437 protein-coding genes, 2 tRNA genes, 6 pseudogenes and 1 riboswitch (2 of these 446 cut by a window edge) are annotated in these 456,288 nt (G+C 70.0%); of the genes and pseudogenes, 169 read left to right on the top strand and 276 right to left on the bottom strand.

The window, feature by feature from the left end; all coding sequences use genetic code 11:
* Both BKA15_RS31255 and BKA15_RS31250 read right to left on the bottom strand, forming a co-directional pair.
* On the bottom strand, positions 1-1,234 hold the 5' portion of the coding sequence (locus BKA15_RS31255; protein ID WP_179757567.1) for an NAD-dependent epimerase/dehydratase family protein. It extends 239 nt beyond the left edge of the window; only the first 1,234 of its 1,473 coding nucleotides appear in the window; its start codon is at positions 1,232-1,234; its stop codon lies off the left edge, out of view.
* 28 nt (positions 1,235-1,262) lie between these two features.
* Positions 1,263-2,510: a hypothetical protein gene (locus BKA15_RS31250; RefSeq protein ID WP_179757566.1), complete on the bottom strand. Its 1,248-nt coding sequence runs from the start codon at positions 2,508-2,510 to the stop codon at positions 1,263-1,265.
* Between the two features lie 218 nt (positions 2,511-2,728).
* Here BKA15_RS31250 and BKA15_RS31245 point away from each other — a divergent pair, with 218 nt between their 5' ends.
* Together BKA15_RS31245 and BKA15_RS31240 are read left to right on the top strand one after the other, a co-directional pair.
* Complete coding sequence (locus BKA15_RS31245; RefSeq protein WP_179757565.1) at positions 2,729-3,994, top strand: MFS transporter; 1,266 nt, start codon at positions 2,729-2,731, stop codon at positions 3,992-3,994.
* A 15-nt stretch (positions 3,995-4,009) separates the two neighbouring features.
* The gene (locus tag BKA15_RS31240; protein ID WP_179757564.1) at positions 4,010-4,414 is read left to right on the top strand and encodes a VOC family protein; all 405 of its coding nucleotides are present in this window, start codon (positions 4,010-4,012) and stop codon (positions 4,412-4,414) included.
* A gap of 13 nt (positions 4,415-4,427) precedes the next feature.
* On the opposite strand, the gene BKA15_RS31235 is transcribed toward BKA15_RS31240, so the two are convergent.
* From BKA15_RS31235 to uvrA, 3 genes are all read right to left on the bottom strand, one after another.
* Complete coding sequence (locus tag BKA15_RS31235; protein WP_312879565.1) at positions 4,428-7,520, bottom strand: family 78 glycoside hydrolase catalytic domain; 3,093 nt, start codon at positions 7,518-7,520, stop codon at positions 4,428-4,430.
* 212 nt (positions 7,521-7,732) lie between these two features.
* The gene (locus BKA15_RS31230; protein ID WP_179757563.1) at positions 7,733-8,290 is read right to left on the bottom strand and encodes a YdeI/OmpD-associated family protein; all 558 of its coding nucleotides are present in this window, start codon (positions 8,288-8,290) and stop codon (positions 7,733-7,735) included.
* A 190-nt stretch (positions 8,291-8,480) separates the two neighbouring features.
* Positions 8,481-11,603 carry an excinuclease ABC subunit UvrA gene (uvrA, locus tag BKA15_RS31225; RefSeq protein ID WP_218871655.1) on the bottom strand — a complete coding sequence of 1,041 codons (3,123 nt, stop codon included), beginning with the start codon at positions 11,601-11,603 and terminating at the stop codon, positions 8,481-8,483.
* A 90-nt stretch (positions 11,604-11,693) separates the two neighbouring features.
* Here uvrA and BKA15_RS31220 point away from each other — a divergent pair, with 90 nt between their 5' ends.
* Complete coding sequence (locus tag BKA15_RS31220) at positions 11,694-12,431, top strand: maleylpyruvate isomerase family mycothiol-dependent enzyme (RefSeq protein ID WP_179757561.1); 738 nt, start codon at positions 11,694-11,696, stop codon at positions 12,429-12,431.
* Between the two features lie 19 nt (positions 12,432-12,450).
* A complete protein-coding gene (locus BKA15_RS31215; RefSeq protein WP_179757560.1) occupies positions 12,451-13,113 on the top strand; it encodes an MBL fold metallo-hydrolase in 663 nt (220 codons plus the stop codon).
* A 71-nt stretch (positions 13,114-13,184) separates the two neighbouring features.
* Here BKA15_RS31215 and BKA15_RS31210 read toward each other — a convergent pair whose 3' ends face one another.
* From BKA15_RS31210 to BKA15_RS31185, 5 genes are all read right to left on the bottom strand, one after another.
* A complete protein-coding gene (locus BKA15_RS31210; protein ID WP_179757559.1) occupies positions 13,185-14,012 on the bottom strand; it encodes a hypothetical protein in 828 nt (275 codons plus the stop codon).
* A gap of 25 nt (positions 14,013-14,037) precedes the next feature.
* Positions 14,038-15,606: a family 10 glycosylhydrolase gene (locus tag BKA15_RS31205; RefSeq protein ID WP_218871654.1), complete on the bottom strand. Its 1,569-nt coding sequence runs from the start codon at positions 15,604-15,606 to the stop codon at positions 14,038-14,040.
* A 113-nt stretch (positions 15,607-15,719) separates the two neighbouring features.
* A complete protein-coding gene (locus BKA15_RS31200) occupies positions 15,720-16,604 on the bottom strand; it encodes a hypothetical protein (RefSeq protein ID WP_179757558.1) in 885 nt (294 codons plus the stop codon).
* Between the two features lie 262 nt (positions 16,605-16,866).
* Positions 16,867-17,826, bottom strand: a complete 960-nt coding sequence (locus BKA15_RS31190) for an aldo/keto reductase (protein WP_179757557.1) — start codon at positions 17,824-17,826, stop codon at positions 16,867-16,869.
* 279 nt (positions 17,827-18,105) lie between these two features.
* On the bottom strand, positions 18,106-19,044 hold the full coding sequence (locus tag BKA15_RS31185; protein ID WP_179757556.1) for an SDR family oxidoreductase: 939 nt from the start codon (positions 19,042-19,044) through the stop codon (positions 18,106-18,108).
* A gap of 97 nt (positions 19,045-19,141) precedes the next feature.
* On the opposite strand from BKA15_RS31185, the gene BKA15_RS31180 reads away from it, so the two are divergent.
* Positions 19,142-20,026 (top strand): helix-turn-helix transcriptional regulator, encoded by an 885-nt coding sequence (locus tag BKA15_RS31180; protein ID WP_179757555.1) that lies wholly within the window; start codon positions 19,142-19,144, stop codon positions 20,024-20,026.
* Between the two features lie 55 nt (positions 20,027-20,081).
* Positions 20,082-22,430, top strand: a complete 2,349-nt coding sequence (lon, locus tag BKA15_RS31175) for an endopeptidase La (protein ID WP_179757554.1) — start codon at positions 20,082-20,084, stop codon at positions 22,428-22,430.
* Between the two features lie 143 nt (positions 22,431-22,573).
* Here lon and BKA15_RS31170 read toward each other — a convergent pair whose 3' ends face one another.
* The gene (locus BKA15_RS31170) at positions 22,574-23,743 is read right to left on the bottom strand and encodes a PucR family transcriptional regulator (protein ID WP_179757553.1); all 1,170 of its coding nucleotides are present in this window, start codon (positions 23,741-23,743) and stop codon (positions 22,574-22,576) included.
* 254 nt (positions 23,744-23,997) lie between these two features.
* Here BKA15_RS31170 and BKA15_RS31165 point away from each other — a divergent pair, with 254 nt between their 5' ends.
* From BKA15_RS31165 to BKA15_RS31155, 3 genes are read left to right on the top strand one after another with little or no spacing between them, the layout of a single operon-like run.
* Entirely contained in the window at positions 23,998-24,498 is a 501-nt protein-coding gene (locus tag BKA15_RS31165) for a thioredoxin family protein (RefSeq protein ID WP_179757552.1), read from the top strand.
* Positions 24,495-25,391: a Dyp-type peroxidase gene (locus BKA15_RS31160; protein ID WP_179757551.1), complete on the top strand. Its 897-nt coding sequence runs from the start codon at positions 24,495-24,497 to the stop codon at positions 25,389-25,391. Before BKA15_RS31165 ends, BKA15_RS31160 begins: the two co-directional genes overlap by 4 nt.
* Positions 25,392-25,396: 5 nt before the next feature.
* Positions 25,397-25,999, top strand: a complete 603-nt coding sequence (locus BKA15_RS31155; protein ID WP_179757550.1) for a dienelactone hydrolase family protein — start codon at positions 25,397-25,399, stop codon at positions 25,997-25,999.
* Between the two features lie 5 nt (positions 26,000-26,004).
* Here the strand turns inward: BKA15_RS31155 and BKA15_RS31150 are convergent, their stop codons facing one another.
* The gene (locus tag BKA15_RS31150; RefSeq protein ID WP_179757549.1) at positions 26,005-27,015 is read right to left on the bottom strand and encodes a LacI family DNA-binding transcriptional regulator; all 1,011 of its coding nucleotides are present in this window, start codon (positions 27,013-27,015) and stop codon (positions 26,005-26,007) included.
* A 198-nt stretch (positions 27,016-27,213) separates the two neighbouring features.
* Between BKA15_RS31150 and BKA15_RS36685 the strand changes: the two genes are divergently transcribed.
* Positions 27,214-27,474, top strand: coding sequence for a helix-turn-helix domain-containing protein (locus BKA15_RS36685; protein WP_179757548.1), 261 nt, complete (start codon positions 27,214-27,216; stop codon positions 27,472-27,474).
* Between the two features lie 25 nt (positions 27,475-27,499).
* Here the strand turns inward: BKA15_RS36685 and BKA15_RS31140 are convergent, their stop codons facing one another.
* From BKA15_RS31140 to BKA15_RS31075, 14 genes are all read right to left on the bottom strand, one after another.
* A complete protein-coding gene (locus BKA15_RS31140) occupies positions 27,500-28,363 on the bottom strand; it encodes a hypothetical protein (protein ID WP_179757547.1) in 864 nt (287 codons plus the stop codon).
* Positions 28,276-30,495 carry a DUF5722 domain-containing protein gene (locus BKA15_RS31135; protein ID WP_179757546.1) on the bottom strand — a complete coding sequence of 740 codons (2,220 nt, stop codon included), beginning with the start codon at positions 30,493-30,495 and terminating at the stop codon, positions 28,276-28,278. Before BKA15_RS31135 ends, BKA15_RS31140 begins: the two co-directional genes overlap by 88 nt.
* A 33-nt stretch (positions 30,496-30,528) precedes the next feature.
* Positions 30,529-32,043 carry a sulfatase family protein gene (locus BKA15_RS31130; RefSeq protein WP_179757545.1) on the bottom strand — a complete coding sequence of 505 codons (1,515 nt, stop codon included), beginning with the start codon at positions 32,041-32,043 and terminating at the stop codon, positions 30,529-30,531.
* Between the two features lie 36 nt (positions 32,044-32,079).
* A complete protein-coding gene (locus BKA15_RS31125; protein WP_179757544.1) occupies positions 32,080-32,937 on the bottom strand; it encodes a carbohydrate ABC transporter permease in 858 nt (285 codons plus the stop codon).
* A gap of 28 nt (positions 32,938-32,965) precedes the next feature.
* Positions 32,966-33,907 (bottom strand): carbohydrate ABC transporter permease, encoded by a 942-nt coding sequence (locus tag BKA15_RS31120; RefSeq protein ID WP_179757543.1) that lies wholly within the window; start codon positions 33,905-33,907, stop codon positions 32,966-32,968.
* 35 nt (positions 33,908-33,942) lie between these two features.
* Positions 33,943-35,445, bottom strand: a complete 1,503-nt coding sequence (locus BKA15_RS31115; RefSeq protein WP_179757542.1) for an ABC transporter substrate-binding protein — start codon at positions 35,443-35,445, stop codon at positions 33,943-33,945.
* A gap of 140 nt (positions 35,446-35,585) precedes the next feature.
* A complete protein-coding gene (locus tag BKA15_RS31110; RefSeq protein WP_179757541.1) occupies positions 35,586-36,335 on the bottom strand; it encodes an SAM-dependent methyltransferase in 750 nt (249 codons plus the stop codon).
* Positions 36,336-36,425: 90 nt separating this feature from the next.
* Complete coding sequence (locus tag BKA15_RS31105; RefSeq protein ID WP_179757540.1) at positions 36,426-37,445, bottom strand: TerC family protein; 1,020 nt, start codon at positions 37,443-37,445, stop codon at positions 36,426-36,428.
* 711 nt (positions 37,446-38,156) lie between these two features.
* A complete protein-coding gene (gene uvrB / locus BKA15_RS31100) occupies positions 38,157-40,256 on the bottom strand; it encodes an excinuclease ABC subunit UvrB (RefSeq protein ID WP_179757539.1) in 2,100 nt (699 codons plus the stop codon).
* A 110-nt stretch (positions 40,257-40,366) separates the two neighbouring features.
* Positions 40,367-41,434 carry a hypothetical protein gene (locus BKA15_RS31095; RefSeq protein WP_179757538.1) on the bottom strand — a complete coding sequence of 356 codons (1,068 nt, stop codon included), beginning with the start codon at positions 41,432-41,434 and terminating at the stop codon, positions 40,367-40,369.
* Positions 41,431-42,897 (bottom strand): PrsW family intramembrane metalloprotease, encoded by a 1,467-nt coding sequence (locus BKA15_RS31090; RefSeq protein WP_179757537.1) that lies wholly within the window; start codon positions 42,895-42,897, stop codon positions 41,431-41,433. Before BKA15_RS31090 ends, BKA15_RS31095 begins: the two co-directional genes overlap by 4 nt.
* A 108-nt stretch (positions 42,898-43,005) precedes the next feature.
* A complete protein-coding gene (gene coaE / locus BKA15_RS31085) occupies positions 43,006-43,602 on the bottom strand; it encodes a dephospho-CoA kinase (protein WP_179757536.1) in 597 nt (198 codons plus the stop codon).
* Positions 43,603-43,685: 83 nt separating this feature from the next.
* Positions 43,686-45,161 carry a 30S ribosomal protein S1 gene (rpsA, locus tag BKA15_RS31080; RefSeq protein WP_179757535.1) on the bottom strand — a complete coding sequence of 492 codons (1,476 nt, stop codon included), beginning with the start codon at positions 45,159-45,161 and terminating at the stop codon, positions 43,686-43,688.
* Between the two features lie 198 nt (positions 45,162-45,359).
* On the bottom strand, positions 45,360-45,839 hold the full coding sequence (locus tag BKA15_RS31075) for an NUDIX domain-containing protein (protein ID WP_312879562.1): 480 nt from the start codon (positions 45,837-45,839) through the stop codon (positions 45,360-45,362).
* 54 nt (positions 45,840-45,893) lie between these two features.
* Between BKA15_RS31075 and BKA15_RS31070 the strand changes: the two genes are divergently transcribed.
* Positions 45,894-46,217, top strand: coding sequence for a DUF2277 domain-containing protein (locus BKA15_RS31070; RefSeq protein ID WP_179757534.1), 324 nt, complete (start codon positions 45,894-45,896; stop codon positions 46,215-46,217).
* Positions 46,218-46,269: 52 nt separating this feature from the next.
* Positions 46,270-46,953 carry a phosphotransferase gene (locus BKA15_RS31065; RefSeq protein WP_179757533.1) on the top strand — a complete coding sequence of 228 codons (684 nt, stop codon included), beginning with the start codon at positions 46,270-46,272 and terminating at the stop codon, positions 46,951-46,953.
* Here BKA15_RS31065 and BKA15_RS31060 read toward each other — a convergent pair.
* The 3 genes from BKA15_RS31060 to BKA15_RS31050 all read right to left on the bottom strand — a co-directional run bounded on the left by BKA15_RS31060 (position 46,905) and on the right by BKA15_RS31050 (position 47,860).
* The gene (locus tag BKA15_RS31060) at positions 46,905-47,222 is read right to left on the bottom strand and encodes a DUF1048 domain-containing protein (protein WP_179757532.1); all 318 of its coding nucleotides are present in this window, start codon (positions 47,220-47,222) and stop codon (positions 46,905-46,907) included. The two genes, BKA15_RS31065 and BKA15_RS31060, sit on opposite strands and share 49 nt — an antisense overlap.
* A gap of 1 nt (position 47,223) precedes the next feature.
* Positions 47,224-47,427: a DUF1048 domain-containing protein gene (locus tag BKA15_RS36055; protein ID WP_246322461.1), complete on the bottom strand. Its 204-nt coding sequence runs from the start codon at positions 47,425-47,427 to the stop codon at positions 47,224-47,226.
* A 151-nt stretch (positions 47,428-47,578) separates the two neighbouring features.
* Positions 47,579-47,860, bottom strand: a complete 282-nt coding sequence (locus tag BKA15_RS31050; protein ID WP_179757531.1) for a PadR family transcriptional regulator — start codon at positions 47,858-47,860, stop codon at positions 47,579-47,581.
* A 120-nt stretch (positions 47,861-47,980) separates the two neighbouring features.
* Between BKA15_RS31050 and BKA15_RS31045 the strand changes: the two genes are divergently transcribed.
* Positions 47,981-48,133, top strand: a complete 153-nt coding sequence (locus BKA15_RS31045) for a hypothetical protein (RefSeq protein WP_179757530.1) — start codon at positions 47,981-47,983, stop codon at positions 48,131-48,133.
* A gap of 30 nt (positions 48,134-48,163) precedes the next feature.
* Positions 48,164-48,397, top strand: coding sequence for a P-loop nucleotide/nucleoside kinase family protein (locus BKA15_RS31040; protein ID WP_179757529.1), 234 nt, complete (start codon positions 48,164-48,166; stop codon positions 48,395-48,397).
* Positions 48,398-48,488: 91 nt separating this feature from the next.
* Here BKA15_RS31040 and BKA15_RS31035 read toward each other — a convergent pair whose 3' ends face one another.
* Genes BKA15_RS31035 through BKA15_RS31025 form a run of 3 tightly spaced genes read right to left on the bottom strand, consistent with a single transcriptional unit; the run spans position 48,489 to position 51,872 of the window.
* Entirely contained in the window at positions 48,489-49,046 is a 558-nt protein-coding gene (locus BKA15_RS31035) for a dihydrofolate reductase family protein (RefSeq protein ID WP_179757528.1), read from the bottom strand.
* Between the two features lie 52 nt (positions 49,047-49,098).
* Positions 49,099-49,494, bottom strand: coding sequence for a hypothetical protein (locus BKA15_RS31030; protein WP_179757527.1), 396 nt, complete (start codon positions 49,492-49,494; stop codon positions 49,099-49,101).
* A complete protein-coding gene (locus BKA15_RS31025) occupies positions 49,494-51,872 on the bottom strand; it encodes a CehA/McbA family metallohydrolase (protein WP_179757526.1) in 2,379 nt (792 codons plus the stop codon). The genes BKA15_RS31030 and BKA15_RS31025 overlap by 1 nt, the downstream gene beginning before the upstream one ends.
* Positions 51,873-52,029: 157 nt before the next feature.
* Here BKA15_RS31025 and BKA15_RS31020 point away from each other — a divergent pair, with 157 nt between their 5' ends.
* The gene (locus BKA15_RS31020; protein WP_179757525.1) at positions 52,030-52,500 is read left to right on the top strand and encodes a Rossmann-fold NAD(P)-binding domain-containing protein; all 471 of its coding nucleotides are present in this window, start codon (positions 52,030-52,032) and stop codon (positions 52,498-52,500) included.
* A gap of 266 nt (positions 52,501-52,766) precedes the next feature.
* Here the strand turns inward: BKA15_RS31020 and BKA15_RS31015 are convergent, their stop codons facing one another.
* From BKA15_RS31015 to BKA15_RS30995, 5 genes are all read right to left on the bottom strand, one after another.
* The gene (locus tag BKA15_RS31015) at positions 52,767-53,948 is read right to left on the bottom strand and encodes a Gfo/Idh/MocA family protein (protein WP_179757524.1); all 1,182 of its coding nucleotides are present in this window, start codon (positions 53,946-53,948) and stop codon (positions 52,767-52,769) included.
* On the bottom strand, positions 53,945-54,997 hold the full coding sequence (locus tag BKA15_RS31010; protein ID WP_179757523.1) for a Gfo/Idh/MocA family protein: 1,053 nt from the start codon (positions 54,995-54,997) through the stop codon (positions 53,945-53,947). The genes BKA15_RS31015 and BKA15_RS31010 overlap by 4 nt, the downstream gene beginning before the upstream one ends.
* Before the next feature lie 81 nt (positions 54,998-55,078).
* Entirely contained in the window at positions 55,079-56,704 is a 1,626-nt protein-coding gene (locus BKA15_RS31005; protein ID WP_179757522.1) for an extracellular solute-binding protein, read from the bottom strand.
* Positions 56,705-56,752: 48 nt separating this feature from the next.
* Positions 56,753-57,694 carry a carbohydrate ABC transporter permease gene (locus BKA15_RS31000; RefSeq protein WP_179757521.1) on the bottom strand — a complete coding sequence of 314 codons (942 nt, stop codon included), beginning with the start codon at positions 57,692-57,694 and terminating at the stop codon, positions 56,753-56,755.
* Positions 57,691-58,563: an ABC transporter permease gene (locus tag BKA15_RS30995; RefSeq protein WP_312879559.1), complete on the bottom strand. Its 873-nt coding sequence runs from the start codon at positions 58,561-58,563 to the stop codon at positions 57,691-57,693. Before BKA15_RS30995 ends, BKA15_RS31000 begins: the two co-directional genes overlap by 4 nt.
* A gap of 601 nt (positions 58,564-59,164) precedes the next feature.
* Here BKA15_RS30995 and BKA15_RS30990 point away from each other — a divergent pair.
* Positions 59,165-60,181 (top strand): LacI family DNA-binding transcriptional regulator, encoded by a 1,017-nt coding sequence (locus BKA15_RS30990; RefSeq protein WP_312879558.1) that lies wholly within the window; start codon positions 59,165-59,167, stop codon positions 60,179-60,181.
* 1,065 nt (positions 60,182-61,246) lie between these two features.
* Here the strand turns inward: BKA15_RS30990 and BKA15_RS30985 are convergent.
* A complete protein-coding gene (locus tag BKA15_RS30985) occupies positions 61,247-62,050 on the bottom strand; it encodes a hypothetical protein (protein ID WP_179757519.1) in 804 nt (267 codons plus the stop codon).
* A 92-nt stretch (positions 62,051-62,142) separates the two neighbouring features.
* Between BKA15_RS30985 and BKA15_RS30980 the strand changes: the two genes are divergently transcribed.
* The 3 genes from BKA15_RS30980 to BKA15_RS30970 all read left to right on the top strand — a co-directional run bounded on the left by BKA15_RS30980 (position 62,143) and on the right by BKA15_RS30970 (position 64,661).
* The gene (locus BKA15_RS30980) at positions 62,143-62,445 is read left to right on the top strand and encodes a hypothetical protein (protein ID WP_179757518.1); all 303 of its coding nucleotides are present in this window, start codon (positions 62,143-62,145) and stop codon (positions 62,443-62,445) included.
* Entirely contained in the window at positions 62,409-63,263 is an 855-nt protein-coding gene (locus BKA15_RS30975; protein WP_218871652.1) for an HAD family hydrolase, read from the top strand. Before BKA15_RS30980 ends, BKA15_RS30975 begins: the two co-directional genes overlap by 37 nt.
* Before the next feature lie 171 nt (positions 63,264-63,434).
* A complete protein-coding gene (locus BKA15_RS30970; RefSeq protein ID WP_179757517.1) occupies positions 63,435-64,661 on the top strand; it encodes an ATP-binding protein in 1,227 nt (408 codons plus the stop codon).
* Positions 64,662-64,680: 19 nt separating this feature from the next.
* Here the strand turns inward: BKA15_RS30970 and polA are convergent, their stop codons facing one another.
* Genes polA through BKA15_RS30940 form a run of 6 tightly spaced genes read right to left on the bottom strand, consistent with a single transcriptional unit; the run spans position 64,681 to position 73,698 of the window.
* Entirely contained in the window at positions 64,681-67,416 is a 2,736-nt protein-coding gene (polA, locus tag BKA15_RS30965) for a DNA polymerase I (protein WP_312879557.1), read from the bottom strand.
* 39 nt (positions 67,417-67,455) lie between these two features.
* Positions 67,456-69,108 carry an ABC transporter ATP-binding protein gene (locus tag BKA15_RS30960; protein WP_218871651.1) on the bottom strand — a complete coding sequence of 551 codons (1,653 nt, stop codon included), beginning with the start codon at positions 69,106-69,108 and terminating at the stop codon, positions 67,456-67,458.
* A complete protein-coding gene (locus BKA15_RS30955) occupies positions 69,105-70,784 on the bottom strand; it encodes an ABC transporter ATP-binding protein/permease (RefSeq protein WP_179757516.1) in 1,680 nt (559 codons plus the stop codon). Before BKA15_RS30955 ends, BKA15_RS30960 begins: the two co-directional genes overlap by 4 nt.
* Before the next feature lie 3 nt (positions 70,785-70,787).
* Positions 70,788-71,798, bottom strand: a complete 1,011-nt coding sequence (locus tag BKA15_RS30950; RefSeq protein WP_179757515.1) for an ABC transporter substrate-binding protein — start codon at positions 71,796-71,798, stop codon at positions 70,788-70,790.
* Entirely contained in the window at positions 71,795-72,598 is an 804-nt protein-coding gene (locus BKA15_RS30945; RefSeq protein ID WP_179757514.1) for an ABC transporter ATP-binding protein, read from the bottom strand. Before BKA15_RS30945 ends, BKA15_RS30950 begins: the two co-directional genes overlap by 4 nt.
* On the bottom strand, positions 72,595-73,698 hold the full coding sequence (locus BKA15_RS30940) for a FecCD family ABC transporter permease (protein WP_179758804.1): 1,104 nt from the start codon (positions 73,696-73,698) through the stop codon (positions 72,595-72,597). The genes BKA15_RS30945 and BKA15_RS30940 overlap by 4 nt, the downstream gene beginning before the upstream one ends.
* 105 nt (positions 73,699-73,803) lie before the next feature.
* On the opposite strand from BKA15_RS30940, the gene BKA15_RS30935 reads away from it, so the two are divergent.
* From BKA15_RS30935 to BKA15_RS30915, 5 genes are all read left to right on the top strand, one after another.
* Complete coding sequence (locus BKA15_RS30935) at positions 73,804-74,211, top strand: PaaI family thioesterase (RefSeq protein ID WP_179757513.1); 408 nt, start codon at positions 73,804-73,806, stop codon at positions 74,209-74,211.
* Complete coding sequence (locus tag BKA15_RS30930) at positions 74,208-74,516, top strand: hypothetical protein (RefSeq protein WP_179757512.1); 309 nt, start codon at positions 74,208-74,210, stop codon at positions 74,514-74,516. The genes BKA15_RS30935 and BKA15_RS30930 overlap by 4 nt, the downstream gene beginning before the upstream one ends.
* A 79-nt stretch (positions 74,517-74,595) precedes the next feature.
* The gene (locus tag BKA15_RS30925; RefSeq protein ID WP_179757511.1) at positions 74,596-74,808 is read left to right on the top strand and encodes a hypothetical protein; all 213 of its coding nucleotides are present in this window, start codon (positions 74,596-74,598) and stop codon (positions 74,806-74,808) included.
* Positions 74,805-75,401: a hypothetical protein gene (locus BKA15_RS30920; RefSeq protein WP_179757510.1), complete on the top strand. Its 597-nt coding sequence runs from the start codon at positions 74,805-74,807 to the stop codon at positions 75,399-75,401. Before BKA15_RS30925 ends, BKA15_RS30920 begins: the two co-directional genes overlap by 4 nt.
* A 151-nt stretch (positions 75,402-75,552) precedes the next feature.
* The gene (locus tag BKA15_RS30915) at positions 75,553-76,617 is read left to right on the top strand and encodes an SGNH/GDSL hydrolase family protein (protein ID WP_179757509.1); all 1,065 of its coding nucleotides are present in this window, start codon (positions 75,553-75,555) and stop codon (positions 76,615-76,617) included.
* Here the strand turns inward: BKA15_RS30915 and BKA15_RS30910 are convergent.
* The gene (locus BKA15_RS30910) at positions 76,586-76,987 is read right to left on the bottom strand and encodes a DUF192 domain-containing protein (RefSeq protein WP_179757508.1); all 402 of its coding nucleotides are present in this window, start codon (positions 76,985-76,987) and stop codon (positions 76,586-76,588) included. The two genes, BKA15_RS30915 and BKA15_RS30910, sit on opposite strands and share 32 nt — an antisense overlap.
* 115 nt (positions 76,988-77,102) lie before the next feature.
* On the opposite strand from BKA15_RS30910, the gene BKA15_RS30905 reads away from it, so the two are divergent.
* From BKA15_RS30905 to BKA15_RS30885, 5 genes are all read left to right on the top strand, one after another.
* Positions 77,103-78,002 carry a hypothetical protein gene (locus BKA15_RS30905; RefSeq protein WP_179757507.1) on the top strand — a complete coding sequence of 300 codons (900 nt, stop codon included), beginning with the start codon at positions 77,103-77,105 and terminating at the stop codon, positions 78,000-78,002.
* A 70-nt stretch (positions 78,003-78,072) separates the two neighbouring features.
* A complete protein-coding gene (locus BKA15_RS30900; RefSeq protein ID WP_179757506.1) occupies positions 78,073-78,792 on the top strand; it encodes a hypothetical protein in 720 nt (239 codons plus the stop codon).
* 156 nt (positions 78,793-78,948) lie between these two features.
* Positions 78,949-80,166, top strand: coding sequence for a hypothetical protein (locus BKA15_RS30895; RefSeq protein WP_179757505.1), 1,218 nt, complete (start codon positions 78,949-78,951; stop codon positions 80,164-80,166).
* Positions 80,163-80,699 carry a hypothetical protein gene (locus BKA15_RS30890; RefSeq protein ID WP_179757504.1) on the top strand — a complete coding sequence of 179 codons (537 nt, stop codon included), beginning with the start codon at positions 80,163-80,165 and terminating at the stop codon, positions 80,697-80,699. Before BKA15_RS30895 ends, BKA15_RS30890 begins: the two co-directional genes overlap by 4 nt.
* On the top strand, positions 80,696-81,094 hold the full coding sequence (locus BKA15_RS30885) for a hypothetical protein (protein ID WP_179757503.1): 399 nt from the start codon (positions 80,696-80,698) through the stop codon (positions 81,092-81,094). Before BKA15_RS30890 ends, BKA15_RS30885 begins: the two co-directional genes overlap by 4 nt.
* Here the strand turns inward: BKA15_RS30885 and BKA15_RS35120 are convergent, their stop codons facing one another.
* Both BKA15_RS35120 and BKA15_RS30875 read right to left on the bottom strand, forming a co-directional pair.
* Positions 81,095-81,802, bottom strand: a complete 708-nt coding sequence (locus BKA15_RS35120) for a pilus assembly protein TadG-related protein (protein ID WP_246323359.1) — start codon at positions 81,800-81,802, stop codon at positions 81,095-81,097.
* A gap of 83 nt (positions 81,803-81,885) precedes the next feature.
* On the bottom strand, positions 81,886-82,125 hold the full coding sequence (locus BKA15_RS30875; protein ID WP_179757502.1) for a hypothetical protein: 240 nt from the start codon (positions 82,123-82,125) through the stop codon (positions 81,886-81,888).
* A 226-nt stretch (positions 82,126-82,351) separates the two neighbouring features.
* Between BKA15_RS30875 and BKA15_RS30870 the strand changes: the two genes are divergently transcribed.
* Positions 82,352-84,268 (top strand): vWA domain-containing protein, encoded by a 1,917-nt coding sequence (locus BKA15_RS30870; RefSeq protein ID WP_179757501.1) that lies wholly within the window; start codon positions 82,352-82,354, stop codon positions 84,266-84,268.
* Positions 84,269-84,956: 688 nt separating this feature from the next.
* Here the strand turns inward: BKA15_RS30870 and BKA15_RS30865 are convergent.
* The 10 genes from BKA15_RS30865 to BKA15_RS30820 all read right to left on the bottom strand — a co-directional run bounded on the left by BKA15_RS30865 (position 84,957) and on the right by BKA15_RS30820 (position 94,288).
* Entirely contained in the window at positions 84,957-85,574 is a 618-nt protein-coding gene (locus BKA15_RS30865) for a response regulator transcription factor (protein WP_179757500.1), read from the bottom strand.
* Positions 85,571-86,809, bottom strand: coding sequence for a sensor histidine kinase (locus tag BKA15_RS37095; protein ID WP_179757499.1), 1,239 nt, complete (start codon positions 86,807-86,809; stop codon positions 85,571-85,573). Before BKA15_RS37095 ends, BKA15_RS30865 begins: the two co-directional genes overlap by 4 nt.
* Positions 86,806-87,714, bottom strand: coding sequence for a type II secretion system F family protein (locus BKA15_RS30855; RefSeq protein WP_179757498.1), 909 nt, complete (start codon positions 87,712-87,714; stop codon positions 86,806-86,808). The genes BKA15_RS37095 and BKA15_RS30855 overlap by 4 nt, the downstream gene beginning before the upstream one ends.
* The gene (locus tag BKA15_RS30850) at positions 87,711-88,640 is read right to left on the bottom strand and encodes a type II secretion system F family protein (RefSeq protein WP_179757497.1); all 930 of its coding nucleotides are present in this window, start codon (positions 88,638-88,640) and stop codon (positions 87,711-87,713) included. Before BKA15_RS30850 ends, BKA15_RS30855 begins: the two co-directional genes overlap by 4 nt.
* A 3-nt stretch (positions 88,641-88,643) precedes the next feature.
* Entirely contained in the window at positions 88,644-89,957 is a 1,314-nt protein-coding gene (locus BKA15_RS30845; protein ID WP_179757496.1) for a TadA family conjugal transfer-associated ATPase, read from the bottom strand.
* Positions 89,954-90,292 (bottom strand): TadE/TadG family type IV pilus assembly protein, encoded by a 339-nt coding sequence (locus BKA15_RS30840; RefSeq protein WP_179757495.1) that lies wholly within the window; start codon positions 90,290-90,292, stop codon positions 89,954-89,956. The genes BKA15_RS30845 and BKA15_RS30840 overlap by 4 nt, the downstream gene beginning before the upstream one ends.
* Complete coding sequence (locus BKA15_RS30835; RefSeq protein WP_179757494.1) at positions 90,289-91,941, bottom strand: cellulose synthase operon protein YhjQ/BcsQ; 1,653 nt, start codon at positions 91,939-91,941, stop codon at positions 90,289-90,291. The genes BKA15_RS30840 and BKA15_RS30835 overlap by 4 nt, the downstream gene beginning before the upstream one ends.
* A complete protein-coding gene (gene cpaB, locus BKA15_RS30830; RefSeq protein WP_179757493.1) occupies positions 91,938-92,663 on the bottom strand; it encodes a Flp pilus assembly protein CpaB in 726 nt (241 codons plus the stop codon). Before cpaB ends, BKA15_RS30835 begins: the two co-directional genes overlap by 4 nt.
* Complete coding sequence (locus BKA15_RS30825) at positions 92,660-93,490, bottom strand: hypothetical protein (protein ID WP_179757492.1); 831 nt, start codon at positions 93,488-93,490, stop codon at positions 92,660-92,662. Before BKA15_RS30825 ends, cpaB begins: the two co-directional genes overlap by 4 nt.
* A 150-nt stretch (positions 93,491-93,640) precedes the next feature.
* Positions 93,641-94,288, bottom strand: a complete 648-nt coding sequence (locus tag BKA15_RS30820; RefSeq protein ID WP_179757491.1) for a prepilin peptidase — start codon at positions 94,286-94,288, stop codon at positions 93,641-93,643.
* A gap of 93 nt (positions 94,289-94,381) precedes the next feature.
* On the opposite strand from BKA15_RS30820, the gene BKA15_RS30815 reads away from it, so the two are divergent.
* The 4 genes from BKA15_RS30815 to BKA15_RS30800 all read left to right on the top strand — a co-directional run bounded on the left by BKA15_RS30815 (position 94,382) and on the right by BKA15_RS30800 (position 96,879).
* Entirely contained in the window at positions 94,382-94,906 is a 525-nt protein-coding gene (locus BKA15_RS30815; RefSeq protein WP_179757490.1) for a hypothetical protein, read from the top strand.
* A 115-nt stretch (positions 94,907-95,021) separates the two neighbouring features.
* Complete coding sequence (locus tag BKA15_RS30810) at positions 95,022-96,143, top strand: hypothetical protein (protein ID WP_179757489.1); 1,122 nt, start codon at positions 95,022-95,024, stop codon at positions 96,141-96,143.
* Positions 96,122-96,415 (top strand): hypothetical protein, encoded by a 294-nt coding sequence (locus BKA15_RS30805; protein WP_179757488.1) that lies wholly within the window; start codon positions 96,122-96,124, stop codon positions 96,413-96,415. The genes BKA15_RS30810 and BKA15_RS30805 overlap by 22 nt, the downstream gene beginning before the upstream one ends.
* Entirely contained in the window at positions 96,412-96,879 is a 468-nt protein-coding gene (locus BKA15_RS30800; protein WP_179757487.1) for a hypothetical protein, read from the top strand. The genes BKA15_RS30805 and BKA15_RS30800 overlap by 4 nt, the downstream gene beginning before the upstream one ends.
* 89 nt (positions 96,880-96,968) lie before the next feature.
* Here BKA15_RS30800 and BKA15_RS30795 read toward each other — a convergent pair whose 3' ends face one another.
* The gene (locus BKA15_RS30795) at positions 96,969-97,517 is read right to left on the bottom strand and encodes a TetR/AcrR family transcriptional regulator (protein ID WP_179757486.1); all 549 of its coding nucleotides are present in this window, start codon (positions 97,515-97,517) and stop codon (positions 96,969-96,971) included.
* 39 nt (positions 97,518-97,556) lie between these two features.
* On the opposite strand from BKA15_RS30795, the gene BKA15_RS30790 reads away from it, so the two are divergent.
* Positions 97,557-98,582 (top strand): DsbA family protein, encoded by a 1,026-nt coding sequence (locus BKA15_RS30790; protein ID WP_218871649.1) that lies wholly within the window; start codon positions 97,557-97,559, stop codon positions 98,580-98,582.
* 189 nt (positions 98,583-98,771) lie between these two features.
* Here BKA15_RS30790 and BKA15_RS30785 read toward each other — a convergent pair whose 3' ends face one another.
* A complete protein-coding gene (locus BKA15_RS30785) occupies positions 98,772-99,770 on the bottom strand; it encodes an RNA polymerase subunit sigma-70 (protein ID WP_312879553.1) in 999 nt (332 codons plus the stop codon).
* Between the two features lie 153 nt (positions 99,771-99,923).
* On the opposite strand from BKA15_RS30785, the gene BKA15_RS30780 reads away from it, so the two are divergent.
* Entirely contained in the window at positions 99,924-100,790 is an 867-nt protein-coding gene (locus tag BKA15_RS30780; protein WP_179757485.1) for an isocitrate lyase/PEP mutase family protein, read from the top strand.
* Between the two features lie 188 nt (positions 100,791-100,978).
* Here BKA15_RS30780 and BKA15_RS30775 read toward each other — a convergent pair whose 3' ends face one another.
* From BKA15_RS30775 to BKA15_RS30750, 6 genes are all read right to left on the bottom strand, one after another.
* Positions 100,979-101,686 (bottom strand): ABC transporter ATP-binding protein, encoded by a 708-nt coding sequence (locus BKA15_RS30775; protein ID WP_179757484.1) that lies wholly within the window; start codon positions 101,684-101,686, stop codon positions 100,979-100,981.
* Positions 101,679-102,608, bottom strand: a complete 930-nt coding sequence (locus BKA15_RS30770) for an ABC transporter ATP-binding protein (RefSeq protein WP_246322459.1) — start codon at positions 102,606-102,608, stop codon at positions 101,679-101,681. The genes BKA15_RS30775 and BKA15_RS30770 overlap by 8 nt, the downstream gene beginning before the upstream one ends.
* On the bottom strand, positions 102,605-104,353 hold the full coding sequence (locus BKA15_RS30765) for a branched-chain amino acid ABC transporter permease (RefSeq protein ID WP_179757483.1): 1,749 nt from the start codon (positions 104,351-104,353) through the stop codon (positions 102,605-102,607). The genes BKA15_RS30770 and BKA15_RS30765 overlap by 4 nt, the downstream gene beginning before the upstream one ends.
* Complete coding sequence (locus BKA15_RS30760; RefSeq protein WP_312879551.1) at positions 104,350-105,282, bottom strand: branched-chain amino acid ABC transporter permease; 933 nt, start codon at positions 105,280-105,282, stop codon at positions 104,350-104,352. Before BKA15_RS30760 ends, BKA15_RS30765 begins: the two co-directional genes overlap by 4 nt.
* Positions 105,283-105,388: 106 nt before the next feature.
* Positions 105,389-106,612: a branched-chain amino acid ABC transporter substrate-binding protein gene (locus BKA15_RS30755; protein ID WP_179757482.1), complete on the bottom strand. Its 1,224-nt coding sequence runs from the start codon at positions 106,610-106,612 to the stop codon at positions 105,389-105,391.
* Positions 106,613-106,815: 203 nt separating this feature from the next.
* Positions 106,816-107,433 (bottom strand): ANTAR domain-containing response regulator, encoded by a 618-nt coding sequence (locus BKA15_RS30750; protein WP_179757481.1) that lies wholly within the window; start codon positions 107,431-107,433, stop codon positions 106,816-106,818.
* Positions 107,434-107,514: 81 nt separating this feature from the next.
* Here BKA15_RS30750 and BKA15_RS30745 point away from each other — a divergent pair.
* A tRNA-Leu gene (locus tag BKA15_RS30745) sits at positions 107,515-107,597 on the top strand.
* Between the two features lie 61 nt (positions 107,598-107,658).
* On the opposite strand, the gene pyk is transcribed toward BKA15_RS30745, so the two are convergent.
* From pyk to BKA15_RS30725, 4 genes are all read right to left on the bottom strand, one after another.
* Positions 107,659-109,074, bottom strand: a complete 1,416-nt coding sequence (pyk, locus tag BKA15_RS30740) for a pyruvate kinase (protein ID WP_179757480.1) — start codon at positions 109,072-109,074, stop codon at positions 107,659-107,661.
* 67 nt (positions 109,075-109,141) lie between these two features.
* Entirely contained in the window at positions 109,142-110,071 is a 930-nt protein-coding gene (locus BKA15_RS30735) for an RluA family pseudouridine synthase (RefSeq protein WP_179757479.1), read from the bottom strand.
* On the bottom strand, positions 110,071-110,616 hold the full coding sequence (lspA, locus tag BKA15_RS30730) for a signal peptidase II (RefSeq protein ID WP_281385623.1): 546 nt from the start codon (positions 110,614-110,616) through the stop codon (positions 110,071-110,073). The genes BKA15_RS30735 and lspA overlap by 1 nt, the downstream gene beginning before the upstream one ends.
* Before the next feature lie 59 nt (positions 110,617-110,675).
* Complete coding sequence (locus BKA15_RS30725; RefSeq protein ID WP_179757478.1) at positions 110,676-111,116, bottom strand: TraR/DksA family transcriptional regulator; 441 nt, start codon at positions 111,114-111,116, stop codon at positions 110,676-110,678.
* Positions 111,117-111,141: 25 nt separating this feature from the next.
* On the opposite strand from BKA15_RS30725, the gene BKA15_RS30720 reads away from it, so the two are divergent.
* Positions 111,142-111,708 carry a hypothetical protein gene (locus BKA15_RS30720; protein ID WP_179757477.1) on the top strand — a complete coding sequence of 189 codons (567 nt, stop codon included), beginning with the start codon at positions 111,142-111,144 and terminating at the stop codon, positions 111,706-111,708.
* A gap of 530 nt (positions 111,709-112,238) precedes the next feature.
* Here the strand turns inward: BKA15_RS30720 and BKA15_RS30715 are convergent.
* From BKA15_RS30715 to mraZ, 16 genes are all read right to left on the bottom strand, one after another.
* Complete coding sequence (locus BKA15_RS30715) at positions 112,239-113,096, bottom strand: DivIVA domain-containing protein (RefSeq protein ID WP_179757476.1); 858 nt, start codon at positions 113,094-113,096, stop codon at positions 112,239-112,241.
* A 107-nt stretch (positions 113,097-113,203) separates the two neighbouring features.
* Complete coding sequence (locus BKA15_RS30710; RefSeq protein ID WP_179757475.1) at positions 113,204-113,497, bottom strand: YggT family protein; 294 nt, start codon at positions 113,495-113,497, stop codon at positions 113,204-113,206.
* Positions 113,498-113,607: 110 nt separating this feature from the next.
* Entirely contained in the window at positions 113,608-114,132 is a 525-nt protein-coding gene (locus BKA15_RS30705) for a cell division protein SepF (RefSeq protein WP_179757474.1), read from the bottom strand.
* Between the two features lie 158 nt (positions 114,133-114,290).
* Complete coding sequence (gene ftsZ / locus BKA15_RS30700; protein ID WP_179757473.1) at positions 114,291-115,598, bottom strand: cell division protein FtsZ; 1,308 nt, start codon at positions 115,596-115,598, stop codon at positions 114,291-114,293.
* Positions 115,599-115,909: 311 nt separating this feature from the next.
* Positions 115,910-116,641, bottom strand: a complete 732-nt coding sequence (locus BKA15_RS30695) for a cell division protein FtsQ/DivIB (RefSeq protein WP_179757472.1) — start codon at positions 116,639-116,641, stop codon at positions 115,910-115,912.
* Positions 116,641-118,104 carry a UDP-N-acetylmuramate--L-alanine ligase gene (gene murC, locus BKA15_RS30690; protein WP_179757471.1) on the bottom strand — a complete coding sequence of 488 codons (1,464 nt, stop codon included), beginning with the start codon at positions 118,102-118,104 and terminating at the stop codon, positions 116,641-116,643. The genes BKA15_RS30695 and murC overlap by 1 nt, the downstream gene beginning before the upstream one ends.
* Positions 118,095-119,222: an undecaprenyldiphospho-muramoylpentapeptide beta-N-acetylglucosaminyltransferase gene (murG, locus tag BKA15_RS30685; protein ID WP_179757470.1), complete on the bottom strand. Its 1,128-nt coding sequence runs from the start codon at positions 119,220-119,222 to the stop codon at positions 118,095-118,097. Before murG ends, murC begins: the two co-directional genes overlap by 10 nt.
* Positions 119,219-120,565, bottom strand: a complete 1,347-nt coding sequence (gene ftsW, locus BKA15_RS30680) for a putative lipid II flippase FtsW (protein ID WP_312879549.1) — start codon at positions 120,563-120,565, stop codon at positions 119,219-119,221. Before ftsW ends, murG begins: the two co-directional genes overlap by 4 nt.
* 36 nt (positions 120,566-120,601) lie before the next feature.
* On the bottom strand, positions 120,602-122,074 hold the full coding sequence (gene murD, locus BKA15_RS30675) for a UDP-N-acetylmuramoyl-L-alanine--D-glutamate ligase (RefSeq protein ID WP_179757469.1): 1,473 nt from the start codon (positions 122,072-122,074) through the stop codon (positions 120,602-120,604).
* Positions 122,056-123,129 (bottom strand): phospho-N-acetylmuramoyl-pentapeptide-transferase, encoded by a 1,074-nt coding sequence (gene mraY / locus BKA15_RS30670; RefSeq protein WP_179757468.1) that lies wholly within the window; start codon positions 123,127-123,129, stop codon positions 122,056-122,058. The genes murD and mraY overlap by 19 nt, the downstream gene beginning before the upstream one ends.
* Entirely contained in the window at positions 123,126-124,613 is a 1,488-nt protein-coding gene (locus BKA15_RS30665) for a UDP-N-acetylmuramoyl-tripeptide--D-alanyl-D-alanine ligase (RefSeq protein WP_179757467.1), read from the bottom strand. The genes mraY and BKA15_RS30665 overlap by 4 nt, the downstream gene beginning before the upstream one ends.
* A gap of 54 nt (positions 124,614-124,667) precedes the next feature.
* Positions 124,668-126,218, bottom strand: a complete 1,551-nt coding sequence (locus BKA15_RS30660) for a UDP-N-acetylmuramoyl-L-alanyl-D-glutamate--2,6-diaminopimelate ligase (RefSeq protein ID WP_179757466.1) — start codon at positions 126,216-126,218, stop codon at positions 124,668-124,670.
* A 62-nt stretch (positions 126,219-126,280) separates the two neighbouring features.
* On the bottom strand, positions 126,281-128,203 hold the full coding sequence (locus BKA15_RS30655) for a peptidoglycan D,D-transpeptidase FtsI family protein (protein WP_179757465.1): 1,923 nt from the start codon (positions 128,201-128,203) through the stop codon (positions 126,281-126,283).
* A complete protein-coding gene (gene ftsL / locus BKA15_RS30650) occupies positions 128,203-128,808 on the bottom strand; it encodes a cell division protein FtsL (RefSeq protein WP_179757464.1) in 606 nt (201 codons plus the stop codon). Before ftsL ends, BKA15_RS30655 begins: the two co-directional genes overlap by 1 nt.
* Positions 128,805-129,812: a 16S rRNA (cytosine(1402)-N(4))-methyltransferase RsmH gene (gene rsmH / locus BKA15_RS30645; protein ID WP_179757463.1), complete on the bottom strand. Its 1,008-nt coding sequence runs from the start codon at positions 129,810-129,812 to the stop codon at positions 128,805-128,807. Before rsmH ends, ftsL begins: the two co-directional genes overlap by 4 nt.
* 259 nt (positions 129,813-130,071) lie before the next feature.
* Complete coding sequence (mraZ, locus tag BKA15_RS30640; RefSeq protein ID WP_179757462.1) at positions 130,072-130,500, bottom strand: division/cell wall cluster transcriptional repressor MraZ; 429 nt, start codon at positions 130,498-130,500, stop codon at positions 130,072-130,074.
* Between the two features lie 763 nt (positions 130,501-131,263).
* Between mraZ and BKA15_RS30635 the strand changes: the two genes are divergently transcribed.
* The 4 genes and pseudogenes from BKA15_RS30635 to BKA15_RS30620 all read left to right on the top strand — a co-directional run.
* Positions 131,264-132,250: an AAA family ATPase gene (locus tag BKA15_RS30635; protein ID WP_179758797.1), complete on the top strand. Its 987-nt coding sequence runs from the start codon at positions 131,264-131,266 to the stop codon at positions 132,248-132,250.
* Positions 132,251-132,259: 9 nt separating this feature from the next.
* Positions 132,260-133,522: a DUF58 domain-containing protein gene (locus tag BKA15_RS30630; RefSeq protein WP_179757461.1), complete on the top strand. Its 1,263-nt coding sequence runs from the start codon at positions 132,260-132,262 to the stop codon at positions 133,520-133,522.
* On the top strand, positions 133,522-135,753 hold the full coding sequence (locus tag BKA15_RS30625) for a transglutaminase TgpA family protein (protein WP_179757460.1): 2,232 nt from the start codon (positions 133,522-133,524) through the stop codon (positions 135,751-135,753). The genes BKA15_RS30630 and BKA15_RS30625 overlap by 1 nt, the downstream gene beginning before the upstream one ends.
* Positions 135,754-135,932: 179 nt before the next feature.
* Positions 135,933-136,244 (top strand): annotated as a pseudogene (locus tag BKA15_RS30620) (histone-like nucleoid-structuring protein Lsr2); the annotation flags it as partial.
* 174 nt (positions 136,245-136,418) lie between these two features.
* Here the strand turns inward: BKA15_RS30620 and BKA15_RS36680 are convergent.
* The 6 genes from BKA15_RS36680 to BKA15_RS30590 form a co-directional block, all read right to left on the bottom strand.
* Entirely contained in the window at positions 136,419-136,814 is a 396-nt protein-coding gene (locus BKA15_RS36680; protein WP_179757458.1) for an SCO2097 family morphological protein, read from the bottom strand.
* Between the two features lie 763 nt (positions 136,815-137,577).
* Entirely contained in the window at positions 137,578-138,804 is a 1,227-nt protein-coding gene (gene dinB, locus BKA15_RS30610) for a DNA polymerase IV (RefSeq protein WP_179757457.1), read from the bottom strand.
* A 31-nt stretch (positions 138,805-138,835) separates the two neighbouring features.
* Positions 138,836-139,567, bottom strand: a complete 732-nt coding sequence (locus BKA15_RS30605; protein WP_179757456.1) for a methyltransferase domain-containing protein — start codon at positions 139,565-139,567, stop codon at positions 138,836-138,838.
* A gap of 108 nt (positions 139,568-139,675) precedes the next feature.
* Positions 139,676-140,158 carry an SAV_6107 family HEPN domain-containing protein gene (locus BKA15_RS30600; protein ID WP_179757455.1) on the bottom strand — a complete coding sequence of 161 codons (483 nt, stop codon included), beginning with the start codon at positions 140,156-140,158 and terminating at the stop codon, positions 139,676-139,678.
* Between the two features lie 255 nt (positions 140,159-140,413).
* Positions 140,414-141,145 (bottom strand): PIG-L deacetylase family protein, encoded by a 732-nt coding sequence (locus BKA15_RS30595; protein WP_179757454.1) that lies wholly within the window; start codon positions 141,143-141,145, stop codon positions 140,414-140,416.
* 9 nt (positions 141,146-141,154) lie between these two features.
* Complete coding sequence (locus BKA15_RS30590) at positions 141,155-141,547, bottom strand: winged helix-turn-helix transcriptional regulator (protein ID WP_179757453.1); 393 nt, start codon at positions 141,545-141,547, stop codon at positions 141,155-141,157.
* A gap of 74 nt (positions 141,548-141,621) precedes the next feature.
* On the opposite strand from BKA15_RS30590, the gene BKA15_RS30585 reads away from it, so the two are divergent.
* From BKA15_RS30585 to BKA15_RS30570, 4 genes are all read left to right on the top strand, one after another.
* A complete protein-coding gene (locus tag BKA15_RS30585; protein WP_179757452.1) occupies positions 141,622-142,245 on the top strand; it encodes a malonic semialdehyde reductase in 624 nt (207 codons plus the stop codon).
* Positions 142,246-142,283: 38 nt separating this feature from the next.
* The gene (locus BKA15_RS30580; protein ID WP_179757451.1) at positions 142,284-143,594 is read left to right on the top strand and encodes an FAD-dependent oxidoreductase; all 1,311 of its coding nucleotides are present in this window, start codon (positions 142,284-142,286) and stop codon (positions 143,592-143,594) included.
* Between the two features lie 102 nt (positions 143,595-143,696).
* The gene (locus tag BKA15_RS30575; RefSeq protein ID WP_446685538.1) at positions 143,697-145,868 is read left to right on the top strand and encodes a HelD family protein; all 2,172 of its coding nucleotides are present in this window, start codon (positions 143,697-143,699) and stop codon (positions 145,866-145,868) included.
* A 140-nt stretch (positions 145,869-146,008) separates the two neighbouring features.
* A complete protein-coding gene (locus BKA15_RS30570; protein ID WP_179757449.1) occupies positions 146,009-146,737 on the top strand; it encodes a DUF3558 family protein in 729 nt (242 codons plus the stop codon).
* A gap of 3 nt (positions 146,738-146,740) precedes the next feature.
* Here BKA15_RS30570 and metF read toward each other — a convergent pair whose 3' ends face one another.
* A complete protein-coding gene (gene metF, locus BKA15_RS30565; RefSeq protein ID WP_246322458.1) occupies positions 146,741-147,679 on the bottom strand; it encodes a methylenetetrahydrofolate reductase [NAD(P)H] in 939 nt (312 codons plus the stop codon).
* 72 nt (positions 147,680-147,751) lie between these two features.
* Between metF and BKA15_RS30560 the strand changes: the two genes are divergently transcribed.
* Together BKA15_RS30560 and BKA15_RS30555 are read left to right on the top strand one after the other, a co-directional pair.
* Positions 147,752-148,891 (top strand): polyprenyl synthetase family protein, encoded by a 1,140-nt coding sequence (locus BKA15_RS30560; protein ID WP_179757448.1) that lies wholly within the window; start codon positions 147,752-147,754, stop codon positions 148,889-148,891.
* A gap of 24 nt (positions 148,892-148,915) precedes the next feature.
* A complete protein-coding gene (locus tag BKA15_RS30555; protein ID WP_179757447.1) occupies positions 148,916-149,446 on the top strand; it encodes a DinB family protein in 531 nt (176 codons plus the stop codon).
* 1,233 nt (positions 149,447-150,679) lie between these two features.
* Here the strand turns inward: BKA15_RS30555 and BKA15_RS30550 are convergent.
* From BKA15_RS30550 to BKA15_RS30540, 3 genes are read right to left on the bottom strand one after another with little or no spacing between them, the layout of a single operon-like run.
* Positions 150,680-151,873, bottom strand: a complete 1,194-nt coding sequence (locus tag BKA15_RS30550) for an endonuclease/exonuclease/phosphatase family protein (protein WP_179757445.1) — start codon at positions 151,871-151,873, stop codon at positions 150,680-150,682.
* Positions 151,874-151,908: 35 nt separating this feature from the next.
* Entirely contained in the window at positions 151,909-153,393 is a 1,485-nt protein-coding gene (locus BKA15_RS30545; RefSeq protein WP_179757443.1) for an NHL domain-containing protein, read from the bottom strand.
* On the bottom strand, positions 153,390-155,240 hold the full coding sequence (locus BKA15_RS30540; RefSeq protein WP_179757441.1) for a bifunctional metallophosphatase/5'-nucleotidase: 1,851 nt from the start codon (positions 155,238-155,240) through the stop codon (positions 153,390-153,392). Before BKA15_RS30540 ends, BKA15_RS30545 begins: the two co-directional genes overlap by 4 nt.
* A gap of 197 nt (positions 155,241-155,437) precedes the next feature.
* Here BKA15_RS30540 and BKA15_RS30535 point away from each other — a divergent pair, with 197 nt between their 5' ends.
* Positions 155,438-156,976, top strand: a complete 1,539-nt coding sequence (locus BKA15_RS30535) for an N-acyl-D-amino-acid deacylase family protein (RefSeq protein WP_179757439.1) — start codon at positions 155,438-155,440, stop codon at positions 156,974-156,976.
* A gap of 9 nt (positions 156,977-156,985) precedes the next feature.
* On the opposite strand, the gene BKA15_RS30530 is transcribed toward BKA15_RS30535, so the two are convergent.
* From BKA15_RS30530 to BKA15_RS30505, 6 genes are read right to left on the bottom strand one after another with little or no spacing between them, the layout of a single operon-like run.
* Entirely contained in the window at positions 156,986-157,756 is a 771-nt protein-coding gene (locus BKA15_RS30530) for a VOC family protein (protein ID WP_179757437.1), read from the bottom strand.
* A 3-nt stretch (positions 157,757-157,759) separates the two neighbouring features.
* A complete protein-coding gene (locus BKA15_RS30525; RefSeq protein ID WP_179757435.1) occupies positions 157,760-158,122 on the bottom strand; it encodes a VOC family protein in 363 nt (120 codons plus the stop codon).
* 22 nt (positions 158,123-158,144) lie between these two features.
* Positions 158,145-158,564 carry a barstar family protein gene (locus BKA15_RS30520; protein WP_179757432.1) on the bottom strand — a complete coding sequence of 140 codons (420 nt, stop codon included), beginning with the start codon at positions 158,562-158,564 and terminating at the stop codon, positions 158,145-158,147.
* On the bottom strand, positions 158,561-159,019 hold the full coding sequence (locus BKA15_RS30515; protein WP_312879547.1) for a guanyl-specific ribonuclease: 459 nt from the start codon (positions 159,017-159,019) through the stop codon (positions 158,561-158,563). The genes BKA15_RS30520 and BKA15_RS30515 overlap by 4 nt, the downstream gene beginning before the upstream one ends.
* Positions 159,016-159,750 (bottom strand): thiamine phosphate synthase, encoded by a 735-nt coding sequence (thiE, locus tag BKA15_RS30510; RefSeq protein WP_179757430.1) that lies wholly within the window; start codon positions 159,748-159,750, stop codon positions 159,016-159,018. The genes BKA15_RS30515 and thiE overlap by 4 nt, the downstream gene beginning before the upstream one ends.
* A gap of 19 nt (positions 159,751-159,769) precedes the next feature.
* Positions 159,770-160,213, bottom strand: a complete 444-nt coding sequence (locus BKA15_RS30505; RefSeq protein WP_179757428.1) for a TIGR03667 family PPOX class F420-dependent oxidoreductase — start codon at positions 160,211-160,213, stop codon at positions 159,770-159,772.
* A 292-nt stretch (positions 160,214-160,505) separates the two neighbouring features.
* On the opposite strand from BKA15_RS30505, the gene BKA15_RS30500 reads away from it, so the two are divergent.
* Positions 160,506-162,695, top strand: a complete 2,190-nt coding sequence (locus BKA15_RS30500) for a Stk1 family PASTA domain-containing Ser/Thr kinase (protein ID WP_246323346.1) — start codon at positions 160,506-160,508, stop codon at positions 162,693-162,695.
* Between the two features lie 1,291 nt (positions 162,696-163,986).
* Positions 163,987-164,934: a DMT family transporter gene (locus BKA15_RS30495; protein WP_312879546.1), complete on the top strand. Its 948-nt coding sequence runs from the start codon at positions 163,987-163,989 to the stop codon at positions 164,932-164,934.
* Positions 164,935-164,941: 7 nt separating this feature from the next.
* On the opposite strand, the gene BKA15_RS30490 is transcribed toward BKA15_RS30495, so the two are convergent.
* Entirely contained in the window at positions 164,942-165,748 is an 807-nt protein-coding gene (locus tag BKA15_RS30490) for a hypothetical protein (protein ID WP_179757424.1), read from the bottom strand.
* A 181-nt stretch (positions 165,749-165,929) separates the two neighbouring features.
* On the opposite strand from BKA15_RS30490, the gene BKA15_RS30485 reads away from it, so the two are divergent.
* Positions 165,930-167,237 carry a hypothetical protein gene (locus BKA15_RS30485; protein ID WP_179757422.1) on the top strand — a complete coding sequence of 436 codons (1,308 nt, stop codon included), beginning with the start codon at positions 165,930-165,932 and terminating at the stop codon, positions 167,235-167,237.
* 69 nt (positions 167,238-167,306) lie between these two features.
* Positions 167,307-167,753 carry a hypothetical protein gene (locus BKA15_RS30480; RefSeq protein WP_179757420.1) on the top strand — a complete coding sequence of 149 codons (447 nt, stop codon included), beginning with the start codon at positions 167,307-167,309 and terminating at the stop codon, positions 167,751-167,753.
* 19 nt (positions 167,754-167,772) lie between these two features.
* Here BKA15_RS30480 and BKA15_RS30475 read toward each other — a convergent pair whose 3' ends face one another.
* The 3 genes from BKA15_RS30475 to BKA15_RS30465 are packed head-to-tail and all read right to left on the bottom strand — an operon-like array spanning position 167,773 to position 170,403.
* Positions 167,773-168,420 carry an SDR family oxidoreductase gene (locus BKA15_RS30475; protein ID WP_179757418.1) on the bottom strand — a complete coding sequence of 216 codons (648 nt, stop codon included), beginning with the start codon at positions 168,418-168,420 and terminating at the stop codon, positions 167,773-167,775.
* 13 nt (positions 168,421-168,433) lie between these two features.
* Complete coding sequence (locus BKA15_RS30470) at positions 168,434-169,078, bottom strand: MBL fold metallo-hydrolase (RefSeq protein ID WP_179757416.1); 645 nt, start codon at positions 169,076-169,078, stop codon at positions 168,434-168,436.
* A gap of 29 nt (positions 169,079-169,107) precedes the next feature.
* On the bottom strand, positions 169,108-170,403 hold the full coding sequence (locus BKA15_RS30465; RefSeq protein ID WP_218871646.1) for a sulfatase-like hydrolase/transferase: 1,296 nt from the start codon (positions 170,401-170,403) through the stop codon (positions 169,108-169,110).
* 85 nt (positions 170,404-170,488) lie between these two features.
* Here BKA15_RS30465 and BKA15_RS30460 point away from each other — a divergent pair, with 85 nt between their 5' ends.
* Positions 170,489-172,069, top strand: coding sequence for an ABC-F family ATP-binding cassette domain-containing protein (locus BKA15_RS30460; protein ID WP_179757412.1), 1,581 nt, complete (start codon positions 170,489-170,491; stop codon positions 172,067-172,069).
* Positions 172,070-172,193: 124 nt separating this feature from the next.
* On the opposite strand, the gene BKA15_RS30455 is transcribed toward BKA15_RS30460, so the two are convergent.
* A complete protein-coding gene (locus BKA15_RS30455) occupies positions 172,194-173,237 on the bottom strand; it encodes a threonine aldolase family protein (RefSeq protein ID WP_218871645.1) in 1,044 nt (347 codons plus the stop codon).
* A gap of 11 nt (positions 173,238-173,248) precedes the next feature.
* On the bottom strand, positions 173,249-174,634 hold the full coding sequence (locus BKA15_RS30450) for a class II 3-deoxy-7-phosphoheptulonate synthase (RefSeq protein ID WP_179757410.1): 1,386 nt from the start codon (positions 174,632-174,634) through the stop codon (positions 173,249-173,251).
* A 44-nt stretch (positions 174,635-174,678) separates the two neighbouring features.
* Here BKA15_RS30450 and BKA15_RS30445 point away from each other — a divergent pair, with 44 nt between their 5' ends.
* Entirely contained in the window at positions 174,679-175,920 is a 1,242-nt protein-coding gene (locus BKA15_RS30445; protein WP_179757408.1) for a cytochrome P450, read from the top strand.
* On the opposite strand, the gene BKA15_RS37090 is transcribed toward BKA15_RS30445, so the two are convergent.
* From BKA15_RS37090 to BKA15_RS30415, 6 genes are all read right to left on the bottom strand, one after another.
* Positions 175,921-176,724, bottom strand: coding sequence for a VOC family protein (locus BKA15_RS37090; RefSeq protein WP_179757406.1), 804 nt, complete (start codon positions 176,722-176,724; stop codon positions 175,921-175,923).
* 206 nt (positions 176,725-176,930) lie between these two features.
* Positions 176,931-177,698 (bottom strand): aminoglycoside 6-adenylyltransferase, encoded by a 768-nt coding sequence (locus BKA15_RS30435; protein ID WP_179757404.1) that lies wholly within the window; start codon positions 177,696-177,698, stop codon positions 176,931-176,933.
* A 43-nt stretch (positions 177,699-177,741) separates the two neighbouring features.
* Positions 177,742-178,632, bottom strand: a complete 891-nt coding sequence (locus BKA15_RS37085; RefSeq protein ID WP_179757402.1) for a GNAT family N-acetyltransferase — start codon at positions 178,630-178,632, stop codon at positions 177,742-177,744.
* Positions 178,629-179,153, bottom strand: coding sequence for a GNAT family N-acetyltransferase (locus BKA15_RS30425; protein WP_179757400.1), 525 nt, complete (start codon positions 179,151-179,153; stop codon positions 178,629-178,631). The genes BKA15_RS37085 and BKA15_RS30425 overlap by 4 nt, the downstream gene beginning before the upstream one ends.
* A gap of 2 nt (positions 179,154-179,155) precedes the next feature.
* A complete protein-coding gene (locus tag BKA15_RS30420; RefSeq protein ID WP_179757398.1) occupies positions 179,156-179,941 on the bottom strand; it encodes a lysophospholipid acyltransferase family protein in 786 nt (261 codons plus the stop codon).
* Positions 179,942-179,945: 4 nt separating this feature from the next.
* Positions 179,946-180,740: a lysophospholipid acyltransferase family protein gene (locus tag BKA15_RS30415; protein ID WP_246323341.1), complete on the bottom strand. Its 795-nt coding sequence runs from the start codon at positions 180,738-180,740 to the stop codon at positions 179,946-179,948.
* A 63-nt stretch (positions 180,741-180,803) separates the two neighbouring features.
* On the opposite strand from BKA15_RS30415, the gene BKA15_RS30410 reads away from it, so the two are divergent.
* Together BKA15_RS30410 and BKA15_RS30405 are read left to right on the top strand one after the other, a co-directional pair.
* Positions 180,804-181,622 carry an alpha/beta hydrolase gene (locus BKA15_RS30410; protein WP_246322456.1) on the top strand — a complete coding sequence of 273 codons (819 nt, stop codon included), beginning with the start codon at positions 180,804-180,806 and terminating at the stop codon, positions 181,620-181,622.
* A complete protein-coding gene (locus BKA15_RS30405) occupies positions 181,622-182,131 on the top strand; it encodes a hypothetical protein (RefSeq protein ID WP_179757394.1) in 510 nt (169 codons plus the stop codon). Before BKA15_RS30410 ends, BKA15_RS30405 begins: the two co-directional genes overlap by 1 nt.
* Before the next feature lie 51 nt (positions 182,132-182,182).
* On the opposite strand, the gene BKA15_RS30400 is transcribed toward BKA15_RS30405, so the two are convergent.
* Complete coding sequence (locus tag BKA15_RS30400; RefSeq protein ID WP_179757392.1) at positions 182,183-182,422, bottom strand: hypothetical protein; 240 nt, start codon at positions 182,420-182,422, stop codon at positions 182,183-182,185.
* Between the two features lie 351 nt (positions 182,423-182,773).
* Positions 182,774-183,241: a MarR family winged helix-turn-helix transcriptional regulator gene (locus BKA15_RS30395; RefSeq protein ID WP_179757390.1), complete on the bottom strand. Its 468-nt coding sequence runs from the start codon at positions 183,239-183,241 to the stop codon at positions 182,774-182,776.
* Positions 183,242-183,302: 61 nt separating this feature from the next.
* Here BKA15_RS30395 and BKA15_RS30390 point away from each other — a divergent pair, with 61 nt between their 5' ends.
* Positions 183,303-183,677: a cupin domain-containing protein gene (locus BKA15_RS30390; RefSeq protein WP_179757388.1), complete on the top strand. Its 375-nt coding sequence runs from the start codon at positions 183,303-183,305 to the stop codon at positions 183,675-183,677.
* Positions 183,678-183,722: 45 nt separating this feature from the next.
* Here the strand turns inward: BKA15_RS30390 and BKA15_RS30385 are convergent, their stop codons facing one another.
* The 4 genes from BKA15_RS30385 to BKA15_RS30370 form a co-directional block, all read right to left on the bottom strand.
* The gene (locus BKA15_RS30385; protein ID WP_179757386.1) at positions 183,723-184,781 is read right to left on the bottom strand and encodes an ROK family glucokinase; all 1,059 of its coding nucleotides are present in this window, start codon (positions 184,779-184,781) and stop codon (positions 183,723-183,725) included.
* Complete coding sequence (locus BKA15_RS30380; protein WP_179757385.1) at positions 184,778-185,206, bottom strand: SRPBCC family protein; 429 nt, start codon at positions 185,204-185,206, stop codon at positions 184,778-184,780. Before BKA15_RS30380 ends, BKA15_RS30385 begins: the two co-directional genes overlap by 4 nt.
* Positions 185,207-185,410: 204 nt before the next feature.
* Positions 185,411-185,614, bottom strand: a complete 204-nt coding sequence (locus BKA15_RS30375; protein ID WP_179757383.1) for a type II toxin-antitoxin system VapB family antitoxin — start codon at positions 185,612-185,614, stop codon at positions 185,411-185,413.
* A gap of 158 nt (positions 185,615-185,772) precedes the next feature.
* Positions 185,773-186,714 (bottom strand): helix-turn-helix transcriptional regulator, encoded by a 942-nt coding sequence (locus BKA15_RS30370; RefSeq protein WP_179757381.1) that lies wholly within the window; start codon positions 186,712-186,714, stop codon positions 185,773-185,775.
* 103 nt (positions 186,715-186,817) lie between these two features.
* On the opposite strand from BKA15_RS30370, the gene BKA15_RS30365 reads away from it, so the two are divergent.
* On the top strand, positions 186,818-187,306 hold the full coding sequence (locus BKA15_RS30365) for a VOC family protein (protein WP_179757379.1): 489 nt from the start codon (positions 186,818-186,820) through the stop codon (positions 187,304-187,306).
* On the opposite strand, the gene BKA15_RS30360 is transcribed toward BKA15_RS30365, so the two are convergent.
* The 5 genes from BKA15_RS30360 to BKA15_RS30340 all read right to left on the bottom strand — a co-directional run bounded on the left by BKA15_RS30360 (position 187,248) and on the right by BKA15_RS30340 (position 191,703).
* Positions 187,248-187,673 carry a polyketide cyclase / dehydrase and lipid transport gene (locus tag BKA15_RS30360; protein WP_179757378.1) on the bottom strand — a complete coding sequence of 142 codons (426 nt, stop codon included), beginning with the start codon at positions 187,671-187,673 and terminating at the stop codon, positions 187,248-187,250. The two genes, BKA15_RS30365 and BKA15_RS30360, sit on opposite strands and share 59 nt — an antisense overlap.
* On the bottom strand, positions 187,670-188,776 hold the full coding sequence (locus BKA15_RS30355) for a glycosyltransferase family 4 protein (protein WP_179757376.1): 1,107 nt from the start codon (positions 188,774-188,776) through the stop codon (positions 187,670-187,672). Before BKA15_RS30355 ends, BKA15_RS30360 begins: the two co-directional genes overlap by 4 nt.
* The gene (locus BKA15_RS30350) at positions 188,773-189,951 is read right to left on the bottom strand and encodes a hypothetical protein (protein WP_179757374.1); all 1,179 of its coding nucleotides are present in this window, start codon (positions 189,949-189,951) and stop codon (positions 188,773-188,775) included. The genes BKA15_RS30355 and BKA15_RS30350 overlap by 4 nt, the downstream gene beginning before the upstream one ends.
* A gap of 40 nt (positions 189,952-189,991) precedes the next feature.
* Positions 189,992-191,092: a C40 family peptidase gene (locus BKA15_RS30345; protein ID WP_179757372.1), complete on the bottom strand. Its 1,101-nt coding sequence runs from the start codon at positions 191,090-191,092 to the stop codon at positions 189,992-189,994.
* A gap of 57 nt (positions 191,093-191,149) precedes the next feature.
* Positions 191,150-191,340, bottom strand: a riboswitch (cyclic di-AMP (ydaO/yuaA leader).
* Positions 191,341-191,463: 123 nt separating this feature from the next.
* Entirely contained in the window at positions 191,464-191,703 is a 240-nt protein-coding gene (locus BKA15_RS30340; protein WP_312879543.1) for a hypothetical protein, read from the bottom strand.
* A gap of 105 nt (positions 191,704-191,808) precedes the next feature.
* On the opposite strand from BKA15_RS30340, the gene BKA15_RS30335 reads away from it, so the two are divergent.
* The 5 genes from BKA15_RS30335 (at position 191,809) to BKA15_RS30315 (ending at position 195,841) form a co-directional block, all read left to right on the top strand.
* Positions 191,809-192,579 carry an RluA family pseudouridine synthase gene (locus BKA15_RS30335; RefSeq protein WP_218871643.1) on the top strand — a complete coding sequence of 257 codons (771 nt, stop codon included), beginning with the start codon at positions 191,809-191,811 and terminating at the stop codon, positions 192,577-192,579.
* Positions 192,580-192,595: 16 nt separating this feature from the next.
* On the top strand, positions 192,596-193,225 hold the full coding sequence (locus tag BKA15_RS30330; RefSeq protein WP_179757368.1) for a cytidylate kinase-like family protein: 630 nt from the start codon (positions 192,596-192,598) through the stop codon (positions 193,223-193,225).
* Between the two features lie 156 nt (positions 193,226-193,381).
* Positions 193,382-194,095 carry a phosphotransferase gene (locus tag BKA15_RS30325; protein WP_179757366.1) on the top strand — a complete coding sequence of 238 codons (714 nt, stop codon included), beginning with the start codon at positions 193,382-193,384 and terminating at the stop codon, positions 194,093-194,095.
* A gap of 160 nt (positions 194,096-194,255) precedes the next feature.
* Complete coding sequence (locus BKA15_RS30320) at positions 194,256-194,930, top strand: TetR/AcrR family transcriptional regulator (protein WP_312879542.1); 675 nt, start codon at positions 194,256-194,258, stop codon at positions 194,928-194,930.
* On the top strand, positions 194,927-195,841 hold the full coding sequence (locus BKA15_RS30315) for an alpha/beta fold hydrolase (protein ID WP_179757362.1): 915 nt from the start codon (positions 194,927-194,929) through the stop codon (positions 195,839-195,841). Before BKA15_RS30320 ends, BKA15_RS30315 begins: the two co-directional genes overlap by 4 nt.
* Here the strand turns inward: BKA15_RS30315 and BKA15_RS30310 are convergent.
* Entirely contained in the window at positions 195,822-197,486 is a 1,665-nt protein-coding gene (locus tag BKA15_RS30310) for an extracellular solute-binding protein (protein WP_179757360.1), read from the bottom strand. The two genes, BKA15_RS30315 and BKA15_RS30310, sit on opposite strands and share 20 nt — an antisense overlap.
* A gap of 39 nt (positions 197,487-197,525) precedes the next feature.
* On the bottom strand, positions 197,526-199,154 hold the full coding sequence (locus BKA15_RS30305) for an FAD-dependent oxidoreductase (RefSeq protein ID WP_179757358.1): 1,629 nt from the start codon (positions 199,152-199,154) through the stop codon (positions 197,526-197,528).
* 161 nt (positions 199,155-199,315) lie between these two features.
* Here BKA15_RS30305 and BKA15_RS30300 point away from each other — a divergent pair, with 161 nt between their 5' ends.
* The gene (locus BKA15_RS30300; RefSeq protein ID WP_179757356.1) at positions 199,316-200,392 is read left to right on the top strand and encodes a LacI family DNA-binding transcriptional regulator; all 1,077 of its coding nucleotides are present in this window, start codon (positions 199,316-199,318) and stop codon (positions 200,390-200,392) included.
* 26 nt (positions 200,393-200,418) lie between these two features.
* On the opposite strand, the gene BKA15_RS30295 is transcribed toward BKA15_RS30300, so the two are convergent.
* Positions 200,419-200,835, bottom strand: coding sequence for a hypothetical protein (locus BKA15_RS30295; RefSeq protein ID WP_179757354.1), 417 nt, complete (start codon positions 200,833-200,835; stop codon positions 200,419-200,421).
* 222 nt (positions 200,836-201,057) lie between these two features.
* Here BKA15_RS30295 and BKA15_RS35115 point away from each other — a divergent pair, with 222 nt between their 5' ends.
* The 5 genes from BKA15_RS35115 (at position 201,058) to BKA15_RS30265 (ending at position 206,508) form a co-directional block, all read left to right on the top strand.
* On the top strand, positions 201,058-202,341 hold the full coding sequence (locus tag BKA15_RS35115) for a sensor histidine kinase (RefSeq protein WP_218871642.1): 1,284 nt from the start codon (positions 201,058-201,060) through the stop codon (positions 202,339-202,341).
* Complete coding sequence (locus BKA15_RS30280; RefSeq protein ID WP_179757351.1) at positions 202,329-202,979, top strand: response regulator; 651 nt, start codon at positions 202,329-202,331, stop codon at positions 202,977-202,979. The genes BKA15_RS35115 and BKA15_RS30280 overlap by 13 nt, the downstream gene beginning before the upstream one ends.
* Positions 202,980-202,986: 7 nt before the next feature.
* Positions 202,987-203,772: a DUF4097 family beta strand repeat-containing protein gene (locus BKA15_RS30275; RefSeq protein ID WP_179757349.1), complete on the top strand. Its 786-nt coding sequence runs from the start codon at positions 202,987-202,989 to the stop codon at positions 203,770-203,772.
* Between the two features lie 193 nt (positions 203,773-203,965).
* The gene (locus BKA15_RS30270) at positions 203,966-205,687 is read left to right on the top strand and encodes a DEDD exonuclease domain-containing protein (RefSeq protein ID WP_246322454.1); all 1,722 of its coding nucleotides are present in this window, start codon (positions 203,966-203,968) and stop codon (positions 205,685-205,687) included.
* A 59-nt stretch (positions 205,688-205,746) separates the two neighbouring features.
* Positions 205,747-206,508: a class I SAM-dependent methyltransferase gene (locus tag BKA15_RS30265; protein ID WP_179757347.1), complete on the top strand. Its 762-nt coding sequence runs from the start codon at positions 205,747-205,749 to the stop codon at positions 206,506-206,508.
* On the opposite strand, the gene BKA15_RS30260 is transcribed toward BKA15_RS30265, so the two are convergent.
* The gene (locus BKA15_RS30260) at positions 206,477-207,370 is read right to left on the bottom strand and encodes an aminoglycoside phosphotransferase family protein (RefSeq protein ID WP_179757345.1); all 894 of its coding nucleotides are present in this window, start codon (positions 207,368-207,370) and stop codon (positions 206,477-206,479) included. The two genes, BKA15_RS30265 and BKA15_RS30260, sit on opposite strands and share 32 nt — an antisense overlap.
* A gap of 47 nt (positions 207,371-207,417) precedes the next feature.
* Between BKA15_RS30260 and BKA15_RS30255 the strand changes: the two genes are divergently transcribed.
* Positions 207,418-208,479: a phosphotransferase enzyme family protein gene (locus BKA15_RS30255; RefSeq protein ID WP_179757343.1), complete on the top strand. Its 1,062-nt coding sequence runs from the start codon at positions 207,418-207,420 to the stop codon at positions 208,477-208,479.
* Positions 208,479-209,162: a dihydrofolate reductase family protein gene (locus BKA15_RS30250; protein WP_179758788.1), complete on the top strand. Its 684-nt coding sequence runs from the start codon at positions 208,479-208,481 to the stop codon at positions 209,160-209,162. The genes BKA15_RS30255 and BKA15_RS30250 overlap by 1 nt, the downstream gene beginning before the upstream one ends.
* Before the next feature lie 159 nt (positions 209,163-209,321).
* On the opposite strand, the gene BKA15_RS30245 is transcribed toward BKA15_RS30250, so the two are convergent.
* The 3 genes from BKA15_RS30245 to BKA15_RS30235 are packed head-to-tail and all read right to left on the bottom strand — an operon-like array spanning position 209,322 to position 211,122.
* Complete coding sequence (locus tag BKA15_RS30245; protein ID WP_218871640.1) at positions 209,322-209,765, bottom strand: DUF1990 family protein; 444 nt, start codon at positions 209,763-209,765, stop codon at positions 209,322-209,324.
* A 5-nt stretch (positions 209,766-209,770) separates the two neighbouring features.
* A complete protein-coding gene (locus BKA15_RS30240; RefSeq protein ID WP_179757339.1) occupies positions 209,771-210,448 on the bottom strand; it encodes a TetR/AcrR family transcriptional regulator in 678 nt (225 codons plus the stop codon).
* Positions 210,445-211,122 carry a DUF4166 domain-containing protein gene (locus BKA15_RS30235; protein WP_179757337.1) on the bottom strand — a complete coding sequence of 226 codons (678 nt, stop codon included), beginning with the start codon at positions 211,120-211,122 and terminating at the stop codon, positions 210,445-210,447. The genes BKA15_RS30240 and BKA15_RS30235 overlap by 4 nt, the downstream gene beginning before the upstream one ends.
* Before the next feature lie 116 nt (positions 211,123-211,238).
* On the opposite strand from BKA15_RS30235, the gene BKA15_RS30230 reads away from it, so the two are divergent.
* From BKA15_RS30230 to BKA15_RS36665, 5 genes are all read left to right on the top strand, one after another.
* A complete protein-coding gene (locus tag BKA15_RS30230; protein WP_179757335.1) occupies positions 211,239-211,472 on the top strand; it encodes a hypothetical protein in 234 nt (77 codons plus the stop codon).
* A gap of 596 nt (positions 211,473-212,068) precedes the next feature.
* Positions 212,069-212,347 (top strand): Lrp/AsnC family transcriptional regulator, encoded by a 279-nt coding sequence (locus BKA15_RS30225; protein ID WP_179757333.1) that lies wholly within the window; start codon positions 212,069-212,071, stop codon positions 212,345-212,347.
* A 3-nt stretch (positions 212,348-212,350) separates the two neighbouring features.
* A complete protein-coding gene (locus BKA15_RS30220) occupies positions 212,351-212,812 on the top strand; it encodes a hypothetical protein (RefSeq protein ID WP_179757332.1) in 462 nt (153 codons plus the stop codon).
* Between the two features lie 60 nt (positions 212,813-212,872).
* Positions 212,873-213,472: a hypothetical protein gene (locus BKA15_RS30215; RefSeq protein WP_179757329.1), complete on the top strand. Its 600-nt coding sequence runs from the start codon at positions 212,873-212,875 to the stop codon at positions 213,470-213,472.
* Complete coding sequence (locus tag BKA15_RS36665) at positions 213,469-213,591, top strand: hypothetical protein (RefSeq protein WP_281385332.1); 123 nt, start codon at positions 213,469-213,471, stop codon at positions 213,589-213,591. The genes BKA15_RS30215 and BKA15_RS36665 overlap by 4 nt, the downstream gene beginning before the upstream one ends.
* On the opposite strand, the gene BKA15_RS37080 is transcribed toward BKA15_RS36665, so the two are convergent.
* Together BKA15_RS37080 and BKA15_RS30205 are read right to left on the bottom strand one after the other, a co-directional pair.
* Positions 213,584-214,441 carry a rhomboid family intramembrane serine protease gene (locus tag BKA15_RS37080; RefSeq protein WP_179757326.1) on the bottom strand — a complete coding sequence of 286 codons (858 nt, stop codon included), beginning with the start codon at positions 214,439-214,441 and terminating at the stop codon, positions 213,584-213,586. The two genes, BKA15_RS36665 and BKA15_RS37080, sit on opposite strands and share 8 nt — an antisense overlap.
* Positions 214,442-214,450: 9 nt before the next feature.
* Complete coding sequence (locus tag BKA15_RS30205; RefSeq protein WP_179757324.1) at positions 214,451-214,975, bottom strand: peptidylprolyl isomerase; 525 nt, start codon at positions 214,973-214,975, stop codon at positions 214,451-214,453.
* Between the two features lie 356 nt (positions 214,976-215,331).
* Here BKA15_RS30205 and BKA15_RS30200 point away from each other — a divergent pair, with 356 nt between their 5' ends.
* Entirely contained in the window at positions 215,332-216,339 is a 1,008-nt protein-coding gene (locus tag BKA15_RS30200; protein ID WP_179757322.1) for a sunset domain-containing protein, read from the top strand.
* A gap of 115 nt (positions 216,340-216,454) precedes the next feature.
* Here the strand turns inward: BKA15_RS30200 and BKA15_RS30195 are convergent, their stop codons facing one another.
* The 3 genes from BKA15_RS30195 to BKA15_RS30185 are packed head-to-tail and all read right to left on the bottom strand — an operon-like array spanning position 216,455 to position 220,916.
* A complete protein-coding gene (locus tag BKA15_RS30195) occupies positions 216,455-217,192 on the bottom strand; it encodes a tyrosine-protein phosphatase (protein WP_179757320.1) in 738 nt (245 codons plus the stop codon).
* 5 nt (positions 217,193-217,197) lie between these two features.
* Complete coding sequence (locus tag BKA15_RS30190) at positions 217,198-217,632, bottom strand: DUF3592 domain-containing protein (RefSeq protein ID WP_179757318.1); 435 nt, start codon at positions 217,630-217,632, stop codon at positions 217,198-217,200.
* A gap of 5 nt (positions 217,633-217,637) precedes the next feature.
* Complete coding sequence (locus tag BKA15_RS30185) at positions 217,638-220,916, bottom strand: S41 family peptidase (protein WP_179757316.1); 3,279 nt, start codon at positions 220,914-220,916, stop codon at positions 217,638-217,640.
* A gap of 230 nt (positions 220,917-221,146) precedes the next feature.
* Here BKA15_RS30185 and BKA15_RS30180 point away from each other — a divergent pair, with 230 nt between their 5' ends.
* Positions 221,147-221,629 (top strand): hypothetical protein, encoded by a 483-nt coding sequence (locus tag BKA15_RS30180; RefSeq protein ID WP_179757313.1) that lies wholly within the window; start codon positions 221,147-221,149, stop codon positions 221,627-221,629.
* Between the two features lie 50 nt (positions 221,630-221,679).
* Positions 221,680-222,405, top strand: a complete 726-nt coding sequence (locus tag BKA15_RS30175) for a prepilin peptidase (protein WP_179757311.1) — start codon at positions 221,680-221,682, stop codon at positions 222,403-222,405.
* Here BKA15_RS30175 and BKA15_RS30170 read toward each other — a convergent pair.
* Complete coding sequence (locus BKA15_RS30170; protein WP_179757309.1) at positions 222,391-222,825, bottom strand: pilus assembly protein CpaE; 435 nt, start codon at positions 222,823-222,825, stop codon at positions 222,391-222,393. The two genes, BKA15_RS30175 and BKA15_RS30170, sit on opposite strands and share 15 nt — an antisense overlap.
* Positions 222,826-222,934: 109 nt before the next feature.
* On the opposite strand from BKA15_RS30170, the gene BKA15_RS35110 reads away from it, so the two are divergent.
* Positions 222,935-224,008 carry a DUF2510 domain-containing protein gene (locus BKA15_RS35110; RefSeq protein ID WP_312879540.1) on the top strand — a complete coding sequence of 358 codons (1,074 nt, stop codon included), beginning with the start codon at positions 222,935-222,937 and terminating at the stop codon, positions 224,006-224,008.
* A gap of 21 nt (positions 224,009-224,029) precedes the next feature.
* On the opposite strand, the gene trpD is transcribed toward BKA15_RS35110, so the two are convergent.
* The 3 genes from trpD to BKA15_RS30150 all read right to left on the bottom strand — a co-directional run bounded on the left by trpD (position 224,030) and on the right by BKA15_RS30150 (position 226,155).
* On the bottom strand, positions 224,030-225,094 hold the full coding sequence (gene trpD, locus BKA15_RS30160; RefSeq protein WP_179757306.1) for an anthranilate phosphoribosyltransferase: 1,065 nt from the start codon (positions 225,092-225,094) through the stop codon (positions 224,030-224,032).
* A gap of 56 nt (positions 225,095-225,150) precedes the next feature.
* On the bottom strand, positions 225,151-225,591 hold the full coding sequence (locus tag BKA15_RS30155; protein WP_179757304.1) for a response regulator transcription factor: 441 nt from the start codon (positions 225,589-225,591) through the stop codon (positions 225,151-225,153).
* Between the two features lie 63 nt (positions 225,592-225,654).
* Positions 225,655-226,155, bottom strand: coding sequence for a DinB family protein (locus BKA15_RS30150; RefSeq protein ID WP_312879539.1), 501 nt, complete (start codon positions 226,153-226,155; stop codon positions 225,655-225,657).
* 105 nt (positions 226,156-226,260) lie between these two features.
* On the opposite strand from BKA15_RS30150, the gene ctaE reads away from it, so the two are divergent.
* From ctaE to BKA15_RS30115, 7 genes are all read left to right on the top strand, one after another.
* Positions 226,261-226,980 carry an aa3-type cytochrome oxidase subunit III gene (gene ctaE / locus BKA15_RS30145; RefSeq protein ID WP_446685534.1) on the top strand — a complete coding sequence of 240 codons (720 nt, stop codon included), beginning with the start codon at positions 226,261-226,263 and terminating at the stop codon, positions 226,978-226,980.
* A gap of 78 nt (positions 226,981-227,058) precedes the next feature.
* Positions 227,059-227,874 (top strand): cytochrome bc1 complex diheme cytochrome c subunit, encoded by an 816-nt coding sequence (gene qcrC / locus BKA15_RS30140; protein ID WP_179757302.1) that lies wholly within the window; start codon positions 227,059-227,061, stop codon positions 227,872-227,874.
* Complete coding sequence (gene qcrA / locus BKA15_RS30135; RefSeq protein WP_179757300.1) at positions 227,871-228,986, top strand: cytochrome bc1 complex Rieske iron-sulfur subunit; 1,116 nt, start codon at positions 227,871-227,873, stop codon at positions 228,984-228,986. Before qcrC ends, qcrA begins: the two co-directional genes overlap by 4 nt.
* Positions 228,986-230,773, top strand: coding sequence for a cytochrome bc1 complex cytochrome b subunit (qcrB, locus tag BKA15_RS30130; protein WP_179757297.1), 1,788 nt, complete (start codon positions 228,986-228,988; stop codon positions 230,771-230,773). The genes qcrA and qcrB overlap by 1 nt, the downstream gene beginning before the upstream one ends.
* A 147-nt stretch (positions 230,774-230,920) precedes the next feature.
* A complete protein-coding gene (locus BKA15_RS30125) occupies positions 230,921-231,334 on the top strand; it encodes a GreA/GreB family elongation factor (RefSeq protein WP_179757295.1) in 414 nt (137 codons plus the stop codon).
* Between the two features lie 8 nt (positions 231,335-231,342).
* On the top strand, positions 231,343-232,689 hold the full coding sequence (gene gdhA / locus BKA15_RS30120) for an NADP-specific glutamate dehydrogenase (RefSeq protein ID WP_179757293.1): 1,347 nt from the start codon (positions 231,343-231,345) through the stop codon (positions 232,687-232,689).
* 50 nt (positions 232,690-232,739) lie between these two features.
* Positions 232,740-233,054, top strand: a complete 315-nt coding sequence (locus BKA15_RS30115) for a nucleoside triphosphate pyrophosphohydrolase family protein (protein ID WP_179757291.1) — start codon at positions 232,740-232,742, stop codon at positions 233,052-233,054.
* 94 nt (positions 233,055-233,148) lie between these two features.
* Here the strand turns inward: BKA15_RS30115 and BKA15_RS35105 are convergent, their stop codons facing one another.
* From BKA15_RS35105 to BKA15_RS30100, 3 genes are all read right to left on the bottom strand, one after another.
* Positions 233,149-233,289 (bottom strand): amidohydrolase family protein, encoded by a 141-nt coding sequence (locus tag BKA15_RS35105; RefSeq protein WP_246322452.1) that lies wholly within the window; start codon positions 233,287-233,289, stop codon positions 233,149-233,151.
* Between the two features lie 64 nt (positions 233,290-233,353).
* Positions 233,354-234,190, bottom strand: a complete 837-nt coding sequence (locus tag BKA15_RS30105; RefSeq protein WP_179758785.1) for a TIGR03620 family F420-dependent LLM class oxidoreductase — start codon at positions 234,188-234,190, stop codon at positions 233,354-233,356.
* Between the two features lie 55 nt (positions 234,191-234,245).
* A complete protein-coding gene (locus tag BKA15_RS30100; RefSeq protein ID WP_179757289.1) occupies positions 234,246-235,283 on the bottom strand; it encodes a glutathione S-transferase family protein in 1,038 nt (345 codons plus the stop codon).
* A gap of 467 nt (positions 235,284-235,750) precedes the next feature.
* Here BKA15_RS30100 and BKA15_RS30095 point away from each other — a divergent pair, with 467 nt between their 5' ends.
* From BKA15_RS30095 to BKA15_RS30080, 4 genes are all read left to right on the top strand, one after another.
* Positions 235,751-236,260 (top strand): alanine-zipper protein, encoded by a 510-nt coding sequence (locus tag BKA15_RS30095; protein WP_376766847.1) that lies wholly within the window; start codon positions 235,751-235,753, stop codon positions 236,258-236,260.
* 73 nt (positions 236,261-236,333) lie between these two features.
* The gene (locus BKA15_RS37075; RefSeq protein ID WP_179757285.1) at positions 236,334-237,035 is read left to right on the top strand and encodes a sortase domain-containing protein; all 702 of its coding nucleotides are present in this window, start codon (positions 236,334-236,336) and stop codon (positions 237,033-237,035) included.
* 246 nt (positions 237,036-237,281) lie between these two features.
* A complete protein-coding gene (locus BKA15_RS30085; RefSeq protein ID WP_179757283.1) occupies positions 237,282-237,707 on the top strand; it encodes a hypothetical protein in 426 nt (141 codons plus the stop codon).
* Positions 237,708-238,339: 632 nt separating this feature from the next.
* Positions 238,340-239,089 carry a dienelactone hydrolase family protein gene (locus BKA15_RS30080; RefSeq protein WP_179757281.1) on the top strand — a complete coding sequence of 250 codons (750 nt, stop codon included), beginning with the start codon at positions 238,340-238,342 and terminating at the stop codon, positions 239,087-239,089.
* On the opposite strand, the gene BKA15_RS30075 is transcribed toward BKA15_RS30080, so the two are convergent.
* Positions 239,047-239,871: an MBL fold metallo-hydrolase gene (locus BKA15_RS30075; RefSeq protein ID WP_179757279.1), complete on the bottom strand. Its 825-nt coding sequence runs from the start codon at positions 239,869-239,871 to the stop codon at positions 239,047-239,049. The two genes, BKA15_RS30080 and BKA15_RS30075, sit on opposite strands and share 43 nt — an antisense overlap.
* Positions 239,872-239,941: 70 nt before the next feature.
* Here BKA15_RS30075 and BKA15_RS30070 point away from each other — a divergent pair, with 70 nt between their 5' ends.
* Complete coding sequence (locus BKA15_RS30070) at positions 239,942-240,934, top strand: helix-turn-helix domain-containing protein (protein ID WP_179757277.1); 993 nt, start codon at positions 239,942-239,944, stop codon at positions 240,932-240,934.
* On the opposite strand, the gene BKA15_RS37070 is transcribed toward BKA15_RS30070, so the two are convergent.
* Positions 240,935-241,969, bottom strand: coding sequence for a helix-turn-helix transcriptional regulator (locus BKA15_RS37070; protein ID WP_179757274.1), 1,035 nt, complete (start codon positions 241,967-241,969; stop codon positions 240,935-240,937).
* Positions 241,970-242,056: 87 nt separating this feature from the next.
* Here BKA15_RS37070 and BKA15_RS30060 point away from each other — a divergent pair, with 87 nt between their 5' ends.
* Together BKA15_RS30060 and BKA15_RS37485 are read left to right on the top strand one after the other, a co-directional pair.
* Entirely contained in the window at positions 242,057-242,524 is a 468-nt protein-coding gene (locus BKA15_RS30060) for a cupin domain-containing protein (RefSeq protein ID WP_179757272.1), read from the top strand.
* Positions 242,521-242,769: pseudogene (locus BKA15_RS37485) on the top strand (DUF1304 family protein); the annotation flags it as partial. The gene BKA15_RS30060 and the pseudogene BKA15_RS37485, both read left to right, overlap by 4 nt.
* Before the next feature lie 19 nt (positions 242,770-242,788).
* On the opposite strand, the gene BKA15_RS30055 reads toward BKA15_RS37485, so the two are convergent.
* From BKA15_RS30055 to BKA15_RS30015, 9 genes are all read right to left on the bottom strand, one after another.
* The gene (locus BKA15_RS30055; protein ID WP_179757270.1) at positions 242,789-244,564 is read right to left on the bottom strand and encodes a GxGYxYP domain-containing protein; all 1,776 of its coding nucleotides are present in this window, start codon (positions 244,562-244,564) and stop codon (positions 242,789-242,791) included.
* A gap of 92 nt (positions 244,565-244,656) precedes the next feature.
* Positions 244,657-245,325 (bottom strand): biliverdin-producing heme oxygenase, encoded by a 669-nt coding sequence (locus BKA15_RS30050; RefSeq protein WP_179757268.1) that lies wholly within the window; start codon positions 245,323-245,325, stop codon positions 244,657-244,659.
* Between the two features lie 67 nt (positions 245,326-245,392).
* Entirely contained in the window at positions 245,393-246,472 is a 1,080-nt protein-coding gene (locus BKA15_RS30045; RefSeq protein WP_179757266.1) for an ABC transporter ATP-binding protein, read from the bottom strand.
* Positions 246,465-247,535 (bottom strand): ABC transporter ATP-binding protein, encoded by a 1,071-nt coding sequence (locus tag BKA15_RS30040; protein ID WP_246322451.1) that lies wholly within the window; start codon positions 247,533-247,535, stop codon positions 246,465-246,467. Before BKA15_RS30040 ends, BKA15_RS30045 begins: the two co-directional genes overlap by 8 nt.
* Positions 247,532-248,467, bottom strand: coding sequence for an ABC transporter permease (locus BKA15_RS30035; RefSeq protein WP_179757264.1), 936 nt, complete (start codon positions 248,465-248,467; stop codon positions 247,532-247,534). The genes BKA15_RS30040 and BKA15_RS30035 overlap by 4 nt, the downstream gene beginning before the upstream one ends.
* Before the next feature lie 10 nt (positions 248,468-248,477).
* The gene (locus BKA15_RS30030; RefSeq protein WP_179757262.1) at positions 248,478-249,503 is read right to left on the bottom strand and encodes an ABC transporter permease; all 1,026 of its coding nucleotides are present in this window, start codon (positions 249,501-249,503) and stop codon (positions 248,478-248,480) included.
* A 10-nt stretch (positions 249,504-249,513) separates the two neighbouring features.
* The gene (locus BKA15_RS30025; protein ID WP_179757260.1) at positions 249,514-251,196 is read right to left on the bottom strand and encodes an ABC transporter substrate-binding protein; all 1,683 of its coding nucleotides are present in this window, start codon (positions 251,194-251,196) and stop codon (positions 249,514-249,516) included.
* Between the two features lie 90 nt (positions 251,197-251,286).
* Entirely contained in the window at positions 251,287-252,339 is a 1,053-nt protein-coding gene (locus BKA15_RS30020) for a hypothetical protein (RefSeq protein ID WP_179757258.1), read from the bottom strand.
* A gap of 107 nt (positions 252,340-252,446) precedes the next feature.
* Positions 252,447-253,508 (bottom strand): zinc-dependent alcohol dehydrogenase family protein, encoded by a 1,062-nt coding sequence (locus tag BKA15_RS30015; RefSeq protein ID WP_312879538.1) that lies wholly within the window; start codon positions 253,506-253,508, stop codon positions 252,447-252,449.
* Positions 253,509-253,542: 34 nt separating this feature from the next.
* Here BKA15_RS30015 and BKA15_RS36020 point away from each other — a divergent pair, with 34 nt between their 5' ends.
* Entirely contained in the window at positions 253,543-255,417 is a 1,875-nt protein-coding gene (locus tag BKA15_RS36020) for a nucleoside/nucleotide kinase family protein (RefSeq protein WP_179757256.1), read from the top strand.
* A gap of 234 nt (positions 255,418-255,651) precedes the next feature.
* Positions 255,652-256,632, top strand: a complete 981-nt coding sequence (locus BKA15_RS30005) for a type IV toxin-antitoxin system AbiEi family antitoxin domain-containing protein (RefSeq protein WP_179757254.1) — start codon at positions 255,652-255,654, stop codon at positions 256,630-256,632.
* Positions 256,633-256,759: 127 nt separating this feature from the next.
* Here BKA15_RS30005 and proB read toward each other — a convergent pair whose 3' ends face one another.
* From proB to BKA15_RS37425, 7 genes and pseudogenes are all read right to left on the bottom strand, one after another.
* Positions 256,760-257,878 carry a glutamate 5-kinase gene (proB, locus tag BKA15_RS30000; RefSeq protein WP_179757252.1) on the bottom strand — a complete coding sequence of 373 codons (1,119 nt, stop codon included), beginning with the start codon at positions 257,876-257,878 and terminating at the stop codon, positions 256,760-256,762.
* A 14-nt stretch (positions 257,879-257,892) separates the two neighbouring features.
* Positions 257,893-259,308, bottom strand: a pseudogene (gene obgE, locus BKA15_RS29995) (GTPase ObgE); the annotation flags it as partial.
* Positions 259,309-259,409: 101 nt separating this feature from the next.
* On the bottom strand, positions 259,410-259,676 hold the full coding sequence (gene rpmA, locus BKA15_RS29990; protein WP_179757248.1) for a 50S ribosomal protein L27: 267 nt from the start codon (positions 259,674-259,676) through the stop codon (positions 259,410-259,412).
* 9 nt (positions 259,677-259,685) lie between these two features.
* Positions 259,686-259,994 carry a 50S ribosomal protein L21 gene (rplU, locus tag BKA15_RS29985; protein ID WP_179757246.1) on the bottom strand — a complete coding sequence of 103 codons (309 nt, stop codon included), beginning with the start codon at positions 259,992-259,994 and terminating at the stop codon, positions 259,686-259,688.
* A gap of 154 nt (positions 259,995-260,148) precedes the next feature.
* On the bottom strand, positions 260,149-260,277 hold the full coding sequence (locus BKA15_RS36660; protein WP_281385331.1) for a hypothetical protein: 129 nt from the start codon (positions 260,275-260,277) through the stop codon (positions 260,149-260,151).
* Positions 260,274-260,849 (bottom strand): Gfo/Idh/MocA family protein, encoded by a 576-nt coding sequence (locus BKA15_RS35095; RefSeq protein WP_376766845.1) that lies wholly within the window; start codon positions 260,847-260,849, stop codon positions 260,274-260,276. Before BKA15_RS35095 ends, BKA15_RS36660 begins: the two co-directional genes overlap by 4 nt.
* A 115-nt stretch (positions 260,850-260,964) precedes the next feature.
* A pseudogene (locus BKA15_RS37425) lies at positions 260,965-261,189 on the bottom strand (Gfo/Idh/MocA family oxidoreductase); the annotation flags it as partial.
* Positions 261,190-261,262: 73 nt separating this feature from the next.
* Here BKA15_RS37425 and BKA15_RS29975 point away from each other — a divergent pair.
* The gene (locus tag BKA15_RS29975) at positions 261,263-262,393 is read left to right on the top strand and encodes a Gfo/Idh/MocA family protein (RefSeq protein ID WP_179757244.1); all 1,131 of its coding nucleotides are present in this window, start codon (positions 261,263-261,265) and stop codon (positions 262,391-262,393) included.
* 38 nt (positions 262,394-262,431) lie between these two features.
* Here the strand turns inward: BKA15_RS29975 and BKA15_RS29970 are convergent, their stop codons facing one another.
* The 3 genes from BKA15_RS29970 to BKA15_RS29960 form a co-directional block, all read right to left on the bottom strand.
* Entirely contained in the window at positions 262,432-262,800 is a 369-nt protein-coding gene (locus tag BKA15_RS29970; protein WP_218871636.1) for a DUF5701 family protein, read from the bottom strand.
* A gap of 55 nt (positions 262,801-262,855) precedes the next feature.
* A complete protein-coding gene (locus tag BKA15_RS29965; RefSeq protein ID WP_179757242.1) occupies positions 262,856-263,365 on the bottom strand; it encodes a peptidoglycan recognition protein family protein in 510 nt (169 codons plus the stop codon).
* Between the two features lie 183 nt (positions 263,366-263,548).
* Positions 263,549-265,627 carry a glycoside hydrolase family 36 protein gene (locus BKA15_RS29960; RefSeq protein WP_179757240.1) on the bottom strand — a complete coding sequence of 693 codons (2,079 nt, stop codon included), beginning with the start codon at positions 265,625-265,627 and terminating at the stop codon, positions 263,549-263,551.
* Positions 265,628-265,681: 54 nt separating this feature from the next.
* Here BKA15_RS29960 and BKA15_RS29955 point away from each other — a divergent pair, with 54 nt between their 5' ends.
* Positions 265,682-266,440, top strand: a complete 759-nt coding sequence (locus tag BKA15_RS29955) for a HipA family kinase (RefSeq protein WP_179757238.1) — start codon at positions 265,682-265,684, stop codon at positions 266,438-266,440.
* Positions 266,437-266,823 (top strand): DUF3037 domain-containing protein, encoded by a 387-nt coding sequence (locus BKA15_RS29950; RefSeq protein ID WP_179757236.1) that lies wholly within the window; start codon positions 266,437-266,439, stop codon positions 266,821-266,823. The genes BKA15_RS29955 and BKA15_RS29950 overlap by 4 nt, the downstream gene beginning before the upstream one ends.
* On the opposite strand, the gene BKA15_RS29945 is transcribed toward BKA15_RS29950, so the two are convergent.
* On the bottom strand, positions 266,756-268,018 hold the full coding sequence (locus BKA15_RS29945; RefSeq protein WP_179757234.1) for a calcium:cation antiporter family protein: 1,263 nt from the start codon (positions 268,016-268,018) through the stop codon (positions 266,756-266,758). The two genes, BKA15_RS29950 and BKA15_RS29945, sit on opposite strands and share 68 nt — an antisense overlap.
* Positions 268,019-268,121: 103 nt before the next feature.
* Between BKA15_RS29945 and BKA15_RS29940 the strand changes: the two genes are divergently transcribed.
* The 3 genes from BKA15_RS29940 to BKA15_RS29930 are packed head-to-tail and all read left to right on the top strand — an operon-like array spanning position 268,122 to position 270,176.
* Complete coding sequence (locus tag BKA15_RS29940; protein WP_179757232.1) at positions 268,122-268,454, top strand: ArsR/SmtB family transcription factor; 333 nt, start codon at positions 268,122-268,124, stop codon at positions 268,452-268,454.
* Positions 268,451-269,581 carry a hypothetical protein gene (locus tag BKA15_RS29935; RefSeq protein ID WP_179757231.1) on the top strand — a complete coding sequence of 377 codons (1,131 nt, stop codon included), beginning with the start codon at positions 268,451-268,453 and terminating at the stop codon, positions 269,579-269,581. The genes BKA15_RS29940 and BKA15_RS29935 overlap by 4 nt, the downstream gene beginning before the upstream one ends.
* 46 nt (positions 269,582-269,627) lie before the next feature.
* Entirely contained in the window at positions 269,628-270,176 is a 549-nt protein-coding gene (locus BKA15_RS29930) for a hypothetical protein (protein ID WP_179757229.1), read from the top strand.
* Here BKA15_RS29930 and BKA15_RS29925 read toward each other — a convergent pair.
* Complete coding sequence (locus tag BKA15_RS29925; RefSeq protein ID WP_179757227.1) at positions 270,173-271,597, bottom strand: FAD-dependent oxidoreductase; 1,425 nt, start codon at positions 271,595-271,597, stop codon at positions 270,173-270,175. The two genes, BKA15_RS29930 and BKA15_RS29925, sit on opposite strands and share 4 nt — an antisense overlap.
* Positions 271,598-271,704: 107 nt before the next feature.
* Between BKA15_RS29925 and BKA15_RS29920 the strand changes: the two genes are divergently transcribed.
* The gene (locus BKA15_RS29920; protein WP_179757226.1) at positions 271,705-272,577 is read left to right on the top strand and encodes an alkaline phosphatase family protein; all 873 of its coding nucleotides are present in this window, start codon (positions 271,705-271,707) and stop codon (positions 272,575-272,577) included.
* 184 nt (positions 272,578-272,761) lie between these two features.
* On the opposite strand, the gene BKA15_RS29915 is transcribed toward BKA15_RS29920, so the two are convergent.
* Genes BKA15_RS29915 through BKA15_RS29885 form a run of 7 tightly spaced genes read right to left on the bottom strand, consistent with a single transcriptional unit; the run spans position 272,762 to position 280,727 of the window.
* Positions 272,762-274,231, bottom strand: coding sequence for an aldehyde dehydrogenase family protein (locus BKA15_RS29915; protein WP_179757225.1), 1,470 nt, complete (start codon positions 274,229-274,231; stop codon positions 272,762-272,764).
* On the bottom strand, positions 274,221-275,546 hold the full coding sequence (phnA, locus tag BKA15_RS29910) for a phosphonoacetate hydrolase (RefSeq protein ID WP_179757224.1): 1,326 nt from the start codon (positions 275,544-275,546) through the stop codon (positions 274,221-274,223). The genes BKA15_RS29915 and phnA overlap by 11 nt, the downstream gene beginning before the upstream one ends.
* A gap of 10 nt (positions 275,547-275,556) precedes the next feature.
* Positions 275,557-276,354 (bottom strand): ABC transporter ATP-binding protein, encoded by a 798-nt coding sequence (locus BKA15_RS29905; protein ID WP_179757223.1) that lies wholly within the window; start codon positions 276,352-276,354, stop codon positions 275,557-275,559.
* The gene (locus BKA15_RS29900; protein WP_179757222.1) at positions 276,351-277,319 is read right to left on the bottom strand and encodes an ABC transporter ATP-binding protein; all 969 of its coding nucleotides are present in this window, start codon (positions 277,317-277,319) and stop codon (positions 276,351-276,353) included. The genes BKA15_RS29905 and BKA15_RS29900 overlap by 4 nt, the downstream gene beginning before the upstream one ends.
* 12 nt (positions 277,320-277,331) lie before the next feature.
* Complete coding sequence (locus tag BKA15_RS29895; RefSeq protein WP_179757221.1) at positions 277,332-278,201, bottom strand: ABC transporter permease; 870 nt, start codon at positions 278,199-278,201, stop codon at positions 277,332-277,334.
* Entirely contained in the window at positions 278,198-279,127 is a 930-nt protein-coding gene (locus BKA15_RS29890; protein WP_179757220.1) for an ABC transporter permease, read from the bottom strand. Before BKA15_RS29890 ends, BKA15_RS29895 begins: the two co-directional genes overlap by 4 nt.
* Before the next feature lie 19 nt (positions 279,128-279,146).
* Entirely contained in the window at positions 279,147-280,727 is a 1,581-nt protein-coding gene (locus BKA15_RS29885) for an ABC transporter substrate-binding protein (RefSeq protein WP_179757219.1), read from the bottom strand.
* Between the two features lie 148 nt (positions 280,728-280,875).
* Between BKA15_RS29885 and BKA15_RS29880 the strand changes: the two genes are divergently transcribed.
* Both BKA15_RS29880 and BKA15_RS29875 read left to right on the top strand, forming a co-directional pair.
* Positions 280,876-281,784, top strand: a complete 909-nt coding sequence (locus BKA15_RS29880; protein ID WP_179757218.1) for a LysR family transcriptional regulator — start codon at positions 280,876-280,878, stop codon at positions 281,782-281,784.
* 113 nt (positions 281,785-281,897) lie between these two features.
* A complete protein-coding gene (locus BKA15_RS29875; protein ID WP_179757217.1) occupies positions 281,898-282,944 on the top strand; it encodes an alcohol dehydrogenase catalytic domain-containing protein in 1,047 nt (348 codons plus the stop codon).
* Here BKA15_RS29875 and BKA15_RS29870 read toward each other — a convergent pair.
* The gene (locus tag BKA15_RS29870) at positions 282,917-283,504 is read right to left on the bottom strand and encodes a GNAT family N-acetyltransferase (RefSeq protein WP_218871635.1); all 588 of its coding nucleotides are present in this window, start codon (positions 283,502-283,504) and stop codon (positions 282,917-282,919) included. The genes BKA15_RS29875 and BKA15_RS29870 overlap by 28 nt on opposite strands.
* A 115-nt stretch (positions 283,505-283,619) precedes the next feature.
* Between BKA15_RS29870 and BKA15_RS29865 the strand changes: the two genes are divergently transcribed.
* Together BKA15_RS29865 and BKA15_RS37420 are read left to right on the top strand one after the other, a co-directional pair.
* Positions 283,620-285,107, top strand: a complete 1,488-nt coding sequence (locus BKA15_RS29865) for a DUF222 domain-containing protein (protein WP_179757215.1) — start codon at positions 283,620-283,622, stop codon at positions 285,105-285,107.
* Positions 285,016-285,624, top strand: a pseudogene (locus tag BKA15_RS37420) (phosphotransferase); the annotation flags it as partial. The gene BKA15_RS29865 and the pseudogene BKA15_RS37420, both read left to right, overlap by 92 nt.
* Before the next feature lie 277 nt (positions 285,625-285,901).
* On the opposite strand, the gene BKA15_RS29855 reads toward BKA15_RS37420, so the two are convergent.
* The 8 genes from BKA15_RS29855 to BKA15_RS29820 all read right to left on the bottom strand — a co-directional run bounded on the left by BKA15_RS29855 (position 285,902) and on the right by BKA15_RS29820 (position 295,868).
* Positions 285,902-288,649, bottom strand: coding sequence for an Rne/Rng family ribonuclease (locus tag BKA15_RS29855; protein ID WP_179757213.1), 2,748 nt, complete (start codon positions 288,647-288,649; stop codon positions 285,902-285,904).
* Between the two features lie 288 nt (positions 288,650-288,937).
* A complete protein-coding gene (locus BKA15_RS29850) occupies positions 288,938-289,564 on the bottom strand; it encodes a pyridoxamine 5'-phosphate oxidase family protein (RefSeq protein WP_179757211.1) in 627 nt (208 codons plus the stop codon).
* A gap of 9 nt (positions 289,565-289,573) precedes the next feature.
* On the bottom strand, positions 289,574-289,990 hold the full coding sequence (gene mnhG, locus BKA15_RS29845; RefSeq protein WP_179757209.1) for a monovalent cation/H(+) antiporter subunit G: 417 nt from the start codon (positions 289,988-289,990) through the stop codon (positions 289,574-289,576).
* Positions 289,987-290,307 carry an MrpF/PhaF family protein gene (locus tag BKA15_RS29840; RefSeq protein ID WP_179757207.1) on the bottom strand — a complete coding sequence of 107 codons (321 nt, stop codon included), beginning with the start codon at positions 290,305-290,307 and terminating at the stop codon, positions 289,987-289,989. The genes mnhG and BKA15_RS29840 overlap by 4 nt, the downstream gene beginning before the upstream one ends.
* On the bottom strand, positions 290,304-290,879 hold the full coding sequence (locus BKA15_RS29835) for a Na+/H+ antiporter subunit E (protein WP_179757205.1): 576 nt from the start codon (positions 290,877-290,879) through the stop codon (positions 290,304-290,306). The genes BKA15_RS29840 and BKA15_RS29835 overlap by 4 nt, the downstream gene beginning before the upstream one ends.
* Entirely contained in the window at positions 290,876-292,408 is a 1,533-nt protein-coding gene (locus BKA15_RS29830; RefSeq protein ID WP_179757203.1) for a Na+/H+ antiporter subunit D, read from the bottom strand. The genes BKA15_RS29835 and BKA15_RS29830 overlap by 4 nt, the downstream gene beginning before the upstream one ends.
* Positions 292,405-292,935 (bottom strand): Na(+)/H(+) antiporter subunit C, encoded by a 531-nt coding sequence (locus BKA15_RS29825; RefSeq protein WP_179757201.1) that lies wholly within the window; start codon positions 292,933-292,935, stop codon positions 292,405-292,407. The genes BKA15_RS29830 and BKA15_RS29825 overlap by 4 nt, the downstream gene beginning before the upstream one ends.
* A gap of 8 nt (positions 292,936-292,943) precedes the next feature.
* Positions 292,944-295,868 (bottom strand): Na+/H+ antiporter subunit A, encoded by a 2,925-nt coding sequence (locus BKA15_RS29820; protein ID WP_179757199.1) that lies wholly within the window; start codon positions 295,866-295,868, stop codon positions 292,944-292,946.
* Positions 295,869-296,050: 182 nt separating this feature from the next.
* Here BKA15_RS29820 and BKA15_RS29815 point away from each other — a divergent pair, with 182 nt between their 5' ends.
* The gene (locus BKA15_RS29815; RefSeq protein WP_179757197.1) at positions 296,051-297,022 is read left to right on the top strand and encodes an aldo/keto reductase; all 972 of its coding nucleotides are present in this window, start codon (positions 296,051-296,053) and stop codon (positions 297,020-297,022) included.
* Here BKA15_RS29815 and BKA15_RS29810 read toward each other — a convergent pair.
* The 7 genes from BKA15_RS29810 to BKA15_RS29780 form a co-directional block, all read right to left on the bottom strand.
* Positions 297,010-297,867: a glycosyl hydrolase family 18 protein gene (locus BKA15_RS29810; RefSeq protein WP_179757195.1), complete on the bottom strand. Its 858-nt coding sequence runs from the start codon at positions 297,865-297,867 to the stop codon at positions 297,010-297,012. The two genes, BKA15_RS29815 and BKA15_RS29810, sit on opposite strands and share 13 nt — an antisense overlap.
* The gene (locus BKA15_RS29805) at positions 297,864-299,588 is read right to left on the bottom strand and encodes an ABC transporter substrate-binding protein (RefSeq protein ID WP_179757193.1); all 1,725 of its coding nucleotides are present in this window, start codon (positions 299,586-299,588) and stop codon (positions 297,864-297,866) included. The genes BKA15_RS29810 and BKA15_RS29805 overlap by 4 nt, the downstream gene beginning before the upstream one ends.
* 35 nt (positions 299,589-299,623) lie before the next feature.
* Entirely contained in the window at positions 299,624-300,664 is a 1,041-nt protein-coding gene (locus BKA15_RS29800) for an ABC transporter ATP-binding protein (RefSeq protein WP_179757191.1), read from the bottom strand.
* Positions 300,661-301,677, bottom strand: coding sequence for an ABC transporter ATP-binding protein (locus BKA15_RS29795; protein WP_179757189.1), 1,017 nt, complete (start codon positions 301,675-301,677; stop codon positions 300,661-300,663). The genes BKA15_RS29800 and BKA15_RS29795 overlap by 4 nt, the downstream gene beginning before the upstream one ends.
* Positions 301,674-302,597, bottom strand: coding sequence for an ABC transporter permease (locus tag BKA15_RS29790; RefSeq protein ID WP_179757187.1), 924 nt, complete (start codon positions 302,595-302,597; stop codon positions 301,674-301,676). The genes BKA15_RS29795 and BKA15_RS29790 overlap by 4 nt, the downstream gene beginning before the upstream one ends.
* 5 nt (positions 302,598-302,602) lie before the next feature.
* Positions 302,603-303,715: an ABC transporter permease gene (locus BKA15_RS29785; protein WP_246323320.1), complete on the bottom strand. Its 1,113-nt coding sequence runs from the start codon at positions 303,713-303,715 to the stop codon at positions 302,603-302,605.
* A 69-nt stretch (positions 303,716-303,784) separates the two neighbouring features.
* Positions 303,785-304,807, bottom strand: coding sequence for a LacI family DNA-binding transcriptional regulator (locus BKA15_RS29780; RefSeq protein ID WP_179757183.1), 1,023 nt, complete (start codon positions 304,805-304,807; stop codon positions 303,785-303,787).
* 103 nt (positions 304,808-304,910) lie between these two features.
* On the opposite strand from BKA15_RS29780, the gene BKA15_RS29775 reads away from it, so the two are divergent.
* Positions 304,911-306,275: an amidohydrolase family protein gene (locus tag BKA15_RS29775; RefSeq protein WP_179757181.1), complete on the top strand. Its 1,365-nt coding sequence runs from the start codon at positions 304,911-304,913 to the stop codon at positions 306,273-306,275.
* A gap of 46 nt (positions 306,276-306,321) precedes the next feature.
* Here BKA15_RS29775 and BKA15_RS29770 read toward each other — a convergent pair whose 3' ends face one another.
* The 13 genes from BKA15_RS29770 to BKA15_RS29710 form a co-directional block, all read right to left on the bottom strand.
* Complete coding sequence (locus BKA15_RS29770) at positions 306,322-308,853, bottom strand: ATP-binding protein (RefSeq protein WP_179757179.1); 2,532 nt, start codon at positions 308,851-308,853, stop codon at positions 306,322-306,324.
* Positions 308,854-308,869: 16 nt separating this feature from the next.
* Positions 308,870-309,844 carry a hypothetical protein gene (locus tag BKA15_RS29765; RefSeq protein WP_179757177.1) on the bottom strand — a complete coding sequence of 325 codons (975 nt, stop codon included), beginning with the start codon at positions 309,842-309,844 and terminating at the stop codon, positions 308,870-308,872.
* Positions 309,844-311,238 (bottom strand): nucleotide-binding protein, encoded by a 1,395-nt coding sequence (locus BKA15_RS37065; protein WP_179757175.1) that lies wholly within the window; start codon positions 311,236-311,238, stop codon positions 309,844-309,846. Before BKA15_RS37065 ends, BKA15_RS29765 begins: the two co-directional genes overlap by 1 nt.
* Positions 311,239-311,244: 6 nt before the next feature.
* The gene (locus tag BKA15_RS29755) at positions 311,245-311,871 is read right to left on the bottom strand and encodes a hypothetical protein (RefSeq protein ID WP_179757173.1); all 627 of its coding nucleotides are present in this window, start codon (positions 311,869-311,871) and stop codon (positions 311,245-311,247) included.
* A gap of 2 nt (positions 311,872-311,873) precedes the next feature.
* On the bottom strand, positions 311,874-314,342 hold the full coding sequence (locus BKA15_RS29750; RefSeq protein WP_179757171.1) for a M23 family metallopeptidase: 2,469 nt from the start codon (positions 314,340-314,342) through the stop codon (positions 311,874-311,876).
* 224 nt (positions 314,343-314,566) lie between these two features.
* Entirely contained in the window at positions 314,567-315,118 is a 552-nt protein-coding gene (locus tag BKA15_RS29745; protein ID WP_446685533.1) for an SCO4402 family protein, read from the bottom strand.
* A 22-nt stretch (positions 315,119-315,140) separates the two neighbouring features.
* On the bottom strand, positions 315,141-315,479 hold the full coding sequence (locus BKA15_RS29740) for a hypothetical protein (RefSeq protein ID WP_179757167.1): 339 nt from the start codon (positions 315,477-315,479) through the stop codon (positions 315,141-315,143).
* Positions 315,476-317,980 carry an APC family permease gene (locus BKA15_RS29735; RefSeq protein ID WP_179757165.1) on the bottom strand — a complete coding sequence of 835 codons (2,505 nt, stop codon included), beginning with the start codon at positions 317,978-317,980 and terminating at the stop codon, positions 315,476-315,478. Before BKA15_RS29735 ends, BKA15_RS29740 begins: the two co-directional genes overlap by 4 nt.
* Positions 317,981-317,992: 12 nt before the next feature.
* Complete coding sequence (locus tag BKA15_RS29730) at positions 317,993-318,418, bottom strand: hypothetical protein (RefSeq protein WP_179757163.1); 426 nt, start codon at positions 318,416-318,418, stop codon at positions 317,993-317,995.
* A gap of 784 nt (positions 318,419-319,202) precedes the next feature.
* Entirely contained in the window at positions 319,203-320,597 is a 1,395-nt protein-coding gene (locus tag BKA15_RS29725; RefSeq protein ID WP_179757161.1) for a hypothetical protein, read from the bottom strand.
* 1,784 nt (positions 320,598-322,381) lie between these two features.
* On the bottom strand, positions 322,382-322,813 hold the full coding sequence (gene ndk / locus BKA15_RS29720; RefSeq protein ID WP_179757159.1) for a nucleoside-diphosphate kinase: 432 nt from the start codon (positions 322,811-322,813) through the stop codon (positions 322,382-322,384).
* A 34-nt stretch (positions 322,814-322,847) separates the two neighbouring features.
* A complete protein-coding gene (locus BKA15_RS29715; RefSeq protein WP_218871634.1) occupies positions 322,848-323,210 on the bottom strand; it encodes a DUF4233 domain-containing protein in 363 nt (120 codons plus the stop codon).
* A complete protein-coding gene (locus tag BKA15_RS29710; RefSeq protein WP_179757157.1) occupies positions 323,207-324,721 on the bottom strand; it encodes a bifunctional folylpolyglutamate synthase/dihydrofolate synthase in 1,515 nt (504 codons plus the stop codon). Before BKA15_RS29710 ends, BKA15_RS29715 begins: the two co-directional genes overlap by 4 nt.
* A 35-nt stretch (positions 324,722-324,756) precedes the next feature.
* Here BKA15_RS29710 and BKA15_RS29705 point away from each other — a divergent pair, with 35 nt between their 5' ends.
* From BKA15_RS29705 to BKA15_RS29695, 3 genes are read left to right on the top strand one after another with little or no spacing between them, the layout of a single operon-like run.
* Positions 324,757-325,209, top strand: a complete 453-nt coding sequence (locus tag BKA15_RS29705; RefSeq protein WP_179757155.1) for an HIT family protein — start codon at positions 324,757-324,759, stop codon at positions 325,207-325,209.
* Positions 325,210-325,249: 40 nt separating this feature from the next.
* The gene (locus BKA15_RS29700) at positions 325,250-326,134 is read left to right on the top strand and encodes a class I SAM-dependent methyltransferase (RefSeq protein WP_179757153.1); all 885 of its coding nucleotides are present in this window, start codon (positions 325,250-325,252) and stop codon (positions 326,132-326,134) included.
* Positions 326,135-326,186: 52 nt separating this feature from the next.
* On the top strand, positions 326,187-326,948 hold the full coding sequence (locus BKA15_RS29695) for an SDR family NAD(P)-dependent oxidoreductase (RefSeq protein WP_179757151.1): 762 nt from the start codon (positions 326,187-326,189) through the stop codon (positions 326,946-326,948).
* Between the two features lie 34 nt (positions 326,949-326,982).
* Here the strand turns inward: BKA15_RS29695 and BKA15_RS29690 are convergent, their stop codons facing one another.
* From BKA15_RS29690 to BKA15_RS29670, 5 genes are all read right to left on the bottom strand, one after another.
* On the bottom strand, positions 326,983-327,564 hold the full coding sequence (locus tag BKA15_RS29690) for a hypothetical protein (protein ID WP_179757149.1): 582 nt from the start codon (positions 327,562-327,564) through the stop codon (positions 326,983-326,985).
* A gap of 208 nt (positions 327,565-327,772) precedes the next feature.
* On the bottom strand, positions 327,773-328,504 hold the full coding sequence (locus tag BKA15_RS29685) for an Rv2686c family ABC transporter permease subunit (RefSeq protein ID WP_179757147.1): 732 nt from the start codon (positions 328,502-328,504) through the stop codon (positions 327,773-327,775).
* Between the two features lie 2 nt (positions 328,505-328,506).
* On the bottom strand, positions 328,507-329,217 hold the full coding sequence (locus BKA15_RS29680; RefSeq protein ID WP_179757145.1) for a fluoroquinolone export ABC transporter permease subunit: 711 nt from the start codon (positions 329,215-329,217) through the stop codon (positions 328,507-328,509).
* Positions 329,214-330,071, bottom strand: coding sequence for an ABC transporter ATP-binding protein (locus BKA15_RS29675; RefSeq protein ID WP_179757143.1), 858 nt, complete (start codon positions 330,069-330,071; stop codon positions 329,214-329,216). Before BKA15_RS29675 ends, BKA15_RS29680 begins: the two co-directional genes overlap by 4 nt.
* Positions 330,068-330,691, bottom strand: a complete 624-nt coding sequence (locus BKA15_RS29670; RefSeq protein ID WP_179757141.1) for a TetR/AcrR family transcriptional regulator — start codon at positions 330,689-330,691, stop codon at positions 330,068-330,070. The genes BKA15_RS29675 and BKA15_RS29670 overlap by 4 nt, the downstream gene beginning before the upstream one ends.
* 146 nt (positions 330,692-330,837) lie before the next feature.
* Between BKA15_RS29670 and valS the strand changes: the two genes are divergently transcribed.
* The 6 genes from valS to BKA15_RS29640 all read left to right on the top strand — a co-directional run bounded on the left by valS (position 330,838) and on the right by BKA15_RS29640 (position 337,900).
* Positions 330,838-333,441 (top strand): valine--tRNA ligase, encoded by a 2,604-nt coding sequence (gene valS, locus BKA15_RS29665; protein WP_179757139.1) that lies wholly within the window; start codon positions 330,838-330,840, stop codon positions 333,439-333,441.
* A gap of 199 nt (positions 333,442-333,640) precedes the next feature.
* Positions 333,641-334,600, top strand: a complete 960-nt coding sequence (locus tag BKA15_RS36005; RefSeq protein WP_179757137.1) for a carbohydrate ABC transporter permease — start codon at positions 333,641-333,643, stop codon at positions 334,598-334,600.
* Positions 334,597-335,517 (top strand): carbohydrate ABC transporter permease, encoded by a 921-nt coding sequence (locus BKA15_RS29655; protein ID WP_179757135.1) that lies wholly within the window; start codon positions 334,597-334,599, stop codon positions 335,515-335,517. The genes BKA15_RS36005 and BKA15_RS29655 overlap by 4 nt, the downstream gene beginning before the upstream one ends.
* 31 nt (positions 335,518-335,548) lie before the next feature.
* Positions 335,549-336,922, top strand: coding sequence for an ABC transporter substrate-binding protein (locus tag BKA15_RS29650; protein WP_179757133.1), 1,374 nt, complete (start codon positions 335,549-335,551; stop codon positions 336,920-336,922).
* 106 nt (positions 336,923-337,028) lie between these two features.
* The gene (locus tag BKA15_RS29645; RefSeq protein WP_179757131.1) at positions 337,029-337,451 is read left to right on the top strand and encodes a hypothetical protein; all 423 of its coding nucleotides are present in this window, start codon (positions 337,029-337,031) and stop codon (positions 337,449-337,451) included.
* A gap of 32 nt (positions 337,452-337,483) precedes the next feature.
* Positions 337,484-337,900, top strand: a complete 417-nt coding sequence (locus BKA15_RS29640; RefSeq protein WP_179757129.1) for a cupin domain-containing protein — start codon at positions 337,484-337,486, stop codon at positions 337,898-337,900.
* Here BKA15_RS29640 and nhaA read toward each other — a convergent pair.
* Entirely contained in the window at positions 337,879-339,840 is a 1,962-nt protein-coding gene (gene nhaA, locus BKA15_RS29635; protein WP_312879528.1) for a Na+/H+ antiporter NhaA, read from the bottom strand. The two genes, BKA15_RS29640 and nhaA, sit on opposite strands and share 22 nt — an antisense overlap.
* A 214-nt stretch (positions 339,841-340,054) precedes the next feature.
* Between nhaA and BKA15_RS29630 the strand changes: the two genes are divergently transcribed.
* Both BKA15_RS29630 and BKA15_RS29625 read left to right on the top strand, forming a co-directional pair.
* Positions 340,055-341,287 carry a chymotrypsin family serine protease gene (locus BKA15_RS29630; protein WP_179757127.1) on the top strand — a complete coding sequence of 411 codons (1,233 nt, stop codon included), beginning with the start codon at positions 340,055-340,057 and terminating at the stop codon, positions 341,285-341,287.
* Entirely contained in the window at positions 341,287-341,730 is a 444-nt protein-coding gene (locus BKA15_RS29625; protein WP_179757125.1) for a hypothetical protein, read from the top strand. The genes BKA15_RS29630 and BKA15_RS29625 overlap by 1 nt, the downstream gene beginning before the upstream one ends.
* 274 nt (positions 341,731-342,004) lie before the next feature.
* Here BKA15_RS29625 and BKA15_RS29620 read toward each other — a convergent pair whose 3' ends face one another.
* The 10 genes from BKA15_RS29620 to BKA15_RS29575 all read right to left on the bottom strand — a co-directional run bounded on the left by BKA15_RS29620 (position 342,005) and on the right by BKA15_RS29575 (position 353,805).
* On the bottom strand, positions 342,005-343,828 hold the full coding sequence (locus tag BKA15_RS29620; protein WP_179757123.1) for a DUF2264 domain-containing protein: 1,824 nt from the start codon (positions 343,826-343,828) through the stop codon (positions 342,005-342,007).
* 23 nt (positions 343,829-343,851) lie between these two features.
* Entirely contained in the window at positions 343,852-345,483 is a 1,632-nt protein-coding gene (locus tag BKA15_RS29615; protein WP_179757121.1) for an extracellular solute-binding protein, read from the bottom strand.
* Between the two features lie 28 nt (positions 345,484-345,511).
* A complete protein-coding gene (locus BKA15_RS29610) occupies positions 345,512-347,161 on the bottom strand; it encodes a type 2 periplasmic-binding domain-containing protein (RefSeq protein WP_179757119.1) in 1,650 nt (549 codons plus the stop codon).
* Between the two features lie 26 nt (positions 347,162-347,187).
* Positions 347,188-348,144 (bottom strand): carbohydrate ABC transporter permease, encoded by a 957-nt coding sequence (locus BKA15_RS29605; RefSeq protein WP_179757117.1) that lies wholly within the window; start codon positions 348,142-348,144, stop codon positions 347,188-347,190.
* The gene (locus BKA15_RS29600; protein WP_218871632.1) at positions 348,141-349,049 is read right to left on the bottom strand and encodes an ABC transporter permease subunit; all 909 of its coding nucleotides are present in this window, start codon (positions 349,047-349,049) and stop codon (positions 348,141-348,143) included. Before BKA15_RS29600 ends, BKA15_RS29605 begins: the two co-directional genes overlap by 4 nt.
* A 300-nt stretch (positions 349,050-349,349) precedes the next feature.
* On the bottom strand, positions 349,350-350,174 hold the full coding sequence (locus BKA15_RS29595) for a helix-turn-helix domain-containing protein (protein ID WP_312879527.1): 825 nt from the start codon (positions 350,172-350,174) through the stop codon (positions 349,350-349,352).
* 75 nt (positions 350,175-350,249) lie between these two features.
* Entirely contained in the window at positions 350,250-351,050 is an 801-nt protein-coding gene (locus BKA15_RS29590; RefSeq protein ID WP_218871631.1) for an alpha/beta fold hydrolase, read from the bottom strand.
* An 87-nt stretch (positions 351,051-351,137) separates the two neighbouring features.
* The gene (gene clpX / locus BKA15_RS29585; RefSeq protein ID WP_179757113.1) at positions 351,138-352,427 is read right to left on the bottom strand and encodes an ATP-dependent Clp protease ATP-binding subunit ClpX; all 1,290 of its coding nucleotides are present in this window, start codon (positions 352,425-352,427) and stop codon (positions 351,138-351,140) included.
* A gap of 119 nt (positions 352,428-352,546) precedes the next feature.
* On the bottom strand, positions 352,547-353,149 hold the full coding sequence (locus BKA15_RS29580) for an ATP-dependent Clp protease proteolytic subunit (RefSeq protein ID WP_218872524.1): 603 nt from the start codon (positions 353,147-353,149) through the stop codon (positions 352,547-352,549).
* A gap of 62 nt (positions 353,150-353,211) precedes the next feature.
* Positions 353,212-353,805: a ClpP family protease gene (locus BKA15_RS29575; RefSeq protein WP_179758777.1), complete on the bottom strand. Its 594-nt coding sequence runs from the start codon at positions 353,803-353,805 to the stop codon at positions 353,212-353,214.
* Between the two features lie 119 nt (positions 353,806-353,924).
* On the opposite strand from BKA15_RS29575, the gene BKA15_RS29570 reads away from it, so the two are divergent.
* Positions 353,925-354,407, top strand: a complete 483-nt coding sequence (locus tag BKA15_RS29570) for a glutathione peroxidase (protein ID WP_179757108.1) — start codon at positions 353,925-353,927, stop codon at positions 354,405-354,407.
* A 71-nt stretch (positions 354,408-354,478) separates the two neighbouring features.
* Here the strand turns inward: BKA15_RS29570 and tig are convergent, their stop codons facing one another.
* A complete protein-coding gene (gene tig, locus BKA15_RS29565) occupies positions 354,479-355,870 on the bottom strand; it encodes a trigger factor (RefSeq protein ID WP_179757106.1) in 1,392 nt (463 codons plus the stop codon).
* Positions 355,871-356,040: 170 nt separating this feature from the next.
* Here tig and BKA15_RS29560 point away from each other — a divergent pair, with 170 nt between their 5' ends.
* From BKA15_RS29560 to BKA15_RS29545, 4 genes are all read left to right on the top strand, one after another.
* Positions 356,041-357,009, top strand: coding sequence for an LLM class F420-dependent oxidoreductase (locus BKA15_RS29560; protein WP_179757104.1), 969 nt, complete (start codon positions 356,041-356,043; stop codon positions 357,007-357,009).
* 40 nt (positions 357,010-357,049) lie between these two features.
* Complete coding sequence (locus tag BKA15_RS29555; RefSeq protein ID WP_218871629.1) at positions 357,050-358,489, top strand: MFS transporter; 1,440 nt, start codon at positions 357,050-357,052, stop codon at positions 358,487-358,489.
* A complete protein-coding gene (locus BKA15_RS29550) occupies positions 358,486-358,857 on the top strand; it encodes a VOC family protein (protein WP_179757101.1) in 372 nt (123 codons plus the stop codon). Before BKA15_RS29555 ends, BKA15_RS29550 begins: the two co-directional genes overlap by 4 nt.
* A 90-nt stretch (positions 358,858-358,947) precedes the next feature.
* The gene (locus tag BKA15_RS29545) at positions 358,948-359,658 is read left to right on the top strand and encodes a tyrosine-protein phosphatase (RefSeq protein WP_179757099.1); all 711 of its coding nucleotides are present in this window, start codon (positions 358,948-358,950) and stop codon (positions 359,656-359,658) included.
* Positions 359,659-360,124: 466 nt separating this feature from the next.
* On the opposite strand, the gene BKA15_RS29540 is transcribed toward BKA15_RS29545, so the two are convergent.
* On the bottom strand, positions 360,125-361,915 hold the full coding sequence (locus BKA15_RS29540) for an ATP-binding cassette domain-containing protein (protein ID WP_312879525.1): 1,791 nt from the start codon (positions 361,913-361,915) through the stop codon (positions 360,125-360,127).
* Between the two features lie 190 nt (positions 361,916-362,105).
* On the opposite strand from BKA15_RS29540, the gene BKA15_RS29535 reads away from it, so the two are divergent.
* Positions 362,106-362,366, top strand: a complete 261-nt coding sequence (locus BKA15_RS29535; RefSeq protein WP_218871628.1) for a hypothetical protein — start codon at positions 362,106-362,108, stop codon at positions 362,364-362,366.
* Positions 362,367-362,439: 73 nt separating this feature from the next.
* On the opposite strand, the gene BKA15_RS29530 is transcribed toward BKA15_RS29535, so the two are convergent.
* Positions 362,440-362,512: transfer RNA gene (locus BKA15_RS29530), tRNA-Pro, on the bottom strand.
* 98 nt (positions 362,513-362,610) lie between these two features.
* Between BKA15_RS29530 and BKA15_RS29525 the strand changes: the two genes are divergently transcribed.
* Complete coding sequence (locus BKA15_RS29525) at positions 362,611-363,342, top strand: helix-turn-helix domain-containing protein (RefSeq protein WP_312879524.1); 732 nt, start codon at positions 362,611-362,613, stop codon at positions 363,340-363,342.
* A gap of 35 nt (positions 363,343-363,377) precedes the next feature.
* Positions 363,378-363,938: a dihydrofolate reductase family protein gene (locus BKA15_RS29520; protein ID WP_179757095.1), complete on the top strand. Its 561-nt coding sequence runs from the start codon at positions 363,378-363,380 to the stop codon at positions 363,936-363,938.
* Here BKA15_RS29520 and BKA15_RS29515 read toward each other — a convergent pair.
* Together BKA15_RS29515 and BKA15_RS29510 are read right to left on the bottom strand one after the other, a co-directional pair.
* On the bottom strand, positions 363,910-364,326 hold the full coding sequence (locus BKA15_RS29515) for a DUF3224 domain-containing protein (RefSeq protein WP_179757093.1): 417 nt from the start codon (positions 364,324-364,326) through the stop codon (positions 363,910-363,912). The two genes, BKA15_RS29520 and BKA15_RS29515, sit on opposite strands and share 29 nt — an antisense overlap.
* Positions 364,327-364,377: 51 nt before the next feature.
* Positions 364,378-365,142 (bottom strand): IclR family transcriptional regulator, encoded by a 765-nt coding sequence (locus BKA15_RS29510; protein ID WP_179757091.1) that lies wholly within the window; start codon positions 365,140-365,142, stop codon positions 364,378-364,380.
* A gap of 80 nt (positions 365,143-365,222) precedes the next feature.
* Here BKA15_RS29510 and hutH point away from each other — a divergent pair, with 80 nt between their 5' ends.
* From hutH to hutI, 5 genes are all read left to right on the top strand, one after another.
* Positions 365,223-366,776: a histidine ammonia-lyase gene (gene hutH / locus BKA15_RS29505; protein WP_179757089.1), complete on the top strand. Its 1,554-nt coding sequence runs from the start codon at positions 365,223-365,225 to the stop codon at positions 366,774-366,776.
* A 104-nt stretch (positions 366,777-366,880) separates the two neighbouring features.
* Positions 366,881-368,536, top strand: a complete 1,656-nt coding sequence (gene hutU, locus BKA15_RS29500; protein ID WP_179757087.1) for a urocanate hydratase — start codon at positions 366,881-366,883, stop codon at positions 368,534-368,536.
* On the top strand, positions 368,533-369,750 hold the full coding sequence (locus BKA15_RS29495) for an allantoate amidohydrolase (protein WP_179757085.1): 1,218 nt from the start codon (positions 368,533-368,535) through the stop codon (positions 369,748-369,750). Before hutU ends, BKA15_RS29495 begins: the two co-directional genes overlap by 4 nt.
* Positions 369,747-371,081, top strand: a complete 1,335-nt coding sequence (locus BKA15_RS29490; RefSeq protein ID WP_179757083.1) for a formimidoylglutamate deiminase — start codon at positions 369,747-369,749, stop codon at positions 371,079-371,081. The genes BKA15_RS29495 and BKA15_RS29490 overlap by 4 nt, the downstream gene beginning before the upstream one ends.
* Complete coding sequence (gene hutI, locus BKA15_RS29485; RefSeq protein WP_179757081.1) at positions 371,078-372,259, top strand: imidazolonepropionase; 1,182 nt, start codon at positions 371,078-371,080, stop codon at positions 372,257-372,259. Before BKA15_RS29490 ends, hutI begins: the two co-directional genes overlap by 4 nt.
* Here hutI and BKA15_RS29480 read toward each other — a convergent pair.
* Positions 372,199-372,723 carry a GNAT family N-acetyltransferase gene (locus BKA15_RS29480; protein ID WP_179757079.1) on the bottom strand — a complete coding sequence of 175 codons (525 nt, stop codon included), beginning with the start codon at positions 372,721-372,723 and terminating at the stop codon, positions 372,199-372,201. The genes hutI and BKA15_RS29480 overlap by 61 nt on opposite strands.
* 81 nt (positions 372,724-372,804) lie before the next feature.
* On the opposite strand from BKA15_RS29480, the gene BKA15_RS29475 reads away from it, so the two are divergent.
* Entirely contained in the window at positions 372,805-373,215 is a 411-nt protein-coding gene (locus tag BKA15_RS29475; RefSeq protein WP_179757077.1) for a hypothetical protein, read from the top strand.
* Positions 373,216-373,309: 94 nt separating this feature from the next.
* Here BKA15_RS29475 and BKA15_RS29470 read toward each other — a convergent pair whose 3' ends face one another.
* Positions 373,310-373,933 carry a hypothetical protein gene (locus BKA15_RS29470; protein WP_179757075.1) on the bottom strand — a complete coding sequence of 208 codons (624 nt, stop codon included), beginning with the start codon at positions 373,931-373,933 and terminating at the stop codon, positions 373,310-373,312.
* Positions 373,930-374,568, bottom strand: a complete 639-nt coding sequence (locus BKA15_RS29465) for a hypothetical protein (protein WP_179757073.1) — start codon at positions 374,566-374,568, stop codon at positions 373,930-373,932. The genes BKA15_RS29470 and BKA15_RS29465 overlap by 4 nt, the downstream gene beginning before the upstream one ends.
* 35 nt (positions 374,569-374,603) lie before the next feature.
* On the opposite strand from BKA15_RS29465, the gene dnaN reads away from it, so the two are divergent.
* Together dnaN and BKA15_RS29455 are read left to right on the top strand one after the other, a co-directional pair.
* On the top strand, positions 374,604-375,758 hold the full coding sequence (gene dnaN, locus BKA15_RS29460; RefSeq protein ID WP_179757071.1) for a DNA polymerase III subunit beta: 1,155 nt from the start codon (positions 374,604-374,606) through the stop codon (positions 375,756-375,758).
* A 328-nt stretch (positions 375,759-376,086) separates the two neighbouring features.
* Positions 376,087-376,608, top strand: a complete 522-nt coding sequence (locus tag BKA15_RS29455) for a hypothetical protein (RefSeq protein ID WP_179757068.1) — start codon at positions 376,087-376,089, stop codon at positions 376,606-376,608.
* A gap of 629 nt (positions 376,609-377,237) precedes the next feature.
* On the opposite strand, the gene BKA15_RS29450 is transcribed toward BKA15_RS29455, so the two are convergent.
* Complete coding sequence (locus BKA15_RS29450; RefSeq protein ID WP_179757066.1) at positions 377,238-378,113, bottom strand: DUF4352 domain-containing protein; 876 nt, start codon at positions 378,111-378,113, stop codon at positions 377,238-377,240.
* A 291-nt stretch (positions 378,114-378,404) separates the two neighbouring features.
* Here BKA15_RS29450 and BKA15_RS29445 point away from each other — a divergent pair.
* The 4 genes and pseudogenes from BKA15_RS29445 to BKA15_RS29430 form a co-directional block, all read left to right on the top strand.
* Positions 378,405-379,248: pseudogene (locus BKA15_RS29445) on the top strand (IS630 family transposase); the annotation flags it as partial.
* A gap of 142 nt (positions 379,249-379,390) precedes the next feature.
* On the top strand, positions 379,391-379,990 hold the full coding sequence (locus BKA15_RS29440) for a thiamine pyrophosphate-binding protein (RefSeq protein ID WP_312879520.1): 600 nt from the start codon (positions 379,391-379,393) through the stop codon (positions 379,988-379,990).
* 2 nt (positions 379,991-379,992) lie between these two features.
* Entirely contained in the window at positions 379,993-380,922 is a 930-nt protein-coding gene (locus tag BKA15_RS29435) for a transketolase family protein (protein ID WP_179757064.1), read from the top strand.
* Positions 380,923-381,145: 223 nt separating this feature from the next.
* Positions 381,146-382,315, top strand: a complete 1,170-nt coding sequence (locus tag BKA15_RS29430) for a DUF2786 domain-containing protein (protein ID WP_179757062.1) — start codon at positions 381,146-381,148, stop codon at positions 382,313-382,315.
* Here the strand turns inward: BKA15_RS29430 and BKA15_RS29425 are convergent.
* Together BKA15_RS29425 and BKA15_RS29420 are read right to left on the bottom strand one after the other, a co-directional pair.
* Positions 382,267-382,842: a GNAT family N-acetyltransferase gene (locus BKA15_RS29425; protein WP_179757060.1), complete on the bottom strand. Its 576-nt coding sequence runs from the start codon at positions 382,840-382,842 to the stop codon at positions 382,267-382,269. The genes BKA15_RS29430 and BKA15_RS29425 overlap by 49 nt on opposite strands.
* Before the next feature lie 133 nt (positions 382,843-382,975).
* Entirely contained in the window at positions 382,976-384,217 is a 1,242-nt protein-coding gene (locus BKA15_RS29420) for an NAD(P)/FAD-dependent oxidoreductase (RefSeq protein ID WP_179757058.1), read from the bottom strand.
* A 110-nt stretch (positions 384,218-384,327) separates the two neighbouring features.
* Here BKA15_RS29420 and BKA15_RS29415 point away from each other — a divergent pair, with 110 nt between their 5' ends.
* Positions 384,328-384,795, top strand: coding sequence for an Lrp/AsnC family transcriptional regulator (locus tag BKA15_RS29415; protein ID WP_179757056.1), 468 nt, complete (start codon positions 384,328-384,330; stop codon positions 384,793-384,795).
* Here the strand turns inward: BKA15_RS29415 and BKA15_RS29410 are convergent, their stop codons facing one another.
* From BKA15_RS29410 to BKA15_RS29400, 3 genes are all read right to left on the bottom strand, one after another.
* Complete coding sequence (locus tag BKA15_RS29410; protein WP_179757054.1) at positions 384,796-385,404, bottom strand: methyltransferase; 609 nt, start codon at positions 385,402-385,404, stop codon at positions 384,796-384,798.
* Entirely contained in the window at positions 385,401-387,554 is a 2,154-nt protein-coding gene (glgX, locus tag BKA15_RS29405) for a glycogen debranching protein GlgX (RefSeq protein ID WP_179757046.1), read from the bottom strand. Before glgX ends, BKA15_RS29410 begins: the two co-directional genes overlap by 4 nt.
* A gap of 137 nt (positions 387,555-387,691) precedes the next feature.
* Complete coding sequence (locus tag BKA15_RS29400) at positions 387,692-389,302, bottom strand: carboxylesterase/lipase family protein (RefSeq protein WP_179757044.1); 1,611 nt, start codon at positions 389,300-389,302, stop codon at positions 387,692-387,694.
* Positions 389,303-389,440: 138 nt separating this feature from the next.
* Here BKA15_RS29400 and BKA15_RS29395 point away from each other — a divergent pair, with 138 nt between their 5' ends.
* From BKA15_RS29395 to BKA15_RS29385, 3 genes are all read left to right on the top strand, one after another.
* Entirely contained in the window at positions 389,441-390,805 is a 1,365-nt protein-coding gene (locus BKA15_RS29395; protein ID WP_179757042.1) for a DNA polymerase IV, read from the top strand.
* A 72-nt stretch (positions 390,806-390,877) separates the two neighbouring features.
* On the top strand, positions 390,878-391,276 hold the full coding sequence (locus BKA15_RS29390; RefSeq protein ID WP_246322447.1) for a DUF503 domain-containing protein: 399 nt from the start codon (positions 390,878-390,880) through the stop codon (positions 391,274-391,276).
* A gap of 138 nt (positions 391,277-391,414) precedes the next feature.
* Positions 391,415-392,194 carry a glycosyltransferase family A protein gene (locus BKA15_RS29385; protein WP_179757040.1) on the top strand — a complete coding sequence of 260 codons (780 nt, stop codon included), beginning with the start codon at positions 391,415-391,417 and terminating at the stop codon, positions 392,192-392,194.
* 198 nt (positions 392,195-392,392) lie between these two features.
* Here the strand turns inward: BKA15_RS29385 and BKA15_RS29380 are convergent, their stop codons facing one another.
* Positions 392,393-393,877, bottom strand: coding sequence for a CoA-acylating methylmalonate-semialdehyde dehydrogenase (locus BKA15_RS29380; RefSeq protein WP_179757038.1), 1,485 nt, complete (start codon positions 393,875-393,877; stop codon positions 392,393-392,395).
* A 206-nt stretch (positions 393,878-394,083) separates the two neighbouring features.
* Entirely contained in the window at positions 394,084-395,691 is a 1,608-nt protein-coding gene (locus BKA15_RS29375) for a carboxylesterase/lipase family protein (RefSeq protein WP_218871625.1), read from the bottom strand.
* Positions 395,692-395,865: 174 nt separating this feature from the next.
* Between BKA15_RS29375 and BKA15_RS29370 the strand changes: the two genes are divergently transcribed.
* A complete protein-coding gene (locus BKA15_RS29370) occupies positions 395,866-396,240 on the top strand; it encodes a hypothetical protein (RefSeq protein WP_179757036.1) in 375 nt (124 codons plus the stop codon).
* Between the two features lie 3 nt (positions 396,241-396,243).
* On the opposite strand, the gene BKA15_RS29365 is transcribed toward BKA15_RS29370, so the two are convergent.
* Positions 396,244-397,794, bottom strand: coding sequence for a hypothetical protein (locus BKA15_RS29365; RefSeq protein WP_179757034.1), 1,551 nt, complete (start codon positions 397,792-397,794; stop codon positions 396,244-396,246).
* Positions 397,776-398,582: an Fpg/Nei family DNA glycosylase gene (locus BKA15_RS29360; protein ID WP_179757032.1), complete on the bottom strand. Its 807-nt coding sequence runs from the start codon at positions 398,580-398,582 to the stop codon at positions 397,776-397,778. The genes BKA15_RS29365 and BKA15_RS29360 overlap by 19 nt, the downstream gene beginning before the upstream one ends.
* A 62-nt stretch (positions 398,583-398,644) precedes the next feature.
* Here BKA15_RS29360 and BKA15_RS29355 point away from each other — a divergent pair, with 62 nt between their 5' ends.
* Positions 398,645-398,848 (top strand): hypothetical protein, encoded by a 204-nt coding sequence (locus tag BKA15_RS29355; protein ID WP_179757030.1) that lies wholly within the window; start codon positions 398,645-398,647, stop codon positions 398,846-398,848.
* Here the strand turns inward: BKA15_RS29355 and BKA15_RS29350 are convergent.
* Positions 398,811-399,272 (bottom strand): ribose-5-phosphate isomerase, encoded by a 462-nt coding sequence (locus tag BKA15_RS29350; protein ID WP_179757028.1) that lies wholly within the window; start codon positions 399,270-399,272, stop codon positions 398,811-398,813. The two genes, BKA15_RS29355 and BKA15_RS29350, sit on opposite strands and share 38 nt — an antisense overlap.
* A 92-nt stretch (positions 399,273-399,364) precedes the next feature.
* Here BKA15_RS29350 and BKA15_RS29345 point away from each other — a divergent pair, with 92 nt between their 5' ends.
* From BKA15_RS29345 to BKA15_RS29330, 4 genes are read left to right on the top strand one after another with little or no spacing between them, the layout of a single operon-like run.
* Complete coding sequence (locus BKA15_RS29345) at positions 399,365-400,126, top strand: hypothetical protein (RefSeq protein WP_179757026.1); 762 nt, start codon at positions 399,365-399,367, stop codon at positions 400,124-400,126.
* A gap of 19 nt (positions 400,127-400,145) precedes the next feature.
* On the top strand, positions 400,146-402,734 hold the full coding sequence (gene pepN, locus BKA15_RS29340; RefSeq protein WP_179757024.1) for an aminopeptidase N: 2,589 nt from the start codon (positions 400,146-400,148) through the stop codon (positions 402,732-402,734).
* 21 nt (positions 402,735-402,755) lie between these two features.
* The gene (locus tag BKA15_RS29335) at positions 402,756-404,141 is read left to right on the top strand and encodes a DNA/RNA non-specific endonuclease (RefSeq protein ID WP_179757022.1); all 1,386 of its coding nucleotides are present in this window, start codon (positions 402,756-402,758) and stop codon (positions 404,139-404,141) included.
* A complete protein-coding gene (locus BKA15_RS29330; RefSeq protein ID WP_179757020.1) occupies positions 404,128-404,544 on the top strand; it encodes an antitoxin YezG family protein in 417 nt (138 codons plus the stop codon). The genes BKA15_RS29335 and BKA15_RS29330 overlap by 14 nt, the downstream gene beginning before the upstream one ends.
* Here BKA15_RS29330 and BKA15_RS29325 read toward each other — a convergent pair.
* Entirely contained in the window at positions 404,532-406,706 is a 2,175-nt protein-coding gene (locus BKA15_RS29325) for a hypothetical protein (protein WP_179757018.1), read from the bottom strand. The genes BKA15_RS29330 and BKA15_RS29325 overlap by 13 nt on opposite strands.
* Positions 406,707-406,765: 59 nt before the next feature.
* On the opposite strand from BKA15_RS29325, the gene BKA15_RS29320 reads away from it, so the two are divergent.
* Together BKA15_RS29320 and BKA15_RS29315 are read left to right on the top strand one after the other, a co-directional pair.
* On the top strand, positions 406,766-407,947 hold the full coding sequence (locus BKA15_RS29320) for a hypothetical protein (protein WP_179757017.1): 1,182 nt from the start codon (positions 406,766-406,768) through the stop codon (positions 407,945-407,947).
* Between the two features lie 71 nt (positions 407,948-408,018).
* On the top strand, positions 408,019-409,950 hold the full coding sequence (locus BKA15_RS29315) for a hypothetical protein (protein ID WP_179757015.1): 1,932 nt from the start codon (positions 408,019-408,021) through the stop codon (positions 409,948-409,950).
* 10 nt (positions 409,951-409,960) lie between these two features.
* Here BKA15_RS29315 and BKA15_RS29310 read toward each other — a convergent pair whose 3' ends face one another.
* A complete protein-coding gene (locus BKA15_RS29310) occupies positions 409,961-410,728 on the bottom strand; it encodes a phytanoyl-CoA dioxygenase family protein (protein WP_179757013.1) in 768 nt (255 codons plus the stop codon).
* 148 nt (positions 410,729-410,876) lie between these two features.
* On the opposite strand from BKA15_RS29310, the gene BKA15_RS29305 reads away from it, so the two are divergent.
* From BKA15_RS29305 to BKA15_RS29295, 3 genes are read left to right on the top strand one after another with little or no spacing between them, the layout of a single operon-like run.
* The gene (locus tag BKA15_RS29305; RefSeq protein WP_246323304.1) at positions 410,877-411,674 is read left to right on the top strand and encodes an AraC family transcriptional regulator; all 798 of its coding nucleotides are present in this window, start codon (positions 410,877-410,879) and stop codon (positions 411,672-411,674) included.
* A 24-nt stretch (positions 411,675-411,698) separates the two neighbouring features.
* A complete protein-coding gene (locus BKA15_RS35085) occupies positions 411,699-411,899 on the top strand; it encodes a hypothetical protein (protein WP_218871624.1) in 201 nt (66 codons plus the stop codon).
* Entirely contained in the window at positions 411,896-412,213 is a 318-nt protein-coding gene (locus tag BKA15_RS29295) for a type II toxin-antitoxin system PemK/MazF family toxin (RefSeq protein WP_376766820.1), read from the top strand. The genes BKA15_RS35085 and BKA15_RS29295 overlap by 4 nt, the downstream gene beginning before the upstream one ends.
* A gap of 109 nt (positions 412,214-412,322) precedes the next feature.
* Here the strand turns inward: BKA15_RS29295 and BKA15_RS29290 are convergent, their stop codons facing one another.
* The 10 genes from BKA15_RS29290 to BKA15_RS29245 form a co-directional block, all read right to left on the bottom strand.
* Positions 412,323-412,871 (bottom strand): NUDIX hydrolase, encoded by a 549-nt coding sequence (locus BKA15_RS29290; RefSeq protein ID WP_512698650.1) that lies wholly within the window; start codon positions 412,869-412,871, stop codon positions 412,323-412,325.
* Between the two features lie 4 nt (positions 412,872-412,875).
* Positions 412,876-413,817: a GTPase Era gene (gene era / locus BKA15_RS29285; RefSeq protein WP_179757004.1), complete on the bottom strand. Its 942-nt coding sequence runs from the start codon at positions 413,815-413,817 to the stop codon at positions 412,876-412,878.
* Entirely contained in the window at positions 413,810-414,151 is a 342-nt protein-coding gene (locus BKA15_RS37415; RefSeq protein ID WP_179757002.1) for a cytidine deaminase-like protein, read from the bottom strand. The genes era and BKA15_RS37415 overlap by 8 nt, the downstream gene beginning before the upstream one ends.
* 2 nt (positions 414,152-414,153) lie before the next feature.
* Entirely contained in the window at positions 414,154-415,479 is a 1,326-nt protein-coding gene (locus tag BKA15_RS29275; protein WP_179757000.1) for a hemolysin family protein, read from the bottom strand.
* A gap of 5 nt (positions 415,480-415,484) precedes the next feature.
* A complete protein-coding gene (gene ybeY / locus BKA15_RS29270) occupies positions 415,485-415,946 on the bottom strand; it encodes an rRNA maturation RNase YbeY (protein ID WP_179756998.1) in 462 nt (153 codons plus the stop codon).
* Between the two features lie 25 nt (positions 415,947-415,971).
* Positions 415,972-416,892 (bottom strand): PhoH family protein, encoded by a 921-nt coding sequence (locus BKA15_RS29265; RefSeq protein ID WP_179756996.1) that lies wholly within the window; start codon positions 416,890-416,892, stop codon positions 415,972-415,974.
* Positions 416,893-417,083: 191 nt separating this feature from the next.
* Positions 417,084-417,818, bottom strand: a complete 735-nt coding sequence (locus BKA15_RS29260) for a metal-dependent transcriptional regulator (RefSeq protein WP_179756994.1) — start codon at positions 417,816-417,818, stop codon at positions 417,084-417,086.
* 22 nt (positions 417,819-417,840) lie between these two features.
* Entirely contained in the window at positions 417,841-418,698 is an 858-nt protein-coding gene (locus BKA15_RS29255) for a metal ABC transporter permease (RefSeq protein ID WP_179756992.1), read from the bottom strand.
* The gene (locus BKA15_RS29250; protein ID WP_218871623.1) at positions 418,695-419,468 is read right to left on the bottom strand and encodes a metal ABC transporter ATP-binding protein; all 774 of its coding nucleotides are present in this window, start codon (positions 419,466-419,468) and stop codon (positions 418,695-418,697) included. The genes BKA15_RS29255 and BKA15_RS29250 overlap by 4 nt, the downstream gene beginning before the upstream one ends.
* Positions 419,465-420,361: a metal ABC transporter substrate-binding protein gene (locus tag BKA15_RS29245; RefSeq protein ID WP_179756990.1), complete on the bottom strand. Its 897-nt coding sequence runs from the start codon at positions 420,359-420,361 to the stop codon at positions 419,465-419,467. Before BKA15_RS29245 ends, BKA15_RS29250 begins: the two co-directional genes overlap by 4 nt.
* Positions 420,362-420,425: 64 nt before the next feature.
* Between BKA15_RS29245 and BKA15_RS29240 the strand changes: the two genes are divergently transcribed.
* A complete protein-coding gene (locus tag BKA15_RS29240) occupies positions 420,426-420,650 on the top strand; it encodes a hypothetical protein (RefSeq protein WP_179756988.1) in 225 nt (74 codons plus the stop codon).
* Positions 420,651-420,780: 130 nt separating this feature from the next.
* Here the strand turns inward: BKA15_RS29240 and BKA15_RS29235 are convergent, their stop codons facing one another.
* Entirely contained in the window at positions 420,781-421,701 is a 921-nt protein-coding gene (locus BKA15_RS29235) for a phosphotransferase (RefSeq protein WP_179756986.1), read from the bottom strand.
* 19 nt (positions 421,702-421,720) lie between these two features.
* Positions 421,721-422,107 (bottom strand): DUF5709 domain-containing protein, encoded by a 387-nt coding sequence (locus BKA15_RS29230; protein WP_179756984.1) that lies wholly within the window; start codon positions 422,105-422,107, stop codon positions 421,721-421,723.
* A 124-nt stretch (positions 422,108-422,231) separates the two neighbouring features.
* Here BKA15_RS29230 and aztD point away from each other — a divergent pair, with 124 nt between their 5' ends.
* Positions 422,232-423,452: a zinc metallochaperone AztD gene (gene aztD, locus BKA15_RS29225; protein WP_179756982.1), complete on the top strand. Its 1,221-nt coding sequence runs from the start codon at positions 422,232-422,234 to the stop codon at positions 423,450-423,452.
* On the opposite strand, the gene BKA15_RS29220 is transcribed toward aztD, so the two are convergent.
* From BKA15_RS29220 to BKA15_RS29195, 6 genes are read right to left on the bottom strand one after another with little or no spacing between them, the layout of a single operon-like run.
* Positions 423,424-424,860 carry an FAD-dependent oxidoreductase gene (locus BKA15_RS29220; protein ID WP_179756980.1) on the bottom strand — a complete coding sequence of 479 codons (1,437 nt, stop codon included), beginning with the start codon at positions 424,858-424,860 and terminating at the stop codon, positions 423,424-423,426. The genes aztD and BKA15_RS29220 overlap by 29 nt on opposite strands.
* The gene (locus BKA15_RS29215; protein WP_179756977.1) at positions 424,857-425,129 is read right to left on the bottom strand and encodes a (2Fe-2S)-binding protein; all 273 of its coding nucleotides are present in this window, start codon (positions 425,127-425,129) and stop codon (positions 424,857-424,859) included. The genes BKA15_RS29220 and BKA15_RS29215 overlap by 4 nt, the downstream gene beginning before the upstream one ends.
* A complete protein-coding gene (locus tag BKA15_RS29210; protein WP_179756975.1) occupies positions 425,122-426,279 on the bottom strand; it encodes an NAD(P)/FAD-dependent oxidoreductase in 1,158 nt (385 codons plus the stop codon). The genes BKA15_RS29215 and BKA15_RS29210 overlap by 8 nt, the downstream gene beginning before the upstream one ends.
* 6 nt (positions 426,280-426,285) lie before the next feature.
* A complete protein-coding gene (locus BKA15_RS29205) occupies positions 426,286-426,948 on the bottom strand; it encodes a GntR family transcriptional regulator (RefSeq protein ID WP_179756973.1) in 663 nt (220 codons plus the stop codon).
* A gap of 7 nt (positions 426,949-426,955) precedes the next feature.
* On the bottom strand, positions 426,956-427,957 hold the full coding sequence (locus BKA15_RS29200) for a proline racemase family protein (protein ID WP_179756971.1): 1,002 nt from the start codon (positions 427,955-427,957) through the stop codon (positions 426,956-426,958).
* Complete coding sequence (locus BKA15_RS29195) at positions 427,957-428,871, bottom strand: dihydrodipicolinate synthase family protein (protein WP_179756969.1); 915 nt, start codon at positions 428,869-428,871, stop codon at positions 427,957-427,959. The genes BKA15_RS29200 and BKA15_RS29195 overlap by 1 nt, the downstream gene beginning before the upstream one ends.
* A gap of 151 nt (positions 428,872-429,022) precedes the next feature.
* On the opposite strand from BKA15_RS29195, the gene BKA15_RS29190 reads away from it, so the two are divergent.
* Complete coding sequence (locus tag BKA15_RS29190) at positions 429,023-429,289, top strand: hypothetical protein (protein ID WP_179756967.1); 267 nt, start codon at positions 429,023-429,025, stop codon at positions 429,287-429,289.
* 7 nt (positions 429,290-429,296) lie between these two features.
* Here BKA15_RS29190 and BKA15_RS29185 read toward each other — a convergent pair whose 3' ends face one another.
* Entirely contained in the window at positions 429,297-431,111 is a 1,815-nt protein-coding gene (locus tag BKA15_RS29185; RefSeq protein ID WP_312879503.1) for a gamma-glutamyltransferase family protein, read from the bottom strand.
* Between the two features lie 17 nt (positions 431,112-431,128).
* Here BKA15_RS29185 and BKA15_RS29180 point away from each other — a divergent pair, with 17 nt between their 5' ends.
* Entirely contained in the window at positions 431,129-432,379 is a 1,251-nt protein-coding gene (locus BKA15_RS29180) for a metal-dependent hydrolase family protein (protein ID WP_246322446.1), read from the top strand.
* Between the two features lie 44 nt (positions 432,380-432,423).
* Here the strand turns inward: BKA15_RS29180 and BKA15_RS29175 are convergent, their stop codons facing one another.
* A complete protein-coding gene (locus BKA15_RS29175; RefSeq protein ID WP_179756965.1) occupies positions 432,424-432,984 on the bottom strand; it encodes a GNAT family N-acetyltransferase in 561 nt (186 codons plus the stop codon).
* A gap of 9 nt (positions 432,985-432,993) precedes the next feature.
* Complete coding sequence (locus BKA15_RS29170; RefSeq protein WP_179756963.1) at positions 432,994-433,302, bottom strand: hypothetical protein; 309 nt, start codon at positions 433,300-433,302, stop codon at positions 432,994-432,996.
* Between the two features lie 134 nt (positions 433,303-433,436).
* On the opposite strand from BKA15_RS29170, the gene BKA15_RS29165 reads away from it, so the two are divergent.
* Positions 433,437-434,462, top strand: coding sequence for an ABC transporter substrate-binding protein (locus tag BKA15_RS29165; protein ID WP_179756961.1), 1,026 nt, complete (start codon positions 433,437-433,439; stop codon positions 434,460-434,462).
* 3 nt (positions 434,463-434,465) lie between these two features.
* Here BKA15_RS29165 and tgt read toward each other — a convergent pair whose 3' ends face one another.
* Genes tgt through hrcA form a run of 4 tightly spaced genes read right to left on the bottom strand, consistent with a single transcriptional unit; the run spans position 434,466 to position 438,675 of the window.
* Entirely contained in the window at positions 434,466-435,704 is a 1,239-nt protein-coding gene (tgt, locus tag BKA15_RS29160; RefSeq protein WP_179756959.1) for a tRNA guanosine(34) transglycosylase Tgt, read from the bottom strand.
* On the bottom strand, positions 435,701-436,435 hold the full coding sequence (locus BKA15_RS29155) for a 16S rRNA (uracil(1498)-N(3))-methyltransferase (RefSeq protein WP_179756957.1): 735 nt from the start codon (positions 436,433-436,435) through the stop codon (positions 435,701-435,703). Before BKA15_RS29155 ends, tgt begins: the two co-directional genes overlap by 4 nt.
* On the bottom strand, positions 436,432-437,607 hold the full coding sequence (gene dnaJ, locus BKA15_RS29150) for a molecular chaperone DnaJ (RefSeq protein WP_179756955.1): 1,176 nt from the start codon (positions 437,605-437,607) through the stop codon (positions 436,432-436,434). The genes BKA15_RS29155 and dnaJ overlap by 4 nt, the downstream gene beginning before the upstream one ends.
* Before the next feature lie 51 nt (positions 437,608-437,658).
* Positions 437,659-438,675, bottom strand: coding sequence for a heat-inducible transcriptional repressor HrcA (gene hrcA, locus BKA15_RS29145; RefSeq protein WP_179756953.1), 1,017 nt, complete (start codon positions 438,673-438,675; stop codon positions 437,659-437,661).
* Positions 438,676-438,735: 60 nt separating this feature from the next.
* Here hrcA and BKA15_RS29140 point away from each other — a divergent pair, with 60 nt between their 5' ends.
* Complete coding sequence (locus BKA15_RS29140) at positions 438,736-439,575, top strand: MBL fold metallo-hydrolase (protein WP_179756951.1); 840 nt, start codon at positions 438,736-438,738, stop codon at positions 439,573-439,575.
* Positions 439,576-439,582: 7 nt separating this feature from the next.
* On the opposite strand, the gene BKA15_RS29135 is transcribed toward BKA15_RS29140, so the two are convergent.
* The gene (locus BKA15_RS29135; RefSeq protein WP_218871620.1) at positions 439,583-440,143 is read right to left on the bottom strand and encodes a Uma2 family endonuclease; all 561 of its coding nucleotides are present in this window, start codon (positions 440,141-440,143) and stop codon (positions 439,583-439,585) included.
* A 66-nt stretch (positions 440,144-440,209) separates the two neighbouring features.
* A complete protein-coding gene (locus tag BKA15_RS29130) occupies positions 440,210-440,965 on the bottom strand; it encodes a GAP family protein (RefSeq protein ID WP_246322444.1) in 756 nt (251 codons plus the stop codon).
* Positions 440,966-441,079: 114 nt separating this feature from the next.
* On the opposite strand from BKA15_RS29130, the gene BKA15_RS37060 reads away from it, so the two are divergent.
* Together BKA15_RS37060 and BKA15_RS29120 are read left to right on the top strand one after the other, a co-directional pair.
* A complete protein-coding gene (locus BKA15_RS37060) occupies positions 441,080-442,327 on the top strand; it encodes a sensor histidine kinase (RefSeq protein WP_179756947.1) in 1,248 nt (415 codons plus the stop codon).
* Positions 442,314-442,991 carry a response regulator gene (locus tag BKA15_RS29120; protein WP_179756945.1) on the top strand — a complete coding sequence of 226 codons (678 nt, stop codon included), beginning with the start codon at positions 442,314-442,316 and terminating at the stop codon, positions 442,989-442,991. Before BKA15_RS37060 ends, BKA15_RS29120 begins: the two co-directional genes overlap by 14 nt.
* Positions 442,992-443,003: 12 nt before the next feature.
* On the opposite strand, the gene BKA15_RS29115 is transcribed toward BKA15_RS29120, so the two are convergent.
* The 3 genes from BKA15_RS29115 to BKA15_RS29105 all read right to left on the bottom strand — a co-directional run bounded on the left by BKA15_RS29115 (position 443,004) and on the right by BKA15_RS29105 (position 445,538).
* Positions 443,004-443,486, bottom strand: a complete 483-nt coding sequence (locus tag BKA15_RS29115) for a universal stress protein (RefSeq protein ID WP_179756943.1) — start codon at positions 443,484-443,486, stop codon at positions 443,004-443,006.
* A gap of 128 nt (positions 443,487-443,614) precedes the next feature.
* Positions 443,615-444,271, bottom strand: a complete 657-nt coding sequence (locus tag BKA15_RS29110) for a response regulator (RefSeq protein ID WP_179756941.1) — start codon at positions 444,269-444,271, stop codon at positions 443,615-443,617.
* Positions 444,272-444,290: 19 nt separating this feature from the next.
* Positions 444,291-445,538 (bottom strand): sensor histidine kinase, encoded by a 1,248-nt coding sequence (locus BKA15_RS29105; RefSeq protein ID WP_179756939.1) that lies wholly within the window; start codon positions 445,536-445,538, stop codon positions 444,291-444,293.
* A gap of 177 nt (positions 445,539-445,715) precedes the next feature.
* Here BKA15_RS29105 and BKA15_RS29100 point away from each other — a divergent pair, with 177 nt between their 5' ends.
* The 3 genes from BKA15_RS29100 (at position 445,716) to BKA15_RS29090 (ending at position 448,778) form a co-directional block, all read left to right on the top strand.
* Positions 445,716-446,069, top strand: a complete 354-nt coding sequence (locus BKA15_RS29100; protein WP_179756937.1) for an SHOCT domain-containing protein — start codon at positions 445,716-445,718, stop codon at positions 446,067-446,069.
* Positions 446,070-446,163: 94 nt separating this feature from the next.
* Positions 446,164-447,021 carry a DUF3097 domain-containing protein gene (locus BKA15_RS29095; RefSeq protein ID WP_179756935.1) on the top strand — a complete coding sequence of 286 codons (858 nt, stop codon included), beginning with the start codon at positions 446,164-446,166 and terminating at the stop codon, positions 447,019-447,021.
* A gap of 341 nt (positions 447,022-447,362) precedes the next feature.
* A complete protein-coding gene (locus BKA15_RS29090; protein WP_179756933.1) occupies positions 447,363-448,778 on the top strand; it encodes an MFS transporter in 1,416 nt (471 codons plus the stop codon).
* 29 nt (positions 448,779-448,807) lie between these two features.
* On the opposite strand, the gene hemW is transcribed toward BKA15_RS29090, so the two are convergent.
* Together hemW and BKA15_RS29080 are read right to left on the bottom strand one after the other, a co-directional pair.
* Entirely contained in the window at positions 448,808-450,025 is a 1,218-nt protein-coding gene (gene hemW, locus BKA15_RS29085) for a radical SAM family heme chaperone HemW (RefSeq protein WP_179756931.1), read from the bottom strand.
* A gap of 18 nt (positions 450,026-450,043) precedes the next feature.
* Positions 450,044-450,883 (bottom strand): S-methyl-5'-thioadenosine phosphorylase, encoded by an 840-nt coding sequence (locus tag BKA15_RS29080; RefSeq protein ID WP_179756929.1) that lies wholly within the window; start codon positions 450,881-450,883, stop codon positions 450,044-450,046.
* Positions 450,884-451,076: 193 nt separating this feature from the next.
* Here BKA15_RS29080 and BKA15_RS29075 point away from each other — a divergent pair, with 193 nt between their 5' ends.
* A complete protein-coding gene (locus tag BKA15_RS29075; protein WP_179756927.1) occupies positions 451,077-452,720 on the top strand; it encodes an extracellular solute-binding protein in 1,644 nt (547 codons plus the stop codon).
* 1 nt (position 452,721) lies between these two features.
* Here the strand turns inward: BKA15_RS29075 and trmD are convergent, their stop codons facing one another.
* The 4 genes from trmD to rpsP are packed head-to-tail and all read right to left on the bottom strand — an operon-like array spanning position 452,722 to position 455,199.
* Positions 452,722-453,894, bottom strand: coding sequence for a tRNA (guanosine(37)-N1)-methyltransferase TrmD (gene trmD / locus BKA15_RS29070; RefSeq protein ID WP_179756925.1), 1,173 nt, complete (start codon positions 453,892-453,894; stop codon positions 452,722-452,724).
* Positions 453,894-454,436 (bottom strand): ribosome maturation factor RimM, encoded by a 543-nt coding sequence (gene rimM / locus BKA15_RS29065; RefSeq protein ID WP_376766819.1) that lies wholly within the window; start codon positions 454,434-454,436, stop codon positions 453,894-453,896. Before rimM ends, trmD begins: the two co-directional genes overlap by 1 nt.
* 17 nt (positions 454,437-454,453) lie before the next feature.
* On the bottom strand, positions 454,454-454,729 hold the full coding sequence (locus tag BKA15_RS29060; RefSeq protein ID WP_179756923.1) for an RNA-binding protein: 276 nt from the start codon (positions 454,727-454,729) through the stop codon (positions 454,454-454,456).
* 2 nt (positions 454,730-454,731) lie between these two features.
* Complete coding sequence (rpsP, locus tag BKA15_RS29055) at positions 454,732-455,199, bottom strand: 30S ribosomal protein S16 (RefSeq protein ID WP_179756921.1); 468 nt, start codon at positions 455,197-455,199, stop codon at positions 454,732-454,734.
* 185 nt (positions 455,200-455,384) lie between these two features.
* On the opposite strand from rpsP, the gene BKA15_RS29050 reads away from it, so the two are divergent.
* Positions 455,385-455,696 (top strand): GatB/YqeY domain-containing protein, encoded by a 312-nt coding sequence (locus BKA15_RS29050; protein WP_179756919.1) that lies wholly within the window; start codon positions 455,385-455,387, stop codon positions 455,694-455,696.
* Here the strand turns inward: BKA15_RS29050 and BKA15_RS29045 are convergent.
* A protein-coding gene (locus BKA15_RS29045) for a S1 family peptidase (protein ID WP_179756917.1) crosses the window boundary here: on the bottom strand, positions 455,693-456,288 show its 3' portion. The gene runs 646 nt beyond the window's last position; 596 of the gene's 1,242 nt are visible here — the last part of the coding sequence; its start codon lies beyond the right edge, outside the window — the gene reads right to left on this strand; it ends in the stop codon at positions 455,693-455,695. The two genes, BKA15_RS29050 and BKA15_RS29045, sit on opposite strands and share 4 nt — an antisense overlap.

Below are 456,288 nucleotides of genomic sequence, written 5' to 3'. Positions count from 1 at the left end.
AGAGCAGCACCGGCGTCGCGATGCCGTACCGCTCGGCGAAGATCCGGCAGATCTCGGAGCCGAGCAGCTTGCTCAGGAAGTAGATCGCCGAACCGGCCCGGGCCGGCGTGTCCGGCCGCACCGCCCGATCGCTCGCGTACCCGATCGGGTCGGCCAGCAGAACCTGCGCCGGGCCGGTCTGCACCACCCGGCGGATGCCGTGCTCCACGGCCGCCTTCATGATCGCGTACGCGCCGAGTACGTTCACCCTGAACGCCGCATCGACGTCGTGCCTGATCACGGTGCAGTTGATCAAGCAATCCGCACCGGTCGCGGCCTGCAGAACCTGATCTTGGTCGGTGACGTCGACCAGTCGCTCCGAGTGCGGCGGCCGGGCCGGCGCCGGCAGCGGCGCGCCCGGGCTCTGCGGCGCCCGTGCGGCGAGTTCGGCCAGCGGGCGCACGTCGGTCAGGGTCGCCGTCAGCCCGGGCACCGCGGCCAGTTGCTCGGCCGCGGACGCGCCGAGCGGGCCGCCGGCGCCGAAGATCACCGGACGGCCGGCGGCGGGCACCCGGACCGGGCCCGGCTCCGCCGGCGGCTGCGGTGCCGGTCCGGCCGGGGTCGGATCGCCGGGGTGCGCCGGCCGGAAGCCGAGGTCACCCCGGGTCCGGAACCGGCCCGGACCGCGGACCGCGTGCAGCACCGTCCAGCCGGGCCGGTCCGGCTCCTCGATCAGACACTCCGCGGCCCGGACCGTGTAGCCGACCGCGTCGTCGACGTGCAGCCAGTCCGGCCCGGTCGGGCTCCGGTCGAAGTCGGCCGCCGCCAGCACCCGGTCCAGCCGGAGCACCTTGACGTTGATCATGGTCGTCCGGGAGATCTCCCGCGAGGCCAGCTCGGCCAGCTGCGCGGACAGCCGGACCGGGTCGTCGTCCGGCCGCGGCGCCCAGGCCTCGTCGACCGCCCAGCCGGGATCGTAGTCGTCCAGGAGGCGCAGCGTGGACAGCTGCAGGTAGCGGCGGGCCGACGTCGTAGTGAGCAGGTTCCAGGTGCCCCGCGTCGCCGTGTCGATCATGGTCGCCGGGTCGTCGTGATCTTGGACGGCGTGGATCACCAGGTCCACCTCGGCATGCGCGGCACAGGCGTCCCGGTCCAGCGTGACACCGTCGAGCATGATCATCTCGTGCCGGGAGCCGAGTTGATCACGGACTCCGGGAATGATCAACGGGGGCAGGTCGACCAGCAGGATGCGCATGGTTCACTCCGATTCGGGGCGAGGTGGGTCAGGACTTCGGCAGCGGCACGGCGACGGCCGAGCCCTCGATCTTCTCGGGACCGCGGTACGCGATCGCGAGGTCCGGCGTCTTGAGCCGGCCGGCGCCGGCCCGGGACCGCATCAACCCGTCGATGACGCCGCCGGTCAGCAGGGTCCGTTCGACCGGGTACGGAGCTCGCCGGTCGATCATCAGCTGCTCGATCTGGAACACCAGCCGGGCGAAGTGCGGGAAGAAGTACGGCTGCTCGCCGAGCAGCGCGATCCGGTACGCGAGCGCGTCGTCCGGTCCGCGAGCCGCGACCAGGAAGTCCGTCACAGCGTCCGTCATCAGCACGGTAAGCCGGTCCCCGTCGGCGTGCTCGACCAGGTAGACGTCGGTCGCCTGCTCGATCAGGTTCTGAGCGTCGTCGAAGCCGCCGGCGCCGGCGGCCGCGGTGATCAACTCGGGCGGGAGCGGTCCCGCCGGGTCCGTGGCGAGCCGGCCGACCTCGGGTCCGGTCCACGCCTGGACCGCGACCACGCCGGTCTCGCCGCCGGCCCGGCGCTCCAGCAGCGCCTGGCCGGCCTCGAGGGCATGGAACCCGTACACCTCCGCACCGCCGTAGCCGATCACCAGGCAGTCGGTGAGCGGTGCGCCGAAGCGCCAGTCGGCCCCGGTCGGTTCCCGGTACGCCAGCGGGACGCTCGACCCGGCCAGCAGCGGGATGCCGAGCCGCCGTGCGTCGTCGTACATCGACCGCGCGTCGGTGAAGGCGTAGCTCAGGTGCTTGTCGACGAAGATCGGGATCGTCCGGCCGCCGGTGATCATGGCCGCCACCGCGGCGTCGAACAGCCGGCGCCGCGGATACAGCTTCTGGCCGAACTCGTTGTCCTCGTAGTCGCCGTGCTCGCCGATCAGCACCACCCCGTCGACGGCGACCCCGGTCCCGCCCAGCGTGATCGCCTCGGCCACGGTCGGGAAGATCGGCACGCCGTGCTCGGCGAGGAAGTCGGTGCCGACATCGGGCCTCGGTTCCGGCCTGGTCACGCCCTGCTGCTCCAGGTAGGCCGAGACGACCTCGACCCGCGGCTCCCGATGCGGTCCGTCGAGCTCGTACCCGGTGATCAGCCGAGACCACCCCACGACGTTCTTCTCCTCCGCTTCGCTCCCCCGAACAACGTCGCGGGGACCCCGGAAAAGATGGCGGGCGATCACGTCGGCATGGGAGTTCGGGAACCAGGTGGTGATCACCAGCGCCACCCTGGGCTTGGACATGCGTGCTCCTTGATCACCGGGCGATCCGCCGCGGACGAGATTACCAGCGCCGGACCGGCGCGGAACCGGAAATGCCGTGCGCGATCACGGTGCGGCTGCTACCGTCCGGGCATGCGTTTCACTTCCTGAGCTGACGATCCAGCGGGCCCGGTCCGAGACCTGGGCCCGATCTCAACGACCCCGCGATCGGGGTCGGTCACGCTCAGGAGACTTCGTTGTTGATCACTCTGTTCCGCCGGTTGCGACGTCCGGCGGACGCTGCCCGTACCTATTACGTCTTCGAGGCCGGATTCGCCGGCTTCAACGCGCTCGCGTTCACCCTGATCATGGTCTACCAGGTCCAGGTGGTCGGCCTGACGCCACTCCAATTGGTCCTGGTCGGCACCGTGATGGAGGCCACCTGTTTCCTCGGCGAGATCCCGACCGGGGTGATCGCCGACCGCTACTCCCGGCGGCTGTCGGTCCTGATCGGGTTGCCGATCATCGGCGCCGCGATCATCCTGCAGGGCGCGGTGCCGGAGTTCGCCGCGATCCTCGCTGCGCAAGTGATCTGGGGCATCGGCTGGACGTTCGTCTCCGGCGCCAACCAGGCCTGGATCACCGACGAGGTCGGCGTCGAGGCAGTCCAGCCGGTGCTCACCCGCGGGCATCAGCTGGCTCTCGGCCTGTCCTTCGCCGGTACGGTGCTCGCCGGCCTGCTCGGGCTGGTGTCGCTGCAACTGCCGATCATCGTCGGCGGGATCGGCTTCGTGATCATGGCGGCGGTGCTCGCGCTGATCATGCCGGAACACAACTTCACCCCCGATCCGGACGCCCGGGCCGGCACCGCCTGGGCCACCCTGCTGGGCACCTTCCGGTCCGGGCTCGGCCAGGTGCGGCGGCGGCCGCTGGTGCGCTGGTTCTTCGTGATCAGCCTGCTGTTCGGCTTGTCGAGCGAGGCGATCGACCGGCTCTGGACCGCCCGGATCCTGGAGTCGTTCACCCTGCCCAGCCTGTTCGGGCGGACCGAGCCGGCACTCTGGTTCGCCGCCTTCGCCGTGATCGGCTCGCTGATCTCCATGATCAGCAGCATCGTGGTCAACCGGGTCGCGCCCGGGCTGGTCAGCGGAACCCGGCCCGGCCGGGTGCTGGCGCTGCTGGTCGTGATCCAGGCCGGCGGCGTGGCGGTGCTGGCCCTGTCCGGCCACCTCTGGCTGGCCATGGGGGCGCTGTGGCTCAAGCGGGCGGCCGGGTCGATCGCGTACCCGATCCAGGCGACCTGGCTGAACCGGCAGCTGGAGTCCCGCTCCCGGGCGACCGTCCTGTCGATGAACGGTCAGGCCGACGCAATCGGCCAGGTCGTCGGCGGACCGCCGCTCGGCGCCCTGGCCAGCCTCACCTCGATCCCGATCGCGCTGATCGGCTCGGCGGTGATCATGAGCCCGGCCGCGGCGCTCTATCTGCGGCTGGGCGGGCGTCGGAAGCAATCTCTAGAGTCCAGTTGAGGAAAGGAGAACATCATGGTTCTGCGTTGGTACAGCAACGTGATCGACACCCCGGACCCGCGGTCGCTGGCCGGCTGGTGGGCGGAGGCGATCGGCTGGCAGAAGATCTACGAGGCGGACGACGAGGTGGTGCTCGTCCCCGGCTACCTCGGCAGCGAGGAGGAGGCCCGAGCCGTGCCGTGGGAGCGGATGCCGCCCGGCCTCGTGTTCGTCCGGGTGACCGACCCGAAGACGGTCAAGAACCGGATCCACGTCGACCTGGCCCCGCACTCCAGCCAGGACCGCGACGCCGAGATCGCCCGGCTGGAAGGTCTCGGCGCGACGCGGGCCGACGTCGGTCAGGACGACTCGGCGACCTGGACCGTGCTCGCCGACCCGGAGGGCAACGAGTTCTGCGTGCTCTCGTCGCGCGACTTCTGACCGCTCGCCGTACTCAGGTTCCGGTTGTCAGCCGGTGGCGGCCGGAGCCGAGCTCGCGGGGCGGCTCGCCGGGCAGCGTCACCTCGGCGACGGCGTTGACCGGGACCTGGACGGTCAGCCGGAGCCTGCCCTTCCGCCGCTCCCAGCCGACCTCGATCCGGCCGCGCACGGTGTCCAGCTCGACGGAGGCCGACGGCAGGTCGCCGTAGGCGCGGGGCGCGACCCGGAACCTCGACCAGCCCGGCCGCAGCAGTTCCAGGCCGACCACCCGTTCCAGCAGCCACTGCACCGGGCCGGACAGCATCGGGTCCTGGTGGCCGCGCGAGTCCGTCTCCCAGTTCTCCCACAGGGTCGTCCCGCCGAGGCTGCGCCAGAAGCCGTAACCCGGATAGCTGTGCTGCCCGAGCACGGCCAGCGCCAGGTCCGCGTTGCCATGATCGGAAAGGGCGTACGGCAGCGCCCAGGTGCCGACCGAACCGGTGTTCAGGTGCCGGTCGTGATCTTCGACGTCGCGGGCGAGGCGGGCGGCCACCCGGTCCACGTACTCGGCGGGAACAAGATCAAGTGCGAGCGGGATCGCGTTGCTGGCCTGCCGGTACTTCTTGGTCTCCGAGGTCCGGTAGAGACCGGCGGCCCGGTCCAGGAACGCCTCGTTGAACCGGTCGGTCAGCGCCTCCGCCTTGGCCCGCCACTCCGCCGCCTCGGCCGTCTCGCCGGCCAGGTCGGTCAGCGTCGCTAGATCACGAACGCTCTCGATCACGTACGCGGTGCCGACGAGTTGGCCGCCCTCCGGCGGTGCCGGATGGTGATCGTTGTGCGGCGGATACCAGTCGGCGAAAACGTCCATCGCCAGTCCGCCCTGCGCCTCGACACCGGCCAGCAGCCAGGTGACATAGCGCAGCACGGCGGGCAGGTGGTGCAGCACCAGACTCCGGTCGCCGTAGTGCTCCCAGTGTTGCCGGACCAGTTGGGCGTAGCTACCGGTGTACGACGGCGAAATCGGGAAGTCCGGCGGGAACGGGCCGAGCGGTGCGACGATCCCGAGCGCGCCGGACTCGGCCTGGGACAGCCGGAGGTCGTCCAGCCACTTGGCCAGCCAGGCCGCGCTGTCGAAGCCGTTCAGCAGCGTGGCGCTGGCCAGTCGCGGCTGGGCGAGCCAGGCCAGCTTGGTGTACATCGGCGCGACGTCCGGCTGGCCGTGCAGCGCGTTGAGGTTGGTCCGCAGCGTCGCGTCGACGATCCACTGCAGCACCGGCTCGGCCACCCGGAGCCGCATGGTGCGGTCCAGGTCGCTGTGCACCGGCACCGCCTCGACCCGGAGCGACCGGTCGCCGCCGGTCACCTCGACGTACCGGAAGCCCTGGTACGTGAACCACGGCTGCCAGTCCACCGGGCCGCCGGCGGCGACGTACTCGTCGCGCTGGTGCCGCCCGGTCACCGACGGGTTCCGTACGCCGGCCGGGGCGCCGAGCTCGATCCGGCCGCTGTCGCCGAGCTTCTCGCTGTACTGCACGATGATCTTGGTGCCGCGGGGCAGCCGGCCGCGGAGCCTGACCCAGCCGGCCGTCACCTCGCCGAAGTCGTACAGCAGCGTGCCGGGCTCCGGCTCGGTGACCTTGGTCGGCCGGAGCGGGCGGTCGGTCCGGATCGGCTGGTTCGGATAGGCCTCGATCCGGCCGCCGGGCGATTCCATGATCACCGCGGCGGACCAGTCGCTGTCGTCGAACTCCGATTCGGACCAGCCGGCCAGCGCGGCCTCGCGCCGGCCGTCGAACGTCTCGCCGGTGTAGACACCGTCGTAGGTCACCGGTCCCTCGGTCAGCCGCCAGTCCGGGCCGCTGGCGATCTTGATCATGGTCCCGTCCGGGAGCTCCGCCTCCAGCAGGGCCAGAAGTCGCGGCTCGCCGGTCCACGGATACAGGTTGCTGCCGTCCGAGTCGGGAGCCCGGCTGCCGAAGAAGCCGCGGCCCAGCGCCACCCCGAGCCCGTTGCCGCCGGCCCGCAGCAGCGTCGTGACGTCGTGCGTGGTGGCGAGCAGGCGGCGGTCGTAGTCGGTGGCCGGCGGCGACAGCGCGAAGTCGTCCACCCGGTGCCCGTTGATCATGGCGCGGCCGTGACCGAGACCGATCAGGTGAAGCCGGGCCCGCGCCGGTCGCTCCGGCAGCTCGAAGGTGGTGCGCAGCAACGGATCCGCGGGCGGGTCCGGCGGCAGACCGTACAGCCAACGGTCCCGCAGCGGTTGCTCCTTCCCGTCGGTGTAGGCCGCGCCGTCGGCGTAGGGCGACTTCTGCTCGGCCTCCGGGTTGCCGTCGGCGCTCGCCCAGGACAGGCACGGGCTGTCGGTGGTCGCCTCCAGGTAGTAGGTGCCGGCCGGCCGTTGTTGATCAAGGTCGAGCCGGGCGGCCATCTCACCGGCCAGGCCGGTCACCTCCGCGGTCGCGAGTTGATCACCATCCGGTCCGTCGGCGAGCAGCCGCAGGGTGACCGTGGCCGGCTCGTCGCCCGCGGCCCGGACCAGGATCGCAACGCCGACGATCGGTCCGGCGGTCGTGAACGTCTGGCCGAGCGTGTGCCCGGTGATCGGTTCGGCGACGTACTGGGCCGGCTGCAGCGTCCTGGTCGGCTTCGGCAGCTCGATCCCGCTGCCGATCCATTGCGCCGGCCACGGTTCGCCGGCCGGCAGCCCGGTCTCGAACCAGGCGCTGCGGCTCCACGGACCCGCGACGCCGGCCTCGTCCCAGACCCGGACCGACCAGATGTAGCGGGTCCGCGGCTCGAGCTCCGTTCCGCCGTAGCCGATCCCGTGCTGGTCGTTCGACTCGACCCGGCCGGAATCCCAGACCGGATCATGATCATCTCCGGTCCTGACCCGGATCCGGTAGGCCGTCTGCCGCCGCTCCGTGCCGGAACCCGCCAGCCGCCAGCCGAATCGCGGCTCCGGGTCGTCGATGCCGAGCGGGTCGATGAGGTGATCCGTGCTGAGCCGGTACGGCAGCAGTCCCCGCCCCGCCAAACGGTCCTCTGCCGCCGCACTCCCCGCCACCGCCGTCGTCGCGGCCACCGCCGTGGCCCCGGTCAGAAAGCTCCGTCGCTTGACGTTGCGCACACCCGCTCCTCGTTCGTTCCCCCTCGGAGCTCCCCAATCTCACAGCGGGCACGCGCCTCCACCAGTGACAATGATCATGCGTCTCCCCGACCCCGTGCCCAGGTCCGCGCAGCCGCGACCGTTCCTCGCATCGGCGACCGCTGCAACGGTCGCGGATCGGTGGAACGGTCGCGGTTGAGTTCGAGGCTGCCAGGTGCACCCTCGAGCGCGGCTCACACCGGGGTCGTGAGCTTGCCGTTCTTCGACAATTCCGGATCGGTGCAGGAGGCGAGGTCGAAGCAGCACGGGCGCCGTTTGCCGGACCTCAGCTTGGCGACACTGACCTCGATCCGACGCTCGCGCGTCTGTTGGTTCCTGGTGGCGTTGACCCAGCGCACCCACTCCCAGCGCGCCATGGGCGTGATGTCCTGCCACACGTCGGCCAGGTCCGGCGCGTCCGCCAGGGCGGCGTCGAAGTCCTCCGGCAGGTCGGGCTCCGGCCAGGTCCCGGCCACCTCAAGCCGGAGCATCACCTCGTCGCCGTCGTTCAGCTCCAGGCTTCGCCACAACCCCTCGTCGAGCGCCAGCCAATGACCCCGCATGCCGTCGGGTTCGACCACCGTGTCGAAGGGGTTGCCGTCGATCGTCGCCGTCACCGCGACCTGGCCGCGAGCGGGCAGTTGCGCGCTCGCCTCGTCCGGCAGCCGCACGATCGCACGATCACCGACCCGCCGCACGCGCGCTGCGCAGTCGATCGACTCCGTGCTCCGTACCTCACTCCGGTCAGCCATCGCTCCGCTCCCCTTCCTGATCATGACCTCGATGCCATCAGGCTAGGTCGGTCCCAGGTACGGGCGCTTCTCGATTCCTGATCGACCAAAGCCGGTCAGGTCCGGTATCCCCTCCCGAGGGCGCGCCGTCACTGCCGCGGTCCGAGTTCACCCGCTGCCGGCGAGGTTGCGGACTGGTGGCCGCTCGGCGTCAGCGTCGGGTGGTCTTCTTCGCCGCCGTCTTCTTCGCCGCCGTCTTTGCCCCTGCCGCCTTCCTCGCCGGTGCCGTCTTTTTCGCGGCCGTCGTCGTCGCGGCGGCCGTCTTCTTGGCGGCAGTTCCGTTCGCGGCGGCCGCCTTCTTGGTGACCGCCTTCCGCGACACCGCCTTCTTCTTCGTCGCCGGCTTGGTCGTCGCCCGCCGGTTCGTGGTGGCGGCGGCGGTGAAGATGTCCGGCTGTACGTCGGTGCCGACCGGGACGTGGCGGCCGTCGAGGATGTGCGAGAGGAACGCGCCGGTGTGCGAGGACGGGTGGACGGCGATCTGCTCCGGGGTGCCCTCGGCGATCACCGTACCGCCGCGCGAGCCGCCCTCCGGGCCCATGTCGATGATCCAGTCGGCGGTCTTGATCACGTCGAGGTTGTGCTCGATCACGACCACCGTGTTGCCGGCGTCGACCAGGCGGCCGAGCACGCCGAGCAGCTTCCGGATGTCCTCGAAGTGCAGGCCGGTGGTCGGCTCGTCCAGCACGTACATGGTGCGGCCGGTGGACCGCTTCTGCAGTTCGCTGGCCAGCTTCACCCGCTGCGCCTCGCCGCCGGACAGGGTCGGCGCCGGCTGGCCGAGCCGGACGTAGCCGAGGCCGACGTCCAGCAGCGTCTTCAGGTGCCGGTTGATCGACGGCAGCGCGGCGAAGAAGTCGACCGCCTCCTCGATCGGCATGTCCAGCACCTCGGCGATCGTCTTGCCCTTGTAGTGCACCTCGAGCGTCTCGCGGTTGTAGCGGGCGCCGTGGCACACCTCGCACGGCACGTACACATCCGGGAGGAAGTTCATCTCGATCTTGATCGTGCCGTCGCCGGCGCAGTTCTCACACCGGCCGCCCTTGACGTTGAACGAGAACCGGCCCGGCTGGTAGCCGCGGACCTTCGCCTCCGGAGTCTCGGCGAACAGTTTCCGGACGCTGTCGAACACCCCGGTGTACGTCGCCGGGTTGGACCGCGGCGTGCGGCCGATCGGCGACTGGTCGACATGGATCACCTTGTCGATGTGCTCGGCGCCGGTGATCGTCCGGTGCCGGCCGGGCACCTCGCGCGCGTTGTAGATCCGCTTCGCCAGCGATGTGTAGAGGATCGAGTTGACCAGGGTCGACTTGCCCGAGCCGGACACGCCGGTGACCGCGATCAACTGGCCCAGCGGGAACGAGACCGTGACGTCCTTGAGGTTGTGCTCGACCGCGTTGTGCACGGTGATGCAGCGGTCCTCGAGCTGGGCCCGCCGCTGCGCCGGCAGCGGGATGACGCGCCGGCCGGACAGGTACGCGCCGGTCAGGGAGTCGTCGCTCTCCAGCAGCTCCTCGACCGTGCCGGACACCACGACGTGGCCACCGTGCTCCCCCGCGCCCGGACCGATGTCGACCGCCCAGTCCGCGGTCCGGATCGTGTCCTCGTCGTGCTCGACGACGATCAAGGTGTTGCCGAGGTCGCGCAGCCGGACCAGGGTGTCGATCAACCGCCGGTTGTCCCGCTGGTGCAGCCCGATGCTGGGCTCGTCCAGCACGTACAGCACACCGACCAGGCCGGAGCCGATCTGGGTGGCCAGCCGGATCCGCTGCGCCTCGCCGCCGGACAGGCTGCCGGTCGGCCGGCTCAGCGACAGGTAGTCCAGGCCGACGTCGAGCAGGAACCGGAGCCGTTCGTTGATCTCCTTCAGCACCCGCTCCGCGATCTGCCGCTCCCGCGCGGTCAGCTCGAGAGTGGACAGGAACGCGGCGGCCTCGTCGATCGACATCGCCGACACCTCGGCAATGTTCTTGTCGCCGACCGTCACCGCCAGCGACGACGGCTTCAGCCGGGCGCCGTTGCAGGCGTTGCACGGCACCTCGCGCATGTAACCGGCGAACCGGTCCCGCGAGGTGTCGCTCTCCGCCTCGGCGTGCCGCCGCTCGATGTAGGAGATGACGCCCTCGTACTTCGCGTTGTAACTGCGCTCGCGCCCGTACCGATTCTTGTAGCGGACCTGCAGCTGCCCCGGGACGCCGTGCAGCAACAGCTTCTTCACCCGGACCGGCAGCTCGCCCCACGGCGTGTCCGTACTGAACCCGGCCTGATCGGCCAGGGCGTCGATCAGCCGGATGAAGTAGTCCGCGATGTGGGCCGACGACCAGGGCGCGATGGCCCCCTCGGACAGGCTCTTCTCCGGGTCGGGCACGACCAGTTCCGGATCGACCTCCATCCGGGTGCCGATGCCGGAGCAGGTGGGACAGGCGCCCCACGGCGCGTTGAACGAGAACTGCCGCGGCTCCAGCTCCTCGATCGCGATGTCGTGCTCGTTCGGGCAGGCCATCTTCTCCGAGTAGCGGCGCTCCCGGTTGGGGTCGGACGGGTCGAGGTCGACGAAGTCGACCGACACCACGCCCTGGGCCAGCCCGAGCGCGGTCTCCACCGAGTCGGTCAGCCGCTGCTTGACCGAGGTCTTCACCGCGATCCGGTCCACGATCACGTCGATCGCGTGCTTCTTCTGCTTGTCCAGGGTCGGCGGCGCCGTCAGCTGTACGGTCTCGCCGTCGACCCGGGCCCGCGCGAAGCCCTGCCCGGCCAGCTGCCGGAACAGCTCCACGTACTCACCCTTGCGGCCGCGCACCACCGGGGCCAACACCTGGAAGCGGGTGCCCTCCTCGAGATCCATCAGCCGGTCCACGATCTGCTGCGGGCTCTGCCGGCTGATCGGCTCGCCGCAGACCGGGCAGTGCGGCCGGCCGGCGCGGGCGTAGAGCAGCCGGAGATAGTCGTACACCTCCGTGATGGTGCCCACAGTCGACCGCGGGTTCCGGTTGGTCGACTTCTGGTCGATCGAGACCGCGGGCGAAAGCCCCTCGATGAAGTCGACGTCCGGCTTGTCCATCTGGCCGAGGAACTGCCGCGCGTACGCCGACAGCGACTCGACGTAACGACGCTGTCCCTCGGCGAAGATCGTGTCGAAGGCGAGACTCGATTTTCCGGAGCCGGACAGGCCCGTGAACACGATCAGCGCATCACGCGGAAGGTCCAGGGAGATGTTGCGCAGATTGTGCTCGCGAGCACCACGGATCATGAGTCGATCAGCCACGTCGGTCATGCTATGCCCGGCCACTGACAGTCCCGTTCCCGCTGACTCCTCGCACCCTCACCCGACCGGCCCCGGCCGTGCCGCAGTAGGTTATTGGGCATGACTTCCGCGGGAACGGCCGGCGATCCGGCCGCCGACCAACTCGAAACCCTGCGCGGGCTGCTGTCGGCGGCCACGGCACGGCTGCTCGGCGACACCATCGCCGTCACCGACGAGGACTGGCGCGCGCCGAGCCGACTGCCCGGCTGGACCCGCGGGCACGTCGCCACCCACATCGCCCGGCAGGCGGACGCACTGGGTCGGCTGCTCAGCGGTGCCGCCAGCGGGACGCCCGGCACGATGTACGCCTCCGACGAGGAACGCAACGCCGAGATCGAGGCCGGCGCCGGGCGGTCCGGCCTTGACCTGCAGATCGATCTCGACACCGCCGCCGAGCAGCTCTGGGAGCGGATGGAGGAGGTCGACGCCGCCGGCAAGTGGGGCGAGTCGGTCGCACTGCGCGGCGGCGGGACGGCTCCGGCCCGGCTGCTCCCGCTGGCCCGGCTGACCGAGGTGGTGCTGCATCACGTGGATCTCGACGTCGGCTACGAGATCGACCAGGTGGACGAGACCGTCGCCGGCTGGATCCTGGAATGGTGTTCGCTGCGGCTGCGGACCCGGGACGGCTTCCCGAGCCTGTCCCTGATCGTCGACGGCGGCACGACCGTCGCCGTCGGGTCGGCCGGCGAGACCCGCGAAGTCCGCGGTACGGCAGCGGCGCTGCTGGGCTGGCTGACCGGCCGGTCCAGTGCCGACCGGGTCAACGGCGCGGAGGGGCTCACCCTGCCCGCATTCTGATCACCGAAGGGACCCCTCGATGTCTGGCCTGAACCATGTCACGCCCGGCGGCCCGCCGGTCACCACCCGGCTGTCCGAGACCGTGACCATGATCAAACTCTCGGTCGGGCCGATGGACAACAACGCCTACCTGCTGCGCGGCCCGGGCGGTTCCGTACTGATCGACGCCGCCAACGACGCCGACCGGCTGCTCGAACTCATCGGTGACCAGGCCCCGGACACGATCGTCACCACGCACCGGCACGGCGACCACTGGCAGGCCCTGGCCGACGTCGCCGAGGCCACCCGGTCACAGTTGGTCTGCGGCCGGCCGGACCAGGACGCGATCGCCACCGGCGCCTGGGTGGAAGAGCTGACCGGAGTCTGGGACGGCGACACCGTCGCGCTGGGCGAGGAGTCGCTGGCCGTGATCGGCCTGGTCGGTCACACGCCGGGGTCGATCGCGCTGGCGTACCGCGGTCCGGGCGGCGTCGATCACCTGTTCACCGGCGACAGCCTCTTCCCCGGCGGGCCCGGCAAGACCGGCAGCCCGGCCGACTTCGCGTCCCTGATGGACGACCTGGAGACCAAGATCTTCGGGGCGTACGACGACGCGACCGAGGTCCATCCCGGCCACGGCGACGACACCACCCTCGGCACCGAACGTCCGCACCTCGGCGAATGGCGCGCCCGAGGCTGGTGACCGAAATCCAGCGGACTTCGCCGGAATCCGGCCGTGATCGCTGGAATCGGTGAACGTCCGCTGGATTTCGGTCACCGACCGTGGCCAGGAGCGAGCACCAACGGGTCGTCCGGACCGAACGGCTCCGGAAACGCGGTCAACGGAAGGTCGATCAGCGCTGTGCAGCCGGGGGCGGCGCACTCGCAGTCGAAGGCCCGGACGATCTCCTCGGGTCGGGTGGTGGCCCAGGGGCGGGCCAGGCCGGCCCGGTACTGGCCGACGATCGCCGCATTGCCCTCCCGGATCAGGGCCCGCCGCTCCTCGGTCGAGGTCGCCCGCGGTTGATCATGAAGCCAGTCCGCGCAGACCCGGACGACGGCGTCGACGGTCTGCTCGGCGGATTCATGATCATTGGTGATGATCTTGGTGCCGCCGGCGGCGTCGACCTGCTCGGCCATCCGAGCGGCCCGGTCCAGGTCGGCGGGACCGCCGGCACCGCCCCAGCCGCGGCCGCGGTTCCGGGCGGCGCGGATCCGGGCGTCGGCGAACAGCCAGACCGCATGGACCGGCGGCCGGAGCGCGTCCGGGCCGACCACGTCCGGCGTGAACGGGGTGCCGTCGGTGATCACGGACGGGCGGTCCGGCAGTGCCGCCAGATCCTCCAGGGTCAGGCCGCGGCGATCATGCTCCAACTGCCGCGTCTGGTCGAGCGACAAGGCGCTCCGCTCGGCGACGGTCAGCGACTCCCATATGATCGCCCGTTGATCACCGGCCGCGATCGCCCGGTCCCGGTGGTCCCAGGTCTTCGTATCGCTGCTGTGCCAACGAAATCCGTACCGACGGGCCAGCAGGCGGGCCGCCGTGGTCTTGCCCGAGCCGGACGGGCCGCCGATCCACAGGACGTGTTCCAGTGAGGTCACCGGCTCCGGTTTACCAGAGTCTCGCTCAACCGACGGTACGGAACGGCCCGAGCCGTACCGTGCCGAGCGCACCCTTGCGAACCTCGACCGTGGTCACGGGCTTGCCGACCACGCCCGACGGCAGCTTGACCTGCGCCAGATACCGGCCGGGCTTGACGTCGACGAAGCCGAACCAGCCGGATCCGTCGGAGCGCCGTACCGTATTCTCCCCGGTCGACAGGCTGGTCAGGGTCACCTCGGCCTGGTCGAGCACGCCGCCGCCGCGCAGCTCGAGCTTGCCCTGCAGGTGGCCCCGGGTCGGCCGGCTCTTCCACGGCATGTCCGGAACGGCCGCCTCCTCGGCGAACAGGTCGGCGGTCAGGGCATCGGCGAGCGCGTTGCGCTGGGCGTCGGCCTGGGTCGGGTCCGTGATCACGAGCGCGCTCGGATTGGCGTACGAATAGCCTGTCCAGCCGATCACCCGGTTGCCGGCGGCGGTCGGGGCCAGCGCGTCGCGGGCCTGGGCGAGACTCTCCTCGAGGCTGTTGAGATAGAGCGCCGGCCCGTTCACGGAACTGCGGCGGCCCTGGTTGTCGGCGAGGAACTCGCTCCACTGGTCGAACATCACGGACTGGTCGGCGCGGCTGTCGCGCTTGTAGTTCATGGCGATGTTCGTGTCCATGATTCCTTCGGCCAGCCAGCCCCGCCAGTCCTGCAGCACCTCGGCGTAGGTCCGGGTCTTCTCGTAGCCGCCCTCGGTCCCCTGCGGTCCGTAGCCGTACGTGATCCCGTCCATGGACAGCCGCACCGCCGGGTCGACCTCGTGCAGCTTGAGGTAGATCTTGCGCACGTACGACGTCACCTGGGCCCGCCGCCAGTCCGAGAACTGGGCGTCACCGGGAGCCGGGACGTCGGTCCGGCCGGTCGCCGCCTGGAACCTGGCGATCGAGGTCTCGCTGTAGCCCCACTCGCTGTGGGTCGTCACCGAGCTGTAGTCGGGGTAGCGGATGTAGTCGAGGTTGATGCCGTCGATGTCGTAGTTGCGGGCGATGCTGGCGATGCCCTCGACCATGTAGTCGACCGCGTCGGGGTTGGCCGGATCGAGGAACACCCGGTTGGCCATCACCTCTTCGCCGTCCACCCGGCGATTGATCCAGCGGTCCCGGCCGGTGGCCGTCACGCCGTGCTCGTGATACGCGTGAGTTGGATCCACCGGCGGGGTCAGGCTGCGCCACAGGATGGTCGAGTTGACCCAGGCGTGCACCTCGAGACCGGCGGCATGGGCCTGCTCGATGACCTCGGCCAGCGGGTCGTACGGGGCCGGGTCGACGCCGCCGGCCTGGGTCCGCGGGAACGCCGAGTCGTTGCAGAAGCAGTCGGTCTCGCGACCGACCTGGACCACCAGCGCATTGGCGTTGATCCGCTTGGCGTCGGCGACCAGCTTGGTCACCTGCGCGGGGTTGTAGATGCCGGCGTTGAAGGAGTCCACCCAGTAGCCGCGCCACTGCTGCTGCTTGCCGGTGTCGGCGGCCGCGGTCCCCATCGGCACCGCGAGCGCCATCGCGAGGATCAGCGCCGCCGCGACCGCACCGAAACTTGGACGTCTGCTGGACAAGATCGACCTCCCCCTGCCGATCCCCGGCGCCACCCGCCATTGGGATTTGTGGAGATTTCACCAGTTTGGGTCTGGCTACGTCAAGGTCTTACGGAAGTACGTCCGAACTGAGGTCAGGACAGCTGGGCCTGGCCCGGCCGCAGCGTGAAGGCGTGCTTCCCGTTGAGGCAACGGACCGAGTCGCCCGGACCGGTGCTGCAGGCGACGCCGTAGAACGCCAGCACCTGACCGACCGGCAGCCGCTTGGCCGGAACGAAGCCCGACCCTTCCGTACGCAGGAAGGCCGGATCCCCGGAGAACACGAACCGTGCCTTCTGGTCCCGGGTGAGCAGGACCGTGTTGGCCGGCACCGGGTCGCCGCCCGGCGCCTCGCCCCGCGAGCCCTTCGGGAGTTTGCCGTGGCAGCCGACGTAGCCGGGCCCCCGGTCGGACGGCGGCCGGATGCCGCAGGTGAAGACACCGCCGCTGGACGAGAAGTGGTACGGATACCCGCCACCCGAGAACGAACCGGCATAGTGCTTCACGTCCACCTGGGCCCCGGCCGGCACCGGGCTGTCGGCCGGCCAGGCCTTGATCAACTTCTTCCCGCTGGCGCACTCGTACGCGACGGTGTAGATCGAGGCGTACGCTCCGGAGCTCCCGTCCAGGACGGCGCAGCCCCAGCCGCCGACCTTGATCGTCTGGCCGATCTCGATGTCCTTCGTGGCCACGAACTTCTTCATGATCGCGACCACCGTCGCGCACTCGGCCTCCCCGCGGGCCACCAGCGCGACCTGCTTCCGGCCGATCGGGCCACAATTCGTTCCGGGACCGGCGGGCGGCGGCGGAGTCGGGGACGGGGTCGCCGTCGGCGCCGAACTCGGCGGCACGTTCGCGGTGGTGGTCACCGGATCCCCGGGCGGTGGCGCGACCGGAGTGCAGGCCAACGTACCGAAGATGATCATGACCAGCGCCGCGGCGACGCCGGCCGTCCGTCGCGACCCGTTCCAGATGTCCATGATCGCGGCAGGCTATCGCAGCGGCTGGATAACTTGCTGTCATGATCAACGGAGCTCACGCGATCCCGTACAGCAAGGACGCTGAGGCGGACCGGCGGTTCCTCCGGGACGTGCTCGGGTTCCCGTACGTCGACTCCGCGGTGGCTGGTTGATCTTCGCCCCTGCCGCCCGACCCGAGGGCCGGGAGCAGCACGAGTCCTTCCTGCAGTGCGACGATCACCGAACAGGCGTGGGGCCGCTCTGCGCGCTCCGGCTGCCCGGCTCAGCGGAGCTTGGCGATCTGCTCCAGTTCCTCCGCGCCGAGCGGGCCGCGTTCCTCGGCCGCGACGCACTCGGCCAGTTCCTGCCGGTTCTTCACGCCGAGCACCACCGTGGCAACGCCCGGCACCGAGAGCGCGTACCGGTGGGCCAGCGAGGCCGCCGACTCCCCCAGTTCCGCGGCCAGCCGGCGGAACCCTTCGGCCCGCGCGTAGTCGACCGCAACCGACGAATCGTCCGCGACCTCGCGGTCGACCGTGTCGGTGAGCGAGCCGGCCGCGACCGCGCGGATCCCGATCACCGGCACGCCGCCGGCCTGCGCGGCGGCCACGATGTCGCCGTTGGCCGGTCGGCCGTGATCACCGAACACCCACATGTCGCCGCTCAGATCGAGCGCGTTGACCACCACCTGGACGCCGTCCGGCCGCGGGTCGGTGCCCAGGGTCTCGATCACCGCGGACGGGAACCCGACGCCGGTGATCCCCCAGCCGCGGATCAGGCCCTCGTCGCGGAGCCGGACGAACTCGGGCACCACCTCGTCGCGGAAGACCTGCCAGCCGGTGGTCCGCGGGGCCGTGGCCGGACCCTCGGCCGGCCGCAGCTGGGCGTGCCAGACGAACAGGTCCAGGTGGTCCCGGCCGAGCCGGGCCAGGCTGTCCTGCAGACTCTGCCTCATCCGGGCCGGCAGGTCGGTCTCGTCATCGTCGGGCAGGCCGAACTTGGTGGTGATCAGCACGTCCGGGGACGGCTGCTGCCGCAGCGCCTCGGCGGCGACCAGTTCGGCCTCGAAGCCGTCGCCGTAGGTCGGAGCCAGGTCCAGGTGGGTGATCCCGGCGTCGAGCGCGGCCCGGACCGTGGCCACCGATTCCTCGCGGGAGGTCGGACCCCAGACCGCGCCGATTCCGCCGCCGCCCAGGGTGAGCGCGCTGACCGTACCCAATCGGCCGAAGTTCCTCGCTTGCATCGTTTCTCCGTCTGTCGCTCCGTCGCGGTGCCGCCCGGCACCGCCACCGACGAAACTACGACCAGATCGGCCCGGCCGCACGAGCCAATCCCCCGCCCGAGATCCAGACCGATACCGCCGGCGCTTTGACCGGCGGATCAGGCGGTGGATTCGCCGGTCAGGGCGTCCGCTCGACGACGTCACCGCACCAACAAGATCTTCCGCGGCGACGCCCGACGGTGCCGAATCGGCAACAGGCTCACTGATCGGCCGAGATCCACCTCAGGTCCCGGGCGACGGTCAGCCGGCCGACAGCGCCACCTTGGTCAGCTCCTCGGACAGCCGCCAGACCCGCTCGGCGTCGGCCGTGCTGCGCAGCGGCCGGTACAGCGGCTGCTCGGCGGGCGGGCCGCCATAGTGACCGGGTCCGCTCGGACCGTACAGCGCGCCACCACGGGCACCCGGGTCGGTGGCCGCCATCAGCGCCGGCAGCTTGGCGCTCTCGACCGTGCCGACCAGGATGCCGCGGGCCGACAGCGCCCTGATCATCCGGACCGCCAGCGTGTCCCGGCTACGGCCGACCTCGGGCCGCGCCGCGAGCAGGCTGGTCGGCGCGACGCCGGGATGGGAGAGGTTGCTGGTGATCCCCCAGCCCTCGGCCCGGCTGCGCCGGTCCAGCTCCAGGCCGAACAGTCCGAACGCGATCTTGGACTGGCTGTACGCGCGCATGCCGTTGTAGCTGCGTTCCCAGTTCGGGTCGTCCCAGTTGATCGTGCCGCTGCGGGCGGCGACGCTGACCTGCGAGGTGACCCGGGACCCGCCGTCGCGGAGCAGCGGCAGCAGCTGCCCGACCAGGGCGAAGTGACCCAGATGGTTGGTACCGAACTGCAGCTCGAACCCGTCGGCGGTGGGCTGCCGGTCCGGCGGCGTCATCACGCCCGCGTTGTTGATCAAGATGTGGATCGGCCGACCCTCCCCGCGCAGGGTCTCGCCGAGTGCCGCGACCGAGGCGAGCGACGACAGGTCCAGGCTGCGCAGCGACACGTTCGCGCCGGGCACCCGCTCCCGGATCCCGGCGATCGCGGTCTCACCCTTGCGCTCGTTCCGTACCGGAAGGATGACCTCGGCCCCCGCCGCGGCCAGCCGTTCGGCCATCCCGAGGCCCATGCCGTCGCTGGCCCCGGTGACGACGGCGCGTTTCCCGGTCAGGTCGGGGATCGTGATGTCGATGGCTGTCATGAACTTGATCCTGACGTACCGCCGGGACCGTATCCACGGCCTGGCGATCCCAGGCTCAGCGCGTGCTTCCGCAGCCCCGAGGCGCTAGAAACGAACCATGATCGATCGGACCGGGCTGGCCGAATTCCTCCGCCGGCGCCGCGAACTCCTGCAGCCCGAGGACGTCGGCCTGCCGCGCGGGCGGCGGCGCCGCACCAAGGGACTGCGGCGGGAGGAGGTCGCGGCGTTGTGCCACCTGTCGGCCGACTACTACTCCCGGATCGAACGGGAGCGTGGGCCGCAGCCGTCCGAGCAGATGATCGCCTCGATCGCCCAGGGCCTGCACCTGTCGATCGACGAGCGGGACCACCTGTTCCGGCTGGCCGGGCACCAGCCGCCGCCCCGCGGCGCCGCCAGCGAGCACATCAGTCCCGGCCTGCTCCGGATCCTGGACCGCCTCGACGACACGCCGGCCGAGGTCGTCACCGAGCTCGGCGAGACGCTCCGGCAGACCCCGCTCGGCGTGGCGCTGGCCGGTGACACGACCGGCTACCGCGGCCCGGCCCGGAGCATCGGGTACCGCTGGTTCACCGATCCCGGCACCCGGCAGCGGTACGCGCCGGAGGACCACCCGTTCCTCAGCCGCATGTTCGCCGCTGGGCTGCGGCAGGTGCTGGCGCTGCGCGGCCCGAATTCCCGCGCCGCCGAGTACGCCGAGCTGCTGCTGGCCGAGAGCGAGGAGTTCCGGCAGGTCTGGGACGCCCAGGAGGTCGGCGTCCGGCCGAACGACGTCAAGCACTTCGTCCATCCCGAGGTCGGTGCGCTGGAGTTGACCTGCCAGACCCTGCTCGACCCGGAGCAGTCGCACCGCCTGCTCGTCTACACCGCCGAACCCGGCAGCGAGAGCCACGAGAAGCTGCAACTGCTCGCCGTTCTGGGCGCCCAGACCGCCGCGTTCGCTCACGGAGAACGCCCGGAAGAAACGGGACCCCTAGTGCCTTGAGCCTATGACGCTCAACTTGAGTCGGGCGTCACCGATGACTGGAGGCTGAACTCAGATGACGACGACTGAATTGCCCGTTCTGTTCCTCAACGACCTGGTCGTCCTGCCCGGCATGGTCGTCCCGATCGAGCTCGACGACAGCTCCCGCGCCGCGATCGACACGGCGCGGGCTAGCAGCGACGGGCACCTGCTGGTGGCACCCCGGCTGGACGACCGCTATGCCTCGTACGGTGTCGTGGCGACCATCGTGCAGACCGGCCGGCTGCAGACCGGCGAGGCCGCCGCGGTGATCCGGGCCGAGCGCCGGGCCAAGATCGGCTCCGGCGTGTCCGGGCCGGGTGCCGCGCTCTGGGTCGAGGCCGAGGACCTGCCGGCCGAGGACACCGACACCGAGGAGATCCGGACGCTGGCCGCCGACTACCGCTCGCTGGTGGTGGCGACGCTGCAGCGCCGGGACGCCTGGCAGGTGATCGACACGGTGAACCGGGTGACCGACCCGTCCGCCCTGGCCGACCTGGCCGGCTACGCCTCGTACCTCTCCGACGAGCAGAAGCGGCAGCTGCTGGAGACGCCGGCGGTGGCCGAGCGGCTGACCGTCCTGATCGACTGGACCAAGGACCACCTGGCCGAGGTCGAGGTGAACGACAAGATCGCCGACGACGTCCGCGAGGGCATGGAGAAGAGCCAGCGCGAGTTCCTGCTCCGGCAGCAGCTCAACGCGATCCGCAAGGAGCTCGGCGAGGACGAGCCGGACGGCGCCGAGGACTACCGGAGCCGGGTCGAGGCGGCGGACCTGCCCGAGGCGGTACGGACGGCGGCGCTGCGCGAGGTCGGCAAGCTGGAGCGGTCCAGCGACCAGAGCCCGGAGGCCGGCTGGATCCGGACCTGGCTGGACACCGTGCTGGAGCTGCCCTGGAACGTGATCACCACCGATTCCGAGGACCTGGCCGGCGCCCGGCAGGTGCTCGACGATGATCATCACGGGCTGGAGGACGTCAAGGAACGGATCGTCGAATACCTCGCGGTACGGGCTCGCCGGGCCAAGCGTGGCCTGAGCGTGGTCGGCGGCCGTGGTTCCGGAGCGGTGCTGGCGCTGGCCGGTCCGCCCGGGGTCGGCAAGACCTCGCTCGGCGAGTCGATCGCCCGCGCGCTGGGCCGGAAGTTCGTCCGGGTCGCCCTCGGCGGTGTCCGCGACGAGGCCGAGATCCGCGGCCACCGGCGGACCTACGTCGGCGCCCTCCCGGGCCGGCTGGTCCGAGCGATCAGCGAGGCCGGCTCGTTCAACCCGGTGGTGCTGCTGGACGAGATCGACAAGGTCGGCTCGGACTACCGCGGCGACCCGAGCGCGGCCCTGCTGGAGGTGCTCGACCCGGCGCAGAACCACACGTTCCGTGATCACTACCTCGATTTCGATCTTGATCTCTCCGACGTGATCTTCCTGGCCACGGCCAACGTGATCGAGAACATCCCGCAGCCGTTGCTGGACCGGATGGAGTTGATCACGCTGGACGGCTACACGGCCGACGACAAGATCGCGATCGCCCGCGATTTCCTGTTGCCGAAGCAGCGGGAGCTGGCCGGGCTGACCGACGACGAGGTGGACCTGACCGACGAGGCGCTCCGCGAGATCGCCGCCGACTACACCCGCGAGCCGGGCGTCCGGCAGCTGGAACGCCTGCTGGCCAAGGCGTTGCGGAAGGCGACGACCAAGCTGGCCGACGCCGAGGGCTCGGCGAACGAGGGTGACCCGGAGAAGTTGATCATCGACCTCGGTGATCTGAAGGACTTCCTGGGCCGGCCCCGGTTCACCCCGGAGTCGCATGAGCGGACCTCGGTGCCCGGCGTCGCGACTGGGCTCGCGGTGACCGGTCTCGGCGGCGACGTGCTCTACATCGAGGCGAGCGCGGTCGAGGGCAAGGCCGGGCTGACCCTGACCGGTCAGTTGGGCGACGTGATGAAGGAGTCGGCGCAGATCGCGCTCTCCTACGTCCGGGCCCACGCCGCGGAGCTGGGCATCGACGACCCGACGGTGCTGGACCGGCAGATCCACATCCACGTGCCGGCCGGCGCGGTGCCGAAGGACGGTCCGTCCGCGGGCGTCACGATGGTCACGGCGATCACCTCGATGGCGACCGGACGGCCGGTCCGGTCCGACGTCGGGATGACCGGCGAGGTCACGCTGAACGGCCGGGTGCTGCCGATCGGCGGCGTCAAGCAGAAGCTGCTCGCCGCGCAGCGGGCCGGGCTGACCACGGTCTTCCTGCCGCAGCGCAACGAGCCGGACCTGGACGAGGTGCCGGCCGAGGTGCTGGAGACGGTCGACGTCCGGCCGATGGCCGACGTCGCGACGCTGGTGGCCGCGGCCCTGACCCCGATCGCGGAGGCCCAGGCCCGCGCCGCCTGACCGCAAACGCACGAACCCCCGGAGCCACGAAGTTCCGGGGGTTCGGCGTTCGCGCTGGCGGTCAGTTTTTCACGTTACGTGAAAAACTTGTGACCAGAGTGACGGCTGGGTCGGCACTCAGCCGGGAGCCGGGGCCAGGCAGGTCAGCGCGGCGTGTGCCGTACCGCGTAGAGGGCACCGGTCAGTTCGGTCAGATCCTGTGGATCGGATGGCGAGCGCCCGGTCAGCTCCTGCAGCCGCCGGAGCCGGTAGCGGACCGTGTTGGCATGGCAGTGCAGATCCGCGGCCGCCTTCTCGGCCGAACCGGAATGGGTCACGAACGCCTCCAGCGTGTCCAGCAGGACGTCCCGGTCCTCGCTGCTCTGCGCCAGCACCGGGCCCAGGACCAGGTCGGCCAGCCGAGCGCCCTCGGCCGGTTCGGCGGCGAGTACGGCGGCCAGCGGGCTCGGGCTGAACACCCGGACCCCGCCGCTGCCGGACGGCAGCATCACCAGGGCTGCCCGGGCCAGCCGGAACGCCCGCGGTGATTCCGACAGCTTCCGGTACAGCGGGCTGACCCCGGTCCGAGCCGCCGCCGAGTCCCGCAGGATGTCCAGGAACGGCTCGTACTGGCCGTCCTTGACCGCGACCACCCCCATCTGCAGGGACGGCGTCAGTCGCCAGCCCGAGTCGATCCCGGCCGCGGCGAGCCGGCGTTCGATCTCGGGCAGGCTCTCCTCGGCGAGCCCGCGGGTCTCGGCGACCACGACCACGGCCCGGCCGTCGGGCGGCAGTCCGAGCAGGGCCGCCGCCTCCCAGGGACCGGCCGCCGACCCCGGACCGCCGGTCAGCAGCGCCTCCACCAGCGCCGACCGGCGTCGCTGCTGCGCCCGGAGCAGCTGCGCGGTGGTCTCCCGGTAGGACTCGGTGACGGCGAGCGACGTCTCGTCGATCACTCGCCAGATCGTGCCCGCCGCCTCGAGCAGCACGTCGGTGGCGAACCGCCGCCGTTCGTCCAGCAACGCCCGCCACAGAATGGCGTACGCGAGCCGGTAGACCTGCAGGACCTCGGGCAGCGGCATCCCCTGCTCGGCCCGGCGACGCCCCGTCGCCCGCGCCGCGGTCAGGTCCGTCGGCCCGCCCTCAGGGCCGAGTGCCGCGACGAGAAAACCAAGATTGTGCTCCAGCGACTGGCGCAGCTGGTCCCGCGAGACAAGCTTCTCCCGACCGTAGATCGGAATCTGCTCCAAGGTCGCCGCGATGATCTCCTCGACGAACCGCGGCACCCCCGCTTCAAGCCATTGTGCGACCTCCGTGATTCGCGTGTTGCTCATCAACCGTTCCTCCCGACTGCATCGTGCCCCAGTCCCGCGACCAGAATGGCAGCGTTGTGCCGCAGCGTCGAACACCCGGTGCCGGGCGGGCCGAAGTCCGGGACCGCTGTGTCCGCGGACAGCCGGCCATGTCGGACCTGACAAACCTTTCCACGACCTCTGCGGGCGGGCTCGCCGATCCTTGACCGCGATCGGGAACCCGTCGAAGGTGGCGTCAGAATCGACCAGACAGCGATCAAGGAACGGCGGGAACGTTGATCGACGACAGCGACTGCGGCACGCCCGCGACCGGGATCGGCCGAGCCGAGGCGTGCTCCCTGCAATGCCCGGCCTGCCGGTTCTGGAGTCTCTGGCCGGTGGCCGCGGCGGAACTCCCGCAGTGCGCCGGGTGCGGCCGGCCGTTGCCCTGGGTCGTCCCCGGTACGGCAGCAGGGTTCGACGCGGCGATCGATACGCCGGCGCTCGTGCTGGTCGAGTTCTGGGCGCCGTGGAGCGGCTCCAGCCTGGCCCTGGCGCCGCAGCTGCACCGGCTGGCCGCCCGGCACGCGGGACGGCTGAAGTTGATCAAGATCGAGATCGACCGGGAGCCGGGGCTCGGGATCCTGCACCGGGTGACCGGGGTGCCGCTGCTGATGATCATGACCGACGGTGAGGAGGTCGACCGGCGCCACGGGTCCCCCTCGGAGGGCCAGCTGACCCGCTGGATCGATCGCTGGGTCACCCATCGGGGCCGTACCGCGGCGACGGCGGAGTGAGACACCCGCGCGCGCAGCCGGTGCTGGCCTACCCGGCCCGGGCGGCGATCTTCCTGGTGCTGACCGTACGACCAGGCGGTCAGCACCAGGTTGCCGAGACCCTCGACGGCCTCGGCGCGCTGACCCGGGCGGTCGCGGCCGGCGGGCTGACCTGCGTCGCCGCGGTCGGGGCCGAGTTGTGGGACCGGCTCTGGCCGGGCCCGCGGCCGGTCGGCCTGGAGCCGCTGCGCAGCATCGCCGGCCTGGTGCACACCGCCGTCGCGACCCCGGGCGACCTGCTGTTCCACCTACGCGGCGACCGGCTGACGGCGTGCACCGAGCTGGCGTACCAGCTGCTGGAGCGCCTCGCCGGAGCGGTCGACGTGGCCGATCGGGTGTCCGGGCTGCGCCGGCAGGACGGCGATCCGGACCTGCCGCAGCTCGGCGACGAGCTCGACAATCCGGCCGGGCTGGACGCCGTGTCGGCGGTCCAGGTCGGCGCGGAGGACCCCGACCACGCCGGCGGCAGCTACGTCCTCGTCCAGCGGTATCGGCACGACCTGGCCGAGTGGCGGTCGCTGCCGGGGACCGGCCAGGATCCGGCGGCCCGGAACGGCCCGGCCGCCCGCCGGATCGTCCGGGACGCGCTGCCGATCACCACGGCCGGGTCGGACGAGGTCGGCAGCTACCTGATCGCGTACGCGAGCTCGGCCGGCGCACTGGACCGGATGCTGCGGGACCGGTTCGTCGGCGACGCGTCCGGCCGGACCGACCCGGCGCTCCGCTTCTCGACCGCGGTCACCGGCGGCCTCTTCTTCGTGCCGACCCGGGATCGGCTGCAGGGCTCCGCCACGGGATGGCGTCATAATCATCACGGGATCCGGCGGGCCGTGCCGGCCGGCCCGGCACAATGATCGCCATGCAGCGCACCGACCCGGTACCGGTGATCATCTTCCACTCCACGCTCGGGTTGCGGCCGGTGGAACTCGCGGCGGCCGACCGGGTCCGCCGGGCCGGCCACCCGGTCGCGGTCCCCGACCTGTTCGGCGGCGAGGTCGCGGCCGAGGTCGATGGCGTGCCGTCGGTGCCGGCCGGCTTCGAGATGCAGCGCCGGGTCGGCTGGGACACCGTGCTGCGCCGCGCCGCGGAGGCACTCGACGACCTGCCGCCCCGGACCGTGCTATGCGGCTTCTCGATGGGCGTCGGCGTGATCGCCGACCTGTGGCCGGGCCGGCTCGCGGCGGCTGCCGTACTGCTGTTGCACGCGACCACCCCGGTGCCGGACGGCGTCGCGCCGGGCACACCGGTGCAGACCCACGTCGCGGTCGGCGACCGGTTCGCACCGGAGCGCCGGTTGGCGGAATTCCAGGACAGCGTGGCCGCTGCCGGCGTGGCCGGCGCGCTGTTCCGCTATCCGCGGGCCGGGCACTTCTTCACCGACCCGGACCTCCCCGATCACGACCCCGCCGCGGCAGCGCTGGCCTGGCAGCGGATCGAGACCGTACTGGCCGGAGTTCGGTAGTCCAGTCAGGGGAGGACGGAACTGCCGCGGACCACGAGCTGCGGCTGGAACACGACGCGGCTGTGCGGGCCGCCGCGGCTGATGTCGGTGTGCAGCAGGTCCATCGCGGTCCGGCCGTACTGCTGCCCGGAGCGGGCGATCGACGTCAGCGGCACCAGGGCGCCGGCCCCGAAGTCGGTGTCGTCATAGCCGACGATCGCGATGTCGTTCGGCACCACGATGTCGGACACCTCGCGCAGTCCGTGCATGATCCCGAAGGCGAGCGCGTCGTTGGCCGCGAAGATCCCGTCGGGTCGGTCGGCCGCCGGCCGCTGCCCGATTGCGTGACCGACCGCTCGCCCCGCGGCGACCGTACGGGCGTCGACCTCGACCACCTCCAGGGCGGCAGCGGGGCACCGCTCGACGGCCTGCCGAGCGCCGACGAGACGGTCGGCGACGGTCTCGATCCCGAGCGGCCCGCCGACGAAGAGCAGCCGGCGCCGGCCGGCCTCGACCAGATGACCGGCCGCCAGGTCGCCGCCGGCCACCTCGTCGAAGCTGACCGACGAACAGGTGTCGGTGTCGGCGCGGGCGCCGACGATCACGGTCGGGATGCCGCGCTCGCGCAGGTGCTCGATCCGTTGCTTCGGGAACGCGCCGACCGGGGACAGCAGGAGGCCGCGGACCCGCTGCGACTCGAACAGATCGAGGTGGGCCGCCTCACCCTCCGCCGTACCGCCGTCGCTGCCGATCAGCACGGTGTAGCCGACCTCCCGGGCCCGCTCGGCCACGCCCGCGGAGAACTCCGAGAACGAATGGTTGCCGACCTCGAACGTGACATGCCCGATTGTCGTACTCGCCCCGACCCGCAGCTGTCGTGCCGCATGGTTGCCGACGTAGCCGAGATCCTCGATCGCCGAGGAGATCCGGGCGGCCGTGGCGGGCGCCACCTTGTGCGGATGGTTGAGGAAGTTGGACACGGTGCCGGGCGACACCCGGGCTCGCGCCGCGACGTCACGGAGGGCGATGGCGGACATCCGGCCTCCTCTCGAGCGAACACCCATCGATCCTTTGAACGTTACAACAATGTGGCCGATCTCGGGTGGAAGGGCTGCCGCGATCCTGCCGGCAGCACAAGGAGAAAGCCTTGTTGCGCGCGCGTTAAATCGTTATATTCAGACGTGGCAAAGGAGCTAGGCGCCACACCATGAAGGCGTGCGAATGGGGTGACAGCGATGTCGGCATTACAGTCCACGGAGCGCACCGCGATCCGGGTCCGGCCACCGCGCAGTGGGCCGCAACCGAGTCCGTTCAGTGACGACGAGTTGAGGATGATCGCGCTGTTCGCCGAAGGGCTGTGCCTCGACACCATCGCCAGACGGCTCAACATGTCCGACCGGACCGTGCGCCGGCGAGCGCGCGACGTGTGTGACCGCCTCGGCGCCGGCAGCATGATCCAGGTGGTCGCCTGGGCGGCCCGGCACCGGTTCATCTGACTGACCCGGCGGGCCGCCCGGACGATCACCGGCGGGGCCGGTCGTAGTAGCCGACCGAATCGATCTGGAACTGGCCCGCCCACTCGGTGTCGGTGCCGAGGGCTCGCATGCCGACCTCGATCCGGTCGACCGCCGACCGGCCGGGCCAGCCGGCGACCGGGAGCACCAGTTCGTTCCACCGGTTCGGCGCGTACGGGAGCGTGACCGTGACCTGGTCCGCCCCGGCGTGCAGCGTGACCGTCGCCTCGTACCCGGTTGCCCCGGGCGCACCGCCGTAGGAGTTCAGGAAGACGGCGACCTCGTGGGCCGCCGACAGGTCCAGCGGCTCGGCAGGCCGGAGTTCGACCGTCCGGGGTGCCCCGGCCGATACCCGGGCTCCGGTCGCGCCGAGCGCGTGGCTGCCCTCGTACGGCAGCCGCGGACCGTTGGCGAACGAGGTGACCGCGGCGACCGCCGTGACATGGGCCCCGGCCTGCCAGCCCTGAGTCGTCCCGTCATCGAAGTCGAACAACCCGACCGGTGTCGGCGGCGGCTGCTCCAACGGCACCCGGTAACGGGTGTCCTGCAGCGCCAACTCCAGTTCCGGAGCGGCCACGTCGGGCGGTTCGTAGCCGGTGATCGTGCCCGAGTACGTGCGCTGCTGCCCGGTCGGCAGCGATTCGACATCGAACGAGTCCGGGTCGAGCATGACGCCGGTGCCCGGCATCACCCGCAGGGCACCGTCCACGGGCCGAAGATCCCAGTTGGTCAGGGTGATCTGCGCGGGAGCACCCGCCCGGGCGCCCTCGGGTGCGGTCGCCGTCAGCTGCACGTTGGTCGTCCGCCCGATGTCGGCCAGCCGGCTGCCGCGCACCACCTCGGCGACCCGCACGGTCCCGGCCCAGTCCACGTGGTCGAGCCCCGAACCCAGATCTTCAGCCGGGTGATCGCCGACCGGGCTGCCCACCGGGACAGGTCGACGGTCAGCCGTTGTTCGTCGCCGCCGTCGGCGAGCCGTGCGGTGCCCGCCGCGACCACGCCGCCGTCCTCCCCGTACGCCCGGATCCGGGCGAATCTCGGCCCGATCTCCGGCTGGGCCGGGACCCGCAGCCGGACTCCCAGGTACGGCGTCGCGGTGGCGTCGAGCGGCTGGTCGAACTCGACGTCGGCCCCGCGCCACAGCTTGGCGAGCGAGTCGAAGCCGATCACCAGGTCACCGCTGTCGGCCGCGACCGAGGAGGCATTGTCGGAGACCCGCCAGCCGTCCAGGCCCTGATCGAACGTGCTGATCGGTGTCGTCCCGCCGAGTCTGGCGGTGCTGCTGATGCCGGCGACGCTGGGCAGCGGCCGTTGGGCGAGGGCGGCGGGATCCCAACCGGGGACCAGCTCCGACCAGTCCTCGATCCCGATCACGTCGAGCGCGAACTCCGTCACCTCGAGCGACCGTTCGGTGTCGATGAACGCGAAGACCTCGTGGATCAGCTTCGGCTTGTCGGGCAGGTCGGGCTCGGGCCGCTCCTGGTCCGCCGTCCACAGTCCGAACCGGAAATTGCCCTCGCGTTTGTGGTCCACGTGGCGGTGCAGGATGAACGCGTCGATGCCGTCCAGGAATCTGGTCTTGTAGTACGCGAGCGCATAACAGGCCGCCTGGAGCCGTTCGGCCTCCGCCGAGGTGCCCGGAGTGTTGCAGCCCTGCTCCGACAGGATGATCCGCCGCGGCTGCCCGTCGTACCGCAGCTCGTCGCGCCCCAGATACCGCGGCAGCAACTCGAGATTCTTGAACGTCAGGAACGGCGTGGTCTCGATGTCTCCGGTCGCCTTGTCGTCGTTCCAGAACGCCGGATTGGCCAGCGTCTGCGGGTACGGGTGGTGGGCGACGTGCCAGCCGTAGTCGCCGTGGTCCTTGGTGAGCCGGTTGATCCCCTCGATCACGTCGGGGGCCGGGTAGAAGCGGGTCGGGTTGGCCGGATCCGGATTCGTACCGCAGACGGTGATCCAGCAGTGGGTCAGCGAGATGTACGTCCGCGCCTCGCTGTAGGCGGCCCGGGCCGCGAGGTCGGTGATCCGCAGCGCGCGTTCGTAGTCGTGGACGAACTCCCCCACGGGCTTGTCGCCCATGTTCGCCCAGGCCCACTGCGCGTTGATCTCGTTGCCGACGATGAAGCCGGTCGCGCGCCCGTACCGCTGATCGTTGCGGGTGTAGCGCTGGGTGAAGAACTCCACCGCGGCGGTGTAGTAGGCGACGCCCTCGGCGGTCACGGTGTTGAACCCGAGGATCCGGCCCGCCGGGTCGGCGTCGGGATGGGCGAGCACGCGCCCGGCCGAGTTCGGGTCCGTCGTCGGCTGGACGAGGAAGATCAAGTTGAGCACCCCGCCATTGTCCGAGACCGGCTTGATCAACCGGTCCCGCGCCTCGACCGCCTTGGCGTCGAAGTAGAACTCGCGGCCGTTCGAGGTGAACGCGATGGTGTCCGCCGGGTCCTTCGGCTCCAGCAGCATGAACTGGTTGAGCGCGATGTTGACCGTCCCGTGCTGACCGCCGATCTCCTCGAAGTCGTCGGTGACCGGGAGCGTGACGCCCTTCTTGTTCAGCGGCTCCGGGTACGGATAGCTCGCCAGCGGGGTGACCCGGTTGTCGTCGACGTACCGGTAACTGCCGAGCACCGTGCCGTCGGTCACCGCGAGGTACTTCGCGTAGTACAGGTCGGTGCGGCCCTCGGCCCGGGGCACGGTCGCGGTGAACGCACCGTCGGCCGTCGCGGTGACGGTGGCGATGGGCTCGCTGCTCGACCAGGCGGACTCGGGCGCTTCGGTTCCCAGCGCGTAGAGCGTCACCGAGGCTCCGGCCGGAGCTCCGCCGAAGACCGTGATCGAGGCGTCCCGGGCCACGACCGTCTGAACCCCGCGGCCGGGCTCGGCCTGCGCGGCCGGCGGCGCGACCAGCAGCGAGGCGATCAAGCCGGCGACGACGGTGAGCACCACCACGGCAAGCCGCGGCGTCCGGATCCGGTGTCGCCCTGATCGCTGATTCGTTTCAACCATGCTGAGGACGCTAGGAGCCCGTGCCGGTAAGGGTCAACGATCTGGCCGGATCCGGCCGCTGCTGTCGCCGGGTCCGTGATGAATCGTTTCGCCATCGGGATTGCCCCGCCACGGCGTGAGGTCGTGGAGCAGCTCGACCGGCGCCTCGGGAGCGTCGCCGATCAGTGCGTCCAGTTCGGTCTGGGTCGGGAATGGGTCGTCGAAGTAGTCCAGCCAGGCCATGGTCAGCTCGTGCAGTTCGCGTTGCACCGCCTCGATGCCGCTGAACCCCTGGATGTCGGTCTGGCCGAACAGGTTGCGCAGTTGATGGGGGTCCTCGAGGTGGTCGTACAGCACGTCGTAGGTTCGCAACAGTCTGGTCCTGCCGACGTCGGACCCGATCGCCTCGATGGCCGCCGGCGTGCGGTCGATGTGCTCGATCGCGTACGTCCAGCGGCGGGTGACCACGCCGCGCCACGGTGTCGGGAAGTAGAACAACGGAACGGACTCGACCGCGTCGTCGTCGCCGTCCCGGATCGCCGCCGACAGGTCGGCTCCCTGGCAGGCCTCGGGCGCCCGGATCCCCATCAGGCCGAGGATCGTCGGCATCAGGTCGAGGGTGCCGACCAAGAGGTCGCGCCGGACTCCCGCCAGCTCACGGCCGGGCAGCTTGATGATCAACGGGACCGCGATCGACACGTCCTCGGGCGTGCTCTTGTGCCAGTGGGCGAGGTAGCCGCCGAACGTCTCGCCGTGATCACTGGTGTAGACCACGATCGTGTTGTCCAGCAGGCCCTGCTCCTCCAGCCGGTCGATGATCCGGCCGACGTGATGATCAACTTCGCTGCACATTGCGAGGTAGCCCTGCATCATCCGCCGGGTGCGCTGGTTGTCCGGCAGGCTCGGCCGCAGTTCGATCTTGTCCGGGTCGTACCGAGCCTTGAACTCCTCGGGCGCGTCGAACCCGGAGTAGCGGTCCTCGTCGCCGCCGAGGTGGTTGTGCGGCGGATGGTAGGAGACGAACAGCGAGAACGGCTGATCAGCGGTCTGGCCGTCGAGGAAGGCGAGGGCCTGATCGGTCTGGCCCTCGACCTCCCAGGTGCCGAACCGGTGCACCTCGTTGTCGTCGCCCCAGTAGAACGCGTGGTCGGGGTGGTAGTTGACGTCGCAGTTGTTCGTCAGGAACGTCGCGTCGAAGCCGTGCCGGTCCGGGCCGGGCGGCACCGGACGGTAGCGGCTCCCGCCGTAGAGATGCCACTTGCCGACGTAGCCGCTGCGGTAGCCGGCCTTGGCCAGCACCTCGGCGAACGAATCCCCGAGGTCGGTCGCCAGCCGGCGGTCGTTGGTGAAGCAGTTGTTGCGCATCGGGTGCTGACCGGTGATCAACATCCCGCGGTACGGCGTGCACACCGGCGAGCTCGAGATGCAGTTGGCGAACGTGATCCCGTCGGCGGCGAGCGCGTCCAGCCTCGGCGTCTGCACGCTGCCGACGCCGTAGGCGCCGACCATGTCCTTGGACTGCTGGTCGGAGAAGATGAACACCAGGTTGGGCCGGTCGCTCCTGCTCATGCCGGACTCCTCTCGCTCGATGATCATGGAGTCGGTTCAGTGGGACCCGGGCAGTCCGCCCTGGACCCCGGCCAGGAAGTGCTTGGACAGGAACGTGAAGAGCAGCAGCAGCGGCAGGCTGGCCAGCAGGTAGCCGGCGAACATCGGGCCGTACTCGGTGCCGGACTGGCCGTTGAAGAACAGCAGGCCGACCGACACCGTACGCAGTTCGTCCTTGGTGATCGTCAGCAGCGGCCAGAAGAAGTCGTTCCACACTCCGTTGACGGTGATCAACGCCACCGTACCGATCACCGGCAGGGACAGCGGCGCCATGATCGAGGTGAAGATCCTGATGCCGCCCGCGCCGTCCATCCGGGCCGCGTCGAACAGCTCCTGCGGGATGCCCTCGATGAACGTCTTCATCAAGATCGTGCCGAGCACGCAGCCGCCCGCGATGTGCGGCAGGATCAACACGGCATAGGTGTTGAGCAGCTTGAGATCGCGCATCATCACGAACAGCGGGATCAGGGCGCAGATGCTCGGCACCATCAGCAGTGCGGCGATCATGACGAAGAAGAACCGGCGGCCCGGGAAGGAGTACCGGGCCAGCACGAAGCCGGCGATCAACGACAAGATCACGATCCCGACGGTGGCGGCCGCGGCCACGATCACCGACGAGATCATGTACGGCTGGATCTGCTGCCAGGCGGTCGAATAGTTGGACCAGTGGATCGGCAGCACCGGTTGCCAATAGTGCTCGGCGATCTGGAGATTGTCCTTGGCGGACGTGATGATCATGAACAGGTACGGGAACATGGTCAGCGCCACCAGGAGGGCCAGGACGCCCTTCACGCCCCACTGTCGCGACCGGCGCCGCGTTCGCCGTCCGGTCACCGGGCTGCCGATCGAGGTCATACGCGCACTCCTCGTGCCGAGCGGGTCATCACATTCCCTTGACGTTGGACGTGTCCGAGCGCCGTACGAACACGACGATCGCACTGAAGACGAGCGTGATCAGGAACAGGGTCGTCGACAGGGCCGCCGCATAGCCCCAGTCCTGCCCCTGGAAGGCGACGTTGAGCATCCGCAGCACCGGCACGGTGGTGGCGTCGTCCGGCCCGCCGGCCGTGACCACGTAGGCCATGAACCCGTACTGCAGGGTATGGATGATCGCCAGGAAGAACAACAGCTTGAACTGCCGCGCCATCAGCGGCAGGTCGATCGCCCAGAACCGCCGGAACCGGCCGACGCCGTCCAGGGCCGCCGACTCGAAGATCTCGGGCGGGATGCCGCGCAGGGTCGAGTAGAAGATCAGGAACGGCAGTCCGGAGATGAACGGGAAGCCGATGAAGAGCAGCGATCCCAGGGCCAGCTTCGGGTCGCCGGTCCAATTCTGGGCCAGGAAGCCGAGGCCCAGTCCCTCCAGCGCGCGGTTGATCAAGCCGTTGTTCGGGTGATACATGAACGACCACATGAACGCGGTCACCACGCCGGGGAAGGCGATCGGGACGATCAGCAGCGTCCGGAACACGAACTGAGCGCGTTCACTGCGCAGCGTGATCAACAACTCTGCCGCCAGCAGCGGCAGGGCCCAGATCAGGATGCCCCAGACGAAGATGAAGCCGAGGTTGCGGAACGATTGCCACCAGATCTCGTCGGCCAGCATGGTCCGGTAGTTGGCGAGCCCGATGAAGATCGACTCGCCGCCCGGGTTCCACTCCCACAGAGAGCGCACGATCCCCAGCACCGACGGGTAGTACTGGAAGGCCGCCAGCATGCCGAGCGTGGGCAGCAGGGCGAGGTACGGCGCCCACGGGATCCGGCGGCGCCGGCGGGCGACCGGCGGGGGCCGCTGGCCCAAGTCGTCCGGCGCACTCGTGATCATGGTCGGGACGGTGCGCTCGGACCGATCCTGAGCGGTCACCCCTTGGCCCAATCCTCGGTCCATTTGTTCTCCTTGGCCGACTCCTTGGCCCAGGCGATCCAGTCCTCCTTCATCTCCGCCAGCTGGGCGTCGAGCGGCTGGTTGTTCAGCAGGTAGCCGTCCCAGATGTTCTTGGTGCTCTCCGCCTTGGGCACGAAGCCCGTGCCCTGCACCACCGGTGCCTTGAACCACTCGCCGCTCATCAGCTCGTCCAGCCCGGGCGCGGGCTTGGCGTCCGCGGTCGCGGGGATGCCGCCGGAGGCGTCCAGCCACTTCTGCCCGTGGGTCGGGCTGGACGCGAACTGCAGGAACTTGACCGCGGCCTCGAGCTTCTCCCCCTCGACGGTCGACGGGATCATGTAGTTCGTGCCGCCGACCTGGGCGCCGAACTGGGCGGGTTCGCCGGTGGCCAGCGGCGAGTCGGCAGTGGTGATGGTGGGAAACGCCATGGTGCCCCACTTCCAGGAGACGTCGGCCAGGTTGCCGACCGCGAAGTTGGTGCCCCAGGCCATCGCGGCGCGGCCGCCGGCGAAGTCCTCGCCGCCGGTGAACGCGGCGCCGCCGGTAATGCCGGACCAGTTCGGGGTCGCGCACTCGTCGAAGAACGTCTTGAACAACTTGAGTCCCTCGGCGATCTCGGGCGTCGTGGTCGGGTCCAGTTCGCCGGTCAGGATCGCCCGGGCGAGGCTCTTCGCCGTGACCTGGTCAGCCTTGCCGGGATTTCCCTCGGCGTCGAACTGGTTCCACTGCTCGGCGTACTTGGCCGCCATCATCGAGCTGATCACGCGCTGCGTCCAGCCCTGCCCGAGCCGGCCGCCGTCCATCGCGAACGGGATGTGGCCGGCGGCCTTGATCTTGCCGCAGGCCTCGATCAGGTCGCCGTAGCTGCTGATCGGGGCGGTGACCCCGGCCTCCTGCATCAGGTCCTGGTTGTAGAACACGCCGATGATCACCAGGTTCAGCGGGATGAACTCGTAGTCGTCGGCCGCATTGCGCCCGGCGGTGGCGTTGGCGCCGAAGTAGTCCTGGTTGAAGAGGTCGATCCAGCGCTCGTTGCCCTCGACGTAGGGGTTGGGCTGTTCCAGGTACGCGTTCAGCGCGGTGACCTGCTCGGCCTTGTGCGGCGCCTGCGAGAACACCAGCTCCGGGGCCGTACCGGCGGCCAACTGGGTGGACAGGGTCTGGGCGAACTGGTTCAGCGGCAGGACCGTCGTCTCGACGTTGATCGACGGCTCGGCCTCCTCGAACCGCGCGACGAGGTCCTCCCACGCGGGGCCGAAGCTCTTCGGGTCGTTGTTCCACTGGTTCGGCCCGGCCAGCGTGATGGTGACCTTGCCGCTCTCGGAGCCCGGGTCGGCGCAGCCGGCGCACACCATCAGCGTCGCGGTGGTGAGTACGGTCAGCAGCCGGATCAGCGAGCTCCGCAGCCTGCCGGGTCGTCGCCGGGCCGCGACCGCGGTGGTGGACAGGAGTGCTGCTGGGGTCCTGGGCAGGTTCATGGCGAGCTTCCTTGTTCGCGTACCGATTGGAACGTTTCAGCCAGCTGAACCTAACACCGTTCGTCTCACACGTCACCGGAAAGCCGGGTGATCTGGCCGGTTCCGGCCAACCGGCGCAGCTCCCCCGCCGCGGCCGCTGCTCAGGTGCCCGGCAGCGCGCCGAGGGTGAGCCAGGCGAAGCCAAGGTAGCCGTGGTGCCCGGCCAGCCATTCCCGGCGGCCCTCGTCCAGGCGCCGGCGCAGGCCGGCGGCGTCCGGATGATCGGGGTGGGTGAGCAGCCACTCCTCCTGGTTGCGGACCAGCCCGCACTCGTACGCGTTCCACTCCGACTGCGACACCTCGTGCAGGTCCAGCAGTCGAAAGCCCGCGGCGGCGGCCGCGTCGACGACCTCGCCGAGCGGCCGACTCTCCGCCAGGGTCGCGCCGCCCCACATGATCTCGAGGCGCTCGGGCGGCGGTTCGCTCAGCCAGTAGTCGATGCCGAACAGCAGCCGGCCGCCGTCGACGACGAGACCGCGCAGGGCCGTGAGCGCCTTGCCGACGTCGGGATCGAGTGCATGGTGGGCCCCGATGCTCAGGGCCAGGTCGTAGGTACCGCGGTGGGCCGAGGCGTCACCGACCTCAAGCCGGACCCGTTCGGTCAGACCCCGGCGGTCGGCCGCGTCGCGGCCCCGGTCGGTGTCGGCGGGCTCGAGATCGATGCCGACGCCGGTCGCGCCCGGCACCGCCTCGAGCACCCGGAACAGCACCTCGCCCCAGCCGCAGCCGAGATCGACGATCCGCTGCGGCCGCGCCGCGGCCAGGTCGGCCACGATCCGGTCCAGCCGGTCCGGGTCGATCGGCGAGTTCAGGGTGAGCGAGAGTCCGTTGATCGGCACCGAGGTCGTCATGATCGACAACCCTGGCCGAACGGCGACGCCGGCCGCCACCCGATTTCCGGCCTGGCCGTCCCCCATGACGCCGCGAACCGCGTCAGCGGGTCAGCGGAGCTCCTCCGCCGGCGTCGCCGGCTCGGCCGGGCTGTGATCGTCGACCCACTTGGACTTGATCAGGCTGGCCACGGTGGTCACCACCAGTACGACGATGATCACCATCAGCGACAGCCAGGTCGGCACCTCCGGCACCACGTGCGGGTCGATCCCGACCCAGGACAGCACCGGGGTCGCGTGCAGCGCGTGCATCAGCAGCTTCACGCCGATGAAGGCCAGGATCACCGAGAGACCCAGCGACAGGTAGACCAGCCGGCGCAACAGGCCGCCGAGCAGGAAGTAGAGCTGGCGCAGGCCCATCAGGGCGAACACGTTGGCGGTGAAGACGAGGTACGGCTCCTGGGTCAGCCCGTAGATCGCCGGGATCGAGTCCAGCGCGAACATCAGGTCGGTGCTGCCCAGCGCGATGATCACCATCAGCATCGGCGTCGCCATCCGGCGCCCGTCGATCCGCGGCACCATCCGGGTGCCGTGGAACTCGGTGGTGGACGGGATCCGCCGCTTGACCCACCGCATCGCGATGTTGTCCGGTGCCTCGTTCTCCTCGTCGTGCTTGCGGTAGTCCATCACGAGCCGTACCGCGGTGAAGATCAGGAACGCGCCGAACAGGAAGAACACCCCGGCGAAGGCGTTGATCACCACGGCGCCGAGGGCGATGAAGATGCCGCGGAAGACCAGGGCCAGCACGATGCCGACCATCAGCGCGAACTGCTGCAGATGCCGCGGCACCTTCAGCGCGCCCATGATGATGATGAAGATGAACAGGTTGTCGATGGACAGGCTGTATTCGGTCAGCCAGCCGGCGAAGAACTCGCCCGCGTAGCGCGCGCCGGAGACGGCCCAGACGCCGAACCCGAACGCGACCGCCAGCGCGATGTAGACGGCGATGAAGATTCCGGCTTCCTTCATCGACGGTTCGTGCGGCCGGCGGCCGATCACGAACACGTCGAGGGCCAGGATCGCGACGGTGACGCCGACCGTGATGATCCAGGCATACAGATGAACGTCCATGCGTGACCTTCCGAGACTCGGGCAGGGGGGACCGTCTCGGAGGTCTCTTCCGCCGGGGATGTCCGGCCACGACGCCGGGGAGCCATTCGGATCGCTGGTCTGTGATCCGCTGACCGCCGTGGTGACGACGCCGCGCGGGGGAATACTCCCCTCCGGCGGCAATTGTTCCAGGAGTCACTCGGGCCTGGGAAATTTGACAAGCCCGCGCCGGGCGCCTCCGCCAACGGCCGCTGCACGTCACAGCGCGCCGGCCCTACCTGCTATTCCGGAACACCGCTCCGGCCCGCTGAGACCTCCACCACACGCACTCCGCCTGCCGCTCCGCCATCCGCGACCGTTGCACCGATCCGCGACCGTTGCAGCGGTCGCGGCTGCGAGGAACGGTCGCGGCTGCACCCGGAAGGACCGTCGCCGCCGCGCCCCCACCAGGTCGGTACCGCTGACTGCTCCGGCCGGGAGCGCTGGCTCCACGCCATCGGGACCGCGGGCTCCGCGCGTCCACCCCCACCGCAGCCGCGACCGGTGCACCGATCCGCGACCACTGCAACGATCGCGAACGCGAGCAACGGTCGCGGCTGCACCCGAAAGGACGGTCGCCGCCGCGCCCCCACACGGCCGGGACCACCGGGTCCGCGCCGTCCACCCCCATCCCAGCCGCGACCGCTGCAACGGTCGCGACGCGAGGAACGGGCGCGGTTGCGAGAGGACGCGTCAGCGGTTGGCTTCGACCATCTGGCGCAGTTCCTTCTTCAGTTCCGAGATCTCGTCGCGGAGGCGGGCCGCGACCTCGAACTGGAGGTCGGCGGCGGCGGTGTGCATCTGGTCGGTCAGGTCCTGGACCAGGTCGGCCAGGTCCCCGGCGGGCAGGCCGGCCAGTTCGCGGGCGCGCTCGCTCAGGTCGGCCGCCTTGCCCAGCGACGGGACGGCGGCCTTCTGGCGCCGGCCGCCGCGCTTGGACAGCAGGTCCTCGGTGTCGGCGTCCTCCCGGGCCAGCATGTCGGTAATGTCGGCGATCTTCTTGCGCAGCGGCTGCGGGTCGATCCCGTGGGCCTTGTTGTAGGCCTCCTGCTTCTCCCGCCGCCGGTTGGTCTCCTCGATCGCCGCGGCCATCGAGTCGGTGATCTTGTCCGCGTACATGTGCACCTCACCGGACACGTTCCGGGCGGCCCGGCCGATGGTCTGGATCAGGCTCTTCGCGCTGCGCAGGAAGCCTTCCTTGTCGGCGTCGAGGATCGCCACCAGCGACACCTCGGGCAGGTCGAGGCCCTCCCGGAGCAGGTTGATCCCGACCAGCACGTCGAAGGCGCCGGTGCGCAGCCCGCGCAGCAGCTCGACCCGCTGCAGCGTGTCCACCTCGGAGTGCAGATACCGGGTCTTGATCCCGTTCTCCAGCAGGTAGTCGGTGAGGTCCTCGGCCATCTTCTTGGTCAGCGTGGTGACCAAGATCCGCTCGGACTTCTCGGTCCGGGTCTTGATCTCCCCCATCAGGTCGTCGATCTGGCCCTGGGTCGGCTTGATCACGACCTGCGGATCGACCAGCCCGGTCGGCCGGATCAGCTGCTCGACGAAGCCGTCGGAGCGCGCCATCTCGTAGTCGCCGGGCGTCGCCGACAGGTAGATCGTCTGACCGATCCGCTCCACGAACTCCTCGAACCGGAGCGGCCGGTTGTCCAGCGCGCTGGGCAGCCGGAAGCCGTGGTCCACCAGGGTCCGCTTCCGGGACGCGTCGCCCTCGAACATGCCGCCGATCTGCGGCACGGTCACGTGCGACTCGTCGATCACCAGCAGGAAGTCCTCCGGGAAGTAGTCCAGCAGGCAGTTCGGTGGCTCGCCGGGGGCCCGCCCGTCCATGTGCCGCGAGTAGTTCTCGATGCCGGAGCAGGTGCCGATCTGCCGCATCATCTCGATGTCGTAGCTGGTCCGCATCCGCAGGCGCTGCGCCTCCAGCAGCTTGTTCTGCTGCTCCAGTTCCGCCAGGCGTTCGGCCAGTTCGGCTTCGATCTTGACGATCGCCTGCTCCATCCGGTTCGGCCCGGCGACGTAGTGGCTGGCCGGCATCAGGAAGACCTCCTGGTCCTCCGAGATCACCTCGCCGGTCAACGGGTGCATCGTGGACAGGGCTTCGATCTCGTCGCCGAAGAACTCGACCCGGACCGCCATCTCCTCGTACTTCGGGAACACCTCGAGCGTGTCGCCGCGAACCCGGAACGTGCCGCGGGTCCCGGCCAGGTCGTTGCGCACGTACTGGATCCCGACCAGCTTGCGCAGCAGCGAATCGCGCTCGATCTCCTGGCCGACCCGGAGCTGAACCATCTGCTCCAGATACGACTCCGCGCTGCCCAGACCGTAGATCGCCGAGACGGTCGCGACCACGACGACGTCGCGCCTGGTCAGCAGCGAGTTGGTGGCCGAGTGCCGGAGCCGCTCGACCTCCTCGTTGAGCGAGGAGTCCTTCTCGATGTACGTATCCGTCTGCGGAACGTACGCCTCCGGCTGGTAGTAGTCGTAGTACGAGACGAAGTACTCCACCGCGTTCTTCGGGAAGAACTGGCGCAACTCGTTGGCGAACTGCGCCGCCAGGGTCTTGTTCGGCTGCATCACCAGCATCGGCCGCTGCACCCGCTCGGCCAGCCAGGACACCGTCGCCGTCTTGCCGGTGCCGGTGGCGCCGAGCAGCACGACGTCCTGCTCGCCGGCGGCCAGCCGGCGCTCCAGGTCGGCGATCGCCTGCGGCTGGTCGCCGGCAGGCTCGAAGTCGCTGTGCACCTTGAACGGCGCGACGGTTCGGATCAGTTCATCCAGCGGACGCATGCGTCGAGCCTACGACCCGGCACTGACAACGCGGTGATCGCGCAGCCAGGCTCCGGTGGTCCGGCCGCCCTGCGGCGACCGGACCCTCCCTGCTGCCGGGTGACCAGAGCTCAGATCATTGAGCTGAGCATGGAGCCGTTGATCGCGCCCCAGTCCTTGCTGAGCTGCGCGGTGTCGCTGCTCGGCGTGTAGTAGACGGTGCTGGCCGCCAGCGTCCCGTCCGACTTCAGCGCCATCAGGCAGTTGACCATCAGCTGGCCCGAGCCGCCGCTGCCGGTCACCGTGCCGCTGACGCCGCAGCTCGCGATCGAGAGGCTGGACGCCTTGGAGGCCTTCGCCTCCAGATACTTGGCGTTGGTCATCTTCTTGGCGACCTGCTGCATGAACGCGTCGCAGACGTCGTCGACCGCGTCGCTGATGCCGGTCACCGTCTGACCGGTCCACTGGTCCTCGCCGTTGCTGTACCGGACCACCGAGCCGCTCTTGCCGAGGTCGGACCAGCCGTTCGGGATCCGTACGCTGACGCCGTTGCCGAGGCTGACCTGCTCGCTGCTGCCGCCGCCGGTCGGGTCGTCGGTCGGCTGCTCGCTGGTCGGGTCGTCCGTGGGCGGCTCGCTGGTCGGATCCTCCGTCGGTTCCTCGGTCGGCTCCTCGGTGGGATCCTCGGTCGGGCCCGTCGTCGGCGGCTGGGTGTTGGTCGGCGTGATCGTCGCCTCGGGGCCGGCGGAGTTCCGGTTCAGCAGCATGAAGATGCCGCCGATCGCCACCAGCAGCACGACCGCCGCGACCACGATGCCGATCACCATGGCGCCGCTGCGCTGCGGGGGCCGCTGGCCGGAGCCACCCGGCGGCTGCTGGTAGCCGCCGCCACCGCCGCCGTACCCGCCGGGCTGGGTCCGGTAGCCCTGCTGCCCGTAGCCCTGTTGCTGGCCGGGCTGCTGGTAGCCGCCCTGCTGGCCGTAGCCACCCTGCTGGCCGTAGCCGCCCGGTTGCCCGCCCTGCTGCCCGTAACCGCCCTGCTGTCCGCCGCCCTGTTGCCCGTAGCCGCCACCCTGCTGCTGGCCCCAGCCTTGCTGCGGCTGTTGCGGCTGCTGGGGTTGCTGCGGGCGGCCCTGCTGCGGCGGCCAACCCGGCTGGCCGCCCTGCTGGTGGCCCCACTGTCCCGGCTGCTGGCTCACGACCGGCCCTCCTCACCGTCGGTGGGGCGCACTTCCGGCGCCGCTGTGTCGGCCTCCTCGGCGGTCGCCGGCTCCTCCGCCGGAGCCTCCGGTACGGCCTCGTCGGCCGGGGCGGTCTCGTCGGCCGGAGCGGCCTCGTCGAACGTCGCGGTCTGCTCGGCCGGAGCGGGCGGCATCGGTGGCGCCTGATCCTGCGGTACGCTGGCCGGCGGTTGCTGCGCTTCGGGCGGATACACCGGCACCGTGTCCTCGGTCTCGGCCAGGCCCGGCACGCCGGCCTCGGGCAGCGCGGCGGCCGCGGCCACGACGGCCCGGCCCCGCACATGGTGCGCCTTGGGCTGCACCCGGACCGCCGTACCGCAGGCGTTGCAGAACGCCGCGTGCTCGAGCAGCGGCATCTCGCAGCGGGCGCAGAAGCCGAGTTCGCCGTCCTCGCCGACGCCGCCCTCGCGGGCCGTCCGCTCCAATGCGGCCTCCATCAGGCCGGAGTGCAGCACGGTCCGTACCCGAAGGATCAGGATGGACAGGATCAGCACGCCCCAGATCACGTTCAGCGAGATGCTCAGGGCGAGGTTGCCCAGGAACGAGAACAGGTAGATCCCGCCCTGGTAGGCGATGTTGGCCACGACGGCCTCCACCAGGCCGCGGAAGTAGCGCGGCGTGAACCCGTCGTAGCCCCGGCCGAGCCCGGAGAACTCGGCACAGGCGATGCCCGTTGCCGTGCCCATCAGCAGCGGCTTGACGAAGCCCTCCAGGAACATCAGCGGCACCCAGACGCCTGGGTCCGCGGCCTGCAGGCCTCCGGTCAGCAGGTCCCAGTGCCGGACCAGGGTGTCGAACGTCGCGTACGAGACGCCTGAGATCACGCCGAAGGTCAGGCCGTCCATCAGGTCGTCGAACTGCGGCCGGCTGGCCAGTACCAGCGGGCCGACCTGCCGGATCGCCTCGCCGATGATCGGCACCAGCAGCGCCGCGATCAGGAAACCGGCCACGCTCGGGCCGCTGTCCAGACCCTCCAGGTCGGTCGTGATCACCCGCGGGCCGCCCAGGCCGCGCCACCAGACGATCGTGAAGACGATCGCCAGCACGCCGGTCAGGCCGAACGCCATCGCGGTCACCGGCACCGGGGCGTCGTCCCACAGGTTCACGTCGTACAGGTAGACGATGTAGACCAGCGGGATCGCGAACGCGGCCACCAGCACCGCGATCGGCAGCGCGCCGAAGATCGCCGCGACCAGCGCGACCACCAACGCGAACACCAGCGCGATCCGGTACGTCTGCGGGCGTTCCCCGGTCCCGCGCGGCATGATCGTCGAGATCAGCGCGAACGAGGTGACCGGCTCGTCCGGCTTGACCGCGAACGCCTTCCGGCGCGCCTGGTCACCGGAGCGCTGGTCCTGGCCGCAGACGTGACAGAAGTGCGCGACCTCGGGGAGTTCGGCTCGGCATCGTGGACACTCCACGCGAGTCCTCCTACGGGCTGGGCCGTATCGACAACGGCTGTGTCGGATGTGCACCCGGAACGCGCAGCCGAACTCACGGGCCGCAGGGTGCGTCCGCCGGAGAGTATGTCACTTCGCGTCCCGAATGTCCTGGACCCTGCGCCACAACCGGTCCACCTCGCCCGGCAGCGCCTCGGCCGGGCCGGTGTTGTCGATCACCAGGTCCGCCACGGCCAGCCGTTCGGCCCGGCTCGCCTGCGCCGCCAGCCGCTCCTCGACCTGCCGTTCGTCCAGGCCGTTGCGGCGTCGCAGCCGTTCCCGCTGCTGGGCCGGGTCGGCGTCGACGACGATCACCAGGTCGAAGCCGTCCGCCAGCCCGGCCTCGACCAGCAGCGGGATCACCTGGATCACCACGGCGTCGTCGGGCGCCGCCCGTTCCAACTCCTCGGCGCGCTGCCGTACCAACGGATGGGTGATCGCCTCAAGATCACGCCGGGCCGCCGGGTCGGCGAAGATGATCTTGCCCAGCGCCGCCCGGTCGAGTTGATCACCGTCCAGCACCTGCGGGCCGAACCGCTGGACCACCGCAGCCAGCCCGGGCGTTCCCGGGGCAACGACTTCGCGGGCCAGCAGGTCGGAGTCGATGATCACCGCACCTCGCTCGCAAAGCAGGTCCGATACCGCCGACTTGCCCGACGCGATGCCGCCGGTCAACGCGATCCGCATCCAGGGTCCTTTGCAGGTAGGACGAAACGGCCCCGGGCGCTCGCGCGTCCGGGGCCGTTCCGTGGTGATCAGTTACTGCGTGATCAGTTGCTGCTGCCGGTCAGCTTCTCGCGCAGGGCCTGCAGTGCCTCGTCCGAGGCCAGCGAGCCCTCCGGCGCGCTGGGGGTCGGAGCGGAGCTGCCACCGCTGTTGCTGCTGCTCGAGTACGAAGCGGTCGACGGCGGCGCGACGACGTCGCCGTTCTCGGCCTCGACGACCTGCTTCTTGTGGGCCTCCCAGCGAGCGTGAGCCTCGGCGTACTGCTGCTCCCAGGCCGCCTGCTGCTCCTCGTACCCTTCGAGCCACTCGCCGGTCTCCGGATCGAAGCCCTCGGGGTAGATGTAGTTGCCCTGCTCGTCGTAGTTCGCCGTCATGCCGTAGAGGGCCGGGTCGAACTCCTCGGAGGTGACGTCGACGCTCTCGTTGGCCTGCTTGAGCGACAGCGAGATCCGGCGACGCTCCAGGTCGATGTCGATGATCTTGACCATGACGTCGTCGCTGACCTGGACGACCTGCTCCGGGATCTCCACGTGGCGCTCGGCCAGCTCGGAGACGTGGACCAGGCCCTCGATGCCGTCCTCGACCCGGACGAACGCACCGAACGGCACCAGCTTGGTGACCTTGCCCGGAACGATCTGGCCGATCTGGTGCAGCCGCGCGAACGCCTGCCACGGATCTTCCTGGGTCGCCTTGAGCGACAGCGAGACGCGCTCGCGGTCCATCTCGACCGACAGCACCTCGACCGTGACCTCCTGGCCGACCTCGACGACCTCGGACGGGTGGTCGATGTGCTTCCAGGACAGCTCGGAGACGTGCACCAGCCCGTCCACGCCGCCGAGATCGACGAACGCGCCGAAGTTGACGATCGAGGAGACCACACCCTTGCGGATCTGGCCCTTCTGCAGCTGGGTGAGGAAGGACTGCCGCACCTCGGACTGGGTCTGCTCGAGCCAGGCCCGGCGGGACAGCACGACGTTGTTGCGGTTCTTGTCCAACTCGATGATCTTGGCCTCGAGCTCCTGGCCGACGTACGGCTGGAGGTCGCGGACGCGCCGCATCTCCACGAGGGAGGCCGGCAGGAAGCCCCGCAGACCGATGTCGAGGATCAGGCCGCCCTTGACGACCTCGATCACCTGACCGGTGACCACGCCGTCCTCGTCCTTGATCTTCTCGATCGTGCCCCAGGCGCGCTCGTACTGAGCCCGCTTCTTGGACAGGATCAGCCGACCCTCTTTGTCCTCTTTCTGCTGGACCAGGGCCTCGACCTCGTCGCCGACGCTGACCACGTCGTGGGGATCGACATCGTGCTTGATCGAGAGTTCCTTGGAGGGGATAACCCCTTCGGTCTTGTAACCGATGTCGAGCAGGACCTCGTCGCGGTCGACCTTGACGACGGTTCCGGTGACGATGTCGCCGTCGTTGAAGTACTTGATTGTTGCGTCGATAGCCTCGAGGAAGGCTTCCGGCGAACTGAAGTCGTCTACCGCGACCTGCGGCGGCGCTTCTAGGGAGGACGTCATGTAGTAGGGCTCCGATATGGCTGGACTAGAAATTCGGGTTGCTGCGGCCCTTCCGTACAATCCGTTCCGCCGAGAACCTTGACCTGCTGCCAGCTGCCCAGGGTGTACGAGCGTGACCCACTCCGTCCGAGGTCGCGCAGGCCACAGCGACACGACAGCCTATCGCCGCGGACAAAGCAGGGTCAATTTGAGTCCGGGTCATTCGAGCTCGTGCAACGTACCGTCGGCCAGGGCCGCGAGCCCGGCGGTCACCAGCGGTCGGCTGCGCGGACCCAGACGGTCGCCGATCCGGTCCACCTCGACGAAGGCGTACGACCTCAGCTCGTCGGCCGGCAGCCTGATCGCCGCGATCTCCGGTTCGGTCAGCACGCCGCCGTCGTAGCCGAACTGCAGGGAGCCGTACGGATCCGTCGGCGGGTCGGGTCGATTCGAGTTGATCACGAGCAGCCGGCCGAGCGGGCGGTCCAGCCCCAGCTCCTCCAGCACCTCGCGGCGGCACGCGGTGCTCGGCGATTCGTCGGCCTCGACCGTACCGCCCGGCAACAGCCAGTCCGGCCGGTAGGTCGGCTCCACCAGCAGCACCCGGCCGGCCTCGTCCCGGATCAGCGCGCCGGCCCCGATCCGTCGCCGCGGCAGCGTCGCCAGGAAGCTCGCCCGGTCCAACCGTTCCCCGCTCACCGGCCCGAGTGTAAGTGGGTGCCGGGTGTCACCGGGCGGCGGTAAGTTCGGAGCATGTGCCGAAACATCACCACGCTGCGTGGTCTCGATCCGCCCGCCACCGACGAGGAGATCACCGCCGCAGCCCTGCAGTTCGTCCGCAAGGTCACCGGGGTGACGAAGGTCAGCGACGCGACCCGAGAGCCGGTCGAGCAGGCCGTCCAGGAGATCTCCGGCATCGTGACCCGGCTGCTGGAGTCCCTGCCGGAGCGGCGCCAGCCGCCGAAGAGCGTGCCACCGCTGCGCCGGCCCGAGGTCCAGGCCCGGATCGCACAACGGATCAAGGAGCGCGAGGAGCACGAGCGGATGCACGAACTGGGGATCGCCCACACCCACTGAGCCCACCCGGACTCGAATGTGCGACTCGGCAGACGTCTCGTGGGCTGCGCAGGTGTCGCAGCGGCGCGTACTGGAATGGCAGGTCGTGTATCAGCGCGACGGCCGCTGCACGAAGCGCCTGCACGGCGGCGATGAGGTCCTCTTTCTGAAGACGGCGCCCGACCTCCGAGCCGAGCGGGATCGGCTCCGATGGTTGGGGCGTCACCTCCCAGCCCCGCCGGTCCTCGGCTTCCGCCCGGGTGATCCTGATCTGCTGCTCACCCGGGCGGGCATCGGCCGCGACCTGACCGACGACAACCACAGACGGAAGCCGGTCCTGGTGGTGCAGTTGCTCGCGGCAGCTCTGCGTCGCCTTCATGGAATCGACCCGGACACCTGCCCGTTCGGCCGTCAGGGTCCGGGGCTGGTCGTGGTGCACGGCGACGCCTGCCTGCCCAACTTCCTCGCCACCGGCGAGCGAATCACCGGCTATCTCGACGTCGGAGAACTTCGGATCGATCGTGCTGAAGTCGACCTTGCCGCGGCCGTCTGGAGTCTCCAGCACAATCTCGGGCCCGGTTGGGGCCCGCCTTCCTCGACGCCTACGGCTGGCCCTTCACCGACGAGGACACCGTGGAGCGACTCCGACTCGCTTACAAGGGTGTTTGACCTGATCCAGGTCGTCGCCCCCCGAACCGAAAAAGGTAGTCAGGCCTCGGACTTTCCGCCGGAAGCGTCCTGGTACTGGTCGGCATAGGTGGGTGTGTCCTTGATCAGGTTGTCGGCGAAGGCGGCGACGTCCTTGCCGGTGAGTTCGAGGACGCCCTTGCCGGCCGCGACGCCCTCCTCGAAGAAGTCGACGAGTTCGGCCAGCAGGTTGCCTTCGGTCAGGGAGACCGGGCCGACCTTGAACAGGTAGCGCTGCAGTTCGGCGTAGACAATCCGGTAGTCCGGCGGCAGCGCCTTGACTCGGGCCAGGTGGGCCCGCCACTGCTTCTTGCCCTCGATGAGGTCTTGGATTCCCATCTCAGCCTCCCAGCCGATCCAGTTTCCTGGCCACGTTGCGATTCAGCTGCTCTCGCCACCGGTCCCGATAGGTCCGGATCTCGGGTCCGCCGGTCAGCGCGGCACAGAAGCCGGGAAGGTCGTCGCCCAGCAGCACGTCCCGAGCGCTCTGCCCGTCGGCCGCGGTCTCCTCGAGCAGGCCGAGGACGCCGTCCAGGACCGGCATCAGCTTCCGGCCGCTGAAGTCGCCGGGGACCGCGAGTGGAACTTAATCTTGTCCCAGGCCGCCTTGTGGTCCGGTGGCAGCGCCGCGGCTCGGGCCTCGAACGCCTTTCATTCCCTGGTCAGATCACTCCCGGTGATCGTTTCCCAGAAGTTCATCTGCTTCCCTCCTTGAGCTTGCCGACCCGCGAGGTGAGGTAGTCCCATTTCGCCCAGAACGTCGCGAGTTCCGCCCGGCCGACGTCGTTGAGTGCGTAGAACTTGCGCGGCGGGCCCAGCTCGGACGGTCGTTCCGTGACCTCGACGAGGCCGTTCCGCTCCAGCCGGACCAGGATCGTGTAGACCGTTCCTTCGACGACGTCGGGGAAGCCGAGCTCGTTCAGCCGGCGCGTGATCGCGTAGCCGTACGTCTCCTCGCCGCCGATGATCTCGAGCACGCAGACTTCGAACTGCTCCGAGACTCATCGTTCTGGCAAGCCGACCCGGCACCGGCAAAGTCGACCGTCGCGCGTCGCCGCGCACCGCGATTTTCAGCCGCCTACCTCAGCGTCGATGCAATGGTGGTCCCGATCCTCGCATCGCAACAGATCGATGAAGCGTCCACGGCGGCCATCGGGTACGACATCTGTGCCGAAGTCGCTGCCCAGAACGTTGAAGCCGGCCTCACTGTCGTTGTCGACGGCGGAAACGCGACGCACGATCGTCGCTAGACCTGGCTCGAGGGGTCCAAGCGGCTGGACGTGCCACTCGTCTTCGTGGAGACCCGGCTCGAAGCCGTCGAGCACCGGCGCCGGGTGGCGCAGCGGCAACGCGGATCAACCGGCTATCTCGGGCCAACGTGGGAGCAGCTCCAGCAAGTCCCCTTTGATCCCTGGCAGGCCGAGCACCTCGCACACAAGATCACGATCGATACGGCAGTCATCGAGGATGCCGTCGCACCGGCAACCCGATGGATCCGCGCTTACCCCGGATGATTGCTGTCGGGATCGACCTCAACTCAACCGATAGTGCGTTTTATCCTCGGCCAACGCCCGAGCTCAGGTCGTTTCGCGACACCCGGCGCGATCAGTCGGCGTCGGGCCGGACGTAGGTCAGGGCGAGGTTGCCGCGCGGGAAGGACTTCACGTCGACCAGCTTCAGCTTCGTGAACTCGGTGAACAGCGGGCCGCCGGCGCCGTGGGCGACGGGTTTGATCAGGAGGTGGAACTCGTCGACGAGGCCGGCGCGGACCACGGACTGGGCGAACCGGACACCGCCGTGCACCATGATCGGCCCGACGCCCTTGGCCTTCAGGCCGGCGAACTCCGTGGCCAGGTCGCCGGAGCAGACGGTCGTCTGCTCCCATGGGGTCTCGATCGGGCGACTGGAGAAGACGACCTTCGGGATCGTGTTCATCGCGTCGGCCTCGACACCGCTCTGGTACGGCCAGTGGCCCGCCATGTCCCGATACGTCCGCGAGCCCATCGCGTGAACCCCGGCGCGGCCGAGGAACTCGCCCATGTGGGCGACGAACTCCTCGTCCTCGTCGTACTCCACGAAGAAGTCCTCGGGCACACCGGGCGGGGCCGCGCCGTAACCGTCGAGTGACAGGCCGTGCCGGAGGATCACCAGGTCTGTGTTCATGTCTTGCAGACCGGTGCCGCCGACTGAACTCATCGGGGAGCCCCGGAGAAGTTCACGAAGCCGTGCGTACGTACAGCTGCGCGGTGTTCTTGTTGGCCAGGCCGCCGAGGGCGCCGAGGGCCCAGAAGCGGAGCGTGACATCGACCGCGCCCGGGTCGGCGAGCCGGACCCGGAACCGGGTGTCCTGCCGCGCCGCTCCGGTCAGCTCGGTGTCCGGGGCGTCGACCTCGAGGCCGGGCAGCCGGGACCAGCGCAGGTGCAGCGGCCCGGTCACGTACCCCTGGTTCAGCACGGCGACGTCGATCTCGGCCCACTCCCCCGGCCGGACCGGGGCGACGGCGAGCTCGGTCCGGGCCGCCTCGACCCGTCCCTCGGGGTTGATCGTCACCACGAATGCTGCGTCGGCGACGGCCGGAGTGCAGCAGGAACAGCCCGGTTCGCAGGACATCAGTCGACCTCGCTCTCGTCGCGGCGTTCGGCATAGACGGCCTGCGCCTGGTCGTACGCGAGCCGCGCCGCCGGCCGCTCGGCCGGCCGGATGAAGCCGTGCTTGACCTCCCACAGTTGATCAACGCAGTCGTGCAGCCACTGGGCGCTGCGGCGGGACGCGCGGATGGGCCGGCCGGCGATCTCGACGAAGACCGGCGACGTGTGCAGGCTGGGCAGCAGCCGCAGCGCCACCCAGGAGGAGCGTTCCAGTTCCAGGTCGAAGCTCACCTCCTGCTCGGTCCCGTCGGCCACGATCTCCTGGCGGGCCACGGCCTGTCCGTTGACCACGGCCTCGACGGCGACGGTACGGGTGTCGCCGATCCGGGCCCATTCCAGGTGCCAGGCCGACGCGTCCCAGTCCGACGATCCGTCGCTCGCCACGGTGAGTTCGGCCGGCGCGAGGTCGTAGTCGAAGTCGGGCACGCTCGGCTCCGGCCGCTGCTCCGGCAGCAGGGCGGCGACGGTCGCGGTCAACCGCACCGGCCCGGCGGCGGACCGTCGCTGCTCCCGGGACTGGTCGCCGTCCAGGGCCACGTCGAAGGCGTGGCTGCGCCCGTCCCCGAAGTACGAGGAGCGGGTCCGCAGCCCGTCGATCCAGGCCTCCAGCGCGCGGTCGCCGGCCGGCGGTTCCGGCAGCGACACGTACGTGCGACCGATGCCGGGCCGCTCGTCGGAGACGCACGGGAAGTCGGTCTCGCCGAGCATCAGGGTCCGGAACCCGGTGTTGAGCAGGTGGTACCAGACGTTCATCTCGGCCGCGAGCCCGAACTCGGCGCCGGCGATGAAATCCGCGGCCCCGTGCGGGACGTCGACGACGAGTTCGTTCGACCCGATCGAGGAGAACGGCGGCAGGTCGAAGTTGGGCAGTTCCCGGGACGGCGTCGCCATCCCGAGCCCGCAGTGCGCGAACCCGGTGAACGCTCCCTGGGCCTGCGCCCACTGGTGGATCGGCAGGTTCCAGGACGGCCAGTCCTCGAGCACCGACGTGCCCGGATAGTCCTGGTCGGTCAGGCCGAGCAAGATCAAATGGCCGGAATGGCTGGACGGGAAGCCGGAGATCTCGACGTCGTAGCGGAGCACGCTCTCGCGGTCGGTCTGGGTGGGCTGCGGCTGCCAGGTGACGCCGTTCGCCTCCTGGTGCGACGGGTGCTCCAGGATCGCCGGCGGGCTGATGCTGCGGCCGGTGAAGAACTGCTTCTGGTAGTAGTAGCAAGGCCCCCAGGTCAGCACGCTGGACACCCAGATCGCCTCGCCGCGGGCGTGCCTGATCATGGTCTCCGGCGACACGCCCTCGGTCGGCTGGCTGTAGTGCGAGCAGCCGCCGCCGTGGATGTGCGGGTCGCCCGAGTAGTAGCCCCGCGCCGCCGGGTCGATCCACCGGTCCAGCTGTACGGCGAGCGGCGCCGGCCCCGCCGAGTCGACGGTGAACCGGGTCGTCACCGGCCGGTACTCGGGGCCGCGCCAGGCCGTGATGGCGTACTCCCCCGCCGGCAACTGCAGGATCTCGCCGGACGAGCGGTACACCTGGTCCTGGAAGAACATGTCCGGCGCCAGCCGCAGCCCGCGGTTCGGGTAGACCCGGCCCAGGTCGTCCTTCGCGATGATCGAGGCGACACAGGTCCGGCCGTCGGCGTCACGCACGTCCAGCACGACGTCGTGGGCCGGCACCGCGTCCACCTCGACGTCGACCGACGCCGAGCCGACGGTCCAGAGCCGGCGCCGCTGGGTCTGGGTCCAGCTGTCACCGGCGGTGCCGTCGTTCGGCCGGCCGGTGCGGGACACGGTGATCGGGGCGGCGCGCCGGCCGGCGTCCCGGCTGTGCAGGCTGATCACGAAGAACTCGAGTTCGCGGCCGGTCAGCGCGCCCGGCCCGTCGAGCTTGAGCTCGTACCACCACTTGTCCCGGATCGTCGCGGCGTGCTCGATCCGGTCCGGCAGGTACGGCCGGGTGACCATCCCGCTCGCCCGGGTGACGTCGCTGCCGCCGCCGGACACGGAGAACGTCGCCTCCAGTCCGCCCGGGTTGACCGCGCAGAGCAGGAAGCTGTTCCAGCCGCCCTGCACCAGCCGGGCCGGCTCGCCGTGCTGGACCAGGGTTTCCGGGCCGTGCCGGCCGACGGTGAGTTCCAGCAGCAGGTGCGGTGCGAGCAGGCGCAGCAGTTCGTCGGCGAGGTCGGCGTCCGGCCGCTCGGCGAGCGCGGTCACCGCCTCGCGAAGCGTGGGATCGACGGGTTCGCCGAGTTCGGCCAGCCGGCCCAACGCCCGGGTCGCGGAACTGAGGATCGGCTGCGCCGCCGGGTTCGCCGCTGTCAGTTGGTCGGTGTGGTCGAGGGTCACACTGCTCCCATCGCAGGCGTACGCCCCCGCGGGGAAACGGGGCTCCCGCCGAGCCTACGTCGCCGTTCCCGGCGCGGCGAGCGACTTTCCACACCCTCGACTAATTTCGGATTCTGTGAAATATTCGGAACAGCGACAATCAATTGAGGAGAGCCAGATGGACTCCACCGCCGAGGTCCTCACGTCCGTCAGCGACATCCTGCTGCACAACTGGCCGAAGGAGGACGTACCGGACACGCTGGTGCGGGCCGGCTACACGGTGACCGTCTACGGCGGGCCCGAACCCGACGACATCTTCGTCCACGAACTCGGCGCCGACGACACGATCGAGATCCGGCGCACCGGACGTCCGCCGGAACGAGCCGACCTGGTCTACGTCTTTCCCTGGCCGACCTACACGCTCGCCAAGGATCTGCCCTGGGTGGCCGATCAGGCCGGGCAGCTCGGTGCCCGGTGGCTCTGGTACCAGTCGGGCCGGTTCGAGGACGGCACCACCGGGCCCGAGGGGTGCTGGCTGCCGGACGACGAGGCCGGCCGGGTCCGGTCGATCGTCGAGGGCGCGGGCCTGATGTTGATCATGGATCCCTATCTCCCGGAGGCCGTACGGACGGCCGGCGCTCGCCGCTGAGAAACGCCGCCCGACGCGCCATCGTTGCGGGGACGGCCACGCCGTCGCCCGCGAAGCCAGGGCCAGGCGACTCGGACCGCGCGAGAACCTCGACGGCGCGTTCGGCGCTACGCGCACCCAACCCGCTCCACCGACCACTCGCACGACGCCGACCCGAACCCACTCGCCCACCCCCGCTCCGCCGACCGGGCACCTCAGCAGCGACACGCCGCAAGATCGGCTGCTTTTGTGCCCGGTCGGCGGGTTCTTTTGGGGGGTGCGGGTGGTCAGAGGGTCATGGCGGTGTCGATGTTCTCTTGGGAGACGTTGCCGTGCAGGGCCGCGTAGTACGGGTGCCCCGGGGTGAGGTCGGCCCGGTTCACCGGGCCGCCGGTGATCGCCGAGGCGTAAAGCGCGGTGACGAACTCCATCGTCGGCCGGGTGCTGGCCAGCGTGGTGTCGTGCGTCCGGCCGGCGAGCAGGTCGTCGACCACCCGGGTCAGCTGGGCCCGGTGGCTGCTCGGCACCTCGGGGCCGGCGGAGGCCGTCCACGGATCGAGTTCATGATCATCCCCGGCCGTCGCGGCGGCCAGTTCGCCGGTCGCGGTACGGACCCCCGGATCCGCTCCGAGCTTCTTGGCCCGGCGCGGGTCGGGTGCCGGGTGGAAGCTCCAGTCGGCGTCCTTGTAGCCGTACACATGATCGACTTCGAGGGAGCCGCCGGTCGTGTCGATCCGGATCCGGCTCAACTCCTGCGGCGACAGCAGGCTGTTGATCACGGTCCCGACGGCGCCGTTCTCGAAGATCACCGTGGCCAGCGACACGTCCTCGAACTGCACCGGCCGGTCCAGCCGGACCGCGGTCGCGGTGATCGTCCGCCACGGGCCGAGCAGGTGCAGCAGCAGGTCGATCTGGTGGATCCCATGGCCGAGCGTCGGGCCGCCGCCCTCCCCCTCCCAGGTGCCGCGCCAGTCCGGGTCGAAGTAGCTGCGCGGCCGGAACCAGAGCGTCTCGCAGACGGCGACCTGCGGCGTGCCGAGCGCACCGCCGGCCAGCAGGTCGGCGGCCCGGAGCGCGCCGGAACCGTGCCGGTGCTGGAAGATCACGTACGCGGAGCCGTCGCTCGCCTGCTCGGCCTCGGCGATCGCGTCCAGCTCGGCCAGCGACAGCACCGGCGGCTTCTCGATCAGCACCGAGGCGCCCGCGCGGAGCACCTCGATCGCGATCTCGGCGTGGCTGCCCGGTGGCGTCGACACCGAGACCAGGTCCGGCTGCTGCGCGGACAGCAACTCGGCCGCGCTGCCGTACGGCTTCGAGCCGTAGCGCTCCGCCGCGGCCTCGGCCCGCTCCGGCACGATGTCGGCCACGCCGACCAGCTCGGTCCGGCCGACGTCGGCGTACCCCTCCAGGTGCCGGCGGCTGATCCCGCCGCAGCCGACCACCGCGACCTTCAGTTTCCGATCACTCATCGGGCCGCTCCCCGGACCGTCGCGTTCTGCTGGGCGGTGAGGGCCAGCCGCATCGTCTCGAACGTGTGCTCCTGCGGCGCGGCTGTCGTGGTCCGCTCCCGTACGTCCTGGACCAGGGCCGGGTAGTACGGCAGCTCGACGTCGCTGCAGTCGATGTAGTGGGTGCCCTCCTGGTCGACCAGGAACAGGTGGTTGCCGCCCTCGCGGCCCTCCAGGTCGACGTACTTGCGCATCTCGATGTAGCCCTGGGTGCCGAGCACCATCAGTCGCCCGTCGCCCCAGGTCGGCAGCCCGGCCGGGGTGTACCAGTCGACCCGGACGTAGCCCTGTGCGGTCTCGCTGCGCAGCAGGACCTCCCCGAAGTCCTGCAGGCCCGGCGTGTCCGGATTGGCGAAGTTGCCGACCGTGCTGGCCACCACCTCGGCCGTCTTCGACCCGGTGAACCAGAGGAACTGGTCGATCTGGTGCGAGGCGATGTCGGCGATGATGCCGCCGTAGCGCTGGTTGTCGTAGAACCAGTCCGGCCGGCCCTTGCCGTCGCCGAGGTGGCCGCGGTCGCCGACCCGGTGCGGGCCGAGGCCGAGCGTCTGCACGACGGTGCCGATCCGGCCCTCCCGGACCAACTCGCCGGCCTTGATCACGCACTTCACCTCGAACCGCTCCGAGAACGTCACCGACCAGAACCGGCCGGTATCGGCGACCGCCTTCTCGATCTCGGCGAGTTGATCAAGGGTGACGCAGCCCGGCTTGTCGGCAACGACGTCCTTGCCGGCCCGGAGCGCCGCAACGGCGATCGGGCCGCGCCGGTCCGGCACCGCGGCCGTGACGACCAGGTCGATGCCGTCCCGGACGGCCAGCTCGTCGGGATCGTCGGCAACCTCGACGTCCGGGTGCACCTCCCGGACCTTGGCGGCGATCGCCGCGTCCGGGTCGTCGGTCGCCATCGCGACGAACTCGGCGCCGGACCGGATCAGGCCGGCGATCTGGCCGAAGATGTGAGCATGATCAAGTCCGACGGCGGCGAACCGTACGGGCTGCGGGGTGGTCATGGATTCCTCTCGATCAGGAAGGTGGGACGCCCCTTCGCGACCGGAGGGGCGTTCCTTTCACAACGTGGATGATCTTGTCCGTCAGCGGGATTCGGCGAGTGCCTTGCTCAACTCCTCGGCGATCTGATCACCGCCGTCAGTCTTCCATTTCTTCACCGCCGGCGCCCAGGCCGAGATCGGCTTGCGGCCGGTGATGATGTCCTCGGTGACGTCGTCGAGCGCCTCGTTGATCTGCGGGCCCTTGCGGCGGTCGGTCTCGGAATACATGCCGGTGACCGGGTTGTCGAGCGCGTTCGGGATGATCTCCTTCATCGCGTTGAAGCAGGTCTCGGTGCTCTCCGCGTCCTCGGGCAGGAAGATCGTCCACGGACCGTCGGCCTGGTAGGACAGGCCGAGCTGGGTCTCGCTGAACCCCTTGTCGTTGATCACCGGCTTGCCGTCGACCATCTTGTGATGGACGCCCTCAAGGCCGTACTTGCGGAACAGGTATTCCTGGGTGCCGAACGGAGCGGCCAGGAAGTTGAGATACGCCAGGATGGTCTCGATCCGGTCCTCGGCGTTCTTGTTGATCGCCACGGTGCCGATGACGTGGCCGCCCAGCCAGGTCGCGCCGACACCGGAGCCGTCGGCCTTTGGCGGCGGGATGATCGCGATCCGGGTGTCCTCATCGACCCGGGTCTGCAGGTAGGTCTGCCAGCCGCTGAAGGTGTCCACCACCAGCGGGCTGGACCCGTTGTTGAACCGCACCTTCATGTCCTGGTTCTGGCCCGAGTAGGCGTCCGGGTGGATGTAGCCGGCCTTCCAGAGCTGGTTCAAGATCTCGAACACCGCTTCGTGCGCCTCGTGTTCGCGGAAGTTGACCAGCTTGCCGCCCTCTTCGCTCCACTGATTGGGCATCGCGAACATGTTCCGGACGTACTGGGTCGGCGCGGTCGCCAGCGCGAACCGGTTCTTCCGCTTGTCGCTCAGAGCCTTGCACAATTCGACGAAATCATCGGCGCTCTTGACCTCGGCCTTCAGGCCCTGGTCCGCCAGCATGTCCTCGCGGCTGTAGAGCACGCTGGAACTGATCGCGCCGCGCGGAATGGGGATGGCGTAGATCTTGCCGCCGAAGATGCAGGAATTCCAGCCGTCTTCGGGAAGATTGGCGAGGAACGGGTATTTCTTGATGTTGTCGCCGGAAAGGTGCGGCGTGAGGTCGACGGCCTTCGCCGCCAGCATCTGCGGGACCTGCGGAATTCCACCGACCAGGAAGATGTCGCCGAGCTTGTTGCCGGCGACCGCCGTGGCGAACTTCTGGGTGTAGTCGACCGACGGGGTGAGGCTCACCTCGATCGGGGATCCGGCCTGCTTGTTCAATTCCTGCCAGAACGTGTTCTGCTCCAGCTTGGGCGGAATCGGGGTGTTCGTGTAGGTGGTCACCGTGATCGGCTTGCCGTCGCCGGGCGGTTCCGTGATCGCGTCCACCGGAGCCTCCGGGTATTTCAGGAACGCGTCCGGGATCTTGTACTCGGCGCCAGGCAGGTCGGGCTGGACGCCCTCGTAACGGACATAGGCCGGCCGGACCTGGGTCCGCGTCGCCTCGTCGTTGTTGCCGGTGGTGCCGCCGCGGCCCTCGTTCGAGCAGCCGACGACGCCGGCCATGCCGAGCGCCGCACCTCCGGCGAGCATCGCCCGGCGGGTCAGCCGTGAATCGGGAGTCTTCATTGTCTCGTACCTTTCATTTTCCTAGGGCAAGAGGACGACCTGTTCGGGTCAGCCCTTCACGGCTCCGGTCAAGACGCCCTTCGCGAAGTGACGCTGAATGAACGGATACACACAAAGAATCGGAATGATCGAAATCATCAGAATGGCCATTTGGATCGAAGTCTGCGGCGGCAGGATCTCCTGGCCGACGCCGAGATCCTGGCCACCGATCTCGACACCGTTGACGACATAGGTGCGCAGCACCAGTTGCAGCGGCCATAGACTGCTGTCGTCGAGATAGAGCAGGGCGCTGAAGAAGCTGTTCCAGTAACCGACCCCGTAGAACAGGCCGATCACCGCCACCACGGCCTTCGACAGCGGCAGGCCGATGTGCCAGAACAGTTTCCATTCCGTGGCGCCGTCGATCCGCGCCGAATCGATGACCTCGTGCGGAAGTCCGACGAAGAACGCCCGGACGACGATCACGTTGAACGCGCTGACACAGGTCGGCACGATCACCGCCCACAACGTGTCCAGCAGGCCGAATTGCTGAACGGTGAGATACATCGGGATCAGGCCGGGGTTGAACAGCAGGCTGATCAGGACCAGGAGCAACAGCGCCTTGTTGCCGATCGTGCCGCGCCGGCTCAGCGCCCAGCCGAGCGTGCAGGTGAGCAGCAGGGCGATCGCGGTGCCGACCGTGGTGATGAAGGTGCTGACCAGCAGCGCCTGCGTCACCGTGCCGCCGGCGAAGATCGAACGGTACGCGGACAGATCGAGCCCCTGCGTCGGGATCAGCACGAAGCCACCCGACTGGACCACCTCCTCGGGCGTCGCCAGGCTGGTCGAGATCACCCCGATGAACGGGAAGACCACCAAGCCGCAGATGACGAAGAGGAAGATCGCCTTGATCACCCGCTCGGGCATCCGCGGCATCACCATGCCGCCGACGAGCACCTGACGCCGCTTCCCTTGTGCACGAGCAGGCCGTGCCGCCGTGAGCTGGGTCATCCCTTGTACACCCCCTCTTCGCCGAACTTGTGCGCGATCTTGTTGGCCAGCAGGACCAGCGTCAGCGCGACGACGCTCTTCACCAGGCCGACCGCGGCCGAGACGCCCCAGTTCCCGCCGATGATCCCGTTGTTGTAGACGTACGTGTCGAGGACCTCACTCGCATCGACCCCGACCGCGGACTGCTGCAGGATGATCTGCTCGAAGCCGACCGTCAGCGAGTCGCCGAGCTTCAAGATCAACAACAGGATGATGATCGGCTTCAGGCCCGGCAGCGTGACGTGCCAGGTCTGCCGCCAGCGGCCGGCACCGTCCACCGCCGACGCCTCGTACAGCGAACGGTCGATCTGGGACAGCACGGCCAGGAACAGGATGGTCGCCCACCCGGTGTCCTTCCACATCACCTGCGAGGTCAACAGCGCCCGGAACGCCTCCACGTTGCCGATGATGTTGATCGCCTCGAAGCCGTTCATCCGCAACCAGTTGTTGATCATGCCGGTGCCGCCCAGCACCTGTTGGAAGACCGCGACCACGATCACCCAGGACATGAAGTGCGGCACGTAGATGATGCTCTGCACCAGCTGGCGGAGCCGGTTGGAGAGCAGGCTGTGCAGGACCAGGGCGACGACGATCGGAGCCGGGAAGACGATCACGGTCTGGATCGCGGTCAGGATCAGTGTGTTCTGGACCGCGTTCAGGAAGGCCGGGTCACCGCTGGCGATGATCTTGAAGTTCTCGAAGCCGACCCAGAGACTCTGCTCGACCCCGAGGTAGGGCTGGTAGTCCTGGAACGCGATGACGTTGCCCCACAAGGGGTAGTACTGGAACGCCAGGATGATCAGCATTCCCGGAATCGCGAGCAGCAGCACGGGATAGTCACGCCGTAATCGCGTGAAGATGGAGAGTCTCCGTATTTGATGCGGAGATTCCGTTATCGCCTCCGGCCCGCGTGTTCGGCGGGCCGGCCGGGCGAGATCGACCTCGGTCACGAACGCTCCTTTGGGTCGGCCGGCAAAAAGTGATCGATCCACTTTTCTGTGCGGGACAGTAATCGGGACCGACGCAGGGCGTCAAGGCCGTGGCCAACGGTTGCCATCGTTTGCCATGGATCGTTGCAAACCGGTGTCCGAACCCGGTCCCGTACCCGGAAAACCATGCCGACAAGGCATCCCCGAGGACGCTCGGGCGCCGGACCCACAGTCCGCCGGCACCGGTCCGGCCACCCCGCCCGGCCGAGTCCGGTCCAGCCGATGAACTGGTCCGGTCGACCGAGAAGGTTCCGATCGTGCAATTTCTGTACGTGATGCCGAAATTCCTTGGAATCCCGTACGATCGGTGGATCGATCACTTTCTTGGTCACGGATTTGATGAGGTTTTCCGGCATCAGCGAGCCGAGTTGCGCATAATCGACGGACAGCTGTCCACCCAGTGATACTGTGACTCGGCATGCGGGAGCGTGAGGAGGACACTGTGACGACTTCCAGCCCGAACAGACCGGCGACGATCCATCAGGTGGCCCGGCTCGCCGGTGTCTCCCACACGACGGTCTCGCGGTATCTGCAGGACAAGGAGAGCCTGAAGCCGACCACCCGGGTCAAGGTGGACTTCGCCGTGAAGGCGCTCGACTACCGGCCGAACCTGGTGGCCCGCTCGATGCGGACCCGGCGGACGAACCGGCTGGCGATCGTGATGCCCGCGAGCCCGGAAGCCTTCCCGGGCCGGCTGCTGGCGGCGGCGACCGAGACCGCGCATCAGGCCGGGTATCAGGTCGAGATGGTCAGCGTCGAGGGCAGCGTGCGGTCTCGTTCGGCCCGGATCATCGATCTGGCCCGGTCCGGTCAGGTCGAGGGCATCCTGTCCATCTCCTCGATCGACGTACGCGGCCGAGCCTCCGCCGAGATCCCCATCGTGGCCACCGGCACCTATGACGACAACCTCCGCGGCCTGGGCGAGCTCGCCGACGCGACCGAGATCCGGGAGATCATCGAACACCTTGCCGGGCTCGGCCACCGGGACTTCTTCCACGTCGCCGGACCGTCGACGTTCGCCTCGGCCCGGAACCGGAAGAGCGTCTATCTCGAGACGATCGAGCGGATGGGCCTGCGCTCGGTCGGCGTCCACGACGGCAACTGGACCGCCAAGTCGGGGTACGACGGGATCACCAGCCTGCCGGACGACTGCGGCGTCACCGCGGTGGTCGCGGGCAACGACGTCGTCGCCACCGGGGTGATCCGCGGCGCCCGGTCCCGCGGCTGGGAGGTGCCGCGCGATCTCAGCGTGTTCGGCTGGGACGATCTCGAGTTCGCCCGGTTCACCACCCCGTCGCTGTCCACCGTCGCCGTGAACCGCGAGGCCCAGGGTCGCGACGGCATCCTCCGCCTGCTCGCCGAGATCCGCGGCGAACCCGCGCCCGAACCCACCACCAAGACCATCAACCGCCTCATCTACCGCGAGTCCACCGCCCCACCCCCACCCAAATCCCGCTGACCAGTCACAAAAGCAGGCGTTCTGTCGGCGTGTCGCTGCACAAGTGACCTGTCGGCGAAGGGGTTGGAGGCGGCGCCCGGTGCGTGCCGCGGCGCGAGGACACCCCCGCAGGGAGCCGGCTGCACGGCGCCGGACCTGACGGGCTCCTCGCGCCGCGGCGCGAGGAGTTCGCGCGGAACCGACGGAGTGGATGCTGGCATGATCACAGCGCCGCAGCACCGGGGAGATCGCGCGGAACGGACGGGGGTGGACGCCGGCATGATCACAGCGCCGCGACCGGGAAGATCGCCGGCGCCCAGCACCGAGAACGCCGCCAGCCCCGACGCGCCAAGCCGCCCGATACCGGTCGGAGCACGCCACCCGACCACACACTCATCGCGACGAAGCCGCCCGGATCCGGCCGGACCACATCACCCGGACCACACCCCGGCGCGACGAAGCCGCCCGCACCGGCCGGAGCACGCCAACCACCGGATCGCACGCCCGACGCGAGGAAAGGCGCCCGGACCCAGCCGAGGCGTGCCCAGCAGGCCCCACGACTGACGCTACGATGCCGCTCGGACCCAGCCGAAGTACGCCAGCAGGCCCACCCGACGCCAGGAAACCGCCCGGCCCGGCCGGGCATGCCACGGGATCACACGCTCGACGCGACGAAGCCGCTCGGACCCGGCCGAGGCGCGTCGCTGCTGACTGCACGCCCGACGCCAAGGCCCCGGACTCAGCCGGAGCTAGCCAGCAGACCACGTGCCCGACGCGACGAAGGCGCCCGGGACCCCAGCCGCAGCACCCACCACACCACACCCGACGCGCCGAGCATCGTCGCACCAGGACTCGCTCGGGAACCAACTAGGGTGATCGAAGGCGTCGCGGCGATCGGACGTGCCCGCTCTCACCCCGAAGGCGTCGCCCAAGCACAGCGCGTCCGGCTCGTGCGGGACCGGGCGGCGATCGTGCGTCTTCGGGCGGCCCGGTCATCACCGAGCGGACCCCTTGACCTCGATTTCGGCGATTCTGCCGGTCAAGGCGTCCGCTCGGCGTCGTCCGTGATCGAGCTGAAGCGAGGGCTCAGGTGGCGGATTTGATCTTGTAGCGGTGCAGCTTGGTGCCGGGGAAGCGCCAGGAGTGTACGGCGGCGGTGACGGTCCAGACGAGGCGTGGGCTGGACCAGGACTGGGAGGGCTTGTTGTGCACCCAGCCGTCGCCGAGGGTCACCACGGCGTGCCCGAGCTTGCCGCGCTCGGTCCAGACCAGGACGGTGCCCGGTTCCTGATCATGGCCGGTCCCGCGTACCGGCTCGGTGGCCTCGTCCAGCCAGGTCTGGAACTGTCCCGGGCCGACGCTGACCGTCTCGCTGTCCGGCACCCCGGCGGCGGCCAGCACGTTGCCGAAGCAGTTCGGGCCGGAGCCGGCCGGCTCGAAGGTGCCGGCCAGCCGCTCGGCCTCGGGCAGCAGCCGGCGGGCGGTGCGCCAGACGTCCCGCGGCACCTCTCCGTGGCGGCTCGGCTTGATGCCCGACTCGATCCAGCTGAACATCGGTTCGTCGCCCGCCCGGGCGAGTTCCGACGGCCAGAGCACCGGCGCCGTCTTGGGGCGCATCGTCCGCCGGCGGGCCGCCAGCAGGGCTCGCCGGCTGCGGGCGGGCAGCGCGGCGAACTCCGACTCGTCGAACCAGGTCCACGAGCCGCCGTACATGAAGAAGGTGTCCACCCACTCGGCGGTCGGCTTCATCGTCCGGATCGGGATGGCCGCTGCGGCGGCATCCGGCACCAGGCCGATCGGGAACGCTTGCCGGGCTGGCGCGAACCAGTCACGCCAGCGCCGGACCAAGCCCTTGTCGACGGCGATGCCGACGACCTCGCGCGTGCTCACCCGGCCAAGCCTTCCGTACGATCCCGGCCGCCGCGAGCCGGTTTCCGGCGGCCGGCGGCGAGCCGGGGAACCGGATCGGACAGGATGGGGCCATGGCGAACTTTCGGGCGACGACGGGTGACGGCCGGGTCATCGAGGAGATCACGCCGGAGACGCTGCGGCCGCTGCTCACCGGCGGCGCCGGCTCCGTGATCATGGAGGGACCGGACGGCCGGGTCGCGCGGGCCGAATCCGCCGACGACGGCCGCTGGATGATCAAGATCACCCCGGGTCAGGACGCCCCGAGCGAGGCGGCGACCGTACCCAATGGCGACGCGGCGTTCGACGCACTGCGGTCCTGGGCGGCCGACGACGACTGGTGGCGCGAGGCCTTCACCTGGACCCCGCTGCCGTGACGGTGCGGCTGATCGCCACCGACCTGGACGGCACCCTGCTCCGGGACGACCTGTCGGTGAGCCCGCGGACCCGGCGGGCCCTGGACGCTGTTCGGGCCGCCGGGATCGAGGTGGTCCCGGTCTCCGCCCGGCAGCCATGGGGCATCCGGATGATCGCCGAGCAGGCCGGTTTCACCGGCTGGGCGCTCGGCGGCAACGGGGCCCAGTGCCAGCACCTGACCACCGGCGAGGTGCTGTTCGAGGCCCACGTCGATGTCGCGGTGCAGCAGCCGGTCGCGGCCGCGCTGGCCGAGCGGTTGCCCGGCGTCCTGTTCGTGAGCGTACGGTCGGGCGGCGAGGTGTTCGTGGCCCAGGACGGGTACGCCCAGCTGGCCCACTTCGAGGATCACAAACGCGACCCCGCGACGATGGGCGGGCACGAGCTGACCGCGGTACTCGCCGAGCCGAGCCTCAAGTTCATCGTCCGGCACGCGGAGTGGGCACCGTCGGAGTTGATCATGGAGGTACGAGCGCTCGGCCTGGACGGTTTCGCGGTCACCCACTCCGGCGCCCCGTTCGTCGAGATCCTCGCCGATGGGGTCAACAAGGCGTGGGCCGTCGCGAAGCTCAGCGCCCACCTCGGCATCGACCGCGCGGAGGTGCTGGCCTTCGGCGACGCCCCGAACGACGCCGAGCTGCTCGCCTGGGCCGGGCGTGGCGTCGCGATGGCGAACGCGCATCCCGAGGCGGTAGCCGCTGCGGACGAGATCGCGGGCGGCAACGAGGAGGACGGCGTCGCTGCGGTGCTCGAGCTGCTGCTGGCCGACCTCCCGCGCTGAGGCTGCGGTTCAGCCCGTCGAAGATCCTGGTCAGGTCCCAACGGTCCCGCGGGTCGTACTCGGCGGCCAGCAGCTTGCCGTACACGAAAGCGAAGCGAGCTGGCGGTTATAGTCGCCACGACAGCCGATCCTGTCTATGATGGCGGTTCTAATCGCCACGGGAGATGCTGGATGAGTCTTGTCGACAGGCCGCTCTATCTGGACCGGATAGAACCATTCATCGACGCTCCGGTCGTCAAGGTGCTGACCGGCATGCGCCGATCTGGCAAATCTCGGCTACTCGAACTCACGGCCGGACTGATCCGAGGACGCGGTGTGCCGGCTGAGCGGATCCTGCATCTGAATTTCGACTCGCTCGAATGGTCCCATCTCCGCACCGCCAAGGCACTGGACTCCTACATCGCGTCCGAGCTGCCAGCGGACGGCCAGCGATATGTGTTGCTGGACGAGATCCAAGAGGTCGACGAGTGGGAACGCCTGGTGAACTCCCTCACGGTTGACGGCCGGACGGACCTCTACATCACCGGCTCGAATTCGCGCCTGCTGTCCGGAGAGCTGGCCACCTACATCGCCGGTCGATACATCTCGATCGACGTCTGGCCGTTGTCCTTCCGCGAGTATCTCGACTTCACGGCAACGTACTCGAACCGAGAAACCTCACGTACGGATGAAGAGTTCACCAGGTTCCTCCGATACGGCGGCTTTCCCGGCGTGCACATCCTTCCGTTCGAGGAGTCCGACGCCCGCGCGCTGGTCACCGACATCTACCGGTCCACCCTCGTCCGGGATGTCCTGACCCGCCACGCGATCCGCGACGCCGACATGTTCGAACGTGTGGCCACCTTTGCGCTGGACAATGTCGGCAACCCGTTCTCCGCCCGCCGGGTCGCGGCCTACCTGAAGTCCCAGCGACGCGCCATCCGGCACGAGACGGTGCTGAACTACCTCTCCGCGCTGGCCGAAGCCTTCGTCATCGCTCGGGTTCCACGCTACGACCTCAGAGGGCGCGCGCTGCTCGCCACCGACGAGAAGCACTACGCGGGAGATCACGGGCTGGTTCATGCCCTGTTCGGCTACTCGGATCAACGCCTTCCCGGTGTCCTGGAGAACATCGTGTGGTCCGAACTTCGACGACGCGGCTACCAGGTGACGGTCGGAAAGGTCGGCCCGGCCGAGGTCGACTTCGTTGCGACCCGGCGCGACGAGACGCTCTACGTCCAGGTTGCGGCCACCATCGCCGCGTCGGCAGCCACCCGGCAGCGCGAGTACGCACCCTTGGCGGCCATCCCGGACAACCATCCGAAGTACGTCGTGACGCTCGATCCGCTCGCCGGCGACCGCACCGGTGGCATCATCCACCAGCGCATTCCCGATTTCCTCCTCGCGGACACCTATTGAGCACGCCGACGGCCGAGCGTCAGTGGGCAGCCTCGTGCCAGGAGCGGCCCAGGCCGACGGAGACGTCCAGCGGGACGCTCAGGTCGACGGCGTGGCTCATCTTGTCCTCGACCAGGTCGATCGCGGCGTCGCGTTCGCCGGGGGCGACCTCGAAGACGAGCTCGTCGTGCACCTGGAGCAGCATCCGGCTCCGCAGACCTTGATCAGCGAGGGCCTGCTCGACGTCCAGCATCGCGATCTTGATGATGTCGGCGGCGGAGCCCTGGATCGGGGCGTTCAGCGCCATCCGCTCCGCCATCTCGCGGCGCTGCCGGTTGCTGCTGGTCAGGTCGGGCAGGTAGCGCCGACGACCGAGCAGGGTCGCCGTGTATTCCGTCCGCCGGGCGTCGTCGACCAGCGACCGAAGATAGTCGCGGACCCCGCCGAACCGCTCGAAGTACTCGTCCATCAGGCCCTTGGCCTCGGACACCTCGATGCCCAGCTGCTGGCTCAGCCCGAACGCGCTCAGCCCGTACGCCAGGCCGTAGTTCATCGCCTTGATCTTGGCCCGCTCGGCCTGGTTGACCGAGTCCGGCTCCACCCCGAACACGCGGGCCGCGGTCACGGTGTGGAAGTCGGCGCCGGACTTGAACGCGTCGATCAGGCTCTCGTCGCCGCTGGCGTGCGCCATGATCCGCATCTCGATCTGGGAGTAGTCGGCGGTGAGCAGCGTCTCGTACCCCTCGCCGACGACGAACGCCTCCCGAATCCGGCGGCCCTCCTCGGTCCGGATCGGGATGTTCTGCAGGTTGGGCTCGGTGCTGGACAGCCGCCCGGTGGCGGCGATCGTCTGCCCGTAGGTGGTGTGGATCCGGCCGTCGTCGGAGATCGACTTGAGCAGGCCCTCGACGGTCTGCCGGAGCCGGGTCGCGTCCCGGTGCAGCAGCAACTGGGCCAGGAACGGGTGCTCGGTCTTCACGTACAGCTGCTGCAGGGCGTCCGCGTCCGTCGTGTAGCCGGTCCGGGTCCGCCGGGTCTTCGGCATCTTCAGCTCGTCGAACAGCACCGTCTGCAGCTGCTTCGGCGAGCCCAGGTTGATCTGCTTGCCGAGGATCGAGAACGCCTCCTCGGCGGCCGCAGCCACCTTGGCGCCGAACTCGCCCTCCAGTCCCTCCAGGTGATCGACGTCGACCGCGACCCCGGTGCGCTCCATCCGGGCCAGGGTCCGCTGCAGCGGCAGCTCGACCTCGCGGAGCAGCATCGTCTCGTTGCGCTGCTCGACTTCCGCGTCCAGCGCGTTGGCCAGGTCGATCACCGCGTGGGCTCGGATCATCGCCGCGTTGGCCGCCGCGTCGGCGCCCGAGTCGTCGTCGCCGAAGTCCAGCGCCAATTGATCACCGGCCTCCCCACCGGTGTCCTCGGCCCGCAGCTCGCGCTTCAGGTACCGCAGGGTCAGGTCAGCCAGGTCGAACGTGCGCTGGTCCGGCCGGATCAGATAGGCGGCCAGTTGCGAGTCCGAGGTGAGCCCGGCCAGCTCCCAGCCGCGGTCCCAGATCGCCAGCAGCGGCCCCTTCGCGTCGTGGATCGCCTTCGGCCGGTCCGGGTCGGCCAACCAGGCGGCCAGCGCCGCGTCGTCGGCGGGGTCGAGCTCGGTCACGTCCAGATACGCCGCGGCGCCGTCCCCGGCCGCCAGCGCGATGGCCCGCAGATCGCCGGTGCCGGCCGTCCAGCTCCCGATCAGGTCGACGCCGGTCCGTTCGCCGGTCGCGTGCTCCGCCAGCCAGCCCGCCAGGGCCCCGGGCGCCAGCCGCTCGCCCTCGACCTCGAAGCCGCCCTCGGGTGCGGTCTCCTCGGCCGGCAAGGTCTCCAGCAGCCGGTCCCGGAGCACCCGGAACTCCAGCCCGTCGAAGAGCTGGTGGGTGGCCTCCCGGTCCCAGTCGCGGCGGAGCAGGTCGGTCACCGTGATCGGCAGCTCGACGTCGGTGATCAGCGCGTTCACCTGGCGGTTGCGCCGGACGTCCTCGATCCGCTCCCGGAACGCCTCCGCCGCCTTGCCCTTGATCTCGCCGGCGTGGACGAACAGGTTCTCCAGGCCGTCATAGTTCTCCAGCCACTTGGCCGCGGTCTTCGGACCGACGCCCGGCACGCCCGGCAGGTTGTCGCTGGACTCCCCCACCAGCGCGGCCAGCTCGGGGTAGCGCTGCGGCGACACGAAATACTTCTCCTGTACCGCCTCCGGCGTCATCCGGGCCAGGTCGGAGACGCCCTTGCGGGGGTAGAGCACCGTCACGTGGTCCGTCACCAACTGCAGCGCGTCCCGGTCGCCGGTGCAGATCAGCACGTCGAAGCCCTCGGCCTCGGCCTGCCGGGCCAGCGTCGCGATGATGTCGTCGGCCTCGAAGCCCTCCTTGTCGACATGCGCGATGTTGAGGGCGTTCAGCACCTCCTTGACCAGGTCGACCTGGCCGCGGAACTCGTCCGGTGAGGTGCTCCGGTTCGCCTTGTACTCGGTGTAGAGCTCGGACCGGAACGTCTTCCGGGACACGTCGAACGCCACGCCGAGGTGGGTCGGCTGCTCGTCCCGCAGGACGTTGATCAACATCGACGTGAAGCCGAAGACGCCGTTGGTGTGCTGGCCCGTCTTGGTGCTGAAATTCTCCACCGGCAGGGCGAAGAAGGCCCGGTAGGCGACCGAATGGCCGTCGATCAGCAGCAGGCGCGGGCGCTCGCCCGCCTCGGCGGGGGCGGACGCTGCGGTTTCGGTGATGGTCGACACGCAGGCGACTCTAGCGACAACCTCCGACAGTCAGGGCGGTCAGGCTGAGGAGTCGTCGTACGCCGGCATCGGGACCCGGCGATCGGCGGCCGCGATGGTGTCCGGGCGGTGCGCGATCAGCAGGGTCGCGCGGTCGGCGGAGCGCTGCAGGAACTCCATGATCACGGCGTCGGCGTCCGGGTCGAGCGAGGCGGTGGCCTCGTCGAGCACCAGGACTCGGGGGTCGCGGAGCAGCGCCCGGGCCAGGGCGACCCGGGCCCGCTGCCCGCCGGACAGCCCGGTGCCGTGCTCGCCGACCGGCGTGTCCAGGCCGAGCGGCAGGGCGCTCTCCCGGTCGAGCAGCCCGGCGGACCGGGCCGCGGTGTTGATCATGGTTTCGGTCGCGTCGGGGTCGCCGAGGACGAGGTTGGAGCGGATCGTGCCGCGCAGCAGCGGCGAGGACTGCGGTACGGCCGCGACGGCGGCCCGGAGTTCGTCGTCGCCCAGCCGGCGCAGGTCGATTCCGTCGATCCGGATCGAGCCGGCGTCGGGATCCCAGAGCCGCAGCGCGAGCCGGGCGGCGGTCGTCTTCCCCGCGCCGGACGGCCCGGTCAGGGCAACCGTCTCACCGGGACGTACGTGCAGCGTGAGGCGGTCCAGCACGGGCCGCCCGGGTTCGTACCGGAACGACACCTGGTCGAAGACGAGCCCCGCCTCGTCCCGAGCCGGTACGGCATCGCCGCCCGCACCGTGCCCATGATCAACGACGGCCGGCGGCTCAGCGAGCACGCCGGTGATCCGTTCCGCCGCCGCGCGCAGGGTGCCGGCGTTGCGGAGCAGGTCGGCGATCTGCGCGGCCGGTCCGAGACCCGCGACGGCGACCGCAACGGCGAGCGGGATGTCGGCGGCCGCCATCCCGGTCCGGTCGACCACCACGATCAGGATCGCGCCCAGCGCCGCGAGGGCGAGCGTCACGTCGGCGATGCCGCGTTCGGCCCCGAGCCGCGCGGCTTCCCGTACCTGAAGGCGTGCCTGGGCTCGGGTGTCCTCGGTCAGCCGGTCCAGCTGCCGGTCCAGCGCCTGCGCCCCGGTGAGCTCCCGTAGCCCGCGGACCACGTCGAGCAGGTCGGCCCGGAGGGCGGCGGCGCCGGCGGCCAGGCGCGCGCCGTCACGGCGTGCCCGAGCGCTGGTGAGCAGCGGGACGATGACCCCGACGACGAGGAGCGGTAGCCAGACGAGCAGCAACAACGGGTTGAGCGACGCCGACACCGTCACCCCGACGACCAGGATCAGCAGGGCGCTGAGGGTCTGCGCGGCGGTGTGCGCGTACAGCCATTCGAGCGTCTCGATGTCGGCCATCACGGTGGTGGCGAGGTCGCCGCTGCGGTGCTGCCGGCGGCGCGACGGCAGCGCCCGCCGCAGGACGTCGAACACGCGGCCCCGGAGGTCCCCGATGATCCGGTACGCGAGGTCGTGCGACACCCAGGACTCCCGCCACGCCGTGAGCGAGGCGAAGACCGCGAGCCCGATCAGCCCGCCGGCCAGACCGGACAGTGGTACGGGTGCGCCCGCGATGATGTGGCCGACGGTGAAGGCCAGGCCGAGCGCGATGCCCAGGACGGCGAGCTGGGTGACCACGCTCCACAGCACGGTCTCGACGAACAGGGCGCGCCGCTCGGCGATGATCGGCAGCAGCCGGAGCACAGTCCTCACCGGATCCGTCCCGACAGCGAGGCCCGCGCCGACGGCGGGCCGTCGCCGGTGTCCGCGATGCGCCCCTGGTCCAGCGCGATCCAGCGGGTCGCGTGGGCGCAGGCCGTGTCGCGGTGCGCGATGAGGATCGTGGTCCGGCCGGATGTTGCCGCGGCGACGCCGTCCATGACCCGCCGTTCGGTGTCGAGGTCCAGGGCCGAGGTGACCTCGTCGAACACCAGCACCGGGGCGGTCGCCAGCAGGGCCCGGGCGATGGCCAGCCGCTGCCGCTGCCCGCCGGAGAGCTGCTCGGCGTTCTCGGCCAGCACGGTGTCGTAGCCGTCGGGAAGCCCGCCGATCACATCCCGCAGCTGGGCGGTCTCGGCGGCCTGCTCGACCTCGGCCTCGGTCGCGGCGGGCCGGTAGAGCCGCAGGTTGTCGCGGACGGTCCAGGCGAAGAACACCGGATCCTGCGGCACCACGACGACGCTGCGGCTGCGGGCCTGCTGCGTATAGCCGCGCAGCTCCATACCATCGAGAAGGACCTGACCCGCCGCGGGATCGACGTCCCGCTCGAGCAGCCGAGCCAGGGTGCTCTTCCCGGATCCGGACCGGCCAACCACGGCGACGGTCTCCCCCGGAGCGATCCGCAGGGTGAGGCCGGCGACGCCGCGATCCGTACCCGGATAGCGGTAGCCGACATCATCGAGTTCCACCACACCATGGCGAGCGGGCTCGGATCGGGTGCCGTCCTCGATGATCGCCGCCGGGTACGCCAGCAGCCGGTCCAGCCCGTCCACCGCGGTCAGGCCGAGGTAGCCGGCGTGCCAGGCCGCGCCGAGCTCCTGGACCGGGCGGAAGCATTCGCGCGCCAACAGCAGGACGGTGACCGCTGCGGCCGCCTCGGGACTGCCGCCGACGACCGCGGCCAGTGCGGCGATCACGGCCAGCACGGTGCCCAGCTGTACGGCCAGCGCACTCAACCCGGTCTCGACCAGCGACAACCGCAGCTGCGCCATCGTCGAACGGCGCAGGCCCTCCGCGTCGTCGGCCAGCCGGGCGGAGGTCCGGCCGGCGGCACCGAACGTCCGCAGCAGCGGGATGTTCTGCAGCGCCTCGACGTAGTCCGAGGACAGCCGGGCGAACCGTTCCCAGCGCTGCCTCCCGTTGCGCAGCAGCCGGGCGTCCCAGGCCCGCGGCGCGATCACCGCGATGGCCGCGGCGCCGGCGAGCACCAGCCCGGCCGTCGTGGAGTACGTCAGCGTGAGGGCGACGACGGCCGCGGGCACGACGAGCACCACGAGCAGCTGCGGCAGGTAGCGGGTGTAGTAGGCGTCCAGGCCCTCGACCCCGTCGATCACGGTGGCGGCGGCCTGCCCGGAATCCCGCTCGGCGACCGGCACGGCCGACAGCCGGCCCAGCAGCCGGCGACGCAACCGGATCCGGACCGCCGCGCCGGCCCGGGCCGCGACCGGCTCCCGTACCCAGACCAGCAGCCCGCGGGCCACTGTCACCGCGGCCAGGGTCGCCATCGCCGGCCACGGGTCTCCCGTGCCGCGGACCAGGGCGGCGATCACCGAGCCGGCGGTGATCGCGAAGGTCACCTGGAGCGCGGCGATGACGATCCCGATGGCGGCCAACCCGAGGATGGCCCCGGGGACGGCGCCGGCGAGCTGCAGCAGACGGCGATGGATCACGGCTCAGAAGGCGTCCGGGTAGAGCTGTTCGGCGATCCGCCGCACCACCGAGACGTTGCCGAGCGTTCCGGGGAACATGTCTGACGTCGAGACCGCGATCAGCCGGCCGTCCCGGACCGCCGGCAGATCCGGGAACGTCGTGGTCAGGTACTTCCGGGTCGCGGCCTCGTGCTGCTCGTCGTACGCGGCGAACACCAGCGCCTCCGGCTGCTCGGCGGCCAGCGATTCCGGCGTGATCGTGGCCGCGAAGAACTCGGCGAACGCCGGCTGGTCCGGTGCGTAGACGTTGTCGGCACCGGCCTGGCGCAGGATGTCGTACTCGACGCCGGCCCCGATCGCCTGCAGCGTGGTGCCGTCGACGTACACCTGGGCGACCCGCAGCCGGTCCACCCCGGCCACGGCAGCGGCGACCTGGTCCAGCTCCGCCTGGCTCGAGGACACCAGCTCGGCGGCGGCCTTCTCGACCCGGAAGATCCGGCCGAGGTGCTCCAGGTCGGTGAACAGGTCGCGGACCTCGCCGGTCATCCGGCGCTCCTGGCAGCCGCCGCCCGCCACGTACACGGCGGCACCGGCCTGCTCCAGCTGCTCGATGCTGGCGAAACCCTGCTCCGCGGTGAATTCGTACGTGGTCGGCGAGTACACGAAGTCCGGCTCGACGGCCAGCAGGTCCTCGCGGCTCGGCGGCTTGACGTCACCGATGACGGGTACGTCCTTCGCCAGCGGCGCCACGTCGTCGGGCAGCGCCTGCGCCGTGGCCTGGGCCTGCCCGGCCAGCCGATCGGCCAGGCCGAGCCGCAACATGAGTTCCGTCTGCGCCGGGTGCATCCCGACGGCGGCCTCGGGGATCCCGTCGACGACGACCTCCCGGCCGCAGTTCACCAGCGTCACCGCCGCGGCGGACTGGCCGCCTGGTTCCGAAGGAGCCGTCACGGACGATCCGCAGCCGGTCAGGAACAGGGTCCCGGCGGTGAGGACGGCGGCAGCGCGGACGAGGGCGGGACGAAAGATGATCATGAGCGGGCGTGGCTTTCTGTGCGGGTGGAGGTGCCGTCGGCGGCGAGGCGGCGGAAGGCGAAGACCGGCTGGTCGGGATCGCCGAGGACGCGGACCTCGACCTCGAAGGTGGCGGTGATCAACTCACGCGTGAGCACCCGGGTCGGCGGGCCGTCGGCGACGACCCGGCCGGCCGCGAGCACCACGACCCGGTCGCAGTACTGGGCGGCGAGATTCAGGTCGTGCAGCGCGGCGATCACCGTACGGCCGAGGCTGCGGACGGTACTCATCAGCTCGTGCTGGTGGCTGATGTCGAGGTGGTTGCTCGGTTCGTCCAGCACCAGCACCGGGCTCTCCTGGGCCAGCGCGCGGGCGAGCATGACCCGCTGCCGCTGCCCGCCGGAGAGGGTGGCGACCATCCGGTCGGCGAGGTCGGTGATCTCGGCCCGGCGCATCGCGTCGTCGACGATCCGCAGGTCCGCCGGGGTGTCGCGCCCGAACGAGGCGTGGTGTGGAGCCCGGCCCAGCAGCACCGTCTCCTGGACGCTCAGGTCGAAGTCGGTCGGCGGGTCCTGCAGCATGACCGCGACGGCCCGGGCCGCCTGCCGGCCGGTGAGGCGCCGCACGTCCAGCCCGTCGATCCGTACCGTGCCGAGCCGCGGGGTCAGGACCCGATAGAGGGTACGCAGCAGCGAGGATTTCCCGCTGCCGTTCGGGCCGACCAGCCCGACCACGCTGCCCGGTTCGACCGCGAGCGTCGCGTCCCGGACCACGTCCCGCCCGCCGAGGGTGACGGTGACGCCGTCGAAGTCCACCCTCATCGGCCGAACCCCGCCCGGTCGGCACCGTCGCGCCGCATCAGCCACAGGAAGAAGGGGGCGCCGACGAAGGCGGTCAGGATGCCCAGCGGGATCTCGGTGGGCGCCGCGACCGTACGCGCGAGCAGGTCCGCGATCATCAGGAACGACGCCCCGCCGAGCAGGGTCACCGGAAGCAGCCGGCGGTGGTCCGCGCCGACCGCGATCCGCGCGACATGCGGGACGACCAGACCGACGAACCCGATCCCGCCGGCGACCGACACGACGGTGCCGGTCAGCAGCGACGCCACGACGAGCAGCACCCCGCGCAGCCGGGACGCGTCGATGCCGAGCGACACGGCCGACTCGTCGCCGGTCATCAACGCGTTGAGCGAGCGGGCCAGCAGGGCCGCGATCAGGGCGGCGACGACGACCGCGACCGCCGGGCCGACCAGGCTCGCCATGGTCGCCGCCGACACGCTGCCGAGCAGGAAGAACAGCACGCTGACGACGTTCTGGGCGTCGGTGGAGATGGTCAGGTAGCTGGTCACCGCACTCAGCAGGGTGCCCAGCGCCACGCCCGCGAGGATCATCCGGGTCGGCGACAGCGCTCCGTTCTTCCGGGCCAGCGCCCACACGCACCCGCACGCGGCCAGCGCCCCGCCGAACGCGGCCAGGTTCAGCGACAGGCCGCCCAGCACCGCCGAGCCGAAGACGATCACCAGCACCGCGCCGACGCTCGCGCCCGACGAGACGCCGAGGATGTACGGCTCCGCGAGCGGGTTCCGTACCGTCACCTGCATCAGCGCCCCGGCCAGCGCGAGCCCGGCTCCGGCCAGCCCCGCCAGCAGAGCCCGCGGCAGCCGGAACTGCCAAACAGCCTGGTCCTGCAACGGGGTCAGGGATCCGTCAGACATCCACGGCATCCCCGGCAGCAGGTGCCCGACCACCAGGCGAGCCGCGTCGGCCGGGGTCACTGCGACCGAACCGACCGCTCCCGAGATCACGATCAGCACCATGATCAACAACGTCAGGGCGACACACAGCAGGGCGGTCCGGCGGGCCAGCCGGACCCGGACGTCGGCGGCCCTGCGCAACCCGAGCGAGGGCACCTGGGCGTCCATGATCACCAACGAAACCTAACTGACAATGATTCTCATCTGCAACTTGGGCGTCGTGCTCCCAGAATCTGCCCGGAATCTGCCGGCGGTCCTGGCTACCCTTCTGGAATGACCACGGCGCTGCCCGATTGGGTGACCACGCTGTCCAGTGCGCTGGACGGCCGCATGGGACTGGAACTCCTCGAGGCCTCCGCGGAGCGGGTGGTCGGCCGGATGCCGGTGACCGGCAACACCCAGCCGTACGGGCTCTGGCACGGCGGGGCCTCCTGCGTGCTCGCCGAGACGCTTGCCTCGATCGGTGCCTCGGCGCACGGCCTGCCCGACAAGGTGGCCGTCGGCGTCGACCTGAACGCCACTCACCACAAGGCCGTACGGGAGGGCTGGGTGACCGGGACCGCGGTCCCGCTGCACCGGGGCTCCCGGGTCGCCACCTACGAGATCGTCCTCCACGACGACCAGGGTGCCCGGGTCTGCACGGCCCGGGTCACCTGCCAGCTGATCGACCGCCGGACATGACGTCCCGTACCGCCGCCTGGTTGCTCGCGTTGCTGGCCGTCCCGGCCAACCTGGCGATGATCTTCGTCGCGCTGGTGCTGAACTTCCAGTTGTCCCGCTCCGCGGCGGCGATGGCCGAGGCCACCAAGGGCAAGTTCGTCGGCCTGCTGGCCCTGATCGGGCTGGTCGCCGCCATCGTCGGCCTCGTCGTCAACCGCCGGCCCGCGGAATCGGGCAGGCGGGCCTGGCTGGCCACCGGGATCGCCGTCGGCGGCGCCCTGGCCGCCCTCGCCATCGCGGTCCTGGTCCCGGTCCCGGCCGGCTGAGGCGTTGGGCCCAGGGGCCCAAGGAGGTTGGGCCTGCGGACTCAGGCGCCCGGGCGGTCGCTCGGCCTAGGGTCGGACCATGATCAACTCTCGGGTACGGGCAGCCGCGGCGGGACGGCACCAGACCACCCGCGTCCTCGAGTACGTGGGCGTGGTGGCACTGGCCGTGGTCCTGGTGATCGGCATCGCGCTAGCCGGCTGGGGCAGCGAACTGCGCACCCTGACCGGCCAGGCGCTGTGTTCCCTGACCCCGCAGCAGGACTGCGCCGACCGGTCACCGAGGACGCCGTGACCGGCCGGCTGCCGCTGCTGCTGCTCGCCGTGGTGATCAGCTCCGTGGTCGCGGCCTGCCAGCCGGCGGCGCAGCCGGTGCCGCCGCCGGACGTACGGCCGGAGGACTATCTGATCAGCGTCGACGACCTGCCGAAGGAGTGGCGGCCGAGCAACGATCCGCAGACCGGCTACCGGACCCAGGTCTGCGGGGTCGACCTGGAGCCGTCGGAACCCGCCGCGACGGCCAGCGCGCGGTTCTCGATGGGCCCGTTCGGCCCGTTCGTCCAGCAATACGTGCGCAGCTACGCCGACGACACCGCCGAGCAGGTGATCACCGGGCTCTCCGGCGAGGTCCCCGGCTGCACCTCCTACGTCGCCACCGGGACCCGGCAGACGAAGAGTGCCACGTTCCTGATCAAGCCGCTGCGGCTGGACACGGCCGGGCCCGGCGTCGTCAGCTGGCGCCAGACCCCCGAGACCGACCCGGGGTTGATCACCGACCTGGCCTTCTTCCGGCGCGGCAACACCATGATCGCCTTCCTCTCCTACAGCCTGCGCCGCGAACCCGACCCGAAGGTGCTCGAGCGGGCTATTGCCGCCGTACCGAAGTAGACCCGCGATACCGAACCCACGGCCGCCGGACGAATCCCGTCCGACGGCCGTTGTCGATCATGAACCGAAGTTGATCTTGGGTCCGGGGACCTAGCCGGATTGGGCCTCCGGGCTCAGGCGCCGGGCCCGCACCGGACCGTACGGTCGGTTCATGATCAACACGTGGCGCACCCGGCAGGGGCGGACCGATCGCGGCACCGGTGCCCTGGAGTACGTCGCCGCGATCGCGACCGGCGCGGTGTTGATCATCGGGATCGCCCTGGCCGGGATCGGCGGCCAGCTCCAGGCGATGGCCGCCGAGGCGATCTGCTCGATCACCCGGCAGGCCAACTGCGTGAACCGGCTGACGCTGACCCCGTACCAACAGGCCTTGACCGGGAAATACGTCGCCCTGGGCGACAGCTTCGCTTCCGGGGAAGGCGCCTGGGACTACGAGGAGGGTACGGATTACGACGACCGGGACGACCTGTGGCCGTTCAACAACGACGACGAAGATCACAACCGGTGCCACCGCTCCAAGAACGCGTACGCCCAGATCCTGGCCGCCGACAACGACTTCGCCGGCGGCAGCGGCTTCGTCGCCTGCTCCGGGGCGGTGATCGACGACTTCACCCGGCCCAATGGCGACAACACCGGTGAGGACCCGCAGCTGGCGGCGCTGAACGACGACACGTCCCTGGTCACGCTCTCGGTCGGCGGCAACGACCTCGGCTTCGCCGACGTACTGCGGGACTGCGTGATCAACGGCGAGGGCGGCGTCGGGATGATCGACTCCTGCCAGGAGAAGCATGATCAACGGATCTCCGAGCGGCTGCCGGAGCTGCGCTCCGAACTGGTCGAGCTCTACCAGAAGGCCCGGCAGAAGGCGCCGAACGCCCGGATCATCGTCGTCGGCTACCCGCCGCTGTTCGTGGAGGACCCGGACGACGACTACGGCAACCTGTTGTTCGCCGAGGACCAGGAATGGATGAACGAGCGGGCCGGCGACCTGAACGCCGTGCTGGCCTCCGCGGCCGCCGAGGCGAGCGTCGAGTTCGTCGATCCGACCGACGCGTTCCGCGGTCACGGGCTGGGCAGCGACGACCCCTGGTTCAACGATCTCGACTGGGGCGGCCCGGGCCTGATGCTGGTCGACCCGAGCAGCTTCCACCCCAACGCCAAGGGCCATGCCGCGTTCGCGAAGCTCATCCAGCAGCAGCTGGAGGATCCCCGGTAACGGCTGCGGCACGGACGATCTCCAGCACACCGCCCGGCTCGATCCCCCACTCGGCCATCGCGCCGGCGGCCGCCTCGATGGTGGCGCTGGCGCCGCGCCGCGGCCAGGTGCCGCCGGTCCACGGCCGCAGCGTCTTGATCAACAACACCAGGCCGGCCCGGTCCACCACGGCGACGTCGATCGGGTACCGCATGCCGATCATGTGCACCGACGGGCAGCGGGTGATCCACAGCGCGCCGATCACGGCGTCGGTGCCGAGCAGGCCGCGCTGCCGGGTCCGGTAGGACTCGGCGACGGCGAGTGGCGCGACGTCGGACCCGTTGTAGCGTAGCCGGTGCGGCCCCGGCCCGAAGACGCGTTCGGCGACCATGATCACGACCCTACCGCCGCTGGGTCTCTGGGCCCAGGACCGGCCGGGCAGGTTGGGCCCCGCGCTGGGCCCGTGGACTCTCACCGACGGGTCCCGGCCCGACCAGGATGACTTCATGATCAGGACCCAGGGACGGCACCAGCGCGGCCAGGCCACGCTGGAGTACGTCGCCGCGATCGCCGCCGCCGCGGTGATCGTGATCGGCGTCGTGATCAGCCTGGCCGCGCAGCACTCCGAGTTCCGCAGCCTGGCCGGCTCCGCGCTCTGCAAGGTGATCACGCTCGGCTCGGCCGGCTGTTCGGAGAATCCCAGCCAGGAACAGGATCCGGAGGACCCCGAACCGTGGGTCTGCACCGTCTTCGGCTGGGGCTGCGGCGGGAACGAGGACGGCGCGGACGACACGCCGTGGTACTGCGACCTGTTCGGCATCGGCTGCCCCGATGATCAAGCCGATCCGCCGGTGGACCTGCCGCAGGGCCTCGACGCCGACTCCGATCTGGTCGAGACGATGCTCTCCACCGAGCGCGGCCGGCTGACGCTGCAGTGGCTGGCCGATCAGGGCATCGAGGTGGAGATCGATCCGAATGCGACCGGTGCGTACTGGGACGGCACCAAGATCGTCCTGGGGCCCGGCTACGAGGACGCGGCCGTGCTGGTGCACGAGGCGAACCACGCCCGCTACACCGCCGAGGGCCGCAGCGCCGACATCAGCAACCCGGACCGGGACGCCTACGTCCGGGCCGCCATCGACGAGGAGATCGACGGCACCATCCAGCAGATCTACGCGGCCCGCGAGTTCCGCGCCGCCGGGCACGACGCGGCGACCAACCAGTCCGAGCAGAACTACGAGAACGCTTACGAACAAGCGATCCAGGACGGCCGTACGGAAGCTGAGGCCGATCGGGCCGGCCGCGCTGCGGTCGCCGAGGGCTTCTACAACGGCTCGATCACCACCTCCAACAACGGCCAGTCGTACGTGGACTACTACGGCGACGCCTGGGACCGGGTGCACTGAGATGGCACGCCCCGAGGATCGGCCCGCGCTGTGGAAGACTGACCGCGTCGCCGGAAAGGAGGCGGTCCCGATGCGGAGGACGCCGTTGATCGCCACGATCGTCACGATCGCCGCGCTGGCCTTCGGCGGCTGCGTTCCCGGGGTCACGCCGCCGCCCGCCGACCCGCCGAGCAGCCCGCCGTCATCAGGTCAGGAGGGTGACATGAGAACCCGACTCGCCCGGGCCCTGCAGCCGGTGTCCCCGGACACCGCCACGCTGGTCGAGGACGCCGCCCGCACCACGCTCACCGAGGTGCCCGCGGAGTGGCTGGACGGCTGGATCCTGATCGACGTCCTGCACTACGGCGCACACCACCCGCGCCGGGTCTACGTCGCGCTCTCCGACACCGACGAGGTGCAGCTGCTCACCGGCCGGCCGGACGGCTTCAATGCGGTGGTCCGCGGGACCGAACCGAGCCAGGACACCGCCGCCGACGTCGCCCGGACCTTCCTCGACACGACGCGCGACTTCAGGAAGTGGTCCTACCGGGTGGAGCGGGTCGAGGACGTCACGTGGCTGCCGAAGCCGACCGCCGAGCAGAGCCGGGCCCGGGACGCGTTGATCAAGAAGCTCCGGTCCAAGATCACCGCGCCGCGGCCGGTCGCCGACGGCGACGCGTGGTCGGTCACGCTCTGGACCGTGACCGGAACGAGCCTGGTCCAACACGAGCTGACGGTCCGCGCGGATGGGACGGTCGAGGACACGGCGGTGGTCGCCGAGCCGGACCTCCCGGTCCCGGATTCCATGTGACAGCAGGGTCCTGGACCCCGCTCGACGTAACTTCGTTTCCGCTAGGCTCCGCCCCAGGAGGGTGCTGAACGTTCCTTGCACTCTGCTCCCCGGACGGGTTGCGGAAGGGATGCGGTGGCTCGGCTACGACGTTCCGTTGAGCGTTTCGGTCTGCGGATGCGGATCCTGGACCGGCTGATCGTCGCCGGGCTGGCGGCGATCGCGATCGCCGGCCTGATGAGCTTCGCGTTCGGCCCGCGGCAGGCCGCGGTGTCCCGGGTCGCCTGCCTGGTCGGCTCGCTCGGCCTGGCGACCTGTCGCGATCCGCTCCCCGTCCTGGACCCGGTCCGGCTGGGCGAGCCGCGGTGTCGCTTCCTGGCCGCCCTCGACACCGCCCTGCCGGAGGTACGGACCGAGACGCTGACCCTGCCGAGCGGGCTCGCGCTGACCACCAGCCGGGCCCGGTCCGGCGACACGGTGGTGCAGGCCGGACCGCCGACCGCCGCCGATCCCCCGGCCGTGCTGGCCGGCGAGCCGCGCCGGACCCGGATCCCGGCGCCGGGACTGGAGATCCCGGCCCAGACCGAATGGCTGGTGCCGGCCGGGCAGGACGTCCGCGAACTCGCCGTCGCGCTCGAGGACCACCATGATCATCAGGCCCGCAGCCGGTCGGCGATGGCCCTGTTCGCCCGGCTGGTGCATCCGTCCGCCGGGCCCGGCACACCGCCGCCGACCGTGCGCTACAGCACCGTGGCGCTGCGCGACGCGCCATTCCCGGTGATCGACGGATCACCGAAGGCGCCGACACCGGGCCGCGACCGGCTGGTCCTGGACGGCGACCGGCCGGCCACCGCGCGCTACCGGACGACCGACCGTCAGCTCACCGTGATCGCACCGGTCGCCGGGATGATCACCGGCCGCGAGGCCGCCGGAGTGATCAGCTGGACCAGGGATGCCGACGCCCGGCTGACCCGCGTGTTGATCATGGTCGTCGCCGACGGGGCCCTGATCGACGGCGGGCCCAAGATCACCGACTCGCTCTCGATCGGGTACGTCGACCTGCCGATCCGGGCCGACGACGAGCGGGAGCTGGCCGAGCAGTGGCTGAGCCGGCCGGGCGGGCTGGCCGTGTCGACCCGGGACCTGTTCGGGCTCGCCGCGCCGGACCCGAAGGACCGGCTGGCCAGTTGGTTCAGCCGCGGCGCGACGGTGACCGTGCTCCGCTATCAGGGCGTCGCGGCCGCCACCGCGCTCGGCCGGGCCGGCGAGGAGGTGCGGCTGTCCCGGCGGACCGAGTGGACCGACGTCCGGCTCGCCTCCGTCCAGCAGCTGGCGCCGCGCCCGGACGGCTCGGCCCGGACCCTGGTCGACGACCCGGCCTGCGGACGGTCATGATCATCCGCGGCGAGCCGGTCCGGCGCTGGTCCCGGCGGTCCCTGATCGGGCTCGCCCTGGCCGCTCTCGCGGTCACGGCCGGCAGCCCCCGGGCGCAGGCGGCACCGGTCCTGCTGGGCCGGTTCGGCTTCGAGGTGCCGGCCACCGTCCGGGCGCTGGACCCGCCGCGGGCCGGCTGGCAGTGGCAGGGTCAGTTCGTCGAGGGCGGGGTGCCGTCGATCATCGTGCTGGCCCGGGCCGACCTGGCCGACGTCGCCCCCGAGGAGGCGTTCGGGCTGCTGCTGGCGTCCGGCGCGGGCGGCGGCCTGCCCGGTCTCACGGCCGGGCCGGCCAGGTCCCGGACCACCCAGGACGGGTCGCCCGCGCTGCGGTCGCCGCTCTCCTACCGGCCGTCGCCCAAGATCAACTACCGCGGCACGGTGTTGATCACCGAGAACGCCGGCACGACGGCCGTGCTGGCGGTGCTGGGCACCGAGCGGCTGACCGCGGGCCGGGCCGATCAGATCCTCGATTCCGTACGGTGGTCGGCATGATCAAGAACCTCGGCGCGGGCTGGGCGGCGGCCCTGGTCTCGTTGATCATCGCCGGGGCCGGCATGTCGGCCACACTGTCCGGCAGCGCCACCACCGACCCGGTGCGGCTGTCCTTCGCCGCGGTCCTGCTCGGCTGCTATGCGGCCCTGGTCGGGGTCGTCTTCACCGAGCGAACCGCACGGACCCGGCTGCGCTGCCTGCTCTGGGGCGGCGGCATACCGATCATGGTCGGCTGGCTGACCGCTGTCGTGGTCGCCGTCGACGCGGGCGTGCCGGCCGGGCTGCTCGCGGGAGCGCCGTGGTTGGTCGGCCCCGTGCTGGTCGCCCTGACCGGCCGGCGGCTGCCGGCCTTCCAGCCGTACCGCTGGATCCGGGACCGGCTCGCCGACCGTTGATCACCCGGTCAACCGCGGCCGTACGTCGGCCAGGGCAAGATCAAGATCGACGAACGTGAACCGCAGCGTGCCCGGGTCGAAGATCAACGTCAGCGCACCGAACCCACAGTCCATCGAGGTCTCGACCGGCGGCGGTGGCGGCGGCGGAGGGGGCGGGGGCGGCGGCGGTCCGGTCGGCGACGGTGCGGGGCCGGTCGGCGTCGGGGTGGGGGTGGGAGACGGGGTCGGCGTCGGCGTTTCGAAGTCGGACGCGATCGTGCAACGGGACAAGGCGAACCGGGTCTCGGCCTCGGCCTCGGCGGTGGCCGGCTCGCCCTCGGCGGTGTGGTTCAGCCGGACGGTCACAGTGACCCGGTCGGTCAGCACGTTCCAGCAGTACGAGGTCAGGGTGGCACCGTTGGCCGTCGCGAGCTCGGCCGCCCGGACCTTGCCGCGCTGGCCGCACGGGCCGGCGCCGGCCAGCTCGGGCAGGCTGGTCACCGCGGCGAAGCCGTCCGCCAGCAGGCCCGGCAGGTCGTCCAGGACCCGTTGGGCGCCGGCCAGCGCGGCCGCGTCGGCGGCATGCTGCGCGGCCGAGCGTTCCTCGCGGGCCATCGCGCCGACGGCGACCACGCCGATCACGAACAACAGCGCGCAGATGCCGAGGACCAGGACCACGGTGACCGGGCCCGAACCGCGGTCGGCCGGCCTGCTGCCGTACCTGTTCATCACCCAGACCTCCTCCCCGTGGGAACCGCTGATGGCCGGGGCGGGGTTCACCCACCCCGGCCACCGCCGGATCGATTGATGCCTCAGTTCGCGGGCGGCACTCCCGGCACCTGCACCGAGCCCTTGACCGCGTCGATGAAGCCCCTGACCCACTCGCCGAGCTCGGCGCCCTTCAGCACCCCGATGACGGCGAAGATGATCACTGCCGCGACGGCGATCATGCCGACGTACTCCAACGTGCCCTGACCGGCTTCACGCCGGGCCCGCAGCTTGTCAGCCACGGTGAGCTGCCACACGTACAGCGTGACGAACAGCTTGTCCATGATGCTTCCCTTCCGGTTCCCGGCTCTGACCAGCCGTTTCAGTTTCTGTGTCCCGGTCTCCCGGGTCCGTCTCGATGACCTCAAACTACGGCGATCCGGCGCCCGAGCCATGGGTCCAGAGGCCCAATCCAGGGCCCAAGCTGCCCGCTCGCCTCTCCCTGCCTGCGCGTCCGCTCCCGTAGCCTTGGCACAGCGAGTCGAACGAGGCCCAGGAGGACCAGCGACGATGGCACAGCGGAGGCGGGTCCGGCGGGCGCTCGTCGCGGTCCTCACCCTCGTCCTGGCCGCGACGATGGCGACGGCAGCGGGGCAGTTCGCCCGCGCCGACGATCCGGTGAAGATCCTGCTGCTGCTCGACGTGTCCGGCTCGATGAACGAGAAGATCTCGTCCGGCGGGACCAAGCTGGCCGCGGCCCGGACCGCCCTCAAGCAGGTCGCCGACGCACTGCCGGACGGCACCCAGGTGGGCTTGCGGGTGTACGGCTCCGAGATCGAGGAGCCGAAGGAGGAGAACCCGAAGGCATGCCAGGACACGAAATCGGTGATGCCGGTCGGGCGGCTGGACCGGGCCCGGATGCACCGGGCGATCGACTCCTTCGACGCGGTCGGTGAGACTCCGATCTCGTACGCGCTGGAGCAGTCGATCAAGGACCTCGGCGGGCAGGGCAAGCGGGTCGTCGTGCTCGTCTCCGACGGCGAGGAGAACTGCGTCCCGGACCCCTGCCCGGTGGCCGAGAAGCTCGCCGCGGCGGGGGTCGACCTGCAGTTCAACGCGATCGGGCTCGACGTCAACTCCAAGGCCCGCCAGCAACTCCGCTGCATCGTCGACGTCACCGACGGCAGCTACTACGACGCCGAGGACACCGAGGAACTGACCGATTCGCTGCAGAAGCTGACCAAGCGGGCGCTGCGGCCGTTCACCACGTCGGGGGCTCCGATCAAGGGCAGCCTCGACCGCGGCGAGGCTCCGGTCGCCGCCCCCGGGCAGTACGTGGACAGCTACGACGCCACCGCAAAGCCGCGCTACTACCGGATCGAGCGAACCCCCGGTTCGACCGTCAGCGCGGCCCTGTCGACCGTCGTGTCACCGTTCCGCGGCGGGTTCAACCAGGAGACCTGGAGCCTGCGGCTGCTGACCGACGACGGTGAGACCTGTACGACGGGCACGTCGGGCGGCACGGCCTCGTTCGGTACGTCGGTCCACACTGCCTCGGTGACGACCGCCTACTGGGGCTTCGACCCGGCCGACCGGTGCGTCGGCGAACCGGTCCTGCTCGAAGTGGTACGCACCTCGTACCAGGGCAACAAGGCCACGGCGAAGGTCGAGCTCGTCGTCCGGGAGGATCCACCGATCACGAACCTGGCCGAACTGCCGAAGAACCTGACCGCGTGGAAGGGCGCGAGTACCGTCCCGAGCCGCAAGTCCGCGCCCGTGGTCGGCGGCACCGCCTTCTCGAACGCGGCCGAGCTGAAGCCGGGCAGCTACCGGGACACCATCGCCGCCGGCGAGACCCTGTTCTACCGGATCGCCGCCGAGCCGGGACAGACGATCCGGGCGACCGTCGACTTCCCGCAGCCGGGTACGGAATCCGCACAGGGCTCCGTCGCCGTCACCCCGAAGGTCCGGTTGCTTTCGCCGATCCGGAACACGATCCACGAGGACTCCAGCGGCATGGTCGGCGAGATCGAGCAGCCGACCCGCCTCACCACCGGCACCCCGCAACTCCGGATCCGGAACCGCGAGATCGACATCAAGGACGGCGAGACGGGCGCGATCGGCGCGGCGACGTTCGGCGGAGTCCACTACCTCGCCGTCGCCCTGTCACCCAACCTCGACTCCGAGAGCGGCCGGATCATGCCGATCCAACTCAACATCGCCGTCGACGGCGCGCCGGCCGGCCTCCCCGTCTACGCGTCGCCGTCGCCCACCCCGGAACCGTCCACCGCCGCCCCGACCGACCCGGCCACCTCCCCCGGCGGACCCGGCTCCGAGCCGACGCCCGGCCCGACGAACTCCGCCGGCCCGGTCGACCCCGGCCGCCTCGAAGGCGCCCTGCTCGGCACCCTCGGCCTGCTCGGCGTCCTGCTGGTCGCCGGCGTGATCACCGTCCTCGTCCTCCGCCGCCGCAAACGCCCCTCCTAGCGCGGATGCTGGTGAGGGCACGCTGCGATAGCGAGCGTGCAGGCTTGGGCGTCGGGGACGGCGCCCGGGACCCAGGCCCGGCCAGGCCGAACGTGCGAGGCGGCCGACCGACGAACACCGTGCGCGACCGCGCGGACCGGTCCCGACGCGGAGCGAGAGAGGGCCCGCAGGTTCCGCCGGCAGGGGGTCCGGCCGGGCGCAGCGGACCCCCAGGGCGCCGAAATTCGCTCGTGATCCGGTCAAGGCGTCCGCTCGGTGTTCGTTTGACGCGTTCCCTCGGCGAGGTACGGGGACCAGGCCGGCGCATCGACGACGAGTCGCGGCGGCAGCGGAACCTCGAGACGACGCCGCGCAGATGCCGGGCCTGTACGCACCCGCCGAGCTCTGGCCTCCATCGCGTCGGCCTCGTCCGCCAGCCGGCGAGCCGAGATCCGCTCACCGTCGTGCCAGTCTTCAGCCTCCACGCGCGCCCACGAGCGAACGAGGACGGTCTGATTCGCCGCGCCCGGGCGCTCGTGCTCCCCTCGCCAGGCTCCGGGACCTCCCGCCAAGGCTCGAGCAGCCGGAGCACCCGGAGGAAAGTTGGGAGCAGCGGCGTGGGCGAAGCGTCGATCGATGATCTTGAGACCTCCGCACCACGGTCGTCACGACCAGAGCAGCGGGCGAGGACTCTCCGCCCCACACGACACTAGGAGCCGGCGTGCCAGAGGGAGATCGCGTGGCCTCGGTTGTTGGCCTGCAGCTTCGCGAAGATCCGGTTGATGTGGTTCTTCACGGTCTTCTCGGAGATGAACAGGCCGCGGGCGATGTCGGTGTTGGCCGAGCCCTTGGCGATCAGGTCCATCACCTCGGCCTCCCGCTCGGACAGACCGAAGCGTTCGGCCAGCTGAGCCACGCTCGGGGCCGGGTTGGACAGCGCGGCCAAGGTCTGCGCCGAGAACGTCCCGATCCCGCCGGCGACCATCCGGACCGCCTGGATCAGCTCGGTGTCGCCGAAGTGCCCGTGCACGAGATAGCCCTTCGCCCCGGCCCGTACGGCGGCCGAGATCACGTCCGGTGCCTCCGAATAGGTGAGCATCAAGACGTTGGTCAGCTGGGCGATCTCGCCGGCCGCGGTGACGCCGTCCTGCCGCGGCATCCGTACGTCGAGCAGCATCACCACCGGCCGCTTGGCCCGGGCCAGCGCCACCGCCGCCGCGCCGTCGCCGGCCTCGCCGACGACCTGGATGTCCGGCGTGGTGGCCAGCAGGCCGCGGATCCCGGCCCGGACCACCGCGTTGTCGTCGGCGATGCCGACGGTGATCATGGCGACCCCGGTGTCATCGGCCTGTCGTTCATCTGACGCTGTGCTGTCCATCGGTACGTCGTCCCTTTCCCGATCGTCGATTCGACCGCCGAGGTCCCGCCGACGCTCTCGGCGCGTTCCCGCAGCCCCCGTAGCCCGAAATGGCCGTCCCGCTCTCCCGCCGCGACGGCGTCTGGATCGAAGCCCCGGCCGTCGTCCGACACCTCCAGTTCGATCCGGTCGGCGTCGCCGCGCAGGACGATGTCGACCCGACTCGCGGCCGCGTGCTTGTGGATGTTGTGCAGCATCTCGCCGAGCGCCTGCCGCATCTCCCGGGTCACCCGCGGATCGGCGTCCACGGCCTGCACCGAGGTCAGCGTGGCCACGATCCTGGTCTCGGCGCGCCACTGGTCGACCTCATCCCGCAGCACTTCGATGGTCGGCCGGTCGCTCTCCCCCACCCGCAGCGAGACCAGCAGCGCGCGGGCCTCGGCGGCGGCCGTCTCGGCCGAGCTGGACAGGGTCTCGGCGACCTCGCGGGCCAGCCGCGGATCGGTGTCGATCGACCGGGTCAGGGCCTTCGCGCTGAGCGAGATCCCGTACAGGGACTTGCCGACCGAGTCGTGCATGTCGCGCGCCAGCCGGGCCCGCTCCTCCGCCGCTCCGGCGGCCGCCTCGGCTTCCCGTACCTGCTCGCGGGCCTCGATCATCCGCTCGGCGTACCGGCGGATCACGGCGCCGATCAGGCACACGCCGGCCACCAGGACCGGCATCCCGGTCAGCTCGACCAGCCAGCCGCGCCAGTCCTCGTCGGAGGTGATCAGCCCGGGCGAGCCGATCGCGCCGAAGGCCAGCGGGATCAGCAGCACGAGCAGGATCCGGCCCGGGAACAGCAGGCCGGCGGCGAGCGCGGTACAGACGACGGCGAGTCCGGCCGGCTGGTCGGCGTCCAGACTGATCAGCAGCAGTACGGTGAGCGCGACGTCGAGCGAGGCCAGCAACGGGTGCAGCAGCAGGTGGTGCATCACCCGGTCGCTGCGGCTGAGCAACAGGCTGGTCCCGGTCAACAGCACCAGGCTGACCCCGGACAGCAGCGTGCCGGAGCTGGTCAGGAACGCGGCCGGCGCGGCCAGGGCGAGGAACACCAGCCGGGCCGTGAACACGCCGCGGACCAGCCGGACGAACTGCGGCTCGTCGAGCAGCCGGGTCTGGGCGTCCGGGTCCAGCCGGGCCAGCCGGAGGGCGGGCGCGCTCACGAGAACGCCTCGAAGAGTTCGGCGAAGTCGATGTCGGCGCCGATGACGAGCCCGGCGATGACCAGGATCAGGCAGGCCGGGACGAGCACCATCGACGTGACCAGGGTGACCCGCGGCGCGGTCTGGCCCGCCTTCCGTCGCATCCGCTGCGCGCTGTCCCGGCGCATGTCGACGGCGATCTGGTTCAGCGTCGTGGCCAGCGGCGCACCCAACTCCTCGGCCTGCAGGAACGCCGTAACGAACGTGCGAACCGCCACCGAGCCGGTCCGCTGGGCCAGCCCGGTGAACGCGACCCGGACGCTGGAGCCGTGCGAGAGCTGGCCCAGGGTCAACCGGATCTCGTCGGAGAACGCGCCCGAGAAGTGGTCGGCGACCCGGGCCAGCGCGCCACGGAAGGACATCCCGGCGCTCACCGTGACGGCGAGGATGTCGAGGAAGTCCGGCAGGTCCCGGTCGATCGCCTCGCGGCGGCGCCGGGCCCGGGCGGCGACCGGCATCAACGGCACCAGGACCGCGACCAGCGGCAGCAGCGGCAGCGCCACCAGCTGTCCCTGGACGACGAACAGGATGCCGACCGGGATCATCAGCAGCAGCCACCAGCACATCCGCCGGAGCAGGCTCTCCACCGTGACGCCGGGCGGCCGGCCGGCGTAGTCGACCTGCCGCTGCAGCGCGTCCAGCACGGCCGGGCTGATCAGGCGGCGCAGCCGGGTGGCGAACCGGCCGGCCAGTCGGGTCAACGGGGAGGTCCGGGTGACGGCCTCGCGGCGGCGCTCGTCGTCGAGCAGGATCAGGTCGGAGGCGTCCAGGTAGTCGGCCACCCGGCCGCGCAGCATCCGGTACCCCATCAGGAACAGGACCAGGGCGCCCGTCGCGGCCAGCGCCGGCCAGAGCGGGGACATCATCGCTCGATCCTGGTCATCCGGTGCACCAGCAGCTGGCCGGCGACGAAGAGGCCGCCGGCGACGACCAGGGCGACCTGACCCAGCGGATTCTGCGTCATCCGCTCCACCGTCCCCGGCTGCACCAGGTTGAGCATGAACAACATCGAGACTCCGAGCAGGGTCACCAACAGGCTGGTGCTGCGGGCCTGAGCCAGAGTGGTACGGACCTCGCGGCGGGTCTCCTTGCGGTCGTCCAGGGTCTGCGAGATCTCCCGCAGCGCCGTGACCAGCGAACCGCCGGACCGGGCGCTGACCACCAGGGTCGACATCAGCACCCGGACCTCGCGGGACGGCAGCCGGTCGTTCAGCTGCAGCATCGCGTCCTCCAGCGTCGACCCGAACCGGACGGCCGTGTTCAGGCGCCGGATCTCCGACTTGGCCGGCTCGGCCAGCTCCTCCTCGGCGACCGCCCAGGAGGTGGCGATGCTGAGCCCGGCGTCGGTCGCGTTGGACAGCACCCGGGCCAGCTCCGGGATCTGCTGGACGAACTTCTCCCGTCGTCGGTCCCGGGCCCGGTTGACCCAGAGCCGGAAGGCAAGGAACCCCGCGGCCAGGCCGAGCACGCCGAACACCGGCGCCAGGACCTGGGCCAAGCCGATCGGTACCGCGACGGTGATCCCGACCAAGATCAGGAAGACGGTCAGCGGGGCCTGCCGGATGCCGGCCAGGGCAAGATCACGTTCGATCAGCCGGCCCAGCCGGGTGCTGACGAACTGCTGGTTCCAGCGAGCGAAGCGCGACCCGGCCGGTTCTCGGCTCGACGAGCCGGCCAGAGTGGCCGCGACCAGCCGCCGCTGGTCGGCCGTGTTGATCAAGAACTGCGCGGTGCCGGTGATCAACAACGCGACGAACAGCACCAGGCCGGCGTAGATCACGATCAGGGGCACGGTTCAGCCCTCCCGCACCGGCCAGGTGCCCGGTACGCCGACGCCGGCATGATCAAGTCCGCGGCGGAGACCGTCCGGTATCGCGTGGTAGCGGAACCGGCGGTCCACCGGGTCCCACTCCACCAGCGGCTGCAGGCGATACTCCTCCCGGCGGGCCGAGACCACGGCGGCGATCTCGGTGATCCGGCGGGTGCCGTCGGAGTGCCGGGTGAGCTGGATGATCACGTCGATCGCGTTGTTCACCTGGTCCCGGATCGCGAGGAACGGCACCTCGATGTCGCTCATCGTGGCCAGCGTCTCGATCCGGGACAGCGCGTCGTCGGTCGAATTGGCGTGCACGGTGGCCAGCGAACCCTCGTGGCCGGTGTTCATCGCCTGCAGCATGTCCAGCGCCTCGCCGCCGCGGACCTCGCCGACGATGATCCGGTCCGGCCGCATCCGCAGGCTGTTCCGGACCAGGTCGCGGATGGTGATCTCGCCGCGCCCGTCGACGTTCGGCGGCCGGGTCTCCAGCCGGATCACGTGCTCCTGGTTCAGTGATAGCTCGGCCGCGTCCTCGACGGTGACGATCCGTTCCCGGTCCGGGACGAACTGCGACAGCGCGTTGAGCAGGGTGGTCTTGCCCGACGCCGTACCGCCGGAGACGATGATGTTGCGCCGGGCCTGGACGCACGCGGCGAGCAGGTCGGCGGCCGGCCGGTCCAGGGTCCCGCGCTGCAGCAGTTCGGTCAGCCCGTACGCCCTCGGGAACAGCCGGATCGTCACCAGCGGCCCGTTCAGCGACAGCGGCGGCAGCACCACGTTGACCCGGGCCCCGCGCGGCATCCTGGCGTCGGCCGGCAGCCGCGCATCCACCATCGGGCTGGATTCGTCGACCCGGCGGTTCACCGAGGAGACGATCCGGTCGACCGTCTGCAGCAGCTGCGCCTCGGAGGTGAAGCCGGACGGGATCCGCTCCAGCCGGCCGAACCGTTCCACGTAGACGGTCTCGTGCCCGTTGATCATGATCTCGGAGATCGTCGCGTCGGCCAGCAGCGGCTCCAGCACGCCGAGGCCGATCGACTCGTCGACAACCCGCCGGATCAGGATCGAGCGTTCCCGGCTGGACAGGATCAGTCCCTCGCGGGAGATCAGGTGCGCCAGGACCCGTTCCAGCCTGGCCCGGCGCTCCTCGGCGGGCTGCGCGGACATCTCCTGAAGATCGATCTCGTCGAGCAGGATCTGTTTGAACCGGCGGACCTGGAAGTCGTCGGCCTCGGTCTCGCGGCCCGCGGCGGGCGACGGGCCGACGAAGCCGGTCGAGAACGAACGCCTCATGGCATGACCACCTCCCTGATCACGGTCCGGTCGCCGATCACCTGGATCGCCGGGCCCTCGACGACCACCCGGACGCCGTGGTCCGGGCCGAACGTGGTCACCTGGACCAGTCGGACCGCACCGGGCAGGCTCGCGGCCGCGGCGGCCTGCGGCGACTCGCCCAGCGAGTAGGCCCGCGCCGCGTCCCGGGCGGCCTGGGAGGCCGCCTGGGCCGTGTAGGCGGTGGCCAGGATCTGGAAGACCAAGATCATCACGATCATGACCATCGGGACCAGGGCGACCATTTCGATGCTGGCCGTCCCCCGCTCGGCGGTACCTGATCGCGCGATGATCATCTCGGTTCCTCGACCACCGCATGATCGACATCGACGGTCACGGTGCGGGTCACTCCGTCGCCCATCAGCAGCGGCGTCCGGACCCGGACCACGACCCGCGGGCCGTCCCGGTCGACCACCACCTGGTCGGCCATCGGCCCGGGCACCACGTCCCGGGCCGCCGCCACCGGATCGGCGCCGATCGACACCGCCCGGGCGGCGGCGTCCGCGGCGACCCCGGACCAGACGAACGACAGCCCGAGCAGGACCACCTGCAGGCAGAGCACCAGCACGATCAGCGCAAACGGGAACAGGACGACGTTCTCGACCGTCACCTGGCCGGCCTCGCCGTTCGCCCGCGCGTTCGGCCGCCCGTTGGCCGTACCGGGCGAGGCCGCGCCCGGAACGAGCCCGGCAGCCGGCGCCACGGGCACCGCCGGCGGGCCGGCCTCGGCCGGCGGCTGGGTGCCGTTCGGTCCCGCGGCCGCGGCCGGGACCACGGTGCGCCGGCTGGTCACGCCGAGCTCCTGGCCGATCCGGCGCAGGCTCTTCCACCACACCGCGTTGCGCACCTCGGCCGGCGTCCGGCTGTTGCCGGCACGCTCCAGGCCGCGGTCCAGGTCCGGGATCAGCACCTCGGACCGCTCGCCCAGCACCAGCAGGTCGACCGTGTCCTGCTGGATCTCGCTGCGCCGCTGGAACCGGTTAACGACGACCCGTACGTTGTCCGGCGATACGACACCGAGCGACTCCCAGAAGACCACCTGGCGCCTGGCCGACCGCAGCGCCGGCACGTCGGCCGAGACCACCTGCAGGGTCTGGTCCGCGGACTCGACCGCGGCCGCCTGGGTCGCCGTCACCGCCGACCCGGTGTCGATGATCACCAACTGGTAGAGCCGGCGCAGCTGGGCCACGATCTGGCGGACCGACGCGGGCGTGATCAACTCGGTCTCGCGGATCTCGGTGGGTGCCAGCAGCAGGTGCAGCCCGCTGTTGTGGACGACGACGGTGTCGGCGACCGCGCGGGCCGTCAGGTCCTCGCTGATCTTGGCCAGGTCGGCCAGCGAGACCCGGTGGCTGACGTCGAGGTAGCTCGGCACGTCACCCTTCTCGACGTCGAGGTCGACCAGGCAGACCCGCATCCCCTTGACCTGGCGGACCACGTCCCAGGCCAGGTGGGTCGCGATGATCGTCGTACCGAGGCCGCCCTTGGCGCCGGCGACGGCGATCACCCGGCCGCCCGCCGAACCGTTGCCGGTCTCGGCGGCCTGCGCACCGGCCAGCGCCTGGCTCATCGAGGCGCCCCATTCGATCACCGCACTCAGCCGGTGATCGACTTCCTCCAGCCCGAACGGGTAGTCGAGCACCCCGCGGGCGTCGGCGTCCATCGCGGACCGATAGGCGTCGACGTTGGGGTTCGAGGTGACCACCAGCACGGCCAGCCCGGGGTGCCGCAGGGTCAGCTCGCGGATCATCGGCATCGCCGCCGCCGGGCCGAGTTGATCATGGACGAAGAGCAGGCTGGGCCGGTGCCGGATCACCGCGGACAGCGTCTCCTGGGTCGATTCGGCGACGAACACCACCTCGACCTCGTGCTCGCTCTGATCGAGCCGGGAGCGCAGCTCCTGGACGATCACCTGGTCCGCGATCGCGACGACGGCCTTGATCATCTCCGCTCCCCCTCCGGGACCGCCTTGCCGCCCAGCCGGCCGGCGTCGAAGGTGCGGGTCTCCTTGCTGCGGTCCTGCGCGACGCCGGGCGGCAGCCCGACCAGCCGGACCTGCTGGGCGAACGAGCTGGCGTACGTCACCGCGAGGGCCGCGTCCGGCTGCAGCGCCAGCGTCACCGGAATGACGTTCTGCAACGACTCCCGGTCGGGCGACTGGACCTGTTGCTGCCCGGCGACCGACACCACCCGTACGTTCTGGACCAGGATCCGGGCCTGCTTCGGCAGCCCGGGGACGTCGGCGAACACGACGTAGACGTCGACCCGGTCACCCGGCCGGATCCGCCCGGCCAGGCCGGTCACCGCGTCCACGTTGACCGCGATCTCCCGTTCGTCCGGAGCAAGATCACTGGGCGGCACCAGCACGTCCAGGCTGACCGCGCTGCCGGCGCTGAGCGCGATCGCGGTGACCCGGCCGTCGATGTCCTGGGCCCGCAGCACGGTGTTGTCGGCGGCCCACCGCTCCGGCACCTGGGCCACCTCGGTGTTCTCCGACGACAGCGTCGTGAAGGCGGGCAGGTCCTGCTTGACCCGGTAGATCGTCACCATCGGGCCGACCTGGCTGTTCACCTCGGTCAGGTAGCTGGAGACGCCGACGAAGACGAGCACCGCGACGGCGACGGACAAGATCATCAGCAGCAGGCCCCGGCGCTGGCGCGGATTCATGCCGACACCCCCGTCCCGGTCGTCGCGGTCCCGGTCGACACACCAGCCGGCGCCAGGTCACCGGCGGGTTGCGGGTCCGGCGCACCGACCGGTCCGCAGCCGCAGAACACGCAGAGGCCGTCGACCATCGTCGCGGAGCAGTCGTCGCAGGCCGGTCCGGTCCAGGGCCGGGCGGACGTGGTCGCCAGCTGGGTGATCTCGACCGAGTTCCGGCCGGCGTAGGGACGGCGCCCGTACGGGCTGAAGTCGACCGGCTCCACCGCCAGGACGCCGAGCCCGGCCCGCAGTTGCGGCGCCGGCGGCCCGGCCACGTGCCAGCCGTCCGGCGACGCGGATCCCGGGCCGGACCGGGCCGGGATCACGGCCGGCGCACCGAGTTCGTACAGGTAGCTGCGGGCGGGCAGCAGGCCGGCGGCCCGTTCGCCCAGCGAGGTGACCGGCTCGCTGACCGTACCGAGCCGGGGATGCCAGACCAGGCTGCGGCTGCGCGCGGCGAGGCTGAGCAGCAGCTGCACGGCTTGGCCGGGGTCGGTCCAGCCGCCGGGCCGGAGTTCCGCGGCGAGCACGGCCCGGCCGATCAGCGCCAGGGTCAGCGCGTGGTGGTGCAGCGGCAGGATGCCGATCCGGACCGCCGGGTCGGCGGCGACTGCGACGTGGGCCTGCTCCCGGACCTCGACGGCGTGGTGCCGCGGTGTCGGCACCAGCACGTGCCGGTGCCGGAACGGACCGAACCGGTCCCGGATCGTCCGCAGCAGGGCGTCCGGCCGCGCGGCGTCGAATCCGAGCACGCCGCCCAGATCGGACGACCCCGGGATCGCAATCAGCATCGTGCATCTCCTGCCCACAACCGGAGACGGCGGACGCGAAACCCCGACTGCCGCCCGGCAACCGACCTGATTTCCCACTTTCCGGCGTCAGCCTAGTGGGAAATCGGTCACTCGTGGCCCGGTCTGAGCAGGAGATCGGTCTCCAGGCGGTCAGACGGGCGGCAGGATCGCCCACAGGTAGGCGCCGACGATCATGGCGGGCCCGAAGGAGAGATGGGACCGCCGGTCCGCCCGGCGGCTCACGATCAAGATCACCGCGACGATCCCACCGAGCACGAATCCGGTCAGTAGGCCGAGCATCGCGGTCGTCGGCCCCAGCCAGCCGAGCAGCCCGCCGAGCACGCCGGCCAGTTTGACGTCGCCGAAGCCGAGCCCGTCGCCGCCCGGCGAGAACAAGGCCAGCAACAGGAACACCACCAGGGCCACCGCGGCCGCGATGCCGGCGATGGCGAGGTTGCGCCAGGAGCCGGCCAGTGCGGAACAGGTGATCAACCCGGCGGCGAACACCGGGTAGCCGGGCAGCGTCAGCAAGTCCGGCAGCCGGCGCACCTCGAGATCGATCAGGGCCAGCACGAGGGCCCAGACCAGGGCGACGGTGTACGTGATCGTGACGGCGAGCGGGTGCCGCCACAGCAGCGACGCCAGCAGCACCCCGGCCACCGCGACAACCGGCAGCAGCCACGGGTTGAGCGTCCGCCGCACCTCGTCGTCGGGATACCGGTAGCCGCGCCTGCGCAGCCAGAGCGCCGCGGCCACGCTCAGGACGAGCGCGACGGCCAGCGCACTCCACAGATCCACGGCGACCTCCATCACCGACCACGGCGAACCGATCCCGTGGCGACTGTAGCGTGTCGGGTGCCGCTCCACCCTCGACCCGAGGAGGACCCCGCCATGGCTCGCAGCCTCGCCGCTCCGGCCGTCCTGATCATGGTCCTCACCCTGCTCAGCGGCGGCTGTACGGCTCCGGGCCACGGCTACGTCTCGGAGTCGGTGGGCCGGCTCACCGTCGACCGGCCGGCTGGCTGGGACCTCGAGACGACCGTGGAATCGCCGTGGCACAAGGGATTCCGGGACGCCGCGGACGCGCCGGAGCAGCTCCAGCTGTCCGGCGACTTCGGCGCCTACGCCTCGGCCGGCCAGGCCATGGGCACCTTGATCGGCAAGGCCCAGGTCGGCCTGCCGTCGTTCCGGGTGATCGAGTCCCGGGAGATCACCGTGACCGGGGCGACCACCGCCCAGCTGACCCGCTACACCGTCGCGGACGGTCGGGACGGCGAGTTGTCCGGGCTGTGGATCGTCGCCGCCCACTGGCCGTACCCGCAGTCGGTCGCGGTCTCGGTGCTGGCCGCCGAGCGCGATCCGGCCCTCGAGCAGCGGTTGATCACCTCGATGCGGCTGCGGGCCGACCGCCGGTGATCATTCCCGGCTGATCATTTGGGCCTCGGGCTGGGTCCACGGACCCACGACCGGATGATCATGATCACCGTAGCGTCGGCGGTGTCCGAGGTACCGGAGCGGTCCGGGAGATGCGATGCGCCGATCAGCGAGACGCGAGGCCGGGGTGGCGACCCTGGAGTACGCGGCGGCCCTTGCCGTCGTCGCGTCGCTGCTGATCTCGGTCGCCCTGGCGCAGGCGACGGAGGGGCTCGACGTCCTGGCCCGGAACGCCATCTGCGCGGTCAAGAGTGCCCTCGGCTCGGCGGCCTGCGCCACCGGCCCCGAAGACCCGCCGCCCTTCGATCCGAAGCCGGAGCGGTGCACGGTCCGGAAACGTACCGAGCAGGTCAACTCGGAGATCAAGATCGCGTTCATCAAGATCGGCGAGAACGCCGGCTTCATCGAGACCCATTACAGCGACGGTACGGTCACCTACACCGCCACCGACGGCGCCGGCATCGGGGTCACCGGCGGCGTCGGCGCCGACCTCGAGTGGGGCAAGCTCGAGGCCGGGGCGAAGGTGGACTTCGGCTTCGGCGTCGAGGCGACGTACGGCAGCACCTGGATCTTCAAGGACCAGGCCGAGGCCGAGCGGATGTCCGGGCAGCTGCAGGACTACCTGACCGAGCAGCAGATCCTCCGGCACGACCCGAACTATGCGATCTGGCTGGCCATCCACGGCGCGACGGAGCCGCCGCGGCCGCCGGACCAGCAGGTGAGCACGATCAAGGTCGAGGGCACTGCCGAGGGTGACCTCGGGATCAAGCTGCCCTGGGAACAGGATCGGGGCCCGGGCACCGAGAAGTCCGAGGTGCCCGGGCTGAAGCTGGCCGGCGCCGGCATCGAGTTCGGCACCAGCGGCACCTGGACCGAGGTCCATGATCAGCGCAACGGCAACACGATCTTCACCACCCAGGGCGAGGTGACCGGTGCCGGCGAACTGACCGGAGGTCCCTTCGGCGACAAGCTTTCCGGCCTGCTCGGCTCCAGTCTGGCGATCACCCGGAACAAGGAGGGCATGATCACCAAGGTCATGATCACCACCACCCGGCGCGGCGATCTGGCCACCTCGACCCGGGGCGGCCAGGGCAACCTCGGTGGCGAGGTGACGGACACCGACTCCGAGGGCAAGGCGACCGTGACGACCGCGACGCTCGAGGTCGGCACCCCGGAGCAGCGCGCCGTCGTCGAGGCGTGGCTGTCGAGGGCGGCGTGATCTCGCCGGAGACCGCCTTTCCGGAGACCCTGGTGCCGAACGACACCCTGCAGAACCTCATGTACACCAACGCGACGGTGAGCAACGTCCAGTACGACAACGTGACCGACCGGACCGGGTTCGCGGCCGAGGTGAAGGTCGGCGTGGCGTTCGGGGTCGACTTCAGCCTGGAGACCGCGGAGTCCCGGGCCACCAGGGCCAGCTACCTGGGCACCTCCGGGCCGGACGGGATCCGGTATCCGATCGACTTCCGCGAATGCGTGGCGCGATGATCACCGATCCGTACCGCGCGGGCCCCGCCCAAACCGCCACCGCGGACTCGGGCTGGAGCGCCGTGGTGGTCCGGTTGCTCTGGCTGACCGTGCTCGGCCAACTACTCGGGTACGTCCTCGGCGCCCTGGTCGGCGCCGGCACCGGAATGTTCGGCCGGGCGCCCGGGCTCGGGCTGGTGGTGAGCGTCGGCGCGGCCCTGGTCGCCGGTTCGGCGGTCGGGCTCGCCGTGACGCCGGGGCGGTGCCGCCTCCCGGCTCTGGTGGTGATCAACGTCGTCCTGGCCGCCGTGGTCAGCAGCTTGTTGATCATGCTCGCCCAGGCCCGGCTGCCGGCCGGGGTGGATCGGCCCGGGCCGGCTGGGTTCGCGCCGACCGTGCTGGTCACGGCGTTCGGCCAAGGCCTGATCGGCTGCCTGATCTGGATGGCCCGAAGCCGTCGCCGATCACGCGCGGCGGCCCGCTGAGCCGAGTGAATCCTTTGACCCGGGCCCAGGCCGTTGCCGCGGCTCAACGCGTCCACTCGGCGATGCACGGTCGCGTCGACCGCTCATGATCACGATGCCGCATGGATGAGGCGCCAGGCCTGGCCGGCCAGGCGGCCCGGGCTGTCGGCCGGGTCTCGCTGCAGGGCCAGGGCGATCACGCCGGCGGCCACGTACCGGGCGTGCAGATCGGGCCGGACCCTTGCGAATCCCGGCGGCCGCTGGCCGGCCCGGAACCGCTCCACGAGCACCTCGGCCAGCGCTTCGACCAGCTGATCCTGCACCCGCGCGGCGGCACTCGGCCCGAGTTTCGCCAGCGTGGGTCCGGCGTCCGCGACGGCCGCGAACAGCGCCACCAGGTGCCGCGGCGCCCGGTCCCGGTCCGCCGCGAACGGGCATCCGGTCACTGCCCCGGCGATCGCGGCGACCCGATCGGCCAGCGCGTCGCAGATCAGGTCGTCCAGACTCGCGTAGTGCTGGTGCACGGTGCTCCGGTTCACGTCGGCGGCCACGGCGATCGACGCCATCGTGAGCCGGTCGGCGCCGTCGTCCAGCAGCCGCAGCGTCGCCGCGCGCAGCTGGGCCCGGGTGCGGCGGACCCGACGATCTCCTTCGTCCACGGCGGGAATGCTATCCGCCATCCGCACGTTAGCCAACACATGACGGATAACCGACTGATCATCGACGGGTACGCCGACTTCCTGTGCGGCTGGGGCTACATCGGCAAGCGCCGGCTGGCCCGCGCGCTCGACCTGGTCCACCGGGAGGCTCCGGCGGTCGAGGTGCAGGTGCGCTGGCGGCCGTACCTGATCGACCCGACCGCGCCGCAGTGGTCGGAGTCGATGGCCGGCATCCTGCAGCAGCCGGAACTGGCCGAGGAGCTCGCCGGTTGCGGCCCGGGTTCCGCCGCCGACAACCGGCTCCGGGCTCGTGACGCGGCCGCGCAGGAGGGCATCGAGGGTGACTTCGGCGCTCGCTGGCGGGCCAGCAGCTGGGCCGCGCACCGGCTGGCCACGGCCGCGCTGGCGCACGGGCCGCAGGTGCAGGACGAGGTCGTCGAGGAGCTGTACCGGCTGCACTTCGTCGAGCACCGGGATCTCAATGATCTTGGTCTGCTGACGGCGCTGGCGGAGCGGTTCCGGCTGCCGATGCCGCCCGGCACCGGCGAACTTGGCGCCGGGCTGGTCTATCTGCAGCCGGGCTTCGAGCCGGACGACCCGGTGGAGCGGGCGACCCGGGAGGCGCTGCTGACCGGCCGCGCGATCGGAGTGGACACGTCGCCCACGTTCGTGATCAACGGGCGGACCGCGGTGGCCGGCGCGCAGCCGGCCGAACTGCTCGCCGACGCGATCCTGGCCGCGCCCGCCGCGGGCCGGCAGCCGGAGGAGGTCCGCCGGCTCCGGCTCGCCGAGGCGCTGCTGGACCGCAAGGACCCGCACGGCAGCCTGTACCTGGCCGAACCGCTGCGCCGGGAGCACCCGGACGACCCCAACGTCCGGTCCCTGCTCGCCCGCGCCCGCGCCGCCTCGGCCAGCCTCGCCCCGGCCCGGGACACCCTGGCCGAACTGGTCGCGCAGTATCCGGACGACGGCTACCTCCGCGAGCTCTACGGCCGCACCCTCCGCCGCCTCGGCGACCCCGCCGCCGCCCGCGAGCTCGCCCTGGCCACCGCCCTCACCTCCTGAAACACCCCAAATGAATCCGCCGACCGGTCACCAAAGCAGGCGTTCTTGCGGCGTGTCGCTGCGAAAGTGACCGGTCGGTCGGAGGGAACCGGGGCGCTGCCGAGGAACACACGGGGAACAGCGTCCTGAGGACGAGATTCGCTCGCACCGGGAACAGGTGAGGGGCGGACCCGTCGGCCTGCGTTCTGATCATGGACGGTTGCCGATCATGGTCGCCGGTAGGCCGGTGTCGCGGACCGGCCGCTCACCGAGGAAGTTCGTCACCTTGATGATCTTGCCGCCGGCGATGGTGAGCACGGTCAGGTGATCTGCCCGGTACGAGCCGTCCGGCTGGCGCAGGTAGCCGGCCGCGGCGGGCTGGCCGTTCGCTCTCGTCGGAAGCATCCGCAGTTGGCCGGCCGGCCGGAACTGGCGCCGGGCCAGGAACGGCAGACAGACGGCAAGGCCACGGAACCAGGTGGTGTGCCCGGCCGCCTCGAGGCTGAAGTCCGAGCTGATCAAGGACTCGAGGTCACGGACATCGGCCCGCTCGAAGGCACTGATCCAGCGGTCCAGCAGCTCGCGGTCGCGGGCGGAGTCGGGCGGTTCGGCGATCTCCTGATCGGCCCGGACCTCGGCGATCCTGACCCGGGCGCGTTGCAGCAGGCTCTTCACCGCGGCCACCCCGATCCCCATCGCGGCGGCGATCTCGGCCGCCGGCCAGCCCAACACCTCGCGGAGCAGCAGGGCCGCTCGTTGCCGGGGCGCCAGGTGCTGGAACGCGACGATGAGGGCCAGCCGGACCGTGTCGCGTTCGACCACCTCGGCGGCCGGATCGCCGCCGGACCGGCCGAGGGCCGCGTCGGGCAGCGGCTCCAGCCAGGCCACGGTCGAGTCGGTCCCGACCGGAGCATCCGGGTCACCGGACGGCGCGCCCAGACCCGACGGAAGGAAGCGGCGGCTGTGGTGCTGCAGCGCAGTCAGGCAGGCGTTGGTCGCGATCCGGTACAGCCAGGTCTTGACCGACGACCGGCCCTCGAAGTCGCCGATCCCTCGCCGCGCCCGCAGGTACGTCTCCTGGACCAGATCCTCGGCATCGTGGTACGAGCCGACCATCCGGTAACAGTGCGCCAGCAGGGCGCTGCGCAACGCCTCGAACTCGCGCTCGAACTCGGCGTCCGTCAGCGCAGGCACGGTTGCTGCGGTCACGCGATGCCCTCCTCGGCTCCCGTTGACTTCGTCATACCGCTCAGACTTCCGCGCCGACCGAGAGGAATCGGTTCGTTCGGCGACGGCCGACGACCAGTCGAACGCAGAGCGCCGATCACCGATTCCCCGGCGCCTCGATCGAGGTCAACACCTGTGGGACGGCCGACCGGCCACCCGACCCCGAACCCGGAGGCCCCGTTGTCACCACAGTCATCAGCCACCAACCGGATCGCCCGCGCCGAGGAGTTCCGGCGGCTGCACCAGGACGTGTTCCTGCTCCCGAACGCCTGGGACCCGCCGAGTGCGTACGCCCTCGCCACGGCCGGAGCACCGGCGCTGGCGACCACCAGCGCCGGCATCGCCTGGTCCCGCGGCGTCCCGGACGGCGGCGGGCTCGCCGTCGCCGACGCGCTCGACGCCTTCGAACGGATCGCCGCCACGGTGGATCTCCCGGTCTCGGCCGACCTGGAACGCGGCTACGCAGACTCGCCGGCAGAGATCGCCGCCAACGTCGCCGAGTTCGTCGAGCGCGGGGCGTCGGGCGTCAACCTCGAGGACGCCACGGCCGGCTCGGTCGTGCCGCTCGCCGACCAGGTCGTGGTGCTGGAGCGGGTACGCGCCGCGATCGACCGGACCGGCATCCCGGCCTTCCTCAACGCCCGGACCGACGTCTTCCTCAGGGCCGCCCCGGACGCCGACCCGGAGGACCTGCTGAGCCAGGTCGTCGACCGCGCCGGGGCCTACCGCGCGGCCGGTGCCGACGGACTGTTCGTGACCGGGCTGAGCGACTCCGAGCTGATCCGCCGGTTGTGCGGCAAGGTCGAGCTGCCGGTGAACATCGGTCCGGTGACCACCGACCGTGACGACCTGCGAGCGCTCGGGGTCCGGCGGGTCACCTGGGGGCCGACCCTGGCGATGAGCACGTACGGATTCGTCCGCGACCGGGTCGCCACGGTGCTGAGCGGCGAACCGGCGGCCCAGGCTGCGATGCTCAACCTGACCGAGCGCTGGCCGTCATGATCGATCGCGGTCCCGCCGAGATCGGCCGCCCGACCTGACCCGATCGCCCGGCCCGACCTGACCCGATCGCCCGGCCCGACCAGACCCGGCCTCTCACCACCCTCACCGAGTAGTCACTTCTGCAGCGACACGCCGCCAAAACCGCTGCTTTTGTGACCGGTCGGCGGGTTCTTTTGGGGGGTCGGCGGTCAGTCTTCGCCGAGGTAGGCCTTGCGGACGTTCTCGTTGGTCAGCAGGTTGACGCCGGTGTCGTGCAGGACGATCTTGCCGACCTCGAGGACGTACCCGTAATCGGCGAGTGAGAGGGCCGCCTGGGCGTTCTGTTCCACCAGCAGGATGGTGACGCCTTCGGCCTTCAGCTCGGCGATCGTGTTCATGATCACCTGCATCATGATCGGCGACAGTCCCATCGACGGCTCGTCGAGCATCAGCAGCCTCGGGCTGCTCATCATGGCCCGGCCGATGGCCAGCATCTGCTGCTCGCCGCCGGAGAACAGGCCGGCGGACTGGTGGCGGCGCTGGGCCAGCACGTCGAACAGCTGATACACCCGGGCCAGGTCGCGCTGGATCCCGGCCCGGTCGCGCCGGGCGAACGCACCCAGCATCAGGTTCTCCTCGACCGTGAGGCGCGGGAACAGCCGCCGGCCCTCGGGCGACTGCGCGACGCCCAGCCGGACGATCTGGTGGGCCGGCATCCCGTCCAGCCGCACCCCGTCGAACAGGATCTCGCCGGATTCCACCGGCAGCAGCCCGGACACCGTCCGCAGCGTCGTCGTCTTGCCGGCGCCGTTGGTCCCGATCAGCGTGACCACCTGGCCTTCGTCGACGGTGAAGCTGATCCCCTTCACCGCACGGACCCGGCCGTAGGCGACCTTCAGGTCTTTCACCTCAAGCATCGCGGGTCCCCCGTTCGCCGACAGTGCCATCCGGTTCGGCCCGGCGCGGCGCCGGTTCGGTCTCGTCCCGCTCCGCCGGCCCAGTTCCGATGTAGGCCTCGATCACCTGCGGGTCGGACTGGACGACCTCGGGAGTGCCCTCCACCAGGATCTTGCCCTGGACCAGGCATACGACCCGGTCGCACAGGTTGAAGATGAACCGCATGTCGTGCTCGATCACGACGATCGCCAGGCCGAGGTCGCGGATCCGCCGGATCAGTTCCTCCGCCTGCCGGGTCTCCTGCGGATTCATGCCGGCGGTCGGCTCGTCGAGCAGCAGCACCTTCGGCTCGGTGGCCAGCGCCCGGGCGATCTCGAGCCGCCGCTGGTCGCCGTACGAGAGGTTGCGGGCCAGGTGATCGCCGGAGCCGCCGATCCCGACGAAGTCGAGCAGCTGGTCGGCCAGCTGTTCGGTCTCGCGCTCCTCGCGCCGGTACTTGAAGCCCCGGATGATCGAGGTGAACGGGCCAGCGCTGGTCCGGCAGTAGCGCCCGACCATGACGTTCTCGCGGGCGGTCATGTTGGCGAACAGCCGGATGTTCTGGAACGTCCGCGCCATCCCGGCCTGGACCACCTTGCGCGGCTTCGGCGGCAGGACGGTGCCGTTGAACGTCACCCGGCCGGCGGTCGGCTGATAGAGCCCGGTCAGGCAGTTGAAGAACGTGGTCTTGCCGGCGCCGTTCGGGCCGATCAGCCCGACGATCTCGCCGAGCCGGGCCTGGAAGCCCACGTGGTCGACGGCGACCAGGCCGCCGAACCGCATGGACACGTCCTGGGCCTCGAGGATCGGCCGGTCCGGGTCGATCCCCATCAGTTGCGGCGCCAGCTGCTCGCCGGTCTCCGGATCGGTGCCGGGCGGCGGCTCGTCGTGCGCAGTGCTCATGTCCGCGCCCCCTCGGCCGGTACGGGCTCGCCCTCGTCGAGCTTCTCGGCCAGTTCCTCGTCCTCCTCGTGGAACTCCAACTGCCGTCGACGGCTCGGCACCATGCCTTCCGGCCGGAACCGCATCATCACCACGAGCAGCACGCCGAACAGCAGCAGCCGCAACTCGGCGAAATCGCGCAGCTTCTCCGGCGCCAGCTTGAGCAGCGTCGCGCCGACCAGGACACCGACCACGGTGCCCATGCCGCCGAGGACGACCGCGGAGAGCAGGAACGCCGACTCGAGGAACATGTACTGACCGGGATTGATCGAGATGTCGTGATGGGCCTTGACGGAGCCGGCCAGGCCGGCCAGGAAGGCGCCGCCGGCGAACGCGAACAGCTTCAGCCCGAAGGTGTTGACCCCCATCGCCTCGGCCGCCTTCTCGTCCTCCCGGATGGCGATCCAGCCGCGCCCGATCCGGCTGTTGTTCAGCCGAGTCACGACCAGCACCACGAACAGCAAGATCAACAACAGCAGGAAGTAGTAGTTGGCGAACCGGGGCAATGGCGCGAAGATGCCGAGGAACGGTGGCGGGTTGCCGAAGTCGTACCCGAGCGGATCCAGGTCGGGAATCGCGGGGATGCCGTTCGGGCCGTGCGTCAGATCCGGGCCGGAGATGCCGTCCAGGTTGAGCACCGCGATCCGGAAGATCTCGCCGAACGCGAGGGTGACGATCGCCAGGTAATCGCCGGACACCCGCAGCGTCGGCGACCCGATGATCAGGCCGAAGGTCGCGCTGACACAACCGGAGATCAACATCACCACCGGGAACGGTGGCTGGACGTCGATCGTCGCGAACGCCGACTGGGACAGCATCGCGGCGACGTAGGCCCCTGCGCCGAGGAACGCGACGTAGCCGAGGTCGAGCAGGCCGGCCAGGCCGACCACGATGTTCAGCCCCAGCGCCGTCATGGCGAAGATGATCACCTGGGTCGCGATCGAGAGGTTCGCGTCCGAAGTGCCCTGGGTGAACGGGAACAGGATCGCCGCCAGGATCGCCGCCGTGACCAGCACCGGCCGGCGCCGGGACGACACCCCGGAGTACCAGGCCATGACTCCGGACCGGACCAGCACTGCCGCCGCGATGCCGACGAACGTGACAAAGCAGACGAAGCCGCCGCCGTCATCGAAGTCGAGAGCGAACACGACCGCGAAGAACGCTGCGCCCATGAACGCCGCGACGGCGAGGATCTCGACGACCGCCGGTCCCTCCAGCTCGCCGAATCGCGGCTCCGGGGCGGGCTCGATCAGCCGGGTGCCGGCGAACGCGATCACCGCACCGGCCAGGGCCAGCCAGCCGCCCGGCTCGACGTTGATCAAGCCGCCGAGCTCCAGCGCGATGGTGACCATGATCAACGCGAGGTAGATCAGCGCACCGGTCGCGGCGGCGCGGGCGCCGCGACGCCAGCCCGGCGCCCGGCTGCCGCGCCGGCGCGGGATCAACCGGTCCAGCAGCGTGCCGGCGATGATCACCGCGCCGAGCGCCAGCGCCAGGAACTGCAGCACGGACGGGTAGAACGCCACCGACATGTCGTCCAGGGCCGCGTCGTCGTAGGCCCAGGGCAGGAACGGCGCGACCACGATCAGCGCCCCGCCGACCAGGGCGACGATCCACGCGAACGGCTCGGACCGCCGGATCAGGTCCGGGGTGATCAACCGGGGCAGCGCCAGCCTGGCCCAACCACCACCAACACGCGGGCTCATGCGCGATCGACCACCCTCGCGCCGAGCAGGCCCTGCGGCCGGAACACCAGTACCAAGATCAACAGTACGAAGGCCCAGACGTCCTTCCAGGCCGAGCCGCTGAACGGCAGCGCGGTCGCCAGCGCCTCGGCCACGCCGAGCACCAGGCCGCCGACCACGGCACCGTAGATGTTGCCGATGCCGCCGAGCACCGCGGCCGTGAACGCCTTCAGCCCGGCCAGGAAGCCCATGTGGAACTGCACCTGGGTGTAGCGCAGCCCGTACGCCAGCCCGGCGACCGCGGCCAACGCCGCGCCCACGCCGAAGGCCAGCATGATGATCCGGTCGACGTTGATGCCCATCAGGCGCGCCGTGTCCGGATCCTGCGACGCCGCCTGCATCGCCCGGCCGAGCCGGCTCCGGTTCACGAACAGGTAGAGGAGCACGGTGCAGAGGACCAGCGCGAGCAGGGTGAAGACGGAGCCGCGCTGAATACTCAGTCCTGGTCCCAGCGGGATCGCCGAACCGCTGACCAGGTCGAGCTGCGGGAACACCACCGCGGCCTTGGCGCTGGGGAACCCCGGGATCCGGTCGTAGAAGAGCCGGACCGCCTCCTGCAGCACGATCGAGACGCCGATCGCCGTGATGAACGGCGCCAGTCTCGGTGCGTTGCGCAGCGGTCGGTACGCGAATCTCTCCATCAGCAACGCCACCGCCACCGCGACCGCGATGCCACCGATCAGCATCAGCGGGAAGATCCACAGAGCGACCGGCCGTCCCGGCGACAGCAGCCACACCGCCACCGCGCCGAACCCGCCGAGCATGAAGATCTCACCGTGAGCGAAGTTGATCAACTGCACGATGCCGTACACCACCGTGTAGCCGACCGCGATCAGGGCGTACATCGCACCGAGCGACAGTCCGTCGATCAGCTGCTGAAGCAGCACCACGAGGTCAAGCTCCTCTCATCCACTTCCCGCAGCTGCACCTTCAAGACGCCCGGTACAAGTTCGGCGCGAGGCTCCGGGTGGGAGCCTCGCGCCGAGGTAATGATGGTCAACTGCCGGTCTCGACCGCCGCCCACTTCTGGTCGGTCACCTTGTAGACGGTGAGGATCTTGGTCGTCGCGTCGCCGTACTCGTCGAAGGCGACCTTGCCGGTGGCGCCGTCGAAGCTCACCTTCCCGATCGCGTCGATGGTCGCCTGCCGGGCGTCCTCGACACTCTCGGCGTCCTTGAGCGAGACCTTGAGGCCTTCGATGATCGCGCGGGCCGCGTCGTAGGCGTACGGTCCGTACGCGGCGTACGGGTCGGAGTAGCCGGCGGCCTCGTAATCGGCCACGAAGGTCTTCGCCGTCGGCAGGTTCTCCACCGGGGCGCCGACCGAGGTGGCGAGGTCGCCGTCGGACTCGGAACCGGCCTGCTGGATGAACGCCGGGTCGAAGATGCCGTCGCCGCCCATCAGTGGGATGTCCAGGCCGGCGGCCTTCATCTGCTGGCTCAGCGGGCCGGCCTGCGGGTACTCGCCGCCGTAGTAGAGCGCCTGCGGATTGGTCGCCTTGATCTGGGTGATCACCGCCGAGTAGTCCTTGTCGTCGGGGTTGATCGTCTCGGCCGCGACAATCTGGCCGCCGAGCTCGGTGAACGCGTCGCTGAACGTCTTCACCAGGCCTGCGCCGTAGGCCTTCTTGTCGTTGACCGTGGCCACCTTGGTGAACTTCGCCGTGTTGTAGAGGTACTTCGCGGCGAACGGGCCCTGGACGTCGTCCGTGGCGCAGGTCCGGAAGTAGTTCGGGTAGAGCCGCTTCGGGCTGTTCGCGTAGTCCTCGCCGCGGGTCAGCGCCGGGCCGGTGTTGGCCGGCGACACCATGGCGATCTTCTTGCCGTTCAGGACCGGCTGGACGCCCTGGGCGACGCTGGTGTTCAGCGTTCCGACAACGGCGACGACCTCCGGATCCGAGGACAGCGCGGTCGCGGCGTTCAGGCCGACGTCGCTCTTCGCCTCGTCGTCCTTGACATCGATCTGCAGGGTCCAGCCGGGAATCTCGTTGTTCGCGTTCGCCTGCTTGATCGCGAGATCCACCGAGTTCTGAATGCCGAGCCCGAGCGCGGAGAGCCCGCCACTCATCGGTGAGATGACGCCGATCTTGGCAATCTTCTTCTCATCGCCGGCACCGCCGCCCGGGTCTCCGTCGCCCCCACGCTGACCGCATCCGGTCAGTGCCAGGGCTGCGGCGACCAGGGTCGCGACACCGACCTTCGCAAGCCGTCGATTAAGCACTGTTCCTCCTCCTGGGCAGCTCGACCACGAGCTGAATCACGGCCGGCCGCGGAATTCCGACATCCGGAATCCACGGCCGGGTTGCCAAGCATGATGAACACTACGACGACTCACCGCTGCGCTGTCCAGTTCCGCTGAGTGAGTTTCGTGTTCGTTACATGACCGCATCACGCAACGATGCAGCGCCGCGTGCGCGTGCTGCGCTACTTCTTCTTGGATCCCGCGCCGTGCTCGATGACACCCTCGGCGACCTCGCGCATCGACTTGCGCAGGTCCATCGCCGTCTTCTGGATCCAGCGGAACGCTTCCGGCTCGGTCAGCCCGAGACCGGCCTGCAGCATGCCCTTGGCCCGGTCCACGATCTTGCGCGATTCCAGCCGCTCGGTCAGATCGCTGACCTCGGCCTCGACCGCCTTGATCTCGGCGAACCGGGCGGCGGCGATCTCGATCGCCGGCACCAGATCGGACTTGCCGAACGGCTTCACGACGTACGCCATCGCGCCCGCCTTGCTGGCCCGGTCGACCAGGTCCCGCTGGCTGAAGGCGGTCAGCATCACCACCGGGGCGATCCGCTCACCGGCGATCTTCTCGGCGGCACTGATCCCGTCCAGCTTGGGCATCTTGACATCCAGCACCACCAGGTCCGGCCGCAGCTGTGTGGCCAGTTCGATCGCCTGCTCGCCGTCGCCGGCTTCGCCGACGACTTCGTACCCCTCTTCGGTGAGCATTTCGACCAGGTCGGTGCGGATGAGCACCTCGTCCTCGGCCACCAGCACGCGGGTGGGCGAGGTGGCCCCGGGGTCGTTCTTCTCGTTCGTCACGGGAGACACTTTAGAGCAGCGTTGTTACGGAGCCGATTCTCACCACGGCTGGAGGGATGTGGCAGAATGTTCCGGGCCCCGGCCGGGGTGGCGGAATGGTATACGCGGACGGCTCAAACCCGTCTGTCCGAAAGGACATAGGGGTTCGACTCCCCTTCCCGGCACGGCAAACGAGTCGCCACCAGCACACCACGGAATTCGGTGCGTTGGTGGCGACTCGGCCGTTCAGAGCGGGGCGCCGATCCGGCGGACCCGGACCATGTTGGTGTGGCCGGCGACCCCGGGCGGGGAGCCGGCGACGATCACGACCCGTTCGCCCTCGGCGATCCGGCCCGACTCCATCAGCGCCTTGTCGACCTGGCGGATCATGTCGTCGGTGTGCCCGACCATCGGCACCAGGAACGACTCCGTACCCCACGTCAGCGTCAGCGCCTGCCGGGTCGCCTCGATCGGGGTGAACGCGAGCACCGGGATCGACGAGCGGAGCCGGGACATCCGGCGGGCCGAGTCGCCCGTGTGGGTGAACGCCACCAGATACTTCGCGTCGATCCGCTCCGCGACCTCGGCGGCGGCCTTGGTGATCACACCACTCGTCGTGTGCGGGTCCCAGACGATGTCGTGCACCTGCTCCAGGCCGTGTTCCTCGGTGTTGACCACGATCCGGGCCATCGTCTCGACGGTGACCACCGGATACTGGCCGACGCTGGTCTCGCCGGAAAGCATCACCGCGTCCGCGCCGTCCAGGATCGCGTTCGCGACGTCGGAGGCTTCGGCGCGGGTCGGCCGCGGCGCGGAGATCATCGACTCCAGCATCTGGGTGGCGACGATCACCGGCTTGGCCCAGCGCCGGGCCGCGGTCACGATCCGCTTCTGCACCAGCGGAACCTCTTCCAGCGGCAGTTCCACACCAAGATCACCACGGGCCACCATGAACGCGTCGAAGGCGTCGATGATCTCGTCGAGGTTCTCCACCGCCTGCGGCTTCTCGATCTTGGCGATCACCGGCACCCGGCGACCCTCCTCGTCCATGATCTTGTGGACGAGATCGACGTCGGCGGCGTTGCGGACGAAGGACAGCGCGATCATGTCGACGCCGTGCCGCAGCGCCCAGCGCAGATCCTCGATGTCCTTCTCGCTCATGGCCGGGACGCTCACCGCGACCCCCGGCAGGTTGATCCCCTTGTTGTTGCTGATCGGGCCGCCGACCTCGACCCGGGTCACCACGTCGGTGTCGGTCACCGAGGTCGCGCGCAGGGTGAGCCGGCCGTCGTCGATCAAGATCGTGTCGCCGGGCTTCACGTCCCCCGGCAGATCCTTGTACGTGGTCGAACAGCGACGGACATCGCCCTCGATGTCGTCGGTCGTGATCGTGAAGGTCGCGCCGTAGGCGAGCACCTCCTTGCCGGCGGCGAACCGGCCGAGCCTGATCTTGGGCCCCTGCAGGTCCACCAGCACCCCGACCGGCCGGCCGGTGATCTTGGCGGCCCGGCGGACGCCGGTCAGGTTGTGCTCGTGATCGGCATAGTCGCCGTGGCTCATGTTCAGCCGGGCCACGTCCATCCCGGCTTTGACGAGTTCGATGAGGCGCTCCGGGGCCGACGTGGCCGGCCCGAGGGTGCAGACAATTTTCGCTCTACGCACGGATCGACACTAGCGTCCCGACGCTGCCTGGCCACATCGGCTCCCCCTTGGGTACGGGTCGGCAGGCTCAACCGGTCCGGACGAGCTCCAGGGCGTGCGCCAGGTCGGCCGGATAGTCGGAGTCGAAACTCACGTACTCCTGGGTCCGCGGGTGGGTGAAGCCGAGGCGGACCGCGTGCAGCCACTGGCGGTCCAGGCCCAGCCGCTGGGCGAGCACCGGGTTCGCGCCGTACATCGGGTCGCCGACGCAGGGATGTCGGATCGCCGCCATGTGCACCCGGATCTGGTGCGTCCGGCCGGTCTCCAGGGTGACTTCGAGCAGCGTCGCCCCGACGAACGCCTCCAGCGTCGTGTAGTGGGTGATGCTGTGCCGGCCGCCGTCCATGATCGCCATCTTGTAGTCGGCCGACGGGTGCCGGCCGATCGGCGCGTCGATCGTGCCGTGGAACGGGTCCGGATGCCCCTGCACCAGCGTGTGGTACGTCTTGTCGACGGTCCGGGAGCGGAACGCCCGCTTCAGCATCGTGTACGCGTGCTCGCTCTTGGCCACCACCATCAGGCCGGAGGTGCCGACGTCCAGCCGCTGCACGATCCCCTTCCGCTCCGGGACGCCGGACGTGGTGATCCGGAACCCGGCTCCGGCCAGGTGGCCGAGCACGGTCGGGCCGGCCCAGCCGACACTCGGATGCGCGGCCACGCCGACCGGCTTGTCGATCACGACGATGTCGTCGTCGTCGTACACGATCTTGAGGTCGGCCACCGTCTGCGGCGCCACCTCGGCCGCCGGCCGTTCCGGCTCCAGCTCCACCTCGAGCATGGAGTGGGCCCGGACCCGGTCCGACTTGCCGGCCGGCTTGCCGTCGAGGAGGACCTGGCCCTGCTCGACCAGGCCGGCGATCCGGGTCCGGGACAGGCCGAGCATCCGGGCCACGGCCGCGTCGACCCGTTCGCCGTCCAGCCCGTCCGGGATCAGCATGACCCGCGTCGACGAGGACATCAGTCGGTGCTCGCCGGTCCCGGCTCGTTCGGCGTACGTTCGGCCGGCGGATCCCGGCGGGTCCGCGGAGTCGGCGCCAGCCGCTTGCCGTCCAGGCCGATGTTCTTGATCACCGAGAGGACGATGATCAAGATCGCCGCCGCCGTGATGCACATGTCGGCGACGTTGAAGATCGGCCAGTACGGCAGCTGCAGGAAGTCGACGACGTGCCCGTGCAGCGGGCCGGGGGCCCGGAACAACCGGTCGATCAGGTTGCCGGCGACGCCGGCCGAGACCAGGCCGAAGGCAACCGCCCAGCCGGTGTGCCCGATCCGCCGGACGCCGAACAGCACGACGCCGACCAGCACCGCCGCCGACAGCACGGCGAACACCGGCGTGAAGTTCTCACCGAGGCTGAACGCCGCGCCGGGATTGCGGACCAGCTGCAGCCGGAGCAGCCCGCCGAGCAGGTGCACCGGGTCGGCCGGATTCAGCCAGGCCACTGCCATCACCTTGGTGATCAGGTCGAGCGTGACGCCGATGACGGCCACGGCGGCATAGAGCAGCCGCAGGCGGAGCAGATGGGTGGGCGGCCGGGACTCGTCCTGGGCCGTGCTGTTCTCGGTTATCGCCGTTCCTCGCGCTGCTTGCAGGTGACGCAGAGCGTCGCCCTCGGGAAGGCCAACAGCCGGCCCTTGCCGATCGGGTTGCCGCAGTTGTCGCAACTGCCGTAGATCCCCTGATCGATGTGGCGCAGGGCGAGCCGGGACTGCTCCAGCATCTCGGCGGCGTTGTTGACCAGGGACATCTCGGCGTCGCGCTCGAAGTTCGCCGAGCCGACGTCGGCCGGGTCCCGGCCGGCGCCCTCGGCGCCGTCCCGGAGCATCCCAACCAGTTCGGCGTTGGACGCGGCGAGCTGGGCGGTGAAGCGTTCGATGTCGGACTCGAGGGTTTCCCTCACCTCGTCGAGCTCGGCCTTGGTCCAGGGGTCTTCGCCTTCCCGGACCGGAAGGGACGAGGGCTTGACGGGCTTGACGGTGGCTGCCGGTGCGGCTTCGCTGGTCATGGGGTCGCTCCGAGGGGTCAGGGCTGTGTCGGCCGGGTTGGTGGTCGAGGTCGTGCGGTCGGTGTCGGACCGCTTGCTCGCAGGGGCTTGCCGAGACCGGGTGCCGGTCCGCTTCGAGGTCCGGCCGGTCGCGGCGGACCGCTTCGCAGCCGGAGTCTTCGAGGTGGACCGCTTCGTCGTGCCGGTCTTCTTCGTCGTCGGCTTGGCGGCCGACTTCGCTGCCCGCTTCTGCACGGCCGGGGTCGACGGGGTGGTGTCGTCCCGCTTGGACCGTGATCCCTCACGCGATGCTGCCTTCGGAGCGCTCGACGCCGCAGTCTTCGATGATCGAGCCGATCGGGCCGGTGCCGATCCCGAGGCCCGACCGTCCTTGCTCGGCGTCTTCTTCGCCGACGACTTCTTGGTCGTGCTCATCGTGATCCCCCCTTCGGAGGTAATGCGGCGCCGTCCCGTTCTCCGGGTAGCAGTGACCCAAGGGAGAGTAGGGGCGATTCGCTCTATCTTCAACGATGGACTCGTGTTTCGTGGCCGATTTCCCGAATCCTGGAGCGGAAACAATCGGCGTCGAGCCGATATTTCAGCCTCCTCTTAGCCTCGCCCGTTTCCGCGCGCAGCACGGGAACGGCGAACACCGCACGGGAGCTGGGGCGACGCCGCGTGAGCGATCAAGCCCGCGCGAGCGCTGGAGAGATCGGGCGAGTCGGCGCAGGCGAGTCTGCGTGATGGAGGAGGCGCGGCAGCTGATGTCGTGGCACGCGATGGAGTAGGCGCGGGCGGAGTCCGCATGGAGTGGAATCCGGGCCGAGTGGAATCCGGGCCCAGCGGAGACCGGGCCCAGCGGAGACCGGGCCCAGCGGAACCGGGCCGAGCGGAGTCCGCGCGGACGTTGAAGTCGGCGCGACGGTGGGCGATGCGTGGGGATGCGACCCGCGCGGCGGTCGGGTCGGCGGGTGACGTGCCTCGATCTGAATCGATCGGACGCAAAGGGCAGCGGATGGCGAGCGGAAGTTGCCATTTGCGTCCGCTCGATGATCACCGGGGCGGGCCGGGCATGGAAGAACCCCGCACCTTCGAGGTGCGGGGTTCGACCGATGATGGGTTCAGGCGTCGATCACGGTCTGGTCAGCGCTGGTCACCCAGGAGGGCGTCCAGACGCGGCGTGTCGCTGGTCGGCGAGCCGCCGCCGAGGGTCGGCGAGTCGTTGTCGACCGACGAACCGTACGGCGAGGGGCCGGTGCCGTTCTTCTGGCTGTTGTCCCGCATCGACCGGGGCTCCGGCTTGTCGTCCAGATCACGGACCAATTGCGGCGTGTCGACCGGCTCGGCCCGGGAGGCCTCGAGCGTGTCGATGTGCCGGCGCAGCTGGCCGGTCAGGTTGCTCCGGAAGTTGGCCTCGAAGTTGCGCAGCTCGCGCACCGAGTTGCTCAGCTGGTCGCGCTGACGCTCCAACTCGCTGAACATGTCGATCCGGCGCTGCTCGATCTCACGGTCGAGCTGGGCGGCCCGAGCGGTCGCGTCGGACTGCACCCGCTCCGCGTTCACTCGAGCCTCGGACTCGACCCGCTCAGCCCGGGTCCGCGCGTCGGTGGTCACCTGGTGCGCCGACCGGTTGGCCTCCTCGCGGATCCGGTTCGCGTCCTCCTCGGCCTCCGAGACCAGGCGCTCGGCCTGCTCGGTCGACAACTCGACCAGGCGCACGACCGCTGCGCTGGCCTCCTTGCCGGTGGTCACGACGAGGGTCTGCTTGCCGTCCGGCTGGGCCGCCGGCTGCAGGATCGTGGTATCGGAGGCTGCGGGGTCCTGGACTGGCGCGGCCCGCAGCGACTCGATTTGCTTCTTGAGGTTCTTGTTCTCCTCGATCAGCTGAGCGAAGGCCTCTTCGACCTCGTCGACGAACTCATCGACCTCCAGGACCTCGTACCCCGACTTGCGGGCCATCCGGAAGCGCTTGTTGCGCACATCGTCCAGCGACAGCGTCATCGTTCACCTCAAACAATCGGAACTCGGAACCGTGATGCGTCCGTTACCCATCTGCCTTACCGTACCGAATTTGAGCCTAATGCACACATCCGGCAGTGAGCCAGATGTCAACTGAAGAACACGAGGGCGTTGATCCTCATCAAAATGCTGACCAGGATTGCCAGCGCGATGAAAGCCAGATCGAGCATCATCGAGCCGATCCGGACCGGGCGCAGCACCTTGCGGAGCAGTCGCAGCGGCGGGTCGGTGATCGAATAGATGCCCTCCGCGACGACCAGCATGGCCCCTCGCGGTTCCCAGTCCCGGACCAGGACCGGCACCCAGGACAGGATCATCCGGGCGAACAGAATCATCAGGAACAGCCACAGGACAAAGTTGATGATGAGACCGATGATGACCATCTGCGCCACGTGCCTCGCGTTCGTTTCGACATCCGACCAGGTCGTGACTGCAGCCTATCGCGACGGCTCGCCACCACGGGCTGCCGCCGGACGTCCGTACCGACCGGTGATCAACTCTGGTTGAAAAAGCCACCCGCGATGCGTTCCTTGTCCTCCGCGGTGACATTGACGTTCGGCGGCGACAGCAGGAACACCTTGCTGGTCACCCGATCGATACTGCCACGGAGCCCAAAAATCAGGCCCGCCGAAAAATCGACCAGACGCTTCGCGTCGGTGTCCTCCATCTCGGTCAGGTTCATGATCACCGGGACGCCGTCACGGAAGTGCTCGCCGATCGTCCTGGCCTCGTTGTACGTCCGCGGGTGCACGGTGATGATCCGCGAGATGTCGGACGAGCGTGGCGTCGGCGCAGGGGTCGGCTTGGGAGTCGGGCTCGGCTGCGTGGCCGCGGCCGCACCGGTCGACGCCGCGACCGGACGCTTGGTCTCCAGGTGGGTGACCTTGGAGTCCTCCCGGTCGGCCGGGGTCGGCACGCCGGTCGTCGGCTCGTCGTGCCCGGGCTCGTCGTACTCCGAGTAGCGGTCGTCGGTGACCAACCCGAGCCACGCCGCCGCTCGCTTCAACCTGTCCGCCATCTGACCGCCCTCACGTCCGATCCCTCACACACCGAAAACAACTTGGGTCCGTCTCGGGACGGGATCGACATTACCGGCCGGGAACGCGCATCCGGCGCACCTTGCCCGGTGACACGCTGGCGGTGTCTCTCGGCGATCCCCGTCGCCGCTGACGCTCTCTATTTCAGGAAGTCCGGCACATCCAGGTCGTCATCCGCCGGAGCGGGTGGCGCCGGCCGGTAGGTCGGCTGCGGGGCCGGCCGGGGCGCCGGGCTCGGCTGGTGGCCGTTGCCGGACGTGCCGGGCTGCCCGGAGCCGTTGGTCCGCTGGCCGACCGGCTGCGGCTGTTGCGTGGCCGGCGACTGCTGCGGCTGCTGACCCGGAGCCTGGCCCGGGCCGGACTGCCCCGGCGTCGAGTGTCCCGGCGCTGCCTGTCCCTGGGACTGGGGCACCTGGGCCAGCGGCTGCTGACCCTGCTGCCGGGACTGGGCCAGGCCGGGTTGCCGACTGATCCCCTGCTGCCGGCGCGGCGGCTCGCCGCCAGCGAAGCCGGCCGCGATCACGGTGACTCGGACCTCGTCGCCGAGCGCGTCGTCGATCACGGTGCCGAAGATGATGTTGGCTTCCTCGTGCGCCGACTCCTGGATCAGGGTCGCGGCGGCCGACACCTCGAACAGGCCGAGGTCGGATCCGCCGGCGATCGAGATCAGCACGCCGTGGGCGCCCTCGATACTGGCCTCCAGCAACGGTGACGACACGGCCATGTCGGCCGCGGCCCTGGCTCGGTCCTCGCCGCGCGCGGAGCCGATGCCCATCAACGCCGAGCCTGCGTTCGACATCACCGACTTCACGTCGGCGAAGTCGAGGTTGATCAAGCCCGGGGTGGTGATCAGCTCCGTGATGCCGGACACGCCCTGCAGCAGCACCTGGTCGGCCTGTTTGAAGGCGTCCAGGATCGCGATCTGCTGGTTGTCCATCATCTGCAGCAGCTTGTCGTTCGGGATGACGATCAGGGTGTCGACCTCTTCGCGGAGGTTGGCGATCCCCTCCTCGGCCTGCACCGAACGCCGCTTGCCCTCGAACTGGAACGGCCGCGTCACCACGCCGATCGTCAGCGCGCCCATGGCGCGGGCGACCCGGGCGACGACGGGTGCCCCGCCGGTGCCCGTACCGCCACCCTCACCGGCGGTGACGAAGACCATGTCGGCGCCCTTGAGCGCTTCCTCGATGTCCTGGGCGTGATCCTCGGCTGCCTGCCGCCCCTTCTCCGGGTCGGCGCCTGCACCGAGCCCGCGGGTCAGATCCCGCCCGATGTCGAGCTTCACATCGGCGTCGCTCATCAGCAACGCCTGCGCGTCCGTGTTGACCGCGATGAACTCGACGCCGCGTAGGCCCGCCTCGATCATCCGGTTGACTGCGTTGACGCCGCCGCCCCCGACGCCGACAACCTTGATCACGGCCACGTAATTCGTTGATGCAGAAACCACGAACCTCCGCCTCTTTCCTGCTCAATGACTACTGACGCCTGCCCAGGTTGCCAAGTCTTGGCCTCGGATCGAGGGGAAGATTCCGCGGCAGACCAGGCGTTTCAGCAAGGCTATGAGTTAGCCCCCGACCGGTACGGCATCCGCGGCGGGACACGCCAAACTGGCTGATTCCCTCCACCTGAACCTCAGCTTTACGCGTGGTGGGTGGCGGGACCGTCAACGTACTGGATCAGCGAGTGGTCACTTCTGCTGCGACACGCCGTCAAAACGCCTGCTTTTGTGACCGGTCGGCGGAAGCTTTCGGAGGGGGTTTAGCGGGTGGCGGGGTGGCGGGGGGCGGAGACGTTGTAGACCTTGGCCTTCTGCTTCATCAGGTCCAGCAGGACCGCGGCCTTCAGGGCCGACTCGTCGGCGGTGCCCCAGATCACCCGGTCGCCGTTCTTCAGTTCGAGCTCGATCGAGCTCTCGCTGGTCGCGCTGAGCCGGTCCAGCTGCTGGGTCAGTTCACCGGGGAGGGCGGCGGCGACCACGCCGAGCTGCTCGGCCAGGGGCGTGTTGCCGGCGTTGAACTCGGCCAGCAGGACTCCGGGTGGCAGCTTCTGCACGGTCCGGTACGGGACGCCGTGCCGGTCCAGCAGCAGGTAGCCGCCGCCGTCCGCCACGCCGATCACCGCGGCCCGCTCCTTGATCACGATGAGCACCGTGTCCGGGTACTGCCGGGTCACCTCGACCGACTCGACCGGCGTCAGGTCGGCCACCCGGGCGGCGATCGCGTCGATGTCCTGCCGGGCCAGTGGCAGCCCCAGCGGCACCGCGGCGGTCCGCTCGACGTCGCGCGCCGCGACCGCCTCGGCACCGCGGACCTCGACCCGGTCGGTGCCCAGCACCGAGGAGAAGCCGACCAGCCAGACCGCCGTGCCGGCGAGCGCGAGCAGCAGCACGCCGATCAGGACGACGGGCCAGAGCCGGCGCCGCTTCCGGTACGACCTCGAACCGCCCGACCGGGCCACGCCGGGCGGGCGACCGAGCGTCGAGGTGGCCATCAGGCCTCCCGGGCCTCGGCGGTGCGACGGCGGAGTTCGTCGACGATCTTCGGCGCCACCTTGGTCACGTCGCCGCAGCCGATCGTCACCACGACGTCGCCGGGCCGGGCGATGGCGGCCACCGTCGGGGCGGCCTCGTCCCAGACCGGCTGGTACGTGACGTTGGCGGTGCCGGGCCGGATCGCGTCGCTCACCAGGGCGCCGGTGATGCCGTCGATCGGATCCTCCCGGTCGCCGCAGACGTCCATCACGATCACCTCGTCGGCCTGTTCCAGGGCGACCGCGAACTCGCGCCAGAAGTCCCGGGTCCGGCTGTAGAGGTGCGGCTGGAAGCAGGCCACGACCCGGCCCTCCCCCGCCGCCGGGCGGGCCGTCTCGCCGAGCATGTTGGCGACCTCGGTCGGGTGGTGCGAGTAGTCGTCGTACACCCGGACCCCGTCGACGGTGCCGACCAGCTCGAACCGCCGGTGGGTGCCGCCGAACTGGCCGAGCGCTGCCCGTACCGCACCCTCGCTGAAATCGGGCGCAGTCTCGCCGCCGAAGTAGGTCGCCACTGCGTAGGTCGCGGTCGCGTTCAGCGCGTTGTACTTGGCCGGTACGGCGAGCCGGACCGGACCACCGACGCCGCGCCGGGTGTCGGTCAGCGTGAACGTCGAGCCGGTCCCGGTCAGCTCCAGGTCGGTCAGCCGCAGGTCCGCTTCCGGAGCCGTACCGAACGTGATGATCTCCGGCACCCGGGCCGCGCTCTCCCGGAGCGTCTTGACGAGTTCCACGGCGCCCGGGTCGTCGGCGCTGACGATCAGCAGCTTCAGCTCCGGCTTGGTGGCGAACCGGACGAAGCCGTCCGCGTACGCCTCCGCGGTGCCCCAGTTGGTCAGGTGGTCCGGGTCGACGTTGGTCACCACGGCGACCTCGGCCGGGTACTGCAGGAAGGAGCCGTCGCTCTCGTCGGCCTCGACCACCAGGGCCTCGCCGGTGCCGATGTGGCCGCCGGTCTTGGAGCCGAGGAACGCGCCGCCGATCAGGTACGAGGGGTCAGTGCCGAGCTCGGTCAGCACCCGGGCGATCATCGCCGTCGTCGTGGTCTTGCCGTGGGTGCCGGCGACCGCGACGCCGCGCCGGCCCAGCATCAGCGCGCCGAGCGCCTCGCTGCGGTGCAGGATCCGCAGGCCCCGGGCCCTGGCCTCGACCAGCTCCGGGTTGTCGTCGCGGATCGCCGACGAGGCGATCACGGTCTTCGCGTTGCCGAGCTGCTCTGCGGCGTGCCCGATGTAGGTCCGGGCGCCGCGCTCCTGCAGGCCGCGCAGGTACTTCGAGTCCTGCCGGTCGCTGCCGCTGACCTCGTACCCGAGATCGAGGAAGGCCGAGGCGATCCCGTTCATCCCGGAGCCGCCGATGGCGATGAAGTGGACCGGCGCCAGCTCCTCGACGCCGACCAGTTCGCGCGGCGTGATCAGGCCCATGACTGTGCTACCTCCAGGGTTCGTGCGGCGAGCTCGGCGGCCGCGTCGGTCCGGCCGACGTCCCGGCTTGCCGCCGACATCCGGGTCAACCGCTCCGGGTCCAAGATCAATTCCGGGATCCGCGTGCGGACCCAGTCCGGTGTGCAGTCCGGGTCCTCGAGCAGTTCGCCGCCGCCGGCCTCGACGACGCCGGCGGCGTTGCGGCGCTGCTCCCCGTTCCCGAACGGCAGCGGTACGTAGACGGCCGGCAGCCCGACCGCGCAGGTCTCCATCACCGTGTTCGCGCCGCACCGGCCGAGCATCAGGTCGGCGGCGGCGTAGGCGAGCTCCATCCGCTCCACGTACGCCAGCGGGGCGTAGACGGCGCCGGTCTCCGGGTCGGTCCGCCGTACGGTCTCATCGGTGAAGTTCTTCGGGCCGAGCGCGTGCAGCACCTGGATCCCGGCCCGCAGCAGCTGGTCCACCGAGTCGATCACGGCCCGGTTGATGCTCAGCGCGCCCTGCGAGCCGCCGCTGACCAGCAGGGTCGGCTGGTCGTCGGCCAGGTCGAACTCCTTGCGGGCCTCGGTCCGGGTCGCGGCGCGGTCCAGCTCGGTGATCGCGCGGCGCAGCGGCAGGCCGATGTAGGTCGCATTCGGCAGCGGCGTGGCCGGGAACGAGGTGAAGACGTGGCTGGTGAACCGGGCGGCCAGCTTGTTGGCCAGCCCGGGCAGCAGGTTGCCCTCGTGGATGACGATCGGGATCCGGAGCCGGCGCGCGGCCAGGTAGGCGGGCGTGGACACGTAGCCGCCGAAGCCGACCAGGGCCGACGCGTCGACCTTCTTCAGCACGGCGGCGGCGGCCGAGACGGCCTTGGTCAGCCGGGCCGGGACCTTGATCAGGTCGAGGCCGGGGCGGCGTGGCATCGGCACCGGCGGAATCAGTTCCAGCGGCAGCCCGGCGGCCGGGATCACCGTCGTCTCCAGGCCGCGGGCGGTGCCGATCGCGGTCAGCCGCACCTCGGGGGCCTGACGGCGCAACTCGTCGGCGGTGGCGATCAGCGGCGACGTGTGTCCGGCGCTGCCGCCGCCGGCCAGCGCGATGCTGAGCCGTCGGTCACCGGAAGGTTCTGTCGTCACCCGCGTCCCTTCTTACCGTTCTTCGTCGCCTCGGCCTTGGCCGGCTTGGACTGCTTGGCCGACTTGGACTGCTTGCGGTGCCCGACCACGGTCGTCAGTTCCGGCCGGGCCCGGCCGGAGCGCCGGCTCAGGTAGGTCCGGGCCGCCGGTTCGTTGCGGGCACAGGCCAGCAGGACGCCGATCGCCATCAGGTTCGCGATCAGTGCCGAGCCACCGTACGAGAGGAACGGTAGCGGCACCCCGGCGACCGGCAGCAGCCGGAGCACGACCGCGAGATTGATCAGGGCCTGCACCATCAACCAGACGGTAACTCCGGCCGCCGTGTACCGGAAGAACGGTTCGTCGCTGCGCATGGCGATCCGGATGCCGGCGTAGCCGAGGATCAGGAACAGCGCGAGCACGATCAGGCTGCCGAACAGGCCCAGCTCCTCGCCGATCACGGCGAAGATGAAGTCGGTGTGCGCCTCCGGCAGGCCGCCCCACTTCTGCTTGCTGCCGCCGATCCCGCTGCCCCACCAGCCGCCCATCGCGACGGCCAGCAGGCCGGCCGCGGTCTGGTCGTTGGCGCCGCCGAGGTCGGCCGACGGGTCGAGGAACGCGGCCAGCCGGGTCATCCGGTTGGAGCTGGTCAGGAACAGGCCGACCACGCCGGCGACGCCGGCGACGGCGATCGAGACGAAGATCCGCAGCGGCGCGCCGACCACCCAGAGCACGCCGACCATGATGCTGGCCAGCACTACGGCGGTACCGGCGTCACGTTGGAAGACCACCAGCAGCACCAGGATCAGCGTCGCCGGCAGGTACGGCACGATCAGGTGCCGCGGCTGGTCCAGCAACTTCTGCTTGCGGGCCAGCACGTCGGCGCCCCAGACCACCATGGCGAACTTGGCGAACTCCGACGGCTGGATCATGAACAGCGACGACCCGAAATAGAGCCAGTTCTGGTTGCCGCCGACGTTGCGGCCCAGCCCGGGGACGTAGGTCAGGATCAGCAGCACCGCGGCCAGCGCCAGCCCGGCCCAGGACAGCACCCGCAGCGTCTTCGGCGGCAGCTTCATCACGAGCAGGCCGGCGGCCAGCCCGGCGGCCAGGAAGATCCCCTGCCGCTTCACGTAGTAGTAGGCGTCGTCGTACACAAGTTCGGCGGAGACGCTGGACGCCGACAGCACCATCATCATGCCGAGCGCGACCAGGATGCCGGTCGCGCCGAGCACCAGGTGGTAGCTGGCCAGCGGCCGGTCCAGCACCGCCTCCAGCCAGGCGCCGACGGAGCGGCGGGAGCCGGACCGGTTGCTCCCCGGCAGCAGCCCGCCGCGCTGGAGCGGGCCGGTCACGGTCGCCACGGCTCTCTCCCCTGCCTTTCCTTCCGGCTGGTGCTCCTACGCGCCGGGCAGCTCGGCCACAGCGGCGGCGAAGGCCTCGCCCCGTGCGGCGTAGTCGGTGTACATGTCCCTGCTGGCGCAGCCGGGGGCGAGCAGCACTGCATCACCCGGTTTGGCGAGGGAAGCAGCCGCCGTCACGGCTTGAGCCATGGCCCTAGTTTCCGTCGAATCGACCCGAATCACCGGGACCTGCGGCGCGTGTCGGGCCAGTGCCCCGGCGATCACCTCGGCGTCCACGCCGAGCAGCACCGCGCCGCGCAACCGGTCGGCGTGTTTGATGATCAACTCGTCGAACGTGGTGCCCTTGGCCTGCCCGCCGGCCACCCAGACGACGGAGTCGAACGCGGACAGCGCGGCGTCGGCCGCGTGCGGGTTGGTCGCCTTGGAGTCGTCGACGTACGTGACGCCGCCGAGCACCGCCACCGTCTCGATCTTGTGCGGGCCGAGCCGGACGTTGCGCAGGCCGTCCCGGACCGCCGTGGCCGGCACCCCGAAGGAGCGGGCCAGGGCGGCCGCGGCGAGCGCGTTGGCGACGTTGTGCGGGGCCGCCGGCGACACGTCGGCCACCTTGGCCAGCTCCAGCGCCGAGTCGGCCCGCTGCGGGATGAACGCCCGGTCGACCAGCAGGTCGTCCACCACGCCGACCATCGACCGGTCCGGGATGCCGAGGGTGAACCCGATCGCGCGAGCCCCCTCGATCACCTCGGCGTCGACCACCATCTGCTCGGTGGCCGGGTCCTCGACGTTGTAGACGCAGCTGGCCTGCACCCGCTGGTAGATCTCGGCCTTGGCGTCGCGGTAGTTGTCCGCCGAGCCGTGCCACTCCAGGTGGTCCGGCTGCAGATTGAGTACGGCAGCGGAGTGCAGCGACAGCGAGTTGGACCAGTGCAGCTGGTGGCTGGACAGCTCCACCGCGAGCACGTCGTACGGCTCCGGGTCGAGCACGATCTCCATGATCGGCCGGCCGATGTTGCCGACCGCCGCGGTCCGCAGCCCGGCCGCGGCCAGCATCGCCTCCAGCATCAGCGTGGTCGAGGTCTTGCCGTTGGTGCCGGTGATGCCGATCCACGGAACGATCTTGTTCGGGCGGCTCAGCCGCCAGGCCAGCTCGACCTCGCTCCAGATCGGCACGTCGCGGGTGGCGGCCTGGACCAGCAGCGGCGCGTGCGGCGGGAAGCCGGTGGTGATCACCAGGTGCGCCGGCTCCGGCAGCGTCGCTGTCGAACCCGGGCCGAGCCGGACCTCCGCGCCCAGCGTCTCCAACAGCGTCGCCCGGTCCCGGACCTGCTGGTTCTCCGCGTCGTCCAGCACCGTCACCTGGGCGCCGAACTCGAGCAGCCCGTCCGCCGCGGCGAACCCGGCCACGCCGAGCCCGGCGATGATCACCCGGGCCTGTGACCAGGGCGAGGCGCCGTCGGCCGTCGGCAGCCACTCCGGGGTCTGGTTGTTGATCACGTGCCGGCCACCCATTCCGCGTAGAAGATGCCAAGGCCGGCGGCGACGAACAGGCCGGCCACGATCCAGAATCTCATCACGATGGTCACCTGCTGCCAGCCCAGCAGTTCGAAGTGGTGGTGCAGCGGGGACATCTTGAACAAACGTCTGCCCTTGGTCGCCTTGAAGAAGCCGACCTGCAGGATCACCGACGCCACCTCGATCACCAGCAGCCCGCCGAGGATGATCAACAACAGCTCGGTCCGGGTGAAGATCGCCAGCCCGGCCAGGGCGCCGCCGAGGGACAGCGAGCCGGTGTCGCCCATGAAGATCTTGGCCGGCTCGGCGTTCCACCAGAGGAAGCCGAAGCAGGCGCCGGCCAGCGCGATGGCCACCACGGCGAGGTCGTACGGGTCGCGCACCTCGTAGCACTTCGGCCCGGCGGACGACTCGTACGCGCAGGACTGGTTGTACTGCCAGATGTTGACCAGGGTGTACGCGCCGAAGATCATCACGCAGGCGCCGGCGGCCAGGCCGTCCAGGCCGTCGGTCAGGTTCACCCCGTTGCTGGCCGCGGCGATCAGCAGCATCACCCAGATGATCACTAGGATCACCGGCAGGTTCGACAGGAAGTCGATGTCCCGCAGGAACGAGATCGCATTGGACGCCGGGGTGACCCCGCGCTCGTCCGGGAACTGCAGCGACAGCACGGCGAACGCGATCGCGACCAAGGACTGGCCGAGCAGTTTCGCCTTGCTGCGCAGGCCGAGCGAGCGCTGGTTCTTGATCTTGAGGAAGTCGTCCAGGAAGCCGACCACGCCGAGGCCGGCGAACAGGAACAGGACCAGCACCGCCGACGCCGACGGCCGGGTCCAGGTGATCAGGTGGCTGATCGCGTACGCGCCGATGGTGGCGATGATGATCACCAGGCCGCCCATCGTCGGGGTGCCCCGCTTGGTGTGGTGCGAGGTCGGCCCGTCGTCGCGGATCAGCTGCCCGTACCCCTTGCGGACCAGGAAGCTGATCGCCAGCCGGGTGCCCAGCAGGGTGCCGAGCAGGGCCAGCGCTCCGGCGATGACGATCGTTCTCACGGATGACCGCCCTCGGCCGCGGCCGACGATGCCGCCGGCTGACCGGTCAGGATCGCCTCGGCGACCGTGTCCAGGGCGAGCCCGCGGGACGCCTTGACCAGCACCGTGTCGCCGGGCCGGGCCTCGACCAGCCGGACCGCCTCCTCGGCGTCGGTGGCCGCGGTCGCCTCGGCCAGGCCGGCCTTGCGGGCGGCGCCGACGAAGACCGGGCCGTACTCGCCGACGCCGATCAGCCGGTGCACGCCGCGCTGGGCGGCGTAGCGGCCGATCGCCCGGTGCTCGCTGTCGGCCGAGTCGCCGAGCTCCAGCATGTCGCCGAGCACGGCCCAGACCCGGGCGTCCGGCCACTGCTGGGACCGGCCCGCGGCCAACTCGGTCAGCGCGTCGATCGCGGCCCGCATCGATTCCGGGTTGGCGTTGTACGCGTCGTTGACGACCAGCACGCCGTCCGGCCGCTCGGCCGCCTCCATCCGGAACCGGGACCGGGCCTCGGCCGCCGACAGTCGCTGCACCACGTCGTCGAACCGGACGCCGACGGCCAGCGCCGCCGCCGCGGCCGCGACCGCGTTGCCGACCTGGTGCCGACCGAGCACCCGGAGCCGTACCGGCCCCGCGGTCTCGGCCGGGTCGCCGGCTTCGTCCGGCAGCCGGGCGTGCAGCGTGAACGCGTAGCGGCCGGTCCGGTCGCCGGTCAGCCGGGTCGCCCAGACCGCCCGGTCACTGCCCGGGTCGTGGCCGACGCCGGTCGCGACGACCCGCCCGGCGGTCCGTTCCCGCATCGCCCAGACCAGCCGGTCGTCCGCGTTCAGGACGGCGCTGCCGTCCGGGCCGAGGGCCTCGGCGAGCTCGCCCTTGGCCTGGGCGATCGCCTCGACGCTGCCGAACTCGCCGACGTGGGCGCTGCCGACGTTGAGCACGACCGACACGTCCGGCGGGGTCAGCTCGCACAGATAGTGGATGTGGCCGACGCCGCGGGCGCCGTGCTCGGCGACCAGGAACCGGGTGCCGGCGTCGATCCGGGCGACCGTCAGCGGTACGCCGATCTCGGTGTTCAGGTTGCCCAGCGGCGCGACCGTCGACGCCTCCGCCTCGAGCAGCTGGGCCAGCAGGTCCTTGGTCGAGGTCTTGCCCTGTGAGCCGGTGATCGCGATCACCCGCAGGCCGCCGGCCTTGGCCCGGTCGATCAGGTGCCGGGTGATCCGGCCCAGCGCCAGCAACGGATCCGGCACCACCAGCTGCGGCCCGGCACCGGGCACCTCGCGGGCGACCAGGGCCAGCGCCGCCCCGGCGGCCCAGGCGGCGCCGACGAAGTCGTGGCCGTCGACCCGCTCACCGGGCAGCGCGACGAACAGTGCCCCCGGCTGGACCTTCCGTGAGTCCACGGAAAAGTCGGTGATCACCCGGTCCCGCTCGAACCCCGCCGGAGCACCCGCCCCGGACTCGATCACCAGGTCGGCGACCTCGCCCGTGGTCAGTTCGATCATCGAATTACCTCTCCCCGCTCCCGTAAGAGCATGCCTCCCCGCCCCCGTCGGGATTCAGCAGCGCGCTTCCTGCCGCTGCCACTCCTCCACCGCCACCGTCGCGTCGTCGAACGGCAGAATCTCGGTCCCCACCTGCTGCCCCTGCTCGTGGCCCTTGCCCAGGATGGCCACCACGTCTCCCGACCGGGCCAACCGTAGTGCGGTCGCGATCGCGGATCGACGGTCCCCTCCGTCGAGCACCGTGGTCCGGCCGGTCCGGGCCCGCTCGGTGGCGTTCGCGCCGGCCAGCGCCGCGGCCCGGATCGTGGCCGGGTCCTCGGTGCGCGGATTGTCGTCGGTGATCACCACCAGGTCGGCCCGCTCGGCCGCCGCGGCGCCCATCGGGCCGCGCTTGTCCGGGTCCCGGTCGCCGCCACAGCCGACGACCACGATCCGCCTGCCCTCGGGAAGCGCGTCGATCGCGGCGCCGACCGCCTGCGGGGTGTGCGCGAAATCGACGTAGACGGCGGGGGCGTCGCCGCCCAGCGGGACCCGCTGCATCCGGCCCGGCACCGTCGCGGCGGCCAGCCCGGCCAGCGCTGCCGGCAGGTCGAGGTCCTCCCCCAACGTCTGCAGTACGGCGAGCGCGGTGAGCCCGTTCGCCACGTTGAAGTCGCCCGGCAGGCTGAGCCCGAACTCGCAACTGCCGGCCGGCGTCCGCGCCGTGATCATGGTCCGCCCCGCGGTGCCCGTGACGGCCAGAGCGGCGTAGTCGCTGTCCGTACCGGCGCCGATCGTGCGGACGGCGAGGCCGGCGTCGCGGGCGCGTCCGATCAGCTGCCGGCCGCGCGGATCATCGGCGTTGATCACGCAGGTCCGGGCCCGCTCGGGCGTGAACAGCTTCGCCTTCGCCTCGAAGTAGTCCTCCAGCGTGGCGTGGAAGTCGAGATGGTCCCGGCCGAGGTTGGTGAACGCCGCCACGTCGAACCGGATCGGGTCGGTCCGGCCCTGGTCCAGCGCGTGCGAGGTGACCTCCATGATCACGGTGTCCGCGCCCCGCTCGGCCATCGCCGCCAACAGGCCTTGCAGCTCCGGTGCCTCCGGCGTGGTGACCGTCGTCCGCGCCGACGGCAGCGCCGCGCCGTCCAGCCGGAAGCCGATGGTGCCGATCATGCCGACCCGGCGGCCGGCGGCCAGCAGCGCCGACTCCAGCAGCGAACAGGTGGTGGTCTTCCCGTTCGTCCCGGTCACCGCGATCATGGTCAGCCGGTCGGCCGGCCCGCCGTACACCTTGGCCGCGAGCGTGCCCAGCCCGGCCCGCGGATCGTCGACGACGACCACCGGCACGCCGATGCCGGCGTCGATCAACTCCCGCCCGGCCGCGTCGGTGACGATCGCGACGGCGCCGGCCGCGACCACGTCGGCGGCGAACCGGGCGCCGTGGGCCAGCCGGCCCGGCAGCGCCACGAACAGGTCGCCCGGCCTGATCAGCCGCGAGTTCAGGCTGACCCCGTGCAGCACCGGATCACCGCCGGAGGTCGTACCGAACAGGTCGGAGAGCCGCAGCGGGGCGGCCAGCTGTGTGGGTCGCGGCACCCCCGAGCCGCTGGGCTGATCGGATTTCACGTGGGTAAGCTACCGAGGACTTGCGCCGGCAACGAACTGAGTCTGAGCTCGTTCAGCACCGGTCACCACTTGATCTTCTCCTTCTTCGGCCGCTCGGTGGTCGGCGGGATGCCGTAGCGGGGCAGCGCGAGCTGCATGATGTCGACCGCCGCTGGCGCCGCACCCGTGGTGCCGGTGTCGCTGTTGGTCGGGTTGTCCACCACGACGTAGGTGAGCAGTTCCGGGTCGTCGATCGGCGCGGCCGACACGTAGGACACGGTGTAGCCGCGGTAGCAGCCGCAGTCCGGGTCGTAGCGCTGCGCGGTGCCGGTCTTGCCGCCGCTGGCGTACTCGTCGAGGGCGAGCCGGTCGGAGCCGTGGTCGACGACGGCCTGCATCAGGTCGCGGATCTGGTCCGAGGTGCTGGACGAGACGACCCGGCGCGGATCCTGCTTCGGCAGGTCGACCGGCTTGCCGTCCTGGTCGGTGGCGCTCTTGATCACCGACGGCTGGTTGTAGACGCCGTCGTTGAGCAGCGCCGCGATCGCCGCGGCCTCCTGGATCGCGGTCACCGAGAGGCCCTGGCCGAACGCGATCTGGTCCCGGGTGTAGTCCGCCATGTCGGCCGGCGGCAGGTGCCCGCTCGACTCGCCGGGCAGCCCGATGCCGGTCTTGCTGCCGAGGCCGAACGAGGCCAGGTAGGCCCGCAGCCGGGACGTCTCCAGCTGCCGGGCCAGCATGATCGTGCCGATGTTGGACGACTTCGCGATCACGCCGCGCATCAGCAGGTTGATCTCGCCGTGTGCGAACGCGTCCTTGACCGTGCCGTCGCCGGACCCCAGCAGGGCCGGGATGGTCAGCTTGGTGTCCGGGTTGGCCACCCCGGCGTCGATCAGGGCCGCGGCGGTCAGCAGCTTCTGCACACTGCCCGGTTCGTACGCCGCCGAGACGGCCCGGTTGCCGAGGTCGTCCGGGTCAGCGGCGCCCGGCTTCGACGCGTCGTAGCCGGGGTAGTTGGCCATCGCCAGAACCTCGCCGGTCTTGATGTTCATCGTGATCGCGGTGCCGGTCTCGCCGCCCGCTTTGCGTACCTGCTCCTCGAGGCGGCGCTCCACCATCCACTGCAGTTCGGCGTCCAGGGTGAGCTGGTAGTCGATCCCGTCGACGGCCGGATTGATCTTGCTCTCACCGAGCGGGATCCGGCTGCCGTTCGGCGCCATCTCGAACGTCTCCTGGCCCTCGACGCCGGCCAGCTTCCCGTTCAGCGAACGCTCCAGGCCGGCCACCCCCTCGCCCTCGCCGTTGACGAAGCCGACCACGCCCGCGGCCACGTTCGTCCCCGGGTAGACCCGGATCGGGTCACTCTCCCGGAACACCCCGTACAGCTTGAGTTCGGTGAGTTCGGCGGCCAGGGCGAGATAGGTCGTCGCCGGGATCTTCTTGGCCAGATAGACGAAGCGGGTGTCGGGCTTGTTCAGCCGCTCCAGCAGGGTGGCCCGATCAAGATCAAGATGCTTCAAGATCACGGCGGCGAACCTGGCCGCCCGCTCCGGATCCTTGGTGGTGTTCCGGGTCAGTGTGGGGTCGGCGGTCACCGCGACCGCCGGCTGGGTGGTCGCCAGCACCTGGCCGTTCCGGTCGACCAGGTCGCCGCGGGTCGGCAACAGCGGCAGCTTGGCGGTGAACTGATCGCCGTCCGCGGCGTACGCGGCGGAGTCGAAACCCTGTAGTTGCAGCAGCCGGCCGCCGCACAGCGACAGCGCGATCGCCATCGCGACCAGCACCACCCGGAGGCGGCGCGGCGAATTGCCCAGCGGCACCCGGCGGACCGGCTTGTAGACCTTCTTCTTCGCGGCCCGGGCCGAGTTCCGCGCGGTGGCCTTGGCGGTACTCGCGGCGAGCTTCTTCTCCGCCTGCGGGCGAAGCCGGCGGCTCGCCGACGCGGCCGTCGTTGCCTTGCTGGGCCGTCGGGTGGGCCGGGGCTGCCGGCGGCGATCGTCGGCCATCAGCGGTTCGCCTCCTGATCCCGCTCCTGTTCCTGCTGCTGCTTGCGCTGCTGCTCCTCGACCTTCTTCTTCTGCTCCGCGAGCTCCCGCCGCTGCCGTTCCTCGGCCTCGGCGCGCTTCTTGGCCTCCTTGGCCGCCTTCTTCGCCGCCTGCTCGGCCTTCTCCGCGGCGAGCTCCTCCGGGGTCTTCACGACGATGCCGGGCAGTTCGTCGCCGTCGACCCTCTTCTTGTCGCCCTGCACCTCGCCGCCGGGCACACGCAGGATCAGCGGGTACGGGTTCGGCCGCAGGCCGAGTGCCGACGCGCGGCGGGCCAGCTCCTGCGGGGCGGCGGCCTTGTCGAGCTCGATCTCCAACTCGGCCTGCCGGTACGCCAGCTCGGACTCCTGCCGCTGCAGCGCCCGGGTCTCGAACGCGTTGCCCTGCAGCGACGTGTTGAGCATCAGCAGGCCGGCCAAGCCGATCCCGAGCACCCCGATCAGGACCACCAGGAACGGCATCGGGGCCAGTCGTGGCGGCAGATCCGGCACGGTGCGCAGCCGCTTCTTGCGACCGGTCCCGACCTCCTCCTCCGGCTCGCCCGCCGGTGCCAGTAACGCGCTCACGCAGCCTCCCCCTCGCCGCTCGAGTCGGTCTCCTGTTCCGCGGCGCCGATCTTCATCGCGGCCCGGAGCCGCGCCGACGCCGCCCGCGGGTTCTCGGCCACCTCGTCCGCGCCGGGGCGCTCCGCTCCCCGGGTCAGCAGGGTGAGCTCGGGCCGCAGCTCGGGCGGCACCACCGGCAGCCCGCGTGGCGCCCGGTCCGTGGCGCCGGCCGCGAATGTGCGCTTGACCAGGCGGTCCTCCAGCGAGTGGTACGCCAGCACGGCGATCCGGCCGCCCGCGGCCAGTGCCTCGATCGCCGCCGGCAGCGCCGACTCCAGCGCGGCCAGCTCGGCGTTCACCTCGATCCGGAGCGCCTGGAACGTCCGCTTCGCCGGATGCCCGCCGGTCTTGGCCGACTTGGCCGGGATCGCCTGCTGCAGCAGCGCCACCAGCCGGGCCGAGTTGGCGAACGGCTCCTTGGCCCGCTCGGCGACGATCCGCCGGGCGATCCGGTCGGCGAACCGTTCCTCGCCGTACACCCGCAGGATCCGGGTCAGTTCCGAGACGTCGTAGGAGTTCAGCACCGCCGCCGCGGTGAGCGGCTGGCCCTGGTCCATCCGCATGTCCAGCGGCGCGTCGACCGCGTACGCGAAACCGCGGTCGGTCCGGTCGATCTGCAGCGACGACAGGCCGAGATCGAACAGCACCGCCCGGACCGAGCCGACCCCCGCGTCGGCCAGGACCCGCGGCAGCTCGTCGTACACGGCCTGGACCAGCTGCACCCGCTCCCCGTACCGGCGGAGTCGTCGGGTCGCCTCGGCCAGGGCGTCGGCATCGCGGTCGAGTCCGATCAGCCGGGCCGCCGGGCAGGCGTCCAGCAGCGCGCCGGAGTGGCCGCCGAGGCCGGTGGTGCAGTCGACCAGGACCGGCTGGGGGTCGGTGGTGGTCGGTTCGAGGGCCGGGGCGAGCAGGTCGACGATGCGGCCAAGCAGGACCGGGACGTGGCGCGGCTCGTCGGTCGTCATCGGCGCCTCGCCTCGCGCCGCTGTGCCCAGCACCGCTTCATCTCGACCCCCACCCTTGTTGCCGGTGTCCCGCTCGGGACAACGGAAATGCGTGGCTCGTGCCTTCAGGTTTCAACCCGAGATCCGCGGGAAGTGCTACCTGGCGCCGGGGAAGGTGCGCCAGGGAGCCGGATCGCGGGTTGAAGCCTGGGGGCACGAGCCTGCTGCTCCATTCCGTTGTCCCTGTTCAGTTGTCGGTCCACCCGGGTGGTTCGCGGTCCTACAGGCCCGGGAAGACCTCGTCGTTCATCTCGGCGAAGGCGGTCTCCTGTTCGTCCGAGTAGGACTGCCAGGCGGCCGCGTCCCAGACCTCGACCCGGTTCATCGCTCCCACCACGACGCAGTCCTTGTCCAGGCCTGCGTACGCCCGCAGGTGCGGCGGGATGGTGATCCGGCCCTGCTTGTCCGGGGTCTCGTCCGAGGCTCCGGAGGCCAGCATCCGTTGGTAGTCCCGCACCTGCTTGCTGCTGGAGGGGGCGTTCCTCAGGGCTTGGGTCTGCTCGATGAACGTCGCGACGGGCCAGATCGCCAGGCATCGATCCTGAGCTCTCGTGATCACCAGTCCGTCCGCCAATTCATCTCGAAACTTCGCCGGGAGGATCAGTCGGCCCTTCTCGTCGAGTTTCGGAGTGTGGGTCCCGAGAAACACGGTCCGCACCTCCTGGCTCCACAATCAGCCCGATCCGCTCCACTTTCCGCCACCATACTCCACTTTGCCCCACTTAGCACCCCAATCCACCCCAAACCCTCCCCCAGGCCCCTTCGGTGCGGCTCGGCGACGTACCGCGATCGCCCGATTCACGGCGTGGCGGGTCGGCGCACGGCGCCGATCTCCGGAGACCGACGCGGGGGTGGAACAGAGCCGAAGGAGGGCGAGAGGCGCCGAACGGAGATGAAAGGCCGGCGCGGACCGGGGCGAATCGGACGCGAGGCCGGCGCGGACCGGCAACCGACACGCGCGCACCGATCGGCGTGGCCCGAGCGCAGCCGTGGCCAGCCCGGCCGGCTTCGGCGAGTGTGACGAAAACGACCACCTGAAATCGATTTCAATGGTACGAAACCTCACACTCGACGACACGGTGCGCGGAGCGGGCCGGGTGCTCGCCGTGGTGGAGGCCGCGGCCTGCGGGCGTTCGGCGATGGGTGTGATCTCGAGGGTCCGGGTCACACCGGGCCGTGGTCCGGAACGGTCGTCGGGCGTTGGCCAAGTCGTAACAATCGCGCCCTCGGCCACCACCGACTGGAATCACCGCGTAGGGTCTTCGTGGGAACTTCTCCCATCGACGAGTGGTGCCGAAGAGACGGTTCAGGCTGTCGCGACACGGCCTACCAGGGACACGGAGGACAGGGTGACCTTGAGCTACGCCAGAACCGGGGACGGTTCGTATTCCCTCGCCGACGTGGTCCGGGTGATGGGAGACGTACGCCAAGCGATCGAGGGCATCATCGAGGGCAAGCGGAGCGTCATCGACCTCGCCCTGGTGGTCCTGCTCGCCGAGGGCCATCTGCTGGTCGAGGACGTACCGGGGGTCGGCAAGACGATGCTGGCCAAGGCGCTCGGCCGCTCGATCGACTGCACGGTACGGCGGGTTCAGTTCACCCCCGACCTGCTGCCGTCCGACATCACCGGCGTCTCCGTCTTCAACCAGGAGACCCGCGACTTCGAGTTCAAGCCGGGCGGCATCTTCGCCAACATCGTGGTCGGTGACGAGATCAACCGTGCATCGCCGAAGACCCAGTCGGCCCTGCTGGAGTCGATGGAGGAACGGCAGGTCAGCGTCGACGGGACGACGTACCTGCTGGAGGCCCCGTTCATGGTGGTGGCCACGCAGAACCCGATCGAGATGGAGGGCACCTACCCGTTGCCGGAGGCGCAGCGGGACCGGTTCATGGCCCGGATCCAGATGGGCTACCCGACGCCGAACGCCGAGTTGGACATGCTCGACGCGCACGGCTCCTCCGACCCGCTGGCCGACCTGCGCCCGGTCACCGACGCGGCGACCATCCGCGGCCTGATCGCCGCCGTCAAGGGCGTGTACGTTTCGCAGGCCGTGAAGCAGTACATCGTCGCGGTGGTCAACGCGACCCGGCAGTCGCGGGACCTGCGGATCGGCGCCTCCCCGCGGGCCAGCCTGCAACTGCTCCGGTCCAGCCGGGCCTTCGCCGCGCTGTCCGGCCGCGACTACGTGACGCCCGACGACGTCGGCGCCCTGGCCGGTTCGGTCCTCGCCCACCGCGTGCTGCCGTCGACCGACGCGCAGCTGGCCCGGCGGACCGTCGCCGACATCATCGCCACGGCCGTCGCCTCGGTGCACATCCCTGACCGCAACCCGGCCGACGCGCCGAACCGGGCCGACCGCCGGCGCGACCGACAGGGCCAGCCGGCCCGCCAGGCCTGACCGCCGGCCATGCACCGCTTCTGGCAGCTGCTGACCGGTCGCGGCCGGATCTTCGCCGTCTTCGGCCTGATCGTCACCGTGGTCGGCATCGTCGGCGACCAGCGCGACATCATGCGGCTCGGGCTGCTGCTGCTCGTGCTGCCGATCCTGGCCGCGATCCTGGTCGCCCGGACCCGGCTCCGGCTGTCCTGCGAACGGACCGTCGAACCGGCGCAGGTGGCGCTCGGCTCCCCGATGCGCGGCCGGATCGTGCTCGGCCAGCAGGGCCGGCTGCCGATCGGGATCCTGATGCTCGAGGACGCCGTACCGCGGGAACTGGGCAACCGGCCCCGGTTCCTGATCGACCGGGCCACCCTCAACTGGCGCCGCGAGGTGGAGTATCCGCTGCTCGGCCGGGTGCGCGGACGTTTTCGTACCGGACCGCTGATGGTGCGGACGACCGACCCGTTCGGCCTGGTCCGGATGGACCGCCAATTCGTCGCCACCTCCGAGGTGATGGTGACGCCCGAGATCGTTCCGCTGCCGACGCTGCGGGCGGCCGGCGGGGCCGGCAGCACCGGCGAGGCGCAACCGCACCGGATCGGCGTGGTCGGCGCCGACGACGCGCTGATCCGGGAGTACCGGCAGGGCGACGACGTGCGCCGGGTGCACTGGCGCTCGACCGCCCGGCGGGACCAGCTGATGGTCCGCCGCGAGGAGCAGGCCTGGGACCCGAGCGCCAGCGTCCTGCTGGACTCCCGCGAATCGGCGCACGCCGGCCGCGGCATGCACAACTCGATCGAGTGGGCGATCTCGGCCGCCGGTTCGGTGGCCACCCACTTCCTCGACTCCGGCTTCAGCGTGGAGATCTTCGACGCCGGCGGCCCGCTGCACATCAGCGGCGCGCTCGGCCAGCACAGCTCGGCCAGCCGGCAGCTGGTGGTCGAGCGGCTGACCGATCTGCGGCCACGGACCACCCGGACACTGCACTACGCGGTCGAATCCGCCAATGCCGACCGGCCCGGCCAACTGATCGTCGCCATCCTGGGCCGGCTCACCCCGGCCGACGCCGAGGTGCTGCTCCGGGTCCGGGGCAGCCGGGCGCGCGGCCTGGCGATCATGCTCGACGTCGCCAGCTTCGCCGGTGAGGAGGACGACGAACGGCAGCGGGACGCCACCGACCTGGCCCAGAAGGTGCTGCTGGACAACCAGTGGCGGGTCGTCCGGGCCGACCGGACCACCACCGTCGGCGACGCCTGGACCCGGCTGGACGAGCTGAGCCGGGTGGCCTGATGCGCGACACCGACCGGAGCACCGTCGCCGTCACGATCGCCGTCCTGCTGGCGTCGCTGACGATCCGGCCGCTCACCTCCGACGGCCGCTACCTGGTGCTGGGCTGGCTGCTGGTGCTGACCCTCGGCCTGGTCACGCTGCTGCTGCGGCGGGCCCGGCTCGGGCCGACCACGGTGTTCCTGATCCAGGTCGCGGTGTTGATCATCGGGCTGGGCATGTTGACCTGGTCGATGTCGGATCCCGGCGGCGGCACCTGGTACGACAGCCTGCTCGACCTGTGGCGGTCCGGGATCGCGCACATGCAGACCCAGACGTCGCCGATGCAGCCCAACGACGGCGTCACCCTGATCTTCGTCACCGCGGTCGGCATCGTGATGGTGCTGACCGACCTGCTGGTGGTGGGGGTGGGCCGGCCGGGCTGGGCCTTCGCGCCGCCGACCGCGCTCTACCTGGTGCCGGCGCTGGGACTGGCCAAGGACGCCTCGATCCTCAGCTTCGGTCTGGTCGCGGTCGGCTACCTGGCGATCCTCATCGCCGACGGCCTGAACTCCAACGCCCGCTGGACCCGCGGCCTGTCCCGCGATTCCTCCGAGACGATGGGGGCCGCCGCACCGGTCGTCTGGCGGGCCGCCGGCTACCTCGGCGTACCGGCGCTGGTGATCACCGTGATCGCGTCGCTGATGATGCCGACCCTGGCGGTGTCCGGCTTCGGCATCGGCAACGGGTCCGGCGGCAACGGTCCGCTGCAGTTGGGCGACCCGACGCTCGACTTGAGGCGGAACCTGACCCAGGCCGAGGAGCGGCCGGTGCTGCGCTACCGGTCGACCCAGGACGACCGCTCCTCGGGGACGTACCTGCGGCTGACCACGCTCCCCCAGTTCGGCAACGCCGGCTGGTCGCCGGTCCAGATCCAGGTCACGCCGGGCAATCGGCTCGGCCAGATCCCCGGGGTGACCACCGAGCCGCGCGGGCAGCGGACGACCGACGTCTCGGTCAGCCAGGGCTTCGAGTCGGAATATCTCCCGGCGCCGTACGCCCCGCGCAACTTCAGCGCCGACGGCTCCTGGGGATTCGACCCGGGCGCGCTGTCGATCCTGGCCATGGGCAACGAGGACGTACGGCGGCGACAGATCGCCGGGCTGACGTACCGGGTGCAGAGCATCGACATCGAACCGACCGCCGAGCAGTTGTCGCTGGCCGCATCCGGCACGCCGCAGGACTCGGCGATCACCACGGCGGTGCCGGACGACCTGCCGCAGAGCCTGATCGATCTAACCAACCAGGTGACCGAGGACTCGACGACGGCGTTCGAGCGGGCGATCGCGATCCAGTCCTTCCTGCGCAGCGACGCGTTCGAGTACGACACCCGGCCGCTGCCGGGCAGCGGCTACCAGGCGCTGGAGAACTTCCTGCTCACCGACCGCCGCGGCTACTGCGAGCAGTTCGCCGGCGCGATGGCGATGATGGCGCGGGTGGCGAACATCCCGTCCCGGGTGACCATCGGGTTCCTCCCCGGCCAGCGCAACAGCGACGGCAGCTACACGGTCACCAATCACAAGATGCACGCCTGGCCCGAGCTCTACTTCTCCGGCTACGGCTGGGTCCGGTTCGAACCGACGCCGGCCAGCCAGGCCGGCACTGTGCCGGACTGGTCGGTGCCGCCGTCGGAGACCGGCAACAACCCCGACCCGACCACGGCGCCGACCACGGCCCCTACGGACGAGCAGACGGGACCGACCGCGGGCCCGACGGACGTGCCGACCGAGACCCCGACCGACCCGAACCAGACCACGACCGACCCGTGGCAGGCGCTGGCCGCGACCGGAATCGCGCTGCTGGTGCTCGCGGTCCTGGCGGCCCCGGCGACGCTGCGGATCCGGCGCCGGGCGTCCCGGCTCAGTGCGCACCAGGACGGCCGGCGACGGGTGGAGGGGGCCTGGCAGGAGATCCGGGACACCATGATCGATCTCGGCGGTCGCTGGCCGGACGGTTCGCCGCGCCGGATCGGCGCCACGGTCGCGAACCGACTGGACCGGAGTCAGGCCGACGAAATGACCAGTGTCGCCGTGCTCGTCGAGCGCTCCCGATATGCCCCGACGGCACCGGACGGCGAACTCGACGAATTGCCGGAGATCACCCGGAACGTGCGCGCCGGCCTGGCCGAACCACAAAGCCGCTGGCGCCGATTCCTGGCCTTTTGGCTGCCCCGTTCATTGTTCCGTCGCCGCTAGGAAACCTGACCCGATACACCGCCTGACGGTCGATCGGCCTGTAAAACAAGGGAAATCCTGATCCGGCGTGCGACCGTGGTCTTGACCCGATCCGCGATACTGGACGACGGTCGGCGCCGGTGAAATACTGCGAAAACCGAGTCGGCGGGCGAATTCGTACGGAATCGGAAGGCGGTCCAATGGCGCGCAGGATCGAAATCACCCTCGAAGACGATCTCGACGGGAGTCAGGCCGATGAAACCGTCGACTTCGCCCTCGACGGCGTCGACTATGCGATTGATCTGTCGGCCGAGCACGCCGCCCAATTGCGCAGCATCCTCGAACCGTACGCGGAGAAGGCCCGCCGTCGAAGCGGGCGGAACGGGGGCCCGGCCGCGACGTTCGTGACCGAACTGCCCCCGGCCAACGCGACCCTGCGGGCCTGGGCCCAGTCCAACGGTTACAAGGTGCCCGACCGGGGCCGGATCCCGGCCGAGGTGCGCCGGGCCTACGCGGCGGCCCAGGAATCCGCGCCCGAGCCGGTCAACGGCGACAGGCCGCAGCACGACCTTTCGGTCGGCATCGAGTCGGCGAGCGCCTGACCGCACCGCATCGCGGCGGCGAGAGAACAAGAACGAGGCTCGTTCTTCGGGTGAAGAACGAGCCTCGGGGACAATCGGCTCCGGTCAGAAACCCTCGTCGCGCCGGCGGCGCCAGCGCTCCTCCATCTTGTCCATGAAGTTGCGGGTGCTGTCCGGGCCGGACGGTTGAGACGCGCGTTGCCGCTCCGCGCCGGTCCGATGATCCGGGCCGGAACCCACGTGCTGCCACGCATAGATCGCCGTCACTGCGGCGGCGACCATCACCACGAAACCGAGCACACTGAGGAACAGGTAGGTCGACATTCCTGCGATCAGGAGTGCCAATCCGACGAAGAACCCAACCCCGGCGAGCGCTGCCCGTCGACGATGGACCCGTCGCGGACCCGTCCCGCGCATGGTGTTCACCAGCTTCGGGTCTTCCGCGGCGAGGGCGGCTTCCATCTGCTCGAGGAGCCGCTGCTCTTCCTCTGAGAGGGCCACGTGGCCACCTCCGGCTTTCCATGCGCCAACGGCGCTGCTTGCGGTCCTCACACCCTGTCTGGCGTGATTCCTTGACCCTAGTCTAGGCCCACCCTCTGCCCAGGAAAACCCACCACCCGACGCTCCGGTGATGCCCTGATCTGCGGTACGGGGAAGACCCGTCTCCGACACTACCGTCGGGCGGCTCAAACCGCACCACCCCGACCGCCGACTCGCCACGCCAGCCCCCGGAACGTGACCAAACCGACCCTCTCTGGCGGCCCCGACGATCACGCCTCCCGAGCGCGGCACACACCGACCGCAGCCCCAGCCCGAGGAGCCCGGCCCAGATCGCGACCGATCAGACCCTGAGGACGATCACGGCCCCGATCGCTGCACACCAACCGCAGCAGCGATTCCCGGCCCCGAAACCCGCCGGCGCGACCCGACGGTCTCACCAGAGCGACCAGACCACAGGATCTGTCGCGGTCCGCGTTCCGGTCGCTTCGAGCAGACGCAAGGGCAACCTCCGGACGCCGGATCGGGGTCAAACGATCCACTCGAGGTCGGCGACTTCGAGTCTGACGGGCCCGGACCGTAAGAACGTCGAGGTGGTCCGCGGGCCGCGGCTCGGGCACCGATCGGGGCCGGCCCGGGACAGGGTCGTCACGGTGCGGCGCGCCGGCTCGCGAGCCAGGTTGACCATGCGCAGGTCTGGCGCGCGGCCGCGGTCGCCGGCTGCCGGTGCGAATTCTCGGTGCCGTTTCCCCTCGGCGGCCGCCGCTCACTTGGGTTGGTGGGCTCGGCGGTCGGGGTCGCTCTGGCCGGGGGCACCCATGGCGGCGACCCAGTTCCGTGGCGCGGCCAGGACGGCCCGCTGGACCGCCTTGGGACCGAATCGGCCGACGGCGGCGTCGACGGCTCGTTCGGCCTCGCGCCAACCGAACTCCGGGTCGTCGAGGAATGGCTGCCGTTCGGCGCGCTCGGCCGGGACCAGGCCGCCGACCTTGATGCCGACCCGCCGGATCCGGGCCTGATCCAGGCCGAGCCGGTCCAGCAGCGCGAGGGCCGCCGCGTAGATCTCGTCGGTCACGTCGGTCGGGTTCGGCAGCGTGGTCGACCGGGTCAGGGTGCGGAAGTCTGCGAACCGGATCGACATGGTCACCGTGCGGCCCAGGTAGCCGGCCCGCCGCATCCGGCGGGCCGTCTTCGCGGCCATTCGGAGCAGTTCCCGGCGGACCACGGTCGGATCCTCGGTGTCGGAGCCGAACGTCTCCTGGGACCCGACACCGCGCTCGGGGACGGCCGGCACCACGCGGGTCCGGTCCCGGCCCCAGGCGAGCTCGACCAGCTGGTGCGACAGGTGCGGGCCGAACGTCTGCCGCAGCGCGCCGGGCGGCGTCCGCGCCAGGTCGGCGATGGTACGGATGCCGAGCCGGTGCAGCTTCTCCGCGGTGGGCGGCCCGACGCCGAACATCGCGTCCACCGGCATCGGGTGCAGGAAGTCGGCCACCCGCGCCGGGGGAACCTCGATCAGCCCATCCGGCTTGGCCGCCCGGGAGGCCATCTTCGCGACGAACTTGGAGGGCCCGATGCCCACCGAACAGGTGATCTGCTGCTCGTCGCAGACCATGGCCCGGACATACTCCCCGATCGCGTACGGCGAGCTGAAGCGGTGCCGGGCCCCGGCGAGGTCGAGATAGGCCTCGTCGATCGAGGCGGCCTCGACGATCGGCGTGACGGTCTGGAAGACGGCCACGATGCCCTTGGCCACCGAGGAGAAGTCGTCATAGGTCGGGTCGATGAAGTTGAGCTCGGGACAGAGCCGCTTGGCCCGCCCGGACGGCATGCCGGAGCGGATCCCGTACGCCCGCGCCTCGTAGTTGGCCGACAGCACCACGCCGCGGGGATAGCCGCCGACGACGACCGGGGTGCCGCGCAGCTCGGGCCTCCGCCGCATCGAGACCGAGGCGAAGAACGCGTCCATGTCGACGTGCAGGATCACCGCCATCGGCGACCACCGCCCGGCGTGGAGCGAAGGATCAGTCGGCGCGGCGGGCCGAGACGTGCAGCGCCGGGGCGATCGGCTGGAAGGCCGGGTCGGTGCTCAGCTCGTTCTCCAGCGCGAGCAGTTCCGCGTAGGCCCCCGCCGCCGACTCGACGACCGCCTCGGCGACGTAGTCCGCCGCCGAGCCGAGGCCGTGCTCGGCCACGACCTCCAGGCCGGCCCGCCGGACCAGCTCCAGGGTCGAAGCGTGATCGAAACGGCTGCGATCCGCCAGCACCTCCCGGGCCAGCGCGATGTGCCCGGCCAGGGCGTGCGAGAGGACCAGGGCGTGCCGCTGCTGCACCAGCAGGCTGAGCCGGCCGCCGGGCCGGAGCACCCGGGCCACCTCGGTCAGGGCGTCGGCCGGGTTGTCGACCACGTCCAGGACCCGGTGGCACAGCACCAGGTCCACCGTGCCGGGGCTGACCAGGTCGGCCAGGTTGCCGGCGTCGCCCTGCTGCCCGCTGATCCGGTCCGCCAGGCCCAACTCCGCGGTCCGCCGCTCCAGCGAGGCCAGCGCGTCCGGGCTGGGGTCGATGACCGTCACCCGGTGGCCGCGTTCGGCCAGCGCGGTCGCCACGCCGCCGGTCCCGCCGCCGAGGTCGACCACGGTCCGGGCTCCCTCGCCGTCCAGGTCGGCGAGCTGCGAGTCGAGGATCTGCAACAGCAGCGCCTGGGTCACCGGCAGGCGGCGCTTCGCGCGGTGCGTCGTGGCGCGGGTCGCCATGCCGCCCTCCTTCCGCCGAAACACTCGGCAGCCTCGTGGTGGAAGGAAGCCTAGTGCCGACGGCTCGCCGGCCGCCGGGCGCCCACGCCCGCCGCCCCGAGTTCCTGATCATGATCGGTCCCGCCCCGCCGGTTCCGGGCCGAGCCGGGTGTGCACGTGCTGGTAGAACAGGCCGGCGTCGCGCAGCAGGTCGGCCGCCTCCCGCTCGGTGACGATGGAGGTCGCACCGGACCGGACCGCCTCGCGTTTGCCCTCGGTCGCGGCGAAGAAGGCGGCCCATTCCGCATACTCCGGGGCGACCGCGGCGACCAGCGACCATAGGTGGCTCGGGAACCGCACCTGGGCCGAGCGGAGCCGGACGATCAGCGCCCCGGTCCGCAGCGCCGCCAGGTGGGCCGCGAGATAGCGGTCGCTCGGCCGGCCGGCCAGTTCGGCCTCCAGCAGGGTGCCCTCGATCCGGTGCAGATCGGCCCGCAGCGCGACCGGAAGTCGATCATGGTCGGCGCGCGGGAAGGAGCCCGGCAGCACGGGCTGAACGGGCAGGTCGCGGTCGGTCGGGTCGGTGACGAGGACGGTCGCAGGCAGGGGCATGTCAGGGGTTCCTGTTTCGGGGCGCAGTACGGGAGCAGGGAGGCTCGACCCGGGTGAGTGGCGGCCTTGGCGTGGACGGGGGTCGAGTCCATCCACGCCAAGGCGAGCCAGAGCGCGTGCCGCGAACACGGCGCTGTGCCGAACCCGCGTCCGCGATCCTTCCCCAAGTATCGATATCGAACGCGTGTTCGAACAAGGATCAATCTACACCCGGCCACTGACAGTCCGTCAAGACCGAACCACGAGACCTGAGGATCAGCCTCCGAAGGCGAGGAAGTAAACCTCGAACGGCGCCGCGAATGTGGTGCCCAGCCGGGTCCCGGCAGGCCGCGAGAAGCCCTCCAGGAACTCCTCAGGATCGAACGCCCAGCCGAGCCCGTCGATGTAGGCCTGGTGCGCCTTCAGTGAGGCGACGCCCCGGTCGAAGGTGGCCGTGGTGTCCACGGCGTGTCCGGCCTCCGGCGAGCCCGAGGCCAGCACCTGGCGAACCCCGCCCCAGGGCTCCAGCCCGTCGGTCAGCTGGTCGGCGAAGATCCACCGGTTGCCGGCGTCCCGGGCCGCATCCAGGACCGCACGGCCGGTGGCGATGTGGTCGGCCTGGTTCAGCGCCCGGCCGCCCCAGGTGTCCCGGAAATTCGCCGTGATCACGACCTCGGGGCGATGCTGCCGGATGGTCCGGCAGATGGCGGCCCGGAGGGCGATCCCGTACTCCAGAATCCCGTCCGGCAGCCCCAGGAACTCGACGGTGTCGACGCCGACGATCCGGGCCGACTCGATCTGCTCGGCCTCCCGGACCCGCCGGCACTCGTCCGGCGTCATCGAGTCGATGCCGGCCTCACCGCTGGTCACCATGACGTAGGAGAGGTGCTTGCCCTGGTCGGTCCAGCGCGCGATCGCGGCCGCCGCACCGAACTCGAGATCATCCGGATGCGCGACGACACAGAGTCCGCGCTGCCATTCTTCGTCGACCGGTTCGAGGTCTGCCATGGCGGCAGGCTACTCGGCAGCCGCCCGGGCCGTCCCGCGTTTCCGGGTCGCAGCCTGACAACGCTCGTCCGTCAGGTGCTGTCGGGACCACACCATCAGTTCCTCCAGCGCGGGCAGCAGGGCCTCACCGGCGGCGGTGAGCCGGTAGCCGACGGTGACCGGCGGACCCTCCCGCACCGTCCGCTGCACCAGCCCGGCACCGGACAACTCGGAGAGCCGGTCGGACAGTACGGAGTCGCTGATCCCGGGGATCGCCCGGCGCAGCTCGGCGAAGCCGGCCGCGCCACCCATCAGGGTGCCCAGCAGGACTCCGTTCCACCGCTTGCCGAGGAACTGGAAGGCGCGCGCCAACGCCTCGTCACAGCCGTGTTCCTCGTGAGGGATCTCACCTGTCGGCGCCATGTGCACCACTTTACCCGGCGGACTATGATCTCCGATGGTACTCGTAATTTCCTAGCGACTTGGAGATAACTATCATGACCGAGATGCTGACCGACCCGGCGACCACCGGACGGCTCGACGACGCCGCGCTGGCGACGCTGTTCACCGGCGCGCACACGATCAACGCGTTCGCGCCGACCCCGGTCACCGACGATCAGCTCGCCGAGATCTGGAACCTGACCCGGTGGGCGCCCACCGCGGTCAACATCCAGCCGCTGCGGGTGGTCTACGTACAGTCCCGGGAGGCGCGGGAACGGCTGATCCGGCACCTGCACGAGGGCAACCAGGCGAAGACCCTGGCCGCGCCGGCGGTCGCGGTGCTCGCGGTCGACAACGGCTTCCACGAGCACATCCCGCGGGTTGCGCCGTTCCGGGCCGAGCTGCGCAACGAACTGGCCGAGAACCCGCCGGTACGGGAGCAGCTGGGTCGGTTCAACGGCGCACTGCAGGCCGGCTACTTCATCCTGGCCGTCCGCGCCGTCGGCCTCGGTGCCGGCCCGATGGGCGGCTTCGATGCGGCCGGACTGGACGCCGAGTTCTTCCCCGACGGCGGCTGGACCTCCACCCTGGTGGTCAACATCGGCCACCCCGAGAACTCCGACGCCTGGCACCCGCGGCTGCCGCGGCTCGAGCACGACGAGGTGGTCCGCTGGGCCTGACCGCAGCGGACCGAGGCGGGCTCTGATAGGACGGAGCCATGCCAGCCGGGCCGGACACCGACGTCGACGTGATCGTGATCGGGGCGACCCTCGCCGGGCTGGCCGCCGCGGCCCGGCTGGCCAAGGCCGGGCACCGGGTCGCGCTGGTCAGTGACGGCCTGGAGCCGGGTGGACCGTGGGCCGGTCGCCCGCTGGACGCCCCGTCGGGCCCGGTGATCGACGACGCGCCGCCGGTGCTCACCCTGCCGGCGGCCTGGCGCGACCTGTTCCGCAAGAGCGGCCGGCCGCTGGACGCGGAGCTGGCCCGTTCCGGCTGGGAGCTGGCGCCCGCCCCACCGGCCCGGCACCGGTTTCCGGACGGCAGCGAGCTCCGGCTGCCGACCGACCGCGGCGAGCAGTACACGGCGCTCTCGGAGACGTACGGGAGCGCGGCCGCGGACCGCTGGCGCGACCTGCTCGATGATCTTGACGAGGTCTGGCAGACGCTCCGGCCGTTGGGCCTGGAGTCGGAACTGCACGGCCGGTTCCAGCTCACCCGCCGAGTCGAGACGATCTTGAAGAGCAAGATCAGCATCGATCGGCTCGCCGAGCTCCAGGGGCACCCGGCGCTCCAGGCCCTGGTCCGCGATGTCGCTTATCTGCAAGGGTCCGTACCGAGTTCATCGCCGGCCCATGCCGCCGTCGACCTGGCCGTGCTGCGCCGGTTCGGCCGGTGGACGATGCGTCGCGCCGACGGTACGGAGACCGGGCGCACGTCGGCCCTGATCGAGGCCGTGGCCGGCCGGCTGGCGACCCGCAAGGTGACCACGATCGACTCCGCGGCGACCAAGATCATGATCGAGAACGGCCGGCCGGTCGGCGTGATCACCGAAGCCGGGACCTTCCGGTCCAGGGCGGCGATCAGCACGGTCGATCCACCGCGGGTCCTTGATCAACTCCTGGCCGATGTCGAGCTGCCGCCGCAGCGGGCGACGCTGCGCCGGCTCCGCCCCGCCTTGGCCCCGACGGTCACCGCGACCCGGCTGCCGGGGCCGGTGACCGACGAGCTGACCGAGACGGTGCAGCACCGGGCCGGCGCCGGGCCGCTGGTCACGGTGGTGCGGCGGGCCGGCGACACCATGGTCGAGCTCAGCTACGACTACGCCCGGCCCCGGCCGGACTGGAGCCGTGGCCTGGCCTGGCGGGGCTTCGGCGGCTGGCTGGTCCGGCCGCCGATCCGGGGGCCGCTGCCCGGGCTCTACCAGGCCGGCCCGTTCTCAGCGGCGGGGCCGGGGCTGTCCCAGACGCTGTTGTCCGGCGCTCTCGCCTCGTACGCCTGCCATGACGACCTGACGGCCGAACATTTGTAGACTGGAGTGTTTCGTCACTCGGGTAAGGACACGCTTTTGACTTCATCGTCAGACACCGCGGCGCCGGAATCCGTACAGTCGGACCAGGACGCGGCTGCCGTCCTGGACCGCGAACTCGCCGCGGAACAGGCCCACGTCGACAAGGTCTATCAGCGACTGGACGTCGCCTCTCGGTCGGCCCGACTGGTCGCCGCCGAAGGGCGTTCGCTCTATCAGTCGGACCGCTCCAGTTATGTCCGGGAGGAGGACGGCACCGGCCTGCTGGAGCGCGACATCTTCGCCTTCCAGGCCGCGAAGCGACTGGCCACGCTGGACGCCGAGCACGAGGGCCTGGTCTTCGGCCGGCTCGACCACGTGGATGCCGAGGCCCGCTACATCGGCCGGATCGGGGTTCGGGACGCCGACTACGAGCCACTGGTGATCGACTGGCGGGCACCGGCCGCGGCGGCCTTCTACCGGGCCACGCCGAGCAATCCGATGAACGTCACCCGGCGCCGGGTGCTGCGCTGCCAGGGCGCCAAGGTGGTCGGGATCGAGGACGACCTGCTCGACTCCGAGCACGCGCCGGACGACCTGGTGGTGATCGGCGACGGCGCCCTGCTGGCCGCGCTGAGCCGGGCCCGCGGGCACAACATGCGCGACATCGTCGCGACCATCCAGGCCGAGCAGGACGAGGCGATCCGGGCGCCGTGGCAGGGCTTCACCATGATCAGCGGCGGCCCCGGCACCGGGAAGACGGTCGTCGCGCTGCACCGGGCGGCCTACCTGCTCTACTCGAACCGGCGCCGGTTCGAATCCGGCGGGGTCCTGGTGGTCGGGCCGAGCCAGGTGTTCATGAACTACATCGAGCGGGTGCTCCCCTCGCTCGGCGAGGAGTCGGTGACGCTGCGCTCGATCGGCACCGTGCCGAACGACATCCTCGAGGTCGCCGGGATGCGGCACGACCCGGCCGAGTTGTCGGCGATCAAGGGCAGCCTGCGGATGGTCCGGGTGCTGCGCCGCCTGGTCACCGAGCCGCCGGCGGGCGTACCGAACGAACTCCGGCTGACCGTGGACGGGGTGGTCTACGCCTTGGACGGGCCGACGCTGGCCCGGATCCGTACCGACGTGCTGGCGCACCACAAGCTCAACCAGGCCCGGGACGCGGCCGAGACTGCACTGCTCACGGCGCTCTGGCGGCGCCGGCCGCGGGAGCTCGACCTGGACCGGCCGGACTTCGACGACGCGGTCACCTCGACGGCGGCGTTCCACAACTTCACCTCCGCCTGGTGGCCGACCCTCAGCGCACCCGCCGCGCTGGCCCGGCTGGCCGACCGGGCGCTGCTCGGCCGGGCCGCCGGGTCCCAGCTGTCCCGTCAGGAGCAGGACCTGCTGGCCGCGGACTATGCCCGGCTGACCTCGGTGCCGCCCGCCCGGCGCGACTGGTCGGTCGCCGACAGCGCGCTGCTGGACGAGCTGGCCTCGCTGCTGGGGCCGGTGCCGGAGTCGAACTCGGTCGAGATCCCGCTGTTCCTGGAGAGCGGCGACGACGTACCCGAGGTGTTCACGACGATGGAGCGGCTGGCCGACCGGTCCGAGCCGGACCCGTTCGCGACCCCGCACGACACGTACGCGCACATCCTGGTCGACGAGGCGCAGGACATCAGCCCGATGCAGTGGCAGATGCTGCGGCGCCGCGGCGGCAGTGCCAGCTGGACCATCGTCGGCGACCCGGCCCAGAGTTCCTGGCCGGACGCCGCCGAGTACGAGCGGGCGATGTCGGAGCTGGTCCGCACCGCGCCGGTGCGCCGGTTCCGGATGAGCACCAACTACCGGAGTCCGGCCGAAGTGTTCGACCTGGCCGCCCAGGTCGTCGTCGGTACGTTCCCGGACGCGGATCTGCCCACGGCCGTCCGCTCGGTCGGCTATCAGCCGGAACTGCTGGTCGGCGACGTCGAGGACACCGTGATCAAGGCCGCCCTCGAACTGCTGGAGCAGGTCGAGGGCACGGTCGGCGTGATCGCCCCGCCGTCCCGGCAGCAGGCGCTGCGGGATGCCCTGGCCGACGCGAAGTTGATCACCGACGACGCGGCGGCGGACCGACTGGTGCTGGTCACCCCGCTGGCCGCGAAGGGCCTCGAGTACGACGGTGCGATCGTGGTCACGCCGGACGACATCGTGGCCGAGTCCCCCGGCGGTGTCCGGGTGCTCTACGTCGCACTGACCCGGCCGACCCAGCGGCTGGTCACGGTCGACGAGCGGCCGGACGCGGCCTGGCGGGCCACGCTCGACTGAACCGCCGGGAACGGGCGAGACGGCATCCGGTTCGCCGACGGTCCGGGGATCGAGCGACGCCTCCGGACCGCGGCGTCGCTAGGCTGCGGACCGGACCTGCGGCCTCGACCGCGGGCGGCGTCGAGCAGGAGGAGACCGTCGTGACGCTGAGCCGTCGGTTCGTGGGCTGGGCCGCGATCGCCGTACTGACGCCGCTGGTGGTGTCCTGCGCGGCACTCGTTCCGGAACCCGACCGGTCGAGCCGGCCCTCCCCCGGCGCCGCCTCGTCCGGCGGCCCGTCCTCGTCCGGCGGACCGTCCCCGGCGGTGCCCTCGATCAGCGTCTCGCCGCTCGATCCGCCGAGAGCTCCGACGCCGGAGCAGACGCCGCGCCCGCCGACACCGGCGCCGTCGGCCAGCTCGTCGGACGGCGAGAACGGAGCCTGGAAGCCGGCCCGTCGCCCACGGGCCCGGGATCTCGATCTGTCGGCGATGAAGGACTGCGCCGCACTCGACGACGTTCCGGTCACCCGGTGGCAGGTGAGGGCCGGGCGCCCGGTCGGCGAGGCCCTCGAGACCCGTACCGTGTCCTGCTCCTGGGCACACCGGAAGCCGCCGTACGCGCTGACCTTGATCAAGTACCAGGAGAGCATCTACGACGGGCACATCTTCTCCGAGACCAGGCCGAAGGAGATCGAGGTCCGCGGGTTCCCGGCGTGGACCGGACAGCGGATGGAAGTACGGCCGACCTGCCTGATCGCGATCGACATCCATGACGACCAGTACCTGGCCATCAGCTACCGCGTGACCGGGCCGATCGAGGACAACACCGTGGATTGCGGCCGGCTCCGCGACATCGGAACGACCCTGGTCGACGCCCTGCTCCGCTGACGCCTAACCGTGGCTGGGATTCAGCCGCGCGTAGATCTCCCGGGTCGCGGTCGAGCGGTTCATGGTGAGGAAGTGCAGGCCGGGCACGCCGCCCTCGAGCAGAGCGGCGCAGAGCTCGGTCGCGATGTCGGTGCCGGCCTGGCGAACCTTGGCCGGGTCGTCGCCCGCCTGCTCCAACCGAGCCACGACCGGTGCCGGCAGGTCGGCACCGGACAGTTCGGCGAACCGCTGGATCTGGCTCAGCCGGGTGACCGGCATGATGCCCGGGATGATCGGCAGGTCGCAGCCGAGCGAGCGGACCCGGTCGACCAGTTCGAAGTAGCGGCTGGGCGTGAAGAACAGCTGGGTGATCGCGAACGACGCGCCGGCCTGAGCCTTCTCCACCAGCAGCCGGGCGTCCAGCTCCGCGTCGTACCGCTCCGGGTGCAGATCCGGGAACGCGCCGACGCCGACACAGAAGTCGCCCAGCGAGCGGACCAGCTCGACCAGCTCGGTCGCGTTCCGCAGGCCCTGCGGGTGCTGCTCCCAGGGCACGGTCGGCCCGCCCGGCATGTCGCCGCGGATCGCCATCACATGCCGGATCCCGGCGGCCGCGTACCAACCGATCACCCGGCGCAGCTGCTCGGCCGGCTGGCTGGCGCAGGTGAGGTGGGCCATCGTGCGCAGCGTGGTGTGCTGGGCGATCGCCTCGGTGATCTCGATCGTCCGCTCCCGGCTGGAGCCGTTGGCGCCGTACGTGACCGAGACGAAGTCGGGCCCGAGTGCCTCCAGCCGGCGCACCGTCTGCCACAGGGTGCGGCGCTGGTCGTCGTCCTTGGGCGGGAAGAGTTCGAAGGAGAACAGCGGGCCCGTCGGGGCGGCCAGCAGTTCCGCGATCGTCGCGTGCGGATCCGTCCGGGTGGTCATCCCGGGCCGGCGGTCGAGCGTCGTTTCAGGCGCCATGCGAACCACCCTAGTGGCCGCGGGCGGGCGGGCCGGGCGGGTTCCCAGGATTCGATTCCGTAGGCTCGGCGGGTGACCACTTCACAACTCGACGCGGGCCCGGCGCTCGACCCGGCGGATCCCCTCGCGGCCGGGTTCCGGGACGCCGTCGCGGACGTACTGGACGGGTTCCTGGACGGCCAGCGGGACGTGCTGGCGGCGATCGACCCGTCGCTGGCACCGCTGCACGAACAGGCCCGGGCGCTGGTCGCCGGCGGCAAGCGGGTCCGGCCGGCCGGCTGCGTCTGGGGGTACGTCGCGGCGGCCGGACTGCCCGGCGCTGACGACCGCGGCCCGTTGCTCGGGGCGGCGGCGAGCCTCGACCTGCTGCACGTCAGCGCCCTGGTGCACGACGACGTGATGGACGGCTCCGACCTGCGCCGCGGCCGGCCGTCGGCGCACCGGCAGTTCGAGCAGTTGCACGATGATCATGGTCTGATCGGCGACCCGGAGGTGTTCGGGCGAGCCGCCGCGATCCTGTACGGGGACCTGCTGCTGATCTGGTCCTCCGAACTGCTGCACCGGTCCGGGCTGCCGCCGGCGGCACTGGCCCGGGCGCTGCCGCTGGTCGAGGCGATGCGGACCGAGGTCACCGCTGGGCAGTATCTGGACATCCTGGCCCAGTCCCGCCCGGTCACCGAGCAGGACCTCGCGACGGCGATCGAGGCCGCAGAGCGAGTCGTCGAATACAAGTCGGCCCGCTACACGATCCGCCGGCCGTGCCAGATCGGCGCCAGCCTCGGCGGCGGTTCCGAGTCCTTGATCACCATGCTGGCCGAGTACGGCTCCGCGCTGGGCCGTGCCTTCCAGCTCCGCGACGACCTGCTCGGCGTCTACGGCGACGAGCAGCTGACCGGCAAGCCGGCCGGAGATGATCTTCGTGAGGGCAAGCGCACGGTCCTGGTCGCCCATGCCCTCGCCGCCGCCGAACCCGTTGCCCGCAAGGCGATCCGGGATCTGTTCGGCCGTCCTGATCTTGATCGGGAGCAGGTGGACCGGCTGCGGACCTTGATCACCGGCACCGGCGCCCGGGACCAGGTCGAGTCCATGATCGAATCCAGCCACGCCGACGCCCGGGCCGCACTGGCCGCGCTGCCCGGCTCGGAGATCACCGACGAGGGCCGCCTGGCGCTCGACACCCTGGCCACCCTCGCCACCCATCGCACCCACTGATCACCCCATCGAAGGGCCACCGCCGTGACCAAGGATCGCACCGATCCGCCGCTCCGCGCCGACGAGCTGACCACGCTCCTGGGCTTCCTGAACTACCACCGCGACACGCTGCGGCAGAAGACCGCCGGCCTCGACCAAGATCAACTAGGGCGGACCCATCCGCCGTCGACACTCACCCTGGCCGGCCTGCTCAAGCACGTCGCGCTGAACGAGTCGCACTGGTTCGGCTACGTGCTGCACGACCGGCCGCTGCCCGAGCCGTTCGCCTCGGCCGACTGGGACGCCGACATCGACTGGGAGCTGACCACCGCGGTCCAGGACTCCCCCGCCGAGCTGCACCGGCTGATGGACGACGCTGTCCGTACCGCCGATGCAGGCATCGCCGAGGCCTACGCCGCCGGCGGCCTGGCCCACCCCTCGGCCCGCCCCAGCCGCGACACCGGGGAGCCGTTCTCGCTGCGCTGGATCCTGCTGCACATGATCGAGGAGTACGCCCGCCACAACGGCCACGCCGACCTCATCCGAGAGTCCATCGACGGAACCACCGGCGAGTAGCCCCCACCCACTCTTTTCGCCGACCGGTCACCAAAGCAGGCGTTTTGTCGGCGTGTCGCTGCAGAAGTGACCGGTCGGTGGCGCCGGAGGACGGGGGAACTCGACCGAGCGGGCTGTCGAAAGCACCGACGAACCCGACCAGCCCGCCGAAAACACCCGCCAACTCAACCAACCAGCCCGCCGAAGACACCGACGAACACGACCGACCAGGCCGCCCCACCCCCGCCGACTCGACCAACCAGGCCGCCCCACCCCGCCGACTCGACCGACCAGGCCGCCGGGGCGGAACGAAGCAACGTGTCCGCGGAAGACCGGCGTGCCCCCGACCGGACAGGCCCGCGAGGGGGCCTTCGCAGACGTGGTCTGCGCCCGCCTTCCGGAGTTGCGGCACGCGGCGCCTCGACGATCCGGCCGTAGCCCGTCGGATCGGGAGCGGTCGCGGTGAGCACGGCCCGCTCCGGGGAGCGTGTCGCGAAATCACTTCCCGTGGAGCGCTCGGGCCCATTTCAACGTTGCACCATCCGAACCGAAGAGAAATCGCGACATCGCCACCGGGATCCTCGCCGCCGGATCGCCTGACAGTCGCCGACCGATGTCCCACGACAACCGCACATCAGGTCGGCCAACAGATCGTGCTGCGCCCGTCGGCGCCAGGCGAATGGCCGATCGGGCAGCAGGCTGCGGACCGTTGACTGAGCCGAGCGGGTCGTTGCCCGTCGCGAACCGTCGTGACCGTCGCCGACCGGGTGACTCCAGCGGGGGTCCGACGGCGGCAGTTCTTCTTCGAGTGGCGCGGCAACTACTTGAGCGGCGCGAGCAGTGGCACAGACGGCGGGCCAGGCCCCGCGGCCCAGCGCAACGACCGGCAGCGACGATCCGCGCGGAAGCGCGTCGACGGAGCGTCGGCAACGACGGTTGCCTTCGCCGGATCGTTGCGCGCGCAACGCGCGGTCGTTGTCCCAGCCCGGTCGTCATCCCAGCCCGGTCGTCATCCCAGCCCGATCGTCATCCCAGCCCGATCGTCATCCCAGCCCAGTCGTCGCCACCCCGGGTCGCTGCCCACCTGGTCATCTGCCTTCGCCGCGCAGGTCGGTCGCAGATTCCGATCAGCGGCCGGGACCGCCTGCGACTGACCAGCACCGCGCCGCCCTCAACCTCCCACCCCTCACCGACCGGTCAATTCCGCAGCGACACGCCGCCAAAACGCCTGCTTTGCTGACCGGTCGGCGGTTGTCAGAGGCGCAGGTCCAGGTAGACGGCGTGGTGGTCGGAGGCGTCGTTGAGGCGGGCCAGCGGCGAGTCGGGGGTGGGCCAGAAGACGCCGGCTCCGCGCTGCACCAGGCCACGGGACGGCAGCACCAGGTCCACGCGGAGGTTGCCCGGTGCGGTGTCGTTGAAGTCGGCGGTGTCCAGGGCCGGGTCGCCGCGGTGGGTGGTGTTCGCCTGGCCCTGCTGCTCGGCCGCGATCACCGCGCCCTCGCTGGTCGGTTCCGGGTCGGCGATCCGCGGATGGCCCAGCAGCTGGTTGACGGCGCCGTCGACGCTGTCGCCGTCCAGCGGGTCGGCGTTGTAGTCGCCGGCGATCACGAACCGGCTGCCCGGCTTCAGGCCGCCGCGCTCGCCGGCGTCGTCGTAGATGTAGCGACTCTGCCGCCGAGAACCCACATAGTCGGCCCAGAACCGGATCTCGTCGTGGTTGCGGACGCCGTTGCGGTCCTCCGGCCCGTCGAACGTCGGTGGCGTCGGGTGCGCGACCAGGAAGTGCACCTCGCGCTTGCCGATCTTGATCGGGACGTCCCAGTGCGACTTCGAGGACAGCCGCAGCACGTCCAGCGCCTCGTCGGAGTACCAGTCCGCGGGCTCCGGCGTGGCCGGGTCGTCCGGCAGCAGCGCTCCCGGCATGTCCTGCCAGAGGAAGTTCTGGAAGGTACGGATCTCGTCGAACGCGATCGGGTACTTCGACAGCACCAGCATCCCGTACTGCCCCTCGAAGAGGCCGAACCCGTGCGAGTCGTTGCCGCCGCCGACCTGACCGTTGCGATCAAGGTCGAACCCGGTCGCCACCCCGGTGTTGACCGGCGCCGTGTACGCGTACGGATACTCGATCGGGTCCGCGCCCTGCTGCCCGACCTCCAGGTAGTTGGCCCGGAACGCGTCGGCGGCGGCGTTCTCCGGCACGTAGTCGAACTCGTTGATCAGCAACACGTCCGGCCGGACCCGCTGGATCACCTCCGCGGCTTCGCTGGCCTGCGGATCGCCGGGCTTGGACAGGTCGGCCAGCAGCTCACCGGCGGCGGCCCGGTTGAGTGAGGCGTTGAACGTCGCGAACCGTACCTTCGGCACGGCCGCCGACGCGAGATCCGGCGCCAGTCCGACGGCCAGGACGGCGGCCAGCAGCGACAACAGAAGTCCCCGAACGCGTGTCATGGGGCGAACCATAAGGGATCGCGGCGACCCCTGGGTTACGGCTGGATCCGGAGCACGCCCTGGGTGCTCTCGACGACGTACAGGTCGCCGGACCGCGGATCGGCGGCGACCCCGACCGGGTGGGCCAACTGCGCCGCGCTCGCCGGACCACCGGCCCGGCCGGTGCCGCCGTACGTGCCGACTCCGGAGTAGGTCGCGATGGTGCCGCCGGCGATCCGCCGGATCCGGTTGTTCAGCGTGTCGGCCACGTACAGCGTCCCGTCGGCGGCGACCTCCACGTCGTGCGGCGTGGCCAGCTGCGCCGCCGCGGCCGGGCCGCCGTCACCGCCGAAGCCCGCGGTGCCGGTCCCGGCGACGATGCTGACCCGGCCGTGCGGGTGAATCCGGAGGATCCGATGGTTGTACGTGTCCGCGACGTAGACGTTCCCGGCCGCGTCGACCGCCACCCCCTGCGGATGGTTGAGCCTGGTCCGGGTGGCCAGGTCGCGGGCGCCGTCGGCCCCGGCCTCACCGGTGCCGGCGATGGTCCGTATCGAGCCGCCCGGCGACACGGCCCGGATCCGGTGGTTGTACGTGTCGGCGACGTAGACCGTGCCGCGCGCGTCGACCGCAACCCCGCCGGGGTGGTCCAGCCGGCAGTCCACCGCCCGGCTGCTGCCGCCGTCGCCCGATTCCCCGGTCCCGGCGATGGTCCTGATCCGGCCGCGCGGGTCGACGGCCCGGATCCGATGGTTGTACGAGTCCGCGATCACGACCGTGCCGTCCGGGCCGACCGCGATCCCGGCCGGTGCGTTGAGCCGGGCTTCGGTGGCCGGACCGCCGTCCCCGTCGCCGCCCAGCCTGGCCATCCGGCCGGCGATCGGCGCGGTGGCCCCGGTGACCTGGCGCTGCTGGATCGACGCCCCGAACACGATCGCCTCGATCCGTTCCTGCGCGATCGGGCTGCGCAGCTTGAAATCGAGCGCGCCCGGCGCGAACACCTTCTCCGCGATCAAGGTCTGCGGCGTGTCGCTGAGCGTGATCGTCTGGCTGTAGATCTCGACCCTGCCGTTGTACAGGTTGAGCACGACGGTGCCGCTGCCGACGACGGTCAGCCGGCCCACCCCGGTCGCGCCGGCGATGATCGTCGGTTGCAGGTAGAGCACGGTGTGCCGGTCGGCGTTCGTCGCCACGTAGTGCACCGCACTCTGATCTTGGTACGTCGTCGCCGCGAACGCGCCCACCGCTGCCGCCGACGGCGAGTAGAACCGCCACGGCAGGGCGCCGGTCGGCGCGGTCAGCGCCTCGCCGAGCGGCTGCTCGGTCCAACTGGCCGGCGCGGCGATCCGGCCGACCACGTTGTTCACGGTCGCGGAGACCAGGATCCGGCCGTCGGCATCGACGGCGATGCCCTGGTTGTGCCCGAGCATCCGGGAGCTGGTGCCCAGCTGGCGCAAGTCGACGTTCGCGGCCGGGCCGCCGAAGCCGGTCTGGTCGAACCCGTACCCGGTGACGGTGCTGATCGTCGCGACCATGATCATCGACTCCCTTCACCGGTGCCGCCGGCCGGTCTGACCCGGGTCAGCGGCGGCGGGTCGATCGTCGGGTGTGCCCGGAGGTAGGCGATGAACACCTCGCGATCGCGTTCGTGCCGGACGGCGTCGGTGAAATCGGCCAGGGCGGTGGTGCCGTCGGCGGCGATCAAGGTGTACGCCAGCGCCGCGACCCGGTAGGACTGCGCCGGCTCCAGCACCTGGTTGTTGATCTTGACCGAGGCCGGGTCGACCCGGCTGCCCGGCGCCGCCGCAAGATCGACTTCGTACGACACGTTGGCCGAGACAGCCAGCGGCGAGGTCGAGACCCCGGCCCCGCTGACCTTCCACTGATCTTGCAGCGCGGTCAGGATCGCCGCCCCGGTCACCGTCACGCCCAGTACCGGATTGCCGTACCCGAAGGCCTTCCAGGCCTCGCCGAACAGGATCCGGCCTGCCGTGTCGGCGGCGTTGCGGCCGGCGTCGTAGAGCAGCCCGTCCCCGGCCAATGCGACCGAGCCCTTGCGCGGCGCGGTAGCGAACAGGGCAAGATCGACTTCGTCGCCCTGTCGGTGCGCCTCCCAGAGCAGCACGTCGGCGGCCAGGTTGCCCATCGCGCTCTCGCCGAGCGGCGACGGCGCCCGGGTCAGATCCGCGCTCTGCTTCGCCAGCGGGGTCTGGAAGCGCCGGACGCCCTGGTCGACCCAGTAGTTGACGATCTTGCCGACCCGGGGATCCGGCGGGATCTCGTGGGTGTTGGCGTGGTTCTTGGACGTGGTCAGGGACGGCACCACGGCACCGGTCCGCCGGTCCAGCTTGAGGGTGATCTCGTTGATCATCTGGCCGTGGCAGCCGGCTTCGACCACCGGGCGCGGCACCCCGTCGGGTCCGGGGACCATCCCATTGAACGCGGCGTGCCAGTGGCCGGTGACGAACGCGGCGATGTCCGGCGTCGCGGCACGGGCCAGGGTGAAGCACGGGCCGGTCGGATCGGTCAGGGCGTTGATGTCCCGGCCGGCGGCGCCGCCCTCGTGCATGTTGACGACGATCGTCCGGACGCCCTTCGCCTTCAGCTCGGCGGCGATCCGGTTGACCGTCTCGAGATGATCAAGATTGCGCATCCCGGGCTGGTAGGAGGTGGAACCGGTGGCGGTGCTGGTGACGGTGAGGTGGATGAAGCCGATCGGCAGCTTCCGGCCGTTGCCGGCGTCGACCTGGACGATGTTGTACGGCGGGCGCACGGTCAGCCCGGTCTCGTCGAGCACGACATCCGAACTGTAGAAGGAGAAATCGGCGCCGCCGAACTGCCGGCCGCGGGAATCCGGGAACGAGCTGTCCCGCCCCGGGACGCCGATCGGCTCGCCCCGTTCGATGTGATCGACCAGGTACTCGGGGAACCGCTGGTCGAGCTCGTGGTTGCCGACGGTGCTGAACTGCAGGCCGAGCGCATTGAGGACCTCGATCGTCGGCTCGTTGGCGTGCGCGTCGACCGTGAACGGCCAGCCGGCGAAGTTGTCGCCGGCGGAGAAGAAGATGCTGTTGCGGCGGCCGGCCCGGAGCCGCTTCAGGTGCGCGGCCAGGTAGGCGGCGCCGCCGACCACCTTCGGCACCCCGCCGTCGTTGACCAGGTTGTCGCCGTCGACGTCGGTCGGCGACAGATAGCCGTGGAAGTCGGTGATGTTGAGCAGCTGGACATCGACGTACCGGTCGCTGTCGACGTCCGGCGGCGCCTGGTCCTGCCCGTTCTCGTCGGCATAGGCCCGGGTCCCGACCTGGGTCGCGGCGACCATCCCGGCCCCGACTCCCAGCACGGCTCGGCGGCTGAACCGCCCCGGATCATCGCACGCGTCCATCATGAACTCCGCTCGTCGTGAGGCCCCCGAATGCGCATTCGTGCCAGATGTCAGAAAGCTACACACAAACTTGCGCAGCTGGGAATCGGTTGTCCAAGATTTTCGGACCGTTCCGACGGACGGCGGAACGGACGGCGAACCGCACCGAAATCCGGGGCGACGCGAACCGCAGAGCGGCGGCGGCTTCGTAGACTCGCCGGATGAAGATCATCAACGCCTTGATCGTCGACGGTACGGGAGCCCAGCCGAGGTCGGGCGAGGTGATCGTCGAGGGCGAGTCGATCACCGCGGTCGAACCGCCGGGCACCGTGCCGCCGGACGCCGCGGACGTGATCGACGCCGGCGGGCGGGTGGTCTGCCCCGGTTTCATCGACGCCCATTCGCACGCCGACAACGCGCCGGTGCTGGCCGAGGACGACCTGTCCAAGATCAGCCAGGGCGTGACGACCGAGATCGTCGGCAACTGCGGCTCGTCGCTGGCGCCGATCCGTGCCGGCGACGACGCGTCGTTCGCCCAGGGACCGGGACGGCTGTTCGGGATCGAGCCGGGCGGCTGGCACAGCAGCGCCGAGTGGTTCGCCGCGATCGACGCCGCGGGCAGCGTCACCAACGTCTGCCCGCTGGTCGGCCACGGCACCCTGCGCCAGGCGGTGATCGGGCCGACCGCCGCCGTACCGACCGAAGATGATCTTGCGGCGATGGGCGATCTGCTCGACGAGGCGCTGGCGGCCGGCGCGTTCGGGCTGTCCACCGGGCTGATCTACCCGCCGGGACGGTACGCCGACACCGCGGAGGTGATCGCGCTGGCCCGCCGGCTGCCCGCCGACCGGGTGTACGCCAGCCACATCCGCAACGAGAGCGCCGGGCTGCTGGACGCGATCGACGAGGCGGTCCGGATCGGGCGCGAGGCGGGCTGCCGGGTCCAGGTCTCCCACCTCAAAGCGGCCGGCCGGGCCAACTGGGGTCTGGTGGAGCCGGCCCTGGAGCGGCTGGACGCGGCGCGCGCGTCCGGGTTGCCGGTCACCCAGGACCAGTATCCCTACATCGCCTCCTCGACCGGCCTCACCTCGAGCCTGTCCGGCTGGCTGCTCGACGCCGGGCCGGCAGAGGCGCTGCGCCGGTTGCGCGACCCGGACGCGCTGGAGCGGTTGCGGGCCGAGGCCGACCCGAATTACGACCGGATCATGATCTCCTCCACCCGCAGCCACGCCTACGAGGGCCGCCGGATCCCGGAGCTCGCCGACGAACTGGGCCTGGACCCGCTCCAGACCGTGGTCCGGATCCTGCTCGAGGAGGAGCTGCACGTGACCACCGTCCTGTTCACGATGAGCGAGGACGACGTGGCGACCGTGCTCCGCTCCCCGTACACGGCGATCGGGTCGGACGGGCTGCCGCCCGGCCTCGGCGGCACTCCGCACCCCCGCCTGTACGGGACCTTCCCGCGCGTCCTCGGCGAGTACGTCCGGCGGCGCAAGATCATCGATCTGGCCGAGGCGGTCCGCCGGATGACGTCGCTGCCGGCGGCGATCTTCGGCGTGCCCGGCCGCGGCACGCTCGCCCGCGGCGCGGTCGCGGACCTGGTCTGCCTCGACCCGGACGTTGTTGATCATGAAGGCAGCTACTCCGATCCGGACGTGCCGCCGGTCGGGATCGGCTGGGTGATGCAGCGCGGCCGGGTCGTGATCAAGGACGGTGTCTGGGGCGGCAGCCGGCACGGCCTGCGGCTGACGCCGGCCTGATCACCGCGGTCAGGCCTGTTGGAAGCACCAGAGGTGGTGCTCATGATCAAGAGCGAGGTACTCGCGGGCTCCGTGCTGGGTGGTCAGCGGCCGGACGATTCTCGCGCCCGCGTCCCGGGCCTGCGCGTAGTGGGCGTCGAGGTCGGCCACCTCGACGGTCGTCATCGACGACGGGTCCCGCGCCGGGTCGGGCGGGCTGAGGCCGGGGCGCGGCCAGTGCAGCCGGATGTTGCCCATCGGCCCGGTGACCTCGGCGTAACCGACGTGGCCGTCGCCGTCGCGGGCGATCACGCCCGGGCCGAAGCCGAACATGTGGATCAAGGTCCGGTACGCCAGCTCGACGTCGGCGTAGACCAGCAGCACCACCGGCTGCGACGCGATCGGATTCGGGGTCACCCAGTTGATCAACTCGCGGAGCCGGCGCGGATCCCGGGACAGCTCGTCGATCGACGCGTCCTGCAGCCGGCGGCCGAACTCGACGGTGTCCATCAGCACCGACTCGAGATCGCGGCGCTGCTGGTCGATCAGGGCAGCGACGTCGATCCGGTCCCGGTCCAGCACCTCCTTGATCGCGGCCAGGGAGAGACCGGCGCGGCGCAGGACGACGATGTACATCAGCCGGCGGACGTCCGCGGGCGCGTACAGCCGATGGCCGCCGGCGCTGCGAGCGGCCGGGTCGAGCAGGCCGATCTGGTGGTAGTGGTGCAGCGTGCGCACGGTCAGGCCGGTGGCCTGGCTGAGCTCGCCGACCCGCCAGTACGGTCGCTCGGTCTCCGCCACGCGTCAGTCGCCGACCGGCGTGAGCAGCTCGACCGTCAGGCCGCCCGGGCCGCGGACGTAGGCGGAGTAGGTGCCGAAGTCGGTCCGGCCCGGCCCCCAGCCCACCTCGCCGCCGTGGTCGACGGCCGCTTGGGCCGCGGCGTCCACGTCGGCGACCTGGAGTTGGATCAGCAGGCCGCCGTGCGGCGGCGTGTCGATCATCGCGCCGCGCATGATCGACAAGTTGACCGACGGGCCCTTCACCTGGACGAACCCGTCCTCGCCCTCGACCGCGAGGCCGACCGCCGAGAGGAACGTGGCGGCCCGGTCGACGTCGTCGTTGGTTTCCATGATCACGGAGAGTCCGAAGACTGTTGCGGTGTTCATGCAGGCACCGTAGAACATGACGTTACGTCGGGTTCAAGCCCGCAACCTGATCCTCGAGGTCCAGCGCTCCGCGGTTGGCCAGCACGACCGCGAACGGCGTGCCCTCCCGGGTCCGGTCGGTCAGCAACGAGAGCAGCCGGGCCGCGTCGCGCGGTTCGGGCAGCGCGAACCGGCTCCAGTCGGCGATGATCAGCGCCGTCGGCTCGATCAGGTCGGTCAGGCAGTCCCAGAGGGCGTCCAGGTTGCGGCCGAAGTAGCGCGGCAGCCCGAGCGCATCGGCGACCTGGTCGTAGAAGCCCTCCAGGTCGTCGAACGCGCCGACCTCGGCCACCTGCCAACCCGCCGCCGCGGTCCGCTCCGACAACGCGAACTCGCCCGGTCCAGCGCGATACACCCCCGGCCGCCGGCCGCCGTCCAGCAATCCCGCCAGGTCATCGATCATGATCGGATCCTCGAGAACGACGTGTAGTGATCACCGGTGTAGTAGAAGATCCGGTCCCGGTCGCCGGTGACGATCCGGCGCGCGCCGCGATCGTCCTCGCCCGGTGTCGGCACCGTGTATTCGCGATAGTAGCCGCGCGGCCGGTCCGGCAGCAGACCCTCCCGGTTGCCGAACGTCGACCCGTCCTTCCGGTACGGGAACGGACCGCCCGCCTTGATCAACTCGAGCGTCCGAGCCGCCTCGGGCGGAAGTTGATCAAGCTCGACGACGACCAGCCCGGACTCCGGGTCGCGGGCCCCCGGACCCGCCTCCGGCTCGGTCACCGTACCGACGGAGCAGCCGACCAGCAATGCGACGGCAACCAGCAGCCCGACGATCACCCCGGTCAGCCCCGCTCGACCGCCCAGCGTCACCAATCCGGCCCCGACCAGCCCAGACCGGCCGGCGAGCGTCACCGGTCCGGCCCCGACCAGGCCGCGGCGGCGATCGTGTATGCCTCCATGGCCGGGTCGTCGCGCCAGGCCTGCCGCAGTCGCTCCGACAACCGCCGCGCCGCCGCCTCCGGGTCGTCGGCTTCGGTGATCGCGCGCACCACGGCGACCCGCCGGGCGCCGGCCTCGATGACCTCGTCTATCGTGTCCGGCCCGATCCCGCCGATCGCGAACCAGGGCTTGCTGTCCGGCTCGGCGACCGGCGCCAATCGCGCGGCATAGCGGACCAGGTCGAGCCCCACCGCCGGCTGGTCCGGCACGGTCGGCGTCGCGTACACGGGCCCGACGCTGACGTAATCCACGTCCTCGTCGGCGACCGTGGCATCGAGCGCCTGCGGCGTGTGCGCGGTCCGGCCGAGCAGGGCGTACCGGTGCAGCTTGCGGCGCGCGACCCGGCTCGCCCCGTCGTCCGGGCCGAGGTGCAGCAGGTCACCGTCGAACCGGGCGGCCAGGTCGGCCGAACCGTGCGCCACCACCAGCGCCTGGTGCATCCTCGCGGCGGCACGACAGGTCTCCAGCGCGGCCAGCTCCTGGTCCGGATCCAGGCCCGGCTGCCACAACTGCACGATGTCGACTCCGCCGCGCAGCGCCGCGGCCAGGAATTCGGCCAGGTCGCCGGACCGAGTGCGCGCGTCCGTACACAGATACAACCGGGCCAGTCGCAATCGGGCGCCGAGGCCCAGCAGAGCGGTCATCCGGTCAGATTAGTGTCTTTCATCCCATAAGCCGCTCCGGCACGATGACGATCGGCACCGAGAACATTGCGGCGAACTCGGCGGCGGAGTCGAACAGGGCCCCGATCCGCTCCGCGTACTTCACCGTGAACGCCGGCACCTGGTCGGCCGGCGGCACGGCGGGGTCGATCCGGGCCTTCCCCTCGATCCGGATCACGTCCCGGCCGATGTCGGTCACGTCGAGGACCAGGCTCACCCTCGGGTTCTGCTCGAGGGCGGCCAGCTTGTGCTTCCCAGGCCGGGTGTAGACGAGGACGGTCCCGTCGTCGCGGTGCAGGAACCAGACCGGGACACTGTGCGGTTGGCCGCGCCGGTCCACGGTGGTCAGCCAGGCGATCAGGTTGCTCGCCAGCCGCCCCCGGACGCGCTCCAGCCGCTCCGGATCCAGGTCGACCCCACTGTCCAGGGCACTCGTCTTCGTCACGACGGAGACGTTAGACCGGACCACTGACACCGTCCTCCGAGTCGGCGGGCCGGCACGGATTCGTACCGACATTCGACACCCGTTTGCGGCACTCGGCAGACTGGCTCGTGCTTGACAGCAACAATGAGGTCGGAGGACGGTCTTGGGTTCGGGGGAACCGCACGGTGGACAAGGTGACGGAGCGATTCGGTACGGAAGCGGCGTGCCGGAGCTTCATTCGACCCGACCCCTTCTAGACTCCGGTGCAGGCCAACACGGCCACTTCCCCACCGTGTTTGGAGCAAGCGTGACCATGACGAGCATCAGCGACCCCTTGGTGGGTCTCGTGCTCGACGGGCGCTACCGGATCACCCGTCGACTCGCCCGCGGTGGCATGGCCACCGTGTACGAAGCCGTCGACGCCCGGCTGACCCGGACCGTCGCCGTGAAGGTGATGCACGTCGGCCTCGGTGACGACGCGGAGTTCGCCCGGAAGTTCGACCGGGAGGCCCGCGCCGCGGCCCGGCTGTCCCATCCGCAGGTGGTCGCGGTGTTCGACCAGGGCGCCGACGACATCGGCGGTCAGGGCCGGCGCCCGTACATCGTGATGGAGTACGTCGAGGGCCAGACCCTGCGCGACGTGATCGGCCGCGACGGTGCGATGCCGCCGCTGCGGGCGCTCGACCTGATCGAGCCGGTGGTCCGGGCCGTCGCCGCCGCCCACGACGCGGGCCTGGTGCACCGCGACATCAAGCCGGAGAACGTACTGATCTCCGACCAGGGCCAGATCAAGGTGGCCGACTTCGGGCTGGCGAAGGCGATCACCTCGCAGACCTCGACCGCCACCCAGGGCGTTCTGATCGGTACGGTCTCCTACCTCCCGCCGGAGCTCGTGGTGACCGGCAAGGCCGACGCCCGCTCGGACGTCTACAGCCTCGGCGTGGTCCTGTTCGAGCTGCTCACCGGCCGCAAGCCGCACACCGGCGAGACGCCGATCCAGGTCGCGTACGCCCACGTCCACAACGACGTCCCGGCGCCGTCCGGCTACCGGACCGTCGCGCCGATCCCGCCCTACCTGGACGCCCTGGTGGCCCGGATGTCGGCGCGCCGACCGGAGTTCCGGCCGCACGATGCGCGGGTGCTGCTGGCCCACATCCACCGGGTCCAGGGGGCGCTGCGGGACGGGCTGCCGGACGACCCGCAGCTGACCGCCGACCTGGCGCTGCCCAGCAATCCGGGCGGCATCCAGGCCGTTCCCGGCAACGAGCTGACCCAGCCGATCCACAACCTCGGTGACCTGGTGCCCGGAGCGGCACCGGCCGCCGGCCCGGCGGGGTTCGCCCCGTCGATCGAATTCGTCGAGGTGCCGCCGGCGACCCCGGTCTCGCCGAGCCCGGCTCCGCCGACGCTGGTCTCCCCGGCCGTACTGAACGACCAGCCGGTCCGTCCGGTCCGGTCGCCGGCCAGCCCGGAGTATCGCCGGGCCCGGACGCCGCGCACGCCGTCGGTGTTCGACGCCGGCCCGCCGACGCTGCCACAGCCGGCGGTCCAGGAGACGACCCGGACCACGGGCGGACCGGGTCCGTCCGCGCTGGCCCAGCAGCGCCGGGCCGCCCGACGGCGCCGGCGCGGCATCGTGATCCTGCTGCTCGTGCTGGCCCTCACCACGGGCGTCGCGGTGACCGCTTGGTACCTGGTCGAGGGCCGGTTCACCACCGCCCCGGACCTGACCCGGATGACCAAGGACCAGGCCACCCGGGCCGTCCAGAACGCCGGGCTGGCCGCCGCATTCGGCGAGACCTACTCCGAGGACGTACCGAAAGGGCAGGTGGTCTCGACCGACCCGGAGAAGGGCAGCCGGATCCTCGACGGCAGCGAGCTGACCGTCCTGCTGTCCCGCGGTCCGGAGCGGTATGCGATGCCGAAGATCATCGGGCTGAGCGAGGAGAAGGCCCGGATGGCGCTGATCGAGGCCAACCTGGCGATCGGCGAGGTGGCGGGCCGCTGGGACGAGAAGGCCGACGTCGGCATCGTCCTCGAGGCGTCCGAGAAGAAGGGCGCCGCACTGAAGAAGCAGACCCCGATCGACCTCGTCGTGTCGAAGGGCCCGAAGCCGATCAAGATCGAGAACTTCACGGGTGATTCGGCGAAGAAGGCCGAGCGGGAACTGTCGGACGACGGGTTCAAGGTCAAGATCGTCTCCGAGCACTCCGACACGGTCGCCGAGGGCTTGGTGATCAAGCAGTCGCCCGATTCCGGCAGCGGCCACAAGGGCGATTCGATCACCCTGACCAAGTCCCTCGGCCCGATCCTGGTCACCGTGCCCAACGTGGTGAGGCTGCCCGAAGACCAGGCCCGCCAAATCATGCGAGATGCGGGGTTCGAGGTAGTCGTCAAGCCCGCTCCGATCAACTTCCTTAACCTTGGCTACGTCGCCTACACCGACCCGAAGGAACGCAGCAAGGCACCCAAGGGATCCACGATCACCCTGTACCTGATCTAAAACCCGCCGACCGGTCAGAAAAGCAGGCGTTCTGGCGGCGTGTCGCTGCGGAAGTGACTGGTCGGCGGGGGTGGCGCGGGGCCGAGGGCAGTTGAGCGGTGCGGCGGCGCGGGTTGGCGGTGCGGCGGTGCCCGGGTAGTTGGGCGGCGCGGCTGCGCAGGTTGGCGGCGCGGCTGCGCACGTTGGCGGCGCGGCTGCGCAGGTTGGTGCGCCAGCGCCGTGGTGTGGTGCCGGTGCGCCAGCGCCGGAGAGTGGTTGGCGGAGCGTGGCGCAGGTTAGCGGTGCGGCGGCGCCGGGATGGTTGGCGGTACGAGCGGGCCTCGGGATGGTTGGCGGTAGCGCCGGCCCGGGATGGATGACGGCACGGCAGCCGAGGATGGCTGGGCGGGTAAAGCGGCGCCGGGGATGGTTGGCCGTACAGCGGCGCCGGGGATGGCTGGGCGGGTAAGCGGCGCCGGGATGGCTGGCGATACCGGGGATGGCCGGCGATACCGGGGATGGCCGGCGATGCGGCAGCGCCGGAGATGGCTGGGCGATACCGGGGATGGCTGGCGATGCGGCGGCGCCGACAGCATGGGCCGAGCCTGCGCGACCGAACCAGGCTGCCGGGCGCGCCGTCGGTGTCGCGAACGTCCCCCGCTCTGGCCGGTTCGGGCCGAATCCCGCAGGTTGCGCCCACAGCGAGGCGCATCCGCGACAAGGCTGCCCGATTCCGGACGGCGATCAGCCACCAGCACGCTCGCGCTCCGGCCGGGAGCGCGAGTGACACGAATCTGGCTTGCAACCTGTCGCGGAAGCCGAGAAATCGGTTACGCACGGCGTTGCGTTGCAGATTTGTGTCACTCGTCCGGAGTGGGTGAAGCCCGCGCGGCCACGACGGATGCTGCGGTCGCGGATGCCGGAGATCCGACGAGCGGCAGCGCCGCCGATCGAGCGCCCGAGGCGTTCCGCTTGGAATCCCGGACCCGCTGCTCGCCACCGAACGGTGGCACAGAACGCGGCCGGGGCGAACGGCCGCGGACCGGACGAGCAACCCCAGACACGACAAGCAACCCCAGACACGACGAGCAACCCGGACGGGGCGAGCGATCGCGGCCGCTGGTGAGCCGAAGATCGGCTGAGCCGCCTCTCGACAGACTGGGCGCGGCGCCGGAGGCTCCTCGTTCGTGCTCGCGACCGTTCCTCGCAGCCGTCACTCGCCCTCCGATCGCGGTGCGAGGCAGTCGCGAATGCCTCCGCGGCGGCACCGGGACGTGCTGGCCGAGTCGGGTCGGGACCTTAGGCTGTCCAGGTGAAGCGGGGCGGACGAGGGACGACGCTCGCGTTCGTCGCCCTGATCGCGATGACGGCGGCTTGGGGTTCGACGTTCTTCATGATCGGCGACATCGTCACCCGGATCCCGGTGCCGGATCTGCTCGCCGTTCGGTTCGGGATCGCCGCGCTCGCGCTGATCTTGCTGGCCGCGCCGACGATCGGCCGGCCGAACGGGCTCCGGGTGGATCGCCGCATCCTGCGGGACGGCGCCCTGCTCGGTCTGCTCTACGGCGGCGCCCAACTGCTGCAGACGTTCGGGCTGGCGCATACGGCGGCCAGTGTGTCCGGCTTCATCACCGGGCTCTACGTGGTCGCGACGCCGCTGCTCGGCGCACTGATCCTGCGTACCCGGATCAGCCCGCTGACCTGGGTCGCGGTCGGGCTGGCGACGGCCGGGCTCGGCATCCTGTCCCTCAACGCCACTGCGAATGGACTCGGTCCGGTCGGGTACGGGGAGCTGCTCACGCTCGCCTCCGCCGTCGTCTACGCGGGTCACATCCTCGCGCTGAGCCGGCTCAGCAAGCCCGGCGACGCGCTTGGGCTGACCGCGGTCCAGTTGGTGGTGATCACCGTCCTCTGCACGAGCTTCGCGCTGCCCGGCGGCATCCAGCTGCCGGCCACCGGCACCGACTGGGCGATCGTTCTCTACATCGCCGTGGTGGCCGGTTCGCTGACGATGCTGCTGCAGACCTGGGCGCAGGCCCGGATCGAGCCGACCCGGGCCGCGGTGATCATGGCCGGCGAGCCGATCTGGGCCGCCGGGTTCGCGGTCGCCTTGGGCGGCGAGTCGATCACCTGGCGGATGCTGGCCGGCGGCTTCGCCATCGTCGCGGCGATGTACCTGACCGAACTCGCACCCCGCCTGCGCCGTCGCGGCACGACTCCGCGGACCGAGGCGGAGCCGGCCGTGACCGAACGGACCTGAACCGCCCTCAGACGGCGCGGACGTGGAAGATCGCCAGCCGCGCGTTGTGCGAGTCGACGTTCATGTCGATGATCTTGGTGGCGTTCAGGGTGATCTGAACGTTCCCGTTCCTGCCGGGCAACCAGTGCAGCCGGTCGATCCCCGTACCGAACGCCTTCTGTTCCGCCGACAGGTCCGACGCCGTGCCGAAGTCCCGGCGGTTCGTGTCGGCGCCCCAGATCACCAGCCGATTCGCCTCGTGGTGGAAGCGGGACCGGGCCCGGTGGACGTCCCGCATCAGCCACCACTCGTCCTGGAGGTCCGTGCGCTGGTCGCCGTTGAACGCGTTCGCGATGTAATGGGTGTTGAGCACCGCGAACTCGAGGTTCACATGGTCCTGGTGCCGGACGATGACCTCGGTGAGCCAGCGTTCCGGGGACCACCCGGAGACGCCGCGGTGTGCGAAATAGGCCTGCTGGGACACGACGACCCACGGCCGGCCGACGCAGATCGGGACCCGGAACGCCCTGGCGTCGCGCAGGAAAGCCTTGGTGTAGAGCGGTCCGAAGTAGTGGTCGATCATGGCCTCTTCGCCGCTGTCGCCCTCGCTGATCTCCTGGAAGCAGACCAGCGGCCGGTTCGTGCCGTCGGCGTTGCGTACCGCATCGAAGGCCGCGTCCCGGGCGGCGAGGTTGTTCCGGCCGATGTTCGCCGTGATCACCGGCAGCCGGTACCAGTCGGTCGCCGCCGAGGCCGTACTCGTGCCCGCGACGGTGCCGGCGAGCGCGCCGCCCCCGATCGCAAGTGCCCTGCGCCTGCTCACCCTGCTGCTCATGATCGGACTCCCGTCAGTCGAGTGGTGGGACGACACTAGAAGCATCATGACGTGACCCCTGCCGAGGTCGATGGGCCCGCCACCAATCCGGTCAAGATCGTCCAAGCGGGATCGCCGCGCGCAGGCCGGCCGGCGCATTCGCTATCGTCACAGCGGTGTTTCCGACCGAACAGGCCTCCCGATGAACGAACCGTTGCTGATCGTCCTGACCGTGCTGCTGGTGATCGGCGTCGCGATCGCGACCGTGTTCATCGTCCGTCGGCAGCGCTGGAAGGGCCGGGTCCGCGAACTCGGCTGGACCTTCGAGTCGTCGCCCTCGCTGGCGCCGGTGCTGCCGCTGGCCAATCCGCCGTTCGACCTCGGCTTCGACCGCCGGACCGACGAGTTGATCACCGGGCGCACCGCGTCCGGCCGGCCGTTCGCGGTGTTCGACTACAGCTATGGAGGTACGGGCGAGCGACGGCTGGCCCTGGTCAAGCTGCCGATGCCGTTGCCCGAGCTCTACCTGACCGCAAGCGGGCCGCGGGCCGGCGTCACCGAGCCGCCGATCGACCTCGGGCCGGGCGTCCCGTTCCAGGTGCTCGGTGCCGACCCCGGCTACGCCCGCGCGGTGGTCACGCCCGGCCTGGTCCAGGCCGTCGATCGGCTGGGCCGGCCGCCGGGCGCGGAACCGCAGCCGATCGATCTCAGCGTCGACGGCGACAACCTGGTCTCCAGCGGCGCGCCGAAGGACCCGGACGAACTGCGCGGTTACCTGGACCGGCTGGACGCGGTCGCCGCCACCTTCGACCCGGCCGCCCTCGCCCCGTACCGGATCGTGCCCAAGCCGCCCCGGCTCGGCTTCCACGGCACCGACTGGACCCTGGTCGGCACCGACAATTCGCTGATCGACCGGTTCCAGGGGCTGCGCCCGTTCGGCCAGGGCCACGGCTGGAGCACGTCGAACGTGATCGTCGGCACCGCCCGCGGCACGGTGCCGCTGGTCGCCTTCGTCTACCACTGGAAGACCACCCACACCCGTACGGTCTCCGACGGCAAGGGCGGCACCCGGACCGAGAGGTACACCCGGTCGCACCAGCAGCCGATCATGGCGCTGAACCTGCCGGTGCACACCCCGTCGCTGACGATCGCCTCCGACGGCGCGTTCAGCGGACTGTTCGGGAGCGGCTCGATCGACTTCGAGAGCTCGGCGTTCAACGACCTGTTCGACGTGACCAGTGATCATCCGAAGTTCGCCCACGACGTGGTGCACCCGCGGATGATGGAATTCCTGATCTGGGCCAAGCCGCCGCAGTTGATCATGACCCGCGGGATGTTGATCACCTACCCCGGGGTGCATGATCCGACCGCGGTGTCCCGGCTGGCCGACCTGATGACCTCGTTCCTGGGCCGGATCCCGGAGTTCGTCTGGGATGATCTCGGAGCCGCGCCGCCGGTGCCCGCTCCCCCGGCCGGACCTGATGCCGCGGCTGACCCGATGCTTCGCTAGTCTCGCGCCTCGGATCGCCCGCCGGAGTCGCCGTCGCGGTCCCGACGACCAGACGAGCAAGGAGAATCCATGATCCGCAAGCTGTCGATCACCCTGGCCGGCGCCGTGGCGGCGTCCGCGCTGCTGCTGTCCGGCTGTGGCGGCTCCGGCGCCGCCGAGACCGGCCAGCCGCCGGCGGCACAGCCGTCCAGCCAGGCCCCGGCGAGCAGCTCCGCGCCCAACGAAAGCAGTGCGCCCAGCGAAAGCAGCGCCCCGAGCGAGGACAGCGGGGACAGCGGCGGCGCCAAGCCGGCCAAGGCGGAGACCGTGACCGGCTTTGCGAAGTACTGGGAGTCGAACGGTCTGCCGAAGGACAAGGCGGAGAAGCTCGCCACCTGCATCGTCGACGCGATGTACGACACGGCCAAGCCCAAGACCATGATCGCGTTCAAGGACGGCGAGCCGACCAAGATGGATGCGAGCGACGCGTCCGCGTTCTCCAAGGCCTCCGGGGATTGCACGAAGGCCATCGCCTGATCCAGGCGGCTTCGCCTGATCAGATCGCAGCGACGGCCTCGGCGACCGGCGTCGGCCCGGTGATCAACTCCAGCTGACGCCGGACGCCGTGGCCCGTGATCAACAACTCGGTGATCACGGCCGCGACGTCGGCACGCGGCACCTGGCCGCGCTCGGTTTGCTCGGCCAGCGTGACCAGGCCGGAGCCCGGCTCGTCGGTCAGCCCGCCGGGCCGGACGATCGTCCAGTCCAGGTCCCGGCCGCGCAGGTCCGCGTCGGCCTCGCTCTTGGCCTTCAGGTAGATCTGGAAGACGTCGTCGGACTCCGCATCGAAGTCGTCGGTACGGTGCGCCGAGATCATCACGTACCGGCGGATGCCGGCCCGTTCGGCCGCCTCGGCGAGCAGGATCGCCCCGTCCCGGTCGACCGTCAGCTTGCGGGCCGCACCGCTGCCCGGCCCGGCGCCGGCCGCGAACACCACCGCATCAGCGCCGGCGAGGTCCCGGCCCAGTTCGTCCGGGCCGATCGCCTCCAGGTCGAGCACCAACGGAATGCCGCCGAGCGCGACCAGGTCGGCGGACTGCTCCGATTTGCGGATGATCCCGATCGCCTCGTGACCCGCCGCGGCGAGCCTTTCGATCATGATCAGGGCGATCTTGCCGTGCCCGCCGGCGATGACGATCCGCATGGTTTCCTCCCGCTCAGAACGTGTGTGGCTGATGATCCCGAAGATCGGTGACCGCGGTCTCGGTCATCTCGGCGATCCGGCCCGCGACCAGCCCGCGGCCCCGGTCGTTGAGCAACTCGTCGTGGATCGGGAACGCCTGCGCCGCGCCGACCGCGCGGACGAAGTCGACGGTCTCCTTCATCGCCGCCCATGGCCCGTAGGCCGGCATCGCCAGCACGTCGATCCCTTCCGGCGCCGTCGCGTACGAGTCGCCGGGATGGAACAGGGTCGGCTCGCCCTCGGCCCGCAGCACCAGGCCGATGTTGCCGATCCGCGGGATGTCCCGGTGGATCTCGGCGTGCTGCCCGCCGACCGTCTCCACCGTCACGTCACCGATCGTCAGGGTCGTGCCGACCGGCGCCGCCGTCAGCCGGTCGGCGAAGGGCAGCGCGGCCTCGGTGATCGACGGCTCGACGTGCACGGCCGCGCCCGGGTTCGCCGCCAGCAGGTCCGCCGCCGCGGCCGGATCGAGGTGATCGGGATGGACGTGGGTGACCAGCACCGCGTCCAGATCGGTCAGGCCGTGCCAGGCCGGCTCGAAGTTGCCCGGGTCGATCAGGATCCGGGTCCGTTCGGTCTCGACCAGGACGGCCGCGTGCCCAAGGTGACTGATCTTCATGATCGCCACGGTACGCCACCCGGACCGATTCAGCCGGTCGGGGCGGCGGCTCGCGTACGCCAGCGATCAAGGTCGGCCGACCAGGCCTCGGCCGCGGCCAGCAGCTCGGCCAGCAGCTCCGGCTGATCGTCGGACCGGTCCTCGCGCTCGGCCGGATCTGTCTCGAGATCGAACACCAGCCGCCCCGGCACCGACGGCGTGCCGAGCCGTTCGCTCGGGTCGATCACCAGCTTCCAGCGCCCGCGCCGGACCGCCAGCTGGCTCTCGTACGCCCAGCACAGGGTCCGCTCCCCCGCCCGACCGTCCCGCAGCAGCGGACCAAGATCAACTCCGTCCGCGTCGTCGACCGGGTGGCCGGCCGCGGCGAGCACGGTCGGCAGCACGTCCATCATGATCGCCGGCTCGTCGCACACCACGCCCTGCGGCAGGCCGCCCGGCCACGACCAGATCCCCGGCACCCGGATCCCGCCCTCGAACAGGGATCCCTTGTGCCCGCGCAGCCCGCCGGCCGACCCGCCCGGATAGGCGATCTCCTCACCGCCGAGCCAGTTCCGCTCCTCCGCGGACGGCCCGTTGTCGGACGAGAAGACGATGATCGTGTCGTCCAGCCGCCCGGTCCGTCGCAGCGCCTTGACGATCCGGCCGACCCCGTCGTCGACCCGGCTGATCATGGCCGCCATCACCTGCCGTTCCCAGGGCAGGTGGGCGAACCGGGCCATCGCGTCCGCCGGTGCGTGCATCGGATAGTGCGGCGCGTTGTAGGAGACGTAACAGAAGAAGGGATCCCGGACCGCTTCGAGGAAGCCGACCGCCTCGTCGGTGATCACGTCGGTCAGGTACTCGCCGTTGCGCCAGACCTCGGTATCGTCCTCCCAGAGATCGTGCAGCGGGTGCCGATGGCCCCAGTACATGATGTGCGAGTAGTAGTCGACGCAGCCCGCCCGGAAACCGAAGTGCCGGCCGAACCCGCGCCGGTGCGGTGCCGAACCTGGTTCGACGCCGAGGTGCCACTTGCCGAAGATCGCCGTCTCGTAGCCGAGTTCGCCGAGCCGGGACGCCAGCGTCGGCTGGTCCGGCAACCCGGTCACCGTCCGCGCCACGCCCAAGATCGACTCGACGCCCGCGTGCGCCGGGTGCAGGCCGGTCAACAGCGACGCCCGGGACGGCGAGCAGACCGGGGAGTTCGAGTACCACTGGGTGAACCGGACGCCGCGCTCGGCCAGCGCGTCCAGGTGCGGCGTCTCAACGTCCATACTGCCGTAACAACCGAGGTCGCCCCAACCAAGATCATCGGTGTAGATGATCACGACGTTCGGTCCGCTCACGGTGCGCCCTCCTGATCTTGATGCGATGGTACGCGACGGAAAAGAGGTCGCCATCGAGCACCCCGGCGCGCCAGACTGTCCCGGCATGGGCCACGTCGAGGTGTCAGGGATCGACTACCGACTCCCCGACGGGCGGCGGCTGCTCGCGGAGGTCGGATTTCGGGTCGGCGACGGCGCCAACGTGGCGCTGGTCGGGGCGAACGGCTGCGGCAAGACGACCCTGCTCAAGATCATCGCCGGCGACCTGGAGCCCGATGCGGGTGCGGTCACGACCAGCGGCGGGCTCGGCGTGATGCGCCAGTTCGTCGGGTCGGGCACCGAGACCGTACGGGAGCTGCTGTTGTCGGTGTCCCCGCCGCGACTCCAAGCCGCCGCGGCCGCGGTGGACCGGGCCGAACTGGCCGCCATGGAGCGCGACGACGAGGCCACCCAGCTCGGCTACGCGACGGCGCTCGCCGAGTGGTCCGACGCCGGCGGCTACCAGGCCGAGGTGCTCTGGGACATCTGCTGTACGGAGGCGTTCGGCGTCCCGTACGACCGGGCGAAGTATCGCGAGCTGGGCACCCTGTCCGGCGGCGAGCAGAAGCGGCTGGTGCTGCGGGTGCTGCTGCGCAACCCCGACCAGGTGCTGGTGCTGGACGAGCCCGACAACTACCTCGACGTGCCGACCAAGCGCTGGCTCGAGCAGCAGCTCAACGAGACCCCCAAGACCGTGTTGTACGTCAGCCACGACCGCGAGCTGTTGGCCAACACGGCCGATCAGATCGTCACACTGGAGGGCGGCGCGGCCGGCAACACGGCCTGGACGCACGGCGGCGGCTTCGCGACCTATCACCAGGCGAGGGTCGACCGGCACGAGCGGTACGCCGAGCTGGGCCGCCGCTGGGAGGAGCACCGGGCCCGGCTGGCCGACCTGGTCCAGACGCTGCGGCTGGCCAAGTCGCCGAAGGTCCAGGCCGCCGTGACCCGGCTCCGTCGCCATGAGGCGGTTCGGCCGCCGGAACCGCCGCGCCAGCAGAGCCTGCGGATGCGGCTGCCCGGCGGGCGGACCGGAGTGCGCGCGCTGACCTGCACCGGGCTGTCACTGACCGGCCTGACCGAACCGTTCGATCTCGAGGTGTTCTACGGCGAGCGGGTCGCCGTGCTGGGCGGCAACGGAACCGGCAAGAGCCACTTCCTGCGACTGCTTGGCGGCTGGCCGGAGCCGGACGCGGTCGCCAACAGCGGGACCTGGAAGCTCGGCGCGCGGGTGCTGCCCGGCCACTTCTCGCAGACGCACGAGCACCCCGAACTCGCCGGCCGGACCCTGCTCGAGATCCTCTGGACCGACTGCTCGCTGCGCTCCGAGGAGGCGGCCCGGGTGCTCAACCGGTACGAGCTCGTCGCCGCCCGCGAGCAGACCTTCGACACCCTGTCCGGCGGCCAGCAGGCCCGGTTCCAGATCCTGCTGCTCGAACTGTCCGGCGCGACCATGCTGCTGCTCGACGAGCCGACCGACAATCTCGACGTCGCCTCGGCCGACGCCCTGCAGGCGGCCCTGGACGAGTTCGACGGCACCGTACTCGCGGTCACCCACGACCGCTGGTTCGTCCGCGGCTTCGACCGCTACCTCCAGTTCGGCCGCGACGGCCGGGTCCTCGAAACCCCCGAGCCGGTCTGGACCTGAGCCGGCTCCACCGGTCGCGTGGGTCGACGGCGCGGCCGGGTGCTGTCGTTTCTCCTCAGTTCAACTGATAAAGCGCTTCAGCGCCTTCCAGCGTTCGAGTTGAGGAGTTCTCGCGACACCGGGCTCAGGGCGCAGAGGTCGGGACGGCGAGCAGGGTGCCGATGATCTTGCCGGCGGCCGCGCAGGAGGCGGCGTCGACGTCGAGGTGGGTGACGGCGCGGAGCATCCGGGCACCGAGCACGGAGACCCGGACGCCCTGGGCCGCGGCCGCGGCGGCGATCGGACCGGCCGGTCTGTCGCCGGTGTCGATGATCACGATGTTGGTCTCGACGGCGTCCGGATCCACCGCTTCCGGTACGTTCTCGGCCACCGCCTCGGCGAACGTCCGCGCCGCCGCATGATCATCCGCGAGCCGGTCCACGTGATGATCAAGGGCATGCAGCGCAGCCGCGGCCAGCACACCAGCCTGCCGCCAGCCGGCGCCGAGCCGCTTCCGCAGCACCCGGGCCCGCTCGATCCGGTCCGCGTCGGCCACCAGCACCGAACCCACCGGCGCCCCCAGTCCCTTGGAGAAGCAGACGCTCACGGTGTCGCACAGCCGCCCGTAGTCGATCAAGGGGGTGCCGGTCGCGACGTGCGCGTTCCACAGCCGGGCGCCGTCCAGGTGCAGTCCGAGACCATGATCACGACAGAGCTCCGACACGGCCTGGAGTTGATCAAGACTCTGCACCGTACCGCCGCCGAAGTTGTGCGTGTTCTCCACCGCCACGGCCGCGGTGGAGACGAGGTACGGCCCGGCGGAGGGCGAGATGATCTTGGCCACCTCGGCCACGTCGATCCGGCCCCGGTCGGACGGGAACGTTCGCATGGTGAGCCCGCCGAGCGCGCCGTGGGCACCCATCTCGGCCCGGGCGATGTGCGCCTCGACGTCGCAGACGACCTCCTGGCCCGGTTCGACCAGCAACCGTACGCCGAGCAGGTTGGCCAGCGACCCCGTCGCGCAGAACAGCCCCGCCTGGTGTCCGAGCAGCTCGGCGACCCGCCGCTCCAGCGCAATCACCGAAGGGTCCTCGCCGTACACGTCGTCGCCGACCTCGGCCATGATCATGGCCTGCCGCATCGCCTCGGTCGGCCGGGTCACCGTGTCCGAACGAAGATCAACGATCATGCTGGCTCAGATCACTCGTCGGCTTGGAAGGCCTGCACCGGGTTCGGTCGCTTGATCCGGCCGGTGGTCAGCCGCTCGGCGACCAGGAACGCCAGTTCCAACGACTGGTTCCGGTTCAGCCGCGGGTCGCACAACGTCTCGTACCGGTTGGCCAGGTCGGCCTCGACCAAGTCGTCGCCGCCGCCCAGGCACTCGGTGACGTCGTCGCCGGTCAGCTCGACGTGCACACCGCCGGGCCAGGTGCCGAGCTCCTCGTGGACGTCGAAGAAGCCGTTCAACTCGTCGATCACGTCCGCGAACGCCCGGGTCTTGTAGCCGTTGGCCGACTCGAACGTGTTGCCGTGCATCGGGTCGCAGACCCAGGTCACCAGCCGGCCGCTGGCGGTCACCTTCTCCACCACGTCGGGCAGGACGTCCCTGATCTTGCCCGCGCCCATCCGGGTGATGAACGTGATCCGGCCCGGCTCCTGCTCCGGGTCGAGCCGGTCGGCCAGCTGCAGCGCGGTGTCCGCGGTCGTGGTCGGGCCGAGCTTGACGCCGAGCGGGTTGCGGACGTGCCGGAGCAGCTCGACGTGCGCGCCGTCCAGCTGCCGGGTCCGTTCGCCGATCCAGAGGAAATGCCCCGACACGTCGTACGGCAGCTGGGTGCGGGAGTCGATCCGGGTCAGCGCGTGCTCGTACTCCAGGCTCAGGGCCTCGTGACTGGAGTAGAAGTCGACGGTCCGGAACTCCTCGTCGTCGATGCCGCAGGCCACCATGAACGCGAGCGCCCGGTCGATCTCGTCGGCCAGGTTCTGGTAGCGGACGCCGGCCGCTGACGTCTTGACGAAGTTGGCGTTCCAGCTGTGCACGCTGCGCAGGTGCGCGAACCCGCCGGTGACGAACGCACGGGTCAGGTTCAGCGTCGCGGCCGAAGCGTTGTAGGTGTCCAGCAGCCGGCGCGGGTCGTGCATCCGGGACTCCGGTGTGAACGCGAACCCGTTGACCGAGTCGCCGCGGTAGGCCGGCAGTGTGACGCCGTCGCGGGTCTCGGTGTCGGAGCTGCGCGGCTTGGTGTACTGCCCGGCCATCCGGCCGACCTTGACGATCGGCACCTGCGCCGCGTACGTCAGCACCACGGCCATCGACAGCAGCGTGCGCAGCTTGCCCTGGATGTTGGCCGCGGTGACCCCGGCGAACGTCTCGGCGCAGTCGCCGCCCTGCAGCAGGAACGCCTCGCCCGCCGCCGCGCTGGCCAGCTTCGCCCGCAGGTCGTCGCACTCGCCGGCGAACACCAGCGGCGGCAGCGCACGCAGCCGGGCCACGACCTCGGCGACCTGCTCCGCGTCGGGATAACTCGGCTGTTGCAGCGGCTTCAGGGCATGCAGTGAGTCGAGCGAGGGAAGGGTTACGGACACGGAGCTACTGTAGACGCTCCAGCACGGCGGGAAGGACGGCGACCATGGCAGGACAGGCGGCCTTTGTCCGGGAGTTCCTCCGGGAACGAGCGATGATCCTGATCAACGGCCGGCTGCGCGGCGACCCGCTGGCCCTGCTGCACCTGGACGAGGGCCGGATCGACCCGTACCCCCTCTATGAGCGGATCCGGGCGGCAGGCCCGCTGACCCTGACCAGGCTCGGGGTGTTCACGACGGCCGACCACGCGGTCTGTGACCAGGTGCTCCGCGACCGCCGGTTCGGCGTCGGCGGCCGGGTCGTCGACGACACCGCAGAGCTGTCCTTCCTGGAGATGAACCCGCCGGACCACACCCGGCTGCGCCGATTCGCGGCGCCGACGTTCGGCCCGCGCGCGATCGCCGGCTTCGACGGCACCATCACGGCGGTGGTACGGCGGCTGCTGGACCGGCTGCCGACCGGCCGGCCGTTCGACCTGGTGGCCGATTTCGCCGCACCGATGCCAATCGCGGTGATCACCGAGCTGCTCGGCATCCCGGACGCCGACGCCGAGGAGTTCTCCCGGTACGGAACCGTGTTCGGCAGTGCCCTCGGCGGACTCCAGTCGCTCCGGCACGTGGGCCAGCTGATGGAGGCCAAGCAGCAGCTGGCGCGGATCTTCACCCGACTGTTCGACCTGAAGCGGGCCGAGCCGGGCGACGACGTGATCAGCCGGCTCGTCGCGGCGGAGGGCGACAAGGTGAGGCCCGAGGAGATGGTGCCGCTGTGCACCCTGCTGCTGATCGCCGGCTTCGAGACAACGGTCAACCTGATCGGCAACACAACCTTGGCCCTGCTCAAGCATCCCGAGGCCTGGCACCGGGTCGCCGCCGATCCTGATCTTGCGGCGGCGGCGATCGAGGAGACCCTGCGCTACGACGCCCCGGTGCAACGGACCGGTCGCGGAGCGATGGAGGACGTCGAGATCGCCGGCCGGATCGTCCGCAAGGGCGAATACGTGGTGACCCTCCTCGGCGGCGCCAACCGGGATCCGAAGGTGTTCGACCGGCCGGCCCGATTCGATCTTGATCGGCCCAACGCCAATGATCATCTCGGTTTCTCCAGCGGCATCCACTACTGCGTCGGAGCACCGCTGGCCAAGCTCGAGGCCCGGATCGCGATCCAGGAGATCACCCAGCGGTTCGGCAACCTGGCCATGATCAAACCCGGCGTGCGGCGCCCCGGCAGCCTGATCCGAGGCCTGTCCAGCTTCCCCGTCGTCGGCTACCCGATCCTCGCCCGAGCCTGATCACGTCCCGGGGGCGGCCAAGGAGAACGGGTGGCCCTCCGGGTCCGCGAAGAAGTCCAGGCCCGTCTGGCGGGACGTGAGTCGGGTCGCTCCCAGCGTCAGTGCCAGTTCCTCGGTCCCTCGATGATCATCGGTTTCGAGTTCCAGGTACGCCTGGCGCGGCCGCCTGGGGTCCTGCCAGCAAGGTGCGTTCCCGGCGGCCGCGGCAAAGGACAGGCCCGGCGGCCGGCCGTCGGCTCGCCTGATGATCACCCAACCGGGCGATTCCTCGACCCGATCGCGCAGCCCGAGCAGGTCGGCGTAGAACGACGCGAGATCGGGCGCGGAGACGAAGCAGTCGATGACTGCGTGCGGTTCGACTGGGGCCTCATCTCCGGCTCGTGGCGCGGCGCACAGGCAGAACGGGTGCCCCGCCGGATCGGCATAGACCGGACAACCGCCGCCCCGATGGGGAAGGCGCGTCGCACCAAGATCGAGCACCCGCTCATGCCACCATGGTGAGAACCAGGCCGGCTCAGTGTCATCCCTCCCCTTGACGCGGTCGTCGTCGAAGGCCGGAATGTCGAGATGCACCTGCTGTGGGTAGGCGGGATCCGGCCAGGTCGGTCGGCGATGATCAGGTACGGTCACGAAGGCCAGCCGGGTCCGGCCATGATCATGACCGATCTCCACCCGCTCGGCGGTGTCGACGAACCTCACCGGCAGGCTCATGATCTCGGAGTAGAACGCGGCGAGGCTCCGAGCGTCGGGACAGTCGAACGTGATCGCACGGATCCGCGCCGTCTCGTCTCCTGATCGCTCCACCTCACCACCTTTCCTGTCGCTCTACCTGAGAAACTTCTCTGGTAAAGCGACAGTTTTTCACGCAACGTGAAAAACCGACGGTGTCGATCGGGCCGAGACTGTCGGCGCTCCGGCACCCGGACTCCACATCGCCGAGCGGACTGCTTGACCTCGATTTCGGGCCCGATGCGCCGGTCAACGCGTCCGCTCGGCGCGTCTCGCCCCACTCAAGGTCGGCTCGAGGATGTTCCTCGCATGAGCTCCAGATCGTCGCCCCACTCGTCGATAACGGGGCCGTGCCCAGCAGCTCGGGCATGCGGTTCGAGCTCGACGAAGAGTGATCGAACGGTCCGCGCGGCGTCCTCCGAGCCGGCCCGGATGAGGCGTGGCACGAGCCTTTCGTGAGCCCATTCCGGTTGGCTCAGTGGGTAGCGTTCCAATTCCCAGGCGAGATACTTGTTGTAGGGGCGAACTCGGTTGTGTAGCGCGAAAAGATAGGTGAGGTAATGCGGTACCGCCTCGGCACCGTCCAGGCGAGCAGCGGCCGCATTTCCGTCGCGGTCATTCTTCAGACACCGATAGAGGCTGTTCAGGAACGCGTCGAGAACCGCCGGTGCCCGCCGCGCCACCTCGGCCGGGCTCATTCGGGCTTTCTCGTCGATCAGCGCCGCGATGAGGCCCTCACCAGTGTCCTTGATCACCTTGCACTGAGTGAACGCGTATCGGTTCCACTCCGAGGCGAAGCCGGGCAGTGCGTGCGTACGGAACTCCCTCAGCGGCATCGTTGACACGTCGAGCCGTGAATCTCGGCGATGCTCGGCGGAGAGAAGCCCATCGGCTTCATCAGTGACGACCAGGAGCACGTCGTAGTCCGAATACGCGGTCGTGGCGCCCTCACGAGCCCGAGACCCACTGAGAATCACCCCGAGCACTCGGGGATCATCCTTCGATCGTGCCAAAAGTGCCGCGAACTCGGCAGCAGCTACGTCAGACACAGGCTCAGCCAACCATGGGGCGCGGTCTGACCGCACGCCCTTTCTACGCTCCGACAAAGCCGGCGTTGCTCGCGGCGACCTGGTAGCTGATCAAGGCATGAGCGGGGCGAAAGCCGGCGGTGCGGTAGAGGGTCGGGCCGGATTCGGGGCCGAAGACCTTGATCCGTTCGGCGCCTCGGCGGGCGAGCCGGTCGACGCCCTCCAGCAGCATGGCGGTGGCGAGGCCGCGGCGCTGGAACTCGTCCTCGACCCGCATCGGCTCGACCAGGCCGACCCGGGTGACCGGGTCGAACCAGTAGAGCGAGTAGCCGGCGAGCCGGCCGTCCTCGGTCTGCACGGCCAGGTCGAGCTCAGGGTCGTAGAGGGGGCAGGCCAGCAGGCGTTCGGCGACCTCGGGGCCGTTGCGGCCGCGCATCGGGTGCGGGGCGTCCGGCTGCGTGGTGCGGTCGATGATCTTGAAACCGGGCGCGGGCGCGGGAGGCGAGGCCCGGTCCTCGGGTGCCAGCCAGTCGATCATGCTGCGACCCTGGACGGTGAAGCCCGAGTCCATGATCAGTTCGCTGAAGGACTCGTCGTCCTCCCGTACGGTGAGCTCGACGGTCCCCCGGGCGTACGTCTGCACAAGATCAACAGCGTGCGCCCAGATGACAGCCGGCTCCGGACCAGCGGAACCCGGGACCATGATCGGATCGCACTGCCAGCGATCGTCCCGCCAACTGGTGATCAACACGCCGGCGACGGGGCCGTCGTCGTCGAGCCAGAACGGCCGCGGTACGTCGTCCGACGCTCGCGGCCGCCGGCTCCACCATTGGACGTCCGCAGCCTCCCAGACGCCGCCGTACGGATCGGCCAGCCGGGCCCGCCGCAGCAGGTCGGTGGCCAGGGTCAGCGCCTCGGGACCACTCGCCCACTGCTCCTGCAGCGGCCCGTTCACCGGCTGATCCAGTCCGCCCGAGTGATCGCGTAGACGGTGGCCTCGAACGGCACTCCGTCCTCCTCGAGCACGGCCTCGTGGTCGAGCGTCATCCCGAGTCGGCGCATCACCGCGATGCTGCGGAGATTCGGGGTGTCGGTGACCGAGATGATCCGCGGCAGCCGCATCGATTCGAACCCGTGCTCCAGCCAGGACGCCGCGGCTTCGGTCGCGTAGCCGTGGCCCCAATGTTCGCGGGCCAGGCGCCAGCCGATCTCGTAGTCATCCGGATACCACGGCGTGTGTTGCAGTCCACAGGCCCCGACGAAGGCGCCGTCGACTCGGCGCTCGATCGCCAGGAACCCGGTGCCGTCGGCGGCGTAGCGCTCGTTGACGCCGGACATGATCAGATCGGACTGCTCCCGACTCAGCGGCGATCCCCCGAGATACTTCATCACCTCAGGATCCCGGTTCAGACTGGCCCACGATTCAAGATCATCGTCACGAAAGGGACGCAGGATCAGGCGTTCCGTCGTCCGCACCGTCAGGCCTGGGGCGAGGTCTCGGCCTCGTCGTCGGCGGCCTTCTCCTTCGCCGCCAGCTCCTTCGCGGCCGGGGCGTAGAGGTCGACGTACTCCTGGCCGGAGAGTTCCATGATCGCGTACATGATCTCGTCGGTGATCGAGCGCAGGATGAACCGATCGTCGCTCATCCCGGCATAGCGGGAGAAGTCGAGCGGCTTGCCGAACTTGACGGTCGGGCTGATCACCTTGTGGATGATCTTGCCCGGCGGTGCGATCAGGTCGGTGCCGATCACGGCGGACGGGATCACCGGAACGTCGGCCAGCAGGGCCATCCGGGCCACTCCGGTCCGGCCCTTGTAGAGCCGGCCGTCGTGGCTGCGGGTGCCCTCGGGATAGATGCCGAACAGTTCGCCGCGCTCCAGCACCTTCAAGCCCGCCCGCAGCGCGCCCTCCGACGCCCGGCCACCGCTGCGGTCGATCGGCACCTGCCCGGTGCCGGCGAAGAACCGCTTCTGCGCCCACCCCTTGAGACCGGCGCCGGTGAAGTAGTCGGACTTGGCGACGAAGGTGATCCGCCGGTCCAGGGCGAGCGGCAGGAACAGCCAGTCGGCGTACGAGAGGTGGTTGCTGGCCACGATCGCCGCCCCGGTCGCCGGTACGTTCTCGGCGCCGATCTCGATCGGCCGGAACAGCCGTCGCACGGTCGGCCCGAGCACCACGTTCTTCAGCGCCCAGTAGATGCCCCGGCCGGCGTTGCGGCGCCCACCCGGCGGCCGCGGGTCGACGGTGACCAGCTCGTCGTTCATGTCCTCATCGTGCCCGATCGGCGTCCCGGGAGGGGGAACCCGGCGGCGCGGCGGGCCGATCGCCCGGCAACGGCGGCACGCGCCCGCCCGCCCCGGGCCGCTCCAGCACCGGAGCCTTCAACTCCCGCCCCTCCTCCTCGGCCGACTTCACCGACGCCGCGTACGCGTCGACGTAGACCTGGCCGGACAGCTCCATGATCGAATTCATCACCTCGTCGGTGATCCAGCGCAGCACCTCGCGGTCGTTGCCGGCGGCGGCGTACTGATCGAAACGGAGTGGTTTGCCGAACCGCAGCCCGGGCCGGTGCATCCACGGGATCCCGAACAGCTTGGTCGGCACCAGGTGGGTGTTGATCATGGCCGCCGGGACCACCGACGCGCCGGTCTGCAGCACCAGCCGGGCCACCCCGGTCTTGCCCTTGTAGAGCCGGCCGTCCGGCGACCTGGTGCCCTCCGGGAAGATGCCGAGAACGCCGCCCTCGCGCAGGATGTCGGCGACCTGGTCCATGTCGGAGGCACTGACCCGGCCGCCCGACCGGTCGATCGGCCGGATCCCGATGCTGCGCAGGAACAGTCCCAGCAGGCGCTCCGGCAGCGACTTGCCCTGAAACAGTTCGATCTTGGCCGGGAAGCTCATCGAGCGCCTGATCATCGCCGGGATCAGGAACGTCTCGCCCGCCGACAGATGGTTGCTCGCGATCAGGACCGGGCCCTTCGCCGGAATGTTCTCCTCACCCTCCATCCAGGGCTTGAACAACACCTTCACCAAGGGCCGGACGATCAGCCACTTGAGCACCATGAACAACAATCCGCTGCCTCCTTCACCGGCCCCAACTCTATTCGCGGCGACTAGGGTCGCCTCATGAACACCCCTCGGATGAGTCCGGCGGGTCTCGGCCGGGTGTCGGTACGCCCTGGCGCCGAGGCGTTCCGGGGCGGCACCGGCGAGACCGCGATCCTGCTCTGCCACGGCTTCACCGGGTCGCCGAAGTCGCTCCGGGCCTGGGCCGAGGATCTGATCGGGCGCGGCTACACCGTCGACCTGCCCCGGCTGCCCGGCCACGGGACCGACTGGCGCGAACTCAACGCGACCGACTGGACCGATTGGTACGCGTGCGTCGAGCGCGCCCTCCTCGAGCTGGCCCGGAAGCACCGGACCGTGTTCGTGTTCGGGCTGTCGATGGGCGGCAGCCTGGCCCTGCGACTGGCCGCGGAGCACGCCGACAAGGTCGCCGGGCTGGTCCTGGTGAATCCTTCGGTCCGCAATCCCGACCCCCGGCTGTACGCGCTCCCGGTGCTGCAGCTGCTGACCCCCTCGCTCGCCGGGATCACCAACGACATCGCACTGCCGGGCGTCGACGAGGGCGGCTACGACCGGCTGCCGTTGCGGGCGTTGCGGTCGTTGACCAAGCTCTGGCGAGACGTCTCGGGCCGGCTGGACCAGGTCACCGCACCGCTGCTGCTGTTCCGGTCGGAGATCGACCACGTCGTGGACCCGTCATCGGCCCGACTGATTCTGGAAGCTGTGAATTCGCCCACGACGGAGGAGATCGTGCTCCGCCGTAGCTACCATGTAGCCACCATGGACGCCGACGCCCCGGAGATCTTCGATCGTTCGGCGGCATTCTGCTCGGTCATCGCCGGGGAGGCCCGGTCCGCGGGATCGGAAGGAGTGACGTGATGAGCACGCCCGACTCCGAGCCGGATCGACCGGACAGTCCCGTGGATCCCAGTGATCTCTCGCCCGAGGACCAGAACGAGATCGACCGAACCTTCGCCGAGATCGTCGCCCGCTTCCATACCGCCGACGGCCCGGCGCACGACCCGGAGCCGCTGCCGCCCCGCTCGGACCGCGATCCGGTCGACCCGCCGGAGCCAACGGTCTGGGCCGATGATCACCCCCTGTTCACCTTCGACCCACCGCCACCGCAGCCCGAGCCGGAGCCCGAGGACGAGCGCTACGTTCCGGAGCCGCCGCCACCGCTGCCCCGGCCGTCCTGGCCCACGACGGTCGCCACCGTCTCGATCGGGTACGCGACGCTGGTGATGATCGCCCTGATGTTCGGCGCGCCGCTCCCGGCCTGGGCCGGCATCCTGGCGATCGTCGGCTTCCTGGTCGGCTGCGCGATCATCGTCCTCCGGCTGCCCCGCAACCGGCCGCCCGGCTCGGACGACGGCGCGATCCTCTGACGTCCGTCTCCGAGCGAGCTTGCTGGGACGGTCGCATGCGGCAGGCACCCTTCAGAACACGCTCGAGTACGTCAGCCTCGCCGAACTCCTTTGCGCCCGGGGCTCCCGTGCCCTGCTGCTCGAAGGCTCGACGACCGCGCCGGCGTCGCCGATCAGTCCGGCCTCATGATCACCGAGCAGGACCGGACCCCGATCCACGATCCACGACATCGCCCCGCCGCCGCGAACCCCGGTCGAGCGCACAGTCGCCGAGTAGCGGCGGGGACGCTCGGCACTCCACGGCTCCACCACCCGGGCAGCGTGATCGGCACCAGGTCCTCGGCGGCGCGGTAGATGTGGTCGATCCCGAGCTCGGGAATCTCAATCGTGACAGGGAAAGCGGAAGCGTCGGCGACCAGTTCCGGGGTTACGGTGCCGACGCCACCCGACTCAGATCGAGTGCCGGAGCCTGCCGTCCCTCACCGATGGTCGTGACCCAGATCTGCAGCGCAACGCGATCCGCCGACCGATCGCTGTGCCGACACGAGCGACACAACGATCCTCGCGCCGGCCTCTTGCGCCCGCACCAATGCGTCGAGTGTGAGGTTCCGTACCGATGAAATCCATTCTGAAGCGTCGCAACCGTCACACTCGATGAGCTGATCAGTTGCCGAACCAGCCCGGTGCGTCCAGGCGGAACAGGTCGTCCGGGGTGAGGCGCTGCAGGTCCTGCTCGAAGGCCCGGAACCGTTCCGGACCGATCGTCTCGGCCCATTCGCGGCGCAACCGGTCGAAGATCCGGGCCGAGCGGCGGAGGGCGTCGAGGCCGCGTTCGGTCAGCCGCACGGTGCGGCGCCGGGCGTCGGCCGGGTCGGTGCTTCGGGCCAGGTAACCGAGTCGTTCCAGCTGCTCGATCGTCTTGCCGGCGGCCTGCTTGCTGACGCCCAATCGCCGGGCCAGCTCGACCCCGGTGATCCCGTCCCGGCCGACCGCCTGGAAGACGAACCCGTGCAGCGGGCGCAGGTCCGGGTGGCCCTGCCGGGCCAGCTCGGCGTGCAGCCGGTCGATGATCATCCGGAACCCGAGCAGCAGCCGCAGCGGAAGCTCGAAGCCGGGCGGTTCCCTTGACACGATAGACAACCTCATTGACTATATTGGTCAATCTGATTGACCAAACTATAGAGGGGGAACGATGACCGACGCCATCAGTCGCGCCGACGCGCGACGCACCGAGACGCCGAACGCCGTGATGACCACGCTGGCCTCGCCGACCCAGGGCACAACGAGCCTTGCGGTGTGGCGGGTCGAGATGAAAGCCGGGAAGACGGGGCCCGACCACGCCTTCGACGCCGAGCAGGTCTGGACCTGGCTGTCCGGGGCGGCCACGGTGTCGGTCGACGCGCGGGCGATCGACGTCCGCGAGGGCGACACGCTGGTGATCCCGGCCGGAGTGTGGCGGCAGGTGCACACCGACGCCGGGTTCACCGCCGTCGTGGCGGCCGCCGGCGGTTCCCGCGTCACCACGAAGGACGGTCGTGATCCGTTCGTGCCGCCCTGGATCGCCTGACCCGCACCGGGCCGGGGTGGACTCGGGCTCGGCCCTTCGACAGGCTCAGGGGACGTTGGGGCCGCGGCCGCGCAGGATGCGCCGGGGCTTCCGCTTCCGGCGGCGCGGCCAGAAGCCGGAGCCCGAACCGGGCGGCTCCGACATCGAGACCCGGGCCAGGTCGGCCGCGCCGATCAGGCCGGCGTCGTTGCGGAAGGAGGCCAGCGCGACGGTGGCGGTCGGCCGGTAGCCGCGGCCGGTCAGGGTCCGCTCGAACGCGTGCCGAGCCGGCTGCAGCAGCAGGTCGCCGGCCGCGCTGACCCCGCCGCCGATCACGAACAGGTCCGGATCGAGGGCGGCCGCGAGATTGGCAATCCCCTGCCCCAGCCACTGGCCGACGTCGGCCAGCAGTTCGATCGCGGTCGGCTCGCCCTCCAGCGCCAGCGCCGTCACGCCCGGCCCGGTGATCTGCTCGATGTCGCCGTTCACCGACTCGAGCAGCCGGTACGCCAGCGGCGACCTGGTCCGGGCCAGCTCCCGGGCCTCGCGGACCAGGGCGTTGCCGGAGGCGTATTGCTCCCAGCAGCCGCGGTTGCCGCACTCGCACCGGTGCCCGCCGGGCACGCTGATCATGTGGCCCCACTCGCCGGCCATGCCGTACGTGCCGCGGAACAGCTGCCCGTTGACCACCAGCCCGCCGCCGATGCCGGTGCCCAGCGTGATGCAGATCATCACCGAGGCCCCCTGTCCGGAGCCGAACCGGTATTCGGCCCAGGCTGCGGCGTTGGCGTCGTTGTCGACGATCAGCGGTACGTCGATCCGCGACTCCAGCCGGGCCTTCAGCGGCTCCGACCGCCAGGCGAGGTGGGGCGAGAACCGGATCGTGGCCTGGTCGCTGTCGACCCAGCCGGCCGCGCCGATCCCGACCGCGTCCACCGTGTGCCGGCTGCGCAGGTCGTTCACCACGTCGACGATGGCGTCCTCGACCGCCTGCGGGCTGTGCGTCGGCGTCGGGACGACCAGCCGATCGGTCACCGCACCCTTGTCGTCGACCACTCCGGCAGCGACCTTGGTGCCCCCGATGTCGACACCGATCGCCGTGGTCGTCTCGCGGGGCGTGATCATCCTTCGACGCGCCGCTTCAGCCCCTTCAGGGCGCCGTCGATGATCGTCTTCTCCGCCTTGCGCTTGAACATCCCGATCATCGGCAGGTTGACGTCGACGGTGAGCCGGTAGGTGACCGTGCTGCCGTCGCCCGCGGCCGCCAGTTCGTAGCTGCCGTCCATGGCCTTGAGCAGCGATCCCTCGACCAGCTTCCAGTCGACCCGCTCCGGCTGCCAGGCGTAGCGGAGCACGTAGGTGTCCGAGACGAGCGGGTGCTGCAGCGTCATCCGTACCGTCTCGGCACGACCGTCGGCCCCGGTCGAGAGCACCTCGGCGCTCCGCATCGAGTCGACCCATTCCGGGTAGTGCTCGAAGTCGGCGATGACGTCCATGATCGCCACCGGCGGGGCACCGATCCGGATGCTGGCGCTGGTCTGTTCGCTCACCCGGAACACCCTAATGTCCGGCGACCGGCCGGGGATGTACCGCCCAGATAGCTTGCCGGTTGCGGGAGCCCGGACGTGCACGTCGGAACCCTCGGCGATCACGCGGCAGCGCTCACGCCTCGTCCCGTCGCGTCACGCACGCCCTGGCACCGGCAAGCTACCTGGGCGGCACACCCCGCGGGGGCGCCGACCGTCAGGTGCCGGCTACTCGGTCTCGTCGGCGAGCTGCGGCATGGCGCCCAGGTCCCGTCGAGCCCGCTCCCGCCGAATCACCTCGCGCAGAGCCAGCTCGACGGCACGCCGCGCGGTCCGCACGCCGAGCACCGACTTGGCCCGTTCGAGCAGATGGACCTCGACGTCGACGGTCGTCGACCCGGACGACTCCGACTCGGTTCGTGTCCCCTTCATCGTCAACCACCCGGAGCAGCTGAGCCGTGACGGAAGACTGTTGACCTGTCCATGGTTTCTCCCCCCGCTCTCCCTGTTGTCACCTTCCATTGTTCCTGGTCAGTGTTGGCGGACCTGTTGTCCGACCGCCGGCGGGTGTCCACCGTGACGCGGAGGTGTCATCCGGCGCCCGGCCGCGGCCGGTCCAGCCGGTCAGCGAGCCGGCGACCTGCCTCGATCAGTTCGTCCGGTGCGACCAGGTCCAGCTCGACGTCGAAGAACCCGAACCAGGCCGCCAGGCCGCCCCAGGTCCAGGAACTTGCGGTGACCCGGCACCGGTCCGGACCGTCCGATTCGACGACCGCATCGGACCCGACCCAGGGCAGCACCTGCTCGGCCGGCAGGTGCAGCACGGCAGTGCCGCGGCAGAGCAAAGGGCCGCCGCCGATTCGTTCGGAGAGAAACTCGGCCGGGCCGTCGGCGGGCAACTGCCTCGGCTCGAACCGCGGCCCGGTCGGGGTCCGGGTCCGGAGCCGGTCTACCCGGAAGGTCCGCCAGTCGGCGCGGTCGGCATCCCAGCCGATCAGGTACCAGCGCCCGCCCCGGGCCACGACATGGTGCGGCTCGACCCGCCGGACGACCGTCCCGTCCCGGCCCGGATAGTCGAAGCGCAGCACCTCTCGGCGCCGGATCGCCTGGGCGATCGCGATCAGTTCGTCCGGCTTGACCGGCTCCCGCCCGGAGCGCGTCGCGCTCACCTCCAGCAGGTCCAGCCGAACCCGGAGCCGGGCCGGCAGGACCTGCCGGATGCCGGCCAGGGCCCGGTCGGCCGAGTCGGCCAGTCCGGCGATCGAGTCGGGCATCGTCCGCAGGGCCACCGCGATGGCCAGCACCTGGTCGTCGTCGAACAGCAGCGGCGGCAGGTCATAACCGGGCACCAGCCGGTAGCCGCCGTCCGGGCCGGTCAGTGATTCGACGGCATACCCGGCGTCGCGCAGCCGGTCCAGGTCGCGGCGCAGCGTCCGCGGGCTGATCTCGAGCCGTTCGGCCAGCTCGCTCGCCGGCCAGCGGCGGCCGCCCTGGAGCAGCGAGAGCAGGCCGAGCAACCGGGTCGGCGCCATTGGACTCCTCTCCCCGTTCGTCGATGATCCTTCCAGTTGTGGTCAGAATCCGTCCACAACCATCTCTAACGTCGGTCTCACCCGCGACCGAAGGAGATTCGTCATGAGCCAGTTGAAGCCCGTCCCGGACGGCTACCACACCGTCACCCCGTGGATCCTCGGCCAGGACACGGCCGGTCTGATCGACTTCCTGACCACGGTCTTCGACGCCGTGGACCTCGGCCGGATGACCGACGAGGAAGGCCGGATCGGGCATGCCGAGGTACGGATCGGCGACTCGGTGGTGTTGATGTTCGACGTCCCGGACTGGCCGCCGACGCCCGCCTTCCTCCGCCTGTACGTCAGCGACGTGCAGGCCGTCCACGACCGCGCCGTCGCGGGCGGCGGGACCTCGGTGACCGAGCCGACACACGTCTTCTGGGGCGACCGGATCGCCCGGGTCACCGATCCGTACGGCAACCTCTATTGGCTGATGCAGCGGATCGAGGAGGTCGACGACGCCGAGGCGACTCGCCGGCTGTCCGACCCCGAGTTCAGGAAGAACCTCGAGTACGTGCAGGGAACGCTGTACTTCCCTCCAACTCGTCCTTGAGCCCGAACATCGCGGTGCGCCAGCGGCGGCCGGCGTTGCGCCGGTGCAGCAGGTCGCGGCGGCCGGCCAGCGGTCCGTTCCGCAGCCAGTCCCGGCGGGGCGGCCGGGTCCGGAGCCAGAAGTGGATCACGGCACCGCCGCCCGGCCGCGCCTCGATCCACCACTCGCAGCTGCCGGTGAGCAGCCCGGTGACGACGGCCCGTACTCCCTCGACGCCGCGGTCATCGTACGGAAGGAGGCGCAGTCCGCCGGCCCACTGGGCCTGCCAGGCCGGGTCGGCGAGGGCGGCGGCGATCCGGGCCGGGTCGGCACGGATGAAGGTCTCGGCCTCGATCGCGGTCAGGCTCGGTCCCGTGGAAATGCTCATGTGATCAACTCTCGCAGAGTCGCGCGGGCCCGGTCCGACCCGAACCCGGCCAGCGCATGATCACGGCCGGCCCGCCCCATCCTGCGGCGCAGTTCGGGGTCCTTGATCAACTCCAGCAGCCGGTCGGCGAGTCGATCATGGTCCAGCGGATCGACCACCCAGCCGGAGACGCCGTCGCGCACGGTCTCCGGTGCTCCGCCGGAGTCCCCGACCAGGATCGGCAGACCGGTCGCAGCCGCCTCCAGGAAGATCAGCCCGAGGCCTTCCGGTTCCAGGCCGGCCAGCCGGGTCCGGACCGGCAGCGCGAACAGGTCCGCACCGCGCAGCACCTCGGCCACCTGCGGCCGGGTCAGCGGGCCGGTCCAGCGGACCGTGCCGGCGATCTTCAGGTCGCCGGCCAGCGCCTGCAGCCGCCGGCGTTGCGGACCGTCGCCGACGATGATCAACTCGGCACCGCCGCCGAGTTCGGCCTGGACTCGCCGCCAGGCCCGGAGCAGGACGTCGATTCCCTTCCGGGCCACGAACCTGGCGGCCGCGACACAGCGGACCACCCCGTCGGGCGTCCGGTCTCCCGGGTGGAACACGGCCGGGTCGACCGGCGGCGGCATCATGATCAACTTCCGGCCCTGGTCGGGCGGCATGGCTGCCCGCAGCCGGTCGCCGGTGAACTCGGAGATCACGGTCAGCCGGTCCAGTCCGGCGACCATCCGGCGCAGCAGGACCCGGCTCGGCGGCAGCCGGGCCCACCAGAGCTCGTGGCCGTGGCTGATCCCGATGATCTTGGTCGCGCCGGCCGCGCGCAGCGAGGGCGCGAGCAGGCTGAGCGGTGCGGCAGCGCCGAAGATCACCCGCTCCGCCCCGTACCGCCGCAGCAGTCCGGCCGCGTCCGCGGCGACCGCCGGTGCCGGCAGCAACACCGGATCCCGCCGGTGGATCGGGAAGCCGGCCGCTCGGTCGTACGCCTCGCTGCCCGGCACCCGACAGGTCAGCACGACGACGTCGTGATCAAGGAAGCGGCAGACGTCCTCGACGAACGACTCGATGCCGCCGATCCGCGGACCGAAGTCGTTGGTGATCACCAGCGTGGTGCCCGGCGTGCTCATCGCGGCTCGGTGAGGTCCCGTACCCACTCGGCCCGGAACTCGGCCAGGCCGATCCCCGCCGTCGCCCGGAGCGCCCGGTCGACCGGCTGGCCGGCGCCGGCCGCCACGACGAAGCGGTTCAGCACGTCGTCGCCGTAGCGCCGGGCGATCAGGCGACAGGCGGACCAGGCCAGCAGGTAGGCCCGATCGAGATCACCCCGCCGGAAGGTGTCGTCGCCGGGCAGTCGGTCCGGCGCGCCGTCGGACCGGATGGTGTCCCGCAGGCTCTGTTCGGCGGCGGCCCGCAGCTCCGGCGAGCCCGCGTACGCGACGTGGTCGGCGAAGCCCTCGACCAGCCAGAGCGGTGCCGGCGAGCCGGCGTCGTAGCGGGCCAGGTGGGTCACCTCGTGGGTCAGCAACAGCTCCAAGGCCCGCGGGTCGTGCACCGGCTGGTCCGGGTTGACGACGATCCGTACCGCGATCCGTTCCCGGCGCGGGTCGGCGATCCCCTCGGCCCAGGCGACGGCCGCGTAGCCGGAGTGACTGCCCGGCTCGCCGCCGAGCAACCGGTCGTAGCCGGCGCCGTCGGCCGGCAGTTCGACGACGACGACGCCGGTCCAGCCCTGGCGCATCGACGCCGGCAGCGCGTCGGCCACCCGGTCGGCGGCCCGGTCGGCCTGATCCGCCCAGAGGCCGGCCCGGCTCTGGTCGACCCGGCCGGTGGCGACCACCGTGGCCTGCCCCTGCCGGAACAGCCGGAGCGGGTCCGCCCACCAACTCGGCCGGGCGGCGGGAGCCGCCGCCGGTGCCACCGCGGCGACCCTCGCGGCGCCGTCCGAACCAGCCCGGAAGCTGAACCGCGCCAGGTGGCTCGCGATCCCCGAGTCGCCGGGAACGGCCCAGTCGATCGTGATCTCGGCGGCCCCGGCCGGGTCGAGCGGGCCCGCGGTCAGGGTGAACCGCGTGACGTCCAGCGCCGTGAGGTTGGCCCACCACAGGTCGGCCGTCCGGCCCAGCGCCTCGTCATCGGCCGCGAACCGCGCCCGGAAGTCGTCCGGCCGCCGGTCGCGGACCGCGACCTCGATCCCGCGCAGCGTCTGCTCGGCGACCTCCTGGCTCGGCGGCGTCACCGGCGGCGACGGCGGGACCGAGCACCCGGTCACGAGAAACGCCCACGTGACCAGGACTGCGGTCACGTGGGCGATTCGTACCCGATCTGGGTTCAGCCTCGAAGGATCAGCCGTAGCGACGGGCACCGACGTACGGCATCGAGTCGAGCGGAGAGTAGCCGAGCGGCTTGCGCGAGTTCGGGGCGTGGAAGATCTGGCCGTTGCCGGCGTAGATCCCGACGTGGCTGGGCCGGGACGAGCTGTAGTAGAAGACCAGGTCGCCCGGGCGGAGGTCTTCCTTCGACACCGGCGTGCCCATCCTGAACTGCTTCGAGGACGAGTGCGGCAGGCTGACTCCGACCTTGCCCCAAGCCTTCAGGGTCAGACCGGAGCAGTCGTACGAATTCGGGCCGTCCGAGCCGAACACGTACGGCTTGCCCTTCTGGGTCAGCGCCCAGGCGAGCACCTTGGCGCCCTTGCCCGAACCGGAGACCTTCGGCTCGTCGTCCGAATTGCTGTCGTCGGAGTCGCTGTCGTCGTCGGAGTTGCTCTCGTCGGAGTCACCGCTGTCGGAGTCGTCGTCGCTCGCCTGGGCCGCGCGTTCCGAGTCCTGGGCCTGGCGCCGTTCCTCGGCGGCGAGCGCCTCACGCTGCTCGGCGGTCAGCCGGTCCAGGATCTTCTCGGCGTCCTTGACCTTCTTGTCGGCGTCCTTGCGGATCTTCTTGAGCTCGTCGCGCTGCTTCTCCAGCGACTCGAGCTCGTCCGCCGCGGACTGCTCCAGGGTGACCAGGGCGGCCTGCTGCTCCTGGTAGTCCTGCAGCGCGCTGTTCTGGTTCTGGGTGATCTTCTCGACCGTCGACAGCTGGCTCAGGAACCGGTCGGTGTCGGCGTGCAGGAACAGCTGCGCCGTGGTGCCGAGGTTCTTGTTCTGCAGGTTGGCCAGCGCCACCTGCCCGACGATCTTGCGGAGCTTGGCGATCTTGGCCCGCTGCGCCTGGAGACTCTGCTGCTTCTCCTTGAGCGACTTCTCGGCGTCGGCGATCTCCAGCTTGACGTCGTTGTATTCCTGGTCCAGCCCGGCGGCCTCAGCCTCGTGCTGTTCGATCTGGGCTTTCGCATCCTCCACGGTGAGCGGCGGCTCGGCCTGGGCGAACGTGCCCTGGGCGCCGACCAGCATGGTGACACCGAGAGTGACCGCAGCAAGGCCGAAGCCTGCCCGCCGGGTCACGGTGCGAAACAGCGATGATGTCCGAGCCCCAACGGAGCGTGCGGTCACGCGTACAGTCCCTTCTCACTCGACGCTTACCAGGTGAGCTGACGGATTCGGGCTGGGAAGGACGCCCTACGACTGCGCGTTCAGCGACTCAAGGCCGACCGCGCCCGCCGATTCACCCCAATAGATTGGTTCCCCGGCTTCCTCGTCCGCGCCGCTTCGTGGGCGACCCTCACGGTTGAGGAACTCAGCGTGCGCGATGTCCATCGCGCAGGGAACACACTAGGTCACGGAATGATCACGCGCAAACACCCGACACGCCGAATGTCGGCGTGTCGTTTCGAAGGGTGGAACATCCGCCCACGACACGGCCGGCCGACGGGGTTTCAGGCGTAGTCCTGCCAGGTCAGCGGGGACTGCACCGGCTCGACCTTGGCCGCGCCGGGGATCAGCCGGAGCGGCGGCACCATGCCGGACTCGGCCAGCGCCGCCAGCGCGGCCCGCTCGTCGGCGTCCAGGTCGACGCCCTCGGCCGGCGCCCCGAGCAGGACGCTGATCACGCAGTCGTCGCAGGCCGGGCCGCGTGCCGCGCAGGTGCCGCAGTCCACATGCAGACTTTCACTCATCGGTCCTCCTCGGGCCCGTTGTGCTTCCGTACGCCAGACTCTGCCGGGCACCACTGACAGTCTCGGTTTCCCGGGCGGGCCGACGCTCCCCGTACCCTCATGCCCGTGACTTCCGGCCCCGACTGGGCGACGCTGCGCGCGGCCTGCTGCTACGAGGACGAGGCGATCCTCGCCCTGAACAAGCCGGCCGGCATCTCCGTCATGGGCGAACGCCACGACACCGACCTGATCCGGCTGGCCGAGGCGACCGGCGAGACGCTGTATCCGGTGCACCGGATCGACAAGGTCACCTCGGGCCTGATCCTGCTGGCCAAGGAGTTGCGGTTCCACGGCGGGCTGACCCGCCAGTTCGCGCAACGGACCGCGGAGAAGCACTATCTGGCCGTGGTCCGGCCCCGGGGACTGCCGGAGCGCGGCACGATCGACCTGCCGTTGAGTACGGGCCGCAAGGGCCGGATCCGGATCGCCGCGGACCGGGCCGCGATCGAGCAGCACGGCGACCCGCCGACCTGGTCGGTTCCCGAAGCGGCGGTCTTCGGCCAGGTCCGCACGTATCCGTCGTTGACCACCTTCCGCCGGCTCGCCCAGGGCCCCGACGCGGACCTGCTGGAACTCAGCCCGGTCACCGGACGGCGGCACCAGCTGCGGGTGCACCTGGCCTGGATCGGGTACGCGATCGTCGGCGATCCGCTGTTCGCTGCGCGCGACGACTCGCCCGGCCGGACCGCGCTGCACTCCTGGCGGCTGGCCGTCGACGCAGAGTGGGCCGGCGGCCGGCGACTGCAGTTGCGGGCCGAGCCCGGACTGGACTTCTTCGCGGTCGCGCCCGGTCTCGACACGCCGGGACGTGCGGCACTGTCCGCGGCCCACGATTGACGGCACACTTGGCCCCGTGGGAACCGTGACCATCTCGGCCTCGTACGGCGCCGGCGGCAGCGTGCTCGCTCCGCGCATCGCCTCCCGACTCGGCCTGCCCTTCCTGGACCGGGCGATCTCCGTCGCCATCGCCGCCGAGCTCGGCATCTCGCCGGATGCACCCGAGGCGAAGGGTGAGAGTCCGGGCGGCTGGTGGGCCCGGCTCGCCAATGTCTCGGCGATGTCCTTCTACGCCGACCCGAGCCTGGCCGCGGTGCATCCGCCCGAGCAGCTGGTCCGGGAGCGATCGGAGAAGCGGCTCCGGGAGATCGCGGAGGGTGCCGGCGGGGTCATCCTCGGCCGGGCCGCAGCACTCGTCCTGGCCGACGTACGGAACGCGCTGCACGTCCGGCTGGACGGGCCGATCGAGGCCCGGATCGCCGCCGCGATGGAGCAGCACGGCCTCTCCGCCGAAGAGGCCAAGCAGAACCGCAAGATCAACGACGAGGCCCGGACCCGCTACGTCCGGCAGGCCTACCGGGCCGACCCGAACGCGGCCGAGCACTACCACCTGGTGATCAACACCAGCGCCCTCGGCTGGGACGCCGCGGAAGAGTTGATCATGATCGCCGCCGCCGCCCGCGGCATCCACCCGCCCGCCACTTGACCCGACCGCAGGCTGCGGCGAGGGCTGTCGTTATTCCTCCACGCCCGGAATGGTTAATCGTCAAAATTGCCTCCAGCGTGCGACTGGTGGAGGATTCGCGACAGCCTTCCGCGTGGCAGCGGGGCACCGACGACGAGGTTTGCGGAGACTGGGCAGGTGACGGAGGAACTGCTGGCCGGCGGGCATGACTCGGGACCGGTGTCTCGGGTCGGCAACACGGTGCGCCGGCCGGTCCGGCCGTGGACCCGGTCGGTGCACGCATTGCTCCGCCATCTCGAAGCGGTCGGCTTCACGGCAGCGCCACGGGTCATCGGTGTCGAGGAGTCCGGGCAGCGGGAGATCCTGACGTACGTCCACGGCAGCGACGGCCGGACGGCCCGGTGCTACGACGACGAGGCCCTGGCGGAGGTCGCCGGGCGGATCCGGGAGCTGCACCGGGCCGCCGCCGGCTTCCAGCCGCCGCCGGACGCACGCTGGCGGCCCGATCCGTACGCTCCCCCGGGGCCGCTGGTCTGCCACAACGATCTCGGGCCGGCGAATACGATCTACCGCGACGGAAAGCCACGGGCGTTCATCGACTGGGACTTCGCCACGCCGACGACGGCGGTCTGGGACCTGGGCTACGCAGTCCGGTCGTTCGTCCCGCTCTACGCCCCGGCGGATTGTGTCGCGATGGGCTACCCGCCGGACCGCCAGGCCGAACGGTTGCGGCTCTTCTGCGACGCGTATGGCATGGACCGGCCCACCCGCGAGGCCCTGCTGCCGGCGGTCCGGGCCCGGCTGGACGCGCAGTCCTCGGCCTTCACCGACCGCACGAAACAGACCCTCACCGACCACTGGCAGGACTGGTCCCGCTCCCTCACGATCTAGGGCTGGTACCGCGCCGGCGAACAACCCACCGAGTGGACCTGTTGACCGGCCAATCGGGCCCAGATCGAGGTCAAAGGATCCGCTCGGCGAAGTCCAGAGGGATTCGTCGAGCATGCGACGCGCAGTTGCGCGGATCCCGATTCGAGTTACGATACGGTCCGTGCCGTATCGAAAAAATCCAGCCGCGTCCCGCGCCGGACGGCCCAGGGACGATGAGCTGGAACAGCGCATCTTGGCCGCCGCCGCTGCCGTCCTGGCCGAGGGGGGCTACGAGGGCGTGACGTTCGAGGAGGTCGCCCGGCGCTCCGGTGCCGCGAAGGCGAGCCTGTACCGCCGCTGGAAGACCAAGCGAGAGATGGTGATCGCCGCGCTCAAGGCCGGCCCGGCGCGACGGGACGGTGCGGACGCGATCGACACCGGCAGCCTGCGCGGCGACCTGCTCGCCCTGTGCCGCCGGCTGGACCGGACGATGCGGTCGGCCGACAGCCGGACCGCGATGCTGCTGCTCCAGGCCGGGCTCGAGGACCCGGAGCTCTGCGAGGCGATCGAGGTCTCGACCGGGCCGACCGGCGCCCGGCTGCCGCGCCCGGTGATCGACTCCGCGATCGCCCGCGGCGAGCTGCCGGCCGGCGCGGATCCCTTCCCGTACGAGGAAATCGTCGGCTCGGCCCTGCTGCTCCGCCGGGTCAATGGGCTGCTCGTCGACGACGCCTATCTCGAGGCCTTGATCGACACCGTGCTGCTGCCCGCCCTGACCGCCACCGCCGGCCGCGCCAACCTGCCGGCCGGCATCTTCTCCGGCCGACCCGCCACCCAGACCAAGGAGATCCCGTGACCGACCTCGCCATCGACGGCTTCACGTACCAGAGACTGCCCGGCGCGGACGGCGTCGTCCTCAACGTCGCCGTCGGCGGCACCGGCCCGGCCGTCGTCCTGCTGCACGGCTTCCCGCAGACGCACTACATGTGGCGCCACGTGGCGAACCGGCTGGCCGACCGGTACACGGTGATCGCACCCGACCTGCGTGGTTACGGGCGCAGCGCGAAGCCCGCCGGCACCGATCCGGAGACGTACGCGAAGCGGACCATGGCCCGCGACGTCGTCGCCGTCGCGGAAGCCCTCGGGTTCGAGCGGTTCGGCATCGTCGGGCACGACCGCGGCGCGCTGGTCGGCGTCCGCGCGGGCCTGGACCACCCGGACAAGATCGACTTCCTCGGCGTCCTCGACGTGCTGCCGACGCTGGACACCTGGGCGGTGCTGCAGGGCGTGAACGCGAAGGTGGCCTGGCACCTCTATCTGATGGCCCAGCCGCCCGGCCTGCCGGAGAAGATGATCACCGCGGTCGCGCCGGAGTTCTTCGCCTCGTTCCTGGACGCCTGGGACACCGACGGCTCGACCTTCACCCCGGAGGTACGGCAGCACTACCTCGACAGTTCGGTCGCCGCGGTCGACTCGATCGTGGCCGACTACCGGGCGACCGCGGGCATCGACCTGGTCATGGACGAGGCCGACCGCGCGGCCGGCGCGACGTTGATCATGCCGGTCGGCGTCGTCTCGCAGGACTGGGGCTCCCGGCTCGGCTTCGACGCTGCCGCCCTGTGGCGCGCCTGGGCGCCCGATCTGACCTACCGGTCGATCCAGGCCGGGCACTTCATGGCCGAGGAGAAGCCGGACGAGATCGCCGCGTTCATCGGCGACCTCGCCGCCCGCGCCCTGCCCCGGCCGATCAGCCGTTCGCGGCCGTGAAGGCCTCGGCGTATTCGGCGGCGATCTTGTCGCCGCCCTCGGAGCGCCACTTCGCGAACGCCTCGTCGTAGTCGCTCAGCGGGTTGCGGCCGAACATGATGCCGGTCACCACGTCGCCGATCAGCTTGCCGAGTGTGTTCGCCTTCCGGCTCGCGGTGTCGGAGTAGAGGCCGATCGTCGGGTCCCGGACCGGGTCCGCGGTGGCCCGCTGGTGCCAGGCGTGCTGCCGGTCCACGCCGTCCCGCGGCCCGGGCCCGAGGATGGTCGGGGCGTCGACGATGTACTGCAGGTCCAGGAAGTTCGTCGTGCCCTGCTGGGTCAGCGTGGGCAGGTCGTTCTCCCAGGTGAAGTCCTGACCCTCGACGCCGTACTTGCGGTGCAGGTGTTCGGCCGATCCGATCGGCGCCGCTAGGTAGTTGAGGACGTTCAGCACGCCGCGGGTCCGTTCCTCGCCGAGTCCCTTCTTGATCACCGTGATCGCCTGGAAGCCGGTGCCGGCGAAGTGCGGGGCGTCGCCGCCGCCGTCGTACTTCGGCAGCATCATCAGGCCGAGCTTCTCGGTGCCCTCGGCGACGCCGCCGAGCTGGCGGACGAAGAGGTCCCAACCGGCGTAGCCGTCGCTGAGCAGGACGGTCCGGCCGGCGAAGAAGAAGTCGCGGAACTGGGTGTAGCTGGCCGAGGCGGCGTCGGGATGGAGCAGACCGGCCTTGATCAACTCGGCGGTCCGGGCGACCGACTCCTTCGTCCGCTCGTCCGCGTACGCATTCGTGAACTCGCCGCCCGACTCGCTCCAGCCGTTCGGCGCCCCGAGCATCTCGGCGATCTGGCCGCGCGCGTTGCCGGCGTTGGCCATCGCCCAGCGGCTCTGCTTCGGGTCGGTCACCGCCTTGCAGAGCTCGACGAACTCGGCGTAGCTGGCGGGCTCCGGATCGACCTGCAACTGCTCGAACAGGTCCCTCCGGTAATACATCGCTCCGCCGGCCACCGAGCGCGGCTGTGGCACCGCGTAGACCGTGCCGTTGGAGACCGTGGGCTTCCAGGATGCCTCCGGAATGTTCGCCAGATAAGGAAAATCGTTGATCTTGTCGCCGGCCAGGTAGGGCCCGAGGTTCTCGAACAGGCGCTCCATCACGCGCGGCTGATCCGGTGTCGGCAGCGGGAACATCATCACGTCCGGCAACGAGCCGCCGGCCACCATGGTCTGGAACTTCGGCGCGTAGTCGGCCGACGGGATCGGCTGCAGCTCCAGTTGGGCCCCGATCTCGGTCTGCACCTGGGCGTAGAACGTGTTCCGGTCCGGTCCCGGCGGTGCCGCGATGAACGTCGGGTACATGATCGTGATCTTGTCCAGCCCCGCTCCCGGCGGGGAGTCGAAGACCGGCTTCGGATCCCTCGGGTACGCGTAGTAGCCGGGCATCAGGACTTGATCACCGGGCAGGTCGGGCTTGATCAACTCCACCGGCGTGTACGAGGGCAGCTGGGCGTTGACGTTGGCCGCGCCCTGGTTCGTCTCGATCGTCTTGTCCGGGGTGCAGGCGGCCGACGTACCGACGGCCAACGCGCCGCCGGCCAGCGTCGCGGTCTTGATCAAGGAACGGCGGGTCAGGGTCCGGGACTCCCGGTCGAGCTGCGTGGGGTTCTCCATGGTTCACTCCGATGTGGTTATGGATGACCCGGCAAACGGCTACCGCCGTGTGGCACGGACCTGGTCGGTCCAGGCCAGCCGGGTGTCGAGGGTGGTGGCCAGCAGGCGTTGGAACTCCGCCAGCCGGGACGGGTCGTTACGGATCGCGCGCGGCGTCTGGTTGGTGTCGAGCGCATGCGCGGCCAGGGCGCCGGCGGCTTCGCCGATCACCCATTCCACCGGGTGCAGCCGGTAGCAGCCGTTGGTGATGTGGGTGGAGCCGATGTTCTTGTTGCCGGGCAGCAGGTTGTCCACCCGCTGCGGGATCAGCGCGCCGAGCGGGATCTGGAACGGGTAGTTGGACACGTCGATGTAGTTGCGCGGCCCGTTGCCGGAACCGGTGCTGGGATGCAGGTCGATCCGGTACGACCCGACGCCGACCGTGTCATGGAAGATCTCCGAGCCGTCCGGGAGACCGGCGGCCTCTCGGGCCTGGACGCCCAGATGTTGTTCCAGCACAGTGAATTCGGCCTTGATCCGCCGCGATTCCCGGATGTACGGACGCAGTGCGAGTTGATCATCGGAGCCGAGCAGATCACCTCGTGGCCGCAGCCCGCGGTAGCCGGTGCCGCCGTCCAGCCGGGGGGCCTCGGTCTGCATCCAGTAGAGGAAGGACAGGCTCTGCGCCCGGGAACCGGCCAGATGCCGATCGACGGTTCCTTGATCGACTCCGAGGATCGGGCCGTCCATGTAGTCGATCTGCGGCCAGTTCACCAGCGTCACGTCGCCGCGGTAGCGGCCCTGCTCGTGATGCCGCCGGGTGAAGATCCGGCGGTAGTGCCAGAAGTCCCGGGTCACCGCTCCCTGCCAGGAATCCGGGTCCTCGAAGATCGCCCGCTTGCGCGGCGCCAGGGTCTGCGGGTCGACGTCCGCCCAGCCGAACAACGGGCCGGGCCAGAACTCCCCCGGCCGGTAGTCCCGCCAGTAGTCGTAGGCGGCCGGCTTGTCGATCGTGTGATCACCGTCCGGGTCGTAGTCCACCGCGAAGCACCAGGTGAACGACTGCTGGTTCAGCGGCTGCGCCGGGCCGTCCACCGCGTGCAGTTCGCCGGTCTCGTCCCGGCTCTCGGCCCCGTAGACGTGCTCGACGCCGGCCAGCTCCAGCAGGTCGCCGGTCTCGGTCGCGTCGATCACGTACGGTGCGGTCAAGATCGACTCCGCACCGGTCCGGCTGGACCGGACCCGGACCGAGCTGACCCGGTCCCCGTCCGCCTCGGCCGCCACCGGTTCATGATCAAGAAGGACCAGCAGCTGCCCGTCCGAGCGGTACGGCGCGAGCAGCTCGTCGATCACCGCGACCGCGACCCGGGGTTCGTGACAGATCGGGCTCACCCCGCCGCCGCCCGGGTTCAGCAGGTCGTTGGTGCGGGCGTCCTCGTTCAGCGGGTAGGTCCGCCGGTAGTAGGAGCGGACCCCGTTGCGGAACCGCCGGTACAGCCGCGACGGCGATTCCTTCTCGATCCACGGATGCTCGTCCGGCGGCACCGCCTGCGAGGTCACCTGGCCGCCCAGCCAGGGCGACTCCTCGGTCAGGATCACCTTCCGGCCCAGCGTCAGCGCGGCCAGCGCGGCGCCGACGCCGCCCAGTCCGCCGCCGATCACCAGAACCTCGGTCGATCGCTCCGTCATCGGTGACCACACCTCCGTGGGATAGTGATAAAGCGCATTACGCAATACGCTAAGAGCGGGTCGGGGCCGGCGTCAAGGTGCTGTCCGGCGCCGATTCGGCGAGAATCCACGGACGAGGTCGTACGAGAGCCTCGAGATCGGCGCGGCGAGGGAGGACGAACGTGGCACGCAGGGCTCGGACCGGGCCGCGGCGGGTGTCGCAGGCCGACGTGGCCCGGCACGCCGGCGTCTCCCCCGGCATCGTGTCGTCGGTGATCAACGGCCGCGACTACGGCTCGATCCGGGTCAGCGACGCGACCCGGGCCCGGGTCATGGAGTCGGTCCGCGAACTCGGCTACGTGCCCGACATCGCGGCCCGCAACCTGGCCGGCGGCAGCAGCCGGCTGATCGGCGTGTTCACCTACGAAGCCCTGTTCCCGTTGGGATCGCAGAGCTTCTACCACGACTTCCTGGTCGGCATCGAGGAGGCGGCCGACGAGGCCGAGTACCACCTGCTGCTGGTCACCGGCGCCAAGAACGAGGACCGCCGCCGGTCCATCTACGCCGGCGGGGTCAACCACCTGCGGCTGGCCGACGGCGGGCTGCTGCTCGGCACCAACGAGCAGACCGACGAGATCGTCCGGCTGGCCGGCGAGGGCTACCCGTTCGTCTTCGTCGGCGAGCGCTCCTTCCCCGGCGTCGAACTGTCCTACGTCGCCGGCGATTACGTGGGCGGCACCGCGGCCCTGGTCGGCCGGGCGGTCGAACTGGGCCACCGGCGGATCGCGATGGCGCAACTGCAGCCGGACGAACCGATCCCGGGCCGGCAGACGGGCTTTCGGACCGGCCGTGAGCAGTACGGGCTCGCTGCCGAGGACGCGCCACTGCTGCCCGTCTCCCTCGGGCCGACACCCGGCCGGCTCAGCCTGGACGACTTCCTGGCCGAGATCGTCCGGCGCGACATCACCGCCGTCATCCTGGAGAACAACGGCTTCGTCGAGCCGTTCCGGGCGGCGGCCCGGGAGCGCGGCCTCGACATCCCGGCCGACCTGTCCCTGATCGCCCTTGGCGGCACCCAGTTCCGCCCGGAGAACGCCGGCCTGACCGAGCTGAGGATCCCCCGCTACGAGATGGGCGCCGAGGCCGTACGGCTTCTGCTGCGGCTGATGGCGGACCCGTCCGGCGGCCCGCTGCGCACCCGGCTCAGCTGCGGCATCCTCGAGGGCGAGACCCTGGCACCGCCGCCGGTTCGAGCCTGAGCGCCCAGGCGGGATCAGTCCCGGTTCTACCCGGCGGCCTCGTCCTCCGTGGTGCCGGTCTCCTCTCGATCATGATCAAGGTCGTCACCGAGCGGGTTCCAGGCGTCGATCAGCCGACGAGTGTCGACGGCGTGCTCGGTGCCGGGCGGCAGCTCGGCCCGCCCGGCGAGGAGACGACGCCACAGGCCGCGGTGCCGATCGCCGTCGAGCGTGATCATGATCTGGCCGCGGATCGGTGCCTCCCGGTGGGTGGCGGTCAGGCACACGTACCGGCGGCCGGTCTTCTCGGCCCGCCAGATGATCATGGTCGGCAACGGCAGCAGCCCGGCCCAGGCGACCAGCTCGCCGGGGCTGTCCACCAGCACGGACACGTCACCGATGATGTCGAGTTCACGACTCGCCCGGAGCAGAACGGCGATCTGGTGCGCATGATTCGATGACATCGACCACCTCCTCGGTACGCGGCGAGGGGGAGGGCTTGGCCTTCTCGATGAGCCTCTGACACTAAATCTATGGAGACATCACACATTATGGTCAGCGTGCGGAAGAGATTCAAGGACGGATACCGGTGATCGGAGGAGGGATTCCGGGGTCGGGTTAACCGGAGGGTCGGGTCGTCGGCCTGCCGGATGGGCACTCAGGCGTGCGGTAACTACGCTGCCGGAGTGGACCGTGTCGCCATCCCCGCCAACCCTGTCCGGGCCTGGGCCTCGCCCGGCCTGTGGCTGGCCGGGGCGACGCTCTGGCTGGACGGCCTGACCGGCCTGCTCGGCCTCGGGGTTCTGCTGCTCGCCGCGATCGGCCTGCTGACCCTGCCGATCGTGGTCGGCTTCCCACTGTTCGCCCTGCTCGGCCGGCTGCTCTGGCGGCTCGGCGACAGCCAACGGCGGATCCTGGCGACCGGCACCGGTGCGGTGATCGCCCGGCCGGACCCGCCGGCGGCCACCTCGGCGTTCCGCGGAGCCTGGGGTTACCTGCGGAACCGACACACCTGGCGCCAGCTCGGCTACTGGCTGGTCCGGCTGCCGCTCTCCTTCGTCACGGCGATGGGCGTCGTACTGGCGCTCGCACTGCCGATCACGCTCGCCCTGCTGCCGGCCTACTGGTCGTCCTTCCCGACCCGGTCGGCGTCGGTCGGCCCGATCACCGTCGACTCGTTCTGGGTCGCGGGACTGGTCAGCACCTGCGCGGTCGCCGCCGGTCTGGTGGTCAGCCCGTTGTTGATCAAGCTGCTGGTCGAGGTCGATCTCGCGGTGGCCCGGCGGCTGCTCGGCGGGACGTCGCTGACCCGCCGGGTCGAGGAGCTGACGGTCAGCCGGGCCCGGGTGGTGGACGCCGCCGAGGTGGAGCGGCAGCGGATCGAGCGGGACCTGCACGACGGTGCCCAGCAGCGGCTGATCGCCGTCGCGGTGGCAATCGGCCGCGCCAAGGTACGGCTGCGGGCGGCCGGAGCCGACGCCGATCCCGAGATCATCCGGTTGCTGAACCAGGCGCACGCCGACGCCAAGACCGCGATCACCGAACTGCGCGACCTGACCCGCGGGCTGCATCCGCCGGTCCTCACCGACCGCGGCCTGGACGCGGCGCTGTCCGCCCTGGCCGGCCGGCTGCCGATCCCGGCCGAGATCACCGTCACGCCCGACCTGACCGGTGACCGGCGGCCGCCGGCGGCGATCGAGTCGGCCGCCTACTTCGTGGTCAGTGAGGCGCTGACCAACGCCGCCAAGCACTCCGGCGCGACCAGGATCACGGTCCGGATCGGCCGCCTGGGCACGAATCGGATGTCGGTCGAGGTGATCGACAACGGCCGCGGCGGCGCCCGGTTCTCGGCCGGCGGCGGCCTGGCCGGCCTGGCCGGGCGGGTGCAGGGAATCGACGGAACCTTCACGGTGGACAGCCCGCCGGGCGGACCGACCATGATCAGAGCGGAGTTGCCATGCGAGTCGTGATCGCCGAGGACTCGGTGCTGCTGCGCGAGGGCGTACGGCATCTGCTGACCGACGCCGGCGCCGAGGTGATCGCCGCCGTCGAGGACGCCGAGCAGTTGCTCCGGGCCGTCGACCATGATCAACCGGACGTCTGCGTCGTCGACGTACGGATGCCGCCGACGTTCCTGGACGAAGGGCTGCGCGCCGCCCTGGTGATCAGGCAGCGGTGGCCGGAGATCGGCGTCCTGGTGCTCTCCCAGTACGTCGAGGAGCGCTATGCCACCGAACTGATCGGGGACCGGACCGAAGGGGTCGGCTACCTGCTCAAGGACCGGGTGGCCGAGGTCGAGGAGTTCATCGAATCGGTGCAGCGGGTGGCCGCCGGCGGTACCGCGATCGACCCCGAGGTGATCAAGCAACTGCTGGCCCGGAGCCGCCGCGCCGACCCGATCGCCGCCCTGTCGCCGCGGGAACGGGAGGTGATCGCGGCGATGGCCGAGGGCCGTTCCAACGCGGGCATCGCCGAGCTGCTGGTGATCGGCCCGGCCGCGGTGGAGAAGCACATCTCGAGCATCTTCAGCAAGCTCGGTCTGAACCCCGACGGCGGCGAGCATCGCCGGGTGCTGGCCGTGCTGCGCTACCTCGGCGTCACGGGATGATCACCCGATGAGCGAGATGGCGACCACCATGATCACGCCGACCCGGCGCCGGATGTTGATCATCGTCCTGCCGCTGCTGGCGCTGAGCGTCGTGATCGCCGGGCTGATCATCAGCCAGGACCTGCTGCCCGGCACCAGACCGTACGAGTTCAGCACCGAGCGCGCCGCCGTGCCGACGGTCACCGTGGACGCCGGTCGGACGGGAGTTGATCTTGATCTGCGGGCCGGGCCGGCCGGCCGGATCCGGGTCTACGGCAGCGGCAGCTACAGCGGCGAGGTACCCGAGATCACGGTGTCCGACGACGGCAGCCGGATCGACGCCGACTGTCCCTCCTCGTCCTCGTACGACTGCGAACTGGAGCTGTCGGTCGAGGTCCCGGAAGGCACCACCGTGATCGCGACCAACCGGGACGGCCCGATCGAGGCGCAGGGCTTCAACGGCAGCCTCCGGCTGAGCACGCGGGACGGCCAGATCCGGATCACCGACGCGGCCGGCCCGATCGACGCCGAGAGCGACAACGGCCGGATCCTGGTCGAGGAGTCGTCGGCCCGGTCCGTGTCGGCGAAGACCCGCAACAGTGAGATCACGCTGGAACTGCTCCGGCCGGACAGCGTGGACGCCAGCACGACCAACGGCACGATCGGGATCGACCTCGGACCCTGCCAGCCGTACGCGGTCGAGGCGGACGCCGGGGATGAGGCCCTCATCGTCGTCCCGACCGATCCCCGGGCGCCGCGGACCGTACGGGCCCGCGCCAGCAACGGCAGCGTGTTCATCGAATGCGGCGGCTAACCCCCTCAGTCTCGGATCGGCGGCGATCCGAGGCACGGCAGTCCCACTGGTCACTCTGGCCCCAAGTTTTTCACGTAACGTGAAAAACTGACGCTTCCCCACAGTTACTTCTCGCGGGAAGCGACAAGAAGTGTGGGGAAGACGGAGACCGGGCCAACGCGAAATGTCAGTCGTGTGATTTAGCGTCGTCGGCATGGTCCAGGGATCGGCGGCTCGCGACGCGATGGCGGCCCAGCCGTCGTTCGACGAGCTCGGCACGCCGCTGCCGGCGGTCACGTTCTGCGTGGTCGACCTGGAGACCACCGGCAGCACCGACGCGGACGCGATCACCGAGATCGGCGCGGTCAAGGTGCGCGGCGGCGAGGTGCTCGGCGAGTTCCAGACCCTGGTCAACCCGCGGTCGGCGATCCCGGCGCTGATCCAGGTGCTGACCGGGATCACCAACCGGATGGTCGCCGACGCGCCCAGGCTGCCCCAGGTGCTGCCGGCGTTCCTCGCGTTCGCCGAGGGCTGCGTGCTGGTCGCGCACAACGCGCCGTTCGACCACGGCTTCCTGCGCCGGGCCTGCGCCGAGTTCGACTACCCGGCGCCGCGTTGGCTGGTGCTGGACACGGCGGCGATGGCCCGGCAGATCCTGCTCGCCGACGAGGTGGCGAACTGCCGGCTGGCCACGCTGGCCCGGCACTTCCACTCCCCCACCACGCCGAACCACCGGGCGCTGACCGACGCCCGGGCCACCGTCGACGTGCTGCACGGGCTGATCGAGCGGGTCGGCAACCTCGGCGTGCACACCATCGAGGACCTGCGCGAGTTCAGCCGCAAGGTGTCGCCGGGCCGCCGGGCCAAGCGGTCCTGGGCCAGCGATCTGCCGGACGCCCCCGGCGTCTACCTGTTCGTGGCGGAGCACGGCGACGACCAGCAGGTGCTCTACGTCGGCAAGTCGGTCAACATCCGGCGCCGGGTGAGGACCTATTTCACCGCTGCCGAGTCGCGACGCCGGATGGACGAGATGGTCCGGGTCGCGACCGGCGTCGAGGCGGTCGAATGCGTGACGGCGCTGCAGGCCGAGGTGTGCGAGCTGCGGCTGATCGCAACCCATGCGCCGCGCTACAACCGGCGGTCCAAGTTCCCGGAGCGGCAGCACTGGATCAAGATCACCACCGAGCCGTTCCCGCGGCTGTCGCTGGTCCGCACCGTCCGCGACGACCAGGCCAGCTACTTCGGCCCGTTCCGGCAGCGGCAGTCGGCGAACGACGCGATGCTGGCGCTCTACGACGGCTTCCCGATCCGGCAGTGCGCGACCCGGATCACGCTGGCCCAGACCTCGCCGTCCTGCGCGCTGGCGGAGCTGGGCAGGTGCAGCTCGCCGTGCGACGGCAGGATCAGCCGGGCCGACTACGACCGGATCGTCGACCAGGTCCGGTCCGCGCTGAGCGACGACGTCCGGCCGGCCGTCGCGGCTTTGCAGCACCGGCTGCGTCGGCTGGTCAGCCAGCAGCGGTACGAGGAGGCGGCGACCATCCGGCACCGGCTGGCGACGCTGACCCGGACCGGCCGGCGCTATCACCGGGTCAACAGCATCGCCCGCTGCGCCCAGATCGTGGCCGCCCGCCGGGTCGAGCGGGACTGGGAGATCCACGTGATCCGGCACGGCCGGCTGGCCGGGGCCGCGCTGGCCAGGCCGCACGAGGTGCCGCAGGCGGTGGCCCGGGCGTGCGTCGCGACCGCCGGGACGGTGGCACCGCCGATCGGGCCGCTGCCGGCCGCCGGGATCGAGGAGGCGGAGCGGGTCGCCGACTGGCTGGAGCAGCCCGGGGTGCGGATCATCGAGATCGACGGCGACTGGTCCTGGCCGTTGTACGGGGTGCTGACCGACGAGCGGCTGCCGGAGCTGCTCGACGTCCTGCCCGGCTGAAAAGACCCCAACTGAAAAGGCGTTGTCGCGCGCGGCTTCGGGTGGGCAGGATCTGCGGCATGCGTCCGTACGAGGAGTTGGTGAGCGAGGCAGCCGAGGCCGACGTGACGGGCTGGAGCTTCGACTGGCTCGACGGCCGGGCGACCGAGGAGCGGCCGCCGTGGGGCTATGCCCGGCTGCTCGCCGAACGGCTCGGCCGGGTCGCCAGCGCGCTCGACCTGGACACCGGTGGCGGCGAGGTGGTCGCCGAGGCGCCGCGGTTCCCGGCCCGGATGTGCGTCACCGAGTCCTGGCCGCCCAACGTCGAACGGGCCCGCGCTCTGCTCGGCCCGCGCGGCGTCGACGTGCACCCCACGGAGCAGGGCGGGCCGCTACCGTTCCCCGACGGCACCTTCGAGCTGGTCACCTCGCGGCACCCGATCCGGCCGGACTGGCCGGAGATCCATCGGGTGCTGGCGCCGGGCGGCCGCTACTTCGCCCAACACGTCGGGCCGAAATCGGTGGTCGAGCTGAGCGAGTTCTTCCTCGGCCCGCTGCCGGGAGCCACCGACGGGCGCGATCCCGCCATCGAACGGGCCGCCGCCAAGCGGGCCGGGCTGGCCATCACCGACCTGCGCACCGCCCGCTGCCGGATGGAGTTCTTCGATGTCGGCGCTGTGGTCTGGATTCTGCGCAAATGCGTCTGGTGGGTGCCCGACTTCTCGGTCGAGAAGTACGAGGCGGAGCTGCGCCGGCTGGACGCCCTGATCCGGGACCGCGGCTCGTTCGTCGCCCACTCGACCCGGCACCTCATCGGGGCCGCCCGGCCAGCAACTCGTTGATCACGGCGGCGGCGTCCATCGCATCCCCGCCGGGCCCGATCTCGCCCCGGTCCGCGTACCAGAGCGCGCCCTCGACCAGCCGGGCGAGGCACCAGGCGAGCAGCCGGTCCGGCGGCACCTGGACGATTTCGGCCACCAACGCGACCCGCTCGCGCAGCACCGGCGCCGGGTCGGCGTGGGTGAACGGGTCGTCCACCTGGAGCAGCAACGGACTGAAGTCGTAACCGGGGTCGCCGATCATCGGCTTCGGATCGATGATCTTCCAGGAGCCGTCGGCTGCCGACAGCACGTTGCCCGGATTGAAGTCGCCGTGCACGACGACCTCGCGGTCACCGGTGTGCGGCAGCGTGCGCAGCAGCTCGGCGCCGCGGGCGACCAGGCTCCGGTCGTACGGCGGCGCCAGTTGCCGCAGCCGCTCCTCGACCAGGTCGGCCCACTCCGCGGCCACGTCGGTGAGTCGTTCCATCCCGGAGTCCGGCGGCGGGATCCCGTGCCGCCAGACCCTGGCCAGCAACTCGGCCGCCACCGTCAGCCTGGTCCGCGGCGGCTGCTCGGCGGCGGTCAGCGGGACGCCCGGCCGACAGCGCTCGATCAGCAGCGCGTAGTCCGCGGGCTCCTCCCGGAGCAACCGGACCGCACCGTCGCCGGCCCACCAGCGCAGCGCCGCCGCCTCGCCCCGCGCCTCCCGGTGCGGCAGCGACAGCTTGAGCACCGCGTCCTGCCCGTCGGCGGTGGTCGCCGCGACGACGTGGGCCGCGCTGCCGCCGCCGAACGGCTCACCAAGATCAAGTTCCCACCGGGCGGCATAGCGCGCGACGAGCTCGGGAACGCGCTGCCGCCACTCGGTCTCGGGCTGAAGCATTCCGTCACCTTAGGAGGGGTCGGCGCCGGCGGCACAGGCGAGGTCGGTTGGAGACGATCTTCCTGGCCGGGCGGGCCGGCGTTCGGGAATACTCACCCGTCGTGATCAGCCCGCCGGACGACGACGCCCTGCTGGAGTTGGTGCACCGGCATTGGCCGGTCGGCGAGGTCCGGCTGCGACCGCCGCCCCGAGGGACCCACAACCTGACTCGGATCGTCGTCGCCGACCGGCCGATCGCCGTGCTCCGGCTGTATCAGACTCTTGATCATGATCGGGTGCTGGCCGAGCACCGGCTGCTGGCCCGGCTGGCTGCCGCCGGCCTGCCGTTCCGGGTGCCGACGCCACGGCCGACGCGCGACGGAGCGACCGTGATCGAATCCCGCTGGGGTGCGGTCAGCCTGATCGACTGGATCGAGGGACAGCGTCCCGATCTCGGCCGGGACGACACGGCGCGGGCGGCCGGGCGCGCCCTGGGCCGGCTCGATGCGGCCCTGGCTGGCGTACCGGCGAAGGATGCTCCGTTCGACTGGCTCAGCACGGACGTCGGCCGGGCCGGGCTGGACCACGCGATGATCACGGCGCTCGCCGCCGCCGGCCTGCCCGGTGATCAGGTCGATTGGCTTCATGATCATTCCGGCAGCCCGCTCGGTACCGCGAACCTGCCGGTGCAGATCATCCACTGCGATGTCGGAGCCTACAACCTGCTGGCGATCGACGATCCGGCGATCCGGATCACCGGCGTGATCGACTTCGAGTTCGCCGGGCGCGACCTGCGGGTGTTCGACCTGACCATCCTGCTGTACCAGAGCGGCTACCTGCACGACCCCGATTGGCGAACCAGGACCACGGCTCTGGTCGGGGGCTACGCCGAGGCGGTCCGGCTGGACCCCGCCGAGATCATGATCATCCCCGAGCTGATCATGGCCCGGGCGCTGGGCGCGGTCGGCTGGCGGGCCGGCTTGTGGCGGAGGGGTGCCGTCTCGGTGGAGGACGTCGCGGCCCGGATCCCGGACGCCGTACGGACCGAGCGCTGGATCGGCAGGCATCGCGCCGAGCTGATCGACATCCTCGGCCGCGCCATGGTTGCCCCACCAGGGTCTTCGCCGTGATGACCGGACGAGACCCGCCGAGTTCTCGGTCGCCCGCTGGTCTATCCGACCAGCGCCACCAACCTTCGGAGGTCCACCATGGCCAAGATCATCGCGCAGGCATCGTTTCACTGGACGGCTACATCGCCGGACCCGACAACTCAGGATTCGACCGCCTCTTCGCCTGGTGCACAGCCGGTGACGTCGAGACTCCGTCGGCGCAGCCGGACCGGCTCACCTATCGCACGTCGGCCGCAACCGCCGCCTACCTGCAGGACCTGGTCGATCGCACCGGGGCCTTCGTGGTCGGCCGGCGCCAGTTCGACGACACCAACGGCTGGGGCGGTTCGCACCCGGCCGGCAAGCTGCCGGCCTTCGTCGTCACCCATCGACCGCCCACCGGGTGGGTCAACACCGACACCCCGTTCACCTTCGTCACCGGCGGCATCGAGTCGGCCATCGGGCAGGCCGTTGCCGCCGCCGATGGCAAGGACGTCGGCATCGGACCCGGCAGCATCGTCGGCCAGGCCCTCGACCTCGGCCTCCTCGACGAACTCCGAGTTGATCTTGTGCCGCACCTCCTCGGCGGCGGCACCCGCATGCTCGACGGCGTCACCGACGCGCCCGTCGACTTCGCCGATCCCAAGATCATCACCCGCACCGGTGTCACCCACCTGATCTACCGCCGAACCACCAGCACCTAGTGTCGTGCGTCCCTAGTTCCTTAACAGTTGGCGACGCCCAGGCACGCACCTCGCGGCGTTCTCCTCAGTCGATATATGACCCGATATGTCTTCCTCGTCGGCCTGGCGATGCACGCACCTGGACACCGCCACCTGTCAAGGAACTAGGGACGCACGACACTAGACGGATGAGCAGAGCGCGCGCAGGTAGCGGCGCCGGACGACGTACTGCGCGATCCGCAGCAACGGGTGCAGGGCCCGCCACGGCTGGTGCGGCGCCGGCCGCGTGATCGAACTGATCGTCAGCCGTACCTCGTCGCCGGTGCGGTCCAGCACGAAGGACTCCGTGCCGGAGACGGGGTGGCCCGGCAAGGTCCGGTACGTGAAGCCGACCCGGTCCGGCTCGGTCATGACGGCGACGACCTCGACCGGCTCGACCACGGCGAACCGGCACAGCCGGGCGGTGATCATGACCCGCCGGCCGGGCACCACCGGGCGGTCGTCGTCCACCCGGAACCCGCTCGCGGTCTTCACCCGCCAGCGCAGCAGGTCCGCGGCGGCGCGGTCCCAGATCTCGGCGCCGGTCCCGATCACGGCGCTCGCCTCGGACCGGCGGTCTTTCATGATCATTACCCGCGCCGCGGTTCCGGGTCCGCCCTGCCGCTCTTCCGCAAACCGCGCCGCAGCGCCGCGGTGATCGCGCGGCGGATCACCGGGTTGCGGTCGTCCAGCAGTGCGGCCAGCGCGGTCAGTTGATCAAGGGCGGCGAACGCCGTGGCGCTGCCGTCCGGGTCGACGCCGTCGTACAGCTCGAGGCCGATGAAGGATGCGGCGACGGCGCGGGACAGCCCGGCCGGATCGACCAGCCCGGCCAGCGGGGTGTCCGCGATCAGCCGGGCCGCCACGGTCTCGATCTCGTCGATCCAGAGCCGGAGACCGGCCGCGGTCGCCGGGCCGAGCTGCGGATTCGTCTGGGCGCCGGCCAGCAGCTGGGCCAGCACCCGGACGTTGCCGTCGGCCTGCTCCTCGGCATGGATGGCCCGGCCGAGGTCGAGCAGTTCGGCCAGCGAGCCGACCCCGGCCAGCCGGTCCCGATAGCGGGCGACGCGAAGTTCGGCGGCGTGCTGGCAGGCGGCGGCGAGCAGGGCGTCGACGGTGCCGAAGTGGTAGAAGATCAGCGCCTGGTTGACGCCGGCGGCGGCCGCGATGGTCCGGGCCGACGTCTTCGCGATCCCCTGCTCGGTCAGGCAGGTCAGGGTGCCGGCGAGCAGCCGCTCCCGGGTCGCAGCCGTTCTCGATTCGGTCACGCGCGGGCCTCCTCACGTACGGGTCGGAGCCGGCCCGGCGCCTCGGTGACCCGGACGAACTCGGCGTCGAACGTACCGTGATAGCCGAACAGCGGCCCGAACCACCGGTTCACCACGCGCACCCGGACCCGGAACCGGCCGGTCGCGTCGTCGTACGACTCCCGCACCTCGGCGTCGCCGCCGATCAGCCCGGGCACCCGCAGGTCGACCGGGCCCTCGCGGAACCGGTGCTCGCCGGACCTGATCAGCAGCGACCCGTCGGGTTCGGCACTGAGGTGCATGTCGCTGGCCAGATGCTGATGGGTGCCGAGATAGTCGACGATGCAACCGCGCGCCGGGCTGTGGATCATCGTCGCGTCCCAGTGCCGCTCGCGGTTGCCAGGGAAGCTGAAGGTGCGGGCGAAGGTGACGGTCTCGCGGCCGTACCGGTCGAGATAGGGGAAGTTGTCGATCCGGAACGGCACGCCCGCGCCGGCCTGCGGGACCAGGATGTGCCGGGTCGCGCCGAGGGCGAGGAACGGCCGGACGAAGCCGCGGCCGTGCCAGACCCGCTCCATCACGCCGCGGCCGATGCAGGCCTCGCCGCTGTCCAGGCCGACCGAGAAGCGTCGCCGCAGTTGCGGGTGCAGCCGGTCGAAGTCGGCCCCGATGGCCTTCTGGAAGATCGAGGTCACCTTCACTCCTTCGTCGGTACGGCGGCTCGGCGGCAGCGACAGCCGGCCGCGTGGTAGTGGCACCGGCGGGCGGCCGGCGTGGTGGGCAGCAGGGCAGGCCAACGGCGGCCACCGCCATGATCAGCGGGTACGGCGAGCGCAGTGCGACGACCAGGCCGACCGCCAGCGCGACCGCCGCAGCGCGCACGGCGACCTCGGCCCAGGCCTGCCGGAGCGACCGTTCCGGCGCGATCCCGCGCTCGCACCAGAGCCGCAGCCGGTCGAACGACCAGGCCGTGGCCCAGGCCAGCAGCGGCCGGACCAGCAACCGATCGACCCAGCGGCCGGGCCGGCCCCAGCGCGGCTGGTAGTCGTACCCGGTGCGGAACCGGACCGTGCCGCCGTCCGGCCGATAGCGCCAGTAACCCTGGCCGGTCCGGATCGGACAGTACGGGTGCGGCGAGCCGAACCGGAGCACGGAGATCGCGCCGCCGTCGCGATGCCGCCGGTCGGCGGCCGTGGCACCGGTGCCGGCGATCACCAGGCCCGGCGCGACCCGGGTCGCGTACCGGAACCGCTGCGGCGTGCCGGGCCCGTCGGGCGGCAGGTAGCTGATCGAACCGAACCGCAGATCCCAGCGCTGGTGCTGGTCCGGGCGTTGGGTCCGCTGCCAGAGCAGGTCGAGATCGGCCGCGATCACGGTTTCGACGAGGAGTGCCATGCCACCTCCCGGTTCGCACCGCTTGAGCGATCGCTCAAGATGAATCTAGCAGATGTATTGAGCAATCGCTCAAGATGGAGTGCGGCCCCGGTGAGCGTCTCGTCCTTCCTCCACGGTTCGACCATTGCCGCGTGGCATTCGTGTGGAGCGCGGGTCGTCCGCTCTCCGGCCCGTGGCGGCTCACCCCGGTGGGCCGGGCACCACTAGGCTGAGCGCCATGTCGACTTCGCCCGAGGAGCAGCGCCGATGGTGACCGCGATCGTCTTCGTCAAGGCCGATGTGGCCCGGATCCCCGAGGTTGCCGAGCAGCTCGCCGCGCTCGACGGGGTCAGCGAGGTCTACTCGGTGACCGGCCAGATCGACCTGATCGCGATCGTCCGGGTCCGCGACCACGACGAGATCGCCCAGGTCGTCGCCGACCGGCTGAACAAGGTGCCCGGCGTCCAGAGCACGGAGACCCACATCGCCTTCCGCAGTTACTCCAAGCACGACCTCGATTCGGCCTTCGCGCTGGGCACCGACTGAGCGATGGCGAACCAGCAGCCGCCGGAGCCCTGGTCCTGGGACCTGCCGCAGGCACCGCAGCAGCCTCCGGCACCTCCTCCGCAGCAGCAGCCGCCTCCGCAGCAGCCGCCTCCGCCGCCGCAGCCGCCGCCCCGCCGACCGCAGGCCCAGCAGCCGAGCGGCCCGCCGCCGGACCGGTCCCAGCAGCCGCCCACCCCGCAGCGGGCCCTGCCATCCTCCGCGGCCGAGCCGCTCGATCTCGGCGGACCGGCCGTCGCCACGGACGAAGCGCCGGCGGCCGACCCGGCTCCGGCGCCGGGATCCGATCCGGTCTCGGATCCGGTGCCGTGGCTGCCCACCCGGGTGTTGTTGATCATCACCGCTGTTGCCGTGGTCGCCCTGATCGTCACCGTCGGCGTCATCCTGGCCCTCTGGCTGACCCCGCCGATGCAGCCGCTGAACGTACCCACGATTCCGGCCGGCTGACCCTTCGACAGTGGCGTTCGCCCCTGGTGAAGCCCGCTCCGGCGGTCCTATCCTCCAGCCATGGCGGGCGGGCGGCGGGTCGTGGTCTGGCCGGCGGTGCTGATCGCCCTGGGCGTCGAGGCCGCCGGGCTGACCGCCGTGACGCTGGCCAGCTACCTGACCGAGTCGGACACCGGACTGTTGCGCTGGGTGCTGCCGGCCGTCGTCGCCTTCGGCTTCGCCATGATCAAGATCGGCATCGACCTGAACCGGCCCGAGATCCCGCCGCCGCACGGAGCTCGGCCGGTCCGGCGCGGCCGGACGGTGGGCGTCGCGGTCCTGGTCCTGGTGCTGCTGGCCGGCACCGGGGTGGTGGTCGGGCTGGGGCTTCGGACCGGTTTCCAGCTCCTGACCGCGACCCAGGACGGCGTGAACCGACTCGACGAACCGGTCGCCGTCAACCGGTCCGGGCTCCGGTTCCAGGTACGGGAGGTCGTCGTCACCCGCGACTTCACCCGGGTCCGGCTGGCCGTGACGAACCGCACCGACAACACGGTGGACCTGCCGCTCTACCGGAACTGCCTGCTGACCGCCGCGACACGACGGCCGAGGCGAGCTCACTGCCGCTGCGCAGCCGCTGGAGCGAGACCGTACCGGTGGGAGCGACGGTCAACGGCGTGATCGTCTTCACGTCACCGCTACCGGCCGGCGCGGACGAGGCCGAGCTGAGCTTCGGCACCGTCTTCCGGCACGGCTTCGACGGACCGGAATCGGTCTCGATCAAGCTCCCGCTCAGCTGAACAGGACGAGCTTCGCCGCGATCGCCACCAGGCAGGCGGCCGCGACACTGGCAAGACCGACGGCCTCCCAGGTCCCGCGCCGGTCCCGCGGCGCGTAGGCGATCGTGGCGCCGGCGATCGCTCCGACCACGATCCCGCCGATCAGGCCGATCCAGCCGAGCGAGTTGAACGCGGCCAGGATGTTGAGCAGCACCAGCAGGACGAGCAGGGTGATGTCGGGCCGGATGTCCTCGCCGGTCCGCCGTTTGAAGATCGCGTTCGCGCCGAGCAGGCCGACCAGCGCCGTGGTCGATCCGGCGAACCCGTAGTTGGTCGGTGCGACCAGGAACAACACGGTCGCCCCGCCCAGCCCGGCGATCAGGTAGAGCGCCGCGAACCGGACCGAGCCGAGCTCCGATTCCAGGCTGCGGCCGGCCATCCAGAGCACCAGCAGGTTCATCAGCAGGCCGAGGATCGCGAAGAACGATCCGGATCCCGTGGTGATCAGCCCGTACGTCAGCAGCCGCCAGAACTGGCCCGTCTCGATGTAGTAGCCGGCCATCTCGAGAACGGCCGACACCAGCCCGCCGGTCGGCAGGTCGAGCAGGAAGGTCGCGACCAGGATGCCCATCAGCACCTTGGTGACGATGCCGCCGCCGGCCCGCAGATTGGCACCGAACAGCGAACGCGGCGTGCGGGTCGTCTGCTGCCCGGCGCTGACGCAGCGCGGGCACTGGAAGCCGACCGACGCGGTGTTCATGCACTCGCCGCAGATCGGCTTCCTGCAGCGCTGGCAGCGAATGCCGGTCGGCCGGTCCGGGTGTCGATAGCAGACCGGATCGGCCGGCGCGGTGAAGTCGGGTCCGGCCACCTATCGGTCCTACTCGCCGCCGCTGATCTCGACCGACTGGATCACGACCGGCTCGACCGGGCGATCCATCCGGCCGGTCGGCACCTTGCCGATCGCGTCGACCACGTCGCGGCCGGCCTGGTCGGCGACCTCGCCGAAGATCGTGTGCTTGCGGTTCAGGTGGGACTGCGGCCCGGTGGTGATGAAGAACTGGGAGCCGTTGGTGCCGGGGCCGCGGTTGGCCATCGCGAGCAGGTACGGCCGGTTGAACTGCAGCTCCGGGTGGATCTCGTCGCCGAACTCGTACCCGGGGCCGCCGGTGCCGGTGCCGAGCGGGCAGCCGCCCTGGATCATGAAGCCGTCGATGACCCGGTGGAAGGTCAGGCCGTCGTAGTAGCGGCCGGTCGTCTTCTGCCCGGACTCCGGGTCGACGTACTCCTGGGTCCCGTTGGAAAGGCCCACGAAGTTCTGCACGGTCTTCGGCGCGTGGTTCCCGAACAGGTTCAGCGTGATGTCGCCGTGATTGGTGTGCAGGATGGCGGTCTGCTGCGGCACGGAATGGCCCCCTTCGTCTGGTCGTCGTCTGATGTCGCGTGCGCCATCCTGTCATGCCAGGCCAAGCGCTCAGCTCACCCCGCCGGGTTCTGACCACCGGCCAGTGGGTAACGGTACGGTGTAGAGATGCTCCGGACAGGAGCTGTAGGTGACCCAACGGAGGAATCGTGAAGCGCAAGAATTCCGACCGCGTGGAAGCCGCCCGAAAGCTGGTTGCACCAGCCGCCGACGATGCGATTCACGCGGCCGCTGACCGACTTGGACCGCTGGTCCACACCGCAGCCGATCGAGTAGGGCCGCTCGCGCAGTCAGCCGCAGACAGGGTTGGGCCGCTGGCCCAGTCTGCCGCCGAACGGGTGACGCCCCTCGCCCAGTCGGCATTCGAGCGGGTCAATCCGTACGTGGAGCAGGCTGTCGAACGTGTCGGACCGTACGCTGCGGAAGCCAGGAAGCGCGGGGCCAAGGCCGCGCATGACGCTGTGGAGAAGTTCGGCCCGCGGCTCGACGAGGCGCTGGAGCGGGTCTCACCGGCCGTTGAGGCCGCCCGACTGCGGATGAACGAGGAGCTGCTGCCGAAGCTGACCGAGGCGCTGAACGCCGCCGCCGGCAGCCAGGTGGTCGTCGAGGCCGGCAAGCGGGGCCGGGCCGTGGTGGAGGCCGCCAAGGGTGAGCTGGAGCCGATCAAGGAACAGAAGTCGAAGAAGAAGGGCCGCTGGATCAAGCGGATCGCGATCGTCGCGGTCGTCGCCGGGGTCGCTGCGGTCGTGGTGAAGAAGCTGCTCGGCAGCTCGGACCAGGGCTGGCAGGCCGCCCGGCCGTCGGCTCCGTACGCACCGACGCCGCCGACGCCGAGCTCGCCGTGGTCGGAGCCGGCCGGTACCGCGGCCAACGGGCATCGTCCCGCCGCCGACACGGCGCCGGTGAACGGGACCGGCCCGGTGGGGGTTGCCGACGACTCGCCGACCGAGGAGATCGCCGCGGTCACCGACGAGCCGGCCGACGTCCCCGCGACCGACAGCATCACGGCCGACAGCACCTCCCCCGAGCTTGCCGAGCCGGGCGACCCCGACTACGCCGCCTCCTCGGCCGAGCCCGCCGACGTGACCGAGGAGTCCGACGCGGGCGAGCCGGCGAGCGAGCCGGGCACGGAGTCGGACCCCGACGCCGCGCTCCGCGCCAAGTACAACGGCGAGGGCGTCTACGTCGGGGCCGAGCCGCCGGCCGGCTTCACGATCAAGGGCAACGAACGCTCGATGAAGTACCACCTGCCCGAGGCTGCCGGCTACAACCGGACCATCGCCGAGGTGTGGTTCAACAGCGAGGAGGCGGCGCAGGCCGCCGGCTTCGTCCGCGCCCAGCGGTGACCTGAGGTCGGGACACGACGCGCCGGCGGGTTTCCCGCCGGCGCGTTGTCGTTCGGACCGGCGACCGGACCAAGATCATCGCCGGACCAAGATCAACGCCGGAGCAAGATCATCCTCAGACCAGCCGGGCGCGGAGTGCGGACCGTTGGTCGGCCGTCAGGCCGCCGGCCTCGAGGAACCCGTCCACGCTGCCGTACTTGGCGGTCAGGTGGTCCAGCACCTTGATCATGTTCTCCGGCGGCGTCGGCACCAGACCGGCGACGATCTCGCGTTCGCGCGGATCGGCGATGCCCGCCACATGGGCCGCGGCCTCCTCGGCCAGCCGGGCCTGGGTGAGCGCGTAGTCGGCGGCGATCACGGCGGGCTCGACACCGGCGACGGCGAGCGACAGCGCGACGGTGATCCCGGTCCGGTCCTTCCCGCCGGCGCAGTGCACGACGACCCCGCCCGGCGGCGCGTCGGCGACGGCGGCCACCGCGGCCGCGTAGAGGTCGGGCCGCAGGTCGAGCATCGCGATGTAGATCTCGGCCAGCGTCATCCATTCATGATCGGGATCGGCCGGATTCTGCACCGGGTGGTGCAGGTAGAGCGGATCGCCGAAGAACGGGCTCGGCTCCCGGTCCAGTTCGCGTTGCCGGCGCAGGTCGATGATCCGCGCCACGCCGTAGTCCCGCACCGCGGCGACGCCCTGCTCGGTCAGCTTGTGGTGACCGTCGGTCCTGATCAAGGCGCCGGTACGGATCCGGCCGCCGCCCTTGATCGGCATCCCGCCCAGGTCGCGGGCGTTCAGGCACGACGGCCAGTCGAGATGCAGCGGACGGTACGTCTCGTCGAGTTCCCCGGTGGCAGTCATCGAGGTCAGCGTACGTCGATCGCCGGCGGTGTGCTGGCCACCATCACGGTCGCGAGCACGAACACGACCGCGATGAACCCGACCATGGCCGGTGCCCACCACAGCTGCCATGCCGAATCCACCCGGGCCCGATCCGGGTGCCCCCGCGGCACCAGCACCGGGATCCGCTCGCCGAGCGTGTACCGCCGGGTCTGCACCTGGAGCCGGTACCGATCGCCGCCCGGCGCCGAGTAGGAGACCGTGGCGAACCACAGCTTCCGCGGAAGGATCCAACTCCGGTCCAGCGGATGCGGCTCCCAGTACACGTTGATGCACTGCCCGGTGACCCGGTGTCCGGTCCGGCGGAGCAGCAGGATCCGCCAGACCAGGACGACCACGATCCCGATCAAGATCAACGAGATCGTCCCGAAGATCACGATCCCCAGCAGTTGCGGTGGCATCGGCGTCAGCGGGCGGCCCGCGGCGGCTCCGGCTGCGGCGGGGCCGCCGCCGGCCGTTCGGCCAGCAGCCGCTCCGCCTCCTCGATCGCCCGGTCCAGCTGCGGGTCGGCGGGGCCGTCCCACTGGGCCGGGGTGATCGGGACCTCGACGTCGGGATCGATGCCGTGGTTCTCCACACCCCAGCCGTAACCCTCGAGCCAGAACGCGTACCGCGGCTGGGTCACCCCGGTGCCGTCCACCAGAGAGAACCGGCCGTCGATGCCGACGACGCCGCCCCAGGACCGGATGCCGACGACCGGCCCGATCCGCAGCGCCTGCGCCGCGGCCGACACGATGTCGCCGTCGGAGCCGGCGAACTCGTTGGTCACGAAGATCACCGGGCCGCGCGGCGCCTGACTCGGATACTCCTCGGCCGTGCGGATCTGCCGGGCGACGTCCCAGCCGATCACCCGGCGGGCGAGCCGCTCGATCACCAGCTGGCTGGTGTGCCCGCCGCGGTTGTAACGGACGTCGACGATCAAGCCCTCGGCGCGGGTGGCCAGGTCGATGTCGCGGTGCAGCTGGGCCCAGCCCGGTGAGGCCATGTCCGGGATGTGCAGGTAGCCGAACCGGCCGTTCGTGGCCTCCCGGACATACGCCGAGCGGCTCGCCACCCAGGCCTGGTAGCGGATCGGCTCCTCCGACTCCAACGGCCGGACCACGACCCGGCGGTCCTGGTCGCCGCCCGGCCGGCGCAGCGTGAGCTCGACCGGCTGGCCGGCGGCACCGGCCAGCGAGGCCGTCGGCCCGAACCGCGGATCGACCGGCCGTCCGTCCACCGCGACGATCCGGTCTCCCGGCTCGGCGCCGACACCGGCCGCGCGCAGCGGCGACCTGGCCTCCGGATCCGAGGTCTCCCCCGGCAGGATGGCCGTGATCTCCCAGCCGTCGTCGGCCGGCGCCAGATCGGCTCCGAGCAGGCCGACCCGCTTCTCCTCCCGATCGGGCCGGCTCGCCGGCATCACGTACGCGTGCGAGGTGTTGAGTTCGCCCACCGTCTCCCAGAGCAGGTCGACCAGGTCGTCGTGGCTGCCCAGCCGGTCCACGATCGGCCGGTAGCGGTCGAGCACGGCCGACCAGTCGACCCCGTCGAGATCCTCCCGCCAGAAGTGGTCGCGCATCAGCCGGCCCTGCTCGTCGAACATCTGCCGCCACTCGGCGACCGGGTCGAGCTCGAACCGCAGCCGGGAAAGGTCGACCGTGACCGCGGCCGGATCGTCGTCCTCCTTGATCGGCCGCTCGGCCGGCACCACCTTGACCTCGGCACCGGACCGGACGACCAGCCGCGTCCCGTCGCCGCTGACCTGGTAGTCGTCAACCGGGTCGGCCAACGTCTCCAGCTTCCGCTCGGCGAGCAGATACACCTCCAGCGCGTCGCCCGGCCCGTCGCCGGGGACGTCGGCGCGGGCCGAGCCGAGCACGCCGCGGTCGATCTCCCGGATCCAGGCCACGCCGGCCTTGGTCGCGTTCAGTTCGCGGTAGCCGCCGGCCGGCACCGGGAACGGCAGCATCCGGTGCTCGAACCCGTCGACCGCGACCTCGTCGGTGGGCTTCACCCCGACGCCCGCGTCCTTCGCGCCCGGCTCCGCCGGGTCGTCGCCCTTGGCGTCCGAGCCCTCCTTGCCCTCGGCCTTCGGGTCGGCCGGCGCGACCGGCCAGCCGTCGGCGCTGGGGCCGAACGGAGCCTCGGTGGTCGCCGCCAGCGGCACCAGATAGGGGCGGACCGCGCTGGCGAAGCCGAGGTCGAACGTGTGGCTGTCGTACCGCGGGTCGAAGGTCCGGGCCGACAGGAACGCGAGGTACTTCCCGTCGGCGGTGAACGACGGCGAGGAGTCGGAGAAGCGGCCACTTGTCAGCTGGACCGGCTCGGTGCCCGGTGCCGCGGCCAGGTCGGCCAGCCGCAGGTAGCGATGGGTCGGGTTCGGCTCGCTCCAGACCAGGTAGCGGCCGTCCGGCGAGAAGGCGAGACCGGTCGCCTCCCCGTTCACACTGCGGCCGAGCTCGCGGATCTCGCCGGACTCGACATCGACCAGGCTGACCCGGCCGTCGTGGCTGACCGCGGCCAGCCGGGCCCCGGCCGGATCCGGCTCCAGCGCGAGCACCCGGCCGAGCCGGCCGCCGGCGATCCGGCGCGGCGGGGTGAGCGCGTCGGTGGCCCGGATCTCGATCGCGTCCTCACCGTCGGCGTCGGTGACGTAGGCCGCCCGGCCAGTGTCGCCGAGCACCCGCGGCTCCCGGATCCGGACGCCCGAGTCGGCGGCCAGCGCCCGGGCCGGGCCTTCCCGGTGGGTCAGGTAGAAGGCGTTGCCGCGCCACTCCAGCACGCTCCCGTTGCCGGCTCGGTCCGGCCGGATCTGGGTGAGCTGCTCGGACGGTTCGAGGGCACGCGGCTGCCGGCCCGCCAGCGCCGTGCCGAGGGTGAGCTCGATCGGCTCGGGATCGGTGTTCAGCCCGGACATCCGGTACAGCGCGCCGTGGGCGTGGTAGACGACGGTCCGGCCGTCGCTCGCCGGGTCCCGGACGTAGCCGTGCCGGACCGTGTGCTGGGTGTGCCGGGTCAGGTCGTCGCCCTCGGCCGACACCGAGTAGAGATTCGCCTGGCCGTCCGGGTTGCCGGGCAGGTCCGCCTCCAGGTCGGACGCGAAGACCAGCCGGTCGCCGTACCAGAGCGGGCTGGTCAGGCTAGCCTCGACGTCGGGCAGCAGCCGGCGCCAGTCGCCGTCGCCGGCCGGGTCGAGCCAGAGCCGGGACGCGGTGCCGCCGCGGTAGCGCTTCCAGTACTCGGCGGGACGGCTGTAGCGCGTGGCCAGGGCGACCGCGCCGGACTCGTGCACGGCCAGCATCGACGTGGGACCGAAACCGAGCCGCTCGGACCTGCCGTCCACGCCGACGGCCCGGACCGTGGTGTGCCGCAGATTGATCTCGCCCGCCGACGACACCACCAGCACGGTCTCGTCGTCCCGCCAGCCGATCACCGTCGTCTGGTCCGATCCCCAGTACGTGAGCCGCTGGACCGCCCCGCTCTCCAGGTCGACCAGCCGCACCTCCCAGCCGCCGTCGCGGGCCGAGGCCCAGGCCACCCGCCGGCCGTCCGGTGAGAACCGGGGATGGCGGACCGGCGCCGCGTCGGCGGTCAGTCGGGCGGCCCGGCCTCCGGCCAGCGGAGCGAGCCACAGGTCGTCCCCGGCACAGAAGACGAGTTGATCATCGTTGACGTCTGGGAAGCGGAAGTATCCGGCAGTCATGGGGCGACCCTAAACGGCCGCGGTGACAGCCGTGCCGCCGGATGACGGTTTCGACAGAACCGGACAACACTCGGCCGCCCTCGGGCAACACCAACGTGGGTCGGGCCAACGTCTGCCGCCGACGGGCAACAAGCCACCCGGGACGGACGACAGCCGCAGTCCCCGCTCCGGCCCGCCGTCTGGCTAGCTGGGTGCAGGCGATCCTTCCCACGACAGCCCAGGAGCATTTCATGATCAACACCCTCGTTGCCGAGCCGGAGCCACCGGTCGCGGCCGGCCCGTTCCGAGCCCAGCTGCGGTTCCTGATCAGCGCCGGCTCGGTGTCGGCCGGCGTGATCGCCGAGCTGGCCGACCTGCGCCATGATCAACTCCGGCCGCTGCTCGGTCGAGGCGGCCCCGGCGACGACGTGATCCCCGCGGCGGTCGCGCGCCGGCTGATCACGGTGACCGCTGCCGAGGTCCGTGCCGTCCGGTACGAACTCGTCCCGGCCGAACCGGTCCGGCAGGGTCTCGAGCGGCTGCTCGCCGGCGACTGGGACCTCGACCGGCTGACCCGCTACCTCCGGATCCGCCGGCCGGCGCTGCGCCTGCTGCTGGACGGGCAGACGCTGGCCTGCTCCCGGCTCACCCAGCTGCGCGTGCTCGCGGCGCTGCGGACGCTGCCCCGGCGAGCGGTCTCCGCGGCCACTCGGTCGCTGCGGCCGGTCGCCTGAGGTGGCCGGACCAGTAGCCTCGTGCCTCGTGGATCCACGGTGGGTGGGCGATGCCTGAGCCCCTGATCGCGGCGCTGTTGATCACCGTCACGGCGGCCGCCGTCGGCGTCGGCCTGCCCGTCGTGCTGCGTCGGCTGCCGGAGCCCCCGGCGCCGCAGCCGGGTGACGGCGACAGCAGCGAGGCCGGTAGCGGGGCCCTGGTCGCCGAGCCGGCCAAGATCCCCTACGCCGACCTGGCCCGGCCCGGTTTCGTCGCGGCCTGCGCGCTGGCGGCGGCCGGTGCGGCGGCGATCGCCCTGGTCTGGATACCGCCGAACCGGGTCGCGCTGTGGCTGGTGCTGGCCGTGTTCGGAGTGGCCCTGGCCGGGATCGACTGGGCGACCACCTGGCTGCCGATGCGGCTCAGCTATGCGGGCTGGATCGCGATGGCCGCGGCGACCGTCGGGACCGCCTTCGCGTTCGGCGACGCCTGGATGCTGCTGCGGACGGTGGCCGGCGCCGCCGTCGCCGGAGTCGTGTACCTGGGGATCTGGGTGCTCAGCCGCGGCGGTTTCGGGTTCGGCGACGTCAGATTCGCCCCGCTGCTCGGCGCCGCGGCGGGGTCGGTGTCGTGGACCCTGCTGCTCTGGGCCCTGCTCTGCGGCGCGTTGCTGGGCGGCGTGTTCGGGATGATCCGGCTCATCGCCGGCCGGCGCGGCGGCTTCCCGTACGCGCCGGCGATGCTGGCCGGGGTCTACGTCGCGGGACTGCTCAGCCTGCCGTCACCGTTCGGTTGACCGGTCCGGCACGGCAGACGGGTCCTGGTCCAGCAGGTGCAGCAGGGCGATCGCGTACGCGTCGGCCGCTGACGGTTGCGCGGGCGTGTGGAAGGCGCGCGGCGGGCCGCTCAGCGTGACCAGGTAGCCGTCGCCGGTGCGGTCGAGCGACACGAACCGGTCGCCGATCAGGTCCCGCAACTGGTCCTCGCGGGGCAGCCAGACGACCTCGCCGACCTCGACCGAGTCCAACGCCCATTCCACCGTGCCGTTGAAGTGGAACCGGCGCTGCCCGTCCCGCACGATGAGCTCGACGACCATGTCGCTGACCAGGAACACCGAATCGGAGATCTCCGGCCGCGGAATGAAGAACAGGTCGCCGTTCGCGGGTTTCCAGGTCAGCCGATCGCTCAGCCGGCCGGCCAGCTCGCGGGAGATCATGAGCAACCAGTGTTGCACGACGCTCCCGCCTTGCGTCCCCCGCCCGCGGTCCCACGGGTTGGTCGCTCCGTTGCAGGCTTGGGTTGTCGGCTCGATTAGGCTCGTCGCCGTGACCGTCCCGAGGCCCGGCTGGTACCCCGATCCAGCCGGGGTGCCCCGACGCTATCGCTGGTGGGACGGCACCCGGTGGACCCAGGCGATCGGTGAGTCGCCGAAGGCCCCGCCGCCCGACGCCCTGGCCGCGCGACTGGCCCGGGGAGACTTCGCCCCGGACGAGCCGCGTTCAGGACGGGCGGACGACGACCGCCCGGGCGCCGCGCGGGAGAACGGTGGCCCTGCGGCCGGCCAGGAAGACCCGTCGGCATCGGAGCGACTCGGGGCCGGCCACGGCCGAGGGGCCGACGCCGACCGGGGCTGGCTGACCGGCTATCCGGAACTGGACGACCCCGAGGTGATCGAGCCGCGGCGGGCGTCGCCGGCTCGGATGGTGCTGGCGATCACGCTGAGCCTCACGCTGGTGGTCGCGGCCGGACTCGGCGCCGGCCTGGTGATCTGGCGCGACCCGGGGCCCCCGGCGGCCGTCAGGGAACCGGCCCCCGGCAGTCGGCCGCCGGCGACCAAGCCGGCCACGCCCGGCGCCGCGCCGACCGGCAAGCTCGACCCGAAGACCCGGACCGCCAGCCTCGGCCCGGCCACGCTCACCCTGCCGCATTCCCCGTACCGGCTCTACGCGGACCCGATCACGGTGCCCTATCTGTTCCAGGCCTGCTTCCTGGCCAACGCGCCGGTGCACGAGCGGTACGACGGCAAGGCGACCTGGTCCGCGACCGTGGCGCTGGCCCAGATCAGCCCCGACCTGATCAACTCGACCGACCTGGAGAAGACCGCGACCAAGGCTGCCGAACGTTATGCGCAACGGTTCTTCGGCGGCCACGCGACCAAGCTGGGCCGGCTGTCCGCCTCCGACTGGGCGGTCGACGGCCACCCTGGGGTCATGATCAACTTCCGGGTCAGCTACGACGTCGACGGGCTGCGGAGCAGGTACGACAAGGTGTCGGTGATCCTGGTCCGGCTCGACGACGGCTCGTTCATCGCGGCGACCAGTTCGGTGCCCAACGACGCGGACCCGGAACTCGCCGAGCTCGCCCGGCAGTCGCTGGAATCGCTCCGGATCATCGAATAGCCGAAGCGATCCGGGCGGGACTCAGTCGGCGACGGTCCGGCTCAGCGTGACCCACTGCTCCAGCTGGGCGGCCGCGGCCCCGGTGTCGATCGCCGTCGCGACCCGCTGCAGGTTGTCGCCGAGCTGCTCGACCAGGCGGTCCGGCCGCGGCGTGTCCCAGGCGGTCAGCCCGGCGGCGGCGTTGAGCAGCACGATGTCGCGGACCGGTCCGCCGGTGCCGGCCAGGACGTCCCGGGCGATCTGCGCGTTGACCGGCGGCGGTCCGCCGACCAGGTCCTCCGGACGGGACCGGGGCAGCCCCAGCGTGGCCGGGTCGAACTCGAGCGTGGTCAGCTGGGTGTCCGGTCCGAACACCCACACCTTCGACGACGTCGTGGTGGTCAGTTCGTCCAGCCCGTCGCCGCCGTGGAAGACCAGGCCCTGCTGCCCTCGGGCCGCGAAGACGCCGGCCAGCAGCCCGGCCATCCGGGCATCGGCGACGCCGACCGCGACGGCCGACGGCTGCGCCGGGTTGGTCAGTGGGCCGAGGAAGTTGAAGGCGGTCGGCACGCCGAGCTCGCGACGGACCGGGCCCGCGTGCCGGAAGGCCGGGTGGTAGTGCGCGGCGAACAGGAACCCGATGCCGGCCTTGGCGATCACCTGGTGCTGCTGCTCCGGGGTCAGGTCCAGCACCAGCCCGAGCTCCTGCAGCAGGTCGGCCGAGCCGCAGGCCGACGAGGCGGCCCGGTTGCCGTGCTTGACCACCCGGGTGCCCGCCGCGGCGGCGACGATCGCCGCCATCGTGGAGATGTTGACGGTGCCGGCCCGGTCGCCGCCGGAGCCGACGATGTCCAGCGCCGGGCCCGGCACGTCGAGCGGGGTGGCGTACCTGATCATGGTCCGGGCCAGGCCGGTCAGCTCGTCGACGGTCTCGCCCTTGGCCCGCAGCGCGACCAGGAACGCGGCCATCTGGGCGGGGGTGGCGACTCCCTCGAGAATCTGCTCCATCGCCCAGGCGGTGGCCTCGGCGGTCTGGTCCTCGCCGCGGATCAGGTCGGACAGCAGTCCCGGCCAGGTCGGATCGGCGACCCCGGTGTCGTCGGTCATGGTCGGTCTCCTCAGGTTGCGCGGGTCAGGTAGCGCGATTCGGGGGTTGGCGCGATTCAGGGTTGCGCGGAAGGCGCGGCCGCGATCGACCGGCGGACCAGGTCCGCCAGGGCGGTCGGCAGCCGGACCGGATCGACCGGATAGGCGACGATCGCGTCGGCCAGGGCCCAGGTCGCCAGCCACGCGTCGTCGGGACGCGCGGCGAGCAGCAGTACCGGCGGCCCTTCGAGGATCTCGTGCTTGATCTGGCGGCACAGGCCCATCCCGCCGGGCACCGCCTCGCCGTCCAGGATCACCACGTCGATGCCGCCGGCCTCGATCGTGGACAGGACCGCGGGTTGGGTGGCGACCTCGAGCACGGTGATCTCGGGCAGGTCGGCGGCGATCCGCCGGCCCAGCGCGAGCCGTACGTTGTCCCGGCGGCCCCGATCGGAGGCGTAGAGCAGGACGGTCAGCGGCTTCTCCGCCGCCTCGCCGTGGTGCTGGTCAGAAGCCATGATCGTCATCATCCTCACCGGTCGCGCTGGAAACCGTCAGATCGTACCGAAAGCCCGAGCGGATCAAGCCGCCAGGATCTGTTCCCGGAGGATGTCGGCGTGGCCGCAGTGCTGGGCCAGCTCGCGGAGCAGGTGCAGATAGATCCAGCGCAGCGGCAGCGGTCCCCGGCGATTCCCGGTGACCACGTCGTCGAGCCCGAGCCCGGCCGCGGCGGCCCGGGAGTCGGCGCAGGCGGCGCGGTACGCGGCCCGTACCGATGCGATCGTGGCGTCCGGCGCCACCCGGAACGACTCGTCCGGCGTGTCCGGGATCCCGATCTCGGCCCGGCTGCGGCCGGTGACCGCCTCGTCGAACCAGACCCGCTCGACGAACGTGCCGTGCTGCACCAGGCCGAGCAGGGTCGTCGCCGACGGGACCAGGCGGCGCCGCGCCTGCTCCTCGGTGAGCCCGTCCAGCGACGCCTCGAGCGCGGCCCGGTGGTCGTCGAGAAACGTGTCGAACTGGGTCCGCAGGTCGGCGTGGAAGGCGTCCGGACGCAGCGCCACCGGTATCGATTCGGTCACCGCCGCAGCCTACGAAACGCCCGGCAACGAAGACGTGGCCAGACACACACACGACATTGACAACCCCGACGTGACCGGGCGCGGCGGCACAGACATAATGACCCCGTGGCTCTACACACGCACTCCACGACGACCGCCGCCGAGAAACCGGCCGGGGCCCTGCACTCCATCCCGCAGTCGCGGCTGCACGGTCGTCCGGGCCGTCCGGACATGGTGGCCGTGGGGACGATCGTGTGGCTCGCCTCCGAGCTGATGTTCTTCGCCGCGCTGTTCGCCGGCTACTTCACGATCCGCAATGTGACCAACGGCCAGAACGAGGCGGCCGGTCTGCCGGCTTCGGAGTCGCTCTGGGCGACCCAGTCCGGGATCCTCAACATCGAGTTCGCGATCCTCAACACCAGCGTGCTGGTGGCCAGTTCGATCACCTGCCAGCTCGGCGTGTTCGCCGCCGAGCGCGGCCAGGTGGGCCGGACCGGCTCCCTGCTGCAGGTGAACAAGTGGGGCCTGCGCGAGTGGTACGTGCTGACCTTCGTCATGGGTTCCTTCTTCATCGGCGGCCAGGTGTACGAGTACGCCGAGCTGATCCACGAGGGTCTGACCATCTCCGCCAACGGCTACGGGTCGGTGTTCTTCCTGGCCACCGGCTTCCACGGCCTGCACGTGCTGGGCGGCCTGATCGCGTTCCTGATCCTGCTGGGGCGTACGTTCCTCGCCCGCACCTTCACCCACGAGCAGGCGGTGTCCGCCGTCGTGGTCTCGTACTACTGGCACTTCGTCGACGTGGTGTGGATCGCCCTGTTCTTCGTGATCTACATCCTGCGCTGACCGCCGTACGCATCCGTACATAACTGAAGAGCTCGACCGACTGAAGAGTCAGCCCTGACACCGAGAGGGACCCCCGACGTGCGATTCCTGTCCGCCAGACGACGCCATCCGGCCGCCAAGGTCTTGATGCTGTTGTTCGCCCTCGTCGTGGTCGGCGGCATCTATTCCGTCGTCTCACCGGCCGACCAGGTTGCGGCCGACACCGGCAAGAGCCAGCAGATCGCCGAGGGCAAGGCCCTGTTCGCGGTGGGCTGCGCGTCCTGCCACGGCCTGCAGGGCGAGGGCCAGGTCAGCGGGACCATCCAGGGCCCGCCGCTGATCGGCGTCGGCGCCGCCGCGGTCGACTTCCAGGTCGGCACCGGCCGGATGCCGATGGCGCAGCCCGGCCAGCAGGCCCCGCGCAAGAAGAACCTCTACACCGACGAGGAGATCGCCGCGCTGGCGGCCTATGTCGCCTCGCTCGGCCCGGGCCCGGACATCCCCGCCGAGGAGGACTACAACCCCGAGGGCCTGTCGGACGAGGACCTCGCCCGCGGCGGTGAGTTGTTCCGGACCAACTGCTCGGCCTGCCACAACTTCGCCGGCTCCGGCGGCGCGCTGCCGAACGGCAAGTACGCGCCGACCCTCGAGGGCGTCAGCAACCGGCACCTGTACGAGGCCATGCAGACCGGCCCGCAGCAGATGCCCGTCTTCCCCGACCGGGCCCTGACCCCGGAGGAGAAGCGGCAGATCATCGGCTACCTCAACCACCTGAACTCGCAGCCGAACGCGGGCGGCTTCACGCTCGGCGGGCTCGGCCCGGTGAGCGAGGGCTTCTGGGCCTGGGTCGTCGGTCTCGGGGTGCTGATCGCGTTCACCGTCTGGATCACCGCAAAGGGAGCTCGCGCGAAATGAGTGACACCCGGGGCGAAACCGACCCCCAGGGCAAGGAACTGGCGACAGCCACCCAGGGTGGCGTGGACACCGGGCGGGACTGGCCCCGCTACCCGGTCCCGGACCCGGGCCTGGAGGAGCACCACCCGCGGCTGACCGACGTCGACCCGAAGGCCGCCGATCGGGCCACCCGCCAGGTCGCCGCCATGTTCGGGCTGGTTCCGGTACTGGCGATCGCGTTCGTCGTGATCTACTTCGCGATGCCGCGGGACATGTACGTGAACTTCGGCCCGCTGCACGCCAACGCCCAGCACGTCGGGCTCGGCCTGACCGCCGGGTTCGCGATCCTGCTGATCGGCATCGGCGCGATCCAGTGGTCCCGCCAGATCATGGCGAACCACGAGATCAGCGACGAGCGGCACCCGCTGCAGTCCAGCGAGGAGGACCGCAAGGACACGATCGCCCAGGTCAACACCGGCATCGACGAGTCGGCGATCACCCGCCGAAAGGTGCTCGGCCGCAGCCTGGCCGGCGCCCTCGGCGCGCTCGGCCTGCCGGCCCTCGTCGTGCTGGCCGACCTCGGCCCGTGGCCGGTCGCGGCGACCCGCAAAGAGACGATCATGAAGACTATCTGGGCCGAGGGCGTCAAGCTCGTCCAGGACGTCAGCTACACCCCGATCAAGGCCTCCGACATGCGGATCGGCCAGTTGATCAACGGCCAGCCGGAGAATCTGCAGGAGCTGCACGGCGCCGAGTTCCAGCAGGCCAAGGCGAAGTCGTCGATCGTGATCGTCCGGATGGACCCGAACCGGATCAAGATCCCGGAGTCGCGCCGCGACTGGCAGGTCGGCGGGATCCTCTGCTACTCCAAGATCTGCACCCACGTCGGCTGCCCGATCAGCCTGTGGGAGGACCAGACCCACCATCTGCTCTGCCCGTGCCACCAGTCGACGTTCGACCTCGGCGATTCCGGCATCGTGGTGTTCGGCCCGGCGGCGCGTGCCCTGCCGCAGCTTCCGATCACCACGGATGCGGAGGGATACTTGATTGCCCGGAGCGATTTCACCGTTCCGGTGGGGCCGAGCTTCTTCGAGCGCGACTCGCACGGCGACTTCCAAAAGGGTGATAACTGATGGCGAAACCGGCCAACAAGGTCACCGAGAGTCAGGCGACCCAGGCGACTACGCCGCCCAAGCAGCCGGGGCCGGTGCTCAAGGCGGCCGCCGGTCCGGCCGGCTGGGCCGACGAGCGGCTGAGCCTGGCCAAGCTGGGCCGGTCCAATCTGCGCAAGATCTTCCCGGACCACTGGTCCTTCCTGCTCGGCGAGATCGCGCTCTACTCCTTCATCGTGCTGCTGATCACCGGCGTCTTCCTGACCCTGTGGTTCAAGCCCTCGATGGCCGAGATCGAGTACGACGGCTCGTACCAGCTGCTCAAGGGTCTGCACCTGTCGGAGGCGTTCGCCTCCACGCTGGACATCTCGTTCGACATCCGCGGCGGCCTGCTGGTCCGGCAGATGCACCACTGGGCCGCGCTGCTGTTCGTGGTCGCGATGTACGCCCACATGATGCGGACGTTCTTCACCGGCGCCTTCCGCAAGCCCCGCGAACTGAACTGGATCCTCGGCGTCATCCTGCTGATGACGACGATCCTGGCCGGCCTGACCGGCTACTCGCTGCCGGACGATCTGCTCTCCGGCACCGGCGTCCGGTTCGTCGACGGCCTGATCCGGTCGGTCCCGCTGATCGGCACCTGGGCGGAGTTCTTCGTCTTCGGCGGCGAGTTCCCGGGTGACCTGATCATCTCCCGGTTCTACATCGCGCACGTCCTGTTGGTGCCGGGGATCCTGCTCGCCCTGATTGCCGTCCACGTCGGGCTGGTCTTCTTCCAGAAGCACACCCAGTACCCGGGCCCGGGCCGGACCGAGAAGAACGTCGTCGGTTACCCGCTGTTCCCGGTCTACATGGCCAAGGCGGGCGGCTTCTTCTTCATCGTGTTCGGCGTCATCGCGCTGATGGGCGCGGTGATGCAGATCAACCCGGTGTGGGCGTACGGCCCGTACAACCCGGCCGAGGTGACCGCCGGTTCGCAGCCGGACTGGTATCTGGGCTTCGTCGAGGGCGCGGTCCGGATCATGCCGGGCCTGGAGTCACACATCGGCGGCACCACCTGGTCCTGGAACATCTTCATACCGGGCGTCGGCCTGATGCTGTTGTTCCCGGCGATCCTGGTGGCCTACCCGTTCGTCGAGCGGTGGGTGACCGGGGACAACTCCGAGCACCACATCCTGGAGCGGCCGCGGAACAACCCGACCCGGACCGCCTTCGGCGTCGCCGGCATCACCTGCTACGGACTGTTCTGGGCCGGCGGCGGCAACGACCTGATCGCCGTGATCTTCGACGTGTCGCTGAACTCGGTGACCGACTTCCTGCGCATCGCGGTCTTCGTCGGCCCGGTGATCGCGTTCATGATCACCAAGCGGGTCTGCATCGGCCTGCAGCGGCGGGACGAGGCCCGGCTGCTGCACGGGGCCGAGTCCGGCATCATCGTCCGCGACCCGTCCGGCGGGTACGAGGAGAAGCATGTCCCGGTCAGCCAGGAGGAGGCCTACACCCTCACCCAGCACCGGGAGTACCTGCCGCTGGAACCGATCAGCGACGGCGAGGGCGACGGGATGCGCGACGGCGAGGTCAAGGCGGAGAACATGCGCCGGCTGGCCACCCGGTTCTTCTACCGGGACTCGCTGCGCAAGCCGACCCGGGCCGAGCTGGAGGCAGCCGCCGAGCACCAGTCGCACGGCAACGGCCACGAGAACGGCCATGGCAACGGCAACGGTCACGGCGAGCTGCCAGCGGCCGATGATCACGCCGAGCTGGAGTCGGGCGACGCGGCCAGCAGGAGTGGCTCGACCACACACTGATCCGTCACAGGGGACGCCCCCTCCGGCCGCCGGCCGGAGGGGGCGTTTCTCGTTACCGGCCCGGGCCGAGTACCGGTGCCGGCCGGTAAGCTGGACGTTTTTAGCCGGACGCCGACGCGTCCGGAACGCAGAAGGGAACTGATCGGCATGACCGCTGAACCGGTATGGATGACGCCGCGCACGCTGCAGCGGCTGGAGGCCACGGTGGCCGATCTGACCCGGCCCGGCCGGACCCCGGACGACGCCGAGCAGGCCCGGATCCTGGAGCTGCGTGAGTTGATCCGGCGGGCCGAGACCGAGGCCAAGCCGGACGACGGCCTGGTCGAGCCGGGCATGGTCGTGACCGTACGGTTCGACGGCGAGGACGAGCCGACCACCTTCCTGGTCGGCAGCCGAGAGCTCGCGGCCCTCGATGCCAGCGTCGACCTGGACGTCTACTCCCCCAGCTCGCCGCTCGGGCTGGCGATCGTCGGCCGGTACGTCGGCGACACGATCAGCTACCCGGCGCCGAGCGGGGCGACGATCCGGGCCACCGTCGTCGCGGCCGCGCCGTTCGGCTGAGGCACATCGTGCCCGTACTCGACGAATCCCTGGTCCCGATCCTCGACGAGGTGGTCGCGCGCAACCCCGGTGAACGCGAGTTCCACCAGGCCGCCCGCGAGGTGCTGGAGAGCCTCGGCCCGGTGGTCCGCAAGCATCCGGAGTACGCCGACGCGGAGGTGATCCGGCGGCTCTGTGAGCCGGAGCGGCAGATCATCTTCCGGGTGCCGTGGCAGGACGACGCCGGCCGGGTCCAGCTGAACCGCGGCTTCCGGGTCGAGTTCAACTCGGCCCTCGGCCCGTACAAGGGTGGGCTGCGGTTCCATCCGAGCGTCTACCTGGGCATCGTCAAGTTCCTCGGCTTCGAGCAGATCTTCAAGAACGCCCTGACCGGGCTGCCGATCGGCGGCGCGAAGGGCGGCGCCGACTTCGACCCGAAGGGCCGCTCGGACGCCGAGGTGATGCGGTTCTGCCAGTCGTTCATGACCGAGCTCTACCGGCACATCGGCGAGTACACCGACGTGCCGGCCGGCGACATCGGCGTCGGCGGCCGCGAGATCGGCTACCTGTTCGGCCAGTACAAGCGGATCACCAACCGTTACGAGTCCGGCGTGCTGACCGGCAAGGGGCTCACCTGGGGCGGCTCGCAGGTGCGGCCGGAGGCGACCGGCTACGGCACCGTGTTCTTCGCCGACGAGATCCTGCGCACCGCCGGCGACTCGTTCGACGGCAAGCGGGTGGTGATCTCCGGCTCCGGCAACGTGGCGCTGCACGCGATCGAGAAGATCCACCAGCTCGGCGGCCGGGTGATCGCCTGCTCCGACTCCGACGGCGCCGTGGTCGACGAGGCCGGGCTCGATCTCGAGCTGCTCAAGGAGATCAAGAACGGCCACCGCGGCCGGGTCAGCGACTATGCCGCGGCCCGCGACGGCGCCCGGCACCTCGCCGGCGGCACGGTCTGGAGCGTGCCCTGCGACATCGCCCTCCCCTGCGCCACCCAGAACGAGCTCGACGAGGACGACGCCAAGGCGCTGATCCGGAACGGCTGCCGGATCGTGGCCGAGGGGGCCAACATGCCGACCACGCCGGCGGCGATCCGGTTGCTGGTCGACGCCGGGGTACGGTTCGCGCCGGGCAAGGCGGCCAACGCGGGCGGAGTCGCCACCAGCGCCCTGGAGATGCAGCAGAACGCGTCCCGCGACTCGTGGAGCTTCGACTACACCGAGCAACGACTCGGCGAGATCATGCGCTCCATCCACGACCGCTGCCTGGAGACGGCCGACGAGTACGGAACTCCGGGCGATTACGTGGCCGGCGCCAACATCGCCGGCTTCACCCAGGTCGCCGACGCCGTCCTCGCCCTCGGCGTGATCTGACCCGAGCTGGGCCCGAGGCGCGTGCCGACCTCGGGTGGCAGGCTGCGGGCATGGAATTCGCAGCCCTCCGGGCGGAGGCCCGGGCCGTGCGCGCTCGGTACGCCGAGGTCGAGGCCGACCGGTACGGTCGCAGCTGGACGACCGAGGAGATCATGATCGGCTTCGTCGGCGACGTCGGCGATCTCGCCAAGCTGGTCCAGGGCAAGGCCGGGGTTCGACCGACCGCCGACCTCGACGCCAAGGTCGCCCACGAGCTCGCCGACTGCCTGTGGAGCCTGCTGACCCTCGCCGACGCGTACGACATCGACCTGGAACGGGCCTTCACCGACACCATGGCCGAGATCAGGGCCCACCTCGACGACTGACGCCGAAGGGCTCAGATCGAGTCGAGCAGAGCGTCGATGTCGTCGAAGCGGGTCACGGTGGGCCGGTCGATGATCATGCCGCGGGCGACGACCATCACCGGGTCGACGAAGGCCCGAACCCGTCCAGCGGATTGGCGTCCAGGACGACGAGATCGGCGCACTTCCCGGCCTCGATCGACCCGGTGACGTGGTCGAGACCGAGGATCGCCGCATTGGTCCGGGTCGCGGCGGTCAACGCCTCGGCGTGACTGAGGCCGCCGAAGCGGACCAGGAAGTCCAGCTCCCGCCACCTGACGGGCTCAGCCGGAGGTGAGTTCGAGCGCCTCGGCGATCGCGCGATAGCCGGGCAGCGGGTCCTCGCCTTCCTCGGTGAGCAGCTGCAGCACCACCTGATTCGCGCCCGCGTCCAGGTGCGCGGTCAGGGCGGCCGCAACGGAGGCCGGGTCGCCCTGCGGCGCCAGCGCGTCGATCAGCCGGTCGCTGCCGCCCTTGGCGATGTCCTCCTCGGTGAAGCCGAGGGTGAGCAGATTGCTGACGTAGTTGCGCAGTTGCAGATACATGGCGACACCGTCCCGGGCCAGCCCGCGCGGGTCCCGCGCAGTGTCCAGCACCGCCTTCTGTTCGGTCACCAGCAGCGACTCCGGGCCGATCAGGTCGCGGGAGCGGCGGGTGTGCTCGGGCGTCACCAGGTACGGGTGCGGGCCGGCGGTCCGTTCGGCGGCGAGCTTGAGCACCTTCGGCCCGAGCGCCGCCAGCACGATGTCCTGCTGCGGCACGCCGGCTGCGGCCAGCCGGTCCAGATAGTCGACGATCGTCGCGTACGGACTCCGGTACTCCCGGGTCGCCTCCGGATGCCCGATCCCGACCCCGAGCGCGAGCCGGCCCGGGAACCGTGCGGCGACCCGGTGGTAGGCCTCGGCCACCGGCTCCGGTTCGTCGGCCCACATGTTGACGATCCCGGTCCCGACCACCAGCCGGTCGGTCGCGGCGAGCAGCTCCTCCGGTTCGGCCAGGTCGCCCGGTGACACTCCGAGCCAGATCGACCGGTAGCCGAGGTTCTCCAGTTCCTTCGCCAGCTGCGGGCCGGTCTGGCCGGACCTGCGCCAGACGCCCACGCCGCGTACGTCGTTCACCATGATCACGACAACCGGCGGCCCGGCCGGCGCATTCCCAAGATCAGAATGGCGAAGATCACGAAGCCTGCGGCGGCAGCCAGTGTTCGGCCGGCACCTGCTCGGCCTGCCGCGGCGGTCCCGGTGGCGTCCCGTCGCCGAACGGTCGGCCGCCGAGCTGCTCCCGGTGGTGCGGTTCCCACCAGTTGCTCAGGTCCGGGCCGGCCGGAACGATCTTGGTCGGATTGATGTCGGTGTGCACGACGTAGTAGTGCTGCTTGATCTGGACGAAGTCGGTGGTGTCGCCGAAGCCGGGGGTGTGGAACAGGTCCCGGGCGTAGGCCCACAGCACGTCCAGTTCGGACAGCTTGTGCCGGTTGCACTTGAAGTGGCCGTGATAGACGGCGTCGAACCGGGCCAGGGTGGTGAACAGCCGGACGTCGGCCTCGGTGATCGTGTCGCCGACCAGGTAGCGCTGCCCGCGCAGCCGCCCGGTGAGCCAGTCCAGCCGCGCGAACAGCCGGTCGTACGCGCTCTCGTACGCCTCCTGCGAGCCGGCGAAGCCGCACCGGTAGACCCCGTTGTTGACGTCGCGGAAGATCAACTCGGCCACCTCGTCGATCTCGTCCCGACGGTCCTCCGGATAGAGATCGGGCGCGCCGTCGCGATGGAACGCGGTCCACTCGGTGGAGAAGTCGAGCGTGATCTGGGCGTAGTCGTTGGTCACCACGGCCTTCGTCGGTACGTCGACGATCGCCGGCACCGTGATCCCGCGCGGGTAGTCGGGGATCCTGGCGAAGTAGGCCTGCTGCAGCCGTTCGTAGCCGAGGACCGGATCGACCCCGCCCGGGTCAAGATCAAAAGTCCAACTCCGTTGATCATGAGTCGGTCCGCACAACCCGAGCGAGATCGCGTCCTCCAGCCCGAGCAGCCGGCGCACGATCAAGGTCCGGTTCGCCCACGGACAGGCCCGCGCCGCCACCAGCCGGTAGCGGCCCGCCTCGACCGGATAGCCGTCCCGGCCGTCGGCGGTGATCCGCGTGGTGATGTAGTTGGTGTCCCGCTTGAACTCGCCGGCCTCGACGTAGCTGCCCGGCTGCGCGTCGTTGTCGCTCATGATCACGAGCGTACTTCCCGTGCCGGACACTTCCGGCCCGCCTACTACCCAGTGTCGGCCCGATGCGATAACGTCCTCCGCGGATGGTGACATTTCGGGGGTGTCGGCATCAGTGTCCCGGTCCGTCCGGACCACCTGTCCCCGAGCAGCTCGTTCGCCTCATCGATGAGGCGGACCTGGGATTTCGGGGAGACGCAGGATGCGCATTGGCGCACGAATGAAGACTGCTGGCTTGCTCATCGCGGGTGCCGCGCTCGCCCTCGGCACTGTGGCCACGGCCACGCTCGCCGCCAGCGCGGACGACACCAAGACCGGCAAGGACAACACCAACCACGAGTCGTACTGGGAGGACCAGCTCGAGGAAAACGGCTACCAGAACGCGACCTGCACGAAGTACGAGCCCGTTAAGACGCCGTACGAAGTGCCGGAGGGCACCTGGGTCCTGCTGGTCCTGAAGGCCGGCTCCGGTGCCGAGGAGAACCACGAGATCAAGGATCCCGTCTCGGGCACTGCCTACGAACACCCGACCGGCAAGGACATCTCGCACGCGATCCTGTGCGCCGCCGACTCGGGCCCGTCCGGGACCCCGACGCCGTCCGATACGCCGAGCGAACCCAGCGAGGAGCCGAGCAAGCCCAGCGAGGAGCCGAGCGAGCCCAGCGAGGAGCCGAGCGAACCGAGCGAAGAGCCGAGCAAGCCCAGCGAAGAGCCGAGCGAACCGAGCGAAGAGCCGAGCGAGCCCAGCGAGACGCCGACACCGCCCGCGTCGAGCGAACCGCCGGTCCCGACCGAGACCCCGTCGGAACTGCCGAGCGAGAGCCCGGCACCGAGTGAAACCCCCGTCCCGACGGCGACCCCGTCGGTCCCGCGGCCGGGCTTCGGCACCGGCACCGACGGCGGCCCGGCCTGGCCGCTGCTGGCCGGCGCCGGCGTGGTCGGAACCGGAATCGTCGGCACCGGGATCACCCTGCTGCTGAAGCGTCTCCGCCGCAACTGATCGTGCACCGGCTGCTCCGATCGATCCTCGTTGCCGGTGCGGCAGCGCTGGCGGTGTCCGGGCTCCTCGTGGGCTGCGGGACACCGCCGGCGGCCGGGCCGCCACCGGTCCCGTCCTCGGCCGCTGGCGGCGCTTCTTCGGCGACGCCCGACGGGCCGGCCACGACCGGGTCGCCCGGTAGCCCGGCACCCGAGTCCACGTCGTCCGGCCCGGCGACGCAGGCCCCGGAGCGGCCGTACGCGAAGACCTCCGGCGAAGGCTCCCTGCCGCCGCGCCGCGAAGCGAGCAGCCCGCCGGACCCGGACCGCTCGGTGCCGGAGTCCGAGCTGGTCCGGCTGGAGATCCCGGAGGTACTCACCGGCGACTCCGGCGGCGCGATCTCGCCCGACCCGGCGACCAACGAACTGGTGCCGCCGGAGACGTCGCGGGTCTACCGCTGGGCCGAGCGGGGCCGGCCCGGATCCGACGCCGGCGACACGGTCTATCTGCTCGGCCACACGGTCCGCGCCGGCGGCGGCGTCTTCGACCCGCTGCAGCACGTCGAACTCGGTCAGTCGATCATGGTGGGGACCGAGAACGGCACGCTGACGTACCGGGTGCAGGCGACCAAGATGTATCCGAAGAACGAGATCCAGCGAGCCGACGAGGTGTACGAGTCCGTCCCCGGCCGGCTGGTGCTGGTCGGCTGCTACCTGAACGCGGACGGCTCCAAGCAGGACCTCAACTTCGTGGTGTTCGCCCAGCTCGCCGGCTGATGGCGGCCCGTCCGGACGGAGCGGAGTTCCACGACGAGCGCGTCGTGCGGGCGTATCGGCACCGGCCGCCGATTCCGGAGGAGATCTTCGGTCAGCTGCGCCGGCTCCTGCCGGACGGCTGCCGGGCCGTTCTCGACGCGGGCTGCGGCACCGGTGCCGTCGCCCGCGCTCTGGCCGCTGACGCGGACCGGATCGACGCGGTCGACCCGTCCTCGGCTGGTCGTCTGCGCCGGGAGCCTGCATTGGATGGACCTCGACACCGTGCTGCCGCGATTCGCCGATTCCCTGCATCCACAGGGAAAGCTGGCGATCGTCAGTCAGGTCGAGTCCGACACGCCCTGGTCCGACGAACTCGGCCGGTTGATCGTGCGCTACTCCAGCAACCACGATGATCACCGCTACGGCCTGTTCCCGCGGATCGTGGACGAGGGCTACTACCGGCCCGACCGCTTCCTCCGGACCGCGCCGGTCCCGACCACCCAGACCGTCCCGGACTACCTCGAGTCGCTCCCTTCGCGGAGCGGGCTCGCGCGCCACCGGATGGCGGATCCCGACGGCTTCGACGCCGAGGTCAGCTCCCTGCTGTCCCGGCACGCCGTCGACGGGCTGCTGAGGTTCAGGGTCATCGGGCAACTCGGCTGGGGCCGGCCCGTGGCCCGGCACGTTCGGTGATCAACGTCCGGGGACCCCACCGATCCCGGCCCGACCCTGCAGAGTGGGGTACATCCGGCCTGGTGTTCGCGGCCGGAAGTGACCCACAGACAGGGAGCTACCCGGCCCCACCGACCCCGACCCAGCCGTCCCGCATCACGACCTCTCCCAATCCCCCGGCCCGACCTGCAGAGTGGGGCACATCCGGCCGGAGATTAGAGCTGTGGCGGAATGGGGCCTGAGGGCGGTGGCGGCTCCCAGACCGCAAGATCCTTTGCCGTGCGTGATCCGGCCGCATCGAGCGGACGAAATGGGCCTCTGTGCGACGCCGGAGCGCGGTCGAAACGTCCGCTCGCTGGCGGCAGGAGCCGGGCTGCCGGACCTGGACCGCAAGATCTTCGGTGTGACTCCGCCGCCCGAAATTCTGGACCCGCTCAGCCAGCGCTGTTCAGCCCGGGATCGGCCAGCCGGGACCGCACCCCAGGTTCCGGACCCGGGCCGGTCGCACAACCTGGAGCACTTCGCCAGGCGAATCTGCAACAGGCTCACTGACCTGCGGAGATTCACTCCGTGCGGCTTGAGCCTCGAGGGCCAGGAGCGCCTGACGCGAACCGGCCCGTACGCTCAAGGAAACGAGACTGATGGAGGCGGGCATGGCGGGTAGGACGATCGAGATCGCGGCGGCTGACGGCACGGCGGAGGCCTACCTCTCCCCCGGCCCGGACACTCCGCATGCCGGAGTGCTGTTGTTCATCGACGCGATCGGGCTGCGGCCGGCGATCGAGGCCATCGCGGACCGGATCGCGGGCTGGGGCTACACGGTGCTCGCGCCGAACGTCTTCTACCGCGCCGGGACGGCGCCCGAGTTGGCGCCGACCGAGGATCTCCGCCAGCCGGGCGCCCGGGAGGCGTTCTTCGCGGGCATGGGCCACCGGCGGACCGGCCTGGACACCACGAACCTGCTCCGCGACATCGCCACCTACCTCGACGCGCTGGCCGCGCAGCCGGGCGTCGTCGGCGATCGGCTCGGCGCCACCGGCTACTGCATGGGCGGGATGCTCGCCCTGCGCGCGGCCGCCGCCCACCCGGACCGGATCCGGGCCGCCGGCGCGTTCCACGCCGGGAACCTGGTCACCGACGAGCCCGACAGCGTGCACACGATCATCCGGACGGCGACCGCCGAGGTGCTCGCCGGTCACGCCGACAACGACGGGTCCAACCCGCCGGAGGCGATCGCCGCCCTCGACGAGGCACTGGACGCGGCCGGGATCACCCGCACCACGGCGATCTATCCGGACGCCCCGCACGGCTTCACGATGCCGGACACCTCGATGTACCAGGAGGCCGGCGCGGAGCGGCACTACGCCGAGCTCGAGGCGCTGTTCGCCAGGACCTTGGGCTGAAGCTCCGTGATCATGATCGGTACGCCGAGCGGCGGGATGATCAACTTCTCGGCCCGGCCGGCGTAGCCGAAGGTCAGCCGAAGATGATCAAGGGATTCGGAGAAGTGCGCCCAGCCCTCACCGTGCACGGCGATGATCATCGCGTCGCCGAGCAGGACGGAGGCCTGTAGCGCGGTCCGCGCGTTCAGGGTGGCGTCGGCATCGCCGAACCGGCCGACGTTGGCAGCGCCGACGTTGAGCACGGCAAGGTCGATCGGGCCGAGCCGGTCGACGATCTCGGCGACCAGGTCGACCGAGGCGTTGTCGCCGGACACGTACACGGTCGGCGCCCCGGCCGCCCGCAGCACGAACCCGGTGACCACACCACTCAACTTCTCCGTATCCGGGCCGGCCGGCCCGTGCAGCGCCGGCACCGCGGTCACCTCGACCTCGGTGGCGCCCGCCAGGGTGATCGTCTGCCACGGCTGCAGCCCGGTCACCCCGGGCAACCGGCCGGCGGCGTCCGGCGTGGACACCACGGTCGGCACCGAGGGAAGCAGCGCCCGGCCGGCCCGGTCCAGGTTGTCGGCGTGCTGGTCGTGGGACAGCAGGACGACGTCGATCGGGCCGAGCCGGTCCGGCGGCACGGCCGGGCCGGTCAGCTTGTGCAGCACCACCGGGATCGGGTAGTCGCCCGGCGGGTCGAAGGTCGGGTCGGTCAGCCAGGTCAGGCCGGCGTAGCGGAACCGGAGCGTCGGCCCGCCCACGTGCAGGGCCTCGAGGTTCTCGTGCGAAGTGATCATGAACCGAGTCTCGGCGCTGCAGTACCGACACAACAGTGGCCCGATGGACGATGTTCGCTAAGATCGGGCCATGCCGACTGCCGCGATCCTCGCCTTCGACGGGATCAGCCCGTTCCATCTGTCGGTGCCGGCGCTGGTGTTCGGCCGGGCCGGCATCGACCGGCCGGACTGCTGGCCGTACCGGCTCCGGATCTGCGCGGAACGCCCGGGCGGACTGGAGACCGAAGCCGGGTTCGCCATCACGGTCCCGTACGGACTCGAGGCCCTGGACGACCTGTCCGCCGGCGCCCCCGGGGAACCGGCCGATCTCCTGATCGTGCCCAGCTGGCGCCGCGACGCCGTCCCGTCCGAACGACTGCTGGACGCGATCCGGGCCGCGCACCGGCGCGGAGCGCGGATCGTCGGGCTGTGCCTGGGCGGCTGGGTGGTCGCCGCATCGGGCCTCGCCAACGGCCGGGAACTGACCACGCACTGGTCGGACGCCGAGCGGCTGGCCCGGGCCCACCCCGCCGTCCGGGTCCGCGCCGACCTGCTCTGGTCCGACCTCGGCGACGTGATCACCTCGGCGGGTGTGGCGGCGGCGCTGGACTGCTGCCTGCACCTGGTCCGGACCGACCTGGGCAGCCGGGCCGCGGCCGAGCTGGCCCGGCGGCTGGTGCTGGCGCCGCACCGCAGTGGCTCGCAGGCACAGTTCTTCCCGGTCGCGGTGCCGCCCGCCGAGCAGGAGGATCCGATCGAGCGGGCCATGGTGTGGGCGACGGCCCGGCTCCCCGAGCCGATCGACCTGGACGCCTGGGCTCGCGCCGCCACCCTGTCCCGCCGTACGTTCACCCGCCGGTTCCGGGACCGGACCGGCACCAGCCCTCAGCAATGGCTGCTGCACCAGCGCCTCGACCGGGCCCGGCTGCTGCTGGAGACCACCGACGATCCCGTCGAGCGGGTCGCCGTCGAGGCCGGCTTCGCCACCGCGGTCAGCCTGCGGCACCACTTCCGGGCCCAACTGGGCACCAGCCCGGCCGCCCACCGCGCCCAGTTCGGGACCCGGTCCTTGATCAAGAACTGATCAGGAACCGGCGGCGGGTCGCAGCCGGGCGACCAGCTCGCCGCGGCTGTGCACGCCGACCTTGCCGAAGATCGACTTCAGATGATCTTGAACGGTGTGCGGCGAGATGAACAGCCGGTCGGCGATCTCGGCGGTGGACCGGCCGGCCAGCACCTCGGCACACAGGTCACGTTCCCGCACCGACAGCCCGTACGCGGCGAGCAGGAGGGCCAGCAGTCGGTCACCCGAGGACGGCTCGATGGTGATCACGATCCGCTCGTCGCCGGCCCCGATCAGCCGGCTCGCCTCCAGCTGCGCCCAGCGGCCGCGGGCATCGCGGAGCCGGCCGTGGAACCCGTCCGGCCCGGCGTTCCGCGCCCCGTACGCCAGCACCCGCATCATGGTCTGGAACCGGCCCGGAGCGATCTCGTCCAGGCTGTCCCGCCAGTCCGCGGCGGCCGCAGTGACCGCCCGGATCGTGCCGTCCGCGCCGAGCACGACGATCGCCGGCCGGCCGCCGGCCCGGGACGCCTCGGCCCGTACGGCCATCCGGATCGACGCCCCGACGGCCGGCGCGACCGCGGCCAGGAACTCGGCCTCGCGGGCCGTGAAGTCGGCGCCGTGCCGGACGAACCCGGCGGCGCCCCAGTAGGCCCCGGCGTCGGCGAACAGGACCCGTACGTCGCGGTCCAGCCCGAGCGGCCGCCAGACCTCGTGGTAGCGGCCGCTGCGGGCCAGGTCCCGTTCCGGCAGTTCGGACAACCGGGCCACCACCCGGTGCTCCCGAGCCAGCTCGGCGAACGTGTGCGGCTCCCCCGGCCCGTACTCGGCCGCCGCCAGCCGCTCCTCGTACTCGGCGGTGATCTTGGCCGGTCCACCGACCATGCCGGTGATCATCAGTGTCTCCGGGTCGAGCGTCGCCCAGCAGGTCAGCTCGCTGGGCACGGCTCGATCGACCAGCGTGATCGCGGCGGCCTGCACGTCGGCCACGCCGGCTCCCCCGACGGCGAGGTCGGTGATCTCGCGCCGGACTCGGTCGGCCCGGTCCTCCCACACGCCTTCAGTATGCGCGCGCGATCCCGCCGGCGATATCCCCGATTCCTGGGATCGACCGGCGCCGACATACCGGCCTAGCGTCCTGCCATGACTCATCAGGTACGCCATCGCGGTGCCGGCGAAGGCACCGAACTGACCGCACCGGACGCGGTCCTGACGATCAAGATCGACGCCGCGGACACCGACGACGACTACGAACTGTTCGAGGTGGACGCGCCGCGCGGCCCGGCCACCCCGCTGCACCGCACCACGTGGCCCAAGGCCTACTACCTGCTGCACGGCCGGATGATCGTGCAGGTCGAGGACCGGGCGATCGACCTCACGCCGGGCTCGGTGATCACGATCCCGCCGAACGCGTGGCACACGTTCACCGTGCTCAGCCCCGCGGTGAGGTTCCTGGTGATCAGCCTCACCGGGGCGATGGGCCGTTTCCACGCGGACCTGCAGCGGGCCGTCGCCGACGGTGCCACGCTCGGCCCGGACCTCGCGCCGGTGCTGGCCCGGCACCGGGTCACGCTGGCGGGCGACCCGGTCCCGGCGGAGGTCGGACCATGATCATCGTGGCCTGGGTCGGCGTACTGCTCGGCGCCGTGATCTACTTCCTCGCCTTCGTCTGGGAGACGATCCTGTTCCGCCGGCCGGGCGTACACCAGGGCATCTTCGCCGTCCCGACCCACGACGTCGAGCCGGTCCGGCTGTGGTCCTTCTGCGTCGGCTTCTACAACCTGTTCCTCAGCCTCGGCGCGGTCGCCGGAGTGATCTTGTGGGCCATGGGCGCGGTGGCCGAGGGACGCACGCTGGTGATCTTCACCGGGTTGTTCATGCTGGGCTGCGGCGTCGTCCTGTTCGTCGCGGACCGGCTGGCCCTGAGCCGCCCGAAGGGACCCGGGGTGGCCCCGTCGATCGCCTGCAGCGTGCCGACCGCCGTCTCTGTCGTCGCCGCCCTCGCCGCCGGGTGAGGATCAGCGCCGGACGGCCTCGGCCATCATCGCGACCAGGGCGTCCGGCGTGACCACGGAGACATGCGGCGCCAGGTTGTCGACGACGTGGCCGAGATCGTCCAGGTTCATGCTCCAGCAGTGCAGCATCACCACCGAGTAGCCGTCGGGCGACGTCGGATCCGTGCCGGCCGCATTGAGCGTCTCGATCACCTGGTCCCGGTGAGCTCAGCCCGTCCCAGAGCATGCTCCGGGCCGAGATCACCGGCTTGTCCTCGACCCAGCGGACCCGTCCGCGGAGGCCGTCGTAGCGGCTGTACTCCAGGTAGACCAGGCCCTTGATCTGATCATGGCGCAGGTAGTTCTCCCACAGTCCGCGGGCGTCGAAGGCCTCGAAGTCGAGGATCTGGACCACGCCGAGATCGGCCCGCTCCATCGCCCGGGCGAGCCTGGTGGTGTGCAGCTTCAGTTCGTCGCGCGGGTACCGGCTCGGGTACAGGTAGCCGCCCCCGGACGGGCCGACGACGAAGCGGTCCTGGTGCCGGCCGGTCGCGGCGTTGCGGTAGTACCAGTCGAGCACCGACGGCGCGAGGTCGATCGCGGACGGCGGGACGCCCCAGCCGAGGTCGAACGTGCCGCGGCGCGGGCTGCCGAACCAGTTCTCGCTGGTCGGCAGGTCGTTCAGCATCCACTGCACGTTGTCGCCGTCGGTGACGACGAACGCGACATGGTGCCGGCCCGGCTCCGGGGTTCGCGGCCGCACCGGCGCCCGTTGCCGCAGGGTACGGGTCGTGATGCCGGACAGGCAGGCCAGGTTGGCGGCCCAGTCGCCGGGAAGGGTCGCGACGCCGGCCGCCGAGGAGACGCCGACGAAGCTGTGCTCGCCCTGCCGCGCGTCGCCCCAGCCGATCACCGCTGCATCGGCGTCGAGGTCCTCGACGACCGCCTTGCGGAACTCGGAATTGCCGTCGTAGAAGGTGAAGGCGCCGGCCATCGTCGCGTAGTCGCGGAGCTGGTGGGTGAACAGCCCGACCTCGGGATCGGCCTTCTGCTCGACCACAAGATCATCGCGCAGCCTGCCCCGGTACGTCTGCCAGGCCCAGGCGTCGTCGCGGTCGCGGACATCCGCGAGCCGGCGCAACCCGTGCTCGATCGCGGCCTGCTCGTCGCCCTCGGCCACCGCGATCCCGCGCGAGACGCCGGCCACCGTGGTCGCGACGTTGATCGTCGGACCGCCGCTCCGGTAGAGGACGTAGCCCGCCACCCGGTCGGCGAACCGGTCGACCAGGCCCCACGGGTCGTCCGCCCGCCGGGCCGGGAGGCCGTACCGCTCGGTCAGGTCGTCGAGCCAGAGCCGATACCCGTTCGGCAGGTCGAGATAGATCGCCGGGCCCTGCCGCCTTTCGCCGGGGCGGGCCAGCAGTCCCTGCAGGGTGGCGATCATGATCGCCTCGTCGCCGGTCAGCCCGGACCGGTCGACGACGAACAGCTCGGTCGGCTCGATTCCCTTGGGGTACGGGGATCTCGGCTGATCGGCGAACGCCGGCAGCGGCTGCAGCACGCCGCCCGCCGCAGCGGCGACGGCAGTCGCGGACAGGGCGCCCAGGGCTTGCCGCCGCGGCATCCGCAACGATCGGGGACTGACGGGATCGACCATGATGCCCTGACCTCCGTTGTCGGTTCCGCCGAACCTAAGTCGCCGTTTCGACGCGGGTCAAGGAGCGCGGCTCGGTCCTGGACAGAAGATGATCATGCGGCGTCGAGACCGAGATCACCCGCGAGTTCGTCGAAGATCATCCGGTTGTAGCCGAATGCCTCCCTCGACTCGTCGATCATCGCGGCCCGGTCCGCCGCGGTCCACGGCGCGGCGTCGAGCAGGGCCCGGTAGTGCCGCCGGAACTCGGCCGGGTTGCGCAGCGGCCCGGCGTAGAGCCGGCCGAAGTCGTAGAACGCGAGCCCGGCCCGGTCGCCGTGCTGCCGTCGCATGGCCGCCGCGATCACCTGGCCGCCGGACACGTCGCCGAGGTAGCGGGTGTAGTGGTGCGCCACGAACCGGGCGGCGGACCTCGCGTCGCGGATCCGCTCGGCGTAGGCCAGCGTCGCGGGCAGCGGCCGCACCGTGGCGGACCAGGACGGCCCGACCAGCCGCTCCAGGTCGGCCCGCAGTCCGGGCAGCCGCTCCAGTCCGTCGATCACGAACGGGCCGGCCACGGGATCATCCCGCCAGCGCTCCGCTGCGGACTCCAGCGCGGTGTAGACGAATAGATTCTGTCCCGCCAGCGCCGCCAGCCCGCCCAGGCCGAGCCGCCCGCCGAGCAGTTCGGCCACGAACGGCGCCGACTCGGCCCGGTCGTGCTGCTCCGCGGTCGCTCGCCGCAGCACGATCGAGAACGGCTCGTCCACCGTCTGTCCGGTCATCACGAACCCCCTGCTCGCCGTCCGACTTTGGTGAGCCTAACTTTATCGGCTTGCTCGGAGGCGCGGGTCAGGTGGGCTCGACGACCAGCGTCGGGTCGGACACCGTGACGTCGCCGGTCAGGATCTCTTCCGCGTAGTGGCAGGCGACCCGGCGGCCGGGGTGCGAGGCGATCACCCGCAGTTCCGGCACCTCGGTGTCGCACCGCTCCGGCTGCCGGTACGGGCAGCGGGTGTGGAACCGGCAGCCCGCCGGCGGCCGGGCCGGGCTCGGCAGGTCGCCGCGAAGCAGGATCCGTTCCCGCTGGTCCTCGACCTCCGGGTCCGGGATCGGGATCGCCGACATCAGCGCGATCGTGTACGGGTGCAGCGGCGTCGCGTAGAGGTCGTCGCTGTCGGCCTCCTCGACGAGCTTGCCGAGGTACATCACGCCGATCACGTCCGAGATGTGCCGCACCACGGCAAGATCATGAGCGACCACGACGTAGCTCAGCCCGAGCAGGTCCTGCAGCCGCTCCAGCAGATTGATCACCTGCGCCTGCACCGAGACGTCCAGGGCGCTGACCGGCTCGTCGGCGATCACCAGGTCCGGGTTCAAGATCATCGCCCGGGCGATGCCGATCCGCTGCCGCTGCCCGCCCGAGAACTCGTACGGATACTTGGCCAGGGCCGAGCCGGGCAGCCCGACCAGCTCCAGCATCGACTCCGCCTTGGCCAGATGGCTGGCCGGCCGGTCGGCGCCGAACTCGGCCCGGTCCGCCTCGGACAGGCCGTGCGTCTTGAGCGGCTCCAGCAGCAGGCTGCGCACCGACTGCCGCGGATCCAGGCTGCCCAGCAGGTCCTGGAACACCATCTGCATCCGGCGCCGGATCCGGCGCAGCGGTTCGGCGCGGAGGGTGCCAAGGTCGGTGCCGTCGAAGATCACCTGACCCTCGGTCGCCTTCTCCAACCGGAGCATCGCCCGGCCGAGCGTCGACTTGCCACAGCCGGATTCGCCGACGAGACCGTACGTCTGGCCCTGGGTCAGCGCGAGATCGACGCCGTCCACCGCCCGCACGTGCCCGACCGTCCGGTCCAGCACGATCCCCTGCTTGATCGGGAAGTGCACCTTGAGACCGCGCACCTCGAGCAGCGGCTGCGGTTCAGTCATGATCAACTCCCTCGGCGCCGGGCGCATCGACCGGATGCACGCAGCGCACCGGATGATCGGGCCGGACCGAGTCGACCAGCTGCAGATCGCTGCGGACACAGGCGTCGTCGGCGTGCCGGCAGCGCGGCGCGAACGCGCACGCCCTGGTCCAGGGCACGACATCGCGCGGAGTGCCGGGGATCGGGTGCAGCGGCTCGCCGCGGGGCGCGTCCAGCCGCGGGATCGAGGACAACAGGCCTTCGGTGTAGCGGTGCTGCGGGTGTGCGAACAGCTCCCGCCGCTCGGCGGTCTCGACCACCCGGCCGGCATACATCACGTTCACCGTGTCGCACAGCCCGGCCACCACGCCGAGGTCGTGGGTGATCATGATCATGGCGGTGCCGAGGTCGCGGACCAGTTCGCTGAGCAGCTCCAGCACCTGGGCCTGGATCGTCACGTCGAGCGCGGTGGTCGGTTCGTCGCAGATCAGCAGCTTCGGCTTGCAGGCCAGGGCGATCGCGATCAGGGCCCGCTGCCGCATGCCGCCGGACAGCTGGTGCGGGTACTCCCGCAGGCGGCGGGCCGGATCGGGGATGCCGCAGCGGCGGAGCAGGTCCTCCGCCTCGTCCCGGGCGTCGGCCCGGGTGATCTGCTGGTGCCGGCGCAGCACCTCGGTCACCTGCAGCCCGATCGGCAGCACCGGGTTGAGCGAGCTCATCGGGTCCTGGAACACCATGGCCAGTTCGCGCCCGCGCAGCGACGACAGCTCGGTCGGCGACCGGCCGATCAGGTCCTGGCCGCGGTAGTGGGCGGCCCCGGTGATCACCGCCGAGCGTCGCGGCAGCAGGCCCATGATCGCCATCGAGGTGACCGACTTGCCGCTGCCGGACTCGCCGACGATGCCGACGATCTCGCCGGGCCGGACCGAGAACGACACCCCGTCCACCGCGACGAACGGCTCCCGGCCGCGGCGCCGGAAGCTGACAGCGAGATTCTCCACCTCGAGCAGGTGTTCCCGGTCGTCGAGCCGGCGGTCCTCGTCCACCAGCAGCAGCGGTTGATCAAGCTCGGTGTCCATGATCATCTCCTCGACTTCGGGTCGAGCGCTTCCCGCAGAGCCTCGCCGAACAGGGTGAAGCCGAGGGCGGTGACGGCGATGCAGGCGCCGGGCAGCACGGTCAGGTGCGGGTCGCTCTGCAGCCGGTCCTGCGCCTTGACCAGCATCCGGCCCCACTCCGCGATCGCCGGGTCCGGCGACCCGAGCCCCAGGTACGACAGCCCGGCGACCTCGATGATCGCCGTCGCCAGCGTCAGCGTGGCCTGGACGATCACCGGCCCGACCGAGTTGGGCAGCACGTGCCCGACCACGATCGTGCTGCGCCGCAGGCCGAGCGACTCCGACGCCAGCACGTAGTCGGAGTGCCGCTGGGTCAGCATCGAACCGCGCAGCAGCCGGGCGAAGATCGGCACCTGGGCCGCCCCGATCGCGATCATGATCGCGTTCGGGCTCTGCCCGATCGCCGCGGCGATGCTCACCGCCAGCAGCAGCGACGGCACCGAGAGCAGGATGTCGACCAGCCGCATCAGCAGCGTGTCCACCCAGCCGCCGAACGCGCCGGCCAGGCCGCCGATCAGCGAGCCGCCGATCAGGCCGAGCGTCGTCGACACCACGCCGATGACCAGCGACTGCCGGGCGCCGTAGAGCAACTGGGTGAGCAGGTCGGACCCGAACGGGTCCAGGCCGAGCACGTGGTCCGGCGATGGGCCCGGCACGTCGGACGGCGTGACCTGGGTGATCCACTCGCTGGACGACGGCTGATAGGGCGCGATCACCGGCGCCAGGATCGCGACCAGCACGAAGCCGAGCACGATCAGCGCGCCCAGGATCGCGCCGGGGTTGCGGATCAGCCGCTGCAGCGCGCCCTGCCACAGGCTGGTGCCGCGGTCGCTGTCGTCGCTGCCGGTCAGCCCGGCCAGCGCGGTCGGCCGTTCGACCAGTGGATCAACGGTCGTCATGATCGTCCCCCTACCTGGTCCGCAGCCGGGGATCGATGACGCCGTACAGCAGGTCGACCACGAGGTTGACCAGGGCGTAGGTGATCGCGATGAACAGGATGAAGCCCTGCAGCACCGCATAGTCCAGCCCGCTGATCGCGTCGAACAGATAGGACCCGATGCCGTTGAACGCGAACACCGACTCGGTCAGCACCGCCCCGGCCAGCAGCGCTCCGGTCTGCAGCCCGACCGTGGTCACGACCGGCAGCATCGCGTTGCGCAGCACGTGCCGCCGGGTGATCAAGGAAGCCGCCAGGCCCTTCGCGGTGGCGGTCCGGACGTAGTCCTCGCCGATCACCTCCAGCACCGAGGCGCGGGTCATCCGGACGATGATCGCCAGCGGGATCGAGCCGAGCGCGATGGCCGGCAGGATCAGGTGGGTGAGCGCGTTCAGCGACGCGTCGAACTCCCGGGTCAGGATCCCGTCCAGCACGTAGAAGTTGGTGATGTGGGTGGCGTCGATCCGGGCGTCCTGCCGCCCCGACGCCGGCAGGAACGCCAGTGCGCCGAGCGGCCCGGGCAGTCCGATCGCGAAAACGATCTTGAGCAGGTACGCCAGCACGAACACCGGGATCACCACGCCGAGCAGCGACCCGCCGACGGTGATCAGGTCGAGGAAGCCGCCGGCCCGCTTGGCGGCCAGGTAGCCGAGCGGGATCCCGACTACCAGGGCGAAGATCATCGCCGTGACGCCCAGCTCGATGGTGGCCGGAAACCGTTCCAGGAACGTCTCCAGCACCGGCTGGCCGGTCCGGGCGGAGGCACCGAAATCACCCTGCAGCAGCCGGCCGATGTAGGTCACGTACTGCTGCGGGATCGGCTTGTCGAAGCCGTACGCCTCGTTCAGCCGGGCGATCGACTCCGGCGTGGCCTTGTCGCCGAGCAGTGCCCGGGCCGGGTCGCCGGGCAGAGCGCGCAGCCAGATGAACAGCAGCACACTCAGCCCGAACAACACCGGCACCAGCAACAGCAGCCGGCGAACCGCGAACCTGATCATGGTGTCGCGGTCACGGCTTGATGGTGACCGTGTTCCAGACCTCGTCCTGCACCGGGCTGGGCACGTAGCCCTCGACACCCGGACCGAAGCCGAGCGTCGGCGCCGGGTGCGCGATCGGCACGCCCGGGACGTAGTCGGCGATCATCGCGTTGATCTTCTCGTAGGCCGGCTTCTGCTCCTCGACCGTCGGCAGCTCCCGGGCCTCCTTCAGCGCCTGGAACAGCTCCGGGTTGTCGAAGCCCCACTCGTTCGACTTGGCCGCGAAGAAGACGCCGAGGAAGTTGTCGGTGTCGTCGTAGTCGCCGTTCCAGCCGAGCAGGTGGATGTCCCGCTTGGTGGTGCCGTTCGGCCCCTGCACCATGTCCAGGTAGTCCGGGCTCCACTTCGCCGCGACCGGGGTGACCTTGATGCCGACGGCCTCGAGCTGGGTCTTGATCACCTGGAAGGTGTCCTCCGGTGTCGGCATGTACGGCCGGGAGACGCCGGTCGGATAGGCGAACTTGAGTTCCAGGTTCTCCTGGCCGGCCTCCTTCAGCAGCTGCTTGGCCTTGTCCGGGTCGTACGGGTACTCCGTGACGGCGTCGTTGTAGCCGGTGACCAGGTCAGGGATGAACTCCTTCGCGACCTGCGAGCCTTCCGGCAGCGAGTTGTTCACCACCGCCTGGCGGTCGATCGCGTGGGTCAGCGCCTGCCGTACCCGAATGTCTTGGAACGCCTTGTTCTTCTGGTTGAACGCCAGGTAGAGGATGTTGAACGGCGGCCGGTTGAGCAGCTGCATCCCCTTCTCCTTCAGCGGATCGAGGTCGGCTGGCGAGACCAGGTCGTAGCCGTCGATGCTGCCGGCCTCGAGCTCCTGGGCCCGCGCCCTCGGGTCGCTGATGGTCCGGATCACGACCTGGGACACCTTGGCCTTGTCGCCCCAGTAGTCGTCGAACCGCTTCAGCCTGACCTGCTGGCCGCGCTCCCAGGAGTCGAAGACGAACGGGCCGGTGCCGGTCGGATGCGCGGTCGCATATTCGGAGAAGCGGGTGTCGTCGACGGTGCCGGTGGTGTTGTTGCCGTCGTACTTCTCGATCGCCGTCGGACTCTGCATCGCGAACGCGGACAGCGTCATCGCCTGGATGAAGCCCGCGAACGGGGAGTTCAGCGTGATCGTCGCGGTCTGCGGATCCGGCGCCTCGCAGCTCTCGTAGATGCCGCCGGTCTTGCCGGTCTTGAAGCCCTTGAAGAGCTTCCCGTAGTAGTACGTGATGTTCTCGTTCTGGTTCAGGCCGGTCCAGTTGTACCACCTGTCGAAGTTGGCGCAGACCGCCTCGCCGTTGAAGTCGGTGCCGTCGTGGAACTTGACGCCGGAGCGCAGCTTGAAGGTGTACGACTTGCCGTCCGGCGCCGCCTCCCAGGACTCGGCCAGGCCGGGCATCAGCTCCACCGTGCCGGGCTTCGTGCTGACCAGGCCCTCGAACATCTGCCGGGCCACCCGGAACGTCTCGCCGTCGCTGGCCATCGCCGGGTCCAGCATGACCGGATCGGAGGACGCCGCGAAGACGAACGTGTCCTTGGTCTCGGCTGCCCCGGGGGACGTTCCGGCGCCGGGATCCTCCCGCTGACTCTGGGCACAGGCTGCGAGGGAGCCGGCGAGGGCGAGTGCGGCGATGGCCGCCATTCCGCGCCGGAGCGATCTCGTGAATCGCATCGTGGTTACCTCGATTTCGATGATGGGTGGCTCGATCGAGGCGCACATTACCGGAGAGTAGCTTGGGCCGCCCGGAGAACGACGGGGAAGTTACCGACTTGTCAACCGCCCCGTCTCGGGGCGCCGTTCGAGCTCGATTGCGTGGCCGAGCCGCCGGGCCGCGTACCCGTACACCGCGAGCGCCAGCGCGATCCCCCAGGGCAGGATGAAGAGGCCAGGGGCGGTCGCGCCCCAGTTCTCCGGCGTCATCGTCGCCACCGCGGCGATCGTCCCCGGCGTCGTCCGCAGCCCGAACTGCAGGATCATGATCGCCGCGCCGGCCCCAGGGACCACCGCAAGCCAGATCGGGACCCGACGGCCGCCCAAGCCGGGCAGCCAGGACGGAAGCCGTTCGCCCCAGGGACGGACCAGTCCGGTGGTGAGGAGCGCCCCGCCGACCGGGAGTCCGGCGAAGACGGCCAGCAGCCCGGCCCGGATCACCCACGGGTCGATGCCGAACGCCGCGGCATCCCGCTCGATCCAGGCCAGGCTCGAGGTGCCGAGCGGGATGCCCAGCCCCCAGGCACCGCGCACGATTCCGTACGGGAGCGCGAGCGCGGCGGCCAGGTAGGTCACCGGCACCCGCCAGCCCAGCGATCCCGGCCGCGCCGCGCCGAGCCGGCCGAACGAGGCCGCCGCCCACAGCACCCCGCCGGCGATCGACACGATCATCGCCGCGAGCCCGGCGTCCCAGAGCCCGGTGTAGCCGAAGAACAGATAGGCGAAGTTCTGGATCACCCGGGCATCGGGGACGACCAACAGCAGCCCGGCCGCGAGCACCAGCCCCGGAATCGCCGGCCAGCGACGGCCCCGCAGCATGATCATCCCGGCCGCGGTCAGGAGCCCGGCCACCCCGACCACGATCGCGCCCAGCCCGGCGGTCCACGGCTCGATCCCCGCGAAGTACGACATCACGTCCGCGGCCCGCGGATCGTTCCGGCCGAACGGGGCCGGCACGACGTCGCCGGCCCAGAGCGCGCCGACCACCACCGCCACGGCCGACCAGGCCCCGGCGGCGACCACGGAGCCGGAGCGCCAGTTCCGGGCGATCCACCGCACCGGTGAGCGGAACCGCGACGGGTCTGCCTCGGAGGTTGTGATCATGGCACCGATCCTGCCGATCGACCGATGCCGCCGACTCCCCTGCGGTAGGGAACCGGTTCGTCCGGGCGGGTGGGGCGCCCCGAGATCGCTGCCGGGGTGTTCCGGGATCAGTCGGTGCCGTGCGGGAAGAGGCAGACCTTGCCGGACCGGCCCTCATCGGCCAGCCGGTACGCGGTCTCGGCATCGTCCAGGCCGAACCGGTGCGTGATCGTCTGCTCCGGCCGGATCCCCCACCTGACCAGGTGCTCCAGCAGGTCCTGCAGGTGCCGCAGCGAGGTCACCCAGGAGCCGTACAGGGTGATCTGCTTGTGGATCAGCAGCGGCGACACCTCCAGGCTCAGCGTGGAACCCTCGCCGACGAACGCGCAGCGGCCCCAGGTGGCCAGCCGCTCGATCGCCGTGTGCCGGCCCGGCGCGCTGCCGGAACAGTCGATCGCGGCGCTGAAGCCGTCGCCGGTGACCGCGTCCAGTTCGGCGGTCTGCTCCACCGTGAAGCCGTGGTCGATCACGCCCAACTCGGTCGCGAGCGCCACCCGGTCCGGCATCACGTCCAGCCCGACCACCGGTCCGGCGCCCATCGCCTTGGCCAGCATTCCCGCGGCCAGGCCGACCGGGCCGAGACCGGTGATCAGCAGCCGGTCCCGGCCGGACAGGTCGAGCCGGAGCAGACCCTCGTACGCGGTGCCGAAACCGCACGACGCCAGCGCACCGTCTGCGTAGCTGAGCTCGTCCGGCAGCGGGATGCAGGTGTCCGCCTGGGCCAGCAGGTACGGGGCGTGGCCGCCGTCGCGCTGCCAGCCGTACGCGGCCCGGACGCTCGACGTACAGCCGATGTAGTAGCCGTGCCGGCACTCGGCACACTGGCCGCAGCCGGAGATGTGGTAGCAGGCGACCCGGTCCCCGACGGCGTGCTCGGTGACGCCTGCGCCGACCGCGACGATCCGGCCGGCGGGTTCGTGGCCGGCGATCACGCCCTGGTACGCCTCGGCGCCGTGACCCAGGTGCTCGCGGTAGATCGCCCGGATGTCGCTGCCGCAGATCGAGGAGGCCCGGACCTCGACCAGCACCTGGCCGGGACCCGGCTGCGGCACCGGGACCTCGGCCCGATCGACCCGGCTGCCGCCGGGAAGGGTGATGCCGGTCATCGTCGTCGGAAGTTCTGTGGTCACGGGTAGTCAGCGTATTTGCCTTACGCTTTCTCCGATGAGTGGATCACCGCCCGGGCCCGCGTTCGACGGCTGGGCCGAGGCGCACCGGCTGCTCGACTTCGGGCGGGCGGCCCGGGCCGACGTCGGATTCGGCAGCCTGGACCGGGCGGGCCGGCTCGACGCCGACCCGCGGCGGGACCTGGTGATCACGGCGCGGATGACGTACTGCTTCGCACTGGGCACCCTGCTCGACCATCCCGGCGCTTTCGACCTCGCCCGGCACGGGATCGCGGCCTTGCGCGGGCCGTTCCATGATCAGGAGCACGGCGGCTGGTACGGCGAACTGCCGGCCGGCGAGCCCGGGGCACGCAAGGCGGCCTATCCGCACGCGTTCGTGCTGCTGGCCGGCGCGACCGCCGCCGGGGCAGGGATTCCGGGCGGCCGGGAGCTGTTCGACGCGGCGTTGATGATCATGGACCGGCACTTCTGGTCCGATCCTGATCAAGCCCTGGTGGAGAGCTGGGACCTGGCGTTCGGCACGCCGGAACCGTACTGGGGCGCGAACGCCAACATGCACGGCGTCGAGGCCTTCCTGGCCGCCTTCGGCCAGACCGGCGACGGCGTCTGGCGGGACCGGGCGCTGCTGATCGCGGAGCGGTTCATCGATCGGCATGCCCGGGCGGCCGGCTGGCTGCTGCCGGAGCACTACGACCCGGACTGGCGGGAGGAGCGCGGCTACAACGCGGACCGGCCGGCCGACGAGTTCCGGCCGTACGGGGTCACCCTCGGGCACCTGATCGAGTGGAGCCGGCTGCTGCTGGAACTCGGCTCCGCGTACCAGGAGCCGCCGGCCTGGCTGGCCGAGGCGTCCCGCGGGCTGTACGACACCGCGTTCGACCGCGGCTGGGCCGTCGACGGCACACCCGGCTTCGTCTACACGATCGACTGGGACGGCCGCCCCGTCGTCCGGACCCGGCCGCACTGGGTGCTGGCCGAGGCGATCGGCGCCACCGCGACCTGGCGGCGGTTCGGCCCCGAGCCCGTCTTCGACGAGCGGCTGGCCCTGTTCCTCGACTACGCCGACCGGCACCTGATCGACCATGATCACGGCAGCTGGCACCACGAGCTCGACCCCGGCAACCGCCCGTCCACCACGATGTGGAGCGGCAAGCCGGACGTCTACCACGCCCTGCAGGCAGCCCTGCTCACCGAACTCCCCCTCGCCCCCTCCCTCACCCAACGCCTAGCCCTCGCCTCACCGCCCCGACCAACCCTGCACGCCCTGAGCCTGTCGAAGGGCCAAGACCCGGTCACCGTCGGCACCTTGATCACCAGGATCGAGTCCCTCGCCGCCACCCGCGACCGCGTGATCATCGGCCTGGTCGGCGCCCCCGGCTCCGGCAAGTCGACCCTGGCCGCCGCCCTGCTGGACCGGCTCGGCGACCGCGCCGCGATCCTCGGCATGGACGGCTTCCACCTCGGCCAGCGCGAGCTGGAGCGCCTCGGCCGGGCGGACCGCAAGGGAGCGCCGGACACGTTCGACGCGCTCGGCTACCTGGAACTGCTCCGCCGGGTCCGCTCCCGTACCGACCTTGATCATTTCGTGCCCGTCTTCGACCGCCACCTCGAGGAACCGATCGCCGCCAACGGCTGCGTCCCGGCCGGCGTGCCGATCGTGATCACCGAGGGCAACTACCTGCTCCTGGACGACCCCGCCTGGCGCGACGTCGCAACGGAACTCGACGAATCCTGGTATCTCGAACCCGACGACACCCTCCGCCTGGACCGCCTCACCCAACGCCATGTCGATCATGGTCGAACCCCGGCCGAGGCCGCCGAATGGGTCGCCCGAGTCGACCAGGCGAACGCCAAGCTGATCATGGAGAGCGCCGACCGAGCCACCCTACGCCTCCCCTCCTGGACCCCCTGACCCCGCACCACCTGCCCCTCGCCCCACCAGCCCCACCAGCCCCACCAGTCGCGTAGTTTTTCACGTAACGTGAAAAACTGTCGCTATACCAGAGAAGCTTCTCGGGTAAAGCGACAGGAAACCTGGTGAAGTGCCCGGCTGCACTTTTCCACAGGCGTGAAGCAGGAATTTTCGTCATCCACAGAATTTCTGTACGCGTGGTTCGGGATCGATTGTCGTGCCACGATCCGGGCCATGACGAGCATGGAAGGCGCGGTCGACGCGAATGGTGGATTCATCACTCGAGGCCAGGCACTTGACTGTGGAATGACGGATCGGGATCTTGCGAGAGCCGTCCGCGAAAGGCAGCTGGTACGAATTCGCCACGGACTGTTCGTGCCGGCCGATATCCATGAAGGCCTCGACGATCTGGGCCGGCACGCGCTGTTGGCTCGAGCCGTCGTTGCCATCCAACGGGGACAGGTGGCGGTCTGCGGGCCAAGTGCCGCGGCCAGCTACGGCGTCGAACTTCTGCGGTCCGACCTGGACGTCGTTCATCTGCTCCGACTCGACAGTGTGTCCGTGCGCACGCTCGCCGGAGTCAAGCACCACGTCATGGCGATCGATCGAGAGCTGGATCTGGTCCACCGCGACGGACTCCTGATCACCAGCCTTGCGCGGACCGCGTGGGACGTCGCTCGAACCTCCAGCCTTGAGGGCGGCGTGATCACCATGGACTCGGCGCTCCGGATCGAGCCTGGCGTTCTCGCGCGTTTGCAGGAGCTTTCCGCCGAGTCGGCGCACCTTCCGAGAGTTCGTGCAGCCCGGACGGCGCTCTCGCTCGCCGACGGTCGGGCGGCCAACGGCGGGGAATCGTACGCACGAGTGCAGTTCTACCGGCACCACATTCCCATGCCCGAACTACAGGTCTCGATCCTCAACGAGTCCGGCTATGAAGTCGGCATCGTGGACTTCGCCTGGGATGAGGATCGGCATGTGGCCGAGTATGACGGCAGGTCCAAGTACCAGCGGTTCCTGAGGCCGGGTGAGTCACCGGCAGACGCGGTGTTCCGGGAGAAGCGCCGCGAAGACGACATCCGGCGCACCGGCCGTGGGATGAGTCGATTCGTCTGGTCCGACCTGATGCGAGCCCGGGTTCACCACACCATGGCCAAGCTCCGCGAGGACCTCCGGCAATCCCGCCGACTCTACGTCCGCAGCCCGTTGGCGTCCTGACGCTGCCAACTTCACCAGGTTTCCTGTCGCCATACCCGAGAAGCTTCTCTGGTATAGCGCCAGTTTTTCACGTTACGTGAAAAACTGACGGGCCCGCCGGCGAGTCGAGCCGCGCCTTCAGCGGCCGTCAGAGCAGGACGAGGGCATCTCGGTGGACGACGGTTCGGTCGTAGCCGGGGCCTCGTTCGGCGGCGAGGTCCGCGGTGTTGCGGCCGAGCAGGCCGGGGAGTTCGTCGGAGTCGTAGTTGACCAGGCCTCGGCCGATCACAGAGCCGTCGGGGGCGACCAGGTCGACCGGCTCGCCGACGGTAAAGGCTCCGTTGATGCCGGTCACGCCGGCCGGGAGCAGCGAGGCCTTGCGCTCGACCACAGCCCGGACCGCGCCGGCGTCCAAGATCAACTCGCCGCGGGCGGCGCTGGCGTGCTTCAGCCAGAGCAGCCGGGTCGGGCGGCGCTTCCCGGTCGGGTGGAACAGGGTGCCGACCGGCTCCCCCGCCAGGGCCGCCTCGGCCCGGTCGGCGCTGGCCAGGACGGTCGGAATCCCTGCGGAGGTGGCGATCCGGGCCGCCTCGACCTTGGTGATCATGCCGCCGGTGCCGATCCGGCTGCCGCGCGCGGAGATGTCGACGCCCTCAAGATCATCGTCGGAACGGACCTCGTCGATCCGCCGGGCGCCGGGCTTGGACGGGCTGGAACTGTAGAGCGCGTCGACGTCGCTGAGCAGGATCAGGGCGTCGGCGTGCACCAGGTGCGCGACCAGGGCGGCCAGCCGGTCGTTGTCGCCGAATCGGATCTCGTGGGTGGCGACGGTGTCGTTCTCGTTGACGATCGGCACGATGCCGAGCTCCAGCAGCCGGCCCAGGGTGCGGTACGCGTTGTGGTAGTTGCCGCGCCGGGTCACGTCGCCGACGGTGAGCAACACCTGCCCGACGCCGAGGTCGTGATCGGCGAACATCGCGGTGTAGTGCCCCATCAGCAGTCCCTGGCCGACCGAAGCGGCCGCCTGCTGGGTGGCCAGGTCCCGCGGCCGCGTCTTCAGGGCCAGCGGCGCCAACCCGGCGGCGATCGCGCCGGACGAGACCAGCACCACCTCGCGGCCGGCCAGCCGGACGCCGGCCAGATCGTCCACCAGCTCCCGTACCCGCTCCGGGTCGATGCCGCCGATCGCGGTCGTCAACGAGGACGATCCGACCTTCACCACCACCCGCCGGGCCTCCGCCACCCCCTGGCGCTGCCCGTCGCTCATTCCGAGTTCTCCTCCTCGGCCCGGGCCTGGTGGTACGCCTCGTCCTTGGCCCGCCGCCGCTGGGCCGCCGGCCGCTCCTCGACGAACCGGTTGTCCTCGCCGCGCCGGCCGAGTATCTCGGCCCCGACGTCGATCTGCGGCGCGAAGTCGAACACCACCGCGTCGTCGCCGCCGATCGCGACCCCGTCACCCGGCTCGGCGCCGAGCTCCAGCAGCTTGGTCTCGATCCCGACCCGGTTCAGTCGGTCGGCCAGATAGCCGACCGCCTCCGCGTTGCTGAAGTCGGTCTGCCGCACCCAGCGCTCCGGCTTCTCGCCGCGGACCCGCCACAGCTCGCCCTCGCGGACCACCGTGAAGTCCGGCACCCCGCCGACCGGCCGGGGCCGCAGCACCGGCCGGGCCGGCTCCGGCTCGGGTTCGGCGGCGCGCAGCGCGGCCAGTTCCGCCATCGCGTACGTCAGCTCGCGCAACCCCTCGCCGTTCTTGGTGGAGACCCGGAACACCCGCAGCCCCCGCGCCTCCAGATCGGCTGTGACCAGGTCGGCCAACTCGGCGGCGTCGGGGATGTCGATCTTGTTCAGCGCGACCATCCGGGGCCGGTCGGCCAGCCCACCGTGCGCCTCCAGCTCGGCCTCGATCACGTCCAGGTCGGTCAGCGGGTCGCGGCCCGGCTCGAAGGTCGCGCAGTCGATCACGTGCACGATCGCCGCGCAGCGCTCGATGTGCCGAAGGAACTCCAGTCCCAGCCCGCGGCCCTCGCTGGCCCCCTCGATCAGGCCCGGCACGTCGGCCACGGTGTACGTCACGTCGCCGGCCACCACCACGCCCAGGTTCGGCACCAGCGTGGTGAACGGGTAGTCGGCGATCTTCGGCCGGGCCCGCGAGATCGCCGCGATCAGCGACGACTTGCCGGCGCTCGGATACCCGACCAGCCCGATGTCGGCGACCAGCTTCAGTTCGAGCGTGATCCGCCGGGTCTCGCCCTCCTCGCCGAGCAGCGCGAACCCGGGCGCCTTGCGGGCCGCCGAGGCCAGCGCGGCATTGCCGAGGCCGCCGCGGCCGCCCTGGGCGACGACCAGTTCGGCGCCGTCCCGGGTCAGGTCGGCCAGCAGTTCGCCGGAGTCGGCGTCGCTGACCACGGTGCCGCGCGGGACGGCGAGCACGACGTCGTCGCCGGTCGCGCCGTTGGCGTGGTCGCCCCGGCCGGGCACCCCGTTGCGGGCCCGCCGGTGCGATTCGCGGTAGTAGTCGACCAGGGTGGTCAGGCTGGAGTCGACCCGCAGGATGATCGAGCCGCCGTCGCCGCCGTTGCCCCCGTCCGGCCCGCCGAGCGGCTTGAACTTCTCCCGGTGGACCGAGGCGCAGCCGTTGCCGCCCTTGCCTCCGTACACGTGCAGGGTGACCCTGTCGACGAAACTCGGAATCGCCATGTCAGGTCCCTTTCACGCCGGCTCGTGGTCGGCAAAACGAAAGGGTGGCTCGGGGAGTCTGGTCCCCGGCCACCCTCGTGGTTGGCGCGCTGAGGCGCCGGTCAGGCCGAGACCTTCTCGGCCGGAGCAATGTTGATCACGCGGCGGCCGCGACGGGTGCCGAACTGCACCGTCCCCGGGACCAGCGCGAACAGGGTGTCGTCGCCACCCCGGCCGACGCCGTCGCCCGGGTGGAAGTGGGTGCCGCGCTGCCGCACGATGATCTCGCCGGCGCCGACGAGCTGGCCGCCGAACCGCTTCACGCCGAGGCGCTGGGCGTTGGAGTCGCGACCGTTGCGGGTCGAGGATGCGCCCTTCTTGTGTGCCATGTCTCTACCTCAGCTCTCGATACCGGTGACCTTGACCTTGGTGTACCGCTGCCGGTGGCCCTGGCGCTTGCGGTACCCGGTCTTGTTCTTGAACTTCAGGATGCGGATCTTCGGACCCTTGGTCTGGTCCAGCACCTCTGCGGTGACGGAAGCCGCCTCCAGGGCTGCCTTGTCCGACGTCACGGACTCGCCGTCGACCAGCAGGAGGGGCTGCAGCTGCACGCTGGCGCCGGCCTCATCGCTGATCCGGTCGATTTCGAGGACGTCGCCAACAGCTACCTTGTGCTGGCGGCCGCCACTGCGCACGATCGCGTACACGCCTGAACCTACTCTCGTCGAAGCCTTGACTGGATGGCGCCGGGGTTCCGGGCCGCCGATGCCGAGCGGGCACAACCCACCGCATGCGGGGAGCGCACCGAGGGTCAAAGATACTCGGCCAGCGGGAAGGGGGTCAAACCGGGCCCCGGTCCGTTCAAAAGTCGCGTCTCGGCCGCCAGGCCCGCCGGGCCACCGCCGGCACGTAGTCGGACAGGTCGATCGGGAACCTGACCACCTCCGCGTGCTCGGCGGCATAGTAGGCGGCCATCAGCAGCTCGGTCACGCTGACCCCACTGCGGAGCGACTCCAATGGCTGCCGGCCGGCGGCGAAGGCGCGGGTGATTGCTGCGGCAGGTCCCGGGAGAAGAAGACCTCGGCGTCGCCGTTCAGCGAGTGCGTGTTCAGCGAGTACTCCGGGCCGAGGAGTTCGTACGAGAGCCGCAGGCCGGCCCCGGTGAAGCTCCACGACGTGGTGGCCTCGACGATCACCGGCTCGCCGTCGCCGTTGCGGAATGTGTACGTCGCGCTGGCGTAGTCCTCGGCCGGCGTGTCCCGGTAGTCCTGGACGCCCGGGAATCGCTGCTCCAGGATCGACGCGTAATGATCACGGCCCCAGCGCAGCGACGCGATCGTCGCGGTCACGCTGACCGGGGTCAGCCAGTCGCCCGGGTCGGTGCCGGGCGGCGTGAGCAGGAACCGGCCGGCCTCCAGCGAGTGGCACATCATGTCGTTCAGCGCACCAGCGCCCTGCGCCTCGGAGTCCCGGAACCAGGCAGAGTGCGGCCCGGAGTGCTCCTCGGCGCACCGGGCCAGGTAGGGCGAGCCGGACGGGCCGGCGCCCCTGGCCCAGACCAGGTCCCGGGTCCGGACCAGCCGCGGCGCGTAGACCTGGTTCTCCAGGTACGTGCAGCAGCCCGGCCTTCTCGACCGCCTCGGCGACCGCCCGGGCCTCGGCGACGTTGCGGCCGAGCGGCTTCTCGATCGCGATCCCGGTCAGCTCGGCCCGCCCCGACGCCACCTCGGCGCAGATGGAGTTGATCACCTCGACCCGGGTGTCGTTCGGGGTCAGCACCCAGACCGCCTGCACCCGCGGATCCCGTACCAGGGCAGCGATGTCGTCGTAGGCGGTGACGTCGGTCCCGACGTCCAGCGACTCCGCTTCGGCAGCGACCGCGCGCGCACTTGCCGAGCCCATTCTCCGGACTCCGCCTGGCTCCTGTCACGGATCTCGGCCGACAATGAGCGGGTCCGACGAGGGAAGGTTGCCGATGATCAATTCGACCGGACCGCTGCGGGTGGGCCTTCTCGGGGCCGGCGGCATCGCCGTCGCGTCGTACGGTGTGTTGCCCAACCTGCACCACTACGCGGACACCATCGAGGTGGTCGCCCTCGCCGATGTCGATCATGCTCGGGCGGCCGCGGTCGCCCAGCAGTACGGCATTCCGCGGGTGTACGCGACGGTCGAGGAGCTGGTCGGCGCCGGCGGCCTGGACGCCGTGGTCAACCTGACCCCGATCCCGGTGCACTACGCGACCTCCAAGGTGATCCTCGAACACGGCCTGCACCTGGTCACCGAGAAGCCGATCGCCGCCACACTGGCCGAGGCCGATGAGTTGATCATGCTCGCCGAGAGCCGCGGCCTGGTGATCGTCAGCGCCCCGCCGGACCTGCTCCGGACGCCGATCAAGCGGGCCCGGGAGTTGGTCGCCGCCTGCGAGATCGGCCGGATCGCGTTCGCCCGCGTACACAGTTCGCACCAGGGACCGGGCGGCGGCCCCGGCGGCTGGCCGACCGACCCGACCTGGTTCTACCAGCGAGGCTCGGGACCGCTGCTCGATATGGGCGTGTACGGGATCCACCAGATCACCGGGATCCTCGGCCCGGCCCGGCGGGTGGTGGCGTTCTCCGGGATCACCGACCCGGTCCGGGTGGTCCGCGGCGGACCGTTCGCCGGGCTGGAGATCGAGGTCACGGCCGACGACAACACCTTGTTCCTGTTGGATTTCGGCGGCTCGACGTACGCGGTGGTCGACGGGAGCTACAACCTGCACGCCAGCCGCAGCCCGCGGCTGGAACTCTTCGGCCGACGGGGAGTGATCAATCTCGGCGTGCCGGGCGGCCCCGAGCTCGAGGTGTTCAAGACCGACCTGCTGCCCGGCGTCGACGGCTGGATCGACCCGTCCTGGCCGCTCGCCGCCGACACGAACTCGGCAACGACGGGCCGGGCGGTCATCGTCGGCCATCTCGCCGACATCGTGCTGTCCGGCGCCCCGAACGAGCTCGGTGCCGATCATGCCCGGCACGCCCTGGAGATCATGCTCGCCGTCGAGACGTCGGCCCGGGAGGGCCGGATCGTGGAGCTCCGGACGACGTTCCGGCAACCGACCGAGCTGCCGTGACCATCTCCTTCGGGATCAGCGGAGGCCCCGGCTGATCATCAGGCGATCCGGCCCGTCGTCGAGCCGAAGCCGAGCCAGGTGTGCCGGTTGCCGGCCCAGCACCAGCCGACCTTGGGCGCGTCCTTCCGATCCTTGCCGTCCCGGCCGGTGCCGCCGCTGATCCAGATCGCCGGCGTCCGCGCGTCGAGCCGGCCGCCGGCGTTGGTGAGCCGGGAGCCGATGCACATGAAGCAGCGGTTGGGTTCCAGTTTGTCGGGCTGCTGCAACAGCCAGCTGATCCCCTCGCTGATGGTGAACGGCGTCCGGCCGCGGCGGGTCAATTCCGGCAGCGCCTCGTCCGGGCTCCAGTTCAGCAGGTCGTCACCGCGGTCAGGCCCGGCGACCAGGTAGAGCGGCCGGTCTGGCACGCACCCGATTCCAGAATAATTCCGTACACTTGACTTAGTTTTTGGTGGTCCGCGCTCAGCCCGGTCGACCGCCCCACTTCTTCAACCAGTACTGCGCCTTGGAGTAGACCGTGGGGATCTGGCGGATGAACTTGTCGGTCGGGCAGAGCTTGCCGGTGGAGTTCGACCACACCGCGCCGGTCTGCTTCCGGCACCAGGTCGTGCGGTCGTTGCGATCGAACCGGCCGAAGTTGCCGTCGATTCCGAGCCGGTGCCAGGCCAGGCCGCGCAGGTCGTTCACCGTCGCGATCCGATTGGGCACTCCGCAGTGAATGACGGCCCAGGCGAAGATCTTCGCGAGGTTCCGAAGCTGGGTGTCGGTCATCCTGTCGCCCTCGAGCCCTGCGTGCTCAACGGAGATGCTCCTCGCGTTCCCGTTGAGATCGGCGGCCGCCCGCCGGTCCAGGTACTGATGCTGCCGCGGGGCACCGGAGCGCGGGTTGTAGAAGTGGGCATAGCTGCCGCCCGGGCCCTTGCCCGGACCGTAGATGTCGGCGCTTCTGGTCACCGCGATGTGCACGGTCACCCGCTTCGGGCTGATCGGCCGCCGAGTTCTGCCTCGTCGGCGCGCTGCCTTCGCTGTCTGGGATCCGATCACCGGCAGATCGACCACCGCGATGCTCGGTTCCGCGGCGACCGCCGCGTCCGTACGGCAGCCTCCGCCTCCGGTAGTGCGCCGAGGGCGCCGAGTCCGATCGAGTGTTCGAGCTCAGTGCCCCAGTCGGAAGGTACGGGCAGCGATGGGACCCGGACCGGCAGCGAGGCGCAGGGCGGTGCCGTCGTTGATCAACTCGGCCGGCCACGGATCGAGCGCGGTCGGGAAGATCACCGTGCAATCCCGGGCCGGGCGGGTCAGCGGGATGATCACCTCGGCGGGTTCCGGGCCGCGCTGCCAGACCGTGAGCAGGGATTCGTCCGGGCCGGTCAGCCGCAACGCGATCACCGGGTCGTCCCAGCCGGGCAGGCCGAGCGGCCAGCTCGGCGCGGCGTTGCCGATCATGGTGCGGAGTTCCTTGTGGACGGCGACCGCGGCCCGGACCAGGTCGAGTTGATCATCTCTCAGCCGGTTCAGGTGCCCGGACAGGTAGAGCCGGCCGAGCAGTCCCGCCTGCAGCGTGGCGGCGACCTCCTCGAGTCCCATCCAGTCGGCCGGGTAGGCCCAGGAGCCGGCCTGCTCGGGCAGCAGCTGCAGCGGTGCGGCGGCCGCGATGGGCACGTACCGGGCGACGTCTTGTTGATCACTGGTGGACTGCAGCTGCAGCCGGGACAGCATCGCGTCGTCGCAGCGCATCGCGCCGGAGCCGCAGTTCTCGATGATCAACTCGGGATGCCGGTCGAACAAGCCGTCCAGCCAGTCCAGGTGGGCCCGATTGTGCGCCAGCAGACCGGCCCCGGCACTGTCGGCGTCCAGGTCGGTGCCGGCCCCAGGGTTGATGTTGTAGTCGAACTTGAACATCCCGACGCCGAGTTCGCCGACCAGCCGGTCGATCGTCGCGTCGAGATGATCACGGACCGCCGGGTGACGCAGGTCCAGGTGGAAACGGCCCGCCTCCCGGATCCGTACCCCATGGCGGCTGAAGAACGCCTCCGGCGGCAGCCGGTCGGCCATCGGGCTGCGGACGCCGATCACCTCGGGTTCCAGCCACAGGCCGGGGATCATGCCGCGGTCCCGAATCCGGTCCAGGACAGCGGCCAGCCCGCCACTGGGGAACCGGCCGGATGACGGCAGCCACTCGCCGACCGTGTCCCACCAGTTGCCGTCCTCGGCGTACCAACCGGCGTCGATGCAGAACGCCTCGGCGCCCGTGGCGGCGGCGCTGTCGATCAACGGCAGCAGCTTCTCGGTGGTCGGGTCGCCGGACAGGGTGTTCATGTAGTCGTTGTAGATGAGCGTCAGCCGGCTCCGGTCCGGATGATCACGGCGGGTGGCGCGGCGGTGCCGGGTCAGCTGGTCGACGGCGTCGTCGAAGCCGAGTCCGGCGGCGATCGTCACCGGCACGGTACGGAACTCGGCACCCTGGTCCAGCCGCTGCACCCACTGGTGATCGGCCTCGGTCGGGCCGCCCGCGGTGAGCGACACCCCGCCTTGATCATCGCCGAGCTCCCAACGCCAGCCGCCGTTGTGCTCGACCTGCCAGAGCCAGGCCCAGCCGTCGTCGGCGGCGACCACGCCCGCGGTCGGCAGGTCGGCGCCGGTGGACCAGCTGCCGACCGAGCGCTGCCCCGTCGATCCCTTGCCGGACACCGGATGACCGGCAGATTCGAGCACCACCAACCGCCCGCGCAACGGCTCCCGGGTCCACCGGAACTCGGCCAGCCAGTCGGACGCCCCGGAGACGAGGTCCAGCTGGTCCGGCGTCAGGTCGACCTCCTCCAGCCGCCCGCACAACCCGAGGCTCAGGGACGGGACGGCGGTCAGCCAGGCCGGTTCGGCGCCCTCGTTGCGTACGGTGATCACGCCGGTGACCGCCGCCACGCCGGGCCGGATCCGCAGTTCGATCTCGGCGGCGATCCCGTCCGGGCCGACGACGTCGAGCCGCACCGCGGAGCCGTCGTCGCAATGATCATGACCGCGATAGCGGAGCCCTGCGCCGACCGAGGTCCGGATCAGCCGCGGCGTCGGATTGTGGTGACCGTCGCCGAGGGTGAGCACCTCGACCAGCGGCCGCGGCCGCGCCAGGGTCAGCCGGTGCCCGTCCCGCCGCACCTCGGTGATCGCCGGCGGCTCGTCGCCACCGGCCTCGATCATGATCAGGAAGGACTCGTCGCCGAGCGTCAGTGGCTGCACGCGACCAGCGTAAATGAATCGGTGCGGAGCGCCCGGCCCACTACGCTGGCGGACGTGTTGCCACGGATCACCGCCACCGCCTATCTGACGCCGCTCCGCGAGGGCGGGTCCCTGCCGGCGATCATGGAGGCCGACGACCTGGGCACGTACGTGGTGAAGTTCACCGGCGCGGGCCAGGGCGTCAAGGCCCTGGTCGCCGAGATCATCGTCGCCGGGCTGGCCCGGCGGGCCGGCCTGCACACGCCCGAGCTCGCCCTGATCGAGGTGGCTGCCGAAGTCGGCCGGACCGAGCCGGACGACGAGATCCAGCAGTTGATCAAGGCGAGCGTCGGGGTGAACCTGGCCGTGGACTACCTGCCCGGTTCGGTCGGCTACGACCGCAACTTCGACGTGGACCGCGAGACCTCTTCGGCCCTGGTCTGGTTGGACGCCTGGACGGCGAACGTCGACCGCAGCCTGCGGAACACCAACCTGCTGGTCTGGCACCGGCGGTTGTGGGCGATCGATCACGGCGCCTGTCTGCGGTTCCACCACGCCTGGGGCCGGCCGGAGGCGTTCGCCGAGTCGCCGTACAACTACGGTGATCATGTGCTGTCCGGGCGGGCCCGGCCGCGTGAGGCCCATGATCGACTCGCCGGCCGGTTCGACGCCGCGACCCTGGACGCCGTCATCGCCGACGTCCCGGACGCGTGGCTGCTGCCCGATCCGGAGCGACCCGACCCGGGAACTCCGCCGGACCCGGGGACGGCCCGGATCGCCTACCGGGACTACCTTCTCGGCCGGCTCGAGGCGGCCGAGCGGTGGCTTCGATGAGGTACGGCTACAGCTACGCGACGATCCGGGCGGTGCCCCGGGTGGAGCGGGGCGAGTTCGTCAACATCGGAGTGATCATCTACTGCCAGGACCTCGATTTCCTGGCCGCCGACGTCGCGATCGAGGAAGCCCGGCTGCGGGCCCTCGATCCCGCCGTCGACCTGGACGCGGTCCGCCGGTCGGCCGAGGCCATCGTGCTCCGGTGCGCCGAACCGGTCGGCAGCGCCCGCGAGAACGACGGTCTGCTCCACCGGTTCGGCATCCTGACCGCCCCGCGCAGCACGGTCGTCCAGCCGTCACCGGTGCACGCGGGCGTCACCGATGATCCGGTACGGACCCTGGCCGGCCTGATGACCCGTCTGGTGACGCCGCCGGCTCCGTGAGCGAGCGCAGGCTGCGGAACGGCGCGGTCAGGGTGGGCACCAGCTGCCGGCGATGGATGATCATCAGCACCGCCGCGAGCACGGCGTAGACGGCGGTGATCACGTACCGGCCCTCGGTGCCGGGCACCGCGAACTGCACCGCGAACAGCCCCAGCAGGGCCAGTGCGGCCAACCGGTGGAACCGCAACGTGAGCAGGATCGCGATGCCGAGCAGGGTCTGTGCCGCGGTCAGCGAGAACTCCTCGACCTGCCGGGCGTCCAACTGCAGCGAGAAGCTGCCGCCACCCATCAGGTACGCCACCGGCAGGCTGCCGATCAGCAGCGTCCACTGGTTCACCTTGGCGCTGATCAACGTCCCGATCGCCATCGACGCCTTGCCGCGCACCGCGAACATGATCGCCACGATGAATTCCGGCGCCTCCGACGACAACGGCGCGAGCCACTGCACCAGCAGGAACTCGTCGATGCCGAGCGACCGACCGCCGGCGACCAGCGACTCCGCGAACGGCTCCGCGCAGGAGATGATCATCACCGCCGCACCGACGAACATGATCACCACCAGCGGACGGCGGAGCCGGGCCGGCAGCGCGCCGATCCGGGCGGCCGGGCCGACCAGTTCGGGCTCCCCCTCGTCCTCGGTGCGGGCGACCCGGAGCAGGTAGAACGTGAACAGGGCGAGCATGCCGATGCCGAGGACCAGGTGGATCTGGCCGGACAGCGGGATGATCAACGCCAGCAGCGACGCGATCATCAGGAAGCCGAGCTCGAGCCGGTAGCGGGAGTCGATCAGCAGTTCGCGGACCGTCTGCCCGGACCTGCGGCTGGCGATGATCAAGGAGACCAGCACCACGACGCTCCAGCCGAGCCCGAGCAGCAACCGGTTGGACCCGGTCATGTTGGCCGCGGCGAATTGGACGTACTCGGGCCGGCTGCCGGCGGTGTAGGCGAAGTAGAGGTCGACCGCGTACTCCGGCAGCACGGCGATCACCGCCAGCACGGCGACGGCGAGCCCGCCCGAGATGTCCACCTCGGCGGCTTCCGCGGCCCAGGCCAGCACGAACGCCGCGGCCACGACTCCCGCACCGAAGACGACCAGGCCCAGGGCCGGCGTCAGGTGGAGCCCGGAGACCCGGACCACCAGGGCCGGCAGGGCGATCGCCAGGCAGATCAGGACCGGGCGCAGCGTTCGAAGCACCCGTCCATCTTCACGACACTTTGACAGTTACGCAAGTGAGGAAGTGTCAAATCGACGTGAGGCTGGTCACGACCACAGGCCCGGGGCCGGGCAGAATGCAGCCATGATCCCCGACCCGACCCACGCCCAGCTCGAGGTCGCGGCGCGGACGTTCGCGCTGTTGTCCGCGCCGGTCCGGCTGCACCTGGTGGCCCTCGCCGCCGCCGGCGAATACGACGTGGGCACGCTGTCCGAGCGAGTCGGGGTGACGATCGCCACGGCGAGCCAGCACCTGACCAAGCTCCGGCTGGCCGGGATCATCCGGGCCGAGCGACAGGGCCGGCGGCAGATCTACACGGTCGACGACCCGCACGTGCTGACGATGGTGCAGCAGATCTTCGAGCACATCGCCCCGGACGGCACGCTCGCCCCCGACCCGCCCGGGCCCGTCCGGTGAAGCGCGTCCTGATCATCGTCGGCGGCTGCGTGGTGATCGCCGGCTGCCTGGCCGGGATCCTGGCCGTCACCCTCGGCCTGATCGGCTGGACCCCGCCGTTGGTGAACCAGCCGCCGTGGTCGGCGGGCAAGCCGCTGGCCCCGGTCCCGGTCGGCGACGACCCGAAGCTGATCAGCTACGCGACCGCCGGGCTGATCCGGGACCGGCTGGCCACCGCCCCCTCCCTCGAGGACGCCCAGTTCGAGGTCAACTACGCGTTCGACGACGACGCCCGGATCTTCGGTCGCGAGGGCCGGCAGCCGCCGGCCGGCCGGATCGCCCAGGTGTCGGCGTTTCAATCCGATGCCGTGCCGGGCGCCGAGGACCGGGCCAACGTGTCCGTCGCCGTCGAGTTGTTCTCCGGCACGGACGAGCGGGACGCGGCACTGCTGAGGTACGGCCAGTCGACCCGCGGCTCGTCGACCGTGCTCGAGGAGCCGAACGTCGACGGCGCGGCCGGCGCCCAGCTGATCCAGCGCGTCGGGGCCTGCTCCTCCGGCCGCGGTCGCAATGTCTCGATCCACGGCCTGGCCGCGGTGGGCTCCCGTACCGCGGTGACGGTGTCGGTGTCCTGCGGCTCCCCGGAACAGGCGGAGCAGTACGTCGAGCCGGCCACCGACACCCTCGCCGAGGCGGTGGGCACCGCGACCGGACTCGAGGACGAGCCGATTCCGGTGACCCTGTTCGACCGGGCCGCCGCCATCCCGGTGATCAGCAGCGGCAACTGGCGGGACCGGCAGGTGGTCGTCGACTCCGAGGAGCGGCAGCGGGCCGTGCCCGCCGACCTGCGCGGCGACGGGCTGGAGGTCTACTTCGACGGGCGGTACGAGGTCGCCGCCTACCGGGACGCGGAAGCCGCGGCGGCGGTTCTGGAGCGGCGGCTCGCGACGAAGGGCGAGCACCGCCGCGAGGTCCGAGAACACCCGGGCACGGCGGCCGACCGGACGGTCTGCCTGGAGGGCTTCCGGCCGCGCGAGAAGTCCGACTGCCTGAGCCGGCTGGGCCGGTTCGTCGTGGTCGCCTCGGCGGACCAGGGCAAGGATCCCGAGATCGACGATCAGCTCGACCTGCTCCGCGGCGTTCGCTGATCCGAAACGCTGGACGTACGGTACCCCCCTAGGGTATAAAGGCCGGGTGAGCACCGTCGCCTCCGCCCTGCGCGACCGCTGGCCCGCCTTCGCCGGCCTCGCGGTCGCCGTCCTGACCGCCCTGGCGCTCTGGCTCCGGCACGCCGACGCCGCCGCCGTGGTCACCGCGTCGGCGTTGGTCTACCTCGGCGCCGCCGCCCTCGGCCTGCGCTGGGCGGCCTGGCCGGTCTTCGGGGTGAGTTTCGTGCTGATCACGATCGGCTTTCTGGTCCCGGCCTTCGACCCCTCGTTGATCATGATCGTGCTCGCCGTCCTGTTGATCTTGTACGGATTCGCCCGCGGCCGCGGCAGACCCCTGCACGGGCTGCCGCTGCAACTGGTCGCCATGGTGATCTTGGCCGGCCTGGCCTTGATCGCCGCCCGGCAGGATCCCGCCCTGTCGGCGATCCTGGTCGCGTTCGGCCTGCTCGCGCACGCCGGCTGGGACGCCTACCACCACCGCAAGGACCGGGTCGTGGTCCGCTCGATGGCGGAGTTCTGCATGGTGCTGGACACCGTACTGGCCGGCCTGGTGATCTGGCTGACCTTCGCCTAAGGACGTTCTTCGTGCTCGGCCGCGGCGAGCAGGGCGGAGCGGTGCGCGAGGGTGGCGCGGTCGCGGCCCTGGCTCTGCCCGCGGGCGATCTCGGCGGCGTCGATCCGGCGCCAGTCGCCCATGTTCAGCGGGGTGATCCCGCGGCCGGCCAGCAGCCGGCCGAGCTCGTCCGAGTCGTGCCCGGCGGACAGCTCGCCGTCGGCGATGTCGGAGAGCAGCGAGGTGACGGTCTCCACCGCGTCGGACTTGTTGGTGCCGATCACGCCGGTCGGGCCGCGCTTGATCCAGCCGGTGACGTACTCGCCGGTGGCGAACGACCCGTCTCGGATCACCCGGCCCTCCGCGTGCGGCACTCTGGCCTTCTCCTCGTCGTACGGGACGCCGGGCAGTGCGGTGCCCCGGTAGCCGACCGAGCGGACCACCAGGTCGGCCGGCAGCTCGGGACCGGGACCGTCGCCGACCAGCGCGCCGCCGGAGTCGATCTTGGTCCGCTCCGTGATCACCGAGTGGACCCGGCCGTCGCCGACCAGCGCCGTAGGCCGGGTCCAGAAGTGGAAGTGGATCCGCCGGCCGGCGCCGCGACTCCCCCGCTCGGCACTGCTCTCCCGTGCCGACCAGGTGGACAGCACGCCGAGGTTGCGCAACGCGACCTTGCCGACCGTGGCCGGATCAAGATCATGATCGAACGGGTCGATCACGATGTCCACGCCGTCCAGGTCGCCGAGCTCGCGGAGTTCCTTGGTGGTGAAGGACGTGTGCGCCGGTCCGCGCCGGCCGAGCACGTGCACGTCGGTCACCGAACGGCCCTGCAACGCCGTCAGCACTTCCTCGGCCATGTCGGTCCGGGCCAGGTCAGCGGTGGGTCGGATCAGGATCCGCACCACGTCGAGCGCGACGTTCCCGACGCCGACGACGACCGCGGACCGGGTGCTGCCGACCAGCCGGGTCGCAGCCGCAGCGTCGATGGCCGGCGTCACCTGATCACGATCACCGGCGTCGGGCCGGTCCAGGTCGGGATGGACGTCGGGATGCCCGCAGTACCAGGCGACCAGTTCCGCGGCCGCGATGCTGCCCTCCAGATCCTCGCCCGGGATGCCGAGCCGCCGGTCACTCGCCGCGCCGTACGCGTAGATCACCGCGTCCACCGCCCCGCGGAGCTCCTCGACGGTCAGGTCGCGGCCGACCGTCACATCGCCGTAGAACCGCACCTCCGGCCGGCTCAGCGTGCGCTCCAGGACGTTGCGAATGGACCGGATCGACGGATGATCGGGAGCGACGCCGTACCGGACCAGCCCGAACGGGACCGGCAACCGGTCCAGGACCGCGACGCTGACCGGCACGTCGGTCTGCTGGCAGAGGGCCTCGGCGGCGTAGATCCCCGACGGCCCGGACCCGATGATCGCGACGACGTACGGTCTCATCGGTTCAGGTTATCCGCACATCACGATCGCGAATCGGACTTCCCGATCATCGTCCGGGTCCGCGTTGCTACGATCTTGGACGATGTCCATCGCTGGAAGGCGTTTCGATGAGCAGACCGCACGTCCTCTTCGTCGGCATCGACGGGGTCCGGTTCGACACGCTGGCCGAGCAGGAGACGCCGGCGCTGGACAAGGTCGCCGCCGCCGGCTTCCTGCAGTCCTTGCAGGTCAACCCGGCCGGCCCGACGATCTCCGGTCCCAGCTGGTCGACCATGGTGTCGGGCGTGCTGCCACCGACGCACCGGATCTTCGACAACGACCTGACCGATCATGATCTTGGTCGCTATCCGGACTTCATCACGCTCGCCGCACTGGCCTACCCGGGCCTGCAGACGTTCGCGGCGGCGGACTGGGAACCCTTGGTGAGCAGCCACAGCGGCGGCCCGATCTTCGCCGGCGGCGGCTTCGTGCCGGACCGGCGGCGCGGCAAGCACGACACCCCCGCCGACTGGCACGACGGTGATCAACAGGTCGCCGACCGCGCCGTGGCCCACCTGGCCGCGCTCGCGGCCGAGCCCGGCTCGGTCACGTTCGTCTACCAGCACGGCCCGGACACCGCCGGGCACCGGGAGGGCGTCGGCGCCAGCTATCGCGAGTTCATCGAGGCCTCGGACCGGCGGCTCGACGCGCTGCTCCGCGCCGTCGACGAGCGGCCCGGCCGGGCAGCCGAGGACTGGCTGATCATCGTCGCCACCGATCACGGCCACGTCGACGAGGGCGGCCACGGCGGCGACTCGCCGGAGGAACGGACCGCCTGGATCGCGGCCTGCGGCAGCGGTGTCCCGGCCGGCGGGCGGCCGTTGATCTTGGAACAGGCCGACGTCGCCGGCCACGTCCACCACGTGCTCGGGCTGACCGGCCAACCGGAACCGTTCGTCGGGCTCCCGTTCGGCGCCCGGACCGAGTTGGCCGTCGCGTGATCCAATCGTGACGGGTCAGTCCTTTGATCCCGCCACTTCCGAGCCACACTGGGGCCAGGGACTACCCCCCGGGTCCCCTTCGGGGGCCGATCCCCTGGACCGGCCACGAAGCAGGCTGGCCGCTCTGATCGCACTCTTCCCGCAGCCGAGCGGCCAGCCCCTCAGCACCGCTCGACCATGATCATCAATACCTGATGCAGGCCGACCGGAGATCGGTGTAGAAGGCCCAGGTGTCCGGCGAGCACTCCGGTGCGCCGAGTTGGGACGCCTTCGCCCCCATGTGCGGCAGATGGGCGTACGCACCGACGCCGGGCCGGTTGACGTGCAGCATGCCGGCGTCGAGCACGTTCAGCGCCTGGAACATCGAGCCGTGGTCGTTGGTGAAGATCGTCGCCGACATGCCGTAGCGGACCGAGTTCGAGATCCGTACCGCGTCGTCGAAGCCGTCGCAGTCGATCACCGCCAGCACCGGGCCGAAGATCTCCTCCTGCGCCAGTTCGCTGTCCCAGGCGACCTCGCTGAGCACCGTCGGCTGGACGTAGTAGCCGCTGAGCTCGCGGCCGTCCCGCTCGACCCGGGCCGGCCCGCCGCCGCAGCGTACCGTCGCGCCCGCGGCGGTCGCCCGCTCGATCGCAGCCAGGCAGGCGTCCCGCCGGACGTCGTTGATCACCGGGCCGAGGTCCGTTCCGTCCGCGTCGCCCGGACCCACCCGCAGCGACGCCGCCCGCGCCATCACCCGGCCGACCAGTTCGTCCTTGACCCGACGGTCGACGATCACCCGGCTGGTCGCGCTGCACCGCTGGCCGCTCTGCCCGAACGCTCCGTGGATGATGGCCGCGGCGGCCGCGTTGAGGTCGGCGTCCGCCAGCACGATGACGGCGTTCTTGCCGCCCAGCTCGAGCTGGGTGCGCAAGAGCCGGCCGGCTCCGGCAAGGTTGATCGCCTGGCCCACCGGCAGCGAGCCGGTGAACGAGATGCCCGCCACCCGGTGATCATCGACCAGCGCCTCGCCCGGCTCACGGTCACCCTGAACCAGGTTCAGGACGCCTTTCGGCAGCCCGGCCCGCTGGAACGCGTCGACCAGCAGCGCCGCCGTGAGCGGGGTCAGCGGGGACGGCTTGAGCACCGCCGCGCAGCCGGCGACCAGCGCCGGCGCGACCTTCCAGACCGGGATGGCCAGGGGGAAGTTCCACGGCGTGATCAAGCCGACCACGCCGATCGGCCGGCGGAACGTCATCGCCAGCGTGCGCGGTTCCTCGGCCGGGGTGGTGATCCCGTTCAGCCGCCGGCCCTCGCCGGCGATGAATTCCATGATCGCCAACGCCCGGGCGACCTCGCCGCGTGCCTCGCCGAGCCGCTTGCCCTGCTCCCGGGTGATCGCCGCGGCGAAGCGGTCCGCCTCGGCCTCGATCAGCCGCGCCGCCCGCCGGACCACCGCGGCCCGCTCGATCGGGCCGACCTCCTCCCAGGCGCTCCGGGCCTCCCCGGCGGCGTCGATCGCCGCGGTCGCGTCGGCGGTCGACGATTCGGCGAACTCGCCGAGTTGATCATCGACGTCGGCCGGGTTGAGGTTGGTCCTGGTCCGCGCCGTCGGGGTCCAGGCGCCGCCGATGAGGTTGCGCCGGAGCCGTTCCGGTACGGATTCAGCCGGCATGATCAACTCCGGCGGTGAGCCCGGTCGTGGCCACCCAGAACGCGTCGTAGTTGTGCACGCAGGCCGGTTCGGCGATGTCCTGCTCAAGATCGGCCGGCCGGGTCAGCTCGCGGTTGATCAGGAACGGGATGTTGAGCTCGCCGAGCGCGCCGTGGGAGCGCAGCGGCGCGTCCAACTGCCCGAGGTCGTGCCAGGCCGGGTAGCGGCCGAGCGCGTACCCCTTCTCCGCCAGCACGACAAGATCACCGATCCGGTCCGGCGGCAGTGCGTAGCGGTCGGCGGCGTCGGCCCGGGTGTGCACCGCCTGGATGCCCTCGATCCGGGCCAGCGCGCTGCCGACGACCGCCGGATCGGCACCGTCGGGCAGATACACACTGGCGAACGAGCCGAGCGCCCCGTGGTGCACGGTGTACGGGTCCGTGATCGGCAGGATCACGCGCGCCTCGGGTCCGTCCAGGACCCGGTTCGCCTCCTCCTCGACGTAGATCACCCGCGGCGCGCCGGCCGGGTCGCTCTTGCCGCTCATCCCGTGATCGGCGGTGATCACGACCACCGCGCCGAGCGCGTCCAACTGCCCGGCATAGTTGTCGATCATGGCGTAGAAGTCGTTCGCCACCTCGGTGCCGGGCGCGTGCTTGTGCTGGATGTAGTCGGTCAGCGACAGGTAGAGCAGGTCCGGCCGGCGGTCGGCCAGCAGCCGTACACCGGCGGCCAGCACGAATTCGCTCAGGTCCGCCGAGTAGACCGCGGGCAGCGGCCGGCCGACGTAGTCCAGGACGTCGCCGATCCCGTTGTCCGCAACGGTTGCCTGGTCCGCCTTCTCGGCCGAGAAACAGATCCCCCGCCGCTCCGGTACGGCCTCGCCGCCGGAACCGTCCAGTGCCGGCCCGGACTCGACCAGGCCGGCGCCGAGCAGCCGGCGCAGCTTGTCCTTGGCGGTGATCACCGCGACGTCGTACCCGGCGTCGTTGGCGGCCCCGAAGATCGTCGGGATCCGGAGGAACGCCTTGTCGTTCATCAGCACCTCCTGGCCGCTGTCCGGGTCCAGGATGTAGTTGCCGCTGATTCCATGATCACGAGGCGGCCGGCCGGTCGCGATGGAGACGTTGTTGGGATTGGTCAGGGCCGGCATCGCACCATGGGCGGGCCAGTTGCTCAACCGGTCCTGGCTCGCCTTGGCCAGCCAGGGCATCCGGCCCGCCGCGAGCGCCTGCTCGTGGTACGCGGGTTCGCTGCCGTCCACACAGATCACCACCACCGGCTCGGCCGGCGGCCGGTACTCCCGGCCGTTGACGGTGAAGGGCTGCCGTGTCATCTCGTACTCCTTACTCATGATCACCAAAACCGGGAACCGAGTCGAGCAACTCCCGTGTGTACTCGTGCTGCGGCGCCGCGAAGAGCCGGGCTGCCGGCGCGGCCTCGACGACCGAGCCGTCCCGCATCACCGCGACCTGATCGGCCACGTGCCGGATCACCCCGAGATTGTGCGAGATGAACAGGAACGAGACGCCCGCCGTCTCCCGCAGGCCCATCATCAGGTTGAGCACGTGGGCCTGCACCGTGACGTCCAGCGCCGAGGTGCACTCGTCGGCGACGATCAGGTCGGGCTTGGTCGCCAGCGCCCGGGCCAGCCCGACCCGTTGCCGCTGCCCGCCGGACAACTGGTAGGGCCGCCGGTCCAGGGCGTCCGCCGGCAGGTCCATCGTGGCCAGCAGTTCGGCGCTGAACTCCTCGATCGCCGACCGGGCGACCACCCGGGAGATGATCATCGGCTCGGCCAGGATCTGCCGGACCGTCATCGACGGGTCCAGCGAGTTGTTGGGATCCTGGAAGATCATCTGGATCCGCGGCTGGTTGACGCAGAACCCCCTCCGCCCGACCAGCTCCGCGCCGTCGAAGATCACCGAGCCGCGCCGCACCGCGGTCAGCCCGAGCACGGTCCGCGCCACCGTCGTCTTCCCCGAGCCGGACTCGCCCACCAGGCCGAAGATCTGGTTCCGGCCGACCGTCAGCGAGACGTCCCGGACCACATCGCGGTGCCGGGATCCGCCGCGGTGCAGCAGATTCGAGCCGACCTGGTACGAGACGGTCAGGTCCTTGATCTCCAGCAGCGGTGCACTCATCGGAGGCCTCCGACGAAGCGCCGGGACACGACATGATCATCGGCGATCCGGACCAGCTCGACGTCGGTCCGCTGCTCGGGGTCGAACCGGCCGAGCCGCGGGTCGATCGAACGGCCGGCCAGAACATCGGCCTTGGTGACCAGCCGGCTGCCCGGCTCGACGTCCAGCGTCGGCACCGAACTGATCAACAGTCGGGTGTACGGATGCCGCGGATCGGCGATCACCGCGCGGGACCGGCCCGACTCGACGATCGCTCCGCCGTACATCACCGCGATCCGGTCGGAGTGATGGGCCACCACACTGAGGTCGTGGGTGATCAACAGGATGCCGAGCCCGTCGGCGCGCAGTTCGTCCAGCAACTGCAGGATGCCGCGCTGCACGGTCACGTCGAGCGCCGTGGTCGGCTCGTCCGCGATCAGGAACCTGGGCCGGCCGGCCAAGGCCATCGCGATCATGATCCGCTGCAGCTGGCCGCCGGAGAGTTGGTGCGGGTAGCTGTCGTACCGCTCGGCGGGCTGCTGGATGCCGACCCGCTCCAGCAGGTCGATCGCCCTGGTCCGGGCCTCCGTCGCCGTGACCGTGCTGTGTGCCCGGACCGACTCGACCAACTGCCGGCCGACCGTGCGGATCGGGTTGAGCGCGGTCCACGGGTCCTGGAAGATCATCGACACCGCGCGGCCGCGGATCGCGTCGAAGTCCACGTCACGAGCGGTGGCCAGATCGAGCCTGTACTCCGGCTCGCCGTCGATCCGCAGCAGGCCGCTGACCGAGAACGCCGACGCCGCGTACCAGGAGGTCAGCAGGCCGAGCACGCTCAGCGCGGTGATCGACTTCCCGCTGCCGGACTCGCCGACCACGGCGATGGTCCGGGACTCCTCAACCTCCAGCGAGAGGTCGGCCACCAGCACCCGGTCGGTGCCGTCGGCGCGGACCGTGATCGTCAGCCCGGACAGGGACAGTGTCATCGAAGATCACTCCTACCGGTCCGCGAACCTGACCTGGACCCGGGAGCGCAGCCACTCCCCGATCACGTGCACGCAGTAGGCCATCAGCACCAGCACCGCGCTCGGCACCATCGAGGACCACGGGTTGGTCGCCAGGTAGGTGCGGCCCTCGCCGATCATCTGGCCGAGCGTCGCGGTCGGCGGCTGGACCCCGATCCCGATGAACGACAGGGCCGACTCGAGCAGCATCACGGGCGGGAAGCTGAGCACCATCAACACGATGTAGTACGAGACGGTGTTGGGCAGCACGTGCCGCAGGATGATCCGGACCGGCGGTGCGCCGTACGACCGGGCAGCGTCCACGAACGGCTGCTCCCGTGCGCTCAGCACCAGTCCCCTGATCACCCGGGCGTAGGTCTCCCAGCGGGCCAGTCCGATGAAGATCATCAGCACCCCGATCCCGCGGCCGAACATGACCAGCCCGACCAAGATCAACAGGGTCAGCGGCACCGACTGCTGGAAGTTCACCGCGAGCATGACCAGCCGGTCCCAGACGCCGCCGAAGAAGCCCGCCGTCAGACCGAGGGTGAGGCCGACCAGGCTGCCGACGATCAGGCCGACCGCGGCGATCAGCAGGCTGGTCCGGGTGCCGTGCAACGTCCGGCTCAGCGTGTCCCGGCCGATCCCGTCGGCGCCGAGCAGATGGGCCGAGGTCGGGTCGAGGAAGATCGGCAGCGCGTTCCGGCTGGTCAGGACGGTGCGATCGGGGTCGAACGGCGACACCACCCCGGCCAGCAGCGCGGCCCCCACGACGATGATCAGCACGCCCGCGCAGACCCTGGTCCAGGCGGTCATCGACCGGACCTGTCTCCAGACCGTGCCCTGAGCCTGTCGAAGGGTCATGCGACTCCTCGGGTCCGGCCGATCCGCGGATCGAGCAGCAGATACGCGACATCCAGCAGGTAGTTGAGGACGATGACGATGATCGACACGGTGACCACGGAGAACTGGATCACCGGGAAGTCCCGGTTGATCACCGACGTCACCAGCAGGTTACCCATGCCGGGCCAGGAGAAGATCGTCTCGATCACCATGGTCCCGGACAGGATGTCGACGACGATCATCCCGATCTGGGTGATCACCGGGACGCCGGTGTTGGGGAACACGTGCCGCCAGACCACCGAGCGGCGGCCGGTGCCCTTGCTGATCGCGGTGACCACGAAATCCTGGTGCAGCGTTTCCCGCATGCTGTTGTCGACGTACCGGGAGAGCGAGACGATCGAGCCGACGGAGAGGCAGACGACCGGCATCAGGTAGTGCGCCGGTGTCGAGGCGCCCTGGGTCGGCAGCGCGTTCAGGACGAAGCCGAAGATCAAGATCATCACCAGCGACAGCACGAAGCCGGGCACGGCGTAGAGCAGCGACATCGCGTGGCCGAGGGCCCGGATCAGCGGCTGCCGCGGGTACAGCGCGAGCAGCATCCCGACGCCGACGCCGACCACGACGCTGAAGATCAGCGAGAACACGCCGAGCTTCAGGGTCTCGGCCAGCCGCGGGAAGAAGATCTCGGGCACCGGCCGGCGCTCCACCAGGCTGATGCCGAAGTCGCCAGTGACGGCGTTGCGCAGATACAGCAGGAACTGCTCGGGGTAGCTTCGGTCCAGACCGTACTTGGCGTTGTACTGAGCCAGCTGGCCCGGTTCCAGGCCGTCCGGGTACATCAGGTCGAACGGGTTCCCGGTGACCCGCGCCGCGACGAACACGAAGATCAGCACGAGCAGCGCGGTGCCGGCGCTGACCAGGGCCCGGGAGCCGAGGAACCTCAGCACGGAAGGGATTCCCTCCGGGTCATGTCGAGCGCTCGGCGATGTCACCGGCCCGGAAGGACAGGCAGTACGGACGCAGGTTCGGCGACTGCGTGTAGTCGATGTTGGACCGCATGCCGAGCGACTCGTACGGCTTGAACAGATAGACGAACGGGGTCTGCGCACGATAGAAGTCGAACAGCTCCGCCAGCGCCTCCTTGCGGGCGGCCTCGTCCTGGCCGTACCGCATCCGGTTGAACGCGTCCGTGTACGCCTCGGTCGCGATGAAGTGCTTCTTGTTGGCCGCCTCGCCCTCCGGCGCCCAGTGCCGTTCGATCATGCCCATCGGGTCCGGGTAGTACAGCGGGTTGGACCAGGTCCTGATCTCCAGGCCGGGGTCCTCGTCCGGGATGTCGTCGACCTGCACCAGCTTCGCGGTGACGCCGACGTCGGCCCACATGTCCACCACGGCCTGCGCGACCAGATCGGCGTAGGTGTAGTAGTTCGTGGTGTTGTAGATCTCGATCACCTCGCCGGCGTACCCGGACGAGGCCACCAGCTGCTTGGCCTTCTCGGCATCGAAGGCAATGTCCTGGCGGTCCGGGAACTTCAGCGCATCCTGGTAGCTGGTGAACTGGTAGGACGTCGCCGCCTCGGCCTTGCCCTCCCAGATCGACTCGACGATCGCGGCCCGGTCGATCGCGTAGTCCAGCGCGGCGCGGAGCTCCGGCTTGGCCAGCACCGGGTTGGACATGTTCAGCCGGTAGAGGTGATAGAGCTCGAGCACCCCGCCGACGATCTTCACCCGTTGATCACCGGCGAGCAGGGTCTCCTGATCCGGCGGGATGTTCGTGATGAAGTCGACCTCGTCGTTCTTCAAGGCCGTGATCCGGGACGCGATCTCCGGAATGGAGAGGTAGGTGATCTTGGTGTACGGCGGCTCGCCGGACCAGTGCCCGGGCACGGCCTCCAAGATCAACGAGACGTCCGGTGTGTACTCCGCGACCTGGTACGGCCCGGTGGCGACCGGCTTGTTGGACGCCGCGTCCAGCCCCACCTCGGTCGTGTAGGCCTTCGCCGAGATGCCGGCGTTCGGGTCCGACAGGAGGTGCTCCATCAGCGGCTCGGGATGCTTCGTCGTGGCCCGTACCGTGAAGTCGTCGACGGCCTTGAACTCGGTGACATTGGCCAGCAGATAGGCGTACGCGGTGGCGTAGCTCGGGTCCTCCTTGGTGATCACCCGGTTCATCGAGTAGACGACGTCGGCCGCAGTGAACGGGCTGCCGTCGTGGAACGTCACGTCGTCGCGAAGCTCGAACTCCCAGGTCAGATCCTCGACCTGCTTCCAGGACTTGGCCAGGCCGGGCTTGAACGCCGCCTGCTCCGCCTTGGTGTCCCGGGCGATCAAGGTGTCATAGATGTTGTGGTAGGCCTGGATGCCCGAGTTGGACACCGAGCCGTTCGCATCCAGCGTGCTCGGCAGCGACTGGACCCCGATCCGCAGTTCCTTCCGCGCCGCCATGCCGGTCGCCGTCCCGGTGCACCCGGTCGCCAGCGTCGCCGCGGCGCCGGCGGACATCCCGATCCCGAGCAGGGCTCGACGGCTCAGCGGAGACTCACTCATGATCAATTCCTATCGGCGGTGACTGTGATCATTCCCTCGGCGGCCCGGGACCAGCGGCGTTGATCATGAGTATTCGAGCGGCCGCGGAGAGCGTCAATGCGGCCTTGGTGATAGGGGGATAACGGATTGCGTCGAGTAGGGTCGGCCCATGGCCGTGACGTTGCAGCAGCTGGAGATCTTCCGCGCCGTCGCCCGTAATCTGTCGTTCTCCGTCGCGGCGAAGGAGGTCTACACCTCGCAACCGCACGTGTCGAACCAGATCCGGAAGTTGGAGGAGCACTACCGGGTGCCGCTGTTCATCCGGTCGCGGCCCGGGATCGCGCTCACCGAGGCCGGGCTCGCGCTCTACGAGCGGATCAACATCATCCTGTCCGACATCGAGGAGGCCGAACAGGTCATCCAGCAGTTCCGCGGGCTGCAGCGCGGCACGGTGCGGCTGGCCGCGACCGCCAGCGCCGGCAACCACGTGATCCCGGGCATCGTCGCCGACTTCCAGCGACGGCACCCCGACATCGTCGTACGCATGCAGGTGAGCAACACCGAGGACGTCCTCGGCCAAGTCGACCGGGACGAGGCCGAGCTCGCGATCACCCCGCGGCCGCCGGAGTGGGGTGAGCTGGAGAGTGAGTCCCTCTACATCGAGAACCTGGTGGTCCTGTTCCCCTCCTCGATGACGCTGCCGGACCCGCTGACGGTGCAGGATTTCGCCGGCCTGCCCCAGGTGGCCCGCGAGGAGGGCTCGCTGACCTGGGAGATCATGCGGGAACTGCTCGAAGATCACGATCCGCGCGTCGTCGCCCAGCTGGGCGGCACCACCGCGGTCAACGAGGCGGTCGCGGCCGGCCTCGGGGTCTCCCTGGTGCCGGAGACCACCGCGAAGGCCTGGCTCGAGGCGGGCTCGGTGCAGGTGCGGGCCCTGCAGGACGCCCGCCCGGTGCACCACTTCTTCCTGGTCCATTCGCCGCAGCGGTACGTGACTCCCGCCACCCGGGCGCTGATCGAACACCTGCGGGCCTGGGCGGCCGACGGCGGTCCGGGGCTGAAGCCGCCCAGTTGATCAACCTCCGTGATCACCTCATTGCTCATTGTGCATTGTCCGGTCTCGGGCGCCTGGGCAGACTGATGCGCAGGCCGACCGGCCGATGCTGATCATGAACGAGGGGACCACCGATGACGCACGCCGCTGCGCCGGGATCCGTCCAGGTCGCCGTCTTCGATCAGGGAAAGGTCGAGCTGCGTCGGATCGAGCTGCCCGCGCGGGCGGCTGGCGAGATCGACGTCGACGTGACCGCGGCGGCGATCTGCGGATCGGATCTGCACACCGTTCTCGGGCATCGGTCGGCGCCGCCCGCGACGGCGCTGGGACACGAGGGCGTCGGCCGGGTGAGTGCGGTGGACCCCGGCGCGACCGACCTGCGCGGTGATCCGCTCCGGGCCGGCGACCGGGTCGTCCTCTCCATGATCAGATCCTGCGGCCGGTGCGATCGCTGCCGAGCCGGGCTGACCATGAAATGCCGATTCCTGTTCAAGTACGGTCACGCCTCGGTCACCGAGCCGCCGTACGCGAGCGGCACCCTGGCCACCCGGATCCGGATCAGTCCCGGTGTCCCGGTGCTCCGGATCCCCGACCGGGTCGACGATTCGATCATGGTCCCGGCCGGCTGCGCCACGGCGACCGCGGCGGCCGTGGTGACGGCCGCCGCGCCGACCGGCGACGAGCCGGTGTTGATCTTCGGCGCCGGCGCGGTCGGCCTCTATTGCGCCGCCATGCTGGCCGGTCTCGGCTGCGCCGTCGTCGTCCGGGACCCGTCGGAGCAGCGATTGGCGATGCTGTCCGGGACCGGCGCGGTGCCGGACGACGGTGCCGAGCGTCCGTACCCGATCGTGGTGGAGGCCTCCGGCAGCCCGGCCGCCTTCGCCGACGCCCTCACGGCGGTCGATCTCGGCGGCCGGGTGATCGGCGCCGGTTCGGTGAGCCTCGACGCCGGAACCGTCACCGTCGACCCCGCCCTCCTGGTCACCCGCCGGATCCGGTTCACCGGCGTCCACAACTACACCCCGGACGAGTTCTGCCTGGCGGTCGACTGGCTGGCCGAGCACGGAGACCGTCTTGATCTTGGTCGCCTCGTCTCGCCACCGCAACCCCTGACCAAGATCACCGAAGCCTTCACCCTGATGCAGTCCGGCACCTACCCCCGAGTCCTGGTCCGCCCCTGATCTGTGTCCAGGACGTACCGGCGGCACACGTACACGCGCCGGAACCGGGCTCGGAGCCGATCCTCGTCCTCGATTCGGGCGTGCAGGAACGCGTGCATCGGTCCATCCAGTTCATCCGGAGTCGAGAAGCCGGCTCGCGACTCGCCCGGTCCGAGATAGACGTGCAGGTAGCGATGGTCCTCGCGGAAGCCGGCCCGGCGATACCAGGCGTTGGCGGCGCGGTCCTCCCGGGTCCAGGCATCCACCCTGCCGGCCTGGATCGGCAACCGTTGAAGCGCCTGTCCCAGCAAGGCGGAAGCGATGCCCTGACCCCGGGCATCAGGATGGACGACGACCGTCTCGATCGTGGCCAGCTCACCGTCGACCACAAGATCAAGAATTCCGATCACCGTTGCGCCGTCGACCGCGACCAGCCGGATTGCCGGCCGCTCGTAGTCGGGTCGTTCGGTCCAGACGTCGTCGTAGTAGTCGGTTTCGAAGAATCCGAGCAGGCGGCAGCGAAGCCAGGAATCCCGATCGGACGAAGCATAGTCGCGAACCCTGAATATGGGCATGATCATCCTCTGGATCGATGGAATGGATCAAGATCATCGAGGGTCAGCGCACCCAACAGATTAGTCCTCGAATTCCCTTGTTTTATTGGTGCCTGGGGAATTAATGCGGTAGAATCGTCACATGTTCGAGGCGCTGGAGGAGCGGGTCGTCGGTTACGGGACCGACGACATCCTCAAAGGCGCCGAAGATGCGCTGCGGGCCAAGGTGGAGGCGGAGAATCTGCTGTTGGCCTGGATCGCGGCGTGGGCGGATGCGAACTCGGCGGACTCGATCCATCCCGACGAACTGAAACTGCTCGGCGGTCCACGCGGGGTGCGGCTCGGTGGCGAGGGGACGCCCGAGGTGAACGACCTCGCCCTTGAGGAGTTGGCGGTCAAGATCAAGAAGAGTGATCATGCCTGCACCAGCTTGGTCGGCGAGGTGCTCGACCTACGTCACCGGATGCCCTTGGTTTGGGAGAAGACGATGCGGTGCGAGGTGGAGGGCTGGCAGGCCCGCAGCCTCGCCCGGAAGACCCACCACCTTCCCCTGGAACTGGCCCGACAGATCGACGAAGAGATCGCCGGAATCGCTGGAAGCGTCGGCTACCAGAAGTTGCAGAACTACGCCGAAGCCGCGATTGCCCGGGTCGACGGGGACCGAATGGAGCGGGAGGCTGCGGAACGGAAGAAGCAGCTCGGGGTGTGGCTGTCCCAGACCAACGACGAAGGCTTGAAGTCGATCTTCGCCCGGTTGGAGCCGCCGGACGCGATCCGGCTGTTCGGCCGGATCCAGGAACTCGCCGACGCACTACCGCCCGATGATCGGACCCCGGACGAACGGCGTGCCGCCGGACTGGCACTGCTGGCCAACGAGTTGGAGGCGACCCGGGTGCTGGCCGAGGCTCGCCAGCCGGACCTGTTCGACTCCGAGTTCGCCGAAGCCGTCCAGCCGATCGACGGCGACCACGATGAGCCGCTGGAGGAGTCCGAGGTTCATCCGTCCCTGCGGGATAAGCCGAAGCCGGTCGTCGACTTCGAAGCAGCCGTGTTCAAGGCCGCCGTCGAACAGGTCGTGGCGAAGCTGGACCCTGCCCTGCTGGTGCCGACCTCGACGCTGGTCGTGCACATCGCCGCCGAAACCCTCGAGAACGAGCACGGGATCTGCCGGGTGCCCGGCATCGGACCCGCGTTGAAAGGTGTCGTCAAGGACTGGCTCGGCCACGACCGGATCAAGGTCGTGCCGGTGATCGACCTCAACGACACCCCGGCCCCGGTCGACGCGTACGAAATCCCGGACCGACACAAACGGTATCTACGGTTCGCCCGGCCCGGCTCCAGATTTCCCTGGTCGACCGCAACCGGACGACTCGAATTCGATCACACCCAGACCTACCGATCGGACGGTCCGCCGGGTCAGACCGATGTCGCCAAGCTGACCCCACTGGCAAAACGGGAGCACCGCGCGGTCACGTTCGGGGGTTGGCAGCGACGACAACCCGAGCCGGACACGATGATCTTCAAATCACCCCACGGCGATGTCCAGGTCACCAACTACTCCGGCACTTTCGATCTTGGTCGCGGCTCGTTCGCCCACGCTGTGTGGACCGCTGCGACGCCGAACACCTGACCGACTGCAGCGGACCGATGCCTGGCCGCCGCCGGACTGGCGATGGGAGGATGCACGGATGGACGAGTCGGCGCCCGAACTCCGTACGTTCGCGTCGGAGCGCTGGCCGGACATCGACTGGACCGGGGCCTTGATCACGTCGGGGGCGTTCCACACGGTGATCACGCCGAACGACGGGCCGATCGCCAGGATCACGACGGGCGCCGGGTTCGCGGAGCGTACGGAACGCGAGGCGGGGATCCTGCGGACGCTCGACGAGCACGGGCTCCCGGTCCCACTCCCCCGCCTGCTGGACGGCCCGCTGCACCGGGATCGCTGGTCGGCGGTGCTGATCACCAGAGTCCCGGGACGGGCGGATCCATCAGCCCTCGATGAGGTACGGGGAGCGGCCTACCGCGCGGTGCTCGACGGGTTCGCCGTGCTGATCATCGAGCAGGACGCCGGCCCGGCCGTGTGCCATGGCGACTTCGGGCCGCACAACCTGCTCTGGGCCGACGGCGGACGGGTCGCCGGAGCGTTCGATCTTGATCATGCCTGCGTCGGTGATCCGGCGATCGATGTCGCACCGCTGATCGGGTTTCACGGCGCCGACGCGATCGCTCCGCTCTGCTCGGCCGAGGTGCTCCGGCGAGCGATGGTGCACCGCGCGACGCTGTCGCTGCAGGTCGCCGCCGCGGCCCAGCTGGGCGGTTCGACCGACCTTCGTGATCATGCCTTGCGCAACTTCGGCAACCGCCATGATCGGGGAACGCTGTTCGACCCGAACGGCCGGCGTTCCCCGATCCGGGGGTTGATCAGGCGGGCTGCTCCGCCTTCGACTCACTCTTCTGCTCGCCCTCGGAGTGGCCGGCGCCGTTCTGGTTGCCGTTGCCACCGCCGCCGCTGCCGCCCCGGGAACGGGACCGGCCGCCACGGCCGCGACCGCCACCGCCGCCGCTGCCACCCCCGCCGCGGTGCTGCTCGCGCGCGCCGCCGTCGGGCTGCGCCTGGGACTCGACCGGCACGTCGTGCAGCTCGAGCCCGCGGCCGCTGCAGTGTGGGCAGGGCGTGCTGAACGCCTCCAGCAGGCCGGTGCCGATCCGCTTCCGGGTCATCTGGACCAGGCCGAGGCTGGTCACCTCGGCGACCTGGTGCCGGGTCCGGTCGCGGCCGAGGCACTCGACCAGCCGACGCAACAGCAGTTCGCGGTTGCTCGGCAGCACCATGTCGATGAAGTCGATCACGATGATGCCACCGATGTCGCGCAGCCGGAGCTGGCGGACGATCTCCTCGGCCGCCTCCAGGTTGTTGCTGGTGACGGTCGCCTCGAGGTTGCCGCCGCTGCCGGTGAACTTGCCGGTGTTGACGTCGATCACCGTCATCGCCTCGGTACGGTCGATGATCAGCGAGCCGCCGGACGGCAGGAACACCTTGCGCTCCAGGGCTTTCGCGATCTGCTCGTCCAGCCGGAACTCGGCGAACAGGTCGCTGTTCTCGTCGCCCTCCCAGCGCTTCATCCGGTCGGCCAGGTGCGGCGCGACGTGGCCGACGTAGGCCTGGATCACGTCGTACGCGTCGGTCGTGCCGCCGTTGCCCTGCACGATCAGCTCGGCGAAGTCCTCGGTGAAGAGGTCGCGGACGATCCGTACGGTCAGGTCGGGCTCGCCGTACAGCAACTGCGGCGCGCTGCCGGACTTGACCTTCTTCTCGATGTCCTCCCACTGCGCGCGGAGGCGGTTGACGTCGCGGACGAGTTCGTCCTCGCTGGCCCCCTCGGCGGCGGTACGGACCACGACGCTGGCATCGTCAGGCACCAGGTCGGCCAGGATGTCCTTCAGCCGCTTCCGCTCGGTGTCGGGCAGCTTGCGGGAGATGCCGGACAGGTGACCGCCGGGCGCGTACACGATGTAGCGGCCCGGGATCGTCACGTGGTTGGTCAGCCGGGCGCCCTTGGCGCCGACCGGGTCCTTGGAGACCTGGACCAGCACGGTCTGGCCGGACTTGAGCACCCGCTCGACCTTGCGGTCGTCGCCGCTCACGCCGAACGAGTCCCAGTCGAGCTCGCCCGCGTAGAGCACCGCGTTGCGGCCGCGGCCGATGTCGATGAACGCGGCCTCCATCGAGGGCAGCACGTTCTGGACCCGGCCGAGGTAGACGTTGCCGATCAGCGACGCCGCCGATTCGCGGTCGACGTAGTGCTCGACCAGGACGTCGTCCTCCAGGACGGCGATCTGGGTGAGGTCCTCGCGCTGCCGGATCACCATCATGCGGGTGACCGACTCGCGGCGGGACAGGAACTCGGCCTCGGAGAGGATCGGGGCGCGGCGCCGGCCGGCCTCGCGGCCCTCCCGGCGGCGCTGCCGCTTCGCCTCCATCCGGGTCGAGCCGTCGATCCCGGTCACCTCGGACTTGGTGTCGCGGCGGCTGCGGGCGCTCGAGCCGGAGCTCGAACCCTCGTCGCCGTCCTCGCCGCGACGGCGCCGGCGGCGCCGACGGCGGCGGCTGCCGTCGCCCTCGGCTTCGGTGTCACCGGACTCCGCCTCGGCGTCGCCGGACTCGGCCGGCTCCACGGCGGTCTCCTTCGACGGGTCGGCCTCCGCGGTGACCTCCTCGTCGTCACCGTCACCGTCACCGCTGGCACCGCGACGGCGGCGGCGACCGCCCCGGCGGCGCCGGCGGCGCCGATGACCATCGGGTACGTCATCATCGTCCATCGCGGAGTCGTCGACCGACTCGTCGTCGGACGCGTCCTCCTGCGCCGTCTCGGACTGACCGAGCAGCGCGGCGACCGCCTCGGCGATCGGGTCGGCGGTCTCCGTTGCCGGAGCCTCCGTGGAAGCCTCGGCGGCCTCGTCCTCGGCTGCGGACGCCTCGGCCTCGGCCTCGGCCTCAGCCGGTACGTCCTCGGCGGCCGGCTCCTCGACCGGAGCCTCCTCCTCGACCGGCTCGACCGCGGGCGACTCGGCCGCCATGACCGGCTGCTCGGGCTCGGCCGCAACCGACTGCTCGGGCTCGGCCGCGTCAGCGGCCGGTTCCGGCGCCACGGCGGGCTCCTCGGCAGCCGGGGCGGCGGCCGCGGTCTTCTTGCTGGCCCGCTTCCGGGCGGGCTTCTTCTCGGCCGGTTCGGCCGCGGCCTTCTTGGTCCGGCGGCGGGTTGTCTTCGGCGCGTCGGCCTCGGCTGCGGGGGCCTGCTCGACCGGTGCCTCGACGGCAGGGGCCTCGGCAGGGGCTTCGACGGCGGCTTCGGCCGGAGCGGTCTCGGCAGCGGCCGGCTCGGCGGGCTCAGGGGCCGCGGCGGCCTTCTTGGTGGTCCGGCGGGAGGTCGTCTTCTTGGCCGCCCGCTTCGCCGGTGCGGGCTTCGCCTCAACCTCGGGCTCCGTCGCCGGAGTGTCGGCGGCAGGTGCCTCGGTGGGCAGGTCGAGCGTCGGCGCCGGGGTCGGTGGGCCGGCCGGCCGGGTCGCGGCCCGCCGGCGGCGGGTCGGCGGCTTGGTCACCTGCTCCGGCGTCGAATCGCCGAACAGGGTCTCATCGGGGGTATGCGTGTCGGGCTCATGTTCGAGCATCCAGACTCCTTCAGGGCACGCCTTGAACGTGCCACCTCGTCAGCTGCTCCGGCCGAGGCCGGGCTGCGAAAGCTTGCAGTGGTCGACTCCGGGTGCCTCCCGCGGTCGCAGGCCAGGTCCACAGCCGGGCCGTGCGTCGCGGTGAAGGTGCCCATACCAGGTGTTTCGAGCTGTCACCTCGATGCACCGGGCGGTCGAGTCCTGGCGCTTGGAGCGCCCTGGACACCACCCAGTATTCCACAAGTCAACCGGATTCCCGATTTCCGGCGTACGCGACACGGCATCCGGTCAGGACGAGTACAGCTTGTCGGCGTACCGCTCGCCATAGTAACTGCGCAGTTCCTCGAGGGAGGCTTCGGGCCGTTCCAGCAGCTTCGCGATCTCCGGCCGCGACGGCACGCCGTCATGGTTCCAGGTCTCGGCGTCCCAGAGCCGCGAGCGCAGGAAGGCCTTGCTGCAGTGGTGGAAGATCTCGTCGATCTCGACCACCAGCGCCAGCACCGGGCGGTGTCCCTTGACCACCATCCGGTCGAAGAAGTCGGCGTCCGAGACGAGCCGGGCCCGGCCGTTGACCCGCAGCGTGTCGGTGCGGCCGGGCAGCACGAAGATCAGGCCGACGTGCGGGTTGGTCAGGATGTTGCGGTAGCCGTCGGCGCGCCGGTTGCCCGGGCGTTCCGCGACGGCGATGGTCCTGTCGTCGATGACGTACGCGAGCTGCCCGGCGGGATCGCCCTTCGGCGAGACGTCGCAGCTGCCGTCGACGGCCGACGTCGCGACCAGGCAGAACGGCGCCGCGGCCAGCCAGGCTCGGTCGACGTCGTGCAGGGCGGGCCGCACCTTGTCCCGGACCCGCGGCAGCGGCGTACCGATCAGTTCTTCGAGCTGAGCCACGTCGGTGATCTCGGTCCACCCCATGCGCCTAACCTACGTGGCCGCCCGCCCACCGTTGTCAGCAGTGTCCTCGTCGTCCGGGGTGACCAGCTCGAACCCGGCGTCGGACAGGTCGTCAGAGAGTTCGTCGGTGACCAGCAGGTCGTCGTCCAGCTGATGGGTCCGGTACGCGGTCCGGGCCACCATGTGCGCCGCGACCGGGGCGGTGAACAGCTGCAGCAACCCGACCAGGACCAACAGGGCGATCACCGCCGGCTGGCGCAGCGTGAACCCGATCCCGGTCAGCACGAACAGCAGGCCGAGCGTCTGCGGCTTGGTCGCCGCGTGCATCCGGCTCAGCACGTCCGGCAGCCGGAGCAGCCCGATCGCCGCCGTCAGGCAGAGCACCGCGCCGAGCAGCACCAGCACCGCGCCGATCACGTCCAGCACGCCGTCGACCCCGCCGGTCATGGCCGCTCACCCCGCTTCGGGTCGAAGTCGGGCGGTACGTTCCACTTCACGGCCTTGTCCCGGTCGGAGACGAACCGCGCGATGCTGAGCGACCCGGCGAACCCGAGCAGCGCCAGCACCAGGATCACCGGCAGCGTGGTCGCGTGCTTGTGCATCACGGCCTCGGTGGCGAGCGCGGCGATCACGATCGCGATCATCACGTCGGTGGCCACCACCCGGTCCAGCGTGCTCGGGCCCTTCGACATCCTGATCAAGGTCAGCACCGCGGCGACGCCGAGCAGCACGACGCCGATGCCGAGGATCACGGTGACGATCATGAGGCCTCCCCCTCGGTCAGCCGGGCCCGTTCCGCCTTGCTGCCGAGCGAGGCGAGCACTCGTTGTTCCGCGGTACGGACCTCGCGCCGCACCCGGTCCAGCTCGCCCGGCCCGGTCGCATCGAGCACGTGCAGATAGAGGGTGCGGCTGGATCGCCGGGCCTCGATCACGATGCTGCCCGGCACCAGCGACACCATTTCCGCGGTGAGTGTCTGGTAGAGGTCGGACTCGGACCGCAACTGGACCCGGACGACGGCACCACGCGGCGGTGTCGGCCGCAGGATCGTCCGGACCACGTCGACGCTGGCCAGCGCAAGATCACCGATCAGCCGCAGCACGGTCCAGATCAGGTGCAGCGGCCGGAGCCGGCCCTCGAACGGCACCGGCGGCAGCGGGAACAGCACGGTGATCACCAGGCCGACGACAAGTCCGCTGATCACGATCAACAGCGACACCTCGCCCCAGAGCACGATCCAGACCACGGCCAGCACGATGATCGTCGCCGGCTGGAGTCCGTTCCGGCGCGGCGGGATACCAGGGTCGGCGCCTCCGTCTGATGGCGGGGTGTTCATCGGACTCCCTCCGGCAGCACGGCCTGCAGGTACGGGGCTCGGAGCAGCATGTCGCCGGCGGCCCGCTCGGCGTAGGAGTAGAGCGGTCCGGCGATGAACGTGATCGCGAACCCGATCAGGACCAGGAACGCGGCGGTGATCACCATCCCGCGCGGCAGTTCGATCTTGCCGCGCCGCACGGTCAGCGTGCCCTCCCGGTCCGGCACACCGTCCGGCGCGGAACGCCAGAACGCCCGGTTCCACACCTTCGCCATCGCATACAGGGTGAGCAGGCTGGTCAGCACACCGCCGGCGACGAGGACGTACGCGAGCGGAGTGCCGGCGGCGACACCCGCGCCGAGCAGGCCGAGCTTGCCGACGAACCCGGACAGCGGCGGGATCCCGGCCAGGTTCATCGCCGGCACGAAGAACAGCACACCGAGCAGCGGCGACAGGGCGGCCAGGCCGCCGAGGTCGCTCAGCGAGGTGGTGCCGCCGCGCCGCTCGATCAACCCGGTGACCAGGAACAGCGTCGTCTGGATCGTGATGTGGTGCGCGGTGTAGAAGATCGCGCCGGCGTAGCCGCCGGTGCTGGCCAGGGCGACGCCGAAGATCATGTAGCCGATGTGGCTGACCAGGGTGAAGGAGAGCATCCGTTTGATCTCGGACTGCGCCACCGCGCCGAGGATGCCGATGATCATGGTCAGCAACGCCGCCCACAGCAGCAGCCCGGTCAGCGGGCTGTCCGGGAACAGCACGGTCTGGGTGCGGATGATCGCGTACACGCCGACCTTGGTCAGCAAGCCCGCGAACACGGCGGTGACCGGCGCCGGCGCCGTCGGGTACGAGTCCGGCAGCCAGGCCGACAGCGGGAACACGGCCGCCTTGATCGCGAACACCGTCAGCAGCAGCAACTGCAGGATCAACTGCAACTGGTCCGGCAGTTCGGCGAGCCGGCCGGCCAGCTGGGCCAGGTTGACCGACCCGGTGGCCGCATAGATCACCGCGATCGTGACCAGGAACAGCAACGAGGACAGCAGGTTGACCACGACATAGGTGGTGCCGGCCCGGATCCGTTCCCCGGTGCCGCCCAGGGTGAGCAGCACGTAGGAGGCGAACAGCAGGATCTCGAACCCGACGAACAGATTGAACAGATCCCCGGCCAGGAAGGCATTCGAGACGCCGGCGGCCAGCACCAGGAACGTCGGGTGGAAGATCGAGACCGGTGTCTCCCGTTGTCGTTCCTCGAGATCGGAACCCATCGCGAAGATCAACACGGTCAGGGTGACCAGCGACGAGACGACCAGCATCAGCGCCGACATCCGGTCCACGACGAGCGCGATCCCGAGCGGCGGCGGCCAGGCTCCGACCCACAGCACGATCGGCCCGAAGGCGTCGGTCAGGTAGACCAGGAAGCCCTCGACCGCGAGCACCAGCAGCAGGACGGCGGTCGAGACGACCCGCTGGATCCGCGGGTGCCGGCTCAGCGCCAGGGTGACCCCGGCGCCGACCAGCGGCAGCAGCACCGGCAAGGGCAACAGGTTGTTCACGGCCGCGCACCTCCGGTCCCGGCGGTGTCGGCTTCCGTCTCGTCCGGCTCCGGCAGGTCGGCCGGATCCACCGGCTCCTCGGGGCGCACGTCCTCGGAGATGATCACCCGCTCGTCCTCCGACGGTACGGACGCGTCGGCCTCGTCGTACGAAGCCGAGGCGAGGTCCGCCTCGGCCAGCTGGCGGATCCTGCGGTCCTCCACGTCGTCGGCGACCTCGTCGTTGCCGTTCAGCTGGAAGCTCCGATAGGCGAGCGTGAGCAGGAAGGCCGCCATCGCGAGCGTGATCACGATCGCCGTCAGCACCATGGCCTGCGGCAACGGGTCGCTCATCCGCTCCGGCGCCGTCAGCCCGATGATCGGCGCTCCCCCGGCCGCGCCCGAGGCGACCAGGAACAGCACGTTCACCCCGTTGCCGGCGAGCAGCAGCCCGACCAGGATCCGGGTCAGCGACCGCTCCAGCAGCAGGTAGACCCCGGCCGTGATCAACACGCCGCCGACGATGATCAACGCCAGGTTCGGTTCCATGATCGGGTTCATCGCGCCGCACTCGATCCGGCCGCGGTGGTCGCGCCGAGCGGTGCCGGCGTGCGGTCCTGTTCCTCGTGCTGATCGATCCCGGAGCCGAGGCTGCGGGCCAGGTCCAACATCATGCCGATCACCACCAGATAGACCCCGACGTCGAAGAACACCGAGGTGACCAGGTGCGGATTTCCCAACCATGGCACGGCGATCGAGATGTCGTAGCTCTGCCCGATCCGGCCGCCGACGGCGATCGGAGCAACGGTGCTCAGCCCGGCGATGATCAGGCCGATGCCCAGCAGCCGCCCGGCGTCGACCGGTGCGGCCTCGTCCAGCTCGTGCCGGCCGCCGACCAGGTAACGGATCACCAGGGCCATCCCGGCCACCATGCCGCCGGCGAACCCGCCGCCGGGCGCATTGTGCCCGACCAGCAGCAGGTACACCGAGGTGACCATCATGGTGCCGAACAGCAGCCGGGTGACCACCTCGAAGATCAACGACCGCTTCAGGGGGGACAGCGTGACCCCGCCGCGCAGCCAGACCATGCTGCGCCCGTTGCCGTTCAGCCGGTTGCGGCGCCCGCCGCGCGGACCGGCCAGGCGGGTCAGGTCGATGTTCCTGGTCCGGATGAAGATCAGGCTGGCCACCCCGGTCGCGGCCACCACGAGCACCGAGATCTCGCCCATCGTGTCCCAGGCCCGGATGTCGACCAGGGTGACGTTGACGATGTTGAGCCCGTACCCGAAATCCTTGGCGGCCTCCGGGAACGCCGTCGACACCGGGATCGCGATCCGGGAGCCGCTGGCCACGAAGGCGATCGCGGCGATCACGAAGCCGACCGCGGCGGCGATCGCGAGCCGCCACCAGCGACTGGAATGCAGCGGCCGGTTGGTGAAGTACTTCGGCAACTTGCGCAGCACCAGCACGAAGACGACCAGGATCACGGTCTCGATCAGGATCTGGGTCAGGGCCAGATCCGGCGCACCGTGCAGCAGGAAGAGCAGCGCGACGCCGTAACCGGTGACACCGACCAGGATCACCGCCTTCATCCGGCCGCGCGCGGTGGCCGCGCCGAACGCCGCGATGATCATCACGGCGGCGACCAGCACCTGGCCCGGCGAGTCGGCGATCCGGAACCCGGACGGGAAGTCGGTCATGATCAACAACACGCCGCCCGGCGCGCAGACCAGGACCAGCATGATCGCGCCGAGATAGATCGGCAGCGAGCCCCGCTGGGTCACGGCCGTCGTCTCGACGGCGACCCGGTCCAGGCCGCGCATCAGCCACTGGTAGGTCTCCTGGGCGTCCGGCACCCGCGGCAAGGTGGCCTGGATCCGGCCGATCCACTCCCGATGCCGGAACATCAGGAAGCCGACCAGCAGGACCAGCGCCGACATCAGCAGCGGCGGCGTGAACCCGTGCCAGAGCGCGATCCCGTGGCTCTCGTGGCCGGTCGGCACCGTGGCCGCGACCGGCTCGAGGACGGCGGTCAGCTGCGGGCCGAGGAAGCCGCCCACCAGTGAGGCGGCGGCCAGGATCAGCGGTGCCGCGGCGAACCCGGCCGGGATCCGGCGGCAGCGGGTCGGCTCCGGATCGCCCGGCTCGTCCGGCAGCGCCTTCGTCGCGAACGTCCCCCAGAGGAACCGCAGCGAATAGGCGACGGTCAGCGACGAGCCGACCAGGATCGCGGCGATCAGCAGCAGCGCGGGCAGCTTCGGGATGCCGACGCCGTCGCCGTCCGCCAGGTACGTCAGCGACTCGAACGCCGCCTCCTTGGTGACGAAGCCGATCAAGGGCGGCACCGCGGCCATCGACGCCGAGGCCAGCCCGGCGGTGACCGCGATCACCGGTAGCGAACGGCCGAGCCCGGACAGCCGGCGGATGTCGCGGCTGCCGGCCGAGCGGTCCACGATCCCGACGATCAGGAACAGCGCGGCCTTGAACAGGGCGTGCGAGATGATCATGGCGACGCCGGCCAGCTCGGCCGACCGGGTGCCGAGACCGCACATGAAGACCAGGAAGCCCAGCTGGCTGACGGTTCCGTACGCCAGTAGCACCTTGATGTCGTACTGCCGCAAGGCTCGCCAGGCGCCGACGATCATGGTCACCGCACCCAGGGTGAGCACGATCGGCCGCCAGCCCGGCTGGCCGGCGAAGGTCGGCGCCAACAGGGCGACCAGATAGACGCCGGCCTTCACCATGGCCGCCGCATGCAGGTAGGCACTGATCGGGGTTGGCGCCGCCATCGCGCCGGGCAGCCAGAAATGGAACGGGACCAGGGCGGACTTCGACAGCGCACCGACCAAGATCAGGATCACGGCGGCGACGATCACCGGCGAGGCCAGCTGCAGGTCCGCCCGGGACAGGATCTCCGAGATCGAGAACGTACCGGACGTGACGGCCAGCATGATGATCCCGGTCAGCATCGCCAGGCCGCCGAACGTGGTCACGATCAGGGCGTTCAGGGCGGCCCGCCGGTTGGCGCTGCGGGTCGGCTTGTGCCCGATCAGCAGGTAGGAGAAGACCGTGGTCAGCTCCCAGAACACGTACAGGACGATCAGGTCGTCGGCCGTGACGAGCCCGAGCATCGCCCCGGCGAACGCCGTCAGCACCGCACTGGTCCGGGGTGCCGGATCCTCGTCCGCGAAGTACCAGCGGCAGTAGAACAGGACCAGGGCGCCGACCGCGGAGACGATCAGTCCGAGCACCCATTGCAGGATGCCGAGCCGGAACGAGAGGTCGATCCCGAGCGCCGGAATCCACGGCAACGACTCGGTCGGCGCCGCGCCGGCGAGCACCGCGGGCCCCTGCAGGCCGAGCCAGATCGCCGTCGCCAGCGGAGGCAGCGCGAGCACGAAATAGGCGCGACAGCGCAGCCACCTGGCCAGCAGGGGCGCGAGCATGGCAACGCCGAAGTGCACGGCGATGAGGAGCGTCACTCGGACCTCTCGTCGTCACGGTTTCGTTAGGTGGACGGTACCGGCAACGCCCGTGCGACAAGGAACAACACACGACGGAAGCGAGCCGGGTTTCGGAATTCTATCCGACCGGGTCGGCCGCCTCCCCGGCGACCGGGACGCCCGCTGCCGGCGCCGGTCCGGGCGGACTACTGTCAGTGGCCATGCAGTTCACACAGCTCGGCCGAACCGGCCTCAAGGTGTCCCGCCTGTGCCTCGGCACGATGAACTTCGGCCCGCAGACCCCGGAGCCGGACGCACACCGGATCATGGACTCGGCCCACGACAACGAGATCAACTTCTTCGACACCGCCAACGGGTACGGCGGCCCCGATCACCGCGGCCGGACCGAGGAGATCATCGGCCGCTGGTTCGCCACCGGCGGCGGCCGCCGCGAGCGCACCGTGCTCGCCACCAAGGTGTACGGCGACATGGGTCCCTGGCCCAACGAGGGCAAGCTCTCCGCGCTGAACATCCGGCGCGCCCTGGACGCCAGCCTGAGGCGGCTGCAGACCGACTACGTCGACCTCTACCAGTTCCACCACATCGACCGGAACACGCCGTGGGAGGAGATCTGGCAGGCCGTCGAGGTCGCCGTCCAGCAGGGCAAACTGCTCTACAGCGGCAGCTCCAACTTCGCCGGCTGGCACATCACCCAGGCGCAGGAGGCCGCGAACCGGCGCGGCTATCTCGGCCTGGTCAGTGAGCAGTCGCTGTACAACCTGGTCCAGCGCAGCATCGAGCTCGAGGTGATCCCGGCCGCGCAGCACTACGGCATCGGGATCATCCCGTGGTCCCCGCTGCACGGCGGCCTGCTCGGCGGCGTGATCAAGAAGCACAACGAGGGTGTCCGCCGGCTCGAGGGCCGGTCCGCTCAGGCGGTCGAGGAGAAGCGCGAACAGCTCACCGCGTACGAGGACCTGGCCACCGAGCTCGGCCACGAGCCCGGTGATCTTGCCCTGGCCTGGCTGCTGCACCAGCCGGCCGTGACGGCGCCGATCATCGGCCCGCGGATCCAGGAGCAGCTCGACGGCGCCCTGCGCGCCGTGGAGATCACGCTCGACCAGGCGACGCTGGACCGCCTGGACGAGCTCTTCCCGGGCCACAAGACGGCCCCGGAGGACTACGCCTGGTGATCGCTCGTCGCCCGGGGCCCGGGCGTCATCGCGTCGGCCATCAGGTCGATCCAGCGCCAGGGCTCCGAGCGACCGCCGGGTAGCGCCCGGAAGTACTCCCACACGTCCACGCCGCCGAACTCCGGATAGCGCTGCGTCAGGTCCCGCACGGACTCGGCCACCCGTTCCACGTCGACGTAGCCGTGCCCGTCCGCCGGGTTCCCGATCATGCCCAGCACGACCTTGTCCGGCGGATAGACACCCCGCTCGATGATCTTGCCGTAGTCGGCCGGATCGGCGGCTGACCCGAACCCGCTGTAGAACTGCGCGTTCACCCAGGCGATCTCGTTGCCGCGCTCCCGGTAGAGCTGCTCGTAGTCGAAGCCGGACAGGTTCGCGCCGCCGGCCAGCGCGCTGGCCACCGGCGCCAGGATGATCGCGAAGTCCGGGCCGAAGTCGGCGCGCAGGGCGTCGATCAGGGCGATCACGCCGGCCAGCGACATGTCCTGTTCCACGTCGATGTCGATCCCGTCGAACTCGTACCGGATCAGGAAATCGCGCAGCGGCGGGTAGTAGCGGGCCAGCCCGGTGCCGTCGAGCTTGTCGGTCGTGCCCGGCGCCCAGCCGCCCACCATCGCCAGCACCGGCACACCGGCCGCCCGCACCCGCGACAGTTCCGCCCAGAGCCGATCATGGTACGGATCGTCATGATCATGATCGTTCAGCACGATCCGGCCGTCGTCGGCGATGTGGACGGCGGCGATGATCAACTGGGTCAGCCGGCCGGACGCGATCATCGGCTGCAGTTCGACGAAGTCCGCCCCGGTGCCGTGCGACTGGTGGTAGACCATCAACCGCCGCGTCATGGGTTCTTCGGGGTCGACGGGGTCATGGCGAGGATGGTCTGGATCGGATCCTGGTAGTTGTCCAGCGACGGAACGTACGGCTGACCGATCTCCGGCATCCCGTCCCACTTCCGGCTGGACCACATGACCTGGTAGCCGGTGCCCTCGGTGGCGATGAACGGCGCCTCGGCCTGGGCCTGCTCGGCGATCACTCCGGCGAGCGGTTTGGTGCCCTCGAAGTCGCCCGGATCGACGTCCTGCAACCCGTACGCGGCATCGGAGACCTGGGCGTTCTTCCAGCGTCCGTAGTTCACCGACGGCGACTCGGCACCGATCGCGACCGTGTTCTGCACCGAGTAGCCCTGGTAGGCGAAGTACATCGAGGTGCCGCCGGCCACGGTGCCGAAGAACAGCGGATACTCCCCCTTCGAGGCCGCCTTGTTGAAGACGGTCTCGGCGGGCGTCTGGATCTTCACGCTCAGGCCGAGCACCTCCTTCCACTGGGAGACGAAGATCGGCCCCGCCTGCATGTCCTGATCATTCGAGACGTTGATGTAGAGCGTGATCGGGAACTCCTTGCCGTCCTTCTCCAGGTTCCCGGCCGGGTTCACCGTGAAGCCGCTGGCGGCCAGGCTCGCCTTCGCCGCCTCGACATCCTGCTGCTGCGGCTGGGACGTCTCCGGGGTCAGCATCGGCGCGTACATGGTCGGGTCGAGCCCCGCCGGAGTCGGGATCGTGTAGCCGACGGCGGCCGCGTCCCGGGCCTTGGTCGGGTCGATGGCGCTCCGCATCGCCTTGCGTACTTCGAGATTGTCGAAGGGAGCCACGGTGTGGTTGAAGATCACGCCGTAGCCGCCGCCGTTGGGATAGAAGCGGTAGTGGTTGTTCTGCGGGTCGGGCTGGACGAAGTCGGTCAGGACTCCGGCCGCCGAGCCGACCGTCCAGTCGATCTCGCCCCGGCTCAGTTGAGCCTGCCGGGCGCCGACGCTGGCGCCGGGGATGATGTGCACCTCCTTGACGCCCTGGCTCGGCCCGCCCCAGTAGTCGTCGCGCAACTCGTACTTGATGATCTCCGGCTTGAAGTCCTTGACCCGGAACGGCCCGGTGCCGACCGGCTCGAGATTCTGGTCCTTGTCCACGTTCTTCTTCGACCAGATGTGTTCGGGGAAGATCGGATACCAGGCGGCGAAGTTCAGCACCTGCTGGCGATCAGGCTCGTTGAACTGGATCACGGCCGTGTACGGATCCGGGGTTTGCACCTTCGAGGCGACCCAGCACTTGTAGTCCCACTCGCCGTCCTCACCCTTCTCCCGGTCGGTGCAGGCGTCGCCGATTGCCCGGTCATAGGTCCACTTCACGTCCTTGGAGGTGAACTCGACACCGTCGGACCACTTCACGCCCTTGCGCAGGTGATAGACGAGTTGCTTGCCGCCGTCCTTCATCTCGTACGACTCCGCCAGGGCCGGGGTCAGCTTGCCCGGTTGGGCCTTGTCGAGTCCCAGCAGCGTTTCGTACAGCAGCGTCATGCCGGGCGCGACGCCCTTGCCGCCGACCGCCCAGAAGTTCCAGTTCTTGACGAACTGGTTCGACTCGCCGACCCCGGGATTGGTGTTCAGCGCGATCGTCATGATCCCGTCGTTGGTGGCCTCGGCCGGCTTGTTGCCGAAGCTGCCGCCGGAACAGGCGCCTAGCGCGAACAGTGCAGCCGCGGCGACGACGGCCCATCCCTTCTTGATCTTCATGGCACTCCTTCGTGTCGTTTGTCGAGTCGGTTCGGTCAGATTTCGATCTTGGTTCGGTTCGGCCGGGCGTCGTCGGTGAGGTGGAGCCAGCAGGCGACGGACCGGCCGCCGACGTCGACCAGCGGCGGCCGCTCGTCGGCGCACAGGTTCATCGCCCGCGGACAGCGGGTGGCGAACCGGCAGCCCGGCAGGTCGACCGCGACGTCCACCGGCTCGGTCTCCTCCGAGTCCTCTTCGTCGCCCGATCCGATCGACTGATTTCCCTTGTAGTGTTGGGGATTCGGAGCCGACTGGAGCAACAGCCAGGTGTACGGATGGAGTGGCTCGGCGATCAGCTCCTCGGTCGGCGCCTGCTCGACGATCTCGCCGGCGTACATCACGGCGATCACGTCGCTCAGGTAACGGGCACTCGCGATGTCGTGGGTGATGTACAGCATCGCCAGGTCTTCTTGATCACGCAGGTCGGCGAGCAGGTTGAGGACGTCCAGCCGGATCGACGCGTCCAGCATCGAGGTCGGCTCGTCGGCGAGCAGCACGGCCGGATTCATCGCCAGCGCGCGGGCGATGGCCACCCGTTGCCGCTGCCCGCCGGACAGGTCGCTCGGATAGCGCTGGGCATAGTCGTCCGGCGGGGTCAGGCTCACCTTCTCCAACGCCTCGTGGACACGGGTGATCACGTCCGACCGGGTCCGCGCGCCGGTGTGCAGCCGGACCGCCCGGCCGATGATGTGCCGCAGCGTCTTCAGGTGGTTCAACGATCCGAACGGGTCCTGGAAGATCATCTGGACCTCGGCGTAGTACGCCGCCCGGCCGCGCCGGTCCCGCCGCACCGGCTCGCCCTGGAACCTGATCTCGCCCCGGGTCGGCCGGTACAGCAGCGAGAACAGCCGGGCCAGGGTCGTCTTGCCGGATCCGCTCTCCCCCACGACGGCGATGATCTGCCGGCGGAACAGCCGCAGCGACACGTCGCGGATCGCCCGGATCCGGGTGCGGTGCCCGGTGCTCGACTTGCCGACGAACTCCTGGCTGACCCCGACCGCCTCGAGCACCGGGACGTCGCCCGCCGGACATTTCATGATCGTTCCTCCGGGTCGTCGACCGCGACGTGGCAGGCCACCGACCCGTCGCCGAGCTCCGTCAGTTCCGGCCGGACATCGGCGCAGCGGTCGATCCGGAGCCGGCAGCGCGGCTGGAACGCGCACCCGGCGGGCAGCTGCAGCAGGTTCGGCGGCGTGCCCGCGATCCCGGTCAGCCGGCGCACCGGTTCGGTCAGCGGCGGGAAGGAGTCCCGCAGGCCTCGGGTGTACGGGTGCCGGGGCCGCCGGTAGACCCGTTCCGCGGTGCCGACCTCGACGATCCGGCCGCCGTACATGATCGCGATCCGGTCGGCGATCTCCAGCAGCAGCGAGAGATCATGGGTCACGAAGATCACCGCGAAGCCGAGGCGCCGCTGCAGGCGCAACACCTGGTTCAGGATCCGGCGCTGCATCACGACGTCGACCGCCGTCGTCGGTTCGTCCATCACGACCAACTCCGGATCGCAGGCCATCGCCAGCGCAATCAGGGAGCGCTGCTGCATCCCGCCGGACAGCTGATGGGGATAGTGGTTCATGTAGTCCGGCGCAATGCCGACCATGGCCAGCAGTGCGGCGATCCGCTGCCGCAGTTCGGCCTTCCCGAGCCGCGGATTCTTCACCTTCAGGACGTCGGCGAACTGGGCCCGGAGCCGCAGCACCGGGTTCAGGCACGCCATCGCCGACTGCATCACCACCGAGATCTCGCTCCAGCGCAGCCCGGCCAACTCGGGCTCCTCGAGCTCCACCAGGTCGACCGGTGTCGCAGCCCGGGAGCCGTGATACAGCACCTGGCCACCGACCGTGACGGCCGGGATCCGTTGCAGGCGGGTGATCGCGGTCAACAGGGTCGACTTGCCCGACGCGGACTCACCGGCGACGCCGATGATCTCGCCGCGGTTGATGGTCAGGTTGATGTCGCTGCAGGCCGGGACCCGTCCGCGTTCGGTGAGGTACGCGACGCTCAGGCCCCGCAACTCCAGCAGACGGGTGGTCGTTGTCTCAGTGATCGTCATCCGGTCACCTCCAGAGCCGGCCGGGACGCCCGGCGCTTCCGTCGTTCCGCCAGGAACCGCCGGACGATCGCGGCACGCTTCGAGCTGAGCGCCGGGTTGGTCACCTCGTCCAGGCCGAAGTTGATCAAGGCGGTGGCGAAGCCGAGCAGCGCGATGGCGAGGCCCGGCGGACCGAACCACCACCACAGCCCGCGGAACAACGCGTTCTGGCCGGAGGCGAGATTGATCTCGGTGCCCCAGCTGTACTCGCTGGCGTTGCCGATGCCGAGGAACGCCATCCCCGACTGGGCGAAGATCCCGGCCACGAAGGCACTCAGGAAGAGGCTGGAGGCCAGGCCGTTGAGGTGCGGGGCGAGCTCGACCAGCACGATCCGCCAGGGCTTCTCGCCGATCGTCCGCAGCGCCGCCGTGAAGTCGCGGCCGCGCAACGACATCGCCTGGGCCCGGATCGACCGCGCGGTGCCGGGCCATTCGAAGACTCCGATGATCACCGACACCATGACCCAGTTCAGGTCGCGGAACGCCGCCGCGATCATCAGCAGGACGACGAACGACGGCATGGTCAGGAAGATGTTGATCACGGCATTGATCACGGCATCGACGGCGCCGCCGAGATAGCCCGCCGTGATCCCGACGATGAGCGCGATGCCGGTCGCGATCAGCGCCGACGTCAGGCCGACCAGCAGCGAGCCCCGGGTGCCGAGCACGATCCGGAGCAGGACGTCCTGACCGCTCGCCGTCGTACCGAGCCAGTGCTCGGCGCTCGGCGGCGCGGCCAGCCTGGTCGTGTCGACGATCAGCGGATCCATGCCGAGCACGTCCATCATCAGCCAGGGACCGATGAACCCGACGGCGAACATGGCGACGAAGATCGCCAGCCCGACCCGGACCTTGGTGATCGACAGGAATCGGCGCAACACGGTGATCAGGCCTCCTCTCGGGTGCGCGGGTCCAGCAGCACGTAGACCGAGTCGGCCAGCAGGTTGAAGATCAGTGTGCTCAGCGTCGCCATCAGGAACAGCGTCTGCATCAGCGGGAAGTCCCGGTTGAAGATCGCCTTGTTGAACAACAGCCCGACGCCCGGATAGGCGAACGTCGTCTCGATGAACACGATCGCCATGAGGATCCCGCCGAAGGCCTGCGCCAGCCCGGTGACGTTGGGCAGCATCGCGTTCCGGGCCGCGTAGCGGAACAGGATGTCCCGGGCCGGCAGCCCCTTGGCCCGGGCCAGCACCACGAAGTCCTCGTTGCCGGTGTTGATCATCATGTTGCGCATCGCGAACATCCAGCCGGCGAAGCCGAGCACCAGGGTGACGAACAGCGGCAGCACGGCATGGTAGGCCGCGTCGGGCAGGAAGGCGGGATCGCTGAGGCTCGGTTCGACGTCCCGGCCGTACGCACCCTGGGCCGGGAAGTAGGAGTTCCGGTAGGCGAAGTACCAGATGAAGACCAGGGCCAGCCAGTACGACGGGATCGAGTGGAAGAACATGATCACCGGGGTCAGCACCGAGTCGGCCTTCGAGCCCGGCCGCCAGCCGATCACGGCCCCGCCGGCGGTGCCGATCACCCAGCCGCCGATCACCACGACGAAGCCGAGGACCATGGTCCAGGGCAGGGCCTGGACGATCAACTCGGTGACCGGGGTGGGATAGCTGGACGTGGAGAGCCCGAAGTTGCCGCGCGCCAGCTCGCCGAGGTACTGGCCGAAGGCGAGCAGGAGGTTCTCGTCCGGATCGCCGTACAGGATCTTCAGACTGCGCAGTTCGAACCCGCTCGGCGGCCGGCCGGTCGCATTGATCGTGGCCTGGATATAGTCCCGGACCGGGTCGCCCGGCATCAGCCGGGGCAGGAAGAAGTTCAGCACCGTCGCGACGACCGCGACGCCGAGATAGATCACCACCCGGCGACCGAGGTAGCCGACGGCGCCCAGCAACGGCGCGGCGGTGCGGGCCGGCCGTGCCTCGGCGGCGGGCACCAGTCGGCTGCGGTCCAACGGGGCGCGGGGATCGACGGTCGTTTCAAGATCGGAAACGGCCATCACGATCGCCTCCCTGCGCCCGGTGTCGGCCGCTCGGCCCCGACGGGATGGAGGCTAACCTTAAGCGCCTTAGTTGGTCAATCGTTTCACAGCACTGCTCGCACGAATCAGTAGCTCGGGGTCCAACTCGGCGCTGGTAGCGGGAGCTCCGGACCGGCCGAGCAACCGAAGTACGGCGTCCGACGTGTGCCGGCCCAACTGCTGAGCCGACCGGTCCAGGGCGGTGATCTGTGGCGTCGACAGCCGGCAGATCGGGCCGTCCTCCCAGGACACGACCGCGATGTCATCGGGCACCCGGAGACCAGCCTCGGTGATCGCCGAGATCCCCGCCAGGGCAAGGATCTCGTTGTCGAACACGATCGCGGTCGGCGGCCGCTTCCGGCGCAGCAGGGCCCGCGTCGCCCGGTAGCCTGCCTGCTCGGTGTAGTCGGTCCGGGCCAGTGCCGTCTGGATCCCGGCCCGGCGCCCCTCGGCCGACAGGGAGCTGCGGCGCAGCTGGGCATGATCAAGTTCGTCCGGGCCGCCGACGTGCCCGATGCACCGGTGGCCCCGGTCGACCAGATGCGCGACGATCCGGTGCATCGCCGCCGCGTCGTCGACGGAGACCGTGGCGTGGCCCGGCGGCGCGTACGGACCGGCGACCAGCACCGCCGGGCAGCCGATCGCGGCCAGCGCGTCCGGCCGCGGATCGTCCCTGATCAGGTTGAGGACCACGACCGCGTCCACCCGGCGCTCGTTCCACCACCGGCGGTAGACCTGAACCTCCTCGGCCACTGCCGGCACGATCTGCAGGACCAGGGCCGTCGACTCGCTCTCCAGCGCGGTCGAGAGCCCGGCGATGAACTGGATGAAGAAGCTCTCGCCGCTGGTGCTGTTGTCGTCCCGGCAGAGCACGAGTCCGACGGCATGGGCGTTCGCGTCGGCCAACGCTCTGGCCGCCGCGTGGGGCCGCCAGTTCAGTTCCTCGGCGACGGCGCGGACCCGGCTCCGCAGCTCGTCCGACACGCCGGGCTTTCCGTTCAGGGCAAAGGAAACCGCCGCCTCCGAGATACCCAGCCGCTCGGCGATGTCACGCATTCGGCTCCGCGCCACGGACCCACTCCTCATCCTCGGGGCAGCTGGTCGGCCCCTGCCGCATCCTAATCCAGGGGCCGACCGCGATAGCCTGCTCGCCAGCCTCGAGGAACGGAGTCCCATGCCCGACACCACGGTCCTGCAGCACGCAACGTTGATCGACGGCACCGGAGCCGTCCCGGTCGACGACGCGACGATCGTGATCATGAACGGCAGGATCGAGGCCGCTGGACCGGCCGGCTCCGTGGCGATTCCGGAGGGTGTGACGGTTCGCGACCTCACCGGCGCCCACGTCATCCCGGGACTGATGGACGCCAACATCCACCTGGTCTCCGCCCGGACCCCGGACACCCTGCTGGAGTACGAAGGACGCTACGACCAGCTCGCCCACGAGGCGGCCGAGCTGGCGCTCAAGTACGGGCTGACGACGGTGTTCGACACCTGGGGCCCAGCGGCGTCCCTGGTGGCCGCGCGCGACGCGATCAACGCGGGCGAGCGGATCGGCTCCCGGTTCTTCTGTGCGGGCAACATCATCGGCCTGGACGGGCCGATGTCGCAGGACTTCTTCAAGACCGGGCTCACGTTCGAGCCGGCGACGATCAAGCGCATCAATGATCACTGGGAGTACGGCTGCGGTACCAGGCTGGTGCAGCTGACCATCGACCAGATCGGCGAGGCGATCGCCGACTACATCGATGCCACCGGCGTCGACTTCATCAAGTACGCCGCGTCGGATCACCGTACCGAGGGCTTCCTGCTGTTCTCCGAGCAGGCGCAGCGGCGGATCGTCGAGGTGTGCCACGAGAAGGGACGGCTCGTCCAGGCGCACACGACGACGGTCGAGTCGCTGCGGATGGAGGTCGAGGCGGGTGCCGATCTGCTCCAGCATCCCGACCAGACCGGTGAGACGCCGATCCCGGAGAAGCTGATGGCGGAGATCGTCGAGAAGCAGCTGCCCTGCATGGCGCTGATGGTCACCGAGGACTACCTGGGATGGTTGGACGGGGCGCGGCCCGACTACGGCAGGAGCCGGCGGACGGCCCAGCAGAACCAGCGTGCGTTCATCGAGCAGGGTGCCCGGGTCCTGCTGACCACCGACGCATTCGCGTACGGGCAGCGGGTCAAGAACCACGCCGGATTCCGGCCCGGCATCCTCGAGGACACCGTGCCCGACATGCCGACCCAGATCGGCCGCGGCCACTTCCTGTGGATCAAGGCGGCCTGGGAACTCGGCCTGGCCCCGATGGAGATCCTCCGTTCGGCCACGGCCTACATCGCCGAGGCGTACGGCAAGGAAGATCATTACGGCACCGTGACCCCGGGCAAGATCGCCGACCTCGTGATCTTGGACGCCGACCCGCTGGCGGCACCGGAGAACTACGGCAGGATCCGCGAAGTGATCAAGGACGGTGTCGCGGTCGACCGTGACGCGCTCGGCGCCGACCGCCTGCTCGCCGACGATCCGGGTGAGTACCGGCCCCGCTGACGTACGCTGAGCCGGAAGTTGATCATCTCCGCCTGACGGCCGCGGATCAGGCGAACAGCCGCTCGGAACCCTGGCCCAGGGTCTCGGCCCGCTCCCGCTTCCGGGCCTCGACGTCCTCCGGGTTGGTCGAGGCGAGCCGGTGGAACTCGTCGGTGAGCCGGATCTCGGTGGGTACGGCGCGCGAGTCGAGGTCCTGGTAGATGAAGATCGAACCGCGCAGGACCTGGGAGTTCCGCGGACTCTTCAGGGCGTGCATCGAGTCCCAGTTGGGCTGCTCGCCGGTGTGCGAGTCGCCGCCGAGGGTGCCGGGCAGCATGATCCGTGCCTTGTAGCGATCCGGGTTCAGGCCGGCGATCCGGCAGGCCGCGATCGCCTCGTCCTCGTCCTCCAGCGGGCCGATCGCGAGCCGCGAGATGTAGCCCTTCAAGCCGGCTTCCAGCGCATCCGTGACCCGCTGGGTGAACAACAGCGGCAGCACCCGCTGGGACCGGGCCAGCCGGCCCAGCCGCTCCACCTCGGCCGCCCCCGCACCGAGGAACATCCACGCCTCGTCCAGCGACACGAAACCGCCGCCGCGGGACCGCAGCGCCGCCGCGGAGCCGAACACCATCATCCGGACCAGCGCCAGCGCGGTCCGCTGCCCCAGCCCGTCCGGCGCCTGTCCGGCCAGCGGCACGTTCAGGTGGTTGTCGCCGACCATGATCAACGTGATGCCCTCGGCCACCGTGAGCGCCTGGGACTGCGGGTCCGTACCGCAGAGCGCGGAGAAGGTGGCCGAGTTGCGCGCCTCGGACAGCACCCGCCTGATCATGTCCTCCGGAAGATGATCAAGCTCGCGGTCGGCGATCGCCAGCGCCTCGCCGATACAGGTGGCACCCTGTTCGACCCCGTACCGCAGCGCCTCGCCGAGCGGTTGCTCCACCCGGGCCTTGGCCGAGCTGTCGCCCCAGACGTTGATCGACAACAGCATCGAACTGGCCAGCTCGACCCCGACCTCGGTACTCGCCGAGAACCGGATCGGGTCGAAGATCCCATCCGCAGAACGGATGTCGTCCAACCGGATCGTCTGTCCGCCGCAGGCCTCGACCACCGCCGAGTGATCAGAACCCTGCTTCGGATCGATGATCACGCCCGACTCGCCGCCGCGGGCCCACTGGTCGGCGAGGTTCAGCAGCAGCATCGTCTTGCCGGAGCCGGTCGAGGCGGCACAGAGGAACAGCGGCAGCTTGTCCTTGGCCGACGCGGCCTTCGGTGACAGCCAGGCCGGCTGCCGGTCCCGTTCGGTGAACCCGACCAGCGCACCGTCCTTGTCGCCGACGAAGGACAGTGAGGTCATCCCCGATGCGGCGATCACCTGGACCGGGATGTCGTGCAGCTTCGGATTCGCCCGCACGTTGGAGCACAGCCAGGTCTCCGCCATCGCACCGGGCTGCAGCAGCGTCATCGGCGCCAACCGGATCGGGTTGCTGGCGGAGTTGAACGTGTCCAGGCTCTTGATCCCGGAGAACGCCACCAGAGCGCTGGCGTCGATCAAGGACGGGTTCGCACCACCCTTGCCGTAATGATCTTCGACCTGGCCGAGCTTCATCAGCATCTCGTCCTGCTCGCTGCGAGACAGCTGGCCCTGCTTGCGTCGGTCCTCGATGTCGCGGATGAACCGCTTCCGCTGCGTCCGCAGCTGATTCCGGGTCATCTTGGCCGGCTCCACCAGGCCACGGACCGACACCGCGATGGCGCCCTCGTCGATCACGGTCGACACCCAGTGGGCCACCGGATCGGTCGGCGAGTCGAAGTCGAAGTCGAACTCGGTCACCGACGCGTACGTCACCGCACTCTGGCCCGGTACCGCCTCGAGCGCCTCACAGTTCTCGGTGCCGACGATCTCGGCGATCCGCATCGAGTCCGGCGAGTGGAACACGTGCATGTGTTCGAGATGGTTCAGCCGCGGCGTGGCCGGCGTCTCGCCCAGATTCCAGTACGCATCCGCGAGTTTGAGCTGCTCCGGCCGCGGCACGATCAGGCCGCATCGGGCCAACGCCGCATCGACCCGCGCGTAGTCCTCGTCGAAGTCGGCCAGCGGGATCAGGCCGTCCTTGAAGAACGCCGCGAGCGAATCGATCCGGTCCCGGAAACCGCCACCGCCACCGACCTTGTCGTTGAGCTGTACGCCGAACAGCAGCAGCCGGTTGTCGATCGGTTCCTCGCCGAATCCCTTGTTGAGATACGCCCCCAGCGGATGGGTCCAGGGAAGGTGGAAGTTCTCCTGGATGTTGAGCAGCAGCGCGTGCGTCCGCCGATAGGACGAACGCGCCGTGTAGCGGCGGTTGGACGACGCGTCGACCAGCCCGGCCAGCTCGACATAGGCCCGGAACAGCGGCGTCATGGCGTCCATCGCGGCCTTGTCGTCCCGCGCATCGACGACCGGCTTCAACGGCACCGAGCGATACAGCCAGACACTGCCGTCCATGCTCGACCTGCAGCGTCCGCCGGGATAGGTGGGTCCGAGCGTCGTGTAGTAGGTCGGCTTGGTGGACAGCTGATTCAAGGTCGCGCCCCGGCGCTGGTTGCGATTCGCCATGATCAACGCTCCGTTCTCAACGCCGGCCGGATTCGGTGACGGCGTTGCCGTAGGGGGTCAGCTCGGAGCCGGGCGATCCCCAGGCCACGACGGCCGGCGCGGCCGTGTCGGCCCGGTCCAGCAGCAGGTCGTACGTGAGCCTCGGCTGCTGGGTACCCTGGCCGACCGCCGCCCAGACGACCGTGAACGACACCCGCACCAGGGCCTGCCGAGGCTTCGCGGTGCGTGTCCGTTCCTGGTCTTCCGCCCACAGCGCGCCGGTCTCCCGGATCGCCGGAGCGCTGAAGGTGACACCGGTCAGCGGCAGGTAGGACCTACTGGCATCCGGATCGCCGACCGCGAGCTTCAGCGCTGCCGGGTCTCCCCCGGTGTAGGCCTTCGCCCAGGCGCTCACGGCCGAGGTGTACTCGGCGGGCGCGGACATCGAGTCGATCCCCGGCCACGGCCACTCGGCCTGATCACCCGCGCCCGGCGCCGAGGACCGAATCGGCACCAGGGCCGGCTCGGTCAACGGAATCGCGCCGCTCGGCGTGATCAACAGCTGAATGCTGGTCTCGTACATCTTGCTTTCGGGCGCGGCGAGCACGAAGCGGTAGGTCGCCAGCGTCCGGACGACGTTCTCCTCGCCCTCCCGGGGCTGGGCCGGCTTGCTGCTCGATCCGATGTAGGCCACGACCCGGCCGCCGGGCAGAGGCGACGGGTTGCTGCTCAGCCACTCCTCCACGGCCACTTGGGCCTGGGCCGCCTCCCTCGTCGCTGTGGTGTCAGAGGTGGGTCCCGTGTTCGCCACCGGCGGCGTCAGCACCCGCACGCCCAGCACGATCACGGTGAAGATCAGGAACGGAAACAAGATCGCCGACACCCACAGGTAGATCGTGATCAACCGGCGCCGGGCCTTGCCCCGGTTCGGATCGACGACGACCGGCAGCGTGTCCGGTTCGTCCCACCAGTCGACGTTCTTGATCTTGCGTGCTCCGTTGGCCGTCTTCATCAGCCGGCCTCCTTCCCGCGCCGCCGAAACCAGCGACGGCGGTCCTTGCCCGAGTCCGGTGAGTAGGGTGCCGCCTCCACCGGCATGTCGAAGATCCGCTGCAGCACGACGTCGATCAGGTTCGCGCAGACCGGAAGATCGGATGCGAGTTCGCCCGCGTTCATCCGGGACAGGATCTCGTTGTCCTCCCAGATCGTGCCCAGATGCACCGACAGCTCGCGAAGCGCCGCCACGATGCGATCCTGGTTGTGCAGGGCGATGTTGGTGGGCACCCTGTTGATCAAGGACATGACGTGACTGGGGTTCACGCCGAGCCGGATCAGCCGCTCCATCACCTCGATCAGGTTGGACAACCCGGCGGTCGACATGCCGGTCACAGCCAGCGCCCAGCCGCCGGCACCCAGCTCCGGCTCGATCACCTGCGACACCAGATCGCGCGGGTCGTCCCGCTCCAGGATCTGGGTGTCCAGCACGACCAGATCGGCGAACTGCCGCACCTGGCCGATCATGCCCGCCAGCACCGAGGCGGTGATCCGGCCGGTGGCCAGCTGCTCGGCCGTCGGGCCCTGGATGAACGCGAAGTTGACCTTGGACAGCCGGGCGTCCCGGGTCCGGTTCAGCTGCAGCGGCGAGATGATGCCGGTCCGGACGTTGTCGTCGAGGATCGCATCGAACACGGTCGGCAGATTGCCGTCGGCGACCCGCAGGAACGTTGCGAGATCCGGTTGGCCGAGGTTGGCGTCGACGAGCACGACCCGGCGCCCTCGGTTCGCGGCCCGGTTGGCCACCGACAGCGCCAGCGACGACTTGCCGACGCCGCCGGAGCCGGACAGCGCGAACAGCACCTCGGCCTCACCGGTCCGGATCGCACCGCCCCGCAGCGCTCGCCGTACCGACTCGGCGAACAGTTCCTCGTCCGGATGCGGCGGCGCCTCGGGCTCGGCCGCCCGGCGGGGCGCCCCGGCGTCGGGGTCCCACTCGGACCAGTCGGGCAGGTTCGGGTCCAGCAGCGAGCCGTCGGGCTCGAACTGCAGCCCGGGCGGCAGCTGGTCCAGGTCGATCGCGTCGGTGACCACCCCGGCGTTCTTGAGTACGTCGACGACGGTGCTGCCGGGCCGCAGCTGGTATGTGCGGTAACCATCGCCGTCGTCGACGATCGGGTACTGGTCGGAGCCGAGCACGGTCAGGTTGACGTGACGGTAGATCCGCGGGATCAGGCTCTGCACCCGCGGCTGGTTGAGAATCAGGCAGCCGACCGGGCCGAATTCGGTGACCAGGTCGTGCACCCGGTCCGCGGCGATCCGCAGGTCAGGGCTGGAGGCTACCGTGAATCCGGCCCTGACCAGGTGGATCGCGAGCGGGTCCAGGCCGATGAGTCCGATCGGGGTGGTCACGTCACCTCACCTCCCTTCCATATTCTTCATAATCTTCTGAGCTGCCGCGATCAGTCCGGGCGACGCCTCCTCATAAGCCTGCGCCGACCAAGTCTCCGTCACCGGATCGAATACCAAAGTCACGTACCACCATTTGTTCTGCGAGCTGCCGATCGCCTCGGACACCACCGTGGCCTGGGAAAAGCTACCGTCAACCACCGCTGACCGTACGGGGGTGATGACCGGTATCCGCGAGGTGGACGGGACCGACATCCGCTGGGCCAGATAGGGCACCGCCACCTTGGCCAACTCCTGCTCGCGGGTCTCCGGATCTCGTACCGAGAAGGCCTTCCAGAAGGCTGCTGCTCGCTTCATGACCACGGCCTCCTCGGCGGGCGTCAGGCTGTGCTCGTCTGCGTCCGTACCCGTGCTGGGCACGTTCGTCGGCGGTGGTGCGGTCGGCGTGTCGGACGCGCCTTCGTCCCCGGGGTGCTCGTACGGGGCGCTCGTCGTGGCGGCAGGCGGCTGCGGCGGCTCGCCGGACTCCTCCGGCGCCCGCGACGCGACGGACCGCCAAATCCCCACCACAACCGCCACAACGATCACCACCGCCAGTGCGATCCCGACCACACTCGTCGAACTCCTGGTCGCCATGGTCAACAGTCCCCGGCGGGCACGTGGCCCCCGCTGCTGGTCATCTGCGGCGAGCAGCGGATCGGGACCCCCTGCTGTTCCAGGTACGTGATCGGGTTCATCACCGCTCCGTCCCGTCGGACCTCGAAGTGCAGGTGAGCGCCGCTCGCCTTGCCCTGCTCCCCCTCGGTGCCGATCACCTGGCCGCGCCTCACGGCGACTCCCGGCTTGATGCCGGGACCGAACGAGTTCAGGTGGGCGTAGTAGGTCTTCACGCCGCCGCCGTGGTCGATCACCACGAGCCGGCCGTACGAGCAGTCGAAGTTGCTCCGCCGCTGCTCGTTGGTGAGATTCGCACAGAACACCTTGGTCGAGTCGACCGTGCCGTCGGCGACGGCGAGCAGCGGCGAGCCCTCGTTGGTCGACATGTCCTGCCCGGTGTGACCCTGGTAACCCCAACATTCGCCACTGCCGGAAACGCAGACGCCGTGGCCGATGGAGTAGTTCTGCGCCGTCGGCAGACCCCACTTGCCGTCCCCGCTACCGGTGTCGACCACGCCCTTGTTGCCGTACACCGAGACGTGGATGTGGTTGCGGTGGGCGGCGGAGTCGCTCGGCCCGGAGTAGCAACCGGCGGCTGCCGTACCGCATTGGCGCCAGCCCTCGGCCGCCCGCTCGACCGACCAGATCCGTTCCTGCCAGATGATGTACATAATGCCGAGCGGGCGTTGGTTGGCCCTGAGCCATTCGGCCGCCTCGTCGCCGAGTTGCCGGCCGGCCGGCGTCTCGTACCCGGGGATCATGAAGTCGACCGCCCGATACAGCGGGTGCTCGCCCCAGGTGGAGTAGTAGTAGCCGCCGATATTCGTGATCGCCGGGAACTTCTGCTTGGTGCAGCGCAGCGTGCGCAACGCATCCGGCTTCAGCCCACGCTCCGAAGGCAGGCCGGTCGCCGGGCAGTTCGCGAAGTCGCCGCCGCCCTGGCTGTGGCACTCGTCGGTTGTGGTCACCGGACCTGTCACTCCCCCAAGGGCGTTGATGAGCGTCACCGCCTCGGCCTCCCGGGTGGCGTAACGGTCCGGGAACGCCGAACGCTGCACGTCCTGGGCCACATCGCCCGGCGGCTTGGTCTGCCAGTCGTCGATCTGCAGCAGACCGGGCGTGTGGTAGCCGGCGTCGCCGGCGGTCCCGGTGCCGGCCTTCTTCGCGTCGGCGACGTTCTGTGCCGTCACCTCATAGCCCTGATAGAACGCCTTGGCACCGTTCTGGACGTCGTTGAGGAGCTTGACGTTCTCTTCGTACGTGCGGCCGCCGGCGTACCAACCGATCAGGGCTCGTTGCTGGAAGACGCCGACGTCATGATTTTCGTCCGGACTCGTCGTCGACCCGTCTGCACCGATCTGCGACTCGACCAGAGCCGTCATCAGGGCGATTCGCCAAGCCCGTTCCGGCAGCTTGAGCGCCTTCCCGACCGCGATGATCGCCGCCGCATTGCGGATCTGCACATCGGTGAAGTTGCCGACCTGCGGCAAGGTCCCAGGCAACCCGATCACACCGATCTGGCCCGGCGTGCAGGACCCGGGCGGGGCCTGCGGTTCCTGCTTCTGACCGATCGCCCAGCGGTACGCGGCGTCGAACACCCGGGCCTGGTCACCACTGGTCGACGTCGGCAGCTGCGACAGCACCTGCTCGAACGCCTTCCGGGTCCGGTTGTGTACGCCGGCGCTCGCCGGGTCGTCCTGGTTGATGCCGATGATGAAGCGGTCCGCGTCCTGCGGGTCCGGGATGGTCACCGCGCCCGCATCGACGGCCAGCGGATCGGTGCCCGGTCCGGCGATCATCAGGGCCGCAAAGAGGCGCCCCAGGAGATAGCCCGCGACCTGGCGGTCCTTCGCGGTCTCCTCGGTCAGCCGATCGATCCCGTACGGGGCTGCTGCCTTGTTGAAATCCGCCACCTTGATGCCGTACGGCGGATCGCCAGGTGCCGTCCAGTCGCCCGCGGACCGATCGATCGCCGCGAGCACGGTCCAGGTGGTCCCGGACCCCTCAGCCGCCACCTTGTAGAGCGAGATCTCCTTCTCGGTCAGTCCTTCGGCGGTCGCGGCCTCGTACGAGAGCTCTTCTCGGAATCCGGAGTCGGTCGCGATCGCGCCGCCGACCTGGGTGACGGACTGGATCAGGTTCACGATGAGATAGGCCGGTACGACCACTGCGACGATCGCGGCAGTGAGAAGGCGACGCCTCGCCGTAGGATTCTTCGCGATGCCGATTCCGGCGCCCGCCGCGGCTCCCGCCACCGCTCCCTGGGCGCCGCCGAGGACCGTTCCGAGCTTCGCACCGGCCTTGGCGTTGCCACCGACGTCGCGTACGTCCCCGCTGACCGAGCCGTCGGACTGACTGCCGGAAGCCAGCCGTTTTCCGGACGACAATGACCGGCGAACACCGCCCTTCGACGATCCGTTTCCGTTGTCGCTGGGACCGTCTTGGGCCATCCCCCGGTCACCTCCCTTCACAACGAGGGCAGGCTGCGGTCCCCGAGTCGTCGAGGCACGCCGCCCACCATGCCGATCCCGCCGCCTCCGAAGAGAACGGGCTCGGCCCCCCGAGGGACATCACACACGCCGGTTTATACCATTGTGACCTGAGTGACGAACTGGGTCCAACGGTTGTCTCGCCGCAGCAGGCTCAGCATGAACGCCAACAGGTTGAGCGATCCTCACTCAACCCCTGCACCGCGCGTCCACGCCCTGCTGACCAACCGCTTGATCCGATGAACGACCGGGAGCCGGTATAGCTTGCGACCGGCGATTCTGTCAGCATTCATGATTCGCAGAGCGAATTCCGCCGATGCGGCGATCGCTGGCCATCGCCGATCAGCTAGGTACACCTCGTCTGCGACGTCACCAAGCTCGTCGATCAGGGGCCCGAACACTCGATCCACCTGTCGAAGTGCCTCGACCTCGACTTCGCGAACGGTCGCGCCGACGCTTGCTTCGGGATTCGGCAGAACCGCAGCGTCGTCATACAAGGCATGGACGCACTGATCCAGACTGTCGGGCGACTTGGGATTGAGCCAGTGGGTGCGTTGATATTCGACATCCGACAAAGACGCTAGTGCCGCGACGATCTCGGCTCGCATGTCTGGGTACCTCACCAGTTGCGCCTGCTCGATTGCTGGCAAGGATCCCTTACCCTCAATACCCGTTGGGGGAGACCGCCTTCGATGAAGGGGCGTCGCGACGGTGCCGTGTGCACGAGCTTGCCGCATCGTCGCGCAGTCAAGTGACGTCTCACAGTTCCGGCACACCAGCCGCAGCGCGACCCGCCGGCGTAGCACCGAACCGGATGGACACAGACCCAGGCTCGGGTTCATTCCAATTCGCATCCATGCGAAGAAGGTCCACCGCCTCCTGTTTTTCGACATCGGTCATGTCGCCATAGGGCTCGAGGCAACGGTACAACTGGATGAGGTCGTGACCGACCAGACGGATCAATTCATCTTTCGCACGCCCTAGCAGTACTTCAGAATCCATGTCCGCGTGGTTCGCTCGCAATTCCCAAACCGCCTCCCAGAGCCCGGAATAGTCCTCTACTGCTAGCCACAATATGGACTCAGTGTCATCCGTCATGATGTCTCTCTCAGCAGTGGATTACCTTGCAGTGGTACCCGTTGAATCGAACCATTGCGACTGATCTTTACATATGGCCCTGAGTGGAGCGGATCTGGGTGCCCCGGCCAACCTTCTTCAATCGAAACCGATTCGCCTGGGCGCTGCGGATTGAGGAACCGCTCGCCGACACCCTTCTTTAGCGGCTTTCCGATCCAGCTCTGTGGCACCAGAGCACGGACCTGAGCCGGCGTCGCACCGTGAAGCGAACTAGGTTTCTCCAGACTCCGAGGTACAGCACCAACCTTCGGCTGGCTCGAGGCAGCAGCAGCAGTGGTTCCATCCCCAGGCGAGTTCCGACTCGCGCTGGCTGCCGCCGCCCGCCTGCGCCGATTGGCTTCGGCACGCTGGGCCGGCGTCGAGTTCGGGTCGTTCAGAATGCTCTCGGGGGAGTTCATATCGGCGCCGTTGACGCCAGGCTGCCGCTTCGGCGGGATCGCCTGGGTCGTCGCCAGTTCGGAGTTCCGCTTCCCCAGGTTGCGACCAGCTCGGCCATCCGCGTTCTCACCGTCCGACCCACGCCCCCGGCCGCGGTTCAACAGGCCTCTTGCACCGTCGAGGAGCTGCTGCCCACCAGTCCGAATCGCGCCGAGGCCGGCACCCCCGGACAGAGCTCCACCCCAGGCCATTGCGCCGCGTACAGACATCGGCGAAGGCATGCCCGCCTTCTGGAACGCGAAGTGCAAGGCGATGGCAGCCATCACCGGGGCCAGTCCGCCGAGGATCAACGTCATATCGGAGTTCGGGCCGGCGAAGTTCCTGATGATGTTCAGGATGACGTTCGTGAACAGCGTCACCAGGCTCATGATGAAGATCGCGAACGCCGCGGTCAGCGACAACCCAACGTAGATCTTGACGAACCGGATCAGCCGATGATTGTCACCTCGCGGGAGCAGGCACAGCACCGCGACGAAGATCACCGACAGCAGCATGAACGCGGCCACAGCCTTGAGGATCATGATCACTGCACCGAGCGTTCCGAACACGGCCGCGACGCCGATCGCAGAGAGCATGTATCCGATCACAGCGGAACTGCTCGCAACCTGGTTGGTGCCGTGGAGCGAGGAGATGAAGTCGTAGATCGAGGCGGGCATCTCTCCCGCCACCTTCTTCAGTTCCCCGTCGCCATCGCCCCAGTCGAAGATGTCGTTGACTTCGTCCCCATCGTTGTTGAAGAAGTCGAAGCAGGCGCGGTCGAAGGCTTCGCTCTCACCCTCGGCAGCCCCAGCTCGGTCGGACTTCGACTTGATCAACCACTCCTGACCGCGCGGGGTATGCCATCCGTCGCGCTTGTCCAGATTCTCGAGCAGGCCGTCCCGCGGAACACACGCCGCCCAGGCGATCCACGCCTGGTCCTGCTCCTGGCGGTTCAGCGGCTTCCACGCCGGCGCGCTGGGATTCACCTTGGCTTGCGTGATGGGGACCCGCTGCTCCGGTACACGCGACATGACGTCCGCCCGAGTGGCAACGGACTCATTCTCGGTCACACCTTGCCCCTCGACCACGTAGGTCTGGACGCCCGCCGGAATGCCGGCGTTGTGGTCGAGCATCCGGCACGCGACGCGATTCTGACCGTTCAGGTTGTCCCGACCAAACTGGCCGACGGACCAGGCCCGATAGCCCGAGACCTGCCACAGGTTGGAAACTGTCTGAGCCGGGATCGACTTCGCATCGATCAACGTTCCACCGCGCTGGACCGAGGCGTCGTATCCCTTCCGAAGCGCGTTGACATAGGCACCGCAACTCAATTGATCCGTGTCGACACCCACGCCGTCGTCCACACGCGGTGTGTTCAACGCGGCAGCTGGAGCGGCAGCAATCTCAGTTATCGCCTCGTCGATCATGGTGGCGAACCATCCCGGCGATCCTTCTCCGGGCTCGAAGTTTCCTGAACTGTCCACGCGACTGCCCGACGCGCCGACGACCATCATCACCAGCACACCGACGATCACCATCTTGACCAGCAGGCGCGCCATCCATCCCGATTCTCGCCGCAATCCCTGAATCAGGAGCCCGGCAACAGCCAGCGCGACAACACCCGCCAAGAGCGGCGAGCCGAGCAACGAACGTCCGAACTGCGCGGCGGCGTTATCGATCGTCGCGCCCACAGAAGCCAACGGGCAAAACTCGGTGGACCACATGACAAACTTCGTCGTCACTGAGTACAGGAAGTCCCCCGCAGCGAACGTACTCCCCTGCATCTGGCGCTGGAAAGGTGCCAGATCAAATGGCGTACCACCTCCGGAGCGGACATGCAACTGCTGCGTTGCACCTGACCAGCGCTCCACCGGGAGGTACTGATAATCGGTTGTTCCGTTGCCCGTCGCACACACACCGCGTGTCTCGTCGAGATCGTCATCTGGTTTCGCCGACGCTGGCGACACGCAGAGCAGAAGCGCGAGCAGCGAGAGAACCAAAACGCCCGCAAGACGCCCGACAAACTTCACGCCCGCAGTATTCATCCTGACATCTTCTCAGTCGAACAGCGACGTCACGCGCGCGACGGTGCTGACCGGCTTCAACGGCAATTCGTCCGGCCGCACCTTCTTCGATGGGTTCGCAACACTTCCTCGCTTAAGCAAGGCCCAGTCATCATGCGGAACCTTGACCACAACCGGGCCAAGCATAAACTGATTCATTATCGAGTTTCGACGATTTACCAGCATCTGATAATTTCGAACCTGGAGCCCGCGCCTCGTCGCCCCGTGAAACAACCACACCGAAATAGCAACAATGAGAGTGAGCAGCACTACTGCGACAGGACCGACGATAATCCAGAGGAACAACGTCGGGACCAATCCGACCATCGCCGCGATGGTTCCTACAATGAAACCACGGTAAGGAAGATCGACAGGTCCGACAGTTTGATGTCGAGTGTTGGATGCCTCACGGCCAGTCATGTCCGTAAGTGAATAGAGAGGTTGCCCGTTCATGTCGACACCCCGCGGCTATGAGTTTTGGGCTCTATCCCACAGACCAACCGCAGTGTTAGCGATCAGATCAACTAGGCCAAGTATTGCGGGCATCAAGAAACCCGGAGCCGCCAAAACGGCACCAAATAGAATTGCCCAAACAACCCAACCTCGTGGGCCATTCTCATCTGCATATCCCCTGGTCCGACGCCAGAGGAACACGATAAGTGCCCCGATAATTATCAATAGACCAATCCAGGCTGCGCCAGTAGTTAAACCAGCTCCACCTTTGTCCGTGACCGCGTCCCAGAAATCAGTCCAGGCTCCGGATAGATTCACCTTTTCGTCCATGACTCATCTTCCGCTAACTGCCACCGACAACGCTAATCACTATCTTCACGACCAGAAACACGCCCAGTACGGCGCCCGCGATCGCCATCGGGACCGCACCGCTCTCCTCGAGCCAGTCCGTAACCTGACTCCGGTCACGGTTGGTCATACCAAAGCGGGCACGCACCCGTCCGACCAGGGCCTCACGCTCTTCGCCTGCCCGTAGCCGCCTTACATCCGGTTCACTCATCGCCCACCTCCCCAGTCACAATAGGTCCCGAACCGACTCCTTGTCTACGTTAGGTGCCAAGTGAGCACTTGACTGAAGCCCCGCGACAGGTCGGCCGCGAAGCGCCTTCGCGCCCGCTATATCCCGGTTCGAAGGAGATAGTCACAGTCAGAGCAATCTGACCCTCAGCACGCTCCGCAATCACGGCTATCTTCAAGATAGGGACAATCCGAACGTAATCGGAGTGAATGAAAAGGACCCATTCCTAGGGCTCGGGTCAGTATAGGACCGCGCCTGGAATGTCCCCTTTGGACCGTAGGTTATCTCAATCTCCTTCGCGGAATCGGGAACCTGCAGAAGCACTCGGCCCTCCCGTATGTTCCAGCCTTCGGAGGCCGGCTCACCCTTTACAACCTTCCCAGCAGCGCGGCCGTCAACAGTAACTGCCACCGAACCCGTGGCAGCAATCTTAGCATCCTTGTACTGGTAAAGCCCGGCCTGGGTCACTTGGGGCTCCGTTTCGGTTAGCCTATCAACCCAATCTAGGTACACCCACATCTGACCATCTGGCGCCCAACCCTCAAGCCTGTCGTACGCGGAGATTTCCATGCCCACAAAAGTGACGCGGTGACGACATTCAAACTGGCCAACCTTGACTCTGTCGTCAAAACTCTTATTCAGATCAAATTCAGACTTTTCCCGATACCAGCCCGCTGCAGTCTTTGACGTACGCTCACCGGTACGAAATGAGATAGTCTGGTCTAGTCCCGCTACGCCGGCGATGAGTTCAGCATCCTTCCCGATCGGTACTGATGCGACTATCGTCGCTTGCGAAGCATCTCGAACATTTTCCGTGATGCTTTTGATCTTACCGTCGACACGAACGGAGTAGGAACGGGATGATTCGATCGTCTCATCTCCTCCATCCTGCCGGTCAATCTCGACGGTGATTGCGAGGAATTCTTCATTCTCTGCCGGATCGTAGTATGGAGCGTCGCCGCCGCCTTGCAGTCGAGGGACGCGCCCGAACTTCACGACCTTTACATCTTCGGACGGCGTATAGATGACGTTGTTCTTTGCCGGTACGCCTCCGCCTGCCAATAGTTCATCGTCGCCGAGCGCGACGACACCCCGATCCGCTCGTGGGGCTTCCGGCATCGGAACCTGGTCAGCCGCCAATGGGGCCTTGCCGTCCGGCCGATACAGTTCCACGCCACCAGGAGGTTCAATTCCAGTCTGACCAACGCTAATCGTCGACGCGTCAACGGAGACCTGGCCGTCACCCTCCAACTTTGGCTCGAACCTGAGCTCATCGAAAACGCCCGGCGCGCCTTCATCGCTAAGGTGTCGGATAGGCCCACAAAGTGCGCGCGGCTGTAGAGCCTCAGTCGATGGATCTCTCAATAGCCAACAATGTGTTTCCTTGGCCAACTGGGCGTACTTATCTGATGCCGAGCCATCTCGCCACGCTTGTTCCAGGACCGAAAGATATGGCACATTGCTGTCGACTTTGGCCCCATCGACGCGGACGGTGGTGCCGCACGCAACCAGCAGAGAACTGAGCACTGCCGCCAGCACTACCACACCGGCATCCTTGACCCTGCGCACCTATACTCCCTTCAGCACTAACTCGTGCATCGGCCAACTGCCGTGTGGCTCATGGCAGGACTCCACTTCGACCCGGACTTTGATCAGGTCTTCGACTACAGTGACACGGATATCGCAGCGAGTTACCCGGTGCGTAGACTTCGGTATTATCGAACGAGTACATGAATCTCCCCGACCTCAAACGTGCGCCGCACTGCAATAGTGTGATTCGTAACTCCAGATTCGCCGCCTGCCGACCACGCCAGTTCCCAGCGCGAAGTGGCGACGACATTGTACACGCCAGGCGACGTATAGATGTGACCACAGGATGGCGACGGCTTCCCCGCCGGGATTCCGGGTCTCCATGACGTACCCCGATTGCAGCGGAGTTTCGTTCCGTCACCCAAGTCCCACGCGACTTCAGTCAATCGGACCGATACGGAGACGGTTAGAGGTCCACTCCGTTCGACCACAGAATCCGACTCCGTTCCCCCTTCAGTCCACAACCAGATTGGAAAGCCAACCGCTGTATCGAAGGGGTAGCCGTGTTGTGTTCGATCAGGTCCCAGCATCGGAGTCGCTGCGGTAAATCTTATTCTGGAGATGACCTCCTGAGCGATTTCCTCGACAAATTCTTCATATGTAAGCTCTGCCGTCGCCCATTGCGTTGCCTGACACTCAACGTAGGCAGCAGGGTCATTGATCCCCCAACACTGAGGCTGCGGGTCGGAGTAGTACATCACCTCGGACCAGGTCCACTCTGATCGATCCTCCGGTAACTCGTCAGGAGTTCTAACATCACTGTCATCCGGTACACCCGGTTTCGTCCAAGAATCGCCGCCGTTATCCCTGTCGGGCTGGCGGGTCCCGGCTACACAGGTGACTTCTCCAGTTTTGGAATGTACTCGCTTGTATGTTCCGTTCGGGCAGGGTCGATCCTCAGCCTTCGCGTCAACGACGCCCGGCCCCAGGAATGTCAAGCAGAGAATTGCCAAGACAAATGGCCAGAGTATCTTTGAGCCCATTATGCACACCCCGTGTTCTTCGGGATCACACGCGATGACACTAGGTAAACCAGCCAGCGACCCGACGTCTTGTCTAGACGAAGTTGCGGCTGCTCATCGAGGAACTGCGGATGTTGGTACGGCGCGCCCCTCCTCGTTACCTTCACGTCTGTCTGGTCGACGCACAGGTGCCACCGTACTTCTGGACTTCTTACGTCAAGTTCAGACATGGAAAGCATTCGAAAGTTTCGAAGGATGGCGGATCCCGTACTTTTGAAACCGCCAGAGCGCAGTGATCGGATCTCGTCGAGATACGATTCTCGAGCTGGTCCGTTCGGATCTAGGAATTTTTCCATGTAGGCGGGAATACGCGTGGCTCCACCTGATTGGGAGACCCTGTCTTGAGCCCGCCAAAACTCAATGTACGCCTGCTTCGAGTCCGCTATCGCTTGGTCTCGCGCTGATACCGGAGTCGGTGCGGGCGTCGGGCTTGCCGTCGTACCAGTGCTCGATGAGGAAGGACTGGGCGTCGACGGTGGCGGATCTGTGCCATCGCGGCACCCGAAGGTCAATAGGAGCAGGCAGGCCAAGAGGGCCGCGGCGAGGGGGCGCCAGCGGTGGGGGCGTTTGCGGGTGCCGGGGCTGGGTCTTGGGTCCGCAGCTACCGGCAGCCACTGCGTCGGGCCTGCCATGGAGGTCACTATGGCATCCCGTGGGCGTCGAACTCTAGGCGCGGATCGAAACTTGTGGATAACTCAGCGGCGGCGGTCCGCCTGTTGATAACTCAGGTGGGAACTTGCGTCAGGCGAGTCCGGGGAACCAGAGGTCGATCTCGCGCTTCGCGGACTCAGGTGAGTCGGAGCCGTGGACGAGGTTCTCGCGGTTGGACAGGGAGTAGTCGCCTCGGATGGTCCCCGGGGCAGCCTTGCGGCCGTCGGTGGCCCCGTTCAGCAGCCGCACGACCTCGATGGCCTCGTCGCCCTCGACCACCAGCGCCACCGACGGGCCCGAGGTCACGAAGGTGCGCAGAGGCGGGTAGAAGGCCTTCTCCACGTGCTCCGCATAGTGCTGATCGGACAACTCATCGTTCACCTGGCGCAGCTCCATGGCGACGATCGACAGGCCCTTGTTCTCCAGCCTGCTCAGCACGGCTCCGACCAGTCCACGCCGGACGGCGTCGGGCTTGATCAGGACGAAGGAGCGCTGGGCCGGCGGGGTCGGGGTGTCAGTCATGGCTGCACCTTATCGAGCGCGGCCCCAACCGCACTCAGCCGGTGGCGGCTCCACCGCCACCCGGTACGCCGCGCTCCAGCCGTCGTCCGAGGACGAAGAACAGCAGCCAGACGCCGGCGAAGATGGCGCCGACGAGGAACATGGCCGCGTTCGCGAAGCCGAGGGCGATGCCGGCGACCTGAGTCAGCCAGGCGAGCGGGTAGCCGGCCGCGGAGCGCAGCAGGCCGGCGCTCGCCAGGGCCAGCAGGGCGGCCAGGCCGCCGAGGCCGCCGGCGACCCAGCCGGGCAGGCCCGAGATGAGGATCATCACCGGGATCGACAGTCCGAACACGATCACCTCGAAGATCAGGGTGATCATCAGCGGCATCCGCATCGGGTTGTCCGCGGCGAGCCTCATCGACGGTCGTCCTCGGGGTCGTCGCCGACCAGCGGCCGCAACGGGTCCTCGGCCGGAGCGCGCCGGATCTGCGGCGGCGCGTAGTCGAAGCCGTCGAGATCGTCCCGGCTCCAGTCCTCGGGCTCCGGGTCCTCGTCCTCCGGCTCGTCCTCCGCCTCGACGGCCGCTTCGCCGCCGTTCACCGGCCAGGGCTCGTTGCCGGCCAGCAGTGTCCGGGCCTCACCGACGGCGATCACGGAGCCGGTGATGAGGACGCCCGCGTTGCCGTACTCATCGGAGTCGGCGAGGGCGATCGCGGTCTCGATGGCGTCGTCGAGGCGGGGCTCGACCTGGACCCGCTCGGTCCCCAGGATCTCCGCCGCCAGCTCGCCGAGCGCTTCCGCGGGCAAGCCGCGATCGGTCGAGGCCACCTGGGTGGCGACAACCCGGTCGACGGTCTCGGCGAGTTCGGTCAGCAGGCCGCGCGCGTCCTTGTCCCGCATCACGGCGATCACACCGATCAGCGGGCTGAAGCCGAACGCCTCGGCCATGCCGGTGGCCGCTGCGCGAGTACCGTGCGGATTGTGGGCGGCGTCCAGGACGACCGTGGGCGACCTCCGGATCACTTCGAGGCGCCCCGGCATCCGTACCTCCGCGAGGCCGGCCCGGATCACGTCCGGCTCCAGCGCCCGCATGCCGAGGAACGCCTCGACGGCCGCGACGGCCAGGGCGGCGTTGTCCGCCTGATGCCCGCCGTGCAGCGGGAGGAAGATGTCGTCGACCGGTCCGCCCGACGCGTTGAGGCGGATCAGCTGGCCACCGACCGCGACGCTGCGCGAGAGCAGACCGAAGTCGATCCCGTCCCGCTGTACCAGAGCACCGACCTCCGCACTGCGCGCCAGCAGCCTCGTCGCGGCCTCCACCGGCTGTCCGGCGAGGATCGCCTGGGCGCCGGGTTTGATGATGCCGGCCTTCTCCCCCGCGATCTTGTCGACCGTCGAGCCCAGCAGATGGGTGTGATCGAGATCGATCGGAGTGATCACCGCGACCGCACCGTCGGCGACGTTGGTGGCGTCCCAGGTGCCGCCCAGCCCGACCTCGATCACGGCCACATCGACCGGCGCATCGGCGAAGGCGGCGAACGCCATCGCGGTGATGATCTCGAAGAAGGTCATCGCGACGCCGTCGATCTTGCGCTCGTCCACCATCGTCACGTACGGCTCGATGTCGGCCCAGGTCGCGTCGAAACGTTCCTCGTCGATCGGCCGGCCGTCGATCATGATCCGCTCGGTGACACTGGTCAGGTGCGGGCTCGAAAACCTTCCGGTACGCAAGCCCGCAGCCCGCAACAGCGATTCGATCATGGCTGCCGTCGAGCCCTTGCCGTTCGTCCCCGCAACATGGATCACCGGGTACGTCTTCTGCGGTTCACCCAGCAGGTCCATCAAGGCCTGCACCCGACCGAGGCTCGGCGCGACCCGGTGTTCCGGCCAGCGAGCGGTGAGGGTGGCGACGAGTTCGGCATGTGACATAGCCAGCACAGTCTAGTGTCCTAGGGTCGGGACGGATGAACACCACAGACTGCTTTGCCTGTACGCAGACCGCCGCCGCAGCCCTGCCGGACCGGGAGCAGGTGGTTCGCACCGAGCACTGGCGGGTCGCCCATGCGTTCGACTCCGCTCTCGCCGGCTGGCTCGTGTTCCTGCCGACCCGGCACGTCACGAGCTTCGCCGAGCTGACCGAGGCCGCGGCGGCCGAGGTCGGGCCGATGCTGCTCGGTCTCTCCCGCGCCCTCCAGAAGGTGGTCGGCTGTGTGAAGACGTACCAGATGATGTTCGCCGAGGCCGAAGGCTTCAGCCACCTGCACATCCACCTGGTGCCGCGCGCTGCTGATCTTGCCCCGGAGTTGATCGGGCCGAACGTCTTCGGTTACCTGAAGCATCCCCGCGAGGAGTGGGTGCCGACCGAGCGGATGGACGAGTTGGCGCGGGAGCTGCGCGCCGCTCTGCCGGAGGAATAACCGATTGCCACGGCCCGGAAGCTTTCGTGATCATGGCGGGATGCCTGAGCCTGCCTACCTGACCGCGAACCGCGCGAATTGGGACGATCGGGCGGTCGCCCACGTCGCGTCTCCCGATTATCGGGTCGCCGACTTCGACGACCCCGAGTTCCTCAGTGACGTGGTCCGGTTCGATGCACAGCGGCTCGGTGACGTGCGCGGCCTGCGCACGGTGCATCTGCAGTGCCATATCGGTACGGACACGATCTCGCTGGCCCGGCTGGGCGCGAAGATCACCGGCGTCGACCTCTCACCGGTCTCGATCGACCATGCCCGCGAACTGGCGGCCCGCACCTCGGCCCAGGCCGACTTCGTCGTCGCCGACGTCTACTCCGCCCCCGCAGCTCTTGATGCCGGATCCGATCTTGATCAAGGCGGTGGCTTCGATCTCGTCTATACGAGCATCGGAGCGCTGTGCTGGCTGCCCGACATCGACCGTTGGGCCCAGGTCGTCGCCGAACTGCTCCGGCCCGGCGGCGGGCTGTTCCTGCGCGACGGACACCCGATGCTCCATGCCACCAACGAATCCCGGCCGGACGGCCTGCTCACGCTCGAGTACCCGTACTTCGAGACCGAGCCGCTGATCTGGGACGGCGACGGTACCTACGTCCAGACCGATCACAAGATCACCCACACGACCAGCTACCAGTGGAACCACGGGCTCGGCGAGTTGATCACCGCGCTGCTCCGGCACGGCCTGGAGCTGACCCTGTTCGAGGAGCACGACACGGCGCCGCACGAGGCGATCCCGGGCCGGATGACGCAGCTCGGCAACGGCGAGTGGCGGCTCACCGACCACCCGGAGCGGCTGCCGCTGACCTTCACCATCGCCGCGACGAAGCGTCCCCGGTCCGGAGACGGCTTCCGGCTCCCCGCCGCCCGGTGACGTCGGCATCCCCGTACATTCAGGTACGGAGTCGGCGAGAGAGGGAGGCACCGTGCACGTACTGGACACGTTCCGGCTGACCGGGCGGAAGGCGCTGGTCACCGGCGGGAATCGGGGGCTCGGGCTCGCCTTCGCCCGCGGACTGGCCGAGGCCGGCGCCGAGGTGGTGATCACCGCCCGCGATCAGGCCCGCAACGAGGAGGCGGCGGCGACGCTGCGCGACGAGGGCCATCCGGTCCAGGTGGTCACCGGTGACCTGGTCACCGACGCCGAGCGGATCGTCACCGAGTCGGCCGCCGCGCTGGGCGGGCTGGACATCGTGATCAACAACGCCGGGATCGCGATCCACCGGCCGACCTTCGAGGTTCCGCAGTCCGAGTTCGACACGGTGCTCGACCTCAACCTCAAGTCGGTCTGGACCACCTCGATCGCCGCGGCCCGGATCATGAAGGAGTCCGGCGGCGGCAGCATCGTCAATGTCGGATCGATCTCCTCGATCATCGTAAATCGACCGCAGTGGCAGGCCTCCTACAATGCGTCGAAGGCCGCCGTCCACCAACTGACGAAGTCGTTGGCCGCAGAATGGGCGCCGTACGGAATTCGCGTGAACGCCGTCGCGCCGGGATATGTCAAAACGGATATGGCACCGGTGGACCGGCCCGAATTCAAAGCCCGCTGGATCGACGACTCAGTGCAGCAGCGCTACGCAATGCCGGAGGAGATTGCGCCGACCGTGGTCTATCTCGCGTCGGACGCCGCCGCGTTCATGACCGGCTCGGTGGTCGTGATCGACGGCGGCTACACGGTCTACTGACCGCGCAGCCGCCGCCGAAGGATTCAACTCGGACTCATTCACCGACCGGCAGTTCCGGTTCCGGCAACTCCGGGAGCTCCGGCAGTTCCGGCAATCCGCCGCCACCGAGGCCACCCAGCAGCCCGATCACGGTGTCCAGCAGGCTGCCGACCAGGCCGAGCACCTTGCCCAGCAGTCCGGCGAGGTCGAGACCGCCCGGCAGATCGAGCGTCGGTGCGAGCGTTCCGCGGTCGAGTTTCAGATCGACCTTGGTGCCCATCGTCCGCTCGAGATCGCGTTCCATGGACGCCTCGAGCTTGCGCACGGACCCCTTGGTCACCGTTCCCTTGGTGGGCAGCTGGGTCTTCACCCGGCTCTTCAATCGATCGGTGATCTTGTCGGCCAGCACGGCGGCCTGGGCCTTGGTGGCCCCGTGCTCCCTGAGTTCGCGATACAGCTGATACTCGAGGCTGTCGGTCACGTAGGTCGAGACCTGGGTTCGAGTCAGTTCACCCTTGACGCCCTTGAGCTCGATCACTCCGGTTTCGGCGCTTGCGGTGGTGAGGCCGGCGAAGGTGGTCGCCAGCACGGCTGCACCGGCGACGACACCTTTGACCAATGGCTTAAGGATAGACATGATCACTCCTCGGGATAGGTTCTCCGAAGTCGTTTCGGCGACTCCGGACCAGCAGTCGGACCCTTCGATCCCCCGAGCTGAGGTGATACACGGCCTTACGACCGATAAACATACGAACCCAACTCAAATCTGTCTAGAGGGCCGTCTGAAATTGGAATTAAGAAATGACGACCCGAATGGCACGTGATATTAGGGATCCGCCGCGGCCTCAGCCGAGACTGCGCAGGAATCTGCGGTACAGCAGGGCGATCAGCGGCAGCTGGTAGATCACCCCGCCGATCAGGTACGGCCACCACGGATCACCCGTGCTGATCAGCCAGTACGCCTTGGCCGGCCAGTAGGTCGGCAGCAGCCAGAACGGGTACTGCCATTCCGGTCCCAGGAAGTACGGGATCAGGGGCAGACCGGCCACCACGATCCCGATCGCCCGGACACCGGCCAGCCCCTCGACCTTGTTCCGCGCGAACGCCAGCAGGGCCAGCGAGATCACCACGCCGGACAGCCCGGCCAGCAGCCCGACCGGGATCAGTGCCGGCCACTGGTCGAGCGGGAGCAACCCGGAGGCCGGCAGGGTGAGGATCACATACAGCGCGGTGACCACGACCACCGTGATCGCCCGGTAGCCGAGGTACGTGCTCATCCGGGCCGGCGAGACCCGCAGCGCCGCGATGGTGCCGCCGTCCCGCTCGTCCAGGACCAGGAACGCACCCAGCGCGCCGACCACGATCGGGCTGGTCAACAACAGGAAACCGGTCAGGATCACCGGGTGGTAGGGCGTCAGATCGAGCCCGTACCGGTCGGCGGTCATCGCGGCCGCCGCGGGCGTACCGAACCTGACCAGGGCGATCCAGCCGAGCGGTGCGAACAGGACGAAGGCGAACAACGACTCACGGCGGATCCCGCGAAGATCATTGCGCCCCAGCGCCAGCAGCGTGTTCATGATCATTCACCCCCGGTCTTGGCCACGACGTGGCGATCGAACAGATAGCGGGCCGGCAGCCAGAGCAGAGTGGCGAAGATCAGCGGGTAGATCAGGCCGTAGGCGATCTGCCAGGCCGCGAGCGTGGTCTGGCCGAACGCAGCGCCGAGGAACAGCAACGGGCCCAGGGTCGGGATCGCATACATCCAAGGCTGTTCGAGGATCCCGGCCAGATGGAAGGCCGGGAAGGTGAGCACCGCCAGCGGGATCGTCGACGGCAGGAACCAGTTGCTCACCGAGGTGAACGGCATCGAGGAGACGAAACCGGCCAGCAACATCACCAGCGTTCCGGGGACGGCCCCGAGCAGCAGCAGCCGCAGGTCGTAGCCGGTGCCGTGGGTGACCGTCGCGACGAAGACCGCCAGCACGGTGGACAGCAGGATCAACGTGATCAACTTCGACGCCAGGTACTCACTGAAGCGCAGCGGAGTGGCCACCAGCGCATTCAGGGTGCGGTCCCCCTTCTCGAAGAACACCGCGCCGGCGATGAAGAACCAGCCGACGATCGACAGGTCCCCGAGGATCACGTACGGCTCGGCCATCGACCGCAGGTCGTGCGGCAACGGCAGCAAGATCAACAACCACATGAAGCCGGAGAAGATGCCTGCCTGCAGGAAGCGGTAGCGCCACTGGAGCCGGAACTCGGCCCGCAGGGCGACGCCAAGGCGGCTCACGTCAGCCGCCGCCCGGTCGCCTCGACGAACACGTCGTCCAGGGTGGCCTCCTTGCTGTGGATCGTCTCCACCGCCTCGTTCTTCAACAGGGCAAGGAAATCGTCGTCCTCGGCCAGCCGGTCCATGCCGAAATCCCGCCGGGCCAACTCGCCGCTCCGGTCCCGGTATTCGACCCGGACCCGACGCTGGCTGCGTTCCACCTTGAGCTCGCGCGGCGAGTTCAACGCGACGATCCGGCCGTCGACGACGAACGCGACCCGATCGCAGAGTTCGTCGGCGGTCGCCATGTCGTGGGTGGTCAGGAAGACCGTCTTGCCGCGGGCCTTCTCGGCCAGCACGAGGTCCTTCACCTTGCGGGCGTTGGTCGGGTCGAGACCCGACGTCGGCTCGTCGAGGAACAACAGCTCCGGGTTGTGCAGCAGCGCGCGGACGAACACCAGCCGCATCTGCATCCCCTTGGAGAACTTGCCCACCCGAGTGTCCGCGTCGCCGGCCAGCCCGACCAGGTCGAGCAGTTCGAGCGGGTCACGGGTCACCCCCGCGTACAGCGAGGCGAAGAACTCGAGGTTCTCTCGCGCGGTGAGCTTCAGGTAGTGGTTCGGCAGCTCGAACGAGACGCCGACCCGCTCGTAGTAGTCCGGGCCCCAGTCGGCGGGTTCCTTGCCCCAGACGGAAATGCGGCCGCCGTGCCCGGTCAGCAGGCCGATCAAGATCTTCTGCGTGGTCGACTTCCCGGCGCCGCTGGGCCCGAGGAAGCCGAAGATCTCGCCGCGACCCACTTCGAAGTCCATCCCCCGCACCGCGGGTTCGGCACTGCCGGGATAGCGGAAGGTCAAACCCTCCACCGTGATCATGAATGGTCCTTTCCGTGGGACCGGGTCAAGCCGGTCGCCACGATGTCGATCAGCAGGTCCAACGCCGGCTCATACGTCGCCGGGTCGAACATCTGCTCCTGGAGCGGCACGGTGAGCACCGCCTGGACGACGCCGAACACGATGCCGGGTTCGACGTCGACCAGATCGCCGTTCTTGCGGGCGCGCTGCAGGAATTCCAGGGACGGCTCGACGATCAGCCGTTTCGTCTCCTCGAGCCGGTCCGGCGACGTCCTCGCCGCCACCAGTTCGAGCTCGTCGGGATGGGTCAGCAGCCGTCGATAGAGCGGGTTGTTCCGCTGGATGTCGAGCGCCGCATGCAGGTAGCGCCGCAGTCGTTCGGCGACGCCGAGCGATTCGTCGTCGAGGACGGCGAGGATCCCCGCGCGCAGTTCCGGCACCTGGCGGAATATCAGCGCGACGTACAACTCCTCCTTCGAGTCGAAGAACCGGTAGAAGGTGCTCTTCGCGATGCCGGCCGGCCGCACCAGGTCGTCCAGCGAGGTCTTGCGCAGCCCCTGGGTGGTGAACAGCCGGAAGCCGGTCTCGAGCAGCTTCCCCTCGATCCGCTCCCGGTCCCGCTCGGTGAACGCCGACGGCACGACCCCTCCTGAAGACTCTGAAAACAGAATGTTTTTTCGTTCACTGAGTACGTTACGCCGCGCGGCGCCCGGCGGCAAGGGAGATACGGGCGGGGCCGCGCAATGGATGTGCGACCGACGGGCCGGGTTCCGTAAGATCGAGCGCTATGACCGATACCTCGACAGCACCCCGTACGACACCTCCGGCAGCAGCGCCCGAGGCCGTCGTCGTACGGGCGGTGCCGGAGAGGCCGGCGCTGGAGGGGCTGGAGGCCAAGTGGTCGGCCCGCTGGGACGCCGACGGGACGTACGCGTTCGTCCGGCCGGAGCGCCGGGACCAGGTGTTCAGCATCGACACCCCGCCGCCGACGGTGTCCGGGTCGCTGCACGTGGGGCACGTGTTCTCCTACACCCACACGGATCTGATCGCGCGCTACCAGCGGATGACCGGCAAGTCCGTGTACTACCCGATCGGCTGGGACGACAACGGCCTGCCCACCGAGCGCCGGGTGCAGAACTTCTATGGCGTCCGGTGCGACCCGACGGTGCCGTACGACCCCGATTTCACGCCGCCCGCCAAACCGGACCCGAAGCGCCAGGTGCCGATCAGCCGGCGCAACTTCGTCGCGCTCTGCCACGAATTGACCGAGGTGGACGAGAAGGCGTTCGAGAACCTGTGGCGCCAGGTCGGCCTGAGCGTGGACTGGTCGACGCTCTACACGACGATCTCCGACGACTCGATCTCGGTGGCTCAGCGGGCCTTCCTGCGCAACGCGGCGCGCGGCGAGGCCTACCTGGCCGAGGCACCGACCGTGTGGGACGTGACGTTCCAGTCCGCGATCGCGCAGGCCGAGGTGGAGGCCCGGGACTATCCCGGCGCGTTCCACCGGGTCGCCTTCCACGCACCCGAGGGACCGGTGCACATCGAGACCACCCGGCCGGAGCTGATCGCGGCCTGCGTGGCGCTGCTGGTCCATCCGGAGGACGAGCGGTTCACCGACCTGGTCGGGCAGACGGTGACCAGCCCCGTGTTCGGCGTGGAACTGCCGGTGCTCAGCCATCCGCTGGTGGAGAAGGACCTCGGCTCCGGCCTGGTGATGTGCTGTACGTTCGGCGACCAGACCGACGTGACCTGGTGGCGGGAGCTGCAGCTGCCGGCCCGGGTGATCATCGGGCGGGACGGCCGGATCCTGGCCGAGGTGCCGGAGTGGATCCCGGCGGCCGGCCGCTCGGCGTATGAGCAGCTGGCCGGCAAGACGACGTTCAGCGCCCGCGAGGCGATGGTGGGCCTGCTCCGCGAGTCCGGTGATCTTGACGGCGAGCCGAAGCCGACCCAGCGCAAGGCGAACTTCTTCGAGAAGGGCGACAAGCCGCTGGAGATCGTCTCCACCCGGCAGTGGTACATCCGCAACGGCGGCCGGGACGCCGAGCTGCGGGACCGGCTGCTGCAGCGCGGCCGCGAGCTGGGCTGGGTGCCGGAGCACATGCGGCACCGCTACGAGGACTGGGTCGGCGGGCTGAACGGCGACTGGCTGATCTCCCGGCAGCGCTTCTTCGGCGTGCCGTTCCCGGTCTGGTACCCGCTCGATGATCAAGGTGAGCCGGACTACGCGAATCCCTTGTTCGCCGAGGAATCCGCGCTTCCGGTCGACCCGAGCAGCGACACCCCGGCCGGCTATGCCGATGATCAACGCGGGATGCCCGGCGGCTTCATCGGCGACCCGGACGTGATGGACACCTGGGCCACCTCGTCCCTGACCCCGCAGATCGTCTGCGGCTGGGAACGGGACCCGGAGCTGTTCACGCTCACGTTCCCGATGGACCTGAACACGAACGCGCACGACATCATCCGGACCTGGCTGTTCGACCGGGTGATCAGGTCGCACTTCGAGAACGACTCGCTGCCCTGGGCCCGGTCCATGATCAGCGGCTTCGTGACCGACCCGGACCGCAAGAAGATGAGCAAGTCCAAGGGCAACGCGACCGTGCCGACCGAGGTGCTGGACAAGTTCGGCACCGACGCCGTGCGCTGGCGCGCCGCGCTGGCCCGGCCCGGGCTGGACTCCCCGTTCGACGAGACCCAGATGAAGGTCGGCCGGCGGCTCGCGATGAAGGTGCTGAACGCGAGCAAGCTGATCCTCGGCTACCCCGAGGCGGCGCCCGGCGCGAAGATCACCGAGCCGGCCGACCTGGCCATGCTGGCCGAGTTGCGTACGGTGATCACGGCAGCGACCAAGCACTTCGACGCGTACGACTACACGACGGCGCTCGAGGTGACCGAACGGTTCTTCTGGCAGTTCTGCGACGACTACCTCGAACTGGTCAAGGAACGCGCGTACGGCTCCGTGGGCGAAGCGGGCGCCGACTCGGCCCGGGCCGCGCTGACCCAGGCGCTGGACGTGATCCTGCGCCTGTTCGCGCCGATCCTGCCGTACGTCACCGAAGAGGTCTGGTCCTGGTGGAAGCCGGGCTCGGTGCACCACGCGACCTGGCCGATCGTCGACGAGCTCGACACCGAGGCCGGTGACCGCCAGCTGCTGGCCGACGTGGCCGCCGCTCTGATCGCGATCCGTGGCGCCAAGTCGACCGCGAAGGTGTCGATGAAGACCGAGATCACCCGAGCCGTGTTCGCCGGGCCGGCCGGGACCCTGGACCGGGTCCGCGCGGTCGAGGCCGATCTTCGGGCCGTCGGCCGGATCACCGGCGACGTCGAGTGGGTCGCGGGCGACGGCGAGCTGTCCGTCGACGTCACGCTGGCCGACCCCTCCTGATCGGCGCCGGTCGGTTTTTCACGTAACGTGAAAAACTGGCGCTTTACCAGAGTTGCTTTCCTGGTAAAGCGCCAGGAAACCTGGTGCGGTGGGGCGGCTGAGGCGGTTCGCCAGCCTGCCGGCGCGTTCCGGGCCCGTTCACCGCCGGTCCACGGACCGAGGGCCGCGGCGTTACCTTGTCCGATCATGATCAGCGGCCGTGAGCACCCTTGCGGCCGAACGGGGTAGGGCCGGAGCGGAGAGCGTACGTCTCGGGGCCCCGACCCGGCGCACCCGTCGGCGACGGAACAACCTCAGGAACGCTCTGCTGTTCGGCGCCCTGATCGCGCCGAACCTGATCGTGATCCTCGTCTTCTCCTACTGGCCGACGATCTACAACGTCTATCTCAGCCTGACCAAGTGGGATCTGGTCGACCCGCAACCGACCTTCGTCGGCCTGCGGAACTACCTGTCCATGATCACCGACACCCGGTTCCACTCGGCGTTGGTCAACACCGCGATCTTCACCGGCATCAGCACGGTCGGCAGCCTGGTCGGCGGGATCCTGATGGGCCTGCTGCTGGCCGCCAAGTTGCGGTTCAGCGGCTTCGTCCGGACGATCGCGTTCGCGCCGCATCTGTTGCCGGGTGCGGCGATCGGCGTGCTCTGGCTGTTCATCTTCGATCCCACGTACGGCCTGTCCCGGGTCGCGTTCGAGCTGGTCGGGATGGACTCGCCGCGCTGGACGACGACCTCGGACTGGTCGGTCTGGGCGATCACGCTGGCCTACCTGTGGCAGCGGCTCGGTTTCGTCACGATCATCTACTACACGGCGATCCTGGACCTGCCGAAGGACGTGTACGAGGCCGCTTCGCTGGACGGGGCGTCGGGCTGGCGGTTGCATCTCAACCTGACCCTGCCGCTGCTGTCGCCGGCGACGTTGTTCCTGTCGATCACCGGCCTGATCGGGGCGGCGCAGGCGTTTGACATCATCGCCACCCTGACCGAGGGCGGGCCCGGCGACTCCAGCACCACGCTGAGCTGGCTGATCTACGCGACGGCGTTCCGCGACTTCGACATCGGCATGTCGGCGGCTTCGGCGACGCTGATGTTCCTGCTGCTGCTCGCCCTCACGGTGATCCAGCTGCGGATCGGCGATCGGACGGTGCATTACCAGTGAGCGCTCCCCCGATCTCCGCCCGCACCACCGAACCCACCCGCCAGGTCACGCCCGGCCCCAACCCGTCGCTGGCCGGCCCGGCAACCCGCCGCCGGCGCCGGTGGTTCGGACCGCGGCTGCTGCTCTACCCGTTGCTCGTGATCACGCTGGGCGTGTTCGCGATCCCGCTCTACTGGCTGTTCAGCACCGCCCTCAAGGCGCCGGAGGAGATCTACACCTATCCGGTCACCTGGCTGCCGGCGTTGCCCCGCTTCGAGAATTTCGCCGAGGCCTGGCAGGCCGCGCCGTTCGACCGGTTCCTGCTCAACTCGGTGATCACGACCTCGGTCGGCACCACCCTGGAACTGCTGTTGGCGATCATGAGCGCGTACGCCTTCGCCTTCGTGCCGTTCCGCTGGAAGCGCCCGGTGCTGCTGCTGATGCTCGGGTCGCTGATGCTGCCCGGCCACGTCACGCTGCTGGTCAACTACATCACGATCGGCCACCTCGGCTGGATCAACACCTACCAAGGGCTGATCCTGCCCGGGATCGGCACCGCGTTCGCGATGTTCCTGCTGCTGCAGCAGATGCGCCGGATCTCCGCCGAGCTGACCGACGCGATGACCCTGGACGGCGCCGGGCACCTCTACCGGCTGATCCATCTGGTGCTGCCGCTGTCCCGTCCCATGATCATCACCGCCACCTTGATCATTCTGATCGGCAAGTGGAACGACTTCGTCTGGCCACTGATCGCGACCAACACGGTCACCATGCGCACCCTGCCGATCGGCCTGATGTTCCTCCGCTCCGAGGAGGGCTACACCAACTGGGGTGCCGTGATGGCCGGCACCGTGATCACGGCACTACCGATGTTGATCATCTTCTTCCTGGCGCAGCGACGCATCGTCGGCGGTCTCGCCGCCGGTGCGCTGCGCTGACGTACCCACCACGAGAAATCCGGAGTCGATCATGACCAGGTTCACCACGTCCACCCTCTCCCGCCGGTCGATGCTGTCCGTCATGGGTCTGACCGGCGCCGCAGCGGCGCTGTCGGCTTGCGGAGCGCCCGGAGCGAGCACCGAGGGCGCGGTCAACAACGCCTACAAGCAGGCGGATCTGCAGATCCCGCAGCAGTATCAGGGCCGTACCCCGGTGCTGTTCTGGTCGCCCTGGACGGCCGGTCCGCAGGACGCGATCACCGAGATGTTCCGTCAGTTCAACGAGTCGCAGACCGACATCGTGGCCGTGACGGAGTCGCAGGAGAGCTACCAGGTCCTGAACCAGAAGCTGACCGCCGCCCTGCAGGCCCGGCAGGTGCCCGACGTGGTGGCGTTCCCGGAGCTGCAGTGGCTGCAGTTCTACTTCTCCGGCGTGTTCGCCGAGCTCGACCCGTACTTCACCAGCGACTGGTCGCTCGATGCCTATCTGGACGCCTACGTCGGTGAGGGAATCGCCGGCGGCAAGACCTATGTCGTGCCGTTCGCCCGGTCGAATCCCTTGTTCTACTTCAATCGGGAGCTCTTCGCCAGGGCCGGGCTGCCCGAGGAGGGCCCGAAGACCTGGGACGACCTCGCCGAGTACGGGCCTGAGCTGGCCAAGATCACCGTCAGCGGCAAGCCGTTGCAGACCATGGCGTTCGGCGCCACGGACAACTGGTTCGGCCAGGCCGGCGTCTGGGCCTTCGGCGGATCGTTCTCCAAGGACTACGAGATCACGGTCGACGAGGCACCGGCGGTCGAGTGGCTGGAATGGCAGCGGTCCTTCATCCACGAGCAGAAGCTCGGCTACATGGCGAAGGCCGCGATGACCGACTACACCACCGGACTGGTCGCCGCCTGCCACGGCTCCACCGCCTCCCTGCGTGGCGCCATGCAGGCCGCCAAGTTCGACATCGGCGTCGCGTTCATGCTGGGCAAGAAGTCCGAGCGGACCCAGGTGCCGACCGGCGGGTCCGGGTTGTCGATCATCAAGGCCGAGTCCAAGGACCGGCAGGACGCGGCGGCCGAACTGTTCAAGTTCCTGGCCAAGCCCGAGATCGCGGCCTACTGGCACGCCAGCACCGGCTACGTGCCGATCACGAAGGCGGCCCACGACACCAGCATCGTCAAGGACCTGGTCAAGGAGGACCCGAACTTCGGGGTCGCCCTTGATCAACTGCCGAACGCCAAGACCGCCGACCGGATCACCTGGTTCCAGGCCGCCACCGACCAGATCAGCGGCGCGATGGCCCGGGTGTACGGCGACAACGTGCCGGCCGCCGAGGCGCTGACCGGGATCCGGCCGCGGCTCGAAGAGATCATGGCCGACAACCGCGAGGATCTGGAGCGGGTGGTCACGTCCTGAGTCCGACCCTGCCGAACCGCCCTGGGCCCGGAGTCGGACCCGGGCCCGGGCGGATCCGCACCTCGGCCAGACGTGTGGCACCCCCAGCCGAACAAGGATGAACAGCATGGCTGAAGCATCGATCGGTTCGCTGACCACCGCTCACTCCGCGACCTCGAGTCATCCCTTCGCCCGGCACCTGGTGCGGGCCTATCTGAGCACCGGCGTGGCGTTGTTGATCTTCGGCATCGGATACGGGCTGAGCCTGCTGGACGCCGGCGCCTGCTCGACGGACGGCCTGGGCTGTCTCGGGCCGCGGGCCTTGCTGCTGGCCGGCTTCCTCGCCGCAGCGCTGGCAGCGCTCGTCTACGCCGCGTACCGGACCGGGCTCGGGCTGTGGTGGTTCATGATCACCGCCGGGCTGAGCGGCCTGGTGCTGGCCTCTGGCGTGACCGGCCCGTTGCTGGTCCTGATGCTGCTGCCGGTGCCGGGCTGCGCGGCCGCGCTCACCTACCTGGTCCGGACCTGGCGACAGCGCCGTACCGCTTGAGTCTTTGTCGGAATCGTGAAATATTCACGATCATGTCCACCGATTCCGTCGAATCAGAGTTGATCCGCACCAGCCTCCTCGCGGCCGATCTCGCCGGCAGCGACTTCGTGATCGCCGAATGGGAGCAGCCACCCTCGACGTCCGGGAAGCCGGAGCCGGTCGCTCCGCTGCACGTCCACCGGGGCGACGACGAGGCCTGGTACGTGCTCGCAGGAAGCCTCGGATTCTCCTTCGACGGAAGGGAATTCGAGGTTCCGGCGGGCGGGGCCGCACTGGCCAGGGCGGGCGTCGTACACACCTACTGGAACGCCGCACCGGTCGTCGCGCGCTACCTGTTGATCACTACGCCGAAGATCAGGGAGCTGATCGCCGTGCTGCATGATCGGGAGCGCCAGCAGGGGCGCAGCACCGCCGAGATCTTCGCGGCCTACGACTCCGAGCTGGCCTGATCCTCCCGAGCCTCCGTGGCGCCGAGTGGCGGCGGGGCCGACTCGGACAGCTCCCAGATCAGGCGCTGCGCGTCGTAGGGCCCGATCAGTCGCTCCTCGCCGATGTAGAACGCCGGCGTCCCGGCCAGTTCCGAGGTCTCGGCGTCGACCAGGTCGTCGTTCACCCGGCCGGCGTGGGCCCGGGTCCGGAGCGCCTCGTCGTAGGCCTCCAGATCGAGGCCGAGTTGCTCGGCGTACGAACGCAGCTGTTCCGGCTCCAGCGCGTCGCTGTGCGCGAACAGCAGGTCGTGCATCTCCCAGAACTTGCCCTGCTCGGCGGCGGCCTCGCTGGCCAGCGCCGCCTGGAACGCCTGCGGATGCTGCCGTTCCAGCGGCAGGTGACGGAACACGTACCGGAGATCGTCGCCGAAGAACTCCCGCACCTCCCGGATCGACCCGGTCGCCTTGGAGCAGAACGGGCACTCGAAGTCGCCGTACTCGATCAAGGTGTACGGGGCGTCGGGGCGGCCGCGGATGTGATCACGCTCCGGATCGACCGGCCGGAGCAACTCCAGCGGCGGGCCGAGATCGCGGGTCTGGCCGCGGATCGCGAAGAAGATCACCGCGCCGAGCACTGCCGCGATCAGCGACGCCGTGAACACGCCGACCCGGGCCTGGTCCTGCAGCACCGGATCGGTCAGCGCCAGGTCGACGATGAACAGCGAGATGGTGAAGCCGATCCCGGACAGGGCCGCGCCGCCGACGATCTGCGGCAGCGTCAGCCCGGGCGGCAGCGAGCCCGGTCTGGCCCGGGTCACCGCGGCCGCCGCGCCGGCGATGCCGACCAGCTTGCCGACCACCAGGCCGGCGACGATGCCCCAGGTCAGCATCGACCCGAACGCAGCGGCGAGAGTGTCCAGGTGCAGCACAACGCCGGCGTTGGCCAGCGCGAACAGCGGCACGATCACCAGGGCGTTGACCGGGTGGAAGGCGATCTGCAGCCGCTCGTTCACTGACACGGCCGTGGTCAGCCCGACCCGCGCGGCCCTCGAGTACTTGGCGTTCGGCGACTGCCGGAACGCCCGGGCCAGCTGCGCGGCGCGCTCCACCGCCTGCCGCTTCGGCGGGAAGACCGGCAGCAGGAGGGCGATCACGACGCCGGCCAGGGTCGGATGGACCCCGGACAGGTACATCGCCACCCAGGTGCCGATTCCGACGACGAAGTAGCCGGCGCCGCGGGACACCCGGAGCCGGCGCAGGACGAGGATCAGGCCGAACCCGAGCACTGTGACGCCGAGCGCCGGCAGGTTGATCGACTCGGTGTAGAAGAACGCGATGATCAACAACGCGCCGATGTCGTCGGCGATCGCGAGCGCCATGATGAACAGCCGCAGCCGCGCCGCCCGTCGCGGCCCGACCAGCGCCAGCACGCCGAGCACGAACGCCGTGTCGGTCGAGACCACCACACCCCAGGCGCCGGCGCCCGGCCCGGACGCGTTCAGAGCCAGGAAGATCACCGCGGGCAGGGCGAGCCCGGCCAGCGCGGCGAAAATCGGCACCACTGCCCGGGACCGGTCGTTCAGTTCGCCGATCGCCAGCTCCCGTTTCACCTCCAGCCCGACCGCGAAGAAGAAGAACGCCATCAGGCCGTCGTTGACCCAGTGCTTCAGGTCCAGCGAGAGCTCGTACGGGCCGAGCGCGACACCCAGCTCCGTGTGCCAGAAATCCTGGTACGTGCCGCCCGGCAGGTTCGCCCAGATCAGCGCGATCAGGGTCGCGGCCAGCAGCAGGGCCGCGCTGCGCGGCTCGTTGTAGGAGAACCGGAACAGGCCGCGTTCCAGGCGGATCAGCGCCGGGTCCGGCGGGCCCTGATCGAGCGGGCCCTGGATCGGCACGCTGGGGGCCGTATCCGACGTCACCCGCGGGGTGACCTGCTCACCGTCGGCCGCTGGACTGCTCACGGAGTGAGCGTAGATTAAGGGCCATCAGGCGCAACGTCCGGGCTGCGCGTTTTGATGAACGAGCGTCATCCTTTGCGCAACTCATTGATGAACAATGCGTCGCGCGTCATCCGGGGGCCGCCGCCAAGCATAGTTTGTGGTAACGATCAACCAATGGGGGTGGGGTTCGGTGTCACATCACCGTCGTCGATTCTATCTGGCAACTCTAGTTGTGATGACGCTCTGTCTTATCAGCGGCGCTCCTTTAATGGCCCAGGCCGACGTCCCCGCGCCGAAGGTTCGTGCAGCCCAGTGGCAAGAGATGGTTGTGGATGGTGTTGGCAGGCGTGCCGCCGCGCCTCCCGGCCCGGACTCCCAGGCACATGCCGATCTCACCGGGATCCCGGTCGATCGAGCTGGCGTCGACCTTGCTGACCAAGTTCTATTCGAGGACCTGGCCACGCAGATTTCGTTGGCACATCCGGCAATGATCTCGCTTTATGGCTTCGACGATGACCGGACACCATGGATTTCAACAACCCACGAGCCAACGAGTGAACTCATTGATGATCTCAAAGGACTTCCGTTCGATACTGTGATCAAATTCGGAGCTCCGGCCGCTACCGAGGAGTTGACCAGGACTGTGTCCCTCGTCGCTGACGAACTCGAAAAGGTCGACCGAGTTGTGGAAAGTACCGGCGGTGTCAGAGGACTGCCCATGGAGATCGTGATCGAATACGAACTCAACCCGGGCACGACTGAGCTGACCACTGACGAAGTGAACACGCTTCTGAATTCTGTGGCCAACCAGAGCCCAGATGGCTTGCTTCCGGTCCCCGTCACGCTACGTGCAACCGAGATCAACATCGAACCCGAGATAGCGGTTCACGGCGGCAGTGATCTTGATCCAACTGACGTAACCATCGGCGGATGCACGGCAGGGTTCGGAGTCCGAGGCGGCACGCGGGATGGCCTGGCGTCGGCGCGTCACTGCTACAACTGGATGAAATACTACGATTTGTCCGGATACATCGCCTACAACTCCGCAACAGCACCGGAGGAGATGAGAGACTTGCAGTGGCACCATACGATCAATGGAAATACTGCAGCCGCCAGCTTCAAGACCGGCGTCAATAGTCAAGGAGATGCGGTTCTTCGAACAGTCACGTCGTGGGGCAACCCTGCAATGAACGCGACTGTTTGCCATTATGGCCGAGGCAGCAGAGTTACCCGATGTGGCACGGTCGACATGACGTCTACGCACTACTATGACGAGGACCAACGCTACGAGGGTATCGTAAGAACATCGCAGTACGTTTCTGCCCCGGGCGACAGTGGAGTACCCTGGTTTACAAACAGTGCCGCCAGGGGAATCCATGCTGCCGGAAATAGCGTTACAGGTCACAGCTACTTCACGTGGATATCCTCGCTATCATCCATCCTCGGCGTAACGGTCAAGGTCGGTTGATGAGCGCAGTAGGTGGGCGGCTGGCGATTCTCCTGATGCTGCTCGCGACCGCGTGTACGAGCGACCCGCGGACCGCGTCTACACCGGGTCCTTCGACACCTATACCTTCGCAGGCGACGCCCGGAGGCATGCGCGCGACCAAGCTGATCGTCGCGCTCCCGCGGTCGGGCCCCACTCAGGAGGCACTTGTAGGCGGGCCGTTGGGCGTCGACGCCGCCGGTTGTGTGACCGTCGGAACCGAGCGCTACGTCCTGGTCGCACCTCCGGGGTCCAGACTGGTCGCCGACGGGACCGCGGTGGAGATGCCCGGTTACGGCGTCTTCGCGCTCGGGTCGGTGCTGAAGGCAGGCGGCGGAGTCCATGAGGACATCAGCGATCCTCCGGAGCACTGGAAGGGATGCGCCGGCCGCGCCTTTGTCGAGGTTGCCGCCAAGAACGGTTGAGCCGGCGGATGCGGAACCACTCCTCCACCCTATTTGCAGATTCGGCACAACTGCAGCGACATGGGTGCCTCAGGCGCGGACGAGGTCTGACCAGCCTTGACATCACTGAGCGGACTACTTGATCGGCCGAACCCGCCGAAATCGAGGTCAAATCGTCCGCTCGGCGAACTCTGGCCAGCGCGCTGGTTTTGGGCTGAGGCTGAGGGTTCGGGCTTGGCGCTTCGACAGGCTCAGGACAGGAGCCACGCCTGCTTTGTGCCCGGTCGCCGGAATGCTAGAGGGGGTCGGTAGTGCCGTCGGGCCAGGTGATCACGGGGCCGGAGGGGGTGTCGGCGAGGGTGGGCCAGGCGGGTTCGCGTTCGCCGAGGCAGAGGGCGATGACGTACCAGCGGCCGGGTTCCGGATGCTCGAAACGGCACCAGGGGACCTCGAGGTCGGCGCCGAACGCGTTCGCCACCGGGTGCACGGAGCTGCCGGACGAGCCGCCTTCGGTCAGGGCGGTGACGGCGCTGTGCAGGCCGGTCCGGGCGCCCTCGGCGGGCTTCCGGGGCACGGCGTAGCCGGAGATGACCAGGGCGGCCGACGCCTGATCATGATCATCGAAACGTACGGCGCGGACCTCGACCGAGCCACGGACGAGGGAGACGCAGGTCAGCTCGGGACCGTCGTCGAATCCCTGCTCCGGTTCGGTTCTGGCAAACCGGGCGCGCTGCCGGCTGCTGGCCCGATGATCATCGACGGCGACCCGCTCGATCATGGGGCGCTGCGACCAGCGGCCGTCCGGATCGATCAGGGCGACCTGCTGATCCACGGCCCCGTCGGCCGTGCCGGCGGGTGCCGGGACCGGGCCGGTGACGCTGGAATAGCCGTAGCGGTTGTAGTACGGGTTCTCCGGCGCCGGCGTGGCGGTGCTGTGATCGACACCGTGGTTGATCACCCGGACAATCCCGTCGTCGGCGGTGCCGGAGACCAGCCAGCCGATCGGGCGGATCGGCCGGACCACGTCCCCGGTCTCGATCGGGGTGGGCTGCTCGGGCTCGGCCCAGACCGGGTGGCTCTCCGGCAGCACCAGGCCGGCCAGTCCCAGACTGGCCCAGTACGGCGAGCCGGGGCCCGAATAGGGCTGCCGCATGGGCTCGAACCGGCCCAGCCAGCCGAGGCTGAGCAGGCCGTCCTCGTCGAACGCGCCGCGCTCGGCGAAGAAGCGGATCGCGCCGAGGGCGGTCCGGCGCAGCCGGCCGAGCGGCAGCGGGTTGGCGTCGAAGACGGCGCCGGTCCAGAGCGCGCCGACCACCGCGTGCCGGTAGACCAGCGACCGGCCCTGGTGCAGCGGTGCTCCGTCGGCGCCGAACAGGTCGGCCGCGTCGGTCAGGTAGGGCCGCAGCCGCTCGGCGTACCGGGCCTGCAACTCCGCGATCCCGGGCTCGCCCTCGGACATCCGGCAGTACCACAGCGAGAACAGGTGCATCACCCAGCCGACGTACCAGTCGACGTTGCCGGTGCGGCGATCCGGCCGACCGTCGCTGTACCAGCCGTCGCCGAGGTAGCAGTCGTCCAGGAACGTCAGGTTCTCGTCCAGCTCGGCCTGGTCGTACGGGCCGCCGACCGAGCGCAGGAACGCCTGGGTCACGTTCTGGAACCAGCGCCAGTTGTTGTCCGGGTACGCGATCCCGACCGACCCGGACAGCCAGTCGATCACGCGCTGCTTGACTGCCGGCGTCAGGGCGTCCCAGATCCAGCGTCGGCTCTCGTGCAGCGCGATCGCGATCGCCGCCGCCTCGACCCGCGCCTGCGGCAGTTCGCGCAGCGACGGCCAGAACTCGGGCGACTCCGGGTCGGTCCCGGCCGCCAGCCCGGCGGCGTACCAGCCGGCATGATCATGGGAGTCGATCTCGGCGGCCGAGAGCCGGAAGCCGACGGCCAGGAACGACCGCGCGAACGCCTCCAGCCCGTCCCGCTCCGGACCGGAGCCGACCCTCGGACCGGGCAGGTCGAACCGGGCCCGTCCCGGCGTCGCCCACCGGCGCAGCGCCAGCAGGGATCGGTCGGTGAACTGGACCAGGTCGTCCCTGGTCCAGCTCTCGCCCGGCTTCGACACGTCCTGGGTGAGCGATGGGGAAGTCAGCGCTGGCCACCGTTCTGCTGGAGTTGTTCTTCGTATTCCTTGCGCATCTCGTCGCCGACCTCGCTGCGCCAGGTCTTGATCAAGTTCTCCACCTCGGACTCCGGCTTCCGGCCCTGGACGATCTGCCACAGGTCGTCCAGGAACTTCTTGTCGGCCGGCGTGTTCTTCGTCGCGCTGGCGTTGGAGAACAGGCCCTCGGTCGGGTTGGTGATCGCGGTCGGCATGACCTCCGACTGGTACTTGTGCTGCAGGTCGACGTCCTCCGGCCGGCCCGGCTCGTAGAGCGGGTTCTGGCTGTCGGAGAAGTAGCCGATCGGCAGCGCGATGTTTGCCGTGCCGGTCTTGGTCTTGACCAGATCCCCGTGGGGCCCGACGGTGTGGTCGACGCCCTCCTCGCCGAACTTGCGGTACGTGAACTCCTCGGTGCCGAACGGCGCGGCCAGCCAGTTCAGGACCCGCAAGATCAACTTGATCTTGTCCGGGCTGTCCTGCTTCTTCAGGCCGGTGATCGAATAGTTCGGCCCGCCGTAGGTCACCCGGGCCGGCTCCGACCCGTCGCGCTTATAGGCCTTGAGCAAACCGAGCTTGTAGTTGCCCGTGCTCTCGGCGATGTAGCCGGCCCAGCCCAGATACCCGTCCGCGGGGTTGATCGCCACGGTCCCGCCGTTGAACATCTGCTTGAACGGGAAGGTCGTGCTCACCGAGTCCGGATGAACGACGCCCGCCTTCCAGAGCGTGATCAGATCCGCCAGCGACTGCCGGAACTCCTCGGTCTCGTACGAGTGGGTGAGCTTGCCGCCCTCTTCCCGCCACGAGTTCGGCTCACCGTTCATCCGAGCCAGCAACGTCCGGGTGGAACCGATCAGGCCGAATGCCCAGCGTCGCTTCTTCGGGTCGGTCAGGGCCTTCGCCGTCTCGAGCAGCTCGTCGAAGCCCTTCGGCTCGGTGGAGACGCCGGCCGCGTCGAACAGGTCGGCCCGGATGAAGTGGTACTGGCCGACAGCACCGCGCGGGATCGGAATCCCGTAGATGGCACCGTTGTAGATCGTCGACTTCCAGTGCCGCGTCGCCACGTTGGCCAGGTTCGGGTATTCCTTGATCGCATCGCCGGCCAGGAACTCGTCCAGCCGGGTGAACCGCTTCTCCAGCAGCGACGGGAAGTTGGCCACGACCCGAAGCTGCAGGATGTCGGGAAGATCGTTACCGGCGATCACCGTGGCGAACTTCTGCTCCCAGTCGGCGTTGCCGACCATCTGGACCTCGAGATTGATCCCGAGCCGCTCGTTCAAGCCTTGCCAGTACGAGTTCTGATCCAGCCCGGGCGGTACCGCGGTGTAGATGTGCCCGAGACCGGACAGAGTCTCGCCGTTACCCGGCTTCTCCTCCACGGACTTCGCCCGCTCGGCCGGGAACCGGTGGAAGCCGGGCAGCGTTCCGTTCACGTTTCCGGGCAGGTCCGGCTTGACTCCCTGGTACTCGATGTAGGTCGGCAACTGCACGCCGGTGTTCTTCTCGGCCGTGTTCGAGCTGCTGCCCGACCTGGTCGCGCATCCCGCAGCGGTGCCGATCAGGGCGGTCGCTCCGGCCCCGGCCAACAACGTCCGGCGTCCGAACGAGTTGTTGATCATGGATCCTCCCTGGTCCACTGAATCCGGGTCAGCCCGGCTGTCCGCCGGCCTGCTGCAACTGCTCCTCGTACTCGGCGCGCATGCCGTCGCCGCCGCCAGTGCGCCACGCCTTGATCAACTCGTCAAGCTTGCTGAAGGGATCGCGGCCCTGGATGATCTGCTGCACACCGTCGTTGAACGTCTTGTCGATCGTGGCGTTCTTGGTGGCGTGCGTGTTGGAGAACAGACCCACCGTCGGGTTGGTGATCGACTTCTCCAGCACCTTGGTCTGGTACGCGTGCTGGGTGTCGGCGTCCTCCGGCCGGCCGGGCTGGTAGATCGTGTACGGCGAGTCAGCCATGTAGCGGATCGGGATCACGGTGTTGGCGGTGCCGGTCTTGGTCAGCACCGGGTCGCCGTCAGCGTTGACCGTGTGGTCGACGCCCTCCTCGCCGTACAGCCGGTAGAGGTATTCCTCGGTTCCGAACGGCGCGGCCAGCCAGTTCAGCACCCGCAAGATCAACTTGATCTTGTCCGGGCTGTCCTGCTTCTTCAGCGCCGTGATCGAGTAGTAGCCGCTGCCCTGGTGCCAGGCCGCCAGCTCACCGCCCTCGCGCTGGTACACCGGCATCAGGCCGAGCTTGAAGTTCGGGTTCGAGGCGTTGTCCAGGATGTACTGGGTCCAGCCGGGGTAACCGTCGGTCGCGTTGATCGCGACCGTGCCGGCGTTGAAGAGGTTCTTGAACGGCAGCTGGTCGGAGAAGGCGTCGGGGTGCAGCACGCCGGCCTTCCAGAGTTCGGTCAGGTCAGTGATCGCCTGCTTGTATTCCTCGGTCTCGTACTGGTGGGTGAGCTTGCCGCCCTCCTCACGCCAGCCGGTCGGCGCACCGTTCATCATCGTCAGGTAGTTGCGGACCTGGCCCCACATGCCGAACGCCCAGCGCCGCTTCTTGGGGTCGGTCAGCGCCTTCGCCGTCTCGGTCAGCTCGGCGAAGCTCTTCGGCTCCGGCGACAGCCCGGCTGCGTCGAACAGGTCCTCCCGGATGAAGCTGTACGCACCGACCGCGCCGCGCGGGATCGGGATGCCGTAGATGCCGCCGTTGTAGACGGCCGGCTTCCAGTGCCGGGTCGGGATGTTGGCGAGGTTGGGATATTCCTTGATCGCGTCGCCGGACAGGAACTCGTCCAGCCGGGTGAACCGCTTCTCCAGCAGGGCGGGGAAGTTTGCCACGACCTGCATCTGCAGCATGTCCGGCAGGTCGTTGCCGGCGATCGTGGTGGCGAACTTCTGCGTGTAGTCGGCGTTGCCGACCATCTGCAGGTCGAGGTCGATCCCGAGGCGCTCGTTCAGGCCGGCCCAGTACGAGTTCCGGTCCGGGCCAGGCGGCACCGCGTAGTAGATGTTGCCCATCCCGGTCAGGGTCTCCCCGTTACCCGGCTTCTCCGGGACCACCTTCGGGCGGTCCTTCGGGAAGTTCCGGAACGCCGGGTCGACACCCTTGTCGCTGCCGGGCAGGTCCGGCTTGATGCCGGTGAACTGGACGTAGGTCGGCAACGTGACCGCCGTGTTCTTGGCGGCCGTGTTGGTGTCGGGGCCTGCGCCGGTGCTGCAGCCGGACAGGGCGCCGGTTCCGGCCAGCAGAGCGGCCCCACCGGCTCCGGCGAGCAACGACCGGCGCTGGAACGTGAATGCGGACATAGTGTGTTTCTCCCTCAACTCTGAAGTCAGCCCTTGACGGCGCCGATCATGACGCCCTTCGCGAAGTGGCGCTGCAGGAATGGATAAAGGATCAAGATCGGGACCAGCGCGACCACCAGGATCGCCATCTGGAGTGGCAACTGCGGCGGCAGCACCTCAGCCATGCCACCGACTTGATCACCGCCGATCGTGGTCTGGTTGACCACGAAGGTCCGGAGCACCAGAGCCATCGGCCACTTGTCGGTGCTCTGGATGTAGAGCAGGGCGTTGAAGAACGCGTTCCAGTACGCGACGGCGTAGAACAGGCCGATCACCGCCAGCACCGCCTTGGACAGCGGCAGCACGATTCGGACCAGCACGGTGAGACTGGACGCGCCGTCGATCGCGGCCGACTCGAACAGTTCCTGCGGCAGTTCCTGGAAGAACGCCCGCATCACGATCACGTTGAAGGCGTTCACCAGCACCGGCAGGATCAGCGACCACCAGGAGTCCAGCAGATTGAACTGCTTCACCAGCAGGTAGCTCGGGATCAGGCCGGGGCTGAACAGCACCGCGCCGAGCACGATCAACACGGTCGGCTTGGAACCGAACGAACCCGGTCGGGACAGCCAGTACGCCAGCCCGGCGGTCGTGGCCAGCGACAGCAACGTCCCGACCACCGTGATCGCGACCGAGATGATCACGGCCCGGGTCACCACGCCGCCGGACAGGATCGCGCTGTATGCGGCGAACGAGGCACCACTCGGCCACAAGATCATTCCGCCGCCGCTGTCGTTGATCGTCTTCTGGTCGGCCAGCGAGGTCGCGATCACCGACCAGAACGGGACGACCACCAACAGCACCGAGATGGACAGCGCGACGAACTTGACGAACTGGACCAGCGGGTTCGGCTTCTCCATCCAGACCGGCCGCTTGCTGCCCTTGACCGACCGCAGCGGGGCGTCGGAGGCCCCGATGGTCGACTGCCGTTCGAGTGTGGTCATTTCGAGTACACCCCTCGCTCGCCGAAGAGATGGGCCAACTTGTTGGCTCCGATCACCAGTCCGATACCGACGATGCTCTTGACCAGGCCGGCGGCGGTGGACATGCCCCAGTTGCCGCCGATGATGCCGTTGTTGTAGACCCAGGTGTCGAGCACCTCACTGGCCTCCAGTCCGACCGGCCCCTGTTGCAGGATGATCTGCTCGAAGCCGACCGAGAGGCTGTTGCCGAGGCGCAAGATCAACAGCAGGATGAACAGGCCCTTCAGCGCCGGCAGCGTGATGTGGATCAGCCGCTGCCAGGCGTTGGCCCCGTCGACGGCGGCGGCCTCGTACTGCTCCTGATCGATCTGGGAGATCGCGGCCAGGAAGATGATCGTGCCCCAGCCCGCGTCCTTCCAGATCACCTGCGCGGTGATCAGCGCCTTGAACAGCTCCGGGACGCCGATGATCTGGATCAGCGGCATGTCGTTCTGGACCAGGAACGTGTTCAACATGCCGGCGTTGCCGAGCATCTGCTGGAACAACGCGACCACGATCACCCAGGACAGGAAGTGCGGCAGGTAGAGGATCGACTGCAGCAGCCGCTTCAGCCGCTCCCCCGCCAGGCTGTTCAGCAACAGCGCCAGCACCAGCGGGACCGGGAACACCAGCACGGTCTGGATCACCGTCAGCGTCAGCGTGTTGACCAGCGCATTGAGGAAGGCGGTGTTGCCATCCCAGAGGAACGAGAAGTTCTGCAGCCCGACGAACGGTGCCTCGTTGATCTCCAGGTACGGCTGGTAATCCTGGAACGCGATCACGTTGCCCAACAGCGGCACGTACTGGAACAGGATCAGCGCGATCGCCCCCGGAAGCCCGAGCGCGACCAACAGCTTGTCCCGACCAAGCTTCTTGATCGGTCCCATCTTGCGGCCACCGGCTGGCGCCGACACGACTGTTGCCGTGCCGCCCCCGCCGTTCACCGTCCTTGGTAAACGCTTGCCCATCTCAGCGAGACTAGATGACCTTGCCATTGATTGGGAAGTCCCTCTTCGTCATTGGCGGCCGGGCGGCCGACTCCGGTGTCTGTTGTTGTCCTGCTGACCGTGCCCGGTCACGCAGGCTACTGTGACTCATAGCAACCGGGATGGCAAGCACATGGCAAGGGTTTGCCACTCGTTGCCAAGGGCGGCGTCCGGATCGTTATCTCGGGCTCGCGGCCGGGGTCAGGCGGGCCACGCGACGTCGTCGATCGCGAGCCACGGCGCGGCGGCCAAGGCCGTCGGCGTGAGCCCGGTAAACGTCCTGACCTCGCGGTTGAGGTGGGACTGATCGACGTAGCCGCACTCGGCAGCGACCGCGGCGGCAGCGTGCCCCGCCGCGAGCCGGTGAGCGGCGTGGTCGAACCGCACCAGTTGGGCGGCGCGCTTCGGCGTGATGCCGAGCTGGGACCGGCTGCGGGACCACAGCCGTTTGCGGCTCCAGCCGACCTCGCCGGCCAGATCGTCGACCCGCGCCTGGCCCCGGCCGGCGAGCGTACGCCGCCACACGTGGGCGACCTCGGGGCTCACCGCCCGGCGGGCGTCCAGTCGGCGGCGCAGGACCTCGGCGGCGATCGCGAACCGGTCATCCCAAGACCCCGCGGAGCGAAGCCGGTCCTCGAATCGCCCGGCGTCCCGGCCCCAAACGTCGGAGAGGGACACCATCGTCCCGGAGAGCTCGGCCGCAGCGCCCAGCACCGTGGCGGAGACGACCGGGGTCAGCCGGAGCTGGAGACACTCGCCGAACCCCTCGCCGCCGCCGCGAACCTCGCCGGGAATTAGTCCGGCGACGATGCTGCCGCGTTCCCGCCGTCCGCTCGTGTCGTAGACGATGCCTCGCTCACTGAGATCGACAATGACGGTGACGGACGGATGCGCCACCATCGCGATCTCCGCGGGTGCCGGCAGGTGCTGGCGAAACCCGGCCATGCTGACCCCCGGAAGCCGAGCCGACCGGCGCGGGACAGCTACGTCCACCCGTGACCAGTCGAAGATCCCTTGCTGCAGCACGTCTCCCAGCCTAGGTGTGCAACGCGCACTGACCTTGTCGAAGTGCCCTACCTGACCGGCTCTTGCCCGACAGGCTCAGGGAGCGAACTTGTGCCGCTTCGCGAAGTCGAGCAGCGGCCGGCTCGTCTCCGCCGGTGCCTCGATCATGGGTACGTGGCCGACGCCCGACAGCAGTTCGATCCGCGTGTTCGGCACGAGGGCGTACTGCTGGGCCGACGCTGGTTCCCAGCGCGGGTCGGCGTCACCGAAGATCACCAGAACGGGGACCTCGAGTCCGGCGAGCCGATCCGGCACGCTCCGCTCGGCGAGGTAGGCCGTGTTCTCGCGCAGCACCGCCCGCATCGTGCGGTACGTGATCGGCCTGATCCCGGCGATCAGCTCGTCCGTGATCTCCACCGCACGGGCGGTCGTCGCGCTGATTCCCTTGCGGAGCAGGGAATCCGACCGTCGTGCCCACAGGATCGGGCCGAGCGGCGGCGCCAGCAGGACGCGGATGATCAACGGCTGCGGCAGCAGCGCGTCGGGGCTCGGCCCGGTGCTGATCAGCGCGATCGATCCGACCAGATCGGGGCGCTGTTCGGCGAGCGCGGTAGCCAGGTAGCCGCCACTGGAGTGCCCGGCGACGGCGACCTGCCGCAGACCGAGGTCGTCCAGCAGGGTGGCGACGCGGCTCGCCTGTTCCGGCACCCGGAAGGACGGCACGGGCGGCGACTGGCCGCAGCCGGGGAGGTCGACCCGGATGACATGGTGGTGCTCGGCGAGTGCAGGGACCAACGGGCTCCAGAAGTCGCCGGACGCCCCGGAGCCGTGGACCAGCAGCAGCGGCGGCGCCTCCCTGCGACCGTCGTGGACCACGTGCATACCGTGTTTGATCATGAACACCACGATGCACGAGGCCCGTCCTTCAGTCTTGGACGAATGTTCCCAGCCCTTCGACAGGCTCAGGGCACGGAGGCGTCAGGGTCAGGCGGACTTCTCGCGGCGTTCGCGCTTCGGCATCTTGCTGCGCGGCACCAGGGTCGGCAGCACGTTGTCGTTGACGACTTCGGCGGTGATGATCACCTGGGCGATGTCGCTCCGGCTCGGCACGTCGTACATGACGTTGAGCAGGACCTCTTCGAGGATCGCGCGCAGCCCGCGGGCGCCGGTGCCGCGGAGCAGCGCCAGGTCGGCGATCGCCTCGATGGCCTCGTCGGTGAACTCGAGCTCGATGCCGTCCAGCTCGAACAGCTTCTTGAACTGCTTGGTCAGCGCGTTCTTCGGCTCGACCAGGATCCGAATCAGGGCTTCCCGGTCCAGCGGGCTGACCGAGGAGATCATCGGCAGTCGGCCGATGAACTCGGGGATCAGGCCGAACTTGACCAGGTCCTCGGGCCGGACGTCCTCGAACGGGTCCTCCGACTCGGGCTTGCGGGTCTCCGGATCGTTGTTGAAGCCGAGCGGCCGCTTGCCGACCCGCTGGCTGACGATCTGATCAAGACCGGCGAACGCGCCGCCGACGATGAACAGCACGTTGGTGGTGTCGATCTGGATGAAGTCCTGGTGCGGATGCTTGCGGCCGCCCTGCGGCGGGACGCTGGCCTGGGTGCCCTCCAGGATCTTCAGCAGCGCCTGCTGGACGCCCTCACCGGAGACGTCCCGGGTGATCGACGGGTTCTCGCTCTTGCGGGCGATCTTGTCGACCTCGTCGATGTAGATGATCCCGGTCTCGGCCTTCTTCACGTCGAAGTCGGCGGCCTGGATCAGCTTGAGCAGGATGTTCTCGACGTCCTCGCCGACGTAGCCGGCCTCGGTCAGCGCGGTCGCGTCGGCGATCGCGAACGGGACGTTCAGCATCCGGGCCAGCGTCTGCGCCAGGTACGTCTTGCCGCAGCCGGTCGGGCCGATCAACAAGATGTTGGACTTCTCCAACTCGATGTTGTCTTCCTCGGCCCGGCGCGCCGGGTTCGAGGCCCGCGACTGGACCCGTTTGTAGTGGTTGTAGACCGCGACGGCCAGCGCCTTCTTGGCGTTGGTCTGGCCGATCACGTACCCGTCGAGGAACTGCCGGATCTGCTGCGGCTTGGGCAGCTCGTCCAGCAGACCGACGTCGGCGCCTTCGGAGAACTCCTCTTCGATGATCTCGTTGCAGAGGTCGATGCACTCGTCACAGATGTAGACACCTGGACCGGCAATGAGCTTCTTGACCTGCTTCTGACTCTTTCCGCAGAAAGAACACTTCAGCAGGTCGCCGCTCTCTCCGATGCGAGCCACGCCGTCTCCTCACTTCCCTGTACTACGGGTTCCCGGTACGGCCGAAGCCGTGGGCGGTGTGTCGGGGCTTCGCTCCACAGTAACCCGGGCTCCGGACGATGTGGAACATATTCCAGCGGTCAGGCGGGGACGGCCTTCAACGACGTCAGGACGTCGTCGATGATTCCGTATTCCTTGGCCTGTTCGGCGGTCAGATACTTGTCCCGCTCGATGTCACGGCTGACCTCCTCGGCTTCCTTACCGGTGTCCGAGGCGAGCATGTTCTCCATCAGGGCCCGGATCCGGAGGATCTCCTTCGCCTGGATCTCGATGTCGGAGGACTGGCCGTACCCGCCCTCGGTCGCCGGCTGGTGGATCAGGATCCGGCTGTTCGGCAGCGCGAGCCGCTTGCCCTTGGTGCCGGCGGCCAGGATCACCGCGGCGGCCGAGGCGGCCTGGCCGAGGCAGACCGTGCGGATGTCGGGCTTGATGTAGCGCATCGTGTCGTAGATCGCGGTCAGCGCCGTGAACGAACCGCCCGGCGAGTTGATGTAGATCTCGATGTCGCGTTCCGGGTCCATCGACTGCAGACACAGCAGCTGCGCCATCACGGCGTTGGCGATCTCGTCCGAGATCGGGGTGCCGAGGAAGATGATGCGATCTTCGAAAAGCTTCGTGTACGGGTCGATCCGGCGCATCCCGTAGGAGGTGCGCTCCTCCCACTGCGGGATGTAGTAGTCCATCCGCGGGGCGTAACTGGTCGGGTCGCCGCCGAACGTGCTGGGATTCATCGGGTACTCCTTCTTCACTGGGTCGGCGACTCGGACGGGATCTGCGCGGCCGAGGTGAACACGTGGTCGATGAACCCGTACTCCCTCGCCGCCTCGGCCGTGAACCAGCGGTCCCGGTCGGAATCTCGCTCGATCTGCTCCAGCGTCTGGCCGGTGTGCTCGGCGATCAGGTTCTGCATCACCGACTTGATGTGCAGCGACTGCTCGGCCTGGATCTTGATGTCGCTCGCCGTACCGCCGAGACCGCCGGACGGCTGGTGCATCATGATCCGGCTGTGCGGCAGCGCGTACCGCTTGCCCTTGGTGCCGGCCGACAGCAGGAACTGACCCATCGAGGCGGCCAGACCCATCGCCACCGTCGCGACGTCGTTCGAGATCCAGCGCATGGTGTCGTAGATCGCCATGCCGGAGTCGACCGAGCCGCCGGGGCTGTTGATGTACAGCCAGATGTCCTTGTGCGGGTCCTCCGCGTTCAGCAGCAGCATCTGGGCACAGATCGCGTTGGAGTTCTCGTCCCGGACCTCCGTGCCGAGGAAGATGATCCGGTTCCGCAACAGCGACTGATACACCTGGTCGTCGAGACCGAAGCCCCCGCTGCGCTCTGCCATCAGTTCTGCATTCACGGGGACGAACCTACCCGCTGGGCACCTCGCGGCAGAGGGCATCCCGGCCCTGTTCGCTGACGGCGCACGCGGGGCGCGGGAGAGTCGCGGCTAGATTGGTGATCATGAGCACCCTGGCGGACTTCTCCGCGACCGCGATCGACGGCACCGAGCGGCCGCTCGGCGAGTACCTCGGCAAGGTCGTCCTGGTCGTGAACACGGCCTCCAAGTGCGGTTTCACGCCGCAGTACGACGGCCTGCAGAAGTTGTACGCCGAGCACGCCGACGCCGGTCTGGTGGTGCTCGGCTTCCCGTGCGACCAGTTCGGCCACCAGGAACCGGGCACCGAGGCCGAGATCGACGAGTTCTGCCGGGTCAACCACGGCGTGACGTTCCCGATGTTCGCCAAGATCGACGTCAACGGCGCCGACGCCCACCCGCTCTACACCTGGCTGCGGTCCGAGAAGGGCGGCGTGCTGGGCGACGCGATCAAGTGGAACTTCACCAAGTTCCTGATCGGCCGGGACGGCGAAGTGATCAAGCGGTACGCGCCGCAGACCACCCCGGAGCAGCTCGAGGGCGACGTCGAGAAGGCCCTCGCCGCATAACGCACTGAGCCTGTCGAAGGTGCAGAGCCGGATGATCCGGCTTGCCCTTCGACAGGCTCAGGGAACGTTCGTTACTTCGCGACCGGCTCTTCGGCCTCGACCTCGTCGGCCTCGATGACAGGATCGGCCAGCGTGCCGTCCGGCTGCAGCCGGTCCAGCTCGACCCGCTCGCCGTTGGCGTCGGTGACGGTCGCGGCCTCGACGACCAGGGCCAGCGCCTTGCCGCGCCGGATCTCGGTCATGTACTCGTTCACGTGGTGCGGGTGCTCCTGCAGGTGATCCGCGATCTGCTGCGGGTTGCTCCCCTGCTGCTGCGCCAGCCGGACGATGTGCTGGGTCAGGTCGTTCTGGTCGACCGGGACCTCACGCTCCTCAGCCAGCTTGTCCAGCACGATCTGCGCCTTCAGCGCGTCGGCGGCCCGCTTCTCCACGTCGGCCCAGAAGGACTCCTCGCTCTCGGCTTCCTCGGACTCGGTGAGGTACTGCTCGAGCGAGAGCCCGGCCTGGCCGAGCTGACGGTTGATCTGCTCCTTGCGGGCCTCGACATCGGCGGCCAGCGCACCCTCGGGCACGTCGAAGTCGATCTTGCCGATCAGGTCCTCCAGGACCTTGTCGCGCGCCTCGCTGGCCTGCTCCAGCCGGCTCATGTTGATCAGCCGGGTCCGGATGTCGTCCTTCATCTCGTCCAGCGTGTCAAACTCCGACGCCAGCTGGGCGAACTCGTCGTCCAGCTCGGGCAGGTTCTGCTCGGCGACCGTGGACACGGTGACCTTGATCTCGGCGTCCTCGTCCTTGTGCGGCCCGCCGACCAGCTTCGAGGTGAAGGTCGCCGACTCGCCGGCGGACAGGCCGGTCACGGCCTCGTCCAGACCCTCCAGCATCGAGCCGGAGCCGATCTCGTACTCCATGCCCTCGGCGGTCGCGTCCTCGAGGACCTCGCCGTCGACGCTCGCCTCGAGATCGATCGTCACCACGTCACCCTCGGCGGCGGCCCGCTCGACGGTCTCCCGGGAGCCGAACCGCGCCCGCAGCGCGTCCAGCTGCTCGGTCACCCGCTCCTCGTCGACCTCGAGCGCGTCGACCGTGGCGGCCAGCGACTCCAGCTCGGGCAGCTCGAACTCGGGGCGCACCTCGACCTCGGCGGTGAACTCGAGCAGGTCGTTGTCCTCGAGCTTGGTCACCTCGATGTCGGGCTGGGCCAGCGGGGACAGCTTGTTGTCCGAGACGGCCTTGCCGTACAGGCCGGGCAGCGCGTCGTTGATCGCCTCCTGCAGCACCGCGCCGCGGCCGTACCGCTGGTCGATCACCATCGGCGGCACCTTGCCCTTGCGGAAGCCGGGGATGGTGATCTGCTGGGCGATCGCCTGGTAGGTCTTGTCGACGCTCGGCTTCAGTTCGTCGAACGGGACCTCGACGGTGATCTTGACCCGGGACGGGCTCAGCTGCTCGACGGTGCTCGGCACGTACAGACTCCTGGTGGAAGGAATGGCATCAGTTCGGGTCCAGCGCAGGCCGAAGATACGCCTCGCCAGAGACCGGACCATCCTACGGTCGGCGTCCGAGGGCGCCAAATCCCGCGCCGTACGCCCCGAGTAGGGTCACCAGCGACAACTTGATCAGGGAAAGGAAACCCGTGACGACGCGATTTGGAGTTTTCGTTCCGCAGGGCTGGCGGATGGATCTGGCCGACATCGCCGAGCCGGTCGAGCAGTACGAGGCGATGACCGCCGTGGCCAAGGCCGCCGACGCCGGTCCGTGGGACTCGATCTGGGTCTACGACCACTTCCACACCGTTCCCGAGCCCACCCAGAACACCACCTTCGAGTGCTGGACCGCGACCTCGACACTGGTCCGCGACACGACCCGGGTCAACGTCGGCCAGATGGTCGGCTGCAACGGCTACCGGCACCCCTCGCTCTACGCCAAGATCGCCTCGACCGTTGACGTGGCGAGCCACGGCCGGCTGTACGCGGGCATCGGGGCCGGTTGGTACGAGCACGAATGGAAGGCGTACGGCTACGAGTGGCCGGAACTCAAGGACCGGATGGGCGCTTTCCGGGAGGCCGTGCAGATCATTCACAAGATGTGGACCGAGGACAACCCGACCTTCGCCGGGAAGTACTACTCGATCGACGGTCCCTACAACGAGCCGAAGGGCGTCCGGAAGCCGCACCCGTCGCTGTGGATCGGCGGCGGCGGCGAGAAGGTGACCCTCAAGCTGGTGGCGCAGTACGGCAACGCCGCGAACATCGGCGGCGGTGACCCGGAGACGCTGAAGCAGAAGGCCGCGATCTTGAAGGGCCATTGCGAGAACGTGGGGCGGGACTACGCGGAGATCATCAAGTCGACCAGCCTGAACGTCTATCCGATCGCCGACGGCGAGGACAAGGCGAAGGCCGAGGAGAAGGCGTTCCGCGGGCTGCCGCCGACCTGGCGGGAACGCTACGGCGACCCGGTGAAGACCGTCTCCGAGATCAAGGCCGAGGTGGAGCAGCTCGTCGAGGCCGGCGCCGACTACGTGATCTGCTACATCCCGGCGCTCGCTTACGATCATGAACCACTGCAGCGCTTCGCCGAGGAGATCATCCCGCAGTTCGGTTGATCAACGCGAGGGGTCGCCGCTGGGCCTACCATCCCTGCTTGTGAACGACTCTTCGACAACGGCGGCCGTCCGACCCGTGGTCCGGACGGCCGCCGACGTCGCCCGGCTGGTCGCCGACCGGCCGCGGCCCAGCAAGGGCGCGGCGGCTGTGGTGATCTTGGCCCTGGGCGGCATCTTCATGGACGCGTACGACTTCTCGTCGATCGCGTTCGGGATCACCGAGATCCGGCGCCAGTTCGGGCTGGACGCGCTGATGACCGGCGTGGTCAACGCCGCGATCATGGTCGGCTCGGTGGTCGGCGCCTCGGTCGGCGGCGTGCTGGTGGACCGGCTCGGCCGCTACCGGCTGTTCATGGCCGACATGGTCTTCTTCGTGGTCGCCGCGATCGGCTGCGCGCTGGCGCCGGACGAATGGTGGCTGATCTTCTTCCGGTTCATCATGGGCATCGGGGTCGGGCTCGATCTTCCGGTGGCGATGGCGTTCCTGGCCGAGTTCTCCTCGCTGCGCGGCAAGGGCAACCGGTCCCAGCGGGTGAACGCCTGGTCGCCGGCCTGGTACGCGGCGACCGGCTTCGGCTATCTGGTGGTGCTGATCGCGTTCCTTGCGCTGCCCGAGTCGGGCCAGCCGCTGCTGTGGCGGATCGTGGTCGGCTTCGGCGCCGTGCCGGCGCTGGTGGTGCTGCTGGTGCGGCGCCGTTTCCTCAAGGAATCGCCGCAGTGGTTGGCGAATCAGGGCGATCTGCGCGGCGCGGTGGACATCCTGCGCTCGGCGTACGACATCGACGCGGAGTTGGCGCCCGACGCGGTGACGGCGCGCCGGACCACCCCGACGGCCAATTGGAAGGCGTTCGCCCGGCTGTGGTCGCCGACCTATCGGATCCGCACCATCGTCGCGCTCTGCGTCAGCGTCTTCTCCACGTTCGGCTACAACGCGGTGGCGTACGGCACGCCGTTGATCATCTCCACCCTGTTCCAGCAGGGCCCGTTGATCACCATCGGCTCCTCGCTGGTGATCAATCTGCTGTTCGGCGTGGGTGGCGGCCTGGTCGGCGTCGCGCTGGTCAGCAAGGCCGGGGCGCGCCGGCTGGCACTGGTCGGCTTCGCCCTGCAGGCGGCGGCGCTGTTGATCTTGGCCGTGGTCGGGATCCCGACCGGTCCGCTGATCGCGGTCGCCGTCGGCATGCTGGCGCTGTTCATCTTCGCCCAGGCCGGCGGGCCCGGTGCCCAGCTGATGTCGTACGCGACGTTGAGCTATCCGACCAGCCTGCGCGGCACCGGCGTCGGCTTCAACGAGGCGGTGAAGCGGGTCTTCTCGGTGATCTCGCTGTTCTTCTTCCCGATCCTGGCCGGCGCCTTGCAGTCCGGAGTGTTCTGGATCATCGCGATCTTTCCCATGTTGGGGGTGCTCGCCCTGCTGGTGTTCCGCTGGGATCCGGTCGGCGTCGACACCGACGCCGAGGAGTACCGTTCCCAGGCATGATCGATCATTTCGGGCTCCAGGTCGCCGACATCGCTGCCAGCGCGGCCTTCTACGACGCCGTGCTCGGGGCGCTGGGCCAGCGGCGGGTGATGGATTTCCAGGTCGCGATCGGTTACGGCGATGATCAACATCCGGACTTCTGGATCGGCCAGTGGGAGGACCGGGTGCCGAACCGGCCGACCCACCACGCCTTCGCCGCCAAGGACCGCGACGCCGTACTCGCCTTCTCCGAAGCCGCGAAGGCGCTGGGGATGGAGGTCCTGCACGAGCCGCGGATCTGGCCCGAGTATCACGAGCACTACTTCGCCGCCTTCGTCCGCGACCCCGACGGCAACAACGTCGAGGCCGTCTGCCACTCCCCCGGCTGAGTTTCCGACGGGGCTCGCCGAGGACCAGTGCATGGGGTTGCCGCTGGCAGCCCGCGAACTTTCGTGGTCGGATGAACTGTGCCGACACCGATGAGCTTGAGCTGGCCGGACTGTCTCAATGTTCGTGATCTTGGTGGGCTGCCCACTGCGGACGGCGGGCGGATCGCGGCGAGGGCGCTGATCAGGTCCGACAATCTGACCCGGCTGACTCCAGCCGGGGTTGAGGCCGTCAGAGCGGCCCGGCTCGGCCGGATCGTCGACGTCCGGACCGACTGGGAGTGCGAGCACTACCCGACGCCATTCGCGGGTGACCCGCTGCACTGCAACCGCCCGCTGCACCGGCACGACGATCCGTACGATCCGGCGCTGAGCCTGGAGCAGACCTACATCGCGGGTCTGGAGCTCCGGCCCGAAATGTACGCAGCCGCGATCGAGGCGATCGCGTCCGCGCCGGCCGGAGCCGTGCTGGTGCACTGCCACATGGGCAAGGACCGGACCGGGATGATCATCGCGCTCGCCCTCGGCCTGGCGGGGGTCACGGCCGACGTGATCGCGGCGGACTATGCGGCCGTCAGTGATCGCCTGCTGGCCCACTTCGACGAACTGCTCGCCGCAGTCCCGGACCCGACCCAGCGGACCCAGCTGGCCGAGGAGTTCAGCAGCCGCGCGGAGACCATGATCACGGTGCTTGATCATCTCGAGCAGACGTACGGCGGCGTCGAGGCGTATCTCCGGCACGCTGGGCTCGGCGACGACAGTCTCGGCCGGCTGCGGGCGCGCCTGGTGGGCGCCACGGCCTGACCGGCGAGCACCACGTGGTCCGCAACCCCGTGATCACCCTCGCCCCGGACGTCGCATCGCGAGCAGGAAGTTCAGGACGACCGGCCACACGTCCGACGGGTGCGTGAACGGCGCTGCATGCCCGGCTCCGGGGACCTCGAGGTAGCGTGCGCCCGGGATCGCCGCGGCCACCTCGCGGGCCCGAGCCGCACAGGTGTCGTCGGCGAGTGATCGCGGTGGGAAGGCGCTCTAAAGACCGAGGAACTCGAGGGAATTCTGGCGGTCCTAGGGTGCGAGGAGTGCCGCAGCCCGACCGTGATCGGGGTACGCCAGCGCGGCCTCTTGCGCGATCGCCGCGCCCTGGGGCCAGCCGACCACACCACCGGATCGGCGAGCGGATTGCTCAGGAACAAGACCCTGGGCCCCATCCCCCAGCTCGTCAGCCGTCCGGTGCCGGGCAGCACCTTGACCTCACCGGGCGGGTCGATCATGATGCCCGGCCGGTCTGATCGCCGGCGAGCTGTTCGGCAAACAGGTCGGCGAACCGGCCTGGTTGATCAAGGAGTTCGCGATAGCTGCCGACCTGCACGATCCGGCCCTCGTCGAAGACGTAGATCCGGTCCACGCCGCGCAGGGTCCAGGCCCGGTGCGAGACGACGATGGTGATCCGGTTCTCCTTGTTCTGTTGGAGTTCGGCGAAGATCTCGGCTTCGGCCTCGGCGTCGATCGCGCTGGTCGGCTCGTCGAGGATCCAGACCCCGGCGTCGCGCAGGCAGATCCGGGCCAGGGCGAGGCGCTGCCACTGACCGCCGGACAGGCCGACACCGCCCCACTGCTGGCCGAGCTGGGTGTCCAGGCCGTCCGGCAGAGTGCGCACGAGATCACCGAGCCGGGCCGCGTCGAGGGCCGTCCAGAGTTCTGCGTCGCCGACGCCGGTCCGTGGCGTGCCCAGCTCGACGGCCTCGCGCACCGTGAACTCGTACCGGCCGAATTCCTGGTTGAGCAGGCCGACGTCGGCCAGCAGTTCGGGTTGCAAAGGGAACCGGGCCGGCCTGCCGTCGATCATGATCGCCCCGGCCTCGGGCGGTACGATGCCGACCAGCGCGTTGACGGTCGTCGTCTTCCCCGCCCCGTTGGAGCCGACCAGGGCGATCATCTCGCCGCGCTCGACGGTGAGCGAAACCCCGTCGACCGCCGGCCGCGGCTGTCCGGGATAGCGCACGGTGAGGCGATCCAGCTCGATCCGACGGGTCCGCCGGGCCGGAGCGGTCGGCGGTTCGATCGCCGGCTCCGCCACCATCCCGTAGTAGCTGTCGGCCTGCGGCGCCGTCGACATGATGTTGCCGAAGGCGTGCCCGGTGAACCGGATCGCCGACAGCCCGGACAGGATGCCGGCGATCGCGGCCGCGGCGACGGCGGCACCCGCGCCGGAGTTGATCATGGCCCACAGCGCCGCCGCCAGCAGCACCGCGGTGCCCGTCGAGGCGGCCGTCTCCCAGCGCATGTCGGCCGCCAGCACCTTGTCCAGCAGGGCGACCTTCCGCCGCTGCTCGCGACTCACCCGTTTGGCGATCTTGTCGCCAGTGCCGAGCAGGGCGAGCTCGGTCCCGGACCGTTGCTGCAGCAACTGCTCCATCGCGTACGTCGAGCGTCGCTGGGCCGCGGCGACCGGCGGCCAGCCGCGCGCCTCGACCCGCGCGATGAACGTCATCGCGACGACGGTCGGCAGCAGCGCCGACAACACCAGCACGCCGGCGAACGGGCTGAAGGTGAAGATCGCCGCGCAGAGCCCGATCGCGGTCACGGCCGTACCGAGCAGTTGCAGCACGTTGCCCGGCACCCGGCTCAGCGGTTCGATGCCCAGCTCGGCGGCCTGCAGAGCCGTGCTCACCTCCGGCTCGGCCAGCCGGTGCGGCGGCAGTCCGGCCGCCGCCCGGGCCAGCCCGGTCCGGCAATGCCAACCGAGCCGGAGGCCGGTCCGCTGCGACGCGGTGAGGGCGAGATAGCCGATCGAGAAGTTCAGCCCGACGACCACGGTCAGGGCCGCCAGCGCCGTCGCGAGGTGCTGCGGATTCCGTACGGGCGCGGCGATCTCGTCGAGCAGCCGCTTGAGCAGCAGCACCTCCGCGGGCGGCACCAGCGCGTGGCAGAGGCTCAGCACCGAGGCGGCGACGAACCAGCCGGTGCCGTGCCGGGCCGCGTCGCGTACGGCGAGCCAGGAGATGCGCAGCGCAGCCGAGAGCGCAGCGAACAACGTCAGATCTTGGGAGGAAGCCACGGGACTGTCCTTCTGCATCGAGGCCGACAGACGAGGGCAGCAGCCAGCAACCGGCATCCGAACGCCGGCAGAAGGTCGTGCCGCCCGCGGCCAAGTGCGATGACGTCCCCGTGGGACCCAGTGGCAGAGTGGCTTGGGTACCAATCAATCTAGCATCGGAACGACGCGTCGAGCAGAAGGCGAGCCACTCATGCGGATCGCGATCACGGGTCACCGCGGCCTGTCGCCGGAGACCTCACGCCTCGTCGACCAGGCCATCCGGGCCGAGCTCGACCAGGTCGCCGCCGACCACCTGGTCGGCATCAGCGGCCTGGCCGACGGCGCGGATCAGCTGTTCGCCCGGGCCGTGCTCGATGCGGGCGGGCAGCTTCAGGTGATCGTTCCGGCGAAGCGGTACCGGGAGGGGCTGCCGACATCGTCAAGCTCGCTCGCCAGCGCGGTCTGCCGGTGATCGTCAGCTGGCCTCCGGGCGCGACCCGAGACTGACCAGGAACGAACCCGCCGATCGTCGGAATCACCGTCGGTCGGGGCGGCGGGACTCGAACCCGCGATCCCCTGCTCCCAAAGCAGGTGCCCTAGCCACTGGGCCACGCCCCGTCTCCCGGTCGTCCGGGAGGGTCCGCACGAGTGTAATGTCCGGGCTCGCCGCCCACCAACCCGTTACCTTGGTCCGCACGGCGTGATCAAGATCGGAGGTGGCTGCGGCGATGGGGCTGGAGATCGAGGACCGTCCCTCCGATTCGCCGTACGTCGAGCGGGTCTGGCGCAGTCGCAGCTTCGCCGTGGACCGGATGATGTCGGTCGCGAATCCGTACCCGGAACTGGTCTTCTGGGGCGAGCGGGGCCGGATCCGGGTCGCCGTGCAAGGGCCGGAGACGAGGGCCGGCCTGGCGCCGGTGCCCCCGGACACCTGGTTCTTCGGGATCACGTTCTCGCTCGGCACCGCATTCCACCACCTTCCGGCACGACTGCTGTTGGACGGTGGGATCGAGTTGCCGGAGGTCACCGGCCGGCGGTTCGAACTGGCGGGCTCGCACTGGTTCCGGCCGGGCTTCGGCACCGCCGAGCGATTCGTCGGGCGGTTGGTCCGGGAGGGGGTCCTCGGCCGCGACCCGGTCGTCGCGGCGGCGGCCGATGATCATCGGCCCGCAGTGTCGTTGCGTACGGTGCAGCGCCGCTATCTGGCGACGACGGGGCTGACGCCGACGGCGGTCCGGCAGATCCTGCGGGCCCGGCAGGCCGCGATGTTGATCATGGAGGGGATGCCGCCGGTCGAGGTGGTGCACAGGCTCGGCTATTTCGATCAGCCGCACCTGACCCGGTCGCTGGCCCGCTACATCGGGCGGACCGTACGGCAGCTGCGCACGACCGACCCGGCCGAGCCGCTGTCGCTGCTGTACAAGACCGAACCGCCGCCGACCGCCTAGTGTCTGCGCCGACCTCCAGCAGATAAGGATCACGCATGGGCGCATTGCACGCACACGAGTTCATCACCCTCGACGGCATCATCGACGAGCCGGGTTGGTCGGCGGACTTCGACTTCGACGAGGGCATGAACGAGACTCTGGAACGGCTCGCCGAGACCTGCACGGCGGTGATCTTCGGCCGGCGCAGCTACGAGATGTTCGCGCCGGCCTGGTCGGAGCGCACCGGCGAGGACGACCTCTTCGCCCCGTTCCTCAACAAGACGCCGAAGTATGTCGTGTCCAGCACCCTGACCGAGGCGGAGGCGACCTGGCAGCCGACCATCCTCCTCGGCGGGTACGACCCGGAGGCGATCCGCCGGCTCAAGGAGGAGCAGCAGGGCGACGTGTTCACCGGCGCCAGCGGCACCCTGGTCCGGGCAATGCTGGCCGACGGACTGGTCGACCAGTTGCATCTGTTCCTCTACCCGGTGACGCTGGGCACCGGCGCCCGGCTGTTCCCCGAGGGGTCGGTGCCGCAGTCGATGGAGGTGATCAGCAGCCGGACCAACGCCAGCGGCGTGATCAATCTCAACCTTCGGGTACGGCCGCAGGGCTGAGCTCCAAGATCAAATGATGGGTACCGTCCGGGTCGATCACGATCGAGCCGGAGCCGATCAGCCCGGCCAGCTCACCGGTGCCGCTGTCCGGTACGACGGCGAGCTTCTCGTCGTAGCGGTCGGTGCCGTGCGTCGACGCCGTGTGGAGGAAGTTGATCGTGCCGGTCCGGCCGCCGATGGTTCCGTCGAACGACTCCAGCGCGACGTAGCTGCCGGCGCCGGTCTCGGGGTTCAGCGCGCCGGTGAACTGGGTGCTGGCCCGGCCCTCGATGTCGCCGGTGAACGTCTTGATCATGGTGGCGTGGCCGACCGAGGCGGCCGTCGTGATCGGCGGCGTGTGGTCGGTCGGAGTCCAGTCGGAGACGGTGAAGATTCCTTGTGCCTGCATGACCGCGAGGCTAGCCGCCGCCCGCCGGGTCCCGCTTGATCAAATCCGACATCAGCCGGCTCGGCGGCCGCCGAGCCGGTCGGACAGGTGATCGGCGGCTCCCCGTACGGCCTCGACGACCTGATCGTGCAGCCCGGAGCCGGCCTCGGCCGGGAACGTCACGGCGACGCTGGCCACCGGGTGGTCCTGGGTGTCCAGCACCGGCCGGGCGATCGAGGTCCAGCCCGGCGTGACCAGGCCCTCCTCGACGGCGTACCCGCGGGTGCGGACGTCGCTGAGCAGCCGGCGCAGTTCGGTCGGCGTGGTCGGTCCGCGCCCCTCGCGCTGCACCAGGGCGTCCGGATGCGGGAACAGGGCCGTGATCTGGCGGGCCGGCAGCTCGGCCAGGATGGCCAAGCCGCTCGCCGTGACTGGTGCCGGCAGCCGTACGCCGACGTCGGTCACCAGTACCGGTGCCCCGGGCGCGCGCTCCTCGATCACGAAGTACACCTGGGTGCCGTGCAGGACGGACAGCCGGGCGTGCTGCCCCAGCTCGGCCGCGAGCCGGCGCAGCGTCGGCCCGGCGATCCGCTGCAGCGGCTCCTGCCGTTGATAGGCCGTGCCGAGTTCGTACGCGGCGACGCCGAGACAGTAGCGCCGCCGCTCCACCAGATGGCTGACGAAACCTTGATCACGAAGGATCGCCAGCAGCCGGTACGTGGTCGAGCGCGGCAGCCCGAGCCGGGCAGCGACGGTGCCGGCCGACACCGGCTCCGGCTGCCGCGCAAGCAGCCGCAGCACGGCCAGCACGTGATCCGCCGCCGGCGCCGAGGACATGGCCGAAGTGTCTCAGATCCGGGACAGATGTTGCCGTGGCGGTACTCGCCAAACCTGCATCCCGGCACTCCAATAGGAGGATGAACGCAGCTTCCGGATCGGTGCAACTCGGGATCGGACCGCTGGCCGCCGCCGACGTGATCGCCGTCGCCCGCCACGACGCCGTCGTCCGGCTCGCCGAGGAGGCACGCACCGAGGTGCGCCGGACCCGTGCCGTGATCGAGGCGCTGGCCGGCGACGCCGAGCCGCACTACGGGGTCTCGACGGGCTTCGGCGCCCTGGCCACCACGCACATCCCGGCCGACCGGCGGGCAGCCCTGCAGGCGAGCCTGATCCGGTCGCACGCCGCCGGGTCCGGGCCGGAGGTCGAGCGCGAGGTGGTCCGCGCGCTGATGCTGCTGCGCTGTTCGACCTTGGCCACCGGCCGGACCGGTGTTCGGGAGTCGACGGTGGACGGCAATCTCGCGCTGATCAACGCCGGGATCACGCCCGTGGTTCACGAGTACGGCAGCCTGGGCTGCTCCGGTGATCTTGCTCCGCTGGCGCACTGCGCCCTGGCGCTGACCGGCGAGGGACTGGTCCGTGACCGGTCCGGCCAGGTCCGGCCTGCGGCCGAGGCGTTGGCCGAGGCGGGGATCGCGCCGATCATGCTGGCCGAGAAGGAGGGCCTGGCGTTGATCAACGGTACCGACGGCATGCTCGGCATGCTGCTGCTGGCGATCGATGACCTGCGTTCCTTGATCACGATCTCCGACGTCACGGCGGCGATGAGCGTTGAGGGCCTGCTCGGCACCGACCACGTGTTCGCCGCCGACCTGCACGCGCTGCGGCCGCACCCGGGTCAGGCGGCCTCGGCGGCGAACCTGCGGCTGATCATGGCCGACAGTGAGATCCGGGCCAGTCACCAGGTCGAGGACTGCCCGCGGGTGCAGGACGCCTACTCGCTGCGCTGTGCCCCCCAGGTCGCCGGCGCCGCGCGGGACACGGTTGATCATGCGGCCGTTGTGGCCGGCTGGGAACTGGCCGCGGCGATCGACAACCCGGTGATCACCCTGGACGACCGGGTGGAGTCGAACGGCAACTTCCACGGCGCCCCGATCGCTTACCAACTGGACTTCCTGGCCATCGTCGCGGCCGACCTGGCCAGCATCGCCGAGCGGCGTACCGACCGGTTCCTGGACCGCGCCCGCAACCACGGGCTGCCGCCGTTCCTCGCCGACGACCCCGGCGTCGACTCCGGCCTGATGATTGCGCAGTACACCCAGGCGGCGATCGTCTCGGAGCTGAAGCGCCTGGCCGCGCCGGCCTCGGTCGACTCGATCCCGTCCTCGGCGATGCAGGAGGACCACGTGTCGATGGGCTGGTCGGCCGGCCGCAAGCTGCGCCGCTCCATTGACGGGCTGCGCCGGGTGCTGGCGATCGAACTGATCACCGCGGCGCGCGGACTCCGGCTGCGCGCGCCGCTGCGGCCCGGCCCGGCCACGGCCGCTGCGATCTCCGTACTCGAAGGGGCTGGGGTCGCCGGCCCGGGACCGGATCGTTGGCTCTCGCCGGAGATCGAGACCGCGGTCCGGGTGATCAAGGACGGGAGTCTGCGGACAGCGGTCGAGTCGGTGACGGGACCGCTCCGATGACCCACTTCACCAAGTTTGTTGTCGCTTTACCCGAGAAGCTTCTCTGGTAAGGCGCCAGTTTTTCACGTTACGTGAAAAACCTGAGACAGAAGGGACGGTTGATCATGGAGGGTGCGAGGCCGGTACGGGCGCCGCGCGGGACCGGGTTGACGGCGCGGTCGTGGGCCGCGGAGGCGCCGCTGCGGATGCTGATGAACAACCTCGACCCGGACGTCGCGGAACGCCCCGATGATCTTGTCGTGTACGGCGGGACCGGGCGGGCGGCGCGGGACTGGCGGTCCTTCGACGCGATGGTACGGACGCTGACCACACTCGCCGACGACGAGACGATGCTGGTCCAGTCGGGCCGGCCGGTCGGCGTGCTGCGGACCCATCCGTGGGCGCCGCGGGTGCTGATCGCGAACTCCAACCTGGTGCCGGACTGGGCGAACTGGCCGGAGTTCCGCCGGCTGGAGCAGCTCGGGCTGACCATGTACGGCCAGATGACGGCGGGGTCCTGGATCTACATCGGCACCCAGGGCATCGTCCAGGGCACGTACGAAACGTTCGCGGCCGTTGCGGAGAAGCGGTTCGGCGGCACCCTGGCCGGGACGCTGACGCTGACCGGCGGCTGCGGCGGGATGGGCGGCGCGCAGCCGCTCGCGGTCACCCTGAACGGCGGCGTCTGCCTGGTCGTCGATGTGGCCCGGAGCCGATTGCAGCGCCGGGTCGATCATCGTTACCTTGATCAAATCGCGGATGAACTCGACGATGCGGTGGCGATCGCGCTCAAGGCCAAGCAGGACCGGAAGGCCTGGTCGGTCGGCGTCGTCGGCAACGCGGCGACGATCTTCACCGAACTGCTCCGGGGCGGCGTGGAGATCGACATCGTCACCGACCAGACCAGCGCGCACGACCCGCTGAGCTATCTGCCGGAAGGCATCGACCCGGGCGACTGGGACGACTACGCGGCCAAGAAGCCGGAGGAGTTCACCGACCGGGCGCGGGCGTCGATGGCCAAGCAGGTGACGGCGATGGTCGGGTTCGCCGACGGCGGCGCCGAGGTGTTCGACTACGGCAACTCGATCCGGGACGAGGCTCGCAAGGGCGGTTGCGAGCGGGCGTTCGACTTCCCCGGCTTCGTGCCCGCCTACATCCGGCCGCTGTTCTGCGAGGGCAAGGGCCCGTTCCGCTGGGTCGCGCTGTCCGGCGACCCGGCCGACATCGCCGCCACCGACCGGGCCGTGCTGGACCTGTTCCCGGACCACGACCGGCTGCAGAAGTGGATCCGCGGCGCCCAGGACAAGATCAGCTTCCAGGGGCTGCCGGCCCGGATCTGCTGGCTCGGGTACGGCGAGCGGGATCGGGCCGGGGCCGCGTTCAACGACCTGGTGGCCGCCGGCAAGATCACGGCCCCGATCGTGATCGGCCGTGATCATCTCGATTGCGGGTCGGTGGCGAGCCCGTACCGGGAGACGGAGGCGATGCTGGACGGCTCCGACGCGATCGCCGACTGGCCGCTGCTCAACGCGATGATCAACACCGCGTCCGGGGCCAGCTGGGTCTCGCTGCACCACGGCGGCGGGGTCGGCATCGGCCGGTCCATCCATGCCGGCCAGGTCACCGTCGCCGACGGCACCGAGCTGGCCGCCGAGAAGATCGCCCGGGTGCTCAGCAACGACCCGGCGATGGGCGTGATCCGGCACGTCGACGCCGGGTACGACCTCGCCCGCGACGTCGCCGACGAACGCGGGGTCCGGATCCCGCTGGCCGAAGGATGAGCGGCCGGCGGGTGGCCGACCTGCTGGCCGACCTCGAACCGGTCGGCCGGGACGGTGGCACGGGCGGCTTCCGGCGCTACGCCTGGACCCGGGATGATCATGAACTCGGGTCCTGGTTCGAGGCCGAGTGCGCGGCCCGTGGCCTCGCGGTCACCGAGGATCGGGCCGGCAACCAGTGGGCCTGGTGGGGCGATCCGGACGCGACACCGGGCCGGGCCGTGGTGGCCGGGTCGCACCTGGACAGCGTCCCGGACGGCGGCGCGTTCGACGGTCCGCTCGGCGTGGTCAGCGCGCTGCTCGCGGTGGACCGGCTGCGGTCCCGCGGATTCGTGCCGGCGCGGCCGATCGGGATCGCCCGGTTCGTCGACGAGGAAGGGGCCCGGTTCGGCGTCGCCTGCGCAGGCTCCCGGCTGATCACCGGCAAGCTGGCCGCCGACCGGGCGCTCGGCCTCGCCGACGCCGACGGGATCACGCTGGCCGAGGCCCTGCGGAGCGCCGGCCGACGACCGGATGATCTTGGTCCGGACCCGCAGGCACTGGCCCGGATCGGCACCTTCGTCGAGCTGCACGTCGAGCAGGGCAAGGGATTGATCGACCTGGACGCCCCGGTCGGGGTCGGCAGCGACATCTGGCCGCACGGCCGGTGGCGGTTCGACTTCCCGGGCGTCGCCGATCATGCCGGCACGACCGCGCTGGCCGACCGGTCCGACGCCCTGCTCGGACTGGCCCGGCTGGTCCTCGCCGCCCGTACGGCCGCGGAACGGAACGGCTGCCTCGCCACCGTCGGCAAGACTCGGGTGCAGCCTGGTGGGGTGAACGCGATCCCGTCGGCGGCGACTGCCTGGCTGGACGCCCGCGGGTCCGCCGAGGAGGCGGTACGGGCAGCTCTGGCCGACCTGACCGCGTCCGCGGCCGCCGACGGTGGCGTGATCACCGAGGAGTCCTGGACCCCGGTGACCCGGTTCGACCGGGACCTGGCAACCCGGCTGGCCACCCTGCTGGGTGGTGTTGATCAACCCGCCCCGGTGCTCGGCACCGGCGCCGGGCACGACGCCGGGATCCTTGCCCGGGCGGGGATCCCGACGGCGATGATCTTCGTCCGCAACCCGACCGGCGTCTCCCACTCCCCCGCCGAACACGCCGAGCCGGACGACTGCGAGGCCGGTGTCGACGCGTTGGCCGCGGTGCTGGCCGACCTCGCGAGCGACTCATGATCAACTACTGGGCCGAGCACGCGTGGCTGCCGGACGGCCTGGCCGAACGGGTCCGGATGACCGAGACCGACGGCAGGTTCGCGTCCGTGATCACCGGCGCCGACCCGGAGCCGGGCGACGAACGGCTGACCGGAGCGGTGTTCCCCGGGTTCGCCGACGCGCACTCGCACGCGTTCCACCGGGCCCTCCGCGGCCGGACCCAGTCCGGCCGGGGCAGCTTCTGGACCTGGCGGGAGAAGATGTACGCCCTCGCCGGCCGGCTCGACCCGGACAGCTATCGAGAACTGGCCCGGGCCTGTTACACGGAGCTGGCGCTGGCCGGGTTCACCGTGGTCGGCGAGTTCCACTACCTGCACCATGATCACGAAGGTCGCCGGTACGCCGACCCCAACGCCATGGGCCGGGCCCTGCTCCAGGCGGCCATCGAGGTGGGCCTGCGGATCACCCTGCTGGACACCTGCTATCTCGCGGGCGGGCTGGACGAGACCGGGTACCGGGAACCGGACCCGGTGCAACGGCGGTTCTCCGACGGCGACGTGGACCGCTGGGCCGGCCGGGTCGCCGAGTTGATCACGGACGAGGCGGATCCGGCCGGGCTGACCAAGATCGGGATCGCGGCCCACTCGGTGCGGGCGGTGCCGGCCGCGGCGCTCGGGGCGCTCGGGGCGGCGTTCCCGGAGCGGCCGCTGCACGTTCACCTGAGCGAGCAGCCGGCCGAGAACGCGGCCTGCCTGGCCCACTACGGCCGGACGCCGACGCGGCTGCTCGATGATCATGGACTGCTCGGTCCCCGGACGACGGTCGTGCACGCGACCCACCTGACCGGCGACGACATCGCGCGCCTTGGCGGCTCCGGCACCTGTGCCTGCTTCTGCCCGACCACGGAACGGGATCTGGCCGACGGCATCGGCCCGGCCCGGGAGCTGGCCGACGCGGGCGCGCCGCTCGCGCTGGGCACCGATCAGCACGCGGTGGTCGACCCGTTCGAGGAACTGCGCGGCCTGGAGCTGCACGAGCGGCTGCGCAGCGGCGAACGGGGGCGGTTCACGACCGAGGAGTTGATCACCGCCGCGACCGCGGCCGGCTACCGGAGCCTCGGCTGGGCCGACGGCGGCGGGATCGCAGCCGGGCAGCTGTGCGACTTCGTCGTCGTCGACCGGGACTCGATCCGGACCGCCGGCAGCCGCCCGGATCAGCTCTGTTATGCGGCCACCGCGGCCGACGTCCGCCGGGTCGTCGTCGGCGGCCGTACCGTCGTCGCCGACGGCGCGCCCGTCCACGGAATGCCGGACCTGACCATCCTCGACCGACTCTGGGAGGAAGCCCCGTGACCGCGACCTTGATCACCGGGATCGGCCAGCTGGTCACCTGCGACGGCAGCGGACCGGACGGCTTGGGGCTTCGCGATGACCAGGCGGTGATCGCCTCGGACGGCGTGATCAACTGGATCGGCCCTGCTGCGGCGGCGCCGGCTGCCGACACCATGATCGACTGCGCCGGGCGGACCGTGATCCCGGGCTTCGTCGACAGCCATACCCACCTGGTGTTCGCCGGCGACCGGTCCGCCGAGTTCACCGCTCGGATGGCCGGGAAACCCTATGACGGCGGCGGGATCGGCACCACCGTGGCGGCGACCAGATCGGCCGACGATGATCAACTCCGATCGCTGATCGCCGGCCGGGTCGCGGCGGCCCGGGCCCAGGGCACCACCACGCTGGAGATCAAGAGCGGCTACGGGCTGACGGTCGAGGAGGAGGTCCGGGCGCTGCGGCTGGCCGGCGAGTTCACGACCGAGACGACGTTCCTCGGCGGTCACGTCGTGCCGGCCGAGCTGGCCGCCGACCGGGCCGGCTACGTCGACCTGGTGTGCGGCCCGATGCTCACCGCCGCGGCCCCGTACGCGCGCTGGATCGACGTGTTCTGCGAGCCGAACTCCCCGCATGCGTTCACCGCCGAGGAGTCCCGGATGATCTTGACCGCTGGCGCCGCGGCCGGCCTGGAGTTGCGGGTGCACGGGAACCAGCTCGGTCCGGGGCCCGGCGTCCGGCTCGCCGTGGAGCTCGGCGCCGCCAGCGTCGACCACTGCACCCATCTGACCGACGCCGATGTGGATGCGCTGGCCGGTGCCGCGGACACGACGGTCGCCACGCTGCTGCCGGGCGTCGAGTTCGCCACCCGCTCGCCGTACCCGGACGGCGCCCGGCTGGCCGCGGCCGGGGTCTCGATCGCGCTCGCTTCCGATTGCAATCCCGGCACCTGCCACTCCTCGTCGATGCCGTTCATGATCGCCCTCGCGGTACGGGAACTCGGCCTCACGCCGGCCCAGGCGCTGCTGGCCGCGACCGTCGGCGGAGCGCGGGCGCTGCGCCGCACCGATATCGGCGCGATCGCCATCGGCCGCCGAGCCGACCTCGCGGTGATCGACACTCCGTCGTACCTCCACCTGGCCTATTCGCCGGGCATGGCGCTCACCATGGCCTTGGACCCGGACTCCAGGGAGCGCCAGTAGATCAGGCCCGGCTCGTCGCCATGAACGTTCGGGATGGTGCCGATGATCTTGAAGCCCGCCCGCTCATACAGCCGGCGGGAGGGATTTCCTTGCTGGACGAGGTTGAACATCATCGCGGTGTATCCCAGGCGTGCCGCCTGCTCCAGGGAGTGAGCGAGCAGTCTGCTGCCGACGCCACGCCGACGGGCCGACTCCGCAACGAGGTAGCCGCCCTGGGCGATGTGGGCCGCGAACGCGGGAAAGTTGGTGCGCAGGAAGTAGCCGCCGATCGTCGTGTCGCCGACCCGCGCCACGTAGACGCGCCGCCGCCTGATCCAACCCTCGTGGAAGACCTCGCGGTCGGCTTTTACCCCGGCCGGCTGTGCACCGCCGGCGGCCACGACGTCACGGTAGATCTCGAACAGGACCGCGTGGTCGGATTCGGTCGCAGGTACGATCACCAGGTCAGCCGCCTCGTCATTCATCGGTACAGTCCAGCAGAGATCACCGCCAGTCATGCCGGCTGTCCACCCAGCTGTCACCGCTCAGGCGGCGAAGGAGGACCTGTGCCCAGCCCTGACCCGCTGACTGCCTTCGTCGAGCAGATCACTCGGAACACGCTCGACTCCGGGGGCTGCACTGCCGACGTGGCCGCAAGGCGGATCCTTCCAGGAGAGGACGCCTGGTACTTCCCACGCTTCCCGGAACACACCATGATCGTCAGCCTGCCGGAATTGGGCTCCTCCCTGGTCCGGTTCATTGAGTTGCACCACCATCATCACCTCGCCGGCGATATCTGGTTGGGGACCTGGATCAACCCAGCGATCCACCAGTGCTACCTCGATCTGATCACGCGGCACGAGGACGAGCACGAGGCCCTGCGACTCGCACGGCTGTACAGCCACGCGGGAGGCAGGAAGATCATCGCCATCTGCAACCCAGCACGCCGACAGACACGGCAGGTCTGGACGGACTGATCCAGCGGTGGAGTCGGGATTTCTCCATGCACGCCCAGTTGACCGCGACTGCAACGCGGCAACGCCACGCCCATGGAGGAATCCCGACAAACCGTCAGCGGAAGAACTGTTCGCTCTCGGTGCTGACGATCTCGCCGTCGATGTCGAAGATCGACAACGGGTCGTCGAACTCCTCGTCGTCAGCCTCGTCCTCGTCGTCGATCTCCACCGGGTCCGGTCGGAGGATGATCATCTCCGACCACAACGGTCGGACGCCGGCGGCCCGCCACAACCCGTCCGGTCCGCGCGCCGACACGATCAGCCGGATCGCCCGCGACACGGACATCGGGACCGGGTCGAGCACCGGCGGCGGCGCCGACCCCGACTCGGCACCGGCCCGGGCGCCGTCGGCCAGCAGCGCGGGCTCGTCGACGATCATGAAGTCGGTCCGGGTCAGTCGGCTGATCAAGGTCGAACCGTCGTCGTCGGACTCCGGTTCGGGCTCCTCGACGCTGTCCTCGAACGGCGCCGGTTCGCCACAGTGGTCGAGCAGCGCCTGCGCGTAGTCGGCCAGCAGCTCGCGGACCGCCTCCGCGGCTTCGTCCAGCTCGGCCAGGTCGGTGTCCTGCCGGGCCCGAGCCGCGAGCTCGATCTGCGTCCCGAGCGCCTCCTGCAGGCGCTCCCCGGCTCGCCGTACCGCAGCGGCGGACTCGTCGGAGAACTCCGGTTCCATGATCACCAGGCCGGATCGATGAAGGAGTACCAGTCACCGGCCAGCGGCCGGTAGACGATCCGACCGGACAGATCCGCCGTCGGGTCGTCGGCCAGCGGCCGCTGGGCTCGCTCCGGCCCCTCCGGTAGATAGGCGAAGCCGGCCCCGTTGAGCAGCCCGCCCTCCGGTTCGTAGTAGAGGAACCCGGTGCCGATCGCGGCGCACCGACTGATCGGGAAGTTGCCGATCCGGGTCGGGCACGGGCCCTGCCAGACCCCTTCCTTCGGCGGCAGTGGCTGGCCGGCCACCTCGTCGAACGCGGCCCGGTGCAGCTCGAACCGGGCCCGCAGCGGCAGTCCGGACTCGGCGAAGACGAACAGCCCGACCAGGATCACCGCGCCGATGATCACCGCCGGCACCAAGGTCCGCCGGGCGAAGCAGATGATCCCGTTGATCACCAGGAACGAGGCGGCGACCAGGCTCAGCCCGACGCCGATCACTCCCATGATCACCTGCGACCCGGGAACGCTGTTCGCCCAGGCCAGCAGGACGCCGGCGACCGCGGGCAGGGCGATCGCGATGATCAGGACCGCCAGCGGCGGTTGCCAGGGCAGGCGTGGTGTCGGCATCGGCTTCGGCGAGCGCGCCTTGGGTGCGGACATGCCGCAAGAGTATTCGCTGCCGTATCCTCCGGAGGGTGCACATCGTTGTCGACGCCGCCGCGCTGGCCGAGGCCGCGCCGTCCGTGGCCCGAGTCGTCCCCAGCCGGCCGACCACGCCGATCCTGGCGGGGATGCTGATCGAGTCCGGCGCGGGTGCCGTCACCCTGTCCGGCTTCGACTACGAGTCATCGATCCGGGTCTCCGTGCCCGCCGAGGTGCTCCGCCCCGGAAGCGTTCTGGTGCCCGGCCGGCTACTCGCCGAGATCGCCGGCGCATTCCCGGCCGGACCGATCGCGATCACCGTGGACGGGAACGAGGCCGAGCTGACCGGCGAGGGCACCTCGTTCGTGCTGCAGACCCTGCCGGTCGCGGACTATCCCGCCCTGCCCGAGGCTCCCGCCGTGTCCGGTTCGGTCGACCTGGCCGACTTCGACCGTGCCGTGCACCAGGCAGTGATCGCGGCCGGCCGGGACGAACTGTTGCCGATCTTCACCGGCGTGCTGATCGACATCGACGGCGCCGAACTGACCCTGATGGCCACCGACCGCTATCGGATGGCGGTCCGGACCCTGGCCTGGGAACCGGCCGACCCGCAGGCCAAGGCTCAGCTGCTGATCCCCGCGCGCAGCCTCGGCACCGTCACCCGCGGACTGCTCGCCGGCAGCCGGGTCGACCTCGGCTTCGACCCGGATCCGACCGGCGTGCCCACGGTGTCGTTCGGCGGCCGCAGCCGGTCCGGCGAGGTGTGGCAGACGTCGCGGCTGATCGACGGCGCCTACCCGGACTTCGGCCCGCTGCTGCAGATCTCGCCGGACACCACGGTCCGGGTCGCGACGGCGGAACTGCGCGAGGCGGTACGGCGAGCGGCGCTGGTCCTCGAGCGGAACACCCCGCTGCGCCTGCTCGTCGATGATCAACACTGCTCGCTCACGGCGGCCTCCGCGACCGCCGGCCGATCCAGCGTGACGCTGCCGACGGTGAACGAGTTCCTGGCGGCCGAACGAGTCGGCCTGGCCGGCTTCAACCCCGGCTACCTGACCGACGCACTGTCGGTGGTCGACACTCCGTACGTCGAGCTGGCGATCACCGAACGCCAGCGGCAGTGTCTGGTCACCGGACTCGCCGAGCTGGAAGGGAATCCGGAGACCGTCTACCGGCACCTGATCAAGACCCTCCGGCTGAGCACCTGACCGCTGATCGCGGTCCCGGCGTCCGTCGCACCGGCTGAGTCGGGACTCGCTCGATCGCCCCTGATCCCGGATCAGCCGGCGATCGGTCCGATGTCTATCACCGGGAGTGCCCCCGAAGGCCGGTGCTCCCTGCGCTGAGCCGAATCCGCGAACAACGCGAGGTCTTGACACCACGTCGATCCTCCTGTGTCCTGGAACGTTCGTCTTCTAGCGGAGAAGGGGAAGCGGGATGAGACGTGTAGTTGGATTGGTTCTGAGGCTGCTGCTGGCGCTTGGGCTGGTGCCGGTGGTACTGCTGACTGTGACCGCGTGCTGCCCAGCAGGTGGCGTGAAGGCTGACCTGAGGGCTGAGCAGCGCGCCGAGGACGCAGACATTGGTGACTTGCTGAAGCAGTCGGAGAAGGACAAGGAGCTAGCCAAGGGTCCGAAGAAGCCCAACGCCAATGAAGGTCAAGGTGGAGTCAACGCCAGGGGGAACGGTGGCCCTCCTGCTGGCTGCCCTCCTGCTGGCGGCAAGCCTGGCAACAGCGGACGGGAGTTCAACAAGAACCTCCGTGGAGCGAACGGGGCTCAGACCGCATCTACTACCCTCATGCCAAGGCGCAGTATTTCAAAGGACTACTCATTCAGGATGGATGTAGAGAACCCGAAGCCTGGCTATGCGGAGGGCAACATACACGTTCAGCTTGGCGGGAAGGGTTCTGAAAAATACTATTGGCGTGGTGGAACATCCTTCACGACAGACAAGCTCGAACAACTGCCCAAGGTGGCACGCAACTACATTGACAACAACAAGGAAGCTGTTGAGAGAGCAGTCAACCAAGGATTGAAAGTACTAGGTGAGAAATGAAGCTGACTGATGGAGTTCCGCCGACCTGGCGAGTGAAGCTCAAGTCAGGCAATGATGTACTGGTCATGGCTGACTCAGCGCATGTCAACGAAACACACCAAGTGTTCAGTCTCATGCTTGAGGATACGACCGAAGAGGATCGGGCTAGCGAGTTCCTACACATCACTAACAGGTTCCCGACCCGACCTGAGAGAGTGATCGTGACAGTTGCCGCATTTCCACTTGGCGACATTGAAGAGGTAGTTGCCGGAGACTGGAAAGAGGTTCCGGCAGAGTAGACAGAAACCCCGGTTAGGGTCCGCTATGGACTCTGCCGGGGTCTTCTGTCGTTTCAGGTCAGTCCTGAACCAACACAGGGAGTTTGCTTCAGAAATCATTCAAGAACATATGGTTAGAGGACAAAGAAGAGCCCTAGCCAGTTTATGACCAGGGCAATTCTTCAGGCTATTCAGTTGTCGAGGGCTCTTGCAGCTTCCTTGAGTTCGGTCTTGACCTCTCTCGGTAGCACTCCACCAGGTCTGGCCTGACATCGAGTCCAGCTACGTACTCGTCTGCGATCATGGTGGCCAGTACGTCCGCACTGATCTGAGCGTCTCTGAAACGCCTTTCCTCCGGCGTGTAGGTCAGCATCAGTGTTTCGCTTCCTTGGCGTTCCCGTAGAACAAGAACGAATCCCATAGGACGCTGACCTGTAGTTGAACGTCTCCGGTCTGCTTCTTCGGAATGACGTAGCCGAACTCACCCGTTGCCGACTTACCGGGGCGAAGGGTTCCGCTGAATTCTTTCAGGTCGGAGTCGTAGACCTGCTCGGCTACTTCCCCATCCTCCCCGTAGGCAGCCTCACCAGTGATGTAGAAGTCCTTCAGGCTCTCGTCACTGTTGTTGGTGGCCTTGACCGTGAACACCACATAGAAGGTGCCCTGTTCGCCACAGTAGCAATCCTCATCGATGGTCTCATACCGAATACCCGTGACCTTCAAGGTATTACCGAGTTCAGTAACGATGGTCTCACCGAACTCGACTTCGTCTTCCTGTTCCTTGGTGGGCTCTTCAGTCGGATTGGTGCTCGGCTCTCCTTCTACGACAGGAGGCTGAGACTCGGTGTCTTCCGGATTGGGCTTACCCTCTTCAGTCGGCTGAGTCGATTCGGAACCGTTGTTGTCCTTCGTCCCGTAAACGCCCTTCACACCGAGAGTTTCAAATGCCTTCTTGGCTGCCAGCAGGTTATTGCTGCTGACCAGGAAATTGCCGACACGGGCATAAGCACCACCAGCAAAGGAAGTCATGCCGGTATAGGCCTGTTCCAGTTCTTGTGACCAATCCACGATTCCGAATTGAGCTTCGTCAACCTCGCAGGCAAGAACCACGCCAAGCACACTGGCTTCCTGTCGCTGGTTGGTGCACTCGATGGCGTTGGCGATTCCTTCCTTGGTGGTCAGGTCTGGTCTGGCACAGCCCGCAACGGCCAGGATGGTGCAGAGTGCAGCCACGATGGTCTTACGCATAGTTGACGCTCCCCCTTGTTTGAATCTTGGACAGTGTGCGGGCTGATCTGCTCCCGCGTGCGGAAGTTGCTGAACTGTGATGCTCACGCGTCGCCATCCCACGCGTCAGGGCTCCCGGATGACTGAGGCTCCTGCTGACGCTTCCGGTACTCCTTCAGCAGGGCAGCATGACGACTGGTGAGCATGTCTAGGTGCTCATCGTCGTAACGCGGATGGAGGGACTGGAAGAGTTCGTCACGGGATGCGGTGAGAGCCTCTAGTGTCGTGCGTCATTAATTCGTTTACAGTGTGGGTCTGGTCGACCAGACGCGAGGCGGCCGGCCCAAGATCATCGACGATAGCAAGATCATTTCCGCGACGTTGGATCCGCCGCCGGAGGGGTTGGGGGTCACGCATTGGTCGTCACGGTTGCTGGGCAGGCAGCTCGGGATTGCCGCTGCCACCATCGCCCGGGCCTGGCGCAAGTACGGGGTCAAGCCGTGGCGGCGGGAGACCTTCAAGTTCTCCACCGATCCCGAGCTCGAGGCCAAGGTCCGCGATGTCGTCGGTCTCTATCTTTCCCCGCCGGAGAACGCGGTCGTGCTGTGTGTGGACGAGAAGTCCCAGATCCAGGCTCTGAACCGGACCGCGCCGATCCTGCCGTTACGACCGGGGGTTGCCGGAGAAGGCCACCCATGACTACAAGCGCAATGGCACCACGACGCTGTTCGCCGCCCTGGAGGTTGCGACCGGCAAGGTGACTGACCAGTGTTACGACCGGCACGGCAAGGCCGAGTTCCTCGACTTCTTGAAGAAGGTCGCCAAGGCCTATCCCCGACGCCAGCTCCATGTCGTGCTGGACAACTACCACACCCACAAGCACGACGACATCAATCAGTGGTTGATCAAGAACCCGCGAGTGAGCCTGCACTTCACGCCCACCAGTGGCTCGTGGTTGAACCTGGTCGAGATTTTCTTCGGGATCATCACACGCCAAGCGATCCGGCGCGGCTCCTTCGACAGCGTCAAGCAACTCGCCGCCGCGATCCGTACCTTCATCGAGGCTTGGAACGACCGCTGTCATCCCTTCAGCTGGACCAAGACCGCCGACGAAATCCTGCCCCACGCCACCCGTAAACGAACTTCAGACGCGTGACACTAGAAGCAACTGCAGGGTCATGCGCTCTGGATCGGGCATGTAGGGTCCTTCCCTTGTGTGTAAGTGACTCCCGACGTTTGCGAGAGTCAGGAACGGCTAGAGACTTGTAGGTCTTGTTGGTACGTTCCTGGCGCTCGACGTGCTCTGGGTGCTGTACGACCGCGTCCTGAACATCACGCCGGAGACCGTCGACCGTCCTGACCGGGACAGATTCCTGCTCTCCAAGGGACATGGGCCGATGGCCTACTACGCGGTGCTGGCCGCGAAGGGCTTCATCGAGGAGAAGGTGCTGCCGACGTTCGGCGGTTACGACTCGCCGCTCGGGCACCACCCCGACCGATTGCTGATCCCCGGGGTGGAGATCTCCAGCGGGTCGCTCGGGCACGGGCTGCCGATCGCGGTCGGGCTCGCTCTCGGCCTGCGGGCCCGGCCGCCAGGCCCCGGCCAGCGACCGCGGGTGATCACGTTGATCGGCGACGCCGAGTTCGACGAGGGCTCCAACAGCGAGGCCGTCGTCTATGCCGGCGCGACCGGACTGGACGGCCTCACCGTCGTCGTGGTGGACAACCACTCCGCCAGCCACGGCTGGCGCGGCGGCATCGCGTGCCGGTTCGCCGCCGAGGGCTGGCGTACCCACGAGGTGTCCGGACGTGATCATGAAGCACTCGCCGCCGCGTTCGCCGGCACCGCGCCGGACCGGCCCACCGTGGTCGTCGCCGACGTCGAACCGAAGGGATGATCATGACCAGCACCGCCGCCACCGCGCCCCGCGCCGCCACCTCTGCCGCGAACCTGCGGGACCAGTTCGTGATCACCACGAGCGAGTTGATCAGGACGGATCCGGACGTGGCCGTCGTCCTGGCCGAGATCACCGCGGCCCAGTTCGGCCCGGTCGCCGCCGAACATCCCGAGCGGGTGATCAACGTCGGGATCCGCGAACAGCTGCTGGTCAGCGCCGGCGCCGGGCTCGCCCTGGCCGGGCTGAAGCCGATCGTGCACAGCTTCGGCGCGTTCGTGATCGAGCGGGCCTGGGAGCAGGTCAAGCTCGACTTCGGGCACCAGGATCTCGACGGCGTACTGGTCGGCGCGTACGGCTCGTACGACTGGCCCGCCGGCGGCCGGACGCATCAGGCACCCGGCGACGTCGCACTGCTGGACACGCTGCGCGACTGGACGATCCACGTCCCGGGCCATCCGGCCGAGTTGGACCGGCAGCTCCGCCGGTCCGTCCGCGGCGGCGGCCGGGCCTACATCCGGGTCGGCGACGGCCAGAACCCAGAGCCTCATCTCGAGGACGGCCTGGTCCCGATCCGGCGCGGCCGCCGCGGCACGATCGTCGCGGTCGGCCCGACCCTGCACAAGACCCTGGCCGCCGTCGCGGACCTCGACGTCACCGTGCTCTACGCGTCGACCGTACGGCCGTTCGACGGCGCCACCCTGCGCCGCACCCTGGCCGCGCCGAACGTGATCATGGTCGAGCCCTACCTGGCCGGCACGTCCGCCGCCGAGATCGCCCGGGTGCTCGCGGACCTGCCGCACCGGCAGCTCGGGATCGGCGTCGGCGATCCCGACCAGCACCGATACGGCGAACCGGCGGACCATGATCGACTGCACGGCCTCGACCCGGCCGGGATCCGGATTTCGATCGACCGCTTTCTGGAATGGTCCTGAGCGCCGTACCGACTGTCGGACCGGACCGTTAACCTGCCTCGGGTGAGTCGCAACAGTCAGGCGAAACGTGCCGCCCGGGCCAAGCAGCGGGCCCGGCAGCGCGCCCAGGACCGGACCCAGACCCGGTCCCGCGAGCGGTCCGGCACGGACTGGACCACGTCCTCCGGCGAACCTCCGCGGGAAACTCCGCGCGAGCGGGCGTACAAACCTGCTGCGTGCCATCTTGGTCAAGCCGCCGGCGGAGATCGTGCGCGGGTTGACGGCGTTGCCGACGACCGAGGTGTACGGTGCGGCCGGCGACTTCCTGATCGCCTGCGTGCGCGAGGTGTACGGGTCCGGCTGGCAACCGGCCGAACTGGTCCGGCAGGCCCGGCTGAACGGCGACGCCTCGACGGGTGACCTGTGCCGCTGGGCGATGGCGGCCGAGCGCGCCGAGCCTGGGCTGGCCGGGGCCGACCCGCGCTGGGCCCGGCAGTTCGAGGAGACCGTGCCGTTGCTGGACAGCGCCGACCGCTGGGTCGAGCACTGGGCCCGGTGGCGCAGGTTCCCGGATCCCGACAACGTCGAGCTGCTGGTCCGGCTGGTCGGCATCCTCTACCAGACCCCGCCGATCCCGCTGCTGATCTTGCCGCCGGCGGGGATCCCGACCAGGACCCGGGTGATCGGCATGGAGCAGGCCGCGGCGAGCCCGATCCTGATCAAGGTGCGAGGTCTGCTGGCCAAGGCGGAGTCGACCGAGCACGAGGCGGAAGCCGCGGCCTTCACGGCCAAGGCTCACGAGCTGATGACCCGGCACGCGATCGACCTGGCCACGGTGCAGCAGGCCGAGCACGGCGATCCCGGCCGACCCGGCGTGATCCGGATCCCGGTCGACCCGCCCTATCCCGACGCCAAGGGCCTGCTGCTGCAGACGGTGGCCGAGCAGACCCGCTGCAAGACGATGTACTTCGACGACCTGCGGATGTCGTCGGTCGTCGGCTACCCGACCGACCTGGAAGCGGTGGAGCTGTTGTTCACCTCGCTGCTGGTCCAGGTGCAGCACGCCCTCGCCCAGGCCTCGGCCGGGGCGCCGCCCGGGTCGCGACCCCGCTCGGTCGGCTTTCGGTCCGCGTTCCTGCTGGGCTTCACCGGGCGGATCCGCGAGCGGCTCGCCGAGGTGAACCGGCTCGCGTACGCCGACGACGCGGCGGGCACGTTCCTCCCGGTGCTCCGGTCGCAGGAGGAGCGGATCGACGCGTTCATCGAAGCCGAGTTCGGGAGGAGAGTCCACGCGGTCCCGGGTCCGCGGTGGCTACGACTCGCTCGGCTACCAGCACGGCGTGCTGGCCGGCGACGCCGCGCAACTCACGGCAGGCGTCGTCCGAAGCTGATGGGTGGCCGGTCGATTCGGTAGAGGTGGTGCAGCGGTGGGTCGGCCGGGTTGTCCGGCTCGAGATCACCGGAGCCGATCCGGGTCAGACCGGCCCGCTCCAGGGCCCGCCAGGACGCGCGGTTGCCGGCCACGACGGGGACGATGATCGCCGGCGCGTCCGGGTGATCGGTCCAGGTCCGCTCGACCAGGACCATGATCATCTTCGCGCCGAGACCGCGGCCGGTCAGTTCGGGCTCGCCGATCAGGTAGTCGATCGTCACCGCGCCCGGCGGCACCTCGACGTGCTCCGCCAACTCGGCGCGGTAGTCGGGATAGTCGTCCAGCCGGGACCGCTGCACGAGCCCGAACGGGCGGTCGCCGAGGAGCGCGATCAGATCCTCCCCCGCCTCCTCGCCCCGCAACCCCGGCCCGAAGTCCCGCTCGACGCCCGCCGGGGTCGGATCGTGGTTCCACCAGCGAGCGACGTACGGCTGCGCGAGCCAGCCACCGAGCAGCGGGAAGTCGTCGCGAGTCACTCGCCGGAACGTGATCGCGACCTGTCGGCCCATTCCCCGACCCTAGTCCGCCACCCCGACGCCGCATCCGCGACCGCTCCTCGTACCCGCGACCGTTGCAACAGTCGCGCATGCGAACAACGGTCGCGAACGCGAACGGGCGGGGTTGGGCGGCGGGCAGGCGGGGTCAGCGGAGGGGGTTGAAGGGGCGCAATGCTTCCGGGACGGTGCCGGTGGTGATCTGGTCGGCGAGCAGGCGGCCGGTGGCCGGGCCCAGCACGATGCCCCACATGCCGTGACCGCCGGCGACGTAGACGCCGGGCAGCCGGGTGGCGCCGATGAGCGGCAGGCCGTCGGTGGTCACCGGGCGGGAGCCGACCCATTCGTCCGACCGCCGATCCAGGTCGAGGCCGGGCAGCAGGTCGCGGACCGAGTTCACGATCGCGTTGATCCGGCGCGGCTGCAGCGGCTCGTCCGGACCCCGGAACTCCATCGTGCCGGCGATCCGGAACCGCCCCTGGTACGGCGTGCAGGCGACCCGCCGGGCCGGGAAGTAGACCGGATGATCGATCGCCCCGGACACGGTGAAGGAGTAGCCGCGACCAGCCTGCACCGGCGTCCGGACGCCGAGCGGCCGGGCCAGTTCGGGCAGCCAGGCACCGGTGGCGAGCACGGCGACGTCGGCCGCCTCGGTCCGCCCGTTGCCGAGATCGACCCTCACGCCGGCACCGGGCACCTGCTCCACGTCCCGTACCGTCTCACCGGTGATGATCTTGGCGCCGCGATCCCGAACCGCGTCGGCCAGGCTCTCCACGAACGGGCCGGGCTCGATGATCCGCTGGCCGCCTAGCGCGTACGCGTACGGAAGGTCCGCCACCTGCGGCACCAGCTCCTGCGTGCTGTCGAGCCGGCGCAGCGGGACCTGCTGGCCGGCAGCCTCGACGCCGGCCAGTTCGTGCCGGAAGGCGCGGGCCTGCCGCACCGACTCGAAGGCGACCAGGAAGTCGATCTCGCGGGAGCGCGCCGCGACGCCGCCGGCCCGCAGTTCGTCGTACGCATCGAGGGCGAGTCGGTCGATCGGGGTCAGGTCGGCCATGGTCCGGCGCCAGGTCCGCGCGGTCGCGTGCCCGATGAAGCGGAGCAGGAACCGCCACAGGCGCGGCTGCAGCCGGACCGGGATGTGCAGGGCGGCGTTCGGGTCGAGCAGGGCGCGCGGCGCGTACGTCCACAGGCTCGGCTCCGCCAGCGGCATCGCCAGCCCCGGGGTCAGCCAGCCAGCGTTGCCCCAGGACGAGCCGGCCGCGACCCCGGTCCGGTCGATCACGGTGACGTCGATGCCGCGTCGCTGCAGGTGCCAGGCGGTGGCGAGGCCGACCATTCCGGCGCCGATCACCAGCGCGGTCCGGGGCCTCGAAGCGTGACTGTTCACGCCGCGATCGTGGCCATCCCAACACCTGAAGACAATGACCTCCGAATATTGTTCGGCTACGGACCGCCCCGCGCGACGAATCGTCCGAGCAGGTTCATCGAGGAGACCAGATGCCGAACGACCGACAACCGGCCCGGCTGGACCGGATCGACGAACAGATCCTGGCCGAACTGCGCGCCGACGCCCGGCTGCCGATCAAGCTGATCGCCGACCGGGTCGGGGTCGCCCCGTCGACCGCGCACGCCCGGCTGCACCGGCTGATCGAGACCGGCGTGATCACCGGCTTCCGCACCGAGATCAACCAGACGGCCGCCGGCCGGGGCCTGCAGGCGATGATCGCGATCCGGCTGAAGGCGAACGCCCGCGGCGACCTGACCACGTTCGGCCGCTACCTGGTGTCGCTGCCCGAGGTGGAGCGGGTCTACTTCGTCACCGGTGATCAGGACTTCCTGGCCCACGTCGCCGTGGCCGACTCCGAACAGCTGCGCACCCTGGTCGCCAGCACGCTGAGCACCCGACCGGAGATCGCCAGCACCAACACGAGCGTGATCTTCGACTCGCTCGACCCGTACCACTGATCAGTCGGTGCTGAGGGCGGCCGGTTCGTCGGCCCGGGTGAGCCGGAAGACCACGTACGGGATCCGGTGCGTACCCCGGGTGATCGATCGCTGGGTGGCGATCGACCGGTGCAACCGGTGCTCGGTGATCAACTCGAGCAGGTCGGCAAGATCATCTCGCATCTCCGTGTGCAGCAGCACCCGGCCGCGCTCGGCCAGATGATCATCGAGACCGCCGAAGAACGCCGTCAGGACCCGGGAATCCGCGTCGTCGGCGTCGATGATGATCACGTCGAACCGCCCCTCGACCGAGTCGAAGCCGTCGCTGCGCAGCACCGTGATCCGTTCCGCGACCCGGTTCCGGACCGCATTGCTGCGCGCCGCGGCCACCGCCCGCGGCACCAGGTCGACCGCGACAACGGTGGGCGACTTCCGCGCGGCGAGCACCGCGTTGACGCCACTGCCGGTGCCGAAGTCGAGCACCCGGTCGGTCTCGGTGACCTCGTCCAGCACGGCCGAGGCGAGCAGGTCGGAGACGCGGGTGATCGGCTTCACGCCGGGCGGCACGACGATCCGTACGTCCAGCTGAACGAAGATCGACTCCGTCGCCTCCCCCGACAGCTCGGTCATGCGTCCGGCTCGCCGCCTGCCGGCGACTCCGGCTCGAGCGGGCTGGACAGCACGACCACCGAGTGCGCCTCGACCGGGTGCGTCGAGCCGGGCTGCCAGACCGGCGCCGCGTCCGGCTCGGCGAACCCGCTGCTGCTGTCCAGCTGGACCGTCCACGCCGCGCCGTACGCGTCGCCGGGGAGGACGAAGTCGATCGGCTCCGAGTGCGCGTTGAACAGCAGCAGGAAGCGGTCGTCGGTGACCGGCCGGCCCATCGTGTCCGGCTCCGGGATCGCGTCGCCGTTGAGGAACACCATCAGGCTGCGCGCGAAGCCGGCGTTCCAGTCCGCGTCGTCCATCGGGTGCCCGTCCGGCTTCAGCCAGCTGATCTCGCCCGGTTCGGCGCCGTCGGCCGCGCTGGCGCCGCCGGCCAGGAACCGCCGCCGCCGGAACACCGGGTGCGCCTTGCGCAGCGCGATCAGTCCGGCGGTGAAGTCGAGCAGGTCGCGCTGCTCGTCGGTCAGTCCCCAGTCGATCCAGGACACCGGGTTGTCCTGGGCGTACACGTTGTTGTTGCCGCCCTGGCTGCGGCCCAGTTCGTCGCCGTGCGCGATCATCGGCACGCCCTGGCTGAGCAGCAGCGTGGTGAGGAAGTTGCGCTGCTGCCGTACCCGCAACTGATTGATCTTCGGGTCGTCGGTCTCCCCCTCGACCCCACAGTTCCAGGACCGGTTGTGGCTCTCGCCGTCGCGGCCGTCCTCGCCGTTGGCCTCGTTGTGCTTCTCGTTGTACGACACGAGATCGCGCAACGTAAAGCCGTCGTGCGCGGTGATGAAGTTGATCGACGCGGTGGGCCGCCGGTCGGAGTGGTTGTAGAGATCACTCGACCCGGTCAGCCTGGAGGCGAACTCGGCCATCGTCGCCGGCTGGCCGCGCCAGAAGTCGCGCACGGTGTCACGGTACTTTCCGTTCCACTCCGACCACAACGGCGGGAAGTTGCCGACCTGGTAACCGCCGTCGCCGAGATCCCACGGCTCGGCGATCAACTTCACCTGGGAGATCACCGGGTCCTGCTGGATGATGTCGAAGAACGCCGACAGCTTGTCCACCTCGTGGAACTGCCGGGCCAGCGTCGCGGCAAGATCGAATCGGAAGCCGTCGACGTGCATCTCGAGCACCCAGTAGCGCAGCGAGTCCATGATCAACTGCAGGACGTGCGGGCTGCGCATCAGCAGGCTGTTGCCGGTCCCGGTGGTGTCGTAGTAGTGCGCCTTGTCCTCGTCGACGAGCCGGTAGTAGGCGGCGTTGTCGATCCCGCGGAAACCGATCGTCGGACCGCGCTCGTTCCCTTCCGCCGTGTGGTTGTAGACGACGTCCAAGATCACTTCGATGCCGGCGTCGTGCAGCGACCGGACCATATTCTTGAACTCGCCGACCTGCTGGCCGAGCTGCCCGGTGCTGGCGTACGCGTTGTGCGGGGCCAGGAAGCCGATCGTGTTGTAGCCCCAGTAGTTGGACAAGCCGCGCTCGACCAGGTGGCTGTCGTTGACGAACTGGTGCACCGGCATCAGCTCGAGCGCGTTCACACCGAGCTTCTGCAGGTGCTCGATGGTGGCCGGGTGGCCGACGCCGGCGTAGGTGCCGCGGATCGCCTCGGGCACGTCCGGGTGGGTCATGGTGAGGCCCTTGACGTGCGCCTCGTACAAGATCGTTTCGTGGTACGGCAGCGCCGGCGGCCGGTCGTGGCCCCAGTCGAAATAGGGGTTGATCACCACCGACAGCATCGTGTGGCCGAGCGAGTCGTCGTCATTGAACTGCTCCGGGTCCGCGAACCGGTAGGAGTAGAGCGACTCGTCGCCGTCCGGCTGCCCCTCGATCGCCTTCGCGTACGGGTCCAGCAGCAGCTTGGCCGGATTGCAGCGGTGGCCGGCGGCCGGATCGTACGGGCCGTAGACCCGGTACCCGTACCGCTGGCCGGGCTCGACCCCGGGCAGGTAGACGTGCCAGATCGCGCCGTCGACCTCGGTGATCTCGATCCGGGTCTCGGCGCCCTCGTCGTCGATCAGGCAGAGCTCGACCCGGTCAGCGATCTCGGAGAAGACCGAGAAACTGACCCCGCTGCCGTCGTAGGTCGCCCCCAGCGGATACGGCTGTCCCGGCCACGTCTCCATCCATGTCCTCCCCTGGCCTCCCGCCCCGCGCCGGCTGGCGGCGGGGCGGCCCATTCTCGCGGCTGGCGGCCGATCATGCACGGCCGGGTCCGCGGCGCCGGACACTCCTGACCGGCGCCGCCGAGCGTCGGGCCTGGTCAGAGGCCGTCCCAGAACCCGCAGTTGTGCTCCCGGTGCAGATCCACCGGCCGGACACCGCCGGCGCCCGGGGCGAGGGCCTGGACCCGGGTGTCGCCCGGCCGCACCTTCGACCAGACCGGCAGGCCGGGCCGGTTCGGGTCGCCGGTCCGGGCGAACGTGGTCCAGTAGTCGATCATCCGGTCCGACAGCCGGCGCTGCCCGGCGGTCAGCGGCCGGCCGGCGTACGCGCCGGAGAAGAGGTACTGCAGTTCGCCGGCGTGGAAGGCGCCGGTGGGATAGTCGGGAGCGTCCGTACCGCCGAGCCAGGGGGCGTTCCGGTCCGCGAACTCGAACGCGTAGGTGGGGCCGCGACGGGCCAGCAGGTCGTTGGTCCGCACGGCCGGGCAGGCCCAGGCCCAGTCGGTCAGCACGGCCGACATCGCCGCGCCGGTGGAGCCGCCGAAGTCCCCCAGCGGATACTCGCGCAGCACTCGGTCGGTCTGCTCGGCGTCCAGGCGGAGGAACTGGCGCAGCGTCGGGCCGTACGCCTGCGGCGGCACCGGTCCGCCGGTCATCAGTTCCATCCCGACCTGGAACGTCACGTGCTCGTCGCGGGTGGTCCCGTGCAGCACCGGCACGGCGGCGGCGCGGCCGGCGGCCAGCAACCGGGCCGGGTCCTCCGGGATCACCGGGTTGCCGCCGAAGGAGGGGCCGTGGCCGTGCTCACCGGCGTCGGCGGCGAGCAGCTCGGCGACCGACTTCGACCGCAGGCAGGCCTCGGCGGTCGCCGGATCGGCACAGCCGGCCTTCGCCGCGACGGCCAGCGCGATCTCCTCCGCGCCGGCCCGCGGCTTGGCCCGCCAGGTGTCGCCGTACGGCCAGTTCAGCGTGCACGGGCCGCTCTGCATGATCACCCGCTCGAACAGCCCGCGGGAACCCGGTGCGGTGAGATGCGCGCAGCTGACCTGGGCGCCGGCCGACTCGCCGAAGATCGTCACGTTCTTCGGGTCGCCGCCGAACGCACCGGCGTTGCGCCGGACCCAGCGGAGCGCCGCCTGCTGGTCCTCGACGCCGAGGTTGCCGGCGTCCTGACCGGCTCCGGCGAGCGACGGGTGGGCCAGGAAGCCGAACACGTTGAGCCGGTAGTTCAGCGTGACCACCATCACGTCGCCGCGCGCGGCCAGCCGTTCGGCACCGTAGATCGAGCCGGAGCCCCACTGGAATCCGCCGCCGTGCAGCCAGACCATCACCGGCACCGGCCGCCGGGCCGACGCGTGCCGCGGAGTCGTCACGTTCAGGTAGAGGCAGTCCTCGGCGTCGCTCGGCGGGTCGCCGATGAAGTCGCCGGCCTGGGCGCAGGCGGCGCCCGGCCGGGTGGCGTCCCGGATTCCGGCCCAGTCGGCCGCTGGTTCGGGGGTACGCCAGCGCCGGTCACCGACCGGCGGCGTCGCGTACGGGATGCCCTGGTAGACCTCGACGCCGTCGGCCGAGATGCCCCGGACCAGGCCGTTCTCGGTGCGGGCGACGGCCCGCCCGCCCGGCGGTCCGGCGGTGGCAGGGGCTGTCGCCCCCAGGACAGTGAGCAAGATCACGGCGACCACCAGGATCGCTCGCAGCGCAGACTTCATCGGGTTCTCCTCCGGGCTTCGTACGGGACCGTTTCATCGTCCTGGCGGGGCTCGGGCCGGCGACAACCGGCGATCCCCCGGAACGGTGCTGGGGATCGCCCCACCCGGCTGTCGGTGGCGTCGGCAAGGATGGTCTCCGTGCGAGCCGAGGCCTCCGTGTTGCACCTCGACCTGGATGCGTTCTTCGCCTCGGTCGAGCAGCGCGACAAACCGTCGCTGCGCGGCAAGCCGGTGATCGTCGGCGGCACCGGCCAGCGCGGCGTCGTGTCGACGGCCTCCTACGAGGCCCGGCGGTACGGGGTGCGATCCGCCATGCCCACCCACGAGGCCCGGCGGCGCTGCCCGCACGCGGCGTTCCTGTCCGGGCGGTTCGACGCGTACCGCGACGCCAGCCGGCAGGTGATGGCCCTGCTGCACCGGCTGTCGCCGCTGGTGGAGCCGCTGTCCCTGGACGAGGCGTTCGTCGACCTGGCAGCCGCCGAGCCCGCGGTCGGGCTGGACCGGCCCGCCCTGATCGATCTGGTCGGGTCGATCAAGGCCGAGCTGGCCGAGGTCACCGGCGGTCTGACCTGCTCGGTCGGCATCGCCAGCTCCAAGTTCATGGCGAAGGTCGCGACCGAGCTGGACAAGCCGGACGGACTGTTCATCGTCGAGCCGGGCAGCGAGGTGGAACTGCTCCGGCCGATGCAGGTGACGGTGATCCCCGGGGTGGGCCCGGTGACCGCCGAGAAGCTGCGCAGGATCGGCGTCAACACCGTCGCCGATCTGCAGGCGATCCCGCCGGACGAACTGGTCCGCGAGGTCGGGCGGGCGCACGGCCAGGGGCTGCTCGCGCTGGCGTACGCGCGGGACGACCGGGCCGTCGAGCCGGAACGGGAGGCGAAGTCGATCTCGGTCGAGGACACGTTCGCCACCGACCTGGTCGACCATGATCGACTCGGCGAGATCCTGGACGGCCATGCGGCCCAGGTGGGCCGCCGGCTGCGCGCGGCCGGCCTGTTCGCGCGCACCGTGACGATCAAGGTGCGGCAGCACGACTTCGCCACCAACACCAGGGCCCGGACGCTGTCCGGCGCCACCGACCGGACCGAGACGATCACCGCCGTCGCGCGCAGCCTGCTGGCCCAGATCGACACCAGCAATGGGATCCGGCTGCTCGGCGTCGGCGTGGCCGGCCTCACCGACGTGGTCCAGGAGGACCTGTTCGGCGAGGACCTCGAGGCGGTCCCGGACCCGGCGCCGGCCGATGATCATGAGCCCGCGGAGCCGCCGGCACCGGACACCGCCGGGGCCCGGCCGCGGCACGGCACCGGCTGGCATCCGGGCCAGGACGTCCACCACGATGATCATGGTCCGGGCTGGGTCTGGGGTGCCGGTCTGGGCCGGGTGACGGTCCGGTTCGAGACCCGGGACACCCCGCCGGGCCCGGTCCGGACGTTCGCCGTCGACGACCCCGCACTGCACCCCGGCCGGGCGCCCGGCGATCAGGTCACAGCGCGATAGCGATTAGCGGCCGGTTGGGACGGACGTCGAAAAGATTCCGCGGATTGCCCTAGGGTTCACCCATGGCCGATCATGCGAAACGGCTGCTCGGGGCAGCCGATCATCCTCGCCCCACGGCTGCGGGAACCCCGCCGGCTCGCGCGCCCCGGCGCCGTCGCCTGTCCGGGTCCCGCTGAGATGTGGGTCGGCTCGATCGAGTTCGACCTGCTCCTCGGTGAGGTCGGGTCGCTGAAGGAGAAGCGCTCCCTGGTTCGGCCGCTGATCGCCGAGCTCCGGCGTACCTATCAGCTCAGTGTCGCGGAGGTCGGACACCTCGACCTGCACCGCCGCGCGGGCATCGGAATCGCCGCCGCGTCCGGGGATCACGCCCATCTGATCCAGATCCTGGACGCCGTCGAACGCAGCGTCGCGGCCCGCCCGGAGTCGGAGCTGCTGTCCGCTCGCAGGATCATCCGGAACACCGACGACTGACCGATCTCGGCGCGGGAAGCTTGCGGACCAGCCCATAGGTGCGACAGTCTCACCCCTGGACCAACCCGAGTAGAATGAGCCCCTCACGGAAAGAAGGCTTTGCGGTCAGCTATGAAGCTCTCTTTTTGTACGACCTGCATGGGCAGGGCGCACCATCTCAAGGAGACCCTGCCCAAAAACCTGCGGGACAGCGTCGACTGGTCACGTCCGAATGACGTCGAATTCGTCGTCCTGGACTACAGCTCGCCCGACGACCTGGCCGAATGGATCACCACCGACGAGCGGCTGAAGCCGTACCGCGACGCGGGGATCCTGAAGTTCGCCCGGTGCGAGGGCCAGACGTACTTCCGCCACTCCCACGCCAAGAACATGGCTCATTCGCTGGCCAGCGGCGATGTCGTCTGCAACGTCGACGCGGACAACTTCGTCGGGTTCGGGTTCGCGCAGTACCTGCGGGCGGTCTTCTCCCGGCGGCCCAACTCGATCGTGGCGTCCAACCGGCTCGACTACCGGCTCAACGCCGGCGTGCACAAGGGCTGCATGGGCCGGATCGCGCTGTCCAAGGAAAACTTCATCATGCTCGGCGGGTACGACGAGAGCGACCGGTTCCGCGGCTGGTCCGGTGAGGACTCGGACCTGGTGATCCGGGCCGTGCGGAAGTTCCTCCGCCCGGTGATGCTGCGCGACCGCCGGTTCCTGCGCGTGCTGCAGCACAGCGACCTGGAGCGGATCAAGCACACCGACTACGCCGACACCGAGGACGAGCTGGCCAAGATCGAGTCGCTGGACGGCTCGAACATGCGCCCGATCCTGCGCTACGTCGTCGACCGCGCCGTCGCTCCCCGGGTGGCCAACCGAGGCCGCCCGATCGGCGCCGGCTCCGTCGCCTGGTACAGCGACCTGCGCCGCTCCGCCTGACCCACTCCGCGGCGCGCAGCAGCGGGAGACCCACCGGCACCCGGGCCAGCCCAGCTCAGATCCGCGACCACGGCCAGCCCAAATCAAATCCGCGACCGTTCCTCGCATACGCGACCGTTGCAAGAGTCGCGGATGCGTACAACGGTCGCGGATAGCAGCCGCGACCGTTGCAACAGTCGCGGATGGCGGTGGCGCGGGTCAGTGGGTGGGGAAGCCCAGGTTGACTTGAGTCTCCGAGGGGTCGGGCCAGCGGGTGGTGACGACCTTCCGGCGGGTGTAGAAGTTGAAGCTCTCCGGACCGTAGATGTGGGTGTCGCCGAACAGGGAGCGCTTCCAGCCGCCGAAAGAGAACGTACCGACCGGAACCGGGATCGGGACGTTGACGCCGACCATGCCGACCTCGACGTCGAACTCGAACGAGCGGGCCGTCTTGCCGTCGCGGGTGAAGATCGCCACACCGTTGGCGTACTGGCACTCGTTGACCAGCCGCACCGCATCGTCGTAGCTGTCCACCCGGACCACGGAGAGCACCGGGCCGAAGATCTCCTCGTCGTAGACCTTCATGCCGGGCTTCACCTGGTCGATCAGGCTGACGCCGAGGAAGAAGCCGTCCCCGTCGAACTGCTGCTCGCGCCCGTCGACGACCACTGTGGCTCCCTCGGCGGCGGCGCCCGCGACATAGGAGGCAACCCGGTCCCGGGCCTGCTCGGTGATCAGCGGGCCCATCTCCGAGGCCGGGTCGGTGCCGTCGCCGATCCGGAGCTTGGCGATCCGCTCCGCGACCAGGTCGACCAGCGGGTCCGCGATGTCGCCGACGGTGACCAGCACCGACACGGCCATGCAGCGCTCCCCGGCCGAGCCGTAGGCCGCCGACACCGCGGCGTCCGCGGCGGCCGGCAGGTCGGCGTCCGGCATCACGACCATGTGGTTCTTCGCCCCACCGAGCGCCTGCACCCGCTTGCCCGCCTCAGCCGCGCGACGGTAGATCGTCTCGGCGATCGGGGTCGAGCCGACGAAGCTGACGGCGGCAATCCCGGGATGGTCGAGGATCGCGGACACGGTCTCGGCATCCCCGTTGATCACGTTCAGTACGCCGGCCGGCAGCCCGGCCTCGGTGAACCGCTCGGCGATCCACAGCGAGGCGGACGGGTCCCGCTCGCTCGGCTTCAAGATCACCGTGTTGCCGCAGGCGATCGCGCCGGTGATCATCCAGAGCGGCACCATGGCCGGGAAGTTGAACGGGGTGACGCAGGCGACCACGCCGACCGGCTGGCGCACCTGGTGTACGTCGACGCCGCGGGACACCTGCTCGGCGTACTCGCCCTTCAACAGGTGCGGCAGACCGGCGCAGAAGTCCACGTTCTCCAGGCCGCGGCTGATCTCGCCGGCCGCGTCGGCGAGCACCTTGCCGTGCTCGGCGGTGATGATCGCGGCCAGTTCGTCGCCGCGTTCCTTGATCAACTGCCGGAGCCGGAACATCACCTCGGCCCGGCGGGCCAGCGGCGTCGCGCGCCAGCCCGGCAGGGCCGCGGCAGCCACCTCGACCGCGGCACTCAGTTCGGCGGCGGAGGCCAGGGCGACCTCACCGCTCTGCTGCCCGGTCGCCGGATTGAACACCGGCCCGACCCGGTCCCCACCCGTGATGATCTTGCCGTCGAGAAAATGTCCGATCCGCTTACCCATGGGCCCAGCCTAAGCCTGGATCACGGCTCAGAGTTCGGCGCGGTCGAGGTGGGTGTCGGCGACCGGACGGCTGTGGTGGAAGACGGCGTCCGCCACGTCATGCAGCACGTAGGCGGCCGGGTGTCGGGCTCCTCGAAACCGACATCGACTGTGTCGAACGTCGGAGAGCCGGACGTTGCCGCAGCAGTCGAGGTGTTGTCCACGGGTCACCGCTCCTGGCGCTCGATCGCTGCCCAGAAGGCACAGCGGTGATCATCGGCGAAGGCGACCGGCCGGATCGCCTCGGTGGACAGGCCGAGCACCGTGGACCGGGGCCCGAACGCCGGCCACTGGGGCGCTCCGGGCGAGGCGGGGCGGCCGCGGTGGGCGAACGCCGTCCAGTAGTCGATCATGGTGTCGCTGAGCCTGGCCTGGGCCGTGGTCGGGTCCGGGTAGCCGGCCTGCGGCATGCGCAACGTCCACAGGAAGGGCAGGTCCCAGCCGTGCGTGGCGCCCATCGGCTGGCCGCCCGCCATCAGGCCGGAGTCCTCGGCGAACTCGTAGGCGTACACCCGGCTGTACCGGGACGCCGTCCGGGCCGTGATCATCCCGGGGCAGGCGTAGGTCCGATCGGTCTGTACGGTCGCGAGCGCGATCACCGGGCTCGGGGATTCCGCGGCCGGGTAGGTCTCCCGGACGGCGTCGGCGTCGTCGCCGAACACGGCCCGCAGCTCCGCCGCGTACCCCTCTGCGGTGAGGTTCGGGTAGCCGGTCAGGACGAACGACCGGCTCTCGTCGCGGGTCGTTCCCAGCAGCAGGTCCACCCCGGCGGCGGAGCCGCGGCGGAGCGCGGCGATCGGCTGCTCGGGCAGGTACGTCGTCCCGGCCACCGGGCCCCAGCGTTCCGGCCGGCGCGCGGCCGGCACCCCGAAGTCGGGCAGCAGGGCGGCCAGGTCTGCGACGGGAAGGGCGCGCAGGCAGCCGGCTGGATCCGCCGCGCCGGCACAGCCGACCTCGGCCAGCGCGGTCTCGCCGTTCCGGTCGGCTTCCGCCCGGCTGAGGAACGGGACGGCGCACGGGCCGCTCTGCAGGATCGCCCGTGCGAACAGGCCGCGAGCCGCCGGCGCCGCGAGGTGCGCGCAGGCGCTGCGCGCCCCGGCCGACTGTCCGGCCAGGGTGACCCGACCGGGGTCGCCGCCGAGGGCCGCCGCGTTGGTCCGGACCCAGCGCAACACCGCGTGCTGATCGAGCAGCCCGTAGTTCCCGGAGTCGACTCCCCCGGCATCCAGCGCCGGCGTCGCCAGGAACCCCAAGGCGCCGAGCCGGTAGTTGGCGGTGATCACGATCGCGTCGCCGCGGCTCGCCAGCCGGGTGGCGTCGTACTGGCCGGCCGCTCCGGTGATCATCCCGCCGCCGTGCAGCCACACGATCACCGGCAGCCGGCGGTGACCGGAGCGGCGTGGCACCACCGCGTCGAGATACAGGCAGTCCTCCTGGCCCGCGACCCGGACACCGCCGGCGTCGAAGCCGCCCGGCTGCGGGCAGCTCGGGCTCGGAGCCGTCGCGTCCCGGTTCCCGATCCACGGTTCGGGAGCGGCCGGCGGGGCGAATCTGCGGTCCCCGGTCGGCGGCGCCGCGTACGGGATCCCGGAGAAGACCGTCACCCCGGCACCGGCCGCGCCGCGGACCCAGCCCGAGTCGAGCCGGGCCGTGGCCCGCCCGGGGCGCGGCTGGGCCTGAGCGGGAGTGCCGGAGACGATCAGGGCGACGGCACACACGGCCGCAGCCACCGTTCGGATGATCATGGTGCGGACGAGTCGCGAGTGGGGCTGCATGCCGTCACCCTTCCCGAGAAGGCACCGGCTCCGCGTCCGCCCAGGCGCTGATCGTGCGTACGCAATCCGTGCAGGACAAGGACAATCCGCTACGTCCGCGAACGCAGTGCCGGAACTGGAAATACGCGCCACCGACGACGCGCCGGCCCTGGACGGCCGACGACGATCATGACCATGAACCTCAAGTCACTCTCCGCCAGCGCGCTGTTCCTCGCCGCGATCGGGATCTACGTGCAGATCGCCGACGGCAACCTGCCCGGCTACCCGGTCGTCGCGCCGGGCGTGATCGTGCTGCTGGTCGCCGCGGCACTGACCGCGTTCCTGCCGTTTCGCTGGTCGCCGGTCGCCGCCGTGCTGGCCGCGGCCTTCATGATCATCGGGCTGTTCGGCGCCGGGCAGGCGATCCGGTTGATCGAGGTCCGTGCGGTCGGCGACACGGTCGGGCTCTGGCTGCAGATGATCATGGTCGTGGCCGCCGGAGCGCTGGCCGTGCTGGCCATCGCCCGGCCGGCCGGTCCGCGCCCGGCTGCCGAGACCGCCGACCGGTAGCCGTCAGAGCTGCGCCAGGGCGAGCCAGGCCAGGGTCTCGGTCGAGGCGGTCTCGGCGACCTCGTCGAGCAGGATGCCGGCGGCCGCCTCGGCCAGCACCGAGGGCGGTGCGGCCCAGTCCCGCCCGACCGCTGCCGCGGCCTGCTCCTCGGCGAACCGGACCACGGCGATCAGGGCGGCCTGGTCGGTCGCGGCGAGGGCCGGCCGCGCCGGAGCCACCTCGCCGCTGCCCAGGTAGGGGCCCGCGGCCCGGAGCCGGGCCCGGAACGCCGGCGACGGCTGCTCCAGCGTGCGGTGGATCGCGGCCAGCAACTCCAGTTCGGCGATGCCGCGGCCGTCCAGCGGCAGGTCCGGCCGTCCCGGCACGGCGGCGGCCAGGGTGCCGGCGTGCTGAATGATCGGGGCGATCGCCTGGCCGCGGATCACCCGGGCCAGGCAGGCCTGGGTGACCGCGAAGCCGAGCCCCGGGTCGATCCGGTCACAGCGCAGCAGCCAGTCGACGGCCACCTCGAGCAGGTCCCGGGACCCGGTGCGGTGGTGCTCGATGCAGAGCAGGGTCGCGTCCAGCCCGGTCGCCGGGCCGTCGTCCAGCAGCGCGCCGACGATCAGCTCCAGCAGCTCCGCGGCGTCGTCCGGATCCGCTGCCGTACCGGCGCTGAGGGCGCGGTGCAGCAGAATCCCGTCCGCCGTCGTACCGGCCGGTCCGGCCGGAGCCGGCGCCGGGAAGTGCTGGATCCGTTCGGCGATCACCCACTCGGCGGCCGGTGCCCAGCCGAGGCTGAACCGTACCGTCCCGCGGGCGGACCGCTCCTCGATCGGGAACCGGGCCGCCCGGTCGGCCACGAGCTCGGTGATCTGGCCGGCCGGCCCGGGCAGCGTCCCGTCCACGCCGATCAGGTCGTCCGGCACGATCAGCGCCGCATCGGGGTCGCTGCGCAGGTCGATCGGTTCGCCGACGGTACGGACGGTCGGCCAGGGCACCACCCCGCGCCGGCGCTCCAGCAGCCGGGCCGCGTCGGCGTACCAGGTCCACTGCCAGGTGATCACGAAACCGGCGCCCGCGGGCAGCCGGAGCGGACCGGTGAGCAGGCCCGCATCGGTGATCTCCGCGATCGCGCCGGTGGTGAGCCGACCGGCCAGGATCGGGCCGCCGCCGTCACCGGGCCGGATCACCAGTTCGGCCTCCGCACCGGCGGCGATCGGGTGGCCGATCATCTGCTCGCCCACGGCCAGGTCGAGCCGCACCTGGTCGACGGCGAGCTCCTGCTGGGTGGCGTTGGCCAGCCGGATCCGCCAGCCCCAGCCGGCGGCGACGGTGTGCCGGACCGAGATTTCGAGCCCGTCGCCGGCGTCGAGCTCGAGGTCGACCTCGTCGGCGTCGCCGGCGATCCGGGTCAGCTCCGGCTGCCGGGCCCGGCCGCCGATGATCACCTCGCCGACGCCGCCACCGGAGAGGTAACGATGATCACCGGCGGTGGCCGCGACGATCCGGCCGGTCTGGTCGATCCGCAGCCGGCCCGGTGGCACGTCGAAGATCATCCGCGGCGCTGACATCGCCCACACCAGAACAGATTGCGCCCGGCCAGGACCTCGGTCCTGATCATGGAACCGCAGACCCAGCAAGGCATGCCGTTGCGGCGGTAGACGTACACCTCACCACCATGATCATCGACGCGCGGCGGGCGGCCCATCGCCTCCGGCAGGTGCTCGTCGCGCACGGTGTCGATCCGGTTGTCCGTCACGCCCTTGGGCATCAACAGCAACAGGTCGGACCAGATCGCCTGCCAGCTCCGCCGGGTCAGTTTGTTGCCGGGCCGGTGCGGGTGGATCCGGTTCCGGAACAACACCTCGGCGCGATACACATTGCCGACGCCGGACAGGATGGCCTGATCCATCAGCAGCGCGGCGATCGGCCGGGCGGACCGGTGGATCCGGCGCCAGGCCAGCTCCGGATCGGCGTCGTCGCGCAGCGGGTCGGGGCCCAGCCGCGCGACCAGGTCGGCCACCTCGGCACTGGTTCGGACGTCGCACTGCTGCGGGCCGCGAAGGTCGGCGACCAGGTCGGACGTGGCCAGCCGCACCCTGACCTCGCCCTGCGGCGGCCGCGGCGGCCCGAACTGGAGCGTGCCGATCAGGCCGAGATGGATGTGCAGCAGCCGGTCGCCGTCGAACTCGACGAACAGGTGCTTGCCGTGCGCCGCCGCACCGATCAGGTGGGTCCCGTCCAGCAGCGCGGCCGACTCGGCGAACCGGCCCTGCGGGCTGGTCACGGACAGCGTCCGACCGGCGAAGCCGGCCGTCACGTCCAGCGCCAGCCGATGCAGCGTGTGGCCTTCCGGCATTTCACGATCCTCGAACGAATGGTCTGTAGCTGAAGCCCCGCGGGCGGATTAGGCTGTCCACTATGACAGGTGCGGCCGCTCCGGCCCCGTTCATCATGCGCTCAATCCCGGACGTCGAGGTCCGAGACCTGGCCTATGTCGGTGAACTCACCCCGGAGGACGAACTCCTCGCCGAGTCGGTGCTGGCCGAGCTGCGGGCCAGAGCCGAGGGGCGCCGGCCGCAGCGCGTCATTCTTCCTCGCCCCGACGCTCCTCGTACGCGCTGATCTGCTGAATCCGCCGCGCGTGCCGCTCCTGCGCACTGAACGGCGTCGCCAGGAAGGTGCGGACCAGTTCGGTCGCGCCGTCCTGATCATGCATCCGGGCACCGATCGCGATCACGTTCGCGTCGTTGTGCTGGCGGGCCAGCTGCGCGGTCTCGACGTCGTACGCCAGCGCGGCGCGCACCCCGATCACCTTGTTGGCCGCGATCTGCTCGCCGTTGCCGGAGCCGCCGATCACCACGCCGAGCGATCCTTGATCGGCCACAACGCCAAGCGCAGCAGGAATGCAGAAGACCGGATAATCGTCGTCCGGGTCGAACACCCGCGGGCCATGATCAACGACGTCGTGGCCGTCGGCGCGCAGCACCGACGCCAGGTGGTTCTTCAGCTCATACCCCGCGTGGTCGCTGCCCATGTGTACGCGCATGGGAGAACTATCTCAAAGGTCCGATGAGCCTGGCACCAACGTCGGCCCAGCGTCTGATTGGGCGGGACGGGTTGCCCGGCTAGGGTCGGCGGGTGACTCTGAGCCGACGGGCGTTGCTGGGCTGCGCCGGACTCGCCGGACTGGCCGCTGCGGGCTGCACCGAGGAGGTCGGCCGGGAGCGGCCGGTCTGTGTCCGCGCGGGCGAGTTGACCGGCCACGAGGACCTGGACGGTGCGCCGCTGATCTACGAGATCGACGAGCGCGGCCGCAACTTCCGGTTCGACGACGCGTTCCACGCGCGGCTGCTCGACTGGCTCGGCTTCTTCACGGCCGAGACCGGGGTCGAGATCGACGAGATCAGGACCTACGGGAGCTGGACCGACGGCGAGCCGAACTGCTCCTCCTGGCACAACGCCGGGCGGTCGTTCGACCTGGCCAGGCTGCGGTCCGGCGGCCGGGACCTGATGTCGGCCCGGTACGACCTGTGGGGCGGGTCCGCGCCGGCCGCGCAGCTGCGTCGCTACTGGGCCACCGCCGCCAGCCTGCACCACCACTTCGCCGACGTGCTGACGTACCTCTTCGACGATCGGCACCGGAACCACCTGCACGTGGACAACGGCGTCACCGGCTCGAACCTGTCCACGTTCCGCGGCGGCGCCTCCCGGGTGCAGAACCACGCGGTGCAGGCGATCTGCACCCACGTCTGGGGCCAGCCGGTGCCGATCGACGGCGACTGGGCCGAGCCGACCCGGTCTGCCGTGACCAGGATCACGTCCGACCTCGCCATCGGCGGCGACCTGACCGACGAGGCGACGTGGCGGGAGTTCCTGCGCGCGAGCACGGCCCGGTTTTGATCGTGGCAGGATCGGGCGCATGTTCCCGGACAACCTGACCCGCGACGAGGCCATGGCGCGGTCGGCCCTGATCGCCACGTCGCACTACCGGATCGAGCTCGACCTGTCGGGACGGGAGGTCGCCGACCCGGCCCTGACCTTCCGCTCGACGTCGACGGTACGGTTCGCAGCCGCTGCCCCGGGCAGCCTGCACATCGACGCGATCGCCGACCGGGTGATCACCGCGACCCTGGACGGCGAGCCGCTCGAGGCCGGCCGGTTCGCGGACAGCCGGCTGCCGTTCGAGGTGACCGCCGGTGATCATGAACTGACGGTGACCGCCGAGTACCGGTACAGCCGGGCCGGCCTCGGCCTGCACCGGTTCGTCGACCCGGCGGACGACCGGATCTACTGCTACACCCAGTTCGAGTCGGCCGAGGCACGCCGGGTCTTCGCCTGCTTCGAACAGCCCGACCTGAAGGCCCGGATGTCGGTGACCGTGACGGCGCCGCGGGACTGGACGGTGATCAGCAATGGCGCCGAGACCGGCCGGGTGGACGTCACGGAAGCCTTGTCCCGGTGGGAATTCGCCGAGACCGAGCCGTTCTCGACCTACCTGGTCGGTGTCGTCGCCGGCGAGTACCGCCAGGTGGTCGCCGACGAGACCGCCGGCAAGAACGCGGCGCCGCTGTCGATCTTGGTCCGGGACTCGGTGTTGCCGCACCTGGACGCGGACCGGATCGTCGAGGTGACCCGGGGCGGCTTCGACGTGTTCGAGGAGGCGTTCGGTTACCCGTACCCGTTCGGGAAGTACGACCAGGCCTTCGTCCCGGAATACAACATGGGCGCGATGGAGAACGTCGGTTGCATCGTGCTGCGGGACAGCATGATCTTCCGCAGCCGGGTCACCGCGGCGACGTACCGGGAACGGGCCAACGTGGTGCTGCACGAGCTGGCCCACATGTGGTTCGGCGACCTGGTAACGATGCGCTGGTGGGACGACCTGTGGCTGAAGGAGTCGTTCGCCGAGTGGGCGGCGACGTTCGCGCAGAGCCGGCTGGATGCCGATCCCAGCCAGGCCTGGGCGACGTTCTGCAACAAGCGCAAGACCTGGGCCTACCGGCAAGATCAACTGAGCAGTACGCATCCGATCGCGGCCGACATGATCGATCTCGAGGCGGTGGAGCAGAACTTCGACGGGATCACTTATGCCAAGGGCGCCTCGGTGCTCCGGCAGCTGGTCGCGTTCGTCGGCGAGGACGCGTTCCTCGCTGGGGCGCGCCGCTACTTCGCCGATCATGCCTACGGCAACACGGAGCTGTCCCATCTGCTGACGGCGCTGCAGCAGGCGTCCGGCCGGGACCTGTCCGGCTGGTCGGCCCAGTGGCTGGAGCAGGCCGGCGTCAACACCTTGCGCCCGGAGTTCGCGGTCGACGTTGCGGGCGTGATCACCCGGTTCACCGTCCTCCAGGAGGCTCCGGCCGAGTGGCCTACGCTTCGTGATCATCGGATCGCGATCGGCCTGTACGACCTGATCGACGGGCGGCTGACCCGGACCCACCGGCTGGAGACCGACGTCAGCGGCGCGGCCACCGAGGTGGCTGGTCTGACCGGCCGGCGGCAGCCGGATTTGATCTTGATCAACGACGACGACCTGACCTACGCCAAGCTGCGGCTGGACCCGCGGTCGCTGACCACCGTGATCGACAACATCGACCGGATCGACGACCCGCTGGCCCGGGCCGTCTGCTGGGGCGCCGCCTGGGACATGTGCCGTGACGCCGAGCTGCCGGCCGCCGACTACGTCGCCCTGGTGCTCCGCGGCGTCGCCGTCGAGTCCGACCTGACCGCCGTGGAGGCCGTACTGCTGCAGGGTTTGCGGGCGGCCCAGGAGGACACCCCGCCGGCGGCACGGGAGACCGTCCGGCGCACCTGGCAGGACGGCCTGGCCGGATTGCTGACCGCCGCCGAGCCCGGTTCCGATCATCAGCTGGCGCTGGCCCGGGCCTACGCCCGCGCGGCTTTGGACCCATCGGCCGGCGCCGTGATCAACGGCTGGCTGGTCGGCGAGGACGTACCGGAGGGGCTGGTGGTGGACCAGGACCTGCGCTGGATCCTGATCCTGCACCTGGCCCGGCTCGGCCTGGCCGACGACGCGATGATCACCGCCGAACAAGGCCGGGACAACACGATCACCGGCGCCGAGCAGGCCGCCGGCGCGCGCGCCGCCCGGCCCGATCCCGCCGCCAAGACCGAGGCGTGGCGGCTCGCCGTCGCCGACGCCGACGTGCCGAACGAGACCCAGCGCCAGGTCTGCGTCGGCTTCGTCCAGCCCGACCAGGACGACCTGCTGCGTCCGTACCTGGCGGCCTATCTGGAGGCGGCCGAGCAGATGTCGGCCGGCAACGGGATCTGGGGCGGCCAGGGCACCTCGCTGCGCGACAACGCGCTGATCCTGCTCTACCCGCGGCTGGCGGACACGGCCGAGCAACTGCGCACCGTCGACGCCTGGCTCGCCTCGGCCGACCTCACCCCCTCGGTGCGGCGGCTGGTCTCCGAGCGGCGGGACGAGACGGCCCGCTCGCTGCGCTGCCAGCAGGCTGCCGAGGGCGCGACCGTCAGACCGTGATCGGTAGGAGATGATTCGGCGATGCGGGAGCTGAGTTCTGCGGGCGAGGCGCGCGACGCGCCTCAGGGCCAGGATCGGCCGGCGCCACGGGCTCCGGAGCGTTCTGAGGACGAGCGGGCCCAGGCGCTGGAACGTGAGTTGGCCCTGCGGTTGGAGTATGCGCAGCGCCGGCACGACGCGAGGGAGGCGCGGATCGCCGAGGCCGCCGAGCGAGGCGTCTCCCGCGAGGAGTTCGTCGCGAAGGAGACCGCCGCCCGGGAGGACGCACGGCAGGCCCAGGAACTTTCCGAGGCACGCGACAAGATCATGAGACCCACGCTGTGGGGTCCACCGGAGACGCACGAGGCACAGCGGCGGGAACGGTACGAACGGCAGGACCGGGCCCTGGAACACTTCCGTACGGTGCCGGTCGAGGGACCCGACAACACGCCGATCGACCCCGACCGCCAACGAAAATTCCCGGCCACCTTCTGGGCGAACCGGCAACCACCATTCCCGGCCGGTGACCTGGGCCGGCGCGACGACCTGGTGTACAAGCGCGAGGTCTCCGACCAACACCGTGACCCGGAGTCGTTCCGACTTCCCGACGGCCGACCCGAGCTCGCTGGCACAAGCCAGCCGGTCGCCGACGATCTCCGCGAGCGCTACCCGCATGGCGTGAACTACGACGACCGAGGGCACGCCGACCTCGGCCGCTACGCCTCCAAGACCGTGGAACTGGCCAAAGGGTTCGACGGGCCCGAACATGCCGACGTCGACGACCGGGCGAACCCGATCTTCGGCTGGGAGACCACCCCGGACGGCAAGACCTGGCACAAGTCGGGCGACGGCCGGACGGTGTGGTTGGTCGACACCGACCTGCACGAGCATTACGGCCACGCCGACGAACCGAAAGACCGATCGCTGCGACTGTCCACCGCGGACCCGGAACACAAGGAACTGCTGAACCATCCGCCGCCGGACAGCACGGTGGTGGTCGACGAGCGCTTCACGTATCGGACTGATCAGTTGGGTCGCGTGGTGCACGCCGCGGCGAAGCTGGAGGTTGTCGATCTTGATCATCCGCGGGACCGCTCGGCCCAGACACAGTTGATCGGTAAGCTTCCCGGTGATCATGCGGGGCACATCTTCGCGAGGATCTTCCAAGGACCTTCGGACGGCATCAATCTGACGCCGATGGAAGGGACCAAGGTCAATCTCAGTGCCTACAAGAAGATCGAGAACACCTGGCGCACCGCTCTCGAAGCGGGCCGGGACGTGAGAGTTGAGGTCTCGCTGCTCTATCGCGACCAGAAACCGCGAGCGGACGCGTTCATGGTGACCTATTGGATCGATGAGGAGTGGAATCAGGACATGATTCCCAACCACGCTGCCCAACCGGAGGATGTTGACCGTGGAAAATCTTGACAAGGCTCTCCAGACCATTGGCTCCGGCATGGCCCAGGCCGGACCTCCCGGCTGGAAGAATGCCCGGCTGACCATATCTGCGGTCGCATCGTTGATCCGCGCCAAGATGGCCTACGAACTCGATGACGGATCCCTTGACACATCGACCGGGATCGACGGCTACACCCAGCTCGCCTGCGGAGACCTACGCACTTCGATGTACCGGGAGGGCTCCGGCACCTGGTACAACGCGACGTTCACGCTCACCTCCGACGGCCGGCTCGAGACAGACTTCGACTACGACAATCCACCGTTCGACGGGGACTACGAGGCCGAGCTTCTCGAAGATGATCAAGAGCGGTATCCGCGGAGCCAGGAGAATCTACCGGCCTGGCACCCCTCGCGCGTGGCTCAGAGCCGGTAGAGTGCAGCTTCGCCCGGACCGAGCTCGCTCCGCTCCCCGGCCGGTGCGGTCAGGTCCACCGCTTCGGCCGGGAGGTCCGGACGGACCGGGGTCCCGGCGAAGTTGAGCAGCAGCCGGTAGCGACGGCCGTCCAGCGCGGTGACCGTCGCCCCGGCCAGGTCACCGGTCACGTCGTCCGGGCCGGCCGGGTTGGTCTCGGCGAACCGGGCGGTGGTGGCGGCGTCGCAGCCGGCCAGGACGGCGAACGCGTGCTCGACCAGGACCGTGCCGGGCGGCACCTGCTCCGGGCCGGCCCGGTGCGGGAAGCAGAGCTCATCGACGAACAGCGAGTGCTGCGGACCGCCGCGGCGCCGAGCGGAGCGGTCCATGATCAACTCGCCGCTCCCCCACAGCCCGACCGCACCGAGGACGTCGTCCACGGCCACCCACCGGCCGAGGGAGATCCGCTCGTCCGGACCGGGCTCGAGCTCCAGGGTGCCACCGGCGTGGACGTACCGGCGCCGGGAACCGTTGAGCACATCGTTCGGCACGTTGAGGTGCAGGCCCTTCACCGAGCCGATCCCGACCCACCAGTCCGCGGTCACGGTGCGGTGGATCCCGATCATGGTGTGCCCGTCCGGCAGTGCAGCGATCGCGATCATGGTCCGGGCGCCGTCGCTGCCGCTCCAGCCCTCCGGGATGGCCAGCCGGACGCCTTCGACCACCGTTCCCGAGGTGACGAAGCCGCCGTCGAGCTCGGTGACCCGACTCCTGGTCACCGTCCGGGACAGTCGGCCCGGGCCGTCCCCCTGATCGCCGAGCACCCTGATCTCGGGTGCCAGGTTGAGATCCCATTCCGCCAGCGAGCCGTCCGCCAAGGGCACGCACAGTCCCTGGGTCCGGCTGAACGCGCGCCAGGAGTACGAGGCCAGCCGGTGTTCGTCCCGGACCGCCACCGCCTGATGATCATGGTCGATCCAGCTCCAGGGTCCGACTGTGCCCTGAGCCTGTCGAAGGGCCGTGCCCGAATCCTCCAGTTGATCAAGGTAGACCAGCGCCGCCCCGAGCGCGCAGGCCCGGTCGCTCTCCAACCGCGTGACGTAGTACGGACTCGCGTTCGCCAGCTCGGTCAGCCGGGTGCCGTAGAAGCTGCCGTCGGCGTTGCCGCGCTGTTCCCGGACGATCAGGTCCAGCTGCGCGTCGAGCAGGCCGATCGCCTCCGGATCGCCCAGCTGGTCGGCGGCGTAGCAGAGCGACGGCAGCAGATACTCCTGGCAGTACGCATACCTGACCCGGCTGTCCCCGCCGATCCGGAGCAGTCGCCCGTCCGGCGCGATCAACGGCCGGACCACCCGCCACAGGTCGGCCTGGTGCCGGTGCAACGCCTCCGGCGCCGGCTCGCCGCGCCGCTTCAGATCGAAATGCAGGATCGCCGCGTTGCTGACGCAGATGATCATGTAGCCGACGTTGAGGTAGCCGTGGTGGTCCAGGGCATAACTGTTGAAGAAGTTGGCGCCGCGGAACCGCTCCCGGACCGGGCGCCCGTCGACCACCGTCGGGTCGCTCCGGTCCGCCGGCACGCTGACGCCGTTGATCATGAACGTCCGCGCCAGCTCCTGCCAGACCTCCCGCTGCGGGTGATCGGCCACCCGCTGGGCGGTCCGCCACAGCAGGGCGCCGGCCCAGAGATTCGACTCGGGCGCGTTCCGGCCGGAGACGTTCCAGAGCCCGCCCACGACGCCGCGGGCCCGGTCGCGATGGAACGCGGTCCGGATCCATTCCGCCTCGCTGACCAGGAGGCGGTCCAGCCCGGTGGCCAGCTCCGGGTCGACTCGGTCGGCGAGCAGGTCGATGCCGTACATCATGCGTTCGATGCCGAGCGGGCTGATCCAGGTATGGCCCCACGGCTTCCCGTCGGCGCAGGTGCCGCCGCCGGACCGATGGCTGCGCACGCTGAACCGCAGCGCCGCCAGCGCCCGCCGGGCCAGCCCGTCGTCGTCGGTCAGCGCGGCCAGTGCGCCGACCGCGCCCAGATACTTCTGGTTGGTCTGCACGCCCCAGTTGTCGTAGCCGGTCCCGTACCAGCCGACGGTGCCGTCGCCGCCCGGTTCGACCCAGTACCGGTCCGCGGCCGCGGCCCAGGCGGTGAGGGAATCGATCATGGTCCGCCGGCGGTCGGTCACCGCTCGAGCCTAGCGCTTGTGCTGTACTTCGGTGGAGACACAGGGAAGGGGGACGCCGAATGACGGACGACCGACCCGACCCCGACGCGCGCACCGAGGCCCTGTCGGCACTGCTGCAGACCGAGGACGCCGGCATCCAGAACGCCTCCCAGGTCAGCATGGCGCTGGTCGGGATCGTGATCGCCTATCTCCCGGTGTCGGTGTTCGCCGTCTACCAGGCCGAGTTCCCGACCGGCCTGATCGGCTACCTGCCGTGGCCGGTGGTGTTCCTGATGCTCTACCAGACCGTCATGATCGCCGGCACCTCGCGCCGGGCCCGATCGGCCCAACTGATCGAGGACGAGTTGATCAAGATCGCCGGGCTGACCGGGCCGTCCCGTCGCGGCCTGGTCGGGTCCCGCGCCCGCAACCCGATCACCAACCTCTACACGATCGTGCAGGAGCGCGGCGACCGCTGGGTGTCCCGCTACATCGCCGCCCTGCTGCCGTTCCTCGGCCTGTACGCGCTCGGCGTGGTCTACACGTTCTTCATGTGCATCGAGGCGGCCCGGCTGAACCCGGACTACCCGGCCCGGTTCTGGGTGGTGATCATCCCGGTGCTCGGCTCGGTGCTGCTCTGGTCGGTCTTCGCCGACTCAGCGATGAGCTATTTCACGCCTCGCTACAAGATCAACATCTGGGTGCCGGTGGCCGCCCTGACCGGGATCTGGCTGCAGGCCCAGCAGCCGGACCTGACCACCCCGGTGCCCCTGTTGTTCTCGGTGGTCAGCGCGGCGCTGGTCACCGTTGCGACGTTCGCCTGGCCGCTGCAACCGCCGGGCTACCAGGTGATCCTGCGGTCCGGCGTCGCCGGCATCGTGCTGTCCGCGCTGGCGTATTGGCTGGTCATGGTGCCGACCCAGGGCCTGCGGACCGACGAGCCGACGATGTGGGCCAACATCTCGATGCACCTGGCCACGCCGTTGGTCGTCCTGCTCGGGATCCGCGCCGGGCAGGCCGCGCTGCGGCCACTGACGATGCGGCAGGTGCTGGCGATGATGATCTTGCCGATCGCGTACGTGATCACCCTGTGGACCGCCAACGCCGTGCTCGACGTGCCGATCCCGTACTTCTTCCTGGATCCGGACCAGACGGCGCCCGGTGTCATCGCCCTCATCTGCGTCGCCGTGGCGGGCTTCTACGTCGGCGTCGGCCTGATCGACCGACTGGTGGCGCAGCGGCGATCCGGTACCACCTCTTGACGCGGCGCCCACCGTCTCATACCGTTCCATCAATTACGGGCGTGCATTAACGGTGAAATAGGTGGTCCCGAATGTCCAGATTCGCGCGTCGAGTGGCCCTCCTCGCCTCCCTCGTTCTCGCCGTGACCGGGCTCGCGGTCACCTCAGCCGTCGCCGAGCCCGCGGCGGGTCCGGTCGTGCGGGACCTGGGCCCGGCCTCCTCGGTCACCTCGACCGGAGTCGCCGAACAGGTCGGCGACCTGATCTGGACCGCCACCTCCGGCGTCTCCCCGGTCCGGGTGGGTGCCTTCGGCCCCGCCAGCGGCCGGGTGGAGCGCACCGTCGACCTGCCGAGCGGGGCCGGGGTCTGGGCCATGACCCAGGTCGGCACCGACCTCTACGTCGGCACCTACACGCCGGGCGACCTCTACAAGATCAACACCGTTTCCGGCGAGCTGACGAAGGTCGCCAACTTCGGCTCCTTCATCTGGTCGCTGGCCGCATCACCGGACGGCGTGATCGTCGCCGGCACCTACCCCGACGCGGGCGTGCACAGCTACGACCCGGCCACCGGGACGACCCGCAGCTACGGCACCGTCGCCCCCGGCGAGCAGTACGTCCGCAGCATCGCCGTCGACGAGCGGACGATCTACGCCGGCATCGGCTCGCACGCGAAGTTGATCACCGTCGACCGGGTCAGCGGCGCGACGGCGAGCGTGCTGCCGGCCGGCTACGCCAACCGGACCTTCGTCGCCACCCTCGCCCTGCACGGTGACCGGCTGGCCGCCGGGCTGTCGCCGACCGGCACGATGTTGATCTTCGACACCGCTGACCTGAGCAGTCCGGTCGAGGTGCAGGCTCCCGGCGGCGATCAGTACGTCACCGCGATCAGCCATGACCCGGCCAACGGCGACATCTACTTCGCCACCCGCGCCTCCGGCACGCTGTACCGGGTGCCGGCCGGCAGTTCCACGCCCGAGCGGCTCGGCCAGCCGTACGACGGCGCCTACTTCAACAAGATCCTGATCGACGGTGATCAACTCCGGGCCAGCCTGACCAGCCAGATCGTCACCTACGACCGGGCGACCGGCACCTTCAGCGGCGTCGACCTCGGCCAGGCGGGCCTGCCGCCGGCGCCCGAGCTCGCGATGCAACTCGCCGCCACCGAGGACACCGTCCTGGTCAGTGGCAAGGCCGGCATCCAGATCCATGATCTTGCGGCCGGCAGCAACAGCCGGACCTTCCTGCCCGGCGAGGCGAAGACGATGACGCCGATCGGCGACCGGCTCTACCTCGGGGTGTACACGCTGGCCCGGCTGTGGTCGATGCGACCCGACGGGACCGAACTCACCGAACTGGACCGGATCGAGAACGAACAGACCCGGCCCACCGACGCCTGGTACGACGCCGGCTCGGGCCGGCTGCTGATCGCCACCGAGGCCGACTACGGCAAGATCAACGGGGCGCTGGCCGACTACCGGCTTGCCGACGGAGAACTGACCGTGCGGCGCGGGATCGTGCCGAACCAGTCGCTCAAATCGGTCGCGGTCAAGGACGGGATCGCCTTCCTGGGCAGCGAGACCCGCAACAGCCTCGGCACCGACCCGATCGAGAAGGAGGCCACGGTCTCCCGCTTCGACCTGCGTACCGGCAAGGTGCTCGGCCAGTTCGCGCCGGTGCCGGGAGCGCAGCAGATCACCGACCTGATGCCGTACCGCGGCCGGATCTACGGCACCACGGAGAAGGGCGACCTGTTCGTCCTCGACCCGAGCGGCCGGCGGGTGGTGGCGACCGCGAAGATCGGCACCGGCTCCAGCACCCTGGTGCTGGCCCGGAACGGGCTGTACGGCACCGACGGCAAGCGGCTGTTCAAGATCACCGACGGCACCACGCCGGTGATCACGACCGTCGTCGACGGCCTGAACGCGCAGGCCTACGCGGTCGGCCTGATCGCCGTGGCGCCCGACGGCCGGACGATCTACACGATCAAGGGCCGCAACCTGATCGCCGTCACCCGGTTCTGATCACACCGGGTCAGACGTCGAGCAGGAAGCGCTGAGCGGGCGAGATCCGGTCGTAGACCGACTTCCGGACGTACTCCGCCTGATTCAGCTGCTGGGGCTCGTCCCGCCGGCAGAAGGACATCGTCATCCCGCGGCGCCGCTGCGAGGTCCGGTTCAGGGTGCCGCCGTGCCAGACGTGGGCGTTGAAGATGATCACCGAGCCGGCCGGTGCGAGGGCCAGGATCTGGTCCGGATGATCATCCGTGGTCCGTTCGAGATCGTCGGTCGGCCAGCGTCCGGACCGGTGGGTGCCCGGCACGATCCGGGTCGCCCCGTTGTCCTCGGTGAAGTCGTCCAACAGCCACATCGAGTTGAGGATGTGGAAGTCGCCATCCGGCACCGGCCCGGCCCAGTCGCCGTGCAGGCCCTGTTGCCCTTGTCCGGGCAGGGTGGCCCGGTAGTTCAGCGAGTTCACCCGGAACTCCTCGCCGAGCACCTGCCGGGCCGCGCTCAGCACCGCCGGATCGGTGTAGCAGCGCTCGAACATCTCACCCTTGTTGAGCAGGTCGGCCAGGGCCGCGACACCGGCGCCCTGCGGCACCTCGTGGCCGGCCGCCGAGCCCTCCGCCTCCAGCAGTTCGTCGGTCCGCTCGCGGAACGCCTGGAGCAGGTCGTCCGGCATGTGGTCGACCAACGGGACGTACCCGTCTTCGTCCAACTGCTTGCGCTGCTCGGGGCTCAGGCTGTCCTCGGTGACACCCAGGTCGGCCAGGGCGTCGGCGGTGCGGTACGTGCTCACGGATGGTCCTCCTCGATCGCTGCGTTGCCGTCAAGCTCACCATCCGGCGCCGGCCCGGGCCAATGCATCGATCGGCAATGATCATGCACGTATCGCCAATCCATGCCACGCGATTCACAAGCTCACCGTTAATCTGAAGCCCGTGGACATGCATCAGCCACCAGGTTCGGCAGCCGTCTCGATGCTCGCCATCGGCGCCTACGCGGCCGGCCGCGGACAGCACGCGGCCCCGCACCGGCACGCCGGCTGGAAGGTGACGTACTACCGGACGGGCCGGATCGACTCGATCGTCGACGGCGTGCGCTACGCCGCCCGGCCCGGCACCGTGCTGGTGCTGCGGCCGAACGCGAGCCACGAGGAGATCGCGCACACGGCCTACTCGAACTACTACCTGCTGCTGGACGCCCCGGACGACCAGGCCTGGCCGGACGAGTGCTCCGGCCGGGCCGCCCAGGAACTCGGCCACCACCTGGCCGCACTGGTTCGGGAGGACACCCGGCCGGACCGGCGCAGTCCGGAGTTGATCAAGGCCCTGGTCACGTGCGTCGATCTGACCCTGCAGCGCCAGCATCCGGATCAGCGGCCCGAACCGGCCGAGGAACTGGTCCGCAGCGTCGAACAGATCTTCGAGGAGCGTTACGCGGAGAGGCTCTCGATCGCCGCAACCGCCCGCGAGGCGGGAGTCTCGGTGTCGGGCCTGCGCCGGCACTTCGTCACCCGGCGCGGACTGCCGCCCCAGGCAGCCCTCCAGGCCGTCCGGGTCCGCCGCGCCCTGGACCTGCTGCGAACCTCCGACCTGACCCTCCCGGTGATCGCCGACCGCTGCGGCTTCGCGTCGGCCAGCCATCTGAGCCGGGTGATCAAGAACGAGACCGGCAGCTCCCCCGGCCGGCTGCGACCGATCCGCACGGGATCACCCGTTAGACATTTGCTTGACACTTGTTGAACAGAGCCGGGTACCCTGGTTGGCATGACGGCAACGATCGGATTCCGGCCGACCGAGGAGGACGAGCAGATCATCCAAGCGGCCATGCGCAGCGGCGAACGTAAGAGCGACGTCATCCGCCGGGCGCTGCGACTGCTGGAACGCGAGGTGTGGATCAAGCAGGCGCGGGCCGACGCCGAGCGATTGAGCGACGAGGATCTCTCGGGCGACCGGGACGCGTGGTGATCCGAGGAGCGATCTACCGGGTGGACCTCGGGAACGCCAAGCGCGGCCATGAGCAACGTGGGCGCCGTTACGCGGTCGTCCTGAGCCCCGGTTCGATGCCCTGGAGCGTCGTCACCGTTGTGCCGACCTCGACGAGCGCCGGACCGGCGGTGTTCCGACCCGAATTGGAGGTCCTGGGAACGCGCACCCGTTTCCTCGTTGATCAGATCCGCACCATCGACACCGCGTTCGTCCACGGCGACCCGGTCGGCTACCTCGATCGCGACGAACTCGCCGAGGTGGAGAGCGCCGTCGCGCACTACCTCGGCCTGTAACGACGCGATCCCACGTCCCCGAGATGATCGGGGAACCAGATGCCGCGTACACCCGGCCGTCTACTCCCCAATGATGGGCTGAGGGAGGGACCGCCCGTCGGACCTGTCCTCAGTCCGCTCCCAGGTGCGGCCTGGCGAGGGCGATGGTGACCAGGTGGTAGCTCTGGCGCAGCACGGGGTCGCCGCCCAAGAGGTTGGCGAGTGGCACCAACTCCACCTCGAGCTGCTCGGTCGGGTCGGGCGACGGCGCTCGGATCGCTCGGCAACCGGTCGCGAGGTAGTGGTGAACCTTGTTGGTCTGGTTGGCCCAATTGGCCCAGGTCCAACTCAGCTCAACGAGATCTCCAGGCTCGTAGCCCGTTTCCTCGAGCAGTTCCCGTTGTGCTGCACCTGCGGGAGCTTCGCCGGCGGCGGCGCCTCCACCCGGAAGACCCAATCCGACGACGCCGGCCCCATGGCGATACTCGCGAACCATGATCACCTCACGGTGGGGCGTGACAGCCAGGATCGACACCCATGGCATCTGCTCGAGAACGTAGAACGGCTCAATGACCGTGCCGTCGGCACGCATGCACGAGTCAGCTCGCAGCCGGATCCACTGATCTTCGACGATGGTGCGAGTGGACCGAGTCGTCCACTGGAGCGGATGGTCAGCCATCCACTCAGAAGCCGAGCCGGTTCAGCTGCTTCGCGTCGCGCTGCCACTCCTTGACCACCTTGACCTTGAGGTCGAGGAAGACCGGGGTGCCGAGCAGGGCCTCGATCTGCTTCCGGGCGGCGGTGCCGATCTCACGCAGCCGGGCGCCGCGATGCCCGATCACGATCCCCTTCTGCGAGTCGCGTTCGACGACCATCGAGGCGTACACGTCGAGCAGCGGCTTGTCCTTCGCCCGGCCCTCCCGCAGGCCCATCTCGTCGATCATCACGGTGATCGAGTGCGGCAGCTCGTCCCGGACACCTTCCAGCGCGGCTTCCCGGATCAGCTCGGCGACCAGGGTCTCCTCCGGCTCGTCGGTGATCTCGCCGTCCGGGTAGAGCGGCGGACCGGCCGGGAGCAGGCCGGACAGGACGTCGGCCAGCACGTCGAGTTGATCACCGGCGGTCGCCGAGACCGGCACGATCTCGGCCCAGCTGATGCCCAGTTCCTCTTCCAGGGCAGCGATCCGGACCAGGTGCTCGGCCATCCGCTGCTTGCTCACCAGGTCCGCCTTGGTGGCGATGCCGACCAGCGTCGGCCGCTTCGGCAGTTCCGCGATCTCCTTGACCAGGTACGTGTCGCCGGGGCCGATCCGCTGGTCGGCCGGCAGGCAGACACCGATCACGTCCACCTCGGACCAGGTCGCTCGGACCACGTCGTTCAGCCGCTCGCCGAGCAGCGTCCGCGGCTTGTGCAGACCCGGCGTGTCGATCAAGATCAACTGCGCGTCGGGCCGGTGCACGATGCCCCGGATCGCGTGCCGGGTGGTCTGCGGCTTCGACGAGGCGATGGCGATCTTGCTGCCGACCAGCGCGTTGGTCAGGGTCGACTTGCCGGCGTTGGGCCGGCCGACGAAGCAGGCGAAGCCGGACCGGTGCTGCTGCCCGGCGGCCTCCGGCTCAGTCACGGAGATTTCCTTGCGGATCGGCGACCAGCAGGGTCACCGCGTCGCCGCCGAGGTCGGCGATCACCGCCCGGTCCGCGTCGGTCAGCGTTCCCTCGCCGACCAGCGCGACTGCCTCCAGGCCGGGCGCCCCCGAGGAGACCCCCATCGCGATCGCGACCGACACCGCCGACAACTTCAGGTGCGGCAGGTCGACCGTCGTCGCGGCGTAGGTCCGGCCGTCCTTGTCACGGATGCAGGCACCCTCCGGCGCACCGGTCCGGGCCCGCGCCGCCCGGGCCAGCGTGATGATCTTGCCGTCTTCGGGATTCAACCCGGTCTCCGGATTGTTGATCATGGTCAGGTCGCCCTCGCCGTCGTGTCCGATGCCGCCGATTCCGTTGTCTCGTCGGGCCGGTGCTCCTCGACCTGGCGGACCACGACGGTGCCGATCCGGTTCCGCCGGCCGGTCGACCGATCGGCGACCAGTTCCAGGCCGTGATAGGTCACGGTCGAGCCGACGATCGGCACCTTGTTGAGCAGCTTCGCCATCAGGCCGCCGACCGTGTCGACGTCCTCCTCGTCCAGTTCGAGCGAGAACAGGTCGCCGAGCTCGTCCACGCCGAGCCGCGCCGAGACCCGGTAGCGGCCGTCGGCGAGCTGCGTGATGTCGGTGTTCTCCTCGTCGTACTCGTCGGTGATCTCGCCGACGATCTCCTCCAGGATGTCCTCGATCGTCGCCATCCCCGCGGTGCCGCCGAACTCGTCCACGACGATCACCAGGTGGGTCCGGTTCAGTTGCATCTCGCGCAGCAGTTCGTCGACCGGCTTGGAGTCCGGGCACCATTCCGGGTTCCGCATCAGCGACGCCACCCGTTCGGTGGTCTCGGCCTTCGGATGGTCGTACACCCGCTTGATCGCGTCCTTGAGGTAGAGCACGCCGACCACGTCGTCCAGCCCGCCCTCGCCGGTGACCGGGATCCGGCTGAACCCGGACCGCAGCGCCAGTGACATCGCCTGCCGCAGCGTCTTGTTGCTCTCGATGAACACCATGTCGGTCCGCGGCACCATCACCTCGCGGACGATCGTGTCGCCGAGCTCGAACACGGAGTGGATCATCCGCCGCTCGCCGGATTCGATCACCTCGCTCGCCTCCGCGAGGTCGACCAGTTCGCGCAGCTCCGCCTCGGAGGCGAACGGGCCCTCGGAGAACCCCTTGCCCGGCGTCAGCGCGTTGCCGATCATGATCAACAGCCGGGACAGCGGGCCGAGCACCCGGGTCAGCGCCACCAGCGGGCCGGCGAACAGGCAGGCCACCCGATCATGGTGCTGCCGGCCGAGCGTGCGCGGCGCGACGCCCCAGAGCACGTACGAGATGACGATCATGGAACCGGCGGAGATCAGCACGCCCTGCCAGGTCAGCCCGAACACACCGAAGAAGACGAGCGCGACCAGCACGATCGCGCTGATCTCGAACACGATCCGCAGGAACAGCGCCGTGTTCAGGTAGCGCGGCGGATCCTCCACGATCTTGCGCACCCGGAGCGCCCCGGGCCGGCCGTCGGCAACGAGCTTGTCGGCACGGCTCCGCGAGAACGACGACAACGCGGCCTCGGCGGCCGCCATCAATCCGGCCAGAATGGCCAGCAGCAAGGCGATCCCGAGCTGAACCAGATATTGGCTCACCGCGATCAACTCCGCTGCCGGGCCTCGGCCCAGCCGGCAATGATCTTGTCCTTGAGACCGAACATCTCCGCCTTCTCGGCCGGCGTCGCGTGGTCGTAGCCGAGCAGGTGCAGCAGTCCGTGCACCAGCAGGTACTCGGCCTCAGCCTCCGGGGTTCGGCCGTGCTCGGCGGCCTGCCGGCTGGTCACCTCGGGGCACAGCACGATGTCGCCGAGCAGGCCGTCCGGCGGCTCCTCGTCGTCCGCCGGCGGCCGCAACTCGTCCATCGGGAACGACAGCACGTCGGTCGGGCCGTCCTCGCCCATGTATTTGCGGTGGTACGCGCTCATGGCGTCCGTGTCGACCAGGAGGATCGACAGCTCGGCCTGCGGATGGATCCGCAGCTCGTCCAGCGCGTAGCGGGCCAGCCGGACCAGGCCGGTACTGTCGGCCTCCAATCCGGACTCGTTGCTGATGTCTATGGTCATCGTCGTCGCCTGCCGGGTCGTCTCGTCAACGGGGGCGCTGCGCCTCGAATCGATCGTAGGCCGCCACGATCCGGCCGACCAGCTTGTGCCGGACGACGTCGTGGTTGGTCAGCATGCAGAAGGCGATGTCGTCGACGTTGTCCAGGATCCCCTGGACCGCCTTCAACCCGCTCTTGCTGCCGCCGGGCAGGTCGATCTGGGTGACGTCGCCGGTGACGACCATCTTGGCCCCGAACCCGAGCCGGGTCAGGAACATCTTCATCTGCTCCATCGAGGTGTTCTGCGCCTCGTCGAGGATGATGAACGCGTCGTTCAACGTACGACCCCGCATGTAGGCCAGCGGCGCCACCTCGATGGTGCCGGCGGTCAGCAGCCGCGGGATCGAGTCCGGGTCGATCATGTCGTGCAGCGCGTCGTAGAGCGGCCGCAGGTAGGGATCGATCTTCTCGTTCAGCGTGCCGGGCAGGAAGCCCAGATGCTCCCCCGCCTCCACCGCCGGCCGGGTCAGGATGATCCGGTTGACCTGCTTGCTCTGCAGCGCCTGGACCGCCTTCGCCATCGCCAGGTACGTCTTGCCGGTGCCGGCCGGGCCGATCCCGAATACGACGGTGTGCTGGTCGATCGCGTCGACGTACCGCTTCTGGTTCAGCGTCTTCGGCCGGATCGTCTTGCCCCGGTTGGACAGGATGTTCTGGGTCAGCACCTCGGCCGGCCGGGCGTCCTCGCGGGCACTCAGCATGGAGCAGATCCGCTCCACCGCGTCGGGGGTCAGGCCCTGGCCGGTGCGCAGCACGGCGACCAGCTCGGTGAACACCTCGACCGCGAGCGTGACCGCGGCCGGCTGCCCGGTCAGGGTGATCTCGTTGCCGCGGACGTGGATCTCGGCGTCCAGGTCGCGCTCGAGAATGCGCAGGAACTCGTCGGCCGAGCCGAGCACATTGACCATCTCGATCGAGTTCGGGATCGTGATCCGGCGCGTCGTGGCGCCCGCGGCCGTCGCGGCCTGGCCCGCAGTGGCCAGCGTGGCCGGTTGATCGTGACTAGTCAGGGGTTGTCCTCGGTCGATTTACGTAACGGTCCCGCCATCCTAATCAACATCCACCGACCTCTCCAACGAGAAGTTTCCCGCCCCCGCGCTCAGGAGCCGGCCGGTACGGCGCGGGGTGTTCGGGCGCCGGGGTGCCGGTGCGGGGTGGTGGTCAGCCAGATCGACTCCGCGGCGGCCAGTCCGAGGTCGAGTTGTTCCGGCCCGTCGGCGCCCGACTCGCGGGTAATCGACAGGGACCCGGCGAAGCGGCGGTGCTCGTCGACCGTGATGTGGGTGTCGAGCACCAGCCGGCGGGTGTCCAGATAGCGCAACAATTCGGCGTCGTCGTCCAGGATCCGCGCGATGTAGCCACAGCGCCCCGGCTCGACCTCGGACAACTGCTGGGCCGCCGGCCGGTCGATCCGACCGTCGGCGTCCGGGATCGGGTCGCCGTGCGGGTCCCGGCCGGGGTGGCCGAGATCGGTGTCGATCCGGTCGATGAACAGCTGCGACACCGAGTGTTCGAGGTTCTCCGCCTCGTCGTGCACCTCGTCCCAGCCGTAGCCGAGCCGGACCACCAGATAGGTCTCCAGGAGCCGGTGCCGGCGCACCATCTGCACGGCGGCGGTACGTCCCTCGACGCTGAGCTGGATCGCGCCGTACGGGGTGTGGTCGATCAGGCCGAGTGAGGCGAGCTTCTTGATGTTGCCCGAGACCGTCGACGGGGAGACGCCGAGCCGTCCGGCCAGCGCATTCGTACTGACCGGGGCGTCGGACCACTCCTGACACTTCCAGATCAGCTTCAAGTAGTCCTGAGCCATCGGCGAGAGCTCGGCCACCGTCATCGGACCCACCTCATCATCGGACTCAGTGTAGTGCCGGCACCGCGGCCGGCCTGGTCGCGAGCCGGCGCCGCACTCCGCCGGCCACCGCGGCGACGGCGAACGCCGCGCCCTGGCAGGCCACGACGGCGCCGCCGGGCGACAGGTCGAGGTAGTAGCTCAGGTAGAGCCCGACCAGCGCGCAGCCGGCGGCGATCGCCGGGGCCAGGACCAGCATTGTGCCGAACCGGCGGGTGAGGCAGAAGGCGGCCGCGCCGGGAGTGATCAGCATCGCCACGACCATGATCACGCCGACGGCCTGGATGGCCACCACCACGGTCAGCGCGAGCGCGATCAGCAACGACCAGCGCATCCGGCCCGGCCGCAGCCCGATGGTGTGGGCGTGGCCGGGATCGAAGACGTAGAGGGTGAGGTCCCGGCGCTTGATGATCATCCAGGCGGCCGCGACGACCGCCACCAGGCCGACCTGGATCACGTCGCCGAGACCGAGACCGAGCACGCTGCCGAACAGGATGTGGTTCAGGTCGGTCTGGCTCGGCGTGACCGAGATCATGATCATGCCGACGGCGAACAGGGTGGTGAAGACGATGCCGATCGCGGCATCCTCCCGGACCCGGGTCTGTTGCCGGACCACGCCGATCAACATCACCGCACCGAGGCCGAAGATCAACGCGCCGACCACGTACGGGAAGCCGCCGATGTAGGCCAGCACCACGCCGGGCAGCACCGCATGGGACACCGCGTCGCCCATCAGTGACCAGCCGGCCATGATCAGCCAGCAGCTGAGCAGCGCGCAGACCACGCTCGCCACCACCGTGGTGATCATGGCGTGCAGCATGAAGTCGTACCCGAGCGGGGTGATCAACAGCTCCCACAGGTTCATCGTCGCTCCCGCTCACCGGCGGTCGGTCCACCCGCGGTCAGGCCGAACACGTCCAGCAGGGCCTCCGGCTTGATCATCTCGGCCGGCTCGCCACGCCTGATCACCCGGCGGTTCCACAGCAGCACCTCGTCGCAGAGGCCGACCAGCCCGTCCAGGTCGTGACTGGCCAGCAGGATCGTGACGCCGGAGTCGGCCAGGTCCCGGAGTACGCCGCTGATCGCGGCCGTGGCCGTCTCGTCCACCCCGGCGAACGGCTCGTCGAGGATGATCAGCCGGGCCTGCTGGGCGATCGCCCGGGCGATCAGCACCCGTTTCCGCTGCCCGCCGGACAACTCACCGATCGGCCGCCGGGCCAGCTCCGGCAACCCGACCCGGTGCAGCGCGTCGCCGACGGCCTGCCGGTCCGCTGCCCTGGGCCGCCGGGTCGGGCCGAGCCGGCCGTACCGTCCGGTGGCGACCACCTCGGCCACGCTCCACGGCAGATCCGCCGCCAGCCCGTCCGCCTGCGGCAGGAACGCGACCAGGGACCGTTCTCGGGCCGACCGGCCGGGCAGCCCGAAGATCTCCACGGTGCCCGGCGGCTGCGGCAACCGGCCCATCACCGCGCCGAAGAAGGAGGACTTGCCGGAGCCGTTCGCGCCGACCAGGCCGTAGACCCGGTCGGGCTCCAGCTCCACATCGGCCCGGTCGACCGCCAACGTCCGGTCGTAGGCGACGGTCAGGCCGAGCACCCGGAGCGCCGGCACGTCGGGCTGCGAGGTCAGCGTCATCGCCCCGCCCCCGGACGGGCGCCGCCGAGGCCGGCCGCGATCGTGGTCAGGTCGTGCCGCAGCAGGTCCAGGTAGGTCGGCACCGGCCCGTCCGGCTCGGACAGCGAGTCGACGTACAGGACGCCGCCGAACCGGGCACCCGACTGAGCCGCGACCTGCCGCTGGGCCGCGTCGGACACGGTCGATTCGCAGAACACGGCCGGCACCCGCTGCTGTTCGACGAAGTCGACCACGGCGGCCACGTCCTGCGGGGTCGGGTCGGCCTCGGCGTTCACCGCCCACAGGTAGCGCTCGGACAGCCCGGCATCCCTGGCCAGATAGGAGAACGCACCCTCGCAGGTGACCAGCGCGCGTTGCTCCTCGGGCACCGTCGCAAGTGTCGCGGTCAGTTCGTCGCCGAGCCTGCGGATCTCGCTGCGGTACGACTCCGCAGCCGCGGCGAAGTCGGCCCGGTGTTCGGGCACCAGGTCCGACAGCGCCCGCTCGATGCCGGTGACGTAGGTCAGCGCGGCCGTGGGCGACATCCAGGCGTGCGGGTTGGGGTGTCCGGACGAGTCGCCGCTGCGGATCGGGATCGGCTGCACCCCGTCGGACAGGGTGACCCGTGGCGCGTCGACCCCGGTCATGAACTGCTCGAACCACTTCTCCAGGCCGAACCCGTTGTTCAGGACCAGGTCGGCATCGGCGACCCGGCGCAGATCGCTCGGCGTCGGGTCGTAGCCGTGGATCTCGGCGCCCGGCTTCACGATCGACTCGACCTGGACGAACTCCCCGCCGACCTGCCGAGCCATGTCGGCGATCACCGTGAACGTCGTCAGCACCAAGGGTTTGCCGGAGTCGGCCCGTCCCGGAGCCACCCGGCATCCGGCCGTGATCAGGGCAAGCACGACCATCGCCAATAAGGCAGACCGGACGGCAAAGTTTGGCATGCCGAAAAATATAGTGCATGCTTGTGGAATGGTGAGCCCGACAGAGTTGATCCGCGGCCTGGTCGCCGTGCTCGCCACCGTGCTCGTGGTCGTCGGCCTGGTCGGCGTCGGGACGTCGGTCACCGAGCCCACTGCCGTGCTGCGGACCTGCCTGGCCCTGCTCGCCGGCCTCGTCACCCTCGCCTGGCTGGTCCGCCACGAGCGCACCCGGCGAGCTCCGGCGCCGCGCCGGGTCCCGGCCGACCACCACTGACCCGACACCCCCAAAAGGGACCGCCGGCAGTCCCGGCTCGTCGAGTGTGAGGTTGCGACCGCTCGAAATCGATTTCACACGTACGAAACCTCACACTCGACGCATTGGGGCGGACTCGGCGGCGGTGGGGTTAGGGCGTGAGGCGGGATTCGCCGAGGCGGAGGAAGAGGTCGACGGCCTCGCTGCGGCCTTCCAAGCTCCAGTAGCTCAGCTGGCCGAGGGTCACCGCGGCCCAGTAGGCGCGCAGCAGATCCGGCTCGATCAGGGTCTCGACGACGGTGTCCAGACGTTCCCAGGCGGACGGCTCGACGGCACCGGGATAGACGAGGCTCCAGTAGAGGTCGATGTAGATCCGGACCAGCGCGAAGCGGCGGTCGCCGCGTTCCACGCCCCAGTTCCAGTCGACCACGCCGGTGACCCGGCATGCTTCGTACAGCACGTTGCCCAGGGTGAGGCCGGGATGCAGGACGTCATCGCCGTCGATCCGGAGCGGAGCCGACACGCCCACCTCGCGGATCCGGTCGAGCATCCGGCGGGCGCGCGGCCCATGCTCGCGGAGCAGCGCGACCGCCCGCGGATCCCAGCACTCCTCGCGGATGCCCAGCTCCGGCACCGGGACGTCCGCCCGGCCGGCGAGCAGGCCGGCGAACCGCTCGTTGATCTCGACCATCGCATCGATCGCCGCCGCGTCCAGCCGCGCCGCGGGCCGGCCCGGCAGCCGCTCCTGAACGATCGCGACCACTCCGCCGCCGAGCTCCACGATCAGGTCGTGCCGCGGCACCGGCAGGCCGTCCGCCCGCAGCGCGGCCAGCACGTCCGCGGTCTGCCGGACCCGCTCGAGCGAGGCCGGTGACCGGGTCAGCACCCCGGGCCGCCCGTCCGGCCACCTGACAAAGAGGGCGCCGCCCGAGTCCCCGTGAGCGGCCTTGCCGAGCAGGGTCAGCCCGGCACCGGTCCGCGCATTGACGGCGGCCACCTGCCCGGCCGGGTCGAGACCGCCGTCGCCACGGGCCAACCGCCGCGCGACGTCCTGTTCCGTCTCGTCACTCATCGCGCCGGACGGCGTCGCGTCATTCGTCCTCGGTCTCGTCCGGGACGACGTGCACGGCCGCCTCCTCCGCACTGGCCCCGGCACCGTCGATCCCGACGTCCTCGCCGATCATCGCCGACTCGTCGTCCTCGCCGATGCCGCCGTTCGGGTCCACCAGCCGCCCGGCCCGCAACCCGCCGACCTCGCCGTCGTCGAGATACTCGCCGTCATCGTCAGCCTCCTCGGGCTCCTCGGCGTCGAGTCGCTCGTCGAGGGTCGAGTCCTCGTCGAGGTTCCGCCACCGCTCCGGCGGCGAATAGCCCTCATCGAGTACGTCCTCGACGCCGCGGTCGTCGAGCGTGTCCTCCGGCTGGCGCTGATCGAGCTGCTCGGACTGGTCGGGCATTTCCTCGTCGTACGAACTCATGGGCACAGCCTGCCACGCGAGCCCGGGCCCGCCCAGCGACCGGACCCGACTCGCCGACCCGCGGGGGTCCGGGTTAGGCTCTCTTCATAATGACAATGATTTTCAGTACCGAAGTGAGGTCGTCATGAGAAAGGTACGCGCGACGCTGACCGCCGCCCTGGCCGCGACGCTGCTCGCCGTCGCCGGCTGCGCCACGCCGAGCGAACCCGCCGCCCCGAGCGGTGCCGGCACCGAGCGTCCCGAGGTGACCGGGCCGCGGATCTCGGTGAGCTACAACGGTGGGATCCTCGTGCTGGACCGCGACACGCTGGAACCCGTGGCGGACCTGAAGCTGCCGGGCTTCCTCCGGCTCAACCCGGCCGGCGACCGCCGGCACCTGCTCGTCTCCACGCCCGACGGGTTCCGGGTGCTGGACACCGGGGTCGAGGTCAAGGGCCACGGAGACCATGATCATTTCTTTGCCGGCGAGGCGACGCTCACCGACATCACGTACCCGGCGCCCGAACCCGGGCACGTCGTCCGGCACGCCGCCAAGGTGGCCCTGTTCAGCGACGGCGCCGGCACCGTCCAGGTGCTCGATCCGGCCAAGATCACCACGCCGCCCGGCGAGCCCACCTGGACAGCACCGGCACCGCACCACGGCGTCGCCGTGCCGCTGCCGGACGGCGGTCTGTTCGTCAGCGTCGGCACCGAGGAGGGCCGGACCGGTGCGCAGGTGCTGGACTCCTCACTGAAGGAGGTCGCGACCAGCGACGACTGCCCCGACCTGCACGGCGAGGCGACGGCCGCGAACGGCACCGTGCTGGCCGGCTGCACCGACGGCGTCCTGCTCTGGAAGGACGGCAAGTTCGTCAAGATCGACAGCCCGGACGAGTACGGCCGGATCGGCAACCAGGCCGGATCGCACCGGTCCGATGTCGTACTCGGCGACTACAAGACCGACCCGGACGCCGAGCTCGAGGAGCCGACCCGGATCAGCCTGATCGACACCGAGACCGGCAAGCTGCGCCTGGTCGAGCTCGGCACCAGCTACACCTTCCGCTCGCTCGGCCGCGGCCCGAACGGTGAGGCGCTGGTGCTCGGCACCGACGGACGACTCCATGTGATCGACCCGGACACCGGCAAGATCACCAAGCAGATCAAGATCATCGAACCGTGGCGGGAGCCGGTCGACTGGCAGGATCCGCGGCCGACGCTGCTGGTCGAGGACGACACCGCCTGGGTCACCGATCCGGCCACCTCGACGGTGCACGTGATCTACCTGCCCGGGAACAAGGTGGTCGACTCGGTGGAGCTGCCGCAGGTGCCGAACGAGATCAGCGGGGTCGGCGACCGGGGTCACTGAGCCGGGCCAATTCGCCCAGCGGTACGGGTACGGCGAGCGTCCGCTTCGCCATCGCGCGAAGATCATCGGCGTCGTCGTGATCTTCGCCGGCCCGGCGGGCCAGCCGGGCGACGTTGGGTCCGCAGATCCGGCCCTGGCACCAGCCCATCCCGCACCGGGTGAACAGCTTGAGCTGGCGGGCGGAGCGGGCTGCGAGTTCGCTCGTGGCGCGCTCCGCCTCGGCCAGCGTCACCTCCTCGCAGCGGCACAGCAGGGTGTCCGGGGTGCACCAGTCCGGCCAGCCGGCCGGCACCGGGTGGGCCCGGTGCATCGCCGCGGCGAACGCCCGCAGCCGGTTCGCCCTCCGCGCGGTCCTGATGTCGGCACCTGAGCCGCGACCAAGATCATCGAGCACACCGCCGGCCGCGAGCTCTGCCTCGGCCCGGGCCAGTGCGGCGCCGCCCACCCCGGTCGCCTCGCCGGCCACCCAGACGTCAGGCTGGCTGGTCCGCTGCCTGTCGTCGACCTCCGTGATCAAGGAACCGTCGACGCCGAGTCCGGTGGCCGCGCCGACCATCATGATCAACTCGAGCGACGGGGTGAAGCCCCAGCCGAGGGCGACGGTGTCCACCGCGAGCTCGGCGATCCCGGTGCGGACCCTGTTCCCGGCTCGGTCCAGCCGGTCCAGCCGGACCGAGCGGACCCGGTCGTCGCCGCGGATCTCGCCGACGATCGTCCTGCTCCGGTAAGGGATCCGATGCCGGGCCAGCCCGGCCGCGTAACCGGCGCCCTCGACGAGCTTGCCGGGCGCTCCGGCGACCGCAGCAGCTGAGCGCAGCCAGCGGCCGGGGTGGTTGGCCTCGCAGATGCCCAACACCGTCGCGCCGGCCCGGGCCAGGCCGACCGCCACCGGGAGCAGGAACGGGCCGGTCCCGGCCACGATGACCCGTCGTCCCACCAGGGTCCGCTGTCCCTTGAGCAGCGCCTGCGCGCCACCGGCCGCGACCACCCCGGGCAGGTCCCAGCCGGGCAGCGGCAGTTGTCGATCATGGCCGCCGGGACAGAGCAGCAGCCGTTCCGCGATCACGGACTCGCCCTCCGACGGGACGACGGCAGCGGTCGGTCGCAGTTCCACCCGCCGCTCGCCCGGTCCGCCGGTGATCAGATAGATCTCGCGGCCGGGCCGGTAGTCGACCAGGCCCGCCGACCGGTGCGTCGCGAGCTCACGCAACAGCCGGCGGAGCGCGGGCCGGTCGTGCTGGCCGCGGGTTCCGGACTCCTCGGCGTGCCGCCAGAACTGGCCGCCCGGGCGCGGCCCGGCATCGACGAGCGCGATCCGAATCCCGGCTTCGGCGAGTTGGACGGCGGCGGTCAGACCGGCCGGGCCGGCGCCGACGACGACCGCGGCGAACCGTTCGGAGGCGGTCACGGGGACCCCTCCCCGCCGCGGTCGGTGTCGATGATCATGCCGTTCCGGGCCGGGGTCAGGCAGGCGCGGACCGGCGGCCCGCCGTCGATCCGGACCAAGCAGTCGAAACAGGCCCCGATGCCGCAGAACAGCCCACGCGGCCTGCCGTACCGCCTGGTCCGCCGCCACCAGACGAGGTCGGCCGCGATCAGCGCCGCGGCCACGGTCTGGTCCGGCCCGGCCGGGATGTCGGCGCCGTCGACCTTGATCAGGTACGGCTGCTCAGCCATGATCAACTCCGGCGGGCTGGAACCGTTCGGGCGCGAACGGTGCCGGGTCGACTCCCGGCGGGTCGCCGGTGATCAGCTGGGTCAGCAGGGCGCCGGTGGCCACCGACAGCCCGATCCCGGCGCCCTCGTGGCCGCAGCCGTGCAGCAGCCCGGGTGCCCGCGGGTCGGCGCCGATCACCGGCAGATGGTCCGGGCAGTAGGGCCGGAACCCGTGGTAGTGCCGCAACACCCGCACCCCGGCCAGCACCGGGAACAGTTCGATCGCCTGCCGGGCCAGCAGGCCCAGCACCTCGGGCCGGACCTCATGATCGAAACCGACCCGTTCCCGGGAGGAGCCGATCAGCACGGTCCCGCTCGGCGTCCCCTCGATCACCGGGGACGTCTGCAGCATCGCGTCGGAGCTGGCCACGTTGTCCACGTAGTCGGCGCTGTAGACCTTGTGCCGGATCAACGTCCCGACCGGCTCCGTGACCAGGATGAAACCGCGACGCGGCAACACCGGCAGCGCGACCCCGGCCAGACCGGCGACCTCGCCGGCCCAGGTGCCGGCCGCGTTGATCACCCGTCCGGCCGGGATGTCGGCGCCGTCGGCGGTACGGACGCCGCTCACGGTGTCGCCGGAGCGGAGAAAGCCGGTCACCTCCGCCGCGCGCAACTCCGCACCCCGGTCCCGGGCCAACCGGAGCAGCTGGGCGGCCGCGAGCATCGGCTGCACCTGCGCGTCCTCGGGATAGAAGGCTCCCCCGGCCAGCCCGGTGGCCAGCTCCGGCTCGTAGTCGCGCAGCTCGTCCGGACCAAGATCATCGGCGAGCACGCCGGCCGCGCGTTGGCGCGCGGCCAGCCCGCGCAGGCCGGCCAGCGCGGCTGTGGAGGGGGCGACCACGAGGCCGCCCTTCGCCTCGAACTCCCAGCGGCTCGCGTGCTCGGCGAGGTCCTGCCGCCACAGCCGCTGGGCGTACTGCGCGAGCTCCAGCTCCGGGCCCGGCTCCTTGTCCGACACCAGCAGGTTGCCCTCCCCCGCGCTGGATGTGCCGCCGGCGACGCCGGCCCGGTCCACGACGACCGTACGCAGCCCTGCCAGGGTGGCGAAGTAGGCACACGACGCGCCGACCACCCCGGCTCCGATGATCACCAGGTCCGGGTGCGGCATCGCTGATCACGCCTCCGGCTGAGCGGCCCAGAGCCCGCGGACGTGCCCGATGTGGCGGCGCAGGTACGCCTCCGCTTCGTCGCCCCGGCCCGCCTCGACCAGGTCCATGATCACCAGATGCTCCTCGGCCGACTCGACCAGCCGGCCGGACTCCAGCAGCGGCGTCAGCCCGAGCAGCCGGGTCTTGGCCCTGAGATCGGCCACGACGTCGAGCAGCAGCCGGTTGCCGGCGTGCTCCAGCAGGCCAAGATGGAAGTCCAGATCGCAGGCGACATATTCGATCAGGTCACCGGACTTCGCCGCCTCGACGATCTTGCCGGCCTGCTCGCGGAGCCGCTCGATGCCCGCGGCGTCGATCGTCCCCGCGACCTGCCGGACCGTCGGCGGCTCGATCAGCAGGCGCAGTTGGGCGACGTCGTCGAGGTCGGACTCGGACACCTCGGTGACCCGGAATCCCTTGTTGGGAAGGGAGATCACCAGACCTTCCCGGACCAGGTCGAGCATCGCCTCGCGGACCGGGGTCGGCGAGACGCCGAACGTCTCGCCCAGCGTCGGCGCCGAGTACACCCGGCCCGGCTCCATCTCGCCGGAGATGATCGCCGACCGGATCGCCCGCTTCACCGAGTCCCGCAGGTTCTCCCGGCGCACCCGACGCAGCGTGCTGCTCATGATCGACTCACAGCAGGAATCCCGCCGGGAACGGGTCGGTCGGGTCGAGGAAGTACTGCGCGGTGCCGGTGATCCAGGCCCGGCCGGTGATCGTCGGGACCACCGCCGGCCGGCCGTCGACCGTGGCCGTGTCGATCAGGCGGCCGACGAACCGGGTGCCGATGAACGACTCATTGACGAAGTCGGTGTCCAGCGCCAGTTCGCCGCGCGCGTGCAGCTGCGCCATCCGGGCACTGGTCCCGGTGCCGCACGGGGAGCGGTCGAACCAGCCGGGATGGATCGCCATCGCGTGCCGGGAGTGCCGGGCGTCCGAGCCGGGCGCGGCGAGATAGACGTGATGACAGCCGGCGATGTCGGGCCGCTCCGGGTGCACCGGTCGGTCCGCCTCGTTGATCGCGTCCATGATCGCCAGTCCGGCCTTGATCAACTCGCCGCCGGCCGCGCGGTCGTACGGGAGCCCGAGCTCGGCCAGCTCGACGATGGCATAGAAGTTCCCGCCGAAGGCCAGGTCGTAGCCGACGCTGCCGTATCCCGGGACGTCGAGCTTCTGGTCCAGCGCGTACGCGAAGGATTCGACGTTGCGCAGCGTCACCGCGGTCGCGGCGCCGTCTCGTACCGCGACCTCGGCCCGGACCAGGCCGGCCGGGGTGTCCAGGTTGATCACCGTGACCGGCTCGACGACCTCGACCATCCCGGTCTCGACCAGCACCGTGGCCACGCCGATCGTGCCGTGCCCGCACATCGGCAGCAGGCCGGACACCTCGATGAACAACACCCCGTAATCGGCGTCCGGCCTGGTCGGAGGTTGCAGGATCGCCCCACTCATGGCGGCGTGCCCACGCGGCTCGTACATCAACAGGGTCCGGATGTGATCTTGGTTCTCGGCGAACCAGCGCCGCCGCTCGGCCATCGTCGCACCGGGGATCACGCCGATCCCGCCGGTGATCACCCGGGTCGGCATCCCCTCCGTGTGCGAGTCGACCGCGTGGAAGACGCGCTGCGAACGCATCAGCGCAATCCCTTGGCCAGCAGGCGTTCCACCTCGCCGGTGATCTCCTTCGCCGAGTCGTCGGGCAGGGCCAACCGGGGCGGCCGGCAGGCACCGCCCTTGCGGCCGGCGACGTCCATCATGAGCTTGATCGCCTGGACGAACTCGGTCGTCGCGTCCCAGCGCAGCAGTGCGTGCAGGTCGCGGTAGAGCGGCAGCGCCTCGGCAAGATCATCGGGGCGTCCCGACGTGGCCAGCCGATAGAGCTCGACGCTGATCGCCGGCATGGCGTTGGGCAGTCCGGCGATCCAGCCGACCGCGCCCGCGATGCCGAGCTCGAGCAGGACGTCGTCGGTGCCGATGATCACGTCCAGGCCGGGCGCGAGTTCGGCGATCCGGTAGGCCCGGCGGACGTCGCCGGTGAACTCCTTCACGCCGACGATCAGGCCTTCGCCGAACAGCCGGGCCAGCAGCGGCGGCGTCAGGTCGACCTTGGTGTCGTACGGGTTGTTGTAGGCGACGATCGGCAACCCGGCCTTGGCCACCTCGCGGTAGTGCTCGACCACGGTCGCCTCGTCGGCCCGGTACGTGTTCGGCGGCAGCAACAGCACCGACCCCGCGCCGGCCTCGGCCGCGTGCTCCGCCCAGCGCCGGGACTGCAGCGCCCCGTACGCGCCGACGCCCGGCATCACCGAGAACCCCTCCGGCGCCGCCTCGATCGCCGTCGCGACGACCAGCGCCCGTTCCTCGTCGGTCAGCGTCTGATACTCACCGAGTGACCCGTTCGGGCAGATCCCGTCACACCCGTTGTCAGCCAGGAATCTGACGTGCTCCGCGTACGCGTCGACATCGATCGTCAGGTCGTCCGTGAACGGCAACGCCGCCGCCACCTGAACCCCGCGCCAAGGCTTGCTCTCCACCGTCTGCTGCACCATGCCGTCAGTGTAATGTCACACGGCACTTTGGGGAAGATCGGGCCGAATGGCACTGCCGCCGGACGGCCGGGCCGGGTTAGGGTCGCGGCGTCCCCACCATTCCCCCTGATCGGAGCCGATGATGACCTGCCTGTTCATCCGGACCCGCCGCATGGAGCTCGGGCCCAACTATCAGGAACTCTGGCAACTCAAGTCGAACATCCAGGCCTATCTGAACAATCTGGATGTCCGGTTCACGGACGTGATCAACAACGACCAGGAGGTCGCCGGCAACCTCGCCGACATGCGGGTGTCGATCCTGCACCTGCACATCGGGGGCCGCGGCTACTTCGAGCAGGTGATCGCCTCAGGCACGGACGTCAGTCAGACCCGGGGCATCGTCGACCGGATCGCGAACGACATCGCGCAGGCCCGCTGACCGCCGGTCACCGCCCGACCGCGTAGCCCTGGGCTCCGCGGGGGTTCGCGCCCGCCTTGAGCCAGCCGCCGTCCCGGGCCACCGCGGAGATCCGGCCGAGGGACCAGCCGTCGCCGACCTCGACCAGATGGCCGCGGCGCCGCAGTTCGGTGATCACGTCCGGCCCGAAACGATCTTCGATCACCAGGTGCCTCGGGTGAATGTCGCGCGGATAGAAGGAGTTCGGGACGGCGAGTGTGTGGAAGTCCGGGGCGTCGATGGCCTGCTGCAGATTCATTCCGCGGTGGATCAGGTCGAGCAGGAAGTGCAGCGACCACTGATCTTGGAAATCGCCGCCGGGCGTGCCGAAGGCGAGCCAGGGATCGCCGTCGCGGAAGGCGTAGGACGGGGTGAGCGTGGTCCGCGGCCGGGCACCGGGGCGGAGCGAGTTCGGCAGGCCGTCCTGCAGCCAGAACATCTGGCCGCGGGTGCCGAGGCAGAAGCCGAGGCCGGGGATCACCGGCGAGGACTGCAGCCAGCCGCCGCTCGGGGTCGCGGAGATCATCATCCCGTTCGCGTCGACGACGTCGAGGTGGCAGGTGTCGCCGCGCAGGGTCGGCTCGCCGGATCCGGCAGCCGGGTCGGCTTCATGATCACCCGGATAGCGCGGCAACGTCGGCTCGCGACCGCCGGGACTGCCGGGCCGCAGGTCGGGTGAGGAGGTGTCGCCGAGCAGGGTGGCGCGCTGCTTCGCGTACTCGGGGCTGAGCAGGTCGTCCAGCGGCACGTCGGTGAAGTCCGGATCGCCGTACCAGGCCTCGCGATCGGCGTAGGCCAGCTTGCTCGCCTCGGTGATCAGGTGCACCCAGTCGGCCGAGCCCGGCTCGACGTCGGCGATCCCGGCGGCCTGCAGCAAGGCCAACTGCTGCAGCATCACCGGACCCTGACCCCACGGCCCGGTCTTCGCGACCCGGTAGCGGCCGTAGTCGATCATGACCGGGTCCTCGACCGGCGGCTGCCACCGGGCCAGGTCTGCACCGGTGAGCAGGCCGCGGTGCCGTTCGCCGCTGGTATCCAGGACCTCCGCGGTACGGCAGAACGCGTCGATCGCCTCGGCGACGAAGCCGGCGTACCAGGCGTCGTGGGCGGCCTGGATCCGCTGGTCCCGGGTGCCGCCGGCCTGCTCCGACTCGCGGGCGATCCGGGCGTAGGTGTCGGCGAGGGCCGGGTTGCGGAACCGGCTGCCGGCGGCCGGCGGCGCATCGCCGGGCAGCCAGACCTCGGCCGAACTCGGCCACTCGGTACGGAACAGGTCGGCCACCCCGGCCACCGTCGCCTCGACCCGGGACAGCACCGGACTTCCCTTGCGGGCCAGGGTGATCGCCGGCTCGAGGATGTCCGCGACCGACCAGGTGCCCCACTGCCGGAGCAGCCGCAGCCAGGCGCCGAACGAGCCGGGCACGGTCGCCGGCAGCAGCCCCGTCCCGGGCATCAACTCCAGACCCAGGCCGGTGATCGTCTCGATCGTGGCGGCCTCCGGAGCGACGCCCTGGCCGCTGATCACCTTCAGGTTCCGTTCGCTCTCGGACCAGACCAGGATCGGCACCTCGCCGCCGGGGCCGTTCAGGTGCGGTTCGACGATCTGCAGCACGAACCCCGCCGCGACGGCGGCGTCGGCCGCATTGCCGCCCCGTTCCAGGACGCTCATCCCGGCGGCGGAGGCGAGCCAGTGCGTGCTCGCCACCATGCCGAAGTCGCCGATCAGTTCCGGGCGGGTGGTCATCATGCTGGTCTCCTCGGCGATCCGGAGTTGATCATGAACGGGCGGTCGCGATCGCTTCACGCTACTACGCTGTCCGGATGGAGAGCAGTCGCCGGTTCGGTCTGCGGACCGACCATGCCGTGATCGCCGACGCCGATCTCACCGTGATCAACGGGATGATCTTCGACGGGATCGCCGAGGAACCCTACGCGGGCGGGGTGCGAATCGAGGCCGGCCGCATCGTCGAGGTGGGCCCGGGCGTGACCGGCTCCAGCCGGGCGATCGACGCCGCCGGAGCCACGGTGCTGCCCGGACTGATCGACGCGCACCTGCACGCGTTCGCCATCGACCTGACCGGCGAACTGGCGGACCGGATCCCGGGCAGCTACCTCGGCGTCAAGGCCGCCCGCCGGCTGACCGCGGCTCTGGCCCGCGGGTTCACCACGGTCCGCGACGTCGCGGGCGGCGACCCGGCGTTCGCCCGGGCCGGAGTCGAGGGACTGTACTGGTCGCCGCGCTACCTCTACACCGGTGCCGCGCTGAGCCAGACCGGCGGGCACGGCGACAGCCGCGGTCCGGACAGCGTCGGGTGTTCGCACGGACACCAGATGTGCGAGGTCGTCGACGGCGTGGACGAGATCCGGCGCGTGGTCCGCGACCGGTTCCGGCGCGGCGCCCATGCGATCAAGCTGATGACCTCGGGCGGCGTGGTCTCGCCCACCGACCCGCTCCGGGTGCCGCAGTACTCGGCGGAGGAGGTGCGCGCCGCCACCGAAGAGGCCGCTCGGCGCGGCTCGTACGTCGCCGTGCACGCCTATTCGCCGGAGGCGATCATCCACTCGGTCCGGGCCGGTTGTCGGAGCATCGAGCACGGCAACCTGCTCGACGCCGAGTCCGCCGCGATCATGGCCGAGCACGGCGCCTACCTGGTGCCGACCCTGGCGGCCTACCGGGCCAACGAGGACCGCGGCGCCGCGGTCGGCATGCCGGAGTTCGCCCGGCGGAAGAACCGGGAGGTACTCGACGCGGGCCGAGACTCGATCAAGATCGCCCGCGACGCCGGCGTCGCGATCGGCTTCGGCTCCGACCTGATGGGCGACCTGCAGGATGATCAACTGAACGGGTTGCGGCTGCAGGCCGAGGCCGACGGCTGGCCGAACACGCTGCGCTCGGCCACCGCCGTCAACGCCGACCTGATCCAGCGCGATGATCTTGGTCGGATCCGGGCCGGCTGCGTCGGCGACCTGCTGGTACTGACCGGCGACGTCTTCACCGATCCCGAGGTGCTGTGTGACCAGAACCGGCCGCGCACCGTGATCAGGTCCGGGACCGTCTGCTTCGAGGGTTGATCACCGAGGCCCTTCGACAGGCTCAGGGCGCGTAGGCGACGGGTTCAGGGTGCGGTGGCGGCGAGATCGGCCGGGAGCAGGCCGAAGATCAGGCTGTCCCGCCGGCCGCCCTTGAAGGGCTGGTGCGACCGAAGCAAGCCCTCCTGCCGGAACCCGCTGCGCAGCGCCACCCGCTGCGAACCGGGATTGTCCGGTCCGCAGGTCAGCTCGAGCCGGGCCAGACCCAGCGCGGTGAACGCCCAGCCGGCCAGCAGCCGGACCGCGCGGGTCGCGGCGCCGCGACCCCTGGCCGCGCTCAGCAGCCAGTAGCCGACGCTGCCGCGCCCGGTGCCGCCGTCGAGGTCGCTCAGCGACACCTCGCCGAGCACCTCGGTGTCGTCGTTGGCGGCGACGATCGCGAAATAGATCGCGGAGCCATCCTCGCGGAGCCGGTCCAGGCCCGCAATCCGCCGGATGATCTTGTCCCGGTCGAGCGGCGGCACGTCTGAATGCCGTACGAACAGCGGGTCGGTGAGCCCGGCAAGTTGATCATCGGCGTCGGCGTCGCGCCAGGCACGCAGCCGGATCACGTCATCGGCGAGCTCCGGGAACTCCAGGGTGGGCACCGGCCCAGCCTACGAGGATGGTGTTGCCTCGGGGCGTTGCAGCAGAAACGCCCGGACCAGATGGGCGGCAATCACCCAGACCACGCCGATACCGATGAGAAGGCAGGCGAGCGAGGAGGTCAGCACCAGATGGAAGGGAAAGAGTCTGGTGATGATCACACTGGCGCCGACGTACCCCGATTGCTCACGTACCCAGGTGAAGGCGAGCACCGCGAAGATCACCGTACACAGCAGCCCGAGACCACCGATCACCTCACCCGCGACGATCCAGCCGAACAGCGGCTTCTTCCGCGCATCCGCGAAGTAGCTCTCCATCACGTCCCCGGTCCGCCCTCCTCGTAAGACCCCGGGCACAGTGTGACACGCACGCTGTCCGGATGGCAGACCTCGTTCTGTCCGCAACGCCACCGCAGGCTATAAAGTAAGCCTGACCTAACCAAGGGGGACTTCTCGTGGCTCGACCGATCCGGTCCGTGCTGGCCTGCCTGGCCGCTCTGCTCGTACTCGCCGGCGCCGCTTGCGCCTCCACCACGCCGCCCGCGGCCGAGACCCAGCAGGGCTGGACCTTCGTCGACGACCGCGGCGAGACCGTCACGGCACCCGAGGTGCCCCAGCGGATCGTCGCCCACACCAGCTCGGCCGGCGCCCTGTGGGACCTCGGCATCAAGGCGGTCGGCACGTTCGGTCCGCTGTCGCCGGTCGACGGCAAGCCCAATCCTCAGTCCGGCAACGTGGATCCGGCGGCGGTGACCAACCTCGGCGAGGAGTACGGCCAGGCCGACATCGAGAAGCTCGCTTCGCTGGCGCCGGACCTGATCGTCTACGGCACCTGGTCGCCCGAGGCCGAGCTCACCGACGAAGAGAAGAAGATGGCCGAGATCGCGCCGATGGTCAAGATCAACCACGGCAAGGGCGCGATGCTGGACAAGACGATCGCCCGGTACGCCGAGCTGGCCGCCTCGCTCGGGGCCGACCTCGGCTCGCCGGAGATCAGCCAGGACAAGGCGGCCTTCGAGTCCGCATCCAACCGGCTCCGGGACTGGGCCACCAGCAAGCCCGACGTACGGATCGCGGCGGTCGCCCTGGACCCGCAGATGATGTACATCGCCGTACCGAAAGACAACGCCGATCTCGCCTACTACGCAAGCCTCGGGCTTGACCTGGTCGAGCCGGAGAACCCCAACAACGGCGAGTTCTGGGAGTACCTGAGCTGGGAGAACGCCGACAAGTACGCCCTCGACGTGATCATGTGGGACACCCGGTCGCAGGCGAGCAAGCCGGAGCAGATCATCAAGGACAAGCCGTCGTTCGCGAAGCTGCCGGCGGTCGAGGCCGGCCAGCTGGTGCGCTGGGACTACGTGTCGCCGCCGAGCTACAAGCTGCAGTCGGTGATCTTGAACAAGCTGGCCGACGAACTCGCGCCGACCGGCAAGCTGACCCGGGAACCGAAGGGCTGCTGCGGCCGGCCGGGCTCCTGATGATCAACGGGCCGGGTAGTACCGCTTCAGGAAGTTGATCTTGAAGTCGGCGTAGCTGCCGTCGGCGATGCTGGCCCGGATCCGGTCCACCAGCGACACGATGAAGCGTTCGTTGTGGATCGTGCACAGGGTCGAGGCGAGCATCTCCCCCGCCTTGAACAGGTGGTGCAGGTAGGCCCTCGTGTAGTGCGCGCAGGTGTAGCAGTCGCACTCGTCGTCGATCGGCGTGAACGCCCGCCGGTTCCGCGCGGTGTTGACGTTGAACCGACCGTCGCGGGAGTAGACGGCCGCGTTGCGGGCCACCCGGGACGGGTTCACGCAGTCGAACGTGTCAGCACCGTTCTCGATGGCGACGAAGAAGTCGTCCGGCTCGGCGATCCCGAGCAGGTGCCGCGGCTTGTCGTCGGGCAGTTCGTCGGTCACCCAGCCGACGATCTCGCCGAGCCGCTCCTTCTCCAGCGCGCCGCCGATGCCGTACCCGTCGAAACCATGATCGACTCCGGTCGCGTCCGGGCGCCGCAGCGCGGCAAGATCACGAGCCGCCTGCCGCCGCAGATCCTCGTACTGGGCGCCCTGGACCACCCCGAACAGCGCCTGGTACGGACGGTGCGTCCGCTCGGCCGTCAGCCGGAGATGCTCGGTCAGGCAGCGTTCGGCCCAGCGCTGGGTCCGGTCCACCGACCGTTCCTGGTACGCCCTCGTGTTCATCAGCGTGGTCAACTCGTCGAACGCGAAGATGATGTCCGCGCCGAGCTGGTGCTGGATCTGCATCGAGATCTCCGGCGTGAACCGGTGCCGGGAGCCGTTCAGGTGCGAGGTGAACGTCACGCCGTCCTCGTCGACGTGAGCCAGCCGGGTCTTGCCCTCGGCGATCACGTCGTCGTCGCCGAGCCCGGCCGTGTCCATCGCGAGCACCTTCTTGAACCCGACACCGAGGCTCATCACCTGGAAGCCGCCGCTGTCGGTGAACGTCGGCCCGGGCCAGTTCATGAACCGGCCCAGCCCGCCCGCCTCGTCGATGATGTCGGCGCCCGGCTGCAGATAGAGGTGGTACGCGTTCGCCAGCAGGGCCTGCGCGCCCAGCTCGGCCATCGACTCGGGCAGCACCGCCTTCACGGTGGCCTTGGTGCCGACGGCGATGAACGCCGGGGTCTCGATCGGCCCGTGCGGCGTGCTGATCACGCCGGTCCGGCCGCGGCAGCCCGGCAGCTCGGAGTTGATCATGAAGCCGTACCCGGTCATCGCAGCCTCAGCCCGGCCAGGGCGACGACACCGGCCGTCGAGGCCCGCAGGACGTTCTCGCCGAGCAGCACCGGCCGGCCGCCGGCCTCGGTGAACGCCGCCAGTTCGTCCGGCGCGATCCCGCCCTCCGGACCGACGATGATCATGATCCGGCCGGAGTCCGGCAGCGCCACCGCGGCCAGCGGGGTGGTCGCCTCCTCGTGCAGCACCAGCGTCAGCGCCGCTTCCTTGATCAACTCGATCAGCCCGGCGGTCGACACGGGTTCGGTCACCTCCGGCACGGTCAGCCGGCGGGACTGCTTCGCCGCCTCGCTCGCGGTGCCGATCCAGCGCGCCCGCGCCTTCACCGCCCGCTCGGCGGACCAGCGGACCACGGCCCGGGAGGCCTGCCAGGGCACGATCTCGTCGATGCCGGCCTCGGTCAGCAGTTCGACGGCCAGTTCGGACCGGTCGCCCTTGGCCGGCGCCTGGGCGGCGACATAGCGCAGCGGCCCCGGAGTCCGTACCGGAAGGTGTTCGGTGACTTCGACCCGCAGTCCCTGCTTGTTCGCGGCGACGACCACGCCGGCGACCGCGCGGCCGCGGCCGTCGCCGAGCCGGACCGTCTCGCCGGTACGGATCCGGCGGACGACGGCGGCATGGTGGCCCTCCGGACCGGTCAGGTCCAGCACCGTCCCGGGCGGCGGCAGCGGATCAGCGAGCTCGGTCAGCCAGAAGATCGGAGCGGTCACTGACCCACGAACGCGTCGCGGATCCGGCCGAAGACGCCCTTGCTGTGCCGCTGCACGGTGCCCTCCGGCCGCGACTCGTTGCGGGCCTCGGCCAGCTGCCGCAACAGTTCGCGCTGGCTGTCGTCCAGCTTGGTCGGGGTCTGCACCAGCAGCGTCACGCCCAACTCGCCGCGGCCGTTGCCGCGGAGCCGCGGCGCACCCTTACCCTCGACCGTGATCCGGGTGCCGGACTGGGTGCCGGCCGGGACCGCCAGGGTGACCTTGGTGTCGGCCGGGTCGGCGTCGGGCAGATCGGCCTCGAGCGTCGTCACCTCGACCTCGGTGCCCAGCGCGGCCGCCGTCATCGGGATCTTCAGGACCACCTCGAGGTCGTCGTTCACCCGCTTGAAGACGTCGTGCGGCTGCACGTTCAGCGCCACGTACAGGTCGCCGGCCGGGCCGCCGCCGGGGCCGACCTCGCCCTGCGAGGACAGCTTGACCCGGATTCCGGTGTCGACGCCGGCCGGCACCTTGACCTCGATGGTGCGGCTGTGCCGGACCCGGCCCTCGCCGTTGCACTCGACACACGGGTTCGGGATGACGGTGCCGTAGCCGCGGCAGGTCGGGCACGGCTGGGTGGTCCGGATGTCGCCCAGGAAGGACCGCTGCACGTGCGTCACGTCGCCCTGGCCGTGACAGGTCGAGCACCGGACCGGCTGGGAGCCTTCGGAGGCGCCGCTGCCGTTGCACCGCGGGCAGAGTACGGCGGTGTCGACCCGGACCGGCTTGGTGGCGCCGAACGCCGCCTCGGCGAGATCCAGATCCAGCCGGACCACCGCGTCCTGGCCGCGCCGCACCCGGGACCGCGGCCCGCGGGTCTGCTGGCCGCCGAACATCGCGTCGACCAGGTTGGTGAAGTCGAAGCCCTGCGCGCCGCCGTTGAAGCCGCCGAACCCGTTGAAGCCGCCCATCCCGCCGCCGAGCGGGTCGCCGCCGCGGTCGTACAGATCACGCTTCTGCTCGTCCCGCAGCACCTCGTACGCCTCGGCGACCTTCTTGAAGCGGTCCGCGGCGTCCGGCTCCTGGGCCACGTCGGGATGCAGCTTCCGGGCCTGCTGGCGGTAGGCCTTCTTGATCTGTTCGGGCGTGGCATCGCGCGGCACGCCGAGGATCTCGTAATAGTCCTCAGTCATCTTGGGCACTGGCGTCCTTCAAGAGGAGTCGGGCATCGGCGGGAATCGGGGTCATCCTTCGGAGAGAAAACGGCCGACATAGCGGGCCACGGCACGCACCGAAGCCATGGTCGAGGGATAGTCCATGCGGGTCGGGCCGACGACCCCGAGCGCGGCCCAGGGGTCGTCCGTTCCACCGTACCCGGAAGAGACGACGGAGGTGGTCCGCAGTTCCTTGTACGGATTCTCCTGCCCGATCCGGACCGTGACGGCGTCGGCGGTGGTGGCCTCGCCGAGCAGCTTGAGCAGCACCACCTGCTCCTCCAGCGCCTCCAGCACCGGCTTCACGGTCGTCTCGAAGTCGTCCCCGAAGCGGGTCAGGTTCGGCACCCCGCCGACGACCAGGCGGGTGCTCGTCTCCGTACCCAGCATCTCGAGCAGGGCCGCGATCGCCGACGGCGCGATCGGGTCCAGCTCGGCCGGCAGCCGGCCGGCGAGCTCGCTCAGCCGGGTCGCCGCGGCGGCGGTGGGCTGGCCGTCGGCGGCGGCGTTGAGGTGGGCACGCAGGTCGGCCAGCGTGTCCTCGTCGTACGCGGGCACCTCGAAGGAGCGCTGCTCGACCCGGCCGGTCGAGGTGATCAGGATCAGCAGGATCCGGCCCGGGTTCAGCGACACCACCTCGATGTGCCGGACGGTGGCGCTGCTCATCGTCGGGTACTGGACGATCGCGACCTGCTGGGTCACCTGGGCCAGCAGCCGCACGGTGCGCAAGATCACATCGTCGAGGTCGAGCGCGCCGGACAGGAACGTCTGGATCGCGCGCCGCTCGGCCACCGACAGCGGCTTGACCGTGCCCAGCCGGTCGACGAACAGGCGGTAGCCCTTGTCGGTCGGGATCCGGCCGGCGCTGGTGTGCGGCTGGGTGATGTAGCCCTCCTCCTCCAGCGACGCCATGTCGTTGCGCACGGTCGCCGGGGAGACCCGCAGGTTGTGCCGTTCGACCAGGGCCTTCGAACCGACCGGCTCCTGGCTGGAGACGTAGTCGGTCACGATCGCGCGCAACACGTCGAGCTTGCGGTCGTCCATCACGCCTCCTTCGCTGTTGGCCGCAGTTTGGCACTCACGGCTGGGGAGTGCCAGTCTAGCCCGGTGAGCGTTGGGGAGCCGGACGGCACGAGCGGGCCTGGGACGATCAGCACCGGGTCGATCGGGCCCTGGCGGGAGTTGGCGCCGCGGATCTGGGTGGCGGTGGCCGAACCGGAAGCGGCGAATCTCGGCCTGATCGCCGGCGACGACGGCTGTCTGCTGGTCGACTGCGGCAGCAACGCCGAGCACGGCCGGCTGATCCGCGACTCGATCGCCGCGGTGACCTCGGTGCCACTGACCACCGTCGTGGTGACCCACGCGCACTATGACCACGCGGGAGGGCTGGCCGCGTTCGCCGACGTGACGACGATCGCCCACGAGTCGGTCCACGCCGAACTGCCGGAGGGCGTGCCGCCGGCCGGCCGTGAACTGGCCGTAGCCGCCGGGATCGATCTCGGCGGGCGCCGGGTCGAGGTCGCCCATCTGGGTCGCGGGCACACCGCCGGCGACCTGCTCGTCGTGGTGCCGGACGCCGAACTGATCTTCGCCGGCGATCTGATCGAGTCGGCCGCGCCGCCGTCCTGGGGCTCGGACAGCTTCCCGCACGAGTGGCCGGCCACGCTGGACGGGCTGGTCGGGCTGATGACCGAGACCAGCCGCGCGGTGCCGGGGCACGGCGAGCCGCTGGATCGGGCGTACGTGTTCGAGCAGCGCGGCCGGGTCGCCGCGGTGGCCGGCGAGCTGCAGCGGCTCGCGTCCTCCGGGGTGCCGCAGGCGGACGCACTGGAGCGGGGCGAATGGCCCTATCCGAAGGAGTATGTCGCGGGCGGGATCGCGCCCGGCTATGCGCAACTGGCCGCCGAGCGTCCCGAGATCGGGCGGCGCCAACTGCCGCTCGCCTGAGTCCGGGTCAGCCGTCGAGCAGGCGGGCCGGGACGATCTCGACCGGGTACGGATCGGACAGCCGCAACGGCTCCTCGCCCTTGACCTCGCCGACGAGCTCGTACTTTCCATCGGTGAGTTCCCAGGCCATGATCGACGGGACCGACGGATCGATCACCCAGTAGGACGGGCAGCCGGCCGCCTCGTAGCGGGAACGCTTGAGGCCGAGGTCGATGTGCCGGGTGCTCGGGCTGAGGATCTCCACCGCGAGGACCGGCACCTTGGGCAGGTCGCGAGCCGTGAAGTCAGTCCGCCGGGCGACCAGCAGGTCGGGCTGCAGCACGGTCTTCTTGCCGAACACCACGTCGAAGGGCGCGATCATGACCTTGAACTCGACCGGGCACACGGCCCGCAGCATGACCAGCAGTTCGATGACGCCCGACTGGTGGTCGTATCCGGGCGCCGGTGTCACGATCAGCGTCCCGTCGATGAGTTCGTAGCGGTGGCCGTCATCGGGCATCGCCGCCAGGTCGTCCCGCGTCAGGGCGCGTCCGTAGGGCAGTCCGATGGGGGTCGCCGGCGCCGTCATAGCTGTCATGGTAGGCCTCCCGTCTCCACAGTTCCATGGCCGGAACCTACGACCACCCACTGACAGTCAGGTGATCCGGCCGATCTGGTCGACCACCCATTCGATCCCGCCGAGCCGCCAGAGCGCGTCCCGGGCGATCAGGAAGCCCACGATGGCGACGATCCACGAGGTGGCGCCGGCCGCGTTCTTGGTCAGCCAGCCGTTGATCTTCTGCAGCAGCGGCTCGACCTTGCGGTGCGCGACCAGCCGCAGCACCAGGAAGACCAGGGCCGGCAGGATCATGATCACGCAGTAACCGGCGATCGACAGGCCGCGGCCGGCAAGATCAAGCCCGGAGGTGGTGATCAAGCCGATCGCTCCGAGGTACGGCAGCATGCTGGCCGCCTCGATCGCCGCGGCACCGAGCGCCAGCCCCATCAGGGCAGGGATCGAGCCGCCACCGGACGCGTCGCCCATCGCCCGCTGCCGCCACCGCGCGATCTTGCCCGGCTCGCCGTCGGCCCGCTTGGCCCGGCGATTCGGGTCGAGCGCGAAACTGAGCAGGAACAGCCCGACGCCGAGCAGCAGCTGGACGACCGAGGCTGCCTGGGTGGCGAGCGCGGCCTGGATCTGGTCCATGAAGGCGTACGCACCGAAGGAGATGATCATGCCGAGCGCGAAGTAGAACCCGGTGACCGTACCGAGATAGATCAACATCCGGCCCACCCGCGGCCGCTCGGAGCCGAGCAGCAGCCAGATCGGGATCAGCAGGGTGCCGAAGCTGGTGGAGTCGATCAGTGCGAGCACCGCGAGGGAACCGGCGAGCCAGAGCGTCATGATCATCAGCCTGCCCGGGCGGCGCCGTTCCGTCGTCGGCCGAAGGAGGACACTTGCCCCGGTCGCCGATACATCCTTCGATGGATGGGTTCCCGCCGGCCGCTGTGCTGAGATGGTGGCGTGACACCGACAGCTTCGACCGAGGGGGCAGTTTCGGCTGTGCGGCGCTGGCTGGAGCGGTTCTTCTCGGTCGAGGGCGATCCGCGCTGGTCGCCGCTCGTCATCTGGCTGGCCGGCCTCGGCCTGCTCGCGCTCGGCCTCGGCGGGGTCTGGACGGGCACCGGCTGGCCGCGGTTCGATCCGTGGTGGCATGTGGTCCCGCTCACGGTCGGCTGCATCGCCATCGCGTTCAGCCGGCGGCATCCGATGATCGCGCTCGGCGTGGGTACGGTCGCCGTCCTCGCCGACTTCACGATCGGCGGCAGCCCGGGCGTGCTGCTGGTGATCTTCGATCTGCTGTTCACGGCGTTCCGGATCGGCCGGCCCACTGGCCGGCGGGTGATCGCCGTGTCGGTCGCCGTCGCGTTCGTCACGGTGCTCGTTCTGATTGCGGTGCTCGCCGATCTGCGGACCGGGATCGCCGCCGCGCTGCAGTTGACGGCGTTCCTCGTGGTCCCGCTGTGGTGGGCCCGCGACCTGCGTCAGAAGGAGGAACTGGCCCGGCTCGCCGCCGAGCGGGTCGAGCTGGAACGGCGGCGGGCCGACGACCTGATCCGGGTCGGCGAGCTGGACCGGCAGCGGGCGGTGCAGGCCGAGCGGGCGTCGATGGCCCGCGACCTGCACGACGTGATCGCCTCCCATCTCTCGGCCACCGCGCTGCAGGCCGGGGCGGCGCTGGCCCGGCCCGCCGATGCCGGCGCGGACCGGAAAACCCTCGAGTCGGTCCGCGAGTCGAGCCTGGCCGGGTTGGCCGAGATGCGGTCCATGATCATGTTGCTGCGCAACGAGACCGATCCGGACGAACCGGTCGCGGCGCCGCCCCGGCTGGACCGGATCTCGGAACTGGTCAAGCAGGCCGAGGACAACGGGCTGCGGATCAGGTTCGCCGGCGACGCGGCGACGGTGCCGGCGGCGGTCGACCAGACGGCGTACCGGATCATCGCCGAGGCCCTGGTGAACGCGGCGAAGCACGCCCCCGGCTCGACGGTCGAGCTGACCATCGACGGCGCGGACCCGTTGGTGGTCCGGGTCGAGAACACCGCGGGCTCGGGGGCGGCGATCCATCCTGCGCTGTCCGCGGGGCACGGGCTGGCCGCCCTGCGTGACCGTACCGCCGCGTTGGGTGGCAGGCTGTCGGCCGGGCCGACCGATCACGGCACCTGGCTGATCGAGGCCATCATCCCGGGAGGCGAGCGTGTCCGATCATGATCAACATGAGCCGTCGATCAGGGTCGTCATCGCCGATGATCATGGTGCGATCCGGACCGGCCTGGGTCTGATCCTGGCCGGCGCCGGCGACATCGAGGTGGTCGGCGAGGCGGCCGACGGCGACGCGGCGGTCCGACAGGCGAGGGCGTACCGGCCGGACGTGATCTTGATGGACATCCGGATGCCCGGCACCGACGGGATCGCCGCGACTCGGGCGATCGTCTCCGAGCGGCTGGCCCAGGTGATGGTGCTGACGACGTTCGATCTCGACGAGTACGTGTTCGGAGCGCTCCGGGCCGGCGCCGCGGGCTTCCTGCTCAAGTCGGTCGAGCCGGCCGCCCTGATCGACGCGGTCCGCCGGGTCGCCGCCGGCGACGGCATCCTGGCCCCCGAAGTGACCCGCCGCATCCTCACCGAGTTCACCCGGGCCCGGCCGGCCGAGACGGTCGAGGAGGTGCCCGGCCTGGCCGAACTCACCGAGCGGGAACGGGAGGTGCTCGCCGCGCTCGGCCGCGGCCTGTCCAACGCGCAACTCGCCGGCGAGCTGGTGATCTCCGAGGCGACCGCGAAGACCCACGTCTCTCGGGTCCTGGCCAAGCTCAACCTGGCCTCGCGGACCCAGGCCGCGATCGTCGCCCGCTCCGCCGGCCTGGTCGTCCCCTAGTGTCGCGCGTCCCTAGGAGCGCTCGTCGTCGTCCGGCGCCGGTACGGCGACGATCGGGCGCAGCGAGTGGCTGAGGCAGTAGTGGCTCACCGAGCCGCTGATCAATCGTTCGATCCCGGTGTGCTCCCGGGTGCCGATCACCAGCAGCTGGGAGTGCCGGGACTCGTTGATCAAGGTCTTCCCGGGCGAGCCGCCGACGAAGTCGAGCCGCCAGGCGGGCTCGGGTTTCAAGGCCTGGAAGGACTGCCGGACGACGTCCTTGATCCGGGCCTCCAGGTCCTCCGGGGTCGGCGACTCACCGAGATAGCCGGCCGCGTCATAGCTGGACACCCAGGCCATCGGATCGGGCACCTGACCCAGCACGTGCACCGCCCGGAGCCGGAGACCGGCCGACCGGGCATAGCGGGACGCCCAGCGAAGCGCGGCCCGCGCCGACGGCGAGTCGTCGAACCCCACCACGACCTCGGGCTCGCATGGTGTCCTCGTCGACTCCATGATCACTCCTCTCGGACTTTCACTCTGACCTCAAGTTTTTCACGGGACGTGAAAAACTGGCGCTTCCCGCGAGATGTTTCTCTGGTAAAGCGACAGGAAAGTGGGTGAGGTGGGACGGGTGTGGCGGCTCAGCGGACCAGGCCGGACTGGTAGGCGATCACGACCAGCTGGGCCCGGTCGCGCGCGCCGAGCTTGATCATCGCGCGGCTGACGTGGGTCCGTGCCGTGGCCGGGCTGACGAACAGCCGGCCCGCGATCTCGTCGTTGTTCAGGCCCTCGCCGATCAGGCCGAGCACCTCGCGCTCCCGGTCGGTCAAGGTGGCCAGCTGCGGGTGCACCCTGGCCCGCGCCGGCGCCCGGGACCGCAGCGATTCGATCACCCGGCGGGCCACCGACGGCGACAGCAGCGACTCCCCCGCCGCAGCCAGCCGGATCGCGCGCACCATGTCCTCCGGCTCGCTGTCCTTGATCAGGAACCCGGCCGCGCCGCCGTGCAGCGCCTCGAACACGTAATCGTCGTTCTCGAACGTGGTCAGCATGACCACCCGGGTCTCGCTCAGCTTCTCGTCCGCGGCGATCGCCTTACACGTCTCGATCCCGTCCATGATCGGCATCCGGATGTCCATCAAAATCACGTCGGGGCGGGTCCGCCGGACCAGGTCCAGGGCCTGCCGGCCGTCCTCCGCCTCGCCGGCCAGCTCGAGGTCGTCCTCGGCGTCGACCAGCACGCGCAGTCCCATCCGGACCAGCTGTTGATCATCGGCGATCGCCACCTTGATCGTCATCCCTGCACCTCTCGGTCGGCTAGTCGGCTCGGTTCGGCAACTGGTTCCGGATCGGCAGCTGGGCCCGCACTGCCACGCCGCCGCCCGGTTGGGGTTGTACGGTCAACGTACCGCCGACCGCCCGGGCCCGTTCGCGCATCCCGGAGATCCCGTGTCCCTCGATCAGCCGGTCGGTCCGGACCGGCGGCCCCTGATCGACGACCGCGATCAGCAGCCGGCCGTTCTGCCGGGTGATCGACACCGACGCCGCGGCGTCGCCGGCGTGCCGGACCACGTTGGTCAACGCCTCCTGCACGATCCGGTAGGCCGTGTGATCAACGGTCGGCGGCAGTTCCCCGACGTCGGGGTCGACGGTCAGCTCGATGGTCCGGCCGGCCTGCCGCATCGCCGTGATCAGATGCTCGAGCCGGGCCAGACCCGGTTCCGGGGCGGTGGGTTCGGCACGATCCGGGTCCCGGAACACGGCCAGCGTCGAGCGCAGCTCGGCCAGTGCGTCCTTGCTGGTCTGCCGGATCGCCCGCAGCGACTCCTCGGCCTGTTCTGGTTTCTTCGGCAGTACGTGCAGCGCGACGCCGGCCTGCATGTTGATCACCGACAGCGAGTGCCCGATCAGGTCGTGCACCTCGCGGGCGATCCGCAGCCGCTCCTCGTACGCGGAACGGCGCAGGTCGTCGTCCCGCTCGCGTTGGACGTTCTCCCGCCGGACCCGCCGGATCATCCCGATCATCGCCGCCAGGCCGAGCAGCATCAGCACGAACGTCGCCCCGGCGAGGCGGTTCGGATCGGCGAAGCCGCGGCCGTCCGGCGACCACAGCCCGGCCGCGACCATCGGGATCAGGGCCGCCGACCAGGGCAGCCAGTGCCGCGGTTCGAACAGCCGGGCCAGCGTGGCGATCGCGAGCATCGGTGCCAGGAAGACCGGCCCGCCCGGGATCCCGGCGACCAGGCCCACCCCGACCCCCACCACGACGAGCGCGTAGCCGACCCACGGCCGCAGCCGGCGCAGGATCAGACCGGCGGTGAGCATCAGGATCCCGAGCACGATGGGCCAGGTGACATCGGCCCGATCCACCCCGCCGAACTCCGGGTCAGGCGGCCGGTACGGCCCGTAGGGAGGCCCGCCGTCGGCCCAGGGCGGGCGGCCGTGACCCATCCAGCCGCTGATCAGGAAGCTCCACAGGGTGGCCATCCCGATCAGCAGCCCCAACGGGACGTCGAGGAGCAATTGCCTCGGATCCGGCCGGATGGCCGGCGTCGCCCGTGCCATCGGCTCCCCTTTCGGCGGCTGCGCTCGCTCACTGCTCGGATCTGACCAACGATCCTAGGCCGGGATCCGGCGCCGCACATCGACCGCCGCGCGTACCCCGGCTACGTCAGGGAGCGTAGTCGGAAAGCCGCTCGACGGGCGATGTCCGGACGCCTTCGCCGAGCCAGAGTTGTGACCATGATCAGTTCACTGTTGGTGCCGTTGGACACCGGGTTCGGTCCGCATCGCTGGGCCGATGGTCCGCCGCCCTTCTTTCCGTTTCCCATTATTGGAGGAATCATGTGCCTGCTGTTTCTCGCGCTGCTGATCGGCGGCGCCTTCTTCCTGGCCCGGCGGGGCAAGATCGGTCCGCCGCCCTGGGTCAACGCCGCGAATCGGGCGCCCGAGTTCGAGGCCCGCAAGGTCCTGGCCGAGCGGTTCGCCCGCGGTGACATCTCGACCGACGAGTTCCTGGAGCGGGCCAGCGTGCTGAACTGGACGCCTGGCTCCGACCAGTGGCCGACCGACGACGGCGGCAAGAAGCGCCGCTGATCAAAGGCCCGACCTGACGTGGGTAGCCCGACACACCAACCGCCCGTCCGGGGAATCTCCCCGGGCGGGCGGCGTCGTGACTTAAGGTTCTCGGGTGCCTTCCCCGCATGATCGTTACGGGAGCGACGTGCTCGCTCCCGGCTGGCAACAAGCCACCAAGATCACCAGCCGTCCCGTCCCGGTGCAACGCGGCCTCGTCGTCGAGGACGCCGGCACCGGCTTCTGTGGCGCCATCGTCCGCTATGAGAACGGGATCGTCGTCCTGGAGGACCGCCGCGAGAAGCGGCGCAGTTTTCCTTTGGGCGCAGGATTCCTGATCGACGGCAAGCCGGTCGAGCTGACCCCGCCGGTCCGTGCGTCGGCCAAGGAGCCGGCCCGGACCGCGTCCGGCTCGGTGGCCACCCCGCACGAGAAGGCCAAGGTCGCCCTGCCCAGCCGGATCTACGTCGAGGGCCGGCACGACGCCGAACTCGTCGAGAAGGTCTGGGGTGATGATCTTCGGCACGTCGGGGTGGTCGTCGAGTTCCTCGGCGGCATCGACGACCTGCCGGCGATCGTCGACGAGTTCGCGCCGGCCCGTGGGCGCCGGCTCGGCGTGCTCGTCGATCATCTGGTGCCCGGCAGCAAGGAGACCCGGATCGCCGATGCGGTGACCGCCGGCCGGCACGGCGACTACGTGACGGTGCTCGGCCATCCCTACATCGACATCTGGCAGGCGGTGAAGCCGGTCCGGCTCGGCCTGTCCGCCTGGCCGAAGATCCCGCACGGCACCGACTGGAAGTCCGGGATCTGTGCCGCCCTCGGCTGGCCGTACGAGAGCCAGGCCGACATCGCGGCCGCCTGGCGGATGATCTTGGGCCGGGTGAGCAGCTGGGACGACCTGGAACGGCCGCTGCTGACCGTGGTGGAGCAGCTGATCGACTTCGTCACCACCGACCACGCGATCGACTGATCCGGCGGTCGGTCACTGATCGACGACTGAGCCTCCACCTGCAGCCGGGTCAGCGGCGGAGTCCGCGGCGGCGCGATTCACCTGTCGGCAACGGCCGCCGGTGGTGAACCCCCTGCTCCTGGGCGGCGACGATGCCGTCGATCAGTTCGACCCGCGACTGCCCGTAGACATGGCAGTACGCCCGCGCCCGGCTCCCGCACCAGCCCGCCCGACAGCAGGTGCACCGGGAATCCCACGAGCCCGGACTCGCCGGGCGATCCCGCGGACCGAACACCCTTGTGCATTCGCCAATACCCCCATAGGGTATCGTCCGATATACCCCCTACCGGTATGGAGGACAGATGTCTACGTCAGTCAGGGAACGTCGCGCCACGCGGGGGTGGGCGCTCGCACTGATCGCCGCGGCCCAGTTCGTGGTGATCATGGACACCTCGATCATCGGGGTCGCCCTGCCCCGTATGCAGGCCGAGCTCGGCTTCACCCAGCAGAACCTCTCCTGGGTCTTCAACGCCTATGTCGTCGCGTTCGGCGGCCTGCTCCTGCTCGGCGGGCGGCTGTCGGACCTGTTCGGAGCCCGTCGGTTGTTCGGCACCGGCTGGGTCGTGCTGCTCGTCGGTTCCCTCGTCGCCGGACTCGCCGGCAACGTCGGCGTGGAGCTCGCCGGACGCGCGGTCCAGGGGATCGGCGCCGCGCTGATCGCTCCTTCGGCGCTCACCTTGCTGATGATGATCTTCGGGTCCGACCCGAGGGAACTGACCAGGGCGCTCGCGCTCTACGGCGCCGCCGCTCCGGCCGGCGGGACGGCCGGCGTCTTCCTCGGCGGCGTGATCACCCAGTACCTCTCCTGGCCCTGGGTGTTCTACCTCAACATCCCGATCGCGGTGATCGCGCTGGTCGGGACCAGGATCCTGATGCCGGCCAGTGCGTCCGGGAACCGCGGATCGGTCGACCTGCCCGGCGCCCTGACCGTCACCCTCGGGCTCGGCGCCGCCGTGTACGGGATCGTCCGGGCCCCCGAAGCCGGCTGGGGATCGGCCGAAACCTTGATCGCGCTGGGTGCCGCCGCCGTGCTGCTCACGGCGTTCGTGATCTCCCAGGCCGTCCGGAGGCAGCCGCTGATCCGGCTGTCGATCTTCCGCACACCGCGACTGGGAGCGGCCAACCTGGCCCAGGTCATGCTCGGCGGAGCCTGGATCCCGATGTGGTTCTTCCTCAACCTCTACCTGCAGCAGGTGCTGAACTACACCGCGTTCCCGTCCGGTGCCGCGCTGCTCCCGATGACCCTGGTGATCATGATCGGCATGATCGCGCTGGCCCCTCGGGTGATCGCGAAGTTCGGCACCAAGACCCCGATCGTCGCCGGGATGATCATGCTCGCCGCCGGCATGGGCTGGCTGTCGCTGGCGCCGGCCGACGGCGTCTACTGGACCGACGTGCTGCCGGCCACCCTGGTGGCGGCGCTCGGCATGTCGCTCGCGTTCATCCCGTCGCTCGGTACCGCGATCTCGTCGGCCCGGCCCGAGGAGGGCGGTCTGGCCTCCGGCATCGTCAACACGAGCTACCAGGTGGGTTCGGCGCTCGGCCTGGCCGCGATGACCGCCGTCGCGGCGGCCTTCGGCGCCGACCGGCTCGGTGACACCGCGGCCCTGACCCGGGGGTTCTCCGCCGCCTTCCTCGGCGCCGGTGGCATCGCCCTGGCCGGCGCCGTGCTGGTCCTGATCACGCTGCGCTCACCCCGTGGCGTCGACGGATCCTAGTGTCGTGCGTCCCTAGCCGAGACCGGGCTTCAGTCGAGCAGGTCCCGGATCACGCCGTCGGCCAGCAGCCGGCCGCGCAGAGTGACCACCAGCCGGCCTCGCTCGACGATGATCAACTCGCGGTCGATCAGGTCCGCGACCCGGCTCGACTCGGACTCGGTCAGCACGGCCGGGTCGAGACCGTCGGCCAGCCGGAGCTCGAGCAGGACCCGCTCCACCCGGCGATCATGATCATCGAGCAGCTCGCGCGCCTGGGCCGGTGACTCCCCCGCCGCCAGCCGGCCGGTGTAGGCCGCCGGATGCCGTACGTTCCACCACCGGACGCCGCCGACGTGACTGTGCGCGCCGGGGCCGACACCCCACCAGTGATCACCGCGCCAGTAGCCGACGTTGTGCCGGCACCGGTGCTCGGGCGAGCGGGCCCAGTTGCTGATCTCGTACGCGGAGAGGCCGGCGCCGGTCAGCAGTTCCTCGGCCAGCAGGTACTTGTCGGCAAGATCATCATCGTCGGGCTGGGTGATCTCGCCGCGCCGGATCCGGGTGGCCAGCCGGGTGCCGGTCTCGACGATCAGGGCGTACGCACTCACATGATCGGGTTCGGCGGCGAGTGCGGTCTCCAGGCTGGTCCGCCAGTCGGCCAGGCTCTCCCCCGGCGTGCCGAAGATCAGGTCGAGGCTGATGTCGTCGAAACCGGCCGCCCGGGCCTCGGTCACCGCCCGGCCGGCCCGCCCCGGGGAATGGACCCGGTCCAGCGTGGCCAGGACGTGCTCGACCGCCGACTGCATGCCGAACGAGATCCGGTTGAATCCTCCCGCCCGAAGGCGTTCCAGGCCGTCCGGGCCGATCGACTCCGGGTTGGACTCGGTCGTGATCTCGGCGTCCGGCAGCAGCCCGAACCGGTCCTTGATCGCGGTGATCATCGCGATCAAGGACTCCGGCGGCAGCAGGGTCGGCGTGCCGCCGCCGACGAAGATCGTGCCGACCGACGGAGCGGCGTCGCCGAGGACCCGTCCGGCCAGTTCGATCTCGGCCAGCATGGCCGCCAGGTAGCTGTCCTGACCGGTGCCGGGCGCGGAGCCGAGCTCGGCCGACGTGTAGGTGTTGAAGTCGCAGTAGCCGCAGCGGGTGGTGCAGTACGGGACGTGCAGATAGAAGCCGAGCGGCCGGGCCCCGACCTCGGCCCGGGCGGGCTCGGGCAGCGACCCGTCGACCGGCGCCGGGGAACCCTCAGGAGGCTGCGACGGCATCGGAACCGGAGAAGATGATCATGGCAGCTCGAACGGCAGCGGCAGGCCGTCCAGCGCCCGGCGGCAGGGGCAGGTCGCGTCGGCGTCAGACTCGGCGGCCGGCAGCCGCTCGATCACCCGGCGCAGCAGCGCCTTGAGCCGGTCGATGTTCTCGCCGAAGATCTTCAGCACCTCGGCATGGCTCACCGCGGTGGTCTGATCGACCCCGGCGTCGTGATCGGTGATCACCGCGACGGTCGTGTAGCAGAGCGCGAGCTCGCGCGCGATCGACGCCTCCGGCATCCCGGTCATGCCGATCACGGTGCCGCCGGCGGCGGCGTGCCAGCGCGACTCGGCCCGGGTGGAGAACCGCGGCCCGTTGACCACGATCAGCGTCCCGCCGTCCACCGGCACGCCCGTGTCCGCACCGGCGGAGTCGAGCACCACCTGCCGGCCGCGCGGGCAGTACGGATCGGCGAAACCCACATGCACCACCGGCCCCTCGCTGTCGTGCGTACCATCCAGGTCAAACAGGGTGTGCGCGCGGCCCCAGGTCCGGTCGATCAGCTGGTCCGGCAACACCAGCGTGCCGGGCCCGTACTCCTCCCGCAGCGAGCCGACCGCGCACGGGCCGAGCACCTGCCGCACCCCGACCGAGCGGAGCGCCCACAGGTTGGCCCGGTAGTTCACCCGGTGCGGCGGGAACTGGTGCTGCTCGCCGTGCCGGGGCAGGAAGGCAACCCGGCGCCCGGCCACCTCACCGATGGCGAGCTCCGCGCTGGGCGGCCCGAACGGCGTCTCCACCGCCACCCGCTCGGGCGCCTCGAGGAACGTGTAGAACCCCGAACCTCCAATGATCCCGATCTCTGCCCTGGTCACCTGCACGACTCTAGTGTCGCGCGTCCCTAGCGTCGCACGACACTAGTGCCCGCCCCTTCATGATCTTGCTGGCCGCCGCTCCCCGTACCCAGATCACGATTCGTGCAACCGATTGCACTCGGGCGGTGTGACGTGCAACACTTCGTGGGGAGATCCCGGCAGCGGAGCCGGTTCGCCAACCCGAGGAGTCGCCGTGACGCGAGTGCCACCGACCGACCCGACCCAGCGCCTGGACCGCCGGACCCTGCTCTCCGGAGCGGCGGCCGTCACCGGCGGCCTCGCGCTGACCACCGCCCTACCCGGCTGCACGACGCCCGAGCAGCGGGAGTCCGTCGCGGCCGGCGCCGCCGTCGACCTGCCCACCTACCGGGCGACCGCGGGTGCCGAGCCGCAGTTCCCGTCGACCGGGCCCGATGTGATGCCCGGGTTCACCGAATATCCGCGGGAGTCCGTGGCCCCGGCGACCGACGGCACGCCGCCGATCAAGAGCGGGAAGCCGTTGACGATCTTGACCAACGTCAACACCACGATCCCGCCGGCACTCGGCCAGAACGCCTTCTGGCGCGGCATGAACGAACGGGTCGGCGCCGAGCTGACATACATCATGGCGCCGAATGCCGACTACCTGCCGAAGCTCCAGGTCTCGATCGCGGGCGGTGATCTTCCCGACATCGTGCAGTTCCGCGGGATCCCCAACCTGCCGCAACTGCTGGAGCGGAGCTTCGTCGATCTCTCCGAGTACGTCTCCGGCGACAACATCGCGCGCTATCCCAACCTGGCAGCGATCCCGACCGCCTCCTGGCGGTCCATGATCTACAACCGGCGGATCTACGGCTTCCCGCTGAACCGCTCCACGCTGGGCGACATCGTGACGGCCCGGATCGACCTGATCGAGGAACGCGGGGCGAACCCGGACCCGCAGAGCTACCAGGAGTTCCTCGACGCCGCCCGGGTGCTCACCGAGCCGAAGCGGAACCGCTGGGCGATGTGCAACCCGATCGCCTTGATCAACTGGACCCTGCAGATGCTCGACGCACCGAACGGCTGGGCCGAGGAGGGCGGCCGGTTCACCCACCAACTCGAGGACGAGAAGTACAAGCAGGCACTGGACGCTGCCGCGCAGCAGTGGAAGGAAGGCCTGTTCCACCCCGACTCGTTCTCCGTCGGCACCCGGACCACCGAGTGGTACAACGGCGGCATCATCGGCATCTCCACCGGCGGCGCCAGCCCGGCCACCTGGGACGCCGGCGCGCCGGGCACCCGGTCCGGTGCCCTGGTGCCGCCGAAGTTCGACGGCGGCGGCTACGCGGTGAAGTTTCTCGGCAGCGGCATCTACGGCGGCCCGGTCTGCATCAGGAAGGCCGAGAAGGCCCGGGTGGACGAGATCGTCGAATTGTTCAACTATCTGGCCAGCCCCTTCGGCAGCACGGAGCACCAGTACATCGCGTACGGCAGCGAGGGCACCGACTTCACCTACCAGGGCAACAATCCGGTGCCGACCGACCAGGCCCTGCTGGAACGCAACCTGCCGATCACCTACACCGGGGCGCCGGCCCAGGTGAACTTCAGTGCCGTGTCGCCGGGCGCGGTGGAGAACGACTACGCGTACCAGAAGAAGTGCGCCGAGATCACCAAGGCCAACGCGAGCAGCGGGCTCTACTCGGCGACCGAGCAGGAGAAGGGGAACTCGCTGCGCACCAGGCTCGATGATCTTGCCACCGAGATCATCCTCGGCCGTAAGCCCGTCACGGACTGGGACGCCGCGATGGACACCTGGCGCCGCGAGGGCGGCGATCAGATCCGGGCCGAGTACGAGGCGGCGATCGAGGCGAACTGAATCAGCGCAGGGATTTCTCCATGATCACGATCGGTACGTCGATCTCGGTGTCCCGGCGCTCGACGACGCGGTAGCCGCGACCGCGGTAGAAGGCGATGTTCTCCTTGCTGGCCACGGCGGTGAACAGCCGGGCGACCGTACGATCGCGCGGGGCGGCCGCCTCGATCGCGGCGAGCAGCCGGCTGCCGACGCCGCGCCCGGCCAGGTCCGGCGCGACGATCAGCCGGCCGATCGTCCACTCCCCCTGCTCGCCGCGGGACCCGATCACGCCGCCGGCCAGCCGCCCGCCCAGGCGGGCGACCAGGACGGTGTCGGTGTCGATGGCGGCGTTGATCACGTCGATGCCGTCGGTCAGCGGCGGGATCTCGAGCGATCCGCAACGCTGTGCCTCGGTCACGAAGGCGGCCCGCTGCAGGGTCAGCAGTTCGCCGGCGTCGGTCCGGACCGCGGGCCTGACCTCGAGCTCGTCGGTCCGTTCGGCGTCCGGCAACAGCTCCGGCCGGCGGCGCCGGGTGAGCTCGACGGCCCGCTCGTGGCGCCAGGCGGTGATCCGGCCGTGATGGCCGGAGAGCAGCACCTCGGGCACCTCCAGCCCGCGCCAGGCGGCCGGCTTGGTGTAGACCGGGTACTCCAGGAGTTGATCATGGTCGGCGGAGTGGGATTCCTCGGCCAGCGACTCGGGGTTGCCGATCACGCCGGGGATCAGCCGGGCGAACGCCTCGATGATCACCAGCGCGGCTGCCTCGCCGCCGTTCAGCACGTAGTCGCCGATGCTGACCTCGTCCACCCGCATCCGGGTCGCGGCGTGTTCGGCGACCCGGGCGTCGATGCCCTCGTAGCGGCCGCAGGCGATGATCACTCGCGGCTCGGCAGCCAGTTCCGCGGCCAGCCGCTGGTCGAACGGACGCCCGGACGGCGTCATGATCAACAGGCGGGCGTCGGTACCGGCCGGCACCAGGTCGTCCAGCGCCTCACCCCACGGCTCCGGCCGCATCACCATGCCCGCGCCGCCGCCGTATGGGGTGTCGTCGACGGTCCGGTGCCGGTCGTGGGTCCAGTCGCGCAGGTCGTGCACCGCGAGGTCGATCAGTCCGGTCTCGATCGCCTTGCCGACCAGCGACAGCCGCAGCGGCGCCAGGTAGTCGGGGAAGATCGAGACGACGTCGACCCGCATCAGTCGCCGTCCTCGTCAGACGTTTCGGCCTCGCCGGCGGAGAGCAGCCCGGGCACGTCGGCCAGCCGCAGCTGACCTTGATCGAGATCGACGTCCGGCACCAGTTCGGTGACGAACGGCACCAGCGCCTGGCCGTCGCCGGTGTCGATCTCGAGCAGATCCTGAGCGGGCAGATGGGCCACGCCGCTGACCCGGCCGACCTCGGTGCCGGCGGCATCGAGCACCCGCAGACCGATCAGCTGGCGGTCGTAGTACTCCTCGGGCCGGTCCGGCCGTTCGGCCGGATCCACGTCGACGACCAGGCGGACGCCGCGCAGCGCCTCGGCGGCGTTGCGGTCCTCGACCTCGTGGAACCTGACCAGCAGCCGCCCGCTGTGATCGCGCGCCGAGACGACCGTCAGCCAGCGCGGGCTGCCCTCGATCCGGACAGCCCGGCCGGCTGCGAAACGTACCTCTGGCTCGTCGGTGCGCGGCTCGACCGCGACATCGCCGCGGATCCCGTGGGCCCGGCCGACGACGCCGACCAGGACCTCAACCGACACGGTTGCGGATCCGTGGATCAGCGGCGACCGCGGCGGCGATCTCCGGAACGGCGGTCGTTGCGGTCGACGTCGACGAAGTCGACCCGCACCTGCTCCCGACCGGCCAGGGCCGTGATCACCGTCCGCAGCGCGGTGGCGGTCCGCCCCGACCGGCCGATCACCTTGCCGATGTCGTCGGGATGGACCCGCACCTCGAGCAGCCGCCCGCGCCGCAGGTCCTTGTCCCGCACCCGGACGTCGTCCGGCACCGTCACGATGCCGCGGACCAGATGCTCCAGCGCCTCGGCCAGCACGCTCAGGCCTCGGCAGACTCGGCGTCGGCCGGAGCGGCGTCGACGCTGTCGGCCTCGGCCTTGTCAGCCTCGGCCTTGTCAGCCTTCTTGGCCGGCTTCTCCGTGGTGATGGCCTTGTTCTTCGGCTCGTCGCCGGCGTCGGCCAGCGCAGCGTTGAAGGCCGCGGTCTTGTCGGCCCGGGTCTTCTGCGGCTCGATCCCCGACGGCGAGGTGTCGCCGGAGAACTTCTGCCAGTCACCGCTGCGCTTGAGGATCGCGATGACGGCCTCGGTCGGCTGCGCACCGACGGACAGCCAGTACTGGGCCCGCTCCGAGTCGACCTCGATCAGCGACGGGTCGTTCTTCGGGTGGTACTTGCCGATCTCCTCGATCGCACGACCGTCACGCTTGGTGCGGGAGTCGGCGACGACGATGCGGTAGTGCGGCGAGCGGATCTTGCCGAGCCGCTTCAGGCGAATCTTGACAGCCACGTGAGTGGTAACTCCTTGGAAATCTCTGGTGGGTGAGGACACCGCCCGTGTGGGGCACTCCGAACCGCGGCCTCGGCTGGGACCCGACTGCGGGCACGATGAGAGGGCGTGCCCGAGCAGGACCAGCGCATAGTTTGCCAGAGTCACGCCCCACAACGCGAACTCACCACGGCTAGCCTCACGCCATGGACGAACTGCGAGACCGGCTGCAGGCTGCGCTGCGCGACGCGCTGAAGGACCGGGACCGGGTCGCCGCCCGGGCGATCCGGACCGCGCTGGCGGCGATCGCGAACGCCGAGGCCGTCGATCCCGCCGACCACTCGACCGCGGAGGTGCCCCGCCGGGAACTCGGCGCCGACGACCTGAGGTCGATCGTCGGGGCCGAGGTCTCCGAGCGGCGCCGGGCCGCGTTGACGTACGAGCAGTCGGGCCGGACCGAGCACGCCGGCGAACTCCACCGGGAGGCCGACGTGCTCGACCGGATCCTGACCGGTTAGCGGTTCCGGCCCCAGCCGTTGCCGCGGCCGTTCGAGGACGTGGACCCCGTGACGAGTTCCGCGTCGTTGGCCGCGAGGGCCTCCTCGACCGGCTGGAAGAAGCCGACGTTGGGCTGGCCGACCTTCTCGCCGCAGACCAGGTCCTGGCCCTGCTGGTAGAGCATGCCGCCGCTGGTCAGGCCCTGGGCCACGCTCCCGCTGACGTTCGCGCCGCCGGAGTCGCCCTGCTCGACGCAGGCGGTGTGCTGGGTCAGGCCGGAGACGATGTCGCCGTTGCCGTAGTTGACGGTCTCGTCGTGCGACTCGATCTCGCCACAGGTCCAGTCGGTGGTCCGGCCGCTCTTGCAGACCGCACTGCCGATCGCGCCGAGGCCGGCCTCGGTGATCTCCTGGTACGAGCCGTCGTAGGTGTCCACGGCGCCCTGCTGGGTCCAGGCGCTGGAGACGTTCACGGCGGCGTAGTCGTTCTCCGGGAAGCTGTACGAACGCGTGGTGCCGATCTCGACACCGTCCCGGGAGAACGTCGGCTCGTCCGAGGCACAGTGGCCCGCGGTGAGCAGGATCGCGTCGCCGGACGAGGTCTTCGCGTTGA

The organism is Microlunatus parietis (assembly GCF_013407955.1).
GTDB classification, from domain to species: domain Bacteria; phylum Actinomycetota; class Actinomycetes; order Propionibacteriales; family Propionibacteriaceae; genus Microlunatus; species Microlunatus parietis.
This window is presented reverse-complemented; position numbering and strand designations above follow the sequence as displayed.

Coding starts and splice junctions, on each gene's coding strand:
- BKA15_RS30630 (WP_179757461.1), top strand. CDS start 132,260: ATGCACCGCTTCTGGCAGCTGCTGACCGGTCGCGGCCGGATCTTCGCC.
- BKA15_RS30735 (WP_179757479.1), bottom strand. CDS start 110,071: ATGTCCTCGTCGACGCGGGTCATGCTGATCCCGGACGGGCTGGACGGC.
- pepN (WP_179757024.1), top strand. CDS start 400,146: ATGTTCCCGGACAACCTGACCCGCGACGAGGCCATGGCGCGGTCGGCC.
- hutH (WP_179757089.1), top strand. CDS start 365,223: ATGAACGCAGCTTCCGGATCGGTGCAACTCGGGATCGGACCGCTGGCC.
- BKA15_RS29865 (WP_179757215.1), top strand. CDS start 283,620: ATGTTCGAGGCGCTGGAGGAGCGGGTCGTCGGTTACGGGACCGACGAC.
- BKA15_RS30520 (WP_179757432.1), bottom strand. CDS start 158,564: ATGATCGATGACCTGGCGGGATTGCTGGACGGCGGCCGGCGGCCGGGG.
- BKA15_RS30810 (WP_179757489.1), top strand. CDS start 95,022: ATGCGCCGATCAGCGAGACGCGAGGCCGGGGTGGCGACCCTGGAGTAC.
- coaE (WP_179757536.1), bottom strand. CDS start 43,602: ATGCGGATCGCGTTGACCGGCGGCATCGCGTCGGGCAAGTCGGCGGTA.
- BKA15_RS29870 (WP_218871635.1), bottom strand. CDS start 283,504: ATGATCATGCCCATATTCAGGGTTCGCGACTATGCTTCGTCCGATCGG.
- BKA15_RS31230 (WP_179757563.1), bottom strand. CDS start 8,290: ATGGCTGACCGGAGTGAGGTACGGAGCACGGAGTCGATCGACTGCGCA.
- BKA15_RS29630 (WP_179757127.1), top strand. CDS start 340,055: ATGACGCTCTGTCTTATCAGCGGCGCTCCTTTAATGGCCCAGGCCGAC.
- metF (WP_246322458.1), bottom strand. CDS start 147,679: ATGGCGCCTGAAACGACGCTCGACCGCCGGCCCGGGATGACCACCCGG.
- BKA15_RS30580 (WP_179757451.1), top strand. CDS start 142,284: ATGCCAGCCGGGCCGGACACCGACGTCGACGTGATCGTGATCGGGGCG.
- BKA15_RS30305 (WP_179757358.1), bottom strand. CDS start 199,154: ATGACGGAGCGATCGACCGAGGTTCTGGTGATCGGCGGCGGACTGGGC.
- BKA15_RS30890 (WP_179757504.1), top strand. CDS start 80,163: ATGATCATCCGCGGCGAGCCGGTCCGGCGCTGGTCCCGGCGGTCCCTG.
- BKA15_RS30550 (WP_179757445.1), bottom strand. CDS start 151,873: ATGACACGCGTTCGGGGACTTCTGTTGTCGCTGCTGGCCGCCGTCCTG.
- BKA15_RS30980 (WP_179757518.1), top strand. CDS start 62,143: ATGGCGAACTTTCGGGCGACGACGGGTGACGGCCGGGTCATCGAGGAG.
- cpaB (WP_179757493.1), bottom strand. CDS start 92,663: ATGAATCCGCGCCAGCGCCGGGGCCTGCTGCTGATGATCTTGTCCGTC.
- BKA15_RS29480 (WP_179757079.1), bottom strand. CDS start 372,723: ATGAATGACGAGGCGGCTGACCTGGTGATCGTACCTGCGACCGAATCC.
- BKA15_RS30915 (WP_179757509.1), top strand. CDS start 75,553: ATGATCAACACGTGGCGCACCCGGCAGGGGCGGACCGATCGCGGCACC.
- BKA15_RS30075 (WP_179757279.1), bottom strand. CDS start 239,871: ATGATCACTTCGCACGAGAACCTCGAGGCCCTGCACGTGGGCGGGCCG.
- BKA15_RS30370 (WP_179757381.1), bottom strand. CDS start 186,714: ATGGCGCCGACCCGGTTGCTCGGCCTGCTCTCGCTGCTCCAGGGCGGC.
- BKA15_RS30485 (WP_179757422.1), top strand. CDS start 165,930: ATGAACGAACCGTTGCTGATCGTCCTGACCGTGCTGCTGGTGATCGGC.
- BKA15_RS29750 (WP_179757171.1), bottom strand. CDS start 314,342: ATGGCCCAAGACGGTCCCAGCGACAACGGAAACGGATCGTCGAAGGGC.
- BKA15_RS30375 (WP_179757383.1), bottom strand. CDS start 185,614: ATGAAGGGGACACGAACCGAGTCGGAGTCGTCCGGGTCGACGACCGTC.
- BKA15_RS29545 (WP_179757099.1), top strand. CDS start 358,948: ATGAGCTTGAGCTGGCCGGACTGTCTCAATGTTCGTGATCTTGGTGGG.
- BKA15_RS30895 (WP_179757505.1), top strand. CDS start 78,949: ATGCGGATCCTGGACCGGCTGATCGTCGCCGGGCTGGCGGCGATCGCG.
- BKA15_RS29335 (WP_179757022.1), top strand. CDS start 402,756: ATGCGGGAGCTGAGTTCTGCGGGCGAGGCGCGCGACGCGCCTCAGGGC.
- BKA15_RS29900 (WP_179757222.1), bottom strand. CDS start 277,319: ATGACACTGTCCCTGTCCGGGCTGACGATCACGGTCCGCGCCGACGGC.
- BKA15_RS30885 (WP_179757503.1), top strand. CDS start 80,696: ATGATCAAGAACCTCGGCGCGGGCTGGGCGGCGGCCCTGGTCTCGTTG.
- BKA15_RS30875 (WP_179757502.1), bottom strand. CDS start 82,125: ATGGACAAGCTGTTCGTCACGCTGTACGTGTGGCAGCTCACCGTGGCT.
- BKA15_RS30540 (WP_179757441.1), bottom strand. CDS start 155,240: ATGATGGACGCGTGCGATGATCCGGGGCGGTTCAGCCGCCGAGCCGTG.
- qcrA (WP_179757300.1), top strand. CDS start 227,871: ATGAGTGACACCCGGGGCGAAACCGACCCCCAGGGCAAGGAACTGGCG.
- BKA15_RS35085 (WP_218871624.1), top strand. CDS start 411,699: ATGACGGCAACGATCGGATTCCGGCCGACCGAGGAGGACGAGCAGATC.
- BKA15_RS29765 (WP_179757177.1), bottom strand. CDS start 309,844: ATGAAGACGGCCAACGGAGCACGCAAGATCAAGAACGTCGACTGGTGG.
- BKA15_RS29510 (WP_179757091.1), bottom strand. CDS start 365,142: ATGTCCTCGGCGCCGGCGGCGGATCACGTGCTGGCCGTGCTGCGGCTG.
- BKA15_RS31120 (WP_179757543.1), bottom strand. CDS start 33,907: ATGATCACGAGTGCGCCGGACGACTTGGGCCAGCGGCCCCCGCCGGTC.
- BKA15_RS29755 (WP_179757173.1), bottom strand. CDS start 311,871: ATGGCGACCAGGAGTTCGACGAGTGTGGTCGGGATCGCACTGGCGGTG.
- BKA15_RS29315 (WP_179757015.1), top strand. CDS start 408,019: ATGTCCAGATTCGCGCGTCGAGTGGCCCTCCTCGCCTCCCTCGTTCTC.
- BKA15_RS30190 (WP_179757318.1), bottom strand. CDS start 217,632: ATGCCACCGCAACTGCTGGGGATCGTGATCTTCGGGACGATCTCGTTG.
- BKA15_RS29625 (WP_179757125.1), top strand. CDS start 341,287: ATGAGCGCAGTAGGTGGGCGGCTGGCGATTCTCCTGATGCTGCTCGCG.
- BKA15_RS29370 (WP_179757036.1), top strand. CDS start 395,866: ATGAACCTCAAGTCACTCTCCGCCAGCGCGCTGTTCCTCGCCGCGATC.
- BKA15_RS30260 (WP_179757345.1), bottom strand. CDS start 207,370: ATGCTTCAGCCCGAGACCGAGTGGCGGCAGCGCGTTCCCGAGCTCGTC.
- BKA15_RS31185 (WP_179757556.1), bottom strand. CDS start 19,044: ATGACAGCCATCGACATCACGATCCCCGACCTGACCGGGAAACGCGCC.
- BKA15_RS31215 (WP_179757560.1), top strand. CDS start 12,451: ATGTCTGGCCTGAACCATGTCACGCCCGGCGGCCCGCCGGTCACCACC.
- BKA15_RS29740 (WP_179757167.1), bottom strand. CDS start 315,479: ATGACGGATGACACTGAGTCCATATTGTGGCTAGCAGTAGAGGACTAT.
- BKA15_RS30420 (WP_179757398.1), bottom strand. CDS start 179,941: ATGAACGACGAGCTGGTCACCGTCGACCCGCGGCCGCCGGGTGGGCGC.
- BKA15_RS30360 (WP_179757378.1), bottom strand. CDS start 187,673: ATGAGCATTTCCACGGGACCGAGCCTGACCGCGATCGAGGCCGAGACC.
- BKA15_RS29850 (WP_179757211.1), bottom strand. CDS start 289,564: ATGGGGTGGACCGAGATCACCGACGTGGCTCAGCTCGAAGAACTGATC.
- BKA15_RS30180 (WP_179757313.1), top strand. CDS start 221,147: ATGATCAACACCCTCGTTGCCGAGCCGGAGCCACCGGTCGCGGCCGGC.
- BKA15_RS31010 (WP_179757523.1), bottom strand. CDS start 54,997: ATGACCACCCCGCAGCCCGTACGGTTCGCCGCCGTCGGACTTGATCAT.
- BKA15_RS29390 (WP_246322447.1), top strand. CDS start 390,878: ATGCGAAACGGCTGCTCGGGGCAGCCGATCATCCTCGCCCCACGGCTG.
- BKA15_RS30940 (WP_179758804.1), bottom strand. CDS start 73,698: ATGGACGCCCAGGTGCCCTCGCTCGGGTTGCGCAGGGCCGCCGACGTC.
- BKA15_RS30410 (WP_246322456.1), top strand. CDS start 180,804: ATGAACACCCCTCGGATGAGTCCGGCGGGTCTCGGCCGGGTGTCGGTA.
- BKA15_RS29835 (WP_179757205.1), bottom strand. CDS start 290,879: ATGAACACCCCGCCATCAGACGGAGGCGCCGACCCTGGTATCCCGCCG.
- BKA15_RS29795 (WP_179757189.1), bottom strand. CDS start 301,677: ATGACGATCACTGAGACAACGACCACCCGTCTGCTGGAGTTGCGGGGC.
- BKA15_RS37415 (WP_179757002.1), bottom strand. CDS start 414,151: ATGATCAACAATCCGGAGACCGGGTTGAATCCCGAAGACGGCAAGATC.
- glgX (WP_179757046.1), bottom strand. CDS start 387,554: ATGGAGACGTGGCCGGGACAGCCGTATCCGCTGGGGGCGACCTACGAC.
- BKA15_RS29245 (WP_179756990.1), bottom strand. CDS start 420,361: ATGGTCGTGCTTGCCCTGATCACGGCCGGATGCCGGGTGGCTCCGGGA.
- BKA15_RS30055 (WP_179757270.1), bottom strand. CDS start 244,564: ATGGTCGATCCCGTCAGTCCCCGATCGTTGCGGATGCCGCGGCGGCAA.
- BKA15_RS30045 (WP_179757266.1), bottom strand. CDS start 246,472: ATGACTGAACCGCAGCCGCTGCTCGAGGTGCGCGGTCTCAAGGTGCAC.
- BKA15_RS30605 (WP_179757456.1), bottom strand. CDS start 139,567: ATGGCGACCCGCGCCACGACGCACCGCGCGAAGCGCCGCCTGCCGGTG.
- BKA15_RS30765 (WP_179757483.1), bottom strand. CDS start 104,353: ATGAGCCCGCGTGTTGGTGGTGGTTGGGCCAGGCTGGCGCTGCCCCGG.
- BKA15_RS30270 (WP_246322454.1), top strand. CDS start 203,966: ATGGTCCAGGGATCGGCGGCTCGCGACGCGATGGCGGCCCAGCCGTCG.
- BKA15_RS30900 (WP_179757506.1), top strand. CDS start 78,073: ATGCGGAGGACGCCGTTGATCGCCACGATCGTCACGATCGCCGCGCTG.
- BKA15_RS31110 (WP_179757541.1), bottom strand. CDS start 36,335: ATGACGACCTCGGTGCCGATCAACGGACTCTCGCTCACCCTGAACTCG.
- rpsA (WP_179757535.1), bottom strand. CDS start 45,161: ATGACGTCCTCCCTAGAAGCGCCGCCGCAGGTCGCGGTAGACGACTTC.
- BKA15_RS29685 (WP_179757147.1), bottom strand. CDS start 328,504: ATGAACACGCTGCTGGCGCTGGGGCGCAATGATCTTCGCGGGATCCGC.
- BKA15_RS30840 (WP_179757495.1), bottom strand. CDS start 90,292: ATGATCATCGCGCGATCAGGTACCGCCGAGCGGGGGACGGCCAGCATC.
- BKA15_RS29950 (WP_179757236.1), top strand. CDS start 266,437: ATGAGGTACGGCTACAGCTACGCGACGATCCGGGCGGTGCCCCGGGTG.
- BKA15_RS30295 (WP_179757354.1), bottom strand. CDS start 200,835: ATGTCATCGAATCATGCGCACCAGATCGCCGTTCTGCTCCGGGCGAGT.
- BKA15_RS29230 (WP_179756984.1), bottom strand. CDS start 422,107: ATGAGTTCGTACGACGAGGAAATGCCCGACCAGTCCGAGCAGCTCGAT.
- BKA15_RS29365 (WP_179757034.1), bottom strand. CDS start 397,794: ATGTCAGCGCCGCGGATGATCTTCGACGTGCCACCGGGCCGGCTGCGG.
- BKA15_RS29915 (WP_179757225.1), bottom strand. CDS start 274,231: ATGCCGGCTGAATCCGTACCGGAACGGCTCCGGCGCAACCTCATCGGC.
- BKA15_RS30030 (WP_179757262.1), bottom strand. CDS start 249,503: ATGATCAGGTTCGCGGTTCGCCGGCTGCTGTTGCTGGTGCCGGTGTTG.
- BKA15_RS30490 (WP_179757424.1), bottom strand. CDS start 165,748: ATGAGCAGCAGGGTGAGCAGGCGCAGGGCACTTGCGATCGGGGGCGGC.
- BKA15_RS30175 (WP_179757311.1), top strand. CDS start 221,680: ATGCCTGAGCCCCTGATCGCGGCGCTGTTGATCACCGTCACGGCGGCC.
- BKA15_RS29520 (WP_179757095.1), top strand. CDS start 363,378: ATGGGCGCATTGCACGCACACGAGTTCATCACCCTCGACGGCATCATC.
- BKA15_RS30225 (WP_179757333.1), top strand. CDS start 212,069: ATGGTGACCGCGATCGTCTTCGTCAAGGCCGATGTGGCCCGGATCCCC.
- BKA15_RS29465 (WP_179757073.1), bottom strand. CDS start 374,568: ATGTCCGCACCCAAGGCGCGCTCGCCGAAGCCGATGCCGACACCACGC.
- ndk (WP_179757159.1), bottom strand. CDS start 322,813: ATGACTGACACCCCGACCCCGCCGGCCCAGCGCTCCTTCGTCCTGATC.
- BKA15_RS29645 (WP_179757131.1), top strand. CDS start 337,029: ATGGCTGAAGCATCGATCGGTTCGCTGACCACCGCTCACTCCGCGACC.
- BKA15_RS30415 (WP_246323341.1), bottom strand. CDS start 180,740: ATGGTGCTCAAGTGGCTGATCGTCCGGCCCTTGGTGAAGGTGTTGTTC.
- BKA15_RS29235 (WP_179756986.1), bottom strand. CDS start 421,701: ATGAGTGACGAGACGGAACAGGACGTCGCGCGGCGGTTGGCCCGTGGC.
- hutU (WP_179757087.1), top strand. CDS start 366,881: ATGGAGGGTGCGAGGCCGGTACGGGCGCCGCGCGGGACCGGGTTGACG.
- BKA15_RS30800 (WP_179757487.1), top strand. CDS start 96,412: ATGATCACCGATCCGTACCGCGCGGGCCCCGCCCAAACCGCCACCGCG.
- BKA15_RS30770 (WP_246322459.1), bottom strand. CDS start 102,608: ATGAGCACTGCGCACGACGAGCCGCCGCCCGGCACCGATCCGGAGACC.
- BKA15_RS29360 (WP_179757032.1), bottom strand. CDS start 398,582: ATGCCGGAAGGCCACACGCTGCATCGGCTGGCGCTGGACGTGACGGCC.
- BKA15_RS30970 (WP_179757517.1), top strand. CDS start 63,435: ATGAGTCTTGTCGACAGGCCGCTCTATCTGGACCGGATAGAACCATTC.
- BKA15_RS29130 (WP_246322444.1), bottom strand. CDS start 440,965: ATGATCATGACGCTCTGGCTCGCCGGTTCCCTCGCGGTGCTCGCACTG.
- BKA15_RS29190 (WP_179756967.1), top strand. CDS start 429,023: ATGGAGCTCGGGCCCAACTATCAGGAACTCTGGCAACTCAAGTCGAAC.
- lon (WP_179757554.1), top strand. CDS start 20,082: ATGACGACGACTGAATTGCCCGTTCTGTTCCTCAACGACCTGGTCGTC.
- BKA15_RS29770 (WP_179757179.1), bottom strand. CDS start 308,853: ATGGCGAATCGCAACCAGCGCCGGGGCGCGACCTTGAATCAGCTGTCC.
- qcrB (WP_179757297.1), top strand. CDS start 228,986: ATGGCGAAACCGGCCAACAAGGTCACCGAGAGTCAGGCGACCCAGGCG.
- BKA15_RS30100 (WP_179757289.1), bottom strand. CDS start 235,283: ATGAGCGACAACGACGCGCAGCCGGGCAGCTACGTCGAGGCCGGCGAG.
- BKA15_RS29840 (WP_179757207.1), bottom strand. CDS start 290,307: ATGATCGTCACCGTGATCCTCGGCATCGGCGTCGTGCTGCTCGGCGTC.
- BKA15_RS31135 (WP_179757546.1), bottom strand. CDS start 30,495: ATGGTTGAAACGAATCAGCGATCAGGGCGACACCGGATCCGGACGCCG.
- BKA15_RS31035 (WP_179757528.1), bottom strand. CDS start 49,046: ATGAACACAGACCTGGTGATCCTCCGGCACGGCCTGTCACTCGACGGT.
- BKA15_RS30590 (WP_179757453.1), bottom strand. CDS start 141,547: ATGGCGCCGACAGGTGAGATCCCTCACGAGGAACACGGCTGTGACGAG.
- BKA15_RS30390 (WP_179757388.1), top strand. CDS start 183,303: ATGACCGACGCCATCAGTCGCGCCGACGCGCGACGCACCGAGACGCCG.
- BKA15_RS30715 (WP_179757476.1), bottom strand. CDS start 113,096: ATGACGCTGTCGCTGGACGATGTGCGCAACAAGCGCTTCCGGATGGCC.
- BKA15_RS29895 (WP_179757221.1), bottom strand. CDS start 278,201: ATGACCCTTCGACAGGCTCAGGGCACGGTCTGGAGACAGGTCCGGTCG.
- BKA15_RS29710 (WP_179757157.1), bottom strand. CDS start 324,721: ATGTCACATGCCGAACTCGTCGCCACCCTCACCGCTCGCTGGCCGGAA.
- BKA15_RS29605 (WP_179757117.1), bottom strand. CDS start 348,144: ATGACCACACTCGAACGGCAGTCGACCATCGGGGCCTCCGACGCCCCG.
- BKA15_RS30070 (WP_179757277.1), top strand. CDS start 239,942: ATGCCGACTGCCGCGATCCTCGCCTTCGACGGGATCAGCCCGTTCCAT.
- BKA15_RS31125 (WP_179757544.1), bottom strand. CDS start 32,937: ATGACCTCGATCGGCAGCCCGGTGACCGGACGGCGAACGCGGCGCCGG.
- BKA15_RS29090 (WP_179756933.1), top strand. CDS start 447,363: ATGTCTACGTCAGTCAGGGAACGTCGCGCCACGCGGGGGTGGGCGCTC.
- BKA15_RS29885 (WP_179757219.1), bottom strand. CDS start 280,727: ATGAGTGAGTCTCCGCTGAGCCGTCGAGCCCTGCTCGGGATCGGGATG.
- BKA15_RS30455 (WP_218871645.1), bottom strand. CDS start 173,237: ATGATCGTTGATCTTCGTTCGGACACGGTGACCCGGCCGACCGAGGCG.
- BKA15_RS30705 (WP_179757474.1), bottom strand. CDS start 114,132: ATGGCGGACAGGTTGAAGCGAGCGGCGGCGTGGCTCGGGTTGGTCACC.
- BKA15_RS29925 (WP_179757227.1), bottom strand. CDS start 271,597: ATGAGACCGTACGTCGTCGCGATCATCGGGTCCGGGCCGTCGGGGATC.
- BKA15_RS30725 (WP_179757478.1), bottom strand. CDS start 111,116: ATGACCAGCGAAGCCGCACCGGCAGCCACCGTCAAGCCCGTCAAGCCC.
- BKA15_RS30230 (WP_179757335.1), top strand. CDS start 211,239: ATGATCAGCGGGTACGGCGAGCGCAGTGCGACGACCAGGCCGACCGCC.
- BKA15_RS30655 (WP_179757465.1), bottom strand. CDS start 128,203: ATGGCCGACGATCGCCGCCGGCAGCCCCGGCCCACCCGACGGCCCAGC.
- BKA15_RS30115 (WP_179757291.1), top strand. CDS start 232,740: ATGGAATTCGCAGCCCTCCGGGCGGAGGCCCGGGCCGTGCGCGCTCGG.
- BKA15_RS29320 (WP_179757017.1), top strand. CDS start 406,766: ATGACGGACGACCGACCCGACCCCGACGCGCGCACCGAGGCCCTGTCG.
- BKA15_RS29260 (WP_179756994.1), bottom strand. CDS start 417,818: ATGACGGTGGCCGAGCTCTCGCCGATGGCTCAGGACTACTTGAAGCTG.
- BKA15_RS30035 (WP_179757264.1), bottom strand. CDS start 248,467: ATGACGACCGTTGATCCACTGGTCGAACGGCCGACCGCGCTGGCCGGG.
- BKA15_RS29690 (WP_179757149.1), bottom strand. CDS start 327,564: ATGTCTATCCTTAAGCCATTGGTCAAAGGTGTCGTCGCCGGTGCAGCC.
- BKA15_RS31115 (WP_179757542.1), bottom strand. CDS start 35,445: ATGAACCTGCCCAGGACCCCAGCAGCACTCCTGTCCACCACCGCGGTC.
- BKA15_RS30280 (WP_179757351.1), top strand. CDS start 202,329: ATGCGAGTCGTGATCGCCGAGGACTCGGTGCTGCTGCGCGAGGGCGTA.
- BKA15_RS29305 (WP_246323304.1), top strand. CDS start 410,877: ATGCATCAGCCACCAGGTTCGGCAGCCGTCTCGATGCTCGCCATCGGC.
- BKA15_RS29615 (WP_179757121.1), bottom strand. CDS start 345,483: ATGATCAACAACTCGTTCGGACGCCGGACGTTGTTGGCCGGGGCCGGA.
- BKA15_RS29825 (WP_179757201.1), bottom strand. CDS start 292,935: ATGGAACCGAACCTGGCGTTGATCATCGTCGGCGGCGTGTTGATCACG.
- proB (WP_179757252.1), bottom strand. CDS start 257,878: ATGAGCGACGGGCAGCGCCAGGGGGTGGCGGAGGCCCGGCGGGTGGTG.
- BKA15_RS29350 (WP_179757028.1), bottom strand. CDS start 399,272: ATGCGCGTACACATGGGCAGCGACCACGCGGGGTATGAGCTGAAGAAC.
- BKA15_RS31220 (WP_179757561.1), top strand. CDS start 11,694: ATGACTTCCGCGGGAACGGCCGGCGATCCGGCCGCCGACCAACTCGAA.
- BKA15_RS30050 (WP_179757268.1), bottom strand. CDS start 245,325: ATGACCGGACAGACGGTGGACGAGCCGTTCTCGATCGTGCTGCGGCGA.
- BKA15_RS29815 (WP_179757197.1), top strand. CDS start 296,051: ATGCAGTTCACACAGCTCGGCCGAACCGGCCTCAAGGTGTCCCGCCTG.
- BKA15_RS30775 (WP_179757484.1), bottom strand. CDS start 101,686: ATGCTTGAGGTGAAAGACCTGAAGGTCGCCTACGGCCGGGTCCGTGCG.
- BKA15_RS30460 (WP_179757412.1), top strand. CDS start 170,489: ATGGGCCACGTCGAGGTGTCAGGGATCGACTACCGACTCCCCGACGGG.
- BKA15_RS30635 (WP_179758797.1), top strand. CDS start 131,264: ATGGGAGACGTACGCCAAGCGATCGAGGGCATCATCGAGGGCAAGCGG.
- BKA15_RS29775 (WP_179757181.1), top strand. CDS start 304,911: ATGCCCGACACCACGGTCCTGCAGCACGCAACGTTGATCGACGGCACC.
- BKA15_RS30825 (WP_179757492.1), bottom strand. CDS start 93,490: ATGCTGATTGCGATCCCGGGGTCGTCCGATCTGGGCGGCGTGCTCGGA.
- BKA15_RS31045 (WP_179757530.1), top strand. CDS start 47,981: ATGGTGGTCCCGATCCTCGCATCGCAACAGATCGATGAAGCGTCCACG.
- mnhG (WP_179757209.1), bottom strand. CDS start 289,990: ATGACCGGCGGGGTCGACGGCGTGCTGGACGTGATCGGCGCGGTGCTG.
- BKA15_RS29195 (WP_179756969.1), bottom strand. CDS start 428,871: ATGGTGCAGCAGACGGTGGAGAGCAAGCCTTGGCGCGGGGTTCAGGTG.
- BKA15_RS29580 (WP_218872524.1), bottom strand. CDS start 353,149: ATGGACTACTACATCCCGCAGTGGGAGGAGCGCACCTCCTACGGGATG.
- BKA15_RS31060 (WP_179757532.1), bottom strand. CDS start 47,222: ATGGGAATCCAAGACCTCATCGAGGGCAAGAAGCAGTGGCGGGCCCAC.
- BKA15_RS30910 (WP_179757508.1), bottom strand. CDS start 76,987: ATGGTCGCCGAACGCGTCTTCGGGCCGGGGCCGCACCGGCTACGCTAC.
- BKA15_RS36055 (WP_246322461.1), bottom strand. CDS start 47,427: ATGCCGGTCCTGGACGGCGTCCTCGGCCTGCTCGAGGAGACCGCGGCC.
- BKA15_RS30905 (WP_179757507.1), top strand. CDS start 77,103: ATGATCAGGACCCAGGGACGGCACCAGCGCGGCCAGGCCACGCTGGAG.
- BKA15_RS36685 (WP_179757548.1), top strand. CDS start 27,214: ATGTCGGCATTACAGTCCACGGAGCGCACCGCGATCCGGGTCCGGCCA.
- BKA15_RS29400 (WP_179757044.1), bottom strand. CDS start 389,302: ATGAAGTCTGCGCTGCGAGCGATCCTGGTGGTCGCCGTGATCTTGCTC.
- BKA15_RS29730 (WP_179757163.1), bottom strand. CDS start 318,418: ATGACTGGCCGTGAGGCATCCAACACTCGACATCAAACTGTCGGACCT.
- BKA15_RS30005 (WP_179757254.1), top strand. CDS start 255,652: ATGACGAGCATGGAAGGCGCGGTCGACGCGAATGGTGGATTCATCACT.
- BKA15_RS30585 (WP_179757452.1), top strand. CDS start 141,622: ATGACCGAGATGCTGACCGACCCGGCGACCACCGGACGGCTCGACGAC.
- BKA15_RS29215 (WP_179756977.1), bottom strand. CDS start 425,129: ATGGCTGAGCAGCCGTACCTGATCAAGGTCGACGGCGCCGACATCCCG.
- BKA15_RS30340 (WP_312879543.1), bottom strand. CDS start 191,703: ATGAGTGAAAGTCTGCATGTGGACTGCGGCACCTGCGCGGCACGCGGC.
- BKA15_RS29940 (WP_179757232.1), top strand. CDS start 268,122: ATGATCCCCGACCCGACCCACGCCCAGCTCGAGGTCGCGGCGCGGACG.
- BKA15_RS30080 (WP_179757281.1), top strand. CDS start 238,340: ATGGCGGGTAGGACGATCGAGATCGCGGCGGCTGACGGCACGGCGGAG.
- murD (WP_179757469.1), bottom strand. CDS start 122,074: ATGGGTGGCCGGCACGTGATCAACAACCAGACCCCGGAGTGGCTGCCG.
- BKA15_RS30710 (WP_179757475.1), bottom strand. CDS start 113,497: ATGGTCATCATCGGTCTCATCATCAACTTTGTCCTGTGGCTGTTCCTG.
- BKA15_RS31240 (WP_179757564.1), top strand. CDS start 4,010: ATGGTTCTGCGTTGGTACAGCAACGTGATCGACACCCCGGACCCGCGG.
- BKA15_RS30105 (WP_179758785.1), bottom strand. CDS start 234,190: ATGGTGAACGACGTACGCGGCGTGGGCGTCTGGCGCAGGTCCGGCCAG.
- BKA15_RS29255 (WP_179756992.1), bottom strand. CDS start 418,698: ATGAACCTGTGGGAGCTGTTGATCACCCCGCTCGGGTACGACTTCATG.
- uvrA (WP_218871655.1), bottom strand. CDS start 11,603: ATGACCGACGTGGCTGATCGACTCATGATCCGTGGTGCTCGCGAGCAC.
- BKA15_RS30870 (WP_179757501.1), top strand. CDS start 82,352: ATGGCACAGCGGAGGCGGGTCCGGCGGGCGCTCGTCGCGGTCCTCACC.
- BKA15_RS30245 (WP_218871640.1), bottom strand. CDS start 209,765: ATGAAAGACCGCCGGTCCGAGGCGAGCGCCGTGATCGGGACCGGCGCC.
- BKA15_RS31155 (WP_179757550.1), top strand. CDS start 25,397: ATGCAGCGCACCGACCCGGTACCGGTGATCATCTTCCACTCCACGCTC.
- BKA15_RS29100 (WP_179756937.1), top strand. CDS start 445,716: ATGATCAGTTCACTGTTGGTGCCGTTGGACACCGGGTTCGGTCCGCAT.
- BKA15_RS29105 (WP_179756939.1), bottom strand. CDS start 445,538: ATGGCACGGGCGACGCCGGCCATCCGGCCGGATCCGAGGCAATTGCTC.
- BKA15_RS30385 (WP_179757386.1), bottom strand. CDS start 184,781: ATGATCACGCCCCGCGAGACGACCACGGCGATCGGTGTCGACATCGGG.
- BKA15_RS35120 (WP_246323359.1), bottom strand. CDS start 81,802: ATGAACAGGTACGGCAGCAGGCCGGCCGACCGCGGTTCGGGCCCGGTC.
- BKA15_RS31000 (WP_179757521.1), bottom strand. CDS start 57,694: ATGACCCAGCTCACGGCGGCACGGCCTGCTCGTGCACAAGGGAAGCGG.
- BKA15_RS30695 (WP_179757472.1), bottom strand. CDS start 116,641: ATGGCCACCTCGACGCTCGGTCGCCCGCCCGGCGTGGCCCGGTCGGGC.
- BKA15_RS30925 (WP_179757511.1), top strand. CDS start 74,596: ATGATCAACTCTCGGGTACGGGCAGCCGCGGCGGGACGGCACCAGACC.
- BKA15_RS29425 (WP_179757060.1), bottom strand. CDS start 382,842: ATGGGCCGACAGGTCGCGATCACGTTCCGGCGAGTGACTCGCGACGAC.
- BKA15_RS29200 (WP_179756971.1), bottom strand. CDS start 427,957: ATGCGTTCGCAGCGCGTCTTCCACGCGGTCGACTCGCACACGGAGGGG.
- BKA15_RS29115 (WP_179756943.1), bottom strand. CDS start 443,486: ATGGAGTCGACGAGGACACCATGCGAGCCCGAGGTCGTGGTGGGGTTC.
- BKA15_RS30475 (WP_179757418.1), bottom strand. CDS start 168,420: ATGCGGATCGTCATCGCCGGCGGGCACGGCAAGATCGCCCTGATCATG.
- BKA15_RS29410 (WP_179757054.1), bottom strand. CDS start 385,404: ATGACCGAGCTGTCGGGGGAGGCGACGGAGTCGATCTTCGTTCAGCTG.
- aztD (WP_179756982.1), top strand. CDS start 422,232: ATGAGAAAGGTACGCGCGACGCTGACCGCCGCCCTGGCCGCGACGCTG.
- BKA15_RS30525 (WP_179757435.1), bottom strand. CDS start 158,122: ATGAACACCGCAACAGTCTTCGGACTCTCCGTGATCATGGAAACCAAC.
- BKA15_RS30535 (WP_179757439.1), top strand. CDS start 155,438: ATGAAGATCATCAACGCCTTGATCGTCGACGGTACGGGAGCCCAGCCG.
- BKA15_RS29600 (WP_218871632.1), bottom strand. CDS start 349,049: ATGGGACCGATCAAGAAGCTTGGTCGGGACAAGCTGTTGGTCGCGCTC.
- BKA15_RS29715 (WP_218871634.1), bottom strand. CDS start 323,210: ATGAGGCTCGCCGCGGACAACCCGATGCGGATGCCGCTGATGATCACC.
- BKA15_RS29805 (WP_179757193.1), bottom strand. CDS start 299,588: ATGAAGATCAAGAAGGGATGGGCCGTCGTCGCCGCGGCTGCACTGTTC.
- BKA15_RS30040 (WP_246322451.1), bottom strand. CDS start 247,535: ATGATCATGGACACCGAGCTTGATCAACCGCTGCTGCTGGTGGACGAG.
- BKA15_RS31020 (WP_179757525.1), top strand. CDS start 52,030: ATGGACTCCACCGCCGAGGTCCTCACGTCCGTCAGCGACATCCTGCTG.
- BKA15_RS29975 (WP_179757244.1), top strand. CDS start 261,263: ATGATCAATTCGACCGGACCGCTGCGGGTGGGCCTTCTCGGGGCCGGC.
- BKA15_RS29380 (WP_179757038.1), bottom strand. CDS start 393,877: ATGGGTAAGCGGATCGGACATTTTCTCGACGGCAAGATCATCACGGGT.
- BKA15_RS36020 (WP_179757256.1), top strand. CDS start 253,543: ATGAGTGGATCACCGCCCGGGCCCGCGTTCGACGGCTGGGCCGAGGCG.
- BKA15_RS30845 (WP_179757496.1), bottom strand. CDS start 89,957: ATGAGGCGTTCGTTCTCGACCGGCTTCGTCGGCCCGTCGCCCGCCGCG.
- BKA15_RS29880 (WP_179757218.1), top strand. CDS start 280,876: ATGGCCGTGACGTTGCAGCAGCTGGAGATCTTCCGCGCCGTCGCCCGT.
- BKA15_RS31015 (WP_179757524.1), bottom strand. CDS start 53,948: ATGAGTGATCGGAAACTGAAGGTCGCGGTGGTCGGCTGCGGCGGGATC.
- BKA15_RS29640 (WP_179757129.1), top strand. CDS start 337,484: ATGTCCACCGATTCCGTCGAATCAGAGTTGATCCGCACCAGCCTCCTC.
- BKA15_RS29735 (WP_179757165.1), bottom strand. CDS start 317,980: ATGAATACTGCGGGCGTGAAGTTTGTCGGGCGTCTTGCGGGCGTTTTG.
- BKA15_RS30815 (WP_179757490.1), top strand. CDS start 94,382: ATGGCTCGCAGCCTCGCCGCTCCGGCCGTCCTGATCATGGTCCTCACC.
- BKA15_RS29590 (WP_218871631.1), bottom strand. CDS start 351,050: ATGATCAAACACGGTATGCACGTGGTCCACGACGGTCGCAGGGAGGCG.
- BKA15_RS29240 (WP_179756988.1), top strand. CDS start 420,426: ATGGTGAGCCCGACAGAGTTGATCCGCGGCCTGGTCGCCGTGCTCGCC.
- BKA15_RS30470 (WP_179757416.1), bottom strand. CDS start 169,078: ATGAAGATCAGTCACCTTGGGCACGCGGCCGTCCTGGTCGAGACCGAA.
- BKA15_RS29875 (WP_179757217.1), top strand. CDS start 281,898: ATGACGCACGCCGCTGCGCCGGGATCCGTCCAGGTCGCCGTCTTCGAT.
- BKA15_RS30945 (WP_179757514.1), bottom strand. CDS start 72,598: ATGAGGGTGGACTTCGACGGCGTCACCGTCACCCTCGGCGGGCGGGAC.
- BKA15_RS30595 (WP_179757454.1), bottom strand. CDS start 141,145: ATGGCAGACCTCGAACCGGTCGACGAAGAATGGCAGCGCGGACTCTGT.
- BKA15_RS29515 (WP_179757093.1), bottom strand. CDS start 364,326: ATGCAGGCACAAGGAATCTTCACCGTCTCCGACTGGACTCCGACCGAC.
- rsmH (WP_179757463.1), bottom strand. CDS start 129,812: ATGACGACCGACGAGCCGCGCCACGTCCCGGTCCTGCTTGGCCGCATC.
- BKA15_RS29570 (WP_179757108.1), top strand. CDS start 353,925: ATGAGCACCCTGGCGGACTTCTCCGCGACCGCGATCGACGGCACCGAG.
- BKA15_RS31150 (WP_179757549.1), bottom strand. CDS start 27,015: ATGTCCGCCATCGCCCTCCGTGACGTCGCGGCGCGAGCCCGGGTGTCG.
- BKA15_RS29415 (WP_179757056.1), top strand. CDS start 384,328: ATGCCGAACGACCGACAACCGGCCCGGCTGGACCGGATCGACGAACAG.
- BKA15_RS29810 (WP_179757195.1), bottom strand. CDS start 297,867: ATGACGCGGCGGTTGATGGTCTACCACCAGTCGCACGGCACCGGGGCG.
- BKA15_RS30220 (WP_179757332.1), top strand. CDS start 212,351: ATGGCGAACCAGCAGCCGCCGGAGCCCTGGTCCTGGGACCTGCCGCAG.
- BKA15_RS30930 (WP_179757512.1), top strand. CDS start 74,208: ATGACGTCCCGTACCGCCGCCTGGTTGCTCGCGTTGCTGGCCGTCCCG.
- BKA15_RS29855 (WP_179757213.1), bottom strand. CDS start 288,649: ATGCTCGAACATGAGCCCGACACGCATACCCCCGATGAGACCCTGTTC.
- BKA15_RS30600 (WP_179757455.1), bottom strand. CDS start 140,158: ATGCCCCTGCCTGCGACCGTCCTCGTCACCGACCCGACCGACCGCGAC.
- valS (WP_179757139.1), top strand. CDS start 330,838: ATGACCGATACCTCGACAGCACCCCGTACGACACCTCCGGCAGCAGCG.
- BKA15_RS30445 (WP_179757408.1), top strand. CDS start 174,679: ATGGCAGGACAGGCGGCCTTTGTCCGGGAGTTCCTCCGGGAACGAGCG.
- BKA15_RS30835 (WP_179757494.1), bottom strand. CDS start 91,941: ATGATCAAGGCCGTCGTCGCGATCGCGGACCAGGTGATCGTCCAGGAG.
- BKA15_RS29435 (WP_179757064.1), top strand. CDS start 379,993: ATGACCAGCACCGCCGCCACCGCGCCCCGCGCCGCCACCTCTGCCGCG.
- BKA15_RS30155 (WP_179757304.1), bottom strand. CDS start 225,591: ATGGCTTCTGACCAGCACCACGGCGAGGCGGCGGAGAAGCCGCTGACC.
- BKA15_RS30365 (WP_179757379.1), top strand. CDS start 186,818: ATGAGCCAGTTGAAGCCCGTCCCGGACGGCTACCACACCGTCACCCCG.
- BKA15_RS29205 (WP_179756973.1), bottom strand. CDS start 426,948: ATGAGCAGCACGCTGCGTCGGGTGCGCCGGGAGAACCTGCGGGACTCG.
- BKA15_RS31005 (WP_179757522.1), bottom strand. CDS start 56,704: ATGAAGACTCCCGATTCACGGCTGACCCGCCGGGCGATGCTCGCCGGA.
- BKA15_RS29745 (WP_446685533.1), bottom strand. CDS start 315,118: ATGCGGCAAGCTCGTGCACACGGCACCGTCGCGACGCCCCTTCATCGA.
- BKA15_RS30950 (WP_179757515.1), bottom strand. CDS start 71,798: ATGATCATCTTTCGTCCCGCCCTCGTCCGCGCTGCCGCCGTCCTCACC.
- BKA15_RS29675 (WP_179757143.1), bottom strand. CDS start 330,071: ATGATCACGGTGGAGGGTTTGACCTTCCGCTATCCCGGCAGTGCCGAA.
- BKA15_RS29535 (WP_218871628.1), top strand. CDS start 362,106: ATGCGGATCGCGATCACGGGTCACCGCGGCCTGTCGCCGGAGACCTCA.
- BKA15_RS30855 (WP_179757498.1), bottom strand. CDS start 87,714: ATGATGTCCCCGCTCTGGCCGGCGCTGGCCGCGACGGGCGCCCTGGTC.
- BKA15_RS31130 (WP_179757545.1), bottom strand. CDS start 32,043: ATGAGCAGGAGCGACCGGCCCAACCTGGTGTTCATCTTCTCCGACCAG.
- BKA15_RS30310 (WP_179757360.1), bottom strand. CDS start 197,486: ATGGAGAACCCCACGCAGCTCGACCGGGAGTCCCGGACCCTGACCCGC.
- trmD (WP_179756925.1), bottom strand. CDS start 453,894: ATGCGGGTCGACGTCGTCTCGATCTTCCCCGACTACCTGGCGCCGCTG.
- BKA15_RS29650 (WP_179757133.1), top strand. CDS start 335,549: ATGACCAGGTTCACCACGTCCACCCTCTCCCGCCGGTCGATGCTGTCC.
- BKA15_RS29785 (WP_246323320.1), bottom strand. CDS start 303,715: ATGGCCGTTTCCGATCTTGAAACGACCGTCGATCCCCGCGCCCCGTTG.
- BKA15_RS29550 (WP_179757101.1), top strand. CDS start 358,486: ATGATCGATCATTTCGGGCTCCAGGTCGCCGACATCGCTGCCAGCGCG.
- phnA (WP_179757224.1), bottom strand. CDS start 275,546: ATGACACGGCAGCCCTTCACCGTCAACGGCCGGGAGTACCGGCCGCCG.
- uvrB (WP_179757539.1), bottom strand. CDS start 40,256: ATGCGTCCGCTGGATGAACTGATCCGAACCGTCGCGCCGTTCAAGGTG.
- BKA15_RS30170 (WP_179757309.1), bottom strand. CDS start 222,825: ATGATCTCCCGCGAGCTGGCCGGCCGGCTGAGCGATCGGCTGACCTGG.
- BKA15_RS31070 (WP_179757534.1), top strand. CDS start 45,894: ATGTGCCGAAACATCACCACGCTGCGTGGTCTCGATCCGCCCGCCACC.
- BKA15_RS31105 (WP_179757540.1), bottom strand. CDS start 37,445: ATGGACGTTCATCTGTATGCCTGGATCATCACGGTCGGCGTCACCGTC.
- BKA15_RS29265 (WP_179756996.1), bottom strand. CDS start 416,892: ATGGTCAATGTGCTCGGCTCGGCCGACGAGTTCCTGCGCATTCTCGAG.
- hemW (WP_179756931.1), bottom strand. CDS start 450,025: ATGCCGTCGCAGCCTCCTGAGGGTTCCCCGGCGCCGGTCGACGGGTCG.
- BKA15_RS29110 (WP_179756941.1), bottom strand. CDS start 444,271: ATGACGATCAAGGTGGCGATCGCCGATGATCAACAGCTGGTCCGGATG.
- BKA15_RS30060 (WP_179757272.1), top strand. CDS start 242,057: ATGACTCATCAGGTACGCCATCGCGGTGCCGGCGAAGGCACCGAACTG.
- BKA15_RS31190 (WP_179757557.1), bottom strand. CDS start 17,826: ATGCAAGCGAGGAACTTCGGCCGATTGGGTACGGTCAGCGCGCTCACC.
- BKA15_RS30265 (WP_179757347.1), top strand. CDS start 205,747: ATGCGTCCGTACGAGGAGTTGGTGAGCGAGGCAGCCGAGGCCGACGTG.
- rpmA (WP_179757248.1), bottom strand. CDS start 259,676: ATGGCACACAAGAAGGGCGCATCCTCGACCCGCAACGGTCGCGACTCC.
- BKA15_RS30935 (WP_179757513.1), top strand. CDS start 73,804: ATGACCACGGCGCTGCCCGATTGGGTGACCACGCTGTCCAGTGCGCTG.
- BKA15_RS29050 (WP_179756919.1), top strand. CDS start 455,385: ATGGACGAACTGCGAGACCGGCTGCAGGCTGCGCTGCGCGACGCGCTG.
- BKA15_RS30545 (WP_179757443.1), bottom strand. CDS start 153,393: ATGATCATGGTCGCGACGATCAGCACCGTCACCGGGTACGGGTTCGAC.
- ybeY (WP_179756998.1), bottom strand. CDS start 415,946: ATGACCATAGACATCAGCAACGAGTCCGGATTGGAGGCCGACAGTACC.
- BKA15_RS29210 (WP_179756975.1), bottom strand. CDS start 426,279: ATGCCGCACCCGGACCTGGTGATCATCGGAGCCGGGGTGGTCGGCGCG.
- BKA15_RS29905 (WP_179757223.1), bottom strand. CDS start 276,354: ATGAGTGCACCGCTGCTGGAGATCAAGGACCTGACCGTCTCGTACCAG.
- BKA15_RS29135 (WP_218871620.1), bottom strand. CDS start 440,143: ATGACGGCGCCGGCGACCCCCATCGGACTGCCCTACGGACGCGCCCTG.
- BKA15_RS31200 (WP_179757558.1), bottom strand. CDS start 16,604: ATGGACATCTGGAACGGGTCGCGACGGACGGCCGGCGTCGCCGCGGCG.
- BKA15_RS29920 (WP_179757226.1), top strand. CDS start 271,705: ATGAGCAGACCGCACGTCCTCTTCGTCGGCATCGACGGGGTCCGGTTC.
- BKA15_RS29705 (WP_179757155.1), top strand. CDS start 324,757: ATGAACACCACAGACTGCTTTGCCTGTACGCAGACCGCCGCCGCAGCC.
- BKA15_RS29375 (WP_218871625.1), bottom strand. CDS start 395,691: ATGCAGCCCCACTCGCGACTCGTCCGCACCATGATCATCCGAACGGTG.
- BKA15_RS29700 (WP_179757153.1), top strand. CDS start 325,250: ATGCCTGAGCCTGCCTACCTGACCGCGAACCGCGCGAATTGGGACGAT.
- BKA15_RS30405 (WP_179757394.1), top strand. CDS start 181,622: ATGAGCACGCCCGACTCCGAGCCGGATCGACCGGACAGTCCCGTGGAT.
- BKA15_RS30085 (WP_179757283.1), top strand. CDS start 237,282: ATGGACCTCGACACCGTGCTGCCGCGATTCGCCGATTCCCTGCATCCA.
- BKA15_RS30790 (WP_218871649.1), top strand. CDS start 97,557: ATGACGGATAACCGACTGATCATCGACGGGTACGCCGACTTCCTGTGC.
- BKA15_RS30480 (WP_179757420.1), top strand. CDS start 167,307: ATGATCCGCAAGCTGTCGATCACCCTGGCCGGCGCCGTGGCGGCGTCC.
- dnaJ (WP_179756955.1), bottom strand. CDS start 437,607: ATGACTGAGGACTATTACGAGATCCTCGGCGTGCCGCGCGATGCCACG.
- BKA15_RS29180 (WP_246322446.1), top strand. CDS start 431,129: ATGGAGAGCAGTCGCCGGTTCGGTCTGCGGACCGACCATGCCGTGATC.
- BKA15_RS30865 (WP_179757500.1), bottom strand. CDS start 85,574: ATGATCACCGTCGGCATCGCCGACGACAACGCGGTGGTCCGGGCCGGG.
- murC (WP_179757471.1), bottom strand. CDS start 118,104: ATGGGCCTGATCACGCCGCGCGAACTGGTCGGCGTCGAGGAGCTGGCG.
- BKA15_RS29355 (WP_179757030.1), top strand. CDS start 398,645: ATGACAGGTGCGGCCGCTCCGGCCCCGTTCATCATGCGCTCAATCCCG.
- BKA15_RS30355 (WP_179757376.1), bottom strand. CDS start 188,776: ATGAGCACGCCGGGCACCACGCTGGTGATCACCAACGACTTCGGTCCG.
- BKA15_RS29610 (WP_179757119.1), bottom strand. CDS start 347,161: ATGTCCGCATTCACGTTCCAGCGCCGGTCGTTGCTCGCCGGAGCCGGT.
- BKA15_RS30185 (WP_179757316.1), bottom strand. CDS start 220,916: ATGACTGCCGGATACTTCCGCTTCCCAGACGTCAACGATGATCAACTC.
- BKA15_RS29290 (WP_512698650.1), bottom strand. CDS start 412,871: ATGGCTGACCATCCGCTCCAGTGGACGACTCGGTCCACTCGCACCATC.
- BKA15_RS30500 (WP_246323346.1), top strand. CDS start 160,506: ATGACGAGCATCAGCGACCCCTTGGTGGGTCTCGTGCTCGACGGGCGC.
- BKA15_RS29575 (WP_179758777.1), bottom strand. CDS start 353,805: ATGGCAGAGCGCAGCGGGGGCTTCGGTCTCGACGACCAGGTGTATCAG.
- BKA15_RS30625 (WP_179757460.1), top strand. CDS start 133,522: ATGCGCGACACCGACCGGAGCACCGTCGCCGTCACGATCGCCGTCCTG.
- dinB (WP_179757457.1), bottom strand. CDS start 138,804: ATGGCGGTGATCCTGCACGTCGACATGGACGCGTTCTTCGCCTCGGTC.
- BKA15_RS29495 (WP_179757085.1), top strand. CDS start 368,533: ATGAGCGGCCGGCGGGTGGCCGACCTGCTGGCCGACCTCGAACCGGTC.
- BKA15_RS30275 (WP_179757349.1), top strand. CDS start 202,987: ATGAGCGAGATGGCGACCACCATGATCACGCCGACCCGGCGCCGGATG.
- tgt (WP_179756959.1), bottom strand. CDS start 435,704: ATGACCGGGTACGGCTTCATGATCAACTCCGAGCTGCCGGGCTGCCGC.
- BKA15_RS31030 (WP_179757527.1), bottom strand. CDS start 49,494: ATGTCCTGCGAACCGGGCTGTTCCTGCTGCACTCCGGCCGTCGCCGAC.
- thiE (WP_179757430.1), bottom strand. CDS start 159,750: ATGACCGCTCTGCTGGGCCTCGGCGCCCGATTGCGACTGGCCCGGTTG.
- BKA15_RS31180 (WP_179757555.1), top strand. CDS start 19,142: ATGATCGATCGGACCGGGCTGGCCGAATTCCTCCGCCGGCGCCGCGAA.
- BKA15_RS30025 (WP_179757260.1), bottom strand. CDS start 251,196: ATGCGATTCACGAGATCGCTCCGGCGCGGAATGGCGGCCATCGCCGCA.
- BKA15_RS30215 (WP_179757329.1), top strand. CDS start 212,873: ATGGCGGGCGGGCGGCGGGTCGTGGTCTGGCCGGCGGTGCTGATCGCC.
- BKA15_RS29800 (WP_179757191.1), bottom strand. CDS start 300,664: ATGAAATGTCCGGCGGGCGACGTCCCGGTGCTCGAGGCGGTCGGGGTC.
- BKA15_RS29490 (WP_179757083.1), top strand. CDS start 369,747: ATGATCAACTACTGGGCCGAGCACGCGTGGCTGCCGGACGGCCTGGCC.
- BKA15_RS29250 (WP_218871623.1), bottom strand. CDS start 419,468: ATGACGCTGACCTCGCAGCCCGACGTGCCGGCGCTCCGGGTGCTCGGC.
- BKA15_RS31250 (WP_179757566.1), bottom strand. CDS start 2,510: ATGTCCAAGCCCAGGGTGGCGCTGGTGATCACCACCTGGTTCCCGAAC.
- BKA15_RS30020 (WP_179757258.1), bottom strand. CDS start 252,339: ATGATCACAACCTCCGAGGCAGACCCGTCGCGGTTCCGCTCACCGGTG.
- BKA15_RS30125 (WP_179757295.1), top strand. CDS start 230,921: ATGACCGCTGAACCGGTATGGATGACGCCGCGCACGCTGCAGCGGCTG.
- BKA15_RS31170 (WP_179757553.1), bottom strand. CDS start 23,743: ATGAGCAACACGCGAATCACGGAGGTCGCACAATGGCTTGAAGCGGGG.
- BKA15_RS29385 (WP_179757040.1), top strand. CDS start 391,415: ATGGGCAGGGCGCACCATCTCAAGGAGACCCTGCCCAAAAACCTGCGG.
- trpD (WP_179757306.1), bottom strand. CDS start 225,094: ATGACCGACGACACCGGGGTCGCCGATCCGACCTGGCCGGGACTGCTG.
- BKA15_RS30195 (WP_179757320.1), bottom strand. CDS start 217,192: ATGACTGCCACCGGGGAACTCGACGAGACGTACCGTCCGCTGCATCTC.
- BKA15_RS30250 (WP_179758788.1), top strand. CDS start 208,479: ATGACCGGACGAGACCCGCCGAGTTCTCGGTCGCCCGCTGGTCTATCC.
- BKA15_RS29450 (WP_179757066.1), bottom strand. CDS start 378,113: ATGCGTAAGACCATCGTGGCTGCACTCTGCACCATCCTGGCCGTTGCG.
- BKA15_RS30665 (WP_179757467.1), bottom strand. CDS start 124,613: ATGATCGAACTGACCACGGGCGAGGTCGCCGACCTGGTGATCGAGTCC.